452 protein-coding genes, 3 tRNA genes, 1 pseudogene and 3 riboswitches (1 of these 459 running past the window's edge) are annotated in these 440,490 nt (G+C 62.1%); of the genes and pseudogenes, 232 read left to right on the forward strand and 224 right to left on the reverse strand.

The features are described from left to right. The 7 genes in view from selD to AC2FNZ_RS04065 are tightly spaced (at most 7 nt apart) and all read right to left on the reverse strand, a layout consistent with a single transcriptional unit that may run on beyond the window. Positions 1-778: the 5' portion of a selenide, water dikinase SelD gene (selD, locus tag AC2FNZ_RS04035; RefSeq protein WP_496839609.1), read on the reverse strand. Its footprint begins 1,382 nt before the window's first position; the window shows 778 of its 2,160 coding nt (coding positions 1-778); its start codon is at positions 776-778; its stop codon lies off the left edge, out of view. 4 nt (positions 779-782) lie between these two features. Next, a complete protein-coding gene (locus AC2FNZ_RS04040; RefSeq protein ID WP_093962618.1) occupies positions 783-1,169 on the reverse strand; it encodes a Na+/H+ antiporter subunit G in 387 nt (128 codons plus the stop codon). 7 nt (positions 1,170-1,176) lie between these two features. Then, on the reverse strand, positions 1,177-1,446 hold the full coding sequence (locus AC2FNZ_RS04045; RefSeq protein WP_093962617.1) for a K+/H+ antiporter subunit F: 270 nt from the start codon (positions 1,444-1,446) through the stop codon (positions 1,177-1,179). Beyond that, the gene (locus AC2FNZ_RS04050; protein ID WP_093962616.1) at positions 1,443-1,940 is read right to left on the reverse strand and encodes a Na+/H+ antiporter subunit E; all 498 of its coding nucleotides are present in this window, start codon (positions 1,938-1,940) and stop codon (positions 1,443-1,445) included. The genes AC2FNZ_RS04045 and AC2FNZ_RS04050 overlap by 4 nt, the downstream gene beginning before the upstream one ends. Further along, entirely contained in the window at positions 1,940-3,496 is a 1,557-nt protein-coding gene (locus AC2FNZ_RS04055) for a monovalent cation/H+ antiporter subunit D (RefSeq protein ID WP_496839610.1), read from the reverse strand. The genes AC2FNZ_RS04050 and AC2FNZ_RS04055 overlap by 1 nt, the downstream gene beginning before the upstream one ends. After that, positions 3,493-3,852 carry a Na+/H+ antiporter subunit C gene (locus AC2FNZ_RS04060; protein ID WP_170337694.1) on the reverse strand — a complete coding sequence of 120 codons (360 nt, stop codon included), beginning with the start codon at positions 3,850-3,852 and terminating at the stop codon, positions 3,493-3,495. The genes AC2FNZ_RS04055 and AC2FNZ_RS04060 overlap by 4 nt, the downstream gene beginning before the upstream one ends. Then, positions 3,852-6,725, reverse strand: a complete 2,874-nt coding sequence (locus AC2FNZ_RS04065; protein ID WP_093962613.1) for a monovalent cation/H+ antiporter subunit A — start codon at positions 6,723-6,725, stop codon at positions 3,852-3,854. Before AC2FNZ_RS04065 ends, AC2FNZ_RS04060 begins: the two co-directional genes overlap by 1 nt. A gap of 237 nt (positions 6,726-6,962) precedes the next feature. On the opposite strand from AC2FNZ_RS04065, the gene AC2FNZ_RS04070 reads away from it, so the two are divergent. Beyond that, positions 6,963-7,418: a rhodanese-like domain-containing protein gene (locus AC2FNZ_RS04070; protein ID WP_093962612.1), complete on the forward strand. Its 456-nt coding sequence runs from the start codon at positions 6,963-6,965 to the stop codon at positions 7,416-7,418. Continuing rightward, entirely contained in the window at positions 7,418-8,233 is an 816-nt protein-coding gene (locus AC2FNZ_RS04075) for a CE1 family esterase (RefSeq protein WP_170581257.1), read from the forward strand. The genes AC2FNZ_RS04070 and AC2FNZ_RS04075 overlap by 1 nt, the downstream gene beginning before the upstream one ends. Here AC2FNZ_RS04075 and mdoH read toward each other — a convergent pair whose 3' ends face one another. The 7 genes from mdoH to AC2FNZ_RS04110 all read right to left on the reverse strand — a co-directional run bounded on the left by mdoH (position 8,234) and on the right by AC2FNZ_RS04110 (position 17,727). Beyond that, positions 8,234-10,105: a glucans biosynthesis glucosyltransferase MdoH gene (gene mdoH, locus AC2FNZ_RS04080; RefSeq protein ID WP_496839912.1), complete on the reverse strand. Its 1,872-nt coding sequence runs from the start codon at positions 10,103-10,105 to the stop codon at positions 8,234-8,236. After that, complete coding sequence (locus AC2FNZ_RS04085; protein WP_170509392.1) at positions 10,102-11,601, reverse strand: OpgD/OpgG family glucan biosynthesis protein; 1,500 nt, start codon at positions 11,599-11,601, stop codon at positions 10,102-10,104. Before AC2FNZ_RS04085 ends, mdoH begins: the two co-directional genes overlap by 4 nt. Beyond that, entirely contained in the window at positions 11,598-12,815 is a 1,218-nt protein-coding gene (locus AC2FNZ_RS04090; protein ID WP_496839611.1) for an OpgC family protein, read from the reverse strand. The genes AC2FNZ_RS04085 and AC2FNZ_RS04090 overlap by 4 nt, the downstream gene beginning before the upstream one ends. 29 nt (positions 12,816-12,844) lie before the next feature. Next, on the reverse strand, positions 12,845-14,215 hold the full coding sequence (locus AC2FNZ_RS04095; RefSeq protein WP_496839613.1) for a tetratricopeptide repeat protein: 1,371 nt from the start codon (positions 14,213-14,215) through the stop codon (positions 12,845-12,847). Between the two features lie 180 nt (positions 14,216-14,395). Beyond that, on the reverse strand, positions 14,396-15,580 hold the full coding sequence (locus AC2FNZ_RS04100; protein WP_496839614.1) for a CaiB/BaiF CoA transferase family protein: 1,185 nt from the start codon (positions 15,578-15,580) through the stop codon (positions 14,396-14,398). Beyond that, positions 15,567-17,186, reverse strand: a complete 1,620-nt coding sequence (locus AC2FNZ_RS04105; RefSeq protein ID WP_496839615.1) for a thiamine pyrophosphate-binding protein — start codon at positions 17,184-17,186, stop codon at positions 15,567-15,569. The genes AC2FNZ_RS04100 and AC2FNZ_RS04105 overlap by 14 nt, the downstream gene beginning before the upstream one ends. 79 nt (positions 17,187-17,265) lie before the next feature. After that, positions 17,266-17,727 (reverse strand): DUF302 domain-containing protein, encoded by a 462-nt coding sequence (locus AC2FNZ_RS04110; RefSeq protein ID WP_496839616.1) that lies wholly within the window; start codon positions 17,725-17,727, stop codon positions 17,266-17,268. 144 nt (positions 17,728-17,871) lie between these two features. Here AC2FNZ_RS04110 and AC2FNZ_RS04115 point away from each other — a divergent pair, with 144 nt between their 5' ends. Next, positions 17,872-18,216 (forward strand): DUF1636 family protein, encoded by a 345-nt coding sequence (locus AC2FNZ_RS04115; RefSeq protein WP_496839617.1) that lies wholly within the window; start codon positions 17,872-17,874, stop codon positions 18,214-18,216. Here the strand turns inward: AC2FNZ_RS04115 and AC2FNZ_RS04120 are convergent. The 9 genes from AC2FNZ_RS04120 to cbiE all read right to left on the reverse strand — a co-directional run bounded on the left by AC2FNZ_RS04120 (position 18,204) and on the right by cbiE (position 25,050). Continuing rightward, positions 18,204-18,698 (reverse strand): hypothetical protein, encoded by a 495-nt coding sequence (locus AC2FNZ_RS04120; RefSeq protein ID WP_480725953.1) that lies wholly within the window; start codon positions 18,696-18,698, stop codon positions 18,204-18,206. The two genes, AC2FNZ_RS04115 and AC2FNZ_RS04120, sit on opposite strands and share 13 nt — an antisense overlap. Positions 18,699-18,762: 64 nt before the next feature. Beyond that, positions 18,763-19,461 (reverse strand): CbtA family protein, encoded by a 699-nt coding sequence (locus AC2FNZ_RS04125; protein ID WP_496839618.1) that lies wholly within the window; start codon positions 19,459-19,461, stop codon positions 18,763-18,765. A gap of 4 nt (positions 19,462-19,465) precedes the next feature. Continuing rightward, positions 19,466-19,636, reverse strand: coding sequence for a CbtB domain-containing protein (locus tag AC2FNZ_RS04130; protein ID WP_496839619.1), 171 nt, complete (start codon positions 19,634-19,636; stop codon positions 19,466-19,468). A gap of 36 nt (positions 19,637-19,672) precedes the next feature. Next, a riboswitch (cobalamin riboswitch) is annotated at positions 19,673-19,881 on the reverse strand. Between the two features lie 43 nt (positions 19,882-19,924). Next, complete coding sequence (cobF, locus tag AC2FNZ_RS04135) at positions 19,925-20,668, reverse strand: precorrin-6A synthase (deacetylating) (RefSeq protein WP_496839620.1); 744 nt, start codon at positions 20,666-20,668, stop codon at positions 19,925-19,927. Then, a complete protein-coding gene (cobA, locus tag AC2FNZ_RS04140; protein WP_496839621.1) occupies positions 20,661-21,389 on the reverse strand; it encodes a uroporphyrinogen-III C-methyltransferase in 729 nt (242 codons plus the stop codon). Before cobA ends, cobF begins: the two co-directional genes overlap by 8 nt. After that, a complete protein-coding gene (locus AC2FNZ_RS04145; RefSeq protein ID WP_496839622.1) occupies positions 21,386-22,702 on the reverse strand; it encodes a cobyrinic acid a,c-diamide synthase CobB in 1,317 nt (438 codons plus the stop codon). The genes cobA and AC2FNZ_RS04145 overlap by 4 nt, the downstream gene beginning before the upstream one ends. After that, complete coding sequence (gene cobM, locus AC2FNZ_RS04150) at positions 22,695-23,489, reverse strand: precorrin-4 C(11)-methyltransferase (protein WP_496839624.1); 795 nt, start codon at positions 23,487-23,489, stop codon at positions 22,695-22,697. The genes AC2FNZ_RS04145 and cobM overlap by 8 nt, the downstream gene beginning before the upstream one ends. Next, positions 23,486-23,854: a cobalamin biosynthesis protein gene (locus AC2FNZ_RS04155; protein WP_496839913.1), complete on the reverse strand. Its 369-nt coding sequence runs from the start codon at positions 23,852-23,854 to the stop codon at positions 23,486-23,488. The genes cobM and AC2FNZ_RS04155 overlap by 4 nt, the downstream gene beginning before the upstream one ends. Further along, positions 23,851-25,050, reverse strand: coding sequence for a precorrin-6y C5,15-methyltransferase (decarboxylating) subunit CbiE (gene cbiE, locus AC2FNZ_RS04160; protein WP_496839625.1), 1,200 nt, complete (start codon positions 25,048-25,050; stop codon positions 23,851-23,853). The genes AC2FNZ_RS04155 and cbiE overlap by 4 nt, the downstream gene beginning before the upstream one ends. On the opposite strand from cbiE, the gene AC2FNZ_RS04165 reads away from it, so the two are divergent. Beyond that, the gene (locus AC2FNZ_RS04165; protein WP_496839626.1) at positions 25,049-25,798 is read left to right on the forward strand and encodes a cobalt-precorrin-6A reductase; all 750 of its coding nucleotides are present in this window, start codon (positions 25,049-25,051) and stop codon (positions 25,796-25,798) included. The two genes, cbiE and AC2FNZ_RS04165, sit on opposite strands and share 2 nt — an antisense overlap. On the opposite strand, the gene cobJ is transcribed toward AC2FNZ_RS04165, so the two are convergent. The 8 genes from cobJ to AC2FNZ_RS04205 form a co-directional block, all read right to left on the reverse strand. Next, positions 25,771-26,523: a precorrin-3B C(17)-methyltransferase gene (gene cobJ / locus AC2FNZ_RS04170; RefSeq protein ID WP_496839628.1), complete on the reverse strand. Its 753-nt coding sequence runs from the start codon at positions 26,521-26,523 to the stop codon at positions 25,771-25,773. The genes AC2FNZ_RS04165 and cobJ overlap by 28 nt on opposite strands. Next, positions 26,520-27,248, reverse strand: a complete 729-nt coding sequence (locus AC2FNZ_RS04175) for a precorrin-2 C(20)-methyltransferase (RefSeq protein ID WP_170587481.1) — start codon at positions 27,246-27,248, stop codon at positions 26,520-26,522. The genes cobJ and AC2FNZ_RS04175 overlap by 4 nt, the downstream gene beginning before the upstream one ends. After that, positions 27,245-27,874, reverse strand: coding sequence for a precorrin-8X methylmutase (locus tag AC2FNZ_RS04180; protein ID WP_496839629.1), 630 nt, complete (start codon positions 27,872-27,874; stop codon positions 27,245-27,247). The genes AC2FNZ_RS04175 and AC2FNZ_RS04180 overlap by 4 nt, the downstream gene beginning before the upstream one ends. Further along, the gene (gene cobG / locus AC2FNZ_RS04185) at positions 27,874-29,001 is read right to left on the reverse strand and encodes a precorrin-3B synthase (RefSeq protein WP_093962594.1); all 1,128 of its coding nucleotides are present in this window, start codon (positions 28,999-29,001) and stop codon (positions 27,874-27,876) included. Before cobG ends, AC2FNZ_RS04180 begins: the two co-directional genes overlap by 1 nt. Continuing rightward, on the reverse strand, positions 28,998-32,291 hold the full coding sequence (gene cobN, locus AC2FNZ_RS04190) for a cobaltochelatase subunit CobN (RefSeq protein WP_496839630.1): 3,294 nt from the start codon (positions 32,289-32,291) through the stop codon (positions 28,998-29,000). Before cobN ends, cobG begins: the two co-directional genes overlap by 4 nt. 6 nt (positions 32,292-32,297) lie before the next feature. Continuing rightward, positions 32,298-33,353, reverse strand: coding sequence for a cobalamin biosynthesis protein CobW (cobW, locus tag AC2FNZ_RS04195; RefSeq protein ID WP_496839631.1), 1,056 nt, complete (start codon positions 33,351-33,353; stop codon positions 32,298-32,300). Between the two features lie 2 nt (positions 33,354-33,355). Beyond that, positions 33,356-33,739, reverse strand: coding sequence for a DUF1636 family protein (locus tag AC2FNZ_RS04200; RefSeq protein ID WP_093962591.1), 384 nt, complete (start codon positions 33,737-33,739; stop codon positions 33,356-33,358). A gap of 81 nt (positions 33,740-33,820) precedes the next feature. After that, positions 33,821-34,025: riboswitch (cobalamin riboswitch) on the reverse strand. Positions 34,026-34,097: 72 nt separating this feature from the next. Then, complete coding sequence (locus AC2FNZ_RS04205) at positions 34,098-34,973, reverse strand: LysR family transcriptional regulator (RefSeq protein WP_496839632.1); 876 nt, start codon at positions 34,971-34,973, stop codon at positions 34,098-34,100. Between the two features lie 108 nt (positions 34,974-35,081). Here AC2FNZ_RS04205 and AC2FNZ_RS04210 point away from each other — a divergent pair, with 108 nt between their 5' ends. Then, positions 35,082-36,038: an NAD(P)-dependent oxidoreductase gene (locus AC2FNZ_RS04210; RefSeq protein WP_496839633.1), complete on the forward strand. Its 957-nt coding sequence runs from the start codon at positions 35,082-35,084 to the stop codon at positions 36,036-36,038. A gap of 219 nt (positions 36,039-36,257) precedes the next feature. On the opposite strand, the gene AC2FNZ_RS04215 is transcribed toward AC2FNZ_RS04210, so the two are convergent. Then, a tRNA-Cys gene (locus AC2FNZ_RS04215) sits at positions 36,258-36,331 on the reverse strand. Positions 36,332-36,558: 227 nt separating this feature from the next. Here AC2FNZ_RS04215 and AC2FNZ_RS04220 point away from each other — a divergent pair. The 3 genes from AC2FNZ_RS04220 (at position 36,559) to AC2FNZ_RS04230 (ending at position 39,619) form a co-directional block, all read left to right on the forward strand. Beyond that, a complete protein-coding gene (locus AC2FNZ_RS04220; RefSeq protein WP_496839634.1) occupies positions 36,559-37,212 on the forward strand; it encodes a protein-L-isoaspartate O-methyltransferase family protein in 654 nt (217 codons plus the stop codon). A gap of 95 nt (positions 37,213-37,307) precedes the next feature. Then, a complete protein-coding gene (locus AC2FNZ_RS04225) occupies positions 37,308-38,726 on the forward strand; it encodes a TolC family outer membrane protein (RefSeq protein WP_170446710.1) in 1,419 nt (472 codons plus the stop codon). Between the two features lie 74 nt (positions 38,727-38,800). Next, on the forward strand, positions 38,801-39,619 hold the full coding sequence (locus AC2FNZ_RS04230; protein ID WP_496839636.1) for a hypothetical protein: 819 nt from the start codon (positions 38,801-38,803) through the stop codon (positions 39,617-39,619). A 3-nt stretch (positions 39,620-39,622) separates the two neighbouring features. Here AC2FNZ_RS04230 and AC2FNZ_RS04235 read toward each other — a convergent pair whose 3' ends face one another. Both AC2FNZ_RS04235 and AC2FNZ_RS04240 read right to left on the reverse strand, forming a co-directional pair. Next, entirely contained in the window at positions 39,623-41,080 is a 1,458-nt protein-coding gene (locus tag AC2FNZ_RS04235; protein ID WP_496839637.1) for a cobyric acid synthase, read from the reverse strand. Between the two features lie 157 nt (positions 41,081-41,237). Further along, entirely contained in the window at positions 41,238-41,558 is a 321-nt protein-coding gene (locus tag AC2FNZ_RS04240; RefSeq protein WP_093962585.1) for a DUF6280 family protein, read from the reverse strand. A gap of 219 nt (positions 41,559-41,777) precedes the next feature. On the opposite strand from AC2FNZ_RS04240, the gene efp reads away from it, so the two are divergent. Beyond that, entirely contained in the window at positions 41,778-42,341 is a 564-nt protein-coding gene (gene efp / locus AC2FNZ_RS04245) for an elongation factor P (RefSeq protein ID WP_093962584.1), read from the forward strand. 40 nt (positions 42,342-42,381) lie between these two features. Here the strand turns inward: efp and AC2FNZ_RS04250 are convergent, their stop codons facing one another. Together AC2FNZ_RS04250 and ygfZ are read right to left on the reverse strand one after the other, a co-directional pair. Beyond that, positions 42,382-43,347: an ABC transporter transmembrane domain-containing protein gene (locus AC2FNZ_RS04250; RefSeq protein WP_170337772.1), complete on the reverse strand. Its 966-nt coding sequence runs from the start codon at positions 43,345-43,347 to the stop codon at positions 42,382-42,384. A gap of 106 nt (positions 43,348-43,453) precedes the next feature. Next, a complete protein-coding gene (gene ygfZ / locus AC2FNZ_RS04255) occupies positions 43,454-44,191 on the reverse strand; it encodes a CAF17-like 4Fe-4S cluster assembly/insertion protein YgfZ (RefSeq protein WP_496839638.1) in 738 nt (245 codons plus the stop codon). A gap of 72 nt (positions 44,192-44,263) precedes the next feature. Here ygfZ and AC2FNZ_RS04260 point away from each other — a divergent pair, with 72 nt between their 5' ends. Next, positions 44,264-44,863, forward strand: a complete 600-nt coding sequence (locus tag AC2FNZ_RS04260; RefSeq protein WP_496839639.1) for a glycosyltransferase — start codon at positions 44,264-44,266, stop codon at positions 44,861-44,863. Here AC2FNZ_RS04260 and AC2FNZ_RS04265 read toward each other — a convergent pair. Continuing rightward, complete coding sequence (locus AC2FNZ_RS04265; RefSeq protein ID WP_496839641.1) at positions 44,811-45,680, reverse strand: hypothetical protein; 870 nt, start codon at positions 45,678-45,680, stop codon at positions 44,811-44,813. The two genes, AC2FNZ_RS04260 and AC2FNZ_RS04265, sit on opposite strands and share 53 nt — an antisense overlap. A gap of 106 nt (positions 45,681-45,786) precedes the next feature. Here AC2FNZ_RS04265 and AC2FNZ_RS04270 point away from each other — a divergent pair, with 106 nt between their 5' ends. After that, entirely contained in the window at positions 45,787-46,557 is a 771-nt protein-coding gene (locus tag AC2FNZ_RS04270; RefSeq protein ID WP_496839643.1) for an alpha/beta hydrolase, read from the forward strand. Between the two features lie 14 nt (positions 46,558-46,571). Here the strand turns inward: AC2FNZ_RS04270 and AC2FNZ_RS04275 are convergent, their stop codons facing one another. The 3 genes from AC2FNZ_RS04275 to parE all read right to left on the reverse strand — a co-directional run bounded on the left by AC2FNZ_RS04275 (position 46,572) and on the right by parE (position 50,078). Then, complete coding sequence (locus AC2FNZ_RS04275) at positions 46,572-46,853, reverse strand: DUF1496 domain-containing protein (protein ID WP_496839644.1); 282 nt, start codon at positions 46,851-46,853, stop codon at positions 46,572-46,574. Positions 46,854-47,073: 220 nt separating this feature from the next. Then, positions 47,074-48,120, reverse strand: a complete 1,047-nt coding sequence (locus tag AC2FNZ_RS04280; protein WP_496839645.1) for a GTP pyrophosphokinase — start codon at positions 48,118-48,120, stop codon at positions 47,074-47,076. Continuing rightward, positions 48,120-50,078, reverse strand: a complete 1,959-nt coding sequence (gene parE, locus AC2FNZ_RS04285; RefSeq protein WP_496839646.1) for a DNA topoisomerase IV subunit B — start codon at positions 50,076-50,078, stop codon at positions 48,120-48,122. Before parE ends, AC2FNZ_RS04280 begins: the two co-directional genes overlap by 1 nt. Positions 50,079-50,234: 156 nt before the next feature. Between parE and AC2FNZ_RS04290 the strand changes: the two genes are divergently transcribed. Beyond that, complete coding sequence (locus AC2FNZ_RS04290) at positions 50,235-50,843, forward strand: carboxymuconolactone decarboxylase family protein (RefSeq protein WP_496839647.1); 609 nt, start codon at positions 50,235-50,237, stop codon at positions 50,841-50,843. A gap of 45 nt (positions 50,844-50,888) precedes the next feature. Here AC2FNZ_RS04290 and AC2FNZ_RS04295 read toward each other — a convergent pair whose 3' ends face one another. Then, a complete protein-coding gene (locus AC2FNZ_RS04295) occupies positions 50,889-51,767 on the reverse strand; it encodes an alpha/beta fold hydrolase (RefSeq protein ID WP_496839648.1) in 879 nt (292 codons plus the stop codon). A gap of 134 nt (positions 51,768-51,901) precedes the next feature. On the opposite strand from AC2FNZ_RS04295, the gene ppk2 reads away from it, so the two are divergent. Beyond that, the gene (ppk2, locus tag AC2FNZ_RS04300; RefSeq protein WP_496839649.1) at positions 51,902-52,831 is read left to right on the forward strand and encodes a polyphosphate kinase 2; all 930 of its coding nucleotides are present in this window, start codon (positions 51,902-51,904) and stop codon (positions 52,829-52,831) included. Between the two features lie 101 nt (positions 52,832-52,932). Then, positions 52,933-54,285 carry an MATE family efflux transporter gene (locus tag AC2FNZ_RS04305; protein WP_170337791.1) on the forward strand — a complete coding sequence of 451 codons (1,353 nt, stop codon included), beginning with the start codon at positions 52,933-52,935 and terminating at the stop codon, positions 54,283-54,285. A 15-nt stretch (positions 54,286-54,300) separates the two neighbouring features. Here AC2FNZ_RS04305 and AC2FNZ_RS04310 read toward each other — a convergent pair whose 3' ends face one another. Together AC2FNZ_RS04310 and AC2FNZ_RS04315 are read right to left on the reverse strand one after the other, a co-directional pair. Beyond that, positions 54,301-54,702 carry a hypothetical protein gene (locus AC2FNZ_RS04310; RefSeq protein ID WP_496839651.1) on the reverse strand — a complete coding sequence of 134 codons (402 nt, stop codon included), beginning with the start codon at positions 54,700-54,702 and terminating at the stop codon, positions 54,301-54,303. A gap of 14 nt (positions 54,703-54,716) precedes the next feature. After that, on the reverse strand, positions 54,717-55,919 hold the full coding sequence (locus AC2FNZ_RS04315; RefSeq protein ID WP_496839653.1) for a pyridoxal phosphate-dependent aminotransferase: 1,203 nt from the start codon (positions 55,917-55,919) through the stop codon (positions 54,717-54,719). A gap of 92 nt (positions 55,920-56,011) precedes the next feature. Between AC2FNZ_RS04315 and AC2FNZ_RS04320 the strand changes: the two genes are divergently transcribed. The 3 genes from AC2FNZ_RS04320 to AC2FNZ_RS04330 all read left to right on the forward strand — a co-directional run bounded on the left by AC2FNZ_RS04320 (position 56,012) and on the right by AC2FNZ_RS04330 (position 57,225). Further along, on the forward strand, positions 56,012-56,404 hold the full coding sequence (locus AC2FNZ_RS04320; RefSeq protein WP_170337797.1) for a helix-turn-helix domain-containing protein: 393 nt from the start codon (positions 56,012-56,014) through the stop codon (positions 56,402-56,404). After that, positions 56,401-56,649, forward strand: a complete 249-nt coding sequence (locus tag AC2FNZ_RS04325; protein ID WP_170337799.1) for a succinate dehydrogenase assembly factor 2 — start codon at positions 56,401-56,403, stop codon at positions 56,647-56,649. The genes AC2FNZ_RS04320 and AC2FNZ_RS04325 overlap by 4 nt, the downstream gene beginning before the upstream one ends. 78 nt (positions 56,650-56,727) lie before the next feature. Then, positions 56,728-57,225, forward strand: coding sequence for a MarR family winged helix-turn-helix transcriptional regulator (locus AC2FNZ_RS04330; protein ID WP_093962569.1), 498 nt, complete (start codon positions 56,728-56,730; stop codon positions 57,223-57,225). Here AC2FNZ_RS04330 and AC2FNZ_RS04335 read toward each other — a convergent pair. From AC2FNZ_RS04335 to AC2FNZ_RS04345, 3 genes are read right to left on the reverse strand one after another with little or no spacing between them, the layout of a single operon-like run. Next, positions 57,219-57,950 carry a DUF1194 domain-containing protein gene (locus AC2FNZ_RS04335; protein ID WP_496839655.1) on the reverse strand — a complete coding sequence of 244 codons (732 nt, stop codon included), beginning with the start codon at positions 57,948-57,950 and terminating at the stop codon, positions 57,219-57,221. The genes AC2FNZ_RS04330 and AC2FNZ_RS04335 overlap by 7 nt on opposite strands. Further along, positions 57,947-58,648 carry a DUF1194 domain-containing protein gene (locus AC2FNZ_RS04340; RefSeq protein WP_496839656.1) on the reverse strand — a complete coding sequence of 234 codons (702 nt, stop codon included), beginning with the start codon at positions 58,646-58,648 and terminating at the stop codon, positions 57,947-57,949. Before AC2FNZ_RS04340 ends, AC2FNZ_RS04335 begins: the two co-directional genes overlap by 4 nt. Next, entirely contained in the window at positions 58,645-59,073 is a 429-nt protein-coding gene (locus AC2FNZ_RS04345) for a VOC family protein (protein WP_170337804.1), read from the reverse strand. The genes AC2FNZ_RS04340 and AC2FNZ_RS04345 overlap by 4 nt, the downstream gene beginning before the upstream one ends. A 178-nt stretch (positions 59,074-59,251) precedes the next feature. Here AC2FNZ_RS04345 and thyX point away from each other — a divergent pair, with 178 nt between their 5' ends. Together thyX and AC2FNZ_RS04355 are read left to right on the forward strand one after the other, a co-directional pair. Further along, positions 59,252-60,163 (forward strand): FAD-dependent thymidylate synthase, encoded by a 912-nt coding sequence (gene thyX, locus AC2FNZ_RS04350; protein WP_496839657.1) that lies wholly within the window; start codon positions 59,252-59,254, stop codon positions 60,161-60,163. Between the two features lie 58 nt (positions 60,164-60,221). Beyond that, entirely contained in the window at positions 60,222-60,515 is a 294-nt protein-coding gene (locus AC2FNZ_RS04355; protein ID WP_170337808.1) for a hypothetical protein, read from the forward strand. An 82-nt stretch (positions 60,516-60,597) separates the two neighbouring features. Here the strand turns inward: AC2FNZ_RS04355 and AC2FNZ_RS04360 are convergent, their stop codons facing one another. After that, positions 60,598-60,804 carry a cold-shock protein gene (locus tag AC2FNZ_RS04360; RefSeq protein ID WP_008758035.1) on the reverse strand — a complete coding sequence of 69 codons (207 nt, stop codon included), beginning with the start codon at positions 60,802-60,804 and terminating at the stop codon, positions 60,598-60,600. Between the two features lie 213 nt (positions 60,805-61,017). Here AC2FNZ_RS04360 and AC2FNZ_RS04365 point away from each other — a divergent pair, with 213 nt between their 5' ends. Both AC2FNZ_RS04365 and AC2FNZ_RS04370 read left to right on the forward strand, forming a co-directional pair. Then, positions 61,018-61,335, forward strand: a complete 318-nt coding sequence (locus AC2FNZ_RS04365) for an ArsC/Spx/MgsR family protein (RefSeq protein WP_496839658.1) — start codon at positions 61,018-61,020, stop codon at positions 61,333-61,335. A gap of 42 nt (positions 61,336-61,377) precedes the next feature. Then, positions 61,378-61,746 (forward strand): hypothetical protein, encoded by a 369-nt coding sequence (locus AC2FNZ_RS04370; RefSeq protein ID WP_170337812.1) that lies wholly within the window; start codon positions 61,378-61,380, stop codon positions 61,744-61,746. A gap of 1 nt (position 61,747) precedes the next feature. Here the strand turns inward: AC2FNZ_RS04370 and AC2FNZ_RS04375 are convergent, their stop codons facing one another. The 5 genes from AC2FNZ_RS04375 to thrS form a co-directional block, all read right to left on the reverse strand. Further along, positions 61,748-62,275, reverse strand: a complete 528-nt coding sequence (locus AC2FNZ_RS04375) for a DoxX family membrane protein (RefSeq protein WP_093962563.1) — start codon at positions 62,273-62,275, stop codon at positions 61,748-61,750. Continuing rightward, positions 62,272-63,036: an HvfC/BufC family peptide modification chaperone gene (locus AC2FNZ_RS04380; RefSeq protein ID WP_496839659.1), complete on the reverse strand. Its 765-nt coding sequence runs from the start codon at positions 63,034-63,036 to the stop codon at positions 62,272-62,274. The genes AC2FNZ_RS04375 and AC2FNZ_RS04380 overlap by 4 nt, the downstream gene beginning before the upstream one ends. Next, on the reverse strand, positions 63,033-63,890 hold the full coding sequence (gene bufB, locus AC2FNZ_RS04385) for an MNIO family bufferin maturase (RefSeq protein WP_496839660.1): 858 nt from the start codon (positions 63,888-63,890) through the stop codon (positions 63,033-63,035). The genes AC2FNZ_RS04380 and bufB overlap by 4 nt, the downstream gene beginning before the upstream one ends. A 73-nt stretch (positions 63,891-63,963) precedes the next feature. After that, positions 63,964-64,266, reverse strand: coding sequence for a BufA1 family periplasmic bufferin-type metallophore (locus AC2FNZ_RS04390; RefSeq protein ID WP_005982123.1), 303 nt, complete (start codon positions 64,264-64,266; stop codon positions 63,964-63,966). A gap of 222 nt (positions 64,267-64,488) precedes the next feature. Further along, complete coding sequence (gene thrS, locus AC2FNZ_RS04395; RefSeq protein ID WP_093962560.1) at positions 64,489-66,447, reverse strand: threonine--tRNA ligase; 1,959 nt, start codon at positions 66,445-66,447, stop codon at positions 64,489-64,491. A gap of 219 nt (positions 66,448-66,666) precedes the next feature. Between thrS and AC2FNZ_RS04400 the strand changes: the two genes are divergently transcribed. From AC2FNZ_RS04400 to AC2FNZ_RS04420, 5 genes are all read left to right on the forward strand, one after another. Then, entirely contained in the window at positions 66,667-67,416 is a 750-nt protein-coding gene (locus AC2FNZ_RS04400; protein WP_496839661.1) for an alpha/beta fold hydrolase, read from the forward strand. Continuing rightward, positions 67,416-68,408, forward strand: coding sequence for an alpha/beta hydrolase (locus tag AC2FNZ_RS04405; protein ID WP_496839662.1), 993 nt, complete (start codon positions 67,416-67,418; stop codon positions 68,406-68,408). Before AC2FNZ_RS04400 ends, AC2FNZ_RS04405 begins: the two co-directional genes overlap by 1 nt. Beyond that, a complete protein-coding gene (locus tag AC2FNZ_RS04410; protein ID WP_496839664.1) occupies positions 68,408-68,833 on the forward strand; it encodes a VOC family protein in 426 nt (141 codons plus the stop codon). Before AC2FNZ_RS04405 ends, AC2FNZ_RS04410 begins: the two co-directional genes overlap by 1 nt. 20 nt (positions 68,834-68,853) lie before the next feature. Next, positions 68,854-69,468 (forward strand): hypothetical protein, encoded by a 615-nt coding sequence (locus AC2FNZ_RS04415; protein ID WP_170370989.1) that lies wholly within the window; start codon positions 68,854-68,856, stop codon positions 69,466-69,468. Between the two features lie 84 nt (positions 69,469-69,552). Further along, positions 69,553-70,263, forward strand: a complete 711-nt coding sequence (locus AC2FNZ_RS04420; RefSeq protein ID WP_496839666.1) for an alpha/beta fold hydrolase — start codon at positions 69,553-69,555, stop codon at positions 70,261-70,263. Here the strand turns inward: AC2FNZ_RS04420 and AC2FNZ_RS04425 are convergent. Next, the gene (locus AC2FNZ_RS04425) at positions 70,260-70,844 is read right to left on the reverse strand and encodes a DUF6151 family protein (RefSeq protein WP_496839667.1); all 585 of its coding nucleotides are present in this window, start codon (positions 70,842-70,844) and stop codon (positions 70,260-70,262) included. The genes AC2FNZ_RS04420 and AC2FNZ_RS04425 overlap by 4 nt on opposite strands. Then, positions 70,844-72,115: a polyhydroxyalkanoate depolymerase gene (gene phaZ, locus AC2FNZ_RS04430; RefSeq protein WP_093962553.1), complete on the reverse strand. Its 1,272-nt coding sequence runs from the start codon at positions 72,113-72,115 to the stop codon at positions 70,844-70,846. Before phaZ ends, AC2FNZ_RS04425 begins: the two co-directional genes overlap by 1 nt. Positions 72,116-72,226: 111 nt before the next feature. On the opposite strand from phaZ, the gene AC2FNZ_RS04435 reads away from it, so the two are divergent. The 3 genes from AC2FNZ_RS04435 (at position 72,227) to phaR (ending at position 75,297) form a co-directional block, all read left to right on the forward strand. Continuing rightward, complete coding sequence (locus tag AC2FNZ_RS04435; RefSeq protein WP_496839669.1) at positions 72,227-74,029, forward strand: PHA/PHB synthase family protein; 1,803 nt, start codon at positions 72,227-72,229, stop codon at positions 74,027-74,029. 130 nt (positions 74,030-74,159) lie between these two features. Continuing rightward, a complete protein-coding gene (locus AC2FNZ_RS04440; protein ID WP_005982142.1) occupies positions 74,160-74,606 on the forward strand; it encodes a phasin family protein in 447 nt (148 codons plus the stop codon). Between the two features lie 136 nt (positions 74,607-74,742). Then, positions 74,743-75,297, forward strand: coding sequence for a polyhydroxyalkanoate synthesis repressor PhaR (gene phaR / locus AC2FNZ_RS04445; RefSeq protein WP_170337829.1), 555 nt, complete (start codon positions 74,743-74,745; stop codon positions 75,295-75,297). Positions 75,298-75,345: 48 nt separating this feature from the next. Here phaR and AC2FNZ_RS04450 read toward each other — a convergent pair whose 3' ends face one another. From AC2FNZ_RS04450 to AC2FNZ_RS04480, 7 genes are all read right to left on the reverse strand, one after another. Then, positions 75,346-76,560: a DegT/DnrJ/EryC1/StrS family aminotransferase gene (locus AC2FNZ_RS04450; protein WP_170458553.1), complete on the reverse strand. Its 1,215-nt coding sequence runs from the start codon at positions 76,558-76,560 to the stop codon at positions 75,346-75,348. Between the two features lie 111 nt (positions 76,561-76,671). Further along, entirely contained in the window at positions 76,672-77,976 is a 1,305-nt protein-coding gene (locus AC2FNZ_RS04455) for an NAD(P)/FAD-dependent oxidoreductase (RefSeq protein WP_496839670.1), read from the reverse strand. A gap of 12 nt (positions 77,977-77,988) precedes the next feature. Continuing rightward, positions 77,989-79,347 carry a glutamine synthetase family protein gene (locus AC2FNZ_RS04460; RefSeq protein WP_005982147.1) on the reverse strand — a complete coding sequence of 453 codons (1,359 nt, stop codon included), beginning with the start codon at positions 79,345-79,347 and terminating at the stop codon, positions 77,989-77,991. Next, complete coding sequence (locus AC2FNZ_RS04465; RefSeq protein ID WP_170337836.1) at positions 79,347-80,027, reverse strand: type 1 glutamine amidotransferase; 681 nt, start codon at positions 80,025-80,027, stop codon at positions 79,347-79,349. Before AC2FNZ_RS04465 ends, AC2FNZ_RS04460 begins: the two co-directional genes overlap by 1 nt. 58 nt (positions 80,028-80,085) lie before the next feature. Beyond that, a complete protein-coding gene (locus AC2FNZ_RS04470) occupies positions 80,086-81,405 on the reverse strand; it encodes a glutamine synthetase family protein (protein WP_496839671.1) in 1,320 nt (439 codons plus the stop codon). A 70-nt stretch (positions 81,406-81,475) separates the two neighbouring features. Then, positions 81,476-81,694, reverse strand: a complete 219-nt coding sequence (locus AC2FNZ_RS04475) for a GDCCVxC domain-containing (seleno)protein (protein WP_496839672.1) — start codon at positions 81,692-81,694, stop codon at positions 81,476-81,478. A 4-nt stretch (positions 81,695-81,698) separates the two neighbouring features. Further along, positions 81,699-82,022, reverse strand: coding sequence for a hypothetical protein (locus AC2FNZ_RS04480; RefSeq protein WP_496839673.1), 324 nt, complete (start codon positions 82,020-82,022; stop codon positions 81,699-81,701). A 98-nt stretch (positions 82,023-82,120) separates the two neighbouring features. Here AC2FNZ_RS04480 and AC2FNZ_RS04485 point away from each other — a divergent pair, with 98 nt between their 5' ends. Next, positions 82,121-82,510 (forward strand): MerR family transcriptional regulator, encoded by a 390-nt coding sequence (locus AC2FNZ_RS04485; protein ID WP_496839674.1) that lies wholly within the window; start codon positions 82,121-82,123, stop codon positions 82,508-82,510. An 11-nt stretch (positions 82,511-82,521) separates the two neighbouring features. Here the strand turns inward: AC2FNZ_RS04485 and AC2FNZ_RS04490 are convergent, their stop codons facing one another. The 10 genes from AC2FNZ_RS04490 to secG all read right to left on the reverse strand — a co-directional run bounded on the left by AC2FNZ_RS04490 (position 82,522) and on the right by secG (position 90,220). Beyond that, entirely contained in the window at positions 82,522-83,328 is an 807-nt protein-coding gene (locus AC2FNZ_RS04490; protein WP_170358529.1) for an ABC transporter permease, read from the reverse strand. Further along, complete coding sequence (locus AC2FNZ_RS04495; RefSeq protein WP_496839675.1) at positions 83,325-84,212, reverse strand: ABC transporter permease; 888 nt, start codon at positions 84,210-84,212, stop codon at positions 83,325-83,327. Before AC2FNZ_RS04495 ends, AC2FNZ_RS04490 begins: the two co-directional genes overlap by 4 nt. 81 nt (positions 84,213-84,293) lie before the next feature. Beyond that, positions 84,294-85,043 (reverse strand): transporter substrate-binding domain-containing protein, encoded by a 750-nt coding sequence (locus tag AC2FNZ_RS04500; protein WP_093962541.1) that lies wholly within the window; start codon positions 85,041-85,043, stop codon positions 84,294-84,296. A 32-nt stretch (positions 85,044-85,075) separates the two neighbouring features. Next, on the reverse strand, positions 85,076-85,852 hold the full coding sequence (locus AC2FNZ_RS04505; RefSeq protein ID WP_093962540.1) for an ABC transporter ATP-binding protein: 777 nt from the start codon (positions 85,850-85,852) through the stop codon (positions 85,076-85,078). 128 nt (positions 85,853-85,980) lie between these two features. Then, positions 85,981-86,724 (reverse strand): phosphate/phosphite/phosphonate ABC transporter substrate-binding protein, encoded by a 744-nt coding sequence (locus AC2FNZ_RS04510; RefSeq protein ID WP_496839914.1) that lies wholly within the window; start codon positions 86,722-86,724, stop codon positions 85,981-85,983. Positions 86,725-86,729: 5 nt separating this feature from the next. Further along, on the reverse strand, positions 86,730-87,167 hold the full coding sequence (locus tag AC2FNZ_RS04515) for a tellurite resistance TerB family protein (protein ID WP_496839676.1): 438 nt from the start codon (positions 87,165-87,167) through the stop codon (positions 86,730-86,732). A gap of 20 nt (positions 87,168-87,187) precedes the next feature. Further along, entirely contained in the window at positions 87,188-87,637 is a 450-nt protein-coding gene (locus tag AC2FNZ_RS04520) for a tellurite resistance TerB family protein (RefSeq protein ID WP_170340012.1), read from the reverse strand. 39 nt (positions 87,638-87,676) lie between these two features. After that, positions 87,677-87,970, reverse strand: a complete 294-nt coding sequence (locus tag AC2FNZ_RS04525; RefSeq protein WP_170368720.1) for a DUF1330 domain-containing protein — start codon at positions 87,968-87,970, stop codon at positions 87,677-87,679. A gap of 80 nt (positions 87,971-88,050) precedes the next feature. Next, positions 88,051-89,694, reverse strand: coding sequence for a CTP synthase (gene pyrG, locus AC2FNZ_RS04530; protein ID WP_093963011.1), 1,644 nt, complete (start codon positions 89,692-89,694; stop codon positions 88,051-88,053). A 160-nt stretch (positions 89,695-89,854) separates the two neighbouring features. After that, on the reverse strand, positions 89,855-90,220 hold the full coding sequence (gene secG / locus AC2FNZ_RS04535; RefSeq protein WP_093962537.1) for a preprotein translocase subunit SecG: 366 nt from the start codon (positions 90,218-90,220) through the stop codon (positions 89,855-89,857). A 150-nt stretch (positions 90,221-90,370) separates the two neighbouring features. On the opposite strand from secG, the gene nthA reads away from it, so the two are divergent. The 6 genes from nthA (at position 90,371) to AC2FNZ_RS04565 (ending at position 94,538) form a co-directional block, all read left to right on the forward strand. Then, positions 90,371-90,985 carry a nitrile hydratase subunit alpha gene (nthA, locus tag AC2FNZ_RS04540; protein WP_496839677.1) on the forward strand — a complete coding sequence of 205 codons (615 nt, stop codon included), beginning with the start codon at positions 90,371-90,373 and terminating at the stop codon, positions 90,983-90,985. Then, entirely contained in the window at positions 90,982-91,659 is a 678-nt protein-coding gene (gene nthB / locus AC2FNZ_RS04545; RefSeq protein ID WP_496832716.1) for a nitrile hydratase subunit beta, read from the forward strand. The genes nthA and nthB overlap by 4 nt, the downstream gene beginning before the upstream one ends. After that, positions 91,656-91,982, forward strand: coding sequence for a nitrile hydratase accessory protein (locus AC2FNZ_RS04550; RefSeq protein ID WP_496832717.1), 327 nt, complete (start codon positions 91,656-91,658; stop codon positions 91,980-91,982). The genes nthB and AC2FNZ_RS04550 overlap by 4 nt, the downstream gene beginning before the upstream one ends. Before the next feature lie 218 nt (positions 91,983-92,200). Further along, entirely contained in the window at positions 92,201-93,496 is a 1,296-nt protein-coding gene (locus AC2FNZ_RS04555) for an adenylosuccinate synthase (RefSeq protein ID WP_093962534.1), read from the forward strand. Next, a complete protein-coding gene (locus tag AC2FNZ_RS04560) occupies positions 93,496-93,738 on the forward strand; it encodes a DUF2842 domain-containing protein (protein ID WP_093962533.1) in 243 nt (80 codons plus the stop codon). The genes AC2FNZ_RS04555 and AC2FNZ_RS04560 overlap by 1 nt, the downstream gene beginning before the upstream one ends. Before the next feature lie 86 nt (positions 93,739-93,824). Continuing rightward, complete coding sequence (locus AC2FNZ_RS04565) at positions 93,825-94,538, forward strand: porin family protein (RefSeq protein WP_170587406.1); 714 nt, start codon at positions 93,825-93,827, stop codon at positions 94,536-94,538. A 69-nt stretch (positions 94,539-94,607) separates the two neighbouring features. Here the strand turns inward: AC2FNZ_RS04565 and AC2FNZ_RS04570 are convergent, their stop codons facing one another. After that, complete coding sequence (locus AC2FNZ_RS04570; protein WP_093962531.1) at positions 94,608-96,362, reverse strand: hypothetical protein; 1,755 nt, start codon at positions 96,360-96,362, stop codon at positions 94,608-94,610. Positions 96,363-96,486: 124 nt separating this feature from the next. Between AC2FNZ_RS04570 and AC2FNZ_RS04575 the strand changes: the two genes are divergently transcribed. Further along, on the forward strand, positions 96,487-97,194 hold the full coding sequence (locus tag AC2FNZ_RS04575; protein ID WP_496832718.1) for a thiamine diphosphokinase: 708 nt from the start codon (positions 96,487-96,489) through the stop codon (positions 97,192-97,194). Here AC2FNZ_RS04575 and AC2FNZ_RS04580 read toward each other — a convergent pair. Genes AC2FNZ_RS04580 through AC2FNZ_RS04590 form a run of 3 tightly spaced genes read right to left on the reverse strand, consistent with a single transcriptional unit; the run spans position 97,139 to position 99,914 of the window. Continuing rightward, positions 97,139-98,053 (reverse strand): DMT family transporter, encoded by a 915-nt coding sequence (locus AC2FNZ_RS04580; RefSeq protein WP_496839678.1) that lies wholly within the window; start codon positions 98,051-98,053, stop codon positions 97,139-97,141. The genes AC2FNZ_RS04575 and AC2FNZ_RS04580 overlap by 56 nt on opposite strands. A 45-nt stretch (positions 98,054-98,098) precedes the next feature. Beyond that, complete coding sequence (locus tag AC2FNZ_RS04585) at positions 98,099-98,608, reverse strand: GFA family protein (protein ID WP_496839679.1); 510 nt, start codon at positions 98,606-98,608, stop codon at positions 98,099-98,101. Beyond that, on the reverse strand, positions 98,541-99,914 hold the full coding sequence (locus AC2FNZ_RS04590; RefSeq protein WP_496839680.1) for an L-serine ammonia-lyase: 1,374 nt from the start codon (positions 99,912-99,914) through the stop codon (positions 98,541-98,543). The genes AC2FNZ_RS04585 and AC2FNZ_RS04590 overlap by 68 nt, the downstream gene beginning before the upstream one ends. Positions 99,915-100,156: 242 nt before the next feature. On the opposite strand from AC2FNZ_RS04590, the gene rpiA reads away from it, so the two are divergent. From rpiA to AC2FNZ_RS04620, 6 genes are all read left to right on the forward strand, one after another. After that, positions 100,157-100,942, forward strand: coding sequence for a ribose-5-phosphate isomerase RpiA (gene rpiA, locus AC2FNZ_RS04595; RefSeq protein WP_496839681.1), 786 nt, complete (start codon positions 100,157-100,159; stop codon positions 100,940-100,942). Positions 100,943-101,061: 119 nt separating this feature from the next. Then, positions 101,062-102,420: a glutathione-disulfide reductase gene (gor, locus tag AC2FNZ_RS04600; RefSeq protein WP_496839682.1), complete on the forward strand. Its 1,359-nt coding sequence runs from the start codon at positions 101,062-101,064 to the stop codon at positions 102,418-102,420. A gap of 72 nt (positions 102,421-102,492) precedes the next feature. Next, on the forward strand, positions 102,493-103,647 hold the full coding sequence (hflK, locus tag AC2FNZ_RS04605; RefSeq protein ID WP_093962524.1) for an FtsH protease activity modulator HflK: 1,155 nt from the start codon (positions 102,493-102,495) through the stop codon (positions 103,645-103,647). A 3-nt stretch (positions 103,648-103,650) separates the two neighbouring features. Continuing rightward, the gene (hflC, locus tag AC2FNZ_RS04610) at positions 103,651-104,544 is read left to right on the forward strand and encodes a protease modulator HflC (protein WP_093962523.1); all 894 of its coding nucleotides are present in this window, start codon (positions 103,651-103,653) and stop codon (positions 104,542-104,544) included. Further along, a complete protein-coding gene (locus AC2FNZ_RS04615) occupies positions 104,544-104,738 on the forward strand; it encodes a DUF2065 domain-containing protein (protein ID WP_093962522.1) in 195 nt (64 codons plus the stop codon). The genes hflC and AC2FNZ_RS04615 overlap by 1 nt, the downstream gene beginning before the upstream one ends. 130 nt (positions 104,739-104,868) lie before the next feature. After that, a complete protein-coding gene (locus AC2FNZ_RS04620; RefSeq protein ID WP_496839683.1) occupies positions 104,869-106,362 on the forward strand; it encodes a Do family serine endopeptidase in 1,494 nt (497 codons plus the stop codon). A 241-nt stretch (positions 106,363-106,603) separates the two neighbouring features. Here AC2FNZ_RS04620 and AC2FNZ_RS04625 read toward each other — a convergent pair whose 3' ends face one another. From AC2FNZ_RS04625 to AC2FNZ_RS04645, 5 genes are all read right to left on the reverse strand, one after another. Next, positions 106,604-107,272, reverse strand: coding sequence for a Crp/Fnr family transcriptional regulator (locus tag AC2FNZ_RS04625; protein ID WP_093962520.1), 669 nt, complete (start codon positions 107,270-107,272; stop codon positions 106,604-106,606). Positions 107,273-107,403: 131 nt separating this feature from the next. Then, positions 107,404-108,009: an inner membrane-spanning protein YciB gene (locus AC2FNZ_RS04630; RefSeq protein ID WP_093962519.1), complete on the reverse strand. Its 606-nt coding sequence runs from the start codon at positions 108,007-108,009 to the stop codon at positions 107,404-107,406. A gap of 17 nt (positions 108,010-108,026) precedes the next feature. Continuing rightward, positions 108,027-108,929, reverse strand: coding sequence for an EamA family transporter (locus AC2FNZ_RS04635; protein WP_093963009.1), 903 nt, complete (start codon positions 108,927-108,929; stop codon positions 108,027-108,029). Between the two features lie 79 nt (positions 108,930-109,008). Beyond that, positions 109,009-110,160 carry a signal recognition particle-docking protein FtsY gene (gene ftsY / locus AC2FNZ_RS04640; RefSeq protein ID WP_496839684.1) on the reverse strand — a complete coding sequence of 384 codons (1,152 nt, stop codon included), beginning with the start codon at positions 110,158-110,160 and terminating at the stop codon, positions 109,009-109,011. A 57-nt stretch (positions 110,161-110,217) separates the two neighbouring features. Continuing rightward, positions 110,218-110,853, reverse strand: a complete 636-nt coding sequence (locus AC2FNZ_RS04645; protein ID WP_496839685.1) for a lysoplasmalogenase — start codon at positions 110,851-110,853, stop codon at positions 110,218-110,220. A gap of 127 nt (positions 110,854-110,980) precedes the next feature. On the opposite strand from AC2FNZ_RS04645, the gene AC2FNZ_RS04650 reads away from it, so the two are divergent. Beyond that, complete coding sequence (locus AC2FNZ_RS04650; protein WP_496839686.1) at positions 110,981-111,373, forward strand: hypothetical protein; 393 nt, start codon at positions 110,981-110,983, stop codon at positions 111,371-111,373. Between the two features lie 13 nt (positions 111,374-111,386). Here AC2FNZ_RS04650 and xseA read toward each other — a convergent pair whose 3' ends face one another. Beyond that, on the reverse strand, positions 111,387-112,880 hold the full coding sequence (gene xseA / locus AC2FNZ_RS04655) for an exodeoxyribonuclease VII large subunit (protein WP_496839687.1): 1,494 nt from the start codon (positions 112,878-112,880) through the stop codon (positions 111,387-111,389). A 74-nt stretch (positions 112,881-112,954) separates the two neighbouring features. On the opposite strand from xseA, the gene purD reads away from it, so the two are divergent. Beyond that, on the forward strand, positions 112,955-114,217 hold the full coding sequence (gene purD / locus AC2FNZ_RS04660; protein ID WP_496839688.1) for a phosphoribosylamine--glycine ligase: 1,263 nt from the start codon (positions 112,955-112,957) through the stop codon (positions 114,215-114,217). A gap of 78 nt (positions 114,218-114,295) precedes the next feature. Here purD and AC2FNZ_RS04665 read toward each other — a convergent pair whose 3' ends face one another. Both AC2FNZ_RS04665 and AC2FNZ_RS04670 read right to left on the reverse strand, forming a co-directional pair. Further along, positions 114,296-115,042 (reverse strand): FG-GAP repeat domain-containing protein, encoded by a 747-nt coding sequence (locus tag AC2FNZ_RS04665; protein ID WP_496839689.1) that lies wholly within the window; start codon positions 115,040-115,042, stop codon positions 114,296-114,298. Between the two features lie 32 nt (positions 115,043-115,074). Further along, entirely contained in the window at positions 115,075-115,398 is a 324-nt protein-coding gene (locus tag AC2FNZ_RS04670) for a 2Fe-2S iron-sulfur cluster-binding protein (RefSeq protein ID WP_496839690.1), read from the reverse strand. Between the two features lie 262 nt (positions 115,399-115,660). On the opposite strand from AC2FNZ_RS04670, the gene AC2FNZ_RS04675 reads away from it, so the two are divergent. The 3 genes from AC2FNZ_RS04675 to AC2FNZ_RS04685 all read left to right on the forward strand — a co-directional run bounded on the left by AC2FNZ_RS04675 (position 115,661) and on the right by AC2FNZ_RS04685 (position 117,367). After that, positions 115,661-115,975 (forward strand): hypothetical protein, encoded by a 315-nt coding sequence (locus tag AC2FNZ_RS04675; RefSeq protein ID WP_093962513.1) that lies wholly within the window; start codon positions 115,661-115,663, stop codon positions 115,973-115,975. Positions 115,976-116,077: 102 nt separating this feature from the next. After that, entirely contained in the window at positions 116,078-116,515 is a 438-nt protein-coding gene (locus tag AC2FNZ_RS04680; RefSeq protein ID WP_093962512.1) for an OB-fold nucleic acid binding domain-containing protein, read from the forward strand. A 39-nt stretch (positions 116,516-116,554) separates the two neighbouring features. After that, a complete protein-coding gene (locus AC2FNZ_RS04685; protein ID WP_496839691.1) occupies positions 116,555-117,367 on the forward strand; it encodes a class I SAM-dependent methyltransferase in 813 nt (270 codons plus the stop codon). A gap of 49 nt (positions 117,368-117,416) precedes the next feature. Here AC2FNZ_RS04685 and AC2FNZ_RS04690 read toward each other — a convergent pair whose 3' ends face one another. Together AC2FNZ_RS04690 and AC2FNZ_RS04695 are read right to left on the reverse strand one after the other, a co-directional pair. Further along, entirely contained in the window at positions 117,417-118,484 is a 1,068-nt protein-coding gene (locus tag AC2FNZ_RS04690; protein WP_496839692.1) for a Hint domain-containing protein, read from the reverse strand. A gap of 129 nt (positions 118,485-118,613) precedes the next feature. Then, positions 118,614-119,312, reverse strand: a complete 699-nt coding sequence (locus tag AC2FNZ_RS04695) for a glutathione S-transferase N-terminal domain-containing protein (RefSeq protein ID WP_093963004.1) — start codon at positions 119,310-119,312, stop codon at positions 118,614-118,616. A gap of 105 nt (positions 119,313-119,417) precedes the next feature. Further along, a riboswitch (SAM riboswitch) is annotated at positions 119,418-119,495 on the forward strand. 67 nt (positions 119,496-119,562) lie between these two features. Between AC2FNZ_RS04695 and metZ the strand changes: the two genes are divergently transcribed. From metZ to AC2FNZ_RS04720, 5 genes are all read left to right on the forward strand, one after another. Then, the gene (metZ, locus tag AC2FNZ_RS04700; protein WP_496839693.1) at positions 119,563-120,753 is read left to right on the forward strand and encodes an O-succinylhomoserine sulfhydrylase; all 1,191 of its coding nucleotides are present in this window, start codon (positions 119,563-119,565) and stop codon (positions 120,751-120,753) included. A 192-nt stretch (positions 120,754-120,945) separates the two neighbouring features. Then, positions 120,946-122,049 (forward strand): GTP cyclohydrolase FolE2, encoded by a 1,104-nt coding sequence (gene folE2, locus AC2FNZ_RS04705; RefSeq protein ID WP_496839694.1) that lies wholly within the window; start codon positions 120,946-120,948, stop codon positions 122,047-122,049. Positions 122,050-122,368: 319 nt separating this feature from the next. After that, entirely contained in the window at positions 122,369-122,935 is a 567-nt protein-coding gene (locus AC2FNZ_RS04710) for a hypothetical protein (RefSeq protein WP_496839696.1), read from the forward strand. A gap of 52 nt (positions 122,936-122,987) precedes the next feature. Further along, positions 122,988-124,436: a TrkH family potassium uptake protein gene (locus AC2FNZ_RS04715; RefSeq protein ID WP_480633303.1), complete on the forward strand. Its 1,449-nt coding sequence runs from the start codon at positions 122,988-122,990 to the stop codon at positions 124,434-124,436. Then, positions 124,436-126,016: a thiamine pyrophosphate-binding protein gene (locus tag AC2FNZ_RS04720; RefSeq protein WP_496839697.1), complete on the forward strand. Its 1,581-nt coding sequence runs from the start codon at positions 124,436-124,438 to the stop codon at positions 126,014-126,016. Before AC2FNZ_RS04715 ends, AC2FNZ_RS04720 begins: the two co-directional genes overlap by 1 nt. 55 nt (positions 126,017-126,071) lie before the next feature. Here the strand turns inward: AC2FNZ_RS04720 and AC2FNZ_RS04725 are convergent, their stop codons facing one another. Then, on the reverse strand, positions 126,072-127,817 hold the full coding sequence (locus AC2FNZ_RS04725; RefSeq protein ID WP_496839698.1) for a serine protease: 1,746 nt from the start codon (positions 127,815-127,817) through the stop codon (positions 126,072-126,074). 206 nt (positions 127,818-128,023) lie between these two features. Here AC2FNZ_RS04725 and AC2FNZ_RS04730 point away from each other — a divergent pair, with 206 nt between their 5' ends. From AC2FNZ_RS04730 to glmM, 10 genes are all read left to right on the forward strand, one after another. Beyond that, positions 128,024-128,953 (forward strand): glycine--tRNA ligase subunit alpha, encoded by a 930-nt coding sequence (locus tag AC2FNZ_RS04730; protein ID WP_170458593.1) that lies wholly within the window; start codon positions 128,024-128,026, stop codon positions 128,951-128,953. 31 nt (positions 128,954-128,984) lie between these two features. Further along, positions 128,985-129,509, forward strand: coding sequence for a DUF6446 family protein (locus tag AC2FNZ_RS04735; RefSeq protein ID WP_480720772.1), 525 nt, complete (start codon positions 128,985-128,987; stop codon positions 129,507-129,509). Positions 129,510-129,518: 9 nt separating this feature from the next. Then, positions 129,519-130,730, forward strand: coding sequence for a sodium/glutamate symporter (gene gltS, locus AC2FNZ_RS04740; RefSeq protein ID WP_496839699.1), 1,212 nt, complete (start codon positions 129,519-129,521; stop codon positions 130,728-130,730). A 9-nt stretch (positions 130,731-130,739) separates the two neighbouring features. Further along, on the forward strand, positions 130,740-132,899 hold the full coding sequence (gene glyS / locus AC2FNZ_RS04745) for a glycine--tRNA ligase subunit beta (RefSeq protein WP_496839700.1): 2,160 nt from the start codon (positions 130,740-130,742) through the stop codon (positions 132,897-132,899). Between the two features lie 56 nt (positions 132,900-132,955). Continuing rightward, positions 132,956-135,517: a putative PEP-binding protein gene (locus AC2FNZ_RS04750; protein WP_496839701.1), complete on the forward strand. Its 2,562-nt coding sequence runs from the start codon at positions 132,956-132,958 to the stop codon at positions 135,515-135,517. Between the two features lie 186 nt (positions 135,518-135,703). Further along, the gene (locus AC2FNZ_RS04755; RefSeq protein ID WP_496839702.1) at positions 135,704-136,345 is read left to right on the forward strand and encodes a cell wall hydrolase; all 642 of its coding nucleotides are present in this window, start codon (positions 135,704-135,706) and stop codon (positions 136,343-136,345) included. A gap of 79 nt (positions 136,346-136,424) precedes the next feature. After that, positions 136,425-137,801: a multicopper oxidase family protein gene (locus tag AC2FNZ_RS04760; RefSeq protein ID WP_496839703.1), complete on the forward strand. Its 1,377-nt coding sequence runs from the start codon at positions 136,425-136,427 to the stop codon at positions 137,799-137,801. Positions 137,802-137,903: 102 nt separating this feature from the next. Next, positions 137,904-138,824 (forward strand): dihydroneopterin aldolase, encoded by a 921-nt coding sequence (locus tag AC2FNZ_RS04765; RefSeq protein ID WP_496839704.1) that lies wholly within the window; start codon positions 137,904-137,906, stop codon positions 138,822-138,824. Continuing rightward, positions 138,821-139,819: a dihydropteroate synthase gene (gene folP / locus AC2FNZ_RS04770; protein WP_496839706.1), complete on the forward strand. Its 999-nt coding sequence runs from the start codon at positions 138,821-138,823 to the stop codon at positions 139,817-139,819. The genes AC2FNZ_RS04765 and folP overlap by 4 nt, the downstream gene beginning before the upstream one ends. 35 nt (positions 139,820-139,854) lie before the next feature. Next, positions 139,855-141,201 carry a phosphoglucosamine mutase gene (glmM, locus tag AC2FNZ_RS04775; protein ID WP_170337916.1) on the forward strand — a complete coding sequence of 449 codons (1,347 nt, stop codon included), beginning with the start codon at positions 139,855-139,857 and terminating at the stop codon, positions 141,199-141,201. Here glmM and AC2FNZ_RS04780 read toward each other — a convergent pair. Both AC2FNZ_RS04780 and ilvC read right to left on the reverse strand, forming a co-directional pair. Next, positions 141,195-142,097, reverse strand: coding sequence for a DMT family transporter (locus tag AC2FNZ_RS04780; protein ID WP_496839707.1), 903 nt, complete (start codon positions 142,095-142,097; stop codon positions 141,195-141,197). The genes glmM and AC2FNZ_RS04780 overlap by 7 nt on opposite strands. 72 nt (positions 142,098-142,169) lie before the next feature. Beyond that, positions 142,170-143,192 carry a ketol-acid reductoisomerase gene (ilvC, locus tag AC2FNZ_RS04785; protein WP_093962496.1) on the reverse strand — a complete coding sequence of 341 codons (1,023 nt, stop codon included), beginning with the start codon at positions 143,190-143,192 and terminating at the stop codon, positions 142,170-142,172. A 131-nt stretch (positions 143,193-143,323) separates the two neighbouring features. Here ilvC and AC2FNZ_RS04790 point away from each other — a divergent pair, with 131 nt between their 5' ends. Further along, the gene (locus tag AC2FNZ_RS04790; RefSeq protein WP_170438758.1) at positions 143,324-143,779 is read left to right on the forward strand and encodes an Lrp/AsnC family transcriptional regulator; all 456 of its coding nucleotides are present in this window, start codon (positions 143,324-143,326) and stop codon (positions 143,777-143,779) included. Beyond that, positions 143,776-144,234: an Lrp/AsnC family transcriptional regulator gene (locus AC2FNZ_RS04795; RefSeq protein WP_170438759.1), complete on the forward strand. Its 459-nt coding sequence runs from the start codon at positions 143,776-143,778 to the stop codon at positions 144,232-144,234. Before AC2FNZ_RS04790 ends, AC2FNZ_RS04795 begins: the two co-directional genes overlap by 4 nt. Before the next feature lie 3 nt (positions 144,235-144,237). Here AC2FNZ_RS04795 and hutC read toward each other — a convergent pair whose 3' ends face one another. After that, positions 144,238-144,939, reverse strand: a complete 702-nt coding sequence (gene hutC / locus AC2FNZ_RS04800) for a histidine utilization transcriptional repressor HutC (RefSeq protein ID WP_475144394.1) — start codon at positions 144,937-144,939, stop codon at positions 144,238-144,240. Positions 144,940-145,170: 231 nt separating this feature from the next. Here hutC and AC2FNZ_RS04805 point away from each other — a divergent pair, with 231 nt between their 5' ends. Beyond that, entirely contained in the window at positions 145,171-146,298 is a 1,128-nt protein-coding gene (locus AC2FNZ_RS04805; protein WP_496839708.1) for an aminotransferase class V-fold PLP-dependent enzyme, read from the forward strand. A 13-nt stretch (positions 146,299-146,311) separates the two neighbouring features. On the opposite strand, the gene AC2FNZ_RS04810 is transcribed toward AC2FNZ_RS04805, so the two are convergent. From AC2FNZ_RS04810 to AC2FNZ_RS04820, 3 genes are all read right to left on the reverse strand, one after another. After that, a complete protein-coding gene (locus AC2FNZ_RS04810) occupies positions 146,312-147,508 on the reverse strand; it encodes a UbiH/UbiF family hydroxylase (protein ID WP_496839709.1) in 1,197 nt (398 codons plus the stop codon). A 74-nt stretch (positions 147,509-147,582) separates the two neighbouring features. Then, the gene (locus AC2FNZ_RS04815) at positions 147,583-147,831 is read right to left on the reverse strand and encodes a hypothetical protein (RefSeq protein WP_093962490.1); all 249 of its coding nucleotides are present in this window, start codon (positions 147,829-147,831) and stop codon (positions 147,583-147,585) included. 122 nt (positions 147,832-147,953) lie between these two features. Next, positions 147,954-148,598 carry a pyrimidine 5'-nucleotidase gene (locus AC2FNZ_RS04820; RefSeq protein ID WP_496839710.1) on the reverse strand — a complete coding sequence of 215 codons (645 nt, stop codon included), beginning with the start codon at positions 148,596-148,598 and terminating at the stop codon, positions 147,954-147,956. Positions 148,599-148,699: 101 nt separating this feature from the next. Here AC2FNZ_RS04820 and AC2FNZ_RS04825 point away from each other — a divergent pair, with 101 nt between their 5' ends. Further along, positions 148,700-149,347, forward strand: a complete 648-nt coding sequence (locus AC2FNZ_RS04825) for a GntR family transcriptional regulator (RefSeq protein ID WP_496839711.1) — start codon at positions 148,700-148,702, stop codon at positions 149,345-149,347. Here AC2FNZ_RS04825 and AC2FNZ_RS04830 read toward each other — a convergent pair. Both AC2FNZ_RS04830 and carA read right to left on the reverse strand, forming a co-directional pair. Beyond that, positions 149,304-151,223: a glycosyltransferase family 2 protein gene (locus AC2FNZ_RS04830; protein ID WP_496839712.1), complete on the reverse strand. Its 1,920-nt coding sequence runs from the start codon at positions 151,221-151,223 to the stop codon at positions 149,304-149,306. The genes AC2FNZ_RS04825 and AC2FNZ_RS04830 overlap by 44 nt on opposite strands. Before the next feature lie 89 nt (positions 151,224-151,312). Then, positions 151,313-152,479, reverse strand: coding sequence for a glutamine-hydrolyzing carbamoyl-phosphate synthase small subunit (gene carA, locus AC2FNZ_RS04835; RefSeq protein ID WP_170337934.1), 1,167 nt, complete (start codon positions 152,477-152,479; stop codon positions 151,313-151,315). A 183-nt stretch (positions 152,480-152,662) separates the two neighbouring features. On the opposite strand from carA, the gene AC2FNZ_RS04840 reads away from it, so the two are divergent. Next, complete coding sequence (locus tag AC2FNZ_RS04840) at positions 152,663-153,148, forward strand: GatB/YqeY domain-containing protein (RefSeq protein WP_496839713.1); 486 nt, start codon at positions 152,663-152,665, stop codon at positions 153,146-153,148. A 6-nt stretch (positions 153,149-153,154) separates the two neighbouring features. Here the strand turns inward: AC2FNZ_RS04840 and AC2FNZ_RS04845 are convergent, their stop codons facing one another. From AC2FNZ_RS04845 to ctaD, 3 genes are all read right to left on the reverse strand, one after another. Continuing rightward, positions 153,155-153,646 carry a DUF2244 domain-containing protein gene (locus tag AC2FNZ_RS04845; protein ID WP_496839714.1) on the reverse strand — a complete coding sequence of 164 codons (492 nt, stop codon included), beginning with the start codon at positions 153,644-153,646 and terminating at the stop codon, positions 153,155-153,157. 43 nt (positions 153,647-153,689) lie between these two features. After that, positions 153,690-154,289: a 2-hydroxychromene-2-carboxylate isomerase gene (locus AC2FNZ_RS04850; RefSeq protein ID WP_093962483.1), complete on the reverse strand. Its 600-nt coding sequence runs from the start codon at positions 154,287-154,289 to the stop codon at positions 153,690-153,692. Between the two features lie 155 nt (positions 154,290-154,444). After that, positions 154,445-156,103: a cytochrome c oxidase subunit I gene (gene ctaD / locus AC2FNZ_RS04855; RefSeq protein ID WP_170337942.1), complete on the reverse strand. Its 1,659-nt coding sequence runs from the start codon at positions 156,101-156,103 to the stop codon at positions 154,445-154,447. 292 nt (positions 156,104-156,395) lie between these two features. On the opposite strand from ctaD, the gene AC2FNZ_RS04860 reads away from it, so the two are divergent. Then, a complete protein-coding gene (locus AC2FNZ_RS04860; protein WP_496832746.1) occupies positions 156,396-156,815 on the forward strand; it encodes an HIT family protein in 420 nt (139 codons plus the stop codon). On the opposite strand, the gene AC2FNZ_RS04865 is transcribed toward AC2FNZ_RS04860, so the two are convergent. Then, on the reverse strand, positions 156,796-157,242 hold the full coding sequence (locus AC2FNZ_RS04865) for a MerR family transcriptional regulator (RefSeq protein WP_496839715.1): 447 nt from the start codon (positions 157,240-157,242) through the stop codon (positions 156,796-156,798). The genes AC2FNZ_RS04860 and AC2FNZ_RS04865 overlap by 20 nt on opposite strands. A gap of 78 nt (positions 157,243-157,320) precedes the next feature. Here AC2FNZ_RS04865 and AC2FNZ_RS04870 point away from each other — a divergent pair, with 78 nt between their 5' ends. Further along, complete coding sequence (locus tag AC2FNZ_RS04870; RefSeq protein WP_496839716.1) at positions 157,321-158,274, forward strand: cation diffusion facilitator family transporter; 954 nt, start codon at positions 157,321-157,323, stop codon at positions 158,272-158,274. 313 nt (positions 158,275-158,587) lie between these two features. Here AC2FNZ_RS04870 and lipB read toward each other — a convergent pair. Continuing rightward, positions 158,588-159,250: pseudogene (gene lipB, locus AC2FNZ_RS04875) on the reverse strand (lipoyl(octanoyl) transferase LipB); the annotation flags it as partial. A 33-nt stretch (positions 159,251-159,283) separates the two neighbouring features. Beyond that, positions 159,284-159,943, reverse strand: a complete 660-nt coding sequence (locus AC2FNZ_RS04880) for a DsbA family oxidoreductase (protein WP_496839717.1) — start codon at positions 159,941-159,943, stop codon at positions 159,284-159,286. A 142-nt stretch (positions 159,944-160,085) separates the two neighbouring features. Between AC2FNZ_RS04880 and AC2FNZ_RS04885 the strand changes: the two genes are divergently transcribed. The 10 genes from AC2FNZ_RS04885 to AC2FNZ_RS04930 all read left to right on the forward strand — a co-directional run bounded on the left by AC2FNZ_RS04885 (position 160,086) and on the right by AC2FNZ_RS04930 (position 168,580). Further along, positions 160,086-160,172 (forward strand) — tRNA-Leu (locus AC2FNZ_RS04885). Between the two features lie 139 nt (positions 160,173-160,311). Beyond that, complete coding sequence (locus tag AC2FNZ_RS04890) at positions 160,312-161,157, forward strand: arsenate reductase/protein-tyrosine-phosphatase family protein (RefSeq protein WP_496839718.1); 846 nt, start codon at positions 160,312-160,314, stop codon at positions 161,155-161,157. Beyond that, the gene (locus tag AC2FNZ_RS04895; protein WP_093962476.1) at positions 161,154-162,152 is read left to right on the forward strand and encodes an ArsJ-associated glyceraldehyde-3-phosphate dehydrogenase; all 999 of its coding nucleotides are present in this window, start codon (positions 161,154-161,156) and stop codon (positions 162,150-162,152) included. The genes AC2FNZ_RS04890 and AC2FNZ_RS04895 overlap by 4 nt, the downstream gene beginning before the upstream one ends. After that, complete coding sequence (gene arsJ / locus AC2FNZ_RS04900; protein WP_496839720.1) at positions 162,149-163,426, forward strand: organoarsenical effux MFS transporter ArsJ; 1,278 nt, start codon at positions 162,149-162,151, stop codon at positions 163,424-163,426. Before AC2FNZ_RS04895 ends, arsJ begins: the two co-directional genes overlap by 4 nt. Next, positions 163,423-164,466, forward strand: a complete 1,044-nt coding sequence (gene arsB, locus AC2FNZ_RS04905) for an ACR3 family arsenite efflux transporter (RefSeq protein WP_496839721.1) — start codon at positions 163,423-163,425, stop codon at positions 164,464-164,466. The genes arsJ and arsB overlap by 4 nt, the downstream gene beginning before the upstream one ends. 108 nt (positions 164,467-164,574) lie before the next feature. Continuing rightward, positions 164,575-165,612: a tRNA dihydrouridine(20/20a) synthase DusA gene (gene dusA, locus AC2FNZ_RS04910; RefSeq protein WP_496839722.1), complete on the forward strand. Its 1,038-nt coding sequence runs from the start codon at positions 164,575-164,577 to the stop codon at positions 165,610-165,612. Positions 165,613-165,645: 33 nt separating this feature from the next. Continuing rightward, positions 165,646-166,470 (forward strand): sulfite exporter TauE/SafE family protein, encoded by an 825-nt coding sequence (locus AC2FNZ_RS04915; RefSeq protein ID WP_496839723.1) that lies wholly within the window; start codon positions 165,646-165,648, stop codon positions 166,468-166,470. After that, positions 166,464-167,249 (forward strand): hypothetical protein, encoded by a 786-nt coding sequence (locus tag AC2FNZ_RS04920; protein ID WP_496839724.1) that lies wholly within the window; start codon positions 166,464-166,466, stop codon positions 167,247-167,249. Before AC2FNZ_RS04915 ends, AC2FNZ_RS04920 begins: the two co-directional genes overlap by 7 nt. A 33-nt stretch (positions 167,250-167,282) precedes the next feature. Continuing rightward, a complete protein-coding gene (locus AC2FNZ_RS04925) occupies positions 167,283-168,011 on the forward strand; it encodes a SpoIIAA family protein (protein ID WP_496839725.1) in 729 nt (242 codons plus the stop codon). A 350-nt stretch (positions 168,012-168,361) separates the two neighbouring features. Then, entirely contained in the window at positions 168,362-168,580 is a 219-nt protein-coding gene (locus AC2FNZ_RS04930; protein WP_496839726.1) for a hypothetical protein, read from the forward strand. Positions 168,581-168,583: 3 nt separating this feature from the next. Here the strand turns inward: AC2FNZ_RS04930 and AC2FNZ_RS04935 are convergent, their stop codons facing one another. Genes AC2FNZ_RS04935 through ccmI form a run of 3 tightly spaced genes read right to left on the reverse strand, consistent with a single transcriptional unit; the run spans position 168,584 to position 170,526 of the window. After that, positions 168,584-168,817 carry a DUF1289 domain-containing protein gene (locus AC2FNZ_RS04935; RefSeq protein WP_093962468.1) on the reverse strand — a complete coding sequence of 78 codons (234 nt, stop codon included), beginning with the start codon at positions 168,815-168,817 and terminating at the stop codon, positions 168,584-168,586. An 18-nt stretch (positions 168,818-168,835) separates the two neighbouring features. Next, the gene (ruvX, locus tag AC2FNZ_RS04940; protein ID WP_093962467.1) at positions 168,836-169,300 is read right to left on the reverse strand and encodes a Holliday junction resolvase RuvX; all 465 of its coding nucleotides are present in this window, start codon (positions 169,298-169,300) and stop codon (positions 168,836-168,838) included. Continuing rightward, positions 169,297-170,526: a c-type cytochrome biogenesis protein CcmI gene (gene ccmI / locus AC2FNZ_RS04945; protein WP_093962466.1), complete on the reverse strand. Its 1,230-nt coding sequence runs from the start codon at positions 170,524-170,526 to the stop codon at positions 169,297-169,299. Before ccmI ends, ruvX begins: the two co-directional genes overlap by 4 nt. Positions 170,527-170,701: 175 nt before the next feature. Here ccmI and AC2FNZ_RS04950 point away from each other — a divergent pair, with 175 nt between their 5' ends. From AC2FNZ_RS04950 to AC2FNZ_RS04965, 4 genes are all read left to right on the forward strand, one after another. Next, positions 170,702-171,946, forward strand: coding sequence for a sarcosine oxidase subunit beta family protein (locus AC2FNZ_RS04950; RefSeq protein ID WP_170372272.1), 1,245 nt, complete (start codon positions 170,702-170,704; stop codon positions 171,944-171,946). 214 nt (positions 171,947-172,160) lie between these two features. Further along, the gene (locus AC2FNZ_RS04955; RefSeq protein WP_170372274.1) at positions 172,161-172,490 is read left to right on the forward strand and encodes a sarcosine oxidase subunit delta; all 330 of its coding nucleotides are present in this window, start codon (positions 172,161-172,163) and stop codon (positions 172,488-172,490) included. A gap of 67 nt (positions 172,491-172,557) precedes the next feature. Then, complete coding sequence (locus AC2FNZ_RS04960; protein WP_496839727.1) at positions 172,558-175,572, forward strand: sarcosine oxidase subunit alpha family protein; 3,015 nt, start codon at positions 172,558-172,560, stop codon at positions 175,570-175,572. Then, on the forward strand, positions 175,565-176,131 hold the full coding sequence (locus tag AC2FNZ_RS04965; RefSeq protein ID WP_496839728.1) for a sarcosine oxidase subunit gamma: 567 nt from the start codon (positions 175,565-175,567) through the stop codon (positions 176,129-176,131). The genes AC2FNZ_RS04960 and AC2FNZ_RS04965 overlap by 8 nt, the downstream gene beginning before the upstream one ends. Before the next feature lie 52 nt (positions 176,132-176,183). Here the strand turns inward: AC2FNZ_RS04965 and AC2FNZ_RS04970 are convergent, their stop codons facing one another. Both AC2FNZ_RS04970 and AC2FNZ_RS04975 read right to left on the reverse strand, forming a co-directional pair. Continuing rightward, a complete protein-coding gene (locus tag AC2FNZ_RS04970) occupies positions 176,184-176,513 on the reverse strand; it encodes a hypothetical protein (protein ID WP_496839729.1) in 330 nt (109 codons plus the stop codon). A 165-nt stretch (positions 176,514-176,678) separates the two neighbouring features. Further along, positions 176,679-177,440, reverse strand: coding sequence for an FkbM family methyltransferase (locus tag AC2FNZ_RS04975; protein WP_496839730.1), 762 nt, complete (start codon positions 177,438-177,440; stop codon positions 176,679-176,681). Between the two features lie 97 nt (positions 177,441-177,537). On the opposite strand from AC2FNZ_RS04975, the gene AC2FNZ_RS04980 reads away from it, so the two are divergent. From AC2FNZ_RS04980 to AC2FNZ_RS04990, 3 genes are all read left to right on the forward strand, one after another. Continuing rightward, positions 177,538-178,137 (forward strand): superoxide dismutase, encoded by a 600-nt coding sequence (locus AC2FNZ_RS04980; protein ID WP_093962459.1) that lies wholly within the window; start codon positions 177,538-177,540, stop codon positions 178,135-178,137. A 3-nt stretch (positions 178,138-178,140) separates the two neighbouring features. After that, positions 178,141-179,022, forward strand: coding sequence for a metallophosphoesterase (locus AC2FNZ_RS04985; RefSeq protein ID WP_496839731.1), 882 nt, complete (start codon positions 178,141-178,143; stop codon positions 179,020-179,022). A 216-nt stretch (positions 179,023-179,238) separates the two neighbouring features. After that, the gene (locus tag AC2FNZ_RS04990) at positions 179,239-179,700 is read left to right on the forward strand and encodes a host attachment family protein (protein ID WP_496839732.1); all 462 of its coding nucleotides are present in this window, start codon (positions 179,239-179,241) and stop codon (positions 179,698-179,700) included. 48 nt (positions 179,701-179,748) lie between these two features. Here the strand turns inward: AC2FNZ_RS04990 and AC2FNZ_RS04995 are convergent, their stop codons facing one another. After that, entirely contained in the window at positions 179,749-180,300 is a 552-nt protein-coding gene (locus AC2FNZ_RS04995; RefSeq protein ID WP_093962457.1) for an LOG family protein, read from the reverse strand. 126 nt (positions 180,301-180,426) lie between these two features. Here AC2FNZ_RS04995 and AC2FNZ_RS05000 point away from each other — a divergent pair, with 126 nt between their 5' ends. Together AC2FNZ_RS05000 and AC2FNZ_RS05005 are read left to right on the forward strand one after the other, a co-directional pair. Continuing rightward, on the forward strand, positions 180,427-181,830 hold the full coding sequence (locus AC2FNZ_RS05000) for a LysM peptidoglycan-binding domain-containing protein (RefSeq protein WP_496839733.1): 1,404 nt from the start codon (positions 180,427-180,429) through the stop codon (positions 181,828-181,830). A 76-nt stretch (positions 181,831-181,906) separates the two neighbouring features. Further along, complete coding sequence (locus tag AC2FNZ_RS05005) at positions 181,907-183,712, forward strand: ABCB family ABC transporter ATP-binding protein/permease (RefSeq protein WP_496839734.1); 1,806 nt, start codon at positions 181,907-181,909, stop codon at positions 183,710-183,712. Positions 183,713-183,773: 61 nt separating this feature from the next. Here the strand turns inward: AC2FNZ_RS05005 and AC2FNZ_RS05010 are convergent, their stop codons facing one another. Then, a complete protein-coding gene (locus tag AC2FNZ_RS05010) occupies positions 183,774-187,550 on the reverse strand; it encodes an efflux RND transporter permease subunit (protein WP_496839735.1) in 3,777 nt (1,258 codons plus the stop codon). After that, positions 187,547-188,773, reverse strand: a complete 1,227-nt coding sequence (locus AC2FNZ_RS05015; protein WP_496839736.1) for an efflux RND transporter periplasmic adaptor subunit — start codon at positions 188,771-188,773, stop codon at positions 187,547-187,549. The genes AC2FNZ_RS05010 and AC2FNZ_RS05015 overlap by 4 nt, the downstream gene beginning before the upstream one ends. Positions 188,774-188,999: 226 nt before the next feature. Between AC2FNZ_RS05015 and AC2FNZ_RS05020 the strand changes: the two genes are divergently transcribed. The 5 genes from AC2FNZ_RS05020 (at position 189,000) to AC2FNZ_RS05040 (ending at position 194,347) form a co-directional block, all read left to right on the forward strand. Next, positions 189,000-189,671 carry a hypothetical protein gene (locus AC2FNZ_RS05020; RefSeq protein ID WP_170368667.1) on the forward strand — a complete coding sequence of 224 codons (672 nt, stop codon included), beginning with the start codon at positions 189,000-189,002 and terminating at the stop codon, positions 189,669-189,671. Between the two features lie 46 nt (positions 189,672-189,717). Beyond that, a complete protein-coding gene (locus AC2FNZ_RS05025; RefSeq protein WP_170337998.1) occupies positions 189,718-191,040 on the forward strand; it encodes a PQQ-like beta-propeller repeat protein in 1,323 nt (440 codons plus the stop codon). A gap of 48 nt (positions 191,041-191,088) precedes the next feature. Further along, positions 191,089-192,543: a ribosome biogenesis GTPase Der gene (gene der, locus AC2FNZ_RS05030; protein WP_170438848.1), complete on the forward strand. Its 1,455-nt coding sequence runs from the start codon at positions 191,089-191,091 to the stop codon at positions 192,541-192,543. Positions 192,544-192,706: 163 nt separating this feature from the next. After that, positions 192,707-193,693, forward strand: coding sequence for a fatty acid desaturase (locus AC2FNZ_RS05035; protein ID WP_170358693.1), 987 nt, complete (start codon positions 192,707-192,709; stop codon positions 193,691-193,693). A gap of 90 nt (positions 193,694-193,783) precedes the next feature. Then, the gene (locus AC2FNZ_RS05040) at positions 193,784-194,347 is read left to right on the forward strand and encodes a helix-hairpin-helix domain-containing protein (protein ID WP_496839738.1); all 564 of its coding nucleotides are present in this window, start codon (positions 193,784-193,786) and stop codon (positions 194,345-194,347) included. Positions 194,348-194,404: 57 nt separating this feature from the next. On the opposite strand, the gene serS is transcribed toward AC2FNZ_RS05040, so the two are convergent. Together serS and AC2FNZ_RS05050 are read right to left on the reverse strand one after the other, a co-directional pair. Further along, positions 194,405-195,697: a serine--tRNA ligase gene (serS, locus tag AC2FNZ_RS05045; RefSeq protein ID WP_170418196.1), complete on the reverse strand. Its 1,293-nt coding sequence runs from the start codon at positions 195,695-195,697 to the stop codon at positions 194,405-194,407. Positions 195,698-195,782: 85 nt separating this feature from the next. After that, on the reverse strand, positions 195,783-197,444 hold the full coding sequence (locus tag AC2FNZ_RS05050) for a mechanosensitive ion channel family protein (protein WP_496839739.1): 1,662 nt from the start codon (positions 197,442-197,444) through the stop codon (positions 195,783-195,785). A 203-nt stretch (positions 197,445-197,647) separates the two neighbouring features. Between AC2FNZ_RS05050 and yajC the strand changes: the two genes are divergently transcribed. The 10 genes from yajC (at position 197,648) to AC2FNZ_RS05100 (ending at position 204,614) form a co-directional block, all read left to right on the forward strand. After that, a complete protein-coding gene (yajC, locus tag AC2FNZ_RS05055) occupies positions 197,648-197,935 on the forward strand; it encodes a preprotein translocase subunit YajC (RefSeq protein WP_093962445.1) in 288 nt (95 codons plus the stop codon). Between the two features lie 33 nt (positions 197,936-197,968). Further along, entirely contained in the window at positions 197,969-199,630 is a 1,662-nt protein-coding gene (secD, locus tag AC2FNZ_RS05060) for a protein translocase subunit SecD (RefSeq protein WP_093962444.1), read from the forward strand. A gap of 1 nt (position 199,631) precedes the next feature. Next, positions 199,632-200,600, forward strand: coding sequence for a protein translocase subunit SecF (gene secF / locus AC2FNZ_RS05065; RefSeq protein ID WP_496839740.1), 969 nt, complete (start codon positions 199,632-199,634; stop codon positions 200,598-200,600). After that, on the forward strand, positions 200,593-201,339 hold the full coding sequence (locus tag AC2FNZ_RS05070; protein WP_496839741.1) for a TSUP family transporter: 747 nt from the start codon (positions 200,593-200,595) through the stop codon (positions 201,337-201,339). The genes secF and AC2FNZ_RS05070 overlap by 8 nt, the downstream gene beginning before the upstream one ends. Before the next feature lie 8 nt (positions 201,340-201,347). Further along, on the forward strand, positions 201,348-201,701 hold the full coding sequence (locus AC2FNZ_RS05075; RefSeq protein ID WP_093962441.1) for an Mth938-like domain-containing protein: 354 nt from the start codon (positions 201,348-201,350) through the stop codon (positions 201,699-201,701). Positions 201,702-201,826: 125 nt separating this feature from the next. Continuing rightward, entirely contained in the window at positions 201,827-202,441 is a 615-nt protein-coding gene (gene ccmA, locus AC2FNZ_RS05080) for a heme ABC exporter ATP-binding protein CcmA (RefSeq protein WP_496839742.1), read from the forward strand. Continuing rightward, the gene (gene ccmB / locus AC2FNZ_RS05085) at positions 202,438-203,094 is read left to right on the forward strand and encodes a heme exporter protein CcmB (protein WP_093962439.1); all 657 of its coding nucleotides are present in this window, start codon (positions 202,438-202,440) and stop codon (positions 203,092-203,094) included. Before ccmA ends, ccmB begins: the two co-directional genes overlap by 4 nt. A gap of 59 nt (positions 203,095-203,153) precedes the next feature. Further along, positions 203,154-203,927, forward strand: coding sequence for a heme ABC transporter permease (locus tag AC2FNZ_RS05090; protein WP_170402381.1), 774 nt, complete (start codon positions 203,154-203,156; stop codon positions 203,925-203,927). After that, entirely contained in the window at positions 203,924-204,082 is a 159-nt protein-coding gene (gene ccmD / locus AC2FNZ_RS05095) for a heme exporter protein CcmD (protein ID WP_005982370.1), read from the forward strand. Before AC2FNZ_RS05090 ends, ccmD begins: the two co-directional genes overlap by 4 nt. Continuing rightward, a complete protein-coding gene (locus AC2FNZ_RS05100; RefSeq protein ID WP_496839743.1) occupies positions 204,075-204,614 on the forward strand; it encodes a DsbE family thiol:disulfide interchange protein in 540 nt (179 codons plus the stop codon). Before ccmD ends, AC2FNZ_RS05100 begins: the two co-directional genes overlap by 8 nt. Positions 204,615-204,622: 8 nt before the next feature. Here the strand turns inward: AC2FNZ_RS05100 and AC2FNZ_RS05105 are convergent, their stop codons facing one another. Both AC2FNZ_RS05105 and acnA read right to left on the reverse strand, forming a co-directional pair. Beyond that, on the reverse strand, positions 204,623-205,324 hold the full coding sequence (locus AC2FNZ_RS05105; RefSeq protein WP_496839744.1) for an SDR family NAD(P)-dependent oxidoreductase: 702 nt from the start codon (positions 205,322-205,324) through the stop codon (positions 204,623-204,625). Positions 205,325-205,434: 110 nt separating this feature from the next. Beyond that, positions 205,435-208,125, reverse strand: coding sequence for an aconitate hydratase AcnA (gene acnA, locus AC2FNZ_RS05110; protein WP_260063187.1), 2,691 nt, complete (start codon positions 208,123-208,125; stop codon positions 205,435-205,437). A gap of 226 nt (positions 208,126-208,351) precedes the next feature. On the opposite strand from acnA, the gene AC2FNZ_RS05115 reads away from it, so the two are divergent. Beyond that, positions 208,352-209,053, forward strand: a complete 702-nt coding sequence (locus AC2FNZ_RS05115; protein ID WP_480694699.1) for a DUF1223 domain-containing protein — start codon at positions 208,352-208,354, stop codon at positions 209,051-209,053. A gap of 8 nt (positions 209,054-209,061) precedes the next feature. Here AC2FNZ_RS05115 and AC2FNZ_RS05120 read toward each other — a convergent pair whose 3' ends face one another. The 5 genes from AC2FNZ_RS05120 to purB all read right to left on the reverse strand — a co-directional run bounded on the left by AC2FNZ_RS05120 (position 209,062) and on the right by purB (position 213,496). Then, complete coding sequence (locus tag AC2FNZ_RS05120; protein ID WP_496839745.1) at positions 209,062-209,985, reverse strand: lysophospholipid acyltransferase family protein; 924 nt, start codon at positions 209,983-209,985, stop codon at positions 209,062-209,064. Between the two features lie 118 nt (positions 209,986-210,103). Continuing rightward, positions 210,104-211,204, reverse strand: coding sequence for a flagellar motor switch protein FliG (locus AC2FNZ_RS05125; RefSeq protein WP_496839746.1), 1,101 nt, complete (start codon positions 211,202-211,204; stop codon positions 210,104-210,106). Between the two features lie 66 nt (positions 211,205-211,270). Then, the gene (locus tag AC2FNZ_RS05130) at positions 211,271-211,810 is read right to left on the reverse strand and encodes a tetratricopeptide repeat protein (RefSeq protein ID WP_496839747.1); all 540 of its coding nucleotides are present in this window, start codon (positions 211,808-211,810) and stop codon (positions 211,271-211,273) included. A 101-nt stretch (positions 211,811-211,911) separates the two neighbouring features. After that, positions 211,912-212,064 carry an adenylosuccinate lyase gene (locus AC2FNZ_RS05135; protein ID WP_141138470.1) on the reverse strand — a complete coding sequence of 51 codons (153 nt, stop codon included), beginning with the start codon at positions 212,062-212,064 and terminating at the stop codon, positions 211,912-211,914. 127 nt (positions 212,065-212,191) lie between these two features. Continuing rightward, positions 212,192-213,496, reverse strand: coding sequence for an adenylosuccinate lyase (gene purB, locus AC2FNZ_RS05140; RefSeq protein ID WP_170338031.1), 1,305 nt, complete (start codon positions 213,494-213,496; stop codon positions 212,192-212,194). An 87-nt stretch (positions 213,497-213,583) separates the two neighbouring features. Between purB and AC2FNZ_RS05145 the strand changes: the two genes are divergently transcribed. From AC2FNZ_RS05145 to AC2FNZ_RS05155, 3 genes are all read left to right on the forward strand, one after another. Then, the gene (locus AC2FNZ_RS05145; protein WP_170587249.1) at positions 213,584-213,916 is read left to right on the forward strand and encodes a hypothetical protein; all 333 of its coding nucleotides are present in this window, start codon (positions 213,584-213,586) and stop codon (positions 213,914-213,916) included. Between the two features lie 111 nt (positions 213,917-214,027). Then, a complete protein-coding gene (locus AC2FNZ_RS05150; RefSeq protein ID WP_254444179.1) occupies positions 214,028-214,582 on the forward strand; it encodes a hypothetical protein in 555 nt (184 codons plus the stop codon). A 10-nt stretch (positions 214,583-214,592) separates the two neighbouring features. After that, positions 214,593-214,952 (forward strand): hypothetical protein, encoded by a 360-nt coding sequence (locus tag AC2FNZ_RS05155; RefSeq protein ID WP_093962428.1) that lies wholly within the window; start codon positions 214,593-214,595, stop codon positions 214,950-214,952. Between the two features lie 22 nt (positions 214,953-214,974). Here AC2FNZ_RS05155 and AC2FNZ_RS05160 read toward each other — a convergent pair whose 3' ends face one another. Continuing rightward, a complete protein-coding gene (locus tag AC2FNZ_RS05160; protein WP_496839748.1) occupies positions 214,975-216,213 on the reverse strand; it encodes a bifunctional alpha/beta hydrolase/OsmC family protein in 1,239 nt (412 codons plus the stop codon). Positions 216,214-216,449: 236 nt separating this feature from the next. On the opposite strand from AC2FNZ_RS05160, the gene AC2FNZ_RS05165 reads away from it, so the two are divergent. Then, positions 216,450-216,644 carry a hypothetical protein gene (locus AC2FNZ_RS05165; RefSeq protein ID WP_141138468.1) on the forward strand — a complete coding sequence of 65 codons (195 nt, stop codon included), beginning with the start codon at positions 216,450-216,452 and terminating at the stop codon, positions 216,642-216,644. Positions 216,645-216,647: 3 nt separating this feature from the next. Here AC2FNZ_RS05165 and dddP read toward each other — a convergent pair whose 3' ends face one another. Continuing rightward, positions 216,648-217,991: a dimethylsulfonioproprionate lyase DddP gene (gene dddP / locus AC2FNZ_RS05170; protein WP_496839749.1), complete on the reverse strand. Its 1,344-nt coding sequence runs from the start codon at positions 217,989-217,991 to the stop codon at positions 216,648-216,650. A 123-nt stretch (positions 217,992-218,114) separates the two neighbouring features. Here dddP and AC2FNZ_RS05175 point away from each other — a divergent pair, with 123 nt between their 5' ends. Then, a complete protein-coding gene (locus AC2FNZ_RS05175) occupies positions 218,115-218,858 on the forward strand; it encodes a heme-dependent oxidative N-demethylase family protein (protein WP_496839751.1) in 744 nt (247 codons plus the stop codon). Positions 218,859-218,895: 37 nt separating this feature from the next. On the opposite strand, the gene AC2FNZ_RS05180 is transcribed toward AC2FNZ_RS05175, so the two are convergent. The 5 genes from AC2FNZ_RS05180 to AC2FNZ_RS05200 form a co-directional block, all read right to left on the reverse strand. Next, on the reverse strand, positions 218,896-219,804 hold the full coding sequence (locus AC2FNZ_RS05180) for a hypothetical protein (protein ID WP_367646345.1): 909 nt from the start codon (positions 219,802-219,804) through the stop codon (positions 218,896-218,898). Positions 219,805-220,002: 198 nt separating this feature from the next. Next, the gene (locus AC2FNZ_RS05185) at positions 220,003-220,797 is read right to left on the reverse strand and encodes a lytic murein transglycosylase (protein WP_496839752.1); all 795 of its coding nucleotides are present in this window, start codon (positions 220,795-220,797) and stop codon (positions 220,003-220,005) included. Positions 220,798-220,813: 16 nt separating this feature from the next. Further along, a complete protein-coding gene (locus AC2FNZ_RS05190) occupies positions 220,814-221,650 on the reverse strand; it encodes an amino acid ABC transporter substrate-binding protein (RefSeq protein ID WP_496839754.1) in 837 nt (278 codons plus the stop codon). A gap of 142 nt (positions 221,651-221,792) precedes the next feature. After that, complete coding sequence (gene glnA / locus AC2FNZ_RS05195; RefSeq protein WP_496839755.1) at positions 221,793-223,199, reverse strand: type I glutamate--ammonia ligase; 1,407 nt, start codon at positions 223,197-223,199, stop codon at positions 221,793-221,795. A 31-nt stretch (positions 223,200-223,230) separates the two neighbouring features. Further along, complete coding sequence (locus tag AC2FNZ_RS05200) at positions 223,231-223,569, reverse strand: P-II family nitrogen regulator (RefSeq protein WP_093962420.1); 339 nt, start codon at positions 223,567-223,569, stop codon at positions 223,231-223,233. A 169-nt stretch (positions 223,570-223,738) separates the two neighbouring features. On the opposite strand from AC2FNZ_RS05200, the gene AC2FNZ_RS05205 reads away from it, so the two are divergent. The 3 genes from AC2FNZ_RS05205 (at position 223,739) to tig (ending at position 228,279) form a co-directional block, all read left to right on the forward strand. After that, positions 223,739-225,331, forward strand: a complete 1,593-nt coding sequence (locus AC2FNZ_RS05205) for an NAD(P)H-hydrate dehydratase (protein ID WP_496839756.1) — start codon at positions 223,739-223,741, stop codon at positions 225,329-225,331. 308 nt (positions 225,332-225,639) lie between these two features. Next, positions 225,640-226,761 (forward strand): porin, encoded by a 1,122-nt coding sequence (locus AC2FNZ_RS05210; RefSeq protein ID WP_170338049.1) that lies wholly within the window; start codon positions 225,640-225,642, stop codon positions 226,759-226,761. 186 nt (positions 226,762-226,947) lie between these two features. Next, positions 226,948-228,279: a trigger factor gene (gene tig, locus AC2FNZ_RS05215; protein WP_170338051.1), complete on the forward strand. Its 1,332-nt coding sequence runs from the start codon at positions 226,948-226,950 to the stop codon at positions 228,277-228,279. A gap of 225 nt (positions 228,280-228,504) precedes the next feature. On the opposite strand, the gene AC2FNZ_RS05220 is transcribed toward tig, so the two are convergent. From AC2FNZ_RS05220 to rpsF, 6 genes are all read right to left on the reverse strand, one after another. Continuing rightward, entirely contained in the window at positions 228,505-229,368 is an 864-nt protein-coding gene (locus AC2FNZ_RS05220) for an acyl-homoserine-lactone synthase (protein ID WP_222456842.1), read from the reverse strand. Between the two features lie 95 nt (positions 229,369-229,463). Then, on the reverse strand, positions 229,464-230,165 hold the full coding sequence (locus AC2FNZ_RS05225; RefSeq protein ID WP_170338055.1) for a helix-turn-helix transcriptional regulator: 702 nt from the start codon (positions 230,163-230,165) through the stop codon (positions 229,464-229,466). 226 nt (positions 230,166-230,391) lie between these two features. Continuing rightward, positions 230,392-230,874, reverse strand: a complete 483-nt coding sequence (locus tag AC2FNZ_RS05230) for a lytic transglycosylase domain-containing protein (protein WP_170338057.1) — start codon at positions 230,872-230,874, stop codon at positions 230,392-230,394. A gap of 149 nt (positions 230,875-231,023) precedes the next feature. Beyond that, on the reverse strand, positions 231,024-231,644 hold the full coding sequence (rplI, locus tag AC2FNZ_RS05235; RefSeq protein WP_496839757.1) for a 50S ribosomal protein L9: 621 nt from the start codon (positions 231,642-231,644) through the stop codon (positions 231,024-231,026). 12 nt (positions 231,645-231,656) lie between these two features. Beyond that, positions 231,657-231,884: a 30S ribosomal protein S18 gene (rpsR, locus tag AC2FNZ_RS05240; protein WP_005608650.1), complete on the reverse strand. Its 228-nt coding sequence runs from the start codon at positions 231,882-231,884 to the stop codon at positions 231,657-231,659. Between the two features lie 28 nt (positions 231,885-231,912). Beyond that, positions 231,913-232,266 carry a 30S ribosomal protein S6 gene (rpsF, locus tag AC2FNZ_RS05245; RefSeq protein ID WP_093962413.1) on the reverse strand — a complete coding sequence of 118 codons (354 nt, stop codon included), beginning with the start codon at positions 232,264-232,266 and terminating at the stop codon, positions 231,913-231,915. A 279-nt stretch (positions 232,267-232,545) separates the two neighbouring features. Between rpsF and AC2FNZ_RS05250 the strand changes: the two genes are divergently transcribed. Both AC2FNZ_RS05250 and AC2FNZ_RS05255 read left to right on the forward strand, forming a co-directional pair. After that, positions 232,546-233,055 carry a hypothetical protein gene (locus AC2FNZ_RS05250; protein WP_254920134.1) on the forward strand — a complete coding sequence of 170 codons (510 nt, stop codon included), beginning with the start codon at positions 232,546-232,548 and terminating at the stop codon, positions 233,053-233,055. A 127-nt stretch (positions 233,056-233,182) separates the two neighbouring features. Next, a complete protein-coding gene (locus AC2FNZ_RS05255; RefSeq protein ID WP_093962996.1) occupies positions 233,183-233,755 on the forward strand; it encodes a YceI family protein in 573 nt (190 codons plus the stop codon). A gap of 66 nt (positions 233,756-233,821) precedes the next feature. Here the strand turns inward: AC2FNZ_RS05255 and AC2FNZ_RS05260 are convergent, their stop codons facing one another. Beyond that, a complete protein-coding gene (locus tag AC2FNZ_RS05260; RefSeq protein WP_496839758.1) occupies positions 233,822-235,051 on the reverse strand; it encodes a cytochrome b/b6 domain-containing protein in 1,230 nt (409 codons plus the stop codon). A gap of 172 nt (positions 235,052-235,223) precedes the next feature. Between AC2FNZ_RS05260 and fabD the strand changes: the two genes are divergently transcribed. The 7 genes from fabD (at position 235,224) to mltG (ending at position 241,552) form a co-directional block, all read left to right on the forward strand. After that, positions 235,224-236,162, forward strand: a complete 939-nt coding sequence (gene fabD / locus AC2FNZ_RS05265; RefSeq protein WP_496839759.1) for an ACP S-malonyltransferase — start codon at positions 235,224-235,226, stop codon at positions 236,160-236,162. A 41-nt stretch (positions 236,163-236,203) separates the two neighbouring features. Continuing rightward, a complete protein-coding gene (gene fabG / locus AC2FNZ_RS05270) occupies positions 236,204-236,941 on the forward strand; it encodes a 3-oxoacyl-[acyl-carrier-protein] reductase (protein ID WP_170338069.1) in 738 nt (245 codons plus the stop codon). A 210-nt stretch (positions 236,942-237,151) separates the two neighbouring features. Then, positions 237,152-237,385: an acyl carrier protein gene (locus AC2FNZ_RS05275; protein ID WP_005982462.1), complete on the forward strand. Its 234-nt coding sequence runs from the start codon at positions 237,152-237,154 to the stop codon at positions 237,383-237,385. A gap of 138 nt (positions 237,386-237,523) precedes the next feature. Next, positions 237,524-238,063 (forward strand): GNAT family N-acetyltransferase, encoded by a 540-nt coding sequence (locus tag AC2FNZ_RS05280; RefSeq protein ID WP_093962408.1) that lies wholly within the window; start codon positions 237,524-237,526, stop codon positions 238,061-238,063. A 123-nt stretch (positions 238,064-238,186) separates the two neighbouring features. After that, the gene (locus AC2FNZ_RS05285) at positions 238,187-238,930 is read left to right on the forward strand and encodes a 1-(5-phosphoribosyl)-5-[(5-phosphoribosylamino)methylideneamino]imidazole-4-carboxamide isomerase (RefSeq protein ID WP_093962407.1); all 744 of its coding nucleotides are present in this window, start codon (positions 238,187-238,189) and stop codon (positions 238,928-238,930) included. Between the two features lie 195 nt (positions 238,931-239,125). After that, on the forward strand, positions 239,126-240,391 hold the full coding sequence (fabF, locus tag AC2FNZ_RS05290; RefSeq protein WP_093962406.1) for a beta-ketoacyl-ACP synthase II: 1,266 nt from the start codon (positions 239,126-239,128) through the stop codon (positions 240,389-240,391). Then, positions 240,392-241,552 carry an endolytic transglycosylase MltG gene (mltG, locus tag AC2FNZ_RS05295; RefSeq protein WP_170338572.1) on the forward strand — a complete coding sequence of 387 codons (1,161 nt, stop codon included), beginning with the start codon at positions 240,392-240,394 and terminating at the stop codon, positions 241,550-241,552. It begins immediately after the preceding gene. A gap of 115 nt (positions 241,553-241,667) precedes the next feature. On the opposite strand, the gene AC2FNZ_RS05300 is transcribed toward mltG, so the two are convergent. Both AC2FNZ_RS05300 and AC2FNZ_RS05305 read right to left on the reverse strand, forming a co-directional pair. Further along, positions 241,668-242,918, reverse strand: coding sequence for a DEAD/DEAH box helicase (locus AC2FNZ_RS05300; RefSeq protein WP_496839760.1), 1,251 nt, complete (start codon positions 242,916-242,918; stop codon positions 241,668-241,670). 309 nt (positions 242,919-243,227) lie between these two features. Further along, the gene (locus AC2FNZ_RS05305; protein WP_496839761.1) at positions 243,228-243,527 is read right to left on the reverse strand and encodes a hypothetical protein; all 300 of its coding nucleotides are present in this window, start codon (positions 243,525-243,527) and stop codon (positions 243,228-243,230) included. 592 nt (positions 243,528-244,119) lie between these two features. Here AC2FNZ_RS05305 and AC2FNZ_RS05310 point away from each other — a divergent pair. Then, positions 244,120-245,490, forward strand: coding sequence for a DNA-packaging protein (locus AC2FNZ_RS05310; protein WP_496839915.1), 1,371 nt, complete (start codon positions 244,120-244,122; stop codon positions 245,488-245,490). On the opposite strand, the gene AC2FNZ_RS05315 is transcribed toward AC2FNZ_RS05310, so the two are convergent. After that, a complete protein-coding gene (locus tag AC2FNZ_RS05315; RefSeq protein WP_496839762.1) occupies positions 245,491-246,333 on the reverse strand; it encodes an SDR family NAD(P)-dependent oxidoreductase in 843 nt (280 codons plus the stop codon). Positions 246,334-246,525: 192 nt separating this feature from the next. On the opposite strand from AC2FNZ_RS05315, the gene AC2FNZ_RS05320 reads away from it, so the two are divergent. The 16 genes from AC2FNZ_RS05320 to AC2FNZ_RS05395 all read left to right on the forward strand — a co-directional run bounded on the left by AC2FNZ_RS05320 (position 246,526) and on the right by AC2FNZ_RS05395 (position 259,091). Then, on the forward strand, positions 246,526-247,698 hold the full coding sequence (locus AC2FNZ_RS05320) for a phage portal protein (RefSeq protein WP_496839763.1): 1,173 nt from the start codon (positions 246,526-246,528) through the stop codon (positions 247,696-247,698). Next, complete coding sequence (locus tag AC2FNZ_RS05325) at positions 247,691-247,915, forward strand: GTA head formation protein, RCAP_rcc01685 family (protein ID WP_093962401.1); 225 nt, start codon at positions 247,691-247,693, stop codon at positions 247,913-247,915. The genes AC2FNZ_RS05320 and AC2FNZ_RS05325 overlap by 8 nt, the downstream gene beginning before the upstream one ends. Before the next feature lie 26 nt (positions 247,916-247,941). Then, positions 247,942-248,487, forward strand: a complete 546-nt coding sequence (locus AC2FNZ_RS05330) for an HK97 family phage prohead protease (protein WP_496839764.1) — start codon at positions 247,942-247,944, stop codon at positions 248,485-248,487. A gap of 34 nt (positions 248,488-248,521) precedes the next feature. Continuing rightward, positions 248,522-249,700, forward strand: coding sequence for a phage major capsid protein (locus AC2FNZ_RS05335; protein ID WP_496839765.1), 1,179 nt, complete (start codon positions 248,522-248,524; stop codon positions 249,698-249,700). 176 nt (positions 249,701-249,876) lie between these two features. Continuing rightward, a complete protein-coding gene (locus AC2FNZ_RS05340; RefSeq protein ID WP_496839766.1) occupies positions 249,877-250,476 on the forward strand; it encodes a head-tail connector protein in 600 nt (199 codons plus the stop codon). Beyond that, positions 250,473-250,811, forward strand: a complete 339-nt coding sequence (locus AC2FNZ_RS05345; protein ID WP_496839767.1) for a phage head closure protein — start codon at positions 250,473-250,475, stop codon at positions 250,809-250,811. Before AC2FNZ_RS05340 ends, AC2FNZ_RS05345 begins: the two co-directional genes overlap by 4 nt. Continuing rightward, positions 250,808-251,221 (forward strand): DUF3168 domain-containing protein, encoded by a 414-nt coding sequence (locus AC2FNZ_RS05350; protein WP_170338594.1) that lies wholly within the window; start codon positions 250,808-250,810, stop codon positions 251,219-251,221. Before AC2FNZ_RS05345 ends, AC2FNZ_RS05350 begins: the two co-directional genes overlap by 4 nt. A gap of 34 nt (positions 251,222-251,255) precedes the next feature. Beyond that, entirely contained in the window at positions 251,256-251,669 is a 414-nt protein-coding gene (locus AC2FNZ_RS05355; RefSeq protein ID WP_496839768.1) for a phage major tail protein, TP901-1 family, read from the forward strand. Next, the gene (locus AC2FNZ_RS05360; protein WP_496839770.1) at positions 251,669-251,989 is read left to right on the forward strand and encodes a gene transfer agent family protein; all 321 of its coding nucleotides are present in this window, start codon (positions 251,669-251,671) and stop codon (positions 251,987-251,989) included. The genes AC2FNZ_RS05355 and AC2FNZ_RS05360 overlap by 1 nt, the downstream gene beginning before the upstream one ends. Beyond that, the gene (locus AC2FNZ_RS05365) at positions 251,986-252,204 is read left to right on the forward strand and encodes a rcc01693 family protein (protein ID WP_005982488.1); all 219 of its coding nucleotides are present in this window, start codon (positions 251,986-251,988) and stop codon (positions 252,202-252,204) included. Before AC2FNZ_RS05360 ends, AC2FNZ_RS05365 begins: the two co-directional genes overlap by 4 nt. Then, positions 252,182-252,844: an RcGTA-type gene transfer agent tail tape measure protein gene (locus tag AC2FNZ_RS05370; protein ID WP_496839771.1), complete on the forward strand. Its 663-nt coding sequence runs from the start codon at positions 252,182-252,184 to the stop codon at positions 252,842-252,844. Before AC2FNZ_RS05365 ends, AC2FNZ_RS05370 begins: the two co-directional genes overlap by 23 nt. A 15-nt stretch (positions 252,845-252,859) precedes the next feature. Next, positions 252,860-253,492, forward strand: coding sequence for a phage distal tail protein, Rcc01695 family (locus AC2FNZ_RS05375; RefSeq protein WP_496839772.1), 633 nt, complete (start codon positions 252,860-252,862; stop codon positions 253,490-253,492). Next, positions 253,492-254,379, forward strand: a complete 888-nt coding sequence (locus AC2FNZ_RS05380; RefSeq protein WP_496839773.1) for a phage/gene transfer agent baseplate hub protein — start codon at positions 253,492-253,494, stop codon at positions 254,377-254,379. Before AC2FNZ_RS05375 ends, AC2FNZ_RS05380 begins: the two co-directional genes overlap by 1 nt. Then, complete coding sequence (locus AC2FNZ_RS05385) at positions 254,379-254,822, forward strand: C40 family peptidase (RefSeq protein WP_170338104.1); 444 nt, start codon at positions 254,379-254,381, stop codon at positions 254,820-254,822. The genes AC2FNZ_RS05380 and AC2FNZ_RS05385 overlap by 1 nt, the downstream gene beginning before the upstream one ends. Continuing rightward, entirely contained in the window at positions 254,822-258,787 is a 3,966-nt protein-coding gene (locus AC2FNZ_RS05390; protein WP_496839774.1) for a baseplate multidomain protein megatron, read from the forward strand. Before AC2FNZ_RS05385 ends, AC2FNZ_RS05390 begins: the two co-directional genes overlap by 1 nt. Before the next feature lie 7 nt (positions 258,788-258,794). Beyond that, on the forward strand, positions 258,795-259,091 hold the full coding sequence (locus AC2FNZ_RS05395) for a DUF7742 family protein (protein ID WP_496839775.1): 297 nt from the start codon (positions 258,795-258,797) through the stop codon (positions 259,089-259,091). On the opposite strand, the gene AC2FNZ_RS05400 is transcribed toward AC2FNZ_RS05395, so the two are convergent. Continuing rightward, positions 259,072-259,410 (reverse strand): TraR/DksA family transcriptional regulator, encoded by a 339-nt coding sequence (locus tag AC2FNZ_RS05400; RefSeq protein ID WP_093962390.1) that lies wholly within the window; start codon positions 259,408-259,410, stop codon positions 259,072-259,074. The genes AC2FNZ_RS05395 and AC2FNZ_RS05400 overlap by 20 nt on opposite strands. Positions 259,411-259,496: 86 nt before the next feature. Here AC2FNZ_RS05400 and cysE point away from each other — a divergent pair, with 86 nt between their 5' ends. Continuing rightward, positions 259,497-260,306 (forward strand): serine O-acetyltransferase, encoded by an 810-nt coding sequence (cysE, locus tag AC2FNZ_RS05405; RefSeq protein ID WP_093962389.1) that lies wholly within the window; start codon positions 259,497-259,499, stop codon positions 260,304-260,306. Positions 260,307-260,375: 69 nt separating this feature from the next. On the opposite strand, the gene AC2FNZ_RS05410 is transcribed toward cysE, so the two are convergent. The 3 genes from AC2FNZ_RS05410 to pdhA are packed head-to-tail and all read right to left on the reverse strand — an operon-like array spanning position 260,376 to position 264,070. Further along, positions 260,376-261,677, reverse strand: coding sequence for a pyruvate dehydrogenase complex dihydrolipoamide acetyltransferase (locus AC2FNZ_RS05410; RefSeq protein ID WP_496839776.1), 1,302 nt, complete (start codon positions 261,675-261,677; stop codon positions 260,376-260,378). A 14-nt stretch (positions 261,678-261,691) separates the two neighbouring features. Continuing rightward, positions 261,692-263,065, reverse strand: coding sequence for a pyruvate dehydrogenase complex E1 component subunit beta (locus AC2FNZ_RS05415; protein ID WP_496839777.1), 1,374 nt, complete (start codon positions 263,063-263,065; stop codon positions 261,692-261,694). A 15-nt stretch (positions 263,066-263,080) separates the two neighbouring features. Next, positions 263,081-264,070, reverse strand: a complete 990-nt coding sequence (pdhA, locus tag AC2FNZ_RS05420; RefSeq protein ID WP_093962386.1) for a pyruvate dehydrogenase (acetyl-transferring) E1 component subunit alpha — start codon at positions 264,068-264,070, stop codon at positions 263,081-263,083. Positions 264,071-264,294: 224 nt separating this feature from the next. Here pdhA and AC2FNZ_RS05425 point away from each other — a divergent pair, with 224 nt between their 5' ends. Then, positions 264,295-265,014 (forward strand): hypothetical protein, encoded by a 720-nt coding sequence (locus tag AC2FNZ_RS05425; protein WP_496839778.1) that lies wholly within the window; start codon positions 264,295-264,297, stop codon positions 265,012-265,014. Here AC2FNZ_RS05425 and AC2FNZ_RS05430 read toward each other — a convergent pair. The 3 genes from AC2FNZ_RS05430 to AC2FNZ_RS05440 form a co-directional block, all read right to left on the reverse strand. Beyond that, positions 265,011-265,310, reverse strand: coding sequence for an FtsB family cell division protein (locus AC2FNZ_RS05430; protein WP_170338112.1), 300 nt, complete (start codon positions 265,308-265,310; stop codon positions 265,011-265,013). The genes AC2FNZ_RS05425 and AC2FNZ_RS05430 overlap by 4 nt on opposite strands. Before the next feature lie 163 nt (positions 265,311-265,473). Then, the gene (locus AC2FNZ_RS05435; protein ID WP_170338620.1) at positions 265,474-265,818 is read right to left on the reverse strand and encodes a lysozyme inhibitor LprI family protein; all 345 of its coding nucleotides are present in this window, start codon (positions 265,816-265,818) and stop codon (positions 265,474-265,476) included. Between the two features lie 59 nt (positions 265,819-265,877). Continuing rightward, positions 265,878-267,068 (reverse strand): phosphoglycerate kinase, encoded by a 1,191-nt coding sequence (locus AC2FNZ_RS05440; RefSeq protein WP_496839779.1) that lies wholly within the window; start codon positions 267,066-267,068, stop codon positions 265,878-265,880. Between the two features lie 136 nt (positions 267,069-267,204). On the opposite strand from AC2FNZ_RS05440, the gene AC2FNZ_RS05445 reads away from it, so the two are divergent. From AC2FNZ_RS05445 to AC2FNZ_RS05455, 3 genes are all read left to right on the forward strand, one after another. After that, positions 267,205-267,711: a peptidylprolyl isomerase gene (locus AC2FNZ_RS05445; RefSeq protein ID WP_093962382.1), complete on the forward strand. Its 507-nt coding sequence runs from the start codon at positions 267,205-267,207 to the stop codon at positions 267,709-267,711. After that, positions 267,704-268,249 carry a peptidylprolyl isomerase gene (locus AC2FNZ_RS05450; protein WP_170418314.1) on the forward strand — a complete coding sequence of 182 codons (546 nt, stop codon included), beginning with the start codon at positions 267,704-267,706 and terminating at the stop codon, positions 268,247-268,249. Before AC2FNZ_RS05445 ends, AC2FNZ_RS05450 begins: the two co-directional genes overlap by 8 nt. 122 nt (positions 268,250-268,371) lie before the next feature. Continuing rightward, on the forward strand, positions 268,372-269,334 hold the full coding sequence (locus AC2FNZ_RS05455; protein WP_496839780.1) for a DUF3179 domain-containing protein: 963 nt from the start codon (positions 268,372-268,374) through the stop codon (positions 269,332-269,334). Between the two features lie 16 nt (positions 269,335-269,350). Here AC2FNZ_RS05455 and AC2FNZ_RS05460 read toward each other — a convergent pair whose 3' ends face one another. The 6 genes from AC2FNZ_RS05460 to AC2FNZ_RS05485 all read right to left on the reverse strand — a co-directional run bounded on the left by AC2FNZ_RS05460 (position 269,351) and on the right by AC2FNZ_RS05485 (position 275,029). Beyond that, positions 269,351-270,574: a hypothetical protein gene (locus AC2FNZ_RS05460; protein ID WP_496839781.1), complete on the reverse strand. Its 1,224-nt coding sequence runs from the start codon at positions 270,572-270,574 to the stop codon at positions 269,351-269,353. A 234-nt stretch (positions 270,575-270,808) separates the two neighbouring features. Next, positions 270,809-271,498, reverse strand: coding sequence for an aquaporin Z (gene aqpZ, locus AC2FNZ_RS05465; RefSeq protein WP_093962378.1), 690 nt, complete (start codon positions 271,496-271,498; stop codon positions 270,809-270,811). Between the two features lie 179 nt (positions 271,499-271,677). Beyond that, entirely contained in the window at positions 271,678-272,181 is a 504-nt protein-coding gene (locus tag AC2FNZ_RS05470; RefSeq protein WP_093962377.1) for a bactofilin family protein, read from the reverse strand. Further along, positions 272,171-273,496 (reverse strand): M23 family metallopeptidase, encoded by a 1,326-nt coding sequence (locus tag AC2FNZ_RS05475; protein ID WP_093962376.1) that lies wholly within the window; start codon positions 273,494-273,496, stop codon positions 272,171-272,173. The genes AC2FNZ_RS05470 and AC2FNZ_RS05475 overlap by 11 nt, the downstream gene beginning before the upstream one ends. 175 nt (positions 273,497-273,671) lie before the next feature. Beyond that, positions 273,672-274,490 carry a ferritin-like domain-containing protein gene (locus AC2FNZ_RS05480; protein ID WP_496839916.1) on the reverse strand — a complete coding sequence of 273 codons (819 nt, stop codon included), beginning with the start codon at positions 274,488-274,490 and terminating at the stop codon, positions 273,672-273,674. A 77-nt stretch (positions 274,491-274,567) separates the two neighbouring features. Further along, positions 274,568-275,029 (reverse strand): peroxiredoxin, encoded by a 462-nt coding sequence (locus AC2FNZ_RS05485; protein WP_170338632.1) that lies wholly within the window; start codon positions 275,027-275,029, stop codon positions 274,568-274,570. A gap of 68 nt (positions 275,030-275,097) precedes the next feature. Here AC2FNZ_RS05485 and AC2FNZ_RS05490 point away from each other — a divergent pair, with 68 nt between their 5' ends. The 4 genes from AC2FNZ_RS05490 to AC2FNZ_RS05505 all read left to right on the forward strand — a co-directional run bounded on the left by AC2FNZ_RS05490 (position 275,098) and on the right by AC2FNZ_RS05505 (position 281,642). Then, positions 275,098-278,484, forward strand: coding sequence for a YhdP family protein (locus tag AC2FNZ_RS05490; RefSeq protein ID WP_496839784.1), 3,387 nt, complete (start codon positions 275,098-275,100; stop codon positions 278,482-278,484). Positions 278,485-278,528: 44 nt separating this feature from the next. Further along, positions 278,529-279,575, forward strand: a complete 1,047-nt coding sequence (queA, locus tag AC2FNZ_RS05495) for a tRNA preQ1(34) S-adenosylmethionine ribosyltransferase-isomerase QueA (RefSeq protein WP_496839917.1) — start codon at positions 278,529-278,531, stop codon at positions 279,573-279,575. 108 nt (positions 279,576-279,683) lie between these two features. Beyond that, entirely contained in the window at positions 279,684-280,955 is a 1,272-nt protein-coding gene (locus AC2FNZ_RS05500; protein WP_496839785.1) for an MFS transporter, read from the forward strand. 108 nt (positions 280,956-281,063) lie between these two features. Next, positions 281,064-281,642 carry a DUF924 family protein gene (locus AC2FNZ_RS05505; protein ID WP_496832818.1) on the forward strand — a complete coding sequence of 193 codons (579 nt, stop codon included), beginning with the start codon at positions 281,064-281,066 and terminating at the stop codon, positions 281,640-281,642. On the opposite strand, the gene AC2FNZ_RS05510 is transcribed toward AC2FNZ_RS05505, so the two are convergent. After that, on the reverse strand, positions 281,639-282,070 hold the full coding sequence (locus tag AC2FNZ_RS05510) for a hypothetical protein (protein ID WP_093962371.1): 432 nt from the start codon (positions 282,068-282,070) through the stop codon (positions 281,639-281,641). The two genes, AC2FNZ_RS05505 and AC2FNZ_RS05510, sit on opposite strands and share 4 nt — an antisense overlap. Before the next feature lie 211 nt (positions 282,071-282,281). Here AC2FNZ_RS05510 and lpdA point away from each other — a divergent pair, with 211 nt between their 5' ends. Further along, entirely contained in the window at positions 282,282-283,676 is a 1,395-nt protein-coding gene (gene lpdA, locus AC2FNZ_RS05515; protein WP_496839787.1) for a dihydrolipoyl dehydrogenase, read from the forward strand. 157 nt (positions 283,677-283,833) lie between these two features. On the opposite strand, the gene AC2FNZ_RS05520 is transcribed toward lpdA, so the two are convergent. After that, entirely contained in the window at positions 283,834-285,219 is a 1,386-nt protein-coding gene (locus tag AC2FNZ_RS05520) for a dipeptidase (RefSeq protein WP_496839789.1), read from the reverse strand. Positions 285,220-285,560: 341 nt separating this feature from the next. Between AC2FNZ_RS05520 and hemA the strand changes: the two genes are divergently transcribed. The 4 genes from hemA (at position 285,561) to AC2FNZ_RS05540 (ending at position 290,004) form a co-directional block, all read left to right on the forward strand. Then, positions 285,561-286,784, forward strand: coding sequence for a 5-aminolevulinate synthase (hemA, locus tag AC2FNZ_RS05525; RefSeq protein ID WP_170338140.1), 1,224 nt, complete (start codon positions 285,561-285,563; stop codon positions 286,782-286,784). Between the two features lie 129 nt (positions 286,785-286,913). Next, positions 286,914-288,134, forward strand: coding sequence for a helix-turn-helix domain-containing protein (locus AC2FNZ_RS05530; RefSeq protein ID WP_496832823.1), 1,221 nt, complete (start codon positions 286,914-286,916; stop codon positions 288,132-288,134). Positions 288,135-288,206: 72 nt separating this feature from the next. Then, the gene (ispG, locus tag AC2FNZ_RS05535) at positions 288,207-289,328 is read left to right on the forward strand and encodes a flavodoxin-dependent (E)-4-hydroxy-3-methylbut-2-enyl-diphosphate synthase (protein ID WP_475144252.1); all 1,122 of its coding nucleotides are present in this window, start codon (positions 288,207-288,209) and stop codon (positions 289,326-289,328) included. Positions 289,329-289,608: 280 nt separating this feature from the next. Beyond that, the gene (locus tag AC2FNZ_RS05540) at positions 289,609-290,004 is read left to right on the forward strand and encodes a hypothetical protein (RefSeq protein WP_496839790.1); all 396 of its coding nucleotides are present in this window, start codon (positions 289,609-289,611) and stop codon (positions 290,002-290,004) included. 43 nt (positions 290,005-290,047) lie between these two features. On the opposite strand, the gene AC2FNZ_RS05545 is transcribed toward AC2FNZ_RS05540, so the two are convergent. Continuing rightward, positions 290,048-290,806 (reverse strand): DsbA family protein, encoded by a 759-nt coding sequence (locus AC2FNZ_RS05545; RefSeq protein ID WP_170338145.1) that lies wholly within the window; start codon positions 290,804-290,806, stop codon positions 290,048-290,050. Further along, positions 290,803-292,185, reverse strand: coding sequence for a M48 family metalloprotease (locus tag AC2FNZ_RS05550; protein ID WP_496839792.1), 1,383 nt, complete (start codon positions 292,183-292,185; stop codon positions 290,803-290,805). Before AC2FNZ_RS05550 ends, AC2FNZ_RS05545 begins: the two co-directional genes overlap by 4 nt. On the opposite strand from AC2FNZ_RS05550, the gene AC2FNZ_RS05555 reads away from it, so the two are divergent. The 3 genes from AC2FNZ_RS05555 to AC2FNZ_RS05565 all read left to right on the forward strand — a co-directional run bounded on the left by AC2FNZ_RS05555 (position 292,184) and on the right by AC2FNZ_RS05565 (position 297,218). Then, positions 292,184-293,347 (forward strand): pyridoxal phosphate-dependent aminotransferase, encoded by a 1,164-nt coding sequence (locus AC2FNZ_RS05555; RefSeq protein ID WP_496839793.1) that lies wholly within the window; start codon positions 292,184-292,186, stop codon positions 293,345-293,347. The two genes, AC2FNZ_RS05550 and AC2FNZ_RS05555, sit on opposite strands and share 2 nt — an antisense overlap. Positions 293,348-293,412: 65 nt before the next feature. Beyond that, entirely contained in the window at positions 293,413-294,633 is a 1,221-nt protein-coding gene (locus AC2FNZ_RS05560; protein ID WP_496839794.1) for an N-acetylmuramoyl-L-alanine amidase, read from the forward strand. A 95-nt stretch (positions 294,634-294,728) separates the two neighbouring features. Continuing rightward, the gene (locus AC2FNZ_RS05565; RefSeq protein ID WP_496839795.1) at positions 294,729-297,218 is read left to right on the forward strand and encodes a penicillin-binding protein 1A; all 2,490 of its coding nucleotides are present in this window, start codon (positions 294,729-294,731) and stop codon (positions 297,216-297,218) included. Here the strand turns inward: AC2FNZ_RS05565 and AC2FNZ_RS05570 are convergent. Beyond that, a complete protein-coding gene (locus AC2FNZ_RS05570; protein ID WP_496839796.1) occupies positions 297,212-298,045 on the reverse strand; it encodes an aminoglycoside phosphotransferase family protein in 834 nt (277 codons plus the stop codon). The genes AC2FNZ_RS05565 and AC2FNZ_RS05570 overlap by 7 nt on opposite strands. 78 nt (positions 298,046-298,123) lie before the next feature. Here AC2FNZ_RS05570 and prfB point away from each other — a divergent pair, with 78 nt between their 5' ends. From prfB to AC2FNZ_RS05585, 3 genes are all read left to right on the forward strand, one after another. Further along, the gene (prfB, locus tag AC2FNZ_RS05575) at positions 298,124-299,251 is read left to right on the forward strand and encodes a peptide chain release factor 2 (RefSeq protein ID WP_170368612.1); all 1,128 of its coding nucleotides are present in this window, start codon (positions 298,124-298,126) and stop codon (positions 299,249-299,251) included. 105 nt (positions 299,252-299,356) lie between these two features. Beyond that, entirely contained in the window at positions 299,357-300,757 is a 1,401-nt protein-coding gene (locus AC2FNZ_RS05580) for an amidase (protein WP_496839797.1), read from the forward strand. A gap of 24 nt (positions 300,758-300,781) precedes the next feature. Then, on the forward strand, positions 300,782-301,585 hold the full coding sequence (locus AC2FNZ_RS05585) for a DUF2189 domain-containing protein (RefSeq protein ID WP_496839798.1): 804 nt from the start codon (positions 300,782-300,784) through the stop codon (positions 301,583-301,585). Positions 301,586-301,595: 10 nt separating this feature from the next. Here AC2FNZ_RS05585 and AC2FNZ_RS05590 read toward each other — a convergent pair whose 3' ends face one another. From AC2FNZ_RS05590 to AC2FNZ_RS05615, 6 genes are all read right to left on the reverse strand, one after another. After that, a complete protein-coding gene (locus AC2FNZ_RS05590; protein ID WP_496839799.1) occupies positions 301,596-301,817 on the reverse strand; it encodes a hypothetical protein in 222 nt (73 codons plus the stop codon). Then, positions 301,814-302,971 (reverse strand): aromatic ring-hydroxylating oxygenase subunit alpha, encoded by a 1,158-nt coding sequence (locus tag AC2FNZ_RS05595; protein ID WP_496839800.1) that lies wholly within the window; start codon positions 302,969-302,971, stop codon positions 301,814-301,816. Before AC2FNZ_RS05595 ends, AC2FNZ_RS05590 begins: the two co-directional genes overlap by 4 nt. 111 nt (positions 302,972-303,082) lie before the next feature. Then, complete coding sequence (locus AC2FNZ_RS05600) at positions 303,083-303,799, reverse strand: helix-turn-helix domain-containing protein (RefSeq protein ID WP_254920132.1); 717 nt, start codon at positions 303,797-303,799, stop codon at positions 303,083-303,085. Between the two features lie 278 nt (positions 303,800-304,077). Continuing rightward, entirely contained in the window at positions 304,078-304,638 is a 561-nt protein-coding gene (gene ilvN, locus AC2FNZ_RS05605; RefSeq protein ID WP_093962354.1) for an acetolactate synthase small subunit, read from the reverse strand. After that, entirely contained in the window at positions 304,635-305,891 is a 1,257-nt protein-coding gene (locus tag AC2FNZ_RS05610; RefSeq protein ID WP_496839801.1) for a glycosyltransferase family 87 protein, read from the reverse strand. Before AC2FNZ_RS05610 ends, ilvN begins: the two co-directional genes overlap by 4 nt. Before the next feature lie 64 nt (positions 305,892-305,955). Beyond that, positions 305,956-307,707 (reverse strand): acetolactate synthase 3 large subunit, encoded by a 1,752-nt coding sequence (locus AC2FNZ_RS05615; protein ID WP_496839802.1) that lies wholly within the window; start codon positions 307,705-307,707, stop codon positions 305,956-305,958. 418 nt (positions 307,708-308,125) lie between these two features. Between AC2FNZ_RS05615 and AC2FNZ_RS05620 the strand changes: the two genes are divergently transcribed. Both AC2FNZ_RS05620 and AC2FNZ_RS05625 read left to right on the forward strand, forming a co-directional pair. Further along, positions 308,126-308,971, forward strand: a complete 846-nt coding sequence (locus AC2FNZ_RS05620; protein WP_496839803.1) for a HalD/BesD family halogenase — start codon at positions 308,126-308,128, stop codon at positions 308,969-308,971. A 44-nt stretch (positions 308,972-309,015) separates the two neighbouring features. Further along, positions 309,016-309,390, forward strand: coding sequence for a bleomycin resistance protein (locus tag AC2FNZ_RS05625; RefSeq protein ID WP_170372373.1), 375 nt, complete (start codon positions 309,016-309,018; stop codon positions 309,388-309,390). A 30-nt stretch (positions 309,391-309,420) separates the two neighbouring features. Here AC2FNZ_RS05625 and AC2FNZ_RS05630 read toward each other — a convergent pair whose 3' ends face one another. Beyond that, the gene (locus tag AC2FNZ_RS05630; RefSeq protein ID WP_170338171.1) at positions 309,421-310,065 is read right to left on the reverse strand and encodes a response regulator transcription factor; all 645 of its coding nucleotides are present in this window, start codon (positions 310,063-310,065) and stop codon (positions 309,421-309,423) included. Next, entirely contained in the window at positions 310,065-311,498 is a 1,434-nt protein-coding gene (locus tag AC2FNZ_RS05635; RefSeq protein WP_496839804.1) for a cache domain-containing protein, read from the reverse strand. The genes AC2FNZ_RS05630 and AC2FNZ_RS05635 overlap by 1 nt, the downstream gene beginning before the upstream one ends. A 247-nt stretch (positions 311,499-311,745) precedes the next feature. Between AC2FNZ_RS05635 and AC2FNZ_RS05640 the strand changes: the two genes are divergently transcribed. The 3 genes from AC2FNZ_RS05640 to AC2FNZ_RS05650 all read left to right on the forward strand — a co-directional run bounded on the left by AC2FNZ_RS05640 (position 311,746) and on the right by AC2FNZ_RS05650 (position 316,251). Further along, on the forward strand, positions 311,746-312,828 hold the full coding sequence (locus tag AC2FNZ_RS05640) for a TRAP transporter substrate-binding protein (RefSeq protein ID WP_170338175.1): 1,083 nt from the start codon (positions 311,746-311,748) through the stop codon (positions 312,826-312,828). A gap of 124 nt (positions 312,829-312,952) precedes the next feature. Further along, entirely contained in the window at positions 312,953-313,879 is a 927-nt protein-coding gene (locus AC2FNZ_RS05645) for a TRAP transporter small permease subunit (RefSeq protein WP_496839806.1), read from the forward strand. 17 nt (positions 313,880-313,896) lie between these two features. Beyond that, a complete protein-coding gene (locus AC2FNZ_RS05650) occupies positions 313,897-316,251 on the forward strand; it encodes a TRAP transporter large permease subunit (protein ID WP_170338179.1) in 2,355 nt (784 codons plus the stop codon). A 74-nt stretch (positions 316,252-316,325) separates the two neighbouring features. Here AC2FNZ_RS05650 and AC2FNZ_RS05655 read toward each other — a convergent pair whose 3' ends face one another. The 4 genes from AC2FNZ_RS05655 to AC2FNZ_RS05670 form a co-directional block, all read right to left on the reverse strand. Further along, on the reverse strand, positions 316,326-316,715 hold the full coding sequence (locus AC2FNZ_RS05655) for a VOC family protein (protein WP_496839807.1): 390 nt from the start codon (positions 316,713-316,715) through the stop codon (positions 316,326-316,328). 6 nt (positions 316,716-316,721) lie between these two features. Next, positions 316,722-317,546, reverse strand: a complete 825-nt coding sequence (locus tag AC2FNZ_RS05660; protein WP_093962342.1) for an arginyltransferase — start codon at positions 317,544-317,546, stop codon at positions 316,722-316,724. A 74-nt stretch (positions 317,547-317,620) separates the two neighbouring features. Further along, entirely contained in the window at positions 317,621-318,052 is a 432-nt protein-coding gene (locus AC2FNZ_RS05665) for an RDD family protein (protein WP_093962341.1), read from the reverse strand. Between the two features lie 67 nt (positions 318,053-318,119). Continuing rightward, positions 318,120-318,539, reverse strand: coding sequence for a DUF2852 domain-containing protein (locus tag AC2FNZ_RS05670; protein ID WP_170338185.1), 420 nt, complete (start codon positions 318,537-318,539; stop codon positions 318,120-318,122). A gap of 141 nt (positions 318,540-318,680) precedes the next feature. On the opposite strand from AC2FNZ_RS05670, the gene AC2FNZ_RS05675 reads away from it, so the two are divergent. Genes AC2FNZ_RS05675 through AC2FNZ_RS05695 form a run of 5 tightly spaced genes read left to right on the forward strand, consistent with a single transcriptional unit; the run spans position 318,681 to position 323,935 of the window. Next, positions 318,681-319,070: a nuclear transport factor 2 family protein gene (locus AC2FNZ_RS05675; protein ID WP_093962339.1), complete on the forward strand. Its 390-nt coding sequence runs from the start codon at positions 318,681-318,683 to the stop codon at positions 319,068-319,070. 13 nt (positions 319,071-319,083) lie between these two features. Then, a complete protein-coding gene (gene glnE / locus AC2FNZ_RS05680; protein ID WP_496839808.1) occupies positions 319,084-321,876 on the forward strand; it encodes a bifunctional [glutamate--ammonia ligase]-adenylyl-L-tyrosine phosphorylase/[glutamate--ammonia-ligase] adenylyltransferase in 2,793 nt (930 codons plus the stop codon). Beyond that, positions 321,863-322,135 carry a hypothetical protein gene (locus AC2FNZ_RS05685; protein WP_170338699.1) on the forward strand — a complete coding sequence of 91 codons (273 nt, stop codon included), beginning with the start codon at positions 321,863-321,865 and terminating at the stop codon, positions 322,133-322,135. Before glnE ends, AC2FNZ_RS05685 begins: the two co-directional genes overlap by 14 nt. Positions 322,136-322,187: 52 nt before the next feature. Beyond that, a complete protein-coding gene (locus AC2FNZ_RS05690) occupies positions 322,188-323,396 on the forward strand; it encodes an RSP_2647 family RNA methyltransferase (RefSeq protein ID WP_496839809.1) in 1,209 nt (402 codons plus the stop codon). Next, on the forward strand, positions 323,393-323,935 hold the full coding sequence (locus tag AC2FNZ_RS05695; RefSeq protein ID WP_170370627.1) for an RSP_2648 family PIN domain-containing protein: 543 nt from the start codon (positions 323,393-323,395) through the stop codon (positions 323,933-323,935). The genes AC2FNZ_RS05690 and AC2FNZ_RS05695 overlap by 4 nt, the downstream gene beginning before the upstream one ends. A gap of 54 nt (positions 323,936-323,989) precedes the next feature. Here the strand turns inward: AC2FNZ_RS05695 and AC2FNZ_RS05700 are convergent, their stop codons facing one another. Continuing rightward, a complete protein-coding gene (locus tag AC2FNZ_RS05700) occupies positions 323,990-324,676 on the reverse strand; it encodes a M48 family metallopeptidase (protein ID WP_093962334.1) in 687 nt (228 codons plus the stop codon). Between the two features lie 201 nt (positions 324,677-324,877). On the opposite strand from AC2FNZ_RS05700, the gene AC2FNZ_RS05705 reads away from it, so the two are divergent. After that, a complete protein-coding gene (locus tag AC2FNZ_RS05705) occupies positions 324,878-326,362 on the forward strand; it encodes an inorganic phosphate transporter (protein ID WP_496839810.1) in 1,485 nt (494 codons plus the stop codon). A gap of 19 nt (positions 326,363-326,381) precedes the next feature. Here the strand turns inward: AC2FNZ_RS05705 and AC2FNZ_RS05710 are convergent, their stop codons facing one another. The 5 genes from AC2FNZ_RS05710 to AC2FNZ_RS05730 all read right to left on the reverse strand — a co-directional run bounded on the left by AC2FNZ_RS05710 (position 326,382) and on the right by AC2FNZ_RS05730 (position 330,533). Continuing rightward, complete coding sequence (locus tag AC2FNZ_RS05710; RefSeq protein ID WP_496839811.1) at positions 326,382-327,566, reverse strand: vWA domain-containing protein; 1,185 nt, start codon at positions 327,564-327,566, stop codon at positions 326,382-326,384. Between the two features lie 4 nt (positions 327,567-327,570). Continuing rightward, positions 327,571-327,741 (reverse strand): hypothetical protein, encoded by a 171-nt coding sequence (locus AC2FNZ_RS05715; protein WP_496839812.1) that lies wholly within the window; start codon positions 327,739-327,741, stop codon positions 327,571-327,573. Positions 327,742-327,767: 26 nt separating this feature from the next. Continuing rightward, positions 327,768-329,117, reverse strand: coding sequence for a DUF2927 domain-containing protein (locus tag AC2FNZ_RS05720; protein ID WP_496839813.1), 1,350 nt, complete (start codon positions 329,115-329,117; stop codon positions 327,768-327,770). Then, a complete protein-coding gene (locus tag AC2FNZ_RS05725) occupies positions 329,114-329,563 on the reverse strand; it encodes a GNAT family N-acetyltransferase (protein WP_496839814.1) in 450 nt (149 codons plus the stop codon). Before AC2FNZ_RS05725 ends, AC2FNZ_RS05720 begins: the two co-directional genes overlap by 4 nt. A 124-nt stretch (positions 329,564-329,687) precedes the next feature. Further along, positions 329,688-330,533, reverse strand: a complete 846-nt coding sequence (locus AC2FNZ_RS05730; RefSeq protein WP_496839815.1) for an AAA family ATPase — start codon at positions 330,531-330,533, stop codon at positions 329,688-329,690. 364 nt (positions 330,534-330,897) lie between these two features. On the opposite strand from AC2FNZ_RS05730, the gene dksA reads away from it, so the two are divergent. Further along, positions 330,898-331,320 (forward strand): RNA polymerase-binding protein DksA, encoded by a 423-nt coding sequence (gene dksA, locus AC2FNZ_RS05735; protein ID WP_093962986.1) that lies wholly within the window; start codon positions 330,898-330,900, stop codon positions 331,318-331,320. 71 nt (positions 331,321-331,391) lie between these two features. Next, positions 331,392-332,543, forward strand: a complete 1,152-nt coding sequence (locus AC2FNZ_RS05740) for an FAD-dependent monooxygenase (RefSeq protein ID WP_496839817.1) — start codon at positions 331,392-331,394, stop codon at positions 332,541-332,543. A gap of 4 nt (positions 332,544-332,547) precedes the next feature. On the opposite strand, the gene xth is transcribed toward AC2FNZ_RS05740, so the two are convergent. Next, complete coding sequence (gene xth / locus AC2FNZ_RS05745) at positions 332,548-333,327, reverse strand: exodeoxyribonuclease III (RefSeq protein ID WP_496839818.1); 780 nt, start codon at positions 333,325-333,327, stop codon at positions 332,548-332,550. Between the two features lie 242 nt (positions 333,328-333,569). Further along, positions 333,570-333,893 carry a HesB/IscA family protein gene (locus AC2FNZ_RS05750; protein WP_093962326.1) on the reverse strand — a complete coding sequence of 108 codons (324 nt, stop codon included), beginning with the start codon at positions 333,891-333,893 and terminating at the stop codon, positions 333,570-333,572. A 76-nt stretch (positions 333,894-333,969) separates the two neighbouring features. On the opposite strand from AC2FNZ_RS05750, the gene AC2FNZ_RS05755 reads away from it, so the two are divergent. The 7 genes from AC2FNZ_RS05755 (at position 333,970) to AC2FNZ_RS05785 (ending at position 340,861) form a co-directional block, all read left to right on the forward strand. Then, positions 333,970-335,127 carry a deoxyguanosinetriphosphate triphosphohydrolase gene (locus tag AC2FNZ_RS05755; RefSeq protein ID WP_496839820.1) on the forward strand — a complete coding sequence of 386 codons (1,158 nt, stop codon included), beginning with the start codon at positions 333,970-333,972 and terminating at the stop codon, positions 335,125-335,127. A 95-nt stretch (positions 335,128-335,222) separates the two neighbouring features. Beyond that, positions 335,223-336,968 (forward strand): arginine--tRNA ligase, encoded by a 1,746-nt coding sequence (gene argS / locus AC2FNZ_RS05760; RefSeq protein ID WP_496839821.1) that lies wholly within the window; start codon positions 335,223-335,225, stop codon positions 336,966-336,968. A gap of 88 nt (positions 336,969-337,056) precedes the next feature. Then, positions 337,057-338,118 carry an SPOR domain-containing protein gene (locus AC2FNZ_RS05765; RefSeq protein ID WP_093962323.1) on the forward strand — a complete coding sequence of 354 codons (1,062 nt, stop codon included), beginning with the start codon at positions 337,057-337,059 and terminating at the stop codon, positions 338,116-338,118. Beyond that, complete coding sequence (gene nagZ, locus AC2FNZ_RS05770) at positions 338,115-339,122, forward strand: beta-N-acetylhexosaminidase (RefSeq protein ID WP_496839822.1); 1,008 nt, start codon at positions 338,115-338,117, stop codon at positions 339,120-339,122. Before AC2FNZ_RS05765 ends, nagZ begins: the two co-directional genes overlap by 4 nt. Beyond that, positions 339,112-339,906, forward strand: a complete 795-nt coding sequence (locus tag AC2FNZ_RS05775; RefSeq protein WP_093962321.1) for a segregation and condensation protein A — start codon at positions 339,112-339,114, stop codon at positions 339,904-339,906. The genes nagZ and AC2FNZ_RS05775 overlap by 11 nt, the downstream gene beginning before the upstream one ends. Beyond that, on the forward strand, positions 339,899-340,558 hold the full coding sequence (scpB, locus tag AC2FNZ_RS05780; protein ID WP_170338220.1) for an SMC-Scp complex subunit ScpB: 660 nt from the start codon (positions 339,899-339,901) through the stop codon (positions 340,556-340,558). The genes AC2FNZ_RS05775 and scpB overlap by 8 nt, the downstream gene beginning before the upstream one ends. Positions 340,559-340,621: 63 nt before the next feature. Then, on the forward strand, positions 340,622-340,861 hold the full coding sequence (locus AC2FNZ_RS05785) for a hypothetical protein (protein WP_093962319.1): 240 nt from the start codon (positions 340,622-340,624) through the stop codon (positions 340,859-340,861). Positions 340,862-340,864: 3 nt separating this feature from the next. On the opposite strand, the gene AC2FNZ_RS05790 is transcribed toward AC2FNZ_RS05785, so the two are convergent. The 8 genes from AC2FNZ_RS05790 to AC2FNZ_RS05825 all read right to left on the reverse strand — a co-directional run bounded on the left by AC2FNZ_RS05790 (position 340,865) and on the right by AC2FNZ_RS05825 (position 346,229). Next, a complete protein-coding gene (locus AC2FNZ_RS05790) occupies positions 340,865-341,944 on the reverse strand; it encodes a 2'-deoxycytidine 5'-triphosphate deaminase (RefSeq protein WP_496839823.1) in 1,080 nt (359 codons plus the stop codon). A gap of 61 nt (positions 341,945-342,005) precedes the next feature. Further along, positions 342,006-342,082: transfer RNA gene (locus AC2FNZ_RS05795), tRNA-Pro, on the reverse strand. Between the two features lie 61 nt (positions 342,083-342,143). After that, positions 342,144-342,758: a MerR family transcriptional regulator gene (locus AC2FNZ_RS05800; protein ID WP_496839824.1), complete on the reverse strand. Its 615-nt coding sequence runs from the start codon at positions 342,756-342,758 to the stop codon at positions 342,144-342,146. Positions 342,759-342,776: 18 nt separating this feature from the next. Beyond that, positions 342,777-343,079 (reverse strand): integration host factor subunit alpha, encoded by a 303-nt coding sequence (gene ihfA / locus AC2FNZ_RS05805; RefSeq protein WP_093962316.1) that lies wholly within the window; start codon positions 343,077-343,079, stop codon positions 342,777-342,779. Between the two features lie 96 nt (positions 343,080-343,175). Further along, positions 343,176-344,147, reverse strand: coding sequence for a beta-ketoacyl-ACP synthase III (locus AC2FNZ_RS05810; protein ID WP_480694553.1), 972 nt, complete (start codon positions 344,145-344,147; stop codon positions 343,176-343,178). A gap of 23 nt (positions 344,148-344,170) precedes the next feature. Beyond that, positions 344,171-345,256: a phosphate acyltransferase PlsX gene (gene plsX, locus AC2FNZ_RS05815; protein ID WP_093962314.1), complete on the reverse strand. Its 1,086-nt coding sequence runs from the start codon at positions 345,254-345,256 to the stop codon at positions 344,171-344,173. Between the two features lie 24 nt (positions 345,257-345,280). Continuing rightward, entirely contained in the window at positions 345,281-345,487 is a 207-nt protein-coding gene (rpmF, locus tag AC2FNZ_RS05820) for a 50S ribosomal protein L32 (RefSeq protein WP_093962313.1), read from the reverse strand. A gap of 205 nt (positions 345,488-345,692) precedes the next feature. Further along, positions 345,693-346,229 carry a YceD family protein gene (locus tag AC2FNZ_RS05825; protein ID WP_496839825.1) on the reverse strand — a complete coding sequence of 179 codons (537 nt, stop codon included), beginning with the start codon at positions 346,227-346,229 and terminating at the stop codon, positions 345,693-345,695. Between the two features lie 83 nt (positions 346,230-346,312). Here AC2FNZ_RS05825 and AC2FNZ_RS05830 point away from each other — a divergent pair, with 83 nt between their 5' ends. From AC2FNZ_RS05830 to AC2FNZ_RS05840, 3 genes are all read left to right on the forward strand, one after another. Further along, positions 346,313-346,786 (forward strand): outer membrane protein assembly factor BamE, encoded by a 474-nt coding sequence (locus tag AC2FNZ_RS05830; protein WP_093962985.1) that lies wholly within the window; start codon positions 346,313-346,315, stop codon positions 346,784-346,786. A 98-nt stretch (positions 346,787-346,884) separates the two neighbouring features. Next, positions 346,885-347,625 (forward strand): GNAT family N-acetyltransferase, encoded by a 741-nt coding sequence (locus AC2FNZ_RS05835; protein ID WP_170437787.1) that lies wholly within the window; start codon positions 346,885-346,887, stop codon positions 347,623-347,625. Positions 347,626-347,694: 69 nt separating this feature from the next. Beyond that, a complete protein-coding gene (locus tag AC2FNZ_RS05840) occupies positions 347,695-349,503 on the forward strand; it encodes an ABC-F family ATP-binding cassette domain-containing protein (RefSeq protein ID WP_496839826.1) in 1,809 nt (602 codons plus the stop codon). Between the two features lie 111 nt (positions 349,504-349,614). On the opposite strand, the gene AC2FNZ_RS05845 is transcribed toward AC2FNZ_RS05840, so the two are convergent. Both AC2FNZ_RS05845 and AC2FNZ_RS05850 read right to left on the reverse strand, forming a co-directional pair. Then, positions 349,615-350,370, reverse strand: a complete 756-nt coding sequence (locus AC2FNZ_RS05845) for a 3-hydroxyacyl-CoA dehydrogenase (RefSeq protein ID WP_496839827.1) — start codon at positions 350,368-350,370, stop codon at positions 349,615-349,617. A gap of 76 nt (positions 350,371-350,446) precedes the next feature. After that, a complete protein-coding gene (locus AC2FNZ_RS05850) occupies positions 350,447-351,397 on the reverse strand; it encodes a GlxA family transcriptional regulator (RefSeq protein WP_496839828.1) in 951 nt (316 codons plus the stop codon). Between the two features lie 112 nt (positions 351,398-351,509). On the opposite strand from AC2FNZ_RS05850, the gene AC2FNZ_RS05855 reads away from it, so the two are divergent. Continuing rightward, the gene (locus AC2FNZ_RS05855) at positions 351,510-352,211 is read left to right on the forward strand and encodes a GntR family transcriptional regulator (RefSeq protein ID WP_496839829.1); all 702 of its coding nucleotides are present in this window, start codon (positions 351,510-351,512) and stop codon (positions 352,209-352,211) included. 46 nt (positions 352,212-352,257) lie between these two features. On the opposite strand, the gene tyrS is transcribed toward AC2FNZ_RS05855, so the two are convergent. Further along, on the reverse strand, positions 352,258-353,508 hold the full coding sequence (gene tyrS / locus AC2FNZ_RS05860) for a tyrosine--tRNA ligase (RefSeq protein WP_496839830.1): 1,251 nt from the start codon (positions 353,506-353,508) through the stop codon (positions 352,258-352,260). A 63-nt stretch (positions 353,509-353,571) separates the two neighbouring features. On the opposite strand from tyrS, the gene AC2FNZ_RS05865 reads away from it, so the two are divergent. The 3 genes from AC2FNZ_RS05865 (at position 353,572) to AC2FNZ_RS05875 (ending at position 355,764) form a co-directional block, all read left to right on the forward strand. Next, positions 353,572-354,693: an anhydro-N-acetylmuramic acid kinase gene (locus AC2FNZ_RS05865; RefSeq protein ID WP_496839831.1), complete on the forward strand. Its 1,122-nt coding sequence runs from the start codon at positions 353,572-353,574 to the stop codon at positions 354,691-354,693. Positions 354,694-354,769: 76 nt separating this feature from the next. Beyond that, complete coding sequence (locus AC2FNZ_RS05870; RefSeq protein ID WP_496839832.1) at positions 354,770-355,282, forward strand: aggregation factor core; 513 nt, start codon at positions 354,770-354,772, stop codon at positions 355,280-355,282. A 29-nt stretch (positions 355,283-355,311) separates the two neighbouring features. Then, positions 355,312-355,764 (forward strand): TspO/MBR family protein, encoded by a 453-nt coding sequence (locus tag AC2FNZ_RS05875; protein ID WP_496839834.1) that lies wholly within the window; start codon positions 355,312-355,314, stop codon positions 355,762-355,764. A 12-nt stretch (positions 355,765-355,776) separates the two neighbouring features. Here the strand turns inward: AC2FNZ_RS05875 and AC2FNZ_RS05880 are convergent, their stop codons facing one another. Then, a complete protein-coding gene (locus tag AC2FNZ_RS05880) occupies positions 355,777-357,318 on the reverse strand; it encodes a phospholipase D family protein (RefSeq protein WP_496839835.1) in 1,542 nt (513 codons plus the stop codon). A 90-nt stretch (positions 357,319-357,408) separates the two neighbouring features. Then, positions 357,409-357,828: a cupin domain-containing protein gene (locus tag AC2FNZ_RS05885; protein ID WP_496839836.1), complete on the reverse strand. Its 420-nt coding sequence runs from the start codon at positions 357,826-357,828 to the stop codon at positions 357,409-357,411. A gap of 66 nt (positions 357,829-357,894) precedes the next feature. Between AC2FNZ_RS05885 and AC2FNZ_RS05890 the strand changes: the two genes are divergently transcribed. The 7 genes from AC2FNZ_RS05890 (at position 357,895) to AC2FNZ_RS05920 (ending at position 363,939) form a co-directional block, all read left to right on the forward strand. Then, positions 357,895-359,313, forward strand: coding sequence for a protein adenylyltransferase SelO (locus AC2FNZ_RS05890; RefSeq protein WP_496839837.1), 1,419 nt, complete (start codon positions 357,895-357,897; stop codon positions 359,311-359,313). An 86-nt stretch (positions 359,314-359,399) separates the two neighbouring features. Continuing rightward, positions 359,400-360,104 carry an endonuclease/exonuclease/phosphatase family protein gene (locus AC2FNZ_RS05895; protein ID WP_093962303.1) on the forward strand — a complete coding sequence of 235 codons (705 nt, stop codon included), beginning with the start codon at positions 359,400-359,402 and terminating at the stop codon, positions 360,102-360,104. 81 nt (positions 360,105-360,185) lie between these two features. Next, positions 360,186-360,599 (forward strand): Fur family transcriptional regulator, encoded by a 414-nt coding sequence (locus AC2FNZ_RS05900; RefSeq protein ID WP_093962302.1) that lies wholly within the window; start codon positions 360,186-360,188, stop codon positions 360,597-360,599. Positions 360,600-360,747: 148 nt separating this feature from the next. Then, the gene (locus AC2FNZ_RS05905) at positions 360,748-361,632 is read left to right on the forward strand and encodes a DMT family transporter (RefSeq protein WP_496839838.1); all 885 of its coding nucleotides are present in this window, start codon (positions 360,748-360,750) and stop codon (positions 361,630-361,632) included. A 135-nt stretch (positions 361,633-361,767) separates the two neighbouring features. Continuing rightward, the gene (gene eno, locus AC2FNZ_RS05910) at positions 361,768-363,045 is read left to right on the forward strand and encodes a phosphopyruvate hydratase (protein WP_496839840.1); all 1,278 of its coding nucleotides are present in this window, start codon (positions 361,768-361,770) and stop codon (positions 363,043-363,045) included. A 46-nt stretch (positions 363,046-363,091) separates the two neighbouring features. After that, positions 363,092-363,634, forward strand: coding sequence for a GNAT family N-acetyltransferase (locus AC2FNZ_RS05915; RefSeq protein WP_093962299.1), 543 nt, complete (start codon positions 363,092-363,094; stop codon positions 363,632-363,634). Between the two features lie 134 nt (positions 363,635-363,768). Then, positions 363,769-363,939, forward strand: coding sequence for a hypothetical protein (locus AC2FNZ_RS05920; protein ID WP_176432427.1), 171 nt, complete (start codon positions 363,769-363,771; stop codon positions 363,937-363,939). Here AC2FNZ_RS05920 and AC2FNZ_RS05925 read toward each other — a convergent pair. The 3 genes from AC2FNZ_RS05925 to mazG form a co-directional block, all read right to left on the reverse strand. Then, positions 363,936-364,385 carry a GNAT family N-acetyltransferase gene (locus AC2FNZ_RS05925; RefSeq protein ID WP_480694529.1) on the reverse strand — a complete coding sequence of 150 codons (450 nt, stop codon included), beginning with the start codon at positions 364,383-364,385 and terminating at the stop codon, positions 363,936-363,938. The genes AC2FNZ_RS05920 and AC2FNZ_RS05925 overlap by 4 nt on opposite strands. Next, entirely contained in the window at positions 364,382-365,323 is a 942-nt protein-coding gene (locus AC2FNZ_RS05930; protein ID WP_496839842.1) for a nucleoside hydrolase, read from the reverse strand. The genes AC2FNZ_RS05925 and AC2FNZ_RS05930 overlap by 4 nt, the downstream gene beginning before the upstream one ends. Before the next feature lie 61 nt (positions 365,324-365,384). Further along, on the reverse strand, positions 365,385-366,242 hold the full coding sequence (mazG, locus tag AC2FNZ_RS05935) for a nucleoside triphosphate pyrophosphohydrolase (protein WP_496839843.1): 858 nt from the start codon (positions 366,240-366,242) through the stop codon (positions 365,385-365,387). A 66-nt stretch (positions 366,243-366,308) separates the two neighbouring features. Between mazG and AC2FNZ_RS05940 the strand changes: the two genes are divergently transcribed. From AC2FNZ_RS05940 to AC2FNZ_RS05955, 4 genes are all read left to right on the forward strand, one after another. Then, positions 366,309-367,472 carry a M20 aminoacylase family protein gene (locus tag AC2FNZ_RS05940; RefSeq protein WP_496839844.1) on the forward strand — a complete coding sequence of 388 codons (1,164 nt, stop codon included), beginning with the start codon at positions 366,309-366,311 and terminating at the stop codon, positions 367,470-367,472. A 34-nt stretch (positions 367,473-367,506) separates the two neighbouring features. Next, complete coding sequence (gene speB / locus AC2FNZ_RS05945; RefSeq protein WP_496839845.1) at positions 367,507-368,484, forward strand: agmatinase; 978 nt, start codon at positions 367,507-367,509, stop codon at positions 368,482-368,484. Between the two features lie 69 nt (positions 368,485-368,553). Further along, complete coding sequence (speB, locus tag AC2FNZ_RS05950; protein WP_093962293.1) at positions 368,554-369,501, forward strand: agmatinase; 948 nt, start codon at positions 368,554-368,556, stop codon at positions 369,499-369,501. A gap of 66 nt (positions 369,502-369,567) precedes the next feature. Beyond that, positions 369,568-369,975 carry a DUF1499 domain-containing protein gene (locus tag AC2FNZ_RS05955; RefSeq protein ID WP_170599596.1) on the forward strand — a complete coding sequence of 136 codons (408 nt, stop codon included), beginning with the start codon at positions 369,568-369,570 and terminating at the stop codon, positions 369,973-369,975. Here the strand turns inward: AC2FNZ_RS05955 and AC2FNZ_RS05960 are convergent. Then, entirely contained in the window at positions 369,901-370,203 is a 303-nt protein-coding gene (locus tag AC2FNZ_RS05960; RefSeq protein ID WP_170370601.1) for a hypothetical protein, read from the reverse strand. The genes AC2FNZ_RS05955 and AC2FNZ_RS05960 overlap by 75 nt on opposite strands. Positions 370,204-370,265: 62 nt before the next feature. Here AC2FNZ_RS05960 and prfA point away from each other — a divergent pair, with 62 nt between their 5' ends. The 3 genes from prfA to AC2FNZ_RS05975 all read left to right on the forward strand — a co-directional run bounded on the left by prfA (position 370,266) and on the right by AC2FNZ_RS05975 (position 372,975). Beyond that, a complete protein-coding gene (gene prfA, locus AC2FNZ_RS05965; RefSeq protein WP_093962290.1) occupies positions 370,266-371,321 on the forward strand; it encodes a peptide chain release factor 1 in 1,056 nt (351 codons plus the stop codon). Then, the gene (gene prmC, locus AC2FNZ_RS05970; RefSeq protein ID WP_496839846.1) at positions 371,318-372,163 is read left to right on the forward strand and encodes a peptide chain release factor N(5)-glutamine methyltransferase; all 846 of its coding nucleotides are present in this window, start codon (positions 371,318-371,320) and stop codon (positions 372,161-372,163) included. Before prfA ends, prmC begins: the two co-directional genes overlap by 4 nt. 239 nt (positions 372,164-372,402) lie before the next feature. Further along, the gene (locus tag AC2FNZ_RS05975; RefSeq protein WP_170586991.1) at positions 372,403-372,975 is read left to right on the forward strand and encodes a DUF4167 domain-containing protein; all 573 of its coding nucleotides are present in this window, start codon (positions 372,403-372,405) and stop codon (positions 372,973-372,975) included. A gap of 68 nt (positions 372,976-373,043) precedes the next feature. Here AC2FNZ_RS05975 and rsmA read toward each other — a convergent pair whose 3' ends face one another. The 5 genes from rsmA to lptG all read right to left on the reverse strand — a co-directional run bounded on the left by rsmA (position 373,044) and on the right by lptG (position 379,445). Beyond that, the gene (gene rsmA / locus AC2FNZ_RS05980) at positions 373,044-373,886 is read right to left on the reverse strand and encodes a 16S rRNA (adenine(1518)-N(6)/adenine(1519)-N(6))-dimethyltransferase RsmA (RefSeq protein WP_170363315.1); all 843 of its coding nucleotides are present in this window, start codon (positions 373,884-373,886) and stop codon (positions 373,044-373,046) included. Positions 373,887-373,970: 84 nt separating this feature from the next. Next, positions 373,971-374,936 carry a 4-hydroxythreonine-4-phosphate dehydrogenase PdxA gene (pdxA, locus tag AC2FNZ_RS05985; RefSeq protein WP_496839847.1) on the reverse strand — a complete coding sequence of 322 codons (966 nt, stop codon included), beginning with the start codon at positions 374,934-374,936 and terminating at the stop codon, positions 373,971-373,973. Continuing rightward, complete coding sequence (locus AC2FNZ_RS05990) at positions 374,933-376,186, reverse strand: peptidylprolyl isomerase (RefSeq protein WP_496839848.1); 1,254 nt, start codon at positions 376,184-376,186, stop codon at positions 374,933-374,935. Before AC2FNZ_RS05990 ends, pdxA begins: the two co-directional genes overlap by 4 nt. Then, positions 376,177-378,345: an LPS-assembly protein LptD gene (locus tag AC2FNZ_RS05995; protein WP_170390351.1), complete on the reverse strand. Its 2,169-nt coding sequence runs from the start codon at positions 378,343-378,345 to the stop codon at positions 376,177-376,179. Before AC2FNZ_RS05995 ends, AC2FNZ_RS05990 begins: the two co-directional genes overlap by 10 nt. Continuing rightward, positions 378,345-379,445 carry an LPS export ABC transporter permease LptG gene (gene lptG, locus AC2FNZ_RS06000; protein ID WP_496839849.1) on the reverse strand — a complete coding sequence of 367 codons (1,101 nt, stop codon included), beginning with the start codon at positions 379,443-379,445 and terminating at the stop codon, positions 378,345-378,347. The genes AC2FNZ_RS05995 and lptG overlap by 1 nt, the downstream gene beginning before the upstream one ends. A gap of 228 nt (positions 379,446-379,673) precedes the next feature. On the opposite strand from lptG, the gene AC2FNZ_RS06005 reads away from it, so the two are divergent. The 3 genes from AC2FNZ_RS06005 to AC2FNZ_RS06015 are packed head-to-tail and all read left to right on the forward strand — an operon-like array spanning position 379,674 to position 382,709. Then, on the forward strand, positions 379,674-381,140 hold the full coding sequence (locus tag AC2FNZ_RS06005) for a leucyl aminopeptidase (protein WP_093962283.1): 1,467 nt from the start codon (positions 379,674-379,676) through the stop codon (positions 381,138-381,140). 4 nt (positions 381,141-381,144) lie between these two features. Beyond that, positions 381,145-381,606, forward strand: coding sequence for a DNA polymerase III subunit chi (locus AC2FNZ_RS06010; RefSeq protein WP_496839851.1), 462 nt, complete (start codon positions 381,145-381,147; stop codon positions 381,604-381,606). Positions 381,607-381,662: 56 nt separating this feature from the next. After that, positions 381,663-382,709 carry an aldo/keto reductase gene (locus tag AC2FNZ_RS06015; RefSeq protein ID WP_496839852.1) on the forward strand — a complete coding sequence of 349 codons (1,047 nt, stop codon included), beginning with the start codon at positions 381,663-381,665 and terminating at the stop codon, positions 382,707-382,709. 70 nt (positions 382,710-382,779) lie between these two features. Here the strand turns inward: AC2FNZ_RS06015 and AC2FNZ_RS06020 are convergent, their stop codons facing one another. Further along, entirely contained in the window at positions 382,780-383,766 is a 987-nt protein-coding gene (locus tag AC2FNZ_RS06020; RefSeq protein ID WP_496839853.1) for a GlxA family transcriptional regulator, read from the reverse strand. A gap of 133 nt (positions 383,767-383,899) precedes the next feature. On the opposite strand from AC2FNZ_RS06020, the gene bcoG reads away from it, so the two are divergent. From bcoG to AC2FNZ_RS06035, 3 genes are all read left to right on the forward strand, one after another. After that, the gene (gene bcoG / locus AC2FNZ_RS06025; protein ID WP_496839854.1) at positions 383,900-384,814 is read left to right on the forward strand and encodes a 3-dehydrocarnitine:acetyl-CoA trimethylamine transferase BcoG; all 915 of its coding nucleotides are present in this window, start codon (positions 383,900-383,902) and stop codon (positions 384,812-384,814) included. 81 nt (positions 384,815-384,895) lie between these two features. Next, positions 384,896-386,359 (forward strand): carnitine 3-dehydrogenase, encoded by a 1,464-nt coding sequence (locus AC2FNZ_RS06030; RefSeq protein WP_496839855.1) that lies wholly within the window; start codon positions 384,896-384,898, stop codon positions 386,357-386,359. Next, positions 386,356-387,117: an SDR family oxidoreductase gene (locus AC2FNZ_RS06035; RefSeq protein ID WP_496839856.1), complete on the forward strand. Its 762-nt coding sequence runs from the start codon at positions 386,356-386,358 to the stop codon at positions 387,115-387,117. Before AC2FNZ_RS06030 ends, AC2FNZ_RS06035 begins: the two co-directional genes overlap by 4 nt. Here the strand turns inward: AC2FNZ_RS06035 and AC2FNZ_RS06040 are convergent. Continuing rightward, on the reverse strand, positions 387,114-387,296 hold the full coding sequence (locus AC2FNZ_RS06040; protein ID WP_093962276.1) for a hypothetical protein: 183 nt from the start codon (positions 387,294-387,296) through the stop codon (positions 387,114-387,116). The two genes, AC2FNZ_RS06035 and AC2FNZ_RS06040, sit on opposite strands and share 4 nt — an antisense overlap. 90 nt (positions 387,297-387,386) lie before the next feature. After that, positions 387,387-388,253: a helix-turn-helix domain-containing protein gene (locus AC2FNZ_RS06045; RefSeq protein ID WP_496839857.1), complete on the reverse strand. Its 867-nt coding sequence runs from the start codon at positions 388,251-388,253 to the stop codon at positions 387,387-387,389. Positions 388,254-388,362: 109 nt separating this feature from the next. On the opposite strand from AC2FNZ_RS06045, the gene AC2FNZ_RS06050 reads away from it, so the two are divergent. From AC2FNZ_RS06050 to AC2FNZ_RS06060, 3 genes are read left to right on the forward strand one after another with little or no spacing between them, the layout of a single operon-like run. After that, a complete protein-coding gene (locus AC2FNZ_RS06050; RefSeq protein WP_170370587.1) occupies positions 388,363-388,566 on the forward strand; it encodes a DUF2061 domain-containing protein in 204 nt (67 codons plus the stop codon). Continuing rightward, a complete protein-coding gene (locus tag AC2FNZ_RS06055) occupies positions 388,559-389,461 on the forward strand; it encodes a fatty acid desaturase (protein ID WP_496839858.1) in 903 nt (300 codons plus the stop codon). The genes AC2FNZ_RS06050 and AC2FNZ_RS06055 overlap by 8 nt, the downstream gene beginning before the upstream one ends. A 21-nt stretch (positions 389,462-389,482) precedes the next feature. Next, a complete protein-coding gene (locus AC2FNZ_RS06060) occupies positions 389,483-390,385 on the forward strand; it encodes an EamA family transporter (protein WP_496839859.1) in 903 nt (300 codons plus the stop codon). 59 nt (positions 390,386-390,444) lie between these two features. Here the strand turns inward: AC2FNZ_RS06060 and AC2FNZ_RS06065 are convergent, their stop codons facing one another. The 3 genes from AC2FNZ_RS06065 to AC2FNZ_RS06075 all read right to left on the reverse strand — a co-directional run bounded on the left by AC2FNZ_RS06065 (position 390,445) and on the right by AC2FNZ_RS06075 (position 394,641). Continuing rightward, the gene (locus AC2FNZ_RS06065) at positions 390,445-391,863 is read right to left on the reverse strand and encodes a DEAD/DEAH box helicase (protein ID WP_496839918.1); all 1,419 of its coding nucleotides are present in this window, start codon (positions 391,861-391,863) and stop codon (positions 390,445-390,447) included. Between the two features lie 185 nt (positions 391,864-392,048). Next, the gene (locus AC2FNZ_RS06070) at positions 392,049-392,990 is read right to left on the reverse strand and encodes a glycosyltransferase family 2 protein (protein ID WP_496839860.1); all 942 of its coding nucleotides are present in this window, start codon (positions 392,988-392,990) and stop codon (positions 392,049-392,051) included. Positions 392,991-393,033: 43 nt separating this feature from the next. Beyond that, a complete protein-coding gene (locus AC2FNZ_RS06075; RefSeq protein WP_170338313.1) occupies positions 393,034-394,641 on the reverse strand; it encodes a peptide chain release factor 3 in 1,608 nt (535 codons plus the stop codon). A 109-nt stretch (positions 394,642-394,750) separates the two neighbouring features. Here AC2FNZ_RS06075 and AC2FNZ_RS06080 point away from each other — a divergent pair, with 109 nt between their 5' ends. From AC2FNZ_RS06080 to AC2FNZ_RS06110, 7 genes are all read left to right on the forward strand, one after another. Then, the gene (locus AC2FNZ_RS06080; protein WP_496839862.1) at positions 394,751-395,113 is read left to right on the forward strand and encodes a SnoaL-like domain-containing protein; all 363 of its coding nucleotides are present in this window, start codon (positions 394,751-394,753) and stop codon (positions 395,111-395,113) included. 75 nt (positions 395,114-395,188) lie between these two features. Next, positions 395,189-395,968, forward strand: a complete 780-nt coding sequence (locus AC2FNZ_RS06085) for an SDR family oxidoreductase (protein ID WP_496839863.1) — start codon at positions 395,189-395,191, stop codon at positions 395,966-395,968. A 2-nt stretch (positions 395,969-395,970) separates the two neighbouring features. Next, on the forward strand, positions 395,971-397,083 hold the full coding sequence (locus tag AC2FNZ_RS06090; RefSeq protein WP_496839865.1) for a YhaZ family DNA alkylation repair protein: 1,113 nt from the start codon (positions 395,971-395,973) through the stop codon (positions 397,081-397,083). Positions 397,084-397,169: 86 nt separating this feature from the next. Then, a complete protein-coding gene (locus tag AC2FNZ_RS06095) occupies positions 397,170-398,255 on the forward strand; it encodes an ABC transporter ATP-binding protein (RefSeq protein ID WP_170338320.1) in 1,086 nt (361 codons plus the stop codon). A gap of 123 nt (positions 398,256-398,378) precedes the next feature. Next, positions 398,379-399,161 (forward strand): 5'/3'-nucleotidase SurE, encoded by a 783-nt coding sequence (gene surE / locus AC2FNZ_RS06100; protein ID WP_496839866.1) that lies wholly within the window; start codon positions 398,379-398,381, stop codon positions 399,159-399,161. Beyond that, the gene (locus AC2FNZ_RS06105) at positions 399,158-399,808 is read left to right on the forward strand and encodes a protein-L-isoaspartate(D-aspartate) O-methyltransferase (protein ID WP_170338827.1); all 651 of its coding nucleotides are present in this window, start codon (positions 399,158-399,160) and stop codon (positions 399,806-399,808) included. The genes surE and AC2FNZ_RS06105 overlap by 4 nt, the downstream gene beginning before the upstream one ends. 63 nt (positions 399,809-399,871) lie before the next feature. Then, the gene (locus tag AC2FNZ_RS06110; protein ID WP_170338325.1) at positions 399,872-401,023 is read left to right on the forward strand and encodes a M23 family metallopeptidase; all 1,152 of its coding nucleotides are present in this window, start codon (positions 399,872-399,874) and stop codon (positions 401,021-401,023) included. A gap of 43 nt (positions 401,024-401,066) precedes the next feature. On the opposite strand, the gene AC2FNZ_RS06115 is transcribed toward AC2FNZ_RS06110, so the two are convergent. Both AC2FNZ_RS06115 and AC2FNZ_RS06120 read right to left on the reverse strand, forming a co-directional pair. Continuing rightward, positions 401,067-401,738 carry a helix-turn-helix transcriptional regulator gene (locus AC2FNZ_RS06115; protein ID WP_496839867.1) on the reverse strand — a complete coding sequence of 224 codons (672 nt, stop codon included), beginning with the start codon at positions 401,736-401,738 and terminating at the stop codon, positions 401,067-401,069. Between the two features lie 21 nt (positions 401,739-401,759). Then, entirely contained in the window at positions 401,760-402,065 is a 306-nt protein-coding gene (locus tag AC2FNZ_RS06120) for a hypothetical protein (protein ID WP_480753377.1), read from the reverse strand. Between the two features lie 219 nt (positions 402,066-402,284). On the opposite strand from AC2FNZ_RS06120, the gene AC2FNZ_RS06125 reads away from it, so the two are divergent. The 4 genes from AC2FNZ_RS06125 to AC2FNZ_RS06140 all read left to right on the forward strand — a co-directional run bounded on the left by AC2FNZ_RS06125 (position 402,285) and on the right by AC2FNZ_RS06140 (position 404,801). Beyond that, positions 402,285-402,500, forward strand: coding sequence for a twin-arginine translocase TatA/TatE family subunit (locus tag AC2FNZ_RS06125; RefSeq protein ID WP_496678054.1), 216 nt, complete (start codon positions 402,285-402,287; stop codon positions 402,498-402,500). 6 nt (positions 402,501-402,506) lie between these two features. Continuing rightward, complete coding sequence (gene tatB / locus AC2FNZ_RS06130; protein ID WP_496839868.1) at positions 402,507-402,965, forward strand: Sec-independent protein translocase protein TatB; 459 nt, start codon at positions 402,507-402,509, stop codon at positions 402,963-402,965. Next, the gene (gene tatC / locus AC2FNZ_RS06135; RefSeq protein ID WP_496839869.1) at positions 402,962-403,843 is read left to right on the forward strand and encodes a twin-arginine translocase subunit TatC; all 882 of its coding nucleotides are present in this window, start codon (positions 402,962-402,964) and stop codon (positions 403,841-403,843) included. Before tatB ends, tatC begins: the two co-directional genes overlap by 4 nt. A 115-nt stretch (positions 403,844-403,958) precedes the next feature. After that, positions 403,959-404,801, forward strand: coding sequence for an ATP-binding protein (locus AC2FNZ_RS06140; protein ID WP_496839871.1), 843 nt, complete (start codon positions 403,959-403,961; stop codon positions 404,799-404,801). Between the two features lie 56 nt (positions 404,802-404,857). On the opposite strand, the gene AC2FNZ_RS06145 is transcribed toward AC2FNZ_RS06140, so the two are convergent. The 17 genes from AC2FNZ_RS06145 to AC2FNZ_RS06225 all read right to left on the reverse strand — a co-directional run bounded on the left by AC2FNZ_RS06145 (position 404,858) and on the right by AC2FNZ_RS06225 (position 420,597). Next, positions 404,858-405,505 carry an SDR family NAD(P)-dependent oxidoreductase gene (locus AC2FNZ_RS06145; protein WP_093962258.1) on the reverse strand — a complete coding sequence of 216 codons (648 nt, stop codon included), beginning with the start codon at positions 405,503-405,505 and terminating at the stop codon, positions 404,858-404,860. Positions 405,506-405,547: 42 nt separating this feature from the next. Then, positions 405,548-405,796, reverse strand: coding sequence for a hypothetical protein (locus AC2FNZ_RS06150; RefSeq protein ID WP_093962257.1), 249 nt, complete (start codon positions 405,794-405,796; stop codon positions 405,548-405,550). Positions 405,797-405,980: 184 nt separating this feature from the next. Continuing rightward, positions 405,981-407,441, reverse strand: coding sequence for an amidophosphoribosyltransferase (gene purF / locus AC2FNZ_RS06155; protein WP_093962976.1), 1,461 nt, complete (start codon positions 407,439-407,441; stop codon positions 405,981-405,983). Positions 407,442-407,938: 497 nt separating this feature from the next. Continuing rightward, positions 407,939-408,508 (reverse strand): CvpA family protein, encoded by a 570-nt coding sequence (locus tag AC2FNZ_RS06160; RefSeq protein WP_093962256.1) that lies wholly within the window; start codon positions 408,506-408,508, stop codon positions 407,939-407,941. A 40-nt stretch (positions 408,509-408,548) separates the two neighbouring features. Next, on the reverse strand, positions 408,549-409,913 hold the full coding sequence (gene radA / locus AC2FNZ_RS06165) for a DNA repair protein RadA (RefSeq protein WP_496839872.1): 1,365 nt from the start codon (positions 409,911-409,913) through the stop codon (positions 408,549-408,551). 133 nt (positions 409,914-410,046) lie between these two features. Further along, complete coding sequence (locus AC2FNZ_RS06170) at positions 410,047-410,829, reverse strand: DNA repair protein (RefSeq protein ID WP_496832892.1); 783 nt, start codon at positions 410,827-410,829, stop codon at positions 410,047-410,049. Positions 410,830-410,978: 149 nt separating this feature from the next. Further along, a complete protein-coding gene (locus AC2FNZ_RS06175) occupies positions 410,979-411,431 on the reverse strand; it encodes a paraquat-inducible protein A (protein ID WP_496839874.1) in 453 nt (150 codons plus the stop codon). Between the two features lie 10 nt (positions 411,432-411,441). Further along, positions 411,442-411,834: a hypothetical protein gene (locus AC2FNZ_RS06180; protein WP_496839876.1), complete on the reverse strand. Its 393-nt coding sequence runs from the start codon at positions 411,832-411,834 to the stop codon at positions 411,442-411,444. Further along, positions 411,834-412,580, reverse strand: a complete 747-nt coding sequence (locus AC2FNZ_RS06185) for an ABC transporter ATP-binding protein (RefSeq protein ID WP_496839878.1) — start codon at positions 412,578-412,580, stop codon at positions 411,834-411,836. The genes AC2FNZ_RS06180 and AC2FNZ_RS06185 overlap by 1 nt, the downstream gene beginning before the upstream one ends. Next, positions 412,577-413,359 carry an MlaE family ABC transporter permease gene (locus AC2FNZ_RS06190; protein ID WP_170338351.1) on the reverse strand — a complete coding sequence of 261 codons (783 nt, stop codon included), beginning with the start codon at positions 413,357-413,359 and terminating at the stop codon, positions 412,577-412,579. The genes AC2FNZ_RS06185 and AC2FNZ_RS06190 overlap by 4 nt, the downstream gene beginning before the upstream one ends. Beyond that, a complete protein-coding gene (alr, locus tag AC2FNZ_RS06195) occupies positions 413,356-414,390 on the reverse strand; it encodes an alanine racemase (protein WP_496839879.1) in 1,035 nt (344 codons plus the stop codon). The genes AC2FNZ_RS06190 and alr overlap by 4 nt, the downstream gene beginning before the upstream one ends. A 231-nt stretch (positions 414,391-414,621) precedes the next feature. Continuing rightward, positions 414,622-416,112: a replicative DNA helicase gene (locus AC2FNZ_RS06200; RefSeq protein WP_093962248.1), complete on the reverse strand. Its 1,491-nt coding sequence runs from the start codon at positions 416,110-416,112 to the stop codon at positions 414,622-414,624. 201 nt (positions 416,113-416,313) lie between these two features. Next, positions 416,314-416,991 (reverse strand): orotate phosphoribosyltransferase, encoded by a 678-nt coding sequence (locus AC2FNZ_RS06205; protein ID WP_496839880.1) that lies wholly within the window; start codon positions 416,989-416,991, stop codon positions 416,314-416,316. 146 nt (positions 416,992-417,137) lie between these two features. Further along, entirely contained in the window at positions 417,138-418,319 is a 1,182-nt protein-coding gene (locus AC2FNZ_RS06210; protein ID WP_170390325.1) for an ammonium transporter, read from the reverse strand. Between the two features lie 180 nt (positions 418,320-418,499). Beyond that, positions 418,500-418,976, reverse strand: a complete 477-nt coding sequence (locus tag AC2FNZ_RS06215) for a CinA family protein (protein WP_496832896.1) — start codon at positions 418,974-418,976, stop codon at positions 418,500-418,502. Further along, positions 418,973-419,470: a phosphatidylglycerophosphatase A family protein gene (locus tag AC2FNZ_RS06220; RefSeq protein ID WP_496832897.1), complete on the reverse strand. Its 498-nt coding sequence runs from the start codon at positions 419,468-419,470 to the stop codon at positions 418,973-418,975. Before AC2FNZ_RS06220 ends, AC2FNZ_RS06215 begins: the two co-directional genes overlap by 4 nt. Next, the gene (locus AC2FNZ_RS06225; RefSeq protein ID WP_496839881.1) at positions 419,467-420,597 is read right to left on the reverse strand and encodes a bifunctional 2-C-methyl-D-erythritol 4-phosphate cytidylyltransferase/2-C-methyl-D-erythritol 2,4-cyclodiphosphate synthase; all 1,131 of its coding nucleotides are present in this window, start codon (positions 420,595-420,597) and stop codon (positions 419,467-419,469) included. Before AC2FNZ_RS06225 ends, AC2FNZ_RS06220 begins: the two co-directional genes overlap by 4 nt. 152 nt (positions 420,598-420,749) lie before the next feature. Between AC2FNZ_RS06225 and dusB the strand changes: the two genes are divergently transcribed. From dusB to AC2FNZ_RS06260, 7 genes are all read left to right on the forward strand, one after another. Beyond that, entirely contained in the window at positions 420,750-421,766 is a 1,017-nt protein-coding gene (dusB, locus tag AC2FNZ_RS06230) for a tRNA dihydrouridine synthase DusB (RefSeq protein ID WP_496839882.1), read from the forward strand. After that, on the forward strand, positions 421,763-422,842 hold the full coding sequence (locus tag AC2FNZ_RS06235) for a two-component system sensor histidine kinase NtrB (protein ID WP_170595314.1): 1,080 nt from the start codon (positions 421,763-421,765) through the stop codon (positions 422,840-422,842). The genes dusB and AC2FNZ_RS06235 overlap by 4 nt, the downstream gene beginning before the upstream one ends. A gap of 16 nt (positions 422,843-422,858) precedes the next feature. Further along, positions 422,859-424,226, forward strand: coding sequence for a response regulator (locus AC2FNZ_RS06240; RefSeq protein ID WP_170338872.1), 1,368 nt, complete (start codon positions 422,859-422,861; stop codon positions 424,224-424,226). Positions 424,227-424,325: 99 nt separating this feature from the next. After that, a complete protein-coding gene (locus tag AC2FNZ_RS06245) occupies positions 424,326-426,614 on the forward strand; it encodes a sensor histidine kinase NtrY-like (protein ID WP_496839883.1) in 2,289 nt (762 codons plus the stop codon). Beyond that, on the forward strand, positions 426,611-428,020 hold the full coding sequence (gene ntrX, locus AC2FNZ_RS06250; RefSeq protein WP_170338876.1) for a nitrogen assimilation response regulator NtrX: 1,410 nt from the start codon (positions 426,611-426,613) through the stop codon (positions 428,018-428,020). Before AC2FNZ_RS06245 ends, ntrX begins: the two co-directional genes overlap by 4 nt. Positions 428,021-428,060: 40 nt before the next feature. Then, positions 428,061-428,633 (forward strand): helix-turn-helix domain-containing protein, encoded by a 573-nt coding sequence (locus AC2FNZ_RS06255; protein WP_496839884.1) that lies wholly within the window; start codon positions 428,061-428,063, stop codon positions 428,631-428,633. A gap of 43 nt (positions 428,634-428,676) precedes the next feature. After that, entirely contained in the window at positions 428,677-429,858 is a 1,182-nt protein-coding gene (locus AC2FNZ_RS06260; RefSeq protein WP_496839885.1) for an MFS transporter, read from the forward strand. A 10-nt stretch (positions 429,859-429,868) separates the two neighbouring features. Here AC2FNZ_RS06260 and AC2FNZ_RS06265 read toward each other — a convergent pair whose 3' ends face one another. Then, entirely contained in the window at positions 429,869-430,348 is a 480-nt protein-coding gene (locus AC2FNZ_RS06265; RefSeq protein ID WP_093962235.1) for a hypothetical protein, read from the reverse strand. Between the two features lie 96 nt (positions 430,349-430,444). On the opposite strand from AC2FNZ_RS06265, the gene trkA reads away from it, so the two are divergent. The 4 genes from trkA to hflX all read left to right on the forward strand — a co-directional run bounded on the left by trkA (position 430,445) and on the right by hflX (position 435,003). Then, positions 430,445-431,821, forward strand: coding sequence for a Trk system potassium transporter TrkA (trkA, locus tag AC2FNZ_RS06270; RefSeq protein WP_093962234.1), 1,377 nt, complete (start codon positions 430,445-430,447; stop codon positions 431,819-431,821). Continuing rightward, on the forward strand, positions 431,821-433,359 hold the full coding sequence (locus tag AC2FNZ_RS06275; protein WP_496839887.1) for a TrkH family potassium uptake protein: 1,539 nt from the start codon (positions 431,821-431,823) through the stop codon (positions 433,357-433,359). Before trkA ends, AC2FNZ_RS06275 begins: the two co-directional genes overlap by 1 nt. A gap of 133 nt (positions 433,360-433,492) precedes the next feature. Next, positions 433,493-433,732 (forward strand): RNA chaperone Hfq, encoded by a 240-nt coding sequence (hfq, locus tag AC2FNZ_RS06280; RefSeq protein WP_005982826.1) that lies wholly within the window; start codon positions 433,493-433,495, stop codon positions 433,730-433,732. After that, positions 433,732-435,003 (forward strand): GTPase HflX, encoded by a 1,272-nt coding sequence (gene hflX / locus AC2FNZ_RS06285; protein ID WP_170366094.1) that lies wholly within the window; start codon positions 433,732-433,734, stop codon positions 435,001-435,003. Before hfq ends, hflX begins: the two co-directional genes overlap by 1 nt. 3 nt (positions 435,004-435,006) lie before the next feature. Here hflX and AC2FNZ_RS06290 read toward each other — a convergent pair whose 3' ends face one another. From AC2FNZ_RS06290 to hemB, 4 genes are all read right to left on the reverse strand, one after another. After that, on the reverse strand, positions 435,007-435,402 hold the full coding sequence (locus tag AC2FNZ_RS06290) for a nuclear transport factor 2 family protein (protein WP_170366093.1): 396 nt from the start codon (positions 435,400-435,402) through the stop codon (positions 435,007-435,009). A gap of 108 nt (positions 435,403-435,510) precedes the next feature. Then, a complete protein-coding gene (locus tag AC2FNZ_RS06295) occupies positions 435,511-437,973 on the reverse strand; it encodes a penicillin acylase family protein (protein ID WP_496839888.1) in 2,463 nt (820 codons plus the stop codon). Between the two features lie 153 nt (positions 437,974-438,126). Next, the gene (locus tag AC2FNZ_RS06300; RefSeq protein ID WP_093962230.1) at positions 438,127-438,699 is read right to left on the reverse strand and encodes a lipid-binding SYLF domain-containing protein; all 573 of its coding nucleotides are present in this window, start codon (positions 438,697-438,699) and stop codon (positions 438,127-438,129) included. 144 nt (positions 438,700-438,843) lie between these two features. Continuing rightward, positions 438,844-439,842, reverse strand: a complete 999-nt coding sequence (gene hemB / locus AC2FNZ_RS06305) for a porphobilinogen synthase (RefSeq protein ID WP_496839889.1) — start codon at positions 439,840-439,842, stop codon at positions 438,844-438,846. A 120-nt stretch (positions 439,843-439,962) separates the two neighbouring features. Here hemB and AC2FNZ_RS06310 point away from each other — a divergent pair, with 120 nt between their 5' ends. Next, complete coding sequence (locus AC2FNZ_RS06310) at positions 439,963-440,487, forward strand: component of SufBCD complex (protein WP_170338895.1); 525 nt, start codon at positions 439,963-439,965, stop codon at positions 440,485-440,487. Positions 440,488-440,490 lie beyond the last annotated feature (3 nt).

Genomic DNA, 440,490 nt, shown 5'->3' on the forward strand with positions numbered 1-440,490 from the left:
GGTCCAGTCCGGTCAGACCGATCCAGTCATAGGGGCGGGCGCCCGCCGCGCCAGTTGTGAAATCGGCCGTGATGTGACGCCCATCGGTCAGTTGCACGCCTTCGGGTGTGATCTGCGCAATTTCGGCCTGTTCGATGCAATCGATGCCAAGCTGTTCCATCGCCCGCCGAATGGTCTGGGCGGCCTTGGGGTTTATCGCTGTCAGGATATGCGCCTTGTCGATCAGAGTGACCGTTGCTTGCCGACCCTTGGCGCGCAGAGCATGGGCCATGGCCATCGCCAGTTCGACGCCCGCGACACCGCCGCCAATGACCGCCACCGAAGCAGGGTCGGTTGTCTCCAGGTACTGGGCCCATTTTGCGGCAAAGGGACCAAGAGGTTTTGCAGGGATGGCATGTTCCGTGAACCCGGGCAAAGACGGCATGTCCGATGTGATTCCGACATTGATCGAGGCAACATCGAAAGCGACATCAGGATGATCGGCCACATTCACCAGCCGCCGGTTCAGGTCCAGGCCGATCGCGGCCCCCAAAATGATCCGGGCCCCCGCAAACCGTGCCAGCCGGATCAGATCGATGTCCAGGTCGCGGCGCGCGTAGTGCCCCGCGACATATCCGGGCAACATCCCGGAATAGGGCGCGGTCGGGCCAGGATTGATCACAGTCAACCGCGCGCCGGGTAGGGAGTTCATCCCCCATTTCCGAAGGAAAAGCGCGTGCGTATGACCTCCGCCCACCAGAACCAGATCGCGGGTAAGTGGCAACGAAGGTGTTTTCATGAAGTCAGTTCGCGCTGTGATCCGGGACGTCTTCGACCTGCTCGACCGCGTGGGTGGCCCAGAGCTTGTCTTCGCCCGCGTCCGGCAGATCTTCGGGGGCTTCATGGCGATGAATGTGCCACTTGGCAATGAACAGAGCCGTGATCGGAGCCGTCAGAAACAGGAACAGCGTGATCAGCAGTTCATGCATGGAAAGGCGCTGCTCGATCAGGATCGAATGAAAGATCGAGGCCAGCAACACACCGCCCACGCCCAGCGTGGTGGCTTTGGTCGGGGCGTGCAGCCGCGACATCGGATCCTTCAGCTTGATCATGCCAAAAGACCCGACAAAGCCGAAAATCCCTGAAACGATCAGGAAAAATGCAATCAGAAGCTCGAAGATGAATTCCATGGCGGCCTCACTCGATAATGTTGCCGCGCAGCATGAAGCGCGCATAGGCCACGGTCGAAACAAACCCGAGCATGGCAATGATCATGGCGGCTTCGAAAAAGATCTCGGTGCCCAGATGCAGGCCGTACAGGATCATCAAGGCGATGGTGTTGATCACCATCGTATCGAGAGCCAGCACTCGCGTTCCCACACCGTCGGCGGTGATGATCCGCCACAGGCACATCATGATCGCGGCCCCAAAGCAGGCAAAGGCAAAATAGATTGCATATTCGATCATTCGAAAATCTCCTTCAGGCGGCGCTCGTAACGCTGCTTGATCTGGTCACGTACCGCGCCCGGATCCGGAGCGTCCAGGCAATGGACCAGCAGACAATGCCCTTGGGCCGAGAGGTCGCAACTGACGGTGCCCGGCGTCATGGTGATGGTTCCAGCCAGAACCGTGATCGCTTCGGGTGTGCGCAGTTCCAGCGGGATTGAAATCCAGTTCGGCTGCCTGTCCGCGTCGCGTTTGAACAGGATGATGCGTGCCACGGTCACGTTGGCCACCACGATGTCCCACAGAACCACGATCATGTACTCAACGACCATGGGCCAGTTCCGCAGGACGGGTCGGTCGGGCCAGTAGGGTTGGGTGATGAAGGGTATGATGATCCCCAGAAGCAATCCAAAGACCAGTGAGTTCAGCGAGGGCGCGTTGGCCAACAGCACCCAGACCAGAGTCAGCAGGAAGCTCAGATGCGGGTGGGGGAATATCCGGCGCAGCAGTTTCATCAGTCTTCCCTTCCCAATACGGCCGAGATGTACTGTTCCGGCGCGAACAGTTGCGCGGCGGTCTTGCGAGTGTAGTCCAGCGAGGGTCCGGCGAACAGGGTCAGCAGGACGAGACCCAGAACCACTCCGAACACCGAGGTGAACGCCAGCCCCGGCTGCGGTTCAGGCGCGGGCCGGTGCGACGGTTCATCATCGTTGATGGCCTCGGTTTCGGGTTCCGGTTTAATCTGTGTGCTGGCGTCATAGCTTTTCCAGAAGATCAGGGACCCAGCGCGAGCCAGACCCACGATGGTGACAAAGGATCCGATCAGAACGACCGCCCAGACCGCAGTGGCATCCGGCGCATACCACGACGCATCCAGCACTAGAAGCTTGCCGATGAACCCTGACAACGGCGGCATGCCCGCCATCGCTATGGCTCCAACAAAGAACAGCGCCGAGATCAGCCCGCTTTGCGGCATCGGGGGGCGGGGCGCAATGGCCCCTCCTCGACGTTCCATCACCAGATCGGCCACCAGGAACAGCAGCGCGGTCGCAAGGGTTGAATGGTAGACGTAGTACAGAGCGGCGGCTGTGGCCGTCGCGGTGAACAAAGAAATAGCCACCAGCAGCGTTCCCATCGAGGCGATGGCGCAAAACGCAACCATGCGCGCGATGTGCCGCGTGCCCAGAATGCCGATCGAACCGATGGCAAGGGTCAACAGCGCGGCAGGTTGTAGCCAGTCACCAACCAGTCCTTCGGTGACGGCAACATCCGGGCCGAATGCCAAAGTATAAACCCGCAGGATCGAATAGGCCCCCACCTTGGTCATGATCGCAAACAGCGCGGCCACTGGCAGCGGCGCGTTGGCATAGCTGGCGGGCAGCCAGAAATGCAGCGGCAGGACAGCGGCTTTGATGCAGAAGACCAGCAACAGCAGAACCGCACCCACGCGCAACAGGGCGGTGTCTTCGGCCGGAATTTCAGCGACGCGCACGGCCAGGTCAGCCATGTTCAGGGTACCGGTAACCGAATAGATCGTGCCCAATGCAAACAGGAACAGGGTTGACCCCAAGAGGTTGTAGGTGACGTATTGCACCCCGGCTTTCAGCCTTACGGCGCCGCCGCCGTGGGTCATCAGGCCGTAGGAGGCGATCAACAGCACCTCGAAGAATACGAACAGGTTGAAAGCGTCCCCGGTCAGGAAGGCGCCGCAGACACCCATCAGCTGGAATTGGAACAACGGGTGAAAGTGGTTGCCGCGTTCGTCCCATCCGGACGCGATGGCGTACAGCACGACAGGCAAGGCCAGCAACGCCGTCAGCAGCACCATCATCGCGGACAGCCGGTCAAGGACCAGAACAATGCCAAACGGGGCCGGCCAATCGCCCAACTCGTAGACGTAAATCTCGCCTCCCGCCGCCTGCGCAGTGATGGTCAGCGCGATGCCGAGCAGACCCACCACACCGGCGACTGAAAAGATACGCTGCAGGTCCAGATGGTACCGCAGAACCATGATGATGAAGGGGGCCAGGATCGCGGGCAGGACGATCGGCGCAACGATCCAGTGGTTCATGCGTCTTCTCCTGCGTCATCCACACTGTCCTGCGCGGCCATGTCTATGTGGTCATCCTTCGAGGACAGGTAGGCCCCCAAAGCGATCATCACGATCACAGCTGTCATCCCGAACGAGATCACAATAGCCGTCAGCACCAGAGCCTGCGGCAATGGATCGGTATAGGGAACCTCTTCGTATTTGTTCAGCACCGCCGGCGCGTTCACGGCCAGCCGTCCCGTGGCGAACAGGAACACGTTGACCGCATAGGTCAGCAGAGACAGGCCCAAGATGACTGGAAAGGTCCGGCGACGCAGGATCAGAAAGATCCCTGCGGCGGTCAGAACGCCAACGGCCGATGCGACGAGTGCTTCCATCAGCCCTGCTCCTTCGCTTTTTCTTGTTCTTCGGCCAGATCATCCCGCAACGGGTTGATGTCCATCGGGAATTCCTGCGCCATGCCCGGCCGCCACGCAAAGCGCGACAGGCTGTCCAAGGCCAGCATCACAGCGCCCAGAACCGCTAGGAACACGCCTGTGTCGAACAGCATGGCCGTGGCCCATTCGAATTCTTCCAGCGGTGGCCAATGCAGATAGCCGAAATCGCTTGTCAGGAAGGGCCGCTCGTTGAACCAGGCGCCCAAACCCGTGGCCGCAGCGATCAGAACACCCCAGCCGATGGTGCCATGGTAGTAGAACCGCTGCCGCTCGATCGCCCAGGTATAGCCGCTGGCCATGTACTGCATCAGGAAGGCGATCGCGACCACCAGACCGGCGATGAACCCGCCTCCGGGCTGGTTGTGTCCGCGGAAGAAGATGTAGGCACCTACCATCAGGGCGATCGGCATCATCACACGTGTCGCAACAACCATCATCAGCGGGTGCGAGTCACCTGACTGGGGCCAGTGCGGTTTGCGGTTCAGCAGATAGGCGCGGACACTGGTGCCCAGCACGGCCTCGGTCAGGGCAAAGATGATAAGGGCCGCGATCCCCAGCACGATGATCTCGCCGAAGGTATCAAATCCCCGGAAGTCCACCAGGATCACGTTGACCACGTTGGTTCCGCCGCCACCCTTGTAGGAATTGGCCAGGTGGAACTCCGAAATCGTCGGGAAGGCGAAATCGCGCAGCATGAGCGCATAGATCAAGCCCCCTGCGCCGATGCCGGCCACCACTGAAATGGCAGCATCACGCCAGCGCCGTGCCGCGCTGCTGTCCCATGGGGTCTCGGTCGGAAGAAAATTCAGCGACAGCAGCAGCAGGATCATCGTCACGACTTCGACCGAGATCTGCGTCAGAGCCAGATCAGGCGCGGACAGATAGTTGAAGGCCATCGACACGATCAGGCCTACGACACCGATCAAAACAAGTGATAGCAAACGGTTCCGGTGGAACCACATGATGCCCATCGTCGCCACGATCAGGCACAGCCAGCCGATGATCGGAATGATCGGAGCCGGCAGCGGAACCCGCGTTTCCACGCCAATCGTACCGGTCGAATAGGCATAGTATCCAAGGCCGACCGTAAAGGCGATCAGGATGATCGCATAGCGGCTGATGACTCCGTTGTGCAACTCGTCCGTGATCCAGCGGCTGGCGGCGGTAAATCCGCCGATCACGGCGTCGAAGATGGTCTTGGCCTCGGGGCGGGGCAGGATATTCCAGACGTGCTCGCCGCGCCGGTGCAAAGCCAACAGGAAGAGGCCGCCAAAAGTTGCGACGATCGACATGTACAAGGCGGGCGTGAACCCGTGCCACAGCTTCAGTGAATAATAGGGCAGCTTTTCGCCACCGATGACCGCGGAAGACACAACCGCAACCAAGGGGCCGACGATGGCGGCCGAGTTCAGGCCGATCAGCACGACCAGCACAACCAGGAATGCCGGAGCCAGCCACAGCCCCACTGGCGGGTCATGCGGGTGCGCAGGGTAATCTTCGCGTTCAGGGCCCAGGAAGACGTGGGACACGAACCGGAAGGAATATGCGGCAGAGAAGATCGCGGCCACCAGGGCAAGGGCTGGCACCAGATAGTGCGAGTTTCGCCAGACCGTGTGCACGGTTTCTTCCAGCATCATTTCCTTCGACAGGAAACCGTTCAGAGGTGGAATCCCTGCCATGGACAAAGCGGCGATTGTCCCGATCGTGAAGGTGATCGGCATCAAATGGCGCAGCCCGCCCAGGCGCTTGATGTTCCGGGTGCCGGTTTCGTGGTCCACGATCCCGGCGGTCATAAACAGGGCGGCCTTGAAAGTGGCGTGGTTGATGATGTGGAAGATGGCGGCCACGACCGCGATCTTGGTGCCGAACCCCAGCAGCATCGTGACCAGCCCCAGATGCGACACTGTCGAAAAGGCCAGCAGCGCCTTGAGGTCATCCTTGAACAGCGCGATCACTGCACCGATCAGCATGGTTATCAGGCCGGTGGTGGCGACGATGTAGAACCACGCCTCGGTCCCGGCCAGAACCGGCCACATGCGCGCCATCAGGAACAGACCAGCCTTCACCATTGTCGCCGAGTGCAGGTACGCGGAAACCGGCGTTGGCGCGGCCATGGCATGAGGCAGCCAGAAATGGAACGGGAACTGGGCCGACTTGGTGAAACATCCCAGCAGGATCAGTATCAACGCTGGCAGGTAGTAGGGCGAAGACTGGATCAGCTCCCGGTTCTGGAGGATCACGCTCAGGTCATAGGACCCCACGATATTGCCCAGGATCAGCATCCCCGCGATCATCGCCAGCCCGCCGGACCCGGTGACCGCCAGCGCCATCCGCGCGCCCTGTCGACCTTCGGGCAGGTGTTTCCAATAACCGATGAGCAAGAACGAACTGAGCGAGGTCAGTTCCCAGAAAACCAGCAAAAGCAGGATGTTGTCGGACAGAACGATACCGACCATCGCGCCCTGGAACAGCAGGAGATAGGTATAGAATTGCCCCATAGGGTCTTCACGCGACAGGTAGAACCGCGCGTACAGGATGATCAACAACCCGATGCCGAGGATCAGCAGCGCGAACAGAAATCCCAGCCCGTCCAGCATGAAATTGGCGTTCAACCCCAGCCCCGGAATCCAGTCGAACCGCGCGGTGACCACCGTGCCGTTCATGACGTCCGGGATATGAATCAGCAGCCCCATCAAGGCCAGAAACGTGGTCAATCCCGCTGCCGATGCGGCTGCGTTGCGCCCGGCGCGGATTAGCAGGGCGGGAAAGACAGCTCCGAGGAAGGGAAGGGCCGCGATAAGGAATAGGGACAAGTGCGATACTCCAGGCTGAGCGGTCAGGGTGCTGTTGATTTTGTAAGGATAATTTATTGACTGTCCAGCTATTGCAAGTTTTTCACCTTGCACTACTCCCCGCGATTTTTCAGCTAAAGCCTGCGCGAAAATGACGCGAACTTGATCTGCGCCCGGCTTTTCGGCGCAGCGCCGGAGGCGCACCCGTGATAAAACCGGCGTGGAAAAACCGGAGGGTGCACATTGGCGATCAAAACCATGCTCAGCCGCAGAGGCGTGTTCCTTGGGGGCGCAGCCGCTGTTCTCGCGGGTTTTGCGATCCGTGAATACCGTCTGATCCCCGAAGACTTTTCTGGCGGTACGTTGACCGTTGCTCAGGCGCACGAAAAGGCTGTTGCGGGGGAAATCCTGTTGCTCGACATCCGGACCCCGCGCGAATGGCGTGCCTCAGGCATCGGGCAGGGCGCTCAACCGCTGGACATGCGCCGTGAAGACTTTCTGGATGCGTTGGATCGCCTGTCCGGCGGTGACAAGGGGCGGCCGATTGCCGTGATCTGTGCCCGTGGTGTGCGGTCAGCGCGGCTTGGCAACAGGTTGACCGAGGCGGGCTACGGCAACATCCTTGACGTGCCCGAAGGGATGCTGGGGTCAGCCGCAGGTCCGGGCTGGGTGCGGGCCGGGCTGCCGGTGCAGGCGTATTCGGAGGGGGCGTGATGAGGCTCAGGGATCTGTTGGCCGTGTTGTTCGCAACGGCCGCAACTCCGGTATTGGCCGCGTGTGGGCAGGATCAGGGTGTTTGCGAGACGGACTCCGGAAGCTATCGCATCGAGTTGCCGGAAGACTCCAACCCGCCTTTGGTCGTGTTCCTGCATGGGTATGGCGGCAGCGCGCAGGGAACCATGAAAAACCGCGGCATGGTCGAACCCTTGCTGGCGCGGGGATATGCGGTCATGGCCCCCGAGGGGGCCGAGCGGAACGGTCGAAAAAGCTGGAGCTTCTATCCGGGGTGGGACGGGCGAGACGAAGCCGCGTTCCTGAAGGAGGTTGTTGCGGATGCGGCCCAACGGTTCGGGGTCGATGACCATCGCGTGGTGCTGGGGGGATTCTCGGCCGGCGGCTTCATGGTGAATTATTTGGCCTGCGCCGATCCCGAGGCATTCTCGGCCTACGTGCCTGTCTCAGGAGGATTCTGGCGCCCGCATCCCGAAAGCTGCGCGGGGCCCGTGCGCCTTTTTCACACACATGGCTGGACTGACAACGTGGTGCCGCTAGAGGGGCGCGCACTGGGCGGCGGTCGGTTCCTTCAGGGCGATATCTTCGCCGGGCTCGAGATCTGGCGGCAGGCCAACGAATGCGCCGACAACCGTCCAGACGGGTTTTCAACGACAGGCCAGTTCATGCGTCGCAAGTGGACCGCCTGTGCTGACGGCAGCGCATTGGAGTTCGCGCTGTTTCCCGGCGGTCATTCCGTCCCTCGGGGTTGGGCCGACATGATGGTGGATTGGTACGAAGGGTTGCCCGGCGGGTGATCATTCCGCCGGGGTCATGGTTCCCTTGCCCTCGATCAGGCGTTTCAACTCGTTGCGATGCGAACGTGCCGCCCGCGTGATGGCGGGCTCGTGGAAATCCTCGGGCATGCCGACCATGCGACGCGCCGCAGCCGCAGATACGCCGCTGAGAGCGGAGAGCGGTACCGCAAAAGTCAGGCTGATGGCGATTGGCGCCAACCAGACTGAGACCAACCCAGCCAGGATGCCCGCGCTCAGCGCAAGGCCGCTGATGGTTTCGAGCGCATGACACACGATCAGCGTCCGCAGCCCATAGGTGCCGCCATCTCGTGCCTGCGGGGTCCAGCCTTTTTGCACACCGAGAAGGGTGCGGAACACGGCGATCATCTGCTGCACCATAAGGATCGGTGCGTACAGGATCGACAGCACGACCTCGAACAGGAATGACGCAAGAAACCGGGTCCGGCCGCCGAAATCTTCATAGCGAACACCGCTGAGGGGCAATGCCAGAGCACCCAGAATCTTGGGGGCCAGCAGCATCGCGTACATGACAAGTATGATCAGAACATGCCGCGTTTCGGTCATTTCCGGCCACTGGGGGAACATCGGATTGTCCGGGCTGAAATAGTGCAGCACCGAAGCATCTTTGCCCTGACCGATCAACGCCCACATGACCAGCAGTGCGAACCACAAGGGTGACATCAGGTATCCGACGGCGCCGTGGAACAGATGAAACCGCGACACGGCCCGAAACCCGGTCGAGCCCAGCAGTCGCAGATGCTGCAGGTTGCCTTGGCACCAGCGGCGGTCGCGTAGGGCGTGGTCGATCAATGTCGGAGGTGTTTCCTCGTACGAGCCTCGGATGCGCGGCAGAAAGCGCACGCCCCAACCGGCACGGCGCAGCAACCCGGCCTCGACGAAGTCGTGGCTCATGATCAGCTGTTCCTGGCCCGAGAGCGAGCGCAGCTTGGGCAGACCTGCGCAGGTCGCAAAGGCCTTGGTGCGGATGATGGCGTTGTGGCCCCAATAGTTGCCTTCCTGGCCGCACCAACGGGACAGGCCCTCGGCAAATGCGATGCCGTACACACCATTGGCGAATTGCTGCATCCGGGCAAAGACGGACTGGGCACCGATCAGTTGCGGATAGCTTTGGATCAGGCCGGCGCCGGGATCGCGGGCCAGCGCGTCGGTCAGCCGCGCGATCGCACGCCCGGTCATCAGGCTGTCGGCGTCCAGAACCAGCATTGCATCCCAAGCGCCACCCCAGCGGCTGACCCAATCAGCGATATTGCCGACCTTTCGGTCCGTATTCTGTTCCCTGCGTCGGTAATACAGCTCAAGCCCCGGGGCGAGCGTGGTACGCAGCGCCTCGATGCTGGCCTGTTCCTGGGCCGCGATTTCCGGATCGCGGGTGTCGGACAGGATGAACATCGCATAGCGATGCTTGCCCCCTCGGGCGCGCAGTTCTTCCAGCATCGTGCGGGCATTGCCCAACACGTTCCACGGCACTTCGTTGTAGACGGGCATCAGCAAAGCGACCCGCAGTGGCTGCGCACGACCCTGCCGTACCGGACGCTCTTGCCGGGCAAGAGAGACCATGCCCAGTAGGACTGTGCAGACCGTGAAGGAAATCCAGAAGAAATTGAACGAAATCAATGCCAACAGGATGGCTTCGACCACGTTTATCCCTTCGGCGTCGAACCAGTCCGCCATGACCCACAACAAAGCAACCGAGGCCGCCATGGCAGGGGAAAACGCCAATGCGCGCCAAAGGCCCGCCGACGACCGGCGGGCATCCGCAGGTGCTTGGGCGTCCCGAAACCCGGCGGCAAAATCCTGCTCCGGCATCGCCAGCGGTGCCTCGGGCGGCATGATTTTCAGGTCCGGGTTCATGCTGTCCATCTGTACATCCAGACTTCCGAGGCGGGCTCGTCACCCAGCCTCAATTGCGCGCGCAATTCGACGTGGTCGCGGTCGCCCGGCTGAAACGAAAAGGCCAGACGCAAGCCGCCCGTATCCGGGTTGCGTTGCAGAACCCCATCCGAAGTTTCCGCATGAGGCGACTGCACGAACACGCTGAGGGCGTCCGGATCGTCGAACAACTCGCTGGCTTCGAAGTCGATCACCGCAAGCCGCCCTTCGCCGAAAGTGTTCTCGCCCATGGCGGTGTTGATCACCCGCGGCATGGCGGTCCGCTGAGGTTCCTCGCCCCAGATCAGGCGGTACGACAAGTCGAGCTGAGCACCGGCAGCGACCGGTTCAGCGGGACGCCAATAGGCGACAATGTTGTCGTAGATCTCCTGATCGGCCGGAATTTCGACCAGAGTGACCGTACCTTTGCCCCAATCGCCCATCGGCTCGACCCAAAGGCCGGGGCGCTTGTGGTATTGCGCCTCGAGGTCGGCATAGTCGGAAAACGCGCGTTTGCGCTGCATCAATCCGAACCCGCGCGGATTCATGTCGACGAATGAGGACACCTGCAATCGCTTGGGATTGGCGAGCGGGCGCCAAATCACTTCTCCGGCCCCGTTTCGGATCATCAGACCGTCGCTGTCATGCACGGCCGGACGGAAATCGTCGAACCGGTTGTGATTGGTCTGATCGAACAGGAACATCGACGTCCCCGGTGCGATCCCGACGTGGGGAAGCTCTTCCCGAGCAAACAGGGTCGCCTGCACCTCCATGATGCAGTCGGCGCCGGCGGTGATATCGAACCGGTAGGCGCCGGTTACACTGGGGCTGTCCATCAGGGCGTGAACGATCATGTTGCGTTGGCCGGGCTTTGGGCGCTCCAGCCAAAATCGGATGAAATCCGGAAATTCTTCGCCCTCGGGATCCCCGGTTTTCAGTGCAAGACCTCGGGCTGACAGACCATAAACCTCGTGCAGGCCGATGGCACGGAAATAGCTGGCTCCCTGAAAGACGCAGAACTCGTCCGTCTTGCCAGGGCGATGCATCTCGGTGCGCAGCCGGAAACCCGAAAAACCCAGCGTTTCGTCTACGGGCAGATCGGGGACATCCTCGGCCCGGTCGAACATCTCGAGGTCGAAGGCAACCGGCGCGGTCATCCCGTTCTCAACCGCCGAGACCTGAACGGTTCGCGGGAAGTAGAGGCCGGGAGTGAAGAAATCGACGTTGAACGGCGTATCGGTCCCGTACCAAAGCGCACGGTCCAGCCGGAAACGGATGGAGCGGTACTGTTCGTAGGTGAGGTCCTGCCACGCCTGCGGAACGGTTTCGCGCGCCTCGTAGGGGCGGCTGGCCAGATCGCGGGCAAGGGCGATGATATCGGCCCGGTCGAATGGCACCTCGCCACCGGTGGCAAAGGTGGCCGGGGCGAAGGCCAGCGCCGTAGTCGACGCAAGGAATGCACGACGCGTGAACTTCATGACTTCGATTTCCATGGGTGTGATTTGAACCAAGCGGCCAGATAAGCCACGCCGATGATCAACGCAAATCCAATTAGGTTTGCGGCCAGAACGGTGGCGAAATCCCGCACAAATTCGTCGAGGAAAACGCCGATAAGTCGTGCCGCTGCCATGGAAAATACAAAAACCGCCAAGGACTGCTGGCCCACTTTGGTGATCTGCTTCAGGATCCATCGCCACAGCTGCGCGCCGATCGTGTTGCCGGTGGCGATCAGGCGGTGCCCATGTTGCCCAGCAGCCACCCATCCCAGGTAGGCCAGCGACAGGAAGTGCATGTACCGGAACAGGCCGAAATCGGTTTTTTCGCGCAGCTCGCTTGTCAGAGGCCAGACCTTTCGGATGTTCTCGGCAAGATCCGGCGCGGCCGCCTGGACCCACAAGAACACTTTCCACGATCCGAACGGGGCTGAGAGGACAAGGAACAATGCCGCGGCCCAGATCAGCGTCTTGGAAACCGGCGGTGCAGGAATCCAGCCCCGCATGAATGCAAAGCCGGTGAAAAACAGCAACTGCCATCCAAACGGGTTGAAGAACCACTGGCGGTCCGACCACGGTTCGGCCGGAAGCGCCAACATACCGGTCTGCGCCACCAGCCAGATCGCGACCGAGACCAACCCGACTGCCCAGATGCTGAGGCGCGACAGGCCCATGAACATCGGCATCATTGCCAGAACGACCAAGTACATCGGCAGGATGTCGAAATAGTTCGGCACATAGGTCAGGGTGAACAGCCCTACCATCTGTGGCATCGGGTCGTTGAAGAAATGCTGCAGGTTCAATCCCGAGACATAGCTTTTGTCGAAGGCTCCCGACAGATCCAGCGCTGCCATGGACATTGCGACAAAGAAAAACAGGCAAATATGGGCCCAGTAGACCTGCCAGATGCGGAAGCTGACCCGGGCGGTCCCCATCCACCAGCCCTTGCGCTCAAACGCGCCGCCAAAGGCGATCGCCGAAGCCATGCCCGAGCAGAAAACAAAGATTTCAGTCGCGTCCGAGAATCCGAAACGGGCCGGGATCCATCTGGCCCAGGGGTCGTTCGGGATATGCGCGATCAGGATGATGAACATCGCAATACCGCGATAGAAATCCAGCCGCGGGTCGCGGGTTGTGGCAGCAGGGGCGGAGGATGCCGCCACCGGTGCAAAATCAGAAGCGGGCGAAGCGGTCGCCATTCGTTTCTCTGTCCTTTGTGGTCGTCTTGTTATTCAGCCGGTACGCTTTGCACACCGGATTGGTCGCGGGCCGAACTGATCAGAGCGCGGCGCGCGAGAGCGTAATTGTCTTCGGTGCCGGTCCGTTTGGCCTTGCGGTCGTCCAAAATGCGCTCGACATCATCGAGGCGTCCGGCACGCAGGCCGGAATCGATCGTAATGCGTTCAAAAACATCCCTCTGGGCGTGACTGCCGCCGGCCAATTGCATCGAATTTCGCGCATTTGCAAGATGCTCGAAGGCGTGGAGATAATCGCCTTTTCCAAAGGCCTCGAGCCCTATGGCGGCGGCCAAGCCCGGGTCGGCCATGCGACGTGCCGTGTCGGTTGCGGGCTGTTGCGAGTCCTTGTGAATGCGGGCCAGCAACTTGGCGGTCGAGTCGGGCCTGTTGTCACCAGTCAGTGCCAGAAGGTAATGCAGATCGGCGAAGATCAGACAGCCGTCTTCGGTGCGGGCGGCGCTCAGGTCGGCCAGTTCTTCCCATCGGGTGCCAATGTCCACGCCTTCAAGCTCGAGCCTCGACAAAAGCGAGGTCGCATTCGAAATATCGCGATAGTCATCTGTTTTGTCCTGGCGAATCTCGTGGTCGTACAGATCAAGCACGTGGTCGATCTGACCCAGATCCAGATGCATCAACGCCTTGTGCCACCACACGTGATAGCGAAAGTTGTTGCAGTGGGACCAGGCAGCCTCGCGCCCGGCCAGCCAGTCCAGGCCGGATTGCGCATTGCCCGTCATTTCGTGGACGTGAGCGACTGCGTGCAGGCCCCACGCGTCGTCCGAAACCATCCACAGAGCCTGACGCCCTGCGATCTCGGCCTTTTCATAGGCACCGGTTTCTTCCAACGCAAAGGAATGGCACCCAAGCAGGTATCCACGACCGGGGTGATCAGGCGCATAAGCTGGCAGAACCCGTTCGATCGAGCGTCGCATCCCTGCGGAGTCACCTAACACGAACCGGGTCGCGTGGCTGAGCTTCATGGCCAGCGTGTCCTCGGGGTGAGTGCGCAGAATTGCCTCGAAAGTTTGTACGGCGCGGGTGGGTTGGCCTGCCAGCCAGTGATCCAGGGCCTCAAGATACAGTGTCTCGCGGGCTGAAATCGGCTGCTCAGCGGCCGCACTATTTGCCGTGGCGGCGGCCTGATGGGCGACCTCCATCATTTCCTTGCGCCCCAACAGAACCATGAAAAGCCCCTTGATGGCATGTCCAAGCGCAAAGCCCGGTTCAAGCTCAAGCACCTTGCCCAGATGCTGAGGTGTGACCGCTGCGTGAGCCATGAAACCAAGCAGAACACCATTCCACGCTTCGGCGCTGTCCGGGTGGGTCAGGGTGTTCATCTGTCCGAAAACATCTTGCTGCATGCTTGGGTCCAATCTGGTTGCAAAAACTCACACTCTTGGACTTAGCAGAGTGTGCAGACGGGACGTAACAGTATCGGGCCTGCTCTCGAATTGGTGAAAGCTTGTGTTCGCAAAAAGCGAAAAAAATCGCCGATTCAATGACATGTTTCAGCGACTTGCCGCCGAAAAAGGCAGAGTGTTTCAATCCTCGAAGGGGTTTTCCGCGTTCAGAACCGCTTGCGTGTCAGCGCCGAACTCGGGCGGAGCAGAGCGGTAGGTCACCGGGCTGCGGGACAACTTCAATGGATTCCCGATCAGACGCACCGGGCCGGGCCGGGCTGGCATATTCACTTGCATCCCCCGCGCGGCCACTTGGTCCGAGGCAAAGACCTGATCCAGCGTCTGAACCGGGCCGACCGGCACTTTCAACGCCTCAAGGCCATCGATGACGGCCTTGGTCTTCAGCCGCTGCAGCGCGGGCCGCAGAACGGCGTTCAATGCATCGCGATGTTCCAGCCGGGCCGGGTTGGTGGCGAACCGTGCATCGTGGGGCAGGTGACCCAGATTCAGAAAGCCACAGAAGCGCCGGAACTGGCTGTCATTTCCCACGGCCAGAATGGCGTGGCCATCGGCGGTTTCATAAACATCATAGGGCACGATGTTGGGGTGCCCATTGCCGCGCCGTAGTGGCACCTGGCCCGAGGTCAGATAGTTCACGCCCTCGTTGATCAGCCACGCGATCTGGCTGTCGACCAGTGCGATGTCGATCTGCTGGCCTTCGCCGGTCTGATCCCGGTGGCGCAGCGCCGCCAGAATGCCGACGGTCGCGTACATGCCGCACATCACGTCGGCGATGCCCACGCCCACCTTCATCGGAGCTCCGTCCGGCTCACCGGTCAGCGACATGATCCCGCCATAGCCCTGCGCCATCAGGTCATAGCCCGGCTTAGCTGCGTTCGGACCGGTCTGGCCGTATCCCGAGATCGAACAGTAGATCAGCCCCGGAAAGTCCCGCGAGAGGGTTTCATGGTCCAGCCCGTATTTGGCCAGCCCGCCAGGTTTGAAGTTTTCGATGAGGATGTCGGCATGGGATGCCAGCCGACGGATTTGTGCCTGCCCTTCGGGCGTGGCGATATCGATGGCGACGGACTTCTTGTTGCGGTTCGCGGCCATGAAATAGGCGCTCAAGTCGGTCGGGTTGCCATCCGCATCGGTGACATAGGGCGGCCCCCATTGGCGGGTGTCGTCGCCACCGGTTGCCGGGTTTTCCACCTTGATCACGCTGGCGCCCAGATCGCCCAGCAGCTGCGTGCAGGTCGGCCCGGCCAGAATGCGCGACAGATCCAGAACCTTGACGCCCTTCAGCGGCCCTTCAGATACAGCCATCATAGCCTCCGCGGTCGATCTCGGCGGCGATCACGGTGAACGTGTCGGCGGCCATCGCGGCCTTCAGCGCCGCGCGCAGTTCGGCGCGGTTGCGCACGGTGTGGCCGTGGCCGCCGAACGCCCGGCCCATCGCTGCAAAGTCATGCCGGTCGAAATCGACGCCCCGATTGCCCATCTGGCGCTGGCGCTGTTTCAGCTCGATCAGCGCCAGGCTGGCATCGACAAAGACCAGAAAGATCGGGTTTCCACCCATTTCTGCGGCGGTCGACAACTCACCGGCCACCATCAGGAATCCGGCATCGCCGGAAAAGCTGATTACCGGGCGGTCGGGTTCGGCCAGTTTCAGGCCAATCGCCATCGGAACAGCGCAACCCATCGTGCACAGCGCCGAAGACTGGATCAGGTCGCGCGGCTCCAGGCACTGCCACATCTGGCTAAGGAGGATGCGGTGCGCGCCGCTGTCTGCGGTGGCCAGTGTTTCAGGGGGCAGGGTGTCGCGGGCCTCGGCGATCACGGCGGCGGGGCCCCAGTCGTCATCGGGGGGAAAGGCCGACGCCAGCGCTGCCTTGACCTGCGCCGGTTGGCCTTGGGGCCAGGTCGGTCGGGCGGGGTTGCCCTTGGCGATCGCCTCGAGCGTGGCGCCGGTATCGGCCACCAGGTTCAGCCCCGCCTGGTGCATGTAGTGGTCATTCACCACGGCCGAGATGTCGATCACCCGTTTCTCGTCCGGGTCCCAGATCTCGCGCCAGCCGGGGCGCATTTCGATCGGGTCGTAGCCCAGGCACAGGATCAGGTCGGCCTGTTCGACCAACGGTACAAGCTGCGTGTCGGCAAGGGGCGACAGGCCCGCGCCACCTAGGCACAGCGGGTGATCCTCGGGCACCACGCCCTTGGCCTTGTAGGTCGTGACGAACGGGATGCCGAAATGTTCCAGAAACGCGCGCACCACGCTGCGCGAGTCGTCATACAGCACGTCCAGCCCGATGATCGCCAGCGGACGCTCGGCCTCGGCCACCCAGCGGCGGGCCTTCTCGAGGCATGTGCCCTCGGGTGCGACGCGGGCGGCCCGGGTCAGCCGTCGGCGCTTGGCGACCGACACCCGTGTATCGGCGACCGAGATCGGTACGTCGATATGCACCGGCCCCGGTCGCGGCTGCGTGGCAAGCGACACGGCCTTGTCGGCGATGATGTCGGCGCCCTTGGCCGTCAGGGTGAACGTACCCTTGGTGATCGAGCGATAGACCTGCGCATGATCCATGACCTGATGGGTGTAGGTCAGCGCCTCGTCGGCATCGACGCAGCCGGTCAGCACGATCATCGGCACCCGGTCCTGCAGCGCGTTGGCCACGACATTGATGCCGTTCATGGCCCCAGGACCCAGAGTCGCAACCAGAATCGCCGGCGCGCCATCGCGGTGATGCACCGCCTCGGCCATGAATCCGGCCGAGTTTTCGTGCTTGGTCAGGTGAAAGGTGATCCCGGCCTGTTCCAGCGCATCGACCAGGGTCAACACCTCGCCTCCGGGCATGCCGAAGGCGTGGCGGCACCCGGCCTCGTACAGCCGTTGCGCCAAAAGGTCCGCAGCGCGGGGGGACAGGTCCTGCATCGAACAAGCTCCGTAAGTTCCGTTGCGCAGCAGATTGCGGAGGTTCCGGGCCGGCGCAAGCCGCATCACGTCAGTGTGACTATTTGACAGCCAAATCGGCGATGGCGGCGAATTTGGCGTCCAACTCTGCGGCGATCGCGGGCAAGGTGTCGGAGCCTCCGGTGTAGGGGGCAAAGACAAGGCTGGGTGTCTTGTAGGACAGCGTCGCGGTCCCGTCCTCGTTTTCCGTGACGTACAGGCGGATCGGCGCCTCGATCATCGCGGGCACCGATTGTTCCAGAACCCGCACCGCGTAGTCGTTGTTGAAGACGCCGATCACCCGGTTGCCCGGAATGGTGATGCCGCGCGCGGCGGCGGCCTTGGTCGGACCGGCCTGGGTGACCACGGCCATCCCGTTCGCCTTGACCGCTGCGATCGTGTCGGCCACCAGCGCGTCATGGGTCTTGGTCGTCGGGTGGACGGCCCAACCCGGCCGGGGTTCGATATCGGCCGCCAGCGCGGGAAGCGCCAGCAGGCCGAGGAAAAACACAAGATGTTTCATCGCGGGCTCTCCAAGTCATGGGTGGCCCGAGTCTTCCCGAAATCCCGGCTGCGTACAGTCACAATATCGTGGGCGGCGGGCTTGCGCCGGGGGTGCGAAACCCGCACAAGCGACAGTGTGAAACGGAAAAGGCAGGCGAGGGGCATGCGTGTTTTGATCTGCAGCAGCTGCGCGGGCGAGCGCGACCAGCCGGCCGAGCGACAGGCGGTATTGGGCGCCCTGCGCGCTGCGGGGCTGGACGGGCAGGTCGAGATCGCCGAGCACGCCTGTTTCAGCGGTTGCGACGAGCCGACCGTGGTGGCGATGCAGGGGGAAAGCCTGGCGTCTTACGTGTTTTCAGGGATCGATCCGGTTGCCGATGCCAATGACATTGCGGCGACCTGTCGGACCATTCTGAACAGCCCGAACGGCTGGATCGAAGACGCCCGGCCGTGCGGGCGGCTTCGCTTGTGTCTGCGGGCGCGGATCCCCGCGTTTCAGTCCACCTGAACCGTGACGGACGCGCTGACCGGCACCCCATCCACGGCCAGCGGGCTGTGGCTGTTGGCGTTCAGCGAGACCTCGATGGTGGCTTCGCCCTTGGGCAGGTCTGGGATGTGCATCCAGTTGCCATAAAGCCGCGCCAGCTTGACGCCGTTCACATAGACATGCGCATGGCCTTCGCCGGGCTTGTCCGTCAATGAGGCATTCTCAGGCGAGAAGCGGAAGTTTTTTGGCATCACATGCAGGTTCCAACCCGCCATCGGGTCGGGGGTGACGGCGATCTCCAGCCCCGGCGCGTCCGGTCCGGCGGGCAGGTTGATGGCGGTGCTATGGTCATGGGCCATGGCCTCGACGTGGTGGCCGCCATGTTGAGCGGGGTCGGAATGGTCGTGGCCGTCGAAGGTGACGCCGTTGGCTGCAGCCAGCACGAACCCGGCACCCCCGCCAAAGACCAGACCGATCGCAAAAAGAGCAAGCGAGCGTGTCATCTTGTTTCCTTGAAAAGCAAATGACCCGCCGGTTGGGCGCCGGCGGGTCGTGGGATTTTGGGGATCAGGCCGCGGCTTCGACGCGCTTGCCCTCACTTTGCCAGAAATACCCGGCAAACGAACCCAGCAGCACCCAGGCCGCAAGGCCCACTCCGAAGGCGCGTGCGGCGAACAGGGCCCCGATCTCGGTCGGAACCGGCCCGGTGAACACGTCGGGTTCCGGCGCGCCGATCAGGTGCGGGGCCAGCAACAGCACGGCCGCACCCAGATAGCTGACGATGTTACCACCAAAGGCGATCAGCCACATGGCCACACCAGCAGTCGCGACGGTTGCCCACCACCAGATCTGCCGCGCAAACACATCGGCTGCGGCAACGCCCGGAACCTCGGGGGCCAGGGTGAAGCCCGGCGCCAGGTGAAAGGCGATGAAACCGGCAAGGCCCCACAGCACGCCCGTGCGCCCGTCAACCGGGTGGCCCTGGGCTTCGGCCAGCGACATCAGGGCGACCAGAACCAGCGCATAGCCGGTATAGGTCAGCATCGTGAACACCACGCTCAGCCCGTCGCGGGTCAGGTCCGAGAACATGCCCGGCAGCTCGGGATGGGCCGAGACGGCTTCGGCTCCGAAATGCACCAGCTCTCCGGATTCATACAGTTCAGCATGCAGCAATACGGGCTGCACGAATACCAACTGCAGCAGGGCGACGATCAACCCGGCTGCAGCACCAGCGAACAACGCGCTGGTCAGAATGCGACTGAACATTGGTTTAGTGGCAGGGGAAGCCGGTTGCGTGGCGCACGTCATGCGCGGCGTCATGCAGCGCCGATGCCTGAACGTGACCCGCCAGAGTGATGATCCCCAGGCCCAGGGCTGCCGCGAACACTGCCGAAAGAATGCCAGCGCGTGCCATTGATGCGGTTTGCGTTTGTGTCGTCATTTTCTGTCCTCCTGTGCCGCCGCACCCGACGGCCGGTGTTTCATTGTTCGCCTGGCAGGTCTCCTGGCTTGCGGGTCAGCGCCTCTGTTCGCCTTCCCCCCGAACGGATCGGGAGTGGCTGGTTGAACAGGGCTCACCGCTTACAGTCGCGGGGGCGGCTTTGGATTTGACCTGCGCGCAGGCCGCACCAAATTCCCTCTTAGCATCCGGATGTCTCCGGCAGGACCAGACCCGTCCATTTAGACGTGAATGCCGCTGTGGCGCAATCGCCATTTGCGACCTTTCGCATCAATTCCCGCGCTTTTTCAGAATGTAGATGTCCATGATCCACCCGTGCCGGGCGCGGGCCTCGGCGCGGGTGCGGAGAATCTCGTCGGCCACATTCGCCAGCGGACCTTTGATCAGGATCTGCTCGGACATACCCACGTACGCCCCCCACCAGATGTCAAAATCGGCCATGTCCAAAGTCTGGAACGAACATTCGCCATCGAGCATCACCGCAACCGTATCCGCATCGCTGGGCCAACCCTCGTCGCGGAGGCGCCGGCCGGTGGTGACCAGATAGGGCGCGCCGATCTCGTTGATCGGCATGGCATGGGCCGCCGTCAGCGCCTGCAGCGCCGTGATGCCGGGGATCACCTTGGTGTTCGGCTGCGGGTCCAGCCGCGCCGCGATTCGCAGCGAGCTGTCATAGAGCGACGGGTCGCCCCAGATCAGCAGGGCGACGGTGCGCGCCTCGGGGTGCCGGGCCATCGCCTCCTGCCAGCGTAGGGCGATTGCGTCGTGCCATTCATCCACGCCGCGCAGGTAGCCATCCTGCGACCGGCGTTCGGGGATGTCGAAATAGGCGATTTGGGGCGGTGTGTCGGTGACCTTGCGGATGATTTCCTCGCGCACGCCGGCCAGATCGGCCTTGTTGGCGCCCTTGCGCGGGATCAGGATCAGATCGGCCGTGCGGATCGCCTGCGCGCCCTGAAAGGTCACGTGGTCTGGGTTGCCGGTACCGATCCCGATCAAGACCAGATCAATCATCGTCGCTCTCCGCCAGCGGACCATAAAGGATCAGCGCCGGCGCGGTACCGATCTCGGAGCCCAGGCGCTCGGCCAGGGCACCGACGGTGGACCGGTGCAGCGATTGCTCTGGCGTCGAGACCGACTCGGCCATCAGCGCAGGGGTATCCAGCGGCAGCCCATGCGCGTGCAGCGCCTGCGCCAGCAGGGGAAAGGTGCGTTTGCCCATGAACACCACCGTCGTCGCGCCCGGGTCGGCCAGCGCGGGCAGGTTCAGATCCTCGGGCAGCTTGCCGCTGACATCGTGGCCGGTGACGAATTGCACCCGCCGCGCGGTCAGCCGGCGGGTCAGCGGGATGCCCGCCGCCGCAGCCGCCGCAATGGCCGAGGGGATGCCCGGTATGATCTCGTATGCGATGCCGGCGGCGCGCAGGGCCACCAGCTCCTCCTCGAGCCGCCCGAACAGGCCGCCATCGCCCGACTTCAGCCGCACGATCCTTTGGCCGGTCTGGGCGTACTCCACCAGCAGGCGGCTGACATGGTCCTGCTTGGGCGAGGGCCGCCCGGCGCGCTTGCCCACGCCCACAAGGTCGGCGTCCTTGCGCGCATGGCTCAGGATCGGCCCGCTGCTGAGGTCGTCGAACAGAACCGCGTCGGCCTTTTGCAGCCGGTCCACGGCCTTGAGGGTCAACAACTCCGGGTCGCCGGGGCCGGAGCCGATGAAGGAAACGAAACCGCTCATGCGCTGGCCTCTGCGATCAGATGGAAGAACGTACCGGTGACATGCCCGCGGCGCGATCCGGTCTGTGGGCCTTCGGCACCTTCGGCGTCAAAAACCCGTGCCAGGGGCGCATCGGGCTGCTCGACGATCGAGGAATAGTGGAACTCGTGCCCTCGCAGCGCGGTCCCGGCCGAGAACCCGGGCATGTCGGCCAGCAACTCGGCCCGGCGATAGCCGAGGTTGAATTTGCGCTTCTCGTACGAAGTGACGAGGCCCAGCAGCCCGGCCATCCGGTGGCGGGTGCCGTCCTTGTCGATCAGCCCTTCGCCCAGGGCCATGTAGCCACCGCATTCGCCATGCACGGGCCGCGTTTCAGCATGTTTGCGCAAGCCGGTCAGGAACCGCTCTGCCGCAGCCAGGGTTCCGGCGTGCAGTTCGGGGTACCCGCCGGGCAACCAGACCAGATCGGCATCCGGGGCCGGCGCCTCGTCCGCCAGCGGAGAAAACGGCGGGATCTCGGCCCCGGCCGCCCGCCAGCCTTCCAGAAGATGCGGATAGGTAAAGGAAAACGCCGCGTCTTGGGCCAGCGCGATCCGTTGCGCCGGAGGGTGCGGCAGCGCGGCCGACGACGGCCCCGCGGGGCCCGACGAGGCCGCCTGCTTGATCGACTCCAGGTCCACATGCTCGCGCAGAAAGGCCGCGTAGCCGGCAATTGCGCTTTCCAGATCGGGGTGCTCGACCGCTTGGATCAAACCCAGATGCCGCTCGGGCAGGGTCAGGTCGCCGCGCCGGGGCAGCACGCCCAGAACCGGCAGGCCCGCGCGCTCCATCCCCAGACGGGTCAGGCGTTCGTGGCGCGGGCTGGCGCAGCGGTTCAGAATCACGCCGGCAAAGGGCAGGTCGGGGTTGTACATCCGGAACCCCAGCGCCGTTGCGGCGGCCGATTGCGCCTGACCGCCCACATCCAACACCAGAACCACCGGCCAGCCCATGCGCAGCGCGGTCTCGGCGCTGGACCCATGGCCCAGCTCTCCCGGCTTGGCGACCCCGTCGAACAGGCCCATTGACCCTTCGGCCACCACGATGTCGGCGCCTTTGGCCTGCGCCGCAATCGCGCCCAGCAACGGCGCGCCCATAGCCCAACTGTCCAGGTTGAACGAGGCTCGCCCTGCCGCCGCCCGGTGAAAGGCCGGATCGATGTAGTCGGGACCGCTCTTGAAGGGCTGCACCGTCAGCCCGTCCTCGGCCAGCGCGCGCAACAGGCCCAGCATCACAGTGGTCTTGCCCGTCCCCGAGGATGGGGCCGAAATCAGCAGTCCTGGCGGGTTAGTCATCGCCGTGACTCCAGCTTGACCACGGGCTGTCGGCGCTTTGCGGGCGATAGCGACGGTCATAAGTCTTGGAATACAGACAGCTTTCGTCGAAGCCTTCACCGGCCAGCGCCGGCCCGACCAGGATCAGCGCGGTGCGCGAGATGCTCTCGTCCAGCGAGTCCTTCAACGTGCCCAGCTTGGCGCGAATGATCCGCTCGTCCGGCCAGCTTGCGCGGTACACCACGGCCACGGGGCAATCGGCGCCGTAGGCGGGGGTCAGGTCGGCCACCACCTTGTCCAGATTGCCGATCGACAGGTGGATGGCCAGCGTCGCGCCGGTGCGGGCGAAGTTTTCCAGCGTTTCGCCCTCGGGCATGGACGAGGCGCGCCCCGGGGTCCGCGTCAGCACCACCGATTGCACCAGCCCGGGCAGGGTCAGCTCGGTGCCCAAAGCGGCTGCGGCGGCGGCAAAGGACGGAACGCCGGGGGTCACGCTGACGGGAATACCCATCTGTTTCAGGCGCCGGATCTGTTCGCCCATCGCCGACCAGACCGACAGGTCGCCCGAATGCAGGCGGGCCACGTCCTGACCGGCATCATGGGCGGTTTTGATTTCAGCCATGATCTGATCCAGATCCATCGGCGCGGTGTTCAAGATGCGCGCGCCTTCGGGGCAGTGGGCCAGGATCTCCTCGGGCACAAGCGACCCGGCATACAGGCACACCGGGCAAGCGGCGATGATGTCGCGTCCGCGCAGGGTCAGAAGGTCGGCGGCGCCTGGTCCGGCGCCGATGAAATGAACGGTCATGTCTGTCCTCCGATGGCGACCGCGCAGGTGGCAAGCCGGTCGTCCGAGATCTGTCGGGGTGAAAGCAGCCGCGCGCCCGGTCCGGCGGCGGCAAGGGCGGAAGCTTCGGCCACGCTGCCGGTGCCATGACTGGCGCGGCTGCGGGGCGAGCAGGTGAGGGTGCGTTGCCCGGCCAGATCGGTCGGGTTCACAAAATGCAGGGGCAGGGCGCAGGCGGCGGCAAATTCGGCCAGCGCCGGGTGGCCGGCCTTGTCGGCGGCGGTGGCCAGCGCGTCCACTGCCTGTCCGGCAGTGGCGCGGTCGAACGCGGCACGCAGGCTGGCGCTGGTCGCGGTGGACGAAAACCCAAGCCCGGCCACGATCATAGGGTCACGCTCCACTGAACGACCGGATAGGCCGATTTCCAGCTACGCCGGGGGCCGAGTTCGCCGGCTTGCGCCAGTTCGATCCGCAGCAGGTCGCCGCCCAGCTTGGTGTGCCATTGGCTCAGCAACGCCTCGCTTTCCAGCGTCACGGCATTGGCCACCAGTCGGATGCCCGAGGGCAGGTTGGAGGCAAGCCAGTCCAGCAGTGCGTCGCTCAGCCCACCGCCGATGAACACCACGTCAGGCAAGGGCAGGCCGTCCAGCGCATCGGGCGCCCGGCCATGGATGACCTGCAACTGATCTTGTCCCAGCGCGTCGGCATTGGCGCGGATGCGCGCGGCGCGGTCGGCGCGCGGCTCGATCGTGGTGGCAGTCAGGGACGGGTCGCACATGAGCCACTCGATGCCGATCGATCCGCTGCCGCCGCCGATGTCCCACAGATGCTGACCCCGCGCAGGCGCCAGCGCCGACAGGGTCAGCGCGCGCACCGGCCGTTTGGTGATCTGCCCGTCGGTTTCGAAAATCTCGTCGGGTTTGCCCGAGGCCAAGGGCAGCGGACGCCCGCCGCCCGAAACCTCGAGCGCAACGCAGACCGGATGCTCGAACGCGCCCAGCAAGGCTTCGGTCAGGGACATGCTGCGCGCGCGTTCCCGAGGGCCGCCGAGAGCCTCCATCACGTGCAGGGTCGTATCGCCGAACCCGGTCTCGGTCAGATAGCGGGCCAACTCGGTCACCGCGGCCCCGTCGCGCAGCAGGACGATGGCGCGCAGGCCTTGCGACAGATGCGGACGCAGGCGGGTCAGGGGCGCGGCGTGCAGGCCGAAGGTGGCAGTGCTTTCCAACGGCCAGCCCAACCGCGCGGCCGCCAGCGAAAAGGTCGACTGCCCCGGCCGTGCCACCCAGTCTTCGGGGGCGAAATTGCGGGCGATTACCGACCCGGCGCCAAACCAGAACGGATCACCCGAGGCCAGAACCACCGTGCGCCGACCCTTCAGCCCCTGAAGGATGGGCAACCCGTCGGCGAAAGGCACTGGCCATGCGATGCGTTCGGCGCCGGTTTCGGGAACCAGTGACAGGTGCCGCAGCGGGCCCATGACCACCTCGGCGCGCTCCAGCTCTTGACGGCTTGCGGCCGACAGGCCATCCAGTCCATCCTCGCCCAGGCCCAGAATGGTCAGCCACGGAGTTTCAGACATGCCCAACCTCCTGATCCTTGGCGGCACGACCGAGGCCAACGCATTGGCCCGCGCCGTGGCGGATTTGGGTGTGGCGGCAACCTATTCCTATGCGGGCCGGGTCGACAACCCGCGGCCGCAACCGCTGTCCACCCGCGTGGGTGGCTTTGGCGGGGCCGAAGGGTTGGCGCGTCACATCCGCGACACCGGTGTGACCCATGTGATCGACGCCACCCATCCCTTTGCCGCGCAGATGAGCCGCAACGCCATCAACGCCTGCCAGCAGACGCATACGCCGTTGGCCGCGTTGACCCGCGCGGAATGGACGGCCGCGCCCGGCGACCGGTGGCAGTGCGTACCCGACATCGCCAGCGCCGTTGCCGCGCTGGCCGGGACGCCGCGCCGGGTGTTCCTTGCGGTGGGGCGCATGCATCTTGAGGATTTCGCGGCACAGCCCCAGCATCACTATCTTCTGCGGCTGGTCGATGAACCCGGCGCGCTGCCTTTTGCCGATTGCGAGGTCGTCGTGTCGCGCGGGCCGTTTACCGTTCAGGACGACACGGCGTTGATGCGCCGGCACCGAACCGAACTGGTGGTGTCCAAGAACGCCGGCGGCACCGGCGCGCGCGCCAAGCTGGATGCCGCGCGGGCGCTGGGCATCCCGGTGCTGATGATCGACCGGCCCAGGCTGCCCCGCCGGGTCGAGTTGACAAGCGTGCCGCAGGTTCTGGACTGGCTGGCTCATTCCGGCGTGGACCTTGGCGTATAGACGATGGGGCCGATGGGACGGTCGATGACGCGGGTCAGCGACGAGCCGACGATCACCACCGTCTGCATGTCGGCCATGTCGGGCGTTGCCTCAGCCAGGATCGCGATGCGGATCGCCTCGTCTGGGCGCGATACGGCGCGGGCGAACAGGATCAGGCGCTCGGGCTCGCATTCCTGCCGCAGGATTTCCAGCGTCTTTACAAAACCTTCGGGCCGCGACTTCGAGCGCGGATTGTAGAAGGCCATCGCGAAATCGGCCTGCGCGGCCAGCCGCAGGCGTTTCTCGATCACGGCCCATGGCTTGAGATTGTCGCTGAGGTTGATGGCGCAGAAATCATGGCCCAGAGGCGCGCCCGCCCGGGCTGCAGCGGCCAGCATGGCGGTGATACCGGGCAGAACCTCGACAGGGATCTCGCGCCAGGTGTCGGGGCCGTTTTCCAGCGCCTCGAACACGGCGGCGGCCATGGCAAACACGCCCGGATCGCCCGACGAGACCACGACCACCCGCTTGCCCTCGGCCGCCATGCGCAGCGCGTGCTGCGAGCGGTCGATCTCGACCCGGTTGTCGCTGGCGTGCAGGGTCAGGCCCGGCCGTTCGGCCACCCGCGCAACGTAGGGAATATAGCCCACCACATCGGTCGCCTCGGCCAAGGCGGCGGTCACCTCGGGGGTCACCAGCGCCTCGTTTCCGGGGCCAAGCCCGGCGATCTTGACCCAGCCGCTCATGGCCGCCGCCCCTGTCCGTGCACGATGATGATCGAGAAATAAGGCGTGACCTCGGTGCAGGCGTCGCTCAGTTTGCGAACGGTCTGGTTGGGCATCTGCGCGTATTCCACGATCCAGGCCCGGTCAAACAGGCCCGCCGTTTTCAGCGCGCGTTTTACCTTGTCGATGTTGCGGCCGATCTTCATCACCACCAGCGCGTCGGTGCGCGCCATGCGGTCGGCCAGAACCTCTTCGGGCAGGGTGCCCATCAGCACCGTGAGGATGTCGTCGCCCCAGGTGATCGGATCGCCCGAGGCCGTCCACGCGCCCGACATGCCGGTGATCGCAGGCACCACTTCGACGGGCACCACGTCGCGCAGGCGGCTGTAGAGATGCATGAACGAGCCGTAGAAGAACGGGTCTCCCTCGCACAGCACCACCACGTCCTCGCCCTGATCGGCCAGTTCTTTCAAGCGCGCGGTGCAGTGTTCGTAGAACTCGGCCAGCAGTGCGTTGTAGCGCGGATCGGTGACCGGGATCTCGGTCGTGACCGGGTATTCCATGGGAAACTCGACCGCATCGTCGCGGATCATCCCGTTCACGATCTTGCGCGCCTGCCCGGTTCGGCCGGGTTTGCGGAAATAGGCCACGTGTTTTGCGCCGCGCAACAGGCGGTCGGCCCGGACGCTCATCAAATCGGGATCGCCCGGGCCGAGGCCCACGCCATAGATCGTGCCCATGGTCATTCCGCCCGGCTTGCGATGGCGTTGACCGCGGCGACGGTGATGGCGCTGCCGCCCAGCCGGCCCTTGACGATGCAGCTGGGCACGGGCTGGGCCTCCCACAGGGCGTCCTTGGATTCGACCGCGCCGACAAAGCCCACGGGGCAGCCGATGATCGCGGCGGGGCGGGGGCAGTCGGGGTCCTCGAGCATGTTCAGCAGGTGAAACAGCGCCGTGGGCGCGTTGCCGATGGCCACCAGCGCGCCCTCCAGATGCGGGCGCCACAGTTCCAGCGCCGCGGCCGAGCGGGTATTGCCCATCTTCTCGGCCAGAGGGCGCACGCGCTCGTCATGCAGGGTGCAGATGACCTGATTGTCGGCGGGCAGGCGAAAGCGGGTGACGCCTTCGGACACCATCCGCGCGTCGCACAGGATCGGCGCGCCGTTTTCCAGCGCGGTGCGGGCGGTGCGCACGAAGCCGGCCGAGAAATGGATGAACTCTTCCAGCCCGACCATCCCGGCGGCATGGATCATGCGGACGGCGACCTGCTCTTCATCCGGATCAAAGCGGGCCAGATCGGCCTCGGACCGGATCGTGGCGAAGGATTGCTTGTAGATCGCCGCGCCGTCGGTTTCGTATTCATAGGGCATCAGGTCAGGTCCATGGTCTTCAGTGTTTCGGGGTCCAGCCCGCGCTGGAGGGGCTCATCCCCCGCGCGGCCGTGTTTTACAAGATCAAATCGCCCGTCACGGCCCACCAGCGTCAGATCGGCCGCGCCCATGCGTGCGCAGCCCTTGGCGCAGCCCGAGACATGCAGGCTGCCGGACACACGCGGGGCCAAAGCGCGGGCGATGGCGCGGGTCTCGGCGTGCGCCTGCGGGCAGAATGGCGCGCCGGGGCAGGCGTCGGTGGTCAACAGAGGGTCGGCGCCGTCCGTGACGAAGGCCGGGGCCGGGAGCGCCGCCCCGCCTTCCAGCAGGAACAGCCGCCAGGGCGTGACGCGCAGGGCGGTCGCGCCCGAGACTTCGACCAGCGCGCGCAGATCGGCGGCGGGCAGTTGCCCGAAGGCCGCGCCGTAGATCGGGCCGATTACACTTTTGCCGGGTTGTAGCGCCGGTGCCGTGGGGCCGGGGGCGTGGCCTTGCCATTCTTCGGGCAGGGCCTGCGTCGCGATCAGGCGGGCCATGCGGCGGGTGTCGGGGGTGAAGCGCTCGGCAAACCACCGGGCCAGGTCGATGGCGCGATCGATCGCCTCATCTTCGGTCACCAAACGGCCGGTCTCGGCCCCGTCGGCGCGCAGGATCAGGCCCGAAGCTCCCCGCTCCAACCGGATATCGGCCGAGTCCCCGGCTAGCAGCCGTGCCTCGCCGGTATCCACCGCAAAACCGAACTTGGCGGGCAGGGCGGGCAGATCGCCCAGCCGGTCGATCAATGCCTGTGTCAGGCGTGCGGTCGGGTCACCCGGTTGATACAGCGGAGCCACAAGGATGTTGCGCCGGGTCTCGATGCCCGGTTCGGCGTCCAGCAGGTTCAGCGCCGACAACTCGGCCAGCAGTGGCTGGTGATCGTCTTCGGCCACGCCGCGTAGTTGCAGGTTGGCGCGGTTGGTCAGGTCGATGGTGCCGTTACCGAAGCGCAGGGCCAGATCGCACAGCCCCAGCGTCTGCGCGGCGCTTAGCCGGGCCAGACGCGGGCGCACCCGTACCACCAACCCGTCGCCGGACATCATCGGGCGGTGGGCTCCGGGGCACCAGCCCTGAACGACCGGGGCGCTCATCCCAACCCCTCCAGATCGGCGCGGATCGAGTTGCGGCGGGTGTTCCACAACCCGGCCTCATAAAGTGCGCGGAACCTGTCCTGCATGGCCTGATGGGCCTGCGGGTTGGCTTGCTGCAAAAACGCCTCCACCACGGGGTTGCCCAGGGTGGCATCGTGGTAGAGGTCGAACAAATGCGGGGCGACGCTGCCTGACAGATGTGCGAACGAGGCCATGTGATCCAGCGTCGCCGCGATCTCGGCCGCGCCGCGGAAACCGTGGCGCCGCATCCCGGCGATCCAGTCGGGATTGGCGGCGCGGGCGTGGACCACGCGACTGATTTCTTCAGGCAAGGTGCGCGCGTGGGGCGTTTCAGGGCGGGTATTGTCCAGATGATACAACTGCGCCTGCCCGCCGGTCAGCTTTTTGGCAGCGGCAAATCCGGCCTCATGCGTGGCATAGTCGTTCGCTAGCAAAAGGTCGGTTTCAGTCAGGTCCTGCAGGTGCACGAAACTGTCGGCCTGCGCCACGCGCTGGGTGATCCCGTCGGGGTCGTGTGCGATGTGCTGGCCCTCGAAGGCAAAGGCGCTGGCGTCCAGCCAGGCCTGACCGGCCTGCGCGCGGGCCTCGTCGGTATAGGTCTCCGACAGGTGGGTCATGTTCAGCCCGTAGCTGCCCGGCGCCGGGCCATAGACGCGGGCGGCGGGGGGGTGGCCGGCGTAGGGGTTCCAGTCTGGCGCCTCGTCGCGCTCGGACAGCGCCCGGACCGCCTGACCGAACAGGGCCGACAGGGTCGGGAACACGTCGCGGAACAGGCCCGAGACGCGCAAGGTCACGTCCAGCCGCGGGCGCTCCAGGTCAGTGATCGGAAGAACCTCGATCCCGCTCACGCGCTCCGACCCCGGATCCCAGACCGGTTTGACGCCCAGCAGGTGCAGCGTCATGGCGAATTCCTCGCCCGCCGTGCGCATCGTGGCCGAGCCCCACAGATCGACGATCAGGCCCTTGGGGTAATCGCCTTCCTCCTGCAGGTGGCGGCGCACAAGCTCTTCGGCCAGTTTCACGCCCTGCGCATAGGCCGCGCGGGTGGGGACGGAGCGCGGATCGGTGGTGAACAGGTTGCGGCCCGTGGGCAGCACGTCGGTGCGCCCGCGATAGGGTGAGCCCGACGGGCCGGCCTCGATCCGCTTGCCGGCCAACGCGTCCAGCAGGGCTGCGCGTTCGGCCTGCGCCGAGGCGGCGGTGTCGAAATTGCCGGCGACCTGCGGCGCGCGGCCAAAGACATGCAGGCCGTCGCCGAACTGGCTTTCCTTGATGTCGCAGACGAAGCGGTCGATGCGGGTGATCGCCTCGGCGGTGCTGGTGGCCTGATCCAGCCCCAGATCGGACTCGAGCCCGATGGCCTGCGCCTCATCCCGGATATCAGCTTGCAGCCGGTCGCGCCGCTTGGGGTCCAGCCCGTCTGCGTTCGAGAACTCGTCCAGCAGTGATTCCAGCCGCACCATGCGGTCGGGCGTGCTGCTCTGTTTCATCGGCGGCGGGATGTGGCCCAGCGTGACGGCCCCGATCCGGCGCTTGGCCTGCGCGGCCTCGCCCGGGTCGTTCACGATGAACGGGTAGATCACCGGCAGATCGCCGATCAGCGCCTCGGGCCAGCATTCCGCCGAGAGCGCCACCGATTTGCCCGGCAGCCATTCCAGCGTGCCATGGGCGCCGATATGGATCAGCGCATCCGCGCCCAACCCGTGCCGAAGCCACAGGTAGAAGGCCACATAGCCGTGCCGGGGCGTGCGCGACAGGTCGTGATATTCGTCGTCGCGCAGTTCGGGCGTGCCGCGTTCGGGCTGCAGCGCCACCAGTGCCTTGCCGCGCCGCAAGGCGGTGAAGTGGAAGGCTCCATCGGCGCAGGTCGGGTCGTCCTCGGGGGCGCCCCAGACGGTTTCCAAATCGGCGCGCAACGCCTCGGGCAGTTGTGCCTGCGCCGCGCGGTAGGCCGAGACCGGCCAGGAAATCCGGGCGTCCAGCAGAGTCTCGGCAATCGGTTCGGCGGGGGCGGTGTCATACCCCGCGCCCTGCAGGTCGGACAGCATCGCCTCGGCCGAGGCCAGCGCGTCCAGCCCCACCGCATGGGCCATCTGCCAGTCCTTGCCGGGATAGGTGGACAGGACCAGCGCGGGCACCTGTTGCGCCTTTGGTTTCTCGGCCAGGTCCACCCAGGCCATCGCCCGGTCGACGATGGCGGTGATCCGGTCGGGCTCGGGCCGGTGGGCAAAGCGGGAATATTCCAGATGCGGGTCGCGCTTGCCCGGTTCCTTGAACGAGGCGACACCGGCCGAGATGCGCCCGTCCACTTCGGGCAGCACCACATGCATGGCCAGATCGGCAGGCGACAGGCCGCGTTCGGCCTCGGCCCACGCCTTGCGGCGCGAAGTGGCCAGCGCGACCTGAAACACCGGCACGCCCGCCACGTCCAAGGGCGATGTGCCCGACGCGCCTTTGCCCGAAAACGAGGTGGCATTGATGATCGCCGAGGGCGTCATCGCGGGGATATTCTCGGCCAGCCATTGCGCCGCCGCAGGCACCTTGAGCGAGGGTGCGAATAGCCCCACCGCCTGATGACCCCGCGCGCGGATTTCCCGGATCAGCGCCGCGACCGGCGCGGTATCGGCTGAGGTCAGGTAGGCGCGGTAGAAGGTTATGATGATGCGCCGACCTTCGCCCGTGAATGCGTCCTCGGGTGCGATCACACCGCGATCCGGGCACCACGCGCCGCAATCGGGCAGGGTCTTGGCCCCCATCACCGGCCCGGCATAGAGCCCCGCCGCCAGCGCCATCTGCGCCAGAGCCGCCTGGGCTGCCACTTCGCCGCCGGTGTCGCACAGATGCGCCAGCCGCCGCAGGGTCGAGACCGGCAGGGTGGAATAGTCGTCCAGCCGCGTATCCTCGCGCCCGTCGGCGGGCAGCACGGCCAGCGCGATGCCCTTGGCCTGCGCCAGCGCCAGCACCTGTTGCAACCCGTAGGACCAATAGGGCACGCCGCCGATCAGCCGGATCAGGATGCCCTTGGCGCCCTGAAGCGTCTGTTCGACATAGGTATCGACCGACAGCGGATGTTTCAGCGCCGTCAGGTTGGCCAGCCGCAACGAGGGCATCCGCCCCTCGGGCCCGCCGCCGCGATGCCAGCCGGCCGCGAAAGCACCCAGATCGCTGTCCGAAAAGGACAGCACCACCAGATCCGCCGGGCTCTGGCCCAGATCGGTCGGGGTCTCGGTTTCCTCGAGCCCGTGGCTTTCGCGGAAGACGACGTGCATCGGTGCTTACTCGGCGGCCTCGGTGACGCCCGTCAGGATGCTGCGGATCGCGGATTCGTCGATGTCGTCATGCTCGGCGATGACCACAAGGCGCGAGCGGCGCTCCTCGTCCGGTTTCCACGGGCGGTCATACTGGTGCCGGACCCGCGCGCCGACCGCCTGAACCAGCAGGCGCATCGGCTTGCCCTGAACGGCGGCATAGCCCTTGACCCGCAGGATGTTCAGTTCGTTCGCCAGACGTTCGATATTGGCGACCAGCTGCGCCGGGTCGGTCTGTTCGGGCAGTTCGACTACGATGCTTTCGAAGTCGTCATGTTCATGGTCGTCATGGCCGTCGTGATGCGAGGGGCGGGCGTCCATGTCGTCTTCGGCTGCGGCCTCCAGCCCCAGCACCACGCGCACGTCCACCGTACCCTCGGCCACTTCGACCACGGGCAGGGGGCGGGGCGCCTCGGAGGCGATGACCTCGCGCGCCTTGGCCACGCCTTCGGGGCCGGCCAGGTCGGGCTTGGTCAGCAGGATGATGTCGGCGCACGAGATCTGATCTTCGAACACTTCGGACAGGGGCGTTTCGTGGTCGATCGAGTCATCGGCCATGCGCTGGGCGTCCACCGCCTCGACATTGGGCGCGAAGCGGCCTGCGGCCACGGCCTCGGCATCGGCCAGCGCGATCACGCCGTCCACTGTGATCTTGGAACGGATATCGGGCCAGTCGAACGCCTTGAGAAGCGGTTTCGGCAGGGCCAGACCGCTGGTTTCGATCAGGATGTGATCGGGACGCGGGTCCAGCGCCATCAGCGCCTCGATCGTGGGGATGAAGTCATCGGCCACGGTGCAGCAGATGCAGCCATTGGCCAGTTCCATGATGTTCTCCGCCGGGCAATCGGGGATGGCGCAGCTTTTCAGGATTTCGCCATCGACGCCCACATCGCCGAATTCGTTGACGACCACCGCCAGCCGCTTGCCCTGCGGGTTCTGCATCAGGTGGCGGATCAGCGTGGTCTTGCCCGAGCCGAGAAAGCCGGTGATGACGGTGACGGGAAGTTTTTCGAGGGTGCTCATGCTCAGGCTCCAATCGGGGGAATGCGGGCGGCGCAGTTCTTGCGGAAATGTTCAGGGCGGTCGCGCCATTTCACAAGGCCATCATCGGCGGCCAGGTACTTGGTGGCGCCTTCGACGATGATCTCGACATGGTCGGATTCGTTGAGGTTCTCATAGACGAAGGTCCAGCGCGACGGCCCGCCGCGCAGAACGATCGAGCAGCCCTGATCGCAGTTCGACAGGCATTCGACCGGCTTCAGAGTGATGCCTTCGGGCAGGTCGGCGGCGGCCAGCGCCTTGTGCAGCAGCGTGCCGGGGCGCTGGGCGTCGTCCTCGATGGGCAGCCCGCGTCGGCAGGTGGTGCAGACCAGCAGCTCGACTGGTGTGGTCTCGGTCACGTCTCTCATCCCCATCACTCGGTTGTCGGGGGACGGGGTATGCGCGGGCCACGTTGCGGACATGGGCCCGACACCGGAACACCCCGTCCGGTTTGTCTTCGGGCGTTGGCAGGTCTCCCGGCTTGCGGATGTCAGAGCGGTGCTCTGTCGGATGTCCCGCCTTCCCGGCCTGCGGCCAGTGGCATTTGGGCACCCTCTCCGTTCACGGTCGCGGGGGCGGCTGCGTTTGACGGAAAACCGCTGACGCATTCCCTTTTCATCTGCTTGCACAGACACCAACGCAAGCGACATGCGGTACGGGCAGGGGGGTTGTCAAGCGCGCAGGGGCAAGTGCTTTGCGTCGGATCGAAAAAGCGACTTGCCGGGGTCAATCCGCGGCATCACCGGCCAATCGGTCGCGCAACCACGCGAGGAACAACTGGGCGGGGATGGACGGAGGCGCCGCGCTGACGCTGCGGATCAGGTAGTGCGACTGGGCAAAGGGAATCGCTGGCCCCGCAACCCGCATCGGCGTGCCCTGCGCGATGGCGTTGAGCGCGAACCGCTCCAGAACGGTGGCATAGCCCGCGCCGGCCATCACCAGTTGCAGCGCCGTGACGGTCGTATCCGCCGAATGGCGCGCGGGGCGGTCGGGCAGGTCGATGCTCGTGGCCTCGGCGTACCGCGCCCAGTTGTCCTCGTACCCCAGAATGTGGATCAACGGGCCGTTGCGCAGATCTGGCGCCGTGTCCTGCGCCCGGCAGACGGGCACCAGCCGTTCCGAGCACAGCCGGTCCGCCGCAACACCGGGCCAGTCGCCATGGCCCAGCCGGATTTCCACGTCCACATCGGCAGGCGCGGCCGAGTCGTTCCAGATGTGCGACACCAGCCGCACCGGGATCTCGGGGTGCTGCGCGCTGAACGCGGGCAGCTCGGCCGCGATCCAGTAGGTCATCGACGATATCGCCGCCCGGATGGTCAGCGCCTGCCGCGAGGCGGGGCCGAACAGGCTGTTGGTGGACAGTGCGATATCCGACAACGCCCGGCGCACGGTCAGCGCGTAGGACTGGCCCAGCTCGGTCAGCGACAGGTGTCGTGCGTTGCGGGCAAAAAGCGGCTGCCCGAGGTCCGCCTCGAGCGAGCGGATATGCAGCGACACCGCCGTTTGCGTCAGGCCCAGTTCCTGCGCGGCGGTTGTGAAATTCAGGTGGCGGGCAGCGGCCTCGAAGCTGCGCAACCACGCCGGATTGGGCAGGCGGTCCATTCAGCACCAAAATTTTTTGCATCTAAACTGACTTTTTATTCGTTTCTTTTGTCGGTGGGCAACGGAAATACTCGGGCCAACGAAATTGCGCCTGCAGGAGGGCAGAACATGAAGGTCGGGTTCATCGGTTTGGGCAATGTGGGGGGCAAGCTGTCGGGGTCGCTGCTGCGCAACGGTATCGACCTGACGGTATACGACCTTAACCCCGATCTTGTGGCGGAGTTCTCCGCCAAGGGCGCTAAGGCCGGTGAAAGCCCGGCGCAGATGATGCGCGATTGCGATGCGGTCATCACCTGCCTGCCGTCGCCCGCTGCCTCGGACGCGGTGATGCAGCAGATGCTGCCCGAGGTGACCCGCGGCAAGATCTGGATGGAGATGTCCACCACTGACGAGGCCGAGGTCAAACGCCTGGGGACCATGGTGATCGAGCGCGGCGGGGCGGCGGTGGACTGCCCGGTTTCGGGCGGGTGCCACCGGGCGGCCACGGGCAATATCTCGATCTTCGCGGGCTGTGACCGGGCAACGTTCGAGCGGATTCTGCCGTTCCTGACGACGATGGGCCGGCGCATTCTGCATACCGGCGATCTGGGCACGGCCTCGGTTCTGAAGGTGCTGACCAACTATCTGGCCACTGCCAACCTGATTACCTGCGCCGAGGCGCTGGTGACCGCCAAGGCCGCCGGGATGGACCTGAACACGACCTACGAGGCGATCAAGATCTCGTCCGGCACGTCCTTCGTGCATGAGACCGAAAGCCAGGTGATCCTGAACGGCTCGCGCGATATTTCCTTCACCATGGATCTGGTGAAAAAGGATATCGGCCTGTTCCAGGAGGTCGCCGACCGCGCCGGCGTGCCGTTGGAGATGAACCCCCTGATGATCAAGATATTCGACGACGCCATTGCCCGCTATGGCGAGCGCGAGCTGTCGCCCAACATCATTCGGCGGCTCGAGGATGCAACCGGGCTGAGCATTACCGCGCCCGGTTTTCCGGCCGAGATGCAGGACGATGAACCGGAAGAGCCGGGGTACGAGGTGATTCCGCAAGGTAGAAGCGCGGTCTGATCGGACGGTCAGCGCAAACGCGCGGTTTCGGAGGTGTCTTGCATGGATCGAGTGCGTAGGTGGTGCCCCTGCGCTGACATAACCCTTGCCCGATTGTTACTGGTTAGCTCGGCTCCGCTAACCATCTCCGCACGTATTTTGGCGTTTCGTATCAACATTCTGTTCCAGTCGATTATTATTAGGACCAGAGAACAGCGATGCAGTGCGAGGCAAGAAAGTTGGAGGCGAGTACCGGAATCGAACCGGTGTACACGGATTTGCAATCCGCTGCGTCACCACTCCGCCAACTCGCCTTTTCAAGCAATTTCAATTACTTGACGTGGTGCAGACGCGGTTCTAGCAGCTTTCCAGAACAACGTCCAGAGGGTTGCTGAAAATTCCGCCGGCCATGGCGTTGGATGGTCGGTCAGCGTAGTGGCAACTTTTGTCGCGGCCTGCAATTTTTGCCGGGCTGGCCGTTGCCGGGCGGGATCGGATGTGGCAAAAGCCGAGCAACCATGGGAAATATACGAGCGGTCACATGACGGATTTCGCAGCCCGACGCCACACGATGGTAGACACTCAGGTCAGGCCCTCTGATGTCACCAAATTCCCGATCATCGATTCAATGCTGAAGGTCCAGCGCGAGAACTTCGTGCCGGATGCCAGTCGCGAAGTGGCCTATGCTGGCGACCTGATCGATCTGGGAAACGGGCGCTGCCTGCTGGAGCCGAGGACTCTGTCGAAGATGCTGGATGCATTGAATATTTCGAATGACGAGGTGGTTCTGGATATCGCCCCGGCGTTCGGATACTCGACCGCCGTCGCCGCGAACATGGCGCAGCTTGTGGTGGGCGTCGAGGATGACGAGGCCAACGCAGCCGACGCGCAGTCCCGCCTGATGGAGGCGGATATCGACAACGCGATCATTCATGTCGGACCTTTGGAGCAGGGGGCGGCCGAGCATGGCCCCTATGATGTCATCATCATCCAGGGCGGTGTGGAACGTCTGCCCGATGCCCTGCTCGATCAACTGAAAGATCATGGCCGCATCGCTTGCCTGTTCGTCGAAGGCAACCTGGGCACCGTTCGCATTGGTCGAAAGTCCGATGGGCGGGTGACATGGCGTCATGGCTTCAACGCAAACGCCCCGGTACTGCCGGCGTTTTCGGCCGAGTGTGCATTTTCGCTATAGTCGATCAGCGGTTTTCCGCGGTCCCTTGATTAGTTGAAAACAAAGGCGCAAACTGCCTGCGGGCTTGCGTTATTTTGATTTGAGAGGATTTGGGTATGCTTGGAACGGCTGGAGGGAAGCTGGTCAAGGCAGTCGCTCTGACGGCGGGAATCGCGCTGAGCGTGATGCCGGGGCGCTCGGTTTTGGCGGACAATCTGACCGACGCGTTCATCGGTGCATACAACACAAGCGGGCTGTTGGAACAGAACCGCGCCTTGCTGCGCGCAGCCGACGAAGACGTTGCAATCGCATTGTCGGCCCTGCGCCCGATCATCAACTGGACCGTCCGTGTCAGCCAGGATTATGCCAAGTCTCGCGCCGGAACAGTGGTGTCGACGGTCGAACCGTCGCGCTTCTTCTCGGGACTCACGCTGAGCCAGCTGGTCTATGACGGCGGTGCATCGATTCTCGGGAAACAGTCGGCTCAGGAAACAGTTCTGGCAACTCGCCAAGCATTGATCGATATTGAGCAACAGGTTCTGTTCCGCGCAACGACGGCTTATCTGAGTGTTCTGCTACAGGAAGAAACGGTTCAGATTCGCCAGAACAACGTCAATCTCTCAGGCGAGGAACTGCGGGCCACGCAAGACCGTTTTGAAGTCGGTGAGGTCACCCGGACCGACGTCGCGCTGTCCGAAGCGCAGTTGGCAAGCTCGCAGGCTGATCTGGCCGATGCGCGAGGCGACCTGAGCACTGCCCAAGCGGAATATGTGAACGCCGTCGGCAAACAGCCGGGCCGTACTGCGGGCCAGCCGCGTCTGCCGAAGCTGCCCGGTTCTCTGGCCGAGGCCATAAGCCTGGCACAAAGAAACCACCCGGCAATCCTTTCGGCGCAGCATCAGGTGCGTGCCTTGGATCTGACCGTGCAACAGCAGCGCGCGGGCCTGGGTCCGAATGTAAGCCTGAACGCGGACGCGGGGATCACGGAAAGCTATGACAACGACGACTATACCAACGATGCGTCCATCTCGTTGAATTTCAATCAGCCCATCTATGCCGGTGGCCGATTGGCGGCCAACGTGCGCCGCGCAATGGCTCAGCGGGACGCATCGCGCGCCAACCTTCTGAATGTGCAGAAAGACATCACTCAGGGTGTGACGGACGCCTATGTGCGCTTTGAAACGGCTACGGCCAGCCTGCGGGCATCCGTCGAACGGGTACGCGCATCGCAGGTCGCCTTTGACGGGATTCGCGAAGAGGCCACCTTGGGGGCTCGGACCACACTGGACGTTCTGACCGCTCAGCAGGATTTGCTGGACGCACAATTGGCCGAAGTTGCCTCGCGGACGGAACGGTCTCTGGCTGCCTATCAGTTGTTGCAGGCACAAGGTCTGTTGACGGCCGAGCGCCTTGGACTGGCGGTCCAGATTTATGACCCGACGCTCTACTACAACCTGGTCAAAAAGGCGCCTGCACAGATCAGCAAGCAAAGCCGCGACCTGGATCGAGTTCTCAAAGCTTTGCGGCGCGAGTGATCAGCCACACTATCTGTTGTTAGGTTCGACCGGATTGGATACACTGGTCCAAAAGGTCAGAGCGGTAGAGAACAATGACGGATAGCAGTGTCAAAGCAGGTGTCGAAGACGTATTGTCGTCGATCAAGCGTTTGGTCAGCGAAGAAGGGCGCAAGGTCCCGAACCTGATCAAAGCGACTGCGGCCCGCAAGCCGGGCCGACTGGTTTTGACGGATGCCCTGCGGGTTGGCACACCGGCCGAGGATCCAAAAGCACCGTTGAAATTGGCCCAAAAGATCTCGGCTGAGGCGGCCTCACAGCATGCTGCGAATGTTGAGGCGTTGCGCCCGGCAAACGACCTGTCACAACCTATGCGGTTGCGGTCTTGCGATATCGTTCGTCCCGGAACTCCGGCAATCAACGACATTGGCGGTGAGTCTTCGGGTGACCGCGAAGGCCGTAGGGATCTGGCCGGAAGCCTGAGCGCCAAGATCGCGGCTCTCGAGGCTGCGATTGCGCGGACCGAAGATCAGTGGGAGCCCGACGGCGAAAGCGACGACGCTTATTCCGGCACGCGCACCGACAAGGTCAGTTGGGCCTCTGACACCGGGTTTTCGGCCTCGAAGGATGCGGCTGAGTCCGAAGCTGAGATGAACGCTGACAGCGACGAGGAAACAACGCCTGCCACGTTTATCCGGGACAACCGGGATGCCTCAGAGGCCGAAGTCGAGCTGGATCAGGAAGCGCCGGCGATGGCGACCGGCACGATGGATGAAGACGAACTGCGCGAGGTGATCGCAGACATTGTCCGTCAGGAGCTGCAGGGCGCGCTGGGTGAACGTATCACCCGCAACATTCGCAAGCTGGTGAGGCGTGAGATCAACCGCGCTTTGGCCGCTCAGAATTTGGATTGACGCTCAGCCGAACCGAGGCTCGGCTGCCAGTGACAGCAGGGCATCAAGGTCCATGTGCTGTTCAAGGTGATCGGCCAACGCCTCCAACGTTTGCTCAACACCGTCTTCGTATGCCAATTCCGACCTGGCGCCAAACCGCTGCAGATACGACGCGCGGAAGGCGTCTGACGTGAAAATACCGTGCAAATAGCTTCCCAGAACGCGCCCGTCTCTCGATGCGGCGCCTTCCGGGCGACCCTCCAGCTGCAACCACGCGCGGGCAGTATCCGGACCTTGGGTGCGTCCCATGTGGATTTCGTAGCCGGTGACGGGCTCGCCGCCGGGCAAGGCCCGCGCTGATCGCAGCTCGACCCGTTTTTCCCCGGACATAACTGTTTCCACGTCCAGCAAACCCAGCCCATCGACGCTGCCGGGTCTGCCGTCCACGCCATCGGGGTCGGTGATCACCCGGCCCAGCATCTGATACCCGCCGCAAAGGCCAAGAACATGGCCGCCCCGCCGAACGTGTGCATACAGGTCGATGTCCCAACCCTGTTTGCGGAAAAAGGCCAAATCTCCAATGGTGGATTTGCTGCCCGGCAGAATCACCAGATCCGCGTCACCGGGAAGGGGGCGGCCAGCCGGAATGATCTCGACCGAAACACCCGGCTCAGCAGATAGCGGGTCCAAATCATCGAAATTCGCCATCCGCTCCAACTGCGGCACCGCAACCTTGCAGGTGCCGCCGGCGTGCGAGCGGATATCCATCATGTCTTCGGCCGGCAGTTTCCAGGCGTCCTCAAACCAGGGAACGACGCCCAGGCAAGGCCATCCGGTGCGTACTGCAATGTCGTCGCGCCCGTCATCAAACAGGCTGACGTCTCCCTTGAAGCGATTGACCGCAAAGCCGCGGATCATTGCAAGATCGGCACTGTCCAGCACTGCATGGGTGCCGACGATCTGCGCTATGACGCCGCCCCGGTGAATGTCTCCCACCAGTATGACGGGCACATTAGCGGCGCAAGCAAAGCCCATGTTGGCGATGTCGCCTGCCCGCAGGTTGGTCTCGGCCGGACTGCCGGCGCCCTCGACCAACACAAGGTCGGCATCTTGGCAAAGCCTGGCAAAGCTCTCGAGCGCGGCGTTCAGAAGCTTGGATTTGTCCTTGCGATAGTCCTTGGCCCGCATCGTTCCCGCCCGCTTGCCCTGAACGATCACTTGCGCACCGGTATCGGTTTCCGGCTTCAAAAGGATTGGATTCATGTCCGTATGCGGCGGGCGCCCCGCCGCCCGGGCTTGCAGCGCCTGGGCGCGGCCAATCTCGCCTCCATTTGCCGCTACTGCGGCGTTGTTGGACATGTTCTGCGGTTTGAAGGGGGCAACCTTCAAACCTCGCCGCGCAAAGGCCCGGGCCAGCCCGGCCACAAGCATCGACTTGCCGACATTGCTGCCGGTTCCCTGAATCATGATCGCGCGAACCATCTGAGCCTCCTGCGGATGTTGGCAGATGACCGCATTTATTCAGCCGACGAAAGCGCGGATCGGGCCATTTGCACGACGAATGCGACTAATCCGCTGCGTACGGGCAAAAAAAAGCGCGCCGAATGTACCGGCGCGCACTTTTGGGTCGGGCAAAGCCTTAGGCGGCTTCGGCCTGCTGAGCAGCGTTGCGGCGTTCGCTTTCTTCGCGCGAAAGGGCGACGGACGTACGCACGCCACGGCCAACGAACTCCATCAGTCCGTGGACAACCCGTTCGTTCGGGTCGATGCCAGCGCAGGACAGCACTTCGCGGCCATCGCGCGAGCGTGCCCAACGGGCGATTTGTTCCGGGCCATTGCCGTATTTCTTGTCATCGGCGATGGCATCATCAAGTGCAGCCAGCACAACGGCCGCGAAAAGTTTGCGGGCACGGTTGCCTTGCTCATTGTTAAAGGCGGTGCCGTCAACGAAATCTCTCATCTCGTTTTCCTTGTTGTTCTTGCTCTTGTAATTTTCGGCGTGGCGGTCCTTATGACCTATTTAGTGCGATTCGGATACACCTAAATTGCATAGTTGCGTTGCGTCATTTGCATGGCTCTCTGCGGGTGCAGCACTAGGTTTCGTTGTATTGCATGGATCGATCCCGCCAGATATAGGGACGACAACTGGCGCATCAACCATGTGTGAAGGAAATATGTCATGCCCAAGATCAATGGGAACGAAATTCGCCCGGGCAATGTGCTTGAGCATAACGGCGGTCTGTGGGCGGCGGTCAAGGTCGATCATGTCAAACCGGGCAAAGGCGGTGCGTTTGCACAAGTGGAATTGCGGAACCTGCGCAACGGCTCGAAACTGAACGAGCGGTTCCGTTCCGCGGACAAGGTCGAGCGTGTTCGGTTGGAGCAGAAAGACCAGCAGTTCCTGTATGAAAGCGATGGGATGCTGGTATTCATGGATGCCGAGACCTATGAACAGATTGAATTGCCTGCAGATTTGCTGGGTGACCGTCGTCCGTTCCTTCAGGACGGGATGACCATCGTGGTCGAATTCTATGAAAGCGAGGCGCTGAACGCGACGCTGCCTCAAAAAGTTGTCTGCAAGGTCGTCGAGACCGAACCGGTCGTCAAAGGTCAGACTGCGGCGAACTCGTTCAAACCGGCGGTTCTGGACAACGGGGTCAAAGTCATGGTGCCGCCGTTCATCGCGCAGGACGAGATGATCGTCGTGAACACCGAGACCATGGAATATTCCGAGCGCGCGTAACGTCGCGTCATACTCGGAGAAAGACCAAGAAACCGCGCCACTATTCGGCGCGGTTTTTTTCTTGCGAGGCGGCCCCGCCCCGGCGGTAGCGGGCGCGGTCCGGGCCAAACAGTTCCAGCAACAGCTCGAACTTGATGCGATTGGCGCTGACCTGTCGGTAAAAAGCGATGAGAAACCCGGTCGGCCCCTGGATCCGGGCCAGACCGCTGGTCGCGGCGACCACGGTTCCGACGTCGGTTTCTCCTTGCAGAACCAGCCATCCGCCCAGCATCAGAACACCGACGGTGCCTGCACCGTTGATCACGCTCAGCAGAAACTTGGCCGACAGTTTCCACAGAAACATCCGCCGTCGGGTGTCGTAGATCGCGTCGAACTGGTCGTGCACCTCTTGAGTCACGGCCTCGATGTCCTCGATCGTCAGATGGTCGGTCGCGCTACGCAATATGCGGACGCGGTCCGCCACGAACACGTTCACCTTTCTCTGCGAGACGAGAACGATAAGGATCTGCGGCGCGATCATCGAAAGGGCAATCAGTCCCAGCCAGGGTTGCGTCGACGAAATATAGCCAATCACGCTGACCAAGGTTCCGATCTGTACGACCGGGTCCGAGAACGCGCCCCCTGCGAATTTGCCCAGTTCTTCGGCTTCGGCAGAGATGGCCGTCGTCATGGTTCCCTTGCGGACATTCTCGCCCGACTCGTCCACGTCCACGGTGCGGGCCAGCAAAAGCTGACGGATCCGACGGATCATGTCTTCGCCCAATGTCCCCGCGCGATATCCCAGAACCCATTTCAGGGCGAGGCTCAGCAGGATCACCCCCATCATGCCGGCACCCAGCAGCAGAAGATGAGGCGCTTCGATATTGTCCGAGGTCAGATGATTGACGATGTCCCGTTGAAACTCCAACGGGGCCGCGGCAAGAGCCGCGACCGACAAGGACAACAGGATCAGTATGACTTGCCGTCCGGCGCTGGCGCGCCAGATGGCTGAATACAGTTGGAGCATGTAGGCACCCGATCAGCCAAGTGCCTCAAGTCTTACCGTGTGGCAGGCCCGGATAAAACGTTTGCAAAGCGGCCTGATCGTTGGCCGTGCCGGTTGGGCAACAGGCTCAATCCAGCAGACGCAGGCGGGCGTCTCCGGCCTGCATGTCGTCGCCCGCCCGATCAAGGCGCAGATAGGCGATGGCCTGCCCGTTCGATTGCGTGAACAGGGTGCCGGCCGGCTTTCCCGCCGAGAGGATTTCGGAGCCGACCGGAGCCGCGCCGTCGATGGCGACAACCCGCAGCCCCTTGCGCAACTGGGTTTTGTGCTTCATGCGGGCGGTTACCTCTTGCCCGACATAGCAGCCCTTCTTGAAATCGACGCCGTTGAGCGGCTCGAAACCGGCCTCGAGGATATACGTGTCCGGTGTCAGCTCGATCCCGGTTTCCGGGATGCAATGACGCACCCGAATTGCGTCCCAATCCGTTCCATCATCGGCTTCGGGGGCGTCAGAATATGCGCGCCAGCCCATATCGGGGTGACGAGGATCGGGCATGGCGCCTTCCGGTGCGGGTCCGGTTCCGCGTTGCAGGTGCAGGTTGGTTTCCTCGATACGCACATCCGCCCGCAGCTTGTACATGTTCAGCCGCTTGATCAGTGCATCCGCCATACACTCAGCCACGTCCAGCAGTACCGAGGCGCCATCGCGTTTCAGAAAGAAATCGGCCAGGTATTTGCCCTGCGGGGTCAGGATGGCCGCGTAGACAAGACCATCGTCCAGCTTGCGGGTGTCATTGGTGACCAGACCTTGCAAAAAGCTTTCGGTATCCGTGCCGGTCAGGCGCAAAATGCGGCGGGTGCTCATCTTTGGGTCCTCGTCATTGCCCTGAGTGCGGTGATATAAGCGAACCCGTTGCCAAGACCAGAGGTTTCGAACGTGTCCGCCCCGATCAGCATCGTGATTCCGACATTCGACTCCCAGACCGAACTCGCGCGCACGCTGATGACCCTGATGGAGGGACTGCACGCCGGGCTGATCCGCGAGCTTGTCATCGCCGACGGAGGGTCGACCGATCATACATTGCGTATTGCCGATGAAGCAGGTGCCCGGATCGTTGCCGCCGTCGGGTCTCGTGCCGCACAGCTGCGCGTGGGGTGCGACGCCGCGGTGGGCGACTGGTTGCTGGTGATCCGTCCGGGGACCGAGCTTGAGCCTGGGTGGACCGATGCGGTGGCCGAGCACCTCGTAACGCGGCGTCCGGGTGTGTTTCGCCTTGGGTTCCGGTCCTCAGGCCTGATGCCGACCTTGGCAGCAGGTTGGGTCAATTTGCGCAGCCGGGTCTTTGGACTGGCGTCTGGTGATCAAGGCCTGCTGCTGCCGGCGCAACTGTACAAGGCTGCCGGCGGATATCCGGATCAACCGGGGAAGGAGGGGGCGCTCATGCGCTCTCTGCCGCGCGCGACTCTGTTGCGGGCGCGTGCCATTACAGGTGTCGGGCGCCGTGATCGGGCGCTTCCTGAGGCGTCACCTCAGTAATCCCGGTCGCAGATGCTTCGGGGGGTGGCTGCCGCGCTGCCGGCTCGGTGATGAGTTTGGACCGCAACTCGACAACAGATTTGCCCAACCGGAATGGTGCCGCAAAGCTGACCAGACACAGCGCGATGATCTGTAGCACGAGAATGTGGGCGTTTTCCTGAAGATACTCCCACTCTCCCTTCAGTTTGGCGACCTGAGCGATCAGGTCATCATAGCTTTGCGCGAGGATCATATAGTCTCCGGCGATGGCGGGCACTTTCCGCCGCATGTTGTCGATTGCGGTCTGCGTTTCTTCGTCCAGCGTGGTGAAAACCAGGAATTGCTCGATGTCGAAGGCATCGGCTTTGGCGGCCATGTCCTGAATGTCATCCATCTGGTCTCGGGACCGGGCACCGAAGATGAAGTTCAGGCCCTGCAGCGGCGCAACTTCGTTGGTGACGGCGATGAACAGCGGCAGGTCGGCGTTGCTGGCGGTCGAGGCCGACAGGAACTCGACCTTGTCGCACAAAACCGCCGTGTCCGGGTCATAGGCCGGATCGCAAAACCGCAGTCGGAACCGCGCAGCGTCGCGATCGAAGGCCAGTGTCGCCGCATAGGCAACGTCGATCTGTCGGTCCAACCTTGAACTGTCGGATTTGTAGAGCCCCGCCATGACCGCCACCAGCGCGCCCAGCCCACCCAATACGACCCACACGAGGTCGGCCAGCTTCCATGCCCGGTGACCCGCTGGTTTGCGAAACAGGAACGCGGTGCCAATCGATCCGGCCAGAAAGAACAGCAACAGGAGGGGCAGCTGGTAGTCGGTGATGAAGCTCATGCATCCGAGTTTAAGTGGTCAGCCTTCCCACGCAACAGCGATCACGTGCAGTTGTAACGCGTGTCAGGATGCCCATACTCGGGTCAGGAGCCGGAGGGAGAACGTAATGACCAAAGAGATTGTGCTGATCCACGGGGCGTTTGCCGGGCCGTGGTGCATGGCGGACTATGCGGGGTTCTTCCGCGCCCGTGGCTGGACGGTGCACACCCCGGCGCTGAGGTTCCATGGTGGCGATCCCGCAGCCGAGCCCGATGCGGGTCTGACCGACACCAGCGTGATGGATTATGCCAACGACATTGCCGAATTCGTTCAGGGGTTGGGCAGCAAACCCGTGATCCTCGGGCATGCCATTGCGGGCGTCGTTGCCCAGCAGGTTGCGTCTCGCGGGCCGGCCAGCGCCATCGTGTTGATCAACCCGAACGCGGCCTGGGGCACCCTGCCGGAAACTGATGACGAACGCGCCGTGCCGCGCGCCTTGATGGAGGGCGGGGCGTTCTGGAAGCAGCCCATGCGCGTCGATTTCGACCTGATGGCCCCCTTCGCGCTGAACAAAATGCCTGAGGCCCAGCAACATGCCGTGTTCGATCGACTTGGCCCGGAAAGCGGGCGGGTGATGTTCGAGATGTTTTTCTGGATGTTCGACGATCACCACGCGATGAAGGTTGATATCGACAAGGTCGACTGCCCGGTTTTGATCGTTTCAGGCTCGGAAGACAGGGCGGTGAACCCCAACACCTGCCGTGCCTTGGCGAAACTCTATGGCGACCGCGCGACCTTTCTGTCCGCAGAAGGTCACGCGCATTTTCTGTTCATGGAGCCCGGTTGGGAAAAGCCAGCCGCACAGATCGCGGACTGGCTGGACCAGAAGCTGGGCTAGGGGCCGTTCAGGCGTTATTTGCTGACCTGAAACGTGCTCTGCGGCCGCCAACGCAGCACGCCGTCGCTTTCGCGGTAACAACGCAACAGGCGTTCCTGCACCGTGCTCACCGTGCTGGTAACGGTGTTGTCACCGACCATCAGCACAAAGGCATCCTCGGAATAGGCCAGGCCGTCGTAATAGCAGAACCGGGTCTCGGCGCCGTCGGGGATGGGGGATGCGGTGCTGAGCATCTGCTGCGCGGGGGCTGCCGAGGCCATCAGGGTCAGGGCCAGTCCGAGGGTCAAAGTTTTCATGTCGTCCTCCCGTTCGGAAATCCGTTTTTCAAATTGGGTCTTGGACGCTCGGAACCTCAAAGCTCGTTCTTGGATGACGGGTTGAGGGTTAGTGTGATCGGGATCAAAGGGTTAGGCAAGGGGGGGCTAAAGGCTTTCACTCTAAACAAATGTAGCCCGAATTAACCACTCATTTCGAAATAGAGATATTGAAGTTATCGTCGCCATACTTTCATTAGTTTTAAGGTTCGGCTACTTCGTGCCAATAGATTGGATCAAAATCTGCTCCGAAAGAATTTAATGTATCGAGAACATTCTCGTAGCCGCACACGCCTTCTAGATAGTCAATTTCATCTCTCATGAATGTGAAGCCACCATTATAAGCGTCCTTTAAGAACCTGTCCAAGTCTTTGGTCATCATTGCATCGCGATATGTGCCAAAAAGCGAGAAAGGCTCCCCGACCAAAGATATTTTTTCGATAGTTTCGTCGAGTAACTTTCTCAGTTCCGAGTTTGTTCGAATCCCGAAATTCTTGAGTTCTTCGATAACTCGATCTTTGGGTGCCATAACTGGTTCAATCTCTCGATCATACTTCTTTGCAAAATCAACCAGTAGTGCTTCAGCGGAAGTCACGGTGATTTCATCCTCCAAAACTCTCACATTGTTTTCGGAGATCATTTCACCATAGACCTGAGCTTCGCTGACGATGTTGGAGAATTCATTGTCCAGTAACTCCAAAGCTCCTGCAAGGATCATGAGTCTTCTTTGAAGGTTCTCCGGTAAAATATTTCTGCCCTTGTAGTTTTGCTTGTGCTCGATTTCGGCCCAAGTGTGTTCCAGTGCAGTCCTGATTTGTATTTCAAACTTGTTTTCAAAAAGGTTTTTGTACTCGGGTACTTCTTTTCTGCTTTCCCCAAGGCTGCAAACTAAGTGTAACGATCTGTAACCGACTTGATCGACAGACTTTTTTCGCTTGTCGACGCAGTTCGCCTCATCTATTTCAAAGCAGTTTCGAAGTGCTACTTCAGCCCGTTCTATATCACTTTCAAGATAAACGATAACACGAAGCCCAACTAGGTCAGTCATTTCCATTTCGGGGTTGGCGTACTTTTTGCTTCGCTGCTTATTTTCGGCGCTAGTCAAGTCTTTCACACGATGCGTTACATCGAGAAAAGGAATATTCTCCTCTTCGAGAGCGTGGCGGGTAATTCTTTCCGCCGCTTCTTCCAATTTTTTTAGTTTTCCAGTGTTATGAGAAAGGAAAGTCTTAAATTCGTGGAGGTCCATCAAACATCCAACTCCTCAACAAACCGCGCGTTCTCCTGAATATATTGGAACCGCAGTTCGGGTTTCTTGCCCATCAGGCGCTCGACCAGGTCTCCGGTCTCGCCGGGTTCGTCCTCGTCGATGGTGACGCGGATCAATTTCCGCGATTTGGGGTCCATCGTGGTCTCTTTCAGGTCCTTGGCGTCCATCTCGCCCAGACCCTTGAAGCGGCTGACGTCGATCTTGCCTTTGCCGCCCAGACCTTTTTCCAGCCATTCGTCGCGCTCGGCTTCGTCCAGGCAGTAGACGCGCTTGGCGCCTTGGGTCAGGCGGTAGAGCGGCGGGCAGGCCAGGTACAGGTGGCCCGCGTCGATCATCGGGCGCATCTGGGTGAAGAAGAACGTCATCAGCAGCGAGGCGATATGCGCGCCGTCCACGTCGGCGTCGGTCATGATGATGACCTTGTCATAGCGCAGATCGTCGAGGTTGAACTTGCTGCCCAGCCCGACGCCAAGCGCCTGCGTCAGGTCATTGATCTCGGCGTTGGTGCCCAGTTTCGAGCTGGCCGCGCCCAGTACGTTCAGGATCTTGCCGCGCAGGGGAAGCAGGGCCTGTGTCTTGCGGTCGCGGGCCATCTTGGCCGATCCGCCAGCCGAGTCGCCCTCGACGATGAATAATTCGGTGCCGTCGCGTGTTGAACTACTACAGTCCACCAACTTGCCGGGAAGACGGAGTTTCTTAGTGGCGGACTTGCGTTGTGTTTCCTTCTCGGCCCGTCGGCGCAGGCGTTCCTCGGCCCGCAGGATGAGGAAGTCCAGAATGGCGCCGGCGGATTTGGTGTCGGCGGCCAGCCAGTTGTCGAAATGGTCGCGGACCGAGTTTTCGACCAGCCGCTGCGCCTCGACCGTGGCAAGACGGTCTTTGGTCTGGCCGACGAATTCGGGTTCACGGATGAAGCACGAAACCAGCGCGCAGCCGCCGGTGATCAGGTCATCGCGGGTGATCTGGGCGGCCTTCTTGTTGTTGATCAGTTCACCGTAGGCCTTGATGCCCTTGAGGATCGCGGCCCAGAAGCCCGCCACGTGGGTACCGCCCTCGGGCGTAGGCACGGTGTTACAGTAGGACTGGATGAAGCCATCGCGCGACGGTGTCCAGTTGATCGCCCATTCCACTTTGCCGGGGGCGCCGAATTTTTCGTTGAAATCGACGGTTCCGGCGAAGGGCTGCTCGGAATAGGTCGAGGAGCCGTTCATCGTCTCCTTGAGGTAGTCCGACAGGCCGCCGGGGAAGTGGAAGGTGGCCTCGGTGGGCGTCTCGCCGTCGTCGATGGCGGTTTTCCAGCGGATTTCAACGCCCGAGAACAGGTAGGCCTTGGAGCGGATCGATTTGAACAGGCGGGCGGGTTTGAACCGGTGGTGGCCGAAGATCTCGGGGTCGGCGTGGAAGGTGACGGTGGTGCCGCGCCGGTTGGGAGCCGAGCCCACCTTTTCGACCGGACCCAGCGGGATGCCGCGCGAAAAACGCTGTTCGTACAGCTCCTTGTTGCGGGCCACCTGTACGACCATCGAATCCGACAGCGCGTTGACCACCGAGGCGCCCACGCCGTGCAGACCGCCCGAGGTCTGGTAGGCCTTGCCCGAGAACTTGCCGCCGGCGTGCAGGGTGCACAGGATCACCTCGAGCGCGGATTTGTCGGGGAACTTCGGGTGTGGGTCGATTGGAATACCGCGGCCGTTGTCGCGCACAGTCAGAGAATAATCTTCGTGCAGTTCTACCTCGATACGATTGGCGTGGCCTGCAACGGCCTCGTCCATCGAGTTGTCGAGGATCTCGGCCACCATGTGGTGCAGTGCCCGTTCATCGGTGCCGCCGATATACATGCCGGGGCGTTTGCGCACGGGCTCCAGACCTTCGAGGACCTCGATCGAGGAGGCGTCGTAGGTGGTGGCGGATTCGGGCGTCAACAGGTCGTCGGGCATGGGTGCTGCTCTTGTTTTTGGGTTTGGCCCATTATGGCAGGTGATGTAGGTCGGGGGAAGAGGCACGCGAGGTGTTGTATCAAACTTGCGGTCGGTGGCGGGTTGCAAAACGGGTGGTTTTCCCGCTGAGTTGCGGAAATCGCGGAGGAGCAGGTGATGAGCTGGATCAAGACGATACCATTCGAAGAGGCACGCGGTCGCTTGAAGACGCTGTATGACCGGGTCACGGGGCCCGGGAACAATGTGGACAACATCATGATGGTGCATTCCCTGCGTCCACATTCGATGGAAGGTCACATGGCGCTCTACAAGAACGTGCTGCACCATTCGGGAAACTCGGTCCCCAAGTGGTTTCTGGAAGTGCTCGGGGTCTGGGTCAGCTCGCTGAATCGCTGCGGCTATTGTGTCGAGCATCATTTCAGCGGGTTGCAGCGACTCTTGGGCGACGAGCAGCGCGGTCTGGCCATTCGCGTGGCGATCGAGGCAGAAACACCCGAGACGGCGCCGCTGGACCCCGCACAGGTGGCGGCGATGGAATACGCCCGGAAACTGACCGATAACCCGGCCGGCCTGGCGGCGGCGGATATCGACGCGTTGCGATCTGTTGGCTGGGATGATGGTGAGATCCTGGAGATCAATCAGGTCTGCGCCTATTTCTCCTATGCCAACCGGACCGTTCTGGGGCTTGGCTGTTCGACCAAGGGCGACATTCTGGGGTTGTCTCCGAACAATTCGGACAATCCGAATGACTGGGGCCATCGGTGAAGGGCGCTGCCTCCTGTGCCATTCAGTGTCGGGCGAAGAGTTGGCTTAGTTGTCCTGAACCCAATCGAGAATAGCGTCGGCCACCGCCTGAGGTTTCTGGTGATGCAGCCAATGGTCTGTACCGCCGATCTGCATGCGGGCCAGGTTGGGAGCGAACTCCTCCAGCCCATCGGTGCATTCGGGAAGCAAGGCTTTGTCCCGCGGCCCCCACAGAAGCAAATGCGGGCAGCGGACTCTCAATCTGTCAACGGGCAGTTCCGGCAGGTCCGTGCAGGGCGCGCCCGGCTCAGCCACCACAAGGGGTGAGGCCCGGTACCAGTTCAGCATGGCGTCGAGCCGTCCCGGGCGGGCCCATTCGGTGCGATAGTCGCCCATGCGCGCGTCGCTCATCCAGTCCAGCCCCATGCCGTGCCGGAAGAATTGTTCGAGCTTGGCGAAGTTGTCGGCCGAAAGATATTCGGCGGCTTCGGGCGCGCGCAGGCGGTTGATGTATTGCGAGGCCTCAGATTGTTTGCCACCTGACGCCAGTTCGCGCTGGAACGGGACTGGGTGAACACCGTTGGCGATGACCAGGCGGCTGACCAACTGGGGGTGGAACATGGCAAGACCGTAAGCCACCGAGGCGCCCCAATCATGTCCCAGCACAGTGACAGGACCGCAGAACTGCTCGATCAGCGCAGCCATGTCCGACACCAGCTTGGACAGCGCATAGTTCGAAATACCCTCGGGGGCCCAGCTCTGACCATAGCCACGCTGATCCGGCGCGATGCAGTGAAAGCGGTCCGACAGGTGCGGGGCCAGGTCGGACCACGCGCCGCCATACTCCGGGAAACCGTGCAACATCAAAAGCGTAGGCAGGTTGGGATCGCCCCAACGGCGGACGAAGAACCGGTGGCCGTTGAGGTCGAAAAAATCGCTGTCCATGCGGGATGTCCCTGACTGAGTTCTCTCTTGCAGAGTTTTCGGAGCCGTCGCCGAAGTCAACTTGATACGGATCAACGCGGAAAAGATGCAAATTTGCTAGGCGTTTCGGCGGACAGTGACACAGGAGAGAGCATATGGACGCAGTGACCCGAAAAAAGACGAACGCAGCCCCCGTGGCCGTCGTGGCCAAACCGAACGCGGACACCGAAGCGCCCACTCGCGAAAAGATCCGGCAGGCCTTTGAAAGCGGGGAGTATCCGTATCGCTCGAAACTGTCGCGGGCGGCTTATGAAAAGCAGAAAGCCCAGTTGCAGGCCGAATTGTTGAAGGTGCAGTTGTGGGCGCAGGAGACCGGGCAGAAGTTCGTACTGCTGTTCGAGGGTCGCGACGCTGCCGGCAAGGGCGGCACCATCAAGCGGTTCATGGAGCATCTGAACCCGCGTCAGGCCCGGGTGGTGGCGCTGAACAAGCCGACCTGGGAGGAGAAGGGCCAGTGGTATTACCAGCGCTATATCCAGGAATTGCCCACCGTCGGCGAAATGGTGTTTTATGACCGGTCCTGGTACAACCGGGCCGGAGTCGAGCGGGTGATGGGGTTCTGCACCCCCAACGAGTACCTCGAGTTCATGCGCCAGACGCCCGAGTTGGAGCGCATGATGGTTCGGTCGGGCATCCAGCTTTATAAATACTGGTTCTCGGTGACGCGGGATGAGCAGCTGCGCCGCTTCAAGAGCCGCGAGACCGACCCGCTGAAGCAGTGGAAACTGTCGCCCATCGACAAAGCCAGTCTGGACAAATGGGACGACTATACCGAGGCGAAAGAGGCGATGTTCTTCTATACCGACACCGCCGACGCGCCCTGGACCATCGTCAAGTCGAACGACAAGAAGCGCGCCCGCCTGAATTGCATGCGGCATTTCCTGTCGACGCTGGATTATCCGGACAAGGATCATGACATCGTGGGCCAGCCCGACCCGTTGATCGTGGGGCAGGCGCATCATGTGGTTCACCGGTCGGATCATATTCTTGGTACGGCGATACATCCCGAGGCGCGCGTCACCTGATTGGCCCGACGGGCGTCATCGAGGTCTCGAAATGAAATTTCAGAGATCTCCCCTTGCCCCGGCTCGGGGCCGCGCATATGGCTGGCGGGATGAGAAAGGTCATGACATATCCCGCCCATTTCCGGGCCATTGCAGTGCTGGGGCTGCCGTTGATCGGTGGTCATCTGGCGCAATTCGCCATTGGCCTGACGGATACGATCATGCTGGGCTGGTATGGCGTCGAGGCTCTGGCCGCGGTGACGCTGGCCAGCAGCTTTTACTTTGTTCTGTTTCTTTTTGGAGGCGGATTTGGCCTAGCCGTCATGCCGATGGTCGCGACCGCGGCCGCCGAGGAAGATGAAACCAGCATTCGCCGCAGCACCCGAATGGGCCTGTGGCTGTCGCTGCTGTATGGCATGCTGGTCATGCCGCTGCTGTGGTGGTCCTACCCGATTCTGATCGCCACGGATCAGGATCCGCAAGTGGCGCAAACCGCCTCCGAGTATCTGCAGGTTGCGGGCTGGGGCCTGTTTCCGGCGCTGGTGGTGATGGTTCTAAAATCCTATCTGGCCGCGCTGGAGCGCACGCAGATCGTGCTGTGGATCACCGTCGCGGCGGCAGTGGTCAACGGACTTACGAACTATGCGCTGATCTTCGGCAACTGGGGCGCGCCGGAATTGGGCGTGATGGGGGCGGCGATCGCGTCGGTGGTGACGCAGACCGTGTCCCTGGTGGCGGTCATCTTCTACGCGGTGAAGGTCCTGCCGGAACACAGCCTGTTCCAGCGGTTCTGGCGCCCGGATTGGGAGATGTTGCTGAGCGTCCTGAAGCTGGGTGTGCCCATCGGTCTGACCTTGCTGGCCGAAGTGTCTCTGTTCGCCATGTCCGCCTTCATGATGGGATGGATCGGACAGGTGCCGCTGGCGGCGCACGGGATTGCGCTGAACCTGGCCTCGGCCACGTTCATGGTGCATCTGGGTCTGTCGAATGCAGCAACGATCCGGGCCGGTAACGCGCTGGGACGCAAGGATCGACCGCACCTCGAGAAAGGCGCAATCGCGGTCACAGGCATGTCCCTTGTGGTGTCCGTGCTGACAATCATCCTGTTCCTGACCTGCGCCGAGCCTCTCATCTCGGTATTTGTCGAACCGGACGACCCGCAGCGTCCCCAGATACTGGCAATCGGGACCGGCCTGCTGGCCATGGCGGCCCTGTTCCAGCTGGTGGACGGCGCGCAGGTAATCGCTCTGGGCCTGCTGCGCGGGTTGCAAGACGCCAAGGTGCCCATGGTTATGGCAGGCCTCAGCTATTGGGTCGTGGGGATCCCCGCATCCTACTACTTTGGTTTCGTGCAAGACATGGCGGGGATTGGAGTGTGGCTTGGCCTTGTTCTGGGTCTGGCCTGCGCAGCAGTCATGCTGATGGGACGGTTCTGGCTGCGATCCATCCGCGTGGTTGGTGCGCCCGCCGCATAGCTACAACCGGCACGTTCAGCCCTTTTCCAGCCGATCGGCCTTCTTGCGCACCAGCACCGTGCGCAAGTCGTGCATCGCCAGCAGCAACCGGTCCGTGATGTCTTCCAGCTGTGTATCGGTCGCCTTGGACTGGGCCCATTGCGTGGTCAGGTTCAGGTGATCGATCGTGCGGTGGATGTCGTCAACGTCGCGCCGCGCCAGCAGGGATTTGCGTTCGTCCATCCAACGGGCGATCTCGGTTTTGTCGGCTTCGGTCAGGGTACCCTGACCATGCGGCTTGACCTCGCCGTTGCGGATGTTGATCACCGCGATCTGGTCCATTTCGATCCGGCGTTGCCGGTTCTCCGTGTCGATCTTGAACACGACCGCGCCGTTCTCGCGGACGCGAAAGTAATATTCGGGCAGTGCTGCGGACATGTCGAACCTCGGTGTTAGCTCAGGGACGCACAGAACCGCTGGATGCGGGTGCAGGCCTCGGTCAAGGCTTCGTCCGAAGTCGCATAGCTGACGCGGAAATTCGGGGACAGGCCGAAGGCCGCGCCGAATACCACGGCCACATCGGCCTCTTCCAGCAAGGCCGTGGCGAAGGCCTCGTCGCTGTCGATGACCGTACCGGCGGGCGTGGTCTTGCCGATCAGCCCAGCGATCGAGGGGTAGACGTAGAATGCCCCCTCGGGAGTGGGGCAGGTGATGCCGTCAATCTGGTTCAGCATCCCGACCACAAGATCGCGCCGGCGTTTGAAGGTTTCATTGTTCGGGGCAAGGAAGTCTTGGGTGCCGTTCAAGGCCTCGACTGCGGCCCACTGGCTGATCGAACACGGGTTCGACGTGGATTGTGATTGGATCTTGCGCATAGCCGCGATCAGTTCAACAGGGCCTGCGGCATAGCCGATACGCCAGCCGGTCATGGCATAGGCCTTGGAGACACCGTTGCACGTGAGCGTGCGATCATACAGCCCGGGTTCGACTTCGGCTGGCGTGCAGAACTCAAACCCGTCATAGGCCAGGTGTTCATACATGTCGTCCGACATGATCCAGACATGAGGATGCCGCATCAGAACATCGGTCAGAGCCTTGAGTTCGGCGCGGCTGTACCCGGCGCCGGTCGGGTTTGACGGCGAGTTGAAGATGAACCATTTGGTGTTTGGCGTGATTGCGGCTTCCAACTGGTCTGGGGTCAGCTTGAAGCTGTTTTCCAGTGTGGTCTCAACGACGACGGGCGAACCGCCCGCAAGCAGCACCATGTCCGGATAGCTGACCCAGTAGGGGGCGGGAATGATCACTTCGTCGCCCGGGTTCATCGTCGCCATCAGCGCATTGTACAGCGTCTGCTTGCCACCTGTTCCGACCGAGATCTGTGCGGGCGTGTAGTCAAGCCCGTGGTCACGTTTCATCTTGGCGCAAGCGGCCTGTTTCAGCTCGGGAATGCCGTCCGGCGCGGTGTATTTTGTTTTGCCGGCGGCGATTGCGGCAACGGCTGCGTCCTTGATGTTCTGCGGCGTGTCGAAATCGGGCTCACCTGCGCTGAGGCCGATGACGTCTCGTCCGGCGGCCTTCAACTCGGCGGCCTTGGCCGTCATGGCAATGGTCGGCGAAGGTTTGACGCGCGACAGTGTCGCAGACAGAAAGCTCATGGCGGGCCCCGGTTTGTATGTTGCTCAGGACTGTCATAGGGTGCCGCTGAAACACGATCAAGCGATATGCTTTTGAAGAACTGGAGAGTTTGATGAGCGACGAAACCGACTGGTTCGGACCCGAGGCCGCGACATTCGGAGACCGCGTTGCAGGCGCACGCGAAGCCGCTGGTATGACCCAGACCCAACTGGCCCGTCGGCTGGGCGTCAAGAAGTCCACTGTGGTGGCCTGGGAGAATGACCTGTCCGAACCGCGCGCCAACAAGCTGTCGATGATGGCGGGCATGTTGAACGTGTCGATCATGTGGCTGCTGACCGGTGAAGGCGAGGGCATGGATGCTCCGGATGTTGCGGAAGCCGCGGATATGGAGCTGGCACCGCTGGTTGCGGAGTTGCGCGCCATCCGAGGCGAGATGCGCGCCAGTTCCGAGCGCCTTGCGCGGGTCGAGAAGACACTGCGGCTGAAGCTGGAGAAAGGCGAATGAACGACATCCGGATCAAACGGCTGAAGATGCGGTCGATGCGGCGCGGCATCAAGGAAATGGACATCATTCTGTCTGCCTATGCCGACCAGCGGCTTGAGCGGATGTCTGCGGCCGAACTGGATTTGTACGAAGCCTTGCTGCACGAAAACGATCAGGACCTCTATCAGTGGGTAACCGGGCAGGTCGCCGCCCCCGAACACTACGCGAGCATGATCTTCGATATCTCGCAAGTATTTCAAAAATAAAGGCAAAACTGACTTAACCGATTCTTCGGAATTTCGCGTCAAAGTTTCCAGAACGGCGCGATTGAATCGGAGGATCGGATGAGTTTGGAATTGCAGGTCTCCGCACCCGGAACCAAGGGGTTCATGTCCAGCTATCTCGAGGCGCTGGCATTGGTTGAACGTCTGCATCGGTTGCTTCTGGACGTCATCAAGGACGAGTTCGAGCGGGTCGGCGTTCTGGAAATCAACGCGGTGCAGGCGCTGCTGCTATTCAATATCGGCGACCACGAGGTGACTGCTGGTGAGCTCAAAAGCCGCGGTTACTATCAAGGCAGCAATGTCAGTTACAACCTCAAGAAATTGGTCGAAATGGGGTTCATGCATCACCAGAGATGCGAGATTGACCGACGTTCGGTGCGGGTGCGTCTGACGCCTCGGGGACGGGAAATCCGTGACATCGTGGCCGATCTCTTCTCGCGCCACGCCGAAGGGTTGCAGGCCAAGGGTGTCCTAGGCACCGAAGGGATCGAAGAGATTACCAGCGCTTTGCGCCGGGTCGAACGGTATTGGACGGATCAGATCCGGTACATCTACTGACTTCCGCCGTTCAATGACAAAACTTGGGACAGGGTCAGCGATTCCAGCTCTCTGATCAGCTTGCGTGTCATCGCGTCTTCGTAGGCTTCAAATCCCAAAGCGGTTTCGACGAAGGCTCCGGGGCCCAGAATGACCCAGGCGTTGTAATAGGCCGACAACTCTCCGATTTGCACGTACCGCTTGTCCCCGGTGCTGGGATCATCGGCTCCGATCACAAGCCCATTGATAGTGATGCCGGTTGCTTGCAGTTGGGCTTTGGCATCTCTGGGGTGGAGGCCGACATTGTGCTTGCCATCTCCTGAGAGGTCCAGCGTCCGCTTCCAGCAGGCGGCTTGGGCATCCAACAAATCAGCCCCGTACTGCATGGCAGACCCCACCGCTGTGCCCTGAGGTGCCGATGACCGACGAGTGGATTGCAGGCGTTGCGCAATCCCGGACAAATCGGTCGGGGACCGAATATCGGTCCAGCCGACCACCAGCCGCTGGAAACCTGCTTCACTCCATTCAAAAACGGCGATCCGAACGGGGGCTTCGGGATCCGACAGGATCAGCCGCTCCACCTCCGGCCGTTGCAATGCAGCGGCCAGGCCGTCCAATTGAAGCCGGTATTCGTTGCTGTCGACTGAGCCGGAAACATCCAACCCAAGCGCCAGGGCTTGCCGGCATTGAGCAGCGGCCGGGCTGCCCAGGGCCAAGCAACACAGAGCCAGCACACGGGTAATCAATCTGTCTTGCGCCCCAACGCGCCGACCTGAAGGCTGGTCAATTCCCGTTCCAGCTTGCGTCGCATGGCGCGTTCAAAATCTTCGAACCCTTGAGCGATTTCCAAAAAGGCGTTTGGCCCATGCAAGACGTTGTTCTCAAAAAACGGGATGAGGAACAGCTCCCCTTCGAAATCCGCCGCATTTATGACCAACCCATTCACGGTTATGCGGTCGAAGGGAAAGTGGCGATAGGCGATCTGCGGACCGTAGCCGTCATTGTTCGAGCCGTCCCCTGACAGGTCAATCGTTTGAAACAGGCATTGCGGAACCTGCTCCATCAGCGAGGCCCCGAATGCCAGGGCATATCCCATGGCGGTGGCCGAGCCGCTGTCAGATCTTTGGGACTCGCTCACCTGTGTCGCTGCAACAAGCAGATCAGCCTCGGTTTCGATCAGGCGCCAGGGAAGGACGATGTACTGGGCGTCGCGACCGCTCCACTCATAAACCGTCAGGGCCACGGGCAGCGGCGAGGAAAAGAACGCCTTCCGGACTTCCGGAGCGATCAAGGCTGAAGCCAGGCCCTGCCGCTGCAGGGCGTCTTCTTTGGCGTCAACCGAAACGGAGATATCCAAGGCAAGCGCCAAGGCCAGCCGGCAGTTTTGGGCCTCAGCGGAGCTGGCCAGAACGGCCAGCCCCAATCCTGTCAACCAGCGGATCACCAGTGGCCGGTGCTTTCCATGCTGGCCCAAGGTTCGGCCGGGGGCAGGGCATCGCCATTCTGCAGCAGTTCAACCGAAATGTTGTCAGGCGAGCGCACGAACGCCATGCGCCCATCGCGCGGAGGGCGGTTGATGACGACGCCATTGTCGGCAAGGTGCTGACAGGTCTCGTAAATGTTGTCGACCCCATAGGCCAGGTGGCCGAAATGGCGGCTGTCGCTTGGCAAACCCTCATCGCCATCCCAGTTCCATGTCAGCTCGATCGGCCTGTCCTCCTGACCCGGAGGGGCCATGAAGATCAGCGAAAACCGCCCTTCCTCGCTGTCGTAGCGGCGGGTTTCCTGGAGTCCCAGCAGCTTGTAGAAGGCCATGGATTTTTCCAAATCCTTCACGCGCACCATGGTGTGGAGGTATCTCAGCCCCATCTCGGCGATCCTTTCGGTGTTGATTATTGTGTGCAGCTTAGCGCGCTGCAGGGGCGTGTCGAGGGGGCGGTCGCAGAGAAACCGAAAAATGCGCGACGCAGCACACATATGGCGGTTTCAGTGCTGATGTTGCCGATATATAGTGGTCGGCGACTCATTTCAAAAACGAGGTATGTCCATGCCGCTGTCCGTCGAACAACTGGCCGAGATCGAAGAGCAACGCGCACAAACGCAGTCGACCCGCCGTGTTGTGGCTCCGGGGATGGAACAACACCTTTACACTGCGCATCCTGTTCTGGACCATGGTTTCGTGCGGGTCATCGACTATATGGGCGATGATGCTGCGATCTGCCAGGCGGCCCGCGTGTCCTACGGCAAAGGTACGAAGTCCGTACAGAATGACGAGGGGTTGATCCGCTATCTGATGCGCCACTGGCATTCGACCCCGTTCGAGATGTGCGAAGTGAAACTGCACGTGAAACTGCCGGTCTTCGTCGCCCGTCAGTGGATCCGCCACCGCACGGCGAACGTGAACGAATACTCTGCCCGCTATTCGATCCTTGATCGGGAATTCTACATTCCCGCGCCGGATCAGCTGGCGGCGCAATCAGCGATCAACAATCAGGGGCGGGGCGAGGCGCTGCAGGGCGAAGAGGCTGCGCGCGTGCTGGACATTCTCAAGGCCGACAGCGCCCGCTGCTATGACAATTACGAAGCGATGATCGGCCAGGATGGCCAGCAGGGTCTGGCGCGCGAACTGGCGCGGATGAACCTGCCGGCAAACATCTACACGCAGTGGTATTGGAAGGTGGACCTGCACAATCTGTTCCACTTCCTGCGCCTGCGGGCCGATCCGCATGCGCAATACGAGATCCGCGTCTATGCCGAAACCATGTGCAAGATCGTGGCCGACTGGGTACCGTTCGCGTACAAGGCGTTCGAAGACTATCGCCTGGGTGCGGTCAACCTGTCGGCGCAGATGGTCGAAGCGCTGCGTCGTATGCTGAAGGGCGAGCAGGTGACGCAGGAAAACTCGGGCATGACTGCGCGCGAATGGCGTGAGTTCGAAGCGGTGATCCGCGAAGGCTGATCGCCACCTGTTCGGATTGTCATGATCCTGTTACACTTTGGGCATGACGTTCAGCTTGATGTTTAGAACTGCAGCGGTCGCTTTGTTGCTGGGCCAGCCAGCGTATGCAAAGTCGCCAATCGCTGAGGTGATCTGCGAGCCCACGGCGCGGATGCATGACAAACTGCGCCACCAATTTGGGGCGCAGCAGACCGCCTCTGGTGTTCGCGGACCCGAGCAGATCATGGAGGTGTGGACCAGCCGTCGCGGTGACTGGACCCTTGTCGTAACCTATGCGACCGGGACGTCCTGCATTGTGGCCATGGGCGACAACTGGACAAACCGCATCGAGACCGACCCGACGCGAGGCTAGACTATCCGGGAAGAGGGTGGACAACGGCCTGTGAATTGGCCGTTGACCTTGTTTCGTCGCACCCGCCAGTTGGCGGGCCCTTTTACAATGGCTTCAAATCAGCCGCCATTTGGCGGCCGTCACGTCCGTCCTGCAACTCGTACGAGACTTTCTGATTGTCGGCGAGTCCGGTCAGGCCGGATCGTTCTACGGCCGAGATATGCACAAACACATCCTTACCCCCTTCATCGGGGGCAATAAAACCATAGCCTTTGGTCGTATTGAACCACTTCACGGTGCCGGTTGGCATTTCCCGTGTCTCCTTCTCCTTGCGCGTCACCCAGCAAATCGGCAGGGCATAGTCAAAGCGACCACAAACCCACGCAGTTCCGAACGAACGAGACGGCGTAAATTGTGTGTTTCGCCTTTTTCAACATTGCACGGTGAAGTAAAAAATCAAGGAATACTGGGCTAACCTATTCGTTTTGCCCGAAATTGCTGCAACGACCGGAGTAGATACACTATGCGCCTTTTTGGCCTGAAGACCTGCGATACCTGCCGTAAGGCACTGAAATCACTTCCTGATGCCGAATTCGTCGATGTCCGAGGCGCGGGTGTTCCTTCGGAGGTGTTGGCCAAAGCGTTTGACCAGTTCGGCGAAGCCTTGCTCAACACCCGCTCGACAACCTGGCGTGGATTTGCCGACGATCAACGCTCGCGACCACCGCTGGAATTGCTGGCGGATCATCCTGCCCTGATGAAACGTCCGCTGATCGAACGTGACGGGCACTTGTTCCTGGGCTGGACCCCGCAAACCCGCGCAGCCCTTGGCATTGCTTGATCGGGTGACTATCTGAACCGGCGCAACAATCAGGAATACTTCATGCGAAACGCAGCGATGATATTGGGTGTCATTGCCGGTCTGGTCGGAATGATCGTCGGTTTTTTTGGGTACGGGTTTGTCGAGCTTGTGGATCGTTACGGCGAGATCGAGGGGCTCGCAGAACAGGTGGACAACCCCCAGCTTATCAAGACGGCATCGCTTCTGGCGCCGTTGCTGGCGATTGCCGGGGGTGCCATGGCGCATGCGCGTGCTCTGTTGGCCGGTGTGTTGTTGCTGATTTCCGCGGCGGGGATGTACTACGCCTTTGGCTTCGGCGTGTTCACCATGTTCCCGATTGCCTTCGCCGGCGTTGCGGGGCTGCTTGGGATCGCCGCGGGCAAGCCGGACGAACCCAAAGCGCATTTCTAGATCATTTCAGGCGTAGAACCCGGTCGAGCGAGAGCGGGCCCGCGCCGTTGATCACGATCACCACGAACAGGAAGGTCCACATAACCCGCTGATCCATCAGGGTTATGGTGTTGTCGAACAGACCGCCCAGCTTGACCCCGTGCCCGGTGACATCGGTGAAGGTCTGGACCCAGACGAACCCGATCATGCCCAGGGCGGCAAGGCGGGTCAGCAGCCCCACCAGAAGCAATGCAGGCAGGATGAACTCGGCCCAGGTTCCGGCGACGGCAACGGGCCAGGTAAAGAACCCTAGCTGCGAGCTGTCGTAGCCGACGGCCTCCATGGCCTTGGGGAAGATCTGCACATAGGCCCCGTCCGAGGGGAACAGGAACCCGAAAAACCCGCTGCCCAGCTTGGTCATGGCCGAGTTCCAGTAATAGACCAGAAGAACCGCTATGAAAGTCAGCCGCGCCACGGTCGGTGTCAGCCAGTTCGAGGCGTGGTCCAGCTTTCCGAGAACGGAATTGTGCATAGAGATCAGGGCAGTCATGTTTCCGGCCTTTCGATAGTCACTGAAGTAATTGCACTGCCCTGCAGCAGCAGTGCCAGGGTGGCGCCCAGGTCGAACTCGGGCGTCCGGGTGGTGGTTGCCTCGAAGGCCTGACCGATGGTCCGGCCGGCCTGCATGGCGGTGATCCAGTCGAACCCGCCCTCGGGCAGCAAACGCGGCGCGGGGTCGAATTCGGGGCGCGTGATCAGCACGTCCTGCGCGCCGGGCTGGGGCTTTGGCGCGCCATCTTCGGTGTTGAACCGCCAGATGGCGTGGATGGGCCAGTCGGACCGGATCAGCTGCATGGTTGGGGCAAAGCCCAGCCGCGCCTGCATCAGGTCTTCGGGCGGCAGGGCGGCCAGCGCGTCGGGCGTGATCGGTTGGCTGTCGGCGGCGTGGTAGGACCGGCGCAAGGCCAGTTCCAGCCGCGCCACGTCGGGCAGATAGCCAAGATGCGCCAGTTGCTCGGTGTCGGCGAGGAATTCGGGGAAGCTCTCGCCATAGAACATCATCAGCGGAGAGCTAGGCGGGTGCTGACGCAGATAGATTCCGGCCAGACCGTCCATGTTCTGCGAACCCAGCAGCTTGGTGATGACCGGAAATGCCTGATGCATGGCTTCGGTCAGCGACACGGCCACGTTGTTGCGATAGACGCTGAAGCGGCGTCCGGCGGGACGGGCCTGGTCGTCCAGTAGGCCTTCGGGCACAGGCGCCGCCGGGTCCAGCACGGCCGCCCGGAACTCTGATTGCGAAACGCTCATGCCGGGATCCGGTCCAGCGCGGATTGCGCGCGTTCGGCCTCGGAGCGCAAGGTGGGCCAGTCGGGCACGTCGTTGTCCCATTCGATCAGCACGGGTTTGGGGCCTGACTGGTCGAGCACATAATCCAGCAACGCCCAGACCGGATCGACGACGGCGCGGCCGTGGCTGTCGATGAGCAGGGGTTGGCCGTGATCGTCCTGATCCTCGTCATGGCCGCCAAGGTGGATCTCACCAACCTGGTCCAGAGAGTAGGCGTCGATATAGGCCTGCGGGCTGTAGTTCAGATTGGTGGCCGAGACGAACACGTTGTTGACGTCCAGCAGCAGGCCACATCCAGTCCGACGCGTGATCTCGCGCAAGAAGTCGGGTTCAGACCACGTGCTTTCAGCAAAAGCGAGATAGCTGGAAGGGTTTTCCAGCAGCATCTGCCGGCCCACCGTCTCCTGTACCTGATCGATATGATCGCAGATGCGGGTCAGTGTGGCGTCGGTATAGGGCAGGGGCAGCAGATCGTTCAGGAACTGGCTGTCATGGGTGGACCATGCCAGATGCTCCGAAAAGCTGGCCGGGTTCAGCCAGCCCACAAGATGCTTCAGGCGGGCCAGGTGCTCGGCGTCTAGCGGGCCTTCGCCACCGATGGACAGGCCCACGCCGTGCACCGAAATGGGAAACCGTTCGGACAGGTGGCGCAGCTGCGCCAGGGGGCGACCGCCGTCGCCCATGTAGTTTTCGGCGTGAATTTCCAGCCAGCCGACCGGGCCGGGCTGGTCAAGGATCTCGGTATAGTGCTGCGGCTTGTAGCCGACCCCGGGCGCGGCGGGCAGCCGTTGCATTCTGCGGGCGTCATCCAACATCGCGTGATCCTTCTCAGCAAGAAACAGGGCGGGCTGTTTGGTTTAGCCCGCCCCTGACATTCCTTCCCGTGCCTTATGCCGGCAGATCGCGTTCCAGCGGCTCAAGCGAGCCTTTGCGGGGCGTTCCGTCCGCGGATTTGGGCAGCTCGATGTCGGCGCAGGTGCCCGCATCGACCAACGTCCAGGCGTTGCCTTGGTAATCCACGGTCGAGGTGCCGGCACATGTGGTGCCCGGTCCGGCGGCGCAGTCGTTCTGGCCTGCCAGCGACACGCCATAGCATTTTTCTTTGGCCTGAGCGGCGGCGGTGGTTGCAGAGCCCGCAACGGCTGCGGCAACGGCGCTTGCGATTACGAGGGTTTTGGCGGTGTTCGACATCTCAGGTAATCCTTTTCGTGATTGCGTATGTCTGCTTGTGACAGTGACAAAGGTAACGGCTGACACTGCTCTGTTGAATTCACGAGCCCGTGTCTCACGGCTGTGTCAGGGAGCGTTAACGCCCCTTGCAAGTTAACACACTGTAATAAATTAGGAAATCCAGAATTGTTTCAATCCGGCCCCGTGCTGGGGGCCGGATTGGCGGCAAGACTGTGCCGATTGTTACAGAAGATCGGGGGGCGTAGCCGCGTGCGCCAGCTCTTTTGTTACAGCGTCGAGCGGCTGGACCTGGGTCTGCTTCTCGCCCAGGCGGCGGACGCTGACTGTGCGCTCTTCGACCTCGCGGTGGCCCACCGCCAGGATCACTGGCACCTTGCCGACCGAATGTTCGCGGACCTTGTAGTTGATCTTCTCGTTGCGGATGTCAGCCTCGGCCCGGACACCGGCGGCCTTGAGCGTCTCGACCACTTCCAGAACATAGTCATCGGCCTCGGAGGTGATCGAGGCCACGACGACCTGGCGCGGCGCCAGCCAGAAGGGCAGCTTGCCGGCGTGTTCTTCGATCAGGATGCCGATGAACCGTTCGAACGATCCCAGGCAGGCGCGATGCAGCATCACCGGACGGTGTTTGGCCCCATCGGCGCCGATATAGGTGGCGTCCAGCCGTTCGGGCAGGACGAAATCCACCTGGAAGGTGCCGCATTGCCAGTCACGCCCGATCGCGTCGGTCAGCACAAATTCCAGTTTCGGCCCATAGAAGGCGCCTTCACCGGGGTTCAGTTCCGGCTCGACCCCAGCTGCGCGTGTGGCGGTCAGCAGGGCCTCTTCGGCCTTGTCCCAAACCTCGTCCGAGCCGGCGCGCTGTTCGGGGCGGTCCGAGAATTTGACCTTGAAACTGTCAAAACCCAGATCTTTGTAGACATCAGTCAGAAACCCGATGAAGCGGGCGCATTCGTCGCCGATCTGGTCCTCGGTCGAGAAGATGTGCGCGTCGTCCTGGGCAAAACCGCGGACCCGCATGATGCCATGCAGCGCGCCCGAGGGTTCGTAGCGCGCGCAGGATCCGAACTCGGCCATGCGCAGCGGCAGGTCGCGATAGGATTTCAGGCCCTGCTTGAAGATTTCCACGTGGCAGGGACAGTTCATCGGCTTGAGCGCGTTCACGGCCTTTTCGCGGGCGTGTTCCTCGTCAACTTCGACGATGAACATGTTTTCCTGGTACTTGTCCCAGTGGCCCGAACGTTCCCACAGCTTGCGGTCGACCACCTGCGGGGTGTTGACCTCAACATAGCCGCCGCGGTGCTGGGCACGCCGCATATAGTCTTGAAGCTGGGTGTAAATGGTCCAGCCGTTGGGGTGCCAGAAGATCTGGCCCGGGGCCTCTTCCTGCATGTGGAACAGGTCCATTTCGCGGCCCAGCTTGCGGTGGTCGCGCTTGGCGGCCTCTTCCAGCATGTGCAGGTGCGCCTTCAGCTTTTCCTTGCCGGTGAAGGCCACGCCGTAGATGCGTTGCAGCATCGGGCGGTTGCTGTCGCCGCGCCAGTAGGCGCCGGCGATCGACATCAGCTTGAAGGCGTCACCGGGCAGTTGGCCGGTATGCTGCAGGTGCGGACCGCGGCACAGGTCCTGCCAGTGGCCGTGCCAATACATGCGCACCGGCTCGTCACCCGGGATCGCCTCGATCAGCTCGACCTTGTAGGGCTCGTTGTTGGCCTTGTAGAACGCGATGGCACGCTCGCGGTCCCAGATCTCGGTGGTAACGGGATCGCGCTTGTTGATGATCTCTTTCATCTTTTTTTCGATGAGGCCGAGATCTTCGGGCGTGAACGGCTCTGCGCGGTCAAAGTCGTAATACCAGCCGTTTTCGATGACCGGGCCGATGGTGACCTTGGTGTCGGGCCAGATTTCCTGCACCGCGCGGGCCATCACGTGGGCAAAGTCGTGGCGGATCAGTTCGTTGGCCTGGGCCTCGTCCTTCATCGTATGGAGAGCGATTTCGGCATCCTGTTCGATGGGCCACTGCAGGTCCCAGTGCTGGCCGTTGACGGTGGCCGAGATGGCCTTTTTCGCCAGCGAGGTGGAGATGTCGGCAGCGACCTCGGCCGGCGTAACGCCTGCTGCGTAAGATCGGGAATTGCCATCGGGGAAGGTAAGAGAGACGGATTTTGAATCCAAGGCCATGGTCTGGCTCTCCTCGTCGGTTTGGCGCCCACTGAACGCCCGGTTGCGGGTTATGGTGTCGGGTCCGTTTGGCAGTTGGTGGTGTCCGTGTCAAGCGTTGGCGGGCAGAGGGCTCTGCTCCTGGCGTGCCGCGGGATATCTGCCTCCAGATGACGGAGGGGCGGGAATTGCACTTGGGCGCGGCGCGTGCATGATGCTGGAAAAGCATGTGAGGATTTCATGGCAGCGACGACATTTCTGGAAACGCCGCAGGGGCGGCGGCTGGCCTATCATAAGAGCGAAGGGACAGGGCCTACGGTCGTTTTTCTGGGCGGCTTGAAGTCGGATATGGAGGGCACCAAGGCGGTGCATCTCGAGGACTGGGCGCGGGCGCGTGGGCAGGCCTACTTGCGGTTCGACTATTCCGGGCATGGCGAAAGCTCCGGCCGGTTCGAGGAAGGCTGCATCGGGGATTGGCACGAGGACACGGTTGCGGCGGTTTCAGCGCTGACCGATGGACCGCTGATCGTGGTGGGCTCATCCATGGGCGGGTGGCAGGCGCTGTTGCTGGCGCGGGCTATGCCCGAGCAGATCGCGGGGATGGTCACCATCGCCGCGGCGCCGGATTTCACCGAGGACGGCTATTGGGCCTCCTTCACCGACGAACAGAAACAGGCGCTGGAGACGGTCGGGCATGTTGAACTGCCCTCGGACTACATGGAGCCCTACATCATCACCAAGCGGATGATCGAGGATGGCCGGACGCGGCTGGTGTTGCGGTCGCCGTTGAACCTGCCGTTCCCGGTACGGTTTCTGCAAGGCACGGCGGATACGGCGGTTTCGGTCGACACCGCTGTACGGCTGCTCGACCATGCCAGCGGTCCGGACATGCGGCTGTTGCTGGTCAAGGATGCGGATCACCGGTTCTCGGACGGGCCGTGCCTGGGGCTGATCGAGGATGCGGTTCGCGACGTGATGGGGACAAACTGATGCGGCGGCTGGGGCGGTTTCTCGGGCGGGCCTTGCTGGCGTTGGTGGTGGTCGGCGGGCTGATCTACTGGTTCGGCCCGCGCGAAGAGGTAGATCTGCACCCGCGGTTCGATCCGCGCAAGTTCGGCGAGGGGGTTCAGGTCTATTTCGAAAGCATCGAGTCCGCCTATGACGATATCGTGCCGGGTGTCGAAAAGCGGGTCATCTGGCAGGACGGATTCAAGGAACGGCGCACGCCTTATTCGGTGCTTTATGTGCACGGGTTTTCGGCCTCGTCCGAGGAAATCCGCCCGGTGCCCGACAGGATCGCCGACGCGCTGGGGGCCAATCTGGTCTATACGCGCCTGCAAGGGCACGGGCGCGGGTCGGATGCGATGGCCGAGGGGACGGCCTCGGGCTGGATGCGGGACATGGCCGAAGGTCTGGCCGCCGCCCGCGCGGTGGGCGACAAGGTTATCGTGATCTCGACCTCGACCGGGGGAACCCTGGCGGCAGCCGCGGCGCTGGACCCCGAGCTGAGCAAGGACGTGGTCGGGATGGTGTTCATCTCGCCCAATTTCGGGGTGCAGGCGGCCGGATCCTGGATACCATCACTGCCTTGGGCGCGCAGCTGGCTGCCGTTGCTGATGGGGGAAACCCGCGACGTGTCGGGCCCTGATCCGGAAAAGAACCTGTACTGGTCGTCCTCTTATCCGTGGGAGGCTGTGGTTCCGATGTCTGTTCTGGTCGATACCGTCTACGCGCTGGATTTTTCGGGCGCACTGGTGCCGGCTCTGTTCTGGTTCTCGGATGACGATCAGGTGGTTCGGCCCGACCTGACTCACAAAGTTGCAGAAGACTGGGGGGCACCTGCGACCGTTCAGACCGTAACCATGGGGCCGGGTGACGACCCGCAATCGCACGTCATTGCCGGACGGCTGATGTCGCCGGGGCAGACCGATGCGACGGTGGCGGGTATTCTGCAATGGCTGAACGGTTTGGGGGTAGAGTGATGGAGCAACGCGTCAGCCTGATCACGATCGGGGCCGAAGATCCCGAAGCCGCAGCCCGCTTTTATGAGGCGCTGGGCTGGCGCCGCACCGACAGCCCGGACGGGGTGATCGTTTTTGACCTGATCGGCCAGACGCTGGGCCTGTACCCATTGACCGCGCTGGCCGAAGAAATCGGGGTTGGCGTTGAAACCCTGGGTCGCGGCGCGATGACGCTCAGCCACAATTGCCGATCCAAGGAGGGTGTCGCTGAACTGTTGCAAGCTGCCGAGGCAGCGGGGGCCGAAATCCTGAAGCCAGCCTCGGACGTGTTCTGGGGCGGGCACCATGGGCACTTTCGGGCACCGGATGGTACGATCTGGGAAGTTGCGTTCAACCCGCACTCGGCCCTTGCGCCGGATGGGGCCTTTCGCTGGAACGGGTACTGAATATGCGCAGACCAGGCAGCATGTGGAGCCTCGAGACCCTCGGCCGCGTGCGTCTGTCGCGCCATTTCTTCATGCGCGATTTCCTGTATTCCGAGATCGGGAACTTTCACGAAAAACAGAACCTGCCGGACAACCCGGATCTGGCCATCGAAACCGGCCGTGCATTCTGCGAAACCCTTCTGGATCCGTTGGAGGAAACATTCGGACGCGTTGCCGTCCGGTCTGGATACCGGTCACCCTCGCTGAACCGGTTTGGAAACGAGAACAAGTTGAACTGCGCGCGCAACGATCATCCCCTTGAATGCCACATCTGGGACCGCGGCACAGGCGAGGCGCGAATTGCCGGAGCCTCGATCGTGATCCCATGGTTTGCCGACCGTTACGCACAAGGCCGGGACTGGCGCGATCTGGCCTGGTGGATGCACGATCATCTGGATTATTCCGAGATCTGGTTCTTTCCCAAACTTTGCGCCTTCAACCTGGTGTGGCGGCCCACCCCGCTGCGCCGGATCGACAGCTACATTGCGCCGCGTGGCAGCCTGCTCCGGGCCGGTGCCGATCCGGATGAGACCCTGAGCGAACGCCGTCGGCGCTATGCGGACTTTCCCGAATTTCGCGCAATCCGCTATCCCTAAAGTTTTTCTTGCCCGTCTACGCCGAAACTCTCATCCTGATCAACAAAACGGCCGAGCCGATCGGCCAGTACAAGGAGGCCCTGCGTGATCGAGCCGCTGGTCTTGTTGCCAGGATTGATGTGCGATGCTCGGCTGTTTCAGCCGCAGACAACCCGGCTGTCTCAGACCCGGCCGGTAATGGTCGCGCCGATCGGCGGCGGTGATCGGATCGAGGAGATTGTCTCGGCGCTTTTGGACCAGTTGCCGCACCGCTTTGCGTTGGCTGGTCTGAGCATGGGGGGCATTGTCGCGCTGGAACTGGTGCGCCGCGCCCCGGAACGCGTGACCCGCCTTTGCCTCATGGCGACGGATGCGCAGGCCGATACCCCCCAGATCGCAGCCGACCGCGAAGAGCTGATCGTTGCGGCGCAGGCTGGCCGTCTTGAGGATGTCATGCGCAAGGTTCTGGGCTCGGACACTCTGGCCCCCGGACCGCAGCGGATTCCGATATTGAACCACATGCTGGAAATGGCGCTGGAGCTGGGGCCGGAACTGTTCGTGCGCCAAATGCGCGCTCTGCAGCGCCGCCCGGATCAGCAGGGCACCCTGCGGAGGATAAAGGTGCCGACCTTGGTTCTGTGCGGGGCACACGACACTTTGACGCCGGTCAGAAAACACAGTTTCATGGCCGAGTTGATCCCCGGGGCCGCCTTGCATGTGGTGGACATGGCGGGGCATCTTCCAACGCTTGAGGCGCCGGTTGAAACCACGGACGCGCTGTCCGATTGGTTGAACATACCCGTGCGAGTTTTCTAGTCGTACAGCGCCTTGCGTTCTTCAAGGGTGATGACATGCGGAACCACAACCGGCTTGCCTGTTGCGATGTCGAAGAACGGAGTTTGCTTCCAACGACCGGAAAGGCGCGCCGAAATGACTCTGCGGATCATGCCGAGAACAGCAGGAGCCACATTCTCGTGCTTCCATTTCCCATTCGCCTGCGGAACATGGGCGCGGGTTTTCACCGGCCCCAGAGGGGATGGATCGGAAAACCTGGCGACATCAAAACCAGCAAAGGGGAATTTCATGCTGCTGGTGGTGGTCGCCACAGGCGCGTTGCAGCATTTAGCGTACCATCGAAACAGACCTTTGGGGCCCAGCCGCATCACGGCCAGGTTCTCGGCGCCTTTGGTGATGCGGATATATTCGGGCGACATCTGAAAAATGTCGACCGGCCCGGGTGCGGGGTCAGGTTGACCGAAATACAGTTGTCCGGCGCGGCAATCTGGGCAGAAACAGACGACATGGGTGCCGCTGGACACCCCCTTGGCCGTGATCTCGCCGCTAAGCTCGCCGCAGTTGCAGGCGAACGGAAGGGCGGGGGCCGGGTTTGCGGACATCAAGCAACTTTGTTGCTGTTGGCAGCACGGCGGCGCGGTTTGCGGCTGTTTTCGTTCATGAAGTCTATGACCAGCGGGCGGATATTGTCACGCCAACTGCGTCCGGCGAAGATACCGTAGTGGCCCGCGCCGGGTTCGACATGGCTGGCCTTTTTGCTGTCGGGCAGGCCGGTGCACAAGTCCAGCGCCGCGATACACTGACCAGGGGCCGAGATGTCGTCATTGGCGCCTTCGACCGTTTTGACCGCCACATCCGTGATCTTGCCGATGTCCACCTTATGTCCATCCACGATGAACTCATTCCGGGCGATCTCACGGTTCTTGAACACCCGCTCGACCGTCGAGAGGTAGAACTCTGCCGTCATGTCCATCACGGCCAGATATTCATCGTAGAAACGGTTGTGGGCGTCATGATCCGACGCCTCACCCCGCATGACGCGCTGGATCTGGTCGGTGAACGCCTTGCCATGGCGCTCGGCATTCATCGACATGAAGGAAGCCAATTGAAGAAGCCCGGGATAAACCATGCGTCCCACGCCCTTGTATTTGAAGCCCACCCGCTGGATCATCGTTTCCTCAAGCTGGCCCATGGTCACGCGGCGGCCGAAATCGGTGACTTCGGTCGGGGTTGCATCAGGGTCAACCGGGCCACCGATCAGCGTCAGCGTGCTGGGCTGCGCCTTGGGGTCGGTTTCGGCAAGATACGCCGTCGCCGCAAGGGTCAGGGGCGCGGGCTGGCAGACAGCGACGACATGCGTGTCCGGCCCAAGCTCCTTCATGAAATCGACAAGGTACAGGGTGTAGTCCTCGACATCGAACTTGCCTTCGGACACCGGGATGTCGCGCGCGTTATGCCAATCGGTCACGTAGACTTCGCAATTGACCAGCAGGCTCTTCACGGTCGAGCGCAGCAGGGTGGCGTAGTGTCCGGACATCGGCGCAACCAACAGCACCTTGCGCGGTTGCTCTTTGCGGCCATTCACGCGAAAGTGGACCAGATCGCCAAACGGGCGTTCAAGCACGGAGGTGACATCTACCAGATGATCTTTGCCGTCTTCGCAGGTAAACGTCCGGATACCCCAATCGGGTTTCACGACCATGCGTTGAAACGTGCGTTCGGTTACTTCGCCCCACGCGGCCATCCAGTTGAATGCCGGGTTGGGGATCATGGAAAACTGGGGGTAGGACGCCATCGCGCTTGCGGTTGCACCAAGCCATTGGTTGGTGTTGCGCATGGTTTCCATCAGGTCGTAGGTCATCATGTAACGCACGGGAATGGCCTCCTAAATGTCAGCCTGAGAGTTCGGACCATTCGTCGCTTTGCCCCCCGGTGCCCACGACGATATTCTGCACAGCAGCGAGGTTAGGGGGGATTTGTTAAAATGACAACAAGTGAAGGCCACATGCCCGACTTAAGCGACGAACACGTTGAACGCCTTAAGGAAAATATGCTGAAAGTCGAAGATCTGTCCAAGCGGCTGATCGAGGTGATGGCGTCGAAAAAAGCTCATACTCCCGCGCTGGACGGCCCGAATCAGGAACTTTTTGCAAAAGCAGCAACAGCTTATTGGGCTGAGGCCCTGCAGAACCCGGCCAAGTTGTTGGAACAACAGCTGGAATACTGGGGCAAGTCCGTCTTGAATTTTGCTGCGGCGCAGCAGGCCCTGCTGGCCGGCGAAGGCGAAGCGGAAGAGGCTCCGACCAAGGACAAACGCTTCTCGAACCCGCTGTGGGACACGAACCCCTATTTCCGTCTCGTCCGACAGCAATACCTGACCAATGCCGAAGCCATCGCGAACGCAGTGGAGTCGGTCGAGGACTTGGACGCCAAGGACAAGCGGCGGCTGAAATACTTCTCGCAGCAGATTGTCGACATGATGTCGCCGACGAATTTCCTGCCGACCAACCCCGACGCTCTGCAGAAGGCGATCGAAACCGATGGCCAGTCGCTGATCCAAGGGCTGGAGAATCTTGTTGCCGATCTCGAAGCGAATGATGGCGAGTTGATCGTCAAGCTGGCGGATGAAAACGCGTTCAAGGTGGGCGGCAACCTGGCCACAACGCCCGGCGAAGTCGTCTATCGAAATCGAATGATGGAACTGATCCAGTACAGTCCTGCGACCGAGACGGTGTATGAAACCCCCGTCGTTCTGTTCCCGCCCTGGATCAACAAGTTCTACATCCTGGATCTGAAGGCACAGAACAGTCTGATCAAGTGGATCACCGATCAGGGCTATACCTTGTTCGTCGTCAGCTGGGTCAATCCGGATGACAGCTATGCCGAAACGGGAATGGAAGACTACGTTCAGGACGGATTCCTGGCGGCGGTCGAAGAGGCCAAGAAGATCTGCAAGGTCAAACAGGTCAATGCGGTCGGGTATTGTATTGCCGGCACGACCTTGAGCCTCACTCTGTCTCTTTTGAAACAGCGCGGTGACAAGTCAATCAAATCCGCCACGTTCTTCACGGCGCTGACCGATTTTTCGGATCAGGGCGAGTTTACCCCGTTCCTGCAGAGTGATTTCATCGACGGGATCGAGGAAGAGGTGAACAAGGAGGGTGTGCTGCGGTCCTGGATCATGGCGCGCACGATGTCGTTCCTTCGGTCTCGCGACCTGGTTTATGGACCGGCGATCCGCAGCTATATGCTGGGCGAGACGCCACCCGCCTTTGACCTTTTGTACTGGAACGGGGACGGCGCGAACCTGCCCGCGAAAATGGCTGTGCAGTATCTACGTGGCTTGTGTCAGCGCAACGAGTTCGCTTCGGACGGGTTCGAATTGATGGGCCACAAGCTGCATGTCCGCGACGTGGATGTGCCGTTGATGTCGATCACTTGCGAGACGGATCATATCGCCGCTTGGAAAGACTGCTATCGCGGCGTGCAGAAAATGGGATCACGCAGCAAAACCTTCATCGTTTCGGAATCGGGGCATATTGCAGGCATCGTCAATCCGCCCACCAAAAAGAAATACGGTCACTATACCAACACCGATCTCAACGCGGATGCCGACACCTGGATGAAAGAGGCAAGCTTCCACGAAGGCTCCTGGTGGCCCCGCTGGGAGGCCTGGTTGAAGAAACGGTCTGGCAAGCAGGTTCCGGCGCGCGAACCCGGTGATTCGAGCCATCCACCGTTGGCTCAGGCGCCGGGAACCTATGTAGTCGCCAAACCAAAGTCTTGATTTCACATTGAAACTAAAAAATTCTGCGCCGCAGCAACAAAAATCTTGAAATGCTGCGCCGCAGCAATCATATTGTCCTCAAGCTGATGAAACCCGGGGTGGGCCCGGACCGGCTGAAAGGATTAGGACAATGGCAAAGACCCAAGACTTCACCGCGACCCTGAAAGAAATGATGGGTGCGTTCCCGGTGGACACCACCGCAATGGAAAACGCGTTCAAATCGACCGCGACCCTGAACGAGAAACTGTCCGGCGTTGCGCTGGAAGCCGCCGAGAAGTCGGCCGAGATCTCGAGCAAGTGGACCAAGGACACCCTGGCCAAGCTGGCCGAGATGTCGAAAGCAAAGGCCGAGCCGGCCGATTATGCGAAGGCGATGACCGATTTCGCAAGCGCTTCGGCTGAAGTTGCTGCCGAAAACATGGCTGCTTTCGCTGAAATCGCCAAGAAAGTTCAGTCGGAAACCGTCGAACTGCTGATGGCTGCTGGCAAAGAAGCTGCGGAAGAAACCACCGCGGCCGTCAAGAAAGCCACCAACGAAGTGACCGCTGCTGCCAAGAAAGCAACGGCTGCCAAGTAAGCAAGATCCGCGAAACGCACCCATCCCTCCCAAATTGGTGCAATCGCTAAGGGCAGGTCCATTGGCCTGCCCTTTCTTTTTGTTCTGCAGTCGCATAACCTCTGCTGCAACGCATCATCCTTGGGGAGGGTAAACGGTGTCGGACAAAGATAAACCTCTGCTGATCAAGCGGTATGCAAGCCGTAGGCTGTATAACACCGAGACCAGCGACTACGTCACGCTCGAGGACATCGCTGGGTTCATCCGCGACGGGCGCGAGGTTCAGATCATCGACCTGAAAACCGGCGACGACCTGACACGACAGTATCTGCTTCAAATCATTGCCGAACATGAAAGCCGGGGTGAAAACGTTCTGCCTGTGAACGTGCTGAATGACCTTGTGCGCAGCTACATGGTGCCGGGCGGGGGCATGATGCCGCAATTCCTGCAATCCAGCTTTGAGATGCTGCGCGAAAGCCAGGCCAAGATGATGGAAAACATGAGTGCGATGAACCCCATGAGCAGCATGCCCGGGTTCGAAGCAATGCAGGCGCAGCAGCAGGCGTTCCTGAAGGCCATGACAGGCGGGCTGTCGGGCAATTGGTCCGGGCCGGACAAGGACGAAGAAGGCAAGTCCGAGTCCAAAGAAGACCTGGACGACATCAAGAAACAACTGGCCGAGTTGCAGCAGAAGCTTTCCAAGCTCAGTTGATACCAGATAGGCCCGGACAATCCGGGCCTTTTCTTTCTGGCGTTGGGGTCAGGTGCCGAAGGCCACTTCGGGCGCGGTAACCTCGCCGACCGAGGCCAGGATGATGTCAGCGATTACATCCAGTTCCGCGCGGGTCAGGCGCACCGGCAGGCGCACGTCACAGGCCGACATCAGCATTGCGCGCGTTCGAGGCAGCTCGACCTGCTCTGGCAGAAACTGCCAGTTCCAGAAGGCGCGGGCGTTGTCCTCGCTCAGACCAAAGACCTGCACCTTGACGCCACGGCCCTCGGAGGCGGCGGCAAATGCCTTGATCTGGTCTTTGTTTAGATCGACCAGGTTGAACTGGATCGAGTCCGGCGCACGTCGTTCCGGTGTCAGCGGGTCGGGTACGTGGATGTGCGGTGAGCTGTTCAGGCGCTGCGCGACATAATCGTGGTTGGCCAGCCCGTCGCGCACCCGCCGCGCCAGTTCAGGCAGTTGGGGGCGGATCACCGCAGCGCTGAGGTTGCTCATACGCAGATTGTAAAGCGGCAGCTTGTTCTGCCATCGCGCAAAAGCTTGCTCCAGATCAGGTGTATTCTGGCCGTGCGGGCCTTTGTGTTTCTTCCAGTTGTGCTCGTAGGCGCCCGACATGATCACAGCGCGGGCGACCAGGTCGGGGTCGTCGGTGACAAGGATGCCCCCTTCACCCGCGTTGATCATCTTGTAGGACTGGAACGAGAAACAGCCCACCTTGCCGATGGTGCCGATGTTGCGGCCATGCCAGGTGGTGCCCAGCGAATGGGCCGCGTCCTCGATCACCGGGATGTCGTGCGCGTCGCACAGCGCCATGATCGCATCCATGTCCGAGGTATGGCCGCGCATGTGGCTGATGATCACCGCCTGAACGCCGTCGAGCTTGGTCGCGAAATCGTCAATGTCGATGCGGTAATTGTCGCCCACCTCACACAGGACCGGAACGCAGTCGGCATGCACCACCGACGAAGGCACCGCCGCAAAAGTAAAGCCCGGGATCAGCACCCTCGCGTCCCGCGGCAGCCCCAGCGCCTTGAGCGACAGGAACAGAGCCGCCGAACAGGACGACACCGCCAGAGCGTATTTGCTGCCCAGCAACTCGGCGAACTCCGCCTCAAGCAAAGCAACCGGCGCGTCCTGCGGCGCGGTATAGCGGAACAGGTCCCCGGATTGCATCAGAGACTCGATCGCGTCTTTGGCGGCGGTAGGGATGGGTTCGGCGTCATGGACGTTGGGTGGCAGCGTCATATTTGATAATCCCAAATTCTATGTTTGGAAAAGATAAAATGAAAAGCTGAGCAAACCAAGTCTTCATTCGCCTGTTGGGCGAAATTTCACCGAACCGTCACAAGTCTCGGGTCAAAGGCCCAGCCGATCACGCATGGCATACCATGTCATTGCCAACACCAGCAGAGGGTTGCGCAGGGCTGAGCCTCCAGGAAAGGGCAGAGTGGGCACGCGGGCCATCGTGTCGAACCCTTCGGCCTGACCCTGGATGGCCAGCGCCATCAACTGTCCGGCATGGGTTGCAGTGCCGACCCCATGACCGGAATAGCCCGAGGCCGACAGGATGTTCGGTGCCAGGCGTGTCAGGTAGGGCATTCGCCGCATGGTGATGGCCAGCGTGCCGCCCCAGGCATAGTCGATCCGCACGTCGCGCAGATGCGGAAAGATCTCGGTCATCGGTTTGCGGACCTTGGTGGCGATGTCGGACGGAAAACGATAGCCATAGCTCTCGCCACCGCCGAACAACAGCCGCCCATCGGCGCTGAGGCGGAAATAGTTCACCACGAATTTCGTGTCGGCAACCGCCACGTCCTGCGTCAGAACCTTTGCGGCCTCGGCGCCCAGCGGCTCGGTCGCGGCGATGAAATTGTTGATCGGCATGACCCGCGCCGCGACCTTGCGGTTCAGGTTGCCCAGATAGCCATTGCAGGCCAGAACCAGATGGTCGGCCGTGACCGAACCCTGTTCGGTGCGAACGGTGACGCGCGGGCCTTCTTCGATGCCCAGTACTTCGGTGTTTTCGTGCAGCGTCAGACCGGCGGCCAAGGCGGCCTCGGCCAGACCCAGCGCATAGTTCAACGGGTGCAGATGGGCCGCGCCCCTGTCCAGATAGCCGCCCGCATAGGCCGGCGAGGGACAAAGCGCGCGCCCGGCTTCGGCATCCAGAAGCTCGATCTGGTCATAGCCATAGACGGATTTCAGGTGCTTGGCGTGGGCGTGCAATTCGGCGCGTTCGCCGTCGCTGAAGCCCAGCGTGGCGATGCCCGGTTTCAGGTCGCAATCGATGCCGTGGCGTTCGATCAGCGATTTGACCAGTGTCTTGGCGTCTTCCGCCAGATCCCAGAGCTTGGCCGCGTCGTCGCGCCCGACCAGCTTTTCCAGGTCCTCCTGATCCATGCGCTGGGCGCTGCCCAGTTGCCCGCCGTTGCGCCCCGAGGCGCCGAAACCCACGCGATGCGCCTCAAGCAGGACGACCTTGAACCCAGCCTCGGCCAGATGCAGCGCAGTCGACAGACCCGTATACCCTCCACCCACGACACACACGTCGGCGGTGACATCGCCGCGCAGCGGTTCGGTCGGGGTTTGCGGGTGCGCGGTGGCGGCATACCAGCTGGGCGGGTAGGTGCCGCGTTTGTCATTGCTGTACAGCAGGTTCATGGCGCATATGGCTCAGACGTTCAGCAGCAGGTGTTCACGCTCCCACGGCGAAATCACCTGCAGGAATTCCTCGTACTCGGCGCGTTTGACGATGCTGTAGACGCGGGCGAACTCGGGGCCCAGAACCTGATGCAAGGCGTCGGCCTCGTCGAACAGATCCAGCGCGTTGCCCATGACCTGCGGGATGTCGCCGTCACCTTCGTAAGCGTCGCCATAGAACTGACGGCGCGGCCGGTCCTGATTGACCAGACCAAGATAGCCGCAGGCCAGCGACACGGCGATGCCCAGATAGGGGTTGCAATCCATACCGGCGATGCGGTTTTCCACCCGGCGGCTGTCGGGGCCTGACAGTGGCACGCGGATCCCGGTGGTGCGGTTGTCGCGCGCCCATTCCAGGTTGATCGGGGCGGCGTGGTCCTTGACGTAGCGCCGGTACGAGTTGACGTAGGGCGCCATCACCGCCAGCCCGGCGGGCAGGTGCAGCTGCAGGCCGGCGATGAAGTTGTAGAACGCGTCCGTCTCGCCGCCCTGAGGCCCCGAGAACAGGTTCTTGCCCGTCTCCATGTCGATGATCGAATGATGGATGTGCATGGCCGATCCCGGCTCGTCCTCGATCGGCTTGGCCATGAAGGTGGCAAAGCAGTTGTGACGCAGCGCGGCCTCGCGGATCAGGCGTTTGAAATAGAACACCTCGTCAGCCAGCTTGACCGGATCGCCATGGCGCAGGTTGATTTCAAGCTGACCGGCGCCGCCTTCCTGGGTGATGCCGTCGATCTCGAAACCTTGCGCTTCGGCGAAATCATAGATGTCGTCGATCACGGGGCCGAATTCATCCACGGCGGTCATGGAATAGGCCTGCCGCGCGGCAGCCGGACGGCCCGAGCGGCCCATCATCGGCTCGATCCCCTTGGCCGGGTCCACGTTGCGGGCGACCAGAAAGAATTCCATCTCGGGCGCGACAACCGGTTTCCACCCTTTGTCCTTGTACAGCTGGACCACGCGTTTCAGCACGTTGCGCGGGCTGAACGGAATCGGATCGCCGTCCCGGTCGTAGGCGTCATGGATCACCTGAAGGGTCCAGTCACCGGTCCACGGTGCCGCCGAGGCCGTGCTGAAATCGGGCTTGAGGATCATATCGCGTTCGATGAACCCATCCTCGCCCGCGGCCTCACCCCAGTCACCAGTGATGGTCTGGTAGAAGATGCTGTCGGGTAGATGGAAATAGGCCTGCTTGGCGAATTTCGATGCCGGAACCGCCTTGCCGCGGGCAATCCCCGGCAGGTCCGAGATGATGCACTCGACCTCGTCCAGCCGGTGCCCTTCGATGTAATCCCGTGCTGCTTGTGGAAGTTGGTCTGTCCAGTCGGCCATCAGGCCCTCTCTTTCTTCAGGAACTCTGCCATGAAACGCCCGATATTGGCGTTGTCATCCGGAGCGTTCCATCGGGTTTTTGCGTCGTCCATCAGGGCGTCGGGTACCACGCCTTTACCACGTGTCTCCATGAGGCCCTGAATGAAATCGTTGGAGTATTCGGGATGTGCCTGCACCGTCCAGATCGTGTCCCCGTAGGCAACCATCGCGTTCTTGCAGAACGCGTTGCTGCCCAATAGCTGGGCGCCGTCGGGCAAGGCCGTCACCTGATCCTGGTGCCATGCGTTCAACGAAACCTTGCGCCCGTCATAGTCATACTCCGTGCGTCCGATCGCCCAACCCTTGTCGAACTTTTCAACCTTGCCGCCCAACGCCTGAGCGATGATCTGGTGGCCGAAACAGACCCCGATCAACGGTTTCCGTGCCGCTTGGATCTCGCGGATCAATTGCTCGAGCTTGGGGATCCACGGATGATCTTCGTAGGCGCCATGACGCGAGCCGGTGATCACCCATCCATCGCAGTCGCTTGCGCTGTCGGGGAACACATCATCCACCACCGCATAGGTCACGAACTCGAAATCGTTGCCGTCCAGAAGCTGTTGAAACATCAGGTCGTAGTCGCCGAACGATCGTTCCAGCGGTTCGGGCGCGTGGCCGGTCTGCAGTATGCCGATTTTCATGAGTCACCAAATTTGATCAAATTCAATCTACCCGAGTCTCGATCCACGGGCAAGAGGATCATACGGACTCCAGATAGCTCAGCCAGTGACTGTCGGGGTCCATGTCGGCAAAGCGTGCGGATTCCTGCCTTTTGGTCATCACCATGTTTCGGATCAGATCCCCGGAGAAGATGCGCGCGATGATCGGGTCCGTCTCGAATGCCGAAATGGCCGAATCCCAGTCCCCCGCCAATTGCGGAAGCCCTTCGATCTCGTAGGCATTGCCGGTGATCGGGGCGGGGGGCTGCAGGCCGTCCTCGATGCCGATCAGAGCCGCGCCCAGAACCGCGGCCAGCATCAGATAGGGGTTGATGTCGCCGCCGGCCACGCGGTGCTCGATCCGGCGGGCGGCGGGCGCACCGCCCGGAATGCGGATTGCGGCGGTCCGGTTTTCATAGGCCCAGGCCGCGCCTGTGGGGGCATGGGCTCCGGGTACGAGCCGCGTGTACGAATTGCCATGCGGAGCAAAGATCAGGGTGCTGCCGGGCATGGCGGCCAGACATCCGGCGACGGCAGAGCGCAGGATTTCGGTCCCTTCACGCCCGCCATTGTCAAAGACGTTGCGGCCCTGGCCATCCAGCACCGAGAAATGCACATGCATCCCGTTCCCCGCATCATCAGCATAGGGTTTGGCCATGAAGGTTGCGGTAAAGCCGTGCTTGCGGGCCAGCCCACGGGTCAATGCCTTGAAAAGCCACGTATCATCGGCGCAGCGCATGGCGTCCTGATGGTTCAGGTTGATCTCGAACTGGCCGATGCCGCTTTCGGAAATTGCCGTCTGGGCGGGAATCCCCATTTCAGCGCACCCGTCATAGAGCTCGGTGAAGAAGGCGTCGAAGGCGTCCATTTCGGCCATCGATAACACCGCCTCGCCGCGCAGCCGACGACCGGTAACCGGGTTATGCGGGGGCTTTGGTTGCGCGTCCGCGGAATCAAGCAGGGTGAATTCTAGTTCGGTCGCGGCAACAACTTTCCATCCGCGCTGGGCATAGCGCGACAGGACCGCGGCCAGCGCATGGCGGGGATCGCCGGCAAAGGGTTTACCGTGATCGTCATACAGGCACATCGGCACCAGCGCCGTGGGTGTGGTCAGCCAGGGCATCGGCACCGGGCCGCGCTCGGTCGGACGCAGCACGCCATCGGCGTCGCCGGTTTCGAACACCAGTGGGCTGCCCTCGATATCAGCGCCCCACAGATCGACGTTGAGCGCCGAAAACGGCATGCGCACCGCGCCGCTGTCCAGCTTGTCGGCGTAGGACGGTGGCACGCGCTTGCCGCGCATCTGGCCGTTCAGGTCACAGGCGGCGACGCGAAATGTATGCAGGGCGGCAAGGTCCATCTGGGGCTCCGTCGGTATGTTGCGGCAAACCTAGTCGAGCTTTTGGGTGTTGTCACGATATTTGATCAAATTATCCGCAGCAGCTGTTCCCCTGCTGAATGGGCGGGCAGGCCACGGTTCCGTACGAGCAATAGACACAGCAATCGCCCGGCTTTGGTTTCAGTACTGTGTGGCAGGCACTGCATTCATAGAACCATTGGCAGGCGTCGGTGGGCATGGTCTCGGTCTGGGCGTGGCCGCAGGCGGGGCAGGTCAGGGTGCTTTCAAGCGTTACGGGCGTGTCTGTCATGGTCTCACATCTGTTGGATCAGAAATTCGTTGATGCGGGCCTCGTTGAACACGACGACCCAGGCGAGGGCGGTCATCGCGGTGCTGGCCGCCAAGCCCCATTTCAGATGGCGTACGGAGTTGCGCCGATAGGCCACCAGCCACGCCACTGCGACCAGTGCCGTCGAGGCCGCCAGAACATAGTAGCTGAGCGCCGCGATCTGGCCAAAGACAGCCAGCCAACTGCCGCCAAGGCCCAGCAACATCATCGTCATCGGTAGCACGCAGCATGCGCCCACACCCAGGGCCGACAGGGATCCGGCAAAGCTGAGGCCGAGAAATCCGCGCATCTTGTTCCTCCGTTATTCAGGGGCCGCAGCATTGCCGCAGCGTGTGGGCATAGGTATAAATCCTGTAGCCACTACAGGATCAAGCGAAACGAGGTTACATGATTGCGATCGGCGAAGCGGCCCGTCAAAGCGGCGTAGGGATCGAGACCATCCGGTACTACGAGCGTGAAGGCATCGTGCCGCGCCCGGCGCGGGCGGCCAACAATCGGCGGCTGTATTCCGCGCAGGATGTGGGGCGGTTGCGGTTTCTGAAACGCTGCCGTGACCTGGGGTTTTCGCTGGGCGATGCAAAGGCCCTGCTGGACCTGTCCGAGGGCGGCGCGGCCGATTGTGCCGAGGTCAGCGCATTGGCCCAACGCCACATGGAGAGCGTCCGCCGCAAGATCGCCGAGCTGCAAAGGCTGGAGGCCGCCCTGGGCGAGCTGACGGCAAATTGCGCCGAAGGGTCGATGGACTGCCCGATGCTGGGCCGGTTGCGGATGGCCTGAACCCCGGCGCCTCAGCGCGCCAGGTTCAGGCGGAACCGCATCTTGGCCTTGCGCGCCACCGGCAGGTGCCGGTTCAGCCGCTTGTTGATCAGGCCGAACACGCCCACGATCACCAGCGTCAGCAGGATGAAATAGAACGCCAGGATCGGGTAGGGGACGAACGGGTTGAACGTCTTGTCGGCGAAATAGCTGGCATAGTACAGCGCGTCCCCGCGTTGCTGCCAGGCCGGGAAGGCCGAGAAGAAGACCAGCGTGGTGGCATGGAACAGGAAAATCGCCTCGTTCGTGTAGGCGGGCCAGGCCAACCGCAGCATGGTGGGCCACACGATCCGGCGGAAGCGGGACCAGCCGGACATGCCATAGGCATCGGCGGCCTCGATATCTCCCTTGGGGATCGACCGCAGCGCGCCATAGAAGATCTCGCCCGAATAGGCGGCGGTGTTCAGGAACAGCACGATCAGCGCCCCCAGCCAGGCCGAGGTGAAGGCGTCGAACATCGGGTAGGTCTTCTTGAGCGACAGGAACAGGAAGTACGCAAAGAAGAACTGGATGAACAGTGGTGAGCCGCGGAAGATGAAGATGAACCACTCGGACGGTTTGCGCAGCCACTTGCGGCTGGACGCCTTGCCCAGGGCCACGGCCGTGGCCAGGAAGAACCCGGTGGCCAGCGCCATCACGCCGAAATAGATGTTCCAGATCATCCCCGAACCGATCAGGGTGAACTGTTCGCACAGGGTGAAATCGCTGCGCGGCAGCAGGCGCTCACCAAACCCGATCGAACGCAGGCCGTAGTCCTGGATGGTCTGCAGGCAGCTCATGCGGTGGTCTCCTTGCGCAGCAACTCTCCGCCCGATGTGGCCTGGCCATGCGACAGGCGGCGCATCAGCCGTTCGAGGCCGATCTCGGAAATGCGGGTCATGCCCAGGTAGAAGACCAGCAGAAACAGGAAGTACCACATGCGCCAGTCGCCATGCGGATAGGCGGTGAATTTCGACGTCTTGGTGCCGCCCAGTTCGCGCGCCCAATAGACGATGTCCTCGACCCCCAGCAGGAACAGCAGGGGCGTGGCCTTGATCAGTACCATCCACAGGTTCGACAGACCGGGCAGGGCATAGACCCACATCTGCGGCACGAGAATGCGCCAGAAGGTCTGGCGGCGGGTCATTCCATAGGCCTCGGCGGTTTCAAGCTGCGCCAGCGGCACGGCGCGCATACCGCCGAACAGCACGTTGGCGGCGAAGGCGCCGAACACGATCGAGAAAGTGATGACCGCCAGGAAAAAGCCGTAGGTTTCGTGCACCCATTCCGGTGCGGTGCCCAACGGCAGCTTGGCGGCGGGGCAGACGAGGAAGTCGTTGCCCTGACGGATCGGATCGGTCCAGTCGGGACACAGCACCTGATGCCGCATCCACTCGAACCCTTGGTCCAGGGCGATCACGAAGAACAGGAAAAACGCAATGTCAGGCACGCCGCGCACGATGGCGATATAGCCCTTGCCCAGCCAGCCCAGCGGCGGGATATGCGACCGCGCCGCCATTGCCCCCGCAAAGCCGAAAGCCAACGCCACCGGGGCCGTCACCGCCAGCAAGGCCAGGACCTTGATGAACGACAGGTAGAACGACCAGTGCACGCCGTTGGTCAGATAGCATGAAAACCAGCGGAACGTTCCGAGCGTGTCGGGATCAGCGCAGTAGGAAAACATGGGGCGTCTTTCGAACGTCGGGTCCGGCTTGGGGCCGGGATGGGTTCGGCGCGCGTGGCGCCGAACCGCAGGACCGGATGCTTAGTTGGTGACGACCGAGCCGTCAGGTGCGTAGGTGGCGGTGTCTTCACCAAACCACTTTTTCAGCATCTCGTTCAGGGTGCCGTCCTCTTTCATCGAGGTGATGGCGGCATCGAACTTGCCGCGCAGTTCGGCATCGCTTTCGCGCAGGCCCATGCCGACGCCACCGCCCAGCGGGACCGGATCGCCGACAAAGACCAGTTCGCCATTCGATTCCTCGACCAGCGGCACCAGGTAGTCGCGGTCGGCCAGAACGGCATCAGCCTCACCGTTGCGCACGGCGGCGATGGTTTCCTCGGGCGTTGCGAATTCAACCAGAGTTGCGCCCGACTCGGCCACGTGGCCAGCCTGGATGGTGGCGGTCTGTGCGGCGACGACGCCGCCGGTCACGTCAGCATCAGCCGAGGTTGCGACATAGGCCGAAGCGGTCGGCGGATAGTAGTCCTGGGTGAAGTCGATGACCTCATCACGCTCGGCCGTGATCGACATGCCCGCGATGATGGTGTCGTAGTTGCCCGAGACCAGGTTCGGAATGATCGAATCCCAGTCGTTCTTGACCCATTCGCATTCCAGCTGGGCGCGTTTGCACAGCTCGTCGCCGACCTCACGCTCGAAGCCGTCGATCTCGCCGGCGTCGTTGATGAAGTTGTACGGAGGATAGGCGCCCTCGGTGCCCATGCGGACCGTGTCGGCCATGGCCATACCAGCGCCAAGCGCCAGCGCTGCAGTGGTCAGAATCAGGTTTTTCATTGGTAACTCCCCTGTTTGGTTCTGTCCTGATTTTACGCCGCCTTTGTGGCGGAGAGAAAGCCCCGAAGCCTTTCGGATTCGGCAGCAGTGAAAATATCTTCGGGCGAGCCTTCTTCTTCAATCAGGCCCTGGTGCAGAAACACCACGTGGCTTGAGATGTCGGCCGCCATCTGCATGTCGTGCGTGACGATGATCATGGTGCGGCCTTCGGCGGCCAGATCCTTGATCACCTTGATCACTTCCTGTTCCAGCTCGGGATCGAGCGCCGAGGTCGGCTCGTCGAACAGCAGCGCCTCGGGCTCCATGCACAGGCCCCGCGCGATCGCGGCGCGCTGTTGCTGGCCGCCCGACAACTGTGCCGGATAGGCGTCGCATTTGTCGCCGATGCCAACCTTGTCCAGGTATTTGCGGGCGCTGTCCTCGACCTCGTGCCGGTCACGGCCCAGCACGGTAATCGGGGCCTCCATCACGTTCTGTAAGATGGTCATGTGGGCCCAAAGGTTGAACTGCTGGAACACCATCGACAGGTTGGTACGGATGCGCAGCACCTGCTTTGGATCGGCGGGGCGGCGGTGATCGCGAGTTCCGGTCCAGCGCACCGGCTCGCCCTTGAACAGGATTTCGCCCTCCTGGCTGTCTTCCAGCAGGTTGCAGCAGCGCAGCAGGGTGGATTTGCCCGACCCGGATGATCCGATCAGCGACACCACGTCGCCGCGATGGGCGGTGATGTCCACTCCTTTGAGGACTTCGAGATTGCCAAAGCTTTTGTGCAGGTTCTTGATCTCGATGACGGGAGTGCTGTCTGTCACGGGTCGTCCTGGTCTTGTTGATTGCGTTGGTGCGGTACTAGGGCCGAAAAACAAGAGCAATGCAATGCGCAAATGACAAGTTCAAGTCCTGAAACCTCCGATTCGGCCACGGTCAGTGGTCAAATTGGTCAGCTTTCGGGCAGCAACGCCGCAGGCGATGGCGGGTTGGGAACGGCCAGGTAGAGATCGGCTGCGATGTCGATCAACCCGCGGATGTGCAGCGCTGCGCGATCAGCCGGGGAAAGGTCTGAGATCGCGGCGCGAACCGCGGCTGCGACCGGGGCCGGATCGCGCGTGATCGCAGTGATGTAGGGCAACGCCGGGGTGGGGCGCGTGCTTTCCACCGGGCGCAAACGCTTGCCCAGATCGGTATGCTCTTGCAACAGCACCCATGTAAGTGCGTCCAGCGCCGCAAAATCGGCTTGGCCGTCGGCCACCGCCTGCGCCGACAGAGCGTGTCCGCCGGTTTCCAGCCGGCGCGCCGGAGCAAGGCCCAGTTCGGACAGATGCGTGACCGGCGCGGCCCAGCCCGATTGGGACAGCGCCTCGTTATAGGCAAAAATGCCCGCTGCCAGTTCAGGCAGATCGCGCGCGTCATCGGCGCGGGCCACGAAAACCGAGCAGTAGTGTCCCGGCGGACAGCCCGGCAGTTCATAATCTGGAGTGCCAACCAGGTGCACCTTGCCGTGCAGGCGCGTGCGATAAGGCATACCGCAGGTCTGGGCAAAGACCAGGCTCGGATCCTGCCAGATGTCCCAGAAATCACGATCGCGGGTCAAATGGTTCGGACCTTCGCCCAAATGTGCGCGAATCAAACTCCAAAAGCGATCGTTGGCCGGTTGCAAAGCGGGCATGTCGTACATGCCCAGCATCGCCGTCACGATTTGGCGGCCTTCTGTCGGGCTAGGGCTGAATCCACGTCGCTGACGCCCAGAAGGCTGACGACCAGTCGCAGCAGCGAGTCCTCGTCCTGCGAGCGCTGACCGTCGGCCAGCGCCACCGACCACAGCGCCTGAACCACGCCAAGGCGATGGTCGTACGGCACCGCATCCTTGATAGCCCGGGTAAAGCGGACGGTATCAGGCGCCTCGGCCTCGAGGTCTTCGGCCTGGGCACGCAGCCCTGCGGCCTCGAACAGGGACAGGCCATAGCGCTCGGCCAGAACCTTGTCGATGCGCGACATCTCGGTATCGGCATAGTCATCATCGGACCGGGCAAGGCGAACCAGCAGGGCGGCCAAGGCCAGCCGGGCGTCGTCATCGGTCAGTGGGTCGGGCTGCGGCTGGGTCAGCCGGGACAGAAAGGCGTTGAACATGGCCTAGATATAGCGGCCACTCAGCCCGCGTCCAAGCGGCTTTGCACCCGTTCGCGCGCGGCTTGGCTGTCATTGTAGCTGAGGCCCATGGCGATACGCGCTTCTTCGACGATCTTGATCTCGCCCTCGTCCGAATTGCCGTCGGCCAGCACAACCTCCCAAAGGGCCTCCATTGCCGCCAGACGTTCGTGCAAATCCGTCGTTTCGCGGATCAGTTTGCCGAAGGTATCCGTGTCGGGGGCCGCGGCGTGCAGCTTCTCGCAGGTGGCGCGGACCTTTGCGGCCTCGATCGCGTTGTGCTGATAGAGCCGTGCCAAGATGCGGTCGATCAGGCTGATTTCCTCGATCTTGTAGTCGCGGTCGGCCTGCGCGACACGCACCAGCAAGGCGCCAAGCGCCAGTTCCGCATCAGGGTCCGGCAGCGTGGTCTGCTGAGGAGGGCGCAAAGCCTGCAGGAAGTTCTTTAGCAGTGGCATTGGGGAATCCGTATTTCTGTCACCGTGTCCGTGCTAGGCGTCATACCCTTCGATGATCACCAGATCACCGGATGAAACAGGATCGCGCAAGGCTTTTGCCTTTTGGTACAGGTCGCTTTCATAGCAGGCCAGGGCGGCCTCGTAGCTGGGAAATTCGACAACGACGGTTCGCGCCCGCGCTGCGCCTTCCCGCACCTGACGATCTCCACCACGCACCAGAAAACGGGCACCGTATTCGGCAAAAGCTTCGCCATTGGCAGCGATGTAGGTCTTGTAGGTCTCCATGTCGTCTACATCGACATGGGCCACCCAATATCCTTTGCTCACGCGGTCTGCTCCTTCTGCCCGTTCCGGCTCAAACTGAACCGGAACGCTTTGCAAAGCAAGACCAAGCCGAACAGTCCGCCTCAGACCAGACGTGACGTGTCCTTGGCCGCGCGCACGAAGTCGCGGAACAACGGGTGCGGATCGAAAGGTTTGGATTTCAGTTCCGGGTGGTACTGCACGCCGATGAACCACGGGTGGTCTGACCATTCGACGATCTCGGGCAGGCGTCCATCGGGTGACATACCCGAGAAGTTCAAACCGGCTTTCTCAAGTTGTTCGCGATACTTGGTGTCCACCTCATAGCGGTGGCGGTGTCGTTCTTCGATCTGGGTGCTGCCATAGACCTCGGCCACTTTCGAGCCTTCGGTCAGAACCGCGTTGTAGGCACCCAGACGCATGGTGCCGCCCTTGTCGTCACCAACCTTGCGTTCGATCTTGGCGTTGCCCTGAACCCACTCCTTGAGGTGATAGACCACCGGTTCAAAGCGTTTCTTGCCGGCCTCGTGGTCGAATTCCTCGGACCCCGCGCCGGAGATGCCGGCCACGTTGCGGGCGGCCTCGATCACTGCCATCTGCATGCCCAGACAGATGCCCAGATACGGCACCTTGTGTTCGCGGGCATATTGCGCGGCCTTGATCTTGCCTTCGGTGCCGCGCTCGCCAAAACCGCCGGGAACGAGGATGGCGTGGAACCCTTCCAGATGCGGGCCGGGGTCTTCGGTGTCGAAGATCTCGGCATCGACCCACTCAACCTTGACCCTGACGCGGTTGGCCATTCCACCATGGGTCAACGCCTCGGCGATGGACTTATAGGCGTCTTCCAGCTGGGTGTACTTTCCGACGATCGCGACCTTCACTTCGCCCTCGGCGTTGTGGATGCGGTCGCTGACGTCTTCCCACTTCGACAGGTCGGGCTTGGGCGCCGGGCTGATCTGGAATGCGTCGAGCACAGCCTGATCGAGACCTTCGCGGTGATAGGCCAGCGGCGCGTCGTAAATGGTCGACAGATCCTGCGCGGCGATTACCGCGTCGGGGCGCACGTTGCAGAACAGGGCCAGCTTTTCGCGCTCTTTCTGCGGGATCGGTCCTTCGGAACGGCAGACCAGGATGTCGGGCGCCAGGCCGATCGAGCGCAGTTCCTTGACCGAGTGCTGGGTGGGCTTGGTCTTCAGCTCGCCAGAGGCCTTGATGTAAGGCAACAGGGTCAGGTGCATGAAAATGCACTGTCCGCGCGGCTTGTCCTGGCTGAACTGGCGAATGGCTTCAAAGAAGGGCAGGCCTTCGATGTCGCCCACGGTGCCGCCGATCTCGCACAGCATGAAATCGACCTCATCCTCGCCGATGGCGATGAAGTCCTTGATCTCGTTGGTTACGTGCGGGATCACCTGAATGGTCTTGCCCAGATAGTCGCCGCGGCGTTCCTTTTCCAGAACGTTCGAATAGATCCGCCCCGAACTGACCGAGTCGGTCTTTCGTGCGGCAACACCCGTGAAGCGTTCGTAGTGTCCAAGGTCCAAGTCGGTCTCGGCCCCGTCGTCGGTGACGAAGACTTCACCGTGTTCGAACGGCGACATCGTGCCAGGATCGACATTCAGGTAGGGATCCAGCTTGCGCAGCCGAACCGAGTATCCCCGAGCCTGCAGAAGCGAACCCAGAGCAGCGGACGCCAGCCCTTTGCCCAAGGATGAAACAACACCACCAGTGATGAAAATAAATCGCGCCATGTTTCTTCGGCTGCCCCCGTGAGACGTCAACATCAACTGCCCGGCGGTTCGAAAAAACCGCAGCATCACGGGACTTCACGTATAAAGGATTCGCGCAAAAAGCGCAAGAGAACCGCAAGATGCTGTTGTGGTTCTCTTTCTGATTTCTAGGTTTTGTGGATCAGTCGGCCTGTGGGATCAGCGGCGCGTTGTCGCCCTGCGCCGGCGGCAGCAGGTCCTCGGCCGAGGGAACAGCAGGTGTGCTCTCTTCGGTCGCGTCCTGAGCCGGAACGCCAAGCCGATCGATGACCGAGCTTCCAGCCGATTTTTCTGCGGCAAGAATCGTCAGCGTGATCGAGGTAACGATGAAGCAGGCTGCAAGGATCCAGGTCACCTTCGCCAGTGCCGTCGTTGCCGAGCGTCCTGCAATGGCGCCACCGCCGCCGCCACCCATGCCCAGGCCACCGCCTTCGGACCGCTGCAGCAGAACAACGGCGATCAGGCCCAAAGCCAAAAGAAGGTGGATGATGAGAACGACGTTTTCCATGGTGTTCCTGTGCGGCGTGGCGTGTATCGCCGGGTACTTAAGCAAGTTTGAGGCCGGGGGCAAGCCACGAGTTGCCATCACCGCCGGGGATTGTGCCGAACAGGCCAAATGGGGCTGGACACACGGCGGTGCCTGGCTCAGGCTGCGACCATGCCACATGACGATCACGACCACCCGCACGCGTTGCTGCCCCCGGACCCCGCTTTGCGCGTCAAAGCGCTTGAGACGATCCTGACCCGCAAGGGATTGATCGACCCGGCCGCTCTGGACGAGATCATCGACACCTATCAGAACCGGATCGGTCCGCAGAACGGTGCGAAGGTTGTCGCCAAAGCCTGGTCTGACCCGGAGTTCAAACGCGCCCTGCTGGACGATGCCACGCCTGTGCTCTCTGAGATGGGGTTTTATGGCCGGCAGGGCGAACATATGGTCGTGGTCGAGAATACTCCCCAGACGCACAACATGGTCGTTTGCACCTTGTGCAGCTGTTACCCATGGCCGCTGTTGGGCATCCCCCCGGGCTGGTACAAATCTGACGCTTACCGCGCCCGTGCCGTGCGCGAGCCGCGCCGCGTCCTGGCTGAGTTCGGAGTTGAACTGCCCGAAGGTACAGCGGTTCGTGTCTGGGATTCGACCGCCGAAATACGGTATCTGGTTTTGCCCATGCGCCCGGAAGGCACTGACGATCTGAGCGAAGGGGACCTCGCCGCGCTGGTCACGCGCGACAGTATGATCGGTACGGGTTTGCCGAAGGTGCCAGCATGACCCGTGTCCACGACATGGGCGGGCGGTTCGGCGACGGGCCGGTGCGCCCCGAGCCTGAAGACGCGCCGGTTTTTGCCGAAGACTGGCACGCGCGGGCCCTTGCCGTGACACTGGCTGCGGGCGCGTTGGGCCAATGGAACATCGACACGTCGCGCCATGCGCGGGAAAGGCTGTCCCCCAAGGACTATGCCCGGTTCAGCTATTACGAGAAATGGATTTCGGCCCTGGCCGACCTTTTGGTCGAGACCGGAGTTCTGCGGATCGAGGATCTGCGCGGGCAGGGCGTTGACGAGCCACATCCGCTTGCTCCGCGAAAACTGCCGGCAGATGCGGTGGCCAGAGTTCTGGCCAAAGGCGGACCGGCCGATCGCCCGTCGAATACCCCTGTCGCTTTTGAGGTCGGCCAGACCGTTCGCACGCTGCGCCCTTCTGCCAATCGTCTTGTTGACGGGGGACACACGCGGCTGCCCGCTTACGGAGCGGGCGCGACCGGACGAATTTTGCGGTTTCACGGCACACATGTCTTGCCGGACGCCAGCGCGCATGGCCTGGGTGAAGCGCCCGAGCCGCTTTATGCCGTTGCTTTTCCCGCGTCAGAACTGTGGGCCGATCCCGAACACCCGGATGACGAGGTGATTCTGGATCTCTGGCAAAGCTATCTGGAAACCGCATGAGCATCTGTCCCGATCACAATGCCCCAAGTCCGGTTTTTGAGAACCCCTGGCACGCTCAGGTGTTTGCGGTGACGGTGGCGTTGAACGAAGCCGGTCGGATTTCCTGGACCGATTGGGCCGCCCGGTTCTCCGAGACGTTGCGGCGCCACGGGCTGAACCGCGACCTGGACGGGGGCGATGACTATTTCATGGCCTGGCTCGAAACGCTCGAGTCGGTTTTGGCAGAGCAGGAAACGGCATTGCCCGAAGAAGTCCACGAAATGCGCGCAGCTTGGGAGGAGGCGTATCTAAAGACGCCTCACGGAATGCCGGTACGCCTGTAGCGCAAGTTGGCTTTCAAGGTGCTGCCCGTTCCGGGGGGTATCCCGGCATCTTTTAAGCCAAATGAACAGCGGTGCGGACTCCGTCCGGTGGCCATGATCCCCGACAACAGCATTGCGCGTCGGCGCGATTGGTGGCTGCGGCGAATTACCGGTTTCCCTGTTGCCTGCGCCCCGCTATATGAGCCGGGTTTGGTAACTCAGCGCAAAAAGGACCGGATATGGCCAATGTGGTTGTTGTCGGCGCCCAATGGGGTGACGAAGGAAAAGGCAAGATCGTCGACTGGCTCAGCGAGCGGGCAGACGTGATCGCGCGTTTTCAGGGCGGGCACAACGCCGGGCATACGCTGGTCATCGATGGCGAGGTCTACAAACTGCATGCACTGCCGTCTGGTGTGGTGCGTGGTGGCAAGCTGAGCGTGATCGGCAACGGCGTTGTCCTGGATCCCTGGCATCTGCTGAGAGAGATCGAAACGATCCGTGCGCAAGGCGTCGAGATTACGCCTGAAACGCTGATGATCGCCGAAAACACACCCTTGATCCTACCGATCCACGGCGAGCTGGACCGCGCGCGCGAGGAAGCAGCGAGCAAGGGCACCAAGATTGGCACGACCGGGCGCGGGATCGGCCCGGCCTATGAAGACAAGGTCGGTCGCCGCTCGGTGCGTGTGGCCGATCTGGCGGATGAGGCGACTCTGGAGGCTCGGGTCGATAGGGCGTTGCAGCACCACGACCCGCTGCGCAAGGGTTTGGGTATCGATGCCGTGGATCGTGACGCATTGATCGCCCAATTGAAGGAAATCGCTCCGCAGATCCTGCCTTTTGCGGCTCCCGTCTGGAAGGTGCTGAACGAAAAGCGCAAAGCGGGCAAGCGCATCCTGTTCGAAGGCGCTCAGGGTGCCTTGCTGGATATCGATTTCGGCACGTATCCGTTTGTGACCTCTTCGAATGTGATTGCAGGGCAGGCGGCGACGGGCGTGGGGATCGGTCCGGGGTCGATCGACTTCGTTCTGGGTATCGTGAAGGCCTACACCACCCGTGTTGGCGAAGGCCCGTTCCCGACCGAACTGCACGACGCCGACGGACAGCGACTGGGAGAGCGCGGACATGAATTCGGCACCACGACAGGCCGCAAGCGGCGCTGCGGCTGGTTCGACGCCTGCCTCGTGCGGCAAACCTGCGCCACAAGCGGCGTCAACGGAATTTCCCTGACCAAGCTCGATGTTCTGGACGGGTTCGAGACGCTGAAAATCTGTGTCGCTTACGAACTGGACGGTAAGCGTTTGGACTATTTGCCCACGGCTGCAGATCAGCAGGCGCGGTGCACGCCGATCTATGAAGAAATGCCGGGCTGGAGCGAGTCCACCGAGGGCGCGCGCAGCTGGGCAGATTTGCCGGCAAACGCCATCAAATATGTCCGCCGGGTGGAAGAACTGATCGAATGCCCGGTGGCGCTGCTGTCTACCAGCCCGGAGCGGGACGACACCATCCTGGTGACCGATCCGTTTGCCGACTGATGGCAGGCGCGGACAAACCTGGCCTCAGCTACAAGGCCCGCAGACGGTGGTCGCTGGTTCTGTTGCTGGTGGGGCTGCCGCTGTACATTGTGGCAGTGGTCACCATCGTGAACTGGCTGGACCGACCATCGATCCTGGTCGAACTGCTGGTCTATGTGGTTTTGGGTGTTCTGTGGGCGCTGCCATTCAAATTTGTGTTTCGTGGCGTTGGCAAAGAAGACCCGGATCAAGATCAGCAATAGGCCAGACCGTTGTAAGAAACCTGCCAACTTGACAGGCTTGTCCGAAAAACAGTTTCGGTAAGCACAAGTCGGCAGGTGGATCCTTGATGAAAAATGCTGTTTTGGTCACATTGACCAGTCTCGCAACCCTGAGTTCGGGCGCCGTCTGGGCTGATGATTGGGAGTTCGTCATTGCCCCTTATCTCTGGGGGCCGGATTTCAGAACCTCTCTGGATATTGGGCCGAACCCTCCGGTTGATGGCAGCAAATCCATCTTCGACATTCTAAACAGTGCATTTCTGATCGCGGGCGAGGCCCGGAATGGGCGTTGGACGATCGGAGCCGAGTTCAACTATCTGAATCTGGGCGACACCGTTTCCATCGGACCATTCAGCAACGCCGCGAGCTGGGAGCTGGACGGGATCATGACCTCGCTTGCGGGCAGCTACGCGGTGGCAGAGGACAGCCAGTCCCGGATTGAGGTGCTGGGCGGGCTGCGCCATTGGGATCTTGATCTGTCGACAACCGTGGCCGGTTTCACGGCAAGCACTGACCAAAGCTGGACAGATCCAATCGTCGGGGCGCGATACTCTCGTGCGCTGAATGAGCGGTGGAAACTTGCGGCCATGGGCAACATCGGTGGTTTTGGCTATGGGTCGAAATTCCAGTGGGAAGCCATCGTTCAAGCCAATTGGAGCTGGACCGAGACCATCGATGTTGCAGCCGGCTACCGTCATCTGAGCGTTGATTTTGAGGACGGCCGCAACGTTGTCGACCTTATACTGACCGGCCCGTACGTGGCGTTGGCGTTCAAGTTCTGAGCTTTCACGCAAAATGCAAAAAAGGCCGGAGAGGATCTCCGGCCTGTCTTGGGCAGTTGGGGGGTCTTGTCAGCCCGCGGCGCGCTTGTCGTCGGGGCGGAAGCCGATCTGGTTCGAGGCGGCAAAGCGCCCTCCGCCGGCTTTTTCGATCTTTCCATCGCGCAGAAGCTGGCCGAACGAACGCAAGCTTTCTTCGCGGTTGAATTCATCCTGCTTGAGTGAACGCACCTTGTTCATCAGCTGCGGACGCGAGAACTGCTCCTGGCCTTCGATGAAAGACAGGTAGGCCGCGGCCGCCTCCAGCAGGTCGGGCAGGGATTGTGCGCCCTGCTCCTGAGCGAAATGGGCAAAGCCGCCTTCTTCGGATGCGTCGTCGTCTTGTGCTGCGGTCACGCGGCGCGGGGTGACCGGACCGGCGTCCGCGTCCTGCGTATCGATGCGCTGCTCGGCCACCAGCTTGAGCGGCGCGGCCGTATCCGACTCGGGGCGCATGCTGGTGACATGGATTTCCGGACGACGGGGGCTGACGACCGAGGCCAGGTCTCCACGATATTTCTGGTTTTCGTCCTCATCCGCATCGCGGGCCTTGCCGCCTTCAGCTTCGGTCGCTGCCACAGCTGTGCGCAGGTGGGAATAAGTCTCCCGCTTGTCCGAAGTGGCCGGGTCGTCCATCTGGGCGTCGGCCTTCTCCATCAGGCGCAACACGTCCGAGTCCACGTCCTGAGGCTTGTTTGCGTCGCGCTTCGAGCGCGCATCCATCTCCGCCTCGATTTCCGAGATCTCACCCAGGATGCTCTCTTCGTCTTCGGCAGTCAGGACGCCGTCTTCCGCGAGTTCAGAGACTTCCTCATCGGCATCTTCGAGCTGGTCACCCAGAATGTTGAGGATGTCGTCAGCCTCGGGTTCCGAGTCGGTGTCCTCTTCAAGATCCGCGAAGAGAATCTCGGACGAGGCTTCTTCATCACTGGCGGCCTGGTCGTCGTAGGCTGTTTCTTCCGCCGCGGCTTCCTCAACCTCTTCCAGATCAGCTTCAACTTCCTGAGCATCCTCGGCGGCTTCATCAGCCTCCGCTTCAACTTCAGGCTCCGCTTCGACTTCCGGTGCTGCCGGGAATTCTTCTTCCGCTTCGAATTCGACTGCGGCCTGAGTTTCTTCCTCCGCAAGGTCGGCAAACGGGTCCGTGGGCTGTTGTGTGGCCTCTACCGGAGCATCTTCCTGCGTCACCTCTTCGGTTGCATCCAAATCGTCGGGGCTGAGCGCTCCGGCTTCGAATGCGGCCGAGATGGCGTCGATCTGGGGCTCGGGCGAGGCTAGAAAACCGCTGTCTTCGTCTTCGCTGTAGGCGGGGGGCGTCTGGTCACTATGCGAGACGACCGCGCGGATGCGCTGCAGCTTGGCGGCGATGCTGTCGGCGCCCTGGGGGGCTGCAGATTCGACCGGCTCGGCATCGGCAAAGAATGCGGCAGCACCAGCCGCCGGTGCCGTGTCGACCACGCTCAGGTCAGGGCTGGCGGGCGCCGGAGTGCTGGCCACGGGTGCGGGTTGTTGCGGGGCCGCATCATGGGCTTCGTCCGTGGCGCGCAGCAACAGTCCGGTGTCGTTCTGCTTGGCTTCCACACGGCGCGAAGCGTCACGCTGAGCGATACGGGTCAACATTTCTGCGTCTGGTTGCGGAGGCTCGGACCCGAAATACCTGTCATCTGCGGCAAGATCGCGGAAGTATTCGGCAATCGCCTTCATCGTCTCAAAGGAATCGTCAAAGCCTTCCAAAGTGCATGAGAAGGTTCCGTAGGAAACGGTCAATACCTTGTTGTTCTGTACCATCAGACGCACGTCCTCTACAAACTACACAGAGCCAACCCGCGCGACGCTGGGCGCGTTCGTCAGCTCGAACCTGTTCTAAAGAACCTATCATTTTGTGGTCTCAATGTGTCCAAAAGCGGGAAAAATGGTCAATCTTGGAAAAAACGGCGAAATTGTTCATTCCAAAAGACCAATTGCCCTGTTCGGAGGAGGGGAAATCGGCCCCCATGACCTGAATCTGGCGCTGAATCGCGTCAACGGCGCTGTTGCTGCGGACGGTGGAGCCGCCACATTGATCGATTCGGGGCGCGTTCCGGATGCGGTGATCGGCGACTTCGATTCGTTGGCGCACGCCTATCTTGCACGGATACCAGAGGACCGTTTGTTTCCGATCCGGGAACAGGACAGCACCGATTTCGACAAGGCCCTGCGCAATATCCGCGCGCCGATGGTCTTGGGTGTCGGGTTCCTCGGAGGTCGGCTGGACCACCAATTGGCGGTGCTCAATACGCTGGTTTGCCACCAAGACAGGCCTTGCGTCCTGCTGGGCGCACGCGAAGTGGTCTTTCACGCCCCGCCTAGGATATCACTGTCGCTCACGCCGGGCGACACAGTGTCATTGTTTCCATATCAGCGGGTAACCGGGCGCAGTTCGGGGTTGGAATGGCCGATCGACGGTCTGGTACTTGAGCCGGACGGACGGGTCGGAACATCGAACCGTGCGCTGGCTCAGGTTACCCTCGAGGTCCACGGACCCGGGTTGCTGGTCATGGTGCCGCGTGACGCTCTTGATGCTGTCATGCGGGCGTTTGCGTCGGAGCAGACCGGGCGCTGGCCCGCTCGCGCAGGATGACATAAAGCCCGGCCGCGATCACGATGGCGATCCCCAAGGTCGCCGGGCCGTTTGGCAGGTCGTGAAAGATGAGCCAGCCGATCAACGTCGCCACCGGAATCTCCAGATATTGCATCGGCGCCAGCGTTGCCGAAGGCGCGAACCGCAGCGCCCATGTCATCAGCAGATGCGCCACGGTGCCCAGAACACCGATCGCCAACAGCAACCAATGGGCGTCGTCTTGCGGCAGGGTCAGTGCCAGATCCGGAAGACCTGTCAGAGCCCCGATCGCAAGCACTGGAGCCAGGACCGCGGTGGCCAGCAGCCCGGACACGGCCTGCAGGGCAATTGGATCGGTTTCTTTGGCAATCTGCCGGGTCACCAGCATGAACAGGGCAAAGACGACAGCCACGATAAGCGGCAAAAGGGCCGGAGCACCAACCTCGGCAAAGCTGGGCTGGATGACCAGCAACGTGCCTGCAAAGCCGACGATGCAGGCGATCAGCCGACGATGCCCGACTTCTTCACCCAGCACATACTTGCCCAGCAGCAGCATGATGAAGGGCATGACAAAGGCGATGGCGACGGCATCGGCCAGCGGCAAATACTGCAGCGCACTGAACATCGCGGCGATTCCGACAATGTGCAGCAGAGTGCGCAGCACGGTCAGCCGCAGGACGCGCCCGCGCATTCGCCAGGTCCGACCCGTCAGCGCCACCAGCGGGATCAGGATGGCCGCCTGAACCGCAAAACGCACCAGCACCAGAACGCCAAGCGGAGTGGTTTCTCCCAATAGCTTGGCCAAGGCATCGCCCAGCGGTGCAAGCACGCAGAAACCAAGCATCAAAACGATACCGAAGACGGGACGATCCTGTGTCATGGCCGCGACGCTAGACGTTTCCCGAAGAATGGGAAAGGCCCGTCGTCAGTCCTCGGGCAAAGGCTGAACCTTTGTGTAGTCCGGACCGAAGCAAGTGGGCAGCCCGTCACCCAGTTCGAGCCACGTCAGTTTCTCTTCATAGGCGACATGCAGCGTTGGCCGCAGGGCTTCGGGGTTCTCCAGTGTCGCTACATAAAGGTGCAAAACGTCGGACATCGTAGTGGATCGGAACGAGATCGGCGTTCCGCAATGCGGGCAAAAGCTGCGCTCGACACCGGGGGACGAGTTGAACCGCTTCGGTTCCTCTCCGGTCCAACGCCACTGACCGTCGCGCACCCCAAAATATGTGGTCATCGGCGCGGCACACTGGCGGCGGCAGCTGTCACAATGGCAGGAAACACAAGACAGGACCGGAGGGTCGACCTCGAACCCGATTCTGCCGCACAGGCAATGTCCGCGCATTGAGCTGCCCTCCCGGTTTGATCCCTCAGCAGTTTGGCACGTTGACGGCCAGACCGCCCAGCGAGGTTTCCTTATACTTCTCGTGCATGTCATGACCGGTCTGGCGCATGGTCTCGATCACCGCGTCCAGTGGCACGAAATGCTGCCCGTCCCCGCGCAGGGCCAGCGACGCCGCCGAAACCGCCTTGATCGCGCCCAGCCCGTTGCGCTCGATGCAAGGAACCTGCACCAGCCCGGCGACCGGGTCGCAGGTCATGCCCAAATGATGTTCCAGCGCGATCTCGGCGGCGTTTTCCACTTGTTCCGGTGTGCCGCCCATCACTGCGCAAAGACCCGCCGCGGCCATTGCGGCGGCGCTGCCGACCTCGGCCTGACAGCCGGCTTCGGCGCCTGAGATCGAGGCGTTGTACTTCACCAACCCACCAATCGCGGCGGCGGTCAGCAGGAAATCCTCGATATGGCTTTCCGATGCGCCGGGAACGTGGTCGAGGTAATAGCGCAGCACCGCCGGCAGTACGCCCGCAGCGCCGTTGGTGGGGGCGGTGACGACCTGACCGCCGGCGGCGTTTTCCTCGTTCACCGCCATCGCATAGACGCTCATCCAGTCGTTGATCGTGTGCGGCGCGTTCAGGTTCATGCCGCGCTCGGCCATCAGTGCATCGTGGATCGCCTTGGCCCGGCGCCGCACCTTGAGGCCGCCGGGCAGGATGCCTTCGGTGGTCAGCCCGCGCTCGATACAGGCGTTCATCACCTCCCACAGGCGGGCGGTGCCTTTTGCGAAACTGTCCGCGCAGCCCCGCGCGATCTCGTTGGCGCGTTTCATCTCGGCGATGGTCTTGCCGCTGCTGCGCGCCATTTCCAGCATTTCGGCGGCGGTCTTGAACGGGAAGGGCACGGGCGGGCCGTCATTGGTGTCCTTGCCTTCGGCCAGCTCCTCTTCGGTCAGGACAAAGCCGCCGCCGACCGAGTAATAGACCTGCCGCAAGATCACGTCACCCTGCGCGTCGGTGGCCATCAGGATCATGCCGTTGGCATGGCCGGGCAGGGTGTTGTCGTAGTCGAAGACCAGATCGGCCTTTGGATCGAACTGAAGGGTCGACAGACCCTCGGGTGTGACAGTGCCGGTTTCGGCAATTGCAGCCAATGCCGCTTCGGCACGGTCGTGGTCATAGCTGTCGGGGACAAACCCAGCCAGCCCAAGGATCGTGGCGCGGTCCGTGGCGTGGCCGACGCCGGTGAAGGCCAAAGATCCATGCAGCGAAGCGCGCAAGCCGGCAAATTCGAACGGCGAAGCGCGCATGAGATCGAGGAACCGCGCGGCCGCCACCATCGGCCCCATCGTGTGGGACGAGGATGGGCCAACGCCCACTTTGAACATATCGAAGACGGATAGAAACATGTCTGGTCGCAGAGCCTTGTGGCGAGTTGGCGGCCGGGCCGATTTGAACCGCCCGAACCGCTGGGAAACTGTATGCGCTTTATTTACACAACCGAGCCGAGCACTGAAGATTTGATTGCGACGTTTCCGATGGGAAACGCGTATTCATGTATCGATTATTGCGCCGGTCCCGCGGATTTTGGGCCTCGCAGTCGGGCAGGGCTTTCCGTATAAGTTCCGCAAAGAACTGAGGGGAAGCCGCAATGACAGCAGAGTTGTCACCCATCGACCGGGCCAAGAGTGTCGCCGCCTATCGCGCGGCCGAGATGGTCGAAGAGGGGATGCGCGTGGGTCTGGGTACCGGATCGACCGCGGCATGGTTGGTGCGTCGTCTGGGAGAGCGGGTGCGGGACGAAGGTCTGCGGATCAAAGGCGTCCCGACGTCAACGGCTACGGCACAGTTGGCGCGCGAGGTCGGGATCGAGGTTGTTTCGCTGGATCAGGCGGGTTGGCTGGACGTGACGATCGATGGTGCCGACGAGTTCGACGGTGAATTGAACCTGATCAAGGGCGGCGGCGCGGCGTTGCTGCAGGAAAAGATCGTGGCCACGGCCAGCGACCAGATGATCGTGATCGCCGATGCGGGCAAAGAAGTCGAGGCGCTGGGGGCGTTCCCGCTGCCGGTCGAGGTCATTCCCTTTGGCTGGCAGACCACGCGTACGCTGATCGAGGAGTTGCTGGACACGATGGACGTGCTGGGCACTTCGGCGACCCTGCGGATGAACAGCGAGGCGCCGACCGTGACGGATGAGGGCAATCACATACTCGACCTGCACCTGCAACGCATCGGCAACCCGAGGCAACTGGCTCTGGTGCTGAACCAGATACCGGGTGTGGTCGAAAATGGGCTGTTCATCGACATCTGCGACAAGGTCGTGATCGGCCACGGCGACGGCCGGGTCGAGCTGCGCGATTTCAACAGCGGTACGATCGAGCTGGATCGGTTGGGCGACGAGCACGATAACCTCTTTTCGGACCTGGCCGACTGAGCCGACCGCGCACCCTGCTTCACAGCGGTGTGCGATTTCCGGGCCAAGGGGTTGGCACGATCATTCACGCCCCCAAATACTCAGGGCAATTTCAGGCAGGCTGACAAAAGGAACGCGGCATGAGCTTTGACTATGATCTTTTCGTCATTGGAGGCGGTTCAGGCGGTGTCCGCGCGGCGCGCGTGGCGGCGGGCGAAACCGGGGCCAAGGTCGCGCTGGCCGAAGAGGACCGCTATGGCGGAACCTGCGTGATCCGTGGCTGCGTTCCTAAAAAGCTGATGGTGTTTGCCAGCGAATACGCGGGAATGGTCGAGGACGCTCGTGCCTATGGTTGGGACATTCAGCCGGGCGCTTTCGACTGGCCGCAGTTCCGCGGCAAACTGCATGCCGAGTTGGACCGGCTGGAAGGGATCTATCGCAACATCCTCAAGAACAACGGCGTCGAAACCTTTGACCAGCGCGCGAAACTGATCGACCCGCATACGGTTGAACTGGCCGACGGCTCCCGCAAGACGTCCAAGCACATCCTGATCGCCACCGGCGGGCGCCCTGTGGTGCCGGAATTCCCCGGTTCAGATCTGGCGATCACCTCGAATGAGGTTTTCCACCTTGAGAAGCTGCCCGAGACCATGCTGATCGTCGGCGGCGGCTATATCGCCTGCGAATTCGCCGGGATCATGAACGGCATGGGCGTCAAGACCACGCAGTTTTATCGCGGCGCGCAAATCCTGCGGGGCTTCGACGACGAGGCGCGCGGGCTGATCTGTGAAGAGATGTGCCAAAACGGGGTCGACGTGCATCTGGGCACTAATGTGCTTGAGATGAAAAAGCAGGGCGACAAGATCTGGGTCAAGGCGACCAACGGGTCGGAACAGCTGTTCGACGTGGTGATGTATGCCACGGGCCGGGCGCCAAACGCGGATGATCTGGGCCTTGAGGCGCTGGGCGTCGAACGTGGCCGCAAGGGGCAGATCATCGTGGATGAATACAGCCAGACCGCGGTGCCCTCGATCTATGCCATCGGGGACGTGACCGACCGGGTGAACCTGACGCCGGTCGCCATCCGCGAGGGGATGGCCTTTGTCGAGACCGTGTTCAAGGGCAACCCCACCCCGGTGGATCATGAGCTGATCCCGACCGCGATCTTCACCCAGCCCGAGATGGGCACCGTGGGCCTGAGCGAGGAACAGGCCGCCGAGCAAGAGCCGATCGAGGTCTACGCGACTTCGTTCAAGCCGATGCAGAAGGCGTTCGCAGGGGGCACCCAGCGGGTTTTGATGAAACTGATCGTCAGCCAGGCCACCCGCAAGGTGCTGGGTTGTCACATTGTCGCCCCTGGCGCGGGTGAGATGATCCAGTTGGCGGGCATCGCGGTCAAAATGGGAGCGACAAAGGAAGATTTCGATCGCACGGTTGCGGTTCATCCGGTGATGGCCGAAGAACTGGTAACCATGCGGCAACCCGTGCGTACCGCTTGATTTGCAAGCGCGCGCACACAGGTTACAAGGGATCCCGTAAGCACACGGGCCAAAACAAGGGAAATGAAACACATGGCGGGCAACAGCGGAGGCCCCTGGGGGGGCGGAGGCTCATCCGGTGGCGGAGGAAACCGGGGAAACAATGGGGACGGGCGACGCCCGCCCGAAGGCGACGGGCCGCAGATCCCCGAGATCGACGAGTTGATGAAAAAAGGCCAGGAGCAGCTGCGCGTGCTGATGGGCGGGCGCGGCGGCGGGGGCCGAGGCGGCAACGGATCCGGCCAGGGCGGCGGTGGCGGCCCGGCAATTACCAAGGGCACCATCCTGCTGGGCGGGGTTGCCGCTCTGGTTCTGTGGGGCTTTGCCAGCGCCTATACGGTAAAGCCCGAAGAGCAGTCGGTTGAACTGCTATTCGGTCGCTTTACCGGAATCGGCACCGAAGGTCTGAACTTTGCCCCGTGGCCTGTTGTCACGGCCGAAGTCATCCCGGTGAAGGTCGAACAGACCGAAACCATCGGATCGGGCGGTCGCGGTTCGGACGCCGGGCTGATGCTGACGGGAGACGAAAATATCGTCGATATCGATTTCCAGGTGGTCTGGAATATCTCGAATCCTGCGGACTACCTGTTCAACCTGCGCGACCCAAAACAAACTATCCAGGCCGTGTCAGAGTCGGCCATGCGCGAGATCATCGCGCAGTCGGACCTTGCGCCGATCCTGAACCGCGACCGTGCTATCATCGCCGAACGGCTTGAGGAACTGATCCAGTCGACGCTCGACAGCTACAACTCGGGTATCAACATCGTCCGTGTGAACTTTGACGGCGCCGACCCACCGGAACCGGTCAAGGATGCCTTCCGCGAGGTTCAGTCGGCTGGACAGGAACGCGACCGGCTGGAGAAGCAGGCCGATGCCTATGCGAACCGGGTTTTGGCCGGCGCGCGTGGTGAAGCCGCGCAGGTGCTGGAAGAGGCCGAAGGCTATCGGGCACAGGTCGTGAACGAAGCCGAGGGCGAGGCCAGCCGCTTCAGCGCGGTTCTGGAAGAGTATTCCAAGGCGCCTGACGTGACCCGCAAGCGCCTGTACCTTGAACGGATGGAGCAGATTTTGCGCGACGTGGATAAGATCATTCTGGACGAAGGCACCGGCGGATCGGGTGACGGGCAGGGCGTTGTGCCCTATCTGCCGCTGAACGAACTGCGCCGCAATTCGGCAGGGGAGAACTGATCTATGCGCAAGACAACATTTATCCTGCCAGCCGTTTTCGTGGCGATCGTGATTGCCCTGTCGGCGGTCTTTATTGTGGACGAGCGTGAAAAGGCGCTGGTTCTGCAATTCGGCCGCGTGATCGACGTCAAGGAGGAGCCGGGCCTGGCTTTCAAGATTCCGGTCATCCAGGAAGTGGTGCGATATGACGACCGTATCCTCAGCCGCGAGGTCGGGCCGCTGGAAGTAACGCCACTGGATGACCGTCGTTTGGTGGTCGATGCCTTTGCCCGCTATCGCATCACCGACGTGCGCCAATTCCGCGAGGCCGTGGGCGCAGGCGGTATTCAGACCGCCGAGGCGCGCCTGGATTCGATCCTGCGCGCCAAGACCCGCGAAGTGCTGGGTTCGGTCAGCTCGAATGACATCCTCAGCTCGGACCGGGCGGCGTTGATGCTTCGCATCCGAAACGGCGCCATCACCGAGGCGCGGGATCTGGGCCTTGAGGTGATCGACGTTCGCCTGAAGCGCACTGACCTGCCGCAGGCCAACCTCGAAGCGACCTTTGCCCGGATGCGCGCCGAGCGCGAACGCGAGGCCGCCGACGAGGTCGCGCGTGGTGAGGAAGCCGCGCAGCGCATCCGCGCCCAAGCCGACCGCACCGTGGTTGAGCTGGTGTCGGAAGCCCGTCGCGAAGCAGAGATCGTCCGCGGTGAAGCCGACGCGCAGCGCAATGCGATTTTTGCCGAAGCCTACGGCAAGGACCCGGATTTCTTTGAATTCTACCGGTCCTTGACCGCCTACGAGAATGCCCTGCAGGGCAACAACAGCTCGTTGGTGCTGCGGCCAGATTCCGAGTTCTTCCACTATCTCCGGTCGTCCGAAGGGCGGTTGGGTGCCGCACCGGTGGCCGAGTGATGGGCATGATCCTGCTGGCCTTCGGGCTGGTGTTGATTGTCGAGGGGCTGGCCTATGCGCTGGCCCCTTCGCTTGTCGAGCGGATGCTTGAGGCGTTGCGCAGCATTCCCGAGCCGGCCCGCAGACTGGTCGGACTTCTTTGTGTGGTCAGTGGCTTCGTCCTGTTGTGGACGGCCAATCGGTTGGGGTTTTGATCGGTCGAAATAAACTGGCAGTGAATTCCTCAACTTCCCGAGTTGCGGGCGGTCACAAACTGACTACATTGTTTCCCAGCAAGCTGCTCAGGCAGCCACCAACAGAACAATGTCGACAAGGAGAGACCAAGTGCAGGCAGTAGCACGCAGTGTATCCGTCCGCCGGGACGATGTGGTGACGATGGCGCGGCTTTTATGGCTGGCCTTTGCCGCGGTTTCCCTTTTGTTGCTCCAGACGTTGGCTGCACAGGCCCGTCAGGAAAGCCTGGCGCCGCTGGTCAACCGGATCAGCCCGGCCGTGGTCAACATCACAACGACGACCTTGATCGAGGGGCAGTCGGGCGCGCAGGGGATTGTTCCCGAAGGGTCCCCCTTCGAGGACTTTTTCCGCGAGTTCCAGGACCGCAATGGCGACCAGGACAATCGCCCGCGCCGCAGCAATGCGTTGGGATCGGGCTTCGTGATTTCCGAGGATGGGTACATCGTCACGAACAATCACGTCATCGCAGAGGCGGATGAAATTCTGATCGAGTTCTTTCCCGGCGATGGTCAGCCTGGAAAAGAGCTGCCGGCCAAGGTCATTGGAACGGATGAGAAAACGGACATCGCGTTGCTCAAGGTCGAGGCGTCGGGTCCGCTGAAATACGTCACTTTCGGCGACAGCGACACAGCGCTTGTGGGGGACTGGGTGGTTGCCATGGGTAACCCGCTGGGCCAGGGGTTCTCGGTGTCGGCTGGGATCGTGTCGGCGCGTAATCGCGAGCTCAGCGGTTCCTATGATGACTATATCCAGACGGATGCGGCCATCAACCGAGGCAACTCGGGCGGTCCTCTGTTCAACATGGACGGTCAGGTCATCGGCGTGAACACCGCGATCTTGTCACCGAACGGCGGGTCGATCGGCATCGGGTTTTCGATGGCGTCGAACGTGGTGTCCAAGGTTGTCGATCAGTTGCGGGAATTCGGCGAAACCCGCCGCGGCTGGCTGGGTGTCCGCATTCAGGACGTGACCGAGGATATGGCTGAGGCGATGGGCCTCGACAAGCCGGGCGGTGCGCTGATCAGCGATGTGCCGGACGGTCCTGCCAAAGAGGCGGGTCTGCTCGCAGGGGATGTGATTCTCAGCTTTGATGGTGTCGAGGTGAAGGACACGCGCGGATTGGTGCGGCAGGTCGGTGAGACGCCGGTCGGCAAGTCCGTGCGCGTGGTCGTTCAGCGGGACGGCAGCACTCAGACCGTGCTTGTCACTCTGGGGCGTCGCGAGGATGCCGAGCGTGCGGAAACCGGTGATGATGATGGTGCGGAAGAGGCCCCGCTGGACGAGAATGCCGACATTCTTGGCCTGACGATTTCGCCGCTGACCGACGCGTTGCGCGAAGATCTGGGCCTGGACGCGGACGCGGATGGTCTGGTGGTGACGGATGTGGATGAAGCCTCCGAAGCCTACGCCAAGGGCCTGCGGGCAGGCGACCTGATCACCGAGGCTGGTCAGCAGAAAGTGTCGTTGATCGCCGATCTCGAGGATCGGATGGACGAGGCTCGGGAGGCGGGGCGCAAGTCGCTGCTGCTGCTGGTGCGCCGTGGTGGCGACCCGCGCTTCGTCGCGCTGAGCCTCGAAGAGTAGGACAGCCAGTTTGGTCAATATGATCGGCCGGGGCAGATGCTCCGGCCGATTTTCGTTTTGGTTGCAGAAATCAAAAGAGCCACACGCCGGGGAGGCGCGTGGCTCTGGTGCAGGGAGATGCCAGTGGACAGATATCGGGGATGATACTCTGGCACCCTACGGTAACAATTCATTACCTAATGGAAGCGAATCCCGTTGTATGTGAAGCGGATCACATCCGGGCCATTTTCCGGGCGGCAGGTCAGATCAGATCGGATTCGGCGAGTTGGCGCAGGGCGTCAAAGTCGTGGATCTGCAGCCCACCGCGCGAAGCCTCGACCACGTTCGAGCGCTTCCACGTCGAGATCGTCTTGGATACTGCCTCGCGCGTTGCGCCGACAAATTCCGCAAGCTCACTCTGCGACAGGGCGATGCGTTCGGACGGCGCGTCCTGCTGGTTGGCCAGAAGCAGAAGCTTTCGCGCAAGTCGCACCGGCATCGGCAGGAACACCTGCTCGTTCAACTGCGCTCCCATCCAGCGCATCCGCAGTCCGGCCAGCCGGATCATGTCCTCGGCCAGTTCGGGGTGCTTGCGGATTTGTTCCATCAGATCCTTTCGACGCACGCGCAGTACACGCGACGGCTCGGCTGCGGTGATCGTGGCGGTGCGCGGGCCGCTGTCGAAGAGGGCGATTTCGCCGAAAACCTCGCCCGGGCGCATCAGGCTGAGCGCCAACTTGCGCCCGCTCATGGCCAGGAAGGACACCTCCAAAGCGCCTTCCAGCAAGGCATAGAGGGCGTCACCCTCGTCGCCTTGTTCGAACAAGACCTCGCCGCGGTCCAGCGAGACAGAAGTGGCTAGCGCAGTGAGCATATCACGAAGCCGGTCTGAAGCTTCGGACAGGAACCCGCTGTTCGGAAAGGCGGTCATGGAAGACACGGTTCTCCGGATGAGTGGTGTGGGTGGTTTCCCAGCTTTCCACAGCTTTGGAGCTAAGCCAAGGATTTTATCCGGTTTTCCGAAGGTTTCCCCAAGGTTCGCCGGCCCGTGTCAGGGACGCATTACTGCTTGTCCGGATCGTCCATATAGCTTTGCAGAATACTGAATTGCAGCATCAGGAACCCCATCAGCGCGATGGGGAAGCCAAAGGTTTCGATCTTGACCCACAGATCGGTGGACAGGGTGCGCCAGACCAGTTCATTGGCCACCGCCAGCAAGGCGAAACATGCGCACAGGCGGCGGGTCAGGATCATCCAGCCCTCGTGGCGCATGGGCAGCATCTCGTCCAGAACATAGGCGAGGTAGGATTTGCCCTGCAGCAGGCCTATGCCCAGCATCAGCGAGAAGAACCCGTAGACCAGCGTCGTCTTCATCTTGAAGAACCGCTCGTCGTTGAACCAGGCGGTCAGGCCGCCGAAAAAGATGACCATGATGGCTGTGAAGATCTGCATCCGGCTGAGCTTGCCGGTCAGGTACCACAAGATACCCATCGCCCCCAGCATCAGCGGAACGAAGATGATGGTGGCCACGATGAAGCCGGAATATTCGGTGCCACCGATCAGAAAGCTGTCGTCGCGCAGGCGCAGGTAGATGAAGAAGAAGGCCAGCGGTGGTCCCAGTTCCAGCACCTGTTTCAGAAACGGATTGATCTCTTTCTTGTCTGCCATGCCTGTCGTCCTGCTGTTCACCCGCCCATTTCAACTATTACCGCGCCCAATGCAATCAGTGCCATCAGGATAATGCGCCGAGGTCCCACGGTCTCTTTCAGGGCCAGCCAGCCGATCAGGGCGGCAAAGACGGTCGAGGTTTCGCGCAGCACTGCGGCTTCGCCGACCTTGTCCAGCCGGGTGGCCAGCATGATCGCTCCGAAAGACATGGGGGCGATCAGCCCGCCTGCAAGCCCCCGCAGCATCAACGGCCCGATTGCCGGGCGGTGAACCATCGCCCGCCAGCGCAGGAAGGCGTAGATCGGCATTGTCGCCCCGTCGATCATGAAGAACCAGGCCAGAAAGGTGAACGGATCAGCCGTGGCGCGGATTCCGTAGGCGTCATAGGTGGTGTAGAGCGCCACGAAGAGGCCGGTTGCAACCGCAAGGGCCAATGCGATGCCCAAAGTCTCGCGGTTGGTTTCCAGGAAGCGGAAATTGTAGGCAGCCAATCCGAAGATACCGGTCAGCAGCACGGCAACGCCCAGCCATTGGGTGGGCGAGAAGGTTTCGTTGAACAGCAGATAGGCACCGATGACGGTGAACAGCGGGCCGGTGCCGCGCACCACCGGGTAGACCACGGTGTAGGACCCCTTGGTATAGGCCATCGCCTGCAGCGTCTTGTAGGCGACATGGATCAGCCAGACCACGGCAAATATCGGCCACATGAAGGGTTCGGGCCAGGGCACGACGAAGAACGCAAAGGGCGCGGCCATCAGGCAATAGCAGGCGTCGATCGCCCCGCGCGACAGCCAGGGGTCATGCCGACCCTTCTGCAGCGCGCCGAACACCGCGTGCAGGAAGGCCGCCATCAGGGCGAGACCAAGGGCCAGCCTGTGTCCGGCCTCTGTGCCTTCGAGGGAGATCAGCCAGTCGCTCACGCTGCGGGTCTTTCGCTGGTGGAGAATCTGGGGGGTTTCCACCCCCAGACCCCCGAGGATATTTGGGGCCAGATGAAGGTCAGTTGGGGTCGAGCCCTGTCAGGGCGGCGGCGAATTCCTCGGGGTCGAAAGGGGCCAGATCGTCGATCTGTTCGCCGACGCCGATGGCGTGGATCGGCAGGCCGAACTTGTCGGCCAGCGCCACCAACACGCCGCCCTTGGCGGTGCCGTCGAGCTTGGTCATCACAAGGCCCGAGACATCGGCCAGCTTGCGGAAGGTTTCCACCTGGCTGAGCGCGTTCTGACCGGTGGTGGCGTCGAGCACCAGAAGCGTGTTGTGGGGCGCCGTCTCGTCGATCTTGCGGATGACGCGGACGATCTTGGCCAGTTCCTCCATCAGGTCGGCGCGGTTCTGCAAGCGGCCGGCAGTGTCGATCATCAGCAGGTCGGCGCCTTCGGCTTGCGCCTTGGTCAGGGCGTCGAAGGCAAGCGAGGCGGGGTCGGAGCCTTCGGGCGCGGTCAGGACTGGAACTCCGGCGCGGTCGCCCCAGACCTGCAGCTGTTCGACGGCGGCGGCCCGGAAGGTGTCGCCCGCGGCGATGACCACCTTTTTGCCGGCGGCCTTGAACTGGCTGGCCAGCTTTCCGATGGTCGTGGTCTTGCCCGAGCCGTTGACGCCCACCACCAGCACCACCTGCGGGCGCTTAGGGTAGATCGGCATCGGTTTGGCGACCGGCTCCATCACGCGGGCGATTTCCTGCGCCAGCAGCTGCTTGATTTCCTGCGTCGAGAGTTTCTTGCCATAGCGCCCCTCGGCCATGTTGGCGGTGACGCGCAGGGCGGTGTCGACACCCATGTCCGAGGCGATCAGCAGTTCCTCGAGCTGTTCGAGCATGTCGTCGTCCAGCGTGCGACGCACCACCGGCCCGGCATCGCCGCGACCGAACAGACGCCCGATCAGGCCTTTGGATTGCGCCTGTTCCGGCAGTTCCGGCGGAGGCGGGGCGGGCGTCGGATCGGCCGGCTCGGGCGAGGGTGTCTCGACCGGTTGCGGCGTGGGCGCGGGTTCGGGGATTTCCGGGACGGGTTGCGGCTCGGGCTCGGGCTGGGGAATCACCGGGTCAGGGGCGGTGGTTTCTTTGCCGCCGTCCTCGACGATTGCCTCAAGCCCCTGTTCGAGGCGGGACGAGGATTTGAACAGCCGGTCCTTGAGCTTGGTAAAAAACGCCATCTTGGTCTCCGCAGGTGTTCCCTTCACCTAATGCGGAATGGCGGCAGTTGCAAAGGGTCAGGTGAAGGCGAGGAAAAAGCCGAACTGCGCACCCCAGTAGAGCGGCCAGACCAGATAGGGCGTCAGTCGCAAGGCCGGGTGTCCGGGCGGCAGCAGGAACCTTTCGGTTGCCAGAATCAGGTCCGAGGCGATGAAGGCCATCGCGGCCGGTAAAGCCCATCGCAGCGCTCCGGCCTCGGGCAGGGCCAAAACGGTGATGCCCATACCCAAAATGATCGGGATATAGGCCAGGACCGGTCCGCGCAGATCACCGGCCCGAGGGGCCAGCAGCGTGGCCATCACGATGCCCAGAATGACCAGCGTCCAGGCGTATCCGGGTTTGTCCAGGATCAGGTCGGTGTCGCCTGCGGGATGGGTCAGGAACAGGGCGATGTAAACCAGATGCCCGGCGGCGAACGCCCCGATGCCCGCCATGAAGGTGCCGTCGGTCTCACGCGACAGAAGGGCGTCGCCCAAGGCGCAGAGAGACAGCGCGAGGATCAGAAGCAGCGGGCCTGACTGCACCGCGGCCTCGACCGCCAACAGGGCGACGCTGGCGGTTTTCAGCGCCGTTCGCAGCAGGCTGGCCGGACGGGCCGTCAGGGCCAGGTAGGCCAGGGCACAGGCTAGCGCTGCGAGTACGAGTATCGTCATGTCCTGCCTTCCGATGGCACCGATGCAATGTAGTGTCGCCGCGAACCGAGTTTACGCTCAACCCATAACGTTGGGGCAGGGCGTTCCAAGATTGGCGCGCGGCCGTGGCATCTGCCAGAATGAAATGATGTGGATACGTTCGTTGATTCTCGGATCTTTGCTGGCCCAGCCGGTCGTCGCGCAGTCTCTGACAGGGGCGGAATTTGATGCCTATACACGCGGCAAAACCCTGTTCTACGGCTTTGGTGGAACGACCTATGGCGTCGAACGGTATTTGCCCAACCGGCGCGTGGTCTGGTCGTTTCTGGACGGCGACTGCAAGGAGGGCATCTGGTACGAACAGAATGACCAGATTTGCTTTGTTTACGAAGATCGCCCCGACCCGCAATGCTGGGTCTTTACCCGCTCGTCCCAAGGACTAATCGCGCAGTTCGAGGGCAACCCCGAAGCCACCGAACTGTATGAAGCAGCCGACGTCGACGAAGAAATGATCTGTTACGGGCCCGAGGTCGGCGTCTGAACGTGGGCTTTCGTCAGAACAGCGACCCTTGATCCGGGGCTGGTGGCTTGGACGGTTTCTTGGCGGTCGAGGTCGTCCCGGACAGCGGTGCGGTCTTCAATTCTCCATCGGCAAATTCGATGGTCAAAGCGGCGTGCTTGCTGGCCTGTGCCTTTGTGGTGACCACGCCGCTTTCGGCATGCACAACGGCATAGCCACGTTGAAGCGTGGCCTTGTAGCTGAGCGTCTCGCGCAACCGGTCGGTCGCATCCAGTTGCTGGCGAAGCCGGTCCAGCCGCAGTGTCTGCGCGGCCGTCATGCGCTGGGCCAGTTGGTTGACCCGGTCGCGCTGCTGCTGGATGTCCCGTTGGATCGGGCGGATCGAGAGACGCGAGGACAGGTTGTGCAGCGTGTCCCGCCGCGCGGCCACGAGGTTGCGCAGCGTTGACGGGCGCAGGTGCCCGGACAGTTCCACCACCTGCAGGCGGCGGTTTTGCACACCGCGTTGCAACGCTGGGGCTAGACGATCGGCAATCAGGTCCAGTCGCTGGCGCGGACCATCCAGTAGGGTCTCGGGGCGCGGCAGGGCGCGCGACAGATCGCGCAGGCGTTGGGCCCGGCGCTGCACGGCGTCGGTGGCTGCGCGGGACAGACGCGCGCCCTGTTCGCCGGTCCAGGCCAGCAGTTCCATCCGCACGGGAACCGCCAGTTCGGCGGCGGCGGTAGGGGTGGGCGCACGGCGGTCCGAGACATAGTCGATCAATGTGGTGTCGGTTTCGTGCCCCACGGCCGAGATCAGCGGAATCTCGGACTCGGCGGCGGCGCGGGCCACGATTTCCTCGTTGAAACCCCACAGATCCTCGATCGAGCCGCCACCGCGGGCGACGATGATCAGATCGGGGCGGGGCAGCGCGCCGCCGGGTGTCAGGCGGTTGAAGCCCTGAATGGCGTTGGCGACCTCCGCCGCGCAATTGGCGCCCTGCACGGCCACGGGCCAGATCAGCACCTTGCGCGGGAAACGGTCGCGCAGGCGGTGCAGGATGTCGCGGATCACCGCGCCCGAGGGCGAGGTGACGACGCCGATGATCTGCGGCAGGAAGGGCAGGGGCTGCTTGCGCTCGGGCGCGAAGAGCCCTTCGGATTCGAGCTGTTTCTTGCGTTTTTCCAGCAGCGCCATCAGCGCGCCTTGCCCGGCTACGGCCACCTCGTCGACGTTTAGGTTGTATTTCGACTGCGCGCCAAAAGCTGTGAGGCGGCCCGTGACGACGACTTCGAGCCCCTCTTCCGGCACCACCGACAGGCCCGCGATCTGGCCCTTCCAGGTGGTGCAGGCCAGCACGTTCCGGTCGTCCTTGATGTCATAGTACAAATGCCCCGAGCGCGCCTTGAACACACGCCCGACCTCGCCCCGTACGCGGATTCGGCCAAATGTACCTTCCAGCGTGCGTTTCACCTCGCCCGAGATCTCGGACACGGTGTATTCGGGGGTATTCTGGCCGGGAATCGGATCGTCAAGCAGGTCGGACATTTCAGCGCCTTGTTTCGATTGCCCGCGCAGCTTAGAACGCCGCGCAGGCAAGGCCAAGCAGATCGGAGACTTTCATGAACATCCTCATTCTCGGCAGCGGCGGGCGCGAACACAGCCTGGCCTGGGCGGTGATGCAGAACCCCAAATGCGACCGCCTGATCGTGGCGCCGGGCAATGCCGGGATCGCGCAGATCGCCGATTGCGCGGCGCTGGATATAGAGAATGGCGGCGCGGTGGTCAGTTTCGCCGAGGAAAACGCGATTGATTTCGTGATCGTTGGGCCGGAAGCGCCCCTGGCTGCCGGGGTGGCCGACCGGCTGCGCGAGGCGGGCATCCTGGTGTTTGGCCCTTCGGCCGAGGCGGCGCGGCTGGAGGCCTCGAAAAGCTTTACCAAGGAAATCTGCGATGCGGCCGGTGCGCCCACCGCTGCCTACGCCCGGTTCACCGAGGCCGAGCCGGCCAAGGCCTATATCCGCCAGCAGGGTGCGCCGATCGTGGTCAAGGCCGACGGTCTGGCCGCGGGCAAGGGCGTGATCGTGGCGATGGACGAGGCGACCGCGCTGGAGGCCGTGGACGACATGTTCGGCGGCGCCTTCGGCGGGGCCGGGGCCGAGGTGGTGATCGAGGAGTTCATGGACGGCGAAGAAGCCTCGCTATTCGTGCTGTGTGACGGCGAGAACATCCTGTCGGTCGGCACCGCGCAGGACCACAAGCGCGTGGGCGAGGGCGATACCGGCCTGAATACCGGCGGCATGGGGGCCTATTCTCCGGCACCGGTTCTGAGCCCCGAGGTCGAGGAACGTGCGATGGAACAGATCGTGCGCCCGACGATGGCCGAGATGGCCCGGCGCGGCACGCCGTTTCAGGGGGTGCTGTATGCCGGGCTGATGATCAAGGACGGGCAGCCGAGGCTGGTGGAATACAACGTGCGCTTTGGCGACCCGGAATGTCAGGCGCTGATGATGCGTCTGGGGGCGCAGGCGCTGGATTTGATGCACGCGGCGGCCGAGGGACGGCTGGGCGAGGTGCGGGTCAACTGGGCCGACGATCACGCCTTGACCGTGGTGATGGCCGCGCAGGGCTACCCTGGGGCATATGAAAAAGGCAGCGTGATGAACGGGCTGGATGACTTGCCCGAGGACAGCAGCCATATGGTCTTTCATGCCGGCACCAAGGCGCAGGACGGGCAGATAGTGGCCTCAGGGGGCCGGGTTCTGAACGTGACGGCGCGCGGAGCAACACTGCAAGAGGCGCGTGACAACGCTTATGCGATGGTCGAGGCCATCGATTGGCCGGGCGGCTTCTATCGTCGCGATATCGGGTGGCGGGCGCTTTGACGGTTTGAGGGTCCGCAGGTAAAGGGGCCTCGGCCGACGGCCTCACCTCGGGATTTCTTGACCAGATGAATCCCCGGATCAGCAGTTCAGCGCGCTCATAAGGGCTTGTCGGTTTTTCAACGGGCCAAGATCCTGGGTTTGCCAGCCGCCATCGTAGCGGACAGCAATGATCCGGCGCCAATCGCCGCTGGCGACGATCAACTCAGGCTGGCCGTTGCAGGTACGAAGGCCGCCTGAAATGAAATCCTCTCCGATCCGGTGATTGGTCAGGCCGGGGAGCGCGGCGATTTCCGTCAGTCGGCCGTCGGCAAATCGCCAAATGCGCAGGGTCTTGGCCAAGTGGGGGCGATCGACATAGGCAATTTCAATATGCCCGTCGCGATTCAGGTCTGCCGCTCCGACCGGAGCCAGCCAGCGGAAACGGGTGCCGATATGCGGTGTCGCCGCCATGCGGCCCTGCGGGCCGTAGATGGCAAGCCGAGCGCCCTGTCGTGCGTCACTCTCCACCGCGACGACTTCTGGAAGACCGTCGCCCGTGACGTCGACCAACCGGGGAGCGAGGTCTTCGAACACCAGATGATCGGGCAGCGTAAAGCTGCGGTGTTTGCCATCTGAAAGCGTGAGTTCAATCGAACCCCATTCGATCTGGTCACCCAGAACGCCGTGGGGATAGCGGGTGGTCGGATCCGTGTAGCGGGCGGTCGCTATGGTTTCGGCGGCCAAGGCAGGACCCGCTAGCCACAGGCACACAGCCATCAGCGCGCCGCGCACGCGGCATGGCCAAAAGCGCACCGCCGGACGCGGCGCTTTGAAGCCGCAGCGCATGCCGCCGGACGAGCGGGGCATGCGCCGTCGCATCAGATCTGCTTTTCCGGCATCTGGACGACCAGCCCGTCCAGTTCTTCCGTCACCTTGATCTGACAGGTCAGGCGCGAACGGGCCGGGTCGGGCTCGTAGGCGAAGTCCAGCATGTCTTCTTCCATGTCGTCCTTGGCAGGCAGTTTCTCGACCCAATCGGGATGGATGTAGACGTGACAGGTCGAGCAGGCGCAGGCGCCGCCGCAATCGGCCTCAATGCCGGGAATGTTGTTGTCACGGGCGCCTTCCATGACGGTCAGGCCGTTGGCGACCTCGACTGTGTGTTCGGTGCCGCCATGCTCGACATAGGTGATCTTTGCCATTGCTCGCGTCTTCCTTCTGCGGTGTTCAGGTTCCTCATTAGTCAAGGGATTTAGGTCTTTCCAGTGCCATTTGCGACCAATCTGGGCGTGATCGGGCAAACGGCCCGTCATTGTCGCCCAAATTCCACGCGTTCGCGCCGCAACCGAATGGTTTGACCGGGGTTTTCCATCAAAGGTTGATGCGCGGATAGCGGTTTCGATTGTTGCGTGCATGGATTTGTGTTCAGGTCGTGAGACCGTGATTTGATAAGGGAGTGAGCAGATGCCGTTGACGGTTCAGGACGCAAAGATTGTGGTTGGGATGAACGAGCGGGGCGATGCCGAGCATGACATTGCCGCGTGGTTTGGCGAAAGCCAGGCGAAAATCGTGGAGGTGATCGACGGGATCAGCCATGGTGCATTGGCAGCAGCGAATGACGATGAGCTTCATCCGGTCGGAGCGCCGGGCCCCAAGGCTCTGCGGTTGCGCAGTGACGTTTTGCGGGCGCTGGATGCGTTGGACGGGGATGACCTGGCCAAGGCCAAGGCGGTTCTGCGGGAAGGTTTGGCCACGTTCAACGCGCATGACGCCAAGTGACATTGGTCTGCGCTGCGGCCGCGCGTAGCGCATGACCTTTCTGGCTGTGGTTTCGGTCCCCTGCATCTGGACATTCAAGGTATTTGTTCTATTTTTGTTCTCATGCGTATCGCATCGACACCACAGCCCAGTTCGGGCCGCCCATGGCCCAGACCACCGGCCTGCCTTCCAGCCGACCGACTGGACGACCCGCCCGAGGGTGCGCGGGTTGCTGTGGCGGGATTGGTGATCCTGCGGCAGCGGCCTGGTACGGCCAAAGGGGTGATTTTCATCACGCTCGAAGACGAGACCGGCATCGTGAACGTGATTGTCTGGCGCAAGATCTATGAGCGGTTCCGCCGGGCGGTGATCTCGGGGCGGTTGCTGCGGGTGACCGGGCGGATGCAGCGGGCCCATGCGGTGACCCATGTGATCGCGGAAGAGATCGAGGACATCTCGGGCATGCTGGACCTGCTGGTGCGGGGTGACGGGGCGGATGCCTGTCGGCCTCAGCCGACTGCAGAGCACAATGAGTTCGCCAAAACGCGCAATTTCGGCTAGTCTTTTGCATCATGCGGTTGCCGGGGGGGGGGAGCGCAGATGTCGACGAATTCGACTGGTTTCGTAGGCAATATTCCAAGTCATTACGACGAGGGGTTGGGTCCGAATATCTTCACTGACTACGCGGACAGACTTGCCGCCCGTTGCGCCGAAGAGCCGGTGGCCAAGGCCATCGAACTGGCTGCGGGCACGGGGATCCTGAGCCGCAAGCTGTGCGATGTGCTGCCGAGTGAGACCCAAGTTTTGATCTCGGACCTGAACGCGCCCATGCTGGAGGTTGCAAAGGCCAAGTTCACGGCGGCGGATAGCGTCGAGTTCGCGGTCGTCAACGCGATGAATCTGCCGTTCGAAGACGGCGCGTTCGACATGATTACCTGCCAGTTCGGGGTCATGTTCTTTCCCGACAAACCCGCTTCGTTCCATGAGGCGGCGCGGGTGCTCAGACCGGGTGGGCGCTATGTTTTCAACGTGTGGAGCTCGATGTCCGAGAATCCGTTCTCGCAGGTCGCGCACGATGTGGGCGCATATTTCTTTCCGCAGGATCCGCCGGGATTCTACAAGGTACCGTTTCACTATGGTGACCCCGAGGCTGTCCGGGCCGATCTGAGGGCCGCAGGCTGGACGGATATCCAACACGAAACGATCCGGTTGACGAAGACCATCGTCAACCCGGAAGCCTTTGCCCAAGCTCTGGTTTTTGGCAACCCGTTGGTCGATGAAATACGAGAGCGCGGCGGCGTGGATCCCACGGACGTGGCGGCGCGGATGTTCTCTGAATTGAAGCGTGCCTTTGCTCCGCAGGGCATGGCGATGCCACTGTCAGCGACCACGTTCGTCTGCCGAAAGACCTGACGCTATGTCGCGCACACTCCGACCCGGGTCAGAAAATACCCGATGACGATCAGGCCAGCAGCACTTGACCGTTCTTGAGGTGACGCGAAATCAGACCGCGCTGCTTGTGACCCTTTGGAATCAGGGCGGCTGGCCGCGGTTCAAAGCCGGGGTCCTCAAGCTCGGGGAACAGGGCCAATATCTCAGCGCGAGCCGCCTCGGGGATGGATTTCAGCGCTTCGGCGCCGGCGAACAGGCTTTCGCTTGGGGTGTCGTTGGCAAAGACGACCTGATGCGTGTCGAAAAGAAGGTGGAAATAGCAAACGGATTCCTTGGCACAGACCCGGTCAATACCGTCCAGCGGCAGCAGCGACTTGGCCGAAACCAGCACCTCGTTGGTATTGAACATGCGTTGCGCGATCTTTGACCGCACCAGAATGCGGTGCTGGGGCGAAACGGTCAGGTCCTGCGTTGGCAGCCCTGCGCCGAGCGCGCCGGCGGCGATCCGGATCGGAACCAGTTTCGGATTGGCGGAGAAGTCGACGCTGTCCAGTTCACGGCGCCCGATCCAGCGGATCGGCTGATAGCTGCCAGCGTAGGTCAGAACCAGATCTCCGACCGACAGTTCTTCGATCCTTGTTGTCCCGTCCTTGGTGGTGATCAATGTACCGGCGGTAAAGCATGGGACATTCGAAATCGGCGATGCCTGACCATCACTGCTGCCGGCAACCTCATAGGTCGTGCCGGGAGTCGGCAGGACGGGACCGCTGATGCCGACATTCACACCGTCGATGCGAATGACCCAGAACGTGTCGCCGGAGGTTGTCGTAAAACCGAACTCAAGCTCGACCTGATCGCCGGGCTGAAAGGTCTGTCCGTTGATCGTCACCGCCTGGCTCAATACCTGGTCGTTGTTGGCCGTACTGGGCGATGACCCGTCCCCGGGCGTGTCGATGTAACCGTCCGAAAACAGCTGGCTGGCCGTGCCGTCGTCATCCTCGACGTTGATGACGGTCAGTGCGGCACCGGCATTCAAGGAAAAGGTGGTTCCGACGGGATAGCCGACAGTGTTGTTCGTCGATGCGCCGGTCCATTGGTCGAACCCGTAAATCGGAACCGTGAAATTGAATGTCGCCAAACCTTAACTCCCTGTTACCGCTTGTAGTTACAGAACGACAAACGCGCAATTCAACTCTCGTCAGGGCTTTGATGCACAAAGAGGTGCGATACGCTCCAAGTTGCCTGAAATTTCAGCATTTGGTGAACGCTACCGTTTGAACAGAACGTTCTGCGCGTCTTTGCTGCGATGGTCTCCGCGCAGCTCGGCATGCAGGGCACGTCCCGCCTGAACTCCGGGGCGGGCTCCCACGGTTTCCAGCCACCGGCCAAAGTGGGGTTTGTCCTCCAGCGTTTGCTGTTGACCCTCCCACAGGCTGGCCCAGCCCCAAATCGACATATCGGCGATCGAAAAAAAGTCGCCGGCAACATATTCGTTGTCGGCAAGGCGCCGGTCCAGAACGCCGTACAGGCGCGCAACCTCGGTGCGATAGCGGTCCTTGGCATAGGGCAGGTCCTGCGGCGGGTCCAACTGGGGGGCATATTTCAGAAAGTGGTGTGCCTGTCCGGCCATCGGTCCGACGCCACCCATCTGCCACGTCAGCCATTCCTCGACCGCGATCCGGTCACGCTCGGTCGATCCGTAGAACCGGCCGGTCTTGCGGGCCAGATACATCAGGATCGCGCCGCTTTCGAAAACCGAGATCGGTGCGCCATCCGGGCCCTCTGGGTCGACGATCGCCGGCATCCGGTTGTTGGGCGAAATCTTCAGAAACTCGGGCGCGAACTGATCGCCCTTGCCGATGTTTATGAGGTGGGTCTGGTAGGGCAGCCCCATCTCTTCAAGGGCAATGGATACTTTCCAGCCATTTGGCGTGGGCCAGAAATACAGGTCGATCGGGTGTGTCATGGGGCCTCCGTGTTGCGGGACGATCATGAGCCATTCGCCGCAAAGGGCAAGTGTGCGATGGATGTCGCGGCTTGACGCCCGCGCGCCCGAGGCGTATGCGCAATCCAGAAACCACGTGGCGATTTGTTACCGGATTGCGGGCCACGCTAAACAACACCGCTAAAAGGTCAGGATGAAAGACCCCTTTCGCTTGACCGCGTCTGGGGTTTTTTTGATTTGCCCTCGGGTTTCGGGGCCGAAAGGTAAAGACATGAGCGAAAGCTGGAACAAACGCACCCAAGCCGTCCACGGCGGTATCCGTCGCAGCCAGTACAACGAAGTCAGCGAAGCGATTTTCCTGACGCAGGGGTTCGTCTACGACTCCGCCGAGCAGGCCGAAGCTCGGTTCATCGAGACTGGCCCGGACGAGTTCATCTATGCCCGTTATGGCAACCCGACGGTTGCGATGTTCGAGCAGCGCATCGCTGCGCTTGAGGGGGCCGAGGATGGTTTTGCGACGGCGTCCGGTATGGCGGCTGTGAACGGAGCGCTGACCTCGATGCTGAAGGCGGGCGATCACGTGGTTTCGGCCAAGGCCCTGTTCGGGTCGTGCCTGTACATTCTGGAGAATATTCTGACCCGCTATGGTGTCGAGGTAACTTTTGTCGACGGCACCGACCTGGATCAATGGAAGGCCGCGATCCGGCCCGACACCAAGGCCGTGTTCTTCGAATCCATGTCGAACCCCACGCTCGAAGTCATCGACATTCGCGCGGTGGCTGAACTGGCCCATGCGGTGGGGGCCACCGTGATCGTCGACAACGTGTTCTCGACCCCGGTGTTCTCGCAGGCGATCGCGCAGGGCGCGGATGTGGTGGTTTACTCGGCCACCAAGCATATCGACGGGCAGGGCCGCGCGCTGGGCGGCGTGATCCTTGGAACCAAGGAATTCATCCGCGGCACGGTAGAGCCTTACCTGAAACACACCGGCGGCGCGCTCAGCCCGTTCAACGCCTGGATCATGCTCAAGGGGCTGGAAACGTTGGCGCTGCGGGTCAATGCCCAGGCCGAGACGGCACAGAAACTGGCCGAGGCGCTGGAGGGGCACCCGGCGCTGGAGCGGATCATGTATCCGGGCCTGAAATCTCATGCCCAGAACGCTCTGGTGCAGAGCCAGCTGGGGGGCAAGGGCGGTACGGTCTTGTCGCTGGACATCAAGGGGGGCAAAGACGCGGCCTTCCGGTTCTTGAACGCGCTGACGATCCCGGTGATCTCGAACAATCTGGGCGATGCCAAGTCCATCGCAACCCATCCCGCAACGACCACGCACCAGCGGTTGAGCGATGCGCAGAAAGACGAATTGGGCATCACGCCCGGTTTGATCCGCTTTTCTGTCGGGCTCGAAGATGCTGACGATCTGCTGGAGGATATTCGGCAGGCATTGTCGGCTGCTGCGGTGTGACGGCGCACACGCGCCATTGAACACATCGGCAACCGCGCAATGTCGTCCGGATAAAAGGGCGCAATCCGTTCGGAAATGGCGGTTTTGCGATGGTTTTTTCGATCCGGGCTGCTATCTCACCCGTATTGGGTTACACTGTGGTTTCCGCCGCAGTCAGAGATGGCCTGACGACACACCGAGGATACGCAGCCAATGAACATTCATTCGCGCGACATTGACGAAAAACCTGATCGGGACGAGGCCGCTGAGGCTCTCAAGGTCTTGCGGAAATGGGCAAAGGGCGCCAGCGTGGCCGAGATCAGCCAGCTTGATCCGGCGGTGGCGCGCCTGGTGCCCGGGTTGATGCCGGACAACTACCCTGCGATGTCACGTGAATACCCCGAAGACTTCAAAGTCGATGAAGACTACAAATCTGCGTTGCCCGATCTCCAGAACGGCCCGTCCAGCCTGATCCGCGGTGCGAAACAGCAGATCCAGCATGTGGGCATCTCGAATTTCCGCCTGCCGATCCGGTTTCACAGCAAGAACGGTCCGGACCTGACGCTTGAAACCTCGGTTACGGGCACCGTTAGCCTCGAGGCCGAGAAAAAGGGCATCAACATGTCCCGGATCATGCGGTCCTTTTACAAACATGCCGAGCGTACGTTCAGTTTCGAGGTGATGGAATCCGCCCTAAGCGATTATCTGACCGACCTCGACAGTTTCGATGCAAGGCTTCAGATGCGATTCTCCTATCCCGATCGGGTCAAAAGCCTGCGTTCGGGGCTTGAGGGATATCAGTATTACGACATCGCGCTTGAACTGGTCGAACAGGGCGGCGTGCGCCAGAAGATCATGCATCTCGACTATGTCTATTCTTCGACCTGCCCATGCTCGCTGGAACTCAGCGAACACGCCCGGTCGGTGCGCGGGCAGCTTGCGACGCCGCATTCGCAGCGTTCCGTGGCCCGCATTTCGGTCGTGGTCGATTGTGACGCCGATTGCCTGTGGTTCGAGGATCTGATCGCCCTGTGCCGCCGCGCCGTTCCCACTGAAACCCAGGTGATGGTCAAGCGCGAGGACGAACAGGCCTTTGCTGAGTTGAACGCCGCCAACCCCATCTTTGTAGAAGATGCCGCGCGTCTGTTCTGTGCCGAGCTGCTGGCCGATCATCACGTGGGCGACTTCCGGGTCATCGCCAGCCATCAGGAAAGTCTTCACAGCCACGATGCGGTCTCGATTCTGACCGAGGGGCCGACATTTGCGTCCACCAGTCTGGACCCGCGCTTGTTCACGACGCTGTTCCACGTCGGCTGACACGAAAAGCGCCGTGAAAACCGGCGTGTATAGGGCGGTAGGCGCCTTTTTGCCGCAATGCAGCAAAAAATGCTGCATGAGCGCGATTATTTGCATACATTGAAGGTGACTGCAGCTGTGGCGCGCCATGTCAGTCGTGGCGCACCACCCCGAAAGGAACCCGGGACGTGTTACGCCTTGGACTGCAATACACCTTCGTCCGTCCGCGCGATCGGAACGGCAAGGGCTTTTCTACCTCGGAAATCGGGCTGCTTCATTGCTACAGGAGAGACTTGGAATGAATCCCATTGCCCAACAGCTTGAGCTGCAGGCCGCCGCCTTGCGGCTGGCCGGCTATGCCGTGACCAGCCAGATGAAAATGATGCAGGCATTTGCTCAAACAGTGTTCCCGATGCCGGTTGCTTCGGTCACCGAACCTACGAAGCTAGCCGTGAAGCCGGCCAAGAAACCGGTGGCGCGAACCACAGCCAAACCCGCCGCGAAGAAGGCGAAACCTGTGGTCAGGGCCAAGGCCAAGACGGTCGCAAAGCCGGCTCCGAAGCCGAAGGCACCTGCAAAAGCCGCACCGAAACCGGTCGCGAAGGCCCCAGCCAAGCCCAAAACGCCGCCTGCACCGGCCAAAAAACCGTCGCAACCCGCCGCAACGGCCACCCCTGCACGGCGCGTTGCTCCGGTCGCATCGGAAAAACCCGCACCGGCCGTGACGCCCAAGGTCAAGCCCAGCGCGGCAAAACCTGTGGCTTCAACCGAAGCAGCCAAGGCCAAAAAGCCCGTAGAGGCTGCAACAACCAAACCAGCCGAGGCACCGAATCCGGCCACGCGCCGCACGCGTGCGCCGTCCAAGCCACCGGCCATGCCACCCGTGGCTGAAAAAATGGACGACTGATCACAGATCATCTGCTTGACACTTTCGGGCCGGCGCGCCAACGCTGCCCGTCATGATGGATCTTCGCCCGGTCGGATATGTGATTGGCTTGCTGGTCGCCATACTTGGGGCGACCATGCTATTGCCGATGCTTGCGGACATCATCGAGGGTCGGGGCGAGTGGAACGTTTTCTTTGAAAGCGGTGTCATCACCATCCTGACCGGCGTGGTTCTGGCCATGAGCTGCTCGAATGGTGTGGGCGAGGGGCTGACCATCCGTCAGACCTTTTTGCTGACCACCGGCGTCTGGGTCGCGCTGCCGCTTTTCGGGGCAATCCCCTTCGTGTTCGGTGAGACCGAACTGCGATTTGTCGATGCCTATTTCGAAGCCATGTCGGGGCTGACCACCACCGGTTCGACCGTTATTTCCGGGTTGGATGATCTGCCGCGTGGCCTGCTTTTGTGGCGCGGTTTGCTGCAATGGCTGGGCGGGATCGGCATCATCGTCGTGGCCATGGTCTTCCTGCCCGAGCTCAAGGTCGGCGGTATGCAGATCTTCCGCTCGGAAGGGTTTGAAACCATGGGGAAAATCCTTCCGCGCGCGCAAGAGATCGCGGGCCAGATTTCGCTGATCTATGTTTTCCTGACCGTAGCTTGCGCCTTGGTGTATGCCGGTTTGGGCATGAACTTTTTCGACGCGGTCGTTCATGCGTTCACAACCGTGTCCACTGGCGGGTTCTCGAACTATGATGCTTCGTTCGGAACGTTTTCGGGGCCCGCGGAATACGCCGCGTCCGTATTCATGATCCTGGCTGCGCTGCCGTTCGTGCGGTATGTGCAGTTCGTCAACGGCCGGACAAGCTCGATCCTGGAAGACAGCCAGATCAGGGCCTTTCTGGCCACGATTGCCGTTCTGGTGGTGATCATGGCGGTCTTTCTGACATCGGTCTTTCCGCACCACTGGGAACAGGCGGTGCGCGAGTCGCTGTTCAACATCACCTCGATCATTTCCGGCACTGGCTATGCCAGTGTCGATTACATGACCTGGGGCAGTTTTCCGATCATGATGTTTTTCATGATCGGTCTGATCGGTGGTTGCGCCGGTTCGACGGCCTGCTCCATCAAGATCTTCCGCTATCAATTGCTGATTGCTTCCATCAAGGCTCAGATCAGCCGGATTCGGTCACCGCACGGGGTGTTCGTTCCCAAATATGATGGCCGCGCCATCAGCCGCGATGTCCTGACATCGGTCATGAGCTTTTTCATGTTCTTCGCGCTGTCGCTGGGGGCGTTGTCGTGGGCGCTGGCGCTGACTGGTCTGGATTTCATCACGGCAGTATCCGGTGCAGCGACGGCGCTTGCCAATGTCGGCCCCGGCTTGGGTGATCAGATCGGCCCCGCAGGGAATTTCGCAGGGCTGAACGACACGGCCAAGTGGTTGCTGACCTTCGGAATGCTGACCGGCCGGCTGGAGCTGATGGCTGTGTATGTCCTGTTCACCATTCGGTTCTGGAGAGGCTGATGAAAAGACCATTGGGCGCCCAAATCTCGCACATGCTCAAGGATCGGGGGGTCGAAGTCATTTTCGGCATTCCCGGTGTGCACAATCAGGAAATGTACCGTGGAATCGAAGAAGCGGGCATTACTCATGTGCTGGCGCGGCATGAGCAAGGCGCGGGCTTCATGGCTGACGGTTATGCAAGGGCGACGGGCAAGCCCGGCGTCGCCTACGTGATCACCGGTCCTGGCCTGTGCAACGTCATGACGCCGATGGGGCAGAGCTATACCGACTCGGTTCCGATGCTGGTTCTGTCGTCCTGTCTGGGCGAAACTCAGGCGCAGCGTGGCCAGTTGCACCAGATGAAAGACCAGCGCGCGGCCGCTGAATGCGTGACCGACTGGTCCTGTCAGGCAAACGACGCGCAATCAGCCTATGGCCTGATCGAACGCGCTTTTGAGGAGTTCGCGCTGAAACGCCCCCGCCCCAAGCATATCCAGGTCCCGATTGCGCAATTGGAGGCCGAGGCCGACCCCGCTCCTTTTCCAAACCAGGACGCGGTGCGGGTGAAGGCTCTGGCGCCGGACATTGCGCCGGTTCTGTCGCTGCTGAACATCGCACGGCGGCCGCTGTTCATACTGGGTGGTGGGTCGCGGTCGAACCTTTGGCGGCAGATTCTGTCTCAGCTGGGTGCGGCCTGTTTCACCACTTATGCGGGACGTGGGTTGGTCGGCACCGGCTATGCCCTTGATTTTGGTGCGACCTTGCCGCGACCCGGCAGTGCCGAGGTGATTGGGTCGGCCGATCTGGTCATCGCGGTCGGTGCCGAATTGGGTGAGGTCGACCTTTGGCGCGACCGGTTGGGCCACAACGCGACTTTGGTGCGGGTTGACCTCGACCCCGAGGTGCTGGCCGACCGGCACCGGGCGGCCGTCAAGCTGCAGGCCGACGGCGAAAGTTTTGCCCATGCATTGTGGTCCGCGACCCAAGACTGCAAACCGGCCATCGGCTGGTCGCCGGAAGAGGTGGCCGAAGCCCGCGCGCGCTGGCGCGCCGAGGTCGACGCGGAAAGACCGGGTATCGTGCCGGTTGCCGACGCCTTGCGTGCAGCGATGCCCGCCGACACCATGATCTATTCCGACATGACCCAGTTCGCCTATGTTGCGAAAGAGGTCTGGGACATGGCGCGCCCATACCACTGGCACCACCCGACCGGGTTCGGCACCCTGGGCTATGCGCTGCCGGCCGGGATCGGCGGCGCGGTTGCGCGGCGCGGAAAGCCAACTGCCGTGATCGCCGGTGACTACGGGTTCCATTATACGATGCAGGAACTGGGTGCGGCGGTCGAGCTGGGGTTGTCGCTGCCCATCATCCTTTGGGACAACGGTAAGCTGAAAGAGATCGAGGATAGCATGGTCGGTAGCCAGATTGCTCCGAATGCCGTTGTCGCGCGCAACCCGGATTTCTGCAAGCTGGCCGAGGCTTTCGGAGCGCGGTCGGCCGCTCCGAACTCGCTGCCGGAAATGCAGGCTGCCGTTCGTGCGGCCTTTGACGCACCAGTGCCGACCCTTGTGCACGTCACGCCCGATATCTTGAAGGGATGAAAAAAAGGCGCCGCAACATCCTGCGGCGCCTTCAAATTCTGTTCGTGACTTCCGGTCAGCCCCAGCAATTCACCAGCACGGTCATGCCAGTCGCGCGGCGGTTCAACTCGTCAGGCGAAACTTGGCCGGTTTCCTGCGCGGTCTGGGCGGTTGCCCCGGCCTTTGACAGGATCTCGTGAAGGCGATCGGCCGCGGCAGCCAGGCTGACATCGCGGGGCAGGGTGCGCCCCTCGGTCTGCGCAGGCAGCAGCATTCCGACCACGTTGCCGTGATCATCGAATACCGGGCCGCCTGCGTCTCCGGGTTGTGCGGTCAGGCTCAGGCGGGTCACGCCGGCCTCTCCGTTCAGCCCGCGGATATCGGCGATCTTGCCGTAGGTCAGGGTCGGAGCCCCCAAAGCGCCCTCATATGAGTATCCCGCGACGGCCACTTCGGATTGCAGGCGAGGCTGGGCTTCGTTCAAAGCCGCAACGGCCATCGGTGCCAGCGTCTTGTTGGGGCGCAGGACCGCTATGCCCAGTTCGGGATCGCTCCACGCGGTTTGCAGTTCCTGACCGTCCTCAAGGGTGACGCGGGTGCAGTTCTGCACCGCCTCCGCCACGGTCAGGACCAGACCGTTGGGATCGGCGAAAAAGCCCGATCGCGACAACCTTGGTTTTCTGAGTTGCAGACCGGACATCAAGTCGATGCTTTGCTCGGCATTGGCGCCAGCCGCAGCATCAAGAACACCATCGGTGGTTTCAAAGCTGGCGGTCATTGCGGCCAGAACCCGGGCGCGGCGTGCGTCATCGTCTTCGGGCCAAACAAGGGTGAAGCCTTTGATCTTGCCGTCGCTCAGATTGGCCTGTGTATAGGATACGATCCCGTTGCCACGGCCTTCGATGGTAAACCTGTCGCCACGCAGCTCACGCGGGCCGTTCAGCGGCACGATCTCGAGCGATTGCATCGCCTCGAACAGCGCGCGCAAAGTGGTTTTGCTGCCCTCCTGGCTGATCAAAACGACCCGTGCGTCCAGATCCCCGCTGGAATTGAAATGCGCGAACGGCGCCTCGTATCGGTCGAAGGCAATTACCCCAAGCGGCAGATCGACGGAAATCCCGGCGCGATCATCAACGTGACGGGCCATGCCGACGCTGATTAGCGGGGCGTTGTAGTCATCCATCAGGGCCTTGCGCTGTGCCGTCGTCAGGACGCCGGTCGGTTCAAAGCCGTTGAACCGCTGCCATTCCGCCATCGACCGGCGTGTACCTTGGCCGAATGCCCCGTCAATGGTCGAACTGTAGAACCCGGCAGCCTGCAATGCGGTTTGCAGGTCTTTTCGTTCCTGTCCGCTCAGCAGCCGCTCGGACTGCAGGGCCTGTGATCTCGTCTCGTCCGAAGGTTGCGGCGTCAGACCGGCCTGAGGCTGCTTTGGCTGCGGCTCGGGCTGAACGGGCGCTGTGATTGCGCCGCGGTTCAGGACGTTGGCGCCAATTGGCCAGAACTGCTGCCCAAGGGCGCCTGAAAAGGTGATGAAACTGTCTGAGGGGATCTGCCGTTCGGCCCGGTAGACGCGCAGCACCTGCTCGGCGTCGGCCCGCAGATAGGGGCCGATCACGATGGCGTACCAGCCGCTGTTCAGGCGGAACCCGTTCACGTCGGGCAGGGCATTGGCATAGACTTGCGCCCGGTCCTGCGCCTCGCGCAGCGATGGCTGCGCTTCGACCTGAACCCAGACGCCTGCGTCAGCCCCCTGTTGAGCATACGCAGCGCGCAGGCCGACTGTAATCAGTAAAAGAATTGCAACGAATATGCGTGTCATTTTCTGCCCGTTTTATGCAGTGTTTTGGCTTTGTCTCAACTTACGCGATTCAGGGGTGAAAACGCTATGCCCACGATACGGGGAATTTCTGGTGTGGCGGCACAGTGACAGCAGGCGGGCATTGGCCCGTTGACGCCCCTTGGCCCCTTGCATAGGAAGGGCAAAACCGACCGGAACCGGGCAAATCCGCGCCCAAAGGGAATGTCATGACCGAACCGTCCAGCGCACCACGTTCATTTCAGGAAATCATCCTGCGGCTTCAGAACTACTGGGCCTCGAAGGGCTGTGCCATCCTGCAGCCATACGACATGGAGGTCGGTGCCGGTACATTCCACCCTGCAACCACCCTGCGGGCTTTGGGGTCCAAACCTTGGGCTGCGGCCTACGTTCAACCGTCGCGCCGTCCGACCGATGGCCGTTATGGCGAAAACCCCAACCGCTTGCAGCATTACTATCAGTACCAGGTGCTGATCAAACCCAGCCCGCCGGACCTGCAAGAGCTGTATCTGGGCAGCCTTCAGGCCATCGGCATCGACATGGACCTGCACGACATCCGTTTCGTCGAGGATGACTGGGAAAGCCCCACCCTGGGCGCATGGGGCCTGGGCTGGGAGGTCTGGTGCGACGGCATGGAAGTCAGCCAGTTTACCTATTTCCAACAGGTCGGCGGCCATGACTGCGCGCCTGTCTCGGGCGAGCTGACATATGGTCTGGAACGTCTGGCGATGTATGTGCTGGGCATCGACCACGTAATGGACATGCCCTTCAACGACCCGCAATCACCCAGCCCGCTGACATATGGCGACATCTTCAAGCAAACCGAAGAGGAATACGCCCGTTGGAACTTTGACGTGGCCAACACCGAAGTTCTGCTGCGCCACTTCGAAGAGGCCGAGGAAGAATGCGCCGCGATCCTGAGCCAGGATAACGTTGACCCCAAAACGGGCAAGCGCATCATCATGGCGCATCCTGCTTATGACCAGTGCATCAAGGCCAGCCATATCTTCAACCTCCTGGACGCGCGCGGCGTGATCTCGGTGACCGAGCGGCAGGCCTATATCGGGCGGGTGCGCGCGCTGGCCAAGCAATGCGCCGATGCCTTCGTGCAGACCGAAGCCGCAGGTTTTGAGGCCTGATGGCCCGTCGCACCCCACAGGAGGATCGCGCATGACCGGGAAAATGCTGGCAATTCTGTTGGTCGCTTGCGCCGTCATCGCTGGCGTCAGCATGTATTACCTGCAGGTCTACGGCTACTACTACGAGGTCGAACCCTCACCCGGTCAGGATGTTGTTCTGACCGAAACCGCGACCGGCCAACCTGTGCCCATAGCCTACAGCGCGTTTCAGGCGATCGACGCCGACAGCTCTCCGATCCGGTATCGGGCGTGTTTCCAGACAGATCTGAAGCCGGAACAGCTGGCCGTCCGCTACATGAGCGCCGAAAAGGCCGAGCCGCTGACGGCCCCGGGTTGGTTCGACTGCTATGATGCGGCTGCTCTGGCCAAGGCGTTGGCGAACGGATCCGCCCGCGCGTTCATAGGGGTCAAGAACATCCACTACGGCGTTGATCGGATCGTCGCGGTGACGCAGGACGGCTCGGGCTTTGCCTGGCATGCCCTGAACAACTGCGGCGAAAAGGCCTATGACGGAACGGTTGTCGGCGAAGAGTGCCCGCCCCGACCGGAAAACTGAGTGGTCGGGATGGGGTTCATCGTTGAAATCCCCGGATTTCTGACGGCAACGCTGGGCTTTGCCGTCTACCTGATGGGCGCCGAGATCAACGCCCGCGCCGAGGTACTGCGCCGATTCAACATTCCCGAACCCGTGACCGGAGGTCTGTTGGCCTCGCTGGTGGTTCTGACGCTTTATCTGTTGTTCGGGATGGAACTGGAGTTCGACCTGACCGCGCGGGATTTCCTGCTGGTGCTGTTCTTTGCCGGGATCGGCCTGAACGCCCGGCTGTCCGACCTGATCGCGGGCGGAAAGCCTCTGCTGCTACTGCTGATCCTGACGTTGCTGACGATCGTGGCGCAGAACCTGATCGGCGCAGCGGGGGCGGTGGCCTTCGGCTATCCGGCGCAGTCCGGCGTTCTGTTCGGCTCGGCCGCCCTGATCGGCGGCCATGGCACCGCCATCGCCTGGGCGCCCGAGGTCGGGCAGGTGACCGGGCTTGAGGGTGCGACCGAACTGGGGGTGGCCGTTGCGACCCTCGGGCTTGTTCTGGCTGCACTGGTCGGAGGCCCCATCGCGCGTCTGTTGATCGAAGGGCGCGACCTGACGCCAAACCGACCGGACGAGGAACACACGATCGGCGTACCCGACGAGCCGTCAGATGCGGCCGCGAAGATCGACCACCTGACGGTGATGCGGGTGCTGCTGTACCTGAACATAGCCATCATCGCGGGCTATGCTCTGTCCGAGGTGATCCTGGCCGCGGGTTTGAAACTGCCGCTGTTCGTGCCTTGCCTGATCATGGGCATCGTAATTGGCAACCTACGCCCGCTGCTGGCCCCGCGCGCCGCGCCGGTGTCGCGCACACCGTCGCTGGCGCTGATCTCGGAATTCGCGCTGGGCGCGTTTCTGGCCATGTCGCTGATGAGCCTGCAGCTGTGGACCATCGCCGATCTGGGCCTGTCCATCGTGGTGATCATGACGGCGCAGACGTTGTTTGCAGTGGCTTTCGTGATCTGGGTTCTGTTCCCGGTCATGGGCGCCAATTACCGCGCAGCCGTGCTGGCGGCGGGGTTCGGCGGCTTCGCGCTGGGCGCGACACCGACCGCAATTGCCAATATGACCGCCGTAACCAAGCGATACGGGCCTTCGCCTATTGCCTTTATCGTGCTCCCCCTTGTATCCGCATTCTTCGTGGATATCGCCAATGCCATCGTCATCCAGACGATCGTCAATTTCTAAGGATCGAAAATGCCCGACCTGCTGATCGAACTGTTTTCCGAGGAAATCCCCGCGCGCATGCAGACCCGCGCCGGCGAAGATCTGAAAAAACGGATCACCGATGGTCTGGTCGAGGTCGGTCTGACCTATGCCCATGCCCATGCCCTGACCACGCCGCGCCGCCTGACGCTGGCGGTCGAGGGGCTTCTGGCCGCAAGCCCCACCATCCGTGAAGAGCGCAAGGGCCCCAAGGTTGGCGCGCCGGACAAGGCCATCGATGGCTTCTTGCGTGGCGCTGGGATCAGCAGCGACCAGCTGGAGGAACGGGACACGCCCAAAGGTGCAGTCTATTTCGCGACGATCGAGAAACCGGGGCGCCCGGCGGCCGAGATCGTGGCCGAGGTTCTGGCTGACACGATCCGCAACTTCCCCTGGCCGAAATCCATGCGCTGGGGCAGCGGGGCCCTGCGCTGGGTGCGGCCGCTGCATTCGATCCTGTGCATCCTCAGCGATGAAAGCGGCGCGCAGGTCGTGCCGATGGAGGTCGACGGGATCACCGCCGGCGACACCACCGAGGGCCACCGCTTCATGGCGCCGGGCCGGTTTGCCGTGGCCGGGTTCGAGGATTACGCCGCCAAGCTGAAGCGCGCCTATGTCGTGCTCTCGCCCGAGGAACGGGCCGAGCACATCTGGAACGACGCACAGAACATAGCCTTTGCCGCCGGTCTGGAGGTGGTCGAGGACAAGGGCCTGCTGGCCGAGGTGGCCGGGCTGGTCGAATGGCCGGTGGTGCTGATGGGGCAGATCGACGATGAATTCCTCGACCTGCCGCCCGAGGTGCTGCAGACCTCGATGAAAGAGCACCAGAAATTCTTCTCGGTCCGCAATCCCAAGACGGGGCGGATCGAACGGTTCATCACCGTGGCCAACCGCGAAACCGCCGATCACGGGGCGACCATTCTGGCCGGAAACCAGAAGGTGCTGTCGGCCCGTCTGGCCGATGCGAAATTCTTCTGGGAAAATGATCTGCGCGTTGCCAAGGCAGACATCACGCAATGGACCCGTGCGCTGGAGAACGTGACCTTCCACAACAAGCTGGGCACCCAGGCCCAGCGGATCAACCGCATTGCTGCGCTGGCGCGTGAACTGGCCCCGGTGACGGGCGCCGACCCGGACCAGGCCGAGACGGCCGCGCGGCTGGCCAAGGCCGATCTGAGTTCGGAAATGGTCTATGAATTCCCAGAACTTCAGGGGCTTATGGGCCGTTATTACATCCAAGCCGCCGTCGAAGACGCCGCCGTGGCCGCCGTGGCGCAGGAGCATTACTCGCCTCTGGGCCCGTCGGATGACGTGCCCACCGTGCCGCTGTCGGTGACCGTGGCGCTGGCCGACAAGCTGGACACGCTGACGGGCTTCTGGGCGATTGACGAAAAGCCAACCGGCTCGAAAGACCCATTTGCGCTGCGAAGGGCGGCGTTGGGGGTAATCCGGTTGACCGCAACCAATGAACTTCGTCTCCCATTGCTCGCTTTTCTAGTTACTCAAATGACGCGCAACCAAGAAGCGGCGCGAGCACGGACAATCGATGATGTACAGGACTTCGACAGTATTGAAGACTTTGATTCCATCGGTGGTGCCGATGAACGTAGTCCGACCGAGATTGCATATGAGCTCCTCTCGTTCTTCCACGACCGCCTCAAGGTCTTCCTGCGCGACGAGGGCATTCGCCACGACGTGATCGACGCCTGCATTGCGATGGACGGCAATGACGACTTCAACCTGCTGGTCAAACGCGCCCGCGCGTTGAATGCGGTAATCGCGACCGAGGATGGCGAAAACCTCGTGCAGGGGTTCAAGCGGGCCAACAACATCCTGACCCAGGCCGAGGAAAAGGACGGGGTCGAATACTCTTTCGGTGCCGATCTGAAATTCGCCGAAACCGACAGCGAAAAGGCCCTGTTCGCCGCGCTGGATGAGGCGCAGGCCAAGATCGCACCGGCACTCAAGGCCGAGGATTTCCCGGCGGCAATGGCGGCGATGGCCGCGCTGCGTGGGCCGATCGACGCGTTCTTTGAGGACGTCCAGGTCAACTCCGACAATGCCGTGCTGCGCCGCAACCGCCTGAATCTGCTGAGCCAGATCCGCCAGATCTGCTCCAGCGTCGCGGACCTGACCAAGATCGAAGGCTGACCCAAAGGGCGCGCCCACAAGGCCCTTGCGCGGAAGGCTGGGGCGCTTATGCTGCGGTGAAACCAAAAGGTGCCGCAGTGCAGAATAATCCGCATACCACGCTCATCACTCCTGATGCTCCTGTCGCCGCCGACACCCATGGCGGCCGGGCGAAATGTCTGCAGCGCCTTGTGCGGTTGGACCTTCCCGTACCGCGTACGGTGGCCCTGTCCTTCGATCAGGTGCGACGGATCGCTGACGGCGATATCCCGGCAATCGAAGCCATACTTGAACAGTTCGACGCATCGGCGCTGCTGTGCGTGCGCCCCAGTTCCGAGGACCCTGACTGGGGTGGTCCCGGCGCGGTTCTGAACATCGGGATCAACGATGCCCGTTTCGTGGAATTGTCCGACAAGATGGGCCCCGAGGCCGCCGCCGCATTGTATCTGCGGTTCGTCCAAAGCTATGCGATCCACGTTGCGCGTCTGGACGCGGACGTTTTCGACGACATCGAAGCCGATGGCCGCGAAGGCCTGCGCCAGACCCTGCGCGCGTATGAGGACGAAACCGACGAAGCGTTCCCTCAGGACCGGGGCGAGCAGTTGCTGGCGGTCCTGCGCTCGATGGCGCGGGCGTGGGATGGAACGTCCGCCCGCCTGTTGCGGCAGGCCAAGGGCGCTCCGGCGGATGCAGGGCTGGGCCTTGTCATCCAGGAGATGATCCCGGGCGTCGGCCAGGGCGAATGCGGATCGGGTGTGTTGCAGCTGGTGGATTCCTCGACCGGCATGCCGCAGATCACAGGCCGCTACCTGAGCCAAAGCCAGGGGCGTGATGCGCTGGGCGAGGGGGTTGCCGCCCTGTACCTTGAAAAAGACCCACGCGGGCAAGCGCTCGAGGATGTTGCGCCTCAGGCCTTTGCCGACCTCAAGGCCCATGCGGCGTTGATGCGGCGCAAATTGCGCGAAGAGATGCAGGTCGAATTCGTGATCGAAAACGGCAAGGTGCATATTCTGGACGGGGTCCGCGTTCAGCGCAGCGCCCGCGCCGCCATGCGGATCGCGGTTCGATTGGCCGAGGATGGCATCATCACCCAGCAGGAAGCCGTCATGCGGATCGATCCGCATTCGTTGAATGAGTTGCTGCACCGTCAGGTGCATCCCGAGGCCAAGCGTGACGTGCTGACCACGGGCATCGGGGCCAGTCCCGGAGCGGCCACCGGCCGGATCGTGTTCACTTCGGCCGAGGCACAGGCCAGCGCCGCACGCGGTGAGCCCTGCATTCTGGTGCGCCGTGAAACCTCGCCCGAGGATGTGCGCGGCATGCACGCCGCGGTCGCAGTACTGACCGAAAAGGGTGGCATGACCAGCCATGCGGCCGTGATCGGGCGCGGCCTGGGGCTGCCCTGTATCGTCGGCGCGTCCGAGATGCGGTTTCAGACCAAGAAAAAGCAGCTTTCCGTTCCGGGCGGCCGCGTTTTCACCACTGGCGACATTCTGACGATTGACGGAAGCTCGGGCCAGGTTTTGGCAGGCGAGCCGGCGATGCTTGAAGCTGCTCTGGATGACTGTTTTCAGACATTGATGAGTTGGGCCGACGCCGAGCGTGACATATCAATTCGTGCCAATGCCGACACACCTGCCGACGCGCAGGCTGCGCGGAACTTCCAGGCGCAGGGGATCGGGTTGTGCCGAACCGAGCATATGTTTTTTGACCCCGGTCGCCTGATCGTGATGCGCGAGATGATTTTCGCTCAGACTTCATCGGGGCGCGCGGCGGTTCTGGAACGGTTGCTTCCGATGCAACGCGATGATTTCGTGCAGCTTTTCCGGATCATGGAAGGCCAGCCCGTCTGCATCCGATTGTTTGATCCGCCTCTGCACGAGTTTCTGCCGACCACGCGCAGCGGGCAGCGCGAGCTGGCCGAGGCGCTGGACCTTCCGGTTTCGGATGTCGAGCGTCGGGTGGACGAAATGAGCGAATACAACCCGATGCTTGGGTTGCGGGGCGTGCGTCTAGGTATCACGGTGCCCGAGATCTATGACATGCAAGCCCGCGCGATCTTCGAGGCGACGCTCGAAGCCAGCAAGAATGGCGCACCGGTGGTGCCCGAGGTCATGATCCCGCTTGTTTCAGCCAAGCGTGAGGTCGAGCTGATCAAGGCGCGGGTGGACACAGTTGCCGCCGCCGTTGCGGCCGAGCGTGGTCAGGAGTTCGAGTACCGGTTGGGTGTGATGGTCGAAACGCCCCGGGCCTGTCTGCGTGCCGAGGAAATCGCTCCTCACGCCTCGTTCCTGAGTTTCGGCACCAACGACCTGACACAGATGACCTATGGCCTGTCGCGCGACGATGCGGGACGCTTCATGTCGGCCTATGTCCGGCAGGGTGTGTTCACCGAGGATCCGTTCCATGTTCTGGACGCCGATGGAGTCGGCGAACTGCTCAAGCTGGGCTCGGAGCGGGGGCGTACAGCCCGGCCCGATGTCACGCTTTCGGTCTGTGGTGAACATGGCGGCAACCCCGAATCAATCGCCCTTTGTCGGGATTTGGGGTTCGATTATGTGTCGTGTTCACCCTTCCGAGTCCCGGTCGCTCGGCTGGCTGCCGCTCAGTTGGCGATTTCGTCAAAACTTGGGGGTTGACAGGCCGTCAAAGCCCTAGGAATAGTGGTTTCGGGATGGACCTGTGGCTGATTAATTTTGGCCCCGCGGGCAAGATTCTTCTTGCTTTTTCCTCAGAACTGGACCTTTCGCGCCTTCTGCGTTATGACCCCGTCGCGCCCGCCGGGGGAGGGTATGGCGCGTGAAGTGCCTGTGCGAGGTTATCTGATGCTACGATACATACTGGCTGTTGCCATTGCGGCGGCAACCGTGATGCCGAGTGCGTCCGTTGCCGAGAGGGAAGCCACCGAGACTGCCAAGCGTGAACTGGTGTCGCGCAACGAGGTGCCGGGACAAAGCTTTCGCGACTATCTGAAGCTGTTCCAACCCAGGAAAGAGGCCCAACCGGTCGAGGTTTCCTACACCAAGGCCTGGCTGGACCAACAACCCAAAGCCAGCGGCGGCGAAGATCTGAAATGCTTGGCCGAGGCCCTGTATTTCGAAGCGCGCGGAGAGAGCGTGCGCGGCCAATTCGCGGTTGCCGAGGTGATTTTGAACCGGGTGGAAAGCACCCGTTTCCCGAACACCGTCTGCGGCGTGATCCGCCAGGGAACAGGCAAGAAATACCAGTGCCAGTTCACCTATACCTGTGACGGCCGCAAGGAAGTCATTCACGAGAAGAAAGCCTATGAGCGGGTGGCCAAAGTTGCCAAGGCCGCGATCGAGGGGATCAGCGATCCGCTCACGTCGGGGGCCACGCATTACCACACCAAGGCGGTGCGCCCGTCGTGGTCGCGCGTTTACAAGGAAACTGCGCGCATCGGTGTGCATATCTTCTACCGCCACAACTACCGCACTGCGAGCAACTAGCGCGCATTGACGCACCCGCGCTGGAACGTTGATGGCGCGGGTGAAACCAGGGGCTATATTGCGGGCAAGGAGACCCGCAATGAATCTGAGCCGCCGAAGCCTTTTGAAATCTGCCGCCGCGCTTGCGGTGTTTCCAACGCTAGCGCGCTCCGCGCCGCTGACCCTGACTGCGCGCGAGGGCGCTCAGTTGATTGCCCCTCCGGGGTTTCCGGAAACCGCTATCTGGGGCTTTGATGGGCAGGTGCCGGGCAGCCCCATCCATCTGCGGCAAGGCGAGCGTGTTCAACGCCGCTTGGTGAACGAACTACCGCAAGCCACCTCGGTTCATTGGCACGGTATCCGCATCGACAACGCTATGGATGGCGTTCCGGGGCTGACTCAGGATGCCGTTCCAGGCGGCGCGACCTTCGACTATGATTTCATCGTGCCGGACGCCGGAACCTATTGGTACCATGCGCATAACAAGTCAGTCGAACAGGTGGCCCGTGGCCTGTATGGCCCATTGATCGTGCACGAGTCCGAAGCGCCGGATGTGGAGCAGGATCTGGTGCTGATGCTGGATGACTGGCGACTTGATCCGGAAACGGCCCAGATTACCCGAGACTTCGACAACGGTCATGACCTCAGCCATGCTGGACGGTTGGGAAACCTCATCACGGTCAATGGTGCATTCGACCCATCCTTTCCTGTTCAACAAAACCAACGACTGCGTCTGAGGTTGATCAACGCCGCAAATGCGCGTGTCTTCACCGTTGGCCTGGACGGAATGGCCGGATGGATTGTCGCACTGGATGGAATGCCGTTGGCCGAGCCGATCCCGATTGAGGACACGTTCCCGCTGGCCCCGGCACAACGTGCGGATTTGTTGGTGGATGTGCTGGCTGCGGATGCTGAAACGGCCAGCCTGTTCAGTCAGGAACGTGACGGCGCCTTTGGTTTGGCGCGATTTGCGGTGGCAGGGCAGGCGGCATCCACTCCCCGGTCGGGAGTTCGGCCATTGCCGCCGAACCCGCTTCCGGAAATGACGGACTTCAACAACGTACCGCGGCACGAGATGAGGCTGCAGGGCGGTGCCATGCGCTGGCTCGAAGGCGCGCGAATTGGCGAGACCGAGCTCTCGGGCCGGGAACTGGCTCAGCTGGGGCGGTTCTGGGCGCTGAATGGCTACGCCGAGAGACCCGAAGACCCGTTTCTGGACGCGCCCTTGGGAAGCGTCCACCGGATTGCCTTCGTGAACGAAACTGCATTCCCGCACGCGATGCACTTGCATGGCCACCACTTTCGGCTGATCTTGCCGGACGGAAGTTTTGGGCCATGGCGCGACACGGTTCTGGTCGAACGCGGCGAGACTCGCGAGATTGCGCTGGTCACCGATAACCCGGGCAACTGGCTGCTGCATTGCCATATGCTTGGACACGCCGCATCGGGTATGATGAGTTGGTACCGCGTCACCTGACGCCGCATTCGGCGGCTGGAATGGCGTTTGCTTGAATGCTATAGCCGCGCGGAACCACTAAATTGGGCAAACCTGTCCAAGCTGCCCGAAAAGGCCCGCGCCATGAGTACTGAAATCCGCCTTGCCTTTGCGCACCCGTCCGAACGGTCCGAGGCGACCGCGCCACGCGGGCCGCTGGATCGTATCTCGCTGCGCGACCACATTGTCGAGGTTGAGATTGGCGCTTTTCAGGCCGAGCGGGGCACCACCCAGCGCATCTGTTTCAACATCGTGGTCGAAGTGCGGCCGCTGACCGAAAACATCGACGATGATGTCGATCGCATCCTGTCCTATGACCGGGTGACCGAGGCCATTGCCTATGAACTGGCGGCCGAGCGTCTGAACTTGCTCGAAACGCTGGCGGATCGAATAGCCGAGCGGATCCTGCTTGAACCTCAAGCGGTAAGGGCTTTTGTCCGCATTGAAAAACTGGACCGGGGCCCCGGCGCTTTGGGAGTCGAGATCGTGCGTGGCAGAGATGCCGTCCATCACGATGTCATCGAGGAGGAGCGTCCGCATCCCCGGCTGGTCTTTCTGTCGAACGCAGCGATTGAGTCCGACAACCTGTCCGGCTGGATCGACCAGCTGGAAAACCGACAGCGGCCGCTGATTCTGTGCGTGGGCGCCTCCGAACTGCCGGTGCCGCAGACCGGCCATGCCATGACCCAGCGCCGGATCGACCTGCTGGCGATCGAGCAGAATGCGTGGGTGCTGGCCGCGCGTGATCATCGCTGCGTCGTCGTCTCGACCCGGACCGAACTGGACTGGGCCATGAAGAACGGCCAGATCTGTGTCTGGGCACCGTCCAAGATCGTGCTGGATGCGGTCGATGGGCCTTCGGCGGCACCGTCCGATGCGGTGGCCTTGGCGGCCTGGTTCGCCGCCACCTTTGAGGCCAGCGAAATGCTGGTCATTGGCGGGGAACTGCCCGAGTCGCCCAAAACGCCGCTCCGGGCGGTTCCGGTGGAGCAGGCGCAACTGTGACCAGTTATTATCGCCCATTGGTGCAACACGGGCCTGTGCGCCCGGACGGGGCCTTGCCACTGGCCGGGCAGGGCCTGTGGTTCACCCATGCCGAATGCCTGCAACGTGACGCGGCACCCCGGATCGTTGCGGCCGCCGAAATCCCTGAATCGTGGCAGGACCGGCTGATACGACCGCGCGCCGCGATTGCCGGTCTGGACATGACGCAGCCGCAGATCATGGGCATCCTTAACGCCACGCCCGACAGCTTCTCCGACGGTGGCAAGCACAACACCCCCGACGCCGCGCGGGCGGCGGCTCGGGAAATGGTCGCGCACGGTGCGACTATTCTGGATATCGGCGGTGAATCTACCCGCCCCGGTGCTGATTTTGTGCCCGAGGACGAAGAGATCGCCCGCACCCAGCCCTTGATCCGCGCGATCCGGGCCGAGACACCGGCGCTGATTTCGATCGACACGCGCAAATCCGCCGTGGCAAGGGCCGCGGTCGAGGCGGGGGCGGGGCTGATCAACGACGTTTCGGGCTTTACCTTCGATCCCGCGCTTGGCGCTTTCTGCGCCAAGATCAACGCGCCGGTCTGCGTGATGCACATGCAGGGCGACCCGGCCACGATGCAGGACAACCCGACCTATGATGACGTTCTGCTGGACGTTTTCGATTTCCTGTCGGGGCAAGTGGCCCGGCTGGAAGGCCTTGGGCTGAATCGGGGCCGGATCATCGTCGATCCGGGTATCGGGTTTGGAAAGACCGAGGAACACAACCTGACCCTACTACGCAATCTCAGCCTGTTTCACGGGTTGGGCTGCCCGATCCTTCTTGGCGTGTCACGCAAGGGCTTCATCGGCCGGATCGGCGCGGAACCGCGCAAGGATGCCCGCGCGCCGGGATCAATTGCCGTTGCGTTGGCCGGATTGTCGCAAGGTGTGCAGATCATCCGGGTGCATGACGTGGCAGAGACCGCTCAGGCCTTGCGCCTGTGGGCCGCTGTCCGGTAATCCGGTCGCAGGCAGGACTTTGTGGAGTAACAGGTATGCGCAAGCTGTTCGGAACCGACGGGGTGCGGGGCACCGCCAACACCTATCCGATGACGGCCGAGATGGCGTTGCGGATCGGCGCGGCCGTGGGGCGGTACTTCCGCCGGGATGGCTCGGGCGTTCATCGGGTGGTGATCGGCAAGGATACGCGCCTGTCGGGCTATATGCTGGAAAACGCGCTGACGGCGGGTCTGACGTCGACCGGCATGAACGTGCTGCTGCTGGGGCCGGTGCCGACACCGGCGGTCGGGCTGATGACCCGGTCGATGCGGGCCGATCTGGGTGTGATGATCTCGGCCAGCCACAACCCGGCCGAGGACAATGGGATCAAGTTCTTCGGCCCCGATGGATTCAAACTGTCCGACCAGGCCGAACTTGAAATCGAACAGCTGATCGAAGAGGGGGTCAAACCCGCGCAGGCGCAGAATATCGGGCGCGCCCGGCGTGTCGATGACGCGCGGTTCCGCTATGGCGAGCGGGTCAAGTCATCTCTGCCGCGCGAGCTGCGTCTGGATGGCCTCAAGGTGGTGATCGACTGCGCCAACGGCGCCGCGCACCGCACCGCGCCTGAGGTGCTGTGGGAACTGGGGGCCGAGGTGATCCCTGTTGGAACCGCACCCAACGGCAAGAACATCAATCTGGGCTGCGGCTCGACCCAGCCGCGCGTGGCGGCCGAGGCCGTCGTGGCGCATGGGGCGGATGTGGGCATCTGCCTCGACGGTGATGCCGACCGGGTGGTGATCGTTGATGAAACCGGACAGGTCGCCGACGGTGATCAGCTCATGGCCCTTTTGGCCACCGCCTGGGCCACTTCCGAACGGCTGAAAGGCGGCGCGCTTGTTGCGACCGTTATGTCGAACCTGGGTCTGGAACGGTTTCTGGGCGCGCGCGGGCTGCGGCTGGAACGGACGGCGGTCGGTGACCGCTATGTGGTCGAGCGTATGCGGGAAGGCGGGTTCAACCTTGGCGGCGAGCAATCCGGCCACATCGTCATGAGCGACTATGCCACCACGGGTGATGGCCTGATGGCGGGGCTGCATTTCCTGGCCGAGATGGTGAATTCGGGGCGCAAAGCCTCGGATCTGGCGCAGCAGTTCGAGACGGTGCCGCAACTGTTGAAGAACGTGCGCTATGGCGAAGGGCAGGCCCCGCTGGAAGCGGAAACGGTCAAGGCCGCGATTGCTGATGCCGAGGCGCGGCTGAACGGGCAGGGGCGGTTGCTGATCCGCAAGTCGGGCACCGAGCCCTTGATCCGCGTGATGGCGGAATGCGAGGATGACGCCCTTTTGGCACAGGTGGTCGATGGGATCGTGGCCGAGGTCGAAGCCGCCGCGCGTCAGTAGCCCAACAGCAACTTGCGCAGGCTGAACCATTGGCTGATGGCCATGCCTGTCAGGATCAGCGCCAATGCTATGTAGAACCGCAGCGGCAGTGCCTCGGACAGGATCCACGCGCCGAAGATCATCGACCAGACCGGTACCTGATAGTTCACCAGCGTCATGAAGACCGACCCGGCGCTGCGAATGATCGACACCCGCAGCAACGTCGCAAAGGCCGTTGGCACAAGTCCCAGCACGATCAAGGCAAGGGTTGGGCGCAGACCCTGCGGGGTGGGCACGCCCTCGGTCACCACCATGATCGGCAGCAGGATCACCGCACCCACGACCAATGTCAGTGCGGCCAGTACCACCGGGTCGATCGGCGGGCAGCGCCGGGTCAGGATCGACGCCACCGAGTAGCAGAACGCCGCCCCGATGCAGGCCAGTTGGGCCAGCGGCTCGGCCCCGCTGCCCAGTTGCGCCAGCCCTGGGCCGATAAGCACCAGCGCTCCGGTGAAGCCCAGCGATACCCCGACGAAACGACGTGCGTTCAGGGGTTCATCCGAGAAGAAATGCGCCAGCGGCAGCACCATCAGCGGAATCGCCGCCATGGACAGCCCGGCAAAGGCCGAGGGTACATATTGCTGCCCCCAGCTGAGCAGCACGAAAGGCAGCGCGGTGGACAGGATGCCGATCAGGATTACCGACCACGCGAGACTTGGTGTCAGGCTGGGGATGCGCCGCCGGGTCAGCCCCATCAAGGCCAGCAGCATCACCGCCCCCAGCGTCGTCCGCGCCGTGGCCACCGTGATCGGGCCATAGCCGTCCAACGCCATCGCGACGACCATGAAGGTGCCGCCCCAGATCAGGCCCAGGGCAATGACGCCGCTCCAGTCGCGTATGTTGGGTTGAGGCACCATCGCTGGCCGTTCATCCGTTCTGCATGAAAAGGGCGGCCACCGGGGCCGCCCTTGGGTCCAAGCCGTTCGGGCTTAGTTCTTTTCCTGATCGACCAGCTTGCCGGCCGAAATCCAGGGCATCATGCCCCGCAGCTTTTTGCCGACTTCTTCGATCTGGTGTTCGTCGTTGGCCCGGCGCGAAGCCTTGATCGTGGGCTGACCGACCTGGTTTTCCAGCATGAAGTCGCGCACGAACTTGCCCTGCTGGATGTCGTTCAGAACCTCTTTCATCGCCTTCTTGGTCTGCTCGTAGGGCAGGATGCGCGGGCCGGTCACGTATTGACCGTATTCCGCGGTGTTCGAGATCGAGTAGTCCATGTTGGCGATGCCGCCTTCATAGATCAGGTCCACGATCAGCTTCACCTCGTGCAGACACTCGAAATAGGCCATCTCGGGTGCATAGCCGGCCTCGACCAGGGTTTCAAAGCCACAGCGGATCAGTTCGACCAGACCGCCGCACAGAACGGCCTGCTCGCCGAACAGGTCGGTTTCGCATTCCTCGCGGAAGTTGGTCTCGATGATGCCCGAACGGCCGCCGCCGATGGCCGAGCAGTAGGACAAGCCGATTTCCAGCGCCTTGCCGGTCGCGTCGGTGTGGACCGCCACAAGGCAGGGCACGCCGCCGCCTTTGACATATTCGCCGCGCACGGTGTGGCCGGGGCCTTTGGGCGCCATCATGATGACGTCCACGCCCTCTTTCGGCTCGATCAGGCCGAAATGCACGTTCAGGCCGTGGGCAAAGGCGATGGCCGCGCCGGGCTTGATGTTGTCATGCACGTATTTCTTGTAGGTCTCGGCCTGAAGCTCGTCGGGCATGGTGAACATGATGACGTCGCACCAGGCCGCGGCCTCGGCGATGCCCATCACCTGCAGGCCTTCGGCTTCGGCTTTCTTGGCCGAGGGCGAGCCTTCGCGCAGGGCGACGACAAGGTTCTTGGCGCCTGAGTCGCGCAGGTTCAGCGCGTGGGCGTGGCCTTGGGAACCGTAGCCCAGAATGGCCACTTTCTTGTCCTTGATCAGGTTGATGTCGCAATCGCGATCGTAATAGACGCGCATTTTGCCGGTCCTTTCTGTTTCGATTGCTGCGGTTCTATCTCCAGTGATTGCTATTGGCGAGAGCGATGACATTGGATATTGACGAAAGAAGTGAAGAATAATTCTTAGAAACCGGAAAACTTGAAAAAGTAATGCTTGACGACATCGACCGCCGCATCCTGCGCCATTTCCAGGCCGACCCAAGCCTGAGCACCGCCGAACTGGCCGAGCGGTGTCGGATCAGCAATGGCGTGTGCTGGCGGCGGATCGAGAAGATGCAGGCCGCCGGGATCATTCAGGGGCAGGAGGCCGTGATCGACTGGTCCGCCATGGGCTATGCGGTCGAGGTGTCGCTGCGGTTGACCTTGGACAAGACCCAGCCGCGCGCCTTCGACGAATTCACCGATGCCGCCCGCAAGGTGCCCGAGGTGATCGAGATCCAGACCTTTCTGGGGCGGGTGGATGTCCGCCTGTCCGTCATCGCGCGGGACATGGCGCATTATCAGCAGGTCTATCGCGACCGTATCCTGACCCTGCCGCATATCGCCGACATCGAGGCCCTGATGCACATCGCGCGGGTCAAGCGGGACGAGGTGCTGCCGGTATGATCGAGCTGGATGATCTGGACAGGAAGATTCTACGGGCCTTGGCTCAGGACGCGACGCAGAGCGCGGGGGCGCTGGGCCGGCGTTTCGGGCTGTCGCAGCCCGCGACATGGCGCCGGATCCGGCGGCTGGAGCAGTCGGGCATCATCAAGGGGCGCCGGCTGCGCTTGAACGCCGAGGCGCTGGGGTTCGGCGTCACCGTATTTCTGGGCGTCAAGCTGGCGCGCAAAGGCCAGGTCAGCCTCGAGGATTTCGAACGCGCCGTCAGCGCCATTCCCGAGGTGCAGACTGTGGAACACGTTCTGGGCCTATACGACTACCGACTGCGCGTGGTCGCGCGTGACCTGGCGGACTTTGAACGGGTCCTGCGGCGGCGTATCATGACCCTGCCGGGGGCCGGGGATGTCGAAGCAAATGTACTGCTGAGCGAGGAACGCCTGCCCGGGCCGATTGGCTAGCGGTCAGTAACGGGTACGGATGCAATAGCCCGGATGGTGGGTCAGGCGGGCAAACGAAACCGGCTGTCCGTCTTTCCATGTCGTGCGCTCAAGCTGAATCATCGCGGCCCCGGTCGTTGTTCCCATGTAATCTGCCAGATGGCTGTCGGCGGAAATGGCGTAGAGTGCAAGCTCGGCGTCAATGAAGGGGTTCGCGTTCAACAGCCATTCATGCGGCCCGACCTCTTCCAGATTGGCATCTTCAACCTCGGGGACGGCCGAAATGTTGATCCAGCGTTCTTCGTGCTGAAACGGGCGGTTGTCGGCATAGTGCATACACACCAGATGCAGGATCTGCGATTGCGGCGGCAGACCCAGTTGCGAGCTGAGCCAGCCGGGGCTCTTGTCAACGCTGCGCTCGACCAGGGCATAGCGGTAGGTCTGGTTCTGGTCTTCGACGATCTGACGGGCCAGCGACAGTTCCAGCTTGGCCTGTTTGCTGGGTGATTTCTTGACCCGCGTTCCGCTCTTGCGCTTGCGCTCGACGAACCCTTGCTCGGCCAGTTCGCGCAGCGCACGGTTGACGGTTGCGCGCGCGCAGTTGAACTCTTCGGCAAGTTGGGTTTCGGTCGGCAGCAAGGAACCCTGGGGCCAGACCCGTGTCTCGATCCGCCGCTTCACTTCGTCCCGAACGAATTGAAAACTGATCCGCTTTTGAACGTTCACGGTCTAAAATATCCTTTCAAGCTCAAGATGTGCGTATCTGTTCAGAAACACGTCAAGGTGTAAAGAGAGAGGTGACACTAATTGGCGTCAATTCGGCCTCTCAGGCTGCTGAAACGGGTATGCAGCCGAGCTTCTGACCGTTGACCTAGGGGAAACGCGTGAGGGTCAATGAGCACTTTACCAAAAGATGCAAAGCCTTCAGAAAGTGAGCAACCCAGAAAAGGAGACAACATGCCTGCATTGTTGAATACAGTCGATCCGGACGGGCTCGAAGAATTCTCGGTCGTGTTCACCGACCGCTCGCTCAACCACATGTCGCGGGCGTTCCAGCAGGTGATGCGCGACATCTCAGGGATGCTGCGTGAGGTCTATAGCGCGGACGGCGTGGCCGTGGTGCCGGGTGGCGGAACCTATGCGATGGAGGCCGTGGCCCGCCAGTTCGTCCGCGGCGCCAATGTGCTGGTGGTGCGCAACGGCTGGTTTTCGTATCGCTGGAGCCAGATCATCGAAACCGGGGGGCTGACGGCGTCAGCCACCGTGTTGAAGGCCCGTCAAACGGGGAATTCCAGCCCGTCGCCCTTTGCGCCCGCGCCGATCGACGAGGTGGTCGAAACCATTCGCAGCCAGCGACCCGGAGTGGTGTTCGCGCCGCATGTGGAAACCTCGGCCGGGGTCATTTTGCCGGATGACTATGTCACCGCGATGGCCGCCGCCGCGCACGAGGTCGGCGCGCTGATGGTGCTCGACTGCATCGCCTCGGGCTGTGCTTGGATCGACATGAAGGCCACCGGCGTGGACGTTCTGATCTCGGCCCCGCAAAAGGGCTGGAGCGCCTCGCCCTGTGCCGGTCTGGTCATGCTGTCCGACCGCGCCGAGGCGCGGCTGGAGGAGACCACCTCGGACAGTTTCGCGCTGGACCTGAAGAAATGGCGCCAGATCATGCAGGCCTATGAGGGCGGCGGCCATGCCTATCATGCCACCATGCCCACCGATGCGCTGCGGGCGTTCCGGGACACGATGCTGGAGACCCGTGACTATGGGTTCGACAAGCTGCGCGACGCGCAATGGCGGCTGGGGAATGCGGTGCGGGCGATGCTGCGCGAAATGGGGGTCGTTTCGGTCGCGGCAGAAGGCTTTGGGGCACCGGGGGTGGTGGTCAGCTATACCGACGACCCCGAGGTGCAGAACGGCAAGAAATTCGCCGCGCTGGGCATGCAGATCGCCGCCGGGGTGCCGCTGCAATGTGACGAGCCCGAGGGGTTCAGCACCTTCCGCCTGGGCCTGTTCGGGCTGGACAAGCTGTACGCTGTCGATGGCACGGTGGCCCGGCTGAAGCGGGTGCTGGATCAGGTGCTGTAGGCCGGTACGGGCCTCAGCGCACGCCGAGGCCCATCTGCATCAGCGTCTTGCGCACCACCGGCATCGAATAAAGCGCGTTCAGCCCCGCAGCGCGCGCATCGCGCAACGGCCGTGCCTCGACCATCGAGGCACGGTTCAGCAGGTCGATCCCCTTTACGCGCAGCTCGATTTCGGTGTGGCGGGCCTTGTGATAGGCCTCGAGCATCTGGGCATCTCCCAGATCCTCGGGCCGGGCTTGGGCCAGGTCCAGCAGGCTGCGCAGATCCCCCAGTGACATGTTCAGCCCCTGCGCGCCGATCGGGGGCACCACATGGGCGGCCTCGGCCATCAGGGCCACGCGCTGGGCCGACAGGCGCTCGGCCGATTGGCTGATGATCGGCCAGATCGTCCGGCGCGAGGCCAGTTTCAGCGGCCCGAACAGGCCGCAGGACCGCTCGGTCATCGCGGCCTCGAATTCGGCCTCGGGCAGGTTCAGCAGTTCGACCGCGCGTGGGCCGCGCTCCATCCAAACGATTGCCGACGAGGGCTGGCCCTGCCAGTCGGGCAGGGGGACCAGAGTGAACGGCCCGCCGGACTGGTGGATCTCGGTCGAGACGTTTTCATGGGCGATCGGATGCGTTACCGCAAAGGCCAGTGCCTTCTGCCCGTATCGCGTGGTGTGGACCTTGATTCCCGCAGCCTCGCGCATGGGCGAGTTGCGGCCGTCGGCGGCGATCACCAGCTTGGTGCGGATGCGCGTGCCGTCGGACAGGCCCACACGCGCCTCGGCGGTACGGGTGAACAGGCTGACGGTGCCGGTGCCGGGGCGGAAATCGACATTCGGCAGTTCGTGCAGCCGGGCCACCATCTCGCGCCGCAGCAGCCAGTTGGGCAGGTTCCAGCCAAAGGGTTGATCCGAGATATCGGCGGCGTTGAAATCCCGCACGACGCGCGGCTCGGGGATGTCGCCGCCTGCGTCCACGATGCGCATGATCTGCAGCGGCGCGGCGTGGGGTTCCAGCCGGTCCCACAACCCGCAGTGCTGCAGCAGGCCGTGCGCCGGCTGCAGAAACGCGGTAGTGCGCAGGTCGGACCCGTCGGCGTCGCGGTCGGTGACGGGCGGGGTCGGGTCCACGCAGATCACGTCGAACCCTGCGGCGCCTAATACGGCCGCCGCAGTCAAACCGGCGATGCCACCGCCGGAAATCAGGATGTCACAACTGTCGGTCATCGCGTCACTCTCCGTTGCCTGCGGACCCTAGTGCGGTTCTGGGGCCTGCGCCAAGTGACATCCTGTCCCGTGGTCTAGCCGCGTGAAATCAGGACCAGAATCAGGAACATCACCGGCACCATCGCCAGGGCCGGCAGATACAGGCCCGGCAGGCCGAACAACAGGGCGGAACAGCCCCACATGCTGACCAGTGCCGCAACGGTATAACCCAGATCCTCGGGCTTGCCATTGGCCGCATCGCGGGCCAGCCAGCCAAACAGGGGAATTGCAAAAAGCAGGCGCTGCCAAAAGGGCAGGCGGCCGGGCATCTCGATCGCGGTCATCGGGGTCTCCAGTTCTGTTCGTCGCTGAGCCTGATGTAGGAACGACTTTGCAGCTGCAGAATGCGCGGATCGTCGCAGTTTCAGGCTGCACGCAGGCGCATTTCGTCGCAGTCTCGGGTGGTTCAGATCAGGCGCGCGAGAAAGGCGGTCAGGTCATCGGTGTGGTGGTGGATATGATCCGCGTCATGAGGATCGGGGGCAACATGCACGGTACGCATGCCCATGTCATGCGGGGCCTTCAGGTTGCGCGGCTCGTCCTCGAACATCGCGGCGCGGTCGGGGTGGATGCCATCGCGGGCAAACACCGTTTCAAACGCGGCCTTGTCCGGTTTGGGCCGATACCCCGCATGTTCGACCCCATAGATCGCGTCGAACAACCCATCCAACCCGCGTGAGGCCAGAACCCGCTCGGCATAGGGCGCGCTGCCGTTGGTGTAGACGATGCGCCGCCCGGGAAGTGCCCGGATATGCGCGGCCAGCGCAGGGTCGGGCTCCATGTGGCTCAGGTCGACCTGATGAACCGCGTGCAGATAGGGCTCGGGGTCCAGATCATGTTCGGCCATAAGCCCGGCCAGCGTGGTTCCGTGTTCGCGCCAATAGTGCTGGCGCAGCCGGTCGGCCTCGGCCCGGTCGACGCGCAGGGCTTCGACCACGTATTCCGTCATCAGCACCTCGATCTGATCGAACAGGCGCATGTGCGGCGGATACAGGGTATTGTCCAGATCGAACACCCATTGGGTGAGATGTGAAAATGCAGGCTTGACCATGGGCTTGGGTTTAGGCCGCGGCCACCGGGTTTTCAATGGCGCACTTGATTGCAGACCCATGGCCCGGATAGACATGTCCGAACGAGGAGAGACCCGACCCAATGACCCAGTCCCGACAGCCCCAGACCGATGCGTATAGCCTGATCCTCGAAGCGATCGACGTGGGGGTGTACAAACCCGGCGACCGGCTGGTGGAAAGCGAACTGGCCGAGCGGTTCGGCGTGTCCCGCACCCCGATCCGTGAGGCGCTGCAGCGGCTCGAGACGCAGTCGCTGCTGGAACGTGACGGGCGGTCGCTGATCGTGGCCTCGCTGGACCACAACCAGATGGCCGAGCTCTATGTCGTTCGACGTGAATTGGAAGGGCTGGCGGCCCGGCTGGCCGCGCGGCATGCCACGGATGAGGAAATCAAAGTCCTGCAGGAAATGGTCGAAGCCGATGACGCGCTTGTGGATGATCCCGTGGCGCTGTCCCGGGCCAACCGACGGTTCCACGAGCAGATCCACCTTGCGTCGCACAACCGCTACCTTGTGCAGCAATTGGACCTTGTCCATCGCACCATGGCTCTGATGGCAACGACTTCATTGGCCGCGCAGGGCCGCGGTGAAATCGCTCAGAGTGAGCATAAGGGGATCGTCGAGGCGATCGCGGCTCATGACGAAGAAGCCGCCGACCGGGCCTTGAAGGAACATATCTCGGTCGCGTTCATGACCCGGCTGAAGCAGGATGCAATCCGGCGCGAGAAATAGCTGCCTCATCTGGCTGCGCTTCTTCGCTGGCGTGCCCGTGCTGGGTCTTGTCCCAGAAAAACGGTCTGACCGCCAGTTCCCACAGCGCCTTGTAGGCGGCTGCCACGCCCAAGGGGTAGTAGAGTGCCATGGTCGGGACCCACGGCAGCAGAAAACGGCGACCTCCGGCCAGCACGCCCAAGCCTCCAACTAGGATATTCGCGGCCTCGGCGGTCAGGAACAGGTAGACACAGGCGTGCAAGATTTGCGGTGCCAATACAGCTTCGAAGGGGTTCGTCATCCCCAAAAAGGTCAGCCAGAAGACCCACAGCACGGGGGCAAGCAGGAATTGTCCGACCGTTCCCAGGAAAAAGGCTTGGACACCCAGAAAGCGCCACAACCCCAGATCACGCAACAATGCCAAGGGCGAGCGCATGTGGACAAGGTATGTGACCATAAACCCTTTGAGCCAGCGCGAGCGCTGCTTCACCCAAGGCCAGGCGCGGAAATTGGCCTCTTCATACGTGGCGGTATTCACGATTTCGGTGCGATAGCCCGCGCGGCTGAGTCGAACCCCCAGATCCGCGTCTTCGGTCACATTATGAGCGTCCCAGCCCCCCAATTCCAACAGCTTGTCCCTGCGGAAGAAGAACGTCGTTCCGCCCAGGGGCACCACAAGACCCAACCGCGCGATTCCGGGCAGGATCACGCGGAACCAACCGCTGTATTCGATGGTGAAGCAACGCGAGCGCCAGTTGGTGCGCGGGTTGTAGTAGTCCAGAACACCCTGCAGGCAGACCACATCATCGGGCGCGCGGGCGAATTGCTCCACCACGGTCTCGAGTTGGTCTGGAAGAGGCGCATCCTCGGCATCCCAGACGCCCAAAATATCTCCTCGGCAGAAATCCAGCGCATAGTTCATCGCCCGTGGTTTGGTGGTCAGGTTGCCAAGATCGGGCACCTCCAGCGTTCGGATCCAGCTGGGCAGGGTGGTCTGCGCAAGAGCTGACCGGGTGACGTCGTCATGCTCTTCCAAGACCAGGATCACGTCCAACAGCGCCTTTGGATAGGTCAGGCGTCTCAGCCGTTGGATCAGCGCACCGGCGATTTCCCGTTCCTTGTGCAGGGGCACCAGGATGGACACGCAGGGCAGGCGGTGTTGCGCAGGTGGACCGTCTGGTTTCTCGGCCTTTTTGGGGAAGAGATACGATATCAACCCGGCCAGCCGAAGTATCAGGAACAGGATCAGTGTTGAGACTGCGGCCCAGAACAGCACGGATAGCCCGGCATTCGGTTGCAGGCCCAGGCCCGCAAGCGCAGCCAGAGCCAAGAGGGTTGGCAGGAGACGCGAGCTCGCAGTCCATGAGCGGCAGCTTTGCGAAAGCGGCGCCCGCGTTTCCGCCGCCTCAGCCAAAGGTTTTGCGTAATGTCGGGCAATGGCTTGGTCGATGTCATCGGGTGCGGCCAGCACCGGCAGGACTGTCTGGGCGCAATCTGCCAACCCGGACCTTATTTCATCAAAGCGGTCTGGGTATGCCGTCGCGACCAAGAGCACGGGCCCGACTCGCAGCCACGGAATGGCATTGTACGTCAGCCAGAACTGCATCGGGCGCAGCGCGCAAAGGTCAGCGGGTGGCGGCGTGCTTTCCAAATCGGCGATCTGCAGCCCATGTTGTTGACCCAGCGCCAACAGCACATCGCTGCGCGCGGCCATTTGCTCGCCAACCATAATTTCGCCCAGAGGAGCGTTCTGCCGCTCCTGCAGTTTCAGGGCGTGATCCAGTTGAGCGGGGGTGATCACCCCCAAGTCGATCAGGCAGGTGCCCAAAGGTTTGCGGGGGCCAATTCCGGAAACCGGGGTCGCGGGTCCGTGACCCAGAAAATTCAATTCAACCATAAGAAAACCCTGCCCGAAGTGTCGGGTCAGAGTTGCTCAATCAAGGTTAATTCCGGGTTAACGTTGACGCGGTCCGCAAACCTGCGGGATTAAGCGCGCACTTTTCGGTCGGCCATGGCCGCGGCAAACCGTTCAAAAAGGTAAAAGCTGTCTTGCGGGCCGGGCGAGGCTTCGGGGTGATACTGAACCGAATACACCGGGCGATCGGACATGCGGATCCCGCAGTTCGAGCCATCGAACAGCGACCGGTGGGTTTCAACCACCCCCGCAGGCAACGATTGGGCGTCGACCGCGAATCCGTGGTTCATCGAAGTGATCTCGACCTTGCCGGTTTCCAGGTCCTTGACCGGGTGGTTGGCGCCGTGGTGTCCGTGGTTCATCTTGATGGTCTTGCCGCCCAACGCCAGTGCCAGCATCTGGTGACCTAGGCAGATCCCGAAAATCGGCAGATCCGTGGTTTCGAGTATTTCCTTGATCATCGGCACAGCATAGGTGCCGGTGGCAGCCGGGTCTCCCGGGCCGTTGGACAGGAACACGCCATCAGGGTCGTGCGCCAGCACCTCAGCCGCGGTTGCGGTTGCGGGCAGGACCGTCACGTCGCAACCGGCCGAAGCCAGGCAGCGCAGGATGTTCCGTTTTGCGCCGTAGTCCAACGCGACGACCTTGTGCACGGGCGCTTCCTGACGCCGGTAGCCATCCGGCCAGGCCCAGCGCATCTCGTCCCAGCGGTAGCTCTGGGCGCAGGTCACATCCTTGGCCAGATCCATGCCCTCCAGCCCGGCGAAACCACGCGCCGCAGCAACCAGGGCTTCGATGTCGAAGTTGCCTTGCGGGTCATGGGCTAACGCGACATGCGGAGCGCCTTGCTGGCGGATCGCACGGGTCAGCCGGCGGGTATCGACCCCACCGATGGCGATCCGGCCGCGGCGGGCCAGCCAGTCGGTCAGCCGCTCGGCCGAGCGCCAGTTTGACGGCTCGGTCGGATCCCATTTCACGACCATGCCCGCGGCCACCGGATCGGCAGTTTCGTCATCGTCGGGATTGACGCCGACATTGCCGATATGCGGGAAGGTGAAGGTCACGATCTGCCCGGCATAGGACGGGTCGGTCATGATCTCCTGATATCCGGTCATCGCGGTGTTGAAACACAGCTCGGCCACGGTTTGTCCCGTGGCGCCGAACCCGGTTCCGAAGAAGAGCGTTCCGTCGGCCAGAGCCAGACATGCGGTGGGCTTGGACGTGGCTTGATGGGCCATGGCGCGACTCTCCTATCGGGTAAATCGGCGCATAACTAAGGGGGTTGGGGTCTCGGGTCAACCCTGTTCAAATTTTGGGCTATTGTTGTTTTTCAATGATTTAGCCTTATGTGTCTGCTGTTGTGCCTCGGATTTTGTTTAGATATGTTCGGGGTTCCGTTGCCATGGGGATGGACAGAACAGATGGATATGCGAACTCGGGTGACCACTGCCCTGAAGCAAGCAATGAAGGACAAGGATGCCGAGCGTCTGTCGACGCTGCGGCTGGTCAATGCCGCGATCAAGGATCGGGACATCGCGCTGCGTGCGGCTGGAAACGAAGAGGCCAAGGGCTGTGATGACTCAGATGTTCTTGAGATCCTTGGGAAAATGAGCAAGCAGCGCAAAGAAAGCGCGCGGGCCTATGAGGAAGGTGGTCGTTTGGACCTGGCCGAGCGCGAACTGCGCGAGGTGAAGATCATCGAGGAATTCCTGCCCAAGCAGTTGGATGATGATGAGGTCGCAAAGGCCATCCAGACGGCGATCACGGCGACCGGTGCCGGGTCGATCCGGGACATGGGCAAGGTCATGGGCGAGCTCAAGGCCAACTACACAGGCCAGATGGACTTTGGAAAGGTAGGGCCGCTGGTCAAAGACCACCTGTGCTCCGCGTCGAACGGCGACTGCTGACGCGCTTTAGTCGGGTGCTGGTTCCCGCAGCCGCTTTACCAGATCATCATACAACGCAATGCGTTCCTCCTCTGAGAGGAACGCGCCAATTTCGACCACCCGTCCTTCACCCGACAGGGTCACATAGTTCGGGACCGGACCGCCGGCCTTGTGCATTTCCGGACGCGCCCAGTATCGATTGCAACTCCATTCCTGCTGCCCGGTCCGGGCGCTGTGATGGATCAGGCGTGCTTGGGTTCCGGTAAGGGTCAGTACCTCAAACACGTTTCGAGACCGATAGTTTGACTGGATCGCAAGCCATAGGCCCGCCACCGTCAACAGAAGGAACGGCAATAGCCCCCACAGCAGAACCGATCCCAGAACTGCCAGTAGGGGTATCAGTCCAAACAGGAAAACCGATAGTACGACGGCCATTGCGCCGCGCGGCGGCAGGGAATTGTGCGGCCAAAGGCGCAATTCCTGTTCCGAGTTCGAGCTGACTTTCCAATGGTAGGGCATATTGCAAAAATAGCGCCTGCTGATCCGGTGTCGATTGCCAATTTTAAACGACGTGCCCGACCCGCGCCCAGGACAGCGCGTCTTCAAGCCGATCGTCGCCCCAGAACACTTCGCCCCGCGTAACAAAGCTGGGCGCGCCGAATACGCCCAGGGCTACCGCCGTTTCGGTTTCAACTTTCAACGCGGTTTCGATTTCGGGGCTGCGCGCGCGGGCCATGACCGGCAGCGGGTCCAGCTGGCAACGGAACAGAGCCTCGGAGATGGCGTTTTCACTGCCGGCTTCGATACCGTCTTCAAACCAGATCCTGTAAAGGTTTTGGGTAAAGCTCTTGCCCCATCCTTCCCGGATTCCCAGCAGCGCGACCTGGTTGGCCAATTCGAGGTTCGAAATTGGATAGGGGGCCGGCAGCTTGGCGTGAATATGGTACTTGGCTGCGCGGCGTTCGATGTCGCGCCACATGTAGGCCGACTTGACGGGTTTGCCCGCAAACGGAATGTTCTTCTGTTCAGACATGACCGCGCGTACGTCGAAAGGGCGCCAGTTAACCTGCGCCTGATGTTCTGAGCACCAGTCGTCCAGACGCATGATGGTCAGGAAACTGTAAGTGCTGCCGATGGAGTACCAGAAATCAATATCGGGCATGGTAACCTCGGAGATTGGCCGGACATGCGGCGCGCCAAGGATACCCGATTTTCAACGATATTGCGACCGCCCGCGGAATTCGATGGCCGGTAGAGCGCGAACAGAAAAAGAAAAACCCCGCCGTGAAGGCGGGGTTTCCTGTTTTCGGGAAGGGATCAGTGCGCGTGGCCCTTGTCCCAGTCTTCCTGCTTGGGCAGCTGCTCGAACGTGTGCTCGGGCGGCGGCGAGGGCAGGGTCCATTCCAGCGTATCCGCGTATTCGTTCCACGGGTTCGGACGTGTTTCCTTGGCGCCACGGAACAGGGCGTAGAACACGATCCCGAAGAACAGCAGGAACGAAGCGAACGAGACGAACGCACCGATCGAAGACACGAAGTTCCACTGAGCGAAGGCTTCGGGATAGTCGATATACCGGCGCGGCATGCCCTGACGGCCCAGGAAGTGCTGCGGGAAGAAGGTCAGGTTTGCACCGATGAAGAACATCCAGAAGTGCACCTTACCCCAGAACTCCGAGTACTGACGGCCCGTCATCTTCGAGAAGTAGAAGTACACGCCTGCAAAGATTGCAAAGACTGCACCCAGGCTCATCACGTAGTGGAAGTGCGCGACGACATAGTAGGTGTCGTGGTAGGCCCGGTCGATACCGGCTTGCGACAGCACCACACCGGTCACACCGCCGACGGTGAACAGGAAGAGGAAGCCGAAGGCGAACAGCATCGGCGTCTTGAACTCGATCGAGCCGCCCCACATGGTGGCGATCCACGAGAACACCTTCACGCCCGTCGGAACCGCGATGACCATCGTGGCCAGCATGAAGTAGGCCTGCTGGCGCAGCGACATGCCGACGGTGTACATGTGGTGTGCCCACACGACAAAGCCCAGCGCGCCGATTGCGATGATCGCCCAGACCATCGGCAGATAGCCGAAGATCGGCTTGCGCGAGAAGGTGGCGATCACGTGGCTGATGATGCCGAAGCCTGGCAGGATCACGATGTACACTTCGGGGTGGCCGAAGAACCACAGGATATGCTGGTACAGGATCGGGTCACCGCCACCGGCCGGATCAAAGAAGGTGAAGCCGAAGTTGCGGTCCATCAGCAGCATGGTGATCGCGCCCGCCAGAACCGGCAGCGACAGCAGAATCAGCCACGAGGTGACGAAGATCGACCAGCTGAACAGCGGCACCTTGAACAGGGTCATGCCCGGGGCACGCATGTTCAGGAAGGTGGTGATCATGTTGATCGCGCCGAGGATCGAGGAGGCGCCCGATACGTGCACGGCAAAGATCGCCAGGTCCATGGACATGCCGCCTTCGGTCGTCGACAGCGGCGGGTACAGAACCCAGCCCACGCCCGAGCCGGCCTGGTCGTTGCCGCCGGGGGCCAGCAGCGACGCGATGCCCAGCGAGGTGCCGGCAACATACAGCCAGAAGGACAGGTTGTTCATCCGCGGGAACGCCATGTCCGGCGCACCGATCTGCAACGGCATGAAATAGTTACCGAATCCGCCGAACAGCGCGGGGATGACCACGAAGAACATCATCAGAACACCGTGATAGGTGATCATCACGTTCCACAGGTGTCCGTTGGGCGTGCAGGGATCGGCCATGAAGCCTTCCAGGCACATGTACTGAACGCCCGGATGCATCAGTTCAAGCCGCATGTAGATGGTCATCGCGACCGAGATGAACCCGGCAAAGGCCGAGAAGATCAGGTATAGGATCCCGATATCCTTGTGGTTGGTCGACATGAACCACCGGGTAAAGAACCCGCGCTGGTCTTCATGATCGTGACCATGAATGGCTGCGTCTGCCATTTAGGTGCCTCCTGTTGCAAATAGACCGCGCAGCCGGACCTCTCCGGCGCGCGGGATTCCTGCTGGTTTTAGAATGCAAGGGGGCGGCCTTCAATGGCCGAGTTTGATCTGGATCAAGATTAATTGTCGCGGGGCAGGAGGACACCCGTGCGATTTCAGCCTTGGATGACCGGTATCTGGGGATGAACAGGCGAATTGCAAGGACAGGGGCTTCGCAAGGGCGGAATCACGCCTTGACCCGCTGCGGGCTTGGCCGCAGAACAACACGCAGCCCCTTTGTAGGAGACCCGCCATGACCGCTTATGATCCCGAAAACATCTTTGCCAAGATCCTGCGGGGCGAGATCCCCTCTACCCGCGTCTACGAGGATGAGGACACGCTGGCTTTCATGGATATCATGCCGCGCGCGGACGGACACCTTCTGGTGATCCCGAAGACGCCTTGCCGCAACGTGCTGGATGCCACACCCGAGCAATTGGCCGCAGTCATGACCACGGTTCAGAAACTGGCGCGTGCGGTCATGCGCGCCTTTGACGCCGAAGGGTTGACCATCCAGCAGTTCAACGAGGCAGCCGGAGGGCAGGAGGTGTTTCACCTGCATTTCCATGTCCTGCCCCGGCACGAGGGCGTCTCTCTGCGCCCGCCCGGCAAAATGGGCGATTTCGACGAGATCGCCAAACACGCCGAGCGCATCAGGGCTGCGCTGGCGTGACGGGTGGGTGAGCCTGATGCGCCCCAGAACAGGCATCGTGATCCCCAAACGCCTGCAAGACTGAGCAGACATGGTCGTGCTGCCCGTCGCAGGCGGCTGCGATCCGGGCAAGTTCGGTCTCGAGCCGGCGCAGCTTTGCAATCCGATCCTGCAGGTCCGTCAGCTGCCGCTCGGCGATTTCGTGCGCCCGGTTCAGATCGGCGCCTTGGGCGCCTTCCAATGACAGCAGGGCCTCGACATCGGCCAATGGCAGTCCAAGATCGCGCGTGTGTTTGACAAAGTGCAGCCGCTCGAGCGCGGCGCGGTCATAACGCCTTTGGTTGCCGGCGGTCCGTTCTGGCGGTGGCAGCAGGCCCCTTTCTTCGTAAAACCGGATCGTGGCGGTTTTGACGCCTGTGCGCCGGGACAAATCCCCGATCGAGAACATTTTCTCCAATCCCCCCTTGAACCTCTAGTCACTAGAGGAATTAGGTGTGGACCATGGCCCAGACAAGGACACGACATCATGGCGCATGATCATTCCCACGCCGGACACAAACACCACGCCCAAATCGACGCCGATGCCGGAGACGCGCGGGTGGCATGGGCCATCGCGGTCAACATGTTTCTGACGCTGGCACAGGTGGTCGGTGGGATCTTTTCGGGGTCGCTGGCGCTCATCGCTGACGCGCTGCACAACTTTTCCGACGCGATTGCGCTGATCATCGCGTTCTTTGCCCGCAAGATCGCCCGCCGCCCAGCCGACCCGCGCATGAGCTTCGGATACGGTCGGGCCGAAGTGGTCGCGGCGCTGGTCAACTATACCACACTGATCGTCATCGCCGTGTACCTGATGTACGAAGGTGTGACGCGGTTCTTTCAGCCTGAGCCGATTGACGGCTGGCTTGTGGTATGGATTGCCGTGCTGGCGTTGGTGGTGGATCTCATCACCGCGCTTTTGACCTATAGTATGGCCAAAACCAGCATGAATATCCGCGCGGCTTTTCTGCACAACGTTGCTGACGCGCTGGGATCGGTTGCAGTGATCGTGGCCGGGGCAGCTGTGATCCTGTTCAACTGGACGTGGGTCGATCCGGCCGTAACCATTCTGATTTCGCTTTACATCCTGTGGCATGTCCAAAGCGAGATCGGAGAAACGATCCGTGTTCTCATGCTTGGCGCGCCGCCCGATCTGGACCCCGAGGAGGTCGCCTCGGTAATTGAGGCAACCGATTGCGTGCGCGAGGTTCACCATGTCCATCTGTGGAGCATGCAGGAAAACCAGCCCGCGCTTACCGCGCATCTGGTGGTCGAAGACTGGGCCTGGTCGCAGGCTGAGGAGGTGCGCGGTTTGGTGAAACAAGCAATGCGCGACAGTTTTGGAATCGGCCACCTGACGCTTGAGGTGGAAACGGCCGGTCGGGCTTGCCCGCAGACCGTGCGTTTCGGCCATGCCGCGGACCAATCAGGCGAAAACTGAGGCCCAAAAACGAGAATTGCCGTTCCGATATGGGGTCGGAACGGCAGACTCGTAACCAAACACTTGATCGATTTTCGCGGGCTGGCCGCGATCACCGGTTAACATACCACTCACTCTTGAACGGTATACTCATGATACCTCAAACTGCGGCTGTTGTGTGGAAGGAAGAAGGAGATTCCCTAAATTTTAAGGCAATTCGCGGCAATCTTCGGAAATTTGCGACCATATTGAGAAACAGAAGAACCCTGCATCGAGGATTGTCGTTCCGCAGGGTCAGATTCTGCGATTCGAGACCATGGTCGATGCGTGGGGGTCAGGCCACTTCAGGGCCAAAAGCCTCAGTAAAGGTTTTGCGCAGAGCCACATCGACATCGGCCATTGTGACCGGCAGTCCCAAGTCCACCAACGAGGTCACGCCGAACTCCCGGATGCCGCAGGGAACGATGCCCGAAAAATGCTCCAGGTCCGGTTCCACGTTGATCGAGATGCCGTGGAAGCTGATCCATTTCCGCAAGCGGATGCCAATGGCGGCGATCTTGTCCTCGGCCGGTTCGCCACTGACGGTCAGCGGCTTGTCCTTGCGCGGCACCCAGACGCCGACACGGCCTTCGCGGATTTCTCCGTGGACGTTGAACTCGGCCAATGCCGAGATCACCCAGGTTTCCAGCTGTTTGACAAAGCGGCGGACATCATGGCCGCGCTTCCCGACATCCAGCATGACATAGACGACCCGCTGGCCGGGCCCGTGATAGGTGTATTCGCCCCCGCGCTTGCTTGCATAGACCGGAAATCGATCCGGGTCGGTCAGGTCTTGGGGTTTGGCTGATGTTCCGGCCGTATAAAGCGGCGGATGCTCCAAGAACCAGATGCACTCGTCCGCAGTTCCGGCCGCAATCTCGGCCACCCGCGCCTCCATGAAGGCGACGGCGGTGTCATAGTCTGTCAGTCCGTCGGTGATCTTCCATTCCATGCGCGCCTCATAGCTGTCCTGCTGTCTAAGCGAAAGAGGTTAGGCGGCCTCGGCCAGGCATCGCTGCAGGACCTGAGCGTAAGTCTCGGTGCCCTGCGCACCCGTCAGCAGGTACTTGCCGCCAAAAACCATTGCCGGAACTCCGGTGATGCCTCGGCCGGTCCAGAATTGTTGCTTTTGCCTTACCGGGTCTGCATGCGTGCCCGATTCCAACGCCGCGCGGGCGGCGTCTGGGTCGAGGCCAGCCGTCTGAGCGGCATCCAGCAACACCTCAATTTTCGAAACATCCCGCTGATCTGTGAAATAGGCCTTGAACAATGCCAGCTTCAGCGGGTGTTGCCTGCCTTGCGCTTCGGCCCAGTCCAGAAGTTGATGCGCAGCAAAGGTGTTCACTATCCGGCTGTCATCATTGAAATTGAACGTGAAACCCAAATCTGCACCCAGCGCGGTCAACCGGTGTCGGGCCTGCTGGCTCTGCTCGGCGGTCGAGCCGTACTTTTCCATGATGTGCTCTCGCAGGTTCTGGCCATCCGGCCCCATTGCGGGGTTCAGCTCGAACGGGTGCCACCGGAGCTGCGCCAGCACGTTCTCCTGCTCCAGCGCTAGATCAAGTTGACGAAACCCGACGATGCACCACGGGCATACGACATCGGATACGATGTCGACTTGGATGACGGGGCGGGGATCGGGTGTGGGCATCGGATGCTCCTGCTGCAATGTGGCATCGGGTTTCATGACCCCACAGATATGGTTGCGGGCCGGGAATTCCAATGCGGTTGCTTTTGCCTCTTCACATCCTTTTGCCAAGCGTCTATACGCCGCCTACCAAGTCACAGGCAGTGCGGCCGTGGCGGAATTGGTAGACGCGCAGCGTTGAGGTCGCTGTGGGGTAACACCCGTGGAAGTTCGAGTCTTCTCGGCCGCACCATTTTCTTCCTTGTCAATTCACCCGTCGTTCCGTTTTGGGCGAGGGGCGGCATTGTGGCTAATCGCGAATTCTTGCGAGCGGTTTCAGCACGCCAAACACGGGCACTTGATTTCACTGTTAATTCGAATATCCATGAATTATGGAAAAATTGATTCCCGACCGCCTGTTCACCTTGGGTCATCCGTCTCGGTTGGCCGTTTTCCGGCTGTTGATGCGCCGGTATCCCGATCGCATACCCGCGACCGAGATTGCCATGGCGTTGGATCTCAAGCCAAATACGCTGTCCAACTACGTAAACGCGCTGATGCAGGCCAGCCTTGTGACGCAGGAAAGGGTCGGGACATCCTTGCGCTACTCGGTGGATATGGACGCCGTGCGGGAGACGTTCGATTTCCTTCTGCTGGATTGCTGCCGTGGGCGCCCGGAACTCTGCGCGCCCAGTCCGCTCAACGGCGTTGACGCGCCTGCGGCCAAGGCCCCGCGTACCTACAACGTTTTGTTCATATGCACCGGGAATTCCGCGCGCTCGATTTTCGCCGAGGCCCTTTTGAAGCAGCTTGGCGGCGACCGTTTCAACGTGTTTTCCGCCGGTACACGTCCTCAGTCCCAGTTGAACCCAGCGGCACTTGAGGTGCTGCGGCAGAATGGGCACGACATCTCGGACCTGCGCGCCAAGAATGTAGGCGAGTTCCAGGCCCCGGGCGCGCCGAAATTCGATTTCGTGTTCACCGTATGCAATCAGGCTGCGAACGAAGATTGCCCCGCCTGGCCCGGGCAGCCGATCAGCGCGCATTGGGGTATGCCCGATCCGGTGAAGGCCGAGGGGACAGAGGCCCAAAAAAGCCTTGCCTTCCAGCAGGCCTACGGCGCGTTGCGCAACCGGATCCTGACCTTTTCCTCGCTGCCGTTCGAAACCCTTGACCGCATGTCCCTTCAGAAGGCCGTGGATGACATCGGCCAGATCCATACCGGAGAAATCGCATGACCGTTTATGCTCTCAACGGCCTTGGCCGCATCGGCAAGCTGGCCTTGAAACCCCTGCTTGAGAAAGGCGCGCAGATCGCCTGGATCAACGACGCGGTGGGGGACCCCGCGATGCACGCGCATCTTCTGGAGTTCGACACCGTGCATGGCCGCTGGGACGCCGAGTTTCGCCATGATGAAAGCTCGGTCACCATCGACGGCGTTCGGTTGCCCTTCATCGGAACCCGCAACCTGTCTGATCTGCCGCTTGAAGGCGTCGACGTCGTCATCGACTGCACCGGGGTCTTCAAAACCGAGGCCAAGCTGGCCCCATACTTTGACGCCGGAGTGAAGAAAGTGGTGGTCTCGGCGCCGGTCAAGGATGGTGATGCGGCCAATATCGTCTTCGGCGTGAACGAGGGCACCTATGATCCGGCGCGCCACCGCATCGTGACCGCGGCCAGTTGCACCACGAACTGCCTGGCCCCGGTGGTCAAGGTGATCCACGAGAGCCTGGGCATCCGGCACGGCTCGATCACCACGATTCATGACGTGACCAACACGCAGACGATCGTGGACCGTCCGGCCAAGGACCTGCGCCGTGCGCGCTCGGCGCTGAACTCGCTGATCCCCACGACCACTGGCAGCGCCACGGCGATCACCCTGATCTATCCCGAGCTGACGGGGCGGCTGAACGGGCATGCGGTGCGGGTGCCGCTGCTGAATGCCTCGCTGACCGATTGCGTGTTCGAGGTCGAACGCGAAACGACGGCCGAAGAGGTGAACGTCATGTTCAAGGCCGCGGCCGAGGGGCCTCTGGCCGGCATTCTGGGCTATGAGGAGCGTCCTCTGGTCTCGACCGACTATACCAATGACACCCGGTCCAGCATCGTGGATGCACCGTCGACCATGGTGGTGAACGGAACGCAGGTAAAGGTCTATGCTTGGTACGACAACGAGATGGGCTACGCGCACCGTCTGGTGGATGTCGCGATGATGGTCGGGGCATCGCTTTGACAAGCGCTTCCCAGCGTCCGGACGGGTTGTCGGCCTATATGGCCGTCACGGCTGCCTATTGGGCCTTCATGCTGACCGACGGCGCCCTGCGGATGCTGGTGCTGCTGCATTTTCACACGCTGGGCTTTTCACCGGTTCAGCTGGCCTATCTGTTCGTGCTGTACGAGATCGCCGGGATGGCCACCAACCTGGCCGCCGGGTGGATCGCCGCGCGGTTCGGTCTGACCGCGACCTTGTACGCGGGGCTGACGATACAGGTGCTGGCCTTGCTGGCGCTGGCGCAGTTGGATCCGGGCTGGACCATCGGTGTGTCCGTCGCCTTCGTGATGGTCGTGCAGGGCGCCAGCGGGGTGGCCAAGGACCTGACCAAGATGTCGTCGAAATCGGCGGTCAAGCTGTTGGCCCCCACCGAGGGCAACGGACTGTTCCGCTGGGTCGCGGTGCTGACCGGGTCGAAGAACGCGGTCAAAGGGGTGGGCTTCCTGCTGGGAGCGGCCTTGTTGGCCGGGTTCGGCTTCACGGGTGCCGTGCTGGGCATGGCGGGGGTCTTGTTTCTGATCCTGGTGGCGGTGCTGCTGGCGATGCCGCCGGGGCTGCCCAAGGGCCGCAAGGGCGCGAAGTTTTCCGAGGTCTTTTCGAAATCGGCCAATGTGAACTGGTTGTCCGCGGCGCGGGTCTTCCTGTTCGGCGCGCGCGACGTCTGGTTCGTCGTCGGCATCCCGATCTATTTCTACGCCGTGCTGTCGGATGGCAGCGAAGCGGGCAACCGCTCGGCCTTTTTTCTGATCGGCGGGTTCATGGCCTTGTGGGTCATTCTGTACGGCATCGTTCAGGCCGCCGCCCCGCGCCTGCTGCGGGCAGGGGCGCGGGATGAGGCCGACCTGATCGCAGCGGCGCGCAGTTGGGCCTGGGGGCTGGCCTGCGTGCCGGCCGTCCTGACGGTGGCCGCGCTGATGTCCTCTGGACCCGCACCGTGGCTGACGCTGACGCTGGTGGGCGGCCTGCTGGCCTTTGGCGCGGTCTTTGCGGTGAATTCCTCGCTGCATTCCTATCTGATCCTGGCCTTCACCCGGGCCGAGCGGGTGACGATGGATGTGGGCTTCTACTACATGGCCAATGCGGGCGGGCGGCTGATGGGCACGCTGCTGTCCGGGCTGACCTATCAATGGGGCGGGTTGCCCTTGATGCTGGGGACGGCGGCCGCCATGGTCGCGCTGTCCGCCCTTGCGGCGGGGCGCTTGCAGCCCCAAACAACTTCGGAGATCTCTGCATGAGCGTATTTGAACGATACCTGTCCCTGTGGATCGCGCTGGCCATGGCCGCCGGGATCGCCATCGGCTCATTCACGCCGGGTTTGGTCCAGGCCATCGCGGCGGCCGAAGTGGCCAATGTCAACCTGGTGGTGGCGATGCTGATCTGGGCCATGGTCTATCCGATGATGGTGGGGGTGGACCCAAGCAGCCTGCGCGACGTGGTAAAACAGCCCAAAGGGCTGGCGATCACTCTGGTGGTCAACTGGTTGATCAAGCCCTTTACCATGGCCGCGCTGGGCGTGCTGTTCTTCGAATACGTCTTCGCCGACCTGATCGCGCCCGCCGATGCCCAGCAATACATTGCGGGGCTGATCCTGCTGGGTGCGGCACCCTGCACGGCAATGGTGTTCGTCTGGTCGCATCTGACCAAGGGGGACGAGAACTATACGTTGCTGCAGGTGTCGGTGAATGACATCGTCATGGTCTTTGCCTTTGCTCCGATCGTGGCCTTCCTGCTGGGCGTGACCGACATTTCGGTTCCGTGGCAGACGCTGGTGCTGTCGGTTGTCCTGTTCGTGGCGCTGCCCCTGGTGGCAGGTGTCTGGACGCGCAACCGGCTGGGCTCGGCCGAGCGGATCGAGGCGTTCCGCGACCGGGTCAAGCCGTGGGGCGTTGTCGGCCTGATCGCGACCGTCGTCATCCTGTTCGGCCTGCAGGGGCAGGTGATCCTGGACCGCCCGATGGTCATCGCGCTGATCGCCGTGCCGATCCTGATCCAGTCCTACGGCATCTTTGCCGTGGCCTATGCCGCGGCCTTTGCCCTGCGCGTGCCGCACCGGATTGCGGCACCCTGCGCACTGATCGGCACGTCCAACTTCTTTGAACTGGCGGTGGCCGTCGCCATCAGCCTGTTCGGCCTGAATTCGGGTGCGGCTCTGGCCACGGTGGTGGGTGTTCTGGTCGAGGTGCCGGTGATGCTGTCGCTGGTGGCTTTCGCCAACCGGACGCGCGGCAGTTTTGCCGAGCGCTCGGAACAATCTCCAACGGACGTCCGGGCCTAGCAATCCGACGGTGGAAATCCGGCGTCAAACAGTGGTAGACGCCTAGCGCGGACCCGGCTTGGCCGGGCGCCGCAGATTTGTCTGGGCCACAAAAAGGAACGTGCACTGATGGCGGGGTCTCAATCTCGGGCACTTGCTGATCGCAGCGAAGTCACTCGCGCTGCGCGCTTGTCGGTTGCGCCGATGATGGATTGGACCGATCGGCACTGTCGGTATCTGCATCGTTTGCTCAGTGCTGAAACGCTGTTGTACACGGAAATGGTGACGGCCCCTGCTCTGGTACGGGGTGGAGCGCTGCATCTTCTGGACCATAGCCCCGAGGAACATCCCGTCGCTCTGCAATTGGGCGGATCTGACCCGCAGGAGCTGGCTCAGGCGGCCGCATTGGGGGCTGAGGCCGGGTATGACGAGATCAACCTGAACTGTGGCTGTCCGTCAGACCGGGTTCAATCGGGAACGTTTGGGGCCGTCTTGATGAAAGAGGCGGGCCGGGTCGCCGATTGCGTGGCCGCCATGCGGGAAGTTGTTGATGTCGATGTCACGGTCAAATGTCGGATCGGCGTGGATGACCAAAACCCCGAGGACGTATTGCCCGATTTTCTGGATCGGATTCGCGCCGCCGGCTGTCGGCGCGTGACGATCCACGCCCGCAAGGCCTGGCTTCAGGGGCTTAGCCCCAAAGAAAACAGGGATATACCGCCGCTGGACTACGATCTGGTTCACCGGATGAAAGCAGATTTTCCGGATCTCCACATCTCGATCAACGGAGGCATCACGACACTGGCCGAAGCCCAGGTGCATCTGGACGCCGGACTGGACGGGGTGATGATCGGGCGGTCTGCCTATCATCAGCCAACCGATATTCTGGCCGAGGCCGACCCGCTGATCTACGGGTCGGGGCAAAAGGCGGATCCGGTTGAAGTCGTGGTGAAAATGCTGCCCTATATCGATCGGCATCTTGCCGGCGGGGGGCGGTTGCACCAGATCACCCGACATATGCTGGGATTGTTCGCACGTCGCCCGGGTGCTCGTGGTTGGAGGCGCGCTTTGTCCGAAGGCGCGGTCAAAGACCATGCCGGACCCGAGGTGGTTACGGACGCGCTGTCCCGCGTGGCACCGGATGCCGAGGCGGCGCAGGTAGTTTAAGACGGCCCGAGGGCCGGGGACCAAGGGGGACGGATGCCCGATACGATGTTGCTGGCCCAGATGCTGGGCCTTTTGCTTGTGATCGGCGCGCTGGCCGGTGTTTTGGCTGGCCTTTTGGGAGTCGGTGGCGGGATCGTTCTGGTGCCGGCCTTCTTCTACGCTTTTCAAACGCTGGGATATGGTGGCCCGCAGCTGATGCAGCTGTGTCTTGCGACGTCACTTGCCACGATCATCGTGACTTCGGTTCGTTCGGTGCTGAGTCACAACAAGAAAGGCGCCGTCGATTGGGATATTCTGCGCGGCTGGGGTCCGGGTATCGCTGTCGGTGCGATTGTTGGCGTACTGGTCGCCTCGGCCCTGCGCACGGAAGCGTTGCAGGCGCTGTTCGGAATCCTTGGAATGGTGATTGGCGCTTATCTGGGACTTGGCAAGTCCGAATGGCGATTGGGTGATGCCATGCCCGGCGGGCTGAAGCGGATGGTGATTTCGCCTTTGGTCGGGTTTCTGTCGGTGCTGATGGGAATTGGCGGCGGCAGCTTTGGTGTGCCCCTGATGAGCCTCTACAACACACCGATCCATCGGGCCGTTGCGACGGCGGCGGGGTTTGGCGTGATCATCGCCGTACCCTCGGTACTGGGCTTTCTGTTTCTGCCGATCGCAGCTGAACACCGTCCGCCGCTGACCATCGGCGCCGTCAATCTTGTGGCCTTTGGTGTGGTTGTCGCGATGACGATGATCACCGCGCCTTGGGGGGTGAAACTGGCCCATGCGATGGACCCCAAGCCACTCAAACGCGTGTTTGCCGTGTTCATCACGCTGGTGGCGCTTAACATGCTGCGCAAGGCAGTGGGGTGGTAAGTCCTTTCTGGTCGCGGGGTTGGGAAGTATTCCCCTACGACAAGCCCGTAGCCGACTGGGTGACCCACGCCCTACCATTGGCGCAGCAGGCCGCCAGTGACCCGGCCCACCGGCAGTGGTTGGATTGCGAAAGCACCTGGTTCATCGGCGTCGATGCACTGCCCAATGACGGCGCAGGGCGTGTCGGCGCCTCAGCCCCGTTGAGTGGGCAGGCCGTCGAGTTTCTGGTTGAACAATATGGGTCGATCGAATTGCACAAGGGGCAGGTCTCGGTCGTATATCCCGGCTATCCGCGCCCGCGCAGGGGCGAGAATGAGGCGGCGGCCCGATACCGGGCCAAGCGCGATGCGGCGCATGTGGATGGTCTGAAACCCGGCGGTCCGGACCGTCGGCGCAAGATCGACGAGCCTCACGCATGGGTCCTGGGTATCCCGCTGACACAGGCGAGCGCAGACGCCGCGCCTCTGGTCGTTTGGGATGGCAGCCACAAAATCATGGGCGCGGCATTCCGGGCTGCGTTGGCCGGTGTCCCGCGTACCCGGTGGGCGCAGACTGATATCACCGAGGCTTATCAGGCGGCTCGCCGCAAAGTGTTCGAAGCCTGCCCGCGTATCGAAGTGTCGGCCTCGCCCGGCGAAACCTACGTGTTGCATCGCCATTCTTTGCATGGGGTTGCGCCTTGGGGGGTGGGGGCAACGGCAGGGCCGGACGGACGGATGATTGCCTATTTCCGGCCCGAGCTGCCGGGCGGTGTGGCCGAATGGGTCGAATCCCCGTAACCTTCTGCCATTCTTTGGCTTTGGAGGCTCAAAATGATTACGGTCCACAAGAATTCCGACGGTGCATTGATCGAAATCGAATTGTCCGGCGAAGTTACAAGCGCCGATTACACAAACACTCTGGTTCCCGCAATCGAGGCTGCGCTGGCGGAACATGACGCCGTCCGCCTGCTGGTTATCGTCGGCCCCGAGTTCAAAGGCTATGATCTGGGCGCGGCTTGGGAAGATACCAAGCTGGGCCTAAGCCATTGGCGCGGCTTCGATCGCGCCGCGGTCGTCGCAGACAAGGGATGGGTCCAGACCAGCGTGCGCCTGGCTGCGCCGCTGATGCCCTGTCCGGTGCAGGTATTCGAGCTGGCCGAGCTGGAAGAAGCGCGCCGCTGGATCCGTGAATCTCTGGGCGCGATCCACATCGTGGATTTGGGTGGGCCATGCGTGCAGGTCAGCCTGATGGGTAAGCTCGACCCCGAGGAATACGGAAAAGCCGAAGCCGATCTGGATGCCATTCTGGGCGACCGGGATGCGTTCCGGTTGCTGATCGACCTGAGAGAGTTCGATGGCTGGCAAGGGCTGACCGCTCTGGCCGCGCATTTCCGTCTGGCCCGCGGTCACGTGGGAATGCTGGATCGGGCAGCCATCGTCGGCGACAAGGCATGGCAGAACATCGCGCAGCGCGTGGGTGGCCACATTCTGGGTACACGTACCCAGTTTTTCCCGTCCGAAGAGATTGAAAACGCCAAGGCGTGGCTGGCGGCGGGATAACGATGGCGCGCGGCCCGAATGAATGGGCCGCGCTGCGCGTCCGGGGCCAAATCCTGGATTGACATCGGACGCCGTCGCGGGCCGGTCCAACTTGTTACGTTACGTCCTTTTCGCCCAGCCGCGGGGCGCGAAGGCATTGTAACTGTTGAGTCTCTCCGGCTGATTTGTCTAATTGGTAAAAAATTGAAGCGCGACGGCAGGTTTTCCCCCTTTCTCAAAAGCCTGACTCCGGTATGCGCAAATCGTCGCTGCGGGCCGCCACTCACTCACGCATAGTCATACGGCTCGATCCCCCTTTCCCGAGCTTTCGACCGGCCCGCAGCGACGCAGATTTATTCAGGAAGGCTCGTATGCGGCTGATCAAGTTTTTGAAAAGAAAATCCATGACCGGCGCGGCTGTCGAAGTTGATTTCCAGGAATCTACTCTTCGGCGCGCGCAGACCAGCAAGTCGGAAATCACCCGTTTGTTCCGCAGTGAATTGAAGGCCGGGCAACGATCCGGTGTACAGACATGCACGGACACAGCGAGAGATGAAGAAGACAGCCGGAAGACGGACAAAGCCCTTTGATCGTCAGGCTTTGTCCAGACGGGCCGCGCGACCACCCCGTCGCTTGGCCAAGCGAGGCTTGCGGGCAGGCAGGTCATTCATGATTTCGGCGCGTTCCGAACTTTCCATTTTCGACCAGCGCGTGATTTCGTCGATGGTGCGATAGCAGCCGGTGCAGATACGCTCGGTTGGATGCACGACGCAGATCTGGACACACGGACTTTCGACCTCGTCCCTTTTCCAAATCATGTTCGTCATCGCCGGTCTCCGGGCTCGTTAAAGAAAGCGCAGCCTGTCCAGCGCTCCTTGCAGGATATAACCCGCCGCGACGTGGTCGATAACCTGTCCGCGACGTTTTCGTGTCGTATCCGCCTCCAAAAGTGCCTTTTCTGCCGCAACTGTGCTCAGGCGCTCGTCCCAGAAGCCGATCGGGATGTCGGTCAGTTGGGACAGGTTGCGGGCAAACGCGCGGGTTGATTGGCACCTTGGACCCTCGGATCCGTCCATATTCATGGGCAGACCAAGGACGATCCCTCCGATCTCGCGATCGGCGGCGATCTCCAGAAGGCGGGCAGAGTCCAGCTTGAATTTCTTGCGGCGCACGGTCTCAAGTGGGCTGGCCACACCGCGCATGCGGTCGGAAACAGCCACGCCGATCGTCTTTTCGCCCAGGTCCAGACCCATCAGCGCCTGCATCGGGGGCAATGCGGCTGCGAAATCCTCGAACACGTCCTGGATCATTGCGACAGACCAGCCTGCTGCGCGGCCGAGTTGATCAGTTCAAGCGCGGCGGGGTCTTCGGCAAACTTGGTCGCGGCTTCATCCCGGATCGCGGCGGCCTGCTCGGTTTCTCCCAGCACCCCAAGCGCCGAGATCAGTCGGGCCCATTCCTGCGGAGAACCACCTTCGGTCGCCAGCCGGTCCGACAATCCGTCAACCATGCCGCGGATCATCTCCTGACGCTCCTCGGGCGTCAATTCCGCCGCAGCTTCCATATCCGACTGGCTGGGGCCCGCACCTGCCGGAGCAGCTGCCATTTCGGGCGCGTTGAAGACGCCGGCGCGCCAGGCAAGTTCGTCGATCTGGGCGCGAATGGCGTTGGCCCAAGGCGCCCCCGGTGGCGACGTGCGCAGCGTGTCCATCCAGACGCGATAGGCCTGGTCCGGCCGTCCGATCTGCAGCAGCATCTGGCCCCAGTAATAGCGCGCCGGTCCCGATTGCGGGTCGCGTTCCAGTGCCTGACGCAAGGCCGCTTCGGCTTCGGGCGAGACATAGCCCCCCGCCGCGAGGATCAGCATTTCTGCCAGGTTCGAATAGGCGTCCGCCGGGGCCTCGTCCCCCATCAATTCGATTGCACGGCGTTGGGCTGCATAACCGGCTTGAAAATTGCCCGCGTTGGTTTCGTGCTGCGCCAATAGAATGTGACCCTGAAGATCGTCCGGTCGGTCGGCCACGGTCGTGCGCAGCTGGTTCAGAAGGTTGGCATAGCTGTCTTCAAGCTGAGGCGCTTCGACGGGCGGGGCCATCTGCTCGGCCTCTTCCTGGCCGGGTCTGTTCTCACGCAGTTCGGCGGCCATCTCCATGCGCGCTGAAAGCGGTTGATCAGGGTATCCGGCGGCACCCAGCTGGCGGTACAGAGCAAACGCTCCGCCGATCAGCACCAGGGCAACGAACCCGATGGCGGCCACCCGAACAGTGGTTGACGGCCCGGTCGTCGCGTCACCGGTACGGATTTGCGCGTCGGCGGCCAGGATACGGCGCGAAATCTCCGTCCGAACTCGCTCGGCGTCGGCTTTGGCGATCACTCCGCGGGCCAGATCGCGATCAACGCTGGCAAGCTGTTCCTTGTACACCCGCAGATCGTAGGCCGCCGGATGTTCCTGTCGCCGGCGGGTTCGGGTCAGGCCAAAGGCCAAGAATGCGGTGATCGACAGCGCAAAGAGCAGAAGCAGAACCCAGAATGTCATGATCTCTCCGGAATTGTTGCCCTCACTTAGACCTGCGCGCGCCCGGAAAAAAGGGACAAATGGCCGCGAATGGCCTACATGTCGCAATAGTGCGATATTGCGGCGCTGTACGGCAGGGGTAATCTGTCGCCGCACGGCATATCTTCGGCCAATCACGAACCGGACGGATTCGCTCATGAAACACTATTCAGCCTTTGCCGTAGCGCGAGAGGCGCTGCGCTATCACACCGGATGGGAGCGCGCCTGGCGTTCGCCAGAACCCAAGAAACGGTATGACGTGATCATCGTCGGTGCCGGCGGGCACGGTTTGGCGACGGCGTATTATCTGGGCAAGAATTACGGTATCCAGAACGTCGCGGTGATCGAAAAGGGCTGGCTGGGCGGCGGCAATACCGGGCGGAACACGACCATCATCCGCTCTAACTATCTGCAGGACCCGTCGGCTGCGATCTACGAAAAATCGCGCGGCCTGTACGAGGATCTGAGCCAGGATCTGAACTACAACGTGATGTTCAGCCCGCGCGGCGTAATGATGCTGGCGCAAACCCAGCACGAGGTGCGCGGCTATCAGCGTACGGCGCATGCCAACGCGCTTCAGGGGGTCAAGACCGAATGGATCGAGCCCGAGCGCGTAAAGCAGCTGGTCCCGATCATCAACATCGACGGCCCGCGCTATCCGGTCCTTGGTGCGCTGTGGCAAGAGCGCGGCGGCACCGCACGCCACGATGCGGTGGCCTGGGGCTATGCGCGTGCCTGTTCGAATATGGGTATGGACATCATCCAGCAGTGTGAGGTTACGGGCGTCCGGTCTGAAAACGGTCGCGTCACAGGGGTCGAGACGACCAAGGGCGCCATCGAATGTGACAAGCTGGGCATCGTGGTCGCGGGCCATTCGGGCCAACTCGCTGAAATGGCGGGCTTCCGTCTGCCGGTCGAGGCGCTGGCCCTGCAGGCGCTGGTGTCCGAGCCGATCAAGCCTTGCATGGACGTGGTGGTGATGGCCAACACCGTACACGGCTACATGTCGCAATCCGACAAGGGCGAGATGGTGATCGGTGGTGGCACAGACGGGTTCAACAACTACACCCAGCGCGGCAGTTTCCACCATATCGAGGAAACCGTCCGGGCCCTGGTCGAGACCTTTCCGATGATCTCGCGGCTCAAGATGCTGCGGCAATGGGGCGGGATCGTCGACATGACCGGCGACCGGTCGCCCATCCTGTCCAAGACGCCGCTGGGCGGTTGCTTCATCAACTGCGGCTGGGGCACCGGCGGGTTCAAGGCCATCCCCGGTTCGGGCTGGGGCATGGCGCAGCTGATGGCCACCGGGCATTCCCCGCTGACCGAGGCGTTCTCGCTGGACCGGTTCAAAGAGGGCCGCTTCATCGACGAAAGCGTCGCCGCCGGGGTGGCACACTGATGTCAGTCGCCCCAATGCGACCCGTGAATGGTTTCGGAACTGTTCGCCCTGTCGGATCTTGGTTTGATCGTTTTCCTTTCTTCCGATCGGAAAATGACGAAGGCGATCAGTCCAAAAACGGCAAGCGTGCCAGCTACGGTCAAAACAATGGTCAAAATATCCATGCGCTAAACCTGGGCGTGTGGTCCCTATTTTTCAAGCGAGGAGTGGCATCATGCTGATCCTGAGTTGCCCCTATTGCGGCGTCGACGCCGAAGAGACCGAACTGACTGCCGGCGGCGAAGCGCATATGAAACGCTTCGGTCCCGGCTCGTCGGACGAAGAGTTCCATGACTATCTGTTCATGCGCGAAAACCCCAAGGGCGTGCACTTCGAACGCTGGCGGCACAGCAACGGCTGCGGCAAGTGGTTTCATGCCGCGCGGTGCACCGCGACGCTTGAGGTGTTCGGCACCTATTCGGCCCAGGTCACCGAGCCGCCAAAGGAAATCCGCGATGCGATTTCGGCCAGACGGCCGGGTTGGACGTGGAGAGAGTTCTCCTGATGCTTCGTCTTTTCAAGAACACATCTGCCGGAGGCCCTGACGCCTCCACTTGCGAAAGGTCCGCAAAATGAGCACCCGTCTCGCAGATCAAGGTCGCCTGATCGACAGGTCGAAACCGGTCACGTTTTCATTCAACGGTACCTCTATGCAGGGCTATCAGGGCGACACGCTGGCCTCAGCCCTGCTGGCTAACGACCAGATGATGGTCGGCCGGTCCTTCAAATACCACCGTCCGCGCGGCGTCGTCGCCAGCGGTGCCGAGGAGCCCAACGCGCTGGTCGGTCTAGGGCAGGGCAACCGGTTCGAGCCGAACCAGCGCGCCACCACGACCGAACTGTTCAACGGCCTGACCGCGATCTCGCAAAACCACTGGCCCAGCCTGGAGTATGACATCGGCGCGGTGAACACGGCGCTGGCACGGTTCCTGCCGGCGGGGTTCTACTACAAGACGTTCATCCACCCCAAACCGTTCTGGAAACATGTGTACGAGCCGTTCATCCGCCAGTCGGCCGGTTTGGGCAAGGCGCCCGACAAGGACAGCCGCGACGCGGACACGTATGAACATTTCTATACCTTCACCGACGTTCTGGTGATCGGCGGCGGTGTTGCGGGCCTGCAGGCGGCCAAGACCGCGGCGCAATCGGGCGCCAAGGTCATGTTGATCGAACAGACCGCCCATTGGGGTGGCCGCGCGCCTGTCGATGGCGGCACGGTCAACGACGAGCCTGTGGATAAGTTCGTGGAACAATTGGTTTCCGAACTCGAAACAATGGACAATGTCACCCTGCGGTCGCGCTGCATGGGGGCCGGGGTCTATGACCACGGATACGTGCTGGGATACGAGCGTCTGACCGACCACAAACCGGGCACTCAGGGGCCGCGCCATCGTCTGTGGCGCATCCGCGCCAAACAGGTCGTCACGGCCACCGGCGCGATCGAGCGCCCGCTGTCCTTTGCCGGCAATGACGTGCCGGGGGTGATGCTGGCCTCGGCCATGCGCGACTATGTGGTCAATTGGGGCGTAACCCCGGGCGAGCGCGTGGTCGTCGCCACCAACAATGACGACGCCTATCGCACTGCGATCATCCTGAAGCAGGCGGGCGTGGATGTGTTGCGCGTCGTCGATGCCCGTCCCTCGGCCGGGCCGCTGGCGGACGAAGCGCGCAGCCTCGGCATCCGGGTCGATCCCGGCAAGGCCATCGCCAAGGTCAAGGGCGGCAAGCGGGTCAAGAAGGTCGCGATCTGCAACCAGGAAGGCATCGGCGGCGCTCGGGAAGAGGTCGAATGTGATGCGGTTGCCATGTCGGGCGGCTGGTCTCCGGTGGTGCACCTGTGGTCACATTGCGGCGGCAAGCTGATCTGGGACGAAGCCAACGCCCATTTCCGCCCCGACCCCGACCGTCCGCCGCTGGGCGCGGATGGCGCAGGCTTTGTTGTGGCCGCAGGCTCGGCAAGCGGGCCGATGGCGCTGGGCGAGGTTCTGGCGGATGCCCACGCCGCGGGCAAGTCCGCGGCCAAGGCAGCCGGGTTCAAGCCGAAGAACACCAAGGCACCGCAAGGCGAGACCGAGACCGAAGCGCCCATGCAGGCCGTCTGGCTGATGCCCGCCAAGGCCGACGTTCAGCTGCGCATGAAGTCGTGGCTGGACTTCCAGAACGACGTAAAGGTTTCGGACGTGCAACTGGCCGCGCGCGAAGGCTATGAAAGCGTCGAGCACACCAAGCGTTATACCACGCTGGGCATGGCGACGGATCAGGGTAAGCTGAGCAATATCAACGGTCTGGCGATCCTTGCTGATGCGCTGGAATCCGAGATACCCAAGGTCGGCACGACCACTTTCCGCCCGCCCTATACGCCCATTTCAATGGGGGCCATCGCGGGCGAGGCGCGCGGCGAGGTGTTCCAGCCGATCCGCCGCACGCCGATGCATGACTGGCATGACCGGAATGGCGCGGATTGGGAGCCGGTGGGCCACTGGCGTCGTCCTTACGCCTATGTCCGAGCCGGGGAAACCGTGCATGACGCGGTGAACCGCGAGGTCCGGAACACCCGTGAAAACCTCGGGCTGCTGGATGCCTCGACCCTGGGCAAGCTGATCGTCAAGGGGCCGGATGCGGGCAAGTTTCTGGACATGATGTACACCAACATGATGTCCACGCTGAAGGTCGGCAAATGCCGCTATGGCCTGATGTGCTCGGAAAACGGCTTCCTGATCGACGACGGCGTCGTCGCCCGCATCGATGAGGACACCTGGCTGTGCCACACCACCACCGGCGGGGCTGAGCGCATCCATGCCCATATGGAGGAGTGGTTGCAGACCGAGTGGTGGGACTGGAAGGTCTATGTCGCCAACGTGACCGAGCAATACGCCCAGGTCGCCGTTGTGGGCCCCAACGCCCGCAAGGTGCTGGAGAAGCTGGGCGGTATGGATGTCAGCCGCGAGGCGCTGCCCTTCATGGAGTGGCGCGACGGCCAGATCGGCGGTTTCGACTGCCGGGCCTACCGCATCTCGTTCTCGGGCGAGCTGTCCTATGAAATCGCGGTGCCCGCGTCGCAGGGGCAGGCCTTCTGGGATGCCCTGATGGAGGCCGGCAAAGAGTTCGGCGTGATGCCTTATGGCACGGAATGTCTGCACATTCTGCGGGCCGAGAAGGGCTTTATCATGATCGGGGACGAGACCGACGGCACCGTGATCCCGCAGGATCTGGGGCTGCACTGGGCGATCTCGAAGAAGAAAGAGGATTTCCTGGGTAAGCGCGCGCAGGAACGTTCCCACATGACCGACCCGGACCGCTGGAAACTGGTGGGGCTCGAGACTGTGGATGGTTCTGTCATCCCCGACGGTGCCTATGCGGTGGGCGAGGGCGTGAATGCCAACGGTCAGCGCAATGTGATCGGGCGCGTCACCTCGACCTATTACTCGGCCAACCTGGGCCGCGGCATCGCCATGGGGCTGGTCAAGAACGGGCCGAACCGCATGGGAGAGGTGATCGAATTCCCGGGCACCGACGACAAAATCTACAAGGCCAAGATCGTGGACCCGGTGTTCTACGACAAGGACGGGGAGAAGCAGAATGTCTGAACCCATCAGCGCACTGAACCACGCACGCTTTGACGGCATCGCCCGGATCGAGGAATGCGGCCTGCAGGGGATGATCACCCTGCGCGGCGATCTGTCCGACAAGCTGGTGACCAAAGCGGTCAAGGATGCCACCGGCCAGAAGATGCCCGGCCAGCGCGAGGCTTTCGTCGATGGCGAAACCGGCGTCTGCTGGATGTCGCCGGACGAGCTGCTGGTGCTTGTTCCCTACGCCGAGGTCGAGGCCAAACTGGCCGCCATGCAGGACGCGCTGAGCGGTGTGCATGCATTGGCGGTCAATGTCTCGGACGCGCGGGCGGTGTTCCGGGTCTCGGGACCGACCGCGCGTGAGGTGCTGGGCAAGGTTGCGCCCGTCGATTTCTCGTCCGATGTCTTCCAGCCCGGTCAGATCCGGCGCACGCGCCTGGCGCAGGTTGCGGGGGCGTTCTGGATGGACGACAAGGAAACCTTTCGCGTGGTGTGCTTCCGATCAGTTGCGGATTACGTCTTCAAGCTGCTGAAGGTTGCGGCGCAGCCCGGCAGCGAGGTCGGATACTACTGAACCCGACCCCACCTTGGCAGACAGAAAAAGCCCCGGACATCACCGGGGCTTTTCATTTTTTGACGACCTCGCATCTGCCGGTTCCGTAAGGTTTGTTCGTTGCCCCGACATTCACGAAACTGCCGCTCACCTTCAGCCCACCGTCTGTCGCAAAATTCGCCTGATGGCGCATGCGAATGGCCTGACCTTCGGTACTTTTGAGCGTCACGTTCCAGATCATCCGATAGCCCTTGGCCCCACGATCCCGAAGCTGCGCGTAGGTCCAGTCATGGTAGTTGCTGTCGGCTTGCGCGGTGCCGGCCTCGGGGTCGATTTGAAAGGCATATTCAGGTGCGACCCAGCCGTGGCTATACTTCTTTGTTATCGTGCACTTGTAAGCCATGGGGGATGCGGCAGCCGCCTGTGCCGTCAGGGCCGCGGCGAGGAATAGAATAAGTCGCGAGTCAATTTTCCTGTGACTTCAGTGGTCAATACAGGAAAATGAACACCGCGTCGCTGGGTGTACAAGGGCAAATTCTCGTTTGAGTAGAGTTTCCGTGACGGAACTCTATTCCGTGAACAGGACGCTGCGGTACTGGGTCAAAGCGCTCGGGCCCAGCAAGTCCTGGGCTGAGATTGGGCGCCCGGTTTCATCGTGCATGTTCGAGTAGAAAGACAACGTCGCAAGCAGGGCTTCGACCCGTTCGGCGCGGTTGTTTTCGTCCAGCAGGGGCGCGTGCAGAGACAGATACAGGGCTGGCTTCTGATCCTGCAGCCAGTCGGCGAGCGTCGGCAGAACCGCAAACTCCGCTCCTTCGATATCCATCTTGACCAGCGAAATGCCTGACAGGTCCGTCGCTGTGGCGAACTGGTCCCAGGCGATGGTCAGGGCGTTGGTTCCATGCGCGCCGTCATGCAGCAGAGAACTGGTGGAGTCGCCGGGCTCGCCCCGGACAGAGGCCATGCGGGCCACGCCAAACCGGTCGGACAAAGCCACGCCAAAGGCCGAGACGTTGCGGATGTCGTTCAGGTCGAGGTTCCAAGCCAGATGGCGAAAGGCGGTGGGGTCGGGTTCGAAACACCAGACATGCCGGGCTTTGCGCGCGCCATACAGAACTGTCGGGCCGATCCACGCGCCGATGTCCAGATAGTCGCGGTCGGGCGACAGGTGCTGGTCCAGCACCGCGAATGTCTCGGGCTCCCAGTCGCCGGCCGAGGCCTTTCGCCAGAATTTCGAATGGTATGGGTCCAGCCGGAACGCCTCGCCATTCAGGTTGCCTGCATAATGACCGCGGGCACGGTAGAACATCTTGCGCGCCTGCGTCAGCATAGCGGACCTCCGGGTTTTCTGCGCTCGGGCCTTGACCTGCGGCGGTTGCCAAAGCATTTAACCTTGGGAACGCAACACAAATTTACAGGGGGCCGAGATGGCTTTTGAACTTCCTGATCTTCCTTATGCACATGACGCGCTGGCAGCCAAGGGCATGTCGGCGGAAACGCTGGAATATCACCATGATCTGCACCACAAGGCCTATGTCGACAACGGCAACAAGCTGATCGCCGGGACCGAGTGGGACGGCAAGTCGCTGGAAGAGATCATCGTCGGCACCTATGACAAGTCGGCCGTCGCACAGAACGGTATCTTCAACAACATCAGCCAGCTTTGGAACCACAACCAGTTTTGGGAAATGATGGGTCCGGGCGAGTCGAAGATGCCGGGCGAGCTGGAAAAGGCTTTGGTTGAAAGCTTCGGTTCGGTCGAGGAATTCAAATCGCAGTTCAGCGCGGCCGGTGCCGGTCAATTCGGTTCGGGCTGGGCGTGGCTGGTCAAGAATGCCGATGGCTCGCTGGCGGTTACCAAAACCGAAAACGGCGTGAACCCGCTGTGTTTCGGCCAGACGGCGCTGCTGGGTTGCGACGTATGGGAACACTCCTACTACATTGATTTCCGCAACAAGCGTCCGGCTTACCTGTCGAACTTCCTCGACAACCTAGTGAACTGGGAAAACGTTGCATCGCGGATGTAAGACTTGACCCGACGAGGGTTTATCAAGGGCCTGCTGGCGGTGACGCTGGCAGGCCTTGTTGTTTCGCTGTACGGGTTCTTTATCGAACCGGCTATGCGGCTGCGGGTTCGCAAATGGAAGCTTAAGCGCGCGGACTGGACGGCGCCTCCGCTGCGGATCGCGGTCATCGCCGACCTCCACGCGGGCGAGCCTTTCGTTACCTTGAAACGTATCAAGCAGGTCGTAAGGCGCACAAATGCGCTGGATGCCGATCTGGTCTTGCTGCTGGGGGATTTCACCGCCAGCCACAGGATGGTTTCGAAGCCGGTCGCGATGGCGGACATCACCTCGGTTCTTGCCGGGCTGACCGCGCGGCATGGGGTTTTCGCGGTGCTGGGAAACCATGATTGGTGGGATGATACGGCCGCTCAACGCCGGGGCGGTGGGCCCAACGTATATGCCGATGCATTGGCCGCGAGTGGCATCCCGGTCCTGTCCAATTCTGCGCAGAAACTCGATGACCCGGGAATCTGGCTGGCGGGCCTCGAAGACCAACTGGCGATTGTGGAGGGCAATGGGCGATACCGCGGCCTGGACGATCTGTCCGGCACATTGCGACAGATTACCGATGACGCGCCCGTCATCCTGATGGCGCATGAACCGGACATATTTCCCCAAGTGCCAGATCGCGTTACCTTGACGCTGTCCGGTCACACGCATGGTGGGCAAATCAGACTGTTTGGGTGGTCGCCCGTGGTGCCCTCGCGGTTTGGCAATCGCTATGCCTACGGCCCGGTGCGCGAAGGTGGAAAGGATCTGGTGGTTTCCGGCGGCATCGGGTGCTCGATCCTTCCGGTCCGGTTTGGTGTTACACCCGAGATTACGCTTGTCGAAATTTCTGCCTGATCTGTGCCTCGGGTGCAAACTTGCTAATACGTCAACTTTTGCGCGCATGCGCCGTTGCAAGACGCCAAAGAGTGATTAGCTGATAAATGCGGGAGGAGAGAACCGCCAAAACCAAGACAATGAGGGAATAGCTGCCGAATTGTGCCGTGGGTGCAAGATGTTGTCTATTCTTGTTCGGGCGGGGGACGGCCACGAAAACCACAACGGGAGATCGCAATGGTCGCACTTGAACAGGGTACTTGGGTCATCATCGCCGACGGGGAAAAAGCGCTGTTCACGGAAAACGTGACGGATGCCGAGAACCCCAATCTGGTGGTTGTATCGGTTGAGGAACAGGATCATCTCGCCGCGCGGGGCAAGCGCTCGGATCGGGCGGGACGACGAAACGATACCGGGCCGAACCAGAAGTCTGCGGTGGAAGAAGACACCTGGCGCACCCATGCCAAATCCCTGTTCGTTCAGGATGTGGCCAACCTGCTCAACAAAAAAGGGCTGAAGGGCGCGTACAAACGGCTTGTTCTGGTCGCCAGCCCACAGGTCCTGGGCCTGCTGCGCCGGCGCCTTCACAGCGAAGTTCTGGCCAAAGTCGTCGCCGAAGTCGACAAGACCCTGACCAACCATCCACTTCACAAGGTCGAAAAGGTGCTGCAACGCCAGCTGCTCACCTCGACCGCCTGATCTTGCTGGTTCAGGACACACGGGCGGGGAAACCGCCCGTGACGCCCATTATTTCAATAACTTGCGCAACTGATCCATCGCGGACTCGGCGTCGTCTACCCAGGTAATGAAACGGGCCAAGGAGGCATCCGCAAAACCTGCGTCGATTACCTGATCCAAAAGCGTGTGAAGCGCGTCCCAGTATCCGTCCACATTCATCACCAGGATCGGTTTGTCGTGCAGGCCCAACTGGCGCCAGGTCAGCGCCTCGAACAACTCGTCCAACGACCCGGGTCCGCCGGGCAGCACGACCACGGCATCCGCATTCATGATCATGACTTTCTTGCGCTCGTGCATCGTTTCGGTGACCACGAAACGCGTCAGATCTGTTTTTCCCACTTCCCGCCGGAGCAGATGAACCGGTATCACGCCGAAGGTTTCGCCTCCGGCCGCTTGCGTAGCCCGGGCGACTTCGCCCATCAGGCCCACGTCACCCGCACCGTAGACCAGCCGCCAGCCTTCGGCGGCCAGCAGCCGCCCAAAGGTGCCTGCGGCCTTTGTGTAGGCCGAATTCGCGCCATTGCGTGACCCGCAATACACACAGATCGATTTCTGGGACATCAAACAGCGACTCCGGGGTTGTGTCAGAGGTTTTGACCCGTGATAGCGGGATTGATAAATTGGCTCAACCGTTCGGCGGAAAGCTTTTGAGTGAAGGCATTTGCGCTGCGGAGTAAAGGAAAAAACATGGACGCCAAATCGGGAAGCGGTAGGTCGGGTGCATTCGTCTGGGGTATCCTTGCGGGTATCTTGGCTGTGATTGGCGCCGGGGGCTTGTATCTTTCGGGTGTCTTCGGTCCCGCGCAGCATGATCAGTCCACTACGGAAGAGGCCATCGCCGAAAGCGCCAGCGAAGGGCCAGCCGCCGCACTGGCACCAAGCCCGGATGCAGGGGACTCGCAGGTTATTGCGGAACCTGACAACGCGGATGAGGTTCAGACTTCGACCGAGACCGAAGAAGCAACCGCGACGGAAGCCGAAGAGATCACCGCGACCGACGAGCAGGCCGCGCAGGACGCGACAGTTGAAGAACAGCCGGCAGAGGCTGCTCCAACACCCGAGGCTACCGCGGCCGCAATTGTTCCGACGCTCGACCAGATATTCGTGGAGCCCGACGGCAATGCGCTGCTGTCCGGCAAAGGCGACCCGGGCAGTCAAATCCGTATCCTGCTGGATGGCGAGCCGATCCACAGCTTCACGGTCGATGGCAGCGGCCAGTTCGCCGAATTCGTCACCATCCCCTTCAGCGAGGCCGCGCGAGGTCTGGTCCTTGAAGCCGGTGACGATACCCGGTCTGCGCAATCGGATGACTATCTGATTGCCGCGTTGCCCAAGCCGCCTGCGCCACCCGCTACGGACGAGCAAGTCGCCAGCACGGACACCGAAGCGCAGGACGAAACGGCGGAACAGCCGTCTGCGGCAGCATCGGTAGAAGACACCGAGGTTACGCAAACGGACGAGACCGTATCCGGGGCGCAAGACGAAGAAACAACCTCACCCGAGGCCACGACCGAGACTCAACCCAGCGAAAGCCAGCAGGTGGCCGTTTTGCGGTCCGGTGAGGAAGGAGTTGAGCTTGTCCAGTCGCCGTCGTCCGAAGACGCATCGCCTGAGCAGGTTGCGCTTGATACGATCGGCTATTCCGACGCTGGCGATGTCCAATTGTCCGGCCGTGTGTCCGAGGGTGCTGCGGTTCGGCTCTATCTGAACAACAAGCTGGTGGCCGACATCACTCCAGGGCAGGACGGTGATTGGCGCGGGGAAATCCAGGAAGTCGATCCCGGTGTCTATACCCTGCGCGTTGACGAAGTCGACACGGACGGAACGGTGCTGAGCCGTCTGGAAACGCCATTCAAGCGCGAGCCGGTTGAAGTTCTGCAGGCGGCCGAGGCGCAGGATGCGGTGCCGGGTGCTGACCAGAGCACGCCGATCCGGTCCGTTACCGTGCAGAAGGGCGACACCCTGTGGGCTATCTCGCGAGAGCGTTTTGGCGACGGTGTTCTGTATGTCCGCCTGTTCGATGCGAACCGCGACCTGATCCGCGACCCCGACCTGATTTATCCAGGCCAGGTCTTCACCATCCCGGAATAAAGGCTTAGGTCTTGCGGGGCCGGGTTTTCGCCCGGCCTCGAAGCTTTCCGGGTCAGACATGAGAAGACTTGCGCCTATGCATTCCGCAGACATGCCACAGATGGACGAACGCAAGTCGGGTTGGCTGACCATCCGAATAGTGGCTCCGTACCTGTGGCCCGAAGATGAGCCGTGGGTCAAACGGCGGGTGGTCTTCGCGATGGCCATGCTGGTTCTGGCCAAGCTGATCGCGGTCTATACGCCGATCCTGTACAAGGGCGCGGTCGATGCCTTGGCGGGCGAGGGCGTGCCGCCGCTTGCGCTGGGCGCCGTGGGGCTGACCGTGGCCTATGGCGTGGCGCGGATGTTGACCGTGGGGTTCCAGCAGTTGCGCGATGCGCTGTTCGCGCCGGTGGGTCAACGCGCGCTGCGGGCACTGGCGCTCGAGACCTTCCAGCACATCCACCAGCTGTCGATGCGCTACCATGTGACCCGGCGCACGGGCGGCCTCAGCCGGATCATCGAGCGTGGGGTCAAGGGCGTGGAGTTCCTGCTGCGCTTTCTGCTGTTTTCGATCGGCCCGTTGATCCTGGAACTGCTGCTGGTGGCGGTGGTTCTGATGTGGCTGTTCGACGTCTGGTATCTGGTCGTGGTGGCCGTCACCATCGCGCTGTACATCTGGTTCACCTTCACGGTCACCGAATGGCGGGTGAAGCTGCGGCGCGAGATGAATGACCAGGACACCGAGGCCAACCAGCGCGCCATCGACAGCCTGCTGAATTTCGAAACCGTCAAGTATTTCAACGCCGAGCGGCGCGAAGCTGAGCGATATGACGTGTCGATGAAGGCCTATGCGCAGGCCGCGTTGAAAACGGCATACTCGCTGGCCTTCCTGAATTTCGGACAGTCCTTCCTGATCACCTGCGGGTTGATCGGGGTGATGGTTCTGGCCGCGATCGGCGTTCAGAACGGGCAGTTGACGGTGGGCGATTTCGTGATGGTCAACGCCTACATGATCCAGATCACCGTGCCGTTGAACTTTCTGGGCACCGTCTATCGCGAGATCCGACAGGCTCTGGTTGATATGGGCCAGATGTTTCAACTGCTGGAGCAACCCGCCGAAGTGGTGGACAAGCCAGACGCCAAGCTCCTGCAGATCAACGAAGGCCGGGTCGAACTGGACGATGTGCATTTCGGCTATGACCCGGACCGCGAGATCCTGCGCGGTGTCTCTCTGGTGGTGCCGGGGGGGCAGACCGTGGCCATCGTGGGCGCGACCGGCTCGGGCAAATCCACCATCGGTCGGTTGCTGTTCCGGTTCTACGACGTGACCGAAGGCGCGTTGCGGATCGACGGGCAGGACGTGCGCGACGTGACGCAGGAAAGCCTGCACGCCGCCATCGGGGTGGTGCCGCAGGATACGGTGCTGTTCAACGATACGATCCGGTACAACATCGCCTATGGCCGCGAGGGGGCCTCGCAGTCCGATATCGAAGCCGCCGCAAAGGCCGCCCAGATCCACGACTTCATCACCTCTCTGCCCGAGGGGTACGAGACCAAGGTGGGTGAGCGTGGCCTGAAGCTGTCAGGTGGAGAGAAGCAGCGCGTGGGCATCGCGCGGACGCTGTTGAAGAACCCGCCGATCCTGCTGTTGGACGAGGCCACCAGCGCGTTGGATACCGACACCGAGCAGGACATCAAGGATGCCCTGGCCCGCGCCGGCGAGGGGCGCACGGTGATCACCATCGCCCACCGCCTGAGCACGATCGCCGAGGCCGACCAGATCGTCGTTCTGGAAAAGGGCGAGATCATCGAGCGGGGCACCCACGACGAGTTGCTGCGCCGTGAAGGGCGTTATGCCCAGCTGTGGAACCGCCAGCAATCGGATACGCAGGCAGCCTGAAACCTCTGCGGCTAAGGTCTCAAACAAAAAACGGGCCGGCAGGACCGGCCCGTTTCCTGTGTTACTCTGCCGCTTTCAGCGGATGTCCCGGTGTGTCGCCCGGGCTTTCCTCGGCATCGGTGGCCTCGACCTCGGTCCAGATGATCTCGGTTGCCTGCATCCGGCGGGCCGAGTCTCCGATCGCCATGTCCTGCGCGATCTGGCTGGACTTTCCTGCAGTGACCCGCGCCATCAGTTTGCCCAGCCACACGGCATAGGTGGTTACCCACACCCGCAACGCCAGGAACGAGGGCGTCACGATCAGGGTCAGAACCGTGGCGATGCCCAGGCCGAACACCACCGCTGTCGCCAGCTGTTTCCACCACAGCGCGGTGGGGCTATTGATCGAATAGCCGCCGTTGATGAAGTCCAGTGACAGGCCGAACATCATCGGCGTCAGGCCCGCCATCGTGGTCAGCGTGGTCAGCAGAACCGGACGAATCCGCGCCTCGGCCGTGCGCACGATGGCGTCGATCCGGGGCATGTAGCGGCTGTATTCCTGGTAGGTGTCGATCAGAACGATGTTGTTGTTCACCACGATCCCCGCCAGCGCAACGATGCCCGTCCCGGTCATGATGATCGAGAAGGGTTGTTGCATCACCATCATCCCGATCAGCACGCCGGTGGTGGACAGAACCACCGCCAGCAGCACCAGCACCGAGTTGTAGAACGAGTTGAACTGCGCCAGCAGGATCACGAACATCAGACCCAGCGCGGCCAGGAAGGCGCTGGAGAGGAAGGCCTGGCTCTCGGCTTGGTCCTCCTGGTCTCCGGTCCATTCCCAAGTGATCGTGTTGGCAAAGGGCTGAGTGTCCAGCCACTCGGTCAGTACCGCGATCCGCTCGTTCGGGTTGATCAGCGTCAGGCGGGCGTCGCCGTCATCAATGGCGGCCTGCACCTCCTGGAGGGTTTCGGCGCCGGTCAACTGGACCAGAGAATAGGCCGTACCATCGGCACCGTTGACCGTCGCACCTTCAGGTTCCGAGCCTTCGGTCACTTCGCGCACCACGGCCAGCCGCTGTTCTCCGTCCGGGGTGGCGATCACCACTTTGCTCAGGCTGGGTTCCACATCGGCCTTGACGTCGTAATAGCGCTCTTGATCCACGCGGTTGATTTCGGCCAGCTTTGCCACCGGTTTGCGGGTGATGAAGTTCGACAAGGGCACCAGCCCGTCCGGTGTACGCACTTTGAGCGTATCCAACGTTGACAGGACCCGATCCTGATCGGGCAGGCGGACGCGGATCTCAATCTCTTCATCCACGCTTTCGGGGCGCATTTCGCCCAGCAGGATGCCACGGGTCACCAACTGCACCATCGCGCCCACGGTTGCCACGTCGGCCCCGAACCGGCCGGCCTTGGCCACGTCGACGTCGATCTGCCAATCGATGCCGGGCAAGGGCAGGGTGTCCTCGATCTTGATCAGGCCTGGGGTGTTTTCGAACACTTCGCGCGCGGTCAGCGTGGCGCCGGTCAGGTCGTCCCAGTTGTCGCCCTTGATCCGCAGGTGCACGGGCTTGGCCGATGCCGGACCCTGTTCCAACGGCAGGATCTCGACAACGAAACCCGGCAGCTTGGCCAGTTCGGCGTTCAACTGCTCGATCACGAAATCGCCGTCATAATCTGGTGCAACTGTTTGCTTCTCGAACAATCCGCCTGCGACAGGTTCTGACACGTTCGGGCGATCCTCCCACGGGATGATCTCGAACTGCACGCGGCCCACCGTGTCCGCCGGAGCCTGCGCCCCGCCGTTGTTCTGGTTCAGGCCGCCTTCACCGGCGAACGAGAACACGTTGATCACCGCCGGATGTTGGCTGATCACCTGTTCAGCCTCAAAGACCAGCGCGTCTTTTTCGGCCAGCGACAGGTTGCCCCGCGCACGGACATAGGCGGTGGCCTGTTCCGGCTCGCTTTCGACGAAGAATTCAACACCGCGGTTGTTCTGACCGTACATGGTCATCACCGTCATCACCGCAAAGCCTACCGCCACGATCGAGACGATCGGCATGATCGGATTGCCGACCAGGAACTTGATGACATAGCCGAAGGGCGTATGCTCCTTGGCTGTGTGGACACGTTCGTCCGGCTTGCGCTCGATCCGGGCTGCGCTCAGCGTGACCGATCCGGCGAAGGCGCCGAACAGGAACAGAACCGCGCCCAGCAAGAACCCTCCGCCTGCGCCTTCCGGCAACAGGTAGGTGGGATTCAGCAGCTGCATTGCGCCCAGGAAGATCATGTAGACCGAGGGTGGAACCATGACGGCACGCGCCCACCAGGGCGTCCGCGCGCGCAACCAATCCGAACTGCGGTCGAACACGCGGCTCAACCGGCCCGAGACACCGCCCATCACCGGCAGGTAGATCAGCGCCACGATCAGAGAGGCCGACAGAACGAAGATCAGCGTAACCGGCAGCATCCCCATGAATTCACCCGGAATGCCCGGCCAGAACAGCATGGGCAGAAAGGCACACAGCGTCGTGGCGGTTGACGAGACGATGGGCCAGAACATCCGCTGGGCTGCCTCGACATAGGCGTGCATCGGGCCGACGCCTTCCTTGATGCGTTTGTCGGCATACTCCACGACCACGATCGCGCCATCGACCAGCATCCCCACCGCAAGGATCAGGCCGAACATGACGATGTTCGAGATGCTGACGCCCATGATGGCCAGGAACGCGAAACACAACAGGAACGAGGTCGGAATCGCGAAGCCCACCAGCAGCGCCGCACGTGTACCCAGCGAAGCCAGAACCACGATCATCACAAGCGCGATGGCCGTCAGAACCGAGCCTTCCAGCTGGCTGACCATCGAGCCGACGATGCGGCTCTGGTCATTCGAAGTGCCGACATTCACGGCAGCCTGCAGCTCGGCCGGCCACTTGGTCTCGGCCTTGGCGACGGTCTCTTTCACCTGAGCCACGGTGTCGATCAGGTTGAAACCCTTGCGTTTGACGACCTGCAGCGCCACGGTCGGTTCGCCGTTGAACCGGGCGGTGCCTTCGCGGTCTTCGAAGGTATAGTTGATCTCGGCCAGTTCGCCCAAGGTCACGACCCGGTCGCCATTGACCTTGATCGGCAGTCCATAGACATCCTGTGCGGTCTTGAAGGAGGAGGGAATCTTGACCGAAAACGCACCCTGTTCGGTTTCGACCTCACCAGCGGCGATCAGCTGGTTGTTGTTCTGCACGACGTTGATCAGCTCGGCCGCGGTGACGTTGTACGCCTCAAGCCGCAGCGGATCGATGACCACTTCCAGCATTTCATCGCGGTTGCCGGCAATCCCGGCCTCAAGAACCGAATCCAACGCCTCGAGTTCATCCTGCAGATCCTTGGCGACCCGCGCCATCGTGCGTTCGGGCACGGCACCCGACAGGTTCACGATGACGATCGGGAATTCCGAGAAGTTGATCTCGGTCAGCGTGTATTGCTCGGCGCCTTCGGGGAAGTCTGCCTGCGCACTGTTCATCGCGTCGCGCACGTCAGCGGTAATGGCTGTCTTGTCCCAGCCAAAGTCGAACTCCAGTGCGATCCCCGCATAGCCCTCGGCGGCGGTGGCGGTCATCTCCTTCAGGCCGTCCAGATCCGCAAGCTCGGTTTCCATCGGCTTGATCAGCAGGTTTTCACTGTCTTCGGCCGAAATGCCCGGAAACTGAACCGACACGAACAGGGCCGGAATCTCGATGTCCGGTTCGCCTTCTTTGGGCAAGCTGACATAGGCAAACCCGCCGATGATCAGCGAGATGGCTATGAATGCCAGAACCATTCGGGCCCTGTCGGCGGCCCAGCTGACTATGCCCGTCATTGGGAAACGTCCTCATAGGTGGGCGCTACGACCACACCCGCAGTCACGAACTCTTGTCCGACCACGATAATGTCTACGGTTTCCGCAAGACCGCCGACCCAAACACCGTCGGCCGTATCGCGCAACAGGCGGATGGGTACGAAATCGACGATATTACCGGCTCCGACCGTCCGAACGCCTAGCTGGCCTTCGTTGTTCAGCGTCAACGCCGATTGCGGCAGCAGGTGAGCCTTGGCGCCTTCGGCCGCGATGCGGATGCTTGCGGTCTGCCCGTCCCGGATCAGAAGCTCGGGGTTCGGGACGGTGACTTCCACCTCGAACGTGCGTGTGGTTTCGTCCGCCGAACGGCTGAGGAAGGTCACGCGGCCCTCGACCTGCAATCCGGTCACCAATTGTGCCTGCGCCGGAGCGCCGACGGTGACACGGTTCACTTCGGTTTCGGGAACAAAGCCAACCAGCTTGATCGGATCAAGCTGGATCACGGTCGCGCACAACGATCCGGGCTGCATCAGACTGCCCAATTCGGCGGCATCGCTTTCCAGAAGGCCCTGAAACGGGGCCTCGATGGTGATGCGGTCCAATTCCAGTTCGGCAGCCGCAACCGCCGCCTCCGCCGCCTCGATGCCCGCCTCCGTAGCCTTCAACTCGGCCTCGGCCGCCTTGATACCGGCCTTTGCGGTACTCATCTCGGCCTCGGCCGCGATCCGCCGGGTTTCGGAGCCGAAGCCAGTTTCCGACAGTTTGCGGGCTGCAATCAGGTTTATTTCGGCCTCGGCAACGCGCGCATGCGCTTCCTCCAGCCGTGCTTCGGCTTCGGGCACACGGCTTTCCGCCTCCAGCTTGGCCGCCTTGGCTTGGGCAAGCTGTGCCGGGCGTGAGCCGGGATCCAATTCGCACAGCAGATCGCCGGCCTCGACGAAGGTGCCCTTACGCTTGGGTTCCGAAATGACGGTTGACGTGGTTTCCGCCAGAACTTCGACCTGACGGATTGCTTTGGTTTCACCGCGCAGCAAAACCGCGCTGTCGATTTCGCGCGCAGTGGAGCGCAACGCAACAACCCGAACTGCCTGCACGGCCGAGGCGTCGTTTGCCTCAGCGCCAGCGTCAGACTGGCTCGCTGCATCTTCGCGACCGGCAAATGCAAACAGGGCATCGCGCTCGAAAACCACGAAATACAATGCAACGATGACCAATGCGGCGTTGACGAGGGATATCAATCGCATGCCGTCATTCTCCTTAAAATATTATGTCCGCACAAATGCCGGTGAGCACGCAATGACATGGGGGCGTGCGTGCGCGAAGTCCATACTGAACTGAATAGTTCGGTTTATTTTTTTTCGCAAGAGCGCCCTGACGCTGAGCAATTGTGCATTTCGGGTACTTGGCTTGCTGATGGTGCCGGGGTATGACATGGCGCCAGAAAGCTGAATGCAACGCCCGGGGGCAGGAATGAGCGACGTCGACAGTTTCATTGATGAGGTCACCGAAGAGGTGCGCCGCGACCGGCTCTACTTGCAGCTGCGTCGATGGGGCTGGGTCGGTGTTCTGGCCGTTGTTCTGATCGTGGGCGGCGCCGCTTTCAATGAATACCGCAAGGCGCGCGATGCCAGTCAGGCCCAGAAGCTGGGCGACGATATTCTGGCCGCGATGCAGTTGAACGACGCTGCCGAACGTGCGGATGCGTTGGCGCAGGTCACGGCCAATTCGGCCGGCGAACAGGCTGTTTTGGGCTTTCTCCTCTCGGGCGCGTTGTCCGAGTCGGGATCGGTCGAACAGGCCGTTGAACAGCTGAACGCGATTGCGGTTCAGGGTGATCTGCCGGAAATCTACCGCTCGATCGCTGCCTTCAAGGCCCTATTGTTGCAGTCCGAAACCATGCCCGCCGCCGAGCGCCGGCAACAGTTCGAGGCACTGGCCGCTCCGGGCGCGCCGCTGCGTCTACTGGCAGAAGAACAACTGGCCCTGATCGACCTCACCGATGGTGACACTCAGGCCGCGCTGGAACGTCTGCAGTCCATCCGTCAGGATGCAGAGGTCAGTGCCGACATCCAGCAGCGTGCAACCCAATTGATCGTCGCGCTGGGCGGAACGCCCGAACCGATCACCGCACAGCAGGGTTGATACGCGGCCCATTTCAGTGAACCAAGACAGGCGAGTTCGGAGTTTCATGGCAAAAAGACTATTTTCCCGATTTGGTTTGCCGGTCGCAGCCCTGGCGCTGACGGCGCTGAGCGCCTGCGAGGAACCCGAAGTGATCCTGCCGGGCGAGCGTGAAGACATCCGCCCGGCCCAGGATCTGGAAACCGTTCAGACAACCGGTGCCAAACCGATCAGCCTGCCGGCCGCAAAGCGCAACGCCGAATGGGCGCAGAGCCCGGGAACCGCGGCTTTCCGTACCACCAACGCGGCGCTCAGCCCCGCGCCGCAGCGCATCTGGTCAACCTCGATCGGGGCCGGCGACGGGCGCAAACAAAGGATCACCGCTGATCCGGTCGTCGCAGGTGGCCTGATCTACACCCTGGACGCGGCGGCAACCGTTTCCGCGGTCTCTCCTCAGGGGCAACTGGTCTGGAGCACAAACCTCGTCCCCGCCACGGATGGCGAAGAGCAGGCAACCGGGGGCGGCATCGCCTATGCAGACAACACGTTGTACGTTTCGTCCGGTTTCGGCCGTCTGACCGCTCTGGATGCGCGCACCGGCGGAATTCGCTGGCAAAAGAAACTAAACGCGACCGGTAGCGGAGCGCCGCTGGTTTCTGGCGGCCTGCTTTACCTTGTGGCGGGGGATCAGACTGGCTGGGCGGTTGATGCAAAGGACGGGCGCATTGCCTGGCAGATCGAGGGCACGCCCAGCGTGGGCAACGTTCTGGGCGCTCCGGCACCAGTATTGGCGAACGAGTTCGCAGTCTTTGCGTTTGGGTCCGGTGATGTGGCGGCCGCTTTCCGCAAAGGCGGTATCCGTCGCTGGAACGCGTCTGTCGCCGGCGGCCGCAGGGGGCGGGCCGCAGCGCAGATTGTGGATGTGACGGGCGGCCCGATCGTATCCGGAAACTCGATCTACATCGGCAACCACTCGGGACGCACGGTCGCCTTCGACGCCAGCTCGGGCGAACGGATCTGGACCGCTTTCGAAGGCGCGGTTGATACCGTCTGGCCGGTCGGCAACAGCGTATTCCTGATCAGCGACCGCAGCCAGTTGGTGCGGTTGGACGTGTCAGACGGGTCTGTGGTCTGGGCCATCGACCTGCCGGGCTTCGTCAAGGACAAGCCCAACCGTCGCGGACCGATCTTTGCGCATTACGGCCCCATCATGGCTGGCGGACGCATCGTCATCGGCTCGAACGACGGTTATCTGCGGTTCTACAACCCAGTCGACGGCACGCTGGTGCATCAGGTCGAGGTTCCGGGCGGGGCGACAACGGCACCGGTCGTCGCGAACCAGACCCTCTACGTGGTTTCGACCAAAGGGCAACTGCACGCTTTCCGTTGACGACAAGATGCGTTAAAGGGCGCGTCTGAGTCTTGAAAGTTGAGTATCATGTCTTTGACCCTCGCCATCGTGGGGCGCCCCAATGTGGGCAAATCCACCCTGTTCAATCGCCTTGTGGGCAAGCGCCTTGCGCTTGTAGACGACCAGCCCGGCGTTACCCGCGATCTGCGTGAGGGCGAAGGGCGGCTGGGTGACCTGCGCTTCACCGTGATCGACACGGCCGGGCTGGAGGATGCCACCGACGACAGCCTGCAGGGCCGGATGCGGCGCCTGACCGAGCGTGCCGTGGACATGGCCGATGTCTGCCTGTTCATGATCGACGCCCGTGTGGGCCTGACCCCGACCGACGAGATGTTTGCCGAGATTCTGCGCAAGCGGTCCAAGCATGTGATCCTGGCGGCCAACAAGGCCGAGGGGGCGGCGGCGGATGCCGGTGTGCTCGAGGCCTACAACCTGGGTCTGGGCGAGCCGATCCGCCTGTCGGGTGAGCATGGCGAAGGCATGACCGACCTATATGCGGCGTTGATGCCTTTGGCTGACGCCATGGAAGAAAAGCAGCCAGAGGACGTTCCCCAAACGGATATCGATCTGGACGAGGATGGGGAAACCGAGGGCGAAGCCCCTGCAATTACTGCGGAAAAGCCGCTGCAGGTGGCCGTTGTCGGGCGTCCGAATGCGGGCAAGTCCACGCTGATCAACAAGATCCTGGGCGAAGATCGTCTTCTGACCGGTCCCGAGGCCGGCATTACCCGTGACGCCATCAGTCTGAAGTTGGATTGGGGTGGCACCCCCATGCGCATCTTTGACACCGCCGGTATGCGCAAAAAGGCCAAGGTGCAGGAAAAGCTCGAGAAACTCTCGGTTTCCGACGGCCTGCGCGCCGTCAAGTTCGCCGAAGTCGTGGTTGTCCTGCTGGATGCGGCGATCCCGTTCGAACAGCAGGACCTGCGCATTGCCGATCTGGCCGAACGTGAAGGTCGTGCCGTGGTGATCGCGGTGAACAAGTGGGATGTCGAGGATAACAAGCAGGAGAAGCTGCGCGAGCTCAAGACCTCGTTCGAACGCCTGCTTCCCCAACTGCGCGGCGCGCCTCTGGTGACCGTGTCGGCCAAAACAGGCAGGGGGTTGGAGCGGCTGCGTGATGCGATCCTGCGCGCCCACGATGTCTGGAACCGTCGGGTTCCCACCGCGGCCTTGAACCGTTGGCTGACCGCCATGTTGGAGCAGCACCCACCGCCAGCCCCCCAGGGGCGCAGGATCAAGCTGCGATATATGACCCAGGCAAAGACACGCCCGCCGGGCTTTGTCGTCATGTGCTCGCACCCGGACAAGATGCCGGAAAGCTACTCGCGGTATCTGGTCAACGGTCTCCGCGAGGATTTCGATATGCCCGGAACCCCGATCCGGCTGACGCTGCGCGGGCAGGGGGACAAGAACCCCTACAAGGGGCGCCGCAAGAAAAACGCGGGTGCGCTGGCCAAACATCTCAAGGGCAAGGCGTAACTGCGCCAATTTTCAGCATTTTCGGGCTTGGGGCGTGACAGCCCCCAAGCATCGCGCTAGCATTCGCATGCGTGCATTCATTTCGCGCGCGATTTGCGCGTGCCAGTGACGTGCAAAATTTCGCAAGGACTATTGAACCGGACCATCGTGGGGAGCGGGCTGGATGGACCTGAGAGAATATACGAGACAGTACGCGGTGCAGGACAATCGGCTGGCCGCGCTCAGCTATTTCGGGACGTTCGTGGTGTATTTCGCATCGCTGACGCTGGCGATCGTCTATGTGGATCAGTGGTTCATCATGATCCCGGCTGGGATCGTGTTCGCCTTTTCGGCAGTGCGTCTCTATGTTCTGCAGCATGATTGCGGTCATCATTCGCTGTTCGAAACCCGACGGCAGAATGAATGGGCTGGCCACGTGCTGTCGCCGTTCACCTTCGCTCCGTTCGAAGTGATGAAACAGAACCACAATCTGCATCACGCGGGCATCGGCAATCTCGAGCATCGGGAGACCGGGGAAATCAACACGATGACCTTGCGGGAATGGAATGAAGCGGATTGGAAAACCCGTCTGTTCTACAGGCTTTACCGCAATCCCTTCATCCTGGTGCCGGTCGGGGCCCTGTTCACCTATTTCATCCGCTATCGCTGGCCCAAAAACACGGTGCGGTTCGGCGTCCGCGGGGTCGTGCTGCACAACCTGTCCATCGTGGTTTTCCTCGGGCTGTTGTATTGGATTGCTGGCATGACAGGCATACTCGTCTGGCTGGCCTTCTCGTTTCTCGGTGGAATGCTGGGTGTGTTTCTAGTGTATCTTCAGCACAATTTCGAGGACACCTACTGGGATCGCCGCCCGGATCTGGACCCGCAACTGGCTGCGCTTCAGGGCTCGTCAGCACTGGATTTCGGATGGTGGTTCGACAACGCGGTCGCCTGCATCACTCTGCATGACATCCACCATTTCAATGCCCGCATCCCGTCCTATCGGCTGCGCGCCTGTCACTACAACCTGCCACCTGAATACACACCCCGCCGGATCAAATTTCCCGAGGCGGTGGCCGCGCTGAACCTGAAACTGTGGGATGAAGATGCCAAGCGGTTGGTTCCCTTTCCGCGGCAGGGTGAAACCGGTGAGTTGGCCCGGGGCAGTTAAAGGCGGTTTTCCAAAGGTTATGCAGACCGAAGCCTTGTCTTGCGGCCTGTCGGACGTAGTTTTTAAGTCGGATCGTTTAGGAGTTTTGGAATGACAGCGGTGACCAAGGTTCGCGGCATCGGAGAAGCACTTGGCCGCGCTCTCAACGACAATGGCTTCAAGACGGCCGAGGACCTGGCCAAGGCCAAGCCGGCTGCGCTGGTCGCCGTTCCCGGTATCGGAGCGCGCCGGGCGCCCGGATTGATCGCCGCCGCCAAACAGGCCACGTCCGGCGCTGCACCCGTGGCCAAGACCCGCTCGCAGAAGGCCCCAACGCGCAAGGCGGCGCAACCTCGGACCTCAGCTGCTGCGCGCAAGGCCGAAGCAGAGGCCAAGATGGCATCCGAGAAAGCCGAGGCAGAGGCCAAGGTGGCGGCTGAGCAAGCTGAAGCAGAGGCCAAGGCCCGGAAAAAGGCCAAGGCCAAAGCCAAGGCCGAAAAGGCAGCGAAGAAAAAGAAAGAGATGGAAGCGGCGATCTCGAAGGCGAAGGAAAAGATAAAATCCAAGGCCAAGTCGAAAAAAGACAAGAAATCCAAGAAGGAAAAAGAGAAGGCCAGTGGTAAGTCCAAGAAAGACAAAAAGGACAAGAAGGCCAAGAAAAAGGCAAAGAAGTAGTCACTTCCTTGCCTTGTTCCGAAGCAATGCGGTCGCGGGTGCGGTGACCGCCAAAAGTTACGCCAGCGTGCCGTCAGCCTGCAGGGTCAGCTTGCCGCCAAGATACGGCGAAAGCACCTCGGGTAGGGTCACGGTGCCATCGGCGTTCTGGCCGTTTTCCAGAACCGCGATCAAGCAGCGCCCCACCGCCAGCCCCGATCCGTTCAGCGTGTGTACGAATTCAGGTTTGCCTCCGCCTTCAGGCCGGAAGCGCGCATTCATGCGACGGGCCTGGAAATCTCCGCAGGTCGAAACCGAACTGATCTCGCGATAGGTGTTCTGGCCGGGCAACCAGGCCTCGATGTCGAAAGTCCGGCGCGCGCCGAACCCCATGTCGCCGGTGCACAAGACGACGGTACGATAGGGAATGCCCAGCTTTTCCAGGATGCCTTCGGCACAGCGCAGCATGCGCTGCTGTTCGTCGTCCGATTTGTCGGGATGCGTGACCGAGACCATCTCGACCTTTTCGAACTGGTGTTGGCGCAACATACCGCGCGTGTCCTTGCCGGCCGAACCCGCTTCGGAGCGGAAGCACAGCGAATGCGCCGTGTAGCGGCGCGGCAGATAGCTTTCTTCGATGACGCAATTGTTGACGATGTTGGTCAGCGACACCTCGGAGGTCGGGATCAGCCACCACCCCTCGCGGGTTTGGTAGCTGTCCTCGCCGAACTTCGGCAGCTGGCCGGTGCCCTGCATCATCTCGGAGAGCACCAGAACCGGGCCGTTCACTTCGGTCAGACCGTTCTCGTTGGTATGCGTATCCAGCATGAACTGCGCGAGCGCCCGGTGAATGCGCGCCACACCGCCCGACAGCAGCACGAAACGAGATCCTGCCAGCTTGGCCGCAGTCTCGAAATCCATGCCGTTCTGTACCGAGGCGATCTCGAAGTGTTCTTTCGGTTCAAAGTCATAGTCCCGCGGCGTGCCCCAGCGTTTGACTTCGACATTGTCACTCTCGTCTTTGCCGTCGGGTACGTCCTCGGCCGGCAAGTTGGGGATGCGAACCAACTGGTCAGTCAGAAGGGCGTCGATATCCTTGGCCTCGGTCTGCATACGGGCGATTTCGGCTTTTTTCTCGGCCACAAGTCCCCGGAGACGCTCGAACTCGGCTTCGTCGCCGCGCGCCTTGGCTGCGCCGACTTCCTTGCTGGCCTTGTTCTGTTCGGCCTGAGCCGTTTCGGCTGCCAGAATCTTGGCCCGACGGCTTTCATCCAGGCGCAGCAGGTCTGACGATACCGGAGCTTCCCCCCGGCGCGCGAGCGCGGCGTCGAAAGCTGCTGGGTTTTCGCGAATTGCGCGGATGTCGTGCATAGGTCAGATCCTTGGCAAGTGAATCACTAGGCCCGCTTATGCACCATCTGACCGGCAGGGTGTAGCACCGGGTTGGAAAATCGGCCTAGTTGTCCGTGTCTTCAACCGCTTCATGTGCCAGTCGACCGTCCCAGGGATGGTTCGGGATCTTCGGCTCGGGAGGGTCGGCAACGTAAGATGGCGTCATGATCTGAACACCGTTCTCGTTGAACACCTCGACGATGTTGCGGTGCAGGTCGGACTTGATCCGCGGGATCGAGTTGCCACGGGTCGTGTAGGCGTTGATCTGGTAGTCGATCGCGTAATCGGCCAGCGCGGTCCACAGGACAAATGGCTCTGGGCGGGCGCGAAGGCCATCGGTACGGCGGGCTGCCTCGATCAGCATGGCTTCGACCTTTTCGGGGGGCTCTTCATAGCCGATCCCGACCGTCGTGTGCAAAAGCAGGCCCTTGCCGTCGGTCTGCTTGGAAAAATTGACCACGTCCGAGTTCATCAATTGGGCGTTGGGGATCGAGATCAGCTCGTTCTTGATGGACTTCAGGTGGGTTTCCATAAGTTTGATCTGCACCACATCACCGATGTGTTCACCGATCTGGATGCGGTCACCGATCGAGGTAGAGCGGCGATAGATTACGAACAGTCCAGCCAGCATGTTGCTGACAACCGAGTTCGCGCCCAGCGAGAGCATTGCACCAACCAGGATGGTCAGCCCCTGAAAGGCCGCCGAGTCCGAGCCCGGGATGTACGGAACCGCAAAGACAAGGGCGATCAGGATCACCACGACACGCGCGATGTTGAACGTGGGATTGACCCAATGTTTCTCGAAATCGCCCATGTCGAAAGTGCCGGCCTCGACCGCGTCGAAGAACACCCGCATGCCCTTGATGATGTACATCGTCACCCAAGCGATCAACGCCAGCATGATCATGTTCGGGATATAGCTGAGAATACCCCGGAAAATCAGCAGAACCGGTTCGGTCAGGTAGGTCAGCAGCAGCTGCGCAAAGTACCGCGACTCGGCAAATGCCAGCAGGACGAACGACAGATAGTAATAGAAACCCAGAAAGAAGATGATCAGCAGGCCAAAATTCAGCCCGTATCGGATCAGTGCGGCAATCGCCTCGGCCTGTACGCTCTTGGCGGTAGCTTCCTCAACGTCCCTCAAGTATCGCCGGACAAAGATCAGCGTGCGTCGCCGAACGCGCCTGTGCAGCCACAGGATCACCAGGACGAAGACGATGAACCCCAACGTCCACGCCGCCGCTTCGATCGCACCCGACACACGCGCCTCGTCCGTGCGGTTTGCCCGGTAAGCCATGATCGCGTCCCTGATGGCGTCGCCATGCAAGACCGTCAGGACGCTCAGTTCCATCTGCTCCAGCTCGGCATCGGCCTCGGTGACGATGGTGACCATCTGCCCGTCCGCCAGAATGCGGGTGCCTATCTCGGTGTCCTGATAGGTGATGTCGACATCCGTGGCATCCGAGGATTCGGCGACCTTGATGATCGCGTCCTGAATGTTCTCGGCCCTTTCCGGAGCGGGCAGGGCGCTGGAGCCTCGAATGTGAAACAAGGTGTCGCCGTCAACGATGACCGGAGCCATGAAGGTCTCGGCGGCGGCGCTGTCGGCTTCGGGTACGTCCTGCGGGGCATCCTGTGCCATGACAGGCACCGAACAGGCCCAAGCCGCAAACAGCATGGACAGCAAAACACCCAATGGAAATGGGGCCTTGACGAAACTCCGCATGGGTCCTCCCTGACTTTGACTATACCCAAAGCCCCGTACCATCCTAGTGGATATCTGCGGTGGAATTCATCATCTTCGGGGATCGTGACACTGTTGCACGGCATGCCAAGTCGGGCATCGCTTGCAAAGGTTGATTTCAAGGCATAGTTTCCCGGCAAATTCGCGGTGCTCACTCCGCGACCTCAAGAAAAAAGGAATGTCCCATGGAAGGTGGCGCAATCGCCCAGTTTCTCCCGCTCATCCTGATCTTCGCGATCATGTACTTCCTGCTGATCCGTCCGCAGCAGAAGAAGATGAAGGAACATCAGGCCATGGTCGAGGCAGTGCGCCGCGGCGATCAGGTCGTCACTCAGGGTGGCCTCATCGGCAAAGTGTCGAAGGTCAAGGAAGGCGAAAACGAGATCGAGGTCGAGATCGCGGACGGTGTCCGGGTTCGTGTGGTCAAGTCGACCATCGCTCAGGTGCTGAACAAGACCGAACCGGCGAAGTAATTTCGCGTCGCAACTTCCTGAAAAGGCAGGGTAATGCTGCAAATTGATACCTGGAAACGGGTCCTGATCTGGCTGGTCTGCGTGGTTGGCCTGCTGATGGCCCTGCCGAACGCGTTTTACACGCGGGTCGAACAATCGAACGACGCCAAGGCCGCCATCGAACTGGGCATCGACACGCCCGAGATGCAGGCGCAAGCGGGGCAATGGCCCGATTGGTTGCCGTCGTCATTGGTCAACCTGGGGCTTGATCTGCGCGGTGGGGCGCATCTGTTGGCCGAAGTTCAGGTTGGCGATGTCTACGAGACACGGATGGAGGCCATGTGGCCTGAAGTTCGTGATGTCCTGCGGGACGAAAGGGCGACGGTCGGAACTATCCGCCGTCAACCCTCGGCCCCGGATGAGATTCGGGTTCGCATCAGCCAGCCCGACGGGATGCCAAGCGCTCTGGAAGCGGTGCGCGGGCTGGCCCGTCAGGTGCAAACGCTGACCGGGGTCGGTGCCACGGATATCGAAGTCAGCGCCGACGGCGACACCCTGATCGTAAAGCTGTCCGAGGCGGAAAAACTGGCCTCGGATGATCGCACAGTGCGTCAGGCTCTGGAAATCGTGCGCCGCCGGATCGACGAGGTTGGCACTCGTGAGCCGACCATCCAGCGTCAAGGCACCGACCGGATCCTGATTCAGGTGCCCGGGATCGGCAGTGCCAGCGAGTTGAAGGACATCATCGGTACCACGGCGCAACTGACCTTCAATCCGGTCGTGGCCCGCGGCACCGATCCGGACGTCGTGCCCGGCGTCGGTGAAGAGGTCGTGCCGTCGATCGACGAAAACGGCGTGTACTACACCATCGAATCCGCACCCGTCGTGACGGGCGAGGAATTGGTCGACGCGCAGCCTTCCTTCGATCAGAACGGACGCCCGGCGGTCAGCTTCCGGTTCAACACATCCGGCGCCCGCAAATTCGGCGATTACACCCGTGACAATATCGGTGCCCCTTTTGCAATCGTGCTGGATGACGAGGTGATCTCGGCTCCGGTGATCCAAAGCCATATCCCTGGCGGTTCCGGCATCATCACCGGCAACTTCACCGTCGAAGAAAGCACGAACCTCGCTGTTCTACTGCGTGCCGGCGCGCTGCCGGCGGGTCTTGAGTTCCTCGAAGAACGTACGATCGGCCCCGAACTGGGCCAAGACAGCATCGACGCGGGTAAGGTCGCGACCACCGTCGCTTTTGCAGCAGTCTTGATCTTCATGGCGCTCAGCTATGGTCTTTTTGGCGTCTTCGCCAACATCGCTTTGCTGATTAACGTCGGGCTGATCTTTGGGCTGTTGTCATTGATTGGCGCGACATTGACCTTGCCAGGCATTGCCGGGATCGTCTTGACGGTCGGTATGGCGGTGGATGCCAATGTGCTGATCTTCGAACGTATCCGCGAAGAGCTGAAATCGGCCAAAGGCCCCGCTCGGGCAATCGATCTGGGCTATGAAAAGGCCCTGTCGGCCATTCTGGATGCCAACATCACGACCTTCATCACTGCCGTCATTTTGTTCGCCATCGGCAGCGGCCCGGTTCGCGGCTTTGCCATCACTCTTGGCCTGGGCATTCTGACGTCGGTCTTCACCGCGATCTTCGTGACGCGGCTGATGATCATCATGTGGTTCGAACGGCGCCGCCCGAAAACGATCGAGGTTTGACATGAGACTGAAACTCGTACCCGAAAACACCTCGTTCGATTTTTTCAGCCGCTGGAAGCTGTGGCTGGGCATCTCGGGCCTGATGATGGTTATCGCATTCGCTTCGTTCATGCTGCAGGGTTTGAACTTCGGGATCGACTTCCGGGGCGGTACCACGATCCGGACGCAGAGCACGCAGGAACTGGACGTCGGAGTTTATCGCGACGCCATTGCGCAGCTGGGCCTCGGGGATGTCACCATCACCGAGATCTTCGACCCGACGTTCGGGCCTGATGAGAACGTGGCCATGATCCGCATTCAAGCGCAGGACGGTGCCGAGTCTGTCACGGCCGACACCATCGCGGCAGTCGAAGGCGCCTTGCAGGCGGTAATCCCAGATATCCAGTTCGTTTCGGTGGAATCCGTGGGCCCGAAAGTCTCGGGCGAGCTGATCCAAACAGCTGTGATTGCTGTGGTTCTGGCGATCGGAGCGGTGCTGGTCTACATCTGGCTGCGGTTCGAATGGCAGTTTGCGCTGGGAGCGGTCGCCGCGCTGGTGCATGACGTGTTGCTGACGATCGGTATTTTTTCCGAGCTGCAGATCCGGTTCGACCTCGCGATTATCGCCGCGCTTCTGACAATCGTCGGTTACTCGCTGAACGATACTGTGGTCGTGTTCGACCGGGTGCGCGAGAACCTGCGAAAATACAAGAAGAAGGACCTGAAAGAAGTTCTGAACATCTCGATCAACGAAACGCTCAGCCGAACCGTCATGACGTCGGTCACCACGTTGCTGGCACTTGTCTCGCTGTATGTGCTCGGCGGCGACGTGATCCGCGGGTTCGTCTTCGCGATGATCTGGGGCGTGATCGTGGGGACCTATTCGTCGGTCTTCGTGGCCTCGACCATCCTGCTGTGGCTGGGGGTCAAACGCGATTGGTCCAAGCCGTCGAACACGGCTGGCAACCAGTTTGCCAATATTGATGCCTGATGTGTTCGGCCAATCCCCAACGGGATTGGCCGTCATCATTTTTGCAGCCCTCGCGGGCGGAGTCGTTCGTGGGTTTTCCGGGTTCGGCACCGCGCTGATCTTTTTGCCGCTGTCGACGCCCTATCTTGGTCCGTTCGGGGCTTTGATCGCGTTGACCTGTATGGATGTCTTCGGGCCACTTCCCAATCTGCGCCGCGCCTGGGTTGATGTCGACAAACGCGATCTCGTGCGACTTGTCGTCGGGTGTGCACTTTTGCTGCCGGTCGGACTGTCGATATTGACCCGAGTCCAGCCTGAGGTTTTTCGCTACGCCGTCAGTCTTGTGACCCTGTTCATGCTGGTCGTGCTGATTTCGGGGCTGCGTTACAACGGCGCAGTCCGGCGCAACATGGTAACTGCCATCGGCGCTGCGGCAGGCTTTTTGGGGGGCGTTGCAGGCATTCCGGGTCCGGCGGTAATCCTGTTCTACATGTCTCGCCCGTTGCCTGTGGCAATTGTTCGGGCCACCATCCTGCTGTTCCTTCTGGCCTTTGATTTTCTGATCTTCGGGTATCTCGCCGCGTTCGGGCAATTGACTTGGTCGACTGTCGGGCTCGGGCTGGCGCTTGCCGTTCCGAATCTGGTGGGAAATTGGCTGGGCGGCTGGATGTTTCAGCCTGCCAGAGAACGGGTCTACCGCGTGATCGCCTATGCAGTCATCGCTGCTGCGGCCTTGTCGGGCTTGCCGCTTTGGGGATAGAAGATCACATGCGCCTGAATGAGATCACATATACCAACGCAGTTCCGATCGATGGCTATGGGCCGGGATTCTTCCGCATAGGCGGCGAGGTTCACGAAGGCAGTGTGCTGACAGGCCCCGGGGGCACCGGGTCGTGGGGCGGTTTCACGGACAGCCAGAGCCTTCTTGAACTGGCCAATCAGGTTGACGTTCTGTTCATCGGCACCGGCGCTGATCTGTCTCACATACCCTCTGATTTGCGGTCGACCCTCGAAGACGCCGGCATCGGGGTTGAGATCATGAACTCGCCCGCCGCCTGCCGTACCTACAACGTGCTCTTGTCCGAGGGGCGCCGTATCGCTCTGGCCCTGTTGCCAGTCTGACCGCTTCATCTGGCCCCAAATATCCCGGGCAGCGTGAGGGGCTGGCCCCTCACATCCCACCCGCCAACAGGCCCTGCGGCAAATCCGTCCTTTTTCCCCCGCAACCAATCGGATAAGCGGGTCTCATGACACTGACCGTGACCGACCTTGCCATCGCCCGAGGGGGTGTGCCCGTGCTCGAAGGCCTCAGTTTCGCGCTGCCCCCGGGCAAGGCGCTGATCCTGCGCGGCCCGAACGGGATCGGCAAGACCACCCTTCTGCGTACGCTGGCCGGGCTGCAACAGCCGCTCTCGGGCCGGATCGAGGGGGCCGAGGACCGGATTGCCTATGCCGCCCATTCCGACGGGCTCAAACCCACCCTGACCGTGACCGAAAACCTCACCTTCTGGGCCTCGGTCTTTGGCACGCGCGACATTCAGCCCGCCTTGGATGCCTTTGCGCTGAACGAACTGGCCGATCGTCACGCGGGCAACCTGTCTGCGGGTCAGAAACGCCGGCTGGGTCTGGCGCGTATGCTGGTGACCGGCCGCCCGATCTGGATGCTGGACGAACCCACCGTGTCACTGGACAAGACCGCGGTGGCGATGTTCGCCGATGCGGTGCGGACGCATCTGGGGCAGGGCGGCTCGGCCCTGATTGCCACCCATATCGACCTGGGCCTCGATGGTGAGGTCCTGGATGTCGGCCCCAACAAGGCGCGACCAAAAGCGCTGGATGACTTCGACGGAGGCTTCCTGTGATCGCCCTGCTGTTGCGTGACCTGAAACTGTCCTTCCGCGCGGGGGGAGGGTTCGGCCTCGGGTTGGCCTTCTTCCTGATCGTCACCGTTCTGGTGCCGTTTTCGGTGGGTCCGCAATCCTCGCTGTTGGCGACCATCGCGCCGGGGGTGCTGTGGCTGGGCGCATTGCTGGCCTGTCTGCTGTCGCTCGATCGTCTGCTGGCACTGGATTGGGAGGACGGGTCGCTCGATCTGCTGGCCACCGCGCCGCTGCCGTTGGAATCGGTGGTCACGATCAAGGCGCTGGCGCATTGGATCACCACCGGCCTGCCGCTGGTGCTGGCCGCGCCGGTGCTGGGGGTGCTGCTGAACCTGCCCGGCCCCGGTTTCGGCTGGCTGGTCGTCTCTCTGCTGATCGGCACGCCCGCGCTCAGCGTGATCGGCACTTTCGGCGCAGCCCTGACTGTGGGGCTCAAGCGCGGAGGCCTGCTGCTGTCGCTGCTGGTGCTGCCGCTCTATGTGCCCACGCTGATCTTCGGGGCCGAGGTGGCCCGTCGCGGTGCCACCGGGATGGAGGTTCAGACCCCGCTGCTGATGCTGGCCGGGATCACCGCCGCCACGGTTGCCCTTCTGCCTTTTGCCAGCGCGGCGGTTCTGCGCATCAACCTCAGATGAGTGGGGCACGTTGACCGATGTCAATTGAGATACACCCCGACTCGGACTAGATAAGGCCCATGTCGATAGCAGCCAAAGCCAACGCCCTGTGGGAATACGCCAACCCGCGCAAGTTCCTCGCCACCAGCGAGCGGGTTCTGCCGTTCTTCTGGATCAGCTCGGCCCTGTTTCTGGTCGTCGGGCTGGTGTGGGGGTTCTTCTTCACGCCGGATGACTACAAGCAAGGGTCGACCGTCAAGATAATCTACCTGCATGTGCCATCGGCGCTGATGGCCATCAATTGCTGGCTGATGATGCTGGTCACCTCGCTGGTCTGGCTGGTGCGTCGCCACCATGTCAGCGCGCTTGCCGCACGCGCCGCAGCGCCGATCGGCATCGTGATGACCCTGATCGCGCTGGCCACCGGCGCCATCTGGGGGCAGCCCATGTGGGGCACCTGGTGGGCCTGGGATCCGCGCCTGACCTCGTTCCTGATCCTGTTCCTGTTCTATCTGGGCTACATCGCCCTGTGGGAGGCGATCGAAGACCCCGACACGGCGGCGGACCTGACCTCGGTCCTGTGTATCGTGGGCTCGGTCTTTGCCATCCTCAGCCGCTATGCGGTGAATTTCTGGAACCAGGGTCTGCACCAGGGCGCATCGGTGATGCGCGCAGGCGCGATCACGGGAACGGATCCCGAGGAGAAAGTCAGCAACGTGTTCTTCTACCCGCTGCTGACTTGCATCATCGGCTTCGTGCTGCTGTTCATCGCGCTGGTCCTGTACCGGACCGGCACCGAAATCCGCGCGCGGCGCATCAAGGCGCTGCTGGCACGGGAAAGGGTAAACGGATGATGCCTGATCTGGGCAAATACGCCGAAACGGTTCTGTCGTCCTACGCGGCCTCGATCGTGCTGCTGGTGGCGCTGGTGGTTTTCAGCATCCTTCGCGGTCGCAAGGTCCGGGCCGAGATGGAAAAGATCGAACAGAGGATGTCGCGCAATGGCTAAGATCTCGCCGTTGATGATTGCTCCGCCGCTGATTTTCGGCGCCTTCGCCGTGCTTGCGGCCATCGGCATGTTCCGCGAAGACCCAAACGCGCTGCCGTCGGCCCGCGAAGGCCAGCCCGCGCCGCCCGTTGTCCTGACCGAGTTTCCAGGCAAGCAGGGGTTCGACGATGCAACCCTGCGCGACGGCCAGGTCAAGCTGGTGAATTATTGGGCCAGCTGGTGTGCTCCCTGCCGGGCCGAGCATCCGAACCTCGAGAAACTGGCGCAGGAAGGTATTCCGGTCTACGGCATCAACTACAAAGACAAACTGGCCAACGCCGACGCTTTCCTGAGCGAACTGGGCGATCCCTATGCCGCCATCGGGCGCGATGAAAATGGCCGCATGGGGTTGGACTGGGGCGTCTACGGCGTGCCCGAGACCTACGTGATCGACGGTGACGGCACGATCATCCTGCGGTTTGCCGGCCCGATCACCCAGCGCGTGATCGAGAGTACTATCCGGCCCGCATTGGAAAAAGCCGCCGCGCAGTAACGCCGAGGCTAAAGGCGATACCCGCCAGAGACGGTCAGTACCTCTCCGGTGATGAATGACGCGTCCTCGGATGCGAGGAAGCGAACTGCGCGCGCGATGTCTTCGGGGGTGCCAACACGCCCCAGCGCGGTGTTCTGAACGAACAAGTCGGTCAGATCGTCGGGTCTGGGGGCTTCGGGGATGTTGATCGCTCCGGGTGCCACCGCGTTGACGCGAATGCCGTCCGGCCCCAGTTCTTTCGCCATGGCGCGGGTCCACAAGTTCAGCGCGGCCTTGCTGGCCCCATAGGTCGCGGCGTCGCGCGGGGGAAGCTGGGCATTGACTGACGAGATACTGACAATCGACGCTCCCCGCTGCAGGTGAGGCAACGCGGCAGCCAGCAGCGCGGCCGGTACCAGCAGGTTGAGATCAAGAATGGCCCTGTGGTCCTTTTGACTGAACCGTTCCTTTGGCGTGGCCTGAACCAGCCCGGCATTGTTGATGATCACATCCAGCCGGCCGAACCTGTCGATGACGCGGCGCACCACGTCTTCTGGCTGACCTTCTTGCGTGAGATCGCTGTGCAGGGTCAGGGCCGGTCGGTCATCGGGCAAGGGCTGCGGTTCGGCCCTGTGCCACGTCAGGGCGACGCGATGATCCACGGCCAGATCAACCGCGATGGCCCTGCCAATTCCGCGAGCACCACCAGTTATCAAGGCAACTTTTTCCATGCCCCCAGCAGACCGCTTATCTGCACGGAACACAACGCGATAGTGGCTAGACCTGAAACGAAAAAGGGCGCCCGGTCGGGGCGCCCTTGTGTTCTTGGCTTTGTACCGGCTCAGCTGGCCTTGGCCAGGTTCCGCAGCACATAGTGCAGCACGCCGCCGTTTTCGATGTATTCGATCTCGGGTGCGGTATCGATGCGGCACTTGAGCGTGATGGTCTTCTCGGTCCCGTCTGCATAGGTGATGGTGCAGGGCACCTCCTGCAGCGGCTGGATCGTGTCCAGACCGTGGATCGAGAAGGTCTCGTCGCCTTTCAAGCCCAGCGTCTTGCGGTTGTCGCCTGCGGTGAACTCGAAGGGGATGACGCCCATGCCCACCAGGTTCGAGCGGTGGATACGCTCGAAGCTTTCTGCGATCACGGCCTTGACGCCCAGCAGCGCGGTGCCCTTGGCCGCCCAGTCCCGCGAGGAACCGGCGCCATACTGCTCGCCACCGATCACGACTAGCGGAGTGCCTTCTGCCTGATAGGCCATCGATGCGTCATAGATCGAGGTCTGCTGCCCATCGGGGCCTTTGGTGTAACCACCCTCGACGCCGTCCAGCATCTCGTTCTTGATGCGGATGTTGGCGAAGGTGCCGCGCATCATGACCTCGTGGTTGCCACGGCGCGACCCGTACGAGTTGAACTCGCGCGGTTGCACCTGGCGCTCCAGCAGGTATTTGCCCGCGGGGCTGGTGGTTGCAAACGAACCAGCCGGCGAGATGTGGTCGGTGGTGACCATGTCGCCCAGAATGGCCAGAACTTTGGCGCCTTCGATGTTCGAGATGGTGCCCGGCTGTGCCCCCATACCCTGGAAGTAGGGCGGGTTCTGGATATAGGTCGACGTCGGCGGCCAGTCATAGGTCTCGGCATCGGTGGTTTCGACCGATTGCCATTTCTCGTCGCCCTTGAAGACATCAGCGTATTTCGACTGGAATGCCTCGCGGGTTACGGTTGCCTCGACCAGTTCGGCGATCTCTTTCTGGGTCGGCCAGATGTCTTTCATGTAGACGTCGTTGCCGTCCTTGTCCTGACCGATCGGTTCTGAGGTCAGGTCGATGTCCAGCGTGCCGGCCAGCGCATAGACAACCACCAGCGGCGGCGAAGCCAGGTAGTTGGCGCGCACGTCGGGCGAGATCCGGCCTTCGAAGTTGCGGTTGCCCGACAGGACCGAGGTCGCCACAAGGTCGCCCTCGGCGATGGCTTCCGAGATCTCTTTCTGGATCGGGCCCGAGTTGCCGATGCAGGTGGTGCAGCCATAACCAACGAGGTTGAAGCCGATCTTGTCCAGATCTTCCTGCAGGCCAGCGGCCTCAAGATATGCGGATACGACCTGCGATCCCGGGGCCAGAGAGGTTTTGACCCACGGTTGGCGGTTCAGGCCCAAAGCCGCCGCCTTGCGTGCGACAAGGCCCGCACCGATCATCACATAGGGGTTCGAGGTGTTGGTGCACGACGTGATCGAAGCGATCACGACCTTGCCCGATTCCATGGTGTAGTCTTCGCCTTTGACCGGCACTTCCTTGCCCATCGGGCGCTTGAAAGTGTTTTCCATTTCCTGGCGGAAGGCAGCCTTGGCGTTGGTCAGGGGCACATAGTCCTGCGGACGCTTGGGACCCGAGATCGCCGGAACGATGGTGCTCATGTCCAGCGTCAGGGTGTCGGTGTAGACCGGGGCATAGTTCTCGTCGCGCCAGAAACCGTTTTCCTTGGCGTAGGCTTCGACCAGCGCGATGCGGTCCTCGTCACGGCCAGTGTTGCGCAGGTAGCGCAGGGTTTCGTTGTCGATGGGGAAAAAGCCGCAGGTCGCGCCGTATTCGGGGGCCATGTTGGCGATGGTCGCGCGGTCGGCCAGCGGCAGACGGTCAAGGCCTTCGCCGTAGAATTCAACGAACTTGCCCACCACGCCCTTGGCGCGCAGCATCTCCACGACCTTCAGAACCAGGTCGGTGCCGGTGGTGCCTTCGACCATCTCGCCGGTCAGTTCGAACCCGATCACTTCGGGGATCAGCATCGAGATCGGCTGACCCAGCATCGCGGCTTCGGCCTCGATCCCGCCGACGCCCCAGCCCAGAACGGCCATGCCGTTGACCATAGTGGTGTGGCTGTCGGTGCCGACCAGCGTGTCGGGATATGCGACTTCTTCGCCGTTCTGGTCGGTGTCGGTCCAGACGGTCTGGGCCAGGTATTCCAGGTTCACCTGGTGGCAGATGCCGGTGCCCGGCGGCACGACGCGGAAGTTGTTGAACGCGCTCTGGCCCCATTTCAGAAACTGGTAGCGCTCCATGTTGCGCTCATATTCGCGGTCCACGTTCATCTGGAAGGCGCGCGGGTTGCCGAATTCATCGATCATGACCGAGTGGTCGATGACCAGATCGACGGGGTTCAGCGGGTTGATCTTCTGGGCGTCGCCACCCAGCGCCTTGATGCCGTCGCGCATCGCGGCCAGATCGACAACGGCCGGAACGCCGGTGAAGTCCTGCATCAGCACGCGGGCTGGGCGGTAAGCGATCTCGCGCGGGTTCTTCCCGTTGTTGGCACCCCATTCGGCAAAGGCCTTGATGTCATCGACCGAGACCGAAAAACCGCCGTCCTCGAACCGCAGCATGTTTTCCAGCACCACTTTCAGCGCGGCGGGAAGCTTGGAGAAATCGCCCAGGCCGGCCTCTTGCGCGGCGGGGATCGAGTAATACGAGATGGACTTGCCATTCACGCTCAGGCTGCGGCGTGTCTTGGCGGTATCCTGTCCGACTTTGATGGGCATCTGTGGCCTCCCTCTCAAATGACGTGGAATTGGGATTCGCTGAGCGGTATCTGCATCACCAAGGCCTGCGGTTCAAGGTCCAACAGGGCGGGTGCGGCAATTTTTGTATACCATTGCACACATTTTTGCGGATTGCCGCCGAAACCTGTCTCAAGAAACCTTGATTGGCGCTTGATCCGGTGGCGGAGTACACCGGTGCTTGCAGGCCCTTCAAACCGAGAGTGAAATGAAAAGATCAGCCCTGACCACAGTTCTTGCGTCCGTATTCCTGTCGGCGTCTTCGGCCTGGGCGGACAGCCCAGTGGTGGTCGAATTGTTTACCTCGCAGGGGTGTTCGTCCTGCCCGCCGGCAGATGCGATCATGCACGATCTCGCCAAGCGCGACGACGTGATCGGCTTGGCGCTGCACGTGGACTATTGGGACTACATCGGTTGGAAGGACGAGTATGCCGATCCGGCGCATACGGACCGTCAACGAGCGTATGCGCGGCGCGGCGGCCGTTCGATGATCTATACCCCTCAGATGGTGATCAATGGACAGCAGGATGTCGTCGGTGCCAAAACCCGCGATTTGAACCGATTGATCGACGCGCATTTGACCGCCGCGCCCACCGCGTCGGTTTCGGCGCAGAGGTCCGGGAACATGGTAACGGTCCGCGTTGCTCCGGTCGATCTCGCCGCTGCGAAAAACTATGACGTGGTGGTCGTGCAATACACGCCCTTGCGCCACGCGTCGATTCGACGGGGCGAGCTGGCCGGACACGATCTGGACTACGCGAATGTCGTTGAGGAATGGCACAATGCGGGCCGATGGAACGGGTCGGCTGAACAGGATTTTCAGATCGAACTGTCTTCGGACCTGCCTGCCGTGGTTCTGATTCAGGGCACTGGCAACGGCCCGATCATCGCTTCAACAAGGGTGAAATAGATTGCGGCTCAGGGCATGTCCTGAGGCTGCACACCCAGCCCATTCCAGGCTTTCCACCGTCGGTGAATCCAGAACCATTGGCCCATGTGTTCCCGCACCATGCCTTCCAGGTCATCGTTGATGAACTGGGTCATGGTCTTGGGGTCCGTATGCGGCACCGGATCATGCAAAACGATCTCGAAATCGATACCGTTGGCTTGGCGCACCGCATAACAAGGAATGAGAACGGCATCGTATTTCATTGCCAATTCCGCGTTCAAAACCGACGTGACTGCGGGTTTGCCAAAAAACGTCAGCTCTTCACCGCCATGGGCGTGCAGGTCAGATACGATGGCGATGATGCCGCCCTTCTTGAGGGACCGAACCATTTCCACCATGCCGCGCCGGCCTTGTTCGAACATCGGCTCGCCGGTTTTGTGGAAGGCGTCGACATACATCTCGTTGAAATACGGATTGGCCATGCGGCGGTACAGGCAGCCAATCGGCTTGCCGCTGCGCGCCTGCAATGCGATCCGCGCAGCAAGGTAGTGGCCGAAATGTGCGGTGATCATCATCACCGGCCGACCTTCGGCCACCGCTTGTTCAAAGGCGGCGATTCCTGAACCTGATACTTTTGCGTTCTTCTGCCGTTCAGTGAAATCCTCGGGCGAGAAGTGTTCCATGATCGCGCGGCCCGCGTTATCGGGCACCGCACGGCAAATGCGTTTCACTTCGGTCTCGGGCAGGTCAGGGCAGGTCAGTTTCAGGTTGCTGCGCACGCGTTTGGTGAACCCAACCGCCGGAGCCAACCCGCGCACGAACGCCCCCATCGTCGCAATGCGCGGCTCATAGGGCAAAAGACGCATTGCGCCGATCATGCCTTTCAGGAACAGGTTGGCGACATAGTATTGACCAAGCTCAAAACGGCTCAGTTCCGACTTTTCGACGGGCATCGGGGGATCTCACCGGGTGTTGTGAATTGCGGATTCAGACATACAGCCGGCGCGCAACAACCACAAGTATTGTCCCGATCCCGGGTTCTACGGCATCCGAGCCAGCGGCAGGCAGCCCTTAGTCGTCATTGCCGTCGGCATCCGCTTCGACCAAGGTGATAGTGCCTGCGTCCACAAGTGTGCGGATCGCCCCGACAATCTGGGTCATGGCCTCCTCTGCTTCGGCCTGCTTGACCTTGCCGCGTTCAGCAATTTCTTCGCGCAGGCTGTCGGCCATCCGTGCGGATACGTTGGACAACAGATAGTCGACCGAGGCTTTGTCATCCTCGGCTCTTGCGCCAGCCAGAGCGGTTATCAGAAGTGATTGATCGACTTCGCGCAGGATGGCAGGCACATCCCGTGCAGCGATACGCATGGCGATGTGCGCAAAGGTGAAAATGGACTTGCGAACAGCGCTGGCGAACTCAGAATCCTCCTCGTCAAGCGCGTCCAGCAGCCCGTCACGCGTGGATGGGGGGGATTGGTTCAAGATCGCCCCGACGCGCGCGTCGGGTGAATCGGTGAAGGCCGGAACCGGGCGTTGATCGAGTTGCGCGGCCAGCGACCAGCCGATCCGTTCCACCGCCTCGGGCGTCACGTTGGCGGTTTTTGACACGGCATAGGTAATCCGTCTGGCCACCGGCCCGGGCAATTGCGCCAACAACTGTGCTGCCTTTGCCGTATCGAGCTTGGATAGCATAACGGCTGCAACTTCGGTGCTTTCCGCCTGAGCCATACGCGCGAGGTCTGCTGCAGGGGTGTCACGCAGGCGCAGCCATGGGTCACCAACCTGGCGCACACCCGCGACCTTGCGAAGCCGGGCAGCGGTCGCCGGGGCAATCTTGCCATTTACCGCGTCCAGCGCCCCGGCCAAGCCGTGAGGAAAGGCAAGTCCGACGCTGTCCAGCGCATCTGCGAATTCTTGCGCGACCGCAGCGAGGGTCACGCGGTCAACCAGCCCCATCCGGCCCAGTTGGAGGGTCAGCCGTTCCTGCAGTTCGTCGGGCAACTCCTCCAACGGGAGATCGGCCCCCTCGTTCAACAGCAGGCGTACGATGATGGCGGCCTTCTGGCCGGGCGTGAGTTGACGAGGAACGACGCGAGGGGCGTCATCCGTCTGTTTCGCGGCCGGAGCAGAATTGCCCGGCGCGGTATTTACCAAAGCATGTGAATCTTGCATCTGCCTGCGGTGTCAATTTTTGTTCCGCAGGCAGATTAGCGAGAGTCGAGTAAAGAAAGACTGAACCTAGTAGCTGTAAGTCAGCCCCGTGCGGATCGCCTCGCGCAGAGAGGCTTCGGCCCAGGTGCCTTCTCCTCCGCGTGCCTTGATCTCGCGCCATTGCGCGATGGCCAGTTCGGTTTTCCCTTCGGTGACATATCCCTGACCCATGTAGCTGCGGGCCAGAATGTTGTCAGGATTGGTTTCGATTGCGCGTTGGTAATAGGTGTTGGCCAGCTCGGCTTCGCCCATTTTGCGGTAGGTGAAACCCCAATACGTCAAAACGCGATCATCGTCTTGATCCATGACCCGCAACACGTTCTGCGCATTTTCGAACTGGCCGTCATAGGCAAGCTCGCGCACGGCCTGATACAATTGCTCTTCGCCGAAATTGGTCTTGTTCGGCTTGACGCAACGGCCGGCTGCTTCGTCATAGACGCGGCCGAACAGGCATTTCTTGGTGGTGTTTGTTGGTTTTGGGGGGCTGCTGTCACCGCCGGCGGCGCTGACCGCAGGGGCAAAGGCAAAGGTCTGAAGGGCTAGTGCCGTGGCCATCAAAAGGCGCATTGTCCTACTCCGTTCCAAGGGCTGCTCGCAAGAAGCATAGTGCGTTCTTCAAAAAAGCTAACAACCAATGGCTCGCTTTTATTCACAAGTAGGACAAGAATTCAGCTGCTGGCGTTTTTCACGCAGCTTTCCGACGCCGAATCCCAAGTCGTGCCGGGCGCACAGGATTGCGATTGCTTGCTGTGGCCCTGGCAGGCGAATGCGGACGACGCAGACAGGGCAAGGGCCAGTGCGCAGAGGGTCGTGCGGATCATGGTGGGCTCTCCTTGAACGGAAATTGCCCACCCAGCATAGCCGATTTCGGACGTTTCCGCAAAAGACAGGGGCCCGGATCGTGCTGTGCGACCCGGGCCCCAACAAAAGCCGTTCCTGCGTCGAGGGTTACTCGCCGAACACCCGCTCGAAGATCGTGTCGACATGCTTGGTGTGATAGCCGAGGTCGAATTTCTCTTCGATCTCTTCCTTGCTCAGCGCTGCGGTCACGTCCGGGTCGGCCAGCAGTTCGGTTTTGAAGTCCTTGCCTTCTTCCCAGACCTTCATCGCGTTGCGCTGCACCAGACGATAGGCGTCCTCGCGGCTGACGCCGGCCTGAGTCAGGGCCAACAGCACGCGTTGGCTCATGACCAGACCGCGAAACTTGTTCATGTTGGCCAGCATGTTGTCCGGATACACCACCAGCTTGTCGATCACCCCGGTCAGGCGCGACAGGGCGAAATCCAGGGTCACGGTGGCGTCGGGGCCGATATTGCGCTCGACCGAGCTGTGGCTGATGTCGCGCTCGTGCCAAAGGGCCACGTTCTCCATCGCCGGGATCACGGTCATGCGCACCAGCCGGGCCAGGCCGGTCAGGTTTTCGGTCAGCACCGGGTTACGTTTGTGCGGCATCGCCGACGAGCCCTTTTGGCCTTTGGAGAAAAACTCCTCGGCCTCCAGAACCTCGGTGCGCTGCATGTGGCGGATTTCGATGGCGATGTTCTCGATGCTGCTGGCGATCACGCCCAGCGTGGCAAAGAAGGCCGCATGGCGGTCGCGCGGGATGACCTGCGTGCTGATCGGCTCGGGCACCAGGCCCAGCTTTTCGCAGACATGCTCTTCGACGCGCGGATCGATATTGGCGAAGGTGCCGACCGCACCGCTGATGGCGCCGGTGGCGATCTCGGCGCGCGCGTCGCGCATCCGTGACAGGTTGCGGTCCATCTCGGCATAGAAGCGCGCGAAGGTCAGGCCCATGGTGGTGGGCTCGGCATGAATGCCGTGGCTGCGGCCGATGCGGACAGTGTCCTTGTGCTCGTAGGCGCGGCGCTTGAGAGCGGCCAGCAGGCCTTCGAGATCGGCGATCAGGATGTCGGCGGCGCGGGTCAGCTGCACATTGAAGCAGGTATCCAGCACGTCCGAGCTGGTCATGCCCTGGTGGACGAAACGGGCCTCATCGCTGCCGACATGCTCGGCCAGATGGGTCAGAAAGGCGATGACGTCATGCTTGGTGACGGCCTCGATCTCGTCGATGCGGGCCACGTCGAATTCCACGTCCTTGGCCTTCCAGACGGCCTCGGCGTTTTCGCGCGGGATGACGCCCAGATCGGCCATCGCGTCGCAGGCATGGGCCTCGATCTCGTACCAGATGCGGAACTTGGTCTCGGGCGACCAGACGGCAACCATTTCGGGGCGGGAATAGCGGGGAATCATGGGCGGCGGCACCTTTTTCGGTTGGCAATGGGTGTTGGCGCGGGTGATAGACTCGCCGGACCGTTGGGACAAGGCAGGAGACGCGGGATGAGACGGTTTGCCCTGATTTTGTTGGTTTGGCCCGGAATTCTGGCGGCCGACACGTTCCGACCGCTGACGGGCGCGCAGATTCTCAACGCCCTGTCAGGCCGGACGCTGGCCTATGACAACGGAGCCACACAGGTCTTCGAGCCGTCTATGGCCACGCAGTATTTCTCGGGTCGACCCAGCTCGGGGCGCTGGGCGGTGCGGGATGACAGATATTGTTCGATCTGGCCACCGTCTGACTTTTGGGCCTGTTACGATGTTCAGTCGGACGGTACGCGGATCCGCTTTGTGGGTGAGGCGGGCGATGCGACAGTCGGGGTATATGCAGACTAGGCGGCAATGCAGGTCGGGCTGGCCCCTGAGCAAAACTCTATAAAAACTGGACAAGCGCGGGTTGCATCGCTCATCCTCGGGACGATGACACCAACAAATAGAGATATCAGCTTGTTTAAGAAAAACCTTTTTGCCATCGGAGCGGCTTTTTGGGTCGGGATGGCGGGTGCGGGGCTGAGCGATACGCCGGTCACCTACACCGAAGGGGGGCGTGCGCTGTTTCAGTTCGATGTCCCGGATTTCTGGATGCTGCGCACGGGCGGCCCACGCGATCTTGAGGATACACAACTGGGCGATACCCGGTCCGTAAGCCGGGTGATGGCTGCGCGCCCGGTCACAGATGACTCGGTCTGGATCGGATTCGTGTCGCCGTTCGGCGTTGCCAGCATCGAGGACGGGGTCCGTTACTTGCAGGATGTCGACAAGTTTCTGGTGAAGAACCCAGAGGTGACAAGTGACGCGAACATGCGCATCGGCGGTTTGCCGGCCCGGGTCATTCGCGGCATTGGCACCCGTGACGGGCGCGGGATCAACTTCACCGCGACGGTGATCGACCTGCCGCGCAACCGTGTTGCGGTTGTAGTGACCATCCTGCGCGACGGTGCAGATCCTGGCTATGTCGAGGATCTGAATGCCATCTTCGCGTCATTCCGGTCGATGCAGTGAGGGCGTGACAATGGCAAGAACATTTTTGAAGCGATCCGTCATCGTTCTGGGGCTTGGGGCCGGTGGATTTACCCTCTCGGGCTGTGAGGGTGTCACGGTCGGCGTAGGATACGGATATGACCCGTTCTATGACTCGATGCTGTGGAACGACTATTACCGCAACGTGAATGTCGACATTGACGTGGACCGTCCTCCGCCGCCGGGTAAACCGCCGGGTGGAAAACCGCCGCCCAAACCCAAGCCGCCAATTGCGAAACCGCCTGCGCGGCCGAAACCTCCGATCGCCAAGCCGCCGGCGCGTCCTCGACCGCCCGTGGCCCGCCCACCAGCGGCACGGCCCCCGATTCACAGGCCTGCGCCACGGCGATAGTTCCTCCGAAACGGGTATTGGGTCACGCCGGAGCCGAAACCGATTCCGGCGGCAGCAGTTCGGTGGTGATATGCGCCGAATTCTCAAGCGTGCGGTGCACGGGGCATTTGTCGGCGATTTCAAGAAGTTTGGTCCGCTGGGCGTTGTCCAGCGGTCCGTCCAGTCGGATCTTGCGGCGGAACTGGTCGATCTTTCCATCCCCCGCCAGCCCCGCGTCCTGCGCGTGCACCTTGTTGTGACAGACATCCACGCTGATCCCGGTCAGGGGCCATTGCTTGCGTCGCGCATACATGCGGATGGTCATCGAAGTGCACGCCCCAAGCCCGGCAGAAACGAAGCCATAAGGCGACATGCCGCGATCGGCCCCGCCGTAAGAGGCCGGCTCATCTGCTACGGCATGATGGCTTGGACCTGATTGAATGTCCTGAAGAAAACCGCCCGGGTCCACCTCGGTCACGCGCACCACGCCTTCGGGCGCGCCCGGCGGCGGGGCGGGCGGCGACAGCGGCACATAGCGGGATACCCATGCGGCGATGACGTCAGCGGCGTATTCTGCATCCTTTGGACGGGTGATCAGGTGGTCTGCGTCATCGAGCGTGACAAAGCTTTTGGGGTGCTTGGCGGCCAGAAAAATCGTGCTGGCATTGTCGATGCTTACGGTTTCGTCGCGCGGCGCATGCAGGATCAGCAGCGCGGCCTTCAACTCGGCAATCGAGGGTGTCAGTTTGGATTCAGAGATGTCGCGCACAAACTCTCGACCGATGCGGATGGGGCGCCCACCCAGCAGAACTTCCGCGCTGCCATCCTGTTCGATCTGGCCCCGCGCGTCTTCAAAGTGATGAGCCACATGGCCGGGGTCGGCCGGGGCGCCGATCGTGACCACCGCCTTGACCGAGGGGATTCCGGCCCGCGCCCGCAAGACTGCGGCCCCGCCCAAAGAATGCCCGACAAGCAGGTCGGGCGCCATGTTCCGGTCCGCAAGAAACTGCGCAGCGGCGATCAGATCCTCAACGTTCGAAGTGAAAGTCGTGTTGGCGAACTCGCCTTCGGAATGGCCCAGCCCGGTGAAGTCGAACCGTAGAACGGCAAATCCCATCGCGGCCAGCCGCGCGCTGATGCGCCGGGCCGCGGGAATGTCCTTGGAGCAGGTAAAGCAATGCGCAAACAACGCAGTTGCCAGCACCGGCCCATCGGGGAGATCCAGCCGAGCAGCCAGTTTGCCACCATCGTGACCGGAAAATGTGACGCGTTCTGTGGGCATGTCGGGTCCTCAGGCTGTGATGCTAGGCGCAATACTGTGAACAAGGCAGTGCAGTCTCAACCCTTGTGACAGGACCGTCACGGGAAGGTGAGAGCGCAGGCGGTGACCGTGAGGCGCCCTTTGTCCGGGAAGTGATCACAATTTGTGAATTCTAAGCGAACAACAATTCGTTTTTACAATGATTCAAAAGCTCCCATGTTCGGCCTAACCGAAACAAAGGATCAAGGAGCGCGGAGATGACACATTCGACAAACGCAGCGCATTTCGAAGCTGTACAGGTCGGTACGGCGGTTGCTGTCCTTCTGGCCACGGCCATCGGATTTGCCGCCGGACTGCACTGGCCCCAAGACACGTTTTCACCGGGCGCATCGGCAGAGCCGGTGCTTGAGGATTGGCACGGAAATGTGCGTCGCTCTCACTGGGCGGATTGAGACCTAGTCGAGCCCCATAAGCGCGGAATCGAACGGATAGCGGGTCAGGTTCTCAAAGCCGTCTTCGGTGATCAGAACCTGATCTTCCAGCTTGATCGAGAAATCGCCGCCGACTTCGCCCACGGCGGCCTCGACGCACAGCACCATGCCGGGTTCCAGCGGATAATCATATGAGCCTGGCACCGCCTTGTCGGGATAGGCCACCAACGGCCATTCATCACACAGGCCCACGCCATGCATCAGGCAGCCGTATTTCTGCGCCTGGAACTTGTCGTCCAGCCTGTGGCAGTTGGCGGTCAACTCGGGGATCATCACGCCGGGCTTCAGCATGCCCATGTTGGTCATGATGTGCTCATGCGCGTGCTGCATGGCATAGACCATGTCGGGCCGGGGTTTTTCATCCCCGATCCACCAAGTGCGCGAGATGTCGACGCAAATGCCGTAGCTGCCGATCAGATCGGTGTCAAAGGCGATGATTTCATTCTTCTGAGTGATCCGCGGCCCGCATTCCTGAAACCACGGGTTGGTGCGCGGCCCCGAGGCCAGCAGGCGCGTTTCGATCCATTCACCGCCGCGCTTGATGTTTTCGGCGTGCAGAACGGCCCAGATGTCATCCTCGGAGGTCTTGCCATCACCAACATAGGTGCGGGCGAACTTCTCCATCTCGGCCACGGCGGTTTCGCAGGCGTGGCTGGCGCAACGCATGGCAAGGATCTCGTCAGGGCCCTTGATGGCGCGGGTCTTTTCGGTGACTTCCTCGCCCTCCATGATCTCGAAGCCCTGCGCCTCGAGCGCGCGGAGGCCGTGCAGCATGATCTTGTCCACCGCCAGCCGGGTGTGGCCGGGGGCGTGGTCTTGCATCAGTATGCGCACCTCGTTGGCGAACACGTCCGCCTGTACGTCCACCTTGTCGCCCCTGTCGAAATAGAACAAGTCCGCGCCCGAGCGCTGTTCCCGCACCAGCGGGTTGAATTTCGACAAAAAGGGCGAGTTCTTGTAGTCCCAGATCACCATGTAGCCATCGGCGCACAACAGCACCGCCCGGAACGGGTTGTGTGTGTTCCACAGCTGCATGTTGGTGCTGTCGGTCGCATAGCGGATGTTGAGCGGGTCGAACATCAGCAGCCCGCCATAGCCCCGATCGACGATCGCCTGGGTCAACCGCTTCCAGCGATATTCGCGCATCCGGTCCAGGTTGGGCAACTGCAAACCGGCGGCGGCCCATTCGTTGAATGCAAGTTGGGTGGGGCCGATCTCGATCCGGTCATTGTCGTTCGGCGTGCCGTCGCCCAGCGTCGCGCCGCGGCTGGGGTCGATCTTGCGGGTGTCTCGGTAGTGGTGGTTCACGGCGCGCCTCCCTGCTTGCCGGTTCAGCCTGAAGGGGCAGGGCGGCCCCGTCTGGGTGAATTGCGACGATTTGCCAGTCGCTTTTTGACCGACATGGCCTGTTTTGAGTGCTAACCCAACGCCATGACAGTCATTCTGCAACAGACACTGCCCTACGATCCGACCCAACAGCGCCCGCTGCCGGGGATCGCGCCGACCACGATGGAGGACTGGCTGCATCGCGATGATGCCTTTGCCGCGCAGATGCGCCACCGCCAACAACTGCTTGAAACCCGCCGGGGCGACGTTCTGGCGCTGGACGCGCAGGCGCACCCGGCCGCCGTCGAACTGCTGGATCTGGTCTTGGCGCAGGCCTATCCCGAGGCGACCGACACCGCGCAGCGCCCGGACGGGGTCGCTGTGCCGATTGACCGCGACACCCCTTTGGATACGCTTTGCCTTCTGGCGCAGGAGGATTTCTGCATCCTGCAGAAACAGGGCGACGAGCATGTACTGACCGGTGCCATCCTGTGCTTTCCCGCCAGCTGGCGTCTGTCCGAGAAATTCATGCGCCCGCTGATTGCCATTCACGAGCCGGTCGACAGCTATGACCCCAACATCGCGCGCCGGGTTCAGCGCCTGTTCGACGGGATTCAGGTCGACCGGCCTTTGTGGCGGTTCAACGCGCTGTGGTATGACGATCCCGAACTGCACCAGCCCCGAAGCGCCAGCGCCCCGCGCGAGATCCGTGACAGCGGTACCACCCGTTATCTACGCAGCGAGCGGCAAACGCTTTTGCGGTTGCCCGAGACACGGGCCGTGGTGTTCTCGATCCACACCTATGTCGTGTCGGTCGAGTATCTGCCAGAAATGGAAAACCCCGCCTGATGGCGGGGCCTCCAAGGAGGGTCTTCTGGTAATTCAGTTACAGTCCGATCGCATTGGCGACATCGGCAAACGCACCACTTGAGTTCAGCGACACGATGGCGACCGTATAGGCCAGGACCTGAGTGTTCAGGCGAAAGTCTTCGCCCCGGATGAGGTTCACAGCGGCCATCGACAGAGCGATCGGGGCCGACAGGCTGGCAACGGCACCGGTCAGGGCCCAGCTGGTCAGTCGCAACGCGTCACTGGGCCGGTCGTCATCGCCATCCGTCGCGGCCGGTGCATCGGAAACGGGTGCGTTGGCCTCGTCGGAACGGAAGGCGATGCTGAGCAATTGCTCATCGGTCAATTGAATCGGGCGAGGCGGCTTTGCCGGTGCTTTGACGGCCTCGTGGTCATCAGTTGCTGCGGGCTCAAGGCCCGCAAAAGGTCCGCTGACCGCCTCGAACGCCTCGCGGCGGTTCCGCTGCTTGCGTGGCATCAACGAGTCAAACGCGCCCATGAACTGTTCGATCGTCAAAACGGTTTGCGGCGACAGCCATTCCACTCGTTGCGTCGAGCAGATGTCGACCATCCGATACAGCATGACGACAAGCATCAACTCGGAAATCTCGGGATCATCCATCAGGCCTGAAACAGGCGAGACCGAAATCACCAATCGGTTGCGCGGGCGTGTCGCCGATGGACGCACCATGGTCTTCAGACCAACCGTACGGTCCAGACGCCCATAGCGGTCGCTGGTCTCCCGGGGTTCGGACTCGAGGGTCAAACGGACAAGGTACTGGCTGGACACGATGGTTGCCTCGGTCTGGCTCAGCAGGGTCTTGCGTTCCACAAGATGCCCGTAGTCCTCAAGAGTTGCCACCACGATATGGCCGAACCGCTCCAACGCGCCGTTCGTGTCGCCGTTGAATTGCAGGCCACCGTGGTATCTGTGCTTCGTGGTCACAGTCTTGCCCTCTGCCGTACGAATACTGAACCATCACTCTAGTCGGTGATGAGGGTCAAATTTTGACCATATTGCAAAAAAATGAATTTTTACGACGATTGATTACGCTTTGGAAACCAAGAAATTAGAGCTTTCCACCCGACACTGTGGCAGCAATGTGGCGGAATTGAGTGCGGTGGCCCGGTTGCCGACAAAGCCTCAGTTGTCGATTCGAGCGGCCATGATCGCAATTGATTTTTGGTAAACCGATGCGGCGTTCCATTGCTGTATCACCGCAAAATTCGGTTCGCCGGGTTGATAGCCCCGGCCGGGTTTCCACCCTTTCTGCCGAAGAAAATTTGCGGTTGAGGCCAACGCATCCGTCATGTTGTAGAAGTCCACGCGCCCGTCACCCGTGGCGTCCACGCCATAGGTCAGAGCATTGCCGGGCAGAAACTGGGTGTGGCCCAACTCGCCATGTTTTGCCCCTTTTGTTGCCACCGTGATCGCCCCCTGATCGACCAGTTTCAGCGCCCCGATGGCATGGGGAACAAAGAAGTCGGACCGTCGACAATCGTAGGCCAATGTTGTGATTGCGGAAACAACCTGGCTGTCGCCCATGAAGTTTCCGAACCCGGTTTCCATGCCGTGAATGGCAATCAGAACGCCGGCCGGGACACCATACTGACGCTCCAGCGCCGCGTAGAATCCCGGGTTTCGGGCCTTGCGCTTGCGCCCCTGGGCCACGATCGTATCGGCCCCTCGAACCTTCATGAACTTGTCGAGGGAGTATTTGAAGCTTTTCTGCCCCCGATCCGCGGCGATGGTCCGTGTGGCGTATTGGGTTTGCGCCAGAGCCTGCAGCCCTTTTTTCTTTACTCCGGCTTTGCGCGCCTGCTTGGCAAAGTCGGCCTTCCAGGCTTCAAAACCAGCGCCTGTGTTCCCGCAGGGAGCGGACTGCGCCGCCACGGGGGCACTCAGTGCAATGAAAACGGACAGGACCGTAAGGCGCATGGGGACCTCCTGGAAATCAGGGCAGGGTGGGTGCGATAACGTACAGGGCTTTCAGGGCCTCGCTGGGTTCAATCCCGGGCAGTGCGGCGCGAAAGATCTCTTCCATCGTGCCTTGGGCATACATATGCGACAGGATCTCATCGACCATAAGGCGAAAGTCATCGTCGCCGCGCGCAAGGGCCAGACCTTGCTTTTCAATCGTCAGAATCTCTTGCGAGATTTTGAAGTCGTCCTTCAATCCGGCTGCCAAATAGTTGACCAAAAGAATGGATTGGTCGGCGAAATAGGCGTCGATCTCTCCGTCCCTCAAAGCCTTGATCCCGTCGGGATGTGAGGCGAACCGAACAAGCTTTGCCTCGATCCCCGCTGATCCGAACGAGTTGAACACGGCTTCTTCGGTGGTCGTGCTGCTGCGCATGCCGACTTTCTTGCCGGAAAGCGACGCCATCGTGACATCCGCATCTATCGGCAGCAAAACCGATGTTCCGTCTACGAAGATCGGGATCGAAAAATCGACGGTTTCCCGCCGCGACAGGGTTATTGTCGCCGCGCCGCATAACAGGTCGATCTGGCCAGAGGCGACCATGTCAAAGCGCGTATCCGACTGCACCGGAATGAATTGTGCGGTCAGGTCATCCGCACCCAGTCGGCTGGCGATGGCTCGGGCAACCTGGTCGCAGATCATCACGGACAGCCCGTCCGGACGCTCCTTGTCGTTGATGAACGAAAGCGGGGCAGCATCCGTGCGAAACCCAAACCGGATTTCGCGTGTTTCTTTGATCCGGTCGATCGTCTGCGCAGCAGCGCCCGAAACAAGAAGTGCAGCGGAAAGGGTGAGGGCGAGAAGGCGCATGAATAATCCTGATAATTGAATTGATCTTCAGCCTAGCGGCAAAGGCGCCTGTCACAAAGGGAAATATGGGGACCCTGCGGCACTGAAAAGGGGCGCCCGACAGGACGCCCCCAAGGTCTTTTCATTGGACTTCCGACCGGGGTCAGCAGCTGTAGTACATGCCGTACTCGACCGGGTGCGGGGTGTGTTCGTAGGTTTCGACCTCTTCCATCTTCAGCGCGATGTAGCCGTCGATCTGGTCCTTAGTGAACACGTCGCCCTGCAGCAGGAAGTCGTGATCAGCCGCCAGGCATTCCAGCGCCTCGCGCAGGCTGCCGCAGACGGTCGGGATACCGGCCAGTTCTTCGGCGGGCAGATCGTACAGGTTCTTGTCCATGGCTTCGCCCGGATCGATCTTGTTCTTGATGCCGTCCAGACCGGCCATCAGCAGTGCCGCAAACGCCAGGTAGGGGTTTGCCGACGGATCGGGGAAGCGGGCCTCGACGCGCTTGGCTTTCGGCGATTCAGTCCACGGAATACGGACACAACCCGAACGGTTACGAGCCGAGTAGGCGCGCAGAACCGGCGCTTCAAAGCCCGGGATCAAGCGCTTGTAGCTGTTGGTCGACGGGTTGGTGAAGGCGTTCAGGGTCTTGGCGTGCTTGAGAATGCCGCCGATGAACCACAGAGCTTCGTCCGAAAGATCGGCATATTTGTCGCCTGCAAACAGCGGCTTGCCGTCCTTCCAGATCGACATGTTGACGTGCATACCGGTGCCGTTGTCGCCTGCGATCGGCTTGGGCATGAAAGTGGCCGACTTGCCGTAGGCGTGTGCGACGTTGTGGATGACGTACTTGTATTTCTGCAGCTCGTCCGCCTGCTTGGTCAGGCTGTCGAAGATCAGGCCCAGCTCGTGCTGGCACGAGGCCACTTCGTGGTGGTGCTTGTCGACCTTCATGCCCAGACGCTTCATGGTCGACAGCATTTCCGAACGCAGGTCCTGCGCCTCGTCGATTGGGTTCACGGGGAAGTAGCCACCCTTGACGCCCGGACGATGGCCCATGTTGCCCATCTCGTATTCGGTGTCGGTGTTCCAGGATGCATCGGTTGCATCAACTTCGTAGGACACCTTGTTGATGCTGTTCGAGAAACGCACGTCGTCGAACAGGAAGAACTCGGCCTCGGGGCCCATGTAAGTCACGTCGCCAACGCCCGAAGACTTCAGGTAGGCTTCGGCCTTCTGCGCGGTGCCGCGCGGGTCACGCTCATAGGCTTCGCCGGTATCGGGTTCCACGACCGAGCAGTGCAGGCAGATTGTCTTTTCCGCATAGAAGGGATCGACATACGCGCTTTCAGTATCGGGCATCAGTTTCATGTCCGATGCTTCAATCGACTTCCAACCGGCGATGGACGAACCGTCGAACATGAAGCCTTCCTCAAGGAAGTCTTCGTCGACCTGGTCGGCCATGACGGTCACGTGCTGAAGCTTGCCACGCGGATCGGTGAAGCGGATGTCGACATACTCGGCACCCTCGTCTTTGATCAGCTGAAGAACTGCGTCCTTGCTCATTACTATGTTCCTCTAGATTGCAGAATTGGTATTACAGCGCGTCCGAGCCGGTCTCGCCGGTCCGGATGCGAATGGCTTGTTCAACGGACGAGACAAAGATCTTGCCGTCCCCGATCTTGTCGGTCTTGGCGGCCGACACGATGGCTTCGATGGCCGCGTCGACCTGATCGGCATCCAGAACGACCTCAACTTTGACCTTGGGCAGAAAGTCCACGACATATTCCGCACCGCGGTACAGTTCGGTGTGTCCTTTCTGGCGGCCGAAGCCCTTGACTTCGATCACGCTGAGGCCCTGGACGCCAACGTCCTGCAGGGCCTCTTTCACTTCGTCCAATTTGAACGGCTTGATGATCGCTTCGATCTTTTTCATCCGGGCTCACCTCGCATGGTTGTCAGAATGGCAGTGATCACGTCTAAGATCGGACGGCAATGCGATTGCCGAATTGACCGTCTGCTGGTGAAGGGATTCTGGGCGGTGGGTCAATTTTTAGGCAAGTTGCACAAAAAGTAACCAGATTTGAATCGTGCGAGGGTTTCGGATGCCAAAACTGCTGACTTCGTCCCAGATGAGGGCGGCCGAACGCGCCGCAATCGAATCCGGGTTTGTCACCGGCCTTGAGCTGATGGAGCGCGCAGGTCGCGGGGTGGTCGAGGCCGTCTTTGAAACCTGGCCTGACCTGGCGGCGGGGTCAGGGCGGGCCGTTGTGTTGTGCGGGCCGGGCAACAACGGCGGCGACGGTTTTGTGGGTGCGCGCATTCTGAAAGAGTGGGGGTGGGTCGTGGACCTCTTCCTGTTGGGCGACCCCGAGAAGTTGCCTGCAGACGCGCGGGCGAATTATGAGCGCTGGTGCGCGATGGGTTCGTGCCATGCGCTGTCCGATGACGCGCTTGATGCCTACGCCGCGGCCCGTTCGGATACTGTTCTGGCGGTAGATGCCTTGTTCGGAACCGGGCTGACGAGACCGGTAGCCGGGCTGCCACGGACAATGCGTAAATTGGGCCAGTGGAAAGCGTCACAGTCGGAAGGTGGTTGCCCACGTGTCGTTTGTGTGGACATTCCCAGCGGCCTATGCGCGGACAGTGGTCGGCGTCTGGTGTCAGAGGGATTTGCCCCCGAAGATTGCGCCGCTTCGGCCAACCTGACGGTGACGTTTCATACCGCAAAGCCGGGCCATTATCTGGCCGAGGGACCAGAATGCTGTGGCAGGGTGTCCGTTGTCGATATCGGTCTGCCGGCTCTGTCAGTTGAAGAAACACCAGATGGCCGGCCGAGCGTGTTGCTGGACCCGGAAAATCTGCCTGATCTGCAGAAATCGGCTTTCGATCACAAATACGGTCACGGTCATGCACTGATCCTGACAGGCGATACCGGTAAAACTGGTGCTGCGCGATTGGCTGCGCGCGGGGCATTGCGCGTAGGTGCTGGTCTTGTCACGCTGGGTGTCCCTCCCGCCGCATTGCAGGAAGTTGCCAGCCAAGTCACCGCGGTCATGATTGAGCAGATCGAAGGCGCGGATGGGCTGGCCATTGCATTGCGGGACCAACGCCTGAACGCGCTGTGCCTCGGGCCCGGATTGGGCCTGGACAAGGCTCGATCGCTGGTCCCCGTGGCATTGGAGTCCGGAAGGGCAACCGTGCTGGATGCCGACGCTCTTTCGGCATTTGCCGAGGATCCGGCGTCACTGATGGCGATCCTGCATGAAAACTGCGTCCTGACACCGCACGGCGGTGAATTCGCCCGTCTGTTCCCCGACATCTCGGCCAAGCTTTCCTTACATCCCGAGGATGGACCGGCTTTCTCAAAGGTTGATGCCGTGCGCGAGGCGGCCGGCAGGGCAGGGTGCGTGGTTCTTTTCAAGGGACCGGACACTGTGATTGCGGGGCCGGACGGTCGGTGCTCGATCCATTCAGCCCACTATGATCGGGCCGCGCCGTGGCTGGCGACCGCAGGCGCGGGCGACGTGTTGGCGGGTTTATTAACCGGGCTGCTGGCACGTGGATTGCACCCGCTGAAAGCGGCCGAAACCGCCGTCTGGCTTCACGTGGAGTGTGCGCGCGCTTTTGGCCCGGGATTGATCGCGGAAGACCTTCCCGAGCAACTGCCCGGTGTGCTCAAGCGTCTTCAGGTATGAAGTTCTTGCGTGTTCCCAAGGCGCAAGGCTAGAATATCGGCAGGTTTTTGCTGTCAAGACCGCGCAAATGCATAGCGAGTGTTTGCCAAACGCATGGCCGGATGGCAGAATTCTCTTGCGGGCCGTCTGAAGCCTGTGCACGTTTGTTGTTAAAATATTGATAACACGGACATTTTGCTTTGCTGCCACTTTGTCTTTGTGGCGGATTTGCAATGATCGAGCTGAATGGCGTAGGGGCCTCTGGAACCGGACAGTTCCACTGAACATCTGGGCAGTACCTGAAACCCGAACCTTTCATGGTGAGTGCTATGACATTGAATATCAAACTCTCCTCAGTCGCCGCTGTTCTTGCGGCCACCACGGCCATCCCCGCCGCGGCAGAGCTGAAATACGAGAACAACAGCGGTGGCTATGTTCTGCTGTATGGGCAGTTCAACCCGGCAATCATCTCGGTTGACGACGGCCAAGAAACCGATACCCGCCTGCTGGACAACGACCTGTCCAACAGCCGCGTCGGCCTGAGCCTGATGCAGCCGTTTGGCCAGAACGAATTCACCTTCCGCTTTGAAACCGCGCTGGGTCTTCCGAACTCCAGTGAGTGGAACCAGTTGGGCACCGATTTCAGCGGCTGGACCCGGGAAGACATTCGTCACGTGGATTTTGCGCTGAAAGGTGGCTGGGGTAAATTCTCGGCCGGTCAGGGCAGCATGGCGTCTGACGGTGCAGCGGAAACTGACCTGTCTTATGTCGGCACCGCGCTGTATTCGTTCACCAACGATGAAAACTCGGGCTTCTTCTACCGCGGAACCGACGGAACCCTCAGCGACATCACCGTCGGCGACTCCAGCAGCAACTTTGACGGTGCGCGCCGTGGCCGCGTGCGGTATGACACGCCGGATTTCAGCGGCTTTTCGGCCAGCTTCGCCTATGGTCAAAACATCCTGTCCAGCAGTGATGACGACGACTATTACGACGTTGCTCTGAACTACAACAACACCTTTGCAGGTGGCATCGAGTTCGCGGCAAGCGTGGCCTATGCGGTGCGTGATTTCGACGACGGTTCGGGCGACCGTGAAGACACGATCGGCTCGGCATCGGTACTGCTGCCCAGCGGCTTCAGCTTCACCGCTGCTGCCGGTACCCGAAACAACGTGTCAGGCGAAAGCGATCCCAACTTCTGGTACACAAAAATCGCCTATGAGGATAATTGGGTGTCCTGGGGCAAGACCGGTATCGGCATCGACTACTATGATGGTTCCGATTTCAATACGGACGGCTCCAGCACCGAGTCCTGGGGTATCGCAGTGGTGCAGCGCATCGACAGCATCAACACCGATGCCTACCTGAAATATCGCAACCACGACTTCAACGACGGGACGTCGTTTGACAAGAACGAAGCTTGGGTCCTGGGGGCCCGCTGGAAGTTCTGATCCCGACGTTGTTTTGAATTCATGGCGCCCCGGCTTTGTCCGGGGCGTTTTTTGTAGGGCAGGGTGGCAAAACAAGGCCAATCTGGCACCTTGCCCCTTGCCCTTCGGCGGCTAGGCAAATAGAAGGCGTCAAATTTGCCCGGCGCGCCCGTTTTGCGCGCCCCGAATCCTATGGGGACTACCAGAATGCAGGTTACCGAGACGCTGAACGAGGGTCTGAAACGCGGCTACAACATCGTTGTCACCGCCGCCGAGCTGGACGAGAAGGTCAATGAGAAACTGATCGAAGCTCAGCCGGAAATCGAGATGAAAGGCTTCCGCAAGGGCAAGGTTCCCATGGCACTGCTGAAGAAGCAGTTTGGCCAGCGCCTGTTGGGCGAAGCAATGCAGGAAACCATCGACGGTGCGATGAACAAGCACTTCGAAGACAGTGGTGATCGTCCGGCGCTGCAGCCTCAGGTCAAGATGACCAACGAAGACTGGAAAGAAGGCGACGACGTTCACGTCGAAATGTCCTATGAAGCCCTGCCGGAAATCCCCGAAGTTGACCTGAAATCGGTCGAGCTGGAGAAGCTGGTCGTCAAGGCGGACGACGCGGCCGTGGAAGAAGCCCTGCAGAACCTGGCTGAAACCGCTCAGGATTTCAAAGCCCGCCGCAAGGGATCAAAGGCGAAGGAAGGCGATCAGGTCGTCATCGATTTCGTCGGCAAGGTTGACGGCGAAGCCTTCGAAGGCGGTTCGGCCGAGGATTACCCGTTGGTGCTGGGCTCGAACAGTTTCATCCCCGGTTTCGAGGACCAACTGGCTGGCGTGAAGGCTGAGGAAGTCAAAGACGTCACCGTTACCTTCCCCGAGGAATACGGTGCCGAGCACCTGGCCGGCAAAGAGGCCGTGTTTACCTGCACCGTCAAAGAGGTGAAGGAACCTGTTGCCGCCGAGATCAACGACGAACTGGCACAGAAGTTTGGCGCTGAGGATCTGGCTGCGTTGAAGGCGCAGATTGCCGAGCGTCTGGAAGCCGAATACGCGGGTGCGTCGCGCGCGGTGATGAAGCGCGCGCTGCTGGACGCGCTGGACGAGAAAGTGTCGTTCGACCTGCCGCCGACCCTGGTCGAAGCCGAAGCCAAGCAGATCGCGCATCAGCTGTGGCATGAAGAAAACCCCGAGGTGACCGATCACAACCACGATGAGATCGAGCCGACCGAAGAGCACAACAAACTGGCTGAGCGCCGCGTGCGTCTGGGCTTGTTGTTGGCCGAGCTGGGCCAGAAGGCTGAAGTCGAAGTCACCGACGCTGAGATGACCCAGGCGATCATGAACCAGGCTCGCCAGTACCCGGGTCAGGAGCGTCAGTTCTTCGAGTTCGTTCAGCAGAACGCTCAGATGCAGCAGCAACTGCGCGCGCCGATCTTTGAGGACAAGGTTGTGGACTACGTGGTCGAGCTGGCCAAAGTGACCGAAAAGGAAGTCAGCAAGGAAGAGCTGCAGAAGGCAATCGAAGCCCTCGAAGAGGAATAAGCCGCGTTTTCAGGTCGGTCCGGGTGCCGCCGCACCCGGCCGGTCAAACGGCGATTGTCCGGACAGAAAGAAATGAAATCAGGCCCTCTTCGGAGGGCCTTCTTTGTTGCTGCCGAGAACCGGAACGTATGCGTCAGCGGCGGATCGGTTGCCAAAATTAGAGCGGAGCCGCCTGGAATGAGACGGCTCCGCATGGGTGGCTTTTGGACTTATGAGGTGAGGGGGTCAGGCCTCATGAGCAAAAGCACGGGGGGTTTGCAACAGAGCGGTTTTCTGCTCTGGGGTAAATCGGTCCGACAGGCTCTCGATCAATTTGAGTACGGCCTGGACCTCTTCTTTCGTCGTCGCAGCATGCATCTGCTCGACGAAGTATTTCTCAAGATCGGTCAGTGGCTGGTGGTCAAGATTGGCGGCACCGGCCTGTGCCATCTTGGCTTGATGACCCGAATTGAACAGTTCGAGCGCCTTATCGTCGGTCAGGAACACGTCGTAGTCGATACTCGAATACTCGCGGATCGATTGGATACGCTCGTCCGAGCAATCCATCAGAGCGGCCATTGCGACCACTTTGCCCATCGGCTTGGCCGTTCCGACATAGTCGTACGGAGCATTTCCGGACCGTTGCAGCACCCGGTTCATAACCGGATCAATGACCGCGACCGAGTCGAGCACTCCAGCTTCCTGGGCGTATTCGAATGACCCAATCATGACCTCGCTGGTCACGTAGGATACGGAATTTTTGCCACGTCCCCGGCCGAGCCGTTTCGTGTCGACGCAGAACCGCGTGGCCTCCCAGACCTGGGCGCTGCGGATTGGCGGCTCGCCATCAAGGATCGAGCTGAACACATCGGCCAGCATGTGCGGGCCGGTCGTCTGCAAGAGGCGCATGCACCCAACGACGTCCCCCTCGTCGTTGATGCTGACCACGTGTGCAGGATTGAGCGAGTCGAACTGATCGAATTCGCGCCCGTCCTGGATGTTCACTTCCCAGCCCAAGCGATCCCCGAACACGCGTGCGCGCAGCTTGAACATCTCATCCAAGACGTCTTTGAACTTATGCTGGTTGATGCCATCAATAACGATGATCATTCCATCCCCCTACAGTTTGGTTACCGTAAGGAGCAGATTAACCAAGTTTCGAAACAAGACTATTGGGGATATCCCGTATTTTTCTGCCTTAATTGTTAACCGGGGTAAATTAACCCCAGACCAATGGCACGGCCGATCGCCTGGGCGGTCGTGAGTGCGCCCAGTTTCTCTCGTCCGGAACGCATATGCACCTCGACCGTCCGGTGCGAAATGCACAGAATGTCCCCGATATCCTGCTGGGACTTGCCCTCGGCGACCCATTGCAAGATTTCTTTTTCGCGCGAGGACAGGGTCGGAAGGTATAGAGCCTTGGCCAAAAGGCCAGATTGCATGACGGTGTCATGCGCGTGAACCGCGGCCATCTGCAGGTCGCCCATCACGTGCTTTTTAAGCTTTTTCCATTCCTCGTCCGTGCAATCCTTGGTCACGCTGAGCAAGCCAGTTTCGCCATAAGGTCCCCGAACCGGAACCGTCAGGCCGCGGTCGGTGATCCCGAAGTCATGAGCGTCGCGGAAAACCGCGTTGAACTTGTCGTCGTGATTGAAGCGGCCCCAGTCCACCGGCGCGATGCTGAGCGCCGACTGATATAGGGTGGGATCAAGGTGATGGTAGCCTTGCGTGGCGTAGTGGATCTTCCACTCGTCCGGGTAGTTCGCGTAACCTTGGACGTCACCATTCACGGGATGGGTCGTCGCATAGGACGCATAGTCGAACCCAAGTTCGTTGCAGACAGAATTGATGATGTCGTAAGCCGACCGTTCATCATGATCAATTGTGGCCAAGTCAATAAGTTTCACTCGTCCAACCTTTGTCCCTACGGCATTTCCCCAGAAAAATACCGTATCTGCCCGTATCACAGCCTACGTTGCGTCAATCTGAACAGATTGCGCAACCCATTTGTACATATCACATGGAGTTATTGAGTGCTAATGGCAACAGACAACCTCCGGATTATTTCGTCCTGTGAGGTATTCTCGGTCAAATTGAATGCTGTATAGACCGGGGTCGATTGCCCCGTTCAAGCTATTCGGACCGCAAGCCAGTTTCAACCAGCATTCCGCGAGCCTTGGCTTCGGGGTAGTACCCCTTTGCATAGAGGAAGATCGCGCGCTGCTGGTCGCCGTCGGCCAACATCCATGCGCCGCGAAGATACTTGCCCGCATACTCCAGGTTGGTGTCAGCATCCAGAAGACCTTTGGCGTCGCCCTTGTAGCCCATCGAACGAGCGGTGGCGGGAAGGATCTGCAACAGGCCGTAATATGGCCGGTTCGTCGCCCAGGGGCGATGCGTGCTTTCGCGGATCGCCAGCTTATGGACTAACTCTCGCGGAAGTTCGTAGTGATCAGCCCATTTGTTGATCGATTCGCGCAATTCGGGCGTTTCGTTGGGGTGGAGCGGCGGCTCGAATGCCTGTTCCTTCGTCGCTTTGCCAGATGGGTCGCTGCAGGCGGCAATCGGGGCAGCCAGAAGCACTGAAAGCATTATTCGACGCAGGACCTTTGCCATGCAACTTCTCCGGATTGTTACGCGGCTGGATGATACGAAAGTGGCCCGGGGTCGCAAGTCCGGCGCGCTGTGGTGGCCAAAAATTGCCAGTCGAAAGAAAAAGGCCGCGCAATGCAGCGCGGCCTTTGAGATTTACAGACCTGATCGGATCAGGCTTTGGGTTCGTCTTCCTCGGTCGAAGCATCGGCGGCAACCAATTCTTCGTCTTCCGAAGCGGCCGAGCCGATGTCGTCGAACAGTTCCGCGATTTCGAAGTCTGCGGCGGCCTCTTCTTCAGCGGCCAGTTCCTGGATCGACTTGCCCGATGCCTGAAGCTCGGCTTCTTCTTCCGAGCGGGCAACGTTCAGTTTGATTTCGACCTCGACTTCGGGGTGCAGTTTGACGGAAACCGTGTGCAGGCCCAGCTCTTTGATAGGCGAGACCAGAACGACCTGCTTCTTGTTAACGGTGAAGCCCGCAGCGGTTGCGGCATCGGCTGCGTCACGCGGGGTGACCGAGCCGTACAGCGCGCCGGCGTCCGATGCCGAGCGAATCACGATGAACTGCTGACCGTCCAGCTTTTCAGCCAGAGCTTCAGCTTCTTTCTTGGTTTCCAGGTTGCGGGCTTCCAGCTGTGCTTTCTGGGCTTCGAACGAGGCGATGTTGGCCTCGGACGCGCTCAGCGCTTTGCCTTGTGGCAGCAGGAAGTTGCGGGCGTAGCCGGGCTTGACGTCGACGACATCGCCCATCTGACCCAGTTTCGCAACGCGTTCCAGAAGGATAACTTGCATATCAGTCTCTCCTCACTTCACGGCGTAGGGCAGCAGGGCGAGGAAGCGGGCGCGCTTGATGGCGCGGGCCAGTTCACGCTGCTTCTTTGCCGAAACGGCGGTGATGCGCGAAGGCACGATCTTGCCACGCTCGGAAATGTAGCGCTGCAGCAGACGGGTGTCTTTGTAGTCGATCTTCGGCGCGTTCTCGCCCGAGAACGGGCAGACCTTGCGGCGGCGGAAAAACGGTTTTGCGGCCATGGTTTGGTGTCCTTTCCTCAGGCGTTGATCAACGGCGCTCGCGGCGGCCATCGCGCTCATCGCGCTTCTGCATCTGGACCGAGGGGCCCTCGGGATGCTCGTCGACCTTGATGGTCAGAACGCGCATCACGTCTTCATGCAGGCGCATCAGGCGCTCCATTTCCTGAACGGCGCCCGACGGTGCGTCGGTCTTCAGGAAGGCATAGTGGCCCTTGCGGTTTTTGTTGATCTTGTAGGCCATCGTCTTGACGCCCCAGTACTCGCTGTCGACGATCTTGCCGCCGTTGTCAGCCAATACGGTGCCAAAGTGTTCGATCAGGCCCTCGGCCTGCGCGTTGGACAGATCCTGACGCGCGATCATTACATGCTCATACAGTGGCATGTTCACTCCTGTTTATATCAAGGCGCATTTCATAGGCGGGGCCAGTTCCCTTCGCGACCCTGCCACGAGAGGCTGCGCGGTTCATGCGTATAGCGAAGGATGGCCCCGTATACACGTTTCTGGATGGGGGGCAAGCCCTGCCATGAATGCCTTTCTCACGCCGCCCAATTACCTTTGGGCTGCCCAAATCCTGACGCTTTTCGGCTTGAGGTTGTTTGCAAGCCCGGCGTTACCCGGGGGGTCTCAAGAAACTTGGACAGGGCAAAAGCGATGGCCGTCATGAATACGAACACATTTCAACAGTCCGCAGCCGGCGCAGCATACGACAAATCCGTGCCCGTGCTTATTTCCTTTGCACCGAACTGGAAGGCCCGGTTGGTCCTGTTCCGTGTGCTGGGTGCATTTCTGATCGTATCGGCCTTTTCGATGTGGCTGATGCCGGGTTCGGTCATCGGTGCCGACGTCTGGACCATCAAGCTGGTCGCGTCGCTGATGTTCCTGATCCTCGGGGTAAGCCTGCTGACCATCGAGGTTCTGGATCCGCGCCCCGACGCATATTTCGACCCGATCCGCCGCGAAGTTCGGGTGCTGCAGAAGAACGAAAACGGGCGTCCGCAGACCGTACTGCGCCGCAGCTACGATACGCTGGGCGGAGCCCGGTTCGTGGACAACCAGGTTGAACTCTTTGAAGTCGATGGCAGCCTTCTGATGAAGCTGCCGCTGGAATCGGCGGATGTCAGCCGAGCGCTGAAAGGGCAACTCAGCGGAAGCGTAACAATTTTCGCCTGAATTTTATTCTGTTCATTGAGGAACAGAATTTGTGAGAGAATGAAGGTTGTGTGCCGCCCATGGGCGGCACATCTTCGTTTTGGAGCAACCCAACCGGTTTGCGCTTGGAAAACTTTCGGAGATTGTCATGAAATCCACCCTTATTGCAGCAGCACTTGCCACGGCGGCGACCTCGGCCATCGCGGCCCCGGAAAAATACGTTCTGGACCCGAGCCACAGCCAGGTTGTTTTCAGCTACAACCATCTTGGCTTTTCGACCACCACCGGCATGTTCTCGGGATTCGAGGGCGAAATCATGTTTGATCAGGAAGATCCAGCAGCGTCGAGCGTGACGGTTTCAATGCCCGTGGTCGAGATGATCACCGGCTGGAAACCCCGTGAAGATCACTTCATGTCCGAGGATTTCTTCGCGGCGACCGCCGAGGAAATGGTGACATTTACCTCGACCTCGATTGAGGTGACGGGTGAGAACACCGCAAAGATCACTGGGGACTTGACCTTGAATGGTGTGACCAAGCCGGTGGTGCTGGACGCCAAGCTGAATCAGGTCGGCGAGCATCCGATGGCGGGCAAGCCTTGGGCCGGGTTCGATGCCACCACCACCCTGGTGCGCAGCGATTTCGAACTGGGCAAGTTCGCGCCTTTCGTCGGAGATGAAGTTGCCATCGCGATTTCGATCGAGGCGCAGAAGGCCGACTGATCCGGGCTTCAGAACTAGAGAAACCGCCGGTGGCCGATGCCCCGGCGGTTTTTTCGTGTTGTCGGCTTACTGAGCGTTGCGTGTTGCCGTCAACTCGACCGAAACGGTGACGGCGAAGGCCAGCGAATCCTCTTTCGGCATCGATTGGCCAACCCCGAAGTCGAGGCGGTTGAGGTCCATCGTGCCGGACATTTTGGCAGTCTCGCCTTGGATGTCCAAAGAGAAAGGCAATACAACGTCCAGTGTTTGATCGCGGATGGTCAGCGGACCCCTTGCTTCATACCCCGTCTCGGTTTTGTAGATCTCCGCATCGAATTGGGCCGTCGGGAATTGCGCCTTGTCGAAGAAATCAGCCCCCATGGCCTGATCCGTCACCGTACCCAGGCTCAAAGATCCGATAGAGACCGTGACCTCTACCGACCCGGCCGGACCGGGTTCGACGGGGTCGTCAAAGGTGATTGCTGCGGTCCAGTCTAAAAACTGGCCGATAACAGGGCTGCCCAACTGTGTGATCGTGATGGCAAGCGTGCCTTCTTCCACCTGCCAATCCGATTGAACTGCCGCCAACTCGGCCGTTTCAGCCTCGGCATCAGGTTTGTCTGAAAAACTGCCGGTCAAAAGGCCGGCTGACAGAAGTCCAACCCAGACAAGCCCAGCAGCGGCGGCGGGAACCATCGAGTGCTTCTGTTCCGGCGGAACCGGCGCAGCGGACGCCCCGAGCAACATTCGCCGTAGCGTGCTGTCCTTGTCGATGACGTGGTGTTTCAGTGCTCCGGCGATGTGCAGGGTCAAAGCTGCGACGAGAACCAGCATGAAAAGCCAGTGCAGCGTTGCCATCACCTCGGCCAGATGCTCGGACTTGGGCACTAGAGGCAGGTTTTGCCCAAATGGCCAAAGGATGGGCGCAAAGCCTTCGGTAGCAGCGTGGTCGATCCAACCAGACAGCGGAACCAGAACCAAGGACCCGTACAGCAACCAGTGGACCGTTTCGGCCGCAAAGGCCTCGGGCTTGTTGTCGGCGTTCAGCAGTCCAGGCTTGGTTTGGGTGAGCGACCAGAGAATGCGTGCCAGCGCAACGAAGAAGACGGTGATCCCTACGGTTTTGTGCAGGGAAAACAGCCGAGCGGCTCGGGCAAGATCGGCCTCGGTGGTGGGGATGGTGGGGTCATAGATTGCATGGGCCAGGTTGTTGGCGAACCACCCTAAGGGCAAGGCGGTGAAGATCAACAATGCGGTCAGCCAGTGGAATGTCTTGGTCACGCTGCCATAGCTGACATTGGTGTTGGTTAGGGACATTGATCTTGCGCTCCGAGTTTTCCGCTGTGGCCAAGGTAACCGCGTGACGCACATAGACAATAGCGTGTGGCGCACAGACCCGGTGCCGTCACGCAGAGTGCAGGCAGTGCTTGTGCCGGACCCTCACTCGGTTTACACCCCGGCGCAACCTAACGTCATCCAAGAGGTTGCAATGACACTTGCGTTCGTTTTTCCGGGGCAGGGCGCCCAGACCATCGGCATGGGCAAGGCGCTGGCCGACGCTTATCCGGCCGCCAAGGCCGTGTTTGACGAGGTGGACGAAGCGCTGGGCGAAAGCCTCAGCAGCCTGATCTGGGATGGCGACATCGAGACCCTGACTCTGACGCAGAACGCGCAGCCGGCGTTGATGGCCACATCGATGGCGGCGATGCGCGCGCTTGAGGCCGAAGGGGTCGATGTGACACGGGCCGCTTTCGTGGCCGGTCATTCGCTGGGCGAATACTCGGCCCTTGCCGCAGCCGGCGCGCTGAGTGTCGCGGACACTGCTCGCCTTCTTCGCACGCGCGGTCAGGCAATGCAGAGCGCCGTCCCAGTGGGCGAGGGCGCGATGGCCGCGATCCTGGGGCTCGACCTGGACGCCGTGCGAGCCGTGGCCGAAGAGGCCGCACAGGGCGAGGTCTGCCAGGCTGCCAATGACAATGACCCCACACAGGTCGTGGTTTCGGGTGCCAAGGCCGCTGTTGAACGCGCCGCTGAAATCGCCAAGGAAAAGGGCGCCAAGCGGGCCGTAATGCTGCCGGTCAGCGCTCCGTTTCATTGTGCCTTGATGCAGCCCGCCGCCGAGGTGATGGCCGAAGCTCTGGCGGGTGTCGAAATCAAGGCGCCGGCGGTTCCGTTGGTTGCCAATGTCCGTGCCGAGGCGGTCACCGATCCGGTCCTGATCCGGCAATTGCTGGTCGAGCAGGTTACCGGTTCGGTCCGGTGGCGCGAATCCGTTCAGTACATGGTGGCGCAGGGTGTGACCGAAGCGTGGGAGATCGGTGCAGGCAAGGCTCTGTCGGGCATGATCCGCAAGATCGACCGGTCCGTGGCCTGCTCCGCCGTTGGTACGCCGGAAGACGTTCAAAAAGCGCTGCAGGCAGGCGATTAACTCAAAGCTGGTCCGACAGGACACTCGAAAAGGATACCGGTATGTTTGATTTGACTGGAAAATGCGCCCTTATCACCGGGGCTTCGGGCGGGATCGGGGGCGAGATTGCACGCACCTTGCACGCCGCAGGGGCCACTGTGGGCCTGTCGGGCACGCGCGTCGAACCGCTGCAGAAGCTGGCGGATGAACTGGGCGAGCGCGCTCATGTCCTGCCGTGCAATCTGGGTGATCCCGAGGCCGTGGCCGCGTTGCCGAAACAGGCCGCCGATGCCATGGGCGCTGTTGATATTCTGGTCAACAACGCAGGCATCACCCGCGACAACATCTTCATGCGCATGTCCGACGAGGAATGGCAGAGCGTGATCGACGTGAACCTGACCGCCACTGCCAAGCTGTGCAAAGGCGTTCTTCGCGGCATGATGAAGGCGCGCTGGGGCCGCATCATCAACATCTCGTCCGTTGTCGGTGCAACCGGCAACCCGGGGCAGGTGAACTATGCCGCGTCCAAGGCGGGCATGGTCGGCATGACCAAATCGCTGGCCTACGAGGTCGCGAGCCGTGGCATCACCGCCAATGCCGTCGCGCCGGGTTTCATCACGACCGCGATGACCGACAAGCTGACCGATGAGCAGAAATCCGGCATCCTGACGCAGGTTCCCGCCGGTCGGATGGGCGAGCCATCTGAAATTGCGGCGGCCGTTCTGTACCTTGCAAGCCCCGAAGCGGGCTATGTTACCGGAACCACCTTGCATGTGAACGGCGGCATGGCCATGTTGTAGGCGCAGCCAGGGGCAGATGCGAAAGCGTTTGCCTCTTGCGTCGTCTGTGCTATAGGCGGCGCATGTAATCAGGGGCCGGTCGTTCAGGTCGGCCTTCTACTTTCCCGGAGACCCGGGACCCAAACCGCCCGGATCGGGCAAACCAAGGCCACCCCGAGCGGGCAAGGGCAGAACCGGGCAGACCGCCCTGAAATGGAATGAGGAATAGACATGAGCGACGTCGCAGATCGCGTTAAAAAGATCGTTGTTGAGCACCTGGGTGTTGAAGAGGACAAAGTCACCGAGAACGCGTCCTTCATCGACGATCTGGGCGCGGACAGCCTGGACACCGTTGAACTGGTCATGGCTTTCGAAGAAGAGTTCGGCATCGAGATCCCCGATGATGCAGCCGAGACCATCCAAACCTTCGGCGACGCCGTGAAGTTCATCAGCGAAGCTTCCTGATCGCTTTGAATTTGACCGAAAACGGCGCTTCCGGGCAACGGAAGCGCCGTTTTTTATTGCCCGCTCGAATTCCCGCTTGCCTCGTGGAAAATCGGTTTGCACTGTTTGCGATGAGGCAACAAAACACCGGGTAAGGGCATGAAAAGATCCGCCCCGATGATCAACACCGCGCGCCTGATGATGTGCGCAATGCGCCCCGAGGACTTTGAACGGTTCGCGGAGATTTGGCGTGACCCCTGCGTGGTGCGTCATATCGGGGGCAAACCCCGCACCCGCGGCGAGGCGTGGGACGCGTTCCTGCGCAATGCGGGGCACTGGCAGATGGCTGGATTCGGGCAATGGGCCGTGTTCTTGCAGGCGAATCGCAAATTGATAGGTCAGGCCGGGTTCTTTTACGGCAACCGCTGTCTGGGCGAAGATTTCGATACCTTCCCCGAGGCCGGTTGGGTGTTGGCGCCCGAGGCGCATGGGCTGGGTTACGGGCACGAGGCCGTTCAGGCCGCGCATGACTGGTTCGACCGGATCATGCCGGGACCGTTGGTGTCGATGATTGACGCGGATCATGAGGCCTCGCAAAAGCTGGCGGCCAAGCTTGGATACAAATTGCTTCGCGAGACAGAGTATCGGGACAGCCCGGTGAAACTGTTTCGCCGCGACGGCCCTCCGGCCCGGAACTGAAACGCTTCTTTTTTCGCGGTGCCGCAAACGGATCGCCGTTTGCCGAAACTGAGAAATGCGAACCTGCGCGCGACCAGTATGCTATCATGGATATCCGGAACGATTGAGCGGAGGAGTGTGCTCATGAGGGTTTATCCTACAATGGAATTGCAGAACGGCCGCTGTGTCACGCTGGACAAGGGCCGTCTGGACGAGCCGATGATCTGGCATGTCGATCCGGTGGAAACGGCCCAAGGCTGGGCCGCCGCAGGTGCAGAGTGGATGCACCTGACCGATTTCGACGCGATCGAGGGGCGGGACACGAACTCTGCGCTTGTCGAACGGATCATCCGCAGCGCCGAGCTGCCTGTTCAACTGGCCGGCGGGTTCCGCTCGCGCGAGCAGGTCGAGCGTTGGATCGACAAAGGGGCGGGCCGCATCGTGATCGGCACCCTTGCGGCGCGTGATCCGCATCTGTTCAAAGAGTTGGCCAAGCTATACCCAGACCAGATCGTGTTGGCCGTGGACGTGTGGCAAGGTTACGTGATGACCGACGGCTGGCGCACCCAAAGCGCGTTCACACCGGAGGCTTTCATCGAAGCGTTTGCCGATGCTCCGCTGGCTGCCATTCTGGTCACCGATATCGACAGCGACATGGTGGATGTAGAGGCGCAGCTGGGCCTGATTTCGGGGCTGGCCGCGCATTCGCGCACACCGGTGATCGCCAGCGGCGTGGTACGCAGCAGCGACGACATCTCGCGTCTGGCGTACATTCCCAATATCTCGGGTGCGTTGGTCGGGCGGGCGCTATTCCGCAAGACGGTCGACCTGTCCGAGGCGTTGGCGGTTGCCAAAACCGCCCATGAACCTGTGGCGCAGTTCCAGTAACGCAGCCTAATCCGTCCGAGATGCCCCTGACAGGTTGTCGGGGGTGGTTCGTGTGGTTCTGCTCTGGCCGTGCGCGGTGTGCGGCCCGGAGGCAGGCGGCAAGCTGCCGGTGCGGAATATGCTGTTGCTCTTGCCCCCGGCCCCCGGGCCGGGGTATGAGCGTTTCTCAAACAGGAAGCAGGCAAGAGGCATTTCATGCGCAGAGTCGTTGTAACCGGTCTGGGATTGGTCACTCCACTGGCCAGCGGGGTCGAGGAAACCTGGTCGCGGCTGCTGGCCGGAGAGTCGGGCGCCGGCCCGATCACCTTGTTCGATGCCGAAGCCGCAGGGGTCACCACGACCTATGCCTGCGAGGTGCCACGTGGTGACGGGACCAACGGGACCTTCAACCCCGATGACTGGATGCCGCCGAAGGAACAGCGCAAGATCGAGGATTTCATCCTGTATTCGATCGCTGCCGCCGAGATGGCCTGCAAGGACGCTAACTGGCTGCCTGAAGACGAGGAAGAACGTCTGCGCACCGGCGTGCTGATCGGGTCGGGCATCGGTGGTCTGGGCTCGATCGCTGAAACCGCCAACCTGATCCGTGACAAGGGTCCGCGCCGTGTGTCGCCCTTCTTCATCCCGGGCGCGCTGATCAACCTCGCGTCGGGTCAGGTCTCGATCCGCTTTGGCTTCAAAGGGCCGAACCACTCGGTGGTGACCGCCTGTTCAACCGGTGCCCACGCGATTGGCGATGCCAGCCGTATCATCCGGTCGGGCGATGCCGACGTTATGATCGCCGGCGGCGGCGAGGGCTGCATCTGCGAGATCGGTATTGCCGGTTTCAACGCATGCAAGGCGCTTTCGACCAAATATGCCGACAACCCCAAGGCCGCCAGCCGCCCCTATGACGTCGACCGCGACGGATTCGTGATGGGCGAGGGCGCCGGTATCGTTGTTCTGGAAGAATACGAGCATGCCGTGGCCCGCGGCGCCAAGATCTATGCCGAGGTTCTGGGCTATGGCATGTCGGGCGATGCCTATCACATCACGGCGCCGGCCGAGGATGGCGACGGGGCGGAACGCTCGATGAAGGCGGCGCTACGCAGCGCAGGGCTCGAGCCGAAGGACCTGGACTATATCAACGCGCATGGCACATCGACCATGGCGGACACGATCGAACTGGGGGCCGTTGAACGGCTGCTGGGCGAACATGCCAGCAAGGCGACGATGAGTTCGACCAAATCGGCCACCGGTCACCTGCTGGGGGCTGCAGGTGCGATCGAGGCGATCTTCTCGATCCTTGCGATCCGCGATCAGGTCGCCCCGCCGACGATCAACTTGGACAAGCCGGCGGTGGAAACACCGATCGACCTTGCGCCGAATGCCAAGCGCGAGCGGGAAATCAACGTGGCGCTGTCGAACTCGTTCGGTTTCGGCGGCACCAATGCCAGCGTGATTTTCGGGAAAGCATCATAAATGTGGCGGGCTCTGGCATCCAATGCGCTGACCTTTCTTGTGGTCGCCATGTTTCTTCTTGGCGGTCTGATCCTTTGGGGGCAATCGCAATATAAGGCCGAGGGCCCGCTCGATACCGCCATTTGCCTTCGGGTGAAGGGTGGCTCGAACATGAACAAGGTCAGCCGTGACCTGGAAGATCAGGGCGCGATCAGCAGCGCAACGATCTTCCGTATGGCGGCAGACTACACCGACAAGTCGCAGCAGCTGAAAGCGGGTAGTTTCCTGATCCCCGAAGGCGCTTCGATGGCGGAAATCATCGACGAAGTCACCCGCAGCGGCGCCAGCACATGCGGAACCGAGGTCGAGTACCGCATCGGTGTGACCCGCACTCAGACACGCGTACGCGAGCTGGACCCTGCAACCTTGAATTTCGTCGAGGTCGCGTCTTTTGTCGTTGGTGAGGACGAAGTTCCTGAAGTCTATCAGGAAAAGCGGAATCAAGCCGATACGCGATACCGCGTTTCCTTGGCCGAAGGTGTCACCAGTTGGCAGGTCGTTGAGGGGCTGAAGGCCGTGGATGCCCTGACCGGAGAGGTCTCGGAAATTCCGCCGGAAGGCATGTTGGCCCCGGACAGCTACGAAATCTCACCGGGTGATGAGCGAACGGCTTTGCTGCAAAAGATGCAGGACCGGCAGCAAGAGCGGATTGCGCGGGTTTGGGAGACGCGTCAAGACGGGTTGCCCCTGTCCAGCCCCGAAGAAATGCTGATCCTCGCCTCGATCATCGAGAAGGAGACAGGCATTCCGGAAGAGCGCGGTCAGGTTGCCAGTGTCTTTGTGAACCGCCTGAAGCAAGGCATGAAGCTGCAGACAGATCCCACGGTGATCTATGGCGTGACCAAGGGTCAGGGTACGCTGGGCCGAGGCCTTCGCCGCAGCGAGCTTCGGCGGAACACGCCTTGGAACACCTATTTGATCGACGGTTTGCCGCCCACGCCGATTGCCAATCCGGGCCTGGCCAGCTTGCAGGCTGCCGTGGCTCCAGACGAGACCGACTTCGTGTTCTTCGTCGCAGATGGAACCGGCGGCCATGCCTTCGCCAAGACGCTGCAGGAACACAACCGAAACGTTGCCAAATGGCGTGAGATCGAAGCCGAGCGGAACAATTCGGGTAACTGATCCGCTCGCTGGTTGAAATCAGAGCCAGCAAAAATCAGGCGGACGACCCACCTGATTTATGAAAAGGCAAAATCTTGGAAAAAGACTGCGCGCATGGAGACATGCGCGCAGTTTTTTATGCGGCCGATTTGCGGCGCGGATGGCGCCGGCGGTTGGCGGGGCCGTTTGTGCCCTGCGGTTTCGGGCCACGGCGTCGATTGCGCTGGCGACCACCGGGCTTGGCGGCTTCTGCGGCTTCGGGTGCCGTTCCGCTGGCGACCGGGATCTCGATCTTCATCAATTTTTGAATCTGACGCAGCAGATCAAATTCATCCGGTGCGCAGAAGGCGATGGCTTCGCCTTCGCGGCCGGCCCGAGCGGTGCGGCCAATGCGGTGCACATAGTTGTCAGGAACGTCCGGCAGGTCGTAGTTGATGACATAGGCCACCCCAGGAATGTCGATGCCACGGGCTGCCACATCGGTGGCAACCAGAACTGTGATCTCGCCGGCGCGGAAGGCCTTGATCGCGCGATCCCGCTGGCCCTGGCTCTTGTTGCCATGGATCGATGCTGCGTTGTAGCCGTCAGCCACCAACCCCTTCATCAGCTTTTCCGCACCATGCTTGGTCCGGGAGAACACAAGTGTCAGGGCGTCGGTATCACGCGAAAGGATCTCGCGCAGCTTGGCGGGTTTTCCCGGCTTTTCAACGAAATGCACCGACTGGGTGATCTTGTCGGCCGCCTTGCCCGGGGGCGAGACCTGCACCCGTTGCGGGTTGGTCAGGTAGGCGCGGCTGAGTTCTTCCATCTGTTTCGGCATCGTGGCCGAGAACAGCATGGTCTGGCGCGGAGTGCCCAGTTGCGGCGCGATTTTGCGCAGAGCGTGGATGAAGCCGAGGTCCAGCATCTGGTCGGCCTCATCCAGAACTAGGTGCCGAACCGAGCCGAGATCGACCGCGCCACGCTCCATCAGGTCGATCAAACGACCGGGGGTCGCGACAAGAATATCGGTCCCGCGCGACAGAAACATGATCTGTTTGTTGATCGACTGTCCGCCAACAACTGTAGCCACACGCAGTTTCGTCTTTTTGGTAAGCGTGCGGAGGCTGTCAGCGATCTGGTTCACCAGTTCGCGAGTGGGAGCCAGGATCAACGCCTTGGCGGTTTTGGGCGCCGGTTTGCCGGGTTGCGCCAGAAGGTGGTCGATCAACGGCAGGCCAAAGGCCAGCGTCTTGCCGGTGCCGGTCTGTGCAAGGCCCAGAATGTCGTATCCTTCCAGAGCCAACGGGATAGCCTGGTTCTGGATCGGTGTGGGTTGAGTGAAATTTGCGCGCTCGAGCGCGTCGTTCAGTGCCGGCGCGAGGCCGAGCATGTCGAAATCGAACAAGTCGTCTTCCTTTGTGATCCGCGCCGGCATTGGCCGTGCGCGAACAAGAGTAGCTGGCCGTGCGGATTGCACGACCGGCAGGGAGTGTGCGCAGCCTCAGGATATGCGGGCGAGTCCCACAACATCCGGCTTTTGCGTCAAGAACCCTGCGTGAATGGGAACTGGGAAAATTGGGCGCTATCTCGGACCTCGGTTCGGTCCGCGTGCTCACGCGGCAGCGCTGTGGCGTAAATGAGCGCTGCTGAGGCGAATGTCAAGCCGACACCGGCAGTCAAGGCTGCCGGTGTCCTATTCGTTGCAAATGGATGTTCAACGACGAGGCGGTGGGGCGGCGGCAGCCAGCGCCTTTTCGACAGCCTGTGTGGTGGAAGGGTGACCGGCCTTGGACAGGCACGAAGCAATTTTACTCGCGTCAGGGCGCTCGGGGCGCTTGCCGGGCTTGGGACGATCGCCCAGGCAGCTTTGGAGCGCAGATTGCGGAACGCCAATCTCGCTTGCGATCTTGCCAAGATCAGGCCCGCGGTGCCCTGTCTGAGCCTGCGCCACTGTGCCCAAGAGCATCAGGCCGCCCAGACAGATTACCGAGACATAGCTGAGGGGATGGTACATTTTTTGTCCTTCAGATATTTTTCGTATGCTTGTGGTTGTTGGTTTTGGTGCAGATTGCGTGTGCAATCAGTTTTTGAAACGCACGACGGGAATTACTCCGTCGCGGAAATCTTGCCGATCGGAGAATTGGTTGCGGTCCCTGAGCCGGATTAGGATTTTGTTAACAATGACAGTGCGTTAGTTGTTGCGCGCTGTTGCGCCTGCGCTTGACTACGCGCGCGGCTTCGCGTATAAGTTGTGTCATGCTAGAAGAAGTGGGCAACGGCCCCGGGGCGACCCGGCGGCCGTTTTTCGTTTCTCTCGTGCGGAGATCACTCACGCATGAGGTCACAGGCAAACATGACTTTGATTACCCCGGAAGAGCGGATGTCCCGGACGGCCGAGCTGTTGCAGTCGTTGGAGGTGTCCATTCGCGGTTTGCGGCAAGCGGCGGAAGACCTGCGCAAGCGGATCGAGACCGGGGAGGATGCAGACCTGGCGAGTTCAGCCAGACAACTCGGGCAGCTAGAGGGGCTGATCCGGAGTTGCCAGAAAGTGGAGACAAGCTTTGTCGAACAATGTCACAGACAAGCGGGAATTGCCCAAGGGGGCTATGCGCTCGACCTGGAGCGGGCCCGATCTGAGATCGGGTGCCGATTGGCTCGCCTCCGCGCCTGCTGCGGTGCGGGACATATTTCTGAGTGAGATCGGGGAGGGGGGGCTATGTGCCCTCCCTTTCCTGTTCGAGTTCTGGGCGCTGCCGCATCAGCTGCCGCCCGAGGGCGACTGGCGGTCATGGGTGATCATGGGCGGGCGTGGCGCGGGCAAGACGCGGGCCGGGGCTGAATGGGTGCGATCCATGGTCGAAGGGGGCAAACCTTTCGACGAGGGTGAGGCCCGGCGCGTGGCGCTGGTGGGCGAGACCTTTGACCAGGTGCGCGACGTGATGATCTTTGGCGACAGCGGGATCATGCAGTGCTCTCCGCCCGACCGGCGGCCGCAGTGGAAGGCGTCGGAACGCAAGCTGGTCTGGCCCAACGGGGCCGAGGCTCAGGCCTTTTCGGCGAATGACCCCGAGGGGCTGCGAGGGCCGCAGTTCGACGCGGCTTGGGTCGATGAACTGGCCAAGTGGAAAAAGGCGGGCGAGACCTGGGACATGCTGCAATTCGCGCTGCGACTGGGCGAGCGGCCGCGGGTCTGCGTCACCACGACGCCGCGCAACGTGAAGGTTTTGAAAGATCTGCTGGCGGCGCCGTCCACGGTGATGACCCATGCGCCGACGGAGGCGAACCGGGCCAACCTGGCGGAGTCCTTTCTGGAGGAGGTGCGCGCGCGCTATGCCGGCACGCGGCTGGGGTGGCAGGAATTGGACGGTGTGCTGCTAGCCGATGCCGAGGGGGCGTTGTGGACCGGCTCGATGCTGGATGCGGCGCGGGTCAAGGCGCTGCCCGAGCTGGACCGCGTGGTGGTGGCGCTGGACCCCGCGGTGACCGGCGGTTCGGGGGCCGATGCCTGCGGGATCGTGGTGGTCGGCGCGCAGGTGCAGGGGGCGCCCGAGGACTGGCGCGCCTATGTGCTGGCCGACCGGACGGTGCAGGGTGTTGGCCCGGCGGGCTGGGCGCGCGCGGCGATTGACGCGATGGACGAATTCGGGGCCGAGCGGCTGGTGGCCGAGGTCAATCAGGGCGGGCAGTTGGTCGAAGAGGTGGTGCGGCAGGTGGACCCTCTGGTCCCGTTCCGGGCGGTGCGGGCCTCGCGCGGGAAGGTGGCGCGGGCCGAGCCGGTGGCGGCGCTGTATGAGCAGGGGCGGGTGTTCCATGTGGCCGGGCTGGAGGCGCTGGAGGAGCAGATGTGCCAGATGACCGCGCGCGGGTTCGAGGGGCAGGGCTCGCCCGACCGGGTCGATGCGCTGGTCTGGGCGTTGCATGAGCTGATGGTGGGGCCGGCGGCGGATTACCGGCGGCCCCGGGTGCGGGTTTTGTGATCAGCCCTTCGGTTTTTCGAACTTTGCGAAGCCCTCGGCATAGTCGGGGTGCCAGCGCGAGAGGGCGGGGCGGTTGTGGATGATGTCCTCGGCAGCCCATTGAACGCGACGGCGGTCGCGTTCGGCGTCGACGTCGTTGTCGGGGCAGAGGATGTAGAAATCGCCCTGGGCCATGCGGTCCAGGAAATAGTCGACGGTCTGCTCGCTGGTCCAGGCGGCGGCGGGCTTTTCGGGTAGGAATGACGCGACCATGCCAGTATAGGTAAAGCCCGGAACGAAGAGATGCGCGGTGATCGGCGCGCCGGCCTCGCGAAGCTCGTGCGCGAGTTGTTCGGTCAGTGTTTTGACGGCGGCCTTGGAAACGTTGTAGCCGGGGTTGCCCGGCGGGGTGGTGATCCCCTGCTTTGACCCGGTGTTGATGACGACCGCCGGGCGGTCAGCCTCGATCATGCGGGGCAAAAAGGCTTGGACGCCGCGCAGGACCCCCAGAAAGTTCACGTCGAGAATTTTCTGCCAGTTGTCGAATGACTCCCACGCTTTCGTCGGCAGGCTGATCCCTGCGTTGTTCATCAAAACGGCGACCCGCCCAGCGGCGAAAGCTGTGTCGGCCAGGTTTTCGATGTCGGCTTGAGAGGTGACATCCGTCGGCACCGCAGTGATGTTTACCGCGTGAAAGCCAGCTTTGAGGTCTTTCGTTGTTTCATCGAGCGCCTGTCCGGGCAGGTCGGCCAGTATCACGTCCAGCCCGGCTTGGGCAAAACGCTGTGCCGCGACGCGCCCGACTCCGCTGGCGGCGCCGGTCACGACGGCGATCCCGCCGGTTTCAATTGCACGTTTGTACATGACTGGTCCCTCCTGACAGATTGACGACGAGGGTAGCGCATTTCTGGTTGATGCCGAGGTAAAACCTGAAGGCATAGGCTTCGACGCCGTTGCGCAACCGCCGTACGCCTCATTCCCGAGGCTTAAAGGTCTTTCCGTCATAACTTCTTTCAACAAGCCGGGCAGAGCGGCGGCAGAAAGGAGCATCTGGACATGGTATTCGATTTCTTGCGTCGTGGATCGGCTGAGAAGGCCCCCGAGGCAAAAGCAAGCGCGGCAGGGCCGGTGGTGGCCTGGCAGACCGGCGGACGCGTGGCCTGGAGCCCGCGTGACACCGCCTCGCTGACGCGCACGGGGTTCTCGGGCAATCCGGTGGGGTTCCGGTCGGTGAAGCTGATTGCCGAGGCCGCGGCGGCGCTGCCTTTGGTTCTGCAGGACGACGCGCAGCGGTACGAGACGCACCCGGTTCTGCGCCTGATGCGCCGTCCGAATGCGGCGCAGGGCAAGGCCGAGCTGCTGGAGGCGCTGTTCGGGCAGTTGCTGCTGTCGGGCAATACCTATGTCGAGGCGGTGCAGGCCGAGGGCGGGCTGCCGGTCGAGCTGCACGTGCTGCGCTCGGACCGGATGAGCGTGGTGCCGGGGGCGGATGGCTGGCCCAGGGCCTATGACTATACCGCCGGGGGCAAAACGCACCGGTTCCCGGCCGAGGCCATCTGCCACATCAAGTCGTTCCACCCGCAGGATGACCACTATGGCTTCTCGCCCCTGCAGGCGGCGGCGATGGCGATCGACGTGCACAACAGTGCCTCGCGCTGGTCGAAATCGCTGTTGGACAACGCTGCGCGGCCCTCGGGCGCGCTGGTGTGGAAGGGCGGCGACGGACAGGGCGTGATGGCCGAAGAGCAGTTCCGCCGCCTGAGCGACGAGATCGAGGCGAACTATCGCGGGGCGCGGAATGCCGGGCGTCCGATGGTTCTGGAAGGGGGGCTGGATTGGAAGCCAATGGGCTTTTCCCCCTCGGACATGGAGTTTCAGAAGACCAAGGAAGCCGCCGCCCGCGAGATCGCGCTGGCCTTCGGTGTCCCGCCGATGCTGCTGGGGATCCAGGGTGACGCGACCTATTCGAACTATCAGGAGGCCAACCGGGCGTTCTATCGCCTGACCGTTCTGCCCCTGGTGACGCGGGTGGCGGCGGCGTTGTCGGACTGGCTGTCGGACTTTACCGGCGAGGACCTGATGCTGAAGCCCGATCTGGATCAGGTGCCGGCGCTGGCGGCGGAACGCGATGCGCAATGGGCGCGGGTGGCCAATGCCGATTTCCTGACCGATGCCGAAAAGCGTGCTCTGCTGGGCCTGCCGGTGCTGGCGGAGACGGCGGATGGCTGACACGCCGGGATATCCGCCCTTTGACTGCGCGCCGGGTCTGCGCCTGGCCGCGCATGAAAGGGTGGCCGAGATCCAGCACGCGCATCTGTGCAGGCGGCTGGATCAGATCGAGGAGATGATGGAGCGGCTGGAGCGGCGGTTGTGGCTGACGGTCTATGGCGTGGCGGCGGTGATCCTGGCGCAGGCGTTCCAGTCGTTCCTGACGGTGGCGCCATGAATTCAGCGGCTTACGAGGAGTATTTCATGAAATTTGAACGCAAGTTCGCGCGGTTCGGCGATGGGCTGTCGGTGACCGAGGACGCGGTGATCGAGGGCTATGCCAGCCTGTTCGGCCAGGTCGATCAGGGCCGAGACGTGGTGCAGAAAGGCGCCTATGCCGCGTCGCTGGCCGGGCTGAAGGCGGCCGGGCAGCGGGTCAAGATGCTGTGGCAGCACGACCCGGCCCAGCCCATCGGCGTGTGGGACAAGGTGCGCGAGGATGAACGCGGCCTGTGGGTCAAGGGGCGGCTGCTGGAAAGCACCCAGAAGGGCCGCGAGGCGGCCGAGCTGATCCGCGCGGGGGCGCTGGACGGGCTGTCGATCGGCTATCGCACAAAGCGGGCCGTGAAGGATGACAAGGGCCGGCGGCTCTTGACGGAACTGGAGCTGTGGGAGGTGTCGCTGGTGACCTTCCCGATGCTGCCCAGTGCGCGGGTGGCGGCAAAGGGGTCGGACCTCGATGCCGAGGAAACCTGGCGCAGTATTGCCGAGGTGTTCCAGAACGCCCGGCTGGAGCTGGCGCGAACCTAGCGCGCCTCAACCCCCACCCAGAAAGGAAGTGCTGATGAGCAAGACCGAGACCGCGGCCTTGACCGGAGAGGGTGTGCCCCTGGTTCGGGAGGTGAAGCAGGCGATGGCTGGCTTCGTGAGCGAATTCAAGGGCCTGAAGGCTGAAGTTCAACAGAAACTGCAACAAACAGAAGAGCGACTGACCATGCTGGATCGTAAATCAACCATCGCGGCGCGCCCGCATCTTGCGGCCTCGACCCTGGAGGAAGCGCCGCACCAGAAGGCCTTTGACGCCTATGTGCGTTCGGGCGATGACGATGCCCTGCGCGGACTGGAGATGGAAACCAAGTCGCTGTCGACGGCCGTCAACAGCGACGGCGGCTACCTAATCGATCCGCAGACCGCCGAGATGATCAAGTCGGTGCTGAAATCCACCGCTTCGATCCGCTCGATCGCGTCGGTCGTGAATGTCGAGGCGAATTCGTTCGACGTGCTGATCGACCACACCGATGTGGGCGCGGGCTGGGCCGATGAAACAGCGGCGGCCACCGAGACCGGCACCCCGTCGATCGACCGCATCTCGATCCCGCTGCACGAGCTGAGCGCGCTGCCCAAGGCCTCGCAGCGGCTGCTGGATGACAGTGCCTTTGACGTCGAGGGTTGGCTGGCCGGTCGCATCGCCGACAAGTTCGCCCGCGCCGAGGCGGCGGCCTTCATCAACGGTGACGGCATCGACAAGCCCAAGGGCATCCTGAGCAATCCGGCAGTGGACAATGATGTCTGGACCTGGGGCAACCTGGGCTATGTGCCCACCGGTGTTGCGGGCGGCATCGACGCCGACGCGATCGTGGACGTGGTCTATGCGCTGGGCGCGCAGTACCGCGTGAACGGCACCTTCGTGATGAACTCGAAAACCGCGGGCGTGATCCGCAAGCTGAAGGATGCCGACGGCCGCTTCCTGTGGTCGGATGGCCTGGCCGCGGGTGAGCCCGCTCGCCTGATGGGTTATCCGGTGCTGATCGCTGAGGACATGCCCGATCCGGGCACCGACAGCTTCTCGATCGCCTTCGGTGACTTCTCGGCCGGCTATACCATCGCCGAGCGCCCCGACCTGCGCGTGCTGCGCGATCCGTTCAGCGCCAAGCCGCATGTCCTGTTCTATGCCACCAAGCGCGTGGGCGGCGACATCAGCGACTTTGCCGCGATCAAGCTGGTGAAATTCGGCACCGCCTAAGTGGTGACGGATCCGGGGGGCCGGTGGGCCGGTCCCTCGGGCGGCGGGCGCGGGCCGGGGTGAGATCCCCCGCGTTGTCTAGCTGCTCCCCTCCGTCCGAGCAACGCGGGGCGGCACGTGCACGCCATTTTCCAAGGATGCGGCCCCGGAGGGGTCCGAGATTGCGGAGTGAATGGATGATGTTGATCGAAGAAACCGCCATCGCGGATGCGGCGCTGCCGGTGGATCAATTCAAGGCGCATCTGCGGCTGGGCACGGGATTTGCCGAGACCGGCCTGCAGGACGACGTGTTGAAAGGGTTCCTGAGGGCGGCGATGGCCGCGATCGAGGCGCGCACGGGCAAGGTGCTGATATCGCGCAGTTTCACCTGGACCCTGAGCCGCTGGCGGAACGACGCGGGCGAGGTTCTGCCGGTCGCGCCGGTGACGAGCATCGACGCGGTGACGCTGACCGACGCGCGGGGCACCCAGCAGGTGGTGGCGCCCGGGACTTACCGCCTGGAGCGCGACAACCAGCGCCCCTGCCTGCGCCCGATGGGGGCTTGCCTGCCCGCCATTCCCACCGGTGGAGAGGTGACCATCGCGCTGACGGCCGGGATGGCGGCGGACTGGGGCGGGCTGCCGGCGGATCTGGGGCAGGCGGTGCTGCTGCTGGCGGCGCATTACTACGAGTATCGTGACGAGACCAGCCTGAGCGACGGCTGCATGCCCTTCGGCGTGACCAGCCTGATCCAGCGCTATCGCATGGTGCGTTTCGGCGCGGGGATGATGCAATGAGCGCGCCCCGTCTGAACCGGCAGCTGGTGCTGGAGGCCCCTGTGCGGGTGGCCGACGGGGCGGGGGGCTATGCCGAGACATGGACGCCGCTGGGCACGCTGTGGGCCGAGGTGACTGCCCGGACCGGAACCGAGCGCGCGGTCGCGAATGTTCCGGTGTCGCGCGTGAGTTACCGCATCGTGGTGCGTGGCGCGCCCGAGGGGTCGTCGATGCGCCCGGCGCCCGATCAGAGGTTTCGCGAGGGCAATCGGCGCTTCGTGATCCGCGCCGTGGCCGAATACGACGCGGCCGGGCGCTATCTGACCTGTTTCGCGGATGAGGAGGTGGCGGCATGAGCTATGGCGTTTCGGCGGCGCTGCAGGCGGCTGTGTTCCAGCAATTGGTGGCGGATGCCCAGGTGGGCACGCTGAGCGGTGGCGCGATTTATGACGCGGTGCCTTCGGGGACGGTTCCGCAGACCTACGTGACGCTTGGCCCCGAGGAGGTGCGCGAGGCTTCGGACAAGACGGGGCAGGGCACTTTGCATCGTTTCACGGTGTCGGTGGTGTCCGAGGCGGCCGGGTTCGGCGCGGCCAAGACGCTGGCCGGGGCCGTGTGCGACGCGCTGGACGGCGCCCCGCTGACGTTGGATCGGGGGCGGCTGGTGGGGCTGTGGTTCGAGCGGGCCTCGGCCCGGCGCACCGGGACCGGTGGCGCGATCCGGCAGATCGACCTGAGATTCCGCGCCCGCGTGGAAGACAACTAAGCAATCAATGGTAAGCAATCAATGGAGAGAGCAAATGGGTGCCCAGAACGGTAAGGACCTGCTGGTCAAAGTGGACATGAACGGCACGGGTCTGTTCCAGACCATCGCGGGGCTGCGGGCCACGCGGATCAGTTTCAACGCAGAAAGCGTGGATGTCACTTCGTTGGAAAGCCAGGGCGGCTGGCGCGAGCTGCTATCGGGGGCGGGGGTCAAGTCGGCCTCGATTTCCGGATCGGGCGTGTTCAAGGACGCCGGCACGGATGAACGCGCGCGGCAGTTGTTCTTTGATGGTGAAACACCCGCCTTCCAGGTGATCATCCCCGATTTTGGCATCGTCGAAGGACCGTTCCAGGTGACCGGGATCGAGTATTCGGGCTCGCACAATGGCGAGGCGACCTATGAGATGAGCCTGGCCAGCGCCGGCGCTCTGACCTTCGTGGCGCTGTGATGGTCAATCCGTGGGCGGGCGAGGTGGCGCTGGTGATCGATGGCCAGCGCCGGGTGCTCAAGCTGACGCTGGGCGCGTTGGCCGAGCTGGAGCAGGAGCTGGGGGCCGGGTCCCTGGTGGAGCTGGTGCAGCGGTTCGAGGGCGGCGCCTATTCCAGTGGCGACGTGCTGGGGCTGATCGTGGCGGGGCTGCGCGGAGGCGGGGCGGATGTGACCCGCGCCGACATGTTGCGGGCCGAGATCGAGGGCGGCCCGATGGCCGCGGCGCGGGCGACGGCAGAACTGCTGGCGCGGGCCTTCATGGTGCCGGGTGAGTCATGAGCGGCTTTGACTGGCCCGGCCTGATGCGGGCCGGGCTGCACGGGCTGCGGCTGACGCCGGATCAGTTCTGGCGTCTGACCCCGGCCGAACTGCGGCTGATGCTGGGGCAGGGCCGCGGGATGCCGGCGATGAACCGGGCGCGGCTGGACAAGTTGCTGGCCGCCTGGCCGGACAAGATACAAGGAGAGCGTGATGACGGATCGGGACGGGTTTGACGACCTGCAGGAGCGCGGCGAGGCGTTGGGCGACGCCCTGGGCGATGCCGCCACGATGGCGGCGGCCTTCGACGCCCAGATGAAGCGGATCAGCGCCGCTTTTGAGGAGACCGGCAAGGATGTCGCCACCCTGGAACGCTGCATGTCGAGCGGGCTTCGCAAGGCCTTCGACGGCGTGGTTCTGGACGGAATGAACCTGTCGGATGCGCTGGACGTGCTGAAGAACTCGATGATCCGCACGGCCTATTCGGCGGCGATCAAGCCGGTGACGGATCATTTCGGCGGCATGCTGGCCAATACGGTCGGCGGCCTGGTGCAGGGGCTGCTGCCCTTTGCCGATGGCGGCAGTTTCGCGCAGGGGCGCGTCATGCCTTTTGCCAATGGCGGCGTGGTCACCGGGCCCACCACCTTTCCGATGCGCGGTGCGACCGGGTTGATGGGCGAGGCCGGCCCCGAGGCGATCATGCCGCTGGCACGCGGACCCGACGGCAAGCTGGGGGTGCGCAACTCGGGCGGCGGACGGGCGGTGAACGTGGTGATGAACATCACCACGCCCGACGTTCAGGGATTTCGCCGCAGCCAGGGCCAGATCGCAGCCCAGATGAGCCGCGCCCTGGGGCGCGGCAATCGCAACCGCTAGTTTGGGGAGCAGGACATGAATTTCCACGAAGTCAGATTTCCCGCCAGCCTGAGTTTCGGCTCGGTCGGCGGACCCGAGCGGCGCACGGATATCGTGACGCTGGCCAACGGGTTCGAGGAACGCAACACGCCCTGGGCGCATTCGCGGCGGCGATACGACGCCGGTTTGGGGATGCGGTCGCTGGACGACATCCAGACGCTGATCGCCTTTTTCGAGGCGCGTCAGGGGCAGATGTACGGCTTTCGCTGGAAGGACTGGTCGGACTACAAGTCCTGCGCCGCCACTGCCGAGGTCGACATGGGCGACCAGGTGATCGGGCAAGGCGACGGGGTCACGACCGCGTTTCAGCTGGTCAAGACCTATGCCTCGGGCGTGGCCAGTTATGTCAGGCCCATCGTCAAGCCGGTGCTCGGCACGGTCAAGGTTGGGCTGGCCCAGGACGAGGCCCGCGAAGGCGTGGATTTTGAGATGGACCTGAACCGCGGTCTGATCCAATTCGCCGTTCCGCCGGCCGAGGGGGTCGATGTTACCGCCGGGTTCGAGTTCGACGTGCCGGTGCGCTTCGACACCGACAGGATCCAGGTCAGCGTGGCCAGCTTTCAGGCAGGCGACGTGCCCAACATTCCGGTGGTGGAGGTACGGGTCTGATGAGCGGCGACAAGCAGGCATTGCTGACCCATCTGCAGTCCGGCATGACTACGGTCTGCCGCTGTTGGGCGATTACTCGAACCGATGGCGTGTCCTTCGGGTTCACCGACCATGACCGCGAACTGGCCTTTGACGGGCTGGTGTTCAAGGCAAGCACCGGCCTCACAGCCTCGGCGATCGAACAGGCGACGGGCCTGTCGATCGACAATTCCGAGGCCATGGGGGCGCTGTCTGATGCAGCCGTGCGCGACGAGGATATCGAAGACGGCCGCTTTGACGGGGCCGATGTCCGAGCATGGCTGGTCAACTGGGCCGCGCCGGAACAGCGCATGTTGCAGTTCCGTGGCTCAATCGGCGAGCTGCGCCGCGCAGGGTGCGCGTTTCACGCCGAATTGCGCGGGCTGACCGATCTTCTGAACCGACCCTTGGGGCGGATCTACCAAAAGCCCTGTACGGCGGTTCTGGGTGACAAAGCCTGCGGCTTCGACAGGTTGACCCCCGGCTACTGGGCCGAGGCCGAGATTGCCGAGATCGACGAGGGGCCGATCCTTTGGCTGCAGGGGGCGGAGGCGTTTGAGGACGGCTGGTTCGAACGCGGCCGCGTCGATGTGTTGACTGGCCGCTCTCAGGGGCTCTGGGCCTCGGTGAAGACGGACCGGAGCATCAAGATCGGGCGGGAATTGCATCTTTGGACTGCTCTGGGCTCGGGTCTGGCCACGGGTGACCGTGTGCGGGTGCTGGCGGGCTGCGACAAGCGGATGGAGAAATGTCGGTTGAAATTCAACAACGTCATAAATTTCCAAGGTTTTCCGGATCTGCCGAGCGAAGACTGGGTGATGGCCGTGCCGAAACAGGGCAACGCGAACAATGGAGGCAGCAGGCGGTGATGGTGACGGCTCAGGATATCGTGGACGAAGCGCGAGGCTGGCTGGGAACGCCCTATGTGCATCAGGCCTCGGTCAAGGGAGCGGGAACCGATTGCTTGGGATTGCTGCGCGGCGTCTGGCGTTCCGTCATCGGCCACGAGCCCGAGGCGGTGCCTACCTACAGCATGGACTGGTCTGAACCGCAGGGTGAAGAGCGCATGTGGGCGGCTGCGCGGCGCAATCTGGTCGAACGTCCGCGCAACTTTCTGGCCCCTGGGTGCGTGCTGCTGTTCCGGATGCGCGATGCCGGTGTGGCCAAACACCTTGGTATCGTGAGCGAAGCGGGCGCCGTGCCACGCTTCATCCATGCCTATTCCGGACATGGCGTTGTCGAGAACACTCTGAGCGACCCCTGGCGCCGCCGGGTGGTCGCCTGCTTTGAATTTCCTTTGGAGGGCAACTGATGGCGACGATAGTTTTATCTGCGGCGGGGGCTGCGCTGGGCGGCTCCATCGGTGGAACCGTTGCAGGGTTGTCAACGGCCATCGTGGGGCGGGCAGTCGGCGCAACGCTCGGGCGGGTTATCGACCAGCGATTGATGAGCCAGTCGGTCATGGGTGCCGGAAGCGAGGTGGTCGAGTCCGGCCGGCTGGACCGGTTCAGACTTACGGAAACAGGCGAGGGCGCGCCGTTGTCCACCGTGTTCGGCCGAATGCGGGTCGGTGGGCAGGTGATCTGGGCGTCGGATTTCCTTGAGACCCGCAAGACCACGACGTCTACGCAGTCTGCTGGCGGCAAAGGAACCCCAAAACCTGCCGAAGTCACCACGACCACCCATAGCTACAGCTATTCGATATCACTGGCGATTGCTGTCGGCGTCGGAGAGATTGCGGACATCGCGCGGATATGGGCCGATGGGGAAGAGCTTGAGCGCAACAGCCTGAACATGCGGGTTTATTCGGGTAGCCCGGATCAGCTGCCGGATCCACTGATCGAAACGATCGAAGGTGCCGGAACGGTTCCGGCCTATCGCGGCACCGCGTATGTGGTGATTGAAGACCTGCCGCTGGCGCAATTTGGCAATCGCGTTCCCCAGTTCTCTTTCGAGGTTGTTCGGCCTGACCAGAAATCCGCACCAGACTACGAGTCCGAATTGCAACGGATTGTCCGGGCCGTGGCCCTGATGCCTGGCACCGGGGAATACACGCTGGCCAGCACGCAGGTAAACTACTCCAAAGGGTCGGGCCAAAGCTGGGCCGCCAACGTCAATTCGCCCTCGGGCGAGCCCGATCTGGTGGCGTCGATGCGTGCCCTGAGCAAAGAACTTCCGGGCTGCAAGGCTGCATCGCTCGTGGTTTCGTGGTTCGGAGATGACTTGCGTTGCGGCGCTTGCAGCATTCGACCCAAGGTGATCCGCGATGACGTGGACGGCGCCAACATGCCGTGGAAAGTCTCTGGGCTGAAGCGCAAATCGGCTCAGGTCGTGCAACAGGTGGACGGGCGACCGGTCTATGGCGGTACCCCGGCCGATGCGTCGGTGGTTCAGGCCATTCAACACCTCAAGGATTCCGGCAGCCGGGTGATGTTTTATCCTTTCATCCTGATGGATCAGATGCAGGGTAATGGTCTTCCAAACCCATGGTCGGATGCCGGCGATCAGCCGCATCTGCCGTGGCGCGGCCGGATCACGCTGGACGTGGCTCCCGGGCGTCCGGGGTCGGTGGACGGAACCGCAGGTGCGGACGCTCAGGTGGCAAGTTTTTTTGGTGCAGCCCAAGCCTCGGATTTCATAATTGGTAATGGCAGCGTGACCTATACCGGCCCGGAAGAATGGAGCATGCGCCGTTTCATTCTTCACTACGCGGCGTTGTGCAAGGCAGCAGGCGGGGTCGAGGCGTTCTGCATCGGCTCGGAAATGCGTGGCCTTACCCAGATACGTGGCGCGTCCGGGTTCGCGGCCGTCGCTCAGCTGAAGGCATTGGCGGCGGAAGCGCGGCAGATACTGGGGCCAGACACCAAGATAGGCTACGCCGCGGACTGGACAGAGTATTTCGGGTACCAGCCTGCCGACGGCAGCGGTGACCGATACTTCCATCTGGACCCACTGTGGGCAGACGAAAACATCGATTTCGTCGGGATCGACAACTACATGCCGGTCTCGGACTGGCGGGATGGCGACGATCATCGTGATGCGATGAATGGTGCCCGGTCAATCTACGACCTGGATTATTTGCGCGGCAACGTTGAAGGCGGTGAAGGATACGACTGGTACTATCCAACGCCCGAGGAACAGGACGCGCAGATAAGGTATCCGATCGAGGACGGCGAACACGCAGAGCCATGGGTGTGGAGATACAAGGACATCCGCAACTGGTGGTCGAACTTGCACCACGAACGGATCGGAGGAGTGCGCCAAGCTGACCCGACCGATTGGGTTCCGGGATCAAAGCCGATCTGGTTCACGGAGTTGGGCTGTGCGGCCATCGACAAGGGAACGAACCAGCCCAACAAGTTTTTGGATCCGAAATCCTCGGAATCCGATCTGCCCAAATACTCGAACGGTCAACGCGACGATTTCATTCAGGTTCAGTATTTGAAGGCAGTTCTGGGATATTGGGCCGATCCGCAGATCAACCCGGTTTCGGACATCTACGATGGTCCGATGGTGGACGTTTCGAATGCCTATGTATGGGCGTGGGACGCGAGACCTTACCCGACATTCCCGAACCTGCGTTCGCAGTGGAGCGACGGCGAAAACTACGCCCGTGGTCATTGGTTGAACGGGCGTTCAGGTGCCAGGACACTGGCCTCGGTGGTGGCTGAGATTTGTCAGGCTGCAGGCGTTGCCGATTCTGATGTGTCTGCGCTTGACGGAGTTGTCCGTGGATACGTGATCGAAGATGTATCGGACGCGCGGGCGGCCCTGCAACCGCTGATGCTGCGCTACGGATTTGATGCGATTGAGCGGGACGGTGTTCTGACATTCCGCATGAGGGCCGGGCGCCGGGCATTCGATCTGTCGCTGGATCAGGTCGCGGAAAGCCCCGAGGTCGATGGCAGGGTCCAGTACCAGCGCGAAGCCGAGGCCGAAATGGCCGGCCGCGTGCGTCTGCGCTTTGTTCAGTCGGATGCGGACCACGATGTGGTATCAGAGGAGGCCGTGCTGCCCGATGATCGGACACATTCTGTTGCCGTGAACGAAATGCCTCTGTCAATGACCCGCGCCGAAGGACGGCAAACGGTCGAACGGTGGCTGGCCGAGGCCCGCGTCGCGCGCAATACCGCTCGCTTCGCGCTGCCGCCGTCGCAGATGCATCTGGGCGCCGGCGACATTGTTCGACTTCCATCCTGGAATGGGGGAGCCGGTGCGCTGTATCGCATAGACAGGTTGGAACAGGCTGACATCCAACTGGCAGATGCCGTGCGGATTGAGCCCGGGGTCTATTCGCCGTCCGACATGGCGGATGATGGGTTTGTCTCCCAACCCTTTGTTGCCCCAGTCCCGGTTCTTCCGATTTTTCTTGATCTGCCACTTATTACCGGCGCCGAAGAGCCACACGCCCCTTATCTGGCCGTCACGGCCGATCCCTGGCAAGGCAGCGTCGCCGTCTATTCTTCGGACAGCGACGAGGGCTACGCGCTGCGCGATCTCGTGACTGGTCAGGCTGTAATCGGGTTCACCGAATCCGCCTTGCCGTCCGCGAGCGCAGGGGTTTGGGATGAAGGTGCGCCGTTGCGCGTGCGCCTTGTCGATGGCGTCTTGCAGTCGCGGTCGCGTGACTCGCTTCTGACCGGCGCCAACTTGGCGGCGATTGGAGACGGCACGCCCGGAAACTGGGAAGTGTTTCAATTCGCGGATGCCGAATTGCAGGAACCCGGGGTCTATGCCCTGTCTGGCCGCCTGCGCGGTCAATTGGGTACGGACGCAATCATGCCCGAAATCTGGCCGGAGGGTTCCGTTTTCGTGTTGCTCGACGAGAGGGTTCTTCAGACCAGCCTGCTGCGGACCGAACGCCGAATTGCCCGGCACTACCGGATCGGGCCTGCAAACCGCGGATACGACGACGATTCCTATGTGCATAAGTTCGAGATCTTTGACGGAAACGGTCTGCGCCCTTACGCGCCAGTTCATTTAAAGGTCGAAAGACACGAGGGCGATGACCTGTTCACCTGGGTACGCCGAACCCGGATCGGCGGCGATGATTGGGACGTGCTGGATGTGCCGCTGGGCGAGGAGTCCGAGACCTATTTGATCCGGATTCGGTCAGGTGGCACCCTTGTTCGGGAAGAGATCACCATGACGCCAAGTTGGACCTATTCCGCGGTAACAAAGTCTTCGGACGGTGTCGCGGGCCTCTACGAGGTCGAGGTGGCGCAGGTTTCGGCCAGCTACGGGCCGGGCGCGACTGCGCGGCTGAGTGTGGAGTAGAGGGACCATGCGCCCTGTTTTGCACGGCGATGTCAGTTCTGCGGCGCGGGTTTTGCTGACCGTGCCACAAGCCCAGCGTGAGCGGCTATGCGCGCGCATGATCGCCGAGGCCGAGTTGGCTGACCGTCACGTGGCCGCGACGGGTCGTTTGCATCCTGTTTACGGGAACGGAGCATTGATGGGAGCGGCACGCAGCCGCCCGTTGGCAGACGAGCCGAGTTTCAGCGACACCGAGTATTGCCGGTGTTTCGAGACGGTACTGCGCCAACTTATCCGGTTTCAACTCAACCGGCCGCGCAGCTGACGCACTTGCTGGCGGCCGGGTCCAGGTCCAGCCGTCTGCGCGGAATGTCGTCACCGCAATCCTCGCAATACCCGAATTCGCCCTCGGCCATCCGGTCGAGGGCGGCCCTCAGCCGTAGGGCTTCGAGATCTCGTCGCGTTTGTTGCGCCTTGGCCATGGCCTGATTCTGCAGCGCATCCATTCGACTGAGCCGCCCGACCGCCTGCTGGTCAAGCTCGACCACGGATTGAGCGTCCTGACCGACCAGGGAATTGCGTTCCAATTCCTCTAGCCGGGACAGGATAAGTGTTTCAAATTCCCTGAGTTCGGACCGGTTCATTTTCTGTTGTGTTGCACATCAAGGGTTTGCGTTTGGCCTTTTTGGGCCTAGATGGCTATTCTAGGCGCAGCAGAGGATCAAAAGCCATGTTTGAAACGCGCACCCAAGTTACGTCAGTTGACCCCGTCTGGGACCGGATCACGGCCGAAGCACAGGCCGCCGTCGAAAAAGAGCCTTTGATGGGCGGACTGGTGCATGCCTGTATCCTGCACCACAAGTCTCTTGAACGTGCGTTGTCCTATCGGATCTCGGCCAAGCTGTGCTCGAACGAGATGTCGATGATGGTTCTGCGTGAAATTGTCGAAGAGGCATATGCCGATGACAAGGCGCTGATGAATGCAGCCCGCGCGGACCTGATGGCCGTGTACGAGCGCGACCCGGCCTGCCATCGTCTGCTGCAGCCGATCCTTTATTTCAAAGGCTACCAAGCCATGCAGGCCTATCGCGTGGCACACTGGCTGTGGCAGAAGGGCCGGCACGATCTGGCCTATTTCTTCCAGATGCGCAGTTCGGAAATCTTCGGGATCGACATTCACCCCGCCGCGAAGATCGGCAAGGGCATCATGATCGACCACGCGCATTCCATCGTGATCGGTGAAACTGCGGTCGTGGGCGACAACGTCTCGATGCTGCATTCGGTGACTTTGGGCGGGACCGGCAAGGAAGAAGAGGATCGTCATCCCAAAATCGAGGATGGCGTTCTAATCGGGGCCGGGGCCAAGGTTCTGGGCAACATCCGCGTGGGTCATTGCAGCCGCATCGCCGCCGGTTCGGTGGTTCTGCAGGATGTGCCGCCCTGCAAGACCGTAGCGGGTATCCCCGCCAAGATCGTGGGTGAGGCGGGGTGCGACCAGCCCTCAATCTCGATGGATCACATGCTGGGCAAGGATCAGTAAACCTGTTCTCAGGTTCGAAAAAAGCCGCCTCGGGGTCCGAGGCGGCTTTTTTGATTTTTGTGACTTGGATCAGGCCAGCATGACCATGGGGTTTTCGAGGTTGTCCACGATGGCTTGCAGGAGCTGTGCCCCAAGCGCGCCGTCGATCACCCGGTGATCGACCGACATGGTAACCGACATCACGGTCGCCACGGTCAGCTCCCCATCCTCGCCCACGACTGGCTTCTTGGCGCCGGTGCCGACGGCCAGGATGCCCGCATGCGGCGGGTTCACGATGGCGTCGAAATTGTCGATGCCATACATGCCCAGGTTCGAAACCGCGAAGGTGCCGCCCTGATACTCATGCGGGGCCAGCTTGCGCTCGCGCGCGCGCGCGGCTAGGTCCTTCATTTCGGTCGACAGGGCCGACAGAGATTTGGTGTCGGCGTCTTGCAGGACCGGGGTGAACAGGCCGCCTTCGATCGCCACGGCCACGGCCACGTCCGAGGGTTTCAGCTGCAGCACCCGGTCGCCCGCCCAGACGGCGTTGCACTCGGGCACTTGCTGCAGCGCGTTGGCGACGGCCTTGATGATGAAGTCGTTGACGCTCAGCTTCACGCCGCGGGCCTCCAGCTGCTTATTCAGCTGGCTGCGGAATTTCAGCAGCGCGTCCAGCTTGATGTCGCGGCGCAGGTAGAAATGCGGGATGGTTTGCTTGGCCTCGGCCAGACGGGCGGCGATGGTCTTGCGCATGCCGTCCAGCTTGACCTCTTGGTACTCGCGGCCTTCGTACATGCGGGCCACCATGTCGGCCGAGGGGCCTGCAGGAGCAGCGGCAGGGGCCGGCGCCGCGCTTGCCGAAGCAGCCGGTGCCGCTGCCGGAGCGGTTGCGCCTTCGACATCTGCTTTGACGATGCGGCCATGCGGGCCCGAGCCCTTGATCTGTGCTAGATCCAGACCCTTTTGGGCGGCAATGCGACGGGCCAGCGGAGAAGCAAAGATGCGACCGCCATCTGCCTTGACCGGAGCCGCCGGAGCCGGGGCGGGCGCCTCGGATGCCGCAGGCGCGGCAGCCTCGTTGCCCGCGTCGGCTGCGGGCGCAGCCTCGGGCGCTTTGGCGGGGGCGGCGGCGATGTCATCGGCGCTTTCGCCCTCTTCCAGCAGCACGGCGATGGGGGTGTTGACCTTGACCCCTTCGGTGCCCTCAGGAACCAGGATCTTGCCGACGATACCTTCATCGACGGCTTCGAACTCCATCGTGGCCTTGTCGGTCTCGATCTCGGCCAGCAGGTCGCCGGAGGAGACGGTGTCGCCTTCCTTGACCAGCCATTTGGCAAGCGTGCCTTCCTCCATGGTCGGCGATAGGGCGGGCATCAGAATTTCGGTGGGCATCTGTCAGTCGCTCCTTACCGATAGGTCACTTGTTTGACGGCGGCGATCACCTCGTCGGTGGTAATCAGCGCCAGCTTTTCCAGGTTCGCCGCATAGGGCATGGGCACGTCCTTGCCGGTCAGCGTGATGACGGGCGCGTCGAGATAGTCGAACGCTTCCTGCATGACCACGGAACTGATATAGCTGCCGACCGAGCCTTGCGGCCAGCCTTCCTCGACGGTGACCAGACGGTTGGTTTTCATCACCGAGTTGATGATCGCACCGGTGTCCATCGGGCGGATGGTGCGCAGGTCGATCACCTCGGTGCTGATGCCGTCCTCGGCCAGCTTGTCGGCGGCTTCCAATGCGTATTGCATGCCGATCCCAAAGCTGACGATGGTCACATCGGTGCCTTCGCGCCAGATGCGGGCTTTGCCCAGCGGCACGGTCAGGTCATCGACCTGCGGCACGTCGAACGAGCGGCCATAGAGGATTTCGTTTTCCAGGAACACGACCGGGTTGGGGTCGCGGATGGCCGATTTCAGCAGACCTTTTGCGTCGGCAGCCGAATAGGGCATCACGACCTTCAGGCCCGGGATCTGCATGTACCAGGCGGCATAATCCTGGCTGTGTTGTGCGGCCACGCGCGCGGCGGCGCCGTTGGGGCCGCGGAACACGATCGGACAGCCCATCTGACCGCCGGACATATACAGCGTCTTGGCGGCAGAGTTGATGATCTGGTCGATCGCCTGCATGGCGAAGTTGAATGTCATGAACTCGACGATCGGCTTCAGGCCGCCAAAGGCGGAACCCACGGCAATGCCGGTAAAGCCATGCTCGGTGATCGGAGTGTCGATCACGCGTTTTGCGCCGAATTCGTCCAGCAGGCCTTGGCTCACCTTGTAGGCGCCTTGGTATTCACCGACTTCTTCGCCCATCAGGTAGACGTCTTCGTCCGAGCGCATTTCCTCGGCCATCGCGTCGCGCAGAGCCTCACGGACCGTCATCGATTTCATCTCGGCATCTGCTGGCCAGTCCGGCGACAGGTCCACGGTAGGCGCGGCCGGTGCAGCAGGGGCAGGAGCGGGGGCCTCGATCGCCGCCGGGGCGGCTTCGGCCTCTGCCGCGGCTGCGGGTGCAGCCGCGGTCACGGCCGAGGCGTCTTCGCCCTCTTCGACCAGGATCGCGATCGGCGTGTTGACCTTTACGCCTTCGGTGCCCTCGGCAATCAGGATTTTGCCGACGATGCCTTCATCGACGGCTTCGAACTCCATCGTGGCCTTGTCGGTTTCGATCTCGGCCAGAATGTCGCCAGAGCTTACGGTGTCGCCTTCCTTGACCAGCCACTTGGCCAGTGTGCCTTCCTCCATGGTCGGCGAAAGGGCGGGCATGAGAATTTCGGTTGCCATGTCTTATTCGTCCTCTCAGGCGTAAATGTCGGTCCAGAGCTCGTCCAGCGACGGCTCGGGGCTTTCCTTGGCGAACTCGGCGGCCTGGTTGACGACCTCCTTGATTTCCTTGTCGATCGCCTTCAGGTCATCCTCGGTGGCGTGCTTGCCAGTCAGCAGCAGCTCGCGCACGTGTTCGATCGGGTCGCTCTGCTCGCGCACCTTCTGAACCTCTTCGCGGGTGCGGTACTTGGCGGGATCCGACATCGAGTGTCCGCGGTAGCGGTAGGTCTTGACCTCGAGGATGTACGGGCCCTTCCCGGCCCGGCAGTGCGCCACGGCCTTTTCGCCGGCTTCTTTCACCGCCAGAACGTCCATGCCGTTGACGATCTCGCCGGGGATGCCGAACGCCTCACCGCGGTGATAGATGTCCTTGGTCGAGGTCGAGCGCGACTGCGCGGTGCCCATCGCGTATTGGTTGTTTTCGATCACGAAGACCACCGGCAATTGCCAGATGGCCGCCATGTTGAAGGTTTCATAGACTTGACCTTGGTTCGCTGCGCCGTCACCGAAATAGGTAAAGGTCACGCGGCCGTTGTCTTTGTACTTGTCTGCAAAGGCCAGGCCTGCACCCAGCGGAACCTGTGCGCCGACGATGCCATGTCCACCGTAGAAATGCTTTTCTTTCGAGAACATGTGCATCGAGCCGCCCTTGCCCTTGGACAAGCCGCCTTCGCGTCCGGTCAATTCAGCCATGACGCCGCCCGGATCCATCCCGCAGGCCAGCATGTGGCCGTGGTCGCGGTAGGAGGTGATGCGCTTGTCGCCATCCTCGGCCGCAGCTTCGAGCCCCACGACGACGGCTTCCTGACCGATGTAGAGGTGGCAGAAACCGCCGATCAGACCCATGCCGTACAGTTGACCGGCCTTTTCCTCGAATCGGCGGATCAACAGCATCTCGCGGTAGTAGGTTTTGAGTTCTTCCGCAGAAACATTTGGTTTCTTTGTGGTTTTTCGCGCAGCCATCGTGGCGACCTCTCCCTTCCGGCAAGATAGTTTAGCGTTAAACTATCTCATAAAGCATTTCGCGCTTTCTGGCGAGCGGAAATGTGACGCAGCGTCCTGGACCGGGTGGCAGTATCTGTTTCCACCCGAAATCCGGCAGGTTTTCGCCTTTTGGTTCGACGTATGCACGGGTAGTATGCCTCCATTGGCAGGCAATTTTGAACGGGCGTCGGAGACAGATTGGCATGATGATCCTCAGAGAGCCGAAGCTGGTTTTCATCAAAACGAAGAAAACCGCCGGATCATCCATCGAAATTGCACTGAGCGCGAAGCTGCAGGACGGAGATTTCGCAACACCGTTCGGCAAGGAAGCCGAACTTCAACGTCCGGGGAAGCAATACATCGTCCGCCGGTCGGTTGAGCTCTTGCGGGACAGAGCCAAAGGCGAAGTGCAGGCCCGGTATCCCCACAATGGGATCGGCGTGGTCAATCGGTATCTGTCCGATATTGCGGAGGGCTGCAGCAGCATTTGCGTTGAGAGAAATCCCTGGGACAAAGCTGTCTCAGCGTTCTATTTCTGGATGCATCAGCGCGGAACACAGATCAGCGACGCAAATGCATTGTTCCTGAGCTTTTGCCGGACTCGCCTGAAGTTCTTCTCTGACTTCCATCTTTATTCTGAGGGCGGGGAGATCGCGGTTGATCGGGTGTTGCGATACGAAAGCCTGGACAGCGATTTGGCGCAGGTGCTGGATGACTTCGGCCTTGGCGATGTCAGTCTCGGCGACAAGCGTTTGAATTCCGGCATTCGAAAATCAAAGCAGTTCGATGTTTTCTACGGTGAAAACTGGGAGGGCGAAGCCGTGGACTTGGTGGCTGACCTGTTCCGACGGGAAATCGACGCTTTCGGTTATCAGTTGCCAACTGCAGAGGAACCCGGGGCGGTCGGGCAAACAGCTAACTAGCGGATGACGATTTCATCAGCCCGGATCATTCCCAAAACGGTTCGGGCCTGCTGATCCAGCAGGTCGAGATCCAGGTAGGTGTCTGAAAGGCGTCGGGTCAGGTTTTCCATCCGAGCGATGTCGGCGTTCAGCGCCGCAAGGTCGCGTGACAGAGCGTCCCGTTCCGCCGAAATCTCGATCCGTCGGAACAGGCCGTAGTCGCCCTGAACGGCAGCAAAGGTGAAATAGACACCCAGCATGAAAGCCACCGAGAAGAATGCGACTGCGCCCAGACCGGGCCGATTGGAACGGGACACTCTGTTAACCGCCGTATGAATACTGCCTCAAAAACGTGCCCTTTGCGGGCATCTGTCGGCACTATGTCACAGGTGATTCGGGTTGTGAATCCCCCGATTCGCACTTTTTGCAATTCGACGAAAAAAGTGATGCGCTAAGAGCCATGACCGCGTAGGTACCCGCTCAACGCAAAGCGGTCAGTTCCTGATTTCGATTCAGTGTCTGTTCTTCCATGCAGGACCAATAGAACATTTGCGCAGCACTGCCATCGCTTTTGAGTTCGGGGTCACAAGTTGCATCCCTGCGTTTCAACCAAGCGCGCTGTTCGTTCAACAAGGCCTCGCCGTTTCCGCGCCTATCCGCCGCTGATTTGACCTCTTTCCAGAGGCGGTTCAGTTCTTTATCAGCGATTTCCCATTTCTCTTTGGCACAGAAAGTGGCGTCGATCTGAGTTTGCCCGGCGCAATGGGACTGCGCGCCAGAAACACTGGGCAGGAGGATAACTGCAAACGTGGCAACGGCTTTCATGGCCCATCTCCCGGTCTGTGGGAGAATACCATGAATGCCGATCGGCAACTAGAATGGGGCTATTGGGCCAGCGCTGCCACACCTGGCAGGGTTTTGCCCTCCATCCATTCCAGGAACGCACCGCCGGCGGTCGAGATGTAGGTGAAGTCCTGCGCGGCACCCGACGCGTTGAGGGCTGCAACCGTATCGCCGCCACCGGCGACCGAAACCAGTTTGCCCGCCCGCGTCAGTTCTGCGGCTTTCAATGCAGCGGCATTTGTCGCCGCGTCGAAGGGTTCCAGTTCGAATGCCCCCAATGGGCCGTTCCAGATCAGAGTCTTGCTCTGTTCGAAGATGTTGCAGATCGCGGCGACGCTGTCCGGCCCGGCGTCCAGGATCATCGATTCTGCGGGGCATTGGTTCGCTGGGACGACCTTGTGTGGGGCGTGTGCTTCGAATTTCTCGGCAACGACAACATCGCTGGGCAGGACGATGCGGCAGCCTGCCTCGTCTGCTTTGGCCATGATTTCGGCTGCAGTATCGGTCATCGTGTGCTCGGCCAACGATTTGCCAACGTCCAACCCTTTGGCCAGCAAAAAGGTGTTGGCCATGCCGCCGCCGATGATCAGGTTGTCGACCTTCTCGATCAAGTTGCCCAGTAGATCCAGCTTGGTTGATACCTTGGCCCCACCGACCACGGCGGTCACCGGACGCTGAGGGTTGCCCAGAGCGGCTTCGAGTGCGCTGAGCTCTGCCTGCATCAGACGCCCGGCGCAGGAGGGCAGAAGGTGCGCCAGTGCCTCGGTCGAACTGTGCGCCCGATGAGCCGCCGAGAAGGCGTCATTGCAGTAGATGTCTCCCATCTTGGCCATACCTTCGGCCAGGGTCATGCTGTTCTGGGTCTCTTCGGCGTGAAAGCGGGTGTTCTCCAGCAGCAGAACCTCGCCGTCGCCCTGGTTTGCGGCAGCGATTTCAGCCTCGTATCCGACGCAATCCTCTCCGAAACGGACCTTCGTGCCAAAGGCGGCTTCTAGTGTGGGCACCAGCTGTTTCAGCGACAGGTTCTGCCGACGTTCACCGCCGGGCCGGCCGAAATGGGCCAGAAGGATGGGCTTGCCGCCAGCGGCCAGAATGTCGCGCACCGTGGGCACGATCCGCTGGATCCGGGTGTCATCGGTCACGGCACCATCCAGAACCGGGACGTTGATGTCCACGCGCACAAGAACGCGTTTGCCCTGCAAATCCATGTCGTCCAGAGTTTTCCAGCCCATCGTGTCATCCTCGCCGTTGTCACCACGCGTCAGCGGTTCTTTTCCTGCATTTTGCCCTCAGGTCAATGCGTCACTTGGCTTTCCCGCGTCCGGCGCATAGGTATTTGCGCAAATCATTTCCACAGGAGAGAGCCCCATGGCCGAGATCAAGGATCCCGAAAACACCATCATCATCGAGCTGAAGGACGGCAACGTCGTCATCGAGCTGCTGCCGGACGTGGCGCCTCAGCACAGCGAGCGCATGAAGGAACTGGCGCGCGCGGGCGAGTATGACAACGTGGCCTTTCACCGGGTGATCGACGGTTTTATGGCCCAGACCGGCGACGTGCAGCACGGCGACATGGAAGACGGCTTCAACATCCGCATGGCGGGCACCGGCGGCTCGTCCTTGCCGAACCTTCCGGCCGAGTTTTCCAAGCTGCCGCATGACCGGGGCACCTTGGGTGCCGCTCGTTCGGCCAACCCGAACTCGGCCAACTCGCAGTTTTTCATCAACTTCAAGGACAACCACTTTTTGAACGGCCAATACACCGTATACGGCCGCGTGATCGAGGGGATGGAGCATGTCGATGCCATCACCCGTGGTGAGCCGCCTGCGAACCCCGACCGCATGATCAGCGTCAAGGTGGCCGCCGATGTATAAGCTGGCCGCCGTTTTTACCTTGTTGGCCAGCCCCGCGCTGGCCGCAGGCCTGCAGATTGAAGTCGAGGGCGAGGCTAACGGCACGATCACGATCGACCTGTTCGAGGACGTCGCTCCCAAGCATGTCGAGCAGATCACCGCTCTGGCCGCCGAAGGCAAGTATGACGGGGTGGTGTTCCACCGCGTGATCGAGGGGTTCATGGCACAGACCGGGGACGTGGAATACGGTAAACTGGGCAGCGACATGCGTCGCGCCGGTACCGGCGGTTCAAACCGTCCGGACCTGCCAGCCGAGTTTTCCGAAGTTCCGTACGAGCGCGGCATCGTCGGAATGGCTCGCGCCAGCAACCCAAACAGCGCAAATTCGCAGTTCTTCATCATGTTTGAACCGGCCCCGACCTTGAATGGCCAGTACACAGTGGTGGGCAAGGTGACCGACGGCATGGACGTTGTTGATGCGATCAAACGCGGCACAGGCCCGAACGGCGCGGTGGTCGGCCAACCGGACGTCATGACCAAGGTGACCGTCACCGAATGATCCATAGACCCGGCGCGGACTGCGCGCCGGGTTGTCCGCGCACGGCGCTTCACGTCCCTGTGTAAGGGGCTTGGCCCGACCGCACGGCCTGACGCACCATGGCAGGTATCCAAAGGTGCCTCATGCGAAGCTGTCTGTTTGCCCTTCTGCTGTTCTGCGCAACCGCGGTGTCCGCGGACCCGAGCCTGTGGCGCGACGAATGGCCCAGAACCGATTTTTCGGTCACCTCGATCGGTAACTGGTCTGAGGTCCGGTCCGGCGGGCCGCCAAAAGACGGTATCCCGGCCATCGACAAGCCCGAGTTTGTCCCGGTTTCAGCGAAAACCGGGTTGGGGCTGACCGAGGCCGTGATCACGGTGGAGCTGCCCGGTACGCGCCCGCGCGCCTATCCGCTGCGATATCTGATCTGGCATGAGATCGTGAATGATCGCATCGGCAACCGCCCAGTCGCGGTTACATATTGCCCATTGTGCAATTCGGGGCTGGTGTTTGATCGGCGTATCCCGGGACGGGTGCTCAGTTTTGGCGTATCCGGAAAGCTGCGAAATTCGGACATGATCATGTATGACCGCGAAACCGAAAGCTGGTGGCAGCAAGCCACCGGCGAGGCGATCGTTGGCCAGTTGACCGGTGCTCAGTTGACAGCGCTGCCAGCGTGGATGGAAGGGTGGGACCAGTTCCGCAAGCGCAATCCCGACGGTCTGGTAATGGCCGAGCCGAATTTTGCGCGGGACTACGGGCGCAACCCCTATCGCGGTTATGACAGCGCGCGCAGACCGTTCCTGTATGACGGCGCGCTGCCTCCGCATGGTATTCAACCGCTCGAACGGGTGGTGCGTGTCGGAGAGCGGGCCTGGCCTCTGACGCGATTGCGTGCGGCTGGGCGATTGTCAGAAGCAGGCGTTGTCATCGTTTGGTCGGCGGGGCAAGCCTCGGCTCTGGACGCCGGGCGCGTCGACAAGGGACGCGACATAGGATCAATCCGCGTCACGGATGGTGCCGGACGGGATGTCGTGCATGATGTGATGTTCGCCTTTGCCTTCCACGCCTTCTGGCCCGACGGTATCTGGATGACAGGGCGCTGACACGCGCGTCGCGCGATCAATTCACCTGTCTGGCAACGCTCCGGGTCCAGCCGCTCAGGCCGCGTCGGATGCGGGCCAGAAGACCGTATTCGTTCACGTGTTTTTTGTAGGCTCGGTAGGACGGCGCGCGTGACAGGCAGCGCTCTTCGTGCCAGGCCCGTGCGAAATAGATCAGGTTCACGCCGAGCAGGGCCAGACAGTTGGCCAGACCTGCCCAGAAGTCGACCGCGATGAACGGGATCGAAATCATCCACCAGGTGATGTTCTTGCTGATGTAGGACGGGTGTTTGCTGATGTTGTAGGGAAAGTCGCAGGCCAGCCCGCGATAGGTCAGGTTCGAGAACCGCAGACCCATGCGCGCGGCGGTCAGGCAATAGACCGCCAGGAAGAACAGGATGGTGCCGCCCCACAATCCGTAGAGGACAGGGTAATCCCACAGCCAGACACCCCAGGCGAAGCCATCCTCGACATAGTTGAAATAGCTGCGCGACAGCAGTTGCCAGAACGGGGCATAGCAGATCACGCAGACCAGCCATCCGCTCACCGTCGTCTCGGTCCAGCGGATATGAGAGGTCAGAAGCCGGGTGGCGGTGGCATAGCCGATGGTGACGATCGTCAAGTCCAGAAAGAAGGCAAAGCGGTAGAGATATGCGTAGATCTGCTGAAAGTCCTGCGCATCCCACAGCGAACGGGTCTGCAGAAAGCTCCAGTCATAAACCAGATAGCAGAACATCAGTGGCAGAAAGAACCCTTTGACGCCCAGCCCAAGAAGGAAGGATTTCAACTCGCGGGCCCCGGTGGATTGGCGACCAAAAGACAAAACCACACGTCCCAGATGCCACATGCCGTCGCGAGGATGCCGCATCGAGAAATGAACCGCCGTGACAACGGAAAGGACAATCGCAAGGATCAGCGGCCAGTAGTCGCCGAACAGCGAAAAGAACGGCTGATACCATTCATCCCGGTAGAGGTCGGCGGTGGAGTAGAACAGCGCAAGCAGCGCAAGACTGGCCGACAGACCAATAAGTTTGATCCAGAAATCAGCCAGATACGCCGGGTCTTTGAAGTTTTCCGGGTTGTAGACCAAGCCGCTGCCCGGCTTGCGATGAATTCGCGCTATGAAAATCTCGGATAGGGCCAGAATGGCAAAGATCGTCAGAGCGAACAGAACAGTCTGATCCCGATCAGAGACCGCGCCGAGGTCTGGCCAGAAATAATGAACCAGCGGTATACTGGCCATCGCAATCCATGCGGTGGATGCGGGAATTGCGGAAGCGGGGCGCCGGAACTTTGGCCAGGAAATCATGATCAGGTCTTTCACAGAGTTCTGCGAATTCTGGCGGTTCGTTCCGGAAATTCAACCACCCTGATCCGACCGGTCGAATTCTTGCCGCGGGTGTGGCCCACGCAACCGGATAACGAGATTACCTCCCGGCAGAGACCAGGAGGGGTTTTGCGTTAAAAGGACGGGTTCCTATTCGTCCGAGGCCATCATCTTCCAGATCGCGGCCCCCAAAGCGCCGCCGATCAGCGGGGCGACCCAGAACAGCCACAGCTGCGCCAAGGCGGGTCCATCGGCAAACAGCGCCACACCCGTCGAGCGGGCCGGGTTCACCGACGTATTGGTGACCGGGATCGAAATCAGGTGGATCAGCGTCAGCCCAAGGCCGATGGCAATGGGCGCAAACCCGGCCGGAGCCTTTTCGGACGTCGCGCCCAGAATGATGATAAGGAAGAAGGCGGTCAAAACGATCTCGATCACCAGCGCCGACATCATCGAATATCCTTCGGGCGAAGCTTCGCCATACCCGTTCGAGGCAAAACTGCCCACGCCTTCGAAACCAGGTGCGCCGCTGACGATCACGTACAGAATGGCTGCTGCCAGTATCGCCCCAAGCACCTGCGCGGCCCAGTAGGGCAGCAGATCCTTGGACGGGAAACGCCCACCGATCATCAGCCCGAGGCTGACGGCGGGGTTGAAGTGACCACCCGATATGTGGCCGACCGCAAAGGCCATGGTCAGGACCGTCAGGCCGAAGGCGAAGGACACGCCCAGCCATCCGATGCCCACATCGGCGACCCCGGCAGCCAGCACCGCGCTGCCACAACCGCCGAGAACCAGCCAGAACGTGCCGAAGAATTCGGCCATCAGTTTTGCTCGCATGATAAAACCTCCCAATTTCAACGAGGTGAAGTTTAATTCAAAAAACACCTTTTGTGAAAATGTATCGCGCGCGCAGGGCTTTGCGGCCCTGATAGGGGTCCGGATTGTTGCCTGATGGGCATAGAAAAACGCCGCGGACAGTGGCCGCGGCGTTCTTTGAACTCGGTACTCGAAGCGGTTTACTGGCTGACTTCAGCCGCCGGATTGGCTCCGGTTTTGCCGCTGCGTCCTGGGTTCAGCGGATCGTCCTGACGCTGAACCGAGCCTTCGAAATGCGCGCCGCTTTCGATGGCGATGGTCTTGTGGATGATGTCGCCCTCAACCCGAGCGGTCGAGGTCAGACGTACTTTCAGACCCCGCACGCGACCCACGATGCGGCCGTTCACGACCACGTCGTCCGCGGTCACTTCGCCTTTGATGGTCGCGGTTTCGCCGATGGTCAGCAGATGCGCGCGGATATCGCCTTCGATGGTGCCTTCGACCTGGATGTCACCGGTGGTCTTGATGTTGCCGGTGATGTGCAGGTCCGACGACAGAACCGATGCCGGAGGCTTGGGCTTGGGCGCGGTGCTTGCGGCCTTCTGTTCGGTCGGGGCAGGGGTCGCCTGAGGCGCCGGGGCTGCCGGCTTGGCCGTTTCGGATGCCTTGGGTGCGGGCTCGTTGATTTTGCTTTTAGAAAACATTGTTCGCAGCCTTGATGAAGTCCATTGGGTTTACAGGTTTTCCGTTCACGCGCACCTCGTAGTGCAGATGCGTTCCGGTCGACCGTCCGGAATTACCCATATCAGCAATGTGATCCCCGCGCGAGACCCTTTGGCCGACCTTCACGCGGATCTTCGAGTTATGGGCATAAAGTGTCTCAACCCCGAAGGCGTGCTTGATCTTGACCAGACGGCCATAGCCGGATTGCCAGCCCGCATGGGCCACGACACCGTCGGCGGTGGCGAAGATATCCGTGCCCGTCGGGGCCGCAAAGTCTGTGCCCTTGTGCATCCGGCGCCCGCCGGTTTTGGGGTCGCGGCGATAACCATAGCCGCTGGTGAACCGGAAGGCCGATTTGACCGGCGTGGCAAACGGGGCCTTTTCGGCCGCTATGCGATACAGGTTCAGCTGGTCCATCTGCTGCAGAAGCTGATTTGCGCGCACCTCGTCTGCTGAAAGCTCTTCGCCGCGGGTACTGAACGAAATCGGCGTCAGCGGGCCGCCCATGCCGCTGTAACCGCGCCGCACTTCGTCAAGCATCCGGTCGGTGGGCATTCCGGCCTCGCGGAACATCTTGTCCAGCGGTTCGACCGAGATCACCATGGCTTCTTCCAGCTGGCGGAATATCTCGTCATTGCGTTCCTGCATCAGCAGGATTTCCAGCTCAAGCTCATCGCGCTGGTCCAGTGCCGCCTGTGCATCCGTGGCGATCTGGTCCCGCTGCTGTGCTGTCCTGGTCAGGGCGTCGGCCATGAATTCGATCTGTGCCGGAGCGGCAGAGGCGAACATCGCAACCGATGCGCCATCGGATTTCTCCTGAAGCTCGGCGAGTTGGGCCCGGGCTTCCTCACGCTGCTTCATGGTCGACCGCAGGGTGGTCTGAATGACCTCGATGCCGGTTTCCAGCTCGCGTCGACGGTTTTCGGATTCCAGCAGTTCCGACTGCATCGCCGAGATCTGCTGAAGCGCCGAGTTGAACCGGGCGTGTGCGGCCAATGCTTCCTGAGCGCGCGCGTCGCGTTCCTGCGACAGGATGTTCAGCCGCTCCTGATATGTCGCCTGATCGCGTTTGGCCTGTTCACGGAAATTGCCCGACCCGATGCTGTCCATCAGCAGGATTGCCGTGGCGACCGCCGTCCAGCCGACCATGATCGAAACGCCAAGCGCCGCCACGATCTGCGTCTCCGAGCTGAGCCGGATGAAGCGTGTGTCATTGTCGGATTTCAGGAAGACCCGGCGTTCCGGGAAGTGCCGTTCGAGCAGTGAGTGTAGTTTGATTGCCAGACGTGTTCTCACGCGCCTTACCTCTCATCCCCAATGTCGGGAACGGTCGTGAGTGGATCGCCGCCCCTTGGGCCGATTGCTTAAAGGGCCGGTCCCGGTTGGGCAAGTTTGTTAACCGATTGGTCGACAATTACGGTGTTTTCCCGCACGTCATCGGCAGAAAATTGCCGAAATCGGCGCGTTTCCGTCAGCGCTTCCCGTCTCCCGGGGGCGGCAGATCCTCGGTCAAAGGCCAGTAGAAATCGGGCGGCAGGCCGGCTTCGGCCCGCTTTTCCTCGTTGAAGGGCGGCTTGAGCGCGCCATGGAAATAGCGCCGCACCAGTTGGTGGAACACGTCCTTGGGGTCGGCATTCTCGCGGCCGCACAGAAAGTGGAACCATTTCGAGCCATAGGCCACATGCCCGACTTCTTCGGCATAGATCACCTCAAGCGCGGCCACGGCCTGATCGGCTTTTGCCTTGCGGAAGATGTCGATCATGCCCGGTGTCACGTCGAGGCCGCGCGCCTCGAGCACCATCGGCACCACCGCCAACCGGCCCATCAGGTCTTCGGCGGTGTCCTCGGCCGCGCGCCACATCCCGGCATGGGCGGGCAGGGCGCCGTAGTGGCTGCCCATCGCTTCCAGGCAGTCGCAGACCATTTCGAAATGGCGCGACTCCTCCTCGGCGCATTTGACCCAGTCGTCGTAGAATCCGATCGGCATCGGCACATGCCCGAACCGGGCGATGATGTCCCAGTGCAGGTCTACTGCGTTCAACTCGATATGGGCCACAGCGTGCAGCAGCGCGATGCGCCCAGCCTCTGAGCCGGGGCGACGGCGCGGCACGTCGCGCGGCGACAGCAGTTCGGGCTTGTCAGGACGCGACGGATGCAACGGTGGCGTGGCTGTCCCGACTTCGATCGCGGAGGCGTCGCCGTTGCGCGCTGCAAACCATTCGGCGGCATAGCGTTTGGAAAGGGCGGTCTTGGACCGCCCATCCGCAGTGGTCAGAACCTCGGTTGCCATCTGGGTCAGGGTTTTGGCCACGGTAATCCTCGGGTTGGATGAAAACTGCCGCCTCTTAGACCGGATGGCCCGCAGCGTCAAAGCGCGCGTACGGCCTCCAGCACCTCATCCACATGGCCGGGAACTTTGACCTTGCGCCAGACGCGGGCGATCTTTCCGTCGGCGTCGATCAGGAAGGTTGAGCGCTCGATCCCCATCGACTTCTTGCCATACATGTTTTTTTCGACCCAGACGCCGTAATCCTCGCACACGGTCGAACCTTCGTCGGACAGCAGCGGAGTGGTCAGCCCGTGCTTGGCGACGAACTTGTCGTGCTTGGCAACGCTGTCGCGAGAGATGCCGAAAACCTGTGCGCCGGCGTCTGCAAAGGATTGAAGCTGCTCCGAGAAACCGATGGATTCCTTGGTGCAGCCCGGCGTATCATCGCGGGGATAAAAGAACAGAACAACGGGACGACCGCGCAGGTCCGACAGGGTAACCGTGCCGCCGCCATCGCGGGGCAAGGTGAAATCGGGGGCGATGTCTGCAACGTCAGGCATTTTGAACTCCGGTCAGGATTTGTAGGTGATGCCGCGTATCATAGGGCGGCTCGGGCAGGTTGAAAGACGTGGACGGCAAATTGGCGCAAGACGAACAGGACGAGGCTGAGAAGGGCGGGAAACCGCCGCGCCGCCGATCCCGTCGGCGGACTGCCGGGCTGTGGGCCTTGCGCGGGGTGTTCCTGCTGGTGTTTCTGGCCGTCCTGTCCGGGGTCATGGTGTTTGGTCATCGGATCCATGCGCCGGAATGGCTGCGCGACCGGGTCGAAACGCGGCTGGAAAACGCATTGGGCGGTCTGCAGATCCGGTTCGGCGATGTCAGCTTTATCATCAACAAGGAATGGCGCCCGCGTCTGCGGCTCAGCGATGTTTCGATCAGCGACGCCGAGGGGCGCCAGATCGCACAGGTCTCAAGCATGCAGGCCAGCCTGGCGATGCGTCCGCTGCTGCGCGGCCATGTCCGGCCCAAGCGGATCACCCTCAACGGCGCGCAGATCGCATTGACCCGAGCCGAGGACGGATCGCTCTCGCTGACCGTCGGTTCCGGCAGCGCGCCCGTGCAGAACGCGCCAACCTTGGCCGAATTGATCGAACAGTCCGATCAGGTGTTCCTGTCACCGGTCCTGTCGTCCCTGACCTCGGTCGAGCTTGACGCCATTACGCTGGATTATCGGGATCTGCGCCTTGGGCGGTCCTGGGTTCTGGACGGCGGGCATATTTTGGCGACGCGGAGCGAAGGCGCCCTGCGCCTGGCGACCGGGTTCTCGGTGCTGGCGGGCCGTGACTATGTCAGCATGATCGAAGCGAACTACACCAGCACGCTCGGCTCACCCGAGGCGCAGTTCGGGATTTCGATCACCGATCTTCCGGCGACCGACGTCGCGGCGCAATCCCCGGCGCTGGCCTGGTTGCAGGTGCTCGACACGCCGATCTCGGGCGCATTGCGCGGCAGTATCGACGGGGCGGGGGCGCTCGGGCCTGTATTTGCAACCTTGAACCTTGGGGCAGGGGCCGTTCAGCCAAACCCCGAGACCCGACCGGTTCCGTTCGACTCGGCCCGCACGTATTTTACCTATGACCCGGCGCAGCAGGTACTGGATTTCAACGAGGTTTCCGTGGTGTCGGGCTGGGGCAGCGTACAGGGCGAGGGCAAAGCTTATCTGAAGGGTGTAGAGGCCGGCACGCTGGAAAGCATGGCGGTGCAGTTCCGTCTGAACGGTATCCGGGTGAACCCGGCCGACCTGTTCGTTGATGCGCTTGAGGTCAAGCAGGCCGATCTGGACTTCCAAGTGCGCCTGAACCCGTTCCGGCTGCAGCTGGGGCAAGTCGTGGTCGAAGATGGCGAAGACCTGTTGCGCGCTTCGGGCAAGCTTGTGGGCCTGCCAGAGGGGTGGAGCGTGGATCTGAACGCGCGGCTGGGGCACATGGCATCGGACAAGCTGCTTCATTACTGGCCGCCCCGATTGGCTCCGAAACCGCGCAAATGGGTGACCGAGAACCTGTACGAAGGCAATCTGTCGGACATGGACTTCGTTCTGAGGCTGCGGCCCGGAGACTCCAAGCCCGAACTGTATCTTGATTTCGATTTCGATAATGCGCTGGTTCGGTTTGCCAAGACCTTGCCGCCGATCCAAGGCGGGCGTGGGCAGGCCACGCTGATTGGCCGTCGGTTCACGGTGACCGCCCGCAAGGGCGTCGTGATCGCCGATGACGGTGGCGCGGTTGATGCCTCTGGGACGTCGTTCATCATCCCAGATACCGACATCAAAAAGAACACACCGGGCATTGTGCGTGTTCAGGCCAGTGGCAGTGTGACCTCGGCCTTGTCGTTGCTTGACCGGGCACCGCTGCAATTGCTGACCAAGGCAAACCTTCCGGTTGATCTGGCTTCGGGCAGCGTGCGACTGGGCGGCACTCTGTCTCTGCCCTTGATCAAGGGGCTGAAATTCGAGGACACACAGTTCCACTTTCTGGGCGAATTGATTGATCTGGATACGGAAAAACTGGTTCCGGGCTTTCGCATCAGCGCTGCCAAACTGCGCCTGAGCGGGAATCAGACCCAGGTGGCCATAGACGGGGATGGTCTGTTCGGAGAGGTACCGATACAGGCAACTTGGCGACAACCGATCGGCGGCAAGGCAGCGCAACGCAGCACACTCAGCGGGCAGATCGAACTGTCTCCGCGGCTGATGGATGAACTGAAGGCCGGATTGCCGTCCGGTATGCTGACCGGGCAAGGCGTGGCTGAGATCAGTCTTGGAATTGGTGGGGGAGAGCCGACAAAGCTGACCGCGACCTCTGATCTGGTCGGCGTCGGAATGGCAATTCCCGAACTGGGTTGGCAAAAATCCGCAGCCACTGCCGGCACGTTGGCCACCGAGGCGACGCTGGGCGATCAACTGCGGGTGGACAGCCTGCGGATTGATGCCGCCGGATTGCGCGCGGTGGCTTCGATCTCGATCGCAAATGGCGCTTTGGATCGGGTTCAGTTCAGTTCTTTTGAACTGGGCGATTGGTTGGCTGTTCCGGCCGAGTTGATCGGCCGTGGCGCCGCGGCGCCGGATATCCGCGTTCTGGGGGGCGTTCTCAACCTGGGCAAAGCGACGTTCGGCAGCAGCAGCGGCGGCGGCGCGTCATCCGGTCGAGGTCCGAACCTTGACGTGGCGCTGGACCGGCTGCAGGTGACCGAGGAAGTAGCCCTGACCGGTTTGAAGGGCAATTTCGAAACGACCGGTGGGTTGAAGGGTGGATTTTCCGCTCAGGTCAACGGAGGTGCCCCGGTCCAGGGGCAGGTTGTGCCCAGCGGATCGCGCAGTGCGGTCAGCCTACAGTCCGTGGACGCCGGTGCGGTGCTGCGGTCCGCCGGTTTGTTGACCCAGGCCAGAGGGGGGAAGCTGCAACTCCGGTTGAATCCGGTGGCTGGCCCGGGCAACTACGATCTGACCCTGAAAATCACGGACACGCGGATTCAGGATGCTCCGGCCATGGCGGCGTTGCTGAATGCCATCAGCCTTGTCGGTTTGCTGACCGAGATGGCCGGGCAGGGGATCTACTTCTCATCAATCGACAGCGAGATGCGGATCACGCCGACCGAGGTCAAGATTCTCAGCGGCAGCGCGGTCGGGCCGTCGATGGGGCTGTCCTTCGACGGGACTGTGGACACCGAACGAAAGTTCCTGAACCTGCGCGGGGCGATCTCTCCGATCTATATGGTGAACGCGATTGGCAGCGTCCTGACAAAGAAGGGCGAGGGCGTTTTCGCGTTCAACTATACGCTGGTGGGCCCAATCTCGGCCCCGCAAGTGTCGGTGAACCCGCTGTCCGGTCTGGCGCCACTGTTTCTGCGCAACCTGCTGCGAGAACCTGCCCCAACCGTTTCCGACGGCCCCAACGCAACGCCTGTCGCACCGGACGGACCCAGCCCTTCGGTGGGGAGCAGGGGCGAGGACCGCTGACGCAGAGTGTGGCCGAATCTGTTCGGGCGATGTATGGCGCCGCCATGAAGCTGAGTGATTTCGATTTCGACCTGCCTGATGATCTGATTGCCACGCGGCCCGCCAGCCCGCGGTCTTCGGCGCGCCTGCTGGTGGCACAGGGTGACGCGATCTCGGATGATCGGGTGTTCAACCTGCCCGACTGGCTTCGCCCCGGTGATCGGCTGGTGCTGAACGACACGCGCGTCATCCCGGCCCGGCTGAGCGGTCGGCGCCATCGCGACAGCGCCCAGGGTCCGGTCTCGGCCGCAATCGAGGCCACCTTGCTGGAGCCCCGCGCCGACGGCACCTGGGGCGCATTGCTGAAACCGCTCAAGAAGATCCGGTTGGGCGAAGAGATCGTGTTCTCCGACGACCTCAGCGCGGTTCTGGAAGGGGTCGCCGACGGCCAGGCCCATCTGCGCTTCAATCTGAAGGGCGATGATTTCGACCGGGCGCTCGAGCAGGCCGGAGCAATGCCTTTGCCCCCCTACATCGCGGCCAAACGGCCGGCGGACGACCGTGACAAGACCGATTACCAGACCGTTTGGGCGCGGCAGGCCGGGGCCGTGGCGGCACCGACCGCCTCTCTGCATTTTGACGAGCCATTGTTGCAAGCCCTTGCGGATCGAGGGGTCGAGTTCACCCATGTTACCCTGCACGTCGGGGCCGGAACTTTCCTACCGGTCAAGGTCGAGGATGTGACGACCCACAAGATGCACGCCGAATGGGGGCAGGTCAGCCCGCAGGCCGCAGCCGAGGTTCAGGCGACCAAAGCCTCGGGTGGTCGCGTCATCCCGGTTGGCACCACGGCCTTGCGACTGATCGAAAGTGCCGCGCGCGATGGATCGATCCAGCCTTGGGAGGGAGAGACCGACATCTTCATCTACCCCGGCTTCCAGTTTCAGGTCACCGATGCGCTGATGACCAATTTCCATCTGCCTAAATCGACACTTCTGATGCTGGTTTCGGCGCTGATGGGACGGGACAGGATGCTGCGGGTCTATGATCATGCGATCAAAAGTGGCTATCGCTTCTTTTCTTATGGTGACGCGTCGCTTTTGATCCCTTAGAGGGCGGGATCGCGGGATCGAATCTGGTGTATGTCGTAGACAAGCGCGACCGGGACATCGTTTGATCCTTTAACGAAAGCCATTGTTCAGCGGATTTGGAGTGCAAACATGCTTCAGGTACTTGCCAGCGCGTGGGCGCTTCTACTCGGAATGGGTCTGCTGATGATCGGCAACGGCCTACAGGGCACCTTGTTGGGTGTCCGGGGCGAGATCGAAGGGTTTTCGACCCTGCAGATGTCGTTTGTCATGTCCGCGTATTTCCTCGGTTTTCTGGGCGGATCCCGACTTGCACCCGAGATGATACGGCGGGTCGGGCACGTGCGGGTTTTCGCTGCGCTGGCGTCGTTCATCTCTGCCGTGATGATCAGCTATCCGATGCTGACCGATCCGATCGCGTGGTCGCTGGGCCGTGTGGTCATCGGGTTCTGCTTTTCCGGCGTGTACGTGACCGCCGAAAGCTGGCTGAACAACGCTGCGAGCAACGAAAACCGTGGCCAGGCTTTGTCGCTATATATGATCGTCCAGATGATCGGCATTGTCAGCGCGCAGGCACTGATGCTTGCAGGGGACCCGGCCGGGTACGAAACCTTTGTGATTGCCTCGATCCTGGTTTCCGTTTCCTTTGCTCCGATCCTGTTGTCGATTTCTCCTACCCCGGCTTTTGATACGACCAAGCCGATGACGCTCAAGCAGCTGATGGACACGTCGCCCTTGGGCTGTGTCGGCATGTTCCTGTTGGGCGGTATCTTCTCGGCTCAGTTCGGCATGGCCGCGGTTTACGGCGCGCGGGCCGGGCTGACACTGGTCGAGATTTCGACCTTCGTGGCGTCATTCTACATCGGCGCGTTGGTTCTGCAGTATCCGTTGGGCTGGTTTTCGGATCGTATGGACCGGCGCCTGTTGATCCTGCTGGTTTCGGTCGTTGGCGGCATCAGTGCGGCGGTGGGCATGGTTTTCGGGGTCGACTTCCCGGTTTTGCTGACTGCGGCCTTTGTCATCGGTGGCATGTCCAATCCGCTGTATTCCCTGCTCATCGCCTACACCAACGACTACCTCGAACATGAAGATATGGCGGCCGCGTCCGGCGGGCTTATTTTCATCAACGGGCTTGGCGCAATTGCCGGCCCGCTGATCACCGGCTGGTTGATGGGGGATGCCGTGTTCGGGCCGCCCGGCTTTTTCCTGTTCATTGCCGCACTGCTTTTTGTCATGGCAGGCTATGCGGTCTACCGGATGACCCAGCGGGCCTCGGTGCCCGTGGACGAGACCGGCACCATGTCGCCGCTGTACCCGACGGCATCGCCGGTCGCACTGGAAGTTGCTCAGGAAGTCGCGATCGAAGCGGCTCAGGACGAAGAGGATGAGCACCAACTTGCCTGACCGCCGGATTTGTGTCGTCACTGTTGCAATATGTTACTGTAACAAGTCTGTAAAACCGACTTAAATGACGTTACGTCCCTCGGGGGGGAACAGACGGAGTCAAGGGCAATGGTTGGTCCTGAAAAAGTACTGAGTTTCTGGTTGGATGAAGTAGGCCCCGAGGGGTGGTACCGCGAAGATGAAGCGCTGGATGCGCAGATACGGGACCGCTTCCTTGAGACATGGCAAGCCGCGTGCGAGGGTAAGTTCTCTCTGTGGTTGACCTATCCCAGCGGATCGCTGGCCTACATCATCCTCATGGACCAGTTTCCGCGCAACATGTTCCGAGGCAGCGGCAAAGCCTTCTCATCCGACAAGGCGGCACTGGCAGCAGCGAAATGTGCCGTCGACAAGGAATGGGATCTGAAGATCGACGAGCCCGCCCGACAGTTCTTCTACCTGCCGATGATGCATTCAGAGAACCTGTGCGATCAGGAGCGCTGTGTGCGCCTGATGTGCCAGCGTATGCCTGAACATGGTTCAAGCAATCTGCTGCATGCCCGGGCCCATCGTGAGGTGATCCGCCAGTTCGGGCGTTTCCCGTACCGCAACGCGGCGCTTGCCCGTCAGACCACGGCACCCGAAGCCGCATATGTCAGCGGCGGTGGATACGGCACAACGGTGCGTGAGTTGCAGGCGGCGGGTTAGGCCGCCTCTCCACATCCGCGCAATTCGATAAGCCTGGCCGTTGTGGCATCGACGGTCGTGGTGATTGCGTAATCAATCAGCATCTGAGGATTTTCGACCAGTTCGTTGAGGCGGGCCTGCGTGGTTTCCAGCTTGGCTTGAACCTCGTCCAATCGCACCAGCGCCTGCTGAAGCTTCTGCTTCAACTCCGGCTCATCATCTCCCAGGATGTGAATACCGGACAGATCAGCGCGCAGACTTGCAAGATCCTCTCGGACGCCCTGCGCCTGTTCACGCAGCGGCTGAACGATTTGCAGGCTTTCTCTGAAGTTGTCCTGAATATTCTCGACGCTTCGCGCCAGCTTCCAACCAAGGAACAGACACAGAGCTACAAGGATCAGTGTGGCGTTCAAAAGGGCAAGCAACAAGTCTTTGAGTGTCTTGGCCATGGCTGGTTTCCCTAAAATCTGTAGATCCGAAATTCGAACATGGTTGCAGGTCTTTTCTAGCCTTCGAGGGACGCGGGGTATAGGCTGAATAGCGCGCGCTCTTGTTTTGATGACCCTGCGTCACATATGTCGCGGGGCAGCATATTGATGCGTTCAAAAAAATAGTTTAACGGTAAACTAGTTTTCAATCGACCTGCGCCGAGAGGTAAACATGGCTGCACAATCCTTTGATCTGATCGTAATCGGTGCGGGCCCCGGCGGCTATGTGGCTGCCATTCGTGCGGCCCAACTGGGCCTCAAGACCGCCGTGGTCGAGCGCGAGCATTTGGGCGGCATCTGCCTGAACTGGGGTTGCATCCCGACCAAGGCCTTGCTGCGGTCGGCCGAAGTGTTCCATCTTTTGGAGCGCGCCAAAGATTTCGGTCTGAGTGCGGACAAGATCGGTTACGATCTGGACGCGGTCGTCAAACGCTCGCGCGGGGTTGCCAAGCAGCTGACCAGCGGTGTCGGGCATTTGCTGAAAAAGAACAAAGTCACCGTCGTGATGGGCGAGGCGACAATCCCGTCGAAAGGCAAAGTGACGGTCAAGACCGACAAGGGCACCGAGGAACTTACGGCGAAGAACATCGTCTTGGCCACCGGTGCCCGTGCGCGCGAGTTGCCGGGCCTGGAGGCAGATGGCGATCTGGTCTGGACCTACAAACATGCGCTGCAACCGGCCCGAATGCCGAAAAAGCTGCTTGTTATCGGTTCCGGAGCGATCGGGATCGAGTTTGCCAGCTTCTACAATACGTTGGGCGCAGACACGACCGTGGTTGAAGTGATGGATCGGGTCTTGCCGGTCGAAGACGCCGAGATCAGCGCGTTCGCCAAGAAATCCTTTGTCAAACAGGGCATGAAGATCATGGAGAAGTCCATGGTCAAGCAGCTGGATCGCGGCAAAGGCAAGGTGACGGCTCATATCGAAACCGGTGGCAAGGTCGAAAAGCACGACTTCGATACCGTCATCTCCGCCGTTGGGATCGTCGGAAATGTCGAGAACCTCGGGCTTGAGGCGCTGGGCGTCAAGATTGACCGCACCCATGTGGTGACGGATGCATACTGCCGGACCGGGGTCGATGGCCTCTATGCCATCGGCGACATCGCCGGAGCGCCTTGGCTTGCGCACAAGGCCAGCCACGAAGGCGTGATGGTCGCAGAGCTCATCGCTGGCAAGCATGCCCATCCCGTGAAACCGGAAAGCATCGCGGGATGTACCTATTGTCATCCCCAGGTCGCGTCGGTTGGCTATACCGAGGCCAAGGCCAAGGAGCTTGGCTTTGATGTGAAAGTTGGCCGCTTCCCGTTCATCGGCAATGGCAAAGCAATTGCATTGGGCGAGCCGGAAGGCATGATCAAAACCGTATTCGACGCGAAAACCGGCGAGTTGCTGGGCGCTCATATGGTTGGCGCGGAAGTGACCGAACTGATTCAGGGCTATGTCGTAGGTCGCCAGTTGGAGACCACCGAAGAAGACCTGATGAATACAGTCTTCCCGCACCCGACCTTGTCGGAAATGATGCATGAATCGGTTTTGGACGCCTACGGGCGCGTGATCCACATGTAAGACGGTCTGTCCGCGGGCCGCGGCTTAAGGGGGCGCTGCCCCCGGCCGCGTTGCCCGCGACACACCGGGATACCGCCGGCCGGATGAAGTTCGCATCCGCGCTTCACCCGGCTTTGAGTGTCCCGGAGCGCAAGGCAGCGCCTTGCGATATTCGCGGCTATCGGCTCAGAGCGTCCAGAATTCGGGCCCACGAGCGGATCCCTTTATGAAAGCTTTTCACGTCGTATTTTTCATTGGGCGAATGGATTGCGTCATCGTCGTTGGCATAGCCGACCAACATTGAATCCAGACTCAGGACCGTATTGAAGTACCCCACCACCGGGATCGATCCTCCCATGCCGGTGAAAACGGCTTCGCGTCCCCATTCGTCGGACAGTGCGGCGCGTGCCGCTTCGAATTCCGGGCGATCCAGGTTCATCACCGACGCAGGGGAGCCCTCGAGATCATTGTCCCAGACGACTTTGGCGTCAGGAGAGAGCCGGTCTTCAACATGCTTACGGATCTTGTCGCGCAGTTTGTCCGGGTCCATTTCACCGACCAGGCGACATGTGATCTTGCAATGGGCCTGGCTGGGGATCACCGTTTTCGAACCGGCGCCGTTGTAGCCGCCCCACAACCCGTTGATCTCCAGCGTCGGTCGCGCCCACTGCTGTTCAAGGGTCGAGTACCCTTTCTCACCATGCGGTTGCGTGTAGCCCACCGAGTTGAGGTACTCGGCCTCGTCGAAACCACAGTTCTCCCACTGGCGCAGCTGCTCGGCGGGGACTTCGTGAACTCCCTCGTAAAAACCTTCCACAGCGACCCGTCCGGTTTCCTCATCGTAGAACGATGCTACGATCCGCGAGATTTCCCGCAGCGGGTTCAAACCGGGGCCGCCGTAATGGCCGGAATGCAGATCGATGCGCGGACCGATGATGGTGAATTCGTCCTTGAGCATGCCGCGCAGTTGCGATGCGATCGAGGGCACACCGCGCGAGACCATCGAGGTGTCGCAGACCAGCGCCAGATCGGCCTTCAACTCTTCCTTGTTGGCCTCGAGAAATGGGACCAGCGAAGGTGAACCGGATTCCTCTTCGCCTTCGAAGAAAAACGTGATGCGGCAAGGCAGCTTGCCGTTGACCGCCTTCCAAGCGCGGCAGGCTTCGACAAATGTCATCAACTGGCCCTTGTCATCCGACGAGCCCCGTCCGCGGATGACCTGACCGTGTTCTGTCTCTTCCAGCGCCGGGTCGAACGGGTCACGGTTCCACAGGTTCAAGGGATCAACGGGCTGCACATCGTAATGGCCGTAGAACAACACATGCGGGGCGTCCGCATCGTCGCCGACATGGCCCACGACCATCGGGTGGCCCGGGGTCGGGTGCTTTTTCGCATCAATCCCTATGCTTTTAAGGTCGTCGACCAACCAGTCGGCCGCCTTGTCCACGTCTTTCTTGAAGGCCGGATCGGTGGAAATCGACGGGATTCGCAGAAACTCCATCAGCCGCTCGATGGAGGCTGAGAGGTCAGAGTCGATTTTGCTCAGAGTGGCGTCAAGCGACATGGGTGTACTCCTGAATGGATGAGATATTGCGGCGGACCCTAACAGCGCTGGCAGCGCCGTCCAGCCCGTAGCGGCGGGAAAACGCGCGTCTGATCGGAAACATTCTGCGCGAAACGGGACGTAACCTGCGTCGTTTCCTCGCGCCTTATGGTCTCAACTTTACTTGTCGCTGCGGGTTCAAGGCGATAATTGATGCAAATCAAAGTTGCGACCCCTGTCTGGGCGTTAGGCAGGAAACCTGAAAATAGGCGCGGATGCGGCCGAAAAATCGGTTATGATACGCATCGGAACACAGCCTTGCCGTGCAATCACCCTGCGGCGGGGTCACGAAGGAGGGTCCTTTGGACTACACTGCTCAGCTCGACTCAGCGATTGCCAGGCTGCACGACGAAGGCCGTTACCGGACCTTCATCGACATCGAACGCCGCAACGGACATTTCCCCCATGCCGTGCGTACGCGTCCCGACGGGTCACAGCAGAACATCACCGTCTGGTGCGGCAACGACTACCTTGGCATGGGGCAGCACCCCGTCGTGCTGGAGGCGATGCACGAGGCGATCGACGCAGCCGGAGCGGGCTCTGGCGGGACGCGCAACATCTCGGGTACGACCGTCTACCACAAGCGGCTCGAGGCCGAGCTGGCCGACCTGCACGGCAAGGAAGCGGCCCTGCTGTTCACCAGCGCTTATATTGCAAATGACGCCACGCTCAGCACGCTGCCCAAGTTGTTTCCCGGGCTGATCATTTATTCCGACGAACTGAACCACGCGTCGATGATCGAAGGGGTCCGCCGCAATGGCGGGGCCAAGCGGATCTTCCGTCACAATGACGTTGAGCACCTGCGCGAGCTGCTGCAAGCCGACGACCCGGCGGCGCCGAAGCTGATCGCGTTCGAGTCGGTCTACTCGATGGATGGCGATTTCGGTCCGATCGAACAGATCTGCGACCTGGCCGACGAATTCGGCGCGCTGACCTATATCGACGAAGTGCACGCAGTTGGCATGTATGGCCCGCGCGGTGGCGGTGTGACCGAGCGGGACCGCCTGGCGCACCGGATCGACATCATCAATGGCACTTTGGCCAAAGCCTACGGCGTGATGGGGGGGTATATCGCAGCAAGCGCGAAGATGTGCGATGCGGTCCGCTCGTATGCGCCGGGCTTCATCTTCACCACCTCGCTGCCACCATCGGTCGCGGCCGGTGCTGCGGCCTCGGTGGCGTATCTCAAGACAGCGCCCGAACTGCGTGAGCAGCATCAGACCCAAGCCAAAATACTCAAGCTGCGACTGAAGGGCCTGGGCTTGCCGCTGATCGATCACGGCAGCCACATCGTTCCGGTGATCGTTGGCAACCCGGTGCATACCAAAAAGCTCAGCGACATGCTGCTGGACGACTACGGGATCTACGTGCAGCCGATCAATTTCCCGACCGTTCCGCGGGGGACGGAGCGTCTGCGCTTTACGCCTTCGCCGGTCCATGGACCCAATGAGATGAACCGCTTGGTCCAGGCCATGGACGAACTTTGGTCACATTGTGCGCTAAATCGCGCCGAACTTGCTGGTTAACCTAACGCCGACATGTGCAACTTGTTTGCCGCGTGTTAAGCTTACGCTAACAAAAGTAGCGGACGAATCGTTATGGGGACGATTCGCCGTTAGCGTGAAACACGCGATGGGCAGAATGGGGCAGCAGGAATGATTGGGCGCAGGACACAGCGCAATTCCGAAGAAGACGTGGACGTCAGGCCCAAGGGGTTCGACGACTACGAAGTACGGCTTGGCGACGTGATGCGCGGTGAGCGCGCGACGATGGGCAAGTCTCTTCTTGACGTACAGCGCGAACTGCGGATCAAGGCCAACTACATCGCTGCCATCGAGAATGCCGATCCCGACGCATTCGACACACCCGGCTTCATTGCCGGGTATGTGCGTTCTTACGCCCGCTATCTGGGGATGAACCCTGACGACACTTTTGCCGCGTTCTGCAAGGAAAGCGGGTTCGAAGTGGCCCATGGAATGTCCGCACAGGCATCCGTGGTCAAAAAATCGGTCGGGGACCTTCCGAACCGTGGCCCGATGGGGCGCGATCCGTTCATTTCGCCGAACACGCCCTACGTTCCCGGCCGCGAGTCCGTGTTCAGCCAGATCGAGCCGCGCGCCGTAGGCTCGTCGCTTGTCCTCCTCGCGCTGATTGCCGGGATTGGGTACGGCGGCTGGTCCGTTCTGAACAAGATCCAGCAGGTTCAGGTCTCTCCCGTGGAACAGGCCCCGGTCGTGCTGTCCGATCTTGACCCGCTGTCGGCCATCCGGACCGAAACCGGAACGACCGAGGTTGCAGCCGCTGAAATTCCCAGCCCCGAAGCGCTGGACCGTCTTTACCGCCCCCAAGCACTGGATGTACCGGTGATGGTTGCGCGGGATGCCCCGATTTCCACCCTCGATCCGCGGACCGTTGGAACGTTCCGTCCGCCGGAAGTTCCGGAAATCGCGCTGGCTGAGATTCATACCGTCGAAAGAACTGCCGCGACCCTTCCGCAGGTGGTCGAGAAGGTCGACACGTCGCTGAAAATCGTCGCGGTCGAACCGGCCTGGATGCGGGTCACCGCAGCGGATGGCAGCGTGATCTTCGAAGGTACGTTGGGAACCGTAGAAAACGGCAAGAGCTTTGAGGTTCCCCTGACGGAAGAGCCGCCGCAATTGCGGGCTGGAGCGTCGGGCAACGTGTATTTCTCGATGAACGGCGAGCTCTATGGGCCGGCCGGTGCACCGGGAACCGTCGCCAAGGGTGTGGTTCTGTCCAAGGACGCTGTGGCCGAGACCTATGCCGTGGCGGATCTTGAGGCTGAACAAAACATTGCGCTCAAACAGCTGGTGGCCGAGCTTCAGACACAATCCGCCGAGGTGCCGGCAGAGTGATCTTGCCATTGCGGCGGGCTTGCCCCCGGACTATCTAAAGGCCAGACCCCAGGCTGACGCGGATCCGTTTTCATGTCTCTGAACCATGTGCGCCCTTGGCGCGACATCTATCGCCGCAAATCCCGCCAGATCATGGTCGGCAACGTTCCGGTGGGCGGCGACGCGCCGATTGCCGTTCAGACCATGACCAACACGCTGACGACCGATGTTGCCGCAACCGTGGCGCAGGTACAAGCTGCGGCAGAGGCGGGGGCTGATATCGTGCGCGTCTCTGTTCCTGATGAGGCGTCGTCGAAGGCGTTGAAGGAGATTGTGCGCGAAAGCCCGGTGCCGATTGTGGCCGACATTCATTTCCACTACCGCCGCGGCATCGAGGCCGCCGAGGCTGGTGCCGCCTGCCTGCGCATCAATCCCGGCAATATCGGTGACGAGGCGCGGGTGAAAGAGGTCATCAAGGCCGCACGCGACCACAATTGCTCGATCCGCATCGGCGTGAACGCGGGAAGTCTGGAAAAGCACCTGCTGGAGAAATACGGTGAGCCGTGCCCCGAAGCGATGGTGGAAAGCGGGCTGGAACATATCCGTATCCTGCAAGACAACGATTTCCATGAATTCAAGATCAGCGTGAAGGCCAGCGACGTGTTCCTGTCGGCTGCGGCCTATCAGGGCATCGCCGAGGCCACCGACGCCCCGATCCATCTGGGCATCACCGAGGCCGGAGGGCTGGTCAGCGGCACGATCAAATCGGCCATCGGGCTGGGCAACCTGCTGTGGATGGGGATCGGCGACACGATCCGCGTCAGCCTGTCCGCCGATCCGGTCGAAGAGGTGAAGGTCGGGTTCGAGATCCTCAAGTCTCTTGGCCTGCGCCACCGGGGCGTGAACATCATCTCGTGCCCGTCCTGCGCGCGGCAGGGGTTCGACGTGATCAAGACGGTCGAGACGCTGGAGCGGCGCTTGGAGCACATCAAAACACCGATGAGCCTGTCGATCATCGGCTGCGTCGTGAACGGCCCCGGTGAGGCGCTGATGACCGATGTCGGTTTTACCGGCGGCGGCGCAGGCTCGGGCATGGTGTATCTGGCGGGCAAGGCCAGCCACAAGATGTCGAACGAACAGATGATCGACCACATCGTCGAGCAGGTGGAAAAGAAAGCGGCCGAGCTGGACGCTGCTGCAGAGGCGGCTGAATAGTACCTTAACTTCGATCCGGAACTAATTCTTTATAAGCCATTTTTAGGCCTAGGTTCACGGTATCAATCTCGATATCTACTGACATGGACCCGAGTTCGATTCTTTGAAACCAATGCCTTTCGTGACGGCGTTTGCCGTCGTCCTTCTTTCTGTGTGCAGCAGCCCCTCTACCGGGTCGGACAAACGCCCCGGTTTTTTTAGTGTTCCAGTTCCGCAGTCTGCACCGGGGGCGCAACTTGGGTATATGTCGGTGCATGTGTCCGGGTTCAACAATGACGGAATGACGACGCGCGCAGACGTCCGGCTCAGCCCGGGCGGGACCGGCAAACCGCGGGGCCGCTTGACCCCGATCATGAATGTCGACCCGCAGCTGGCATCTCGGGTCGCGGTATCGTTCAGAACCGGTCAGTATGCCCAGGCGGCCTACGCTTTGGCGAAACAGATCGCCCGAGCGACCTACTGCCCAACCGGCCCCATTTCTGAAAACACCGGTATTCGCAAGTACGACAATCCACAGGACCTGCAGGCAATTCTGGCTGAAAGCAAACGGCAGGGGCGTGGCGTCATTCCATCAGGAATTCGTGGCAAATCCGTGCCTGCGACCCAATTCAGAAAAACTGGAACTCCGACATGGGTCGTGTCGATGAAATGCGACGCCCCGTATCCATACGACTAGGGCGTCGTTTCAACGGGGCGGCGATCAGGCCGCCCCAGCTGCTTCAGCCGCGTTCAGCCCGCACACCGTCAGCGATCTGTTTCATCTGATCTGCGGGCAGGAAGCCCCGCAGCATCTCGGTTCCCAGAACAAAGGATGGGGTGCCCGAAATCCGCATGCGCTGCGCCAGTGCCCGCGTCTTGGCAATTTCTTCGGTCACTTCGTCGCTGTCCATCGCCGCAAGGATGGCGTCACTGTCCAGTCCCAGCCCATCCGAGATACGGCGCAGCGTCACCTCGGAAGGCTCGCCCGTGAATTCCAGCAGGGCGTCATGGACTTGCTTGTACGCGTCATCCCCGGCGACCTGCTTGGTGGCGATGGCAAAGCGCGACGAAAGAACAGACGCATCGCCCAGAATTGGGAATTCCTTAATGATCAGGCGGATGTTGCCATCCTCGGCCAGCAGCGCGTCCACTTCGGGGACCGCGCGGCGGCAGTATCCGCAACGGTAATCCATGAACTCGACCAGGGTGATGTCGCCGTCCGGGTTGCCACCGACCCAGCTATAGCCGTCATTGAACAGCTCGTCGGCGTTTTCTGCGATCAATTGCTGGTCGGCCTGTGCTTCGGCGGCAGCGTTGCGCTGCTCCAGGATGTTGATCGCCTCGAGAATGACTTCGGGATTTTCCAAGAGGTATTCCCGCACTTGCGCTCCGAACTCTGCTCTTTCGGATTCGGTCATCGAGGACAGATCCAGCGCATTGGCCGGACCGGCAATCAGGGAAAGCCCCAGAAGGGCAGGTGCTGCGTGTCTGAGGATCATTTCCGGTTCCTTTTCGATTTCTCAGCTTGTTCTGCGGCAATCAGCACATCCTGTGCCCGTTGCCAACCCGTCGAGCCCTCGGGCAACTGACCGATGGCTCGTCTTGCGTGAATTCCGGCATCCAGCAGGCGCCCCTCAAGGGCGAAACGCTCGGCAGTTACGGCGGATGCCATACCGTAGTTGCCGACCTTGGAATAGGCCATTCCCAGATCCTGCATCAGGCGGCCGTTCCGGTAGTCCCGGGCGCGTGCGCTTTCCAGCACCTGCAGAGCCTTTGTCGTCTGTCCGTCGGCAAGCAGGGCGCGCCCGTAGCCTGCCATGATCAATGCGTCGGTCGGAGCCAGCTCGGACGCCTTGGCATAGGCCGTGACCGCCTCCGAGACCCGAAGGTTCTCCAAAAGGATCTGCCCCTTCAGTTCGTGATAGAACGGATCGTCAGGGCGGATGGCCAGCGCACCATCGATGGCTGCCCGGGCAGCCGAAAGGTTTCGGTTCTGATGATGGGCGGCGGCCTCGCGCATCAGGCGAATATCCTGCGCTGTTTCTTCCTTGGCCCGCCGCAGGGTCCAGCCGGGAGAGCGCAGAAACGCGGACAGCTTGCCCTTGACCCGCGCAAACCAGTAGTCGGCATTGGGGTTAGATTTCGCCCGATCCCCGAATTGGTACAGAAATTCCTCGGCAGCGCGCAGGCGTTCACGGCTGGTCGGGTGCGAGCGCATATAGGGATCTTGATTGATCTCGCTCAGCAATTCCTGGCCTGCGAATTTGCGGTGCAGTTCGACCATGCCAATGGGCGAAATCTCGGCCCAACGCAGGTAGCTGGCGGCGCTGCGATCCGCCGAGGATTCTTCGGCCCGCGTATGGCCCAGAAAACTGCGGATTGCGGCCCCTTGGGTGCCAGCGGCAATGCCCGCGGCGGCCTCTCCGCCGCCCGCAGCGGCGGCAATCAGAGCCAGCGCGGTACCGAAACCGGCCGCGCGTTGAGCGGCCCGAAGGTTCTCGGCCCGACGGGCGAGGTGCCCGTTGGCGATATGCGCCGCCTCATGCGCGATCACGGCCTGCAGCATCTCGGGGCTGTCGACCGTCAGGATCAGTCCGTGGTTCAGGTAAATCGTGTTGTAGTCGATGACGAACGCGTTGAACGTGCCGTCCTTGACGACCATCACCCGCACGCGGTTGGTGTTCAGGCCGGCGGCGCGCAAGATCGGAAAGGCCAGTTCGCGCAGCCCGTGTTCGATATCGGGGTCGCGGATCAGGCTTTGCGCGTGGCTTTGCGCGGTCGACGCCATCCACAGCGCCACCGCCAGCAGAATTGCCGGGATTGACGCCAGCCGGGATCCGCGTTCAAAAGCCATGGTCGCAACATGGGAGATGGGCATGCGAAACTCAACCCGGTCGGGCGTTGATCCCTTCATCGTGATGGACGTGATGGAGGCCGCGCGCCGTGCTGAAGAGGCTGGCCGCCACATCATCCACATGGAGGTCGGCCAGCCCGGAACCGGCGCCCCGCACGGCGCGCTTGAGGCGCTGGCCAAAGCGATGCGGCAAGGCCCTCTGGGCTATACCGTCGCGCTGGGTCTGCCGGCGCTGCGGCAACGCATCGCCCGGATGTACGGCGAATGGTACGACGTCGATCTGAACCCCGAGCGTGTGGTGATCACCCCGGGATCCTCGGGCGGATTCCTGCTGGCCTTCACCGCGCTGTTCGACAGCGGTGACCGGGTGGGGATCGGCGCGCCGGGTTATCCGTCCTATCGGCAGATTCTGCGGGCGCTGGGTCTGGTGCCGGTCGATCTGCCGACCGCGCCGGAGCATCGCCTGCAACCGGTGCCACAGGACTTTGCCGGGCTCGACCTGCAGGGGCTGATGGTGGCCTCGCCCGCAAACCCGACCGGAACCATGCTGGACCACGCCGCCATGGGCGCGTTGATCGATGCCGCGCGGGGGCAGGGGGCCTCGTTCATCAGCGACGAGATCTATCACGGGCTGGAATACGAGGCCAAAGCCGTGACCGCGCTGGAACTGACCAACGAGTGCTATGTCATCAACTCGTTCTCGAAGTATTTCTCGATGACCGGCTGGCGGGTCGGCTGGATGGTGGTGCCCGAAGATCAGGTACGCGTGGTCGAGCGCATCGCCCAGAACATGTTCATCTGCGCACCCCATGCCAGCCAGGTCGCCGCGCTGGCCGCGATGGATTGCGATGAGGAACTGCAGGGCAACTTGGCCGTCTATCGCCGCAACCGCGACCTGATGCTGAAGGGCCTGCCCGAGGCCGGGTTCACCAACATCGCGCCACCCGACGGGGCGTTTTATGTCTATGCCGATGTCTCGGACCTGACCGATGACAGCCGCGCCTTTGCCGCCGAGATCCTGGACAAGGCCGGCGTCGCCGTGACTCCGGGGCTGGATTTCGACCCGGTGCGCGGCCACACGACCCTGCGCTTTTCATACGCCCGGTCGACCGAGGACATCGAGCAGGGCCTTGAACGGCTGCGCAGCTTCATGGCGGATCGCCAGACCCCGCAGAAGTCGGCCTGAGGCGTTCACAAACCGGCCACGCTGCGATAGGCTCCTGCCAAACGATCTCGGGAAAACTTGAGGCCATGAGCAGGATCTTCTTTGTATGTGCGCTGATTTGGGCGCTGGCCGGAGCCGTTTTGGCGCAGGACTTCAACGCCTTGGCGCGGGTCCTGCCCGAGCAGAGCCGGATCACAGACGGCAAGGGGGCGGGGGTGACGCTTGAGCTGGGGCTCAGCCAGGGCGTCCCATATCGCGTTTTCACGCTTCGAGACCCGTACCGAATGGTCATCGATTTCCAGGAGGTCGACTGGAGCGGCCTTGACCGGACCAAGCTGTTGCAGACCCGTCGGATCAGCGGGGTCCAGTTCGGCGCCTATGTGCCCGGTTGGTCTCGGATGGTGCTGGATCTGGGGGCGCCCCTAGCTGTCGATACGGCGGCCATGCGCGTGGACCCCGACAGCGGGGCCGCGGTTCTGACGCTGAATCTAAAAGGTACGGATTTCGACAGTTTTGCCGCCAGCGCGGGTGCGCCGCGCAATCCGGGCTGGGATTTGCCTGCGCCTGCCGTCACGCCCCCGGTTGTGCCGCGAGATGGCGAACGACCGCTGCGCGTGATGCTGGACCCGGGGCATGGTGGCATCGACCCCGGCGCGGAATCGGGTGGCGTTAACGAAAAAACCCTGATGCTCACGTTTGCGCGCGAACTTCGGGAACACTTGCTGCGCGCCGGCGGATACGAGGTCGTGATGACCCGGGTGGACGATCACTTCGTGTCGCTCGAACGCCGAATATCTCTGGCCCATCGGGCCAGCGCCGATGTGTTCATTTCGTTGCACGCGGATGCATTGTCCGAGGGGCAGGCTCATGGGGCCACTGTCTATTTCCTCTCCGATGAGGCCTCGGACGTGGCCAGCCAGAAACTGGCCGAACGGCACGATCGCAGTGACCTGATCGCGGGTATCGACCTGAGCGGCTCGGACGACCAGATCGCCGACGTTTTGCTGGACATGGCACGGCAGGAGACCCAGCCACGCTCAGAAGCTTTGGCCCATGCACTGGCGCACGGCATGGGGCAGCAGGGCGGCCCCATGAATCGGCGCCCGATCCGCAGTGCGTCGTTTTCCGTCCTCAAGGCTGCCGACATTCCCTCGGTTCTGGTCGAGATCGGATTCCTCTCCAGCCCCAGAGACCTGAAAAACCTCGTAAATCCCGAGTGGCGCATCGGAATGGCGCAGGGAATTCACCAAGGTCTTGAAGCCTGGCGCCAGCAGGATCTGATCCGCCGCGGCTTGATTGGGCAGTGACCCTGCGGCGCAAAGTGGCTAGAATGCGCCCGTGTGTTTTGACCCTTGGGTGCAGCGACACTATATAGGCGTCACCGCGAACAAAAGGCAGCAACGTGATCCGGTTCATTCTTTCGATTTTTGGGGCGGTTTTCAGCCTCGTCACCTTGGGTATTTTCATGGTCGCGCTGGTGATTGGCGCGGTCTTCTGGATGTATGGCCGCGACCTGCCCAGCCACGAGTCGCTGGCCCAGTACAAGCCGCCCACCATCAGCCGTATCTATTCGGGCAAGGGCCAACTGATCGACGAATTCGCGCAGGAGCGCCGCCTGTTCACCCCGTCCGAGGAAATCCCTGACCTCGTGAAGCACGCGTTTATCTCGGCGGAAGACAAGAACTTTTATTCGCATCAGGGGTACGACCCGCGCGGGATCATCGCTGCCGGGATCGAGGCGGTCCAATCCAAGGGCGAGACGCTGCGCGGCGCGTCGACCATCACCCAGCAGGTGATGAAGAACTTCCTGCTGTCAGGCGACCGGCGGGTCGAACGCAAGATTCAGGAAATCATCCTCGCGACCAGGTTGGAAAAAACGCTGAACAAGGAACAGATCCTTGAGCTGTATCTCAACGAGATCTTTCTTGGCCAAAACTCCTACGGCGTGACCGCCGCTGCCCAGACCTATTTCAACAAGACTTTGCAGGAACTGGCCCCGCATGAGGCCGCGACGCTGGCTGCGATGCCCAAGGCGCCTTCGGACTATCACCCGGTGCGCCAGAAACAGCGTCTGTTGGATCGCCGCAACTACGTGCTGCGCGAGATGTACCAGAACGGATACATCGATCAGGCAACCTACGAGACCGAAGTGGCGCAACCTCTGCGTTCGGTTCAGAACGGTGATTTCGAAAGCTTCCGCACCGCACTGCCACCGCGCGACTATTTCACCGACGAAATCCGCCGCCAGCTGAGCGAGGATTTCGGGGAGGGCGAGTTCTTTACCGGTGGTTTCACCGTCCGGGCCTCGGTTGACGAGGAGATGCAGGTCGAAGCCGCGCGCGCCCTGCGCGAGGCGCTTCAGAAATATGACCGATCGCGCGGCAAGTGGCGCGGCACGGGTGAAACCATCCCCGAGGAAAAACTGAAAGACGAAGCCCAGTGGCGCGAAGCTCTGGCGATCATGGAAATCCCGCGCGACGTGGTGCTGCCCACGCAATGGTACCCCGCGGTCGTGCTGGATGTTGCTGAACAACAGCTGACGGTGGGGATCGAGAACGGTCCGGCCGACGGCATCATCCCGCGCAGCGACATCAAATGGATGCAGGGCGACTTCAAGGCAAACTTCAAACGCGGCGACGTGATCCTGGTCGTTGCCGGGGAAGAGGGCCAATGGTCCGCCCGTCAGATTCCCGAGGTCCAAGGGGGCTTCGTGGCAATGGATGTGAACTCGGGCCGCGTTCTGGCGATGCAGGGTGGGTTCTCGTACCAGGACTCAGTGTTCAATCGGGCCACGCAGGCGCAGCGCCAACCGGGATCGGCCTTCAAGCCTTTCGTCTATGCGGCGGCACTGGACAGTGGCTACAGCCCCGCGACCATCGTCGTGGACGCCCCGATCGAAGTGAACACACCGCAGGGCCTTTGGACGCCCAAGAACTCGACCAACAAATTCTACGGGCCGACGCCCCTGCGCACCGGGATCGAGCAGTCGCGAAACCTGATGACCATCCGACTGGCGCAAGAGGTTTCGATGCCGGTGGTTGCGGGATACGCGGAGCGGTTCGGTGTGTATGACAACATGGGTCCCTACCTGGCCAATGCGCTGGGGGCGGAGGAGACGACGCTCTACAAGATGGTGGCGGCATATGCGATGTTCGCCAACGGCGGCGAGCGCGTCGAACCAACTTTGGTCGACCGGATCCAGGACCGGTTCGGCAAAACGATCTATCGGCATGATGACCGGCAGTGCCTGGATTGCAACTCCAGCTGGCTGGAGCCCGATGCCTCACCCACGATCGTGACCGACCGAGAGCAGGTGATGGATGCAATCACGGCCTATCAGCTGACGTCGATGATGAAGGGCGTGGTCGATCGCGGCACCGCGTCTCGCGTGGTAAATCTGCCGGTTCCGACGGCTGGAAAGACCGGTACGACCAACGAATCCAAGGACGCCTGGTTTATCGGCTTCACCTCGAACATCGTCGCCGGGTGCTACATCGGGTACGACCGCCCGCGCCCGATGGGGCGGGGTGCTTACGGCGGCACGCTGTGCGGTCCGGTATTCCAGAGCTTTATGGAAAAGGCCGTCGAGAAATACGGCGGCGGTCCGTTCGAAGTGCCGCCGGGTGGGCAGTTCATCAAGATCGACCGTTTCAGCGGTGCCCGTCTGCCGGATGACGCATCGGGTGATTATGTGGTGGCCGAGTACTTCCGTGATGGCGTCGACGGGTTCATCGACCGTGTCTATGACGGTGGTTTTGCGATGGGGTCCGATCTGCCGTTGTTCGAAGAGGTGACCAATGGTGGGCGCCAGGTCCAGACCTCGACCGGGCAGACCATAATCGTGGGGCCCAAGGCCAGCCAGGGCGACCTTCAGGGCGGCGGACTTTACTGATCTGCAGCGCTTAGAAACAGGCGTAGCAGATCGGCCTCCGGGTCACTCTCGACCGATCCGCCGGACCGCCAGAATATGGACAGGGCGCATTTGGCCGCCGCCCACCGGGCCAGACGCGCCCGCGAAACATTCATCGCGGCGGCGTACAGATCCAGGCACGCGGAAATCTGCCCGACCTCGCGCACCAGGTCCGGCATGCCTTTTGGGTGCCGCAGCGCATTTGCCAGTTCGAACGCCGGATCCCCGATATAACCCTTGGCATCGATCACGCGCGGGCCGGATGAGGTCAGGATGACATTGTCGGGGTGCAGGTCTCCATGCAGGGGGCGATGCACGGGCTGCGTCTGCAGCAAATCCTGGGCCAAAGCTATGGCGCGCCGCATATCGGTTTGCAGGAGCCGCGTACATTGATCGGCAAATCCGACGTCGAAAAGCGGTGCAAACACTTGCTCCAAAGGCCTCAGTCCGCTCACTTCAACCACCGGTGCAGCGTGCAGGTTCCGCGCCGTTTCAGCCAGTAGTGTCAAGGCGTCGGCCACGTTGCCCGCCCGTGCATGATCGCCGAGGGTCGGACCCTCGAGCCACTCCATCATGACCGCCCGGCGGTCTTCGGCCAGGATCGCGACGGCGCCCCGGTTGCGCCAGGCAGCCAGCAGGCGGCATCCCGGCGCCTCGTTTCCGCGACCGGCGCGGCGATAGAGTTTGAGCGCGACTTCAGACCCGTTATCACGTTTGGCCCGCCAGACACGTGCCGCGCCGGTATCAGCCACCAGCCGCGGGTCGGCCAGATGCCATTTCTTCAGGAACTGCTCTGGTCCGTGCTGCATTTGCTTTTCGGGTCATCTTGTGGTGGCCTGAACCTCTTGCTATCACGCAGGCCTGATTGAGCAAGTTGGGACCTGACCATGCGCGCCGAAATCCAGAACATCGTGGCCGAGATCCAAAAATCGCTGGAGCTGCTGGCCCAGCGTATGGACTATGAAACCGCGCCGCACCGGCTGGAGGAGTTCAACGCCCGCGTCGAGGACCCCAACCTGTGGGATAACCCCGAAAACGCGCAGAAGCTGATGCGCGAACGGCAGGTTCTGGTCGATGCCATCGAAACCTACGAGTCGATCAAGACCGATCTGAACGACAACATCGAACTGATCGAACTGGGCGAGATGGAGGACGATGAAGAGGTCGTCAAGGATGCCGAAGAAGCCCTGAAGAAGCTGCGCGACAAGGCGGCCGAAAAAGAGCTCGAGGCGCTGCTGGATGGCGAGGCCGACGCCAATGACACCTTCCTTGAAATCAACGCGGGCGCCGGGGGCACAGAAAGCTGCGACTGGGCCTCGATGCTGGCACGGATGTATGTCCGCTGGGCCGAGAAGAAGGGCTACAAGGTCGAGCTGCAGTCGGAAACCCCGGGCGAAGAGGCGGGGATCAAGTCGGCGGCTTACAAGATCTCGGGCCATAACGCCTATGGCTGGCTGAAATCCGAAAGCGGCGTGCACCGGCTGGTGCGCATCTCGCCCTATGACTCGGCGGCCAAGCGGCACACGTCGTTCAGCTCGGTCTGGGTCTATCCGGTAGTGGACGACAATATCGAGATCGAAGTGAACCCGGCCGATATCCGTGTCGATACCTACCGGTCCTCGGGGGCGGGCGGTCAGCACGTCAACACCACCGACTCGGCGGTGCGGATCACCCACATCCCGACCGGCATCGTGGTGACCAGCTCGGAAAAATCGCAGCACCAGAACCGCGACATCGCCATGAAAGCGTTGAAATCGCGCCTGTACCAGATGGAACTGGACCGCAGAAACGCCGAGATCAACGCCGCGCACGAAGCCAAGGGCGATGCCGGCTGGGGCAACCAGATCCGGTCCTATGTTCTGCAGCCCTATCAGATGGTCAAAGACCTGCGCACCAGCTACGAGACGTCGGACACCAAAGGGGTTCTGGACGGTGATCTGGATGCATTCATGGCGGCCACTCTGGCTCTCAAGGTCTCGGGCAAAAGCCGGGCCGAGGCGCAGTCGGACGACTGATGCCGCGCAGTTGATCTGCGTGGAAAAGATATATCCAAAACACCGGGTTTAAATGCACACATAGGGTCGCTAGGCTGAGCGCAAGCAAAGCTCGGACGTAACCCCATGAACCTAAGCGATACTTCAGCCGCTGATCTTCTCGAGAAACTCGCGACAGGGCATTTGTCGGCCACCGAGTTGATGCGCGCGACGCTCGACCGGATTGCCCAGGTGAACGGGCAGGTCAATGCAATCGTCGCGCTGCAGGACGAGGATAAGCTTATGGCACAAGCCCGGGCCGCCGACGACAAGTCGGGCCGCGGGCCGCTGCATGGGCTTCCGATTGCCGTCAAAGACCTGGTCAATGTGGCAGGCATCGCATCGACCCAGGGGTCGCCGGTTTTTCGCAACCACGTCCCAGCCGTCGACGATCTGATCGCAGCACGGTTGCGGGCTGCCGGGGCTATTCTGATCGGCAAGACGAACACACCGGAGTTCGGGTTGGGCTCGCACACCTTCAATCCGGTCTATGGGGCAACCCGGAACCCCTATGATCCGGCCCGGTCCTGTGGTGGGTCTTCGGGTGGCGCAGCGGTGGCCTTGGCCACTGGGATGGTTGCGCTGGCGGATGGGTCGGACATGATGGGCAGCCTGCGCAATCCGGCCGCGTGGAACAACGTGTACGGTTTCCGGCCCAGTTGGGGCTGGGTTCCTTCGGAACCGCAGGGTGATTTGTTCCTGCACCAGCTCTCCACCTTGGGACCGATGGCCCGCAGCCCGCAGGATATCGGGCTATTGCTGGATGTGATCTCTGGCCCCGATCCGAGGCAGCCTTTGAGCGTTCCTTGCGAACCCGTCACCCCATTGTCTGTCGAAAGCCTGGATGGGATGCGGATCGGATGGCTGGGCGATTGGGGCGGCGCATTCCCGACCGAGGAGGGGATTCTGAACCAATGCAGCAACGAGTTGGCGATTTTTGAGGGACTCGGCGCAACCGTCGAGGACGTACCGCCGCCCTTCGATGCCGAGCGCCTGTGGGACAGCTGGATCACCCTGCGGTCGTGGAACGTAGCAGCAAGTCTGCTGCCTTTGGCCGACCGGAAAGACGTCCTGAAGGACACCGCGCAATGGGAGCTGGAGCGGGGTCTGGCCCTGACAGCGATGGAGGTCCATGCAGCCAGCGTCACCCGTTCGGATTGGCACCGTCGGGCGGTCGAACTGTTTGCCGAGTATGATGCGCTGGTGTTGCCCGCGGCTCAGGTGTGGCCGTTCCCTGTGGATCAGCCGTATCCGCGCAGCATTGGTGGGGTCGCGATGGACACCTATCATCGCTGGATGCAGGTGGTGACGCCGGTCAGCCTGATTGGTCTGCCCTGCCTGTCGATACCGGCGGGGTTCGGCCCCGGAGGCCTGCCGATGGGAATGCAACTGTTCGGGCCGCGCGGCAGCGACGCGCAACTGCTCGCTTTGGGGGCCGCCTATCACGCCGTGACGCATTGGCCGCAAAAACGCCCGGCCATGGCCTGAGGGCAAGGGGAGGAGAAACGGAACATGGAAAAGCCATTCGGAGTGCCAACGCTGAAACCGGCGGATATCGGCATGTTGCGCACGGCGCTGCATCGTGCCTGGCAGGATTATCGCCGCGCACCGGTCTTTGGCCTTCTGTTCGGCGGCTTCTACGTTCTGGTCGGGTGGTTGATGGCCTGGGTAACCGTGCAAACGGGTACCTCGTTCTGGCTGGTGCTGGCTGCCATCGGCTTTCCGCTGATCGGGCCGTTCGCCGCCGTGGGTTTGTACGAGGTATCGCACCGGCTCGAGCGAAATGAGCCGTTGGACTATGGCGCCATCTTCGGTGTCGTGATCCAGCAGAGCCGCCGTCAGTTGCCGTCGATCTGCGCGATCATCGTCGTGATGTTTCTGTTCTGGTTCTTTCTCGGCCACATGATCTTTGCGCTGTTCATGGGGCTGTCGACAATGACAAACGTGTCGTCATCGCTTGAGGTGTTTCTGACACCCAACGGTCTGGCCATGCTGGCTGTCGGCACTGCTGTAGGCGCGATCTTTGCCATCCTGCTCTACATGATCACCGTGTTGTCGATTCCGATGCTGCTGGACCGGGAGCTCGACTTCGTCACCGCCATGATCTCGAGCTATGCCTATGTCAGCGTGAACAAGCGGGTCATGCTGGGCTGGGGTGCCTTCATTGCGGTCACGACCTTTGTCGCCATGGTGCCATGGTTTTTGGGATTGCTGATCGTGTTGCCTCTGTTCGGTCATGCCAGCTGGCACCTGTATCGGCAGATCACCGAAGACGGCGCAGCGGCAGAGCCGGTTGTCGAAGCGGCCCAAGCCTAGGTTCTCGGGGTCAGGAATCGGGCACTTCGCGGCCCATGTCGACCAGCATCTGACGCAGACGTCCCGCGCCGGGCAGGTTGGCTTCAAGCGCATAGACATAGGCGTGGGTCAGAAAAAAGCTCCGGGCGTCGTCGTCCTGCTGGCTTGCGGCGGCCAGTTCGTACAACTCAGCCAAAGCCGCGATGTCACCCGCCGCATGCGCCTGCAGAAGGCGGGTGTGCAGGTCGGTCATTCAGCGGCCAGCTCGGTGCGATGTGCCATCAGACGCTGAGCCACCCAGTCGTGGAACAGATGGGTCGGCCCGTCCATCGCCGGCGAGAAATGTCCGCCGTCAAACCCCGGCGCCGCGCGACCACGCTGCATCCCTTCGACGACGAACACATCCTCTTCAAAGACCACTTTCCACTGCTCGGCATTGCGGGCGCGCAAATCCGCATCGGTATTCGGCGCCGAATAGAACAGGTGGATGTGCTCCGAGGTCCGGTTCTGGGCCTCGGGCCGCAGAATGATGGCGAAGGCGTGGTCCCTGTGCACGCCCAACAGCACGTTGGGAAAGGCGGCGATGTATTCGGCTGCGGTGTCCCATTTCTCGCTGAGGCCTTCGAAATCGGGAAAAACCCGACCGTCCTCAGTTTTCAGTTGCCGATAGACCAAGGTTCCCTGACCTGAATAAAGGCCGGGCTCCTGGATGTGATAGTGATCCTCAAGCCGCGAGTAACTGTTCAATCCGGGATGTACCCACGGCAGGTGATAGCTTTCGCAGTAGTTCTCGACCGCCAGCTTCCAGTTGCAATTGACGTCCAACCGAAAGGAACTTTCGGGGCCGCCGTGGTATTGCGGCTTGTCGAACTCGGCCCAACGCTCGATCAGCCTGGCGTTGGCATCCTCGAACGCCGGCGCGTCGCCCGAGACGTTGATCCACACCACGTCGCGCCAGATATGGCTGCGCACCTCGATCAGGCCGAGTTCCGATTTGCTGACCGCGTCATGTGCGTTCTGGCCCGGGCCGCCCACATGCGGCGTGGCGACCAGCCGGCCTTCGGTGGAATAGCACCAGCTGTGATAGGGGCAGCGAATGGCGCCTTCGATCTTGCGGGGCTCTTCGACGAGGATCATGCCGCGGTGACGGCAGATGTTCTGAAACACACGGACCGTACCGGAACGGTCACGCAGCAACAGGAGCGGAATACCCATGAACTCCAGCGGAACCGCGTCACCGGGCTTGGGGACATCGGCGGTTACCGCGAGACCGGCCCAGCCATCCAGCAGCAGGGCCCGAGTTTCTTCGGCGTGCAGGGCAGGGTCCGTATAATGTGCATTGGGCAGGCCCAGAGCGGTTTCAATGCTCTGACGAACAGCCGACAGATCGGTTGGGGTGCTGGCCATCTGGTTCTCCTCGCTTCACCACCAGCCTAGGCATCCGGGACCAGCCCTCGCTTACACTTCTGCGACTCCGGCTTTTCTCACAACGACATGCACGGGATTTTAGGCGGTTTCCTATGTCCGGCGCGCCAGTCTTGCTGCCTCCAGCGTTGCCCGGAAGTCGTGGCCCAGATGGCGGATTTCCAATCTGTAGATGTGCGGAGTAGCCGCAGAGTGCTCCATGCACGAACCGATCCATACGCCGTTGCTATCGGTCATGTCCTTGCGGATCACGATCGTCTTGCTGTCACGACCAGCCTCGCGCGACAACACTGCGTAGATATTGGGCCCGGCGCAGGCGGCGAAGCCACGAAGCTCACGGCCCGTGGCGGAACGCGTGCCTGCCATTGCCGGCGGCAGGAAGCCGCGCAGGACAGCACATTGATGCAGGTGCCGGGTTTGAACCAGCCAATGATGGGCGCGTGGATCGCCTTCGCCGCCATGTTGCGTCACAAGATAGACGCCGCTTGGAAACGCGTCCTCGGTCAAGGCTGCCAGTCCGGGCCGAAGGAACTGGACCACGCTTTCAGGCAGGTCACAGCGCCGGGGCGCGGGGATTTCCTCAAGCGGTTTCAGCAGAATGCGGGCATCCACGTCAAAGAACCGGCAGATCCGGTCCAGAACGTCCGGGCGTGGAAAACTCTCGCCAGAAAGATACCGGTTGAACTGCGTGCGGTTGACGCCCAGCTGTCTGCACAGCTCGGCGACCGAAGGATAGCGGTCGGCAAGTTGCCTGAGATTCGCCCCCAGCATGCTGCGCAGCTCGGCGGGCGTGCGAGTGTCTACGGCCATGTCTCACTCTGGTTTGCAACGGTTTGGGAAACACGACCGGAACGGCCAGAAAGGCCGGTCGCCAGTCAAGAAATCGTAAAATTGACCCCATAGAACACGCAGGTTGCATGTTCTTGGCCAAGCGTAACGCGCTCAGGCGCGAACGCAATAGGCATTAAGCCCATTTGTATGGTCTTTTTCTTGTGATTGCTCAGTTATGTACCTGCGGAAATCGATCCGAAAACGCAAAACGCCCCGTCGACAAGGGCGACGGGGCGTTTTGATGGGTTCGCGGAAAATCAGTTGCCGCGCAGCAGGGCCGCGACGCCTGTCCGTGCAACCTCGACAGAGCCCAGCGGGCGCATCAGATCGGCAAATGCATCAATCTTGTCCGGCGCGCCGGTAATTTCGAAGATGAACGAATTCAACGTGCTGTCCACGACATTGGCCCGGAAAATGTCTGCAAGACGCAACGCCTCGACCCGCTTGTCGCCTTCGCCAACAACCTTGATGATCGCCAGTTCCCGCTCGACTGAGGGGCCTTCGACAGTCAGGTCATGCACGTCATGCACCGGGACAATGCGGCCCAGCTGAGCCTTGATCTGCTCGATCACCTGCGGTGTACCGGTGGTGACGATCGTGATTCGGCTGAGGTGTCCGGTGTGATCGACCTCGGCCACGGTCAGGCTTTCAATGTTGTAGCCGCGCCCCGAGAACAGCCCGATGACTCGGGCTAGAACCCCCGGTTCGTTTTCGACCAGAACAGCGATCGTGTGGCGTTCCTGCACGTCCGAGAAGGTCGGGCGCAGGTTGTAGGCCGAGTGGCGGGTGGAACCTTTTCGGATCTTGAGTGCAGTCATTGGAAGACCTCATCGTTGGCAGAGGAATAGTCTGGCGCCCGCAGCCGTTGAACAACGGCGCCGATGCAGACCAGACAGGAAAGATACAAAAGCGGTGCAAAAAGCAGGCGGATCGAGATGTCGGCCTCGCCGCGGAACAGAAAGGCGAAGAAAGCGGGGGCGGCACCCAACCACATCGCTCCGGCCAGCGCCAGGCCCCATGGGCTGTTCGTCAATACACCTGCGCGCAAGAGGAATAGTCCCGCAGCGGCGATCAGGGCAGATTCGTAGAACCACAGGTATGGGGTGGACAGCATGACCGCCAGCGAAAGCACAGCGGCACGCAGGTCAAAACCGATGCGGGGGCTGCGCCAGGTGATCGTGACCATGATGGCCGCGCAGGCTGTGATCGTCCACTGAACGGCCAACGCGACAGGCTCGGGCAGCCCAAAGCTGGCGAGTGTTGAATAAGGGCTGAGCATCAGATTGTTTTCGACGATGGTTTCACGCACCACCGAAAAGTGGACCGCCATCATGTTGCGCATTTCCAGCCAGTATTCCGGACCGTAGAGCGCGGTCGCCAATCCTGAGATAACCAGGGTCGTGATGCCGGCGGAAATGATGGTCGGCCACGCCCGGCACGCCAGCAACGCAAAGGGGATCAGGATGCCCAGCTGAGGTTTGAGGGTCAGAAGGCCGATGAAAAAGCCGGCAAGGACCAAACGTTGGTTCTTGAGCGCTGCAAGCGCCGCCAGCAAACCGGCCATCCACAGGGCAGCGGTCTGCCCCATGAACAGGGTCGGCAGTATCGCGGGCGGCAGCGCAAACGCAAACCAGACCGGTGTGATGCCTTCCGCGAACGGCCGGGCTGCGAATATCATCGCAACGATCGACGCGATCGAGAAGACCAGCCAGGCAATGGGGAAGGGAAGGGCGCCCAAGGGTTGCAGCGTTGCAAGAAACGCCGGCGGGTAAGACCAGGGCATCCAGTCATCTTCCTTGATGACGTTGTGCATGGCGGTCAGGCTGTCGACACTGAAGGCCGACAATGGTTCGCCCAGATGGGCCAGACGCCCAGCGGCCCAAAAGACCCGAAAGTCGATTGGAAAGCCGGCGCTGCCATTGGCCGCGATCTCGCTCCAGCTGAGGCCGAGCCAGATGACAAAGACCCCAAGCACCAGCGCCGGGACAAGAATGCCCAACTGCCAGCCGCGACGCCCCGCAAAAATCTGCAGGTTCTCGCGTGGAGTTGTCTGGGTGGGGATGCCGGGCATGTTCCGTCCTGTCCTGTGCGCGTCCATCAGGGCCAACAGTTTGGTCCTGTGTCCGCAAGCAATATCAAACCAGCACCGCGCCGCCAGCCTGAATGACACCCTTCGTTTCAGCCTCGCCCAGCAGCATCTCGTTATGGGCCTTGCCCGACGGGATCATGGGGAAGCAGTTCTCGTGCTTTTCGACGAGGCAGTCAAAGATCACCGGACCGTCGTAATTGATCATCTCCATGATCGCGTCATCCAGATCGGCGGGGTCTTTGCAGATGATCCCCTTGGCCCCGAAGGCCTCGGCCAGCTTGACGAAATCGGGCAGGGCCTCGGACCACGAATGCGAGTAGCGTTCGCCGTGCAGCAGTTCCTGCCACTGGCGCACCATGCCCAGGCGTTCGTTGTTCAGGATGAACTGTTTCACCGGCAGGCGGTATTGGACTGCGGTGCCCATCTCCTGCATGTTCATCAGCCAGCTGGCCTCGCCTGCGACGTTGATCACCAGCGCGTCTGGGTGTGCCATCTGCACACCGATCGAAGCCGGGAAGCCATAGCCCATGGTGCCCAGCCCGCCCGAGGTCATCCAGCGGTTGGGGTCTTCGAACCCAAGGAACTGCGCGGCCCACATCTGATGCTGGCCCACCTCGGTACAGACATAGCGATCGTGGTCCTTGGTCAGCGCCTCGAGCCGTTCCAGCGCGTATTGGGGTTTGATCGCCTTTTCGCTGTTGGTGTAGGCAAGGCAGTTAACCCTGCGCCAGTCCGAGATCTGGGACTGCCACTTGGCGATCGCTTCCGTGTTGGTTTTGCGGCCACGCGCCTTCCAGACCTTCAGCACGTCTTCCAGAACATGCGCCACGTCGCCCACGATGGGGATGTCCACCCGGATCACCTTGTTGATCGAGGACGGGTCGATGTCGATATGCGCCTTTTTCGACTTGGGCGAGAACGCGTCGATACGCCCGGTGATCCGGTCGTCGAACCGGGCGCCGACATTGATCATCAGGTCACAGTCATGCATGGCCATGTTCGCCTCGTACAGGCCGTGCATGCCCAGCATTCCGATCCAGTTCTTGCCGGATGCGGGGTAGGCGCCCAGGCCCATCAAGGTTGAGGTGATGGGGAACCCGGTAGCGTCGACCAGCTCGCGCAGCAGTTGGCTGGCGGCAGGACCCGAATTGATTACGCCGCCGCCGGTATAGAACACGGGCTTCTTGGCGGTTTCGATGGCGGCGACCAGTTCAGTGATCGCGTCCAGATCGCCCTTGACCACCGGTTGATAATGCGAGGTCGAGGGTTTCGGCGCGGTGTATTTGCCGGTGGCAAACTGGACGTCCTTGGGGATGTCGATCAGCACAGGACCGGGACGACCTGCGGTGGCGACGTGAAACGCCTCGTGCATGGTTTCCGCCAGCGAGTTGGTGTCCTTGACCAGCCAATTGTGCTTGGTGCAGGGTCGGGTGATGCCCACCGTGTCCGCCTCTTGGAACGCATCCGAGCCGATCATGAACGTCGGCACCTGACCGGTCAGAACCACGATCGGGATCGAATCCAGAAGCGCGTCGGTCAGGCCGGTCACCGCGTTGGTCGCGCCGGGCCCGGAGGTCACCAGTGCAACACCGGGTTTGCCGGTTGAACGGGCGTAGCCCTCGGCCGCATGTATCGCGCCCTGTTCATGCCGCACCAGGATGTGACGGATGTCATTTTGCAGAAAGATCTCGTCATAGATCGGTAGCACGGCGCCGCCGGGGTATCCGAATACCGTGTCCACGCCCTGATCCTTGAGGGCCTGGACCACCATCTTTGCGCCGGTCATCTCACGTGTCATCTGCTTTGCTCCGTTCGCGACATGTGTCTTGCGTTTGACAAAAAAAAGCCCCCGAAGTTTCGGAGGCGCATGGGTTCGATTATGGCTTACCGTTACCGGCCCATGCGCGTGGTTCCTACGATTACGACTAGCGTTCTCATCGCCAGAGGCTCCTTTTTGCGTGGAGGAGACATTATGGGCGGCGCGAAGGGGCGTCAACAGGCAATCTGGCCAATTTCCTGACTCTGATGTCGAATTTTGCGACATTTTGTTGCGCGGATTGCCGCATGTGGAGAAATTTCCGGAAATGCTGGTCGGGTTTTTCCGAGTCCCGAGCGGTGGTAGAGGTCAGAATGCGTCAGAGCGATGTCTGAAACGGGCATGATGCGGGGTCCGGGCTGGGTCAGGCTGGAGCTGCGAACAAGTCAGGGAGGACGGCATGCTGGTGGATCTGGTGGACCTAGGGCGCTATCCGATAGATCGTCCGAATTCGGCGGCCTATGATCGGTTGATCGATGACATTCGTCGTGACCTCGACAAAGATGGTTGCGCAGTTTTGCCCGGATTTGTTCACGAAGACGGGTTGACCCAGTTGCTGACCGAAGCCGAAGCCGTCGCGCCGAGCGCGCATCGCAGTTTCAACCGGACCAACGCCTATTTCACCAAGGACGATCCCCGCTTTGGTATCGCCCACCCGATCCGCCGGTTCTATGACCGGTCGAACGCCTTTGTTCCGGCCGACAATTTCCCGTCTACCGGTCCCTTGCGCAGAATCTACGAGTTCGAAGGATTTCTGCCCTTCATCCGCGAAGCGTTGAATGAACCCGCGGATCAGTTCTTTCGCTACGATGATCCATTGGCGGATGTGATCATCAACGTGGTCGAAGAGGGGCAGGGCTTTCCGTGGCATTTCGACACGAACAACTACACGGTTACTCTGGCGATCCAGAATGGCGAGCATGGCGGCGCCTTTGAATACGCGCCGAACCTGCGCACCGCCGAGGAGGAGAACTTTGACAAGGTGGCCTCGGTTCTAGACGGCAATATGGAAATGGTACGCCAGTTGGAGCTCAATCCCGGCGATCTGCAGATCTTTAGGGGGCGCTATTCCTTGCATCGCGTGGCGCCGGTGTCGGGTGCACGGCCGCGCTACGTGGGGATATTCTCCTTTGTCGAGGCCGAAGGCATGTGTGGCGGGGTCGAGCGTACCCGGCAGCTCTATGGCCGTGTGCTGCCGTGTCATCACGACAGGGAGGGGTTGCGAAACGATGAGCTTCTGGACTGACCCGTGCTAGGGTGGAGCCGTCAGATCCTGCCAGGGAGTGCAAGGTGCCACGTATTCTTCAGCTGACCCCTTTTGTCCTGTGTTCCTCGCTGAGCCGGCAAATTGCATTCTACTGCGATCGTCTGGGTTTCGCGTGTGGGTTCACGCAAGACAACTATGCTTTTCTCAGGCTTGGCCCGGTTGCAATTCGCCTGCTGGAATGCCCGCCGCGCGCGGATGGCTTGCCGCTGGGCCACGAGCAATCCTTCTATGTCGATGTCGAGGATATAGACGATTTGTACGAAAGCCTGCGTCCCAAACTCGAAGATCTCCCCGAAGGGCGGGTCCGTGCGCCATTCGATCAGCCATATCAACAGCGAGAGTTTCACGTTCTGGATGAGGACGGCACGCTGGTCTTTTTCGGCGAGGGAATCCGCTGAAGCGCGGAAGCTGCGCTGATGGCGCGGCCGTCAGAAGGCCACGCCGGTTCCTTGCAAAACGCCATGTTCCAGCGCGTATCGGGTCAGACCGGCAGTTGATGAGATGCCCAGCTTGCGCTTGATGTTTTTGCGATGGGTTTCGACCGTGCGAACCGAGATATCCAGCGCCAGCGCGACTTCCTTGTTCGACTTGCCCTGCGCCAATTCCAGAAGGATCGTCTGTTCGCGCCCGGTGAGCGCTTCGCGCGCCGCATCCTCTTTCGGTTCCAGCGATCCGATCGCCCCGGTGCACAAATAGCGCTCTCCACGCATGACCGCGTCTATGGCCTGCTTGATTTCGTCCGTCGGTACATCCTTGAGAACGTAGCCCTTGGCCCCGTGGCTCAATGCGGTCGAGATGTATTCCGGGCTGTCATGCATCGACAGAATGAGAATGCGGGTATCGGGCAACCGTTCGAGGATCAGTTCAGTGGCGCTGAGCCCCCCGAGCCCCGGCATGTTCAAATCCATCAGGATGACATCGGGCTGCAGGCGCGCGGCTTGATCCACCGCGTCACGGCCATTGCCCAACGTGCCGACGACCTTGATGTCGTCAAAACTCTCGAGGATCGACTGGATGCCCTCGGCGACCATGGGGTGATCGTCGACGATAAGGACTCGGATCGTTTCGGTCATCAGGAACCGGCCTTTCCTTTGGGTGTCGCGTCTTCCTGCGGCGGCAACAGGTGGCTCAGCGGCAGGCTGACTTCGATCACTGTACCACTTTGTGCGCCGCGTGATGACAGGATACGCAAGGATCCGTCAAGCTGTTCTATGCGCTCTTGCATGTTGCGCAACCCGATCCCGGTGCTGACCCGGCCCGGCCGTGACCGAAGGCCACGGCCGTTGTCGGTAATGCGCATGGTCGCGCCCTTCTTGTGGCCGCGCAGGTCGATCGTGACGCGGGATGCGCCAGAATGGCGTTCGATATTCGTCAGCGCCTCTTGCGCGATACGGTAAAGGGCGATCTTGCTGTCCTGGTCCAGACGATTGCGGAACACGACGGTCGAGAACTCGGTCTCGATCCCGGTCCGTTCGCGGAAATCGTCGGTCAGCGCCTTCAGGGCCGGGCCAAGTCCCAAGTCATCCAGAACGCCGGGCCGCAGATCGCGACTGATGCGGCGCACTTCGGTAATCGCGGTGCCCAGGTTGTCGATGCCCTTGTCCAGCGGCGCACGTGCGCCATCATGATCGCCCTTGGACAGGCGCCGCCGGGCATTGTCCAGCGCATAGCGCACCCCGACCAGGATCTGGCTGATCCCGTCATGCAGCTCACGCGCCACGCGGCCGCGCTCTTCTTCCTGCGCGTCGATGACCCGCTTGGTCAGTTCCTTCAGCTTGGCATCCGCCAGCCGGCGTTCGCGGATGTTCAACAGCATCCCCGAGGCGAAGACGATCAGAACCGCCGCCAGAACGATGCCGCCGATGTACAGGAACGTGCGTTGCACCCGCGCTTCGACCTCGGCGCGGGCATTTGCAACGGTGGCCACGATGTCGTCGATGAATACACCGGTGCCCACGGCCCAGCGCCAATCCTGCAGGCCGACGACATAGGCGATCATCATCGCCTCTTCCCCGGTCGACGGCTTTTGCCACATGAAACTGTGCCACCCGGCACCCTGCCGAGCCAGGCGGATGAACTCGTCGACGACCGGAACGCCCTCACTGTCCGTCAGGCCTTCCCAGTTCTGGTTGATGAACTCGGTCTGGCGCGGGCTGACAAGGTTGTTGCCGTCATAATCGTATACGAAGAAGAACCCGTCCTTTCCGTAGATCATCGCCGACAGGATCTGGGTCACCAGATTTTGGGCGACCTCGTCATCCGGAGACGCGCGTCCGTAGATGTATGCGAACCCGTTTCGGGCCTGTGTCACGTAATTGCGCAGCTCTTCCTTCTTGGCCTCGATCAGCCGGCGCTCCAACGCCTTGATCTCGCGTTCAGCCGTCGCGCGGGACTCATAGGCGACCATGACCGCGATCGCGGCCACGGCCACGACCAGCGGAATGGCCGCCACTAGCGACAGCTTCTGAGCATAGGTCAGTGAAAGCAGAGCGCGGAGTTTCCCCATGGTCGAATCGATACGCAAGCGGGGGTGAAATTGCAAAGAGATTGGGCATTCCGGCGCTCGGAACGCCCGGAACTCGCGGTTTGCGGGTCGAAATGAGCCCGGGAATTGCGCGTTCTGCAGAAAAAACCATCTGATCTACGTAGTAATAGGTATTCCTTTTCAAACGGCCATCATTAGGGTGACGCTACCGTAAACGACTGGCTCGGGCGCTGCCCGAGTCGTGACTATGAAGGGGAGGAATACTCTTATGGATCGTCGTAAGTTTCTAAAGACATCGGCACTGGGCGGCTCGGCCGCAGCGGCAACCGCACTGGCGGCACCTGCCTATGCGCAGGGTAAGCGCACGCTGACCATGGTTACCTCGTGGGGCCGCGGTCTGGCTGGCGTGTTCGACAGCGCGCAGCGTTGCGCCGACAGCATCACAGCAATGTCCGACGGCAACCTGACCGTCGACATCAAGGCAGCGGGCGAACTGGTGGGCGCGTTCGAAGTGTTCGACGCGGTCTCGTCGGGTCAGGCTGACATGTATCACGCCGCTGACTATTACTTTGTCGGTCAGCACCCGGGCTATGCGTTCTTCACGGCCGTTCCGTTCGGCATGACCGCGCAGGAACTGGTGAACTGGTACTATTTCGATGGCGGCATGGAGCTGCATGACGAACTGGGCCAGATCTTCGGCCTGAAATCGTTCCTGGCAGGCAACACCGGTGCGCAGGCCGGCGGCTGGTACTCGAAAGAGATCAACAGCCCCGAAGACTTCAACGGCCTGAAGTTCCGTATGCCGGGTCTGGGCGGCAAGGCGCTGGGCAAGCTGGGCGCATCTGTTCAGAACATCCCAGGTTCGGAAGTGTATCAGGCACTGTCCTCGGGTGCCATCGACGGCACCGAGTGGATCGGTCCTTGGGCGGACGAAAAGGCCGGTTTCCAGGAGATCACCAAGATCTACTACACCGCCGGTTTCCACGAGCCGGGCGCAGGCCTGTCGCTGGCCACCAACCGCGACGTGTTCGAAAGCCTCTCGCCGGCGCACCAGAAGATCATCGAAATCGCCGCCGGCGAAGCGCACCAGTGGAACCTGGCACAGTTCCTGGCCAACAACGGCGCGGCGCTGCAGCGTCTGCAGGCCGGTGGCGTGAAGGTCATGGAATTCCCCGACAGTGTCTGGGATGCCTTCGGACAAGCCAGCCAGGAAGTTCTGGCCGAGAACATGAGCGACGAGCTGTTCAAGAAGATCCACGACAGCGCGATGGCATCGATGAAAGCCTCGTCGTCGTGGCTGAACATGTCGTCGGGCGTCTACACCGCGCAGCGCGACCGCGTTCTGGGCTAACTGGCCGTCTGGCAATCAAACGGTTTCCCCGCCACGTGCGGGGAAGCCTTTCCTGTTGCAGATGCGCGGATCGCACGGTTTTCCGCTATAATCAGCGTCGCAACCAACGGGACCTGGGGACATTATGCAGGACGAAAACGGTATCTCGTTCTTCGGCGCCCTGTGGAACGGACTGGTCTGGTTCGTTCAAAGCATCGCCGAAGCCTTCTATAATTTCGGATACGCCATCACGCATCCGCAGCTGTGGCTGAACTGGTCGGACAAAGAAGCGATCATGCGCTTTGTCTATTACGGCGGGTCGGTCGAGTTCTTTTTCGTGGTTTTCACGATCTTCCTCGTGCTGACCGCGATCGGGCTTTATTTCCGCGGCTTCATGTGGGGCACGGTGCGCGTTCTGGAAGGGTTCGCCAACACGACCGGGCGTTTCTTTGCCTGGGCGGGCCTGCTGATGGTGATCCAGCAAATCGTCATCGTATTCATGCAGCGCGTATTCGCGCGACCTGACATGGCGTTTGGTCTGGGTATCCCGTTTCAGATGGATATCAGCTGGTACGCCGAAGAGCTGAAGCTGTACAACGCGCTCGTCGTCTGTCTGTGCTGCACCTACACCTTCGTGCAGGGCGGCCACGTCCGCGTGGACCTCGTTTATGCCGGCATCTCGCACCGGGCCAAGCGCGTGGTCGACATGCTGGGCTCGATCCTGTTCATGATGCCCATCGCCGTGCTGACCTGGATGTATGGCTGGTACTTCATGTGGCGTCACCTGATCGTGCCGAAGCCCTCGGCCAGCGACACGCTGGACCGGCTGGTGATGAAATCCCGCGCGCTGCGCTGGAACGTCGAAACCATCGGCTTCAGCCCCAACGGCTTCAATGCCTACTTCCTGTTCAAGATCCTGCTTGTGGCCTTTGCCGCGATGGTGTTCCTGCACGCGATCGCGTTCTTCTACCGGTCCTATCTCGAATATGTCGAAGGCCCGGAAAGCACTGGAAAATACCTCGACAAGGACAGCCTTGGCGAGGGTGAAGAAGCCTACGAAGGCACACATTAAGGACGGAGACCAAGACAATGCTATTCGGACTTGATGGCGTCGAGATAGGCCTCATTATCGTATTCCTCTGCCTGTTTGGCGGAATTCTCAGCGGCTTTCCGGTGGCGTTTGCCATTGGCGGGGCCGGCATCATCTCTTTCGGGATCATCGCCGCGCTGGACAGCGCCGGGCTGCTGATCCACCAGGCGATCGACACAAGCTCGCAAGCCTATCGGGACATCGTGAATTCGGGTGTGAAACCCGATGTGATATCCGTGTTCCGATACCCGGACCTGCCAAGGATCGCCGAGCCGGTCTTTGTTCAGGGTTGGGAAACCGCGTTGGACCGCAACGTGTCCTTCATCGTGAACCGCATCAACGAACGGGTTCTGGCCGGTCAGTCGATCGAGACTCTGCTGGCGGTGCTGATGTTCGTGCTGATGGGCATCACGCTGGAACGCTCGAAAATCGCCAACGATCTGCTGACCACAATGGCGCGCGTCTTTGGCCCGCTGCCGGGCGGTCTGGCGGTGTCGATTGTGGTCGTGGGGGCATTCCTTGCGGCCTCGACCGGGATTGTGGGCGCGACCGTGGTGACGATGGGCCTGCTGGCCCTGCCGACCATGCTGCGCAACAACTATTCGCCGGAACTGGCGACGGGCGTGATTGCGGCCTCGGGCACGCTGGGGCAGATCATTCCGCCGTCGATCGTGATCGTTCTGCTGGGCACGCTGGCGGGTGACCTGTATTCGACGGCGCAGGAGACTCGCGCGGTCGAAGCGGGCTGTACCGACGCGCTGACCTATCTGGGCGAGCCGGCCGTGGTTTCGGTTGGTACGCTGTTCCAAGCGGCGCTGCTGCCGGGGATCATGCTGGCGCTGCTCTATGCGCTCTATGCCTTTGGCTACGCGCTGCTCAACCCGCACAAGGCACCTGCGGTCGAACTGTCAGGCGGCAGCGGCGAGCCGATCACCCGCTCGGAAGGCCTGACCTGGCTTCTGGGTGCCCCTGTCGCTCTGATCGTGGGCGCGGTGCTGCTGGGCAACCTGGGCGCCATCGGCAGCCAAAATATCACGGTTTCGGGCTTCTCGGATATCGGTGAGGCAGCCACGCTGCGCACCAACGTGTCCGAAGAGTGCAAGGCCTCGATGATCGAACTGCATGGTCAGGAGGCCTGGGACATGGCCGTGGCCGAGCAGGAAGCCATCGACGCTGCCGGCGGCGTGTCCGAGTCGCAGCGGCTGAGCGAGGAAGAGCTGGCTGCCGCGCGTGAAGCCAAGATCGCCGCCGCCGCGCCGATCGGCACCGGTGTTGCGGTGATTGTCGTGCTGCTGGGCCTGACGCTGGTGATGGGTCGGGGCATTGCGCCGTCGCAATCGCCGCAGCCGTTGATCGTGGGGGGGATCGGGCTTGTCTTGATGCTGCTGGTCGATGTGCTGCTGATCGCGCCGACCACCTCGTCGGGGGCCACGTTCCTGCTGTTGGCGGTGCCGTTCGCGCTGGCCATGTATGGCTGCAAAGCCGCGGCGGCGCGCTGTGCCACCAATGATCTGATCCGCGTGGTTTTCCCGCCGCTGGTTCTGATCATCGCGGTCCTAGGCTCGATCCTGGGTGGTGTGACCAACCCGACGCCGGCTGCGGCGCTAGGGGCAGGCGGCGCCATCATGCTGGCGGCCTATCGCAAGCTGCAGGATCAGGGGCGATCCGGCAAGGTGATCATCTGGTCGACCTTCGCGGTCGTCATCTGCCTGTTGATGGGCGTGAACTTCGATCTGCGCGTCAACCAGGGTGGCGTGACCGTGGAAAGCTGGATCGCGTTCATCCTGGCCTACGCCGCGTATCTGTACGCGCTGTTCGGGCTGCTGTTCGCGTGCTGGGTGCTGTTCACCAGCGGTGTTCTGACTCCGGTGGTGCGGGAAACCGCCAAGGTGACCTCGATGGTCTTCACCATCCTGATCGGCTCGCAACTGCTGAACCTGGTGGTGATCTCGTTCGGCGGGGAACACTATATCCAGCAGTTCCTCAAGAGCTTTGACAACGAGTTCACGGTCTTCCTGATCGTGATGTTGGTGTTGTTCATCCTGGGCTTTGTGCTGGATTTCCTCGAGATCATCTACATCGTGATCCCGATCGTGGGTCCGGTGATCTATGGCGGGTCGTTCGATCCGAAATGGGTGACGATCATGGTGGCGGTGAACCTGCAGACCTCGTTCTTGACGCCGCCATTTGGCTTCGCGCTGTTCTATCTGCGCGGCGTGGCGCCCAAAGAGGTGACGACGGGCCATATCTATCGCGGAATCATCCCCTTCGTGCTGATCCAGGTGGTGGGCATCGGAATCCTGTGGTTCTTCCCGTCGATCGTCACCATCGTGCCGGACCTGATCCCGAACTGATCGGTGATGGCGTTATCAAATTGAAAAGGGGGCCGCGAGGCCCCCTTTGCTTTGGTCCCGGCTGACGCCGGTTGTCAGGTGAACTGGATCAGGTCCCAACGGTTACCGAACGGATCCTGCCAGACGGCAACGATGCCATACGGTTCGTAGCGCGGCTCTTCCTCGAACCGGACCCCGTTGGCCAGCATGTCTGCGTGATCGCGGGCAAAATCATCGGTTCTGAGGAAAAACCCGACACGACCACCGGTCTGATTTCCGATTGCGGACCGCTGGCTGTCTCCGTCAGCCTTGGCCAACAGCAGAGCAGCCCCATCGCTGCCTGGGGGAGTAACCAACACCCATCGTTTGCCTTCGCCAAGATCGATGTCCTGGGTCAGCCGGAACCGAAGCGTCTTGGTGTAGAACGCGATCGCGTCATCATAGTCCGGCACCACCAGGGTGACGGCCTGCAAACCTTGCTGCATCAGAATTCAACCTTTGGTGGGGTGGCGATCGGGAAGTTGGATATTCGCGACCTGCTCGGCAATCGGAGCGGTCGAAAGCGGGTGATGCGTTGAGTCGGTGAACGCCTCCGGGTCGTCCACACGCTGCCACCCGCCTTTCACATAGACCTCGAGCCCTGCGAATTTCACCTTGTAGCCCATCTTGGGGCTGCCGGGGACCCAATAGCCCAGATAAACATAGGGCAGCCCGGCCTCGCGCGCGATGTCGATATGATCGAGGATCATATATGTTCCCAGCGAGCTTTGCGGCTGGTTCGGGTCATAGAACGAATAGACCATGCTCAGCCCGTCATCCAGAACATCGGTCAGGCTGACGGCGATCAGGTTTCCGGTTTTGGGGTCGGCATATTCAACGACGCGGCTGCGGATCGGGGTCTCTTCGATCATCGCGGCGAATTCGAACACATCCATATCCGCCATGCCGCCATCGGCGTGCCGGGTGTCCAGGTACCGCCGAAACAGTTCGTACTGGTCGTCGGTGGCCCAAGGTGAGGTCGCGCGTCGCTGAAGATGCGCATTGCGCCGCGCCGCGCGTTTCTGGCTTTTGGTCGGAGAAAAGGCCGAGACGTCGATCCGGGCTGACAGGCAGGCCGCACAATCGGTGCAGGAGGGCCTGTAAAGTACGTTCTGAGACCGGCGAAAACCCTGCTGCGACAGAGAGTTGTTCAGCTGATCCGCGCCTTCGCCCTGCAGGGCGGTGAACAGCTTACGCTCGATCCTGCCCTCGAGATAAGGGCAAGGCTGTGGTGCAGTCACATAGAACTGCGGCGCAATCGGCAGCGTGTGTCGCATGAAGGCCCCGTGTTTCCTCGGGGCCGATGATAGCAACCGTTTCTGGGGTCGCCAAGTCCCAGAAACGAGCCGTGTCAGGCACGCTGGTTCAGCATCACGGTGCCGAGGAAGGCATCGGTCAGGCCCTGGTTGCGGGCGCTGGTCAGCATCATGATGACCGAGATGATCTGCAGGATCGGAAACGCCATGCTGACAAAGTAACCAGCTGTATGCGCGACGGCCTTGCCGGTATCCATGCGTTCGCCAAATGCGTCGCGCAGTTCGATCCCCATAAAGCGCATGCCCAGCGTGGCAGACCCGTTTGCGATGGTGACAACGCGGTAGATGAAACTGACGACCGCATAGATCAGCGCGATGACGAACAGGCCCATGCCGAAGGTCAGCAGAATGGCAACCGTGCACAGCAGCGAAATGAAGGCGATATCGAACAGCCACGCGAAGAAGCGTTTGATCGCCACGGATTTGTAGAAGTCCGGCTGACGATCCGGGTCGGGCAGATGAGACATGAAGGAATTTCCGGTCGGTTGTTGAGGTTTGCCCTGTCCCACAGAGAGGGGGCAGGGCGGTAGGGTATCAGGCGGTTTCGTCCTTGTCGTCCGCCGTATTCTCCTGAGCGCGTTCGTTCATGAACTGGTCGAACTCGGCCTTGTCCTTGGCTTCGCGCAGGCGGTGCAGGAAGGCTTCGAAATCCTGTTGTTCCCGTTCCAGGCGGGCCAGCGTGTCGGCCTTGTAGGCGTCGAACGCACTGTTGCCCGAGGGCTTCATCGCGCTCATGTGACTGTGCCAGGAATGGCGGCGGCTGCAGGATTTGCTGAACATGCGTTTGCTCCAGATCATATAGGCCAGAAGGGCCAGGCCGACGGGCCAGAAGAAGATGAAACCAAGGACCATGGCAGCGATCCAGGCGCCTTTGCCCTTGTCGTCAAGCCAGGCCTCGGCACGGTGCAACCATCCCGGGTTGCGGGGGACGGCGTGTTCGGACAATGCGGTCATTTGGGCTCTCCAGGTTGATGTAAATTGTGTTCACATTGATCTAGATGGGGTGACCCGGCCCGGATGCAAGGGGCAATGTGAAAAAGATTTACATATAGTGGCCCGGTTGACGGCGGTTCTGATCCTGCGCAACGTGCGGGCATGAACACGCATAATGACAAGCTAGACCCGACGCTTGAAGAAATCCTGAACCTGGAGCAGCAGGTCTGGACCGCTTTGGTCGAGGGTGATGCGCAGGCGGACCGGGCATTGCTGAGCGCCGATTTTCTGGGCGTCTACCCATCCGGTTTCGCCAATCGTGACGATCACGTGGGTCAGTTCGCAGACAGCCCGACCATGGAGTCATATGAGTTGAGCGCGGCGCAACTGCGCGTTCTGACCGCGGATATCGTCCTGTTGTCCTACCGGGCGGACTATCGGCGGCCCGGTGCGTCCGCGCGCGAGGCGATGCTGATCTCTTCGTTGTGGGAACGCCGGGATGATGGCTGGATCAATACCTTCAGCCAGGACACTCCGGTCGACGTTAACTGACCGGAATTCGCCCATGACCGACAATTTCACCATCCGGCGCGCCCCGCGTCCCTACGATCCCGAACTGGGGCGAGAGGCCTGCGCCGCAGTGCCGGATCTGACCGCTGATCAGTCCGAACTGGTGACCGGTGCCGCAGGCAGCAGCCCGTACCTCAAGAGCTTGATCGACCGTGAGCGCAATTGGCTGGCCCCGGCGCTGGATCGGCCGCAGCACGCCCTTGCGCAGATCATGGACGACGCGCGCGCGTTGGCTCCTGACCAGTTGAAACCGGGCCTGAGGCAGGCCAAGCATCGGCTTGCCTTGCTGACGGCCCTGGCCGACCTGTCCGGAGCCTGGAACCTCGAGCAAGTCACGACGGCACTGACCGACTTTGCGGCGCTTGCCGTGGACATCGTTGCCAAGGCAGAGATCGCGGCGCTGATCCGGCGCAAGAAGCTGCCCGGCATGACCGAAGACGACGTGGAAACCGCCGCCGGTATGGTGATCCTGGCGATGGGCAAGATGGGTGCGCACGAACTGAACTACAGCTCGGATATCGACCTGATCGTGCTGTTCGACGAAACCCGGTACGATCCCGACGATTTCTATGAGGCGCGGCAAGGCATGGTGCGGGCGACGCGCAATTTCTGCGCTACGCTCAGCGACAAGACGGCCGATGGGTACGTGTTCCGCACCGATCTGCGCCTGCGCCCCGATCCTGCGGTTACGCCCGTCTGCATGGCGACCGAGGCGGCCGAGCGCTACTACGAAAGCCTGGGCCGCACTTGGGAGCGTGCCGCCTATATCAAGGCCCGCCCCTGCGCCGGTGACATCGCCGCCGGACAGCGGTTTCTGGAAACCCTGCGGCCCTTCGTCTGGCGCCGCCATCTGGATTTCGCCGCCATCCAGGACGCCCACGACATGCGCCTGCGCATACGCGAGAACAAGGGCACCGGTGGGGCTCTGACGATCCCCGGCCATGACATGAAGCTGGGGCAGGGCGGCATTCGCGAAATCGAGTTCTTTACCCAGACCCGGCAGTTGATCGCCGGCGGCCGTGACCCCGATCTGCGGGTGCGTGGCACGGTGCCGGGGCTGGCGGCGCTGGCGGCCAAGGGCTGGGTGCCGCAAGACGTGGCCGACAGGCTGACCGACCATTACCGCGCCCATCGCGAGGTCGAACACCGCATCCAGATGGTGCATGACGCGCAGACTCACAAGGTGCCGAAATCGCCCGACGGAATCGAGCGCATCGCCTGCCTGATGGGCACCACCAGCGCCGACCTAACGGCCGATCTGACCCGTCGCCTGACCGAGGTGCACGAGCTGACCGAGGGCTTTTTCGCGCCCGGCGCCGGCCCCGCGCCGACCGCAACGCCTGAGGTCGAGTTCGACGCCGGCGTTCTGGCCCGGTGGACAACCTATCCCGCGCTGCGCTCGCAACGGGGCGCGCGCATCTTCGAGCGGCTCAAGCCCGAGTTGCTGGCCCGGCTGGCCAAGACCGCCCGGCCCGACGAGGCGCTGCTGGCGCTGGATGGGTTTCTGGCCGGCTTGCCCGCTGGGGTGCAGCTGTTTTCCCTGTTCGAAGCCAACCCGCATCTGATCGACCTGCTGGTCGACATCGTCGGCACCTCGCATGCGCTGGCCGCGCATCTGTCGCGCAATGCGCAGGTGTTCGACGCGGTGATCGGTGGCAGCTTCTTCGCCGAATGGCCCGGTCCGTCCGCCTTGCAGGCTGAACTGTCCAACGCGCTGGCGGCTGAATCGGACTATGAAACCCAGCTGGATCTGGCGCGGCGCTGGTGCAAGGAATGGCATTTCCGTATCGGTGTGCACCACCTGCGCGGTCTGATCGACGGGTTGCAGGCGGGGCGGCAATACGCGGACCTCGCGCAGGTTGTCATCGCCGCGATCTTACCCTGCGTAGAGCGACAGTTTTCGCAGAAGCACGGCTCCCCTCCAGGGCGTGGCGCTGTAGTGCTGGGTATGGGGTCGTTGGGGGCCGCTCGGCTGAATTCGCAATCCGATCTGGATATGATCGTGATCTACGACCCGCAAGCGGTGGACATGTCCGACGGCCCCAAGCCACTGGCCACACGCACCTACTATGCGCGCTTTACACAGGCGCTGATTACCGCCCTGTCGGCGCCGATGGCGCAGGGACGGTTGTACGAGGTCGACATGCGACTGCGGCCGTCCGGCAATCAGGGGCCAGTTGCTACAAGCTGGGCCAGCTTCACTCATTACCAACAAGAGGAAGCCTGGGTTTGGGAGCATCTGGCCTTGACACGCGCGCGCGCAGTTGCAGGCAACACGGATCTGGCCGCCGATTTCGAAGCTTTCCGCACGCAGTTCCTGTCTCGCCCGCGCGACAAGGATCAGGTCCTGCGCGAAGTGTCGGATATGCGCGCACGCCTGGCGGCGGCGAAATCTCCCGCCGGTGTCTGGGATGTCAAGACCGGCCCCGGCCGTCTGCTGGATATCGAACTGATGGCCGAAACCGGCGCGCTGTTGTCCGGCGCGTCACAGCGCGACGTCGACTCGGGCTTGGACGGAGCGGTCGCTGCGGGTCTTTTGGATGTCGCTCAGGCGCAGGTGTTGAAGGACGCATATGATCTATGCTGGTCGGTGCAATGCGCGGCGCGGCTACTGTCGGGCAAGGTGATCGAGGCCGACAAGATCGGGCAGGGGGGCACGGCCTTTCTGTGCCGGGCGACCGGGTTCGAGCAGGTCGAACAGTTACAGTCCGCCTTGCAGGACAGCTATGCCGCCGCAGCCGAAGTGATCGGCGCGGTGATCGAGGAGAGTGCGGATGGCGCGCAGTGACGACCCGAACGACCCCAAGGGCCTGATCCGCGAGGCTTATCGCATCGACGGAATCACGCTGCCCGAGTGCCGCAGCATCTTTTTGGACTGGGCGCTCAGCCTGCCGGACGGGCGCGACCAGAAGCAGGCACTGACCGAGTTGCATGCTGTCTATACGGCACAGGATGCCGACCATCCCATGACACAGGTTCTGCGCGAAGGGCTGGACACCGCGCAGGCTCCGCGCCGGCGCGGCGGCTGGCGGGCGCGCCAACGCTGACGGATCGCGAGAGGGGCTTTTCTGCCCGCGCAATCGCGACTATGAGGGCGCCATGACCCAAGCCGACATGCCCGACCGCCCCAGAATCCGTTTGAAACCCAAAGCCAACGCGCGCGGTCTGCGCCACGGCTTTCCCTGGGTCTATGCCAATGACATCGTCACCGACCGGCGCACCCGCAAGATCGCGCCCGGTGCGCTGGCCGTGCTCGAGGATGACAAACGCGCCCCTATCGCCTTGGTGGCAGTGAATCCGAACTCCAAGATCATGTGCCGGGTGCTGGATCGCGACCTGTCGGCGCAGCTGGATGCCGGGTGGTTCGAAACCCGCCTGCGGCGCGCGCTCGACCTGCGCGAACGGCTGTTCGATGCGCCCTTCTACCGGCTGGTCCATGCCGAGGCCGACGGTTTTCCCGGTGTCATCATCGACCGGTTCGGCGATGCCTGCGTGATCCAGCCCAATGCCGCCTGGGCCGAGGCGCATCTGGATCTTCTGACCGACGCGCTGGTCTCAGTGACGGGTGTGACGACCGTGCTCAAGAATGCCTCGGGCCGCACCCGCGGGCTGGAAGGTCTGGATGACGTGAGCCAGACCCTGCGCGGCACTGCGCCCGATGCCCCGTTGCCGGTTCCGATGAATGGCGCAACCTACATGGCCGACCTGACCGGGGGCCAGAAAACCGGCCTGTTCTACGACCAGCGCCCCAACCACGCCTTTGCCGCCCGGCTGGCGGGCCCCGGCGCGCATGTGCTGGACGTGTTCAGCCATGTGGGTGGCTTTGGCCTGGCCATGCTGGCCGGTGGCGCCGACCACGCGCTGTCGGTCGATGGCTCAGCCGCCGCGTTGACTCTCGCCGAGCAGGGCGCCGTTGCTTCGGGTTTTGGCGACCGCTTTGAAACCCGACAGGGCGATGCCTTCGACGTGCTGACGCAACTGGGCGAGGAAGGCGCGCAGTTCGACGTGGTCATCTGCGATCCGCCGGCCTTTGCGCCGTCGAAACAGGCGCTGGATGCCGGGCTGCGGGCCTATGAACGGATCGCCCGCCTGGCCGCGCCGCTTGTCAAACCGGGCGGTTATCTGGGCCTGTGTTCGTGCTCGCACGCCGCCGACCTGACCCGGTTCCGCGAGGCCTGCGCCCGCGGCATCGGCCGGGCTGGGCGTCAGGCGCAGATGATCCATACCGGCTTTGCCGGCCCCGACCATCCGCAACTGCCGCAACTGGCCGAGAGCGGCTATCTGAAATCCGTGTTCTACCGGCTGTGAAGGCGGTTCTCGACACCTGCGTCATCTACCCGACGGTGATGCGCGAGATGCTGCTGGGCGTGGCGGCGCGGGGCCACTTCACCCCGCTTTGGTCGGCTCGCATCCTCGAGGAATGGGCCCGCGCCGCCCGCAAGCTTGGCCCCGAGGGCGAGGCGCAGGCCCGGGCCGAAATCGCGTTGGTGCAGGCACATTGGCCGCAGGCCGAACGCCCCGAGGCACCCGGTCTCGAACAGCGCCTCTGGCTTCCCGATCCGGCCGATACGCATGTGCTGGCCACCGCCGTCGCCGCATCGGCCGACACGATCATCACCGTGAATGCCAAAGACTTTCCAAGGAATATCCTGGCCGAAGAGGGCCTTGCACGTATCGATCCCGACAGCTTCCTTCACGGCATCTGGCAGAATGATCCGACCAGTGTCGAACGGGTGGCTCAATCGGTTCTGACTGAAGCCAACCGCCTGTCGGGCGACAGATGGACACTGCGCGCATTGATGAAAAAAGCCCGCCTGCCGCGTCTCGGCAAGGCTTTGGCGGCCTGACCTCTTCCCCTGGCTCCAAATATCGCGAGAGGCCGGCCTCTCGCATCCCGACCCTCAGCCACGCTCCCAACGCTGCTCAAGGGCCTCCAGCGCGGCGATCCGCTCGTCCGTCTTGGGATGGCTCATCAGCCAGGCCGGAACCACGCCCGCCCGCTGCTGGGTCAGATCCTCAAGCTTGTGAAACAGGGATTTCTGCGGTCCGATCCCGATCCCGGCCTTGGTCAGCAGGGCGGCTGCGTATTCGTCGGCCTCATACTCGTCCGCCCGCGACAGGCGCGAAGCCAGCAGCGCGGTCAGCGCATTGGCGATCCACGCGCCGATGAAGGGAATGAACCGGTTGAGCAGCATCATCAGCGCCGCCCGCATCGCGTTCTGACCAGAAAAATCGATCATCCGCCGCCGGGCGTGGCCCAGTGCAACATGCCCCAGCTCGTGCGCAATGACGCTGGCCATTTCCTCGGCCGAAACCTCGCCGTTGCGGAACTTGCGATAGAAGCCTCGGGTGATGAAAATGCGCCCGTCCGGTGCGGCCAGCCCGTTCACCGGGTCGATTTCATAGATATAGACCGGCACGCGCGCCACATCCAAGGCGGCGGCCAGGCGGTCGGTCATGCGCTTCAACTCGGGATCGGCCAGTTCGGTCGACTTCGCATCCAGCTCGCGATGCGTGCGCCAGACGGAAATCCGATACATCACAATGGCATAGGCGATCGCCAGCAGAATTGGGGTCAGACGCAACATATCTCAGATATGGGCGGATCGGGATGCGGGGGCAAGTCGTTCCTCATCACTTTCGGGCAACATGGGCGACTTGGGGCAGTTCGTGAGACGGAAATCGCGCGGCGTCAGATCGCAATTTCCATATTTCAAAGGTTGAAATGAAGGCAAAAGCCTTCTAGGGCACAGCGCACGCTGAGCAAGCGCGCTATGCAAGAGGGACAAATGGCCAACAATGATTTAGAAGCCCGGCACCTTGAAACACTGGATCGTGACCTGCGTCGGTTTTCCCGCCTCGAGGTTGCAACGGCGCAGGTCGGGCGGCCGTTCGTCGGATCGGGCATCGCCTTCGTGTTCATCGTGATCGCCGGGACCACGGCTGCTTTGTTGTTCGGACAGGCCAGCAACACGATGATCGTCGTGATCGCGGCCATGTTCGGAGCCTACATGGCGCTGAACATCGGGGCGAACGATGTGGCCAACAACATGGCCCCGGCGGTGGGCGCGAACACGCTGACCATGGGCGGCGCCATCGCGATTGCCGCAATTTTCGAAAGCGCCGGCGCGCTGATCGCGGGTGGAGACGTGGTCTCGACCATCGCCAAAGGCATCATCAATACCGAAAGCATGGGAACGGCAACCGTCTTCATCTGGGCCATGATGGCCGCACTGTTGTCTGCCGCGCTCTGGATCAACCTGGCCACCTGGGTCGGCGCTCCGGTCTCGACCACGCATTCGGTCGTGGGGGGCGTCATGGGGGCAGGGATCGCGGCGGCGGGGTTCGGCGCGGTCAGCTGGGTCAAGATGAGCCAGATCGCAGCAAGCTGGGTCATCTCGCCGCTTCTGGGTGGCATCATCGCCGCCGGGTTCCTGTGGTTCATCAAAGCGCGGATCATCTATCAGGATGACAAGATCGCCGCGGCGCGCAAATGGGTTCCGGTTCTGGTCGGCATCATGGCCGGGGCGTTTGCCTCGTACCTTGCGCTGAAAGGCCTGAAACATCTGTTCAAGATCAACCTGCAGACGGCCCTGGTGATCGGTCTGGTCAGCGGAGTGCTGATCTGGATGGTGACGATTCCGGTCATTCGCCGTCAGGCCGAGGGGCTGGAGAACCGCAACAAGTCGCTGAAGATCCTGTTCGGTATCCCGCTGATCATTTCGGCGGCGCTGCTCAGCTTTGCGCATGGGGCCAATGACGTGGCCAATGCCGTCGGGCCTCTGGCCGCGATCGTTCAGGCTTCGGCGGTGGGTGATTTCACCCATGCGGTGAGCATTCCGCCCTGGGTCATGATCATCGGCGCCTTCGGCATTTCGTTCGGTCTGTTCCTGTTCGGGCCCAAGCTGATCCGGGTGGTCGGCAGCCAGATCACCAAGCTGAACCCGATGCGGGCCTATTGCGTGGCGCTGTCGGCGGCGATCACGGTGATTGTGGCCAGCTGGCTTGGCCTGCCGGTCAGTTCAACCCACATCGCAGTTGGCGCGGTGTTCGGCGTCGGGTTCTTCCGAGAGTGGGACGCTGAGCGGCGCCTGATCAAGGCGCGCGGTGCCGTGCCGGAACGCCCGGTGCTTGCCCCCGAAGAGCGCCGCCGCCGCAAGCTGGTGCGCCGGTCGCATTTCCTGACGATCATCGCGGCCTGGGTGATAACCGTGCCCGCGGCGGCCTTGTTGTCAGGTCTGCTGTTCCTGGGAATTCAGGCAATCGCGGGATAAAACCAAAGCCGGGCTGGCGCTATCGCGTCAGCTCGCGCATGCCGCGTTCCAGCCCGGCCAGCGTCATCGGCACCATCCGGTCTTCGAAGATCTCGCGGATCATGCCGATGGAATGGGTGTATTCCCAGTATTTCTCGGGCACCGGGTTGATCCACAGGTTCGACGTCCACTGTTCGCGCGCGCGTTGCAGCCAGACCTGGCCGGCCTCGGCGTTCCAGTGCTCGTTGGCGCCGCCGGGATAGGCGATCTCGTAGGGCGACATCGACGCGTCACCCACGAAGATGCACTTGTAGTCGGGGCCGTAGGTCCGCAGCACCTCATGCGTCGGGGTCTGCGCATCCCACCGGCGGCGGTTGTCGCGCCAGACGCCTTCGTACAGGCAGTTGTGGAAATAGAAATATTCTAGGTGCTTGAACTCGGCCCGCGCGGCCGAGAACAATTCCTCGACCACCTTGATATGCGGATCCATCGAGCCGCCCACATCGAGAAACAGCAGCACTTTCACAGCATTGTGCCGTTCGGGCCGGGTCTTGACGTCGAGATAGCCATGCTCGGCCGTGGCGCGGATGGTGCCGTCCAGATCCAGCTCTTCGGCGGCGCCCTCGCGGGCCCAGCGGCGCAGGCGTTTCAAGGCGACCTTGATGTTGCGGGTGCCCAGTTCGACCGTGTCGTCCAGATTGCGGAACTCGCGCTTGTCCCAGACCTTGACCGCACGCTGGTGGCGGCTTTCCTTCTGGCCGATGCGCACGCCCTCGGGGTTGTAGCCATAGGCGCCGAAGGGCGAGGTGCCCGCCGTTCCGACCCACTTGTTGCCGCCCTGGTGGCGGCCTTGCTGATCCTTCAGCCGCTCGCGCAGCGTCTCCATCAGCTTGTCGAACCCGCCAAGCGCTTCGATCTCGGCCTTTTCCTCGTCTGACAGGTGCTTCTCGGCCATCTTGGCCAGCCACTCGGCCGGGATATCCACGGCCTCTAGCACCTGGTCGAAGGTGATCTCGGACAGCCCTTCGAAGCTGGCGGCAAAGGCGCGGTCGAACTTGTCGATGTTGCGCTCGTCCTTCACCATCGAGACACGGGCGAGGTAGTAGAACGCCTCGATGTCGTAGGTGGCCAGCCCCTTTTTCATCCCCTCCAGAAAAGTCAGGTATTCCCGCAACGAGACGGGGATGCCGGCTTTTCTGAGGTTTTCGAAAAAGGGGATGAACATCGGCTCAGCCTATCACCCGCACCAGAACAAGCGAAATGGCCAGTCCCGCCAATGCAAATGCGATGCCGTAGCCGGCCGCATATTGGGCGATATCGGCGCCGCTGCCTTTGCGTTTTCGTGCCGTCAGCGCGCCCAGAGCCGCCCCCAGGACCGCTATTCCCACAACCACTAGCATGTGTTCGTCATCCGCCTTTTGCGATGTTACGGGGCCCCCAGCGCGACGTCCTGCATCAACGAGCTGACCACCAATTCCGTGCCAAACCCGTAGCGCGCCCACCCCAGACTGTCCAGCCTGACGGAGCGTGCCTGTTCGGGTTTGCCGGCCTGCTTCAGGGCCTCGGCCTTCAGCAGCAGCAGCGTCGCCAGCATCGAGGCGTTTTCGGCCCGCGTCATCGTCGCTATGGCCCGGTCGAGGTCCGGCAGGGCTTCGGGGCCGCGCCTCTGGGTCAGGGCATAGGCCGCCGTCTGAACAGTGATATGCGCGCGCTGAAGCTCGGTTCCGGGGGTCACGCGCAGGTATTGCAGGGCGATGGCGTATTCGCGCTGCGCTTCCTCGGGGGCGTCGAATTCACCCAGACGGGCCTTCAGATAATGGGGGTACGCCCGGCGGTGATCGGTCCAACCTTGCTCTCGGCCGATCCGCATCGCGCGGTCGATGGCCCGCATTTGCCGCGGCGAGGCCCGGCCCTTGCCGACCGCCAGTTGCACGGCGTCGATCCATTCGCGCGGGGTTTCCGAGATTGGCTGGACGGGCAGATTGGCACCGCGCGGGTTCAGGCGGGCGATGACCCCGGGTATGACCTGGGCCACCTGTTCCCGGGTCATTCCGGTCTGTAGTTCCGGCGCATAGGTCGCGCGCAGGATCAGCATGTCGAACCCGGTCAGGACAGTGTGGAAATTATCGTCGTTGAAGACCGAATCCGGCAGGCGGTACATGTCGTTCAGAGGCCCGATCGCCTGTGCAAGTTCTTCGTGAAGGCAATCCCGCATTTCCTGGGGGCTGACATCGTTGGGAATGAAGATCGCCAACCGCTCGCGGCTGCGCAGCGCGCGCCAACTGCTTTTGGTCTTGCGCTTGTCGCGATTGTATTCCTCGAGGCTGGACGCGTTGGGCACGACGAAACATGCGGCTTGCGGCAGCAGCCGCTGGATCTGGCGCTGGGTCACTGCTTCGATCGTGATGTTGGCCTGCCCATCGTTGACCTGGCGGATGTCGATCCGGGCTTCGCGCTGCAGTCTGGTCAGCAGACGCGTCAGGTCGGATTGCATCGTGGGGGCAGGGGCCCCCGTCAGCCGAACTGTGATCGGACCCTCGAACCGCGTATACACGGGCAGGGCAGTGCCGCTTTCCAGCGAGAAATGCAGGTCCACAAAATCTGCCGCGATGTTCGTATTTGACCGGGCCGGCGGGAAAGGACGTGGCGTACCGAAAGCCTGAGTCACCGGTGCTGCGGCCTCGGTGACCTTGATTTCATCGGGCAACTCAATCCGGTCGACCGAACTGCATCCGGCAAGGACAAAGCCCAGAAATATGCCGGCCAGACGTTTCATGGACGCCGATACTTGAGGAAAGGCGTCAGTTGGCCGAGGCGGTCATAAAGCTGGCGCGCCGTGTGGTTGAACTCCTGCGTCAGCCAATAGACATCGGGCGCGCCTTTTCGGTCGGCTTCGGCATAGACGGCCTCGATCAACGCCCGACCGACACCGGTGCCGCGTACATGCGGGCTGGTATAGAGATCCTGCAGATAGCAGACGTTTTCGATCTTCCAGGCATGGCGATGAAACAGGAAGTGGGTCAGCCCGATCAATTCGCCGTCCAACTCGGCCACTAGGCATGAAAAGTCCTGCGGATCATCTCCCAGTAGGCGCGCAAACGTGCTGTCGTAGACCTCGTCGGGCAATACCGTCTCGTAGAAATCAAGATACGCCCGCCACAACAAGTTCCAACTCGGCCGGTCTTCGGGCTTGAGGGGACGAATGCGCGGCGCTTGGGTCAATTCGGGTGGTCCTGCTCTACAGCGTGCTCGGTGTCGTGTTCTTTGATCTTTGTTGCAGCAATGCTGGCATCAGGCTTGCCGCAAGGCAAGCCGTGATCACCAAGTATTCATGAATGGGCGGGCTTCAGCGCTTGGCGCGCGCCATGAAGGCCAGCCGTTCGAACAGATGCACGTCCTGCTCGTTCTTCAGCAATGCCCCGTGCAGCTTGGGAAGGGCATTGACCCCGTCGCGCTTCAGGTCTTCGGCGTCCAGATCCTCAGCCAGGAGCAGCTTGAGCCAGTCCAGAACCTCGGAGGTCGAGGGTTTTTTCTTCAGCCCCTGCGTTTCGCGGACTTCGTAGAACTGGGTCAGGGCGGTGGTCAGCAGCGCCTCTTTGATGCCTGGGTGATGCACTTCGACGATGCGACGCATCGTGGCTTCATCGGGGAAGCGGATATAGTGGAAGAAACAGCGGCGCAGGAAGGCGTCTGGCAGTTCCTTTTCATTGTTCGAGGTGATGATTACGATGGGGCGGTGTTTGGCCCGGATCGTTTCACCGGTCTCGTAGACATGGAACTCCATCTTGTCGAGTTCCTGCAGCAGGTCGTTGGGGAACTCGATATCGGCCTTGTCGATCTCGTCGATCAGCAACACGACCTTTTCATCGGCGTCGAAGGCCTGCCACAACTTGCCTTTGCGAATATAGTTCGACACGTCGTGCACACGTTCGTCGCCCAGCTGGCTGTCGCGAAGACGGCTGACGGCGTCATATTCGTAGAGACCCTGCTGCGCGCGGGTGGTCGACTTGACGTTCCACTCGATCATCCTGAGACCCAGTGCGCCGGCGACCTGTTTGGCCAGTTCGGTTTTGCCCGTGCCGGGTTCACCCTTGACCAGCAGCGGTCGTTCCAGCGTGACGGCTGCGTTTACGGCAATGGTCAGGTCGTCGGTGGCAACGTATTCGGCTGTGCCTTTGAAACGTGCGGTCATGGGGCCCTCGTATGATGGTCGCAGCAACAGGAGACGGGAACCGGGTTACCTAGGGCGTGGCCGAATGACAAGTCGGGCCGCAGCGTCGCAGGCTGCCAACGACGGGCGCGAGGGACGAATCGCACCGATTCCATCATCCGCTCGCGGGTGTTCTGCCGCAAAATAGTCCTTTCGCTTTCACAGAATGGCAACGATTTGGTGCCCAAAGTCTCATGTTTATACCGGTTCTCATAACGGCGCGTCGGGGTTGCGTTTGGATAGTGACATTCCCCGTCCCGTCAGTTAAACGCTGCGCAGAAGGGGGTGCCAAATGTCAGGCGACACGACCGCAAAAGACGTTTCTGGCCATACCGAGGGAGCCAATATGAAGCAGGAAGTTTTTCTGCCGGAGGACTATCGTCCGGCCGAAGATGAACCTTTCATGAATGAACGCCAGCTTGAGTATTTCCGCCGCAAGCTGCTGAACTGGAAAAACGAACTTTTGGCAGGCAGCCGGGATACGATCGAGGGGCTGCAGGACAGCACCCGTAATATTCCCGACGTTGCAGACCGCGCCAGCGAGGAAACCGACCGTGCGCTGGAACTGCGCACCCGGGACCGACAGCGCAAACTGGTTGCCAAGATCGACGCCGCTCTGCGCCGGATCGACGAGGGCGAATACGGTTACTGCGAAAAAACCGGTGACCCGATCTCGCTCAAGCGTCTGGATGCGCGTCCGATCGCGACCATGACGCTGGAAGCGCAAGAGCGTCACGAGCGTCGCGAAAAAGTTCACCGCGACGATTGATCGCTGGGTTCTTTCAAAAAAGACAAGCGCCGGGGCCTGTGGCTCCGGCTTTTTTGCGTTAAGCCCGTGCCATGAAGATCGACGGTTTGCAAATCGGTGTCATCGGCGGCGGGATCGGCGGAATGGCCGCTGCGCTGGCCTTGCAGCAACGCGGTGCACGGGTGACCGTTCTCGAGCAGGCCGAGGCCTTGACCGAGGTCGGGGCCGGTCTGCAAATCAGCGCCAACGGCATGGCCGTCCTGCGCGCGCTGGGTGTTGTGGATGATCCCGGTCGGGTCGCACAACTCTCTCACGGCACTGTTCTGCGCGATTTCCGGCGGGGCCGCGTCGTCAGCCGTCTTCCGGCACCCTCGGCCGGACCCACGTGGTATTTCCACCGTGCTGACCTTCTAGAAGTGCTGCAAAAGGCGGCCGAGCGCGCAGGGGTGTCGATCAGGCTGGATGCCCGCGTCACAAATGTTCGGAAGCATCCAGCCGACGCCGAGATTGCGCTGCAGGATGGCACCCGGCTGCGCGCGGAATTCGCCGTTGCAGCGGATGGCGGGCGCAGCGGTATCCGGCCCATCCTGAACGGAACCGAAGCGCCCGCGTTCACGCATCAGGTGGCCTGGCGGGCAACGGTGCCCTGGACCGGCCACGATGCCGAGCCCATGGCATCGCTGACAATGGGTCCCGGGCGTCATGTCGTGACCTATCCGCTGCGAAAGCGGTCCATGTTGAACATCGTGGCGGTCGAAGAGCGGTCCGATTGGCGGGAGGAGGGCTGGCGCCTGCGCGGTGACCCCGAGGACCTGCGGGCGCGTTTTGCCGATTTCGGCGGTCCTGCAGGTGCCGCGCTTGCGCAGGTGCAAGATGTTCACCTGTGGGCTTTGTTTCTGCGCCCGGTGGCACAGAAATGGCAGAATGGTCGCGTTGCCCTTTTGGGGGACGCTGCGCATCCCACATTGCCGTTTATGGCTCAAGGGGCGTGCCTCGCCCTTGAGGATGCTTGGATCCTGGCCCGATCTTTTGACGAACAGTCGGGTGTCCGCCGCGCACTCGAAGCCTATGAAATCAAGAGGAAACCCCGCGCGCGCAAGGTGGTCGCAGCTGCCGGTGCCAACGCGCGGAACTTTCATTTGCGCGGTCCCGCACGACTGGCCGCGCAGGCGGCCTTGGCCCTGATCGGTCCGCGCCTGACGCGTCGATACGACTGGATCTACGATTACGACCCGACGGCCTGACGAGTCAGATGTCGAGGTGCACCCAAACAGGGACGTGATCGGACGGTTTTTCATGTCCGCGCACTGCGGCGTCGATCTGGCAATCGCGCATCAGGTCCGCCGCTTGTGGTGTCAGAAGGAAGTGGTCAATGCGAATGCCGTCATTCCGGTTCCACGCGCCGGCCTGATAATCCCAGAACGAATAGTGGCCCGGGCCTTGCGTCCGCGCACGGAATGCTTCGGTGAAGCCAAGGTTAAGAACCTTGCGAAACGCCGCGCGGCTTTCCGGCCGAAACAGGGCGTCTTCGCGCCAGGCCTCCGGGCGTTTCGCGTCCTCGGCTTGCGGAATGATGTTGTAGTCCCCGGCCATGAGGGCCGGCTCTTCCGTGGCCAGAAGATCGCGGGCGCGCTCGTACAGCCGTTCCATCCAGGCAAGCTTGTAGTCGAATTTCGGCCCCGGAGCAGGGTTCCCGTTGGGAAGATAAAGCCCGCAAATCCGCAGCGCCCTCTTGCCGATGACGGTTGCTTCGATCCATCGCGCCTGCTCGTCCTCTTCATCCCCAGGCAGCCCGCGCGAGACGTCTTCGAGCGGATACTTCGAAAGTATCGCCACGCCATTGAAGCTTTTCTGACCATGGGTTTCGACGTTGTACCCGCGTTCCTCAAAGATCTCGCGGGGAAAGTTTTCGTCGACGGATTTGATTTCCTGCAGCAGGACCACATCGGGCTGGGCTTCGTCCAACCAGCGGGGCAGAGCCTCGGCCCGCGCCTTGATGCCGTTGATGTTGAATGTTGCGATTTTCATCCCGGTCCCTCCGAAGCTCTGCCGAAACCTATCGCCCAGAACGGAGGCCATCACAAGGTGTCAGTCAGGTCTGGCGCGGGCACCGGGGCGTTTGGGGACGGATGACGCCATGACGAGCTGGCACAGTTGCCACGGGGCCAAACACGGTCAACCGCACGCTACGGCCGCGTCGAAGGACAGCGGGCGCTCCTGCAGATCATGAAGATATCCAGAGGATGTGGACGCAACGCCCCCACGATTGATCACATCGAAAAAGACGTGCCGCACCCACAGGAAGAGGTTGCGTTGGGGTTGTCGATCACGAACCGGGCGCCGATCAGTTCCTGCGTGAAATCAATCGTCGCATTTTCCAGGAACGGCAGAGATATTTCGTCGACGACAACCTTCTGGCCTTTGCCTTCCAGTACCAGATCATCGTCCTTGGGCTCGTCCAATGCGATTTCGTACTGAAAGCCTGAACACCCTCCGCCTTCAACGGCGATTCGCAGGGCCTTGCCGTTGTCGGCGGCGCCGATCTCGGCAAGCCTCTCGAAGGCGCGTTCTGTGACTCTCGGAGGCAGATTCATGCCATGCTCCAAAGGTTTATTTCCTCGTTGGTCTACAATATAGAAACCCCGGAGACAGGCGACAAGGACAAGACCATTGGAGCGAGCAGGATTTGCTGCCGATCCGGGCCGGGCGCGCGGGCGGCTGGTGCCAGAGGAAGAAAGCAGTTTCCGGTCGTGCTTTCAGCGGGATCGGGACAGGATCATACACGCCAGCGCGTTCCGACGTCTGAAGCACAAGACGCAGGTTTTTGTCGAGCATGAGGGCGACAGCTATCGCACGCGCCTGACCCATTCGATCGAGGTGGCGCAGGTCGCGCGCACGATCTCGGGGGCATTGGGGCTGAACCCGGAACTGACCGAGGCCGTGGCCCTGGCGCATGATTTGGGCCACACGCCGTTTGGTCATACGGGCGAGGACGCTCTGCATGCGCTGATGGCGCCTTATGGGGGCTTCGACCACAACGCTCAGGCGATCCGCATCGTCACCAAGCTGGAACGGCATTACGCGGATTTCGACGGGTGCAACCTGACATGGGAATGCCTTGAGGGCATCGCCAAGCACAACGGCCCGGTTACGGGCGATCTGCCCTGGGCGCTGGCCGAGTGCAATGCCGATTTCGACCTTCAACTGCACACCCATGCCAGCGCAGAAGCGCAGGTTGCGGCACTGTCCGACGACATCGCTTACAACAATCATGACCTGTTCGACGGTCTGCGTGCCGGACTTTTTACCGACGACGAGATCGCCCAATTGCCGATTGTCCGGGAGTGTTATGCCGAGGTGGATCGCAAGTACCCCGGGTTGGATTTTTACCGGCGTCGTCACGAGGCGCTGAGGCGGGTGTTCGGCGTGATGGTTTCAGATGTAATCGACACCTCTCGCGCGGTTTTGGAGAGATCAGGTGCGCAAACAGTCGAGGATGTTCGTCACCTCGGGGCGCCTGTCATCCGCTTCTCGGATGATCTTTGGGCGCGGCTCAACGATATCCGGGCGTTTCTTTTTACCCGCATGTACCGGGCGCCCAGCGTCATGGAGGTGCGCGCCAAGGTCAGTCGCGTAGTCGAGGAGCTGTTCCCGATCTATCTGAGCGACCCGCGCCAGATGCCTCGGCATTGGCATTCGGATATCGAAGGGGCGCCGGACGAGACCGCGCTGGCCCGGATCGTTTCGGACTATATTGCGGGCATGACCGATCGGTTTGCCTTGCAGGATCATGCCCGCCTGACCGGCGCGCAGCCCCCGCAGGTCTAGGGCTGCATGCTGCGAAAGCTGGTTTGGGCCGCTCGCCTGCATTGACCTTGCCGCCTTGCGTGGTAAACCGCTGCGCAAGCAAAAGGACATCCGAAATGAACCTGTTCTCCGAGATACGCGGCCTTGTTCTGGACGCGCTGATGCAGATGCAGTCCGAAGGCGCGCTGCCCGAGGGGCTGAGCTTTGACAACGTTGCGGTCGAACCCCCACGCGACGCCGCCCATGGAGACATGGCGACCAATGCCGCGATGGTGTTGGCCAAGCCGGCCAAGATGAAGCCGCGTGACATTGCCGATGCGCTGGCCGCGAAACTGGCTGCCGATGAGCGGATCACGAGTGCCGAGGTTGCAGGTCCGGGCTTTCTCAACCTGCGGCTTGCTCCGCCGGTCTGGCAGGGCGTTCTGGGTGCGGTGTTGGAACAGGGCACGGATTATGGTCGCTCGACCATGGGGCAGGGGCTGAAGGTGAACGTGGAATACGTCTCGGCCAACCCCACGGGACCGCTGCATGTGGGCCACACACGTGGCGCAGTGTTCGGCGATGCGCTGGCCAGCCTGTTGGCCTATTCCGGCCACGATGTGACCCGTGAATACTACATCAACGATGGCGGCGCGCAGGTAGATGTGCTGGCCCGGTCCGCGTTCGAGCGGTACCGCGAGGCCAACGGCCTGAGCCCGGAGATCGCCGAAGGCCTTTACCCGGGCGACTACCTGATCCCGATCGGTGAGGCGCTGAAGGAAAAATACGGCGACAGCTTGCTGGACAAGCCTGAAAGCGAGTGGCTGGCCGAGGTCCGCGTTTTTGCAACCGACGCGATGATGGATCTGATCCGCGCCGATCTGAAGGCGCTGGGCGTCGAGATGGACGTGTTCTTCTCGGAGAAGTCGCTGTACGGAACCGGCAAGATCGAGGCCGCACTGAAGTCGCTCAGCGACAAGGGTCTTATCTATGAAGGCGTTCTTGAGCCGCCCAAGGGCAAAACCCCCGAAGACTGGGAGCCCCGCGAGCAGACCCTGTTCAAGTCCACCGCGCATGGCGACGATGTGGATCGCCCGGTCAAGAAATCCGACGGAAGCTGGACCTATTTTGCTCCGGACATCGCTTATCACTACGACAAGGTGAGCCGCGGATTCGACGCGCTGATCGACGTGTTCGGCGCAGATCACGGCGGCTACGTCAAGCGGATGAAGGCCGCTGTTTCGGCTCTGTCAGACGGCAAGGTGCCGCTGGACATCAAGCTGACCCAGTTGGTGAAGCTGTGGAAAAACGGCGAGCCGTTCAAGATGTCCAAGCGGGCCGGCAATTTCGTCACACTGCGCGATGTGGTCGACCAGGTCGGCCCGGACGTGACCCGGTTCGTGATGCTGACCCGCAAGAACGATGCGCCGCTGGACTTCGACTTCGACAAGGTGCTTGAGCAAAGCCGCGAGAACCCCGTGTTCTACGTGCAATACGCCCATGCCCGGGTCATGAGCGTGCTGCGCCGGGCCGCCGAAGCGGGCGTTGCCGCGGACGACGCGACCCTCAAGGCTGCCGATCTGAGCAAGATCGACCACGCGTCCGAGTTGGTTGTTGCCAAAAAGCTGGCCGAATGGCCACGGCTGGTCGAGATCGCTGCGCGTACCAACGAACCGCATCGGGTTGCCTTCTATCTGTATGAACTTGCAGGGGATTTCCACGCATTGTGGAACAAGGGCAACGAAGAAATGTCGCTACGCTTCCTGCAAGATGGTGACGCGGCAACAAGCCAGGCAAAAATCGCACTGGCCCGGGCCGTTTCTGTTGTGATTTCAGCAGGCTTGGGTATTCTTGGTGTCACGCCGGCGCAGGAGATGCGGTAACCAACACTGCCCGAACCGCCGGCCCGAGGTAGGCAAGAAATGACCCGCGCGCCCCAATTTCAGGCGCGAAACGGGCAGTGAGGCGGATATGACCAGTTACGATTTCTCGGGGCAGACCAGCCCCGAGCACGCGCATTACTCGAATCAGTTCCACCCCGAAGATGGGTATGAATATCCCGACGATATGATGGATCAGGCTGAGGGTGCGCCGGCTGGCGCGGGCCTTGGGCGGGTCGTCAACCTGCTGGGCGCTGCCGCGTCTCTGGCGCTTGTCGCCGGTGTCGCGATCTGGGGGTACAAGCTGGTCATGCGCGATGTGAGCGGCGTACCGGTCGTACGCGCGGCCGAGGGGCCGATGCGGGTGCAGCCGGAGACTCCGGGCGGCACCCCCGCTGATCACCAGGGACTTGCGGTCAATGCCGTTGCGGCGGTCGGGACCGCCGCGCCTCCGGCCGACCGGCTGATCCTTGCGCCGCGCCCCGTTTCTCTGACGGATGAAGACGTGGCGATGGGTGAGCTGAAGCCGACCCCCGCCGTGCATGTCGTCGAACAAGAAATCTCGAACCAGGAAGCGGCCGAACTGCGTCAAGGCGCAGTTGACGCCGTCGTTGCCGAACTGTCCGGCGCGCCTGCCGTCGAGGCACCGCAGACCGAAGAGGGCGTGCAGCTTGCATCCCTGAACTTGGAAGATGACGAGCCAGCCATTGATCCGGCCGATCTCGCCGCTCAGCTGCCGGATCCCGAAATCGCGGCCCTGCCGGGCGTGCGCCGGTCTCTGCGTCCGCTGCGCCGTCCGGCGCGCGCGGCTTCGGCTGTACAGCCTGCAGTCAGTGAAGACGCGATCAACGCCGCGGTCAAAGCTGCTGTAGGGTTGGATGTCGACCCGAACACATTGACCAAGGGTACCCGGCTGGCGCAGCTGGGTGCGTTTGAAAGCCCCGAGGTCGCGCAGGCCGAATGGGACAGGCTGTATCGTAGGTTTGGTGAATATATGGATGGGAAGCAGAGGGTTATCCAGAAAACCTCAAGTGGAGGCCGCACGTTTTATCGTCTGCGGGTCCTGGGGTTCGACGACCTGAGCGACTCGCGCCAGTTCTGCGCCGCCCTGGTCGCACAGGACGCTGACTGTATCCCGGTCGCCGTGCGGTGAGGTTCGGCGCCACGATCACGGATGCGGCCGGGCTACGATTGACACCCGAAGAAAAGGCGTTGTTTCGCCAGATGAACCCGTTCGGGTTCATTCTGTTTGCCCGCAATATCGAAACCGCGGATCAGGTCCGTGCCTTGTGTGACGACTTTCGCGAGGCCGTCGGTCGAAACTGTCCGATCACCATCGACCAAGAGGGCGGACGGGTCCAACGTTTGCGCGCGCCACTTGCGCGGCAATGGATGCCCCCATTGGATCATGCAGAACGTGCCGGCGACCATGCCCGGCGGGCCATGTACCTGCGGTATCGCCTGATCGCGCATGAACTGTATTCCATGGGCATCGACAGCAACTGCGCACCGATGGTGGATCTGGCGCGTCCAGACACCCACGCCTTTTTGCGCAACCGGTGCTACGGCGGCGATGCTTCGACAGTCGCGAAAATCGGCCGGGCCGTTGCGCAGGGTCATTTGGACGGTGGCGTCTTGCCCATCGTCAAGCATATTCCCGGCCACGGACGGGCGACTTTGGACAGCCATTTCGATCTGCCACATGTCGATGCGCCGTTGGACGATCTGTTGCAGACCGATTTTGCCCCGTTTCGCGCCTTGAACGATCTGCCGATGGGCATGACGGCCCATTTGGTCTTTGAGCAGCTCGATGAACGACCGGCAACGATCTCTGCGCAGATGATGGCTGTGATCCGAGATCAGATCGGGTTTGAGGGCCTGATCATGACCGACGACATCTCGATGAAGGCGCTCAGCGGGTCTTTGGCCGACCTGTCGCGTCAGGCGCTGGCCGCAGGATGCGATGTAGTGCTGCACTGCAACGGCTCGCTTGCCGACAGGGCGGCGGTCATGGAAGCTGCGGGCGAGATGTCGGAGGCGGCACAAGCCCGCGCAGACAAGGCGCTGGCACAGCGGCAATCGCCCGAGGAACTTGACATCCGTGCCGCCGAGACGGAACTATCCCGTCTGATGGGCGGGCAGGTATATGACGGATAACCTTTTCAGCGAAGACCCGGTTTCGGTCGCCGATCGGCTGGCCGCCGAGGCGCTGATCGTGGACGTCGACGGGTTTGAAGGCCCGCTGGACGTGCTGCTGACCCTGTCGCGGACGCAAAAGGTCGATCTGCGCAAGATCTCGGTTCTGGCGCTGGCGCAGCAATATCTGGCCTTTGTCGAACGGGCCCGCGCCCTGCGGATCGAACTGGCCGCCGATTACTTGGTGATGGCGGCGTGGCTGGCCTTTCTGAAATCCCGGCTGCTGCTGCCGCCTGACCCCGATGAAGAGGGGCCGACGGGCGAAGAACTGGCCGCGCACCTGGCCTTTCAGTTGGAACGCCTGCAGGCGATGCGCGATGCGGCCGCCCGCCTGATGGCGCGCGACCAGTTGGGGCGCGATTTCTTCAGGCGCGGGCAGGGCGAGGACGTGACCCGCATCCGGACGGTCACCTATTCCGCCACCTTGCTGGACCTGATGCAGGGATATGCCCGCATCCGAACCCGCGACGAGTTCCGACCCTTCGTGATGGACCGCGACGCCGTTTTCACGATGGAACAGGCGCTGGAACGGATGCGCCCGCTGATCGGATTTGCCGGAACCTGGACCGACATGGAAACCTACCTGCCCGACGGATGGGACGTTGACCCGGTGCGGCGGCGCTCGGCCACGGCGGCGACGTTTGCGGCCTCGCTGGAACTGGTCAAGGAAGGACATATGGAGATCAAGCAAAGCGAGACCTTTGCCCCGATCCAACTGCGCAGAAGGACTGACAAACGTGACTGACGCCCCCGAAGACGACGGCACCGGCACCCTGTTCGAAGCGCCTCCGCTGGCTGAGCAGGAGCGTATGGTCGAGGCGGTACTGTTTGCCAGCGCCGAACCGGTGACAGTGGCCGATCTTGAGGCGCGGATGCCGCATGGCTGCGACGCCGCGCAAGCGCTGGAACTGCTGCAGAAACGTTATGAAGGGCGCGGGGTCCGCGTGGTCAAAGTGGGCGAGGCGTGGGCCATCCGCACGGCCCCCGATCTGGGCTTCCTTATGCAGAAGGAAACGGTCGAGACCCGCAAGCTGAGCCGTGCCGCCATCGAGACCCTGGCGATCGTGGCCTATCATCAGCCCTGCACCCGCGCCGAGATCGAAGAAATCCGCGGCGTGTCCGTGTCGCGGGGAACCATCGACCAACTGCTGGAGATGGAGTGGATCCGGCTGGGCCGTCGCCGCATGACGCCGGGCCGTCCGGTGACCTTTGTCGTAACGCCTCAGTTCCTGGATCATTTCGGTCTGGAAAGCGCGCGTGACTTGCCGGGCCTTAAGGAGCTGCGCGCTGCTGGCTTGCTGGAAAACCGGCCGCCGCCGGGGGCGATGCCGATCGGCGAGGCCAACGAAGATGAAACGGGTGACGAAGATCAGTCCGAACTGTTCGAGGAAGATTGATTGCGTCGCCCTTTTGTCGGCGCATATCGCCGTTAGGTTCGGCGCAGAGGAACGGAGACCCAAATGAACGCAAACCGCATCATCGACATGATCGTTCGGCAAGTCATGCGCAGGCTGGTCACGCGCGGTGTCGACAAAGGTTTTGACCTTGCCGATCGTGCGACCCGCAAGCCGGGCCAACAGAGCCAGGCGCGCGATCCTCAGACCGACCGGCGCATGGCGCAAAGTGCAGGCGGACAGAGCCCGAGCATGAAACAGGCCAAGCAGCTGACCCGCCAGATGCGGCGGTTCATGCGGTTCTGAGGTTCACTTTACGGACTTGAAATGCTTCGACAATTTCAGGCCCTGGCCCTGATAGTTCGAAGCAATTCCTGCCCCGTACAGCTGTGTCGGCATCTCGGCCATACGCTCATAGACCAGCCGCCCGACGACCTGTCCATGCTCCAGCACGAATGGCGCTTCGTGACAGCGAACTTCCAGAACTCCACGTGACCCGGCGCCTCCGGCTTCGGCATGACCGAAGCCCGGATCGAAAAAGCCCGCGTAGTGCACCCGGAACTCGCCCACCATCGCCAGATAGGGCGCCATTTCGGCCGCGTACATCGGTGGGATGTGAACCGCCTCTCGGCTGACCAGGATATAGAATGCGCCCGGATCCAGAATGATCCGCCCGTCCTTGGTGCGCACCTCTTCCCAGTATTCCTGCGGGTCGTATTCGCCGATCCGGTCAAGGTCGATCACGCCGGTATGCGGTTTCGCGCGGTAGCCAACAAGGTCAGTGTTGGGCAGGCGCAGGTCGACCGAAAACCCCAGACCGTCCTGAATGACGGCCGGACCATCGACCAATGGGGATTCCGCATGCAGAGCAGTCAGATCCGCATCGGACAAAACTGCCTGGCCTTGCCGGAACCGGATCTGGTTCAGCCGCATCCCCGGACGCACCAAGACAGAAAAGGACCGCGGGCAGATTTCGGCGTAGAGGGGCCCAGAATAGCCTGCGGGCACCCGGTCGAACTCGGTTCCGCCGTCGGTGATGGTACGGGTCAGAAGGTCCAGACGCCCGGTCGAGCTTTTGGCGTTGGCGACAGCGGTCACGTCACCGGGCAGGGACAACGCTTCCATCAGGGGCACAAGGTAGACACAACCTTTTTCGAGAACGGCGCCGTCGGTGATGTCGATCCGGTGCATCTCGAACTCGGCGAGCCGTTCGGACACCGAACGCGCTTCGCCCGCCAGAAATGACGCGCGAACGCGGTAAGCGACTGTTCCCAAACGAAGATCAAGGCTGGCGGGCTGGATCTGGGCGGGCAGAATGGCCGGCTCGGCGGTGATCTCACTGCGCGCGATCATCGCCTCGATTTGCTGGTTCGGGCATACACCTGTCATTCCGATCCCCCCTGGTGCCAGAGCGGGATCTGGCCTGTCTGCCATAAACGTCGGTGTGATTTGGTCGGGCTAGCAGGACTCGAACCTGCGACCTTCCGTCCCCCAGACGGACGCGCTACCAGGCTGCGCCATAGCCCGACGTTGGGCTGTTCATAATGATTTTCCCGGCAGGGGCAAGAGGAAAACATTGCCTTTCTTCTTATCCCGCCTTTTGACCTTCGACCCGGCTGAGCCATGCCCTGAGGTCCCTCGCGATCGGGGCGATCTGGCGCAGCGCCTCAGCGTCAAAATCCGTAGTCTGCCAAGCTTTGGAGGCGATGCCGCCAAACAGCGGGGCAGGGCTGATGCCGTCGTCCCCGTTGACCGCAGCGGGCGCGGGCGTCGGCTCGGGGTGTGGCGAACTGGGTGTTACCTGAAGCTCGGGCGATCCGGGACCATCAGTGTCGGACTGTAGATCGAGGTCGATTTGCTGGCCGGTCGATTTGGGCGGAAAAGACACCACCACGTCCTGTGGCGTCTGTGGTGATTCTGCGCTGACATCGATGTCGGGTGACAGCGCCGCCACATGGGCCACGCCCTGTTCCCTCAGGATGCGTTGGACGCCCTTGATCGTGATGCCATCCTCGTGCAGCAGTTTCTTGATGCCACCCAGAAGGCGCATGTCGTTGGGGCGGTAGTAACGGCGACCGCCTGCACGTTTCACTGGCTTGACTTGTGCAAACCGGCTTTCCCAGAAGCGCAGGACATGGGCCTGAACACCGAGCCAATCCGCAACTTCACTGATGGTGCGAAACGCGTCGGGTGACTTGCTCATATCCTCCTGGCCCCGGGTTTACTTGCGATTCCCGGCGGCGACGCGATCCTTCATCAGATGCGACGGGCGGAAAGTCAGCACGCGGCGCGGCTGGATTGGAACTTCTTCACCGGTTTTCGGGTTGCGTCCAATACGGGCTGATTTGTCACGAACGCTGAAAGTGCCGAAGGACGAAATCTTGACCTGTTCGCCACGCACCAGCGCGTCCGACATGTGGTTCAGAATGCTCTCGACAAGCTGTGCGCTTTCGTTGCGTGACAGCCCAACTTCGCGAAACACGGCTTCGCTCAGATCCATTCGCGTCAGTGTATTATCGCCCATGACATTTCCCCTATTGATTTTCGAGCATAGGGGTAGCGCAAATTCGCTGTCAATATCAATGAATTGCGGGCGGCTGCGTAAGCCGGAATGCGCCGGTTACCACCGCAGGACAACCGAGCCCCACGCCAAACCGCCGCCAATCGCCTCGGTCACGATCAAATCACCTTGCTTGATCTGGCCACGTTCCTTGCCGACCGACAAGGCCAGGGGAATCGAGGCGGCCGATGTGTTGCCGTGGTCCTGAACGGTCACCACGACGTGATCCATGGGCAGGCCCATCTTCTTTGCGGTGCCCTGAATGATGCGGATATTGGCCTGATGCGGCACGATCCAGTCGACGTCCTGACTGTTCAGTCCGGCGCGTTCCAGGGCGGTTTCCGCAGTGGCGGTGAGCTTTTCGACCGCATGGCGGAACACCTGGTTGCCCTGCATCCGAAGATGGCCTGTCGATTGCGTCGACACCCCGCCGTCCACGTACAAAAGGTCCTTGTAGCGTCCGTCAGAATGCAGATCCGTGGACAAGATACCCCGATCATCGCTTGTTCCGGCACCGTTCTGCGCCTCGAGCACGAGGGCACCGGCCCCATCCCCGAACAACACGCAAGTCGATCTGTCGGTCCAGTCCATGATACGCGAAAAAGTTTCAGCGCCGATCACCAGCACGCGCTTGGCCTGACCCGAAAGGATCAAGGCGTTGGCGTTGCTCAGCGCAAACACGAAACCGGCGCAGACGGCCTGAACATCAAAGGCAAACCCTCGGGTCATGCCCAGATTGGCTTGAACCATGGTGGCGGCCGACGGGAACGTCAGATCTGCGGTCGAGGTCGCCAAAACGATTGCGTCAATGTCATCGGCTGTCAGACCGGCGTCCTGCAACGCGGCTTTGGCCGCATAGGTTGCCAGATCGGACGTGGTTTCATCTTCGGCCGCAAAGTGCCGACGCTCGATACCGGAACGGGTGCGAATCCATTCATCGGTCGTATCAAGCGTCTTTTCGAATTCGGAGTTCGGAACCACCCGCTTGGGCAGGTAATGCCCGACACCTACAACGACTGAACGGCCTGCCATCTGGGGTACTGCCTTCTTTGTTCTTATTTGGTCTGCAGCGCAGATTGCGCCGCATCTTGTTCAAGCTCAGCCGTGGATGCAACCCGTGCTGCCAATTTTTCCGCAAAGCCGGACTTGGCCAGGGTGAAAGCCAGCTTGATCGCGGCCGACACGCCGGTGGCGTCGGCGCCTCCGTGGGATTTTATGACAGTGCCGTTCAGGCCAAGAAAGACCCCGCCGTTGACGCGGCGCGGGTCGATGCGTTTCTTCAATCGCTGCAGCGAGGTGATGGCCAGAACCGAGGCCAGGCGCGATAGGGGCGAATACTTGAAGGCCTCGCGCAGCAGGTCACCGATCAGGCTGGCCGTGCCTTCGCCGGTCTTGATGGCGACGTTTCCGGTAAACCCATCCGTTACAATGACATCCGCCTTGTCGCCGGGAATGTCGCTGCCTTCCACGAAGCCCACGAAATCAAAGTTTGCCTGATCCGCGAAGTCGGTGATCAGGGCATGGGCTTCCTTGAGTTCGGCGCGGCCCTTGTGCTCTTCGGTGCCAACGTTCAGCAGCCCGATACGCGGGCGGGTCAGTTCCATGCCGTTGCGCGCATAAGAAGCGCCCATCAACGCGAACTGCAGCAGATCCTTGGCGTCGGCCCGCACATCCGCGCCCACGTCCAGCATGACGTTGAAGCCCTGAGGGTTGCGGGATGGCCACAGAATCGCGATGGCGGGGCGGTTCACCCCGGGCAGTTTGCGCAGCCGCATCATCGACAGCGCCATCAGCGCGCCGGTATTGCCGCAGGAGACGGCACCATGGGCCTCGCCCTGACGCACCGATTCCAGCGCCGACCACATCGAGGTGTTCTTGCCGCTGCGCACCACCTGGCTGGGCTTGTCCTGCATCGTGACCACGTCCGGGCAATCACGAAAAACGACGCGTCCGTCGAGGACACGCCGTTTCGATACAAGCTTGCTCAGCACATCTTTCGGGCCGTGCAGAAGAAATCCGACCTCGGGGTTCTTCTTTGCTGACTTCGCGATTCCAGCCACGACCACGCCGGGACCTGAATCCCCGCCCATTGCGTCAACCGAGATGATGATCTTTCCGGTCTGCGTGGGCTGCGCTGTCATGCCAGAACCTGCGTTCAATCAGGCTTAGGCCGCGTCTTCGTCCAGGTCGATGTCGTCGGCCTGAGCGACGACTTCACGATCGTCATAGTGGCCGCATGCTGCGCAAACGTGGTGCGGGCGCTTCAGCTCGCCGCAGTTCGCGCATTCGTTCGGGTTTGCAGCAACCAGAGCGTCGTGTGCGCGGCGGTTGTTGCGACGCGACTTGGAAACTTTGTTCTGTTGGACGGCCATGGTCTCAACCTTTGTCTACTAAGGGCCAGCAGATTCGCTGCAGGCCGGGTTTCATTCTTCGTTTTCTCGTGGTGTGACGTGCGTTTAGGGAACAAGCCCCGCGATGTCCAACCCAAATTCCGATGAGCGCGCGAAAATACTGCGATTCTCGACATGTTCAAGCGATTTTTCTGAGCGCCTGCTATGACAGGAAATCGATCCCCTGTCACTCGTCTTTTTTAAGTGCGTCACGCAGGGACGCCAGCCCGGCAAAGGGTTTGGCATCCTCGTCGGTCATCGCCTGTTTGCCCGGTTCGGTATAGTTCGCGTCGCCCAGATGTGCGCCGTCTTTCCGGGGGTATTGGGGCAACGCAAGGGACAGTGCCTCGCGCATCACCTGTTCCAGATCGATTTCCGGGCCCAAGGCTTCGGTCTCGTCATCTTCGGGCATTTCGAACTCGGGTTCGTCCGGTTCGGTCAAATTGGCCATGAAAACGCGCCGCACCGGGGCCTCGATCCGGGTCGTGACCGGGTCCAGCGTCACCACGCAGGGCTGAATGACGGTCGCGCCCAGCTTGGCGGTCAACACCCAATCACGCTTGCCTTGCGCGCGCAGCTCGCCGACAAAACTCAGCTTGCGCAGCCCGAGCAGGCCCAACGCATCACGAATTTCCTCGAGTTGCCGAGCAGGGGGGCGCAATTCGAACGCGGTCGGGCTGTTTTGAGGCAGATCGGCGACGCGCAATGTTGAGAGGTCGGACATTGTGACCCTTTCCTGTGTTGAACCGGGGCATGGGTTTCTGTAATCGGATAGAAGCCGCAAGGGACCAAGGCAAGAGGGTGAACATGTTGAAAGTACTGAACAGGCTGAAACCGGCGTCCAGGGCGGTTGCCTGCACGCTTGTTCTGGCCACCGCTGTTGCCTGTACCCCGGTCTACAAGAAGCACGGCTATATCCCCACCCCGGAAGAGCTGGCCGAGATCAAGGTTGGCGTCGATACCCGCGACACGGTTCTGGAAAAGGCTGGCGCGCCCAGCTCGTCAGGTGTGTTGAAGGATTCGGGTTTCTACTATGTGGCGTCGCGCGTTCGCCACTATGGCCCCAAACGCCCCGAGGTCGTCTCGCGCGAATTGGTGGCGATCAGCTTTGACCAGCGTGGCGTCGTCCGCAATATCGAAAAATTCGGTCTCGAAGACGGCTATGTCATCGTGCTGGATCGCCGTGTGACGGACTCCAGTGTTCAGGACAAAGGCTTCCTGCGGCAGCTGCTGGGCAACATCGGCCAATTCAGCCCGTCGAACATCCCGGGGGCCAGCTAATTTCCGGCCGCCGGTTGAAAGCTTCACACGGCGGTCACACTATTGGTGCATGGGATCAGGCAGATCGCAATCGGTGAGAAACCGTGGAGGATGCGACCATGGCCGATGATATTTTGTTGGACAAAGGCCGCTTCCGCGCGCGCCTGGCGCGGTGTCCCGAGGACGTGCGGGCGGCCCAGAATCTTCGTACACTTGCATTCCGAACAGCCGAGACGGATCAGGACAAATTCGACGTTACCTGCGCCCATGTTCTGGTCGAGGATTCGCAGGCAGGTGGCCAGTTGGTCTGCTGTTTCCGGATGCTGGTCATGGACAGCGGCAGCGACATCAGCCGGAGTTATTCGGCCCAGTTCTATGACCTTTCCGCTTTGCAGAGCTTTGATGGGCGCATGGTGGAAATGGGGCGGTTCTGCATCCATCCCGATTGGACGGACCCCGATATCCTGAGGGTGGCCTGGGGCGCGATGACGGCCTTTGTCGACCGCAACGGGGTCCAGTTGCTGTTTGGATGCTCGTCCTTCGCAGGAACTGAGACTGCGGAATACCTGGATGCTTTCGCGATGCTCAAACATCGCCACCTTGCGCCCAAACGCTGGTTGCCGCGGGTCAAGGCGCCGGACGTGTTCCGCTTTGCCGCGCGGCTGCGGCGGCGCCCGGATGCCAGAAAGGCCATGCTGCGAATGCCGCCGTTGCTGCGTACCTATTTAATGATGGGCGGTTGGGTCAGCGATCATGCGGTGGTGGACCGCCAGCTGAACACGCTGCATGTCTTCACCGGTGTCGAGATCGGCGCGATTCCCGCGGCGCGGAAACGCCTCTTGCGGATGATCGCGGGCTGAAGCCGCGCTGCTGGCAAAAGGTGAGGTTGGGGCGTTGACGCCCAATGCCTGCCGGTTTAGCTGGCGCTTATGGCACGTATTCCTTTGTTGCAGATGTCCGGTATCTCGCTGACCTTCGGGGGCGAGCCGGTGTTTTCCGACCTTGACCTGGTGGTTCAGCCCGGCGACCGCGTTGCGCTGGTCGGGCGGAACGGCTCGGGCAAATCCACCCTGATGAAGGTCATGGCCGGTCTGGTCGAGCCGGACCGGGGCGACATTGTCGTGCCGCCCGGCAAATCCGTGGGTTACATGGAGCAGGACCCGACGATGGAGGGCTTTGCCACGCTGGGCGATTATGCGGCCAGCGGGCTGGAACCCGGCGAGCTGTACAAGGTGGAACGGGCCGGCGAGGGGCTGAAATTCGACCCCTCGCGCGCGGTTCAGACTGCCTCGGGCGGCGAACGGCGCCGCGCGGCGCTGGCCAAGTTGATGGCCGAGGCCCCCGACCTGATGCTGCTTGATGAGCCGACCAACCATCTGGACATCGAGGCCATCGGTTGGCTCGAACGTGAACTGGGCGCGACGCGGGCGGCCTTTGTCCTGATCTCGCATGACCGCGCATTCCTGCGGGCGCTGACCCGGGCAACACTGTGGATTGACCGCGGTTTGGTGCGCCGGCAGGAGCAGGGGTTCGAGGCCTTCGAGGCGTGGCGTGACAAGATCTGGGAGGAGGAAGACCAGCAACGCCACAAGCTGGACCGGCTGATCAAGTCCGAGGCGCGTTGGGCGGTCGAGGGGATCAGCGCCCGCCGCAAGCGCAACCAGGGCCGGGTGCGGGCGTTGCAGGCCCTGCGGGCCGAACGCGCGGCGCAGATTAAGCGTCAGGGCTCGGCGGCCATGTCCTTGGAGACCGGTCCGAAATCCGGGCGCAAGGTGATCGAGGCGCGCGGCATCAGCAAGGCGTTCGACGGCAAGCCTATCGTGCGTAACCTGGACCTGCTGGTGCAGCGCGGCGATCGGGTGGCCTTTGTTGGGCCGAATGGCGTGGGCAAGACAACGGTTTTGAAGATGCTGCTGGGCGAAGTGGAGCCGGACGAGGGGTCGGTGACACTGGGCACCAATTTGGAGATCGCGGTCTTCGACCAGACCCGCGCGCAGCTGGACCCCGAGATGACCCTGTGGGACAGCCTGACCGGCGACCCCGAGATGCGCGTCTCGGGCAAGGCCGATCAGGTGATGGTGCGCGGCCAGCCCAAGCATGTGGTCGGCTATCTCAAGGAATTCCTGTTCGACGAACGGCAGGCAAGAGCGGCCGTCAAGTCCTTGTCGGGCGGCGAAAAAGCGCGGTTGCTGCTGGCCAAGCTGATGGCGAAACCGTCGAACCTGTTGGTGCTGGACGAACCGACCAACGACCTAGATGTCGAGACGCTGGACCTGTTGCAGGAACTGCTGGACGACTATGACGGCACGGTGCTGCTGGTCAGTCACGACCGGGATTTCCTGGATCGTGTGGCGACCACCACCATAGCGATGGAGGGCAACGGCCGCGCGACCGTCTATGCGGGCGGCTGGTCGGATTATGTCGCGCAGCGCGTCGATCTGGTCGAGAAAAAGCCGGATAAATCAAAAGAGAACAAGCCGAAGGTCAAGCAGGAAACCAAGTCGAAAACCGGCCTGTCCTTTTCCGAAAAACACCGGCTGGAGAAGCTGCCCGCCGAGATCGCGCGGCTGGAAGCCGAGATCGCCAAGCTGGAGGAGCTGATGTCGGACCCCGAACTGTTCACCCGCGAGCCGGTGAAGTTCCAGAAGGCAACCGAGGCCCTTGTCGAGCGGCAGCAGAAGCTGGCCGCTGCCGAGGAGGAATGGCTGGAACTGGAAGAGAAGGCCGAGGCGGGCTGAGCCAATTCGTCTGTTTTGTACCGGCCCCGGGACGGAGGTCTTCCGTTTTGTACGAAACGAAAATGGCCGGCCCGGACGAAGATCGACCGGGCCGGAAATCGTCAGTGAGGGTCAGCGCATGCGCAGGGCGCCGTCGATGCGGATGACCTCGCCGTTCAGATAGCCCATCTCGACGATGAACCCGGCCAGCCGGCCGTATTCGCGCGGGTCGCCCAGGCGGGCGGGGTTGGGCACGTCGGCGGCCAACTGTTGCTGCACCTCTTCGGGCAGGCCAGCCAGCATCGGCGTCATGAAGATGCCGGGCGCGATGGTCATCACCCGGATCCCGGTCGAGGCCAGGTCGCGCGCCATCGGCAGCGTCATGCCCACGACACCGCCCTTGGACGCCGCATAGGCCGCCTGACCCTTTTGGCCGTCGAACGCGGCAATCGAGGCGGTGTTGATGATCACTCCGCGCGCGCCATCCGGCTCGGGCTCGTTCTTGGCCATCTCGACGGCGGCCAGACGCGACACGTTGAAGGTGCCCACGAGGTTGATGTCGATGGTGCGCTGGAAGGCGTCGAGCGGGTGGGGGCCATCCTTGCCCACGGTCTTGATGCCATAAGCGATGCCGGCACAGTTCACGCAGGCGGTGATTTTGCCCATCTTCTCCATCGCCAGCGCAATGGCCGCAGCCACCGAGTTCTCGTCCGTCACGTCGGCCTGGGCGAAATGTCCGCCGATCTCGGCCGCGACCTGCGCGCCACGCTCGGCATCGCGGTCGAGGATGGTGACCTGCGCGCCGTTCTCGGCAAAGTAACGTGCGGTGGCCTCTCCGAGGCCCGAGGCGCCGCCGGTGATGACGGCAGCGGTGGTGGACAATTGCATGGCGGGCTCCTCCCCAGTGATCTGAACGTTCGTTCAAATAATCCGAGATGGCCCGTCCTGTCCAGTCGGCAGTGACTCAGTCCAGCCGGCTGCGCTGCTGCATCGGGGTGACGCCAAAGGCGGCGCGGTACACGCGTGAGAAATGTCCCGGGCTTTCGAAGCCGCAGGCAAAGGCTACGTCGGTGACCGAGGATTCGGTCTGCAACAACAGGTTGCGCGCGCGGTCCAGCCGCAGCTCCATGAAGTATTTCTTGGGCGAGGCGTTGAGGTATTTGCCGAACAACCGTTCCAGCTGGCGGGTCGAGATGCCGATCTGTTCGGCGATCACCGCCGGCGAGATCGGGTCGTTGATGCGGTCGGCCATGATCTGGATCGCCTTGGCCAGATGCGCGTTGCGCATGCCGTTGCGCGATTGCAGCGACACACGCTGATCGGCGGTCGCGTTGCGCACGGCGTTATAAACCATCTGGTCGGCGACCGCGATCGACAGGTCCTGCCCGTGGTCGCGCTCGATCAGGTGCAGCATCAGGTCGGCCGTCGCGGTACCGCCCGAGGCGGTCATGTGCTTTTCATCGGCCACGAAGACGCTGCGCACCAGGTTCACGTCCGGGAAGGCCTCCATGAAGGCGTCGTGATATTCCCAATGGATCGCCGCCTGCATCCCGTTCAGGAACCCGGCCTCGGCCAGCAGCCACGCGCCCGAACACAGCGCTCCGATGGCCGTTCCGCGGGCCCGTTCGCGGCGCAATGCGGCCAGCAGGGGGCGGCTGACGTGATCGCGCATGTGGATGCCCGACAAAACGAAGATCTGGTCGCATTTTGGCAGGTCCGCCAGCCCGCCATGCACCAGCGTCACGGACCCGTTCGAACACACCGCCTGCGCGCCGTCCTCCGAGGCGAAGGACCAGCGGTACAGCTCCGCGCCGCTGACCCAGTTGGCGATCCGCAGCGGCTCGACCGCGCAGGAGAAGGCCAGGTGCGAGAACTCGGGAACGAGGATGAAACAGAAGTGTTGCGGGCGGGTCATGCGCTCAGTCTATCACGGGCGGTCAGGCTGATTGTGTACAAGGTGCATTTTATCGGGCAAGAGCAGGGGCGACATCCTGGGTGTCGCGATTCGACCAAAGCGAAGGTTGGGGATGAAAGACGACACGAAAAGCCGCAAGGCGGCGCTGGCCGCGCATCTGAAAGCGGCGGTGATGACGCTGAAACTGCGCCCCGGCGATGACCTGGACGAGGCGCAGCTGTCCGAGGCGTTCGGCCTGTCGCGCACGCCCCTGCGCGAAGTGTTCCGGCATCTGGCCGGGCTGGGCTATCTTGAACTGCGAGAAAACCGGGGCGCGCGGGTGTCGCAGATGTCCTACGCCACGCTGCGCGATTTCTTTCTGGTGGCGCCGATGATCTATGGCGCGGTGCTGCGGCTGGCGGCGCAGAACGCCACGGGCGACCAGATCGACCGGTTGAAAGCGGCGCAGGCGGCGTTTCGGGAAACCCTGCGGGCGGGCTCGGCCGAAGATCGCGCGCTGGCCAACAACCAGTTCCACGAGGTCACCGGCGAGATGGCGGCGAATGTCTACCTGCTGCCGTCGTTTCAGCGGCTGCTGATCGACCATGCGCGCATCGGCATGACCTTCTACCGCCCCAATCAGGATGGGATGGGTGAAAGCCTGGCTCTGGCCTGCGCCCAGCATGACGCCATCATCGCCGCGATCGAGGCGCGTGACGAGGCGGCGGCGGGGCAGCTGGCGGCCGATCACTGGGCGCTGTCGCGCGATCAGATCGAGCTGTTCGTGACGCCGGCCGGTCTGGACCTGCCGCTGGGCTCGGTCGAACGCGGATAGAAAAACGGCCGCCCGAAGGCGGCCGTCGTGTACGGAGTCAGGCGGTTCAGGCCAGCTGCACCAGCGCGTGCCGCTTCTTGCCCGCGCTCAGCTTGATGGGCGAGGACAGGGCCGCCGCGTCGATCATCAGCCCCGCATCGGTCAGCGGCGCATCGTCCAGTTTGGCGCCGTTTTCGGCGATCAGGCGCTTGGCCTCCTTGCCCGATTTCGCCAGGCCCGACTTTACGATCAGCTGCACGACCGAGATGCCGTCGCCCAGATCCTCGGCGGTCAGGGTCAGGGTGGGCAGGTCGCCGCCCACGCCGCCCTTCTCGAACACCTCGCGCGCGGTGGCCTCGGCCTTGGCCGCGGCCTCGGCCCCGTGCAGAAGGGTCGTGACTTCGTTGGCCAGACGGATCTTGGCCTCGTTGATCTCGGACCCCTGCAGCGCGCCCATGCGGTCGCATTCGTCCACGGGAAGCTCGGTGAAGATCTTCAGGAAGCGGCCCACATCGGCGTCGGTGGTGTTGCGCCAGAACTGCCAGAACTCGTAAGGCGACAGCATGTCGCCGTTCAGCCAGATGGCGCCGCCCTGGCTTTTGCCCATCTTGCGCCCGTCGCTGGTGGTCAGCAGGGGCGTGGTCAGGCCATAGATCTCATGATCCAGCACGCGTCGGGTCAGGTCGATGCCGTTGACGATGTTGCCCCACTGGTCCGATCCACCCATCTGCAGGATGCAGCTGTAACGACGGTTCAGCTCCAGAAAGTCATAGGCCTGCAGGATCATGTAGTTGAACTCGAGGAACGACAGGGATTGTTCCCGGTCCAGCCGCGATTTCACCGATTCAAAGGACAGCATCCGGTTGACCGAAAAATGCCGCCCGATGTCCCGCAGGAAATCGAGATAGTTCAGGTCGTCCAGCCATTCGGCGTTGTTCAGCATCAGCGCGCCGGTGTCGCTGTCGTCATAGGACAGGTACTTGTCGAACACCTTCTGCATGCCGGCGATGTTGGCGTCGATCTGCTCGGGGCCCAGCAAGGGGCGTTCGTCCGAGCGGAAAGAGGGATCGCCCACCTTGGTGGTGCCGCCCCCCATCAGGGTGATCGGCTTGTGCCCCAGCTTCTGGAACCAGCGCAGAACCATGATGTTCATCAGGTGCCCGACATGCAGGGACTGGGCGGTGGCGTCATACCCGATATAGGCTGTCTGCACCCCGCTTGTCAGAGCATCGTCAAGGCCCTGATAATCGGTGCAGTCGGCCAGAAAGCCGCGCTCGATCATCGTGGCGATGAAATCCGATTTGGGGTGATACGTCATGTCTTGCCTCGGGGTTGAATTGCGGGGCACGTTATAGGCGGCGAACGAGGGAAGGAAAAGGCCATGAATAAGGCCCGAAGCAAAGTTGGGGCAGTGCGGGCACTGGGGGCCATGTCGGGCACCTCGCTCGATGGGGTCGACGCGGCGGTGGTGGAAACCGACGGGCGGCAGATCCTGCGGTTCGGCGACAGTGCGTACCGGCCCTATACTGAGGGCGAGCGCAAGCTGCTGCGCGCCGCGCTTGGCAAATGGAGCGGACCCGAGGTGCACGCCGCCGAAGATCTGGTGACCCGCGCCCATGCCGAGCTGCTGTCGGAATTCGAGGACGTGGAGCTGATCGGGTTTCACGGCCAGACCCTTGCGCATGAGCCGCGCGGCAAGGGCACGTTGCAGGTAGGCGATGGCGAGGGGCTGGCGGTTGCGCTGGGTGTGCCCGTGGTCTGGGATTTCCGCAGTGATGACGTGGCCATGGGCGGCGAGGGCGCGCCGCTGGCGCCGTTTTTCCACTTTGCCTGCGCCAAGTATGTCGGGGCCACGGCGCCCTTGTGCTTTCTGAACCTGGGCGGTGTCGGCAACCTGACCTATGTGGACCCGTCCTTTGACGGACCCGAGGCGCCAGGTGCGCTGTTGGCCTTTGACACCGGCCCGGCCAATGCGCCGATCGACGACCTGGTGCAGGCGCGTCTGGGCCTGCCGATGGACCGCGACGGCGCGCTGGCCCGGCAGGGAACGGTCGAGACCGGAGCGCTGGAGCTGTTTCTGGCCGAGCCGTATTTCAACCGTCTGCCGCCCAAATCGCTGGACCGCAACGATTTCGCCGAAATGATCGGCCTGGTGAAGGAATTGAGTGACGCCGACGCCGTCGCCACCCTGACTGGCATGAGCGCCGCCGGGGTGGTGCAGGGGATGGAGCATTGCCCCAAACCGCCCGCGCGGGTGCTGGTCACCGGCGGCGGGCGCAGGAACCCGGTCTTGATGGAGATGCTGCGCGTGGCGATGGACTGCCCGGTCGATCCGGTCGAGGCCGTAGGTCTGGATGGCGACATGCTCGAGGCGCAGGCCTTTGCCTATCTGGCGGTGCGCGTGGCGCGGGGGATGCCGACCTCTTGCCCCGGCACCACCGGGGTAAAGGCGTTGGTTGGCGGGGGGACGGTCAGCCGGGTGTCGCAGGGCGCATCGCGCTGAAACGCAGCGAAAAATGATCCTGCCAAGGCGCTCGCGCGTAATTGTTGCAGTAGCCACAACAACGCCGGAGATGAAGATGATCGGTTCCCTTGTAAAAAATGCGGCCGGTTGTGCCGCCGCGTTCATGCTCGCAGTGCCTGCCATGGCCGACGTGCAGGTTGAGTTCGTCGAGGGAGCGCCAAAGGACCGCTTCGTTCTTCGCAACGCCAGCGATTGCAGCCTGTCTGCTGCAACGGTGCGTCTGGATTTGTCCTCGTCGCAGGGCGGGCTGATCTTTGATGTCACCGGCGCGGGGGCAGGGGTTGAAGTGTTTCAACCCTTTGAAATGGTTTCGGGGTCCGAATATCTGAACGGGCTGCCTCAGGTTCAGGACGGGCAGTCGATGGTCGATCTGGACATCCGGTCCATGCCTCCCGGAGCAGAAATCGCCTTTACGATCGACGTGGATGACACAGGCGGCGGACGCGAGATCACCGTTTCGGGGGCTGAGATCCAAGGTGCGATAGCCTCTCTGGAAGGCGCGCAGAACCCGCCGCGTGGCGTCTTTTCCTCGGCGGCCCGCGCGGCTATACCGGTCGGGACCTGCTGAGCGGCAGTGCACCTGCGGATGGAACCGGCATGACCAAAACCCTGACACGTATCGCATTTCTGGTTCTGGTAATGGGTGGCGGCATACTGATCGGCACTCTGACGGGGCCGGGGGAGTGGTATGCAAACCTGAACAAACCGGTCTTCAACCCGCCGGGCTGGGTGTTCGGCCCGGTCTGGACGGTTCTGTACGTGCTGATTGCGATGGCGGGATGGCGGCAGTTCGAACGCGACCGGGGATCGCCCGCAATGCGCCTGTGGTGGGCGCAGCTGGGCCTGAACTTCCTGTGGTCGCCCGCATTCTTCGTGCTGCACCAGCCGTGGCTGGCATTGGTAGTAATTCTGTCGCTGCTGGTGGTGATTGTGCTGTTCATCGCGCGTGTCCGCCCGGTGGACCGCGTTTCAGCTTGGGCGTTCGTGCCCTATCTGGCATGGGTGGCATTCGCCACCATACTGAATCTATCGATCGCGGTCCTGAACTGACGCCGGCGGTGGTCAGAGCATCCACTCGACCGGCAGCCACCTGACGACGGCGGCAAGGCCGCGCTGGAACCGAGAGGTGTTCGGGTCGGTCTCAAAGGTCGTGGTCGTCCCGTCCTTGGTCTGCTGAACCCAGACCAGCCCGCCGTCATCATCCATCTCGACGCGATAGGCGAAGTCGGGCTTGTCCAGTTGGCGGGCCAGATCTGTTGCGATCGTGGGGCTCTCGATCAGCAGGCCCATCTCGGTGTTCAGCCGGGCCGAACGCGGGTCCAGATTGTATGAGCCGATGAAGATCCGTTTGCCATCCGAGCCAAACACCTTTGCATGCAGGCCCGACGCAGAGCCTGCGAGAATTTCGGGCAGGCTGCGTTCTTTGTGCTCGTCGCGCAACGCGCGCAGCTCCAGCAACTGAACCCCGCTTGCCAGCAGGTCGTCGCGATAGGCCATGTAGGCCGCATGAACCGGCATCACATCGGTTGCATCCAGTGAGTTGGTCAGGACCCGGACTTTGACCCCAGATGACGCCAACCGCTCGAGCAACTCGGCCCCGCGGGGACCGGGAATGAAATAGGCCGAGACCAGATCGAGCGAAGTCTCGGAGCTTTCGGCAAAGGCGATGAGACGCTCGACCATGAGGTTCTCGTCCTCGACCTCTCCAAGCCCCTTTGCAGGGTCATCGACAAAAAGTTCGACCGCGCTCCATTCGAACGGCAGATCGCGGGCGGCGATGCGGTCGGCCAGTTCATTGTCGCGGATCGCCTTTTGGTATCCGGCTCCGGCCGCGGTCTGACGCGCGGCCTCGGCCAGTGCTTTCAGGCTTGGGTCGGTCGCAACGGGCAGGAACAACGCGGAATCATAGGCTGATCCGCTATTCCAGTAGGCATCGAACGATGCTGCAACTTCGTCCACGATCGGACCGATCGCGATGGTATCGACATCCAGATAGTGCGTCCCGGCCCCGTAGTCGAAATAGATGTCGCCGATGTTTCGGCCACCGACAATCGTGGCCACGCCGTCCACCGTCATGGACTTGTTATGCATGCGGCGGTTCAACCGGCCGAAATCGAACACATAGGACAGCAGCTTGGGATTGCGCAGCGTGAACGGGTTGAAGATGCGGACATGGGCCGTTGGCATGGCATCCAGTTCAGCCAGAAGCGGGTCCAGCCCCGAGATGCCGTTGTCATCGACCAGAAGGCGCACGCGTACGCCCCGTTCTGCCGCCGCACGCAACTCGTCCAGCAGCATCAGGCCGGTCACGTCATCCTGCCAGATGTAGTATTGGGCATCTATGGACGAGACCGCCTCACGCGCGAGAATGGCGCGGGCAGCAAATGCGGTATGCCCCTGCCCGAGGGGGCGGACGCCGTCCAGTCCGGGGTTGCGCTGCATCGCCGGCTCGATGGCTTGGCCCAGCGGTCCAGTCCAATCCGTCGGCTGGCGGTATGTCTGCTCCGAGAAATTGGTCTCGGGCAGAGGAAAGGCCAACCGCAGCCCAAGCACGCCCAGTCCGAGGATCACGGCCACGGTCACCAAAGTCTTGATCAGCCGCATCGCGCCCTCGTCTTTGCCTAATCATACACAAGCGAACCTTGCCGCATCGGGCAGGGCAAGTTCAAGCGTGGTTCGGCAGGGGCTTGAGGTTTAATCCCGGGGAATGTCGAACCCCGCCGGCGCCAGTTCAAACCCGTCGAACTGAAACCCCGGCGAGACGACACAGCTGACCAGCGTGTAGTCCCCGGTGCTGCGGGCGGCCTGCCAATGCCCGGCGGGCACAATGATCTGCGGCGCGCCCTCGCTCAGGTCAGGGGACAGCATGTGATCGCTTGCAGGTCCGGTATCGGTTTCGCTGATCGACAGGATCAGCGGCGCGCCGGCGTGAAACAGCCAGATCTCGGTCGCATCGACCCGGTGCCAGTGGCTGGCCTCGCCCTGTTTCAGCAGGAAATGGATGCAGGTCGCGGTGGGGCGGCCGCTGTTGTCCGCGCGCCAGGTCTCGGCATACCAACCGCCTTCGGGGTGGGGCTGCAGTTGCAGGTGGTCGATGATCTGGTCGGCGGTCATGATGGGCCTTTCACGGCGATGGGATTTGGTGCTGGCAATACTGCGCACAGATCATATGTTTGCGCCATGACCCTGACGATCCCCTTCGACAATTCCTATGCCCGGTTGCCCGGTGCCTTTTATGCGCGCCAGTCGCCCGAACCCGTGCGCGCGCCGCGACTGGTGGCTTTCAATGACGATCTGGCGCAGGTGCTGGGCATCTCGCCCGGTGACGCGCAGGACATGGCCGAGGTTTTTGCAGGCAATACCCTGCCTGACGGGGCCGAGCCGCTGGCGCAGCTGTATTCCGGCCACCAGTTCGGCAACTACAACCCGCAGCTGGGCGACGGGCGCGCGGTGCTGCTGGGCGAGGTTGTGGGCACGGACGGGATACGCCGCGACATTCAGCTCAAAGGCTCGGGGCGCACGCCGTTCTCCCGGCAGGGCGACGGGCGGGCCTGGCTGGGGCCGGTTCTGCGCGAATATGTCGTGTCCGAGGCGATGCATGCGTTGGGCATTCCCACCACGCGTGCCCTGGCGGCGGTGGAAACCGGCGAGGTCGTGCTGCGCGAGGGCCCGATGCCCGGCGCGGTGCTGACCCGCGTGGCGCAGAGCCATCTGCGGGTGGGCACGTTCCAGATATTCGCCGCACGCGGCCAGATCGCCGATCTACGGCGGCTGACGGATTATGCCATTGAACGCCATTACCCGGATGCCGTCGGGCCGATGGGCCTGCTGCGCGCCGTGCGTGACGCGCAGGCCGCGTTGATCGCGCAATGGATGGCGGTGGGTTTCATCCACGGGGTGATGAACACCGACAACTGCGCCATTTCGGGCGAAACCATCGACTATGGCCCCTGCGCCTTCATGGACAGCTATCATCCGAATACCGTCTACAGCTCGATCGACCGGATGGGGCGCTATGCCTATTCCAACCAGCCCGAGATCGCGGTGTGGAACCTGGCGCAGCTGGCGACGGCGCTGATCCAGCAGATCGAGGACAAGCAGGCCGCCGTGGAAGAGGCGACCGAGATCGTGCACGCCATGCCCGAATTGATGCAGCAGCACTGGCTGCGCCGGTTCCGGGCCAAGATCGGCCTGACCACCGAGGAGGATGACGACCTTGCGCTGATCTCGGACCTGCTGACGCGGATGGCGCAGAACCAGGCCGATTTCACCAATACCTTCCGCGCGCTGGGCGGCGACGCGGCGCGGGACCAGTTCACCGATCCGGCGGCTTTTGACAGCTGGGCCGAGGGGTGGCGCGCGCGGCTGACAAGCGAGGGTGATCCGCTCGCGGTGATGCGCGCGGCCAACCCTGCCTTCATCCCACGCAACCACCGGGTCGAGCAGATGATCCAGGCCGCCGTTCAGGGCGACTATGCCCCGTTCCACCGGCTGAACGCGGTGCTGGCCCGGCCCTATGACGACCAGCCCGACGCCGCCGACCTGAGGCGCCCGCCCACGCAGGATGAGGTGGTGCATGCCACCTTTTGCGGCACCTGAGCGGGTTTCGGCATCTGTGCTGAACTATCGGCTTGCGTCCGGGCGCGATCCTGCGAATCCTGACGGGGTACAACCGTAGAAAACAGATGACCAATTTGCCCAAGCTGCGCCTTGCCAGCTACAACATCCAGAAATGCGTCGGGCTGGACCTGCGCCGCCAGCCGCAGCGCATCCTGCAGGTGCTGGACCGGCTGGGCGCCGATATCGTGGTGCTGCAAGAGGCCGACAAGCGCCTGCCGCCGCGCCCGGCGGCGCTGCCGCATTTCATGCTGGACGAGGCTGGTTGGAAGATCGTCGATCTGGGCGGTGCGGGTAGTCTGGGCTGGCATGGCAACGCGGTGATCTGGCGGGGCGACCGCATTCAGGTGCGCTGCGCTGCGCATCATGACCTGCCGGGGCTCGAGCCGCGCGGGGCGGTCCGGGTCGAGTTCGACACCCATATTGGGCCTTTGCGGGTGATGGGGATGCATCTGGGACTGTTCTCGGCGTGGCGTCGGCAGCAGATCGTCCATCTGCGGCAGGATGAGCGCGCTCTGGAGCAGATGCCTACGGTCTGGGCCGGGGATTTCAACGAATGGTCACGCCAGCCCGTGCTGGACCACCTGGCCCCCGGTATGCGGTTCCTGCCGCCGGTGCCCAGCTTTCCTGCCGCGCAGCCGCTGGGGGCGCTGGACCGGATCGCGCTGGGCGGCGGGCTCGAGGCGCTGGCCCACGGTGTTCACGGGGAAAGGCCCGCGCATATCGCCTCGGACCACCTGCCGGTCTGGGCCGATCTGCGGTTGTCGGGCTGAAGCGCAGCGGGCGCAAATCGCAGTGGCGAAATCCGCGCGGACGTACTAAGACAGAAACCCGAACGGATTCTGGGGGATGACATGGCGGACACGATCATCGCGCGTTGCGAAGCCAAAGGCCTGCGCATGACCGGCCAGCGTCGGACCATCGCGCAGGTGCTGCAGGACAGTGATGATCATCCCGATGTCGAGGAATTGTACGCCCGCGCCTCGGCGCTGGATGCGGGCATTTCGATCGCAACCGTCTATCGCACCGTCAAACTTTTCGAGGAGGCCGGCATCCTCGAACGGCTGGAATTCGGCGACGGGCGCGCGCGCTATGAGGACGCCGAACGCGACCACCACGATCATCTGATCGACATGAACTCGGGCGAAGTGATCGAATTCGTGGACCCCGAGATCGAAGCCCTGCAGGAAAAGATCGCCTCGAAGCTGGGCTATCGTCTGAAAGGTCATCGGTTGGAATTGTACGGAGTTCCGCTGGACAAGGACTGACCCAGCCGGGACACATCACCAAAAGCGATTGGTCATCTAAAATCTATTCATGATTCGAAGCCCTCTTCGCGCTTGCCACGGGGGCGCGATCCGGGTCTTCTGCGTTGCGACGCGGCAATTAGGCCGTCCGAAATCAATAGGCAACGACATGAACAACGCGAACGGCATCCTGCTGGTCATCGGCGCTATGGCCGCCTTCACGCTTGAGGACATGTTCATCAAGCATCTGTCGGTCACCGTGCCGACCGGTCAGGTCATGATCGTGCTGGGGCTGTTCTGCGCACTTGTATTTGCCGCCATGGCCATCGTCACGCGCAAACCGATCTTTGACTCGGCCGCCTGGCAACCGCTGTTCGTGATCCGCGCGTGCACCGAGGCGGTCGGGGCGCTGAGCTTTGTCACCGCATTGTCCCTTGTCGACCTGTCGACCGTTGCGGCCGTGTTTCAGGCGATGCCGCTGGTGGTCACGATGGGGGCCGCACTCTTCCTGCGCGAGCAAGTCGGCTGGCGCCGTTGGAGCGCAATCGGCGTCGGATTCATCGGCGTCCTGATGATCATCCGCCCCGGTCTGGACGGGTTTCGGCCCGAGGCTCTGTTTGTGGTGGCCAGCGTCATCGCCATTGCCGCACGGGATCTGATCACCCGCCGGCTGGACGCGCGGGTGGCCTCGGCCGTGGTGGCGCTGCAGGCCTATGCGGCGGTCGCGATTGCCGGCGGCGTGCTGATGCTGACCTCGGCGCAGCCTTTGGCGCCGCTACAGATGGGGCAGATCGGACCCTATGTCGGTGCCGTTGGCTTCGGTGTTCTAGGCTATCTGGGGATCGTGACCGCAATGCGCGTGGGTGAGGCCTCGGCCCTGACCCCGTTCCGCTATACGCGGCTGCTGTTCTCGATCCTGGCCGGGATGTGGATGTTCGGCGAACGGCCGGACCTGATGACCATGATCGGCGCGTCGCTGATCATCGGGTCGGGCATGTACACGTTCATCCGCGAACGGCGCATTGCCCGGGCCATGGCTCCGGCGGTCTGCTGACCTGTTGGCGCAAACACACCGCTGTTGGCGCTAAAGGCCGGAGAATGTGCGTGTTAGCGATAACGGACCCGGTTTACTTTTCCCCGCGTGCTGGTATGAGGCATGCAACCGAACGCATTTTCAGGGACCGGTATCATGAGCACCATCATCGACATCCACGCACGCGAAATCCTGGACAGCCGGGGCAACCCCACCGTCGAGGTGGACGTGGTTCTGGAAGACGGCACCATGGGCCGGGCGGCCGTGCCTTCGGGCGCATCGACCGGCGCCTATGAGGCGGTTGAAAAGCGTGATGGCGACAAGTCCCGTTACATGGGCAAGGGCGTGCTCGAAGCCGTGGCCGCCGTGAATGGCGAGATCGCCGAAGAGCTGGTGGGCTTTGACGCGACCGAGCAGGTGGCGATCGACGCCGCGATGATCGAGCTGGACGGCACCCCGAACAAGGGCCGTCTGGGTGCGAACGCAATTCTGGGCGTGTCGCTGGCGGTGGCCAAGGCGGCGGCCGATTTCACCACCCAGCCGCTCTATCGCTATGTGGGTGGCACCTCGGCGCGCGTCCTGCCGGTGCCGATGATGAACATCATCAATGGCGGCGAACATGCCGACAACCCGATCGACATCCAGGAATTCATGATCATGCCCGTGGCCGCCAGCAACATCCGCGAGGCGGTGCGCATGGGTTCGGAAGTGTTCCACACCCTGAAAAAGGAACTGTCGGCCGCCGGTTTGGCCACCGGTGTCGGCGACGAGGGCGGGTTTGCCCCGAACATCGCCTCGACCCGCGAGGCGCTGGATTTCATCCTCAAGTCGATCGAGAAGGCGGGCTACAAGCCGGGTGACGAGATTTATCTGGCGCTGGACTGCGCCGCGACCGAATATTTTAAGGACGGAAAATACGTTCTGGCGGGCGAGGGCAAGACGCTCAGCAGCGACGAGAACGTGGCCTATCTGGCAGCCCTGGTGAACGACTATCCGATCATTTCGATCGAGGACGGCATGTCCGAGGATGACTGGGACGGCTGGAAGGCGCTGACCGACGAGCTGGGCGGCAAGGTGCAGCTGGTGGGTGACGACCTGTTCGTGACCAACCCGGCGCGTCTGGCCGAGGGGATCGAGAAAGGCTGCGCCAACTCGATGCTGGTCAAGGTGAACCAGATCGGTTCGCTGACCGAAACGCTGCGCGCCGTGGATATGGCCCACCGCGCCCGCTATACCAACGTGATGTCCCACCGCTCGGGCGAGACCGAGGACGCCACCATCGCCGATCTGGCCGTGGCGACCAACTGCGGTCAGATCAAGACCGGCTCGCTGGCGCGGTCGGACCGGCTGGCCAAGTACAACCAGCTGATCCGCATCGAGGAATCGCTGGGCGAGGTCGCGGAATACGCGGGGCGTTCGATCCTTCGCAAGTAAGCCGCAAGCTGCTAGGCTGCCCCCCGACATTGGCCGGGGGTCCTTTATGCTGAGTATCGTTGAACCAAAAACGCCGGACCAGTTTGATGCTGTCCGGCGTTTGTGTTGGGATTATCACGCCTATCTGCTGACGCTGGATGAACGGTCGCGGCAGGTCGTGAACACGTTCTATCCACCCGAGAAATATGCGGCTGTTCTGTCCGCCATCGAGATCGAGCATATGCCGCCCAAGGGCGGGACCCGGCTGGCGATGCTGGACGGGCAGGCGGTGGGCTGCGGGATGTTCCAGACGATCGGTCCGGGTATCGCCGAGATCAAGCGCGTGTTCGTGACCGATGACGCTCGGGGCACTGGTGCGGGGTGTGCGATCATGCAGGCGCTGATCGCTCAGTGCCGCAAGGACGGGTTTGAGTTGATCCGGATGGACACCGGGAAACCGCTGGAAGCGGCGACTCGGCTGTATTTGTCTCTGGGGTTCAAGCTGCGCGATGCCTATTCGGATATACCCGAAGTCGCCCAGGGTCAGCTGTTATTCTTCGAAATGTCGCTGACGGGTGACCCCGCTGAACCCAATGGAATTGCAGGGTAATCTTCCCTTGTTCCGGAGTTTGGGGCGGGCAGGGAGAAAAAATGCAAATATAAATGTGATTATGTGTGAACTTGTTCCTACAAGTGTGACGGTGTCGGGCGTAGTGTGACGGTGCAGCAGAAAAGGAGAACGTGATGTCCGCTTCAAGAGTCCTTCTCATTATTTCCGTGCTTTCCGTCGGGGTTCTGGCGGCCTGCGCAGGTCCTGACACTTACCCGATCACCGGCGAGCCGGTGTCGCAGAACGATCCGGTGCAAGAAATGTACTACAATCATGGGCTGATCTTCCGCGGTGAATCACGCTAGAGCTTTTTGCTCATCAACATGTAACGGTCGCGCGGTTTGAAACCGGTCCGAAGGTAGAGTTTCTGCGCGGCCTCGTTGGTTCGATCCACTTCCAGATGCAGGGCCGTCAGGCCGGCCCCGGCCAGTGCTTTGGGCAAGTCCAATAGAACCTCGGTGGCAATTCCGCGGCCGCGAATGGCCGGCCGGATGTAGATTTCGTCCACGAACCCGTCCATCCCCCCGAACTCGACCGACCAACCAAAGGTCAGGATGATATAGCCCAGCGGCGCGCGCGACGGGCCGATTAGATAGATACAGCCGTGCGGGATGCCTTCCAGCAGAGGCATCAGCGCATCGCGCCTTTGGTCGGGGTCCTGCTGGATCCCGGCCTCAGCGTGAAAGGCGGCGACCAGGCCCATCAGGCGATCAAGGTCCTCGGGGCGGGCAAGGCGCAGAGCGGCGCTCATAGCCGCGCCAGCCGTTCGGTCAGCAGGGCAAAGAACCCGTCGGCATCCACGTCGCCGATGAACAGCGCGTTGGGCGTGCGGTCGGTGACGCCCCACCAATCAGCGACGGTCATGCCGAGGGTGAGATCCGACTGGGTTTCGATCTCGACGTTGACGTGACGGCCCGAGAACAGCTCGGGCCGGATCAGATAAGCGGTCACGCAGGGATCGTGCAGGGGCGCGCCTTCGCTGCCGTATTTTTCCTTGTCGAAACGTTCAAAGAAATCGGTCATTTCGGCCACGGCGATGCCGACCTTGGTGCCAAGGGCCCGGAACGTGTCGTTGCGCGGTTTGGTGACCAGCGCCTTGTGCGTCACGTCCAGCGGCATCACCACGATCGGAACACCGGATTTGAACACGATATCAGCGGCCTCGGGGTCGACATGGATGTTGAATTCAGCGGTGGGTGTGATGTTTCCGACTTCGAAGTAAGCGCCACCCATCAGCACGATTTCCTGCACGCGTTCAACAATGTCGGGCGCCTTCTGAAAGGCCGTGGCGATGTTGGTCAGCGGCCCCAGCGGGCAGAGGGTGACGGTGCCGGGATCCTGCGCGCGCAGCGTGTCGATAATGAAATCGACGCCATGCCCCTCGGCCAACGGCATCTGCGGGTCAGGCAGGACGGGGCCGTCCAGCCCTGTCTTGCCATGCACGTGCTCGGCGGTGATCAGCGGGCGTTTCAGCGGGCGATCGCAACCCGCATGGACCGGAATATCGGTACGCCCGGCCAGTTCGCAAACGATGCGCGCATTCTTGGCCGTCAGCTCCAGCGGCACGTTGCCGGCGACGGCGGTGATGCCCAGCACCTCGATTTCGTCGGGGCTGGCCAGCGCCAGCAGGATGGCGACGGCGTCGTCCTGTCCGGGGTCGGTGTCGATGATGATCTTGCGCGCGGTCATGGGGCCTCCGGGGTCTTGAAGGGCGGAGACTGTCAATCCGCGCGCCGCTTGTCCAGCGGTTTCAGGCCCCTGTTCCGGTGGCCACCGGCGGGAGTTTGCCATTTGCCCGGTGTTCTTCGGTTTTTACCGCGTCCCACAGGGCGTCCATCTCTTCCAGCGTGCTGTCCGAAGGGGTCTTGCCACGCGCGGCCAGACGGGCCTCGACCTGCTCGAAGCGGCGGGTGAACTTGGCGTTGGTGCGGCGCAGCGCGGCCTCGGGCTCGATGCCTAAATGGCGGCCGAGATTGACGATCACGAACAGCAGGTCGCCGAACTCGTCCTCAAGCGCGTCCGCGTCCATCTTGTCGCGCGCCTCTTCCAGCTCGGCGGCCTCTTCGGCGATCTTGTCCAGCACATGACCCGCATGGGGCCAGTCAAAGCCCACGCGGGCGGCGCGTTTCTGAAGTTTGTAGGCGCGCAGCAGAGCGGGCAGATTCGCGGCCACGCCGTCCAGCGCACCTTTCTGCTCTTTGCCGGCGCGCTCGGCGGCCTTAATCGCCTCCCAGTCGCGGGTCTGTTGTTCGGCAGACTTGTCGCGGGATTCGTCGCCAAAGACATGCGGGTGGCGGGCCACCATCTTGTCGGACATGGCGCGCACCACGTCCTGAAAGGTGAAATGCCCGGCCTCTTCGGCCATCTGCGCGTGAAAGACCGACTGGAACAGCAGGTCGCCCAGCTCGCCCTTGAGCTCGTCCCAGGCCTGCCGTTCGATGGCGTCGGCGACCTCGTAGGCCTCTTCGATCGTGTAGGGGGCGATGGTGGCGAAATCCTGTTCGATGTCCCACGGGCAGCCGGTGTCCGGGTCACGCAGGCGGCGCATGATTTCCAGCAGCCGCTCGATTCCGGCGTCAGTATCATGGATCAGTGGATTTTCAGCCATTGCGAAGCCCCTTGTTCCGGTGTCAGATGCATCCATCCCGCAGCTTGGATCAGGAGTCCACCCCCGATGCCCGTCGTCAACCGAATTGCCGATTACGCCGCCGACATGGCCGAATGGCGCCAGCACCTGCACACGATCCCGGAACTGGAGTTCGACTGCCATCAGACCGCCGCCTTCGTAGCCGAACGGCTGCGCGAATTCGGCGTGGACGAGCTGCACGAAGGGATCGCGCAGACAGGGATCGTGGCGATCATCAACGGGCAGGGCGACGGCCCCACGATCGGGCTGCGCGCCGACATGGATGCGCTGCCGATCGCTGAAGAAACGGGTGTGGACTATGCCTCGAAGAATCCCGGCAAGATGCATGCCTGCGGGCATGACGGGCACACCACCATGCTGCTGGGCGCGGCGCGGTACCTGGCCGAGACGCGGAATTTCCGGGGCCGCGTGGCGTTGCTGTTCCAACCCGCCGAGGAAGAGGGCGGCGGCGCCGATATCATGGTCAAAGAGGGTGTGATGGACCGGTTCGACATCGCCGAGGTCTATGCGCTGCACAATGCGCCGGGCTTTGCCGAGGGTGCTTTCTATACTACGCCCGGGCCGATCATGGCGGCGGTCGACACGTTCGACATCCACATTCAGGGCGTGGGTGGTCACGGCGCCATGCCGCACGAGACGCGCGACCCGGTCATGGCCGCCTGCGGAATCGCACAGGCGATCCAGACCATCGTCAGCCGCAACCACTATGCGCTGGACGACCTGGTGATCTCGGTCACCCAGATCCACACCGGGACCGTGAACAACGTGATCCCCGACACCGCCTATCTGAACGGCACCGTCCGCACCTTCGACCCGGCGGTGCAGCAGATGGTGATGACCCGCCTTGAGGAAATCGTGCAGGGGCAGGCGGCGTCCTACGGCGTTACGGCGACGCTAGATTATGTCGTGGGCTATCCGGCCACGGTCAACGATTCAGACAAGACCGGTTTCGCCGCCGAGGTGGCGCGCGAAGTGGCAGGCGCCGATCGGGTGATCGCCAATTCGGGCCGCGAGATGGGGGCCGAGGACTTCTCGTACATACTGCAGGAACGCCCGGGCGCCTATCTGTTCCTTGGGCAGGGCGACGGTCCGGGGCTGCATCACCCGAAATACAATTTCAACGACGAGGTCGCACCGGTGGGTGCCTCGTTCTTTGCGCGCATCGTCGAAAAGGCGCAGCCGTTGACCTGACGGTCCGGGCAATACAGGGAGGAAACGGGCCACAATGGCATTGGAAGACGCAAAAAATCAGGTCGATGAGGCCTTTACCAACCCCGACCTGAAGGGGTTGAGTTATGAAAACACCTTTGGCGGGGCCACATCCTTTCTACGGCGGCTCTACACCAAGAACCTGAAAGGCGTGGATATCGCCGTGACCGGCGTGCCGTTTGATCAGGCGGTAACCAATCGCCCCGGCACCCGTCTGGGCCCGCGCGCGATCCGCGAGGCCAGCGCCCTGCAATCGCCCGATGCGCCCTATGGCTGGCCCTTCGATGCGCTCAGCGAGCTGGCGATCATCGACTATGGCGACATGGCCTATGACTATGCCAACATCCCGGCCTTTCCCGACACGCTGACCGACCATATCCGCACCATTCTGGCGGCGGATGTGGCCTCGGTCACGCTGGGGGGCGACCACTATATCAGCTTTCCGATCCTCAAGGCCTATGCCGAGAAACACGGGCCGATGTCGCTGTTGCAGTTCGACGCCCATACCGACACCTGGGCCGATGACGACATGAGCCGGGTGGACCACGGCACCATGTTCTACAAGGCGGTGAAGTCGGGGATCGTGGACCCGAAACGCTCGGTCCAGGTCGGGATCCGCACCACCAACGAGGACACGCTGGGCGTCAACATCATCGACGCGCGAGAGGTCTATGAATCCGGCCCCGCCGCCGCGGCGCAGAAGATCAAGGGCATTTTGGGCGACAGCCCGGTCTATCTGAGCTTTGACATCGACGGGCTGGACCCGGCCTTTGCCCCTGGCACCGGCACGCCAGTCTGGGGCGGGCTCAGCTCGATCCAGGCGCAGATCATCCTGCGCGACATTGCCGGGATCAACATCAAGGGCGGCGACGTGGTCGAGGTGTCTCCGCCGTTCGATACATCCGGCGCCACGGCGATCGCGGGGGCGCATGTGGCGACCCAGATCATCTGCCTGCTGGGATGGACCAAACTGGCGAAAGACGGGCGGCTTTAACCATTGGTTAGCCATGGTTTTGCTATGGCCGGTATCAGGTGAACCAACGGGACAGGGGGCGCGCACGCCATGAGCCAATTCAACCAACCCATCAGCGGCAATGATCTGGCGCGGTTTTCGGGGCCGAACACCTTCATGCGGTTGCCCGCGGCCGATACGCTGGCGGGGCTGGACGTGGCGGTGCTGGGCGTGCCGATGGATATCGGAACCTCGTGGCGGTCGGGCACCCGGTTCGGCCCCAAGCAGATCCGCGCCGAAAGCGCGATGATCCGGCCCTACAACATGGCCACCTTCGCTGCGCCTTTCGACAGCCTCCAGATCGCCGATATCGGAGATCTGGCGATCAACACCTTCTCGCTGGCCGACAGCCTTCGGATCATCAAGGAAAGCTATGACGCGATCCTTGCGCAGGGCGTGATCCCGGTGGCGATGGGGGGCGATCATTCGATCACACTGCCGATTCTGCGGGCCGTTGCCGCGAAACACGGGCCCGTTGCTCTGGTGCATGTGGACGCCCATGCCGACGTGAATGACGAAATGTTCGGCGAGCGCGAAACCCACGGCACCGTCTTTCGCCGCGCGTATGAAGAGGGGCTGATCGTGCCCGCCAAGACCTTTCAGGTCGGTATCCGCGGCTCGGGCTATGCGGCCAGCGATTTCACCGAGGCCAAGGGTTGGGGGTTCCGGCAGTTTCCTGCGTGGGAGTTGTGGCAACAGAACTTGACCCAGATCGGGGCGTTGATCCGCAAGGAAATCGGCGAACATCCGGTCTATGTCACCTACGATATCGACAGCCTGGACCCGGCCTATGCCCCCGGCACCGGCACGCCCGAGATCGGCGGGCTGACCACGCCGCAGGCGCTGCAGCTGATCCACGCGCTGGGGGGCATGAACGTGGTGGGCTGCGACCTGGTCGAGGTCTCTCCGCCCTATGACCCGTCGGGCAATACCGCGCTGACGGCGGCAAACCTGCTGTTCGAGCTGCTGTGCATCCTGCCCGGCGTGACGTCACGGTAGGCAGGGCCGGCAGGTCTTGCCCCGTACCGGCGGGCGGCTAGGGTTCTGCCGGAAGGTCTGAATGGAATGAAACGCATGGTTCTTTGGTTGGTTGTCGCCGCGGTTGTCGGGCTTGGCCTCTATGTGCGGCTGGCACCGTCCGATCCCGCGCGCTGGCATGTGCCGGTCGTGGCCGAGGCCGACCGTGACCTGCCCGGAGGTGTGATCCGCGTGATTCAGACCGGACCGGACGGCCTTGCGCGTCTGGACAAGGTGGCGCGGGCGACGCCGCGCACGACGGCGCTGGCCGGATCGGTGGATGAGGGCCTGATCACCTATGTCACCCGCAGTCGGGTGTTTGGCTTTCCCGATTACACCACCGCCCAGCAGGACGGCGACAAGTTGCGCATCTTCGGGCGGTTACGATTTGGCCGACGGGATTTCGACGTCAACCGCACCCGGGTCGACGGTTGGCTGGCGGCTCTGCAGTCCTGAAGACAGGCACCCCTCGGACACCTCGCGCCACATCGGCACGTTCAGAGACATCTGGCACTGGGCCATGAACATGCGGCCATCGACCTGCAGGCAGACCATCTCGCCCAGTTCGACCCGCGCGCCGGATGTGTCGGTGCAATAGCAATCCTGCACTTTGCCACCGGGGCCGATGACATCGGCCAGACCGGGCGTTGCGCAGACGATCAGCAGGGCAATGATCCGTTTCATGGGCATAGCTTAGCACAAGCCGGGGCCTTGACCAAAGCCGTCGGATGATAGACACCGCCCCAATGATCCCCGAAGAACGTCTTGAACAGATCACCCAGCGATTCCAGTACCTCGAAGCGGCCATGTCCGATGGCGCCTCGGGCGGGGATATCGCGGCTTTGGCCAAGGAATATTCCGACCTCAAGCCGGTGGTCGAACAGATCGCAGCCTGGCGCCAGTTGCGGGCCGATTTGGCCGAGGCTGAGGCGATGCTGGGCGACCCCGACATGAAAGAGCTGGCCGAGGAGGAGATCCCGCAGCTCAAGGCGCGCATCCCCGAGGCCGAACACGCGCTGCAACTGGCGCTACTGCCCAAGGACGCGGCCGATGCGCGGCCGGCGATGCTGGAGATCCGCCCCGGCACCGGCGGCGACGAGGCGGCTTTGTTCGCGGGCGACCTGTTGCGGATGTATCAACGCTATGCCGAGGCGCGCGGCTGGCAGCTAGAGATCATCGAAGAACAGCAGACCGAACTGGGTGGCATCAAGGAAGTGGTGGCCCATATCAAGGGCGACAACGTTTTTGCCCGGCTGAAATACGAATCCGGCGTGCACCGCGTTCAACGCGTGCCCGAAACCGAAAGCGGTGGGCGCATCCACACCTCGGCGGCGACCGTGGCGGTTCTGCCCGAGGCCGAGGACGTGGACATCCAGATCGACCCCAATGACCTGCGTATCGACACGATGCGAAGCTCGGGCGCAGGCGGGCAGCATGTGAACACCACCGACTCGGCCGTGCGGATCACGCACCTGCCGACAGGGATCGTGGTGACCAGTTCCGAGAAGTCACAGCACCGCAACCGCGAGATCGCGATGCAGGTGCTCAAGACGCGTCTCTATGACCTCGAACGTCAACGGATCGACAGTGAGCGCTCGGCCGACCGGGCCAGCCAGGTGGGGTCGGGCGACCGCTCCGAGCGCATCCGTACCTATAATTTCCCGCAGGGCCGGATGACAGATCACCGGATCAACCTGACGCTCTACAAGCTCGATCAGATCATGCAGGGCGATCTGGACGAGGTGATCGACGCGCTGACCGCCGATGATCAGGCCCGCCTGTTGGCGGAGATGGCGCAATGATCGCGGCGCTGACAGCGGCACAGGCCATGGTGGCCGCCACCGCGCGCCTGCGGGCCGCAGGTGTGGACGACCCGGCGCGGGACGCTAGGGTCCTGCTGGCCCATGCCGCCCGGATCGAGGCCAGCCGCGTGACCCTGATCGCTCCCGAAGAGCTCTCGCCCGAGATCGCCGAACGCTATGAGCAACTGGTGTCGCTGCGCGCGATCCGGGTTCCGGTTTCCCATCTGCTGGGTGAGCGCGAGTTTTACGGCCGACGCTTCCGCGTCAGCCGCGACGTGCTGGACCCGCGCCCCGAAACCGAGGCGCTGATCGAAGCGGCCCTGAGCCAGCCGTTTGACCGCGTGCTGGACCTGGGCGTCGGCTCGGGCTGCATCCTGATCACCTTGCTGGCGGAACGCACCAGCGCAACCGGGCTGGGCGTCGATCTGAGCGAGGCCGCCTGTCTGCAGGCCAGCGCCAATGCGGTGGCCCATGGGGTGCAGGATCGGGCAGAGATCCAGCGCTCGGACTGGTTTGAGAACATTGGCGGGTATTTCGACCTGATCGTTTCCAATCCGCCCTATATCGCGCTGGATGAGATGGATGGCCTGTCGCCCGAAGTACGCGAGCACGAGCCGCGTCTGGCTTTGACGGATGAAGCGGACGGGCTGGACGCCTATCGTCGGATTGCGGCCGGCGCCCCGGATCACCTTGTTCCCGGCGGACGGCTTCTGGTGGAAATCGGCCCGACACAGGCGAAGGCTGTCAGCGCGTTGTTCGACGCGGCGGGGCTGGCGGATATCCGTGTCGTTCCTGATCTGGACGGGCGGGACCGGGTGGTGGGCGCCAGATTGCCGGGCTAACCGAGGATTCTGAGGCCGATTTACGCCGGTCGGGGTAAAAAACCCGGCATTTGGTGTATTAACCCCTTGTCTGCGCCGTCAGGACATGCTTACTCAGAGTAGTCAGCGCGGTTGACGCCCTTTCGGCGCACCCCTGACGCCAAGCCCAAAAAAGTCGACATCCCGTGACGGCACAGGCCACAGAGCAGCGCAGAATACGGGTGGATCGACAGTGCAAGACAAGGCTGACGTACAGTAAGATGAGATCCTCCAAATCCCGCTCGCGGGCAAAGAACAACCGCAATCGTCCCTCTGGTGGCAACGTCGTTAACCGGGTTTTCGACAGCTCGGGGCCCGAGGGCAAGGTGCGCGGCACGCCGCAGCAAATCATTGACAAGTACAACCAGCTGGCGCGCGATGCACAGCTGGCCAATGACCGGGTGGCTGCCGAGAACTTTCAGCAACATGCCGAGCATTACCTGCGCCTGCTGAGCGAGGCGCAACGCGAAATGGAGGCGCGTCGGGAAGAGCAGGAACGCCAGAACCGCGAGCGTCAGGCCGAGCGCGATCGAGAGCGGGCGGAACGGCAGGAACGTGAAGCCGCACGCCGGGCGGATCCGGCCGAGGCTCCGCAGCCGGACATCGTTGATCTGAACGCCGATTCGGATACTCCTGAATCGGGGCTTGTCGAGACGCCCGAAAGCACGGGCGCCAAGGCCGAAGCGGCCGAGCGCAAGGACAAACCTGCCCGGAAACCGCGCACCCGCAAGCCCAAGGCCGTAGAAGAGCAGGCCCCCCAAGGCGGCGGCGATGCACCAGAGGCTGCCGAATAAGCCATATCGGTTGCACCCAGAGTTCAAAGGCCCCGGTCAGAGATGTCCGGGGCCGTTTTCGTCCGGGATCAGGTTTTTTGTATCTCGCGCGCCAGCGCGCAGAACGCTTCGAGCGATATCTGCTCGGCACGGTCGGTCGGCTTGATGCCGGCGGCCGTCAGGCGGTCCTCGATATCGGGGGCCATCCCCTTGAGCGAGGCGCGCAGCATCTTGCGGCGCTGATTGAACGCAGCGGCCACGACGCGTGACAGAATACCGGCATCGGCCGGAAAGCGGGGTTCGGGCAGGGCGGTCAGGTGGACCACGGCGCTGCTGACCTTGGGCGGCGGCGTAAATGCACCGGGGGGCAGGGACATGGCGATGCGCGCTTCGGCCCGCCACTGGGCCAGGATCGCCAGCCGCCCATAAGCCTTGGTGCCGGGCTGCGCCACGATGCGTTCGGCCACCTCGCGCTGAAACATCAGGGTCAGGCTTTGCCAGAAGGGCGGCCATTCCGGCGGGGTCAGCCAGCGCACCAGCAGTTCTGTGCCGACATTGTAGGGCAGATTGGCCGCCACGCGGATGGGCGGGGTCAGATGTTCAAGCGGATCGATTTCTAGAGCGTCGCCATTGATGACCTCGAGCCGCCCGGGATAGGCGGTAGCGATTTCCTGAAGTGCGGCGATGCAGCGGGTGTCTTTTTCCACCGCCACCACCTTGCGCGCACCTTCGGCCAGCAAACCGCGGGTCAGGCCTCCGGGGCCGGGACCGATCTCCAGCACGTCGCATTGGCTCAGGTCGCCGGCCTGCCGGGCGATCTTGGCCGTCAGGTTGAGATCGAGCAGGAAGTTCTGGCCCAGCGACTTGCGGGCCGAGAGCTGGTGCTTGGCGATGACCTCGCGCAGCGGGGGGAGGGTGTCGATTGCGCTCATGATCCGGTTACCGTGGCGCAGGGTGCAGGCGGCGCGCCAGAGAATTTTTGCCTTCGGCGGGGATATTTGGCGCCAGTTGAAGGATCAAGTGCTTTGTGCCATGCGTTGGGCGAGTTTCAGCGCCTCGATCAGGCTGGTGGGGTTGGCGATGCCTTTCCCGGCGATGTCGAGCGCGGTGCCGTGATCGGGCGAGGTGCGGATGAAGGGCAGGCCCAGGGTCACGTTCACGCCATGGTCGAAATCGAGCGTCTTGATCGGGATCAGCGCCTGATCGTGATACATGGCGATGGCGGCATCGTAGCGAGCGCGTGCGGCGGCGTGGAACATCGTGTCGGCCGGGTGTGGGCCAGTGACGGTGTAACCGTCGGGGGTGAGATCGGCCAGCAGGGGGGCGATCCAGTCGAGTTCCTCGCGGCCCATCTTGCCGCCTTCGCCGGCATGGGGGTTGAGCCCGGCCACCGCGATGCGAGGATTCGGGATGCCGAATTGGCGGCGCAGGCCGTCGGCGGTGATCGCGATCGTGTCGCGCAGCAGATCGGGCGTGAGCCGCGAGGGCACTTGCGACAGCGGGATGTGGATCGTGGCGGGCACCACGCGGAGTTGCTCGCTGGCCAGCATCATCACCACGCGGGAGCGGCCTGCCAGCGCCGCCAGAAATTCGGTATGGCCCGGATAGGCAAAATCGGCGCCGTCGATCAGGGCCTTCTTGTGGATCGGTGCCGTGCAGAGGGCCGAGGCCGCGCCCGATTGCACCAGCGACACGCCGGTTTCGATGGCGTCGATCACCGAAGGTGCATTGGCCGGATCGGGGTGGCCGGGCATGTTGGGGGCCGGAAAGGTCAGCGGCAGCACGGGCAGCGCCTCTGCGCAGATGTCAGCCACCTGGTCGGGGTCTACGATTTCGGTCGTGGGGATATCGTCCGGCAGGTGGCCGGGATCGCCGATGTAGAAAAACGGACAGCTGTCGCGCATCGCAGCCCAGGCCTTGGCGGCGATTTCCGGACCGATGCCCGAGGGTTCGCCGCAGCTGAGCGCGATGGGCGCGGTCATTGCTCGATGATGGTGGCGTCGGCGCGCAGCTGTTCGACGAGGCTGTTGGCGAATGCCTGCAGGCGTTGCTGCGTCAACGCGTTGGCCACGTCCTCGCGTGACGTGTCCTCACCCAGATCGCGCGTCCGATTGCACAGCATGAGGAACACCAGCGTCTGGCCGTTGTTGCGGGTCAGAGTTGTCGACACCTCGTTGGGATCCAGCTTGGCGAGTTCCAGCGCGATGTCGCGCGGGATTTCGGACGGACTGGCCGAGACCCGGTCGAGTACCTCGGGCGGTTGCCCCTTGGCTATGCCGTACAGGTCGTCGCAGGTATCAACCGTTTCCTTCAGTTCGGCGGCTCTTTGCAACGTATCGGGGCTGAGCCCGCCAGACAGGTAATAGGCCGCATAGTCGATCTTGGAGAACCGCGGCGTGCTGGCGGCCACTTCTCGCAGGCCGCGCATCTGGAACAGGGCTACGGCGTTGGGCAGGCTCAGCGGCGCCGTGACCTCGCCATTCTTCAGGCCAAGGATAACCGGTTGCAGCGCCGGAGGCAGATTGGTGACGTTCAACCAGTCCAAGCGTCCGCCATTTTCGCGTGTCGGAGCTGCCGAGTACTGCGTGGCGGCGGCCGAAAACGCATCGATGGTTTCGACGCGGGCGATCTCGTCGGCCAAGGCTTCGGCCTGTGCCAAGGTTTGCGCATTCACGGGGATGATGATTTCGGACAGCAAAACCTGAAGACCGCCACCGCCGGTCTGACCCATTGCACGGTCAATCTCGTCGTCCGTCGGACGGGCCTGAGAGATAAAGCGGGCGCTGACATAGTCGCGCCATGCCAGCTGGCTGGATACGTAGTCCCTCACGGTTTCCCGGTCGATGCCCGCGTCGGCCAATGCCTTCAGGAACTGATCCGGGGACAACTGACCGCGCGAGGCGAATTCGTCGATCGCAACCTGAATGTCTTCGGGTGTGGGCTGGATGCCGGCTTCGCGCATGGCCTGTTTGCGCAGGCGTTCGTCGATCAGCGCCTTGCGGACTTCGGCCTCAGAGCTGCCGGGGATACCCAGAACTTCGAGGAACCGCTGGCGCTGATCCAGTTCGTACCAGGTGACGATATCCTGATTCACGCGGATAGCCGGTGAAAACAAGCTCTGCGCGGGGGCTTGCTGAGGCGCAACTGTCAGCAAGGCGACCGCGAGGCCGGGCGCAAATGCCGTCAGCCAACGGGAACGAAAGAACCTGGAAAAACCTGAAATCAGCTGCATTTTCTTTTATACTTCTTGCCCCCGCCTTCAACGGCGTATCCTGTCAGTGCAACGGTAAAGCCGAATTCCGTCGAAGGCTCAATACTTGATGTCGAAGTATATCGCCGGCTGACGGACATGTTAACCTGCACACATTCATTTTCATACGTCACACCCAAGCCCAGCCGCAGCGGTTCGGATTCTGCCAGATCATAGCGGGCCAGGGCGTTGGCTCTCCAGTTTTCATCCAGTCGTTGACGTGCGGTCAACCGTATCTCGGATGTCTCCATGTCAAGGTTTTCGGCCGGGTCCGGCTGCTGCCAGATATAGCTTCCGCCCAGTTGGGTCCCCTCGTTGGCCCAGGTTCCGCGCAATTCAGCCTTGGTAAAGCTGAAATCTCCATCCATCAATCCGCGTGCGGCCAGTGTAAGGCCATTGTTCGTCTTGATCTGCCCTGCCAGCAGCAGGTCGGACGAAGTTCCCTGCAGGCCGGACGTAGCGGTGAAGTTCGGATCGGCGGTCGAGCGGAAGACCTGGCCGACCGTGGCCAATGCCCGCCAACCGCCCGGGGCATACCGAGCCCAGTTCACGCCCACGACCGCGGTCGTGCCGTCTTCGCGTCGATCCTCGGCCGGAAAGCGCGACAGGGACAACAGGTTGCCCTGATCAAATTCCTGGAATGTGCTTTCGTCATCGGGCACATCGGTGTCCGAGACATGAGTCCAGCCAAACTGCGCGATCGGCTCCAGAAACTGGGTCGCGCCAGAGGCTTCGCGCCGGGTCATCGGATAGCGCAGTGTCAAAGCCGCACGCGGGGTCGACCGGGTGATCTGGTCGGGGTAGGCGCTGTCGTTGCGAATGTCGAACGTGTCGACCGAAGCCCCCAGTTCCGCATCCGCGCGCAGCCCGGAGGCAAAGGTCCAGCTGCGCAGCCACTGGGCGTCGAATGTGGCGCGGGCCACATCGCGCCCGATGATATCCTCGTCGCTGGTCCGGGTGTGGGTGTGGGTGACGAAGCCCAACCGCACCTCACCGCCGACAGCGGAGGCGGGAAAATAGCGTTTCTGGTAGAACAGATCGAAGACCTGCGACGGGATCTCATCCTGTTCCTCGCTGTCGCGCAGGGTCTTGTAGTGAATGAAGCTGGTCCGAAACGCCGTGTCGCGTTTGATGCGCTCGAGCGCGATCTCGCTGCGCAGACGGTCATAGTCAGGCAGCCCGTAGTCCGCCAGGTATGAGTCGTCCGATGCGGTCTGGACGTCAAAGGTCAGCCGGAAGTCGTTCGGCAGATTGAACCAGCCATTTGCAAAGAAATAGCCCCGATCCTGCTCCTGCTGTACATCGTCGCGGGTATAGGCCCCTTCAAACTGGATGCGGCCGTTCTTGAAGGCCTGCCGGTAGCGATAGCCAAGCGTCGTGGTCTTGGACGACAGGTAGGGGGTCAGCGTCAGATCCCTGTGATCGCCCAGTTTGAAGAAATATGGCGTCTTGACGCCGGTACCCAACTGCGAGGTCGTGCGGATTGACGGCACCAGAAACCCGGTTGCCCGATCCAGTGTCGGGTCCGGCAGTCGCAGGGTTGGAAAGTAGAAAACCGGCACATCCAGGATGCGGAACTGGGCGCCCTCGAAATACAACTGCCGTTCGAGCTGATCATGCGTGACCTTGCGCGCCCGGATCTGCCAGAGGGGCGGCCGACCGTCGGCGCAGACATGGCAGGACGTGGCCGAGACCTTGCTGAACTGCGTGTATCGTCCTGCCGCACGGGTCGCCTGAACCGACGCGATCTGTACCTGCTGATCGAACACCAGCCGTGCGCCGGTCAGCAACCCGTTCTGGATGCCGTCATCCAGTTGCGCTGAGTCCGCAAGGACGGTCGAGCGTCCGCCCTGATCGATCCGGATCGGACCTTCCAGCGTCAGCTCGCCCGACTCGCGGTCGAACACCACGCGCTGTGCGGACAGTTTGACGTCGCCCTGAAAAGCTTCGACGTTGCCCTCGGCCACCAGTTTGCGATCCGGGGTGATGAAGATCCTGTCGGCCACCAGCAGGGCAGGCTGATCCTGTTGTTGTGCCGTGTCAGACGCGGGCGTACTGGTCTCCGAGGTCTGGGCCAATGCCAGCCCCGGACCGGAAAAGAACACGGCACTGGACAAAAGAAGGGGCAGAAGGCGCCGCATCAGCCGTCCTCCGCGTGCAGCAGAAGGCCGAGCGACAGCAATATGGCCGCAAACGGTGGTGCCCAGGCCGCAATCACAATCGGCAATTGGCCGTTCTCTCCCAAAATCTGAGCGAAATTGCGCACGAAGTATATGCCGAACCCCAGCAAAACAGCAGTCAGCACGGCGACGCCGGTGCCGCCGAACCGCACGTGCCGCATGGTGAAGGCCGCGCCGATCAACACCATCGAAATCAGGAAGAATGGGCGCGCCAGCTGCACCTGCAGCCAAACCTCGTATTGCTTGGTTGAAAAGCCCGCCTCGCGCAGGTCGCGGATCAGTTGGGGCAGGTCATAGACCGAGACGCTGTCCTGTTGCCCCAAGGTTTCCAAGATGCGCTGACGGGTCAGCGAAGTGGGCAACCGCAGGGTCTCATGCGTGACGGCGTGGGTCTCGGGGTTGGTGTCGCTGGACAGGGGCCATTCCTTGGTGTTGCGCAGGATCCAGACCCCGTCGTCGAGGCGAGCGCCGTCGGCGATGATCTGACGGGTCGGAAGACCTTCGGGTGAAAACGTGATGATGGTCACGTCGATCAATTCAAGCTCGGCGTCGTTGGTCGATGCGCGGGCATGAATCACCGATTGGCCCTGCGGTGAGCCCTGACGCAGCCAAAGCCCATCGCGGCTGATCGAGAGGGCGGAACTGCCACCGTTTTTGTATAGATCCGAGAAATGCCGGTACTGCTCGGACGTGGCCGCCGCAATCGGGTTCAGCAGGGCCACCGCCAGCGTTCCGATTAGCAGCGCCAGAAGGACCGGTGCCACCAGCGCGCGGATACCCGAGCGGCCGATCGCCCGGGTCACCACGAGTTCCGAGCTTCGGGCGAGGCCGACAAACAGGGCAATGGTCGACAGGATCATCAATAGCGGCAGCATCTCGCTGATCGCAGCGGGCGTGTTCAACAACGTCAGCTGCAGAACCTGGCCAAAGGACAGGTCGGCGTCATTGAACCGACGGGCCTGTTCGATCAGGTCGATCAGGATCATCAGTGTCAGGAATATGGCCCCAATCACCAGAAAGCTCTGCAAAAAGCGGCGGGCGAAGTACCGGTCCAGAATCACGGCCGCATCCCCGGCACGGGGCGTCCAGCAGGCCTGTTGCCAGAATCGCCAAGGCACAAAAACATGCGCGACGGCCTATGCCTGCCGAATGATGCCAAGTTTTCTCCCCCGAGCCTGCCGGTCATTTTGGCGCGACCTTAATGCAATTGGCGGGCGGGGAAAACTGCTATCTGGTCAATGGCGGCGGCGCGGGCTAGGTCTGTGGGCAGAGTTTTTCAGGAGCAAGAAATGAGCAGTCTGGTACCGATCCGTTTTCAAGCCTTCGAACTGGACCTGATGGCACAGGCCCAAGGCCGGGTGGCCATTCTCATACCGGCCGATGGCAAGATGAACCCCGCCGCGCGCCGCGCAAACCGGCTGACCCGTGGTGCCGTGGCCCGGCTGGTGGAAAGCGACCGTTTCGCCAAGGTCAAGACAGGCGACGTGATCTCGTTGGCTTGGCCCGGCGGGATGGAGGCAGAGGCATTGGACATTCTGGTCCTGCCACGCCGCCCGGAACCGGACGAAGCCCGCAAGGGCGGAGCCGCGCTGGCCAAGCTGGCAGGTGGCAAGGACCTGCTGGTCATGGCGGGCAACCAGGTCCGGACCGAGGAACTGGCCCTGGGCATTGCCCTGCGCAGCTATGATTTCGACGCGCACAAAACCAAGGACGATGACGCAAAGGGCGCGGTGACCATCTGCCACGCCAAGCCCGAAGACGCCGAGGCCGCCTTCGCACCGCTCTATGCAGTGGCTGATGGTGTGCGCATGACCCGCGACCTGACGAACGAACCCGCCAACATCCTGACGACGACCGAATTTGCCAACCGTTTGAAAGAGATGGAGGAGTTGGGCCTGAAGGTCGAGGTGCTGGACGAAGACAAACTGGCAGAGTTGGGCATGCGGACCCTGCTGAGCGTCGGGCAAGGCTCGGACAGCCCCTCGAAAGTCGTCGTGATGCAGTGGAATGGCGGCGATGCCGATGACGCGCCGCTGGCTCTGGTCGGTAAGGGGGTCGTTTTTGATACTGGCGGTATCTCGATCAAACCGGCCGCGGGCATGGAAGAGATGACCATGGACATGGGCGGCGCAGGCGTCGTTGCGGGCACCATGCGCGCATTGGCCAAGCGTAAGGCCAAGGCCAATGTCGTGGGCCTGGTCGGGCTCGTCGAGAACATGCCCTCGGGCAGTGCCACGCGGCCGGGCGACGTCGTCAAGTCGATGAAGGGCGATACGGTCGAGATCATCAACACCGATGCCGAGGGACGTTTGGTGCTGTGTGACGTCATGTGGTACGCGCAGGAGCGGTTCAATCCGGTCGGCATGATCGATCTGGCCACCTTGACCGGCGCGATCATCATCGGGCTGGGGCATGAAAACGCAGGCGTGTTTTCCAACAACGACACCTTCTGCGACGCGTTCCTGAAGGCGGCCCGGGCCGAGGATGAAGGCGCGTGGCGTATGCCGCTGGGGCAGGCTTATGACGATCTGCTGAAGTCGCGCATCGCGGACATGAAGAACGTGGGCGGCCGGCCGGCCGGTTCGATCACCGCAGCGCAGTTTCTGCAGCGTTTCGTCAAGGAAGAAACACCCTGGATCCATCTGGACATCGCGGGCGTGGCCTCGGTTGCGGCGGAGACGTCCTATGCGCCCAAGGGCGCCACGGGTTGGGGCGTCCGTGCGCTCAGCCGTTTCGTGCAGGACAATTTCGAGTAGGTCGATGGGCGCCGTCTACTTCTACCACCTGACCCGCCATCCACTTGAGCAGACCTTGCCGGTGTTGCTGGACAAGGCACGGCAGGCCGGGTGGCGGATTGCGGTGCGGGGCACTGACCCTGCGCGGCTGGACTGGCTGGACGAAAGGCTTTGGCTGGGCCCCGAAGACGCGTTTCTGCCGCATGGGCAGGCAGGTGGGCCGCATGACGCGGTTCAGCCGATTCTGCTGACTACCGAGCCGGACGCTGCCAACAACCCGTCTTGCCTGATGGCGGTGGACGGGGCCGAGGTGACGCCGGATGAGGTGACCGCCTCAGAGCGGGTTTGCATCCTGTTCGATGGCAACGATCCAAGCGCGGTGGATCATGCGCGTGGTCAATGGAAGACGCTGACCGCGGCGGGTTGCGCCGCGCAGTATTGGTCGGAGGAATCCGGCCGTTGGGAGAAAAAGGCCGAATCCGGCTGACTCGGGACCGAAATCAGATTGCAGGCGTGGCGATCCGCGCGACAGGAGATTGATTGATGAAAATGAAACCGTTGGGCCGCACGGGCATCCAAGTCTCGGACCTGTGCCTCGGAACCATGACATTCGGCACTCAGACCCCTGAGGCGGATGCGCATCGTCAGATCGACACGGCGCTGGCGGCCGGGATCAATTTCCTCGATGCCGCCGAGATGTATCCGGTCAACCCGATCACCAAGGAGACCGTGGGCAAGACCGAGCAGATCATCGGCAACTGGAATGCGGCACATCCGGCCCGCCGCGGCAGCTATGTTCTGGCGACCAAGCATTCGGGCGCCGGCTTTACCCATGCGCGGGACGGAGCACCGATCTCGGCCAGCACGATCCCCGGGGCCATCGAGGGATCGTTGCGGCGTCTGCAGACCGACTACATCGACCTGTACCAATTCCACTGGCCCAACCGCGGCAGTTACATGTTCCGGCAGAACTGGGACTATGACCCGTCGGGCGGCGACAGGCAGGCGGTTCTGGAGAACATGCGGGAATGCCTCGAGGCGCTGCAGGCGCAGGTGGACAAGGGCAATATCCGCGCCTTCGGCCTGTCGAACGAAAGCGCCTGGGGCACCGCCCAGTGGCTGCGCCTGTCCGACGAGATGGGGGCACCGCGGGTGGCGTCGATCCAGAACGAGTATTCCCTGTTGTGCCGCCTGTATGACACCGACATGGCCGAGCTGAGCGCCTATGAGGATGTGGGTCTTCTGGCTTTCTCGCCGCTGGCCGCCGGATTTCTGACCGGCAAGTATCAGGGCGGGGCGGTGCCCGAGGGATCGCGCATGTCGATCGTGCCGCAAATGGGCGGGCGCAAGGGCGACAGGGTGTTCGGCGCAGTCGAAGCCTATCTGGCGATTGCCGCGAAACACGGGCTGGACCCGGTGCACATGGCGCTCGCCTGGTGCCAGGCGCGGCCGTTCATGACCTCGGTCATCTTCGGCGCGACCACGCAGGCGCAGCTGGAACGGATCCTGGAGGGGAGCGATGTCGTGCTGTCGGATGAGATTTTGGCCGAGATCAACGCGGCCCATCGCGCGCATCCGATGCCATACTAGAGTGCGGGGGCTTTGCCCCCGTCGCCGTGGCCAACTCCCCCCAAATCTATGACGAGAGGAAGCTCGCCCGTCAGTGATGGGTGGGCTGGGTGCGGTCCTGCCTGAGGTCGCGGGCGGATAGTCCATGCGCCGTGCGGAAAGCGCGCGCGAAGCTGGATTGTGACGTGAACCCTGTGGCCAGTGCCACATCCATCAGCGGCATGTCGGTGTCGGTGACCAGACGGCGGGCCTCGGCCAGGCGCAGTTGCAGGTAGTGGTCCTGTGGCGTGGTGTTCAGACGCAGGCGGAATTGCTGCTGCAGGGTGCGCGGGCTGGTTCCCAGGGCCCTTGCGATCTCGGCTAGGGGCAGCGGGTCGTCCAGCGCGGCCTGCATGATCGCGTTGGCGCGGGCGGTCAGAGCGCTGTGGCGGTGCGGCACGCCAGTGCGGCTCTGCGGTCTGCCGGGTTCGGGGGCGCCTTCGTAGAGGAACAGGCCCGAGACACGGGCCGCGAAGCCGGCGCCGTGGCGTGCCGCGATGATGTGCAGCATCATCTCGACCGCGGGGATCGCACCGCCCGAGGTCAGGCGGTTGCCGGACACGGTGAACCGGTCAGGGCGCACGTCGATTTCGGGGAAACGGGTGGCGAAGGTCTCGAGATCTTCCCAATGGGTGGTGGCGGCGTGACCGTCAAGCAGCCCCGCTTCGGCCAGCAGCCAGGGCCCTCCGTCGATGCCCGCCATCGTGGCGCCGCTATTGGCGATGCGACGCAGACCGGCCAGCAGGCTCGGGGTGGCGTGGCGCACCAGATTGAACCCCGCGATCACGATCATCAGGTCACAGTGGTCGAGACGCGCGAGCGGGATGCCCGGCACCTGCAACGCGCTGGTCAGCATCGCCGGCTCGGGCGTGGCGGTCACGTAGTCCCAGTCGAAGGCCGGGCGATCGGCCAGCCGGTTGGCGGCGCGCATCGGGTCCACCGCCGAGGCGAAGCTGAGCGTGTTGCACTCGTCCAGCACCAGAACGGCGGTTTTCAGCGCGCGGTGCTCGGGCTGGAGGATGTTTTTTGCGGATTTCATCAAGTCTGATTCGCATTCTGGCAAGTTGTCTGGTCAAGGCTGCGCCAGAGTCGGGGCCAGACGCAAATCGGAATCCGGGGAGAAGCCTGGGGAAAACCCATGGCGAAGCCGGGTATAACTTGGGGATAACACCATGCCTTTGGAAATGAACCGCGAAGTCTTCATTACCTGCGCCGTGACCGGCTCGGGTGGGACGCAGGATCGCAGCCCGCATGTGCCGCGTTCGCCCAAGCAGATCGCCGACAGCGCCATCGCGGCGGCCAAGGCCGGGGCGGCAGTGGTGCATTGCCATGTGCGCGACCCCGAAACCGGTGCGCCCAGCCGCCGCCTGGACCTGTATCGCGAGGTGACGGACCGCATCCGCGACGCCGAGGTGGACGTGGTTCTGAACCTGACCGCCGGCATGGGCGGCGACATCGTGTTCGGCGGGGTCGAAGCCCCGTTTCCCGTGGCCGAGGGGACCGACATGATCGGTGCTTCAGAACGCGTGGCCCATGTGGCTGAGTGTCTGCCCGAGATCTGCACGCTGGATTGCGGCACCATGAACTTTGCCGAGGCCGACTATGTGATGACCAACACGCCCGGCGCCTTGCGGGCGATGGGGCAGATGATGACCGATCTGGGCGTGAAGCCCGAGATCGAGGCCTTTGACACCGGCCATCTTTGGTTCGCCAAGCAACTGGTGAAAGAGGGCGTTCTGGCCCCGAATGCGCTGGTGCAGCTGTGCATGGGCGTGCCGTGGGGCGCGCCGGATGATCTGAACACCTTCATGGCGATGGTGAACAACGTGCCCGACGACTGGACCTTCAGCGCGTTCTCGCTGGGGCGGCATCAGATGGCCTATGTGGCGGCTTCGGTTCTGGCCGGCGGCAACGTGCGCGTGGGGCTCGAGGACAACCTGTGGCTGGACAAGGGGGTGCTGGCCGAAAACTGGCAACTGGTCGAGCGCGCCGGAACGATCATCGAGAACATGGGCGCGCGGGTGATCGGGCCGCAGGAAGTGCGTGAGAAGCTGGGATTGGTCAAACGGGCGCCTGTGGCGTCCTGACGGGCGGGGCGACCCTCGCAAAACCTGTCGAACAACGATGGCCCCCGGTGCGGCGTGAACGTTCGGGGCGAAGGAGAGAAGATGAAAACGGCAGCGATCATCGGTGGTGGCGTGATCGGCGGCGGATGGGCCGCGCGGTTTCTGCTGAATGGCTGGGATGTACGGGTGTTTGATCCGGACCCCGAGGCCGCGCGCAAGATCGGCGAGGTCCTGGACAACGCCCGGCGGTCGTTGCCCGGGCTGAGCGATGTGCCGCTGCCGCCCGAAGGCGCGCTGAGTTTTCATGACGACATGGCCGACGCGGTGCAGGAGGCCACTTGGATACAGGAGAGCGTGCCCGAGCGGCTGGACCTGAAGCTGAAGGTTTACAAGGGGCTGCAAGAAGCCTGCGATCCCGGGGCGATCATCGGGTCCTCGACCAGCGGGTTCAAGCCGTCCGAGCTGCAGGAAGGCGCGCTGCGGCCCGAACAGATCATGGTAACGCACCCGTTCAACCCGGTCTATCTGCTGCCGCTGGTCGAATTGGTGCCCTCGGCCGCCAACCCGCCTGAACTGGTCGCGCAGGCCAAGGATGTGTTGCGCTCGGTCGGATTCTTCCCGCTGCAGGTCCGCAAGGAAATCGACGCGCATATCGCCGACCGTTTCCTTGAGGCCGTCTGGCGCGAGGCGCTGTGGCTGGTCAAGGACGGCGTGGCCACGACCGAGGAGGTGGACGAGGCGATCCGCATGGGCTTTGGCATCCGCTGGGCGCAGATGGGCCTGTTCGAGACCTATCGCGTGGCCGGGGGCGAAGCCGGGATGCGGCACTTCATGGCCCAGTTCGGCCCGGCGCTGAAATGGCCCTGGACCAAGTTGATGGACGTGCCCGAGTTCACCGACGCGTTGGTCGACATGATCGCCGACCAGTCGGACTCGCAATCGGGGATGCACTCGATCCGCGAGTTGGAGCGGATTCGGGACAACAATCTGGTGGGCATGATGCGGGCCTTGAAGGCGCGCGACTGGGGCGCGGGGGCGGTGCTGAACCAGCATGACGCGCTGCTGAAGCCAGGTGCCCTGCCGACGCTGGAGCAGGCGGATCTGAGCCAGCCGATCCTGACACTGGCCCGCGCGGTGCCGCTGGACTGGACCGACTACAACGGCCACATGAACGAGGCGCGGTATCTCGAGGCCTTTGCCGCTGCGACGGACCGTTTCATGGAGATCATCGGCTGCGATGCCGACTACATCGCCTCGGGCGGCAGCTATTTCACCGCTGAAAATCACATCAGGTATCTGGACGAGGCCCATGCCGGGGCGAAAATCGAGGTGCGCACGCAGATGCTGTTGGGGCAGGGCAAGAAGCTGCACCTGTTCCACAGCATGTACGAGGGCGACAAATTGCTGGCCACGGGCGAGAGCTTTCTGCTGCATGTCAGCCTGGAAACCCGTCGACCCTGTGCGCCGTCGCCGCAGATCGAGGCCGCGATGGCCCGCATCGCCGAAGCGCAGGCCGGGTTGCCCTATCCCGAGGGCGCGGGGGCGGCGATCCGCAAACCGGCATGACGGGGCGGGTTCTGATCACCGCCGGTGCCTCGGGCGTGGGGCGCGCGATGGCCGAGGCGTTCGACGCCGCGGGCGCGCAGGTTTGGGTGGCCGATGTGGACGCGGCTGCGCTTCAGGCCTGCCCGGATCACTGGGGGCGATCGCAGGTCGATGTGTCGGATGAGGCCACCGTCGCAGCGCTGTTCGGCGAGATCGCGGCGCAGTGGGGCGGATTGGACGTTCTGTGCGCGAATGCGGGTATCGCGGGGCCGACCGCATTGGTCGAGGATGTTGCGCTAAGCGATTGGCAAAAATGTATTTCCGTCAATCTGGATGGGGCGTTTCTGTGCGCGAAATACGCGGCGCCGATGCTCAAGCGGCAGGGGCGCGGCGCGGTGCTGATCACATCCTCCACCGCCGGGCAGTACGGCTATCCCAACCGTGCGCCCTATGCGGCGGCGAAATGGGCGGTGATCGGGCTGGGCAAAACCCTGGCGATGGAGCTGGGGCCACACGGCGTGCGGTGCAACGTCATCTGCCCCGGCGCGGTAGAAGGCCCGCGGATGGAGGGCGTACTGCAGCGCGAAGCGACCGCCAAGGGCATGACCCGCGATCAGGTCTATCAGGGCTATGCGGCGGGTACTTCGATGGGCCGCTTCGTCGAAGCGCATGACATTGCCGCCATGGCGGTGTTCCTGGCCTCGGATGCGGCACGGCTGGTGTCGGGGCAGGTCATCGCCGTCGATGGGCACACCGTGAACCCCGACCCCAAGCTTTAGCCCTGGTTGGGGCCGCGCATCTGGCGGATCGAGGCGCGAACGGCCTGCCAGTTCTGTGCCTCTTCCACGTTTCCGGCGGCTTCGAATTCGCGGGCTTTCTGGGCGGCTTCGGCTTCGGCCTTGTCGCCATGCGCCGAGTAGAGGGCGCGCGCGTATTGAGCGGTTTTGAGAGCGTCCATTCCTGATATCCTCCTTTTGGTCGGATCGTTCGGATTTTCGCGCACCTCAATATAGGGGATCGGGTGGGAAATTGCACCTGTTGGCTTGTGTTACCCTGCCGAAATGGCCGCGCGCAGTTGGCGCAGGTGGGTCGGGAAATGCCGGGCGGTCAGATCAGCTTCGCGGACCAAGGTATCGAAATGGCGCGTAAAAAATTCGATCCGATCCCGGTCGCGAAAGGCCATGTAATGGCTGCCAGCATAGAACACGCAGAGCAGCGGACCGAAGATGGTGACCGGCGCGGAATAGAGCCGCTTGGCATCGAACAGGTAAATACGCATGCGCGGATACAGCTGTTCGCACAGCTCCAGCATATGATCGATCTGGTCCAGCCGCACCTGCAGGGGCAGCCCGTCATAATAGCCGGTGCCATGGGCAAAGCTGTGAATCTCATACAGCGGCATGGCGATTTCATAGTCGGACTGGGCACCACGCATCCAGGTCAGGCGGTCCTCGGAGGCGCCGATGGCCTGGTCGGCGGTTCGGCCCAGATGCGGCGCGTATTCCCATTCCAGCACGGCGCGGGTTTTCAGCATGTCGGGCAGGGTGGCCGGAACATAGCGGATTTTGTAGCCGGCGGCCTCCTGATGCCATTCAAAGATGCGCTCGTCGACCAGGGCGCGGGGTGCCTCGGTCATGGTCAGAGAATTGGCCAGCAGCTCGGCCGCGCTCTCGGGTCGGTTCGAGAGGCTGAGCAGCCAATCCGCCGACACCCCCAGAGCCGAGGCGCAGCTGCCCACCACATGGGCGTTGGGCAGGCGCGCGCCCGTATCGGTCAGCAACTGGGACACGGTTGAGCGATCGACCCCGATGGTGCGCGCCAGCGCGCTTTGGCTCATCTTCCGCTGTTCCATGGCGCGGGCCAGGCGCAGGCGGAACTGCGCGGCGCGGTCTCGTTTGTCGAAATTTTCCTGCATGTGGTGATAAATATCACGAACGCTGAGATTTGTTAATCATATTCGGAATTCTCGACAGGGCCACTGGCAGGTAACGCTTGTGTGAAAAGCAAAAAGACTGGGGACCGGAATGGAAACGCGGCGAAGATCTGTCGTGAAGGCAATCATTTGGAATGCGATGGGCCTTGCGGTCATGACCGTGGTGGGGCTGTTCGCTACCGGTTCGGCCGCTATTGGCGGCGCATTGGCGGTGGTGAACACGGCGATTGGCCTGACGCTCTACGTGATTTACGAGCGCATCTGGGCCGGTATTTCTTGGGGGCGGCATGGCTGAGGCGACCACTCCCAAGTCCCCCGAATGGCCGACCTTTGCCCTGATCTTTGCCTGCTATGCCCTTTGGCTGATCGCGATCTTCGGCGTGGCGGCGTGGTCGCTCTGGCTGGCGGTGCCGATGATGGGCGTCGTCGCGGCGCTGCATTCTTCGCTGACGCATGAGGCGCTGCACGGCCACCCGTTCCGCGCAAAGTGGCTGAACGAGGCGCTGATGGCGCTGCCGCTGACCCTATTCATCCCCTACAACCGTTTCCGCGATCTGCATCTGGCGCACCATCAGGATGCCAACCTGACCGACCCCTATGACGATCCGGAAACCAACTATCTGGACCCGGCGGTCTGGGTCAGGCTGCCGCAGTGGCAGCGGTGGGTCTATCAGGCGAACAACACGCTGTTGGGGCGCATGGTGCTGGGCCCGATCATCGGCCAGTTGGCCTTTATGCGCGACGACTGGCGCGGCGCGGTGCGCGGGGATCGCGACATCTGGCTGGCCTGGGCCCTGCATCTGCCGGGCGTGGCGACGGTTCTGTGGATCGTGGCGCAATCAGCGATGCCGGTCTGGGCCTTTGTCCTTTCGGCTTATCTGGGACTGGCGCTGGTCAAGATCCGCACCTTTTTGGAACACCGCGCGCACGAGAAATCGCGCGCCCGCACGGTGATCGTCGAAGACCGCGGACCGCTTGCCTTTCTGTTTCTGAACAACAACCTGCACGTCGTTCATCACATGAACCCGGCGGCGCCATGGTATCGGCTGCCTGCGCTCTATCGCCGTGGGAAAGGGCGCTATCTGGTCTGCAATGAGGCCTATGTCTATCGCTCGTACGGGCATGTTTTCCGGCAGCATTTCTGGCGTGCCAAGGATCCTGTAGAACATCCGCTCTGGCCAAAACCCTGATTTGACGACAGAAGGGAAGCCATGAGTTTGTGGATTCCCGTAACCTTGGCCGCCGCCACCTTTCAGACGGTGCGCTTCATGCTGCAGAAATCGCTGAGCAGCGTGAAGCTGTCGGCGACCGGCGCGACCTTTGCGCGCTTTGCCTATTCGATGCCTCTGGTTCTGCTGGGTCTGGTGGTGGCGATGCGTCTCAGCGGTCTGCCGCTGCCTGCGCTGCCGCCTCTGTTCTGGCTCTATGCCGCCATCGGTGGGGTGTCCCAGATCCTCGCCACGATCTGCGTCGTGGCGCTGTTCAAACAGCGCAACTTTGCCGTTGGCATCACGTTCAAGAAAACCGAGGTGATCCAAACCGCAATCGTCGGTTTCGTCGTGCTGGGCGACCGGGTTTCGGCCGGTGCCTTCGGGGCCATCCTGCTGGGGCTTCTGGCGGTTCTGCTGTTGTCGAAAACGCCGGGCGGCAGTGGGGCGTGGTGGCGTCACCTGACCAACCGCGCGTCGCAACTGGGGTTGGGATCGGGCGTCTTGTTTGCCTTTTCCGCGGTCAGTTATCGCGGCGCATCGCTGCAACTGGGCGATGGCGAGGCCTGGTTTCGGGCGCTGGTGACGCTGGCAGTCGTAGTCTCGATCCAGTTCCTGTCGATGGCGCTGTGGCTGGTTTGGCGCGACCGGGCCGAGCTGCGCGCGGTATGGGACACGCGGCGCACCGGCATCTTCGTCGGGCTGACCAGCCTGGGCGGGTCGTTCTGCTGGTTCTGGGCCTTCAGCCTGCAGAACGCGGCCTACGTCAAGGCGCTGGGGCAGGTGGAGCTGATTTTCAGCCTCATGGCCTCGGTCCTGGTCTTCCGCGAGACGGTGACGCGGCGCGAGGTTATGGGGATGGTCCTGCTGGGTCTCTCGATCCTGATCCTGGTCGCCGCGATCTGAGATGCAAAAAGGCGCGCGGAGGTCCGTGCGCCTTCTGATCTTTTTGCCATGCAGGCGGGTCAGCCCGCGCGGCGTTCGTCAAAGCTGAGAGCGATAAAGCTGGGCAGGTGATCGCCCATGCCGACGACGGCTGGTCCGCCATCGTCGCGGCGTCCACGGCTTTTGCCGCGTTGGCCCTTTTCTCGTGCCGGCTTGTCCTTGGGGGCTGTTTCCCTGGGCGTAGCGTCCTTGGCGGGCTTGTCCTTGGCCTCGGATTTGCCCTCGCCCTTGCGGGTCGACGCGCGCGATCTCTTCTCGGGCTTCTTGTCCTCGTCCCCGGCCGGTTCGGCCTGAACCGGGTTGTCCAGACGTGGGATTTCCTTCTGGATCAGCTTCTGGATCGCTTCCAGCGCTTTTTCATCGCGGGCCGTGCACAGAGTGATGGCCTTGCCTTCGCGCCCGGCGCGGCCGGTACGGCCGATGCGGTGAACGTAATCCTCGGGGTGGCTGGGCACATCGAAGTTGAACACATGGCTGACCGACGGAACGTCCAGTCCCCGCGCGGCGACATCGGACGCCACCAGGAAACGCAGCGTTCCTTCGCGGAAGCCCTCAAGGGTCCTGGTGCGCACGGACTGGTCCAGATCGCCGTGGATCGCGGCCGCGTCATAGCCGTATTTCTTCAGCGATTTCGCGGTGATATCCACGTCGGTTTTGCGGTTGCAGAAGACGATGGCGTTGGTGCATTTGTCACCTTCGGCATCGATCAGTGCGCGCAGGACCTTGCGCTTGGTGCTGCCCTCACGGTCACGGCGGCCGCCTTTGACCATTACGACGCCCTGTTCGATGGTCTCGGACGCGGTGGCCTGACGGGCCACTTCGATCCGGGCCGGGGCCGACAGGAACGTGTCGGTGATCCGCTCGATTTCGGGCGCCATGGTGGCCGAGAAAAACAGCGTCTGCCGGGTAAAGGGCGTCAGCGAGAAGATGCGTTCGATATCGGGAATGAACCCCATGTCCAGCATCCGGTCAGCCTCGTCCACGACCATGATCTGCACGCCGGTCAGCAGCAGCTTGCCACGTTCGAAATGGTCCAGCAGACGGCCGGGTGTGGCGATCAGCACGTCCACGCCGCGGTCGATCAGGGCATCCTGTTCCTTGAAGCTGACGCCGCCGATCAGCAGCGCCTTGGTCAGCTTTAGATGCTTGGTATAGGTGTCGAAGTTTTCGGCCACCTGCGCCGCCAGTTCGCGCGTCGGGCATAGCACTAGGCTGCGCGGCATTCGCGCCCGCGCACGACCGCGCGCCAACAGGGTGATCATGGGCAAGACGAAACTGGCCGTCTTGCCGGTTCCGGTCTGGGCGATGCCCAGAACGTCACGTCCCTCCAAGGCTGGCGGGATGGCGCCTTCCTGGATCGGGGTCGGGGTTTCGTAGCCGGCTTCCTCAATAGCTTTGAGGACCTTGGGGTTCAGATTCAGATCGGTGAATTTCGTCATGTATGTCCGGTTCATGCGGACACTGACCTGGCCCGCGCGTATGAAAAATGCCGGGCCCGGATGGCCATGCGCACCATGCGCGTTTCGGCTTGGATGCGGACATAACAAAAAGGTGTGGCAGGGTCAAATGAAGACAGTTTCATCTGTACCGCTACATCGCGTCACTGGCGATTTCGTGCAACAATTCAGCAGCTTCCGGGAAAGTGTTTCTGCAGCTTTTCCTCAAGATCAAGCGGTCGGTGCTTGATCAGACCCCGTTCCTGCAGGCGCGCGTGGACCTGCGGGTCGGTGGCGCTGAGTTCGTCAAAGAACTTGCGCAGACCTTTCTCGCCTACTTCGGCCTCGATCCAACTGAGCAGTTCGTTCATGTTCAGCCCACCCCGATCGCGATGTACGTTCGGAGCCATGCCGGGCTGGTACGAGCCGCGCTCCAGCCGAAACCGATAGTGTGACCACCAATGCTCCCAATTCGGGGCATGGCGGTGGCACAGGTCGATCTGCGGCATTTCGGTCCTGCAGGGCAAGATGACCTTGTTCTGAAACAGGTTGTGGATGCGATAATTGAGGTTCTCCATCCCCGTACGCACGAACAGCTTGCCCTGTACGTGGCTCAGAAAGCCGCCCAGAACGAAGGCGCCGTAGTTTGGATAGATCGTCTCGACAAGCGCTTCTCGTTCGGGGCCCTGGGGGATGAACGCCTTGTAGAGATCGTCGCCGCAGGCCAGGGCCTCGATCGGACGAATCCGAACTGCGTGTACCGTTTCGGGCACTTCGCCCAGCAAGTCCGCGATAGGGGCCGTGGGCCACAGGAACTCGTCCACATCTATATGCGCCAGCCAATCGAGATCGGTGTGGCGATAGGTATAGGTCGCATGAACGGTCTGGCGGACCTGGTGGCGCTCGGGCTTGTCCCGTTTGCGCGCCGCCCAGAACGCATCGTCGCAGATGCGGACGGTCACCTTGGGGTGGCGGCGCAGGGGGCGAAAAGCCCGCCGGTTGGGCTCATCAAGGTAGAGGTAGAGGTGATCCGCGCCCAGATCCAGGTGGTAGGCCGCAAAACTCAGAATGTCGCGGGCCGATCCACGCACCGTCGAGACGATGCCCCAGCTCGGCCCCGCTGTGGTCATGCGATGACGGCCTCTGATGCTTTGACGGGGGGCAGGGTCAGCATCACGTCATCATTTCCTTGGTCGCGGTAAGCGTCAGTTTGGGATAGTCGCGCACCACGCGGTCGATGTCCCATTGCAGGCGGGTCAGATAGACGATGTCGCCGTCGTGATCGTGGGCAATGTGCTGCTTGTTCGCATTGACGAACTTCTCGACCTCGGCCTTGTCGCCCGACACCCACCGCGCACTGGTGAATTGCGAGGCCTCGAACCGCACCGGCAGGCCGTATTCCAACTCGATCCGGCTGGCCAGCACTTCGAACTGCAGCGCGCCCACCACGCCGACGATAAAGCCCGAGCCGATTGAGGGTTTGAACACTTTGGCGGCACCTTCCTCGGCAAACTGCATCAGCGCCTTTTCCAGATGCTTGGCCTTCATCGGATCGCCCGCGCGCACGCCCTGCAGCAGTTCGGGCGCGAAGGACGGGATGCCGGTCACGCGGATCGCCTCTCCCTCGGTCAGGGTGTCGCCGATGCGCAGCTGCCCGTGGTTGGGGATGCCGATGATATCGCCGGCCCAGGCCTCGTCGGCCAGTTCCCGGTCGGACGCAAGGAACAGCACCGGGTTCGTGATCGCCATGGGCTTCTTGCTGCGCACATGGGTCAGCTTCATGCCGCGCTTGAAGTGGCCGCTGGCCATGCGGACAAAGGCCACCCGGTCGCGGTGCTTGGGGTCCATGTTGGCCTGCACCTTGAAGACAAAGCCCGCCACCTTTTTCTCGTCTGGCGAAATCTGGCGCGGTTCGGCCGATTGCACCTGCGGTTGCGGGCCATATTGGCCGATCCCCTCCATCAGCTCCTTGACGCCGAACGAGTTGATCGCCGAGCCGAACCAGATCGGGGTCATGTGGCCTTCCAGAACCGCCTGCGGGTCCAGCGCGGGCAGCAGTTCGCGCGCCATCTCGACCTCTTCCAGCAGCTTGTCCAGCAGATGCGCGGGCACATGCTCGGCCAACTTGGGGTCGTCCAGCCCGTTGATCTCGATGCTTTCGGCCACCTTGTTGCGGTCGGCGCGGTCCATCAGTTCCAGCCGATCGCGCAGCATGTCGTAGCAGCCGATGAAATCGCGCCCCACGCCGATGGGCCAGCTGGCCGGGGTCACGTCGATCGCCAGCATTTCCTGGATCTCGTCGATGATCTCGAACGTATCGCGACTCTCGCGGTCCATCTTGTTACAGAAGGTCAGGATTGGCAGGTCGCGCAGGCGGCAGACCTCGAACAGCTTCTGCGTCTGGCTTTCAACGCCCTTGGCCCCGTCGATCACCATGACCGCGGCGTCAACGGCCGTCAGCGTGCGATAGGTGTCTTCTGAAAAGTCCGAGTGGCCGGGCGTGTCCACCAGGTTGAACCGGTAGGGGCCGTAGTCGAACGACATGGCCGAGGCCGAGACCGAGATACCCCGGTCCTTTTCCATTTGCATGAAGTCCGACCGCGTACGCCGTGCCTCGCCCTTGGCCCGCACCTGTCCGGCCATCTGGATAGCACCCCCATACAGAAGGAACTTTTCGGTCAGGGTCGTCTTGCCCGCATCCGGGTGCGAGATGATGGCAAACGTGCGGCGCCGTGCGATCTCGGGCGGCAGGGTGGGCTGGTTCGAGGCAGTATCAAGCATGAAGGCGCGTATAGGCGGGGAATCCTGCCGAGGCAAGACAAAGGGGGTGGTTCGAATCGGGTGGATATGCCAACAAGAACATATAGTGAACAAATAATGGAGTGGATCAATGAATTTGAAAGAAATCGCCCAGGAACTGGTGGCGGGTTGCCGCGAAAACCGCGCCAAGGAGAATCTGGACAAGTTGTATGCAGCCGATGCCGTTTCGGTCGAAGCGATGGACATGCAGGGCATGGGTCGCGAGACCCACGGCATCGAGGGCATCCGCGGCAAACATGATTGGTGGGAAAGCGCACACGAGGTCTCGGGCGGGTCAGTCAGCGACCCGTTCCTGCATGGTGAGAACAGCTTTGCCGTGATTTTTGAAGTGCAGGGCAAGGTGAAGGAAAGCGGTGAAGCTTTCGACATGCGCGAGGTCGGAGTCTATCACGTGGTCAACGGCAAGATCGTGCGGGAAGAGTTCTTCTACTGATTTGCCGACGCCAATCTGGTCTTCCCTGTCTGGCCGGTGCTAGACATGCGGGTAACAACTGACAGGGGGGATCACATGGATCTTGGACTAAAAGGAAAACGCGCGCTGGTCTGTGCCAGCAGCAAGGGCTTGGGGCTGGGCTGCGCCGAGGCGCTGGCTGCCGAGGGCGTTGATCTGGTGATGAACGCGCGTGGGCCTGAAGCGCTGGAGGCGCAGGCCGGCCGGCTGCGCGCCGATTATGGCGTCGAGGTGCAGACCGTGGCCTGCGATGTGACCACGACCGACGGTCAGGCGCAGGTGATCGAAGCCGCGCAGGGCGTTGATATCCTTGTGACAAACGCCGGTGGCCCGCCGCCGGGCCTGTGGTCAGACTGGGACCGCGAGGATTTCATCAAGGCGCTGGATGCCAACATGCTCACGCCGATCGCCTTCATGAAGGCGCTGTTGCCGTCGATGATGGACAAGGGTTGGGGCCGGGTGGTGAACATCACCTCGCAATCCGTGCGGGCCCCCATCGCGGTGCTGGGCCTGTCGAACGCGGCGCGCACCGGGCTGACCGGCTATGTAGCCGGAACCGCGCGGCAGGTGGCGCCCTATGGCGTGACCATCAACAACCTGTTGCCCGGCATTCATGCCACCGACCGGGCGGACTCGCTGGATGCCGGGGTTTCGGCACAGAAGGGCATCTCGCTGGACGAGGCAAGGGCCGAGCGCGCGGCCACGATTCCGGCGCGGCGCTATGGCACGCGGCAGGAATTCGGCGCGACCTGCGCGTTTCTGTGCTCGCAACATGCCGGGTTCATCGTAGGGCAGAACATCCTGCTGGATGGTGGCGCAACCAACCTGACGATGTGATCGTGGCGCAGGGGTTTTCGCTGAAGGATCAGCTGTTCAACGCGGAAAAGACCCGTTACCTGGCCGGCCTGTTCACGCAGGCCGACGCCGGGTTTGACGGCGACGCATTCGTGGCGCGGGTCATGTCGCGCCTGCCGGAGCTGGAGCTGAAGCAGCGGATCGCGTGGATTGCCGATTGTTTGCAGACGGCCTTTCCCGGCGCGCTGCCCGACGTGGCACCGGTGATCCTGCGCGCCTTGCCGCCGCCTCTGGACCCATCCCTGAGCGATGACGATTTCGGTGACTTCATCTTTGCCCCATTGGGCGAGTGGGTGGCGCAGGTCGGCGCGGACCACCCCGACCTGGCGCTGGATGTCCTTGCAGAGATCACTCAGCGATTTTCGATGGAATGGGCGATCCGGCCCTTTCTGAACAGCCATCCCGATCTGGTGCTGGACCGGATGCAGGACTGGTGCGGGCACTCCAGCTATCACGTCCGGCGGCTGGTCTCCGAAGGCACGCGCCCACGGCTGCCTTGGGGGCAGGCGGTCGGGCTGGACCTGTCGGACCCGCTGCCGCTGCTGGATCGGTTGCACTCGGATCCGACGCGCTATGTCACGCGGTCGGTGGCGAACCATCTCAACGACATCACCAAGAAAGACCCCGACCTGGCATTGAACCGCCTGAAGGCGTGGCGCGCCTCGGGCGCGCAAGAGGCCGACGAGATGCGGTGGATCACCGCACATGCGCTGCGCGGGTTGGTCAAGTCCGGCCACGGCGGGGCCATGGCGCTGCTGGGCTATGATCCCGACGCACCGCTGGAGGTGGATGTTGCGGTGATTGGCGACGCCCGCATCGGCGGTGTTCTGGAGTTCACCGTCTCGGTTTCAGGCCCTGACGATCAGCCGGTCTTGATTGACTATATTGTGCATTTTCAGCGGCCTAGGGGAAAAATCTCACCCAAGGTTCACAAGCTCAAGCAGGCCAATCTGTCAGATGGCTGCCTGCGGCTGAGCAAGCGGCACAAACTCAAGGGCGACGCTACGACGTTTCGGTTGGTGCCGGGGCCGCATCGGCTTGAGATTCAGGTCAACGGCAAGGTCCGCGCGGGCGTGCCATTCGAGCTGCTGGCCTAGCGCCTCTCTTGCGCCCGATGGGCGGGGTTGTTATCCCGGCGCAAGCCCGATGAAATTGATCGGGAAAAGGCAATTGGGGTCCGTCGGTGGCAATCAACACAGCTCCTCCGCGATTGGAGATCCGCAATCTGGTCTGCCGGTTCGGCGGGCGTACGGTGGTGGATGATGTCTCGCTGACCGTTCAGGCGGGGCAGGTGACCTGTCTGCTGGGCCCGTCGGGCTGCGGCAAATCCACTACGCTGCGGATGATTGCTGGCGTCGAAATGCAGGACTCGGGCGAAATCTACGTCGATGGCAAGTTGGTCTGTGACACGGTGTTCAGGGTGCCTCCCGAACGGCGCGAGATCGGACTGATGTTCCAGGATTTCGCTTTGTTTCCGCACCTCAGCGTGGCCGACAACGTGGCTTTTGGCCTTAAGGGAGCCAAAGAGCAAAAACGGGAACGTGTCGAAGAGTTGCTGAGAAAGGTCGACCTGATCCGCCATATCGACGGGTTTCCGCATCAACTGTCAGGGGGTGAGCAGCAGCGGGTCGCGCTGGCCCGCGCGCTGGCTCCGCGCCCGCGGATTATGCTGATGGACGAACCGTTCTCGGGCCTCGACAACCGTCTGCGCGACGGCATCCGCGACGAGACCCTCGCCATCCTCAAGGAAGAGGACGCCGCCGTGCTGCTGGTCACGCACGAGCCCGAAGAGGCGATGCGCATGGCTGACGAGATTGCACTGATGCGCCGCGGCAAGATCGTCCAGCAGGGTGCGCCCTACAATGTCTACACCCGACCCGTAGACAAGGCTGCCGTGGCATTTTTTAGTGATGTCAATGTGTTGCAGTCCCAGGTGAATGGAGCATTGGCGCAAACGCCATTTGGTCAATTCCTGGCGCCGGGCGTCCCCGATGGCACTGACGTCGAAATCGTTTTCCGCCCTCAGCATGTGCGGCTGGACTTTGACCGCAACGGCAAGGGGCCGCTGCCGACGGCGACCGATGGCGTTGCCGCCCGCGGCGTGGTCGAGCGCGCCCGCTTTCTGGGCAACGAAAGCCTGATCGAGTTTCGGATGGACTATGACGGCTCGATCCTCAAGGCGACCGTCCCGAACGTGTTCGTGCCCAATCCGGGCCGGGTGATGTGGTTGACCATCCGGCGGGATCGCTGCTTCGTTTTTCCGGCCTAGACGCCGCAACCGGTCGATTTCCCGGCGAGTGGTGCGCGAATGCCGCAGAATGCGCCGGGGCATCGCTTGCCGCATCCTTTGGGGCCGTCTATCAAGGGCGAAACGCGGGGGCACAGGCAGGCAATGCGCATACTTCTGACAAATGACGACGGGATCAACGCCCCGGGCCTGATCGCGCTCGAGGCGATTGCTGCGGATGTGGCCGGCCCGGATGGTGAGGTCTGGATCGTGGCTCCGGCTTTCGAACAGTCGGGGGTCGGGCATTGTATCAGCTATACCCATCCCATGATGGTCGCCAAACTGGGCGAGCGTCGTTTCGCGGCCGAAGGGTCGCCGGCCGACTGCGTTCTGGCCGGGCTGCATGACGTGATGAAGGACGTGCGACCAGATCTGGTTCTTTCTGGTGTGAACCGGGGTAACAATTCGGCCGAGAACACTTTGTACTCAGGCACGATCGGCGGCGCGATGGAGGCGGCACTCCAGGGCATTCCGGCGATCGCCTTGTCGCAGTATTTTGGTCCGCGCAATCTTGGGCTGGACGACCCGTTCGAGGCCGCCACGCGGTTCGGAGCGGACCTGGTACGACGCATTCTTGAGGCCGATCCGCCCGCACAGGAAGACTACCGCTTGTTTTACAACGTGAATTTCCCTCCGGTGCCTGCCGATGAAGTTCTTGGCACACGCGTCGTGCGCCAGGGATTCCGACGCGACACGCATTTTGGGGTGGAACCGCACAGCTCGCCCTCGGGTCGCCGTTTCCTGTGGATCAAGGGGGGCTATCAGCACAACCCGACGGCTCCGGGAACGGATGCCGCGGCGAACCTGGATGGCTATATTTCGGTCACGCCGATGCGGGCCGACCTGACCGCCGATGATGCGCTGGAGGCATTGAAGACGATCGAATGACCGGACTGGACCCCGAAACCAAGATGCAGTTCCTGTTCGCCCTGCGGTCTCGCGGGGTCACGGATGCGCGTGTTCTGGACGCGATGGAGCAGATCGACCGCGGCAAGTTCGTGCGCGGCCTGTTCGCCGAGCGTGCTTACGAGGACACGCCGCTGCCGATTGCATGCGGCCAGACGATCAGCCAACCCTCTGTCGTGGGTCTGATGACCCAAGCGCTGCAGGTCACGCCGCGCGACAAGGTGCTCGAGGTGGGGACGGGTTCGGGGTATCAGGCTGCGGTGCTGTCCAAGCTGGCGCGGCGGGTCTACACCGTTGAACGCCACAAGCGTCTGGTACGCGAAACCGGTGAGCTGTTTCGCGAGTTGGGTCTGACGAATATCACAGCGATGCTGTCGGATGGATCTTTCGGGTTGCCCGAACAGGCTCCTTTTGACCGCATCATCGTCACCGCCGCTGCAGAGGACCCGCCGGGCCCGCTCTTGGCGCAGCTCAAAATCGGCGGTATCATGGTTTTGCCCGTTGGGCAGTCGGATGCGGTTCAGACCCTGATACGGGTCACCAGAACCGAGACCGGGCTGGAGTATGACGAACTGTTGCCTGTTCGGTTCGTGCCCTTGCTGGAAGGGCTTGGAAAGGATGAGGCGTAACGTAGGTTTAGGATTTGGGCGCCAGAACCCCGGCAAACAGGGGCAGGTGTTGAGGACAGTGATATGAGAGCAGTTTCCAAGTCAGTCTTGGGTCGTGGAACAACGGCGATGGTTGCCGCGCTGGTGCTTGCCGGATGCGAAGGCCCGCTGGATTACGACCTGCGCGGTCAGGTCGGCGGTTTTTCGACCACTCCGGCCGCACAGTCAGCCACCACGAACCGGCCAGCGCCGGACAGCCGTGGCGTGATCACCTATCCGACATATCAGGTTGCCGTCGCGCAACGGGGTGACAACGTCGCCGCCGTGGCTGCGCGGGTCGGTCTGCCGGAGGCAGAGCTGGCCCGGTTCAACGGTCTCAAACCCACCGACCAGCTGCGCGAGGGCGAAGTGCTGGCCTTGCCACGGTCCGTCGGCGCCGGAGCGGGGAATGTCGATATCGCCTCGATCGCCACGACCGCGATTGATCAGGCGCCGGACACGGGCGGCGTGCGGGTCACGAACCTTGAGCCGGCCAAACCGGCGCCCGTCACCTCGACGGACGAGCCGATCCGGCACAAAGTCAAGCGGGGTGAGACGGCTTATACCATTTCGCGCCTGTATCAGGTTCCGGTCGATGCGCTGGCTGAATGGAACGGTTTGGGTTCGGACTTCGCCGTGCGCGAAGGGCAGTTTCTGCTGATCCCCGTCAAAAATCAGGCTGCACCGCGCCAAGCTGCCGCCGCAGCGCCCACGGCGACCACCGAACCGGGGCAGGGATCGCCCACCCCGACGCCGCCCAGTGCAACGCAGCCGCTGCCGGACGAAAAAGTTGCGCCGTTGACGCCCGCTCCGGACGTGACAGCCGAGGCCCCGACGAATTCCAGCTCGTCAGCCTTGGCTCTGCCGGTAACCGGCAAGATCATTCGCCCGTATGCCAAGGGCAAGAACGAAGGGATCGACATCGCCGGTTCGCCCGGAGCATCGGTAAAGGCGGCCGAAGCTGGTACCGTGGCGGCCATTACGGCGGATGCGGATCAGATCCCGATCATCGTCGTCAAGCACACCAACGATTTGCTGACGGTCTACGCGAATGTCGAGAACATCTCGGTCAAGAAAGGCGACCGGGTCAGCCGCGGCCAGAGCATTGCCAAGCTGCGCGGGGGTGAGAATGCCTATGTGCACTTCGAGGTGCGCAAAGGGTTCGAATCCGTCGACCCCGAAACCTATCTGCGCTGAGGCTCAGAGTGCGGTTCCAAGTAGCCTTGGGTAAAAAACGGGATCAGGCGGTTGGGTCGTAGTCGGCCAGCTGCTTTCCGGGCTCGTCTGCAAAGATCTCGGGCAGCGGTGTGACGCTTTCGATCAGGTCGATGCGGAACACGCGGAAGGCCTCTCGCAGCTCGCACCAAGCGGTCAGGGTCCAGACCCGTCCCCAGTATTCCATGTGCAGGGGGCGGATCGTGCGTTCGGTCAGGGTTCCGTCGATGCGCCGGTAGGTCAGCCGCAGTTTCTGGCGCGATTTGATGGCCGCCCGGATCGGCGCCATATGCGCCAGCCCGCGCGCGGCATCGGCAAATGGATAGACGGCGAATTTCCAGGCATCCGCCTCGGCCACCACCTGGGTGGGCAGCACCGCGTCGATCTTGGCGGCCAGCGAGTCGGCGGCGGCCTTCAGGTCGGGGTCGGCGGCCTCGGCCACGATCGCCATCCCGAGGTTCAGCGCCTCAAGCTCGGCCGGGGTGAGGTTCAGCGGGGGCAGGGTGATCTGCTCGCGCACCAGGTAACCCACGCCGCGTTCGCCCTCGACCGGGACGCCCGACGCCACCAGCGTATCCATGTCGCGATAGATGGTGCGGACCGAAACCTCGAGCCGGTCCGCGATGTCCTGCGCGCGGTGCAGTTTGCCGTCGCGCAGGATCTGGATGATGTCGAACAGGCGGTCAGTGCGGCGCATGACACGCCGTCCGGACCGCGATCAGGCGGTCATGTTCCATAGCACTTTCTCATGGCGCATTTGGATGCTGGCGGGGTCGATGGCCGCCATCAAGCCGGCGGCAAAATCCTGCTGCGGGAACTGCGCGGCGGCGTCCTGCGCGGCCTTCATGTCGGTCCAGATAACATAATCGGTCCAGCGGCCATCCTCGCCCTGGCTCAACTGTCGGTGGGCAAAGCCGCGTGCCGCCCGCACGAAGGCCTCGGTCGTCTGGCTGAGCCTGACGAACTCTTCCGGCGTGGTGCCATCGGCGAGGGTGAAGGTGACGATTTCAGCAACATGGGTCATGTCAGTCTCCGTTGACTAGGTTTCGATGCCCTGTTCCTAGTCGTCTGCAACTGACATAAACCTGTCAGTTGTAAGTTGCCAGCCCGCAAAAACCACCTGAGCAGCGCGGATTTGAACGCGGATTTGACTTGCGTCACTTTTTTCGACGGCCCGGTGGGCGTAGACAGGCTTCCAGATCACATTCCCGGCGCAACGCGCCGACGTAGAAGGAGAAGAGACATGCTCAACAATATCGGCCTTCCCGGCCTGCTGCTGATCGCCGTCGTGGTGCTGGTGCTGTTTGGCCGCGGCAAGATCAGCTCGTTGATGGGTGAAGTGGGCAAGGGCATCACCGCATTCAAGAAAGGCGTCAAGGAAGGCGGCGAGGAGATCGAACAGGACGCGTCCGAGCTGGCCAAGGATGTCACGCCCGAGACCGACAAAGACAAGGTCTGATCGCCCATGTTTGATCTGGGCTGGACCGAGCTGCTGGTCATCGGCATCGTTGCCCTGATCGTCGTGGGGCCCAAGGACCTGCCGGTTCTGTTCCGCAATGTCGGACGGTTCATCGGCAAGGCCCGTGGCATGGCGCGCGAATTTTCTAGCGCCATGAACGAGGCGGCCGACCAGGCGGGCGTGAACGACATCAAGAAAGGTCTGGACGCGGCCACCAACCCGGTGGGCAGTGCGATGGACGGCGTCAAGCAGGCGGCCCAGGACATGGCCAAGAGCATGGACCCGACCAAGTTCGACCCCGACAGCGAAACCGGCAAACTGGCCGCTGAGCGGGCCGAGCAGGCGAAGAAGATCCAGGCCTCAACCGCCCGTGCCGCCGCTGAGCGCAAAGCGAAAGAAGCCGCCGAGGCCTTGGCCAAGGCCGAAGAGGCCGAAGCCGCGCTGAAAACCGAAGGCAAGACATGAGCAAGACCGACGAGATCGAAGATACCTCGGCCCCCCTGATCGAGCATCTGGCCGAGCTGCGCACGCGGTTGATCCACAGCGTCGTGGCCTTTTTGATCGGTATGATCATCTGTTTCACGGTTGCCACGCCAATCTTCAACTTTCTGACCCAACCCCTGTGCGATGTTCTGTCCGAGCGCGGACAGGACTGCGACCTGATCTTCATTTCGCCGCAGGAGGGCTTCTTCGTGGCGATCAAGGTCTCGCTCTTGGGTGGGTTCATTCTGGCCTTTCCGTATATCGGGTTGCAGATGTGGCGGTTCGTGGCGCCGGGGCTCTACCGGTCCGAGAAGAACGCCTTCCTGCCGTTCCTCGTGGCCTCGCCCTTCATGTTCCTGCTGGGCGCGAGCTTTGCCTTTTACGTGGTCACGCCGCTGGCCTATGACTTCTTCCTTGGGTTCCAGCAATTCGGGGCCGAGGGCGAGGCCTTGGCGGATGGTGCCACTGCGCCGCTGAGCGTGGTGTTCCAGGGATCGGCGCAGGAATATCTGAACCTGACGATCAAGTTCATCGTGGCCTTTGGCCTGTGTTTCCAGCTGCCGGTTCTGTTGACCCTGATGGGCAAGGCCGGGCTGGTCAGCGCCGAAGGTTTGGGCGCGGTGCGAAAATATGCCGTGGTGGGCATTCTGGTTCTGGCCGCCATCGTGACCCCGCCGGACGTGATCACCCAGATCATCCTGTTCGTCGTGGTCTATGGCCTGTACGAGATTTCGATCTTCCTGGTGGCCCGGGTCGAGAGAAAGCGTGAAGAACAGCTGCGCGAGGAGGGCTATTACGACGATGAAGAAGCCGCCGATGATGCGATGATGGACGAGTTTGACGCAGAAGACGGCAAATAAACCAGAGCAATAAACGGGGAAGGGCGTGCCTTGACGGGTGCGCCCTTTCTTCATGCGGGTCTTGTTGGCGGCCCGTGAACGTGGTTGAAATCGGCCGCAAGACTTCGGAGGACCCATGGACGACCAAGCCCTGAACCGCATCGCCGACGCGTTGGAACGCATGGCCCCGGCGCCGCTGGCCGCGCCTGATTTCTCGGCGGCGCCGGCCTTTGTCTGGCATGTCTCGCCCGACCGGCTTGAGCCGGTGCACCATGTCAACCGCGTCGATCTGGATCTGCTGGTGGGCATAAACCGGTCGCGCGATACGCTGCTGGACAACACGCGCCGCTTCGCGGCCGGGTACAAGGCCAACAACGCGCTTTTGTGGGGCGCCCGCGGCATGGGCAAGTCCAGCCTCGTCAAGGCGGTGCACGGCACCCTTCAGCCCGAGTTTCCCGACCTGAAGCTGGTCGAGCTTCAGCGTGAGGACATGGGCTCGGTCGCGCGGTTGCTGAACCACCTGCGCGCCGCACCTTACCGGTTCATCCTGTTCTGCGACGACCTGTCGTTCAGCCATGACGACCAGCACTACAAGTCGCTCAAGGCCGTGTTGGACGGCGGGATCGAGGGCCGGCCCGAAAACGTGGTGTTCTATGCCACGTCGAACCGCCGCCACTTGATGCCGCGCGACATGATCGAGAACGAACGCTCGAGCGCGATCAACCCGTCCGAGGCGGTCGAGGAAAAGGTTTCGCTGTCCGACCGGTTCGGCCTGTGGCTGGGGTTCCACCCCTGCGATCAGGACGAATACCTTGCGATGATCGACCGGTATTGCACAGCCTATGGCGTCAGCGTCGATGCCGACGTGCTGCGGGCCGAGGCGATCGAATGGCAGGCCACGCGCGGCGCGCGTTCGGGCCGGGTGGCCTGGCAGTTCTTTGTCGATCTGGCGGGCCGGCAGGGCGTCCATATCGAATGAAAACGGCGCCCGTATTGGGCGCCGCTGCATCTGCCAAAGGATCTGGCCGAAAGGCTTCAGCCCAGCATGGACAGCAGGCGCGCGGCCTCGTCTGAGGGGCTGGCCAGCTTCGACCGGTCCTCGCCCGGAAAGAAACGCGCGCGCAGGGCGGTGGCCATGGGCTCGGGCTGCAACACATAAACCTTCGGCCCGGTGCGCACGGTTTCGGCGGCCCAGCTGCGCGCCATGGCGATCTGCGCGGCCTTGGTTGCACCATAGGTGGCGCAGAACTTCTCGCCCGCGCGGGGATCGTCAAAGAACACGGCCTGTCCAGCCTCACCCAGCAAGGGCGCGACATAGGGGATCAGCACCGAAGTTGCCGAGGCGTTTACGTCCACGGATTTCTGCCAATCCTTGGGGTCGATGAAATTCGCGGGCGTCAGCGGTGCGGTGTGGATAGCCGTATGCAGCCACAGGTCCAGCTTGCCCCAGCGGTCATGGATGCCCCGGCACAGCGTGGCCATGGCATTGGGGTCGGCGATGTCCATCGGCGCCAGGGTGGCCGCGCCCCCTTTGGCCTTGATGCGGTCATCCAGGTCTTCCAGCCCGCCGGTGGTGCGGGCAACGGCGACGATGTGATACTCGGGCGCCAGGGCCTCGGCCAGAGCGGCACCTAGGCCGCGCGACGCGCCGGTGACAAGTGCGATTTTAGTCTGATCGGTCATGCGCGGGGTTTGAACCCAAGTGCGCAGCCCGTCAAGCCCGGATCAACTTCCGGGGATGGCGATGCGCTGGGTCCGGCCGCTTTGTCGCAGCATGATGCCGTCTTTGTCGATGGCTACGATCGTGCCCGAACCAAAGCGGCTGCCTGTCTTGACCTCTTTCACCCGTCCAGACGATGAGCGCATCAGGGCGCGCATGTCGTTCTGCGGGCCAAAGACGCCCAGGACGGTCGTACCATTCTTGCTGAGCGCGCCCTTTTGGGTGGCCGCGCTGTCGACTCTGGGATTTGCCATGTAAACTGGCCGGCCCGGTGGCCCGGCCTCCGTGTGATTGCGTGAGTGAGCAGCCGGTTGGCTAGCAGAGCCAAAAGGGAAGGAAAAGCCGGTGCAACAGGTTTCGGCCATGTTTCGCCACGCTGATCCGCACCATGAAAAAAGGGGCCCTGCGGCCCCTTGGAGAAGTCTCTGAATTCCGGCCTTATTCGGCCGCCGGTTGCATCTTGAACCCTTGTTCAACCATGTCCGCCGGAGTGACGGGATACTCGCCCGAGAAGCATGCATCGCAGTATTGTGGGCAGTCCTTGCTGCGGCCCTGCGATTCGCCGACCGCCCGGTACAGCCCGTCCAGCGAGATGAACTTGAGGCTGTCGACCGCCAGATGCTTGGTCATTTCTTCCTCGGTCATGGTGGCGGCCAGCAGCTTTTCGCGCTGTGGCGTGTCCACGCCGTAGAAACAAGGCCAGGCCGTGGGCGGCGAGGCGATGCGGAAATGCACCTCTTTCGCTCCGGCATCCAAGATCATTTCCTTGATCTTGCGGCTGGTCGTACCGCGCACCACCGAGTCGTCGACCAGTATTACCCGCTTGCCCTCGATCAGGGCGCGGTTCACGTTTAGCTTGAGTCGCACGCCCATGTTGCGGATCTGTTCGGTGGGTTCGATGAAGGTACGACCCATGTATTGGTTGCGGATGATCCCCATCGCATAGGGGATGCCCGACTCCAGCGAGTACCCAATGGCCGCGGGCGTGCCGCTGTCGGGCACGGGGCAGACCAGATCCGCCTCGACCGGGCTTTCCTTGGCCAGCTCGCGTCCGATGGCTTCGCGTGTCTCATAGACCGAGCGTCCACCCAGAATCGAGTCTGGGCGCGAGAAGTAAACATGCTCGAAGATACAGAATTTGCTGGGTTGCCGGCGGAACGGGAAGTGGCTTTCAACGCCGTTCTGGGCATTGATTACCACCATTTCGCCGGGCTCGATCTCGCGCAGGAATTCGGCGCCGATGATGTCCAGGGCACAAGTTTCCGAGGCCAGGCACCAGCCATCGCCGATTTTGCCCAATACCAGCGGGCGCACGCCCAGCGGATCGCGTACGCCGATCAGCTTGGTGCGGGTCATGGCGACCACCGAGAAGGCGCCCTCGACCCGGCGCAGCGCGTCTTCCATCCGTTCGGGGATGTTGCGCTGCAGCGAGCGGGCCATCAGGTGGATGATGCATTCGCTGTCGGACGAACTTTGGAAGATCGAGCCGCGCTCGATCAGCTCGCGCCGCAGGGCATTGGCGTTCGTGATGTTGCCATTGTGCGCAATCGCGGCGCCGCCCATCGAAAACTCGCCGAAGAACGGCTGTACGTCACGGATGGCGGTCTGGCCCTTGGACCCGGCCGTGGAATAGCGCACATGGCCGATCCCGATCGGTCCGGGCAGGCTTTCCATCACGTCGGACGAGGTGAAATTGTCGCGCACATAGCCAAATCGACGGGCCGAGTTGAAACCGAGTTCGGGATCATGGGTGACGATCCCGCCCGCTTCCTGCCCGCGGTGTTGCAGCGCATGCAGACCAAGAGCAACGAAATTGGCGGCATCCTTGACGCCGACGACCCCGAAAATCCCGCATTCCTCGCGGAGCTTGTCATCATCGAACGGGTGGGCGGGGGGCATCTGCGGGCTATGCAAGACAGGCAGCTCCGATTCCATGGCGAGTTGGCCCTCACATAATGCCTAATGCCCCCCATGTCACCAAAGGATCATAATTCGTTTTGCCGCAGGCCGGGTTTCTGGTTTGATGGGGCCGCGAACATGAGTGTTTTCCGTGTTTTGAACGCGCTGCGTGGAAAGTTGCCGGCAGCATTTGACCGAGGGCAAAACAGGTATGTGGCAGGGACGACCGGGCCAGAAAAAGGAAGAGCACGTCAAACGCCGGTGCCATCGGTGCCGCGGAATGGGACGTGCACCTTGCCAGATATGCAACGGCAAGGGCGAAGTCCTGAAGGGCCGAGACCACTTGGGCAAGCCCCAGTTCAGCCGGTGTGACGGATGCTTTGGCCTGAAAACCAACCGCTGTTCGGTTTGTGGGGGCGAAGGGTTCGTCTGACCCTCTGACAAAAGAAAAGCCCGGCTGGCCGCCGGGCTGGTTCGTTTTGCTTGGCTTAAAGCTGTTACTGGCCCTGAGAATCCGCTGTGCAGGATGCAACAAGCTCTTCGTACTGGGTGGTCACCCAACCCAGGGCGGCTTCGGGGTTCTGCTCTTCGATCCTGTCGCTGAACTGCTCGAATACCTTGGCCGAGCGGCTTTCGTCGACGATCGTGTAGGACTGGCCGGTCATCACGGTGTCGTAGACAAAGAAGGCGATGGCAACCAGCAGAATGCCGCGGGCGATGCCGAAGAAGAAACCCAGCGCCTGATCCAGCCCGCCCAACGCCGAGCGCTGTACCAAGGACGAGAACAACGGGGTAAAGATGCTGACCACGATCAGCGCAATGGCAAACACTGCGGCAAAGCCCGTAATCACCGACAATTCGCAGCTGTCACGCAAGAAGTCTCCGACCACCGGGATTTCCTTGACCAGCGGCACGGCTTGCGGTGCAAAGATGAAGGCCAGAACTGCGGCGGCGACCCAACCTGCAATGGCCATGACCTCGCGCATGAAGCCGCGCGAATAGGCCAGAATCCCCGACAGCACGATGATCAGGGCAACGAGCCCGTCAATTATTGTAAAACCTTCCATGGCCCTCGCCTGTTCTTTTTCTGCCCCTCGAGGCGCGACTTTAACCTGCTCCGAAGGTTTCGCCAACAAACCCGACCAAATCAGAGGGTCGGGTGAGTGTCAGACCTGCCACAGTACCGGTTTTGCCGCCTGCCGGAGCAATCGCTGCTGTGAAACCAAGTTTTTGCGCTTCTTTCAACCTGTTTTCGGTCTGCGGCGCTGGTCTAAGTGCCCCGGATAGCGAGATTTCTCCGAAAACCACGGTGTCGGCGGGCAGGGCGGTGTCCTCGCGCGCGCTCAGCAGGGCGGCGGCCACGGCAAGGTCGGCTGCGGGTTCGCTGATCTTCAGGCCTCCGGCCACGTTCAGATAGACGTCGAGCCCTGCAAAGGGGATGCCGCAGCGCGCTTCGAGCACGGCGAGGATCATCGCCAGCCGCCCGCTGTCCCACCCGACGACCGTGCGGCGGGGCTGTGAGTGGGGCGAGGGCGCGACCAGCGCCTGCAGTTCGACCAGCACGGGCCGCGTGCCCTCGATGCCTGCGAAAACGGCCGAGCCGGGGCTGGGTTTGCCGCGTTCCGAAAGGAACAGGGCCGAGGGGTTGGTGACCTGCGCCAGACCTTTCCCGGTCATCTCGAACACGCCGATCTCGTCGGCGGGGCCAAAGCGGTTCTTGACCGCGCGCAGGATGCGGAACTGGTGGCCGCGCTCGCCCTCGAAATAGAGGACGGTATCGACCATGTGTTCGACCACGCGGGGGCCAGCGATTTGGCCTTCCTTGGTGACGTGGCCGACCATGATGATGGATACACCGTGGCGCTTGGCAAAGCTGGTCAGCTCGTGTGCGGCGGCGCGGACCTGACTGACCGATCCCGGTGCGCTGTCGACATTGTCCGCCCACATGGTCTGGATCGAGTCGATGATGGCAAGACCGGGTTTCTCGGCCTCCAGCGTGGTCAGGATGTTGCGCAGGTTGGTCTCGGCTGCCAGTTGCACCGGCGCGTCCTCGAGCCCAAGACGCCGCGCGCGCATGCGGACCTGGGCGCTGGCTTCCTCGCCCGAGACATAGATGGTTTTCAGCCCCGACCGGGCAAAGCGCGCTGCGGCCTGCAACAGCAGGGTGGATTTGCCGATGCCCGGATCGCCGCCCACCAGCAGGGCCGAGGCCGGGACCAGCCCGCCGCCCAAGACACGGTCCAGTTCCTCGACACCGCAGACTGTGCGGGGCGGCGGGGCCTCTTCTGTAGACAGGTCGGTCAGGGTGACGGCCTGGCCGCGTTTGCCGCCCAGCGATTTCTTGGCCGGGCCTGCCGACAATGGGGCCTCTTGAACTATGGTGTTCCACTCGCCACAGCCGTCGCAGCGGCCGGACCAGCGGGAATGCGAGGCGCCACAGGCCGAGCAGGTGAAAGTCGTCGTCTTTGCCATGGCGCAATTCGTGCCCGAGCTTGCGCGGTTCTTCAAGCCCTTCCGGTGTTCAATCCGGACTGACGGGCCGCGGCGTCAGGCTCGGGCGGGCCATCCTTCGCGGCAGATGCTGCCGCATCTGGTGAGTGAGTGGCTATTCGGCGGCGCGGGGAGGGGGCATGGCGATGACGCTCGACGCGGTCGGGTCGCTGTCGTCCGGAGGTGTCTGCAACTGGGCTGACAGCTCGGGCAAAAGCTCGAACAATTCCTCGCGCAGGCGGGCCAATTGCGCCTTGGCGATGGACTCCTCGATCTCGATGTCGCGGGTCCACTGGCGCAATTCATGCTGTATGGTCTGGGCGTCTTCGATCCGTTGCTGGAACAGTTCGACCTCTTCCTGCCGCTGTTGCAGGAACGCCCGCGCTCGGGCAACTTTGGCCGCGCCGTAGGTTTCGGCCAGTTCGTGGCTGACCTGGCTCATCTGCGCGGCCAGTTCAAGGATCTCGGGCTCCAGCGATTGCAAGTCGGGGTGATCGCGCAGGAAGGCCATGCGCTCCTTGACCGCGTCAAACTCCGAGGCCAGCGCGAACACGCCGCTGCGGTCGGCCGCATGGGCGATCTGGTAGGCATCGACCACGTCCTGCATTTGCAGCGAGAACTTCCGATGTGCGTTTTCCAACGCCATCATGCGCGCGCTGGAGGGCAGGTAGAAGGCGAGCATCAGAACCAGAGCGGTCAGACCGATCTGGATGTAAATGCCTGCGTTCGGGATGTCCTGCCCGCCCAATCCAGCCTGCATCGTCAGCCAAGGCCAGACATTCACGGCGGCAAGCATGGTGGCGGATACGGCAAACAGGGCAGCGGCACAGATCAGGAAAAAAGTCAGTCGCAGGAATACGTTCTGGAAATGAATTGAAATCGAATGGAGGGCGGCCATGGCAGTCCTACTCCTTTTGAAACCGGCAAAACCGGGCCCGGGCGGAGTATCCATCAAACGTGCAAGACGGTCCGCGTCGGACCCTGAAACAAAAATGACTTGGCTGCTCGAATATTGGCCATCATAGCCAGAAATGCGTTTTCAATCAATCAGGTCCGGAGGTTTCGTGAACCAAGTTTCACTTCGGTAACGTATCCCAGCGCGATCGAGGCAAGGATGCAGCCAGTGAACAGGTACAGGCCCCACGCTGTTTCGATCGTTGCGTATGAGATGCCCTTGGCCAAGGTAATGTAGAGCGCAATGAGGAAGATATCGGCCATGGCGAGCTTGCCCATGATGTTCAGCGCCGGTTGGACACGCGGGTCCAGCAGGTCCCATTGGACCAGCGCAGTTCCGATAGTTTTGACGTACGGGGCGAACAGGGCAAAGACGGTGACGACCAGTGCGAGGAAGATGTCTGATTTCCAGAGAGATTGGAGGCCGGTGATGACGCTGATCTCGCTGAGGCCGAAGATCGGCAGCAGGCCTGCGCGCATCAACGGGGCAAACCACGCGATGGGGTAGAGGAACAGCAGCGAGAGGGTGGCGAGGCGGAGGGTCATCTTTTTAGAATTAGGTGCTCATGCCTTTGATAGAAAGCGCCATACCAGCAGCATAGAGCAGGAAGATGGCTCCAATGAGGAGGTCAGATTGCAATTTGTATGATGCGGAAGATCGCAATTTGAAGTGCAGAACAGCCCCAGATAAGACGTATCCTGCCAAAATCGGCGAAAGAGAAATTGGACCTGTTATGCCAAACAATTGTGACAGCAAAACCCCAATTATCATTCCGGGCAAAATGCCCACAGCCATAGAGAAGATTACTGGGAGGAAGACTACCTCAGCTCTTAGGAAGTGTGGCACGCCAGATTTTTCGCCGATGAAGTGAATCAGAAACCACGCAATTGCTACCGACACCGGGTAGGAGAATAGAACTTGCTGCAATACGAGTATTGCATGGTCCATCACCGCACCGCCTCAATCGGCCCTTCCGCACTCCCACTGATGAACTGCTCCACATAAGGATCACCCGAGGAATCCATCTGGCTGACCGGTCCGGTCCACTGGATCACCCCGTCATGCAGCATCGCCACGTTGTCGGCAATCGCACGGACCGAGCTCATGTCGTGGGTAATGGTCATCGCGGTGGCGCCCATTTCGGTCACGATCTCGCGGATCAGGTCGTTGATGACGCCCGACATAATCGGGTCCAGGCCGGTGGTGGGTTCGTCGAAAAAGATGATCTCGGGCTCGGCGGCGATGGCGCGGGCCAGACCCACGCGTTTCTGCATCCCGCCCGACAGTTCGGACGGGTAGAGATCTGCCACATTGGCGCGCAGGCCCACGCGGCGCAGTTTCTCGATCGCGATTTCACGTGCCTCGTCCGTCGGTCGTTTCAGCGAGCCGCGCAGCAGGCGGAAGGCCACGTTCTGCCAGACGGGCAGCGAGTCAAACAGGGCCGCGCCTTGAAACAGCATCCCGAACCTGGCCAGAAAGGCGTCTCGGTCACCGGTCTGGGCGTCCTGCCCATCGACAAAAATCTTGCCGCTGTCGGGTTTGATCAGGCCAAGGATGCATTTCAGCGCCACGGATTTTCCGGTGCCCGAACCACCGATGATCACCATGGACGTGCCTTTGGCAATCTCGAGGTTCATGCCCCTGAGAACATGGTTGTCGCCGAAGGCCTTGTGTACGTTCTCCATTCGGATCATAGCGAGAAGAACACCCCCGTGAGAACGAAGTTGGCGGCAAGGATCAGCACAGCGGCGGCCTCGACCGAGCCCTTGGTTGCGCGGCCCACGCCTTGCGCGCCGCGTCCCGAATGCATGCCGAAATAGCAGCCCATGATCGCCGCGATCATGCCGAACGCCGCCCCTTTGACCAGCGACGACAGGATGTCGAGCGGCTCGAGGAAATCGACCGTGTTTTTCAGATAGGCTGCCGGGTTAAAGCCGAGGTTCTGCGTCGCCACCGCATAGCCGCCTGCGATGCCGATGATGTCTCCCACGGCAACCAGAACAGGCACGGTGATCAATGCGGCCAGAACGCGCGGGGCCGCCAAGTATTTCATCGGGTGGGTCGACAGGGTGACCAGGGCGTCGATCTGCTCGGTCACCTTCATTGTGGCGATCTCGGCGGCGATCGACGAGGTGACGCGCGCCGCAATCATCAGGCCGACCATGACAGGGCCCAATTCGCGGACCATGCCGATCGCCACGATCTGGGGCACCACGGCCTCGGCGTTGAAACGCGCGCCGCCGGCGTAGATCTGAAGCGCCAGCGCGCCGCCGGTGAAAATGGTCGTCAGGCCTACGACCGGCAGCGACAGCCAGCCGATGTTCAGCAGGGCCATGCCCAGCTCACGCGGGTAGAACGGTGGCCGAAAGATGTGTGACAGAGCATCCAACGCAAACAGCGCCACGCGGCCGAACGCCGCCAGCAGGTTCAGGACCGCGCGGCCCAGTTCGCCAAGCCATGCGAGTGGATTCATTCGACATAGCCCCGCGAATAGCGGCTGCCGAGTGAGGTCAGGATCTCGTACCCGATGGTGCCTGCGGCCTCGGCCAGGTCGTCCACCGTCTGATGCCCGTTCAGAATGCGCAGACGTTCGGGTGTGTGCGGCAGGTCTGTCACGTCGACGGTGATCAGATCCATCGAGATGCGTCCGACGACGGGGCACGGCAGGTCGCCGGCAAACGTGTCGATGCCGCCACCGATGGCGCGGTGCAGCCCGTCGGCATAGCCCGCTGCCACGGTTGCGATACGCGAGGGGCGTCGGGCCTTCCACGTGTTGCCGTAGCCGACGGTTTCTCCGACTGCCAGATCGCGCACCTGTATCACCGGCAGATCGACGGTGACCACAGGTTTGGCGCCCGCAAAAGGCAAGCCGCCATACAGGCCGATGCCGGGGCGACAGAAATCAAAGTGGAATTCGGGCCCCAGGAGCAGGCCACCGGTGGCCGCCAACGAACGCGGAGCCGACACGCCGTCAGTCATCTCGCGGAAGGTTTTCAGCTGTTGCCGGTTCATGGGATGGTCCGGTTCGTCCGAACAGGCCAGGTGCGACATGACCACGACAGGGTTCAGCGCCTCGGCCCGGCTCCGCAGGGCGGCCCAGTCGGAAGGCTCCAGCCCGAGGCGGTTCATGCCACTGTCCAACTGTATCCCGAACGGATGGACCGGCAGCGCCTGCAGGTGGCGTTGGAATTGCTCGGGCGAGTTGATCAGCGGCACAAGGTCGTGATCGCGCAACAGGTCGGCGTCGCCCTCCATATGGCCTGAAAAGACGCAGATCAGCGGGCCGGGGCCAATCGCTTGACGGACGGCGGCACCTTCCTCGGTAACGGCGACAAAGAACTTGCGGACGCCTTCTTCGGCCAGCGTGTTGGCCACAGGTCCGGCGCCCAGACCATAGGCGTCGGCTTTGACCACGGCTCCGGTCTCGACATCGGTTTTTGCGTCCAGCGCCCGCCAGTTACTGGCCAGCGCATGAAGGTTGATCGTCAAACGTGCAGTACTCATGACCCGTTCATGACATTGCGCCGCACGAGGTCAAGGGGGAATGCGCTGCAAACGCGCGTAAAGTCCTTGCCATGGGCGGCTTGTAGCCGGGATGCGCAGGTCCGGACGGGCTTGAAAGCGGGTAGGACAACCCGCCAGCATTGTCCGCCTATCCGGGCCAAAACCTTTGGCTGATCCAGATCGTTCATCCGTCGCATTGGGCCGCGGGATATGGATTCGGTTCTGATGAGCTTAGTAGCCCTCGATCTGGCCACCCTGTTGCCAGGGTTTGACGAGGTTGCCAAAGCGGGTGAACTGCGCTTCGAAGGACAGCTCGACCGTGCCGATGGGGCCGTGGCGCTGCTTGCCGACGATGACCTCGGCCTTGCCGTGCAGGCGTTCCATGGCCTGCTTCCACTCTTCCATCTTCTCCAGCTCGTGATCTCCAGGCTTTTCGCGCTCTTTGTAGTATTCCTCGCGGAACACGAACATCACCACGTCGGCGTCCTGCTCGATCGAGCCGGATTCGCGTAGGTCGGACAGCTGCGGGCGCTTGTCGTCGCGGTTCTCGACCTGACGCGACAACTGCGACAGGGCGATGACGGGAATATTCAGCTCTTTCGCGATAGCCTTCATGCCCATCGAGATCTCGGCGATCTCGTTCACGCGATTGTCGGACATGCCGCGGCACAGCTGCAGATAGTCGATCACCAGCAGGTCCAGCCCATGCGTCCGCTTGAGCCGACGCGCGCGCGCCGCCAACTGTGAGATCGGCAGGGCCGGCGTGTCGTCGATGTAAAGCGGACAGGCTTCCAGCGCTTTGGCCGCATCGACGAAACGGCGGAACTCTTCCTCGGTCATGTCGCCTTGGCGGATCTTGTGGCTGGAGATCTCGGACGCCTCGGCCAGAACCCGTCCGGCCAGCTGCTCAGCGCTCATTTCCAGCGAGAAGAAACCGACGACGCCGCCGTCCACCGCACCCTCGGTACCATCGGCGCGCTGACCCCGCTTATAGGCTTTGGCCACGTTGAACGCGATGTTGGTCGCCAGCGAGGTCTTACCCATCGACGGACGCCCGGCAAGGATGATCAGGTCCGACGGGTGCAACCCGCCCAGCTGTTTGTCCAGGTCGACCAGCCCGGTCGAAATCCCGGCCATGCCGCCGCCGCGCTGATAGGCTTCGTTGGTGACATTCACCGCCTCGGTCACAGCCTTGAGGAAGGATTTGAACCCCTGTTCGGTCTGGCCCTGTTCGGACAGCTTGTAGAGCTTCTGTTCGGCCTCGACGATCTGTTCCTTGGGTTCGCTGGCCACTTCGACCCGCGCGGCCTTGTCCGAGATGTCGCGGCCAAGCCGGATCAGTTCGCGCCGGATCGCCAGATCATAGATCATCTGGGCATAGTCATGCACGGCGAAGGCGCTGATCGAGGCCCCGGCCAGCTTGACCAGATAGGCCGGGCCGCCGAGTTCCTTCAAACCCTCGTCCTCGGCCATGAAGGATTTCAGAGTCACCGGCGATGCCAGCGCGTTCTTGGCGATGCGCGCGGCGGCGACCTCATAGATACGGGCATGGACCGGGTCATAGAAATGCTCGGGCCCGATGATCGAGGCGACCCGGTCATACAGGTCGTTGTTGGTCAGGATCGCACCCAGAAGCTGCTGTTCGGCCTCGATGGAATGCGGCATGGTCGCGGCGTTCTGAATCTGCGCCGCTGCCTGCTCGATACTGCTGATCTCGTTCATTGCTGCTCTCGCTGTCCTCATGGGACAAAGGTCATATCTCGGCCCCGTGAGTCGGGGCAAATTGTATGTTTTCTGGGGATATGCTGTGCATATCTTCCGCTCCTGCATCTTGCCGCAGGGGCCGGTCATTCGTCAACATCTTGTGGATAGGCAGAAAGGCTGACGGCCAGTGTTTCCCGGCCGTCAACAATGGCCAGATAGTCAGCTCTTGTTGGCCTCCTGCCAGCCGCGCGGGTCGTTCAGGAAGGCTTCGACCCCGTCCAGCGTTTCCGCGTCAAACGTGCCCTGCGCCTTGGCCTCGGCCAGAACGTCCCACCAGGTGCACAGGTGGTGCAACTGAACGCCATGATCGCCCAGCGTCTTCTCGGTTTCGGGGAAGATGCCATAGTAGAAGATCACCGCCGTATGCCCACAGGTGGCGCCCGTTTCGCGGATCGCGTCCACAAAGGACAGTTTCGAGCCGCCATCGGTGGTCAGGTCCTCGACCAGAAGCACGCGCTGGCCTTCGGTCATGACCCCTTCGATCCGGGCGTTGCGGCCATAGCCCTTGGGCTTTTTGCGCACATAGGTCATCGGCAGGGCCATGCGCTCGGCCACCATCGCGGCGAAGGGAATGCCCGCGGTTTCACCGCCGGCGATGTTGTCGAAGGCTTCGAACCCGGCATTCCGCATGACGGTGACCGTCAGGAAATCCATCAGGGTCGACCGGATGCGCGGGTACGAGATCAGCTTGCGGCAATCGATATAGGTGGGGCTGGGCAGACCGCTGGCCAGCGTGAACGGCTCGCGCGCGTTGAAATGCACCGCCTTGATCTCCAGCAGCATCCGCGCGGTCAGGCGGGCGATTTCCGTGCTGTCGGGAAAGGAACTGGGGATCATGGCGGGACCTCGGTGCTGAAATGACGTTGCGGGCTGATAGCCTGCCGACCGGCCCGATGTCGAGAGGGGTTGGCCCAAAAGAAAAGCGGACCTCGCAAGAGGTCCGCTTGATGCCCGGATGGGCAGTCGAGACAGCCAAGGTGGGCTTAGCTGCTCATGTCGTAGGCCCGTTCGCCGTGGACCGACAGGTCGAGCCCGTTCGTTTCGGTCTCGGCGTCTACGCGAAGCGGGGTGACAAGCGCAACCACCTTGATCAGCACAAATGTGACAACTGACGTAAAGACACCCACGATCACCAGCCCGCCCAGCTGCGCGGTCCAGGCGCCCAGGCCGAAGACGGCGATCATGATGGTGCCGAAAATGCCGCCCACACCGTGCACGGCGAACACGTCCAGCGTATCGTCGATGTTCAGCACATTGCGGACCACGTTCACCGCCTCCTGGCACAGGATACCGGCGACCGCGCCGATGATCAGTGCCTGAACCGGATCGACATAGCCCGAGGCCGGAGTGATCGAGGCCAGACCCGCGATGGTTCCGGTGACCAGACCGACCAGCGATGCCTTGCCGTACTTGATCCGCTCCCACAGCGCCCAGCTGAGCGATGCGGTGGCGGCCGAGATATGGGTGACCGTCAGCGCCATGGCCGCGCCGCCATCCGCGGCCAGCTGCGAGCCGCCGTTGAAGCCGAACCAGCCGACCCACAGCATCGCGGCCCCGATCATGACGTATCCGGGGTTGTGCGGCGGGGTGGTGCGGTTCCTGCGCGGCCCCAGGACCCACGCGATGATCAGAGCGGCCAGACCTGCGGTTTCGTGCACCACGATGCCACCGGCGAAATCGCGCACGCCAACCTCGCCCAGAATGCCGCCATCGGTCAGGATGCCGCCGCCCCAGATCCAATGAACCACCGGCGCATAGCACAGCAGCATCCAAAGGCCCGAGAAGACCAGCACGAAGCCAAAGCCCACGCGCTCCACATAGGCGCCGACGATCAGAGCCGGGGTGATGATGGCAAAGGTCATCTGGAAGGCAAAGAACAGCACCTCGGGCAGGGTGCCTGACAGGCTGTCGGCATCGACGCCGTTCAGAAACGCCTTGCCCAGCCCGCCCCACAGGCCCGAACCGCCGTCACCGAAGGCGATCGAATACCCGGCGACCAGCCACAGGATGCTCATCAAGCAGGCGATCGCGAAACAGTGCATGAAAACGCTCAGCACGTTGCGGGCGCGCACCAGCCCGCCATAAAACAGGGCGAGGCCCGGCAAGGTCATGAACAAGACCAGCGCCGTCGCGACGATGATCCAGGCGGTATCGGCTCCGTTCATTGGGCCGTTCTCCTCTTTCCTGTAGCTGCGCCAAGGGGCGCGGTGTGAGTGACGTGCCGTGGGTTCAACCGAACGGCGGCCGAGGAAAAAAGAGGCATGGTGTGAAAAAGGTGCCTGTTTTGGCGTCCTTTCTCCAAGTGGTGACTAAAAGTGCGCCGTATCCGGGCAGATGCCGAAAAATTAGGCGAGTTCGGAAAGCCCGTTTTCCAGCAGCTTAAGCGCATGATCCCGCGCCGCGCGTCGGACATTGGCGCGGCCTGCGGCGCCGAACTCGACGGTTTCGGTCAGGGTGGGGCGGTCTGTGACGGCGAGGCCGAAACAGACCCGGCCCTCGGGCTTGAACTCGGACCCGCCGGGCCCCGCGATGCCGGTGATCGAGACCGCAAGCTGCGCCTGAGAATGCGCCAGCGCACCCTCGGCCATTTCGCGGGCGACCTCTTCAGAGACGGCCCCATGGGCCGCCAGGGTCTCGGCACGCACGCCCAGCATGTCCTGCTTGGCGGCGTTGGAATAGGTGACGAAGCCTCGGTCAACTACGGCGGAACTGCCGGGAATGTCGGTCATCGCGGCGGCAACCATGCCGCCCGTGCAGCTTTCGGCGGTGGCGATCATGACGTTCAGCGCCTTGGCGCGGTCGAGCAGTTCGGCGATGGTCATAGGCCCAGTACTCCATGTGCGATCCCGGCCAGGATCAGAACGCCCACGGCCGCGAACGCGCCCGCGATCACGTCGTCCAGCATCACGCCCAAGGGGTCGCCGCGCCGGTCGGCCCAGCCGACGGGGCCGGGTTTGGTGATGTCGAACAAGCGGAACAGCAAAAACGCGGCGATCCAGCCCGGCCACAGGGCGGTGATCGCGATGTCATGCGCCCAGGCTGGATAGGACACGGCCCAGATGGCGATGAACTGGCCCGCGACCTCGTCGACGACGATCTCCGAAGGGTCGTGATCGTCCTGCCCGGCGGTCATGACACCTGTGGCCCAGGTGCCGGCCACAAAGACGGCGACGGTTGCGACGGCCAGCAGCGGGAAGCCACCCAGCAGGTGCAGCGCCAAGGCCAAAGGCAGTGCGGCCAGCGAGCCCCAGGTGCCGGGGGCAGGGCGCAGGTAACCGACCCCGCCCACGGTTCCGATCAGGCGCGCCAGGGTCATGGTTTCACCAGACAGGCGGTCGCGATAGCGCCGATGCCTTCCTTGCGCCCGGTAAAGCCCAGACGCTCGGACGTGGTGGCCTTGATCGACACGCGGTCGGCGTCCAGCCCCATGATTTCGCTCATTTTCTGCCGCATCGCCGCAGCGTGCGGGCCGATCTTGGGGTATTCGCAGACCAGCGTGCAGTCGACGTTCGAGATGCGAAAGCCCATGCGCGCGGCCAGATCCACCGCATGGTGCAGAAAGATCTCGCTGGCGGCGCCTTTCCATTGCGGGTCGGAAGGGGGGAAGTGCTGGCCGATATCGCCCTGCGCCAGCGCGCCATAGATCGCGTCGGTGACGGCGTGCATGCCCACATCCGCGTCGGAATGGCCCTGCAGCCCCCGCTCATGCGGGACCTCGACGCCGCACAGGATCACGTGATCGCCCGGCCCGAACCGGTGCACATCATATCCGTTGCCCAGCCTTACATCCATGTCTGACCTCAATATGCGTTCGGCCCGGGCAAAATCCTCGGGCCGTGTGATTTTCAGATTGTCCGCGTCGCCCGGAACGATGGCCACGTCGATCCCGGCGGCGCGGGCAACCTCGACATCATCGGCGGCCCCGCCGGGATGCGCCGCATGCGCGGCGACGATGGCGTCATAGCGGAACCCCTGCGGCGTCTGCGCGGCAAACAGGCCCGCGCGATCTCGGGTGCCGGTTACCTGGTCGTTCTCTCCGGTCCACAGCGCATCGGTGACGGGCAGCCCCGGCGCCGCGGCGGCGTGGGTGTCGAGGGCCGCCAGCACGTCACCAATGACCCGCGCGCTGACACAGGGCCGAGCTACGTCATGGATCAGAACCTTGCTGACGCCGCGATCGGCCAGCGCCTGCAGCCCGTTGCGCACGGATTCGGCCCGGTCTGCGCCGCCGGGCGCAAGAATCAGGCCGCTGTCGGCGAAGTCCGCCCAAGCCTCGGGGTCATCGGGGGACAGGACCAGCACGACCAGTGGCACCTGCGCCCTGATCCGCTCGATCGTCCAGTCGGCCACACGCCGCTCGGCCAAGGGGCGCCACTGCTTGGGCTGGCCCCCTCCGGCGCGCAGGCCGCGCCCGGCGGCGACGATGATTGCGGCGGTTGTCATGTCTGAATTTCCGACCTTCGTTTGGCTTCCGTGTTTAGGCGGCGGTGAAAGCAGAGGCAATCACTCGCGGTAAGTCGATTAAAAATTAGGCACATGATGATTTTGCGGGCTTGTTGGTCGCGGATTTGTTGTTCATATGCCCCGGATTCGATATGAAAACCGCAATTGCTCAAGGATTAGGCACGTTGACGCTGCGAATTGCCGAGAAAACTTTGACCCCGCCGGTTCTGCTGGCGCCGATGGCCGGAATCACCGACCGGCCGTTTCGCGACCTCGTCATGCGGTTCGGCGCCGGGATGGTGGTCAGCGAGATGGTCGCCAGCCAGGAAATGGTGCAGGCCAAGCCCGGCGTGCGCGAACGGGCCGAGCTGTCAGCGGATGTGGAAAACACCGCCGTACAACTGGCCGGGCGCGACGCCTATTGGATGGCCGAGGCCGCACGGCAGGTTGCCGACCGGGGCGCGCGGGTGATCGACATCAACATGGGCTGCCCGGCCAAGAAGGTGACGAACGGCTATTCCGGCTCGGCCCTGTTGAAGACGCCCGCCCACGCCCTGACCTTGATCGAGGCGGTCGTGGGCGCGGTGGACGTTCCGGTGACGCTCAAGACCCGACTGGGCTGGGACGACACGCTACTGAACGCGCCGGACGTGGCGCGGCGGGCGCAGGAGGCCGGCGTCCAGATGGTGACGATCCACGGGCGCACGCGCTGTCAGTTCTACAAGGGCGAGGCGGACTGGGCCGCGATCCGCGCGGTCAAGGACGCCGTCAGCATTCCGGTCGTGGCCAATGGCGACATCACCAGCCCTGGGCGTGCGCAGGCAGCGCTGGAACAGTCGGGCGCGGATGGCGTCATGGTGGGCCGTGGCGCGCAGGGCAAACCTTGGCTGCTGGCGCAGATCGCGCACGAGTTGTGGGGGACGCCGGCGCCAGAGGTTCCCGAGGGCGACGATCTGGCCGACATGGTGCGGGCGCATTATGAAGCGATTCTGGGGTTCTATGGCGCCGATCTGGGGCTGCGTGTCGCACGCAAGCATCTGGGCTGGTACATGGACGAGGCCGGAACGCCGGCGTCGCTGCGCCGCGCTGTCCTGACCTCGCGCGATCCGGCCGAGGTTCTGCGGTTGATCGGCGACGCGTTGACGGAAAATGCCGAGGTGGCAGCATGATTTCGGATCAGGTCATCTGGGCATCGCTGCCGGTTCCCGCCTTCATCATCGACCCCGAGGATCGCATCGCCGACGTCAATTCCTCGGGTGAGGGGTTCCTTAACGCCTCACGCAAATCGGTGGTCGGGCATCCGGTCTGGGACCAGATCGCCGTGGACGCGCCGTTGGAAGAGGCGTTCACGCGCGCCCGCGAGCAGGGCACGCCGCTGTTCGTTAATGACGTGGACGTGGGCTCGGGCAATCGCGCGCCGCTGCAATGCGCGCTGCAGATAGCGCCCCTGCTGGGGCATCCAGGGTCGATGATCATGATCGTCTCGCCGCGCGAACTGGCCAGCCGCATGACCCGCGGCAACACGGTCAAATCGGCGGCGCAGTCGGCGATCGGCATGGCCGAGATGCTGGCCCATGAAATCAAGAACCCGCTGGCCGGGATCACCGGTGCCGCGCAGTTGCTGAGCATGAATATCGGCCCACAAGACCTTGAACTTACAGATCTTATCGTGGCCGAAAGCCGCCGGATCGTGAAGTTGCTTGAGCAGGTCGAGCAGTTCGGAAACCTCTCGCGGCCCGAGTTCAAGCCGGTCAACATCCACGATGTTTTGGACCGCGCGCGCCGCTCGGCGCTGCTGGGCTTTGGCGCGGACATGACCATAATCGAGGACTACGACCCGTCGCTGCCACTGGCTTATGGTGACCCGGATCAGCTGTTACAGGTGGTTCTGAACCTGCTCAAGAACGCGTCCGAGGCCGCCGGCCCCGAGGGCGGAACGATCCGCCTGCACACCTATTTCGAACATTCCTTCCGTCTGCGGCGCAGTGATGGCTCGGGCCACTCGCTACCGCTGCAGATCGAGATCATCGATGATGGCCCGGGCCTGCCCGAGGACATCCGCGGCGACATTTTCGACCCGTTCGTATCCGGCAAGGAGAACGGCACCGGCCTTGGCCTGGCGTTGGTCAGCAAGATCGTGTCCGACCACGACGGTTGGATCACGGCCGAGTCGGTTCCGGGGCGGACAGTCTTCCGGCTGTCGCTGCGCCGCGCACCGCGCGAGGCAGGGCAGGGCAAAGAATAATAAAGGAGAACACCAGATGGATGGCACGGTACTGGTTGCAGATGATGACAGAACGATCCGGACGGTTCTGACCCAGGCCCTGACGCGGGCGGGCTGCAAGGTGCATGCGACCTCGTCCCTGACGACGCTGATGCGTTGGGTCGGCGAGGGCAAGGGCGACGTGGTGATCTCGGACGTGGTCATGCCCGATGGCAACGGGCTGGAAATGCTGCCCAAGATCGCGCAGGACCGGCCGGGCCTGCCGGTGATCGTGATCTCGGCCCAGAACACGATCATGACGGCGATCCAAGCGGCCGAGGCGGATGCCTATGATTATTTGCCCAAGCCGTTCGACCTGCCGGATCTTATGAAGCGTACTGCCCGCGCTCTGGACCGCAAGCAGCGGGTTCAGATCGAACCCGCAGACACATCGGAAGACCGCCCCGACGAGCTGCCATTGGTCGGCCGGACCCCGGTGATGCAAGCCCTGTACAGGTTGGTTGCCCGGGTCATGAACACCGATCTCTCGGTCATGATTTCCGGTGAAAGTGGAACGGGCAAGTCTCTGATTGCGCGGGCAATTCACGATTTCTCAGACCGACGGACACTGCCCTTCGTGACCGCTACTGCAGCAGACCTGCGCGACTTGGAGGGTCCGGCCCGGGTCATGGCCCGAGTGCGCGGCGGTACCTTGCTGATCGACGAAATTGCAGACCTGGACGATGAAATCCAGGCCCGGATCGTGCGGATGATGGATACGCCCGGCGACCACGTTCCGCGCTTCATGGCGACCAGCCAGTCGGACCTGACCGAGGCGATGGAAAGCGGGCGGGTGCGGCAGGACCTTTACTACCGCCTCTGCGGTGCCACCATCCATGTGCCAGCCCTGCGCGAGCGGGTCGACGACATCCTGTTGCTGGCCGAGCATTTTCTGGCCCGTGAAGAACGCGAAAACGGCACAAAGCGGCGGTTGGGCCCTGACGCGATCGAACTTGTGCGCCGGTATTCCTGGCCTGGCAACGTGCGGCAACTGGAAAACGCGATCCGGCGGCTGAGCCTGACAAGCCGATCCGACGAAATCACCAAGTCCGAGGTCGAGGCCGTCTTGGGCAGCCAGCCCGAGGCCGAACCACTGCTGAGCGGGAGCGAACGAGAGAAACTGTCGTCGTCGGTTGCGCGGCATCTGCGGCGTTACTTCGACCTTCATGGAAACATGCTGCCGCCACCGGGTCTGTACCAGCGCATTCTGCGCGAGGTCGAGGCACCGTTGATCGAAATCGCTCTGGATGCGACCGGAGGAAATCAGGCAAAATGTGCCGATTTGCTGGGGATCAACCGGAACACGCTGCGCAAAAAAATCACGGATCTCGATATTCAGGTGACACGTCGACGCAAACTGATGTAATCTCGCCACACAAACCGTGGCATCCGGGCACAGTCCCGGAAAAGACCACGACATATGGCGGTACGCCGCGAAAGCGGCACATCAGGATGAGGGCAGACGGTGGTATCCCGGGCACAGAAACGGCCGGCATTATCCCTGAATCGGTGGCGTAAGTCCCGGAAACTGCGCAATTTCGGCACCTTGGGGCTGGTTGTGTTGGGGCCGGTCCTGACCCTTGCGACCTACCTTGTAATCGGGCCGTTTGACCTGGGTGCGAATGCCCCCACGCTTCGGCTGATTCTGCTGGCAGACCTTGTCTACATTCTGGTCGTGGCGGCCCTGGTTCTGGGGCAGTTGGGCAATCTTATTGCGGCGCGCCGGGCCAAATCGGCGGGCTCTCGCCTACACCTGAGGCTGATCGGTGCGTTCACGCTGTTGGCGCTGGTGCCCACGGTGACGGTTGCGATTTTTGCCGGTCTGACCGTGAATATCGGGCTTGAGGGATGGTTCTCGGACAGGGTCAGGCAGGTGGTCGGATCTTCGCTGACGGCCGCCGAGGCCTATGAACAAGAGCACGAACAGGGTCTGACGCAGGATGCCACGGTTCTTGCGCGGTTTCTTGACAATGCACGCAAGCTGGACTTCTACATCTCGGATGCCGAGCTGCGCGAGGTGCTGGCCCAGGGGCAGGCACAGATTCAGCGCGGACTGCGCGAAGCCTACGTGATTGACGGCAGTGGTGAAATCCGGGCCCGCGGAGACAGGTCTTATCTGTTCAACTACGAACCGCCGAAACCCGAGCAGTTGGAGCAGGCCCGAGAAGAGGGTCTGTTGATCATCGCGGACTGGCCCAACAACGAATTTCGCGCTCTGGTGCCGCTGCGCGCCTATCTGGACCGATACCTGTATGTCAGTCGCGCCGTAGATGGCCAGTTGTTGACCCTTTTGGATGACACCAAGGAAACCGCGCAGTTCTATCAACAGTTGGAAAACGAACGCGGCAGGGTGCTGTTCGAGTTCGGGCTGCTGTATCTGGGGTTCGCGGTAATCCTTATTTTGGCGGCCGTTTCGCTGGGCATGTGGTTCGCCGAGCGGCTCTCGCGCCCGGTTGGTCGCCTGACCACCGCCGCGCAGCGGGTAGGGGCCGGTGATCTGGACGTGCAGGTCATCGAGGAGGCCAGCGACGACGAAATCGCCATGCTGGGGCGGTACTTCAACCAGATGACCCGGCAATTGAAGGCGCAGCGGGGTACGCTGCTGGAAAACACCCGCCAGATCGAAAGCCGCCGCCGGCTGTTCGACTCGGTGCTCAGCTCGGTGACTTCTGGCGTTGTCGGGGTGGATCCGGATGGTCAGGTGACATTCGTCAACCGATCGGCCGAGCGCTTGCTGGACTGGAAGGGCCATGAGCAACAATTGGCAATCGGCATCGCCGTGCCCGAGTTCCTGCCTTTGTTCGAAGCGCTGAAAGAAGGCAACCAGGAAGCAATTCAGGACGAAATCAAGGTCACTCGCAAGGGACAGCTGGAAAACCTGCTGGTCCGGATGGCAACCCGACGCGGCGAGGACGGCAGGCTGGAAGGTTACGTGGTCGCCTTTGACGACGTGACCGATCTGGTCAGCGCCCAGCGTATGGCGGCCTGGGGGGACGTGGCCCGCCGCATCGCGCATGAGATCAAGAACCCGCTGACCCCCATTCAGCTGAGCGCCGAACGCATCCGGCGGAAGTTTGCGCGGAAGCTGGATGAAGAGGACAGCGCCAGCCTTGAATCCATGACCGACGTGATCGTTCGCCAGACCAACGATCTGCGCCGGATCGTGGACGAATTCTCGAAGTTTGCCCGTATGCCCGAGCCCGACCGGCACGAGGAAGACATCGCGGGCCTGGTGCGCGAGGCGGTTCTGCTGCAGCAGGCCGGTCAGCCAGACGTTCAGATCGACGCGGAGATCCCGGACCAGCCTGTTTCGGCCGATGTGGACGCGACGATGCTGAACCAGGCGCTCACAAATCTGATCAAGAACGCCGGCGAAGCCATCGAAACCCTGAAAAAGAAGGGTCCGCCCGACAACCTCAGCCCGCAGATAAAGGTGCGCCTGTCCACGGATGACGACGGAACACTGATTACCATCGCCGACAACGGCATCGGGCTGCCGGAAGACCGGGCGCGGCTGTTCGAGCCATATGTGACCACGCGCGACGAAGGGACTGGCCTGGGCCTGCCCATCGTCAAGAAAATCATTGAAGAACACGGCGGTTCGCTGACCCTTGAGGATGCGCCCGTGTTCGACGGACAGGACCATTTTGGCGCAATGGCCGTGATCCGGTTGCCGAAGGCCAACACGGCCCCGGTCGCAGCGCCGCAGAAGCAGGCAATTAAAACCAAAACACTGAAAGCAGGCCAAAGATGAGTGACATTCTGATCGTAGATGACGAGCGCGATATTCGCGAACTGGTGTCCGACATTCTGGAGGACGAAGGATATTCCACCCGGCTGGCCGGCAACTCGGACGAGTGCATGGCCGCGATCAACGCAGAACCACCCGGGCTGCTGATCCTGGATATTTGGCTCAAGGACAGCCGCATGGATGGAATCGACATTCTGAAGGCGGTCAAACGCGACAATCCGGATGTTCCGGTGGTGATCATATCGGGGCACGGAAATATCGAAATCGCCGTCGCGGCGATCAAGCAGGGGGCATATGATTTCATCGAGAAGCCCTTCAACATCGACCAGTTGATGGTGGTAATCCGCCGCGCGATGGAAACTTCGCGCCTTCGTCGCGAGAATGCCTCGCTCAAGCGCAAGGAAGTCAGCAATTCCGACATGATCGGTAAGTCGGCTGCGTTCCGCGCGATGCTCAGCCAGTTGGACAAGGTGACCAAATCCAACGGTCGGGTCATGCTGCGTGGTCCTGCTGGATCGGGCAAGGAAATCGCCGCGCGCTACATTCATGCGCACTCGAACCGGGCGAACGCGCCCTTTGTCACGGTCAACTGCGCAGGGGTCGAGCCCGAACGCATGGAAGAAGTGCTGTTCGGCCGTGAATCCGCCGAGCGTGGCGTTGAGTCCGGTCTGCTCGAACAGGCCCATGGCGGTGTGGTCTATTTCGACGAGGTTGCCGACATGCCGTTGGGCACGCAGTCCAAGATCCTGCGCGTCCTCGTCGATCAGCAGTTTCAGCGGGTGGGTGGCTCGGACAACGTCCGTGTCGATCTGCGTGTGATCTCTTCCACAAACCGCGACCTTGAAACCGAGATTGCCGCGGACCGGTTCCGCGAAGAGCTGTATCACCGCCTCAACGTCGTCCCGATCGCGGTGCCGTCTTTGGAAGAACGGCGCGAGGATATACCTGTCCTGGCCAAGCATTTCATCGAGATGTGCAACGAAACCCAGGGCCTCCCTGTGCGCGAGTTGTCGGAAGAGGCCGTGGCCCTGCTGCAGACCATGAGTTGGCCCGGCAACGTGCGCCAGTTGAAGAACCTGGTCGAGCGGGTTTTGATCCTTGGTGATGGCACCGGACCGATCGAAGCGCGGGAATTGCCGAATGAAGAGGAAAAGGCCGACGATTCCGGCCGGGTCGTGCTGTCGGGCGCTCTGGCAACGCTGCCACTGCGCGAGGCGCGCGAAGCGTTCGAGCGTGAGTATCTGCTGACCCAGATCAATCGCTTTGGCGGCAATATCAGCCGCACGGCCAGTTTCGTTGGAATGGAACGCAGCGCCTTGCACCGCAAGCTGAAATCGCTGGGTGTGGTGACGTCGAACAAGTCAGGCGCGCGGGTGGCGCAACTGGACGAGCCTGAACCGGCGGAATAGGAGCCGGCCATACCGGCAGGACAACGGGAGGTGCCCGGCCATGACGCTATCGATGATCCAGCGGGGATTTCCCGCCTTTGGTCGTCGTCTCAAACGGCTTCGGCGGGCCACTGGGATGAAGCAGGCGGCGCTTGCACATGTGATGCGGGTCGATCAGGCCACGGTTTCGCGCTGGGAAAACGGGGTCCAGACCCCAAGCCCTGAACAACAGGCCGCGGTTTTCGCGGCGCTTTCGGATCACCGCGCCGACGATGCAGCACTGAAGCGGCTTGTCGGCAGTTCGCATGCCTGTCTGCATCTGGTGGACGAGGCGAGCCATGTTTGTCTGGCCTATTCACCCAGCCGCGCACGGGATTGGTCAGCCAGCCAGCACTCGTTGTTGGGGGTGTCGCTGTGGCAGTTTGCCACCGACGAGATCCGCCAGGCCGAAATGGAGTTGACGGACGAGGGTTGGTGGGACCTGCAGGCGCCAAATCCCAAGGCTTTCATCACTTCCCAGGTTGTGCACGACCAGATCACCATCAGCGCAGGCCAAATCGTATGGGAGCGGCTGTATCTGGCCGATGGAACCCCAGTGCGCCTGGTCAGCGGCACGCGCGTACGCGCCGCATAATATATGCGTTCACCTTGCCTGGGGGCGAGGGTAGAACGCGGGTGTGACTCAATCTTTTCGCATATTCCTGCAGGTGATCCTGTTGTGGCTGGCCGGACTGGGCGCGGCCACGCAGTTCGCCAAGATCGCCGTCGCCTTTGACGCGGTCGGTGCATTGTATCCAGGCTATGGGGATGCGATCGGCTGGTTGTTGTCGATCATCAGTTTGATGGGCGCCGTGCTGGGGGCCATGTCAGGCGCCATTACCGCGCAGTTCGGACCGGTCCGCCTGCTGGTGTTCGGTTTGCTACTGGGCGGCGTTGTATCGGTGTTCCAGTCCACTATACCCGGCTTTCACGTGATGCTGGGCAGCCGGATCATCGAGGGCGTTTCGCATCTGGCGATCGTGGTTGCCGCTCCGACGCTGATCGCACAGATCACACGCGGAGCCGCGCGCAATGCCGCCATGGTTTTGTGGAGTTCTTTCTTTGGAGTTGCTTTTGCGCTGAACGCTTGGTTCGGCCTGCCGATGATCCAGCGTTTTGGATTGGCGGATTACTTCATGGGCCACGGTTTCCTGATGGCGCTGATTGCAGGACTGGTCGCCCTGTTTCCGCCAAAGGTTCCGCCCATCGCGACGGAACGGCAGGGGTGGGGGCTGGGGTCCATCCTGCAGGCGCATCTTGAAACTTACCGCTCGCCCCGCATGGCAGCACCGGCGATCGGATGGTTCTTCTACACTCTGACCTTCGTGTCGTTGCTGGCGATCCTGCCCGGCCGTATGCCCGAGGATCAGTCGGTTCTTGTAGCCAGTCTGATGCCGCTGGCGGGTATCGTGCTGTCGTGGGTCGCGGTGCCCGTGCTCTTGACGTTCGTGTCTGCGGTCACGGTTGTAAATCTTGGTTTTGCGGCCGGGATGGTTGCCTTGGCTCTGCTGTTTTTCGGAGCGCCTCTGCCCGTTGTCGGCATTGCGCTGTTTGCGGTGTTGGGCCTGGTGCAGGGCGGCAGTTTCGCGGCGGTTCCGCAACTGAATGGCTCGGCCCGAGATCAGGCGCTGAGCTATGGGGCGATGGCGCAGATGGGAAATGCGGGCAACCTGCTGGGCACACCTGTTCTGCTTGCAATCCTTTGGCGTGCCGGAGAAGGCTCGATGTTCGTGGCCGTACTTGTATTCTATGCAGCCGCCATCGCAGCACATCTGTTCCTGTCACTCCGCCGGCGACCGTCACCCGGCGATCTGGGCTGAGTTCAGTCGGTCAGCCCGGCAACCCCGGGGTGATGATCTGGAATGACCCGTCGTCGAATTTGACGAAACAAGAGGCCGTGCCCAATGGCGGCAGGACGGTTGTTCGGGTCGGTGGAACGCCCGATTTGACCGATTGTTTGCAGGGCGGCAGGCTGATGGGGCGGTATCCCTTCTTGGCCATGCACTGCGCCTCGACCGTGTTTCGCAGTCCCTGATTCACATCCACGGTGTAGACGCGGCCCGGCTCCCACCAACCTCCGGTGCGGTAGCATCGCCCGCGCCCGTCGCAATAGGTGCGGCCCGGCCAATAGGTGGGCGGGCTTTGGCGCACCTGGTTTGCAACCGGTGCATCCTTCAGCGCCTGCACTTGGCATTCGGTCGTTTCGGCCTGCATCCGCGAGACGCTTTCGCCTTCGCGATAATACATAGACAACGGCCCGCATCCGGCCAGCAGGGCAAGGGGAACAAGCAATCGAAGCACTGTTTTCATTCGCTTATCTTGCATCACACAGGCCGTCATGACAATTCGATTGACCGCTCTGTGGGCATCTGTCATTCAAAACGCTCAGGCAGAAAGGCCAAAGGCATGAAGGTCATCATTTGTGGCGCCGGCCAGGTGGGCTGGCAGATTGCTCGGCACCTTTCGGGCGAATTGAATGACGTCACCGTTGTGGACAACAACCCTGACCTGGTACGCCGGGCGACCGAGACGCTGGACGTTCAGGGCATCGCCGGCTTTGCCAGCTATCCCGACGTGCTCGAGCGGGCCGGAGCCCGTGACGCCGACATGATCATCGCCGCGACCCATTCGGACGAAGTGAACATGGTCACCTGCCAGATGGCGCACTCGGTGTTCTCGATCCAGCGCAAAATCGCGCGGTTGCGGTCGAAATCCTACCTCGAAGCGATCCATCGCGACCTGTACCGCCGCGACCATCTTCCGATCGACGTGGTGATCAGCCCCGAACGTGAAGTGGCCGCCGCAGCCATGCGCCGCCTGTCGGCGCCTGCGGCTTTTGACACGGAACTGTTCATGGATGGCAAGGCGCAGCTTCTGGGCATTCGGATCGCCGAGGATTGCCCGATCGTCAACACGCCCTTGCGCCAGCTGACAGACCTGTTTTCAACGCTCAGCGCCATCGTGGTGGGGATTCGTCGCGACGGAACACTGTTCGCGCCGGAATCCGAGGACCAATTGTTCGTCGGTGACGAATGCTATGTCTTTACCAGCGTCCAAGACGTTGATCGTACGATGGAAGTATTCGGTAAATCACAGAAAAAACAGGATCGCGTGGTCATCGTGGGCGGCGGGAACGTCGGCCTCGAAGTCGCCCGGACGCTGGAAGAGCGCGAGGGACGCATCCGTGCAAAGGTTATCGAACGTGACCGGCGCTGTGCGGAACTGGCCGCCGAGTCGCTGGAGCGTACGATCGTTCTGAACGGCGACGGTCTGGATTCCGCGCTGTTGAGCGAAGCGGGGATCGAGCGCGCGGACGCGATGCTGGCCGTCACCGATGACGATCGGACCAACATGCTGGCTGCGGTCCGAGCCAAGGCCGAAGGTTGCCCGCTGGCGATTGCGTTGATCAACGACCCCAGCATGGTGGCCCTGATGGGGCCGTTGGGGATTGATGCCTATATTAATCCGCGGGCCACGACCGTCAGTTCGATCCTTCGCCATATCCGGCATGGCCGGGTGCGACAGGTCTATTCGATCGGCGATGCCGAGGCCGAAGTGATCGAGGCCGAAGTGCTGTCCACCTCGCCAATGGCCGGGCAGAAACTGCGCGACATCGACTTTCCCGAAGGCGTCCTGGTCGGCGCGGTGCGCAAGGGCGACGAGGTCCTGCGGCCCACTGGCAGTCTGCGGATTGACGAAAAGGACGTGGTTGCGATTTTCGCAATGGCCAATGATGTACCCGAGGTCGAACGCCTGATGCAGGTTTCGATCGACTTTTTCTGATGGCTGTCGCCCGCGCACCCAAAACCAGCGTTATTCGGCGGCTACCGCTGTTTCTGTTGATCTCGGCGGTTGTGTCCCTGGCGATGTGGATCCCGGCGATCTACGCCCTTGCCTTGGATGACCATCCAACGTCGCGGTCGTTCTTTTATTCGGGTTTGGTTGGGCTGTTCCTGGTCACGATCGTAGGTCTGGCGACGGCCAGCCGGCAACCGCGGCGTGGGACCTTGGGACAGTTGGCTGTCCTGCTGGGCTCGCTGACGGTATTGCCGCTGTTTCTGGCCGTTCCGGTCCATGACGCGTTGGGGAACACGACCTTTCTGAACGCCTATTTTGACATGGTCAGCGCCATCACCACCACCGGAGCGGATCTGTTTCCCGACCCCGAGCGCCTGTCGGCACCGGTTCACCTGTGGCGGGCACTCGTCGGCTGGATGGGTGGGTTGCTGATGTGGATCTCGGCGGCTGCGATCCTGGCGCCTTTGTCCTTGGGCGGGTTCGAGATTACCGCGCGCGGACAGCCGGGCCGCCCGGTTTCCGGCGTAGCCCAGAGCGAAAAGGTTGACCCGCGGGGGCGACTGCTCCGTGTGACGGCGACATTGACCCCGGTTTACGCCAGTCTCACAGCGGTAATCTGGGTCTTGCTGTTGATCGCCGGAGAAAAGGGCCTGACGGCCATCTGCCACGCAATGTCGGTGATGGCCACGTCCGGCATATCGCCAGTGGGCGGGTTGGAAGGATCCACCGCCGGGATCACCGGCGAGGCCATCCTGTTTCTGTTCCTGTTCTTTGCCTTGTCCCGCCTGACGTTCTCGAAGGACACCGCGACAACCGGCTATTCCCGACTGGACCACGATCCGGAATTCCGGATCGGCCTGATGATCGTCGTCGGCGTGGCGGCTCTGCTGGTTTTCCGGGTGCTGGCCGGGGTTGCCGAGATCGGCGGGCAAGTGACCGGCCTGCAAACGCTGAACGTCATCTGGGGCATGTTGTTCACGGTAATGTCGTTCCTGACGACGGCCGGGTTCGAAAGCGCTTATTGGAACGACGCGCAACAGTTGTCCGGTCTGGGAACACCGGGGCTAGTGTTGATGGGGCTTGCGCTTATCGGGGGCGGGGTCGCTACCACCGCCGGCGGGGTCAAGCTGTTGCGGGTCTATGCGCTTTACCTGAATGGCGCGCGTGAACTGGACAGGCTGATCCACCCGTCATCGGTCAGCGGGGCGGGCGGTGGCAACCGCCGCATCCAAAGCCAGGGTGCCTTTATCGCGTGGGTCTTTCTGATGATGTTCGCGCTGACGCTTGCGTTGCTTGATGTCGTTCTCGCTGCCGAGGGGGTTGGGTTTGAACGCGCCATGGTGCTGAGCGTCGCGGTGCTGAGCACGACCGGTCCGTTGATCGAACTGGCCACCGATCTGCCGATCCGTCTGATCGATCTGTCGGCCGGAGCCAAGCTGACCATGTGCGCCGGCATGGTGATCGGCCGGCTGGAGACTCTGGCGATCATCGCGTTGATCACGCCGGCCCTGTGGCGGGATTGAACCGCCAATTCGGGCCTTCACGTTACTGCCTGATTTTTCATCTGGAATATCTCTGCGCGTCACTCCATACTCGCGCGGAGGGAGCGCGTTGGTCCGCAGCGCGTAAGCAAGAACAACGGCGAGATAACAAAATATGGCTTCGGACAGACAGAATCTTCAGGATGCCTTCCTGAACAATGTACGGAAAGCAAAGGTTCCCGTTACAATTTTCCTAATCAACGGCGTGAAATTGCAGGGTGTCATCACTTGGTTCGACAATTTCTGCGTATTGTTGCGCCGCGACGGACAGTCGCAGCTTGTCTACAAGCACGCGATCTCGACCATCATGCCGTCGCAGCCGATCAACCTGTATGAGGGCGAAGACGCCTCTTGATGGAACATGACCGGAGGCGCACCCGGGCTTGGGTGCTGCATCCCGATATCAAGTCAGATGACCAGCGCCGCGACCCCGTTCCGGCGCTGGAAGAGGCGGTGGCACTGGCTGCCGCCTTGCCCGATCTGGATGTGATCGGGTCCGAGATCGTGCGCCTGCCGCGGGCGCAGCCCGGCCTGCTGTTCGGCAGCGGCAAGATCGAGGAACTGGGCGCGCGTTTTGCGGAAAACGAGATCGAGCTGGTTCTGATCGACGGGCCGGTCACCCCGGTTCAGCAGCGCAACCTGGAAAAGGCGTGGAAGGTCAAGATCCTCGACCGGACGGGGCTGATTCTGGAAATCTTCTCGGACCGCGCCCGCACGCGCGAGGGTGTGCTGCAGGTCGAGATGGCCGCGCTGAGCTATCAGCGGACGCGGCTGGTGCGAGCCTGGACCCACCTGGAACGTCAGCGCGGTGGGCTGGGCTTTGTCGGCGGACCGGGGGAAACCCAGATCGAGGCCGACCGGCGTGCGATCGACGATCAACTGGTGCGCTTGCGTCGCCAGTTGCAGAAGGTCGTGAAGACACGGACGCTCCACCGGGCCGCGCGGGCCAAGGTGCCGTATCCGATCGTGGCGCTGGTCGGCTATACCAACGCGGGCAAATCCACGCTGTTCAATCGCCTGACCGGGGCTGAAGTCATGGCCAAGGACATGCTGTTTGCCACGCTGGACCCGACCATGCGCCGGATCGAACTGCCCGACGGACCCGAGGTGATCCTGTCAGACACGGTGGGTTTCATCTCGAACCTGCCGACCGAACTGGTCGCGGCCTTCCGCGCCACGCTCGAAGAGGTTCTGGCCGCCGACCTGATCGTGCATGTGCGCGACATCAGCCATGCCGAGACCGAAGAGCAGGCCGAGGATGTGCGCACGATCATGGCCTCGCTGGGTGTGGACGATACCCGCCCTCAGCTTGAAGTCTGGAACAAGATCGATCTGCTGTCCGATGAGGACCGCGATGCCGTGCAGGCCCGGGCCGAGCGCGATCCGGCGGTGTTCCCGATATCGGCCGTGACCGGCGAGGGGATCGACCCGCTGCTGACCGAGATCGCCACGATCCTGCAGGGTGTGCGCCGGGAAGAGGTTTTGAAGCTGGGCTTTGCCGACGGCGACAAACGCGCCTGGCTGTTCCGGCAGGACGTGGTGCGCGGCGAAAAACAGACCGAGGACGGGTTCGAGATCACCGTTCTGTGGACCGACAAGCAGGCCAATCAGTTCGCGGGCCTCTGACGATCAGGCCCCGTCGATCTGGCGCTGATGGTCGTCGGCATCAAACCAGCCCAACGACGACTGTATTTTGTACTCCGCGTCCAGCTCCCATTCTTCCCAGCCGCGTGTGGTGACTGCATTCCCGGTCTTTGCATGGTGCCCTTCAAGGGTCCAGACGAAAATGGCGTGGGGACCGGCCCATCGCAGCATATCGCAGCGCACTTCAAGATCGGGAAAGTCGGTATGAAACCCGCGCGCCATTTCCGCGATGGCCGCCCGCCCGACGATGGGCTCGCCGCGATTGATCGTGATCTGCCCGTTCGACGTAAAGAAGTCGGCCACGGCATTGGCGTCACCCGAGCTCCAGGCGATAGCATAGTCGCGGGCAAGATTGTTCAGGGTATCGCGCAAACTGGCCATGATTTTCCCCCTCGCGCTGCGGTCCGGGCGCTCCGGAATGGTAGGCCAAGCCACGGGGCCACGTCCACGGGGCGACAAAAAAGGGGCGGGGGTCCGCCGAAACCCCGCCTATTGCGGCATCAGGCGGGTGGTCCCGACGGCGGCGGCGCGCGCCAGATCTAGATCCAGCGACATGGGAATGTACTCACCCCGGCGCCACAGTTGCGCCTGATCGTCATAGTAGCGCGACAGGAAGTGGCCCGATTGCCCGGTGGCCGTGATGAAGACCGAGCTGTCGGGGTCGGCAAAGTCATAAACCCCACGATAGCCCGCGCCGTGCACGTTCTGGAACGGGTCCGGCCCTTCGCCCGAGGTGCGTCCGCGCTGCAGGGTGTTGTCGCCGCCGCTGGTCGATTGGCGGATGTTAACAAAATAGCGCAGCACCGGAACCTCGCCCAGCACCGGGTGATCATGGGTGGCCTGGTGGGCATCGCCCCAACGTAGGGATTCCAGTTGGCTGCCATAGCGCTCGGAAATCCAGACCAGTGCATCGTCAAGGGCCAGCCGGGCCATGTCGGTGCAGCTTTCCACCGGTGCGCTCTGCCGGACGTCGCACCAGGTCGAGGCCCCGTCGATGTCGCGAAAGACGCGTTCGATGAACAAGGGCTCGACATGCTTGAATTCCTTGGCCAGCGGCCCGAGGTCATCGGCGATCAGTCGTTTTTGCAGCGCGCGGACCCAGGCCGCATAGATCAGCGGCTCGGGCAGGTGCTCGTTCATCTCGCCGTTCCATTCGGCCAGCAGGGTCAAGGCGATCTGGCGCTGGCGTTCGGTGGTGCCTTCGGGCGCGGCCTCGCCGGTAAACCACAGGTCGGCCCCGATCAACGGTAGCAGTGACCGTGCGGTGAAGCTGACCGTGTCCAGTTGTGCCTCGATGAAGCTGTCGCGGGTGTGCACCTCGCGCGATTGCATCAGGAATTCCCAGCGGTGGACGCGCTGCGTATCGCCCCATTCATAGGACACATGCAGGGGGAAGGGCCGGTCGATGATCTTGTTGTTGGTGTTGCCCAGTACGCCGCCGGCCGGAGCCACGAATTCGGGGTTGTCGGAATAGGGCAGACGACCCTGCCAACGGTTGGCAGCGATCCAGCCCGGGGTCGGGATGCGCCCACGGCTCTGGTTGTTGAGGTCGCGGCTGGGCATTGCGCCGATGAGTTTCATGCCGACGGTCGTCTTGTCGACCACCGACAGGTTTTGCGACGGCGCGATGAACAGCTCGGCGGCTTCAATCGCTTCACGCACGGTATCCGCGTTCATCAGCGCCATCGACGCGCTGATCGAGGTGTCGCGCGGACTGAGCGCCGTCCAGGACAGCGAGGCGACATGCCCCGGCGGTGTGATGGTTTCCAAGTTGAAATGGGTGCCTGGCAGGACGGGGCCGTTCTCGGTCCAGCGCAGGGTCAGGGTGATTGGGGGGGCGTCCTTGATCTCGATGATTGAAGGGCGCGACTTGAAGGATTTGAAGCCTTCGGGCGTCAGATATTCCTCGGGGTTGTCGGGATTCACTCTTTCGATATGCACGTCCTGATCGTCCAGATAGGACGAGGTCAGGCCCCATCCCAGCCGGTCACTACGGCCGGACATAACCGCCGGAATGCCGGGGATGGTGGCGCCGATCACGCCGCCCTTGGCCAGTTCAAGCCTTGCCAGATACCAGATCCCCGGCGCAGTCAGGCCCAGATGCGGATCGTTTGCCAACAGGGTTCCTCCGGTGGCCGAGCGCGACGGAGCGGCAGACCATGCATTCGAGGCACCCGCCAACCCGTGCTGCGGGACCGGGTTCAGCCATGAGGCCGCGGGTTCCGAATTGGCGGCATAGCGGGGCAGGTTGGGAAACAGCGCCGCATATTCGGGCAGCGCTGCAATGCCCGCGCCAGGCACGTCCGGCAGAATATCTGACAGCCGCCGCGGATCGTTCAGCATCAACGAGGTGCGCGCCCGCAGCACTTCGTCCTGCAAATGCCCGGATAGCTGAACCGCCATCAGCTTGATCATGGCTATGCTGTCACCCGGTTGCCAAGGAGCAACCGGTGCGTTGAACAAGAACATTTCGGGCGCGCCGCGGCCCAGGGCGTTTTCGTTGATTTCGTCCAGCCGCGCATTGACACCGGCGGCATAGGCGCGAAGAGCGGCCTTTGTGTAATCGTCCTGAACCTCGAAGGACTGATGCGCCAGCCCGTATAGATCCAGCCGACGCATGAGTTTGTCGATATGCACGGTCCGCTGGCCAAAAACCTCGGACAGGCGTCCCTGCACGGTCCGGCGCATGACCGTCATCTGCCACAACCGGTCCTGGGCATGCGCATAGCCCAGACCGAAGAACACGTCGGGGTCGGTCTGCCCCAGGATGTGAGGCACGTTGGCTGTGTCGCGCACGATCTCGACCGGGGCATTCAGGCCTTTGACCTGCAGCGTTTGGTCGTAGTCAGGCAGCGACTGGCTGGCCAGGAAATACACCAGACCGATCGCCGCGAGGGTCAGCAGGACCAGACCCGAGGCGATACGCATCAACCAGCGAAAGACGACACCCATCAGCAGCGCACCATTTGAATTTGCAGATCAGGCGAAGGTTAATTCATGGCTCTGGCGACCGAAAGAGGCCGCGCCGCGGAATCTGCGTCTGAAACGAAAAACTCCGCTACGGCATTGGCCAGTGACGGAGTTTTCCTGAGGGGGGTCAGGGGGTCAGGGAATAATGCGCGTGTATTTGATGCCTTCGACCGTCGCGCCCAATTGCAGCCCAGCCTGACCGAAGACCGCCGCCAGCACGGGTTTGCGCAGGGTGGTCAGGTCGGTCGACAACTGGTCCGCCTGGTCGCTGACGACATATCCAATGTCCGCGCCGGCGGTCCATCCGCTTGAGCGGCGGAAATCGTTCAGGGCGTCCTCGGTCATGAAGAATAGGACATGGGCGTATTGCTGGGCGCCAATCTGCAGCCCCGCAGTGCCTTTGACAGCCGAGTAGTAGTCGACCGTGGCGCCATTGATGCGCAATGCGCCTTTTCCGTAGCCACCGCCAAAGACGAAGCCCGCCTCGGTGATCAGCGGCATGACCAGCATCCCGTTGGCCTTGTTGGCGATTTCCTGGGTATTCGGGTAGCGGGTATACATCTCGGTCAGCGTGGCATCGACGCGGGCATCGATCGTTGCCGCGTTCGAGTTTCCGACGCCGTTGCCGCAGGCGGCGGTCAGGGTCAGTCCGGCCATGCCAAAGGCAAAGCCGCGACGGCTCAGTCGTGGTGTGTTGGAACTGCTCATGTTTGTTTTTCTCTGTCTATGTGCCTGAAAAGCCGGGTGGTCCCGGTCTTGTGTGCAAGAATACGCCGAGCCGCCTCGGGTGTCACGGGAAAACCGGCAGACCAAGGCCGGCCGATCGGCGAAAAATCGCGGAGTCCTGTAGGATTAACCTTGCAACAGCCGAGCGACCTGCGGCGCAAAATAAGTCAGGATGCCGTCACAGCCCGCACGTTTGAAGGCCAGCAGGCTTTCCACCATCACCTTTTCACCGTCGATCCATCCGTTCTGCGCGGCGGCCTGGATCATCGCGTATTCACCCGACACCTGATAGGCATAGGTGGGTGCGCCGAACGTGTCCTTGACCCTCCGGCAGATGTCCAGATAGGGCATACCGGGCTTGATCATCACCATGTCAGCCCCCTCGGTCAGGTCACGCTGGATCAGGCGCAACGCCTCGTTCGAGTTGGCCGGGTCCATCTGATACGTCTTCTTGTCACCGGTCAGCGCGCCTGATGCCCCCACCGCGTCGCGAAAGGGTCCGTAGAAGGCGCTGGCATATTTCGCGGCATAGCTGAGGATCATGACGTCGCGATGGCCGGCGGCCTCGAGCGCCTGGCGCATCGCGCCGATCCGGCCGTCCATCATGTCGGATGGGCCGATGATGTCGGCTCCGGCCTCGGCCTGGGCCAGCGTCATCTTGACCAGCGCCTCGACCGTTTCGTCATTCACGATCTTGCCGTCCACCACGTATCCGTCATGGCCGTTGATGTTGTAGGGGTCCAGCGCGACGTCGGTCATCACCGCGATTTCGGGCGCGGCCTGCTTGATCGCGCGGATGGCGCGGTTCGAAAGGTTGTCGGGGTTCCACGCCTCGGCGCAATCCTGCGTCTTGAGGCTGGGATCGGTGTAAGGAAACAGGCAGATCGCCGGGATGCCCATCGCCTGCGCCTCGGTTGCGGCCTTGGCGATCAGATCGACCGAGCGGCGCACCACGCCGGGCATCGAGGGCACGGGCTCTTCGATGCCCTCGCCGTCGCGCACGAAGACAGGCCAGATCAGGTCATCAACGGTCAGGGTGTTCTCGCGCACCAGACCCCGGATCGCCTCGGACTGGCGGGCGCGACGAAAGCGGCCGTGGGGGTAGGGGGCGATTGTCGGTTTCATGGCGCGTTCTCCTTGAACATTCGCGCATTGGGTGGCATGAATTTGCGCAGGTCTCAAGGGTACCAATAGCCGCGCCGTTGCGATAGAACCGCCTGAGAATTTTGAATTAAAGGACCGAGTTTGGACTGGTACTCCTCGATTTTCGAACTCATCGACATGCGCAGCTTTTCGAATCTGTGGTACTGGATCGCGCTTGCGGTGCTGTGGTCGACAGCCAGCCATTGGGTGATGGGGGTTCCGTATGACCTGGTCGTGCGCGCCCGCCGCGTCGGTGGGCAGGCCGAGACCGACCTTTTGGACATCGTGCGGATCAACACCAACCGCATCCTCTACATTGCCGACGTTTCGGGGGTCGTGATCCTTGCGCTGTGCTGTTTCCTGTTCGCGGGGCTGGCGACACTTGGGTTTTACTATCAGGTCGAGTTCGCCCAGGCCGTGTTCCTGCTGTTGTTCCCGATGGTTCTTGTCGGCGCAAACAGCCTGCGGGTGGCCCGGAACCTGCGGCGGCAGGAGTTGACGATTGAAGCTGTGTCCAAGGCGCTGCATCGGTGCCGGCTGGCGACGCAGGTCATCGGTATGTTTGCGATACTGGTCACTTCGATGTGGGGCATGTATCAGAACCTTTCGATAGGCGTTCTGGGATAGCAA

The sequence above is a fragment of the Ruegeria sp. SAZA006 genome (assembly GCF_059613465.1).

What these genes read in the sequence shown, in the direction of transcription:
- AC2FNZ_RS04155 (WP_496839913.1), bottom strand. Translation starts at nt 23,854, where the DNA reads ATGATCGTGGCCGGGCTTGGGTTTTCGTCCACCGCGACCAGCGCCAGC.
- AC2FNZ_RS06300 (WP_093962230.1), bottom strand. Translation starts at nt 438,699, where the DNA reads ATGAGCAGTTCCAACACACCACGACTGAGCCGTCGCGGCTTTGCCTTT.
- AC2FNZ_RS05125 (WP_496839746.1), bottom strand. Translation starts at nt 211,204, where the DNA reads ATGCAAGATTCACATGCTTTGGTAAATACCGCGCCGGGCAATTCTGCT.
- AC2FNZ_RS04845 (WP_496839714.1), bottom strand. Translation starts at nt 153,646, where the DNA reads ATGCCCTACCATTGGAAAGTCAGCTCGAACTCGGAACAGGAATTGCGC.
- AC2FNZ_RS04275 (WP_496839644.1), bottom strand. Translation starts at nt 46,853, where the DNA reads ATGAAAACTTTGACCCTCGGACTGGCCCTGACCCTGATGGCCTCGGCA.
- AC2FNZ_RS04060 (WP_170337694.1), bottom strand. Translation starts at nt 3,852, where the DNA reads ATGGAAGCACTCGTCGCATCGGCCGTTGGCGTTCTGACCGCCGCAGGG.
- AC2FNZ_RS04050 (WP_093962616.1), bottom strand. Translation starts at nt 1,940, where the DNA reads ATGAAACTGCTGCGCCGGATATTCCCCCACCCGCATCTGAGCTTCCTG.
- AC2FNZ_RS04455 (WP_496839670.1), bottom strand. Translation starts at nt 77,976, where the DNA reads ATGAACCTGCTGTACAGCAATGACAAACGCGGCACCTACCCGCCCAGC.
- ygfZ (WP_496839638.1), bottom strand. Translation starts at nt 44,191, where the DNA reads ATGAGCACCCGCCGCATTTTGCGCCTGACCGGCACGGATACCGAAAGC.
- bcoG (WP_496839854.1), top strand. Translation starts at nt 383,900, where the DNA reads ATGCCTTTGGAAATGAACCGCGAAGTCTTCATTACCTGCGCCGTGACC.
- AC2FNZ_RS05310 (WP_496839915.1), top strand. Translation starts at nt 244,120, where the DNA reads ATGCGCTCGACCTGGAGCGGGCCCGATCTGAGATCGGGTGCCGATTGG.
- AC2FNZ_RS04075 (WP_170581257.1), top strand. Translation starts at nt 7,418, where the DNA reads ATGAGGCTCAGGGATCTGTTGGCCGTGTTGTTCGCAACGGCCGCAACT.
- rsmA (WP_170363315.1), bottom strand. Translation starts at nt 373,886, where the DNA reads ATGAGCGCAATCGACACCCTCCCCCCGCTGCGCGAGGTCATCGCCAAG.
- AC2FNZ_RS06115 (WP_496839867.1), bottom strand. Translation starts at nt 401,738, where the DNA reads ATGCGCCGCACTGACCGCCTGTTCGACATCATCCAGATCCTGCGCGAC.
- AC2FNZ_RS06255 (WP_496839884.1), top strand. Translation starts at nt 428,061, where the DNA reads ATGACGCTATCGATGATCCAGCGGGGATTTCCCGCCTTTGGTCGTCGT.
- AC2FNZ_RS04680 (WP_093962512.1), top strand. Translation starts at nt 116,078, where the DNA reads ATGCGTATCGCATCGACACCACAGCCCAGTTCGGGCCGCCCATGGCCC.
- AC2FNZ_RS05785 (WP_093962319.1), top strand. Translation starts at nt 340,622, where the DNA reads ATGAACGCAAACCGCATCATCGACATGATCGTTCGGCAAGTCATGCGC.
- AC2FNZ_RS06035 (WP_496839856.1), top strand. Translation starts at nt 386,356, where the DNA reads ATGACGGGGCGGGTTCTGATCACCGCCGGTGCCTCGGGCGTGGGGCGC.
- AC2FNZ_RS04585 (WP_496839679.1), bottom strand. Translation starts at nt 98,608, where the DNA reads ATGACATGCACGAGAAGTATAAGGAAACCTCGCTGGGCGGTCTGGCCG.
- AC2FNZ_RS05595 (WP_496839800.1), bottom strand. Translation starts at nt 302,971, where the DNA reads ATGGCCAGCACCCCAACCGATCTGTCGGCTGTTCGTCAGAGCATTGAA.
- AC2FNZ_RS05915 (WP_093962299.1), top strand. Translation starts at nt 363,092, where the DNA reads ATGCTGAGTATCGTTGAACCAAAAACGCCGGACCAGTTTGATGCTGTC.
- ppk2 (WP_496839649.1), top strand. Translation starts at nt 51,902, where the DNA reads ATGGACGCAGTGACCCGAAAAAAGACGAACGCAGCCCCCGTGGCCGTC.
- AC2FNZ_RS05185 (WP_496839752.1), bottom strand. Translation starts at nt 220,797, where the DNA reads ATGCGCCTTACGGTCCTGTCCGTTTTCATTGCACTGAGTGCCCCCGTG.
- AC2FNZ_RS05175 (WP_496839751.1), top strand. Translation starts at nt 218,115, where the DNA reads ATGACAGTCATTCTGCAACAGACACTGCCCTACGATCCGACCCAACAG.
- AC2FNZ_RS04755 (WP_496839702.1), top strand. Translation starts at nt 135,704, where the DNA reads ATGCTACGATACATACTGGCTGTTGCCATTGCGGCGGCAACCGTGATG.
- AC2FNZ_RS06080 (WP_496839862.1), top strand. Translation starts at nt 394,751, where the DNA reads ATGAATTTGAAAGAAATCGCCCAGGAACTGGTGGCGGGTTGCCGCGAA.
- AC2FNZ_RS05005 (WP_496839734.1), top strand. Translation starts at nt 181,907, where the DNA reads ATGCATTCCGCAGACATGCCACAGATGGACGAACGCAAGTCGGGTTGG.
- AC2FNZ_RS04645 (WP_496839685.1), bottom strand. Translation starts at nt 110,853, where the DNA reads ATGACGATACTCGTACTCGCAGCGCTAGCCTGTGCCCTGGCCTACCTG.
- AC2FNZ_RS04045 (WP_093962617.1), bottom strand. Translation starts at nt 1,446, where the DNA reads ATGATCGAATATGCAATCTATTTTGCCTTTGCCTGCTTTGGGGCCGCG.
- AC2FNZ_RS04145 (WP_496839622.1), bottom strand. Translation starts at nt 22,702, where the DNA reads ATGACTAACCCGCCAGGACTGCTGATTTCGGCCCCATCCTCGGGGACG.
- fabG (WP_170338069.1), top strand. Translation starts at nt 236,204, where the DNA reads ATGTTTGATTTGACTGGAAAATGCGCCCTTATCACCGGGGCTTCGGGC.
- AC2FNZ_RS05015 (WP_496839736.1), bottom strand. Translation starts at nt 188,773, where the DNA reads ATGCGATTGATATCCCTCGTCAACGCCGCATTGGTCATCGTTGCATTG.
- AC2FNZ_RS06030 (WP_496839855.1), top strand. Translation starts at nt 384,896, where the DNA reads ATGAAAACGGCAGCGATCATCGGTGGTGGCGTGATCGGCGGCGGATGG.
- AC2FNZ_RS05720 (WP_496839813.1), bottom strand. Translation starts at nt 329,117, where the DNA reads ATGAAACGTCTGGCCGGCATATTTCTGGGCTTTGTCCTTGCCGGATGC.
- cobW (WP_496839631.1), bottom strand. Translation starts at nt 33,353, where the DNA reads ATGAGCACCCTCGAAAAACTTCCCGTCACCGTCATCACCGGCTTTCTC.
- AC2FNZ_RS04410 (WP_496839664.1), top strand. Translation starts at nt 68,408, where the DNA reads ATGGAGCAACGCGTCAGCCTGATCACGATCGGGGCCGAAGATCCCGAA.
- AC2FNZ_RS04380 (WP_496839659.1), bottom strand. Translation starts at nt 63,036, where the DNA reads ATGAGCGTTTCGCAATCAGAGTTCCGGGCGGCCGTGCTGGACCCGGCG.
- AC2FNZ_RS04130 (WP_496839619.1), bottom strand. Translation starts at nt 19,636, where the DNA reads ATGACGACACAAACGCAAACCGCATCAATGGCACGCGCTGGCATTCTT.
- AC2FNZ_RS05560 (WP_496839794.1), top strand. Translation starts at nt 293,413, where the DNA reads ATGAGCAGGATCTTCTTTGTATGTGCGCTGATTTGGGCGCTGGCCGGA.
- AC2FNZ_RS05775 (WP_093962321.1), top strand. Translation starts at nt 339,112, where the DNA reads ATGACGGATAACCTTTTCAGCGAAGACCCGGTTTCGGTCGCCGATCGG.
- AC2FNZ_RS05485 (WP_170338632.1), bottom strand. Translation starts at nt 275,029, where the DNA reads ATGCCTGACGTTGCAGACATCGCCCCCGATTTCACCTTGCCCCGCGAT.
- AC2FNZ_RS05850 (WP_496839828.1), bottom strand. Translation starts at nt 351,397, where the DNA reads ATGACCCGCCCGCAACACTTCTGTTTCATCCTCGTTCCCGAGTTCTCG.
- AC2FNZ_RS04865 (WP_496839715.1), bottom strand. Translation starts at nt 157,242, where the DNA reads ATGTTCTCGATCGGGGATTTGTCCCGGCGCACAGGCGTCAAAACCGCC.
- rpsF (WP_093962413.1), bottom strand. Translation starts at nt 232,266, where the DNA reads ATGCCACTGTATGAGCATGTAATGATCGCGCGTCAGGATCTGTCCAAC.
- AC2FNZ_RS05010 (WP_496839735.1), bottom strand. Translation starts at nt 187,550, where the DNA reads ATGACGGGCATAGTCAGCTGGGCCGCCGACAGGGCCCGAATGGTTCTG.
- AC2FNZ_RS05510 (WP_093962371.1), bottom strand. Translation starts at nt 282,070, where the DNA reads ATGGCCAAGACACTCAAAGACTTGTTGCTTGCCCTTTTGAACGCCACA.
- tyrS (WP_496839830.1), bottom strand. Translation starts at nt 353,508, where the DNA reads ATGACGTATCACCCCAAATCGGATTTCATCGCCACGATGATCGAGCGC.
- AC2FNZ_RS04250 (WP_170337772.1), bottom strand. Translation starts at nt 43,347, where the DNA reads ATGCTCCAACTGTATTCAGCCATCTGGCGCGCCAGCGCCGGACGGCAA.
- mltG (WP_170338572.1), top strand. Translation starts at nt 240,392, where the DNA reads ATGTGGCGGGCTCTGGCATCCAATGCGCTGACCTTTCTTGTGGTCGCC.
- AC2FNZ_RS04975 (WP_496839730.1), bottom strand. Translation starts at nt 177,440, where the DNA reads ATGCTGACGCAGGCGCGCAAGATGTTCTACCGTGCCCGCGGTCATTAT.
- AC2FNZ_RS05830 (WP_093962985.1), top strand. Translation starts at nt 346,313, where the DNA reads ATGTTGAAAGTACTGAACAGGCTGAAACCGGCGTCCAGGGCGGTTGCC.
- pyrG (WP_093963011.1), bottom strand. Translation starts at nt 89,694, where the DNA reads ATGGCGCGATTTATTTTCATCACTGGTGGTGTTGTTTCATCCTTGGGC.
- AC2FNZ_RS04235 (WP_496839637.1), bottom strand. Translation starts at nt 41,080, where the DNA reads ATGGTTCGCGCGATCATGATTCAGGGAACCGGCAGCAATGTCGGCAAG.
- AC2FNZ_RS05870 (WP_496839832.1), top strand. Translation starts at nt 354,770, where the DNA reads ATGATCGGTTCCCTTGTAAAAAATGCGGCCGGTTGTGCCGCCGCGTTC.
- folE2 (WP_496839694.1), top strand. Translation starts at nt 120,946, where the DNA reads ATGAACATTCATTCGCGCGACATTGACGAAAAACCTGATCGGGACGAG.
- AC2FNZ_RS05620 (WP_496839803.1), top strand. Translation starts at nt 308,126, where the DNA reads ATGCTGGTGGATCTGGTGGACCTAGGGCGCTATCCGATAGATCGTCCG.
- AC2FNZ_RS05330 (WP_496839764.1), top strand. Translation starts at nt 247,942, where the DNA reads ATGAAATTTGAACGCAAGTTCGCGCGGTTCGGCGATGGGCTGTCGGTG.
- AC2FNZ_RS04355 (WP_170337808.1), top strand. Translation starts at nt 60,222, where the DNA reads ATGTTTAGAACTGCAGCGGTCGCTTTGTTGCTGGGCCAGCCAGCGTAT.
- prmC (WP_496839846.1), top strand. Translation starts at nt 371,318, where the DNA reads ATGATCGCGGCGCTGACAGCGGCACAGGCCATGGTGGCCGCCACCGCG.
- AC2FNZ_RS05660 (WP_093962342.1), bottom strand. Translation starts at nt 317,546, where the DNA reads ATGCGACACACGCTGCCGATTGCGCCGCAGTTCTATGTGACTGCACCA.
- AC2FNZ_RS04730 (WP_170458593.1), top strand. Translation starts at nt 128,024, where the DNA reads ATGACCGAACCGTCCAGCGCACCACGTTCATTTCAGGAAATCATCCTG.
- AC2FNZ_RS04280 (WP_496839645.1), bottom strand. Translation starts at nt 48,120, where the DNA reads ATGGACCTCCACGAATTTAAGACTTTCCTTTCTCATAACACTGGAAAA.
- AC2FNZ_RS05360 (WP_496839770.1), top strand. Translation starts at nt 251,669, where the DNA reads ATGGTCAATCCGTGGGCGGGCGAGGTGGCGCTGGTGATCGATGGCCAG.
- speB (WP_093962293.1), top strand. Translation starts at nt 368,554, where the DNA reads ATGAGCCAATTCAACCAACCCATCAGCGGCAATGATCTGGCGCGGTTT.
- AC2FNZ_RS04265 (WP_496839641.1), bottom strand. Translation starts at nt 45,680, where the DNA reads ATGAGCTTCATCACCGACTACCAGCTGCCCCTCCTGTTGCTGTTCTTT.
- AC2FNZ_RS05230 (WP_170338057.1), bottom strand. Translation starts at nt 230,874, where the DNA reads ATGGCAAAGGTCCTGCGTCGAATAATGCTTTCAGTGCTTCTGGCTGCC.
- AC2FNZ_RS06190 (WP_170338351.1), bottom strand. Translation starts at nt 413,359, where the DNA reads ATGAATCCACTCGCATGGCTTGGCGAACTGGGCCGCGCGGTCCTGAAC.
- AC2FNZ_RS05590 (WP_496839799.1), bottom strand. Translation starts at nt 301,817, where the DNA reads ATGACCGACCTGCACACCCGCCTTCTGCAGGCGCATGCGGCGGGTGAC.
- AC2FNZ_RS05075 (WP_093962441.1), top strand. Translation starts at nt 201,348, where the DNA reads ATGCGCCTGAATGAGATCACATATACCAACGCAGTTCCGATCGATGGC.
- trkA (WP_093962234.1), top strand. Translation starts at nt 430,445, where the DNA reads ATGAAGGTCATCATTTGTGGCGCCGGCCAGGTGGGCTGGCAGATTGCT.
- cysE (WP_093962389.1), top strand. Translation starts at nt 259,497, where the DNA reads ATGTTTGAAACGCGCACCCAAGTTACGTCAGTTGACCCCGTCTGGGAC.
- AC2FNZ_RS05975 (WP_170586991.1), top strand. Translation starts at nt 372,403, where the DNA reads ATGAGATCCTCCAAATCCCGCTCGCGGGCAAAGAACAACCGCAATCGT.
- AC2FNZ_RS04225 (WP_170446710.1), top strand. Translation starts at nt 37,308, where the DNA reads ATGCTTGGAACGGCTGGAGGGAAGCTGGTCAAGGCAGTCGCTCTGACG.
- glnE (WP_496839808.1), top strand. Translation starts at nt 319,084, where the DNA reads ATGACCGACAATTTCACCATCCGGCGCGCCCCGCGTCCCTACGATCCC.
- speB (WP_496839845.1), top strand. Translation starts at nt 367,507, where the DNA reads ATGGCATTGGAAGACGCAAAAAATCAGGTCGATGAGGCCTTTACCAAC.
- AC2FNZ_RS05320 (WP_496839763.1), top strand. Translation starts at nt 246,526, where the DNA reads ATGGTATTCGATTTCTTGCGTCGTGGATCGGCTGAGAAGGCCCCCGAG.
- AC2FNZ_RS05370 (WP_496839771.1), top strand. Translation starts at nt 252,182, where the DNA reads ATGACGGATCGGGACGGGTTTGACGACCTGCAGGAGCGCGGCGAGGCG.
- AC2FNZ_RS05145 (WP_170587249.1), top strand. Translation starts at nt 213,584, where the DNA reads ATGAGACGGTTTGCCCTGATTTTGTTGGTTTGGCCCGGAATTCTGGCG.
- AC2FNZ_RS04290 (WP_496839647.1), top strand. Translation starts at nt 50,235, where the DNA reads ATGAGCTGGATCAAGACGATACCATTCGAAGAGGCACGCGGTCGCTTG.
- AC2FNZ_RS05810 (WP_480694553.1), bottom strand. Translation starts at nt 344,147, where the DNA reads ATGGCAGGCCGTTCAGTCGTTGTAGGTGTCGGGCATTACCTGCCCAAG.
- AC2FNZ_RS05190 (WP_496839754.1), bottom strand. Translation starts at nt 221,650, where the DNA reads ATGCGCCTTCTCGCCCTCACCCTTTCCGCTGCACTTCTTGTTTCGGGC.
- AC2FNZ_RS04330 (WP_093962569.1), top strand. Translation starts at nt 56,728, where the DNA reads ATGAGTTTGGAATTGCAGGTCTCCGCACCCGGAACCAAGGGGTTCATG.
- AC2FNZ_RS04085 (WP_170509392.1), bottom strand. Translation starts at nt 11,601, where the DNA reads ATGAAGTTCACGCGTCGTGCATTCCTTGCGTCGACTACGGCGCTGGCC.
- cobA (WP_496839621.1), bottom strand. Translation starts at nt 21,389, where the DNA reads ATGAGCGGTTTCGTTTCCTTCATCGGCTCCGGCCCCGGCGACCCGGAG.
- AC2FNZ_RS04790 (WP_170438758.1), top strand. Translation starts at nt 143,324, where the DNA reads ATGCTTGACGACATCGACCGCCGCATCCTGCGCCATTTCCAGGCCGAC.
- AC2FNZ_RS05250 (WP_254920134.1), top strand. Translation starts at nt 232,546, where the DNA reads ATGAATACGAACACATTTCAACAGTCCGCAGCCGGCGCAGCATACGAC.
- AC2FNZ_RS05550 (WP_496839792.1), bottom strand. Translation starts at nt 292,185, where the DNA reads ATGCCCATCTCCCATGTTGCGACCATGGCTTTTGAACGCGGATCCCGG.
- AC2FNZ_RS05710 (WP_496839811.1), bottom strand. Translation starts at nt 327,566, where the DNA reads ATGTTCATCCCCTTTTTCGAAAACCTCAGAAAAGCCGGCATCCCCGTC.
- AC2FNZ_RS05630 (WP_170338171.1), bottom strand. Translation starts at nt 310,065, where the DNA reads ATGACCGAAACGATCCGAGTCCTTATCGTCGACGATCACCCCATGGTC.
- AC2FNZ_RS06050 (WP_170370587.1), top strand. Translation starts at nt 388,363, where the DNA reads ATGGAAACGCGGCGAAGATCTGTCGTGAAGGCAATCATTTGGAATGCG.
- cobG (WP_093962594.1), bottom strand. Translation starts at nt 29,001, where the DNA reads ATGAGCGCCCCGGTCGTTCAGGGCTGGTGCCCCGGAGCCCACCGCCCG.
- AC2FNZ_RS05750 (WP_093962326.1), bottom strand. Translation starts at nt 333,893, where the DNA reads ATGAATCTGCCTCCGAGAGTCACAGAACGCGCCTTCGAGAGGCTTGCC.
- AC2FNZ_RS04630 (WP_093962519.1), bottom strand. Translation starts at nt 108,009, where the DNA reads ATGGCAGACAAGAAAGAGATCAATCCGTTTCTGAAACAGGTGCTGGAA.
- AC2FNZ_RS05100 (WP_496839743.1), top strand. Translation starts at nt 204,075, where the DNA reads ATGGCTAAGATCTCGCCGTTGATGATTGCTCCGCCGCTGATTTTCGGC.
- AC2FNZ_RS04970 (WP_496839729.1), bottom strand. Translation starts at nt 176,513, where the DNA reads ATGGCTTACAAGTGCACGATAACAAAGAAGTATAGCCACGGCTGGGTC.
- ispG (WP_475144252.1), top strand. Translation starts at nt 288,207, where the DNA reads ATGTCTCTGAACCATGTGCGCCCTTGGCGCGACATCTATCGCCGCAAA.
- AC2FNZ_RS05400 (WP_093962390.1), bottom strand. Translation starts at nt 259,410, where the DNA reads ATGAACCGGTCCGAACTCAGGGAATTTGAAACACTTATCCTGTCCCGG.
- AC2FNZ_RS05445 (WP_093962382.1), top strand. Translation starts at nt 267,205, where the DNA reads ATGGCCGAGATCAAGGATCCCGAAAACACCATCATCATCGAGCTGAAG.
- AC2FNZ_RS05305 (WP_496839761.1), bottom strand. Translation starts at nt 243,527, where the DNA reads ATGTACCATCCCCTCAGCTATGTCTCGGTAATCTGTCTGGGCGGCCTG.
- AC2FNZ_RS04995 (WP_093962457.1), bottom strand. Translation starts at nt 180,300, where the DNA reads ATGTCCCAGAAATCGATCTGTGTGTATTGCGGGTCACGCAATGGCGCG.
- AC2FNZ_RS06265 (WP_093962235.1), bottom strand. Translation starts at nt 430,348, where the DNA reads ATGAAAACAGTGCTTCGATTGCTTGTTCCCCTTGCCCTGCTGGCCGGA.
- cbiE (WP_496839625.1), bottom strand. Translation starts at nt 25,050, where the DNA reads ATGTCTGAAACTCCGTGGCTGACCATTCTGGGCCTGGGCGAGGATGGA.
- AC2FNZ_RS04440 (WP_005982142.1), top strand. Translation starts at nt 74,160, where the DNA reads ATGGCAAAGACCCAAGACTTCACCGCGACCCTGAAAGAAATGATGGGT.
- AC2FNZ_RS04590 (WP_496839680.1), bottom strand. Translation starts at nt 99,914, where the DNA reads ATGTTTCTATCCGTCTTCGATATGTTCAAAGTGGGCGTTGGCCCATCC.
- AC2FNZ_RS05070 (WP_496839741.1), top strand. Translation starts at nt 200,593, where the DNA reads ATGCCTGATGTGTTCGGCCAATCCCCAACGGGATTGGCCGTCATCATT.
- AC2FNZ_RS05480 (WP_496839916.1), bottom strand. Translation starts at nt 274,490, where the DNA reads ATGGCAACCGAGGTTCTGACCACTGCGGATGGGCGGTCCAAGACCGCC.
- AC2FNZ_RS05740 (WP_496839817.1), top strand. Translation starts at nt 331,392, where the DNA reads ATGAAGATCGACGGTTTGCAAATCGGTGTCATCGGCGGCGGGATCGGC.
- AC2FNZ_RS05375 (WP_496839772.1), top strand. Translation starts at nt 252,860, where the DNA reads ATGAATTTCCACGAAGTCAGATTTCCCGCCAGCCTGAGTTTCGGCTCG.
- rpsR (WP_005608650.1), bottom strand. Translation starts at nt 231,884, where the DNA reads ATGGCCGCAAAACCGTTTTTCCGCCGCCGCAAGGTCTGCCCGTTCTCG.
- mdoH (WP_496839912.1), bottom strand. Translation starts at nt 10,105, where the DNA reads ATGAACCCGGACCTGAAAATCATGCCGCCCGAGGCACCGCTGGCGATG.
- nthA (WP_496839677.1), top strand. Translation starts at nt 90,371, where the DNA reads ATGCCACATGACGATCACGACCACCCGCACGCGTTGCTGCCCCCGGAC.
- AC2FNZ_RS05520 (WP_496839789.1), bottom strand. Translation starts at nt 285,219, where the DNA reads ATGTCGCTTGACGCCACTCTGAGCAAAATCGACTCTGACCTCTCAGCC.
- cobM (WP_496839624.1), bottom strand. Translation starts at nt 23,489, where the DNA reads ATGACCGTTCATTTCATCGGCGCCGGACCAGGCGCCGCCGACCTTCTG.
- AC2FNZ_RS05120 (WP_496839745.1), bottom strand. Translation starts at nt 209,985, where the DNA reads ATGCCCGTCGAAAAGTCGGAACTGAGCCGTTTTGAGCTTGGTCAATAC.
- cobF (WP_496839620.1), bottom strand. Translation starts at nt 20,668, where the DNA reads ATGATTGATCTGGTCTTGATCGGGATCGGTACCGGCAACCCAGACCAC.
- hflK (WP_093962524.1), top strand. Translation starts at nt 102,493, where the DNA reads ATGGCGGGCAACAGCGGAGGCCCCTGGGGGGGCGGAGGCTCATCCGGT.
- hfq (WP_005982826.1), top strand. Translation starts at nt 433,493, where the DNA reads ATGGCTTCGGACAGACAGAATCTTCAGGATGCCTTCCTGAACAATGTA.
- AC2FNZ_RS05555 (WP_496839793.1), top strand. Translation starts at nt 292,184, where the DNA reads ATGCGAAACTCAACCCGGTCGGGCGTTGATCCCTTCATCGTGATGGAC.
- AC2FNZ_RS06060 (WP_496839859.1), top strand. Translation starts at nt 389,483, where the DNA reads ATGAGTTTGTGGATTCCCGTAACCTTGGCCGCCGCCACCTTTCAGACG.
- tig (WP_170338051.1), top strand. Translation starts at nt 226,948, where the DNA reads ATGCAGGTTACCGAGACGCTGAACGAGGGTCTGAAACGCGGCTACAAC.
- AC2FNZ_RS05460 (WP_496839781.1), bottom strand. Translation starts at nt 270,574, where the DNA reads ATGGCCAGTATACCGCTGGTTCATTATTTCTGGCCAGACCTCGGCGCG.
- cobJ (WP_496839628.1), bottom strand. Translation starts at nt 26,523, where the DNA reads ATGAGCGGCTGGGTCAAGATCGCCGGGCTTGGCCCCGGAAACGAGGCG.
- AC2FNZ_RS04495 (WP_496839675.1), bottom strand. Translation starts at nt 84,212, where the DNA reads ATGTTTTCCTACTGCGCTGATCCCGACACGCTCGGAACGTTCCGCTGG.
- thrS (WP_093962560.1), bottom strand. Translation starts at nt 66,447, where the DNA reads ATGGCCTTGGATTCAAAATCCGTCTCTCTTACCTTCCCCGATGGCAAT.
- AC2FNZ_RS04200 (WP_093962591.1), bottom strand. Translation starts at nt 33,739, where the DNA reads ATGAGAGACGTGACCGAGACCACACCAGTCGAGCTGCTGGTCTGCACC.
- ihfA (WP_093962316.1), bottom strand. Translation starts at nt 343,079, where the DNA reads ATGGGCGATAATACACTGACGCGAATGGATCTGAGCGAAGCCGTGTTT.
- tatC (WP_496839869.1), top strand. Translation starts at nt 402,962, where the DNA reads ATGAGCAAGACCGACGAGATCGAAGATACCTCGGCCCCCCTGATCGAG.
- AC2FNZ_RS06175 (WP_496839874.1), bottom strand. Translation starts at nt 411,431, where the DNA reads ATGACCCTCCGCCTCGCCACCCTCTCGCTGCTGTTCCTCTACCCCATC.
- AC2FNZ_RS04735 (WP_480720772.1), top strand. Translation starts at nt 128,985, where the DNA reads ATGACCGGGAAAATGCTGGCAATTCTGTTGGTCGCTTGCGCCGTCATC.
- glyS (WP_496839700.1), top strand. Translation starts at nt 130,740, where the DNA reads ATGCCCGACCTGCTGATCGAACTGTTTTCCGAGGAAATCCCCGCGCGC.
- AC2FNZ_RS05385 (WP_170338104.1), top strand. Translation starts at nt 254,379, where the DNA reads ATGGTGACGGCTCAGGATATCGTGGACGAAGCGCGAGGCTGGCTGGGA.
- AC2FNZ_RS05000 (WP_496839733.1), top strand. Translation starts at nt 180,427, where the DNA reads ATGGACGCCAAATCGGGAAGCGGTAGGTCGGGTGCATTCGTCTGGGGT.
- hflX (WP_170366094.1), top strand. Translation starts at nt 433,732, where the DNA reads ATGGAACATGACCGGAGGCGCACCCGGGCTTGGGTGCTGCATCCCGAT.
- glnA (WP_496839755.1), bottom strand. Translation starts at nt 223,199, where the DNA reads ATGAGCAAGGACGCAGTTCTTCAGCTGATCAAAGACGAGGGTGCCGAG.
- AC2FNZ_RS04490 (WP_170358529.1), bottom strand. Translation starts at nt 83,328, where the DNA reads ATGAGCTGCCTGCAGACCATCCAGGACTACGGCCTGCGTTCGATCGGG.
- AC2FNZ_RS04165 (WP_496839626.1), top strand. Translation starts at nt 25,049, where the DNA reads ATGCCCAACCTCCTGATCCTTGGCGGCACGACCGAGGCCAACGCATTG.
- AC2FNZ_RS04375 (WP_093962563.1), bottom strand. Translation starts at nt 62,275, where the DNA reads ATGACTGCCCTGATCTCTATGCACAATTCCGTTCTCGGAAAGCTGGAC.
- AC2FNZ_RS04110 (WP_496839616.1), bottom strand. Translation starts at nt 17,727, where the DNA reads ATGAAACATCTTGTGTTTTTCCTCGGCCTGCTGGCGCTTCCCGCGCTG.
- AC2FNZ_RS05585 (WP_496839798.1), top strand. Translation starts at nt 300,782, where the DNA reads ATGGAAAAGCCATTCGGAGTGCCAACGCTGAAACCGGCGGATATCGGC.
- argS (WP_496839821.1), top strand. Translation starts at nt 335,223, where the DNA reads ATGAACCTGTTCTCCGAGATACGCGGCCTTGTTCTGGACGCGCTGATG.
- AC2FNZ_RS06085 (WP_496839863.1), top strand. Translation starts at nt 395,189, where the DNA reads ATGGATCTTGGACTAAAAGGAAAACGCGCGCTGGTCTGTGCCAGCAGC.
- AC2FNZ_RS05800 (WP_496839824.1), bottom strand. Translation starts at nt 342,758, where the DNA reads ATGAGCAAGTCACCCGACGCGTTTCGCACCATCAGTGAAGTTGCGGAT.
- der (WP_170438848.1), top strand. Translation starts at nt 191,089, where the DNA reads ATGTCTTTGACCCTCGCCATCGTGGGGCGCCCCAATGTGGGCAAATCC.
- AC2FNZ_RS04765 (WP_496839704.1), top strand. Translation starts at nt 137,904, where the DNA reads ATGAGTACTGAAATCCGCCTTGCCTTTGCGCACCCGTCCGAACGGTCC.
- parE (WP_496839646.1), bottom strand. Translation starts at nt 50,078, where the DNA reads ATGCCCGACGACCTGTTGACGCCCGAATCCGCCACCACCTACGACGCC.
- AC2FNZ_RS04345 (WP_170337804.1), bottom strand. Translation starts at nt 59,073, where the DNA reads ATGGGGCTGAGATACCTCCACACCATGGTGCGCGTGAAGGATTTGGAA.
- secG (WP_093962537.1), bottom strand. Translation starts at nt 90,220, where the DNA reads ATGGAAAACGTCGTTCTCATCATCCACCTTCTTTTGGCTTTGGGCCTG.
- AC2FNZ_RS05115 (WP_480694699.1), top strand. Translation starts at nt 208,352, where the DNA reads ATGAAAAGATCAGCCCTGACCACAGTTCTTGCGTCCGTATTCCTGTCG.
- AC2FNZ_RS04480 (WP_496839673.1), bottom strand. Translation starts at nt 82,022, where the DNA reads ATGCGCGGATTTCTCGGCCTCAGCTTTGCCGGATCCCTGTCGGCCCTG.
- AC2FNZ_RS05280 (WP_093962408.1), top strand. Translation starts at nt 237,524, where the DNA reads ATGAAAAGATCCGCCCCGATGATCAACACCGCGCGCCTGATGATGTGC.
- AC2FNZ_RS05500 (WP_496839785.1), top strand. Translation starts at nt 279,684, where the DNA reads ATGCTTCAGGTACTTGCCAGCGCGTGGGCGCTTCTACTCGGAATGGGT.
- AC2FNZ_RS04240 (WP_093962585.1), bottom strand. Translation starts at nt 41,558, where the DNA reads ATGAGAGATTTCGTTGACGGCACCGCCTTTAACAATGAGCAAGGCAAC.
- aqpZ (WP_093962378.1), bottom strand. Translation starts at nt 271,498, where the DNA reads ATGCGAGCAAAACTGATGGCCGAATTCTTCGGCACGTTCTGGCTGGTT.
- AC2FNZ_RS04055 (WP_496839610.1), bottom strand. Translation starts at nt 3,496, where the DNA reads ATGAACCACTGGATCGTTGCGCCGATCGTCCTGCCCGCGATCCTGGCC.
- AC2FNZ_RS05840 (WP_496839826.1), top strand. Translation starts at nt 347,695, where the DNA reads ATGGCACGTATTCCTTTGTTGCAGATGTCCGGTATCTCGCTGACCTTC.
- AC2FNZ_RS06160 (WP_093962256.1), bottom strand. Translation starts at nt 408,508, where the DNA reads ATGGAAGGTTTTACAATAATTGACGGGCTCGTTGCCCTGATCATCGTG.
- AC2FNZ_RS04825 (WP_496839711.1), top strand. Translation starts at nt 148,700, where the DNA reads ATGACCCAGTCCCGACAGCCCCAGACCGATGCGTATAGCCTGATCCTC.
- AC2FNZ_RS04925 (WP_496839725.1), top strand. Translation starts at nt 167,283, where the DNA reads ATGATTACGGTCCACAAGAATTCCGACGGTGCATTGATCGAAATCGAA.
- AC2FNZ_RS04720 (WP_496839697.1), top strand. Translation starts at nt 124,436, where the DNA reads ATGAAAAGACCATTGGGCGCCCAAATCTCGCACATGCTCAAGGATCGG.
- AC2FNZ_RS05900 (WP_093962302.1), top strand. Translation starts at nt 360,186, where the DNA reads ATGGCGGACACGATCATCGCGCGTTGCGAAGCCAAAGGCCTGCGCATG.
- AC2FNZ_RS04915 (WP_496839723.1), top strand. Translation starts at nt 165,646, where the DNA reads ATGCCCGATACGATGTTGCTGGCCCAGATGCTGGGCCTTTTGCTTGTG.
- AC2FNZ_RS05655 (WP_496839807.1), bottom strand. Translation starts at nt 316,715, where the DNA reads ATGCAGCAAGGTTTGCAGGCCGTCACCCTGGTGGTGCCGGACTATGAT.
- fabF (WP_093962406.1), top strand. Translation starts at nt 239,126, where the DNA reads ATGCGCAGAGTCGTTGTAACCGGTCTGGGATTGGTCACTCCACTGGCC.
- ctaD (WP_170337942.1), bottom strand. Translation starts at nt 156,103, where the DNA reads ATGGCAGACGCAGCCATTCATGGTCACGATCATGAAGACCAGCGCGGG.
- AC2FNZ_RS05540 (WP_496839790.1), top strand. Translation starts at nt 289,609, where the DNA reads ATGACGACGCGCGCAGACGTCCGGCTCAGCCCGGGCGGGACCGGCAAA.
- AC2FNZ_RS05665 (WP_093962341.1), bottom strand. Translation starts at nt 318,052, where the DNA reads ATGTCTCATCTGCCCGACCCGGATCGTCAGCCGGACTTCTACAAATCC.
- AC2FNZ_RS04205 (WP_496839632.1), bottom strand. Translation starts at nt 34,973, where the DNA reads ATGGACCGCCTGCCCAATCCGGCGTGGTTGCGCAGCTTCGAGGCCGCT.
- AC2FNZ_RS06150 (WP_093962257.1), bottom strand. Translation starts at nt 405,796, where the DNA reads ATGGCAAATCCCAGAGTCGACAGCGCGGCCACCCAAAAGGGCGCGCTC.
- AC2FNZ_RS04180 (WP_496839629.1), bottom strand. Translation starts at nt 27,874, where the DNA reads ATGCCCTATGAATACGAAACCGACGGCGCGGCGATCTACAAGCAATCC.
- AC2FNZ_RS05615 (WP_496839802.1), bottom strand. Translation starts at nt 307,707, where the DNA reads ATGACACGTGAGATGACCGGCGCAAAGATGGTGGTCCAGGCCCTCAAG.
- AC2FNZ_RS04310 (WP_496839651.1), bottom strand. Translation starts at nt 54,702, where the DNA reads ATGTCCGCAGCACTGCCCGAATATTACTTTCGCGTCCGCGAGAACGGC.
- AC2FNZ_RS04860 (WP_496832746.1), top strand. Translation starts at nt 156,396, where the DNA reads ATGACCGCTTATGATCCCGAAAACATCTTTGCCAAGATCCTGCGGGGC.
- thyX (WP_496839657.1), top strand. Translation starts at nt 59,252, where the DNA reads ATGCCGCTGTCCGTCGAACAACTGGCCGAGATCGAAGAGCAACGCGCA.
- AC2FNZ_RS05395 (WP_496839775.1), top strand. Translation starts at nt 258,795, where the DNA reads ATGCGCCCTGTTTTGCACGGCGATGTCAGTTCTGCGGCGCGGGTTTTG.
- hemB (WP_496839889.1), bottom strand. Translation starts at nt 439,842, where the DNA reads ATGAAACCGACAATCGCCCCCTACCCCCACGGCCGCTTTCGTCGCGCC.
- AC2FNZ_RS04095 (WP_496839613.1), bottom strand. Translation starts at nt 14,215, where the DNA reads ATGCAGCAAGATGTTTTCGGACAGATGAACACCCTGACCCACCCGGAC.
- AC2FNZ_RS05855 (WP_496839829.1), top strand. Translation starts at nt 351,510, where the DNA reads ATGAAAGACGACACGAAAAGCCGCAAGGCGGCGCTGGCCGCGCATCTG.
- AC2FNZ_RS04935 (WP_093962468.1), bottom strand. Translation starts at nt 168,817, where the DNA reads ATGACGAACATGATTTGGAAAAGGGACGAGGTCGAAAGTCCGTGTGTC.
- secF (WP_496839740.1), top strand. Translation starts at nt 199,632, where the DNA reads ATGAGACTGAAACTCGTACCCGAAAACACCTCGTTCGATTTTTTCAGC.
- AC2FNZ_RS05365 (WP_005982488.1), top strand. Translation starts at nt 251,986, where the DNA reads ATGAGCGGCTTTGACTGGCCCGGCCTGATGCGGGCCGGGCTGCACGGG.
- AC2FNZ_RS05090 (WP_170402381.1), top strand. Translation starts at nt 203,154, where the DNA reads ATGTCGATAGCAGCCAAAGCCAACGCCCTGTGGGAATACGCCAACCCG.
- cobN (WP_496839630.1), bottom strand. Translation starts at nt 32,291, where the DNA reads ATGCACGTCGTCTTCCGCGAAAGCCACGGGCTCGAGGAAACCGAGACC.
- AC2FNZ_RS05545 (WP_170338145.1), bottom strand. Translation starts at nt 290,806, where the DNA reads ATGATCCTCAGACACGCAGCACCTGCCCTTCTGGGGCTTTCCCTGATT.
- AC2FNZ_RS04650 (WP_496839686.1), top strand. Translation starts at nt 110,981, where the DNA reads ATGTGGATACGTTCGTTGATTCTCGGATCTTTGCTGGCCCAGCCGGTC.
- AC2FNZ_RS04815 (WP_093962490.1), bottom strand. Translation starts at nt 147,831, where the DNA reads ATGACCGCGATCGAGATGCCCGGCCGCCTGCCCTTTTGGCAGCGCCTG.
- AC2FNZ_RS05600 (WP_254920132.1), bottom strand. Translation starts at nt 303,799, where the DNA reads ATGGCCGTAGACACTCGCACGCCCGCCGAGCTGCGCAGCATGCTGGGG.
- AC2FNZ_RS06200 (WP_093962248.1), bottom strand. Translation starts at nt 416,112, where the DNA reads ATGAACGAGATCAGCAGTATCGAGCAGGCAGCGGCGCAGATTCAGAAC.
- AC2FNZ_RS05160 (WP_496839748.1), bottom strand. Translation starts at nt 216,213, where the DNA reads ATGCCCACAGAACGCGTCACATTTTCCGGTCACGATGGTGGCAAACTG.
- purD (WP_496839688.1), top strand. Translation starts at nt 112,955, where the DNA reads ATGAACATCCTCATTCTCGGCAGCGGCGGGCGCGAACACAGCCTGGCC.
- AC2FNZ_RS04980 (WP_093962459.1), top strand. Translation starts at nt 177,538, where the DNA reads ATGGCTTTTGAACTTCCTGATCTTCCTTATGCACATGACGCGCTGGCA.
- AC2FNZ_RS06055 (WP_496839858.1), top strand. Translation starts at nt 388,559, where the DNA reads ATGGCTGAGGCGACCACTCCCAAGTCCCCCGAATGGCCGACCTTTGCC.
- AC2FNZ_RS05260 (WP_496839758.1), bottom strand. Translation starts at nt 235,051, where the DNA reads ATGTCCCTAACCAACACCAATGTCAGCTATGGCAGCGTGACCAAGACA.
- AC2FNZ_RS06240 (WP_170338872.1), top strand. Translation starts at nt 422,859, where the DNA reads ATGGATGGCACGGTACTGGTTGCAGATGATGACAGAACGATCCGGACG.
- AC2FNZ_RS04475 (WP_496839672.1), bottom strand. Translation starts at nt 81,694, where the DNA reads ATGACAGACACGCCCGTAACGCTTGAAAGCACCCTGACCTGCCCCGCC.
- AC2FNZ_RS04955 (WP_170372274.1), top strand. Translation starts at nt 172,161, where the DNA reads ATGCTGATCCTGAGTTGCCCCTATTGCGGCGTCGACGCCGAAGAGACC.
- xseA (WP_496839687.1), bottom strand. Translation starts at nt 112,880, where the DNA reads ATGTCCGACCTGCTTGACGATCCGATTCCCGGCCAGAATACCCCCGAA.
- AC2FNZ_RS05790 (WP_496839823.1), bottom strand. Translation starts at nt 341,944, where the DNA reads ATGACAGGTGTATGCCCGAACCAGCAAATCGAGGCGATGATCGCGCGC.
- prfB (WP_170368612.1), top strand. Translation starts at nt 298,124, where the DNA reads ATGCGCGCCGAAATCCAGAACATCGTGGCCGAGATCCAAAAATCGCTG.
- AC2FNZ_RS04685 (WP_496839691.1), top strand. Translation starts at nt 116,555, where the DNA reads ATGTCGACGAATTCGACTGGTTTCGTAGGCAATATTCCAAGTCATTAC.
- AC2FNZ_RS05285 (WP_093962407.1), top strand. Translation starts at nt 238,187, where the DNA reads ATGAGGGTTTATCCTACAATGGAATTGCAGAACGGCCGCTGTGTCACG.
- AC2FNZ_RS06010 (WP_496839851.1), top strand. Translation starts at nt 381,145, where the DNA reads ATGGGCGCCGTCTACTTCTACCACCTGACCCGCCATCCACTTGAGCAG.
- AC2FNZ_RS06125 (WP_496678054.1), top strand. Translation starts at nt 402,285, where the DNA reads ATGCTCAACAATATCGGCCTTCCCGGCCTGCTGCTGATCGCCGTCGTG.
- AC2FNZ_RS04550 (WP_496832717.1), top strand. Translation starts at nt 91,656, where the DNA reads ATGAGCATCTGTCCCGATCACAATGCCCCAAGTCCGGTTTTTGAGAAC.
- AC2FNZ_RS05825 (WP_496839825.1), bottom strand. Translation starts at nt 346,229, where the DNA reads ATGTCCGACCTCTCAACATTGCGCGTCGCCGATCTGCCTCAAAACAGC.
- dusA (WP_496839722.1), top strand. Translation starts at nt 164,575, where the DNA reads ATGGCGGGGTCTCAATCTCGGGCACTTGCTGATCGCAGCGAAGTCACT.
- bufB (WP_496839660.1), bottom strand. Translation starts at nt 63,890, where the DNA reads ATGTTGGATGACGCCCGCAGAATGCAACGGCTGCCCGCCGCGCCCGGG.
- AC2FNZ_RS05455 (WP_496839780.1), top strand. Translation starts at nt 268,372, where the DNA reads ATGCGAAGCTGTCTGTTTGCCCTTCTGCTGTTCTGCGCAACCGCGGTG.
- ruvX (WP_093962467.1), bottom strand. Translation starts at nt 169,300, where the DNA reads ATGATCCAGGACGTGTTCGAGGATTTCGCAGCCGCATTGCCCCCGATG.
- AC2FNZ_RS05875 (WP_496839834.1), top strand. Translation starts at nt 355,312, where the DNA reads ATGACCAAAACCCTGACACGTATCGCATTTCTGGTTCTGGTAATGGGT.
- gltS (WP_496839699.1), top strand. Translation starts at nt 129,519, where the DNA reads ATGGGGTTCATCGTTGAAATCCCCGGATTTCTGACGGCAACGCTGGGC.
- ilvN (WP_093962354.1), bottom strand. Translation starts at nt 304,638, where the DNA reads ATGACTGCACTCAAGATCCGAAAAGGTTCCACCCGCCACTCGGCCTAC.
- AC2FNZ_RS04320 (WP_170337797.1), top strand. Translation starts at nt 56,012, where the DNA reads ATGAGCGACGAAACCGACTGGTTCGGACCCGAGGCCGCGACATTCGGA.
- AC2FNZ_RS06110 (WP_170338325.1), top strand. Translation starts at nt 399,872, where the DNA reads ATGAGAGCAGTTTCCAAGTCAGTCTTGGGTCGTGGAACAACGGCGATG.
- AC2FNZ_RS05925 (WP_480694529.1), bottom strand. Translation starts at nt 364,385, where the DNA reads ATGAGCGCCGCTCTGCGCCTTGCCCGCCCCGAGGACCTTGATCGCCTG.
- AC2FNZ_RS06015 (WP_496839852.1), top strand. Translation starts at nt 381,663, where the DNA reads ATGAAAATGAAACCGTTGGGCCGCACGGGCATCCAAGTCTCGGACCTG.
- AC2FNZ_RS04040 (WP_093962618.1), bottom strand. Translation starts at nt 1,169, where the DNA reads ATGGAATTCATCTTCGAGCTTCTGATTGCATTTTTCCTGATCGTTTCA.
- AC2FNZ_RS04880 (WP_496839717.1), bottom strand. Translation starts at nt 159,943, where the DNA reads ATGCCCACACCCGATCCCCGCCCCGTCATCCAAGTCGACATCGTATCC.
- AC2FNZ_RS04120 (WP_480725953.1), bottom strand. Translation starts at nt 18,698, where the DNA reads ATGACACGCTCGCTTGCTCTTTTTGCGATCGGTCTGGTCTTTGGCGGG.
- AC2FNZ_RS04315 (WP_496839653.1), bottom strand. Translation starts at nt 55,919, where the DNA reads ATGAGCTTTCTGTCTGCGACACTGTCGCGCGTCAAACCTTCGCCGACC.
- AC2FNZ_RS04400 (WP_496839661.1), top strand. Translation starts at nt 66,667, where the DNA reads ATGGCAGCGACGACATTTCTGGAAACGCCGCAGGGGCGGCGGCTGGCC.
- purB (WP_170338031.1), bottom strand. Translation starts at nt 213,496, where the DNA reads ATGATTCCCCGCTATTCCCGCCCCGAAATGGTTGCCGTCTGGTCGCCC.
- AC2FNZ_RS05105 (WP_496839744.1), bottom strand. Translation starts at nt 205,324, where the DNA reads ATGGAAAAAGTTGCCTTGATAACTGGTGGTGCTCGCGGAATTGGCAGG.
- AC2FNZ_RS05325 (WP_093962401.1), top strand. Translation starts at nt 247,691, where the DNA reads ATGGCTGACACGCCGGGATATCCGCCCTTTGACTGCGCGCCGGGTCTG.
- fabD (WP_496839759.1), top strand. Translation starts at nt 235,224, where the DNA reads ATGACACTTGCGTTCGTTTTTCCGGGGCAGGGCGCCCAGACCATCGGC.
- AC2FNZ_RS05450 (WP_170418314.1), top strand. Translation starts at nt 267,704, where the DNA reads ATGTATAAGCTGGCCGCCGTTTTTACCTTGTTGGCCAGCCCCGCGCTG.
- ftsY (WP_496839684.1), bottom strand. Translation starts at nt 110,160, where the DNA reads ATGGCGTTTTTTACCAAGCTCAAGGACCGGCTGTTCAAATCCTCGTCC.
- AC2FNZ_RS04360 (WP_008758035.1), bottom strand. Translation starts at nt 60,804, where the DNA reads ATGCCAACCGGCACCGTGAAGTGGTTCAATACGACCAAAGGCTATGGT.
- AC2FNZ_RS06225 (WP_496839881.1), bottom strand. Translation starts at nt 420,597, where the DNA reads ATGACAACCGCCGCAATCATCGTCGCCGCCGGGCGCGGCCTGCGCGCC.
- AC2FNZ_RS04575 (WP_496832718.1), top strand. Translation starts at nt 96,487, where the DNA reads ATGGTCAATCTTGGAAAAAACGGCGAAATTGTTCATTCCAAAAGACCA.
- AC2FNZ_RS04830 (WP_496839712.1), bottom strand. Translation starts at nt 151,223, where the DNA reads ATGGTTGAATTGAATTTTCTGGGTCACGGACCCGCGACCCCGGTTTCC.
- ntrX (WP_170338876.1), top strand. Translation starts at nt 426,611, where the DNA reads ATGAGTGACATTCTGATCGTAGATGACGAGCGCGATATTCGCGAACTG.
- AC2FNZ_RS04760 (WP_496839703.1), top strand. Translation starts at nt 136,425, where the DNA reads ATGAATCTGAGCCGCCGAAGCCTTTTGAAATCTGCCGCCGCGCTTGCG.
- efp (WP_093962584.1), top strand. Translation starts at nt 41,778, where the DNA reads ATGCCCAAGATCAATGGGAACGAAATTCGCCCGGGCAATGTGCTTGAG.
- AC2FNZ_RS05920 (WP_176432427.1), top strand. Translation starts at nt 363,769, where the DNA reads ATGTCCGCTTCAAGAGTCCTTCTCATTATTTCCGTGCTTTCCGTCGGG.
- AC2FNZ_RS05930 (WP_496839842.1), bottom strand. Translation starts at nt 365,323, where the DNA reads ATGACCGCGCGCAAGATCATCATCGACACCGACCCCGGACAGGACGAC.
- AC2FNZ_RS05650 (WP_170338179.1), top strand. Translation starts at nt 313,897, where the DNA reads ATGCTATTCGGACTTGATGGCGTCGAGATAGGCCTCATTATCGTATTC.
- AC2FNZ_RS04485 (WP_496839674.1), top strand. Translation starts at nt 82,121, where the DNA reads ATGATTGCGATCGGCGAAGCGGCCCGTCAAAGCGGCGTAGGGATCGAG.
- AC2FNZ_RS04795 (WP_170438759.1), top strand. Translation starts at nt 143,776, where the DNA reads ATGATCGAGCTGGATGATCTGGACAGGAAGATTCTACGGGCCTTGGCT.
- gor (WP_496839682.1), top strand. Translation starts at nt 101,062, where the DNA reads ATGAGCTTTGACTATGATCTTTTCGTCATTGGAGGCGGTTCAGGCGGT.
- carA (WP_170337934.1), bottom strand. Translation starts at nt 152,479, where the DNA reads ATGGCCCATCAAGCCACGTCCAAGCCCACCGCATGTCTGGCTCTGGCC.
- AC2FNZ_RS05200 (WP_093962420.1), bottom strand. Translation starts at nt 223,569, where the DNA reads ATGAAAAAGATCGAAGCGATCATCAAGCCGTTCAAATTGGACGAAGTG.
- metZ (WP_496839693.1), top strand. Translation starts at nt 119,563, where the DNA reads ATGAGCGAAAGCTGGAACAAACGCACCCAAGCCGTCCACGGCGGTATC.
- AC2FNZ_RS04695 (WP_093963004.1), bottom strand. Translation starts at nt 119,312, where the DNA reads ATGACACACCCGATCGACCTGTATTTCTGGCCCACGCCAAATGGCTGG.
- hflC (WP_093962523.1), top strand. Translation starts at nt 103,651, where the DNA reads ATGCGCAAGACAACATTTATCCTGCCAGCCGTTTTCGTGGCGATCGTG.
- AC2FNZ_RS05350 (WP_170338594.1), top strand. Translation starts at nt 250,808, where the DNA reads ATGAGCTATGGCGTTTCGGCGGCGCTGCAGGCGGCTGTGTTCCAGCAA.
- AC2FNZ_RS05020 (WP_170368667.1), top strand. Translation starts at nt 189,000, where the DNA reads ATGAGCGACGTCGACAGTTTCATTGATGAGGTCACCGAAGAGGTGCGC.
- AC2FNZ_RS04555 (WP_093962534.1), top strand. Translation starts at nt 92,201, where the DNA reads ATGGCCAATGTGGTTGTTGTCGGCGCCCAATGGGGTGACGAAGGAAAA.
- AC2FNZ_RS04105 (WP_496839615.1), bottom strand. Translation starts at nt 17,186, where the DNA reads ATGCAGGACCTGTCCCCCCGCGCTGCGGACCTTTTGGCGCAACGGCTG.
- AC2FNZ_RS05835 (WP_170437787.1), top strand. Translation starts at nt 346,885, where the DNA reads ATGGCCGATGATATTTTGTTGGACAAAGGCCGCTTCCGCGCGCGCCTG.
- AC2FNZ_RS05675 (WP_093962339.1), top strand. Translation starts at nt 318,681, where the DNA reads ATGAACACGCATAATGACAAGCTAGACCCGACGCTTGAAGAAATCCTG.
- AC2FNZ_RS05210 (WP_170338049.1), top strand. Translation starts at nt 225,640, where the DNA reads ATGACATTGAATATCAAACTCTCCTCAGTCGCCGCTGTTCTTGCGGCC.
- AC2FNZ_RS04950 (WP_170372272.1), top strand. Translation starts at nt 170,702, where the DNA reads ATGAAACACTATTCAGCCTTTGCCGTAGCGCGAGAGGCGCTGCGCTAT.
- AC2FNZ_RS05715 (WP_496839812.1), bottom strand. Translation starts at nt 327,741, where the DNA reads ATGCTAGTGGTTGTGGGAATAGCGGTCCTGGGGGCGGCTCTGGGCGCG.
- AC2FNZ_RS05645 (WP_496839806.1), top strand. Translation starts at nt 312,953, where the DNA reads ATGCAGGACGAAAACGGTATCTCGTTCTTCGGCGCCCTGTGGAACGGA.
- AC2FNZ_RS05440 (WP_496839779.1), bottom strand. Translation starts at nt 267,068, where the DNA reads ATGGGCTGGAAAACTCTGGACGACATGGATTTGCAGGGCAAACGCGTT.
- AC2FNZ_RS04780 (WP_496839707.1), bottom strand. Translation starts at nt 142,097, where the DNA reads ATGGTGCCTCAACCCAACATACGCGACTGGAGCGGCGTCATTGCCCTG.
- AC2FNZ_RS04370 (WP_170337812.1), top strand. Translation starts at nt 61,378, where the DNA reads ATGCGAAACGCAGCGATGATATTGGGTGTCATTGCCGGTCTGGTCGGA.
- AC2FNZ_RS05470 (WP_093962377.1), bottom strand. Translation starts at nt 272,181, where the DNA reads ATGTTTTCTAAAAGCAAAATCAACGAGCCCGCACCCAAGGCATCCGAA.
- AC2FNZ_RS05765 (WP_093962323.1), top strand. Translation starts at nt 337,057, where the DNA reads ATGACCAGTTACGATTTCTCGGGGCAGACCAGCCCCGAGCACGCGCAT.
- AC2FNZ_RS04890 (WP_496839718.1), top strand. Translation starts at nt 160,312, where the DNA reads ATGGAAAAATTGATTCCCGACCGCCTGTTCACCTTGGGTCATCCGTCT.
- AC2FNZ_RS04270 (WP_496839643.1), top strand. Translation starts at nt 45,787, where the DNA reads ATGACCAAAGAGATTGTGCTGATCCACGGGGCGTTTGCCGGGCCGTGG.
- AC2FNZ_RS05415 (WP_496839777.1), bottom strand. Translation starts at nt 263,065, where the DNA reads ATGGCAACCGAAATTCTCATGCCCGCCCTTTCGCCGACCATGGAGGAA.
- AC2FNZ_RS05895 (WP_093962303.1), top strand. Translation starts at nt 359,400, where the DNA reads ATGACCAATTTGCCCAAGCTGCGCCTTGCCAGCTACAACATCCAGAAA.
- AC2FNZ_RS05640 (WP_170338175.1), top strand. Translation starts at nt 311,746, where the DNA reads ATGGATCGTCGTAAGTTTCTAAAGACATCGGCACTGGGCGGCTCGGCC.
- AC2FNZ_RS05255 (WP_093962996.1), top strand. Translation starts at nt 233,183, where the DNA reads ATGAAATCCACCCTTATTGCAGCAGCACTTGCCACGGCGGCGACCTCG.
- serS (WP_170418196.1), bottom strand. Translation starts at nt 195,697, where the DNA reads ATGCACGACATCCGCGCAATTCGCGAAAACCCAGCAGCTTTCGACGCC.
- AC2FNZ_RS05940 (WP_496839844.1), top strand. Translation starts at nt 366,309, where the DNA reads ATGCCCGTCGTCAACCGAATTGCCGATTACGCCGCCGACATGGCCGAA.
- AC2FNZ_RS05050 (WP_496839739.1), bottom strand. Translation starts at nt 197,444, where the DNA reads ATGCGGAGTTTCGTCAAGGCCCCATTTCCATTGGGTGTTTTGCTGTCC.
- pdhA (WP_093962386.1), bottom strand. Translation starts at nt 264,070, where the DNA reads ATGGCTGCGCGAAAAACCACAAAGAAACCAAATGTTTCTGCGGAAGAA.
- AC2FNZ_RS06275 (WP_496839887.1), top strand. Translation starts at nt 431,821, where the DNA reads ATGGCTGTCGCCCGCGCACCCAAAACCAGCGTTATTCGGCGGCTACCG.
- AC2FNZ_RS06145 (WP_093962258.1), bottom strand. Translation starts at nt 405,505, where the DNA reads ATGACCGATCAGACTAAAATCGCACTTGTCACCGGCGCGTCGCGCGGC.
- AC2FNZ_RS04805 (WP_496839708.1), top strand. Translation starts at nt 145,171, where the DNA reads ATGCCTGCATTGTTGAATACAGTCGATCCGGACGGGCTCGAAGAATTC.
- ccmD (WP_005982370.1), top strand. Translation starts at nt 203,924, where the DNA reads ATGATGCCTGATCTGGGCAAATACGCCGAAACGGTTCTGTCGTCCTAC.
- AC2FNZ_RS05165 (WP_141138468.1), top strand. Translation starts at nt 216,450, where the DNA reads ATGACACATTCGACAAACGCAGCGCATTTCGAAGCTGTACAGGTCGGT.
- AC2FNZ_RS05025 (WP_170337998.1), top strand. Translation starts at nt 189,718, where the DNA reads ATGGCAAAAAGACTATTTTCCCGATTTGGTTTGCCGGTCGCAGCCCTG.
- AC2FNZ_RS06215 (WP_496832896.1), bottom strand. Translation starts at nt 418,976, where the DNA reads ATGACCATCGCCGAACTGCTCGACCGCGCCAAGGCGCTGAACGTCATG.
- AC2FNZ_RS04210 (WP_496839633.1), top strand. Translation starts at nt 35,082, where the DNA reads ATGAAGGTCGGGTTCATCGGTTTGGGCAATGTGGGGGGCAAGCTGTCG.
- AC2FNZ_RS05040 (WP_496839738.1), top strand. Translation starts at nt 193,784, where the DNA reads ATGACAGCGGTGACCAAGGTTCGCGGCATCGGAGAAGCACTTGGCCGC.
- AC2FNZ_RS05700 (WP_093962334.1), bottom strand. Translation starts at nt 324,676, where the DNA reads ATGTTGCGTCTGACCCCAATTCTGCTGGCGATCGCCTATGCCATTGTG.
- surE (WP_496839866.1), top strand. Translation starts at nt 398,379, where the DNA reads ATGCGCATACTTCTGACAAATGACGACGGGATCAACGCCCCGGGCCTG.
- ccmI (WP_093962466.1), bottom strand. Translation starts at nt 170,526, where the DNA reads ATGACATTCTGGGTTCTGCTTCTGCTCTTTGCGCTGTCGATCACCGCA.
- AC2FNZ_RS04305 (WP_170337791.1), top strand. Translation starts at nt 52,933, where the DNA reads ATGACATATCCCGCCCATTTCCGGGCCATTGCAGTGCTGGGGCTGCCG.
- AC2FNZ_RS04670 (WP_496839690.1), bottom strand. Translation starts at nt 115,398, where the DNA reads ATGGCAAAGATCACCTATGTCGAGCATGGCGGCACCGAACACACAGTC.
- AC2FNZ_RS05580 (WP_496839797.1), top strand. Translation starts at nt 299,357, where the DNA reads ATGAACCTAAGCGATACTTCAGCCGCTGATCTTCTCGAGAAACTCGCG.
- purF (WP_093962976.1), bottom strand. Translation starts at nt 407,441, where the DNA reads ATGCCCCCCGCCCACCCGTTCGATGATGACAAGCTCCGCGAGGAATGC.
- AC2FNZ_RS06220 (WP_496832897.1), bottom strand. Translation starts at nt 419,470, where the DNA reads ATGACCCTGGCGCGCCTGATCGGAACCGTGGGCGGGGTCGGTTACCTG.
- AC2FNZ_RS05155 (WP_093962428.1), top strand. Translation starts at nt 214,593, where the DNA reads ATGGCAAGAACATTTTTGAAGCGATCCGTCATCGTTCTGGGGCTTGGG.
- AC2FNZ_RS05340 (WP_496839766.1), top strand. Translation starts at nt 249,877, where the DNA reads ATGATGTTGATCGAAGAAACCGCCATCGCGGATGCGGCGCTGCCGGTG.
- AC2FNZ_RS04870 (WP_496839716.1), top strand. Translation starts at nt 157,321, where the DNA reads ATGGCGCATGATCATTCCCACGCCGGACACAAACACCACGCCCAAATC.
- AC2FNZ_RS05865 (WP_496839831.1), top strand. Translation starts at nt 353,572, where the DNA reads ATGAATAAGGCCCGAAGCAAAGTTGGGGCAGTGCGGGCACTGGGGGCC.
- AC2FNZ_RS06170 (WP_496832892.1), bottom strand. Translation starts at nt 410,829, where the DNA reads ATGGCCGCCCTCCATTCGATTTCAATTCATTTCCAGAACGTATTCCTG.
- alr (WP_496839879.1), bottom strand. Translation starts at nt 414,390, where the DNA reads ATGAGTACTGCACGTTTGACGATCAACCTTCATGCGCTGGCCAGTAAC.
- AC2FNZ_RS06005 (WP_093962283.1), top strand. Translation starts at nt 379,674, where the DNA reads ATGAGCAGTCTGGTACCGATCCGTTTTCAAGCCTTCGAACTGGACCTG.
- AC2FNZ_RS05530 (WP_496832823.1), top strand. Translation starts at nt 286,914, where the DNA reads ATGATTGGGCGCAGGACACAGCGCAATTCCGAAGAAGACGTGGACGTC.
- AC2FNZ_RS06105 (WP_170338827.1), top strand. Translation starts at nt 399,158, where the DNA reads ATGACCGGACTGGACCCCGAAACCAAGATGCAGTTCCTGTTCGCCCTG.
- AC2FNZ_RS04390 (WP_005982123.1), bottom strand. Translation starts at nt 64,266, where the DNA reads ATGTCGAACACCGCCAAAACCCTCGTAATCGCAAGCGCCGTTGCCGCA.
- glmM (WP_170337916.1), top strand. Translation starts at nt 139,855, where the DNA reads ATGCGCAAGCTGTTCGGAACCGACGGGGTGCGGGGCACCGCCAACACC.
- AC2FNZ_RS05380 (WP_496839773.1), top strand. Translation starts at nt 253,492, where the DNA reads ATGAGCGGCGACAAGCAGGCATTGCTGACCCATCTGCAGTCCGGCATG.
- AC2FNZ_RS05135 (WP_141138470.1), bottom strand. Translation starts at nt 212,064, where the DNA reads ATGATCCGCACGACCCTCTGCGCACTGGCCCTTGCCCTGTCTGCGTCG.
- AC2FNZ_RS04450 (WP_170458553.1), bottom strand. Translation starts at nt 76,560, where the DNA reads ATGACGCTGCCACCCAACGTCCATGACGCCGAACCCATCCCTACCGCC.
- AC2FNZ_RS06070 (WP_496839860.1), bottom strand. Translation starts at nt 392,990, where the DNA reads ATGACCACAGCGGGGCCGAGCTGGGGCATCGTCTCGACGGTGCGTGGA.
- AC2FNZ_RS04125 (WP_496839618.1), bottom strand. Translation starts at nt 19,461, where the DNA reads ATGTTCAGTCGCATTCTGACCAGCGCGTTGTTCGCTGGTGCTGCAGCC.
- AC2FNZ_RS05730 (WP_496839815.1), bottom strand. Translation starts at nt 330,533, where the DNA reads ATGACCGCACGTTTCAAAGGCACAGCCGAATACGTTGCCACCGACGAC.
- AC2FNZ_RS06290 (WP_170366093.1), bottom strand. Translation starts at nt 435,402, where the DNA reads ATGGCCAGTTTGCGCGATACCCTGAACAATCTTGCCCGCGACTATGCT.
- AC2FNZ_RS04810 (WP_496839709.1), bottom strand. Translation starts at nt 147,508, where the DNA reads ATGACCGACAGTTGTGACATCCTGATTTCCGGCGGTGGCATCGCCGGT.
- AC2FNZ_RS04175 (WP_170587481.1), bottom strand. Translation starts at nt 27,248, where the DNA reads ATGACCATGGGCACGATCTATGGCGTGGGCCTCGGCCCGGGCGATCCC.
- AC2FNZ_RS04220 (WP_496839634.1), top strand. Translation starts at nt 36,559, where the DNA reads ATGACGGATTTCGCAGCCCGACGCCACACGATGGTAGACACTCAGGTC.
- AC2FNZ_RS04325 (WP_170337799.1), top strand. Translation starts at nt 56,401, where the DNA reads ATGAACGACATCCGGATCAAACGGCTGAAGATGCGGTCGATGCGGCGC.
- tatB (WP_496839868.1), top strand. Translation starts at nt 402,507, where the DNA reads ATGTTTGATCTGGGCTGGACCGAGCTGCTGGTCATCGGCATCGTTGCC.
- AC2FNZ_RS04230 (WP_496839636.1), top strand. Translation starts at nt 38,801, where the DNA reads ATGACGGATAGCAGTGTCAAAGCAGGTGTCGAAGACGTATTGTCGTCG.
- rplI (WP_496839757.1), bottom strand. Translation starts at nt 231,644, where the DNA reads ATGCAAGTTATCCTTCTGGAACGCGTTGCGAAACTGGGTCAGATGGGC.
- AC2FNZ_RS04560 (WP_093962533.1), top strand. Translation starts at nt 93,496, where the DNA reads ATGGCAGGCGCGGACAAACCTGGCCTCAGCTACAAGGCCCGCAGACGG.
- AC2FNZ_RS05905 (WP_496839838.1), top strand. Translation starts at nt 360,748, where the DNA reads ATGAACAACGCGAACGGCATCCTGCTGGTCATCGGCGCTATGGCCGCC.
- AC2FNZ_RS04625 (WP_093962520.1), bottom strand. Translation starts at nt 107,272, where the DNA reads ATGACCGCCTTTCCGAACAGCGGGTTCCTGTCCGAAGCTTCAGACCGG.
- AC2FNZ_RS06045 (WP_496839857.1), bottom strand. Translation starts at nt 388,253, where the DNA reads ATGCAGGAAAATTTCGACAAACGAGACCGCGCCGCGCAGTTCCGCCTG.
- AC2FNZ_RS04850 (WP_093962483.1), bottom strand. Translation starts at nt 154,289, where the DNA reads ATGCCCGATATTGATTTCTGGTACTCCATCGGCAGCACTTACAGTTTC.
- AC2FNZ_RS06180 (WP_496839876.1), bottom strand. Translation starts at nt 411,834, where the DNA reads ATGGACCATGCAATACTCGTATTGCAGCAAGTTCTATTCTCCTACCCG.
- pdxA (WP_496839847.1), bottom strand. Translation starts at nt 374,936, where the DNA reads ATGACCGCGCCCATCGCGCTCAGCTGCGGCGAACCCTCGGGCATCGGT.
- AC2FNZ_RS04470 (WP_496839671.1), bottom strand. Translation starts at nt 81,405, where the DNA reads ATGGACCTTGCCGCCCTGCATACATTTCGCGTCGCCGCCTGTGACCTG.
- lpdA (WP_496839787.1), top strand. Translation starts at nt 282,282, where the DNA reads ATGGCTGCACAATCCTTTGATCTGATCGTAATCGGTGCGGGCCCCGGC.
- AC2FNZ_RS05635 (WP_496839804.1), bottom strand. Translation starts at nt 311,498, where the DNA reads ATGGGGAAACTCCGCGCTCTGCTTTCACTGACCTATGCTCAGAAGCTG.
- AC2FNZ_RS05610 (WP_496839801.1), bottom strand. Translation starts at nt 305,891, where the DNA reads ATGCCCGGCATCCCCACCCAGACAACTCCACGCGAGAACCTGCAGATT.
- AC2FNZ_RS05275 (WP_005982462.1), top strand. Translation starts at nt 237,152, where the DNA reads ATGAGCGACGTCGCAGATCGCGTTAAAAAGATCGTTGTTGAGCACCTG.
- AC2FNZ_RS05355 (WP_496839768.1), top strand. Translation starts at nt 251,256, where the DNA reads ATGGGTGCCCAGAACGGTAAGGACCTGCTGGTCAAAGTGGACATGAAC.
- AC2FNZ_RS04930 (WP_496839726.1), top strand. Translation starts at nt 168,362, where the DNA reads ATGCGGCTGATCAAGTTTTTGAAAAGAAAATCCATGACCGGCGCGGCT.
- AC2FNZ_RS05570 (WP_496839796.1), bottom strand. Translation starts at nt 298,045, where the DNA reads ATGCAGCACGGACCAGAGCAGTTCCTGAAGAAATGGCATCTGGCCGAC.
- AC2FNZ_RS05995 (WP_170390351.1), bottom strand. Translation starts at nt 378,345, where the DNA reads ATGCGGCGCCTTCTGCCCCTTCTTTTGTCCAGTGCCGTGTTCTTTTCC.
- AC2FNZ_RS04415 (WP_170370989.1), top strand. Translation starts at nt 68,854, where the DNA reads ATGTGGAGCCTCGAGACCCTCGGCCGCGTGCGTCTGTCGCGCCATTTC.
- rpmF (WP_093962313.1), bottom strand. Translation starts at nt 345,487, where the DNA reads ATGGCCGTCCAACAGAACAAAGTTTCCAAGTCGCGTCGCAACAACCGC.
- AC2FNZ_RS04425 (WP_496839667.1), bottom strand. Translation starts at nt 70,844, where the DNA reads ATGTCCGCAAACCCGGCCCCCGCCCTTCCGTTCGCCTGCAACTGCGGC.
- AC2FNZ_RS05220 (WP_222456842.1), bottom strand. Translation starts at nt 229,368, where the DNA reads ATGATCATCGTTATTGATGGCATCAACCAGCATAAGTTCAAAGACGTC.
- AC2FNZ_RS04090 (WP_496839611.1), bottom strand. Translation starts at nt 12,815, where the DNA reads ATGGCGACCGCTTCGCCCGCTTCTGATTTTGCACCGGTGGCGGCATCC.
- AC2FNZ_RS04460 (WP_005982147.1), bottom strand. Translation starts at nt 79,347, where the DNA reads ATGGCCGACTGGACAGACCAACTTCCACAAGCAGCACGGGATTACATC.
- acnA (WP_260063187.1), bottom strand. Translation starts at nt 208,125, where the DNA reads ATGCCCATCAAAGTCGGACAGGATACCGCCAAGACACGCCGCAGCCTG.
- AC2FNZ_RS04725 (WP_496839698.1), bottom strand. Translation starts at nt 127,817, where the DNA reads ATGACACGCATATTCGTTGCAATTCTTTTACTGATTACAGTCGGCCTG.
- AC2FNZ_RS04840 (WP_496839713.1), top strand. Translation starts at nt 152,663, where the DNA reads ATGGATATGCGAACTCGGGTGACCACTGCCCTGAAGCAAGCAATGAAG.
- AC2FNZ_RS05410 (WP_496839776.1), bottom strand. Translation starts at nt 261,677, where the DNA reads ATGCCCACCGAAATTCTGATGCCCGCCCTATCGCCGACCATGGAGGAA.
- AC2FNZ_RS04580 (WP_496839678.1), bottom strand. Translation starts at nt 98,053, where the DNA reads ATGACACAGGATCGTCCCGTCTTCGGTATCGTTTTGATGCTTGGTTTC.
- AC2FNZ_RS04115 (WP_496839617.1), top strand. Translation starts at nt 17,872, where the DNA reads ATGCGTGTTTTGATCTGCAGCAGCTGCGCGGGCGAGCGCGACCAGCCG.
- AC2FNZ_RS05390 (WP_496839774.1), top strand. Translation starts at nt 254,822, where the DNA reads ATGGCGACGATAGTTTTATCTGCGGCGGGGGCTGCGCTGGGCGGCTCC.
- nthB (WP_496832716.1), top strand. Translation starts at nt 90,982, where the DNA reads ATGACCCGTGTCCACGACATGGGCGGGCGGTTCGGCGACGGGCCGGTG.
- AC2FNZ_RS04510 (WP_496839914.1), bottom strand. Translation starts at nt 86,724, where the DNA reads ATGCTGGGCATGTACGACATGCCCGCTTTGCAACCGGCCAACGATCGC.
- AC2FNZ_RS04820 (WP_496839710.1), bottom strand. Translation starts at nt 148,598, where the DNA reads ATGGTCAAGCCTGCATTTTCACATCTCACCCAATGGGTGTTCGATCTG.
- AC2FNZ_RS06040 (WP_093962276.1), bottom strand. Translation starts at nt 387,296, where the DNA reads ATGGACGCTCTCAAAACCGCTCAATACGCGCGCGCCCTCTACTCGGCG.
- AC2FNZ_RS04895 (WP_093962476.1), top strand. Translation starts at nt 161,154, where the DNA reads ATGACCGTTTATGCTCTCAACGGCCTTGGCCGCATCGGCAAGCTGGCC.
- AC2FNZ_RS05690 (WP_496839809.1), top strand. Translation starts at nt 322,188, where the DNA reads ATGACCCAAGCCGACATGCCCGACCGCCCCAGAATCCGTTTGAAACCC.
- AC2FNZ_RS06140 (WP_496839871.1), top strand. Translation starts at nt 403,959, where the DNA reads ATGGACGACCAAGCCCTGAACCGCATCGCCGACGCGTTGGAACGCATG.
- AC2FNZ_RS04965 (WP_496839728.1), top strand. Translation starts at nt 175,565, where the DNA reads ATGTCTGAACCCATCAGCGCACTGAACCACGCACGCTTTGACGGCATC.
- AC2FNZ_RS04565 (WP_170587406.1), top strand. Translation starts at nt 93,825, where the DNA reads ATGAAAAATGCTGTTTTGGTCACATTGACCAGTCTCGCAACCCTGAGT.
- AC2FNZ_RS05960 (WP_170370601.1), bottom strand. Translation starts at nt 370,203, where the DNA reads ATGAAACGGATCATTGCCCTGCTGATCGTCTGCGCAACGCCCGGTCTG.
- dksA (WP_093962986.1), top strand. Translation starts at nt 330,898, where the DNA reads ATGAAGCAGGAAGTTTTTCTGCCGGAGGACTATCGTCCGGCCGAAGAT.
- AC2FNZ_RS04960 (WP_496839727.1), top strand. Translation starts at nt 172,558, where the DNA reads ATGAGCACCCGTCTCGCAGATCAAGGTCGCCTGATCGACAGGTCGAAA.
- ilvC (WP_093962496.1), bottom strand. Translation starts at nt 143,192, where the DNA reads ATGCGCGTCTATTACGATCGCGATTGCGACATCAACCTGATCAAGGAC.
- eno (WP_496839840.1), top strand. Translation starts at nt 361,768, where the DNA reads ATGAGCACCATCATCGACATCCACGCACGCGAAATCCTGGACAGCCGG.
- yajC (WP_093962445.1), top strand. Translation starts at nt 197,648, where the DNA reads ATGGAAGGTGGCGCAATCGCCCAGTTTCTCCCGCTCATCCTGATCTTC.
- dusB (WP_496839882.1), top strand. Translation starts at nt 420,750, where the DNA reads ATGAAAACCGCAATTGCTCAAGGATTAGGCACGTTGACGCTGCGAATT.
- AC2FNZ_RS04990 (WP_496839732.1), top strand. Translation starts at nt 179,239, where the DNA reads ATGGTCGCACTTGAACAGGGTACTTGGGTCATCATCGCCGACGGGGAA.
- AC2FNZ_RS04500 (WP_093962541.1), bottom strand. Translation starts at nt 85,043, where the DNA reads ATGAAAAACCTGATTCTGACCACTGCAGCGCTGGCGCTTGGCGCTGGT.
- arsB (WP_496839721.1), top strand. Translation starts at nt 163,423, where the DNA reads ATGAGCGTATTTGAACGATACCTGTCCCTGTGGATCGCGCTGGCCATG.
- AC2FNZ_RS04615 (WP_093962522.1), top strand. Translation starts at nt 104,544, where the DNA reads ATGGGCATGATCCTGCTGGCCTTCGGGCTGGTGTTGATTGTCGAGGGG.
- AC2FNZ_RS05990 (WP_496839848.1), bottom strand. Translation starts at nt 376,186, where the DNA reads ATGCAGCTGATTTCAGGTTTTTCCAGGTTCTTTCGTTCCCGTTGGCTG.
- mazG (WP_496839843.1), bottom strand. Translation starts at nt 366,242, where the DNA reads ATGGCTGAAAATCCACTGATCCATGATACTGACGCCGGAATCGAGCGG.
- xth (WP_496839818.1), bottom strand. Translation starts at nt 333,327, where the DNA reads ATGAAAATCGCAACATTCAACATCAACGGCATCAAGGCGCGGGCCGAG.
- AC2FNZ_RS04070 (WP_093962612.1), top strand. Translation starts at nt 6,963, where the DNA reads ATGCTCAGCCGCAGAGGCGTGTTCCTTGGGGGCGCAGCCGCTGTTCTC.
- AC2FNZ_RS04405 (WP_496839662.1), top strand. Translation starts at nt 67,416, where the DNA reads ATGCGGCGGCTGGGGCGGTTTCTCGGGCGGGCCTTGCTGGCGTTGGTG.
- AC2FNZ_RS04435 (WP_496839669.1), top strand. Translation starts at nt 72,227, where the DNA reads ATGACAACAAGTGAAGGCCACATGCCCGACTTAAGCGACGAACACGTT.
- AC2FNZ_RS06120 (WP_480753377.1), bottom strand. Translation starts at nt 402,065, where the DNA reads ATGACCCATGTTGCTGAAATCGTCACCTTCACCCTCGCCGATGGCACC.
- ccmA (WP_496839742.1), top strand. Translation starts at nt 201,827, where the DNA reads ATGACACTGACCGTGACCGACCTTGCCATCGCCCGAGGGGGTGTGCCC.
- AC2FNZ_RS05130 (WP_496839747.1), bottom strand. Translation starts at nt 211,810, where the DNA reads ATGCGCCTTTTGATGGCCACGGCACTAGCCCTTCAGACCTTTGCCTTT.
- AC2FNZ_RS05035 (WP_170358693.1), top strand. Translation starts at nt 192,707, where the DNA reads ATGGACCTGAGAGAATATACGAGACAGTACGCGGTGCAGGACAATCGG.
- AC2FNZ_RS05425 (WP_496839778.1), top strand. Translation starts at nt 264,295, where the DNA reads ATGATGATCCTCAGAGAGCCGAAGCTGGTTTTCATCAAAACGAAGAAA.
- AC2FNZ_RS04515 (WP_496839676.1), bottom strand. Translation starts at nt 87,167, where the DNA reads ATGTTCAACGCCTTTCTGTCCCGGCTGACCCAGCCGCAGCCCGACCCA.
- AC2FNZ_RS06020 (WP_496839853.1), bottom strand. Translation starts at nt 383,766, where the DNA reads ATGAAATCCGCAAAAAACATCCTCCAGCCCGAGCACCGCGCGCTGAAA.
- secD (WP_093962444.1), top strand. Translation starts at nt 197,969, where the DNA reads ATGCTGCAAATTGATACCTGGAAACGGGTCCTGATCTGGCTGGTCTGC.
- AC2FNZ_RS04665 (WP_496839689.1), bottom strand. Translation starts at nt 115,042, where the DNA reads ATGCGCTGCGGCTTCAAAGCGCCGCGTCCGGCGGTGCGCTTTTGGCCA.
- AC2FNZ_RS06235 (WP_170595314.1), top strand. Translation starts at nt 421,763, where the DNA reads ATGATTTCGGATCAGGTCATCTGGGCATCGCTGCCGGTTCCCGCCTTC.
- AC2FNZ_RS05670 (WP_170338185.1), bottom strand. Translation starts at nt 318,539, where the DNA reads ATGACCGCATTGTCCGAACACGCCGTCCCCCGCAACCCGGGATGGTTG.
- AC2FNZ_RS05435 (WP_170338620.1), bottom strand. Translation starts at nt 265,818, where the DNA reads ATGAAAGCCGTTGCCACGTTTGCAGTTATCCTCCTGCCCAGTGTTTCT.
- AC2FNZ_RS06210 (WP_170390325.1), bottom strand. Translation starts at nt 418,319, where the DNA reads ATGAACGGAGCCGATACCGCCTGGATCATCGTCGCGACGGCGCTGGTC.
- AC2FNZ_RS05885 (WP_496839836.1), bottom strand. Translation starts at nt 357,828, where the DNA reads ATGACCGCCGACCAGATCATCGACCACCTGCAACTGCAGCCCCACCCC.
- radA (WP_496839872.1), bottom strand. Translation starts at nt 409,913, where the DNA reads ATGGCAAAGACGACGACTTTCACCTGCTCGGCCTGTGGCGCCTCGCAT.
- AC2FNZ_RS06185 (WP_496839878.1), bottom strand. Translation starts at nt 412,580, where the DNA reads ATGATCCGAATGGAGAACGTACACAAGGCCTTCGGCGACAACCATGTT.
- AC2FNZ_RS05880 (WP_496839835.1), bottom strand. Translation starts at nt 357,318, where the DNA reads ATGCGGCTGATCAAGACTTTGGTGACCGTGGCCGTGATCCTCGGACTG.
- AC2FNZ_RS06065 (WP_496839918.1), bottom strand. Translation starts at nt 391,863, where the DNA reads ATGACGAAATTCACCGATCTGAATCTGAACCCCAAGGTCCTCAAAGCT.
- AC2FNZ_RS06295 (WP_496839888.1), bottom strand. Translation starts at nt 437,973, where the DNA reads ATGGGTGTCGTCTTTCGCTGGTTGATGCGTATCGCCTCGGGTCTGGTC.
- AC2FNZ_RS04100 (WP_496839614.1), bottom strand. Translation starts at nt 15,580, where the DNA reads ATGGCTGTATCTGAAGGGCCGCTGAAGGGCGTCAAGGTTCTGGATCTG.
- AC2FNZ_RS05345 (WP_496839767.1), top strand. Translation starts at nt 250,473, where the DNA reads ATGAGCGCGCCCCGTCTGAACCGGCAGCTGGTGCTGGAGGCCCCTGTG.
- AC2FNZ_RS05705 (WP_496839810.1), top strand. Translation starts at nt 324,878, where the DNA reads ATGGCCAACAATGATTTAGAAGCCCGGCACCTTGAAACACTGGATCGT.
- AC2FNZ_RS05205 (WP_496839756.1), top strand. Translation starts at nt 223,739, where the DNA reads ATGCCAAAACTGCTGACTTCGTCCCAGATGAGGGCGGCCGAACGCGCC.
- prfA (WP_093962290.1), top strand. Translation starts at nt 370,266, where the DNA reads ATGATCCCCGAAGAACGTCTTGAACAGATCACCCAGCGATTCCAGTAC.
- AC2FNZ_RS04295 (WP_496839648.1), bottom strand. Translation starts at nt 51,767, where the DNA reads ATGGACAGCGATTTTTTCGACCTCAACGGCCACCGGTTCTTCGTCCGC.
- AC2FNZ_RS05505 (WP_496832818.1), top strand. Translation starts at nt 281,064, where the DNA reads ATGGTTGGTCCTGAAAAAGTACTGAGTTTCTGGTTGGATGAAGTAGGC.
- AC2FNZ_RS04715 (WP_480633303.1), top strand. Translation starts at nt 122,988, where the DNA reads ATGATGGATCTTCGCCCGGTCGGATATGTGATTGGCTTGCTGGTCGCC.
- AC2FNZ_RS06205 (WP_496839880.1), bottom strand. Translation starts at nt 416,991, where the DNA reads ATGATCCCCAGTTCCTTTCCCGACAGCACGGAAATCGCCCGCCTGACC.
- AC2FNZ_RS05335 (WP_496839765.1), top strand. Translation starts at nt 248,522, where the DNA reads ATGAGCAAGACCGAGACCGCGGCCTTGACCGGAGAGGGTGTGCCCCTG.
- AC2FNZ_RS04465 (WP_170337836.1), bottom strand. Translation starts at nt 80,027, where the DNA reads ATGAAAATCGGCATACTGCAGACCGGCCACGCGCCCGAACCGCTGGAA.
- AC2FNZ_RS04675 (WP_093962513.1), top strand. Translation starts at nt 115,661, where the DNA reads ATGCCGTTGACGGTTCAGGACGCAAAGATTGTGGTTGGGATGAACGAG.
- AC2FNZ_RS05890 (WP_496839837.1), top strand. Translation starts at nt 357,895, where the DNA reads ATGACCCTGACGATCCCCTTCGACAATTCCTATGCCCGGTTGCCCGGT.
- AC2FNZ_RS05685 (WP_170338699.1), top strand. Translation starts at nt 321,863, where the DNA reads ATGGCGCGCAGTGACGACCCGAACGACCCCAAGGGCCTGATCCGCGAG.
- AC2FNZ_RS06075 (WP_170338313.1), bottom strand. Translation starts at nt 394,641, where the DNA reads ATGCTTGATACTGCCTCGAACCAGCCCACCCTGCCGCCCGAGATCGCA.
- AC2FNZ_RS04570 (WP_093962531.1), bottom strand. Translation starts at nt 96,362, where the DNA reads ATGGTACAGAACAACAAGGTATTGACCGTTTCCTACGGAACCTTCTCA.
- AC2FNZ_RS04365 (WP_496839658.1), top strand. Translation starts at nt 61,018, where the DNA reads ATGCGCCTTTTTGGCCTGAAGACCTGCGATACCTGCCGTAAGGCACTG.
- plsX (WP_093962314.1), bottom strand. Translation starts at nt 345,256, where the DNA reads ATGACAGCGCAGCCCACGCAGACCGGAAAGATCATCATCTCGGTTGAC.
- queA (WP_496839917.1), top strand. Translation starts at nt 278,529, where the DNA reads ATGAAGCTGAGTGATTTCGATTTCGACCTGCCTGATGATCTGATTGCC.
- AC2FNZ_RS05315 (WP_496839762.1), bottom strand. Translation starts at nt 246,333, where the DNA reads ATGTACAAACGTGCAATTGAAACCGGCGGGATCGCCGTCGTGACCGGC.
- AC2FNZ_RS05845 (WP_496839827.1), bottom strand. Translation starts at nt 350,370, where the DNA reads ATGCAATTGTCCACCACCGCTGCCGTCATCACCGGCGGCGCCTCGGGC.
- AC2FNZ_RS05955 (WP_170599596.1), top strand. Translation starts at nt 369,568, where the DNA reads ATGAAACGCATGGTTCTTTGGTTGGTTGTCGCCGCGGTTGTCGGGCTT.
- rpiA (WP_496839681.1), top strand. Translation starts at nt 100,157, where the DNA reads ATGACAGCAGAGTTGTCACCCATCGACCGGGCCAAGAGTGTCGCCGCC.